This is a genomic window from Leifsonia sp. 466MF, assembly GCF_900100265.1.
In the GTDB taxonomy this organism is placed as follows: Bacteria; Actinomycetota; Actinomycetes; order Actinomycetales; family Microbacteriaceae; genus Leifsonia.
Genome location: NZ_LT629696.1, coordinates 1525111 through 1981332, shown reverse-complemented (window position 1 = coordinate 1981332; position 456222 = coordinate 1525111). Strand labels below are relative to the sequence as shown.

The 456222-nt window shown below is 69.8% G+C and carries 425 protein-coding genes, 8 tRNA genes and 1 pseudogene (2 of these 434 cut by a window edge); 229 read left to right on the top strand and 205 right to left on the bottom strand.

Annotated elements, in window-relative coordinates; translation table 11 throughout:
* From BLR91_RS09430 to pepN, 5 genes are all read right to left on the bottom strand, one after another.
* Positions 1–382: the 5' portion of a response regulator gene (locus tag BLR91_RS09430; RefSeq protein ID WP_018190776.1), read on the bottom strand. It extends 293 nt beyond the left edge of the window; only the first 382 of its 675 coding nucleotides appear in the window; the start codon lies at positions 380–382; its stop codon lies off the left edge, out of view.
* Positions 379–1746: a sensor histidine kinase gene (locus tag BLR91_RS09425; RefSeq protein ID WP_089875528.1), complete on the bottom strand. Its 1368-nt coding sequence runs from the start codon at positions 1744–1746 to the stop codon at positions 379–381. Before BLR91_RS09425 ends, BLR91_RS09430 begins: the two co-directional genes overlap by 4 nt.
* Before the next feature lie 8 nt (positions 1747–1754).
* On the bottom strand, positions 1755–2621 hold the full coding sequence (locus BLR91_RS09420; protein WP_089875529.1) for an ABC transporter permease subunit: 867 nt from the start codon (positions 2619–2621) through the stop codon (positions 1755–1757).
* Entirely contained in the window at positions 2618–3529 is a 912-nt protein-coding gene (locus tag BLR91_RS09415; RefSeq protein ID WP_089875530.1) for an ATP-binding cassette domain-containing protein, read from the bottom strand. The genes BLR91_RS09420 and BLR91_RS09415 overlap by 4 nt, the downstream gene beginning before the upstream one ends.
* 146 nt (positions 3530–3675) lie before the next feature.
* Positions 3676–6219 carry an aminopeptidase N gene (pepN, locus tag BLR91_RS09410; protein WP_089875531.1) on the bottom strand — a complete coding sequence of 848 codons (2544 nt, stop codon included), beginning with the start codon at positions 6217–6219 and terminating at the stop codon, positions 3676–3678.
* A gap of 100 nt (positions 6220–6319) precedes the next feature.
* Between pepN and BLR91_RS09405 the strand changes: the two genes are divergently transcribed.
* From BLR91_RS09405 to BLR91_RS09390, 4 genes are read left to right on the top strand one after another with little or no spacing between them, the layout of a single operon-like run.
* A complete protein-coding gene (locus BLR91_RS09405) occupies positions 6320–6808 on the top strand; it encodes a ribose-5-phosphate isomerase (protein WP_018190781.1) in 489 nt (162 codons plus the stop codon).
* Positions 6808–7794, top strand: coding sequence for an Fpg/Nei family DNA glycosylase (locus BLR91_RS09400; RefSeq protein WP_089875532.1), 987 nt, complete (start codon positions 6808–6810; stop codon positions 7792–7794). The genes BLR91_RS09405 and BLR91_RS09400 overlap by 1 nt, the downstream gene beginning before the upstream one ends.
* A 9-nt stretch (positions 7795–7803) precedes the next feature.
* Complete coding sequence (locus BLR91_RS09395) at positions 7804–8442, top strand: FMN-binding negative transcriptional regulator (protein WP_089875533.1); 639 nt, start codon at positions 7804–7806, stop codon at positions 8440–8442.
* Positions 8439–9926, top strand: a complete 1488-nt coding sequence (locus tag BLR91_RS09390; protein ID WP_089875534.1) for an amidohydrolase — start codon at positions 8439–8441, stop codon at positions 9924–9926. The genes BLR91_RS09395 and BLR91_RS09390 overlap by 4 nt, the downstream gene beginning before the upstream one ends.
* Before the next feature lie 193 nt (positions 9927–10119).
* On the opposite strand, the gene BLR91_RS09385 is transcribed toward BLR91_RS09390, so the two are convergent.
* On the bottom strand, positions 10120–10602 hold the full coding sequence (locus BLR91_RS09385; RefSeq protein ID WP_020074922.1) for a Dps family protein: 483 nt from the start codon (positions 10600–10602) through the stop codon (positions 10120–10122).
* Between the two features lie 177 nt (positions 10603–10779).
* On the opposite strand from BLR91_RS09385, the gene BLR91_RS09380 reads away from it, so the two are divergent.
* The 4 genes from BLR91_RS09380 (at position 10780) to BLR91_RS09365 (ending at position 14739) form a co-directional block, all read left to right on the top strand.
* Positions 10780–12348: a multicopper oxidase family protein gene (locus BLR91_RS09380; RefSeq protein ID WP_089875535.1), complete on the top strand. Its 1569-nt coding sequence runs from the start codon at positions 10780–10782 to the stop codon at positions 12346–12348.
* Complete coding sequence (locus BLR91_RS09375; protein ID WP_231918870.1) at positions 12338–13738, top strand: sensor histidine kinase; 1401 nt, start codon at positions 12338–12340, stop codon at positions 13736–13738. The genes BLR91_RS09380 and BLR91_RS09375 overlap by 11 nt, the downstream gene beginning before the upstream one ends.
* Before the next feature lie 112 nt (positions 13739–13850).
* Positions 13851–14510 carry a response regulator transcription factor gene (locus tag BLR91_RS09370; RefSeq protein WP_018190788.1) on the top strand — a complete coding sequence of 220 codons (660 nt, stop codon included), beginning with the start codon at positions 13851–13853 and terminating at the stop codon, positions 14508–14510.
* 16 nt (positions 14511–14526) lie between these two features.
* Positions 14527–14739, top strand: coding sequence for an Rv0909 family putative TA system antitoxin (locus BLR91_RS09365; protein WP_089875537.1), 213 nt, complete (start codon positions 14527–14529; stop codon positions 14737–14739).
* A gap of 3 nt (positions 14740–14742) precedes the next feature.
* Here BLR91_RS09365 and BLR91_RS09360 read toward each other — a convergent pair whose 3' ends face one another.
* The 6 genes from BLR91_RS09360 to BLR91_RS09335 all read right to left on the bottom strand — a co-directional run bounded on the left by BLR91_RS09360 (position 14743) and on the right by BLR91_RS09335 (position 18311).
* Positions 14743–15414 carry a hypothetical protein gene (locus tag BLR91_RS09360; RefSeq protein WP_089875538.1) on the bottom strand — a complete coding sequence of 224 codons (672 nt, stop codon included), beginning with the start codon at positions 15412–15414 and terminating at the stop codon, positions 14743–14745.
* Positions 15415–15505: 91 nt separating this feature from the next.
* On the bottom strand, positions 15506–15778 hold the full coding sequence (locus BLR91_RS20470) for a DUF3892 domain-containing protein (RefSeq protein WP_157694644.1): 273 nt from the start codon (positions 15776–15778) through the stop codon (positions 15506–15508).
* 407 nt (positions 15779–16185) lie between these two features.
* Positions 16186–16788 carry a YebY family protein gene (locus BLR91_RS09350; protein WP_231918869.1) on the bottom strand — a complete coding sequence of 201 codons (603 nt, stop codon included), beginning with the start codon at positions 16786–16788 and terminating at the stop codon, positions 16186–16188.
* Between the two features lie 122 nt (positions 16789–16910).
* Positions 16911–17486, bottom strand: coding sequence for a Swt1 family HEPN domain-containing protein (locus BLR91_RS09345; RefSeq protein WP_089875540.1), 576 nt, complete (start codon positions 17484–17486; stop codon positions 16911–16913).
* 2 nt (positions 17487–17488) lie between these two features.
* Positions 17489–18124 (bottom strand): DUF5343 domain-containing protein, encoded by a 636-nt coding sequence (locus BLR91_RS09340; RefSeq protein WP_089875541.1) that lies wholly within the window; start codon positions 18122–18124, stop codon positions 17489–17491.
* Positions 18125–18237: 113 nt separating this feature from the next.
* Positions 18238–18311, bottom strand: a tRNA-Gly gene (locus tag BLR91_RS09335).
* Between the two features lie 122 nt (positions 18312–18433).
* Here BLR91_RS09335 and BLR91_RS09330 point away from each other — a divergent pair.
* The 6 genes from BLR91_RS09330 (at position 18434) to clpX (ending at position 23465) form a co-directional block, all read left to right on the top strand.
* Positions 18434–18508, top strand: a tRNA-Pro gene (locus BLR91_RS09330).
* Positions 18509–18568: 60 nt separating this feature from the next.
* Positions 18569–19981, top strand: a complete 1413-nt coding sequence (gene tig / locus BLR91_RS09325) for a trigger factor (protein WP_089875542.1) — start codon at positions 18569–18571, stop codon at positions 19979–19981.
* Between the two features lie 138 nt (positions 19982–20119).
* Complete coding sequence (locus BLR91_RS09320; protein ID WP_018190792.1) at positions 20120–20605, top strand: tetratricopeptide repeat protein; 486 nt, start codon at positions 20120–20122, stop codon at positions 20603–20605.
* A 113-nt stretch (positions 20606–20718) separates the two neighbouring features.
* Positions 20719–21312 carry an ATP-dependent Clp protease proteolytic subunit gene (locus BLR91_RS09315; protein WP_026307152.1) on the top strand — a complete coding sequence of 198 codons (594 nt, stop codon included), beginning with the start codon at positions 20719–20721 and terminating at the stop codon, positions 21310–21312.
* Positions 21313–21342: 30 nt separating this feature from the next.
* Positions 21343–22011, top strand: coding sequence for an ATP-dependent Clp protease proteolytic subunit (locus tag BLR91_RS09310; RefSeq protein WP_018190794.1), 669 nt, complete (start codon positions 21343–21345; stop codon positions 22009–22011).
* A 179-nt stretch (positions 22012–22190) separates the two neighbouring features.
* Positions 22191–23465 (top strand): ATP-dependent Clp protease ATP-binding subunit ClpX, encoded by a 1275-nt coding sequence (clpX, locus tag BLR91_RS09305; protein WP_018190795.1) that lies wholly within the window; start codon positions 22191–22193, stop codon positions 23463–23465.
* Here clpX and BLR91_RS09300 read toward each other — a convergent pair.
* Together BLR91_RS09300 and BLR91_RS09295 are read right to left on the bottom strand one after the other, a co-directional pair.
* Complete coding sequence (locus BLR91_RS09300; RefSeq protein WP_018190796.1) at positions 23422–24723, bottom strand: ion channel protein; 1302 nt, start codon at positions 24721–24723, stop codon at positions 23422–23424. The genes clpX and BLR91_RS09300 overlap by 44 nt on opposite strands.
* A gap of 142 nt (positions 24724–24865) precedes the next feature.
* Positions 24866–26905 carry a M3 family metallopeptidase gene (locus tag BLR91_RS09295; protein WP_089875543.1) on the bottom strand — a complete coding sequence of 680 codons (2040 nt, stop codon included), beginning with the start codon at positions 26903–26905 and terminating at the stop codon, positions 24866–24868.
* A 105-nt stretch (positions 26906–27010) separates the two neighbouring features.
* Between BLR91_RS09295 and BLR91_RS09290 the strand changes: the two genes are divergently transcribed.
* Genes BLR91_RS09290 through BLR91_RS09280 form a run of 3 tightly spaced genes read left to right on the top strand, consistent with a single transcriptional unit; the run spans position 27011 to position 29129 of the window.
* Positions 27011–27676, top strand: a complete 666-nt coding sequence (locus BLR91_RS09290; RefSeq protein ID WP_089875544.1) for a helix-turn-helix domain-containing protein — start codon at positions 27011–27013, stop codon at positions 27674–27676.
* A complete protein-coding gene (locus BLR91_RS09285; protein ID WP_089875545.1) occupies positions 27676–28947 on the top strand; it encodes an MFS transporter in 1272 nt (423 codons plus the stop codon). The genes BLR91_RS09290 and BLR91_RS09285 overlap by 1 nt, the downstream gene beginning before the upstream one ends.
* On the top strand, positions 28944–29129 hold the full coding sequence (locus BLR91_RS09280) for a hypothetical protein (RefSeq protein WP_089875546.1): 186 nt from the start codon (positions 28944–28946) through the stop codon (positions 29127–29129). The genes BLR91_RS09285 and BLR91_RS09280 overlap by 4 nt, the downstream gene beginning before the upstream one ends.
* Before the next feature lie 21 nt (positions 29130–29150).
* On the opposite strand, the gene BLR91_RS09275 is transcribed toward BLR91_RS09280, so the two are convergent.
* The 5 genes from BLR91_RS09275 to BLR91_RS09255 all read right to left on the bottom strand — a co-directional run bounded on the left by BLR91_RS09275 (position 29151) and on the right by BLR91_RS09255 (position 34498).
* Complete coding sequence (locus BLR91_RS09275; protein WP_018190801.1) at positions 29151–29417, bottom strand: hypothetical protein; 267 nt, start codon at positions 29415–29417, stop codon at positions 29151–29153.
* Positions 29417–29947 carry a GNAT family N-acetyltransferase gene (locus BLR91_RS09270; RefSeq protein WP_018190802.1) on the bottom strand — a complete coding sequence of 177 codons (531 nt, stop codon included), beginning with the start codon at positions 29945–29947 and terminating at the stop codon, positions 29417–29419. Before BLR91_RS09270 ends, BLR91_RS09275 begins: the two co-directional genes overlap by 1 nt.
* Before the next feature lie 13 nt (positions 29948–29960).
* Positions 29961–30407 carry a GNAT family N-acetyltransferase gene (locus BLR91_RS09265; protein WP_089875547.1) on the bottom strand — a complete coding sequence of 149 codons (447 nt, stop codon included), beginning with the start codon at positions 30405–30407 and terminating at the stop codon, positions 29961–29963.
* Positions 30404–33022, bottom strand: a complete 2619-nt coding sequence (gene valS / locus BLR91_RS09260) for a valine--tRNA ligase (protein WP_089875548.1) — start codon at positions 33020–33022, stop codon at positions 30404–30406. Before valS ends, BLR91_RS09265 begins: the two co-directional genes overlap by 4 nt.
* A 153-nt stretch (positions 33023–33175) precedes the next feature.
* Entirely contained in the window at positions 33176–34498 is a 1323-nt protein-coding gene (locus tag BLR91_RS09255; protein WP_018190805.1) for an MFS transporter, read from the bottom strand.
* Between the two features lie 65 nt (positions 34499–34563).
* Between BLR91_RS09255 and BLR91_RS09250 the strand changes: the two genes are divergently transcribed.
* From BLR91_RS09250 to ndk, 5 genes are all read left to right on the top strand, one after another.
* The gene (locus BLR91_RS09250; protein ID WP_089875549.1) at positions 34564–35181 is read left to right on the top strand and encodes a TetR/AcrR family transcriptional regulator; all 618 of its coding nucleotides are present in this window, start codon (positions 34564–34566) and stop codon (positions 35179–35181) included.
* A gap of 350 nt (positions 35182–35531) precedes the next feature.
* Complete coding sequence (gene ileS / locus BLR91_RS09245) at positions 35532–38879, top strand: isoleucine--tRNA ligase (RefSeq protein WP_089875550.1); 3348 nt, start codon at positions 35532–35534, stop codon at positions 38877–38879.
* On the top strand, positions 38876–40243 hold the full coding sequence (locus BLR91_RS09240) for a bifunctional folylpolyglutamate synthase/dihydrofolate synthase (RefSeq protein WP_089875551.1): 1368 nt from the start codon (positions 38876–38878) through the stop codon (positions 40241–40243). Before ileS ends, BLR91_RS09240 begins: the two co-directional genes overlap by 4 nt.
* Complete coding sequence (locus tag BLR91_RS09235; RefSeq protein WP_089881465.1) at positions 40240–40680, top strand: DUF4233 domain-containing protein; 441 nt, start codon at positions 40240–40242, stop codon at positions 40678–40680. Before BLR91_RS09240 ends, BLR91_RS09235 begins: the two co-directional genes overlap by 4 nt.
* On the top strand, positions 40677–41099 hold the full coding sequence (gene ndk / locus BLR91_RS09230; protein ID WP_018190810.1) for a nucleoside-diphosphate kinase: 423 nt from the start codon (positions 40677–40679) through the stop codon (positions 41097–41099). The genes BLR91_RS09235 and ndk overlap by 4 nt, the downstream gene beginning before the upstream one ends.
* Before the next feature lie 111 nt (positions 41100–41210).
* Here ndk and BLR91_RS09225 read toward each other — a convergent pair whose 3' ends face one another.
* Positions 41211–41828 carry a vitamin K epoxide reductase family protein gene (locus BLR91_RS09225; RefSeq protein WP_089875552.1) on the bottom strand — a complete coding sequence of 206 codons (618 nt, stop codon included), beginning with the start codon at positions 41826–41828 and terminating at the stop codon, positions 41211–41213.
* Positions 41829–42137: 309 nt separating this feature from the next.
* Here BLR91_RS09225 and BLR91_RS09220 point away from each other — a divergent pair, with 309 nt between their 5' ends.
* A complete protein-coding gene (locus tag BLR91_RS09220) occupies positions 42138–44726 on the top strand; it encodes an Rne/Rng family ribonuclease (protein ID WP_089875553.1) in 2589 nt (862 codons plus the stop codon).
* Positions 44727–44760: 34 nt separating this feature from the next.
* Here the strand turns inward: BLR91_RS09220 and BLR91_RS09215 are convergent, their stop codons facing one another.
* A complete protein-coding gene (locus BLR91_RS09215) occupies positions 44761–45039 on the bottom strand; it encodes a DUF4031 domain-containing protein (RefSeq protein ID WP_089875554.1) in 279 nt (92 codons plus the stop codon).
* A 287-nt stretch (positions 45040–45326) separates the two neighbouring features.
* Here BLR91_RS09215 and rplU point away from each other — a divergent pair, with 287 nt between their 5' ends.
* The 11 genes from rplU (at position 45327) to BLR91_RS09160 (ending at position 53099) form a co-directional block, all read left to right on the top strand.
* Positions 45327–45635 (top strand): 50S ribosomal protein L21, encoded by a 309-nt coding sequence (gene rplU / locus BLR91_RS09210; RefSeq protein WP_029042780.1) that lies wholly within the window; start codon positions 45327–45329, stop codon positions 45633–45635.
* A gap of 26 nt (positions 45636–45661) precedes the next feature.
* A complete protein-coding gene (gene rpmA / locus BLR91_RS09205; protein WP_018190815.1) occupies positions 45662–45919 on the top strand; it encodes a 50S ribosomal protein L27 in 258 nt (85 codons plus the stop codon).
* A gap of 88 nt (positions 45920–46007) precedes the next feature.
* Positions 46008–47579, top strand: coding sequence for a GTPase ObgE (gene obgE / locus BLR91_RS09200; RefSeq protein WP_018190816.1), 1572 nt, complete (start codon positions 46008–46010; stop codon positions 47577–47579).
* Positions 47576–48445: a glutamate 5-kinase gene (proB, locus tag BLR91_RS09195; RefSeq protein WP_089875555.1), complete on the top strand. Its 870-nt coding sequence runs from the start codon at positions 47576–47578 to the stop codon at positions 48443–48445. The genes obgE and proB overlap by 4 nt, the downstream gene beginning before the upstream one ends.
* A gap of 9 nt (positions 48446–48454) precedes the next feature.
* Complete coding sequence (locus BLR91_RS09190) at positions 48455–49735, top strand: glutamate-5-semialdehyde dehydrogenase (protein WP_089875556.1); 1281 nt, start codon at positions 48455–48457, stop codon at positions 49733–49735.
* A 53-nt stretch (positions 49736–49788) separates the two neighbouring features.
* Positions 49789–50025: a hypothetical protein gene (locus tag BLR91_RS09185; protein WP_018190819.1), complete on the top strand. Its 237-nt coding sequence runs from the start codon at positions 49789–49791 to the stop codon at positions 50023–50025.
* A 12-nt stretch (positions 50026–50037) separates the two neighbouring features.
* Positions 50038–50640 carry a nicotinate-nucleotide adenylyltransferase gene (gene nadD / locus BLR91_RS09180; protein ID WP_020074894.1) on the top strand — a complete coding sequence of 201 codons (603 nt, stop codon included), beginning with the start codon at positions 50038–50040 and terminating at the stop codon, positions 50638–50640.
* Positions 50637–52079, top strand: a complete 1443-nt coding sequence (locus BLR91_RS09175; RefSeq protein WP_231918868.1) for a hypothetical protein — start codon at positions 50637–50639, stop codon at positions 52077–52079. The genes nadD and BLR91_RS09175 overlap by 4 nt, the downstream gene beginning before the upstream one ends.
* Before the next feature lie 61 nt (positions 52080–52140).
* The gene (gene rsfS / locus BLR91_RS09170; protein ID WP_018190821.1) at positions 52141–52518 is read left to right on the top strand and encodes a ribosome silencing factor; all 378 of its coding nucleotides are present in this window, start codon (positions 52141–52143) and stop codon (positions 52516–52518) included.
* A gap of 78 nt (positions 52519–52596) precedes the next feature.
* Entirely contained in the window at positions 52597–52932 is a 336-nt protein-coding gene (locus BLR91_RS09165; protein WP_089875560.1) for a TFIIB-type zinc ribbon-containing protein, read from the top strand.
* Positions 52933–53026: 94 nt separating this feature from the next.
* A tRNA-Ala gene (locus BLR91_RS09160) sits at positions 53027–53099 on the top strand.
* Between the two features lie 74 nt (positions 53100–53173).
* On the opposite strand, the gene BLR91_RS09155 is transcribed toward BLR91_RS09160, so the two are convergent.
* Both BLR91_RS09155 and BLR91_RS20160 read right to left on the bottom strand, forming a co-directional pair.
* Positions 53174–54349: an RtcB family protein gene (locus BLR91_RS09155; RefSeq protein WP_089875562.1), complete on the bottom strand. Its 1176-nt coding sequence runs from the start codon at positions 54347–54349 to the stop codon at positions 53174–53176.
* A gap of 118 nt (positions 54350–54467) precedes the next feature.
* Entirely contained in the window at positions 54468–54614 is a 147-nt protein-coding gene (locus tag BLR91_RS20160) for a hypothetical protein (RefSeq protein WP_172823201.1), read from the bottom strand.
* 34 nt (positions 54615–54648) lie between these two features.
* On the opposite strand from BLR91_RS20160, the gene BLR91_RS09150 reads away from it, so the two are divergent.
* The 3 genes from BLR91_RS09150 (at position 54649) to BLR91_RS09140 (ending at position 57111) form a co-directional block, all read left to right on the top strand.
* Positions 54649–55272 carry a GNAT family N-acetyltransferase gene (locus tag BLR91_RS09150; RefSeq protein WP_089875564.1) on the top strand — a complete coding sequence of 208 codons (624 nt, stop codon included), beginning with the start codon at positions 54649–54651 and terminating at the stop codon, positions 55270–55272.
* A 209-nt stretch (positions 55273–55481) separates the two neighbouring features.
* On the top strand, positions 55482–56108 hold the full coding sequence (locus BLR91_RS09145) for an MEDS domain-containing protein (protein WP_089875566.1): 627 nt from the start codon (positions 55482–55484) through the stop codon (positions 56106–56108).
* Positions 56101–57111, top strand: a complete 1011-nt coding sequence (locus BLR91_RS09140) for a helix-turn-helix transcriptional regulator (RefSeq protein WP_089875569.1) — start codon at positions 56101–56103, stop codon at positions 57109–57111. The genes BLR91_RS09145 and BLR91_RS09140 overlap by 8 nt, the downstream gene beginning before the upstream one ends.
* Before the next feature lie 37 nt (positions 57112–57148).
* On the opposite strand, the gene BLR91_RS09135 is transcribed toward BLR91_RS09140, so the two are convergent.
* From BLR91_RS09135 to BLR91_RS09125, 3 genes are read right to left on the bottom strand one after another with little or no spacing between them, the layout of a single operon-like run.
* A complete protein-coding gene (locus BLR91_RS09135; RefSeq protein ID WP_089875572.1) occupies positions 57149–58192 on the bottom strand; it encodes a redoxin domain-containing protein in 1044 nt (347 codons plus the stop codon).
* Positions 58182–59153 (bottom strand): alpha/beta fold hydrolase, encoded by a 972-nt coding sequence (locus tag BLR91_RS09130; RefSeq protein ID WP_089875574.1) that lies wholly within the window; start codon positions 59151–59153, stop codon positions 58182–58184. The genes BLR91_RS09135 and BLR91_RS09130 overlap by 11 nt, the downstream gene beginning before the upstream one ends.
* Before the next feature lie 44 nt (positions 59154–59197).
* Positions 59198–60415, bottom strand: coding sequence for an epoxide hydrolase family protein (locus tag BLR91_RS09125; protein ID WP_089875575.1), 1218 nt, complete (start codon positions 60413–60415; stop codon positions 59198–59200).
* A gap of 260 nt (positions 60416–60675) precedes the next feature.
* On the opposite strand from BLR91_RS09125, the gene BLR91_RS09120 reads away from it, so the two are divergent.
* Entirely contained in the window at positions 60676–61992 is a 1317-nt protein-coding gene (locus tag BLR91_RS09120; protein ID WP_231918867.1) for an LCP family protein, read from the top strand.
* A gap of 273 nt (positions 61993–62265) precedes the next feature.
* A complete protein-coding gene (locus BLR91_RS09115; protein WP_089875580.1) occupies positions 62266–63663 on the top strand; it encodes an MFS transporter in 1398 nt (465 codons plus the stop codon).
* Here the strand turns inward: BLR91_RS09115 and BLR91_RS09110 are convergent.
* Positions 63645–64478 carry a UbiA family prenyltransferase gene (locus BLR91_RS09110; protein WP_018190834.1) on the bottom strand — a complete coding sequence of 278 codons (834 nt, stop codon included), beginning with the start codon at positions 64476–64478 and terminating at the stop codon, positions 63645–63647. The genes BLR91_RS09115 and BLR91_RS09110 overlap by 19 nt on opposite strands.
* A 73-nt stretch (positions 64479–64551) precedes the next feature.
* On the opposite strand from BLR91_RS09110, the gene BLR91_RS09105 reads away from it, so the two are divergent.
* From BLR91_RS09105 to BLR91_RS09075, 7 genes are all read left to right on the top strand, one after another.
* Positions 64552–65565, top strand: a complete 1014-nt coding sequence (locus BLR91_RS09105) for a LacI family DNA-binding transcriptional regulator (protein WP_089875582.1) — start codon at positions 64552–64554, stop codon at positions 65563–65565.
* A 122-nt stretch (positions 65566–65687) separates the two neighbouring features.
* Positions 65688–67457 (top strand): glycoside hydrolase family 13 protein, encoded by a 1770-nt coding sequence (locus BLR91_RS09100; protein WP_089875584.1) that lies wholly within the window; start codon positions 65688–65690, stop codon positions 67455–67457.
* Between the two features lie 61 nt (positions 67458–67518).
* Positions 67519–68895, top strand: a complete 1377-nt coding sequence (locus BLR91_RS09095) for an ABC transporter substrate-binding protein (RefSeq protein WP_089875585.1) — start codon at positions 67519–67521, stop codon at positions 68893–68895.
* Positions 68896–68925: 30 nt separating this feature from the next.
* Positions 68926–69855: a carbohydrate ABC transporter permease gene (locus BLR91_RS09090; protein WP_231918866.1), complete on the top strand. Its 930-nt coding sequence runs from the start codon at positions 68926–68928 to the stop codon at positions 69853–69855.
* On the top strand, positions 69852–70847 hold the full coding sequence (locus BLR91_RS09085; RefSeq protein WP_020074880.1) for a carbohydrate ABC transporter permease: 996 nt from the start codon (positions 69852–69854) through the stop codon (positions 70845–70847). Before BLR91_RS09090 ends, BLR91_RS09085 begins: the two co-directional genes overlap by 4 nt.
* 23 nt (positions 70848–70870) lie before the next feature.
* Positions 70871–72058, top strand: coding sequence for a glycoside hydrolase family 3 N-terminal domain-containing protein (locus BLR91_RS09080; protein ID WP_089875589.1), 1188 nt, complete (start codon positions 70871–70873; stop codon positions 72056–72058).
* Between the two features lie 108 nt (positions 72059–72166).
* Positions 72167–72715, top strand: coding sequence for a YceI family protein (locus BLR91_RS09075; protein WP_018190841.1), 549 nt, complete (start codon positions 72167–72169; stop codon positions 72713–72715).
* A 143-nt stretch (positions 72716–72858) separates the two neighbouring features.
* On the opposite strand, the gene BLR91_RS09070 is transcribed toward BLR91_RS09075, so the two are convergent.
* The 3 genes from BLR91_RS09070 to BLR91_RS09060 all read right to left on the bottom strand — a co-directional run bounded on the left by BLR91_RS09070 (position 72859) and on the right by BLR91_RS09060 (position 76217).
* Complete coding sequence (locus BLR91_RS09070; protein WP_089875591.1) at positions 72859–74247, bottom strand: NAD(P)/FAD-dependent oxidoreductase; 1389 nt, start codon at positions 74245–74247, stop codon at positions 72859–72861.
* 69 nt (positions 74248–74316) lie between these two features.
* Positions 74317–75732: an aspartate aminotransferase family protein gene (locus BLR91_RS09065; RefSeq protein ID WP_018190843.1), complete on the bottom strand. Its 1416-nt coding sequence runs from the start codon at positions 75730–75732 to the stop codon at positions 74317–74319.
* A 2-nt stretch (positions 75733–75734) separates the two neighbouring features.
* Complete coding sequence (locus BLR91_RS09060; RefSeq protein ID WP_018190844.1) at positions 75735–76217, bottom strand: Lrp/AsnC family transcriptional regulator; 483 nt, start codon at positions 76215–76217, stop codon at positions 75735–75737.
* Between the two features lie 89 nt (positions 76218–76306).
* Here BLR91_RS09060 and BLR91_RS09055 point away from each other — a divergent pair, with 89 nt between their 5' ends.
* A complete protein-coding gene (locus BLR91_RS09055) occupies positions 76307–77773 on the top strand; it encodes a gamma-aminobutyraldehyde dehydrogenase (RefSeq protein ID WP_089875593.1) in 1467 nt (488 codons plus the stop codon).
* Positions 77774–77920: 147 nt separating this feature from the next.
* Positions 77921–78577: a S1 family peptidase gene (locus BLR91_RS09050; RefSeq protein ID WP_231918865.1), complete on the top strand. Its 657-nt coding sequence runs from the start codon at positions 77921–77923 to the stop codon at positions 78575–78577.
* A gap of 85 nt (positions 78578–78662) precedes the next feature.
* Here BLR91_RS09050 and BLR91_RS09045 read toward each other — a convergent pair whose 3' ends face one another.
* The 3 genes from BLR91_RS09045 to BLR91_RS09035 all read right to left on the bottom strand — a co-directional run bounded on the left by BLR91_RS09045 (position 78663) and on the right by BLR91_RS09035 (position 82573).
* Positions 78663–80075 (bottom strand): aldehyde dehydrogenase (NADP(+)), encoded by a 1413-nt coding sequence (locus BLR91_RS09045; protein WP_089875596.1) that lies wholly within the window; start codon positions 80073–80075, stop codon positions 78663–78665.
* Between the two features lie 112 nt (positions 80076–80187).
* Complete coding sequence (locus BLR91_RS09040) at positions 80188–81351, bottom strand: acyl-CoA dehydrogenase family protein (protein ID WP_089875598.1); 1164 nt, start codon at positions 81349–81351, stop codon at positions 80188–80190.
* Positions 81352–81397: 46 nt separating this feature from the next.
* The gene (locus BLR91_RS09035) at positions 81398–82573 is read right to left on the bottom strand and encodes a CaiB/BaiF CoA transferase family protein (RefSeq protein ID WP_089875600.1); all 1176 of its coding nucleotides are present in this window, start codon (positions 82571–82573) and stop codon (positions 81398–81400) included.
* A gap of 66 nt (positions 82574–82639) precedes the next feature.
* On the opposite strand from BLR91_RS09035, the gene BLR91_RS09030 reads away from it, so the two are divergent.
* Positions 82640–83422, top strand: coding sequence for a FadR/GntR family transcriptional regulator (locus BLR91_RS09030; RefSeq protein ID WP_089875602.1), 783 nt, complete (start codon positions 82640–82642; stop codon positions 83420–83422).
* Positions 83415–84131 (top strand): cache domain-containing protein, encoded by a 717-nt coding sequence (locus BLR91_RS09025; RefSeq protein WP_089875604.1) that lies wholly within the window; start codon positions 83415–83417, stop codon positions 84129–84131. The genes BLR91_RS09030 and BLR91_RS09025 overlap by 8 nt, the downstream gene beginning before the upstream one ends.
* A gap of 217 nt (positions 84132–84348) precedes the next feature.
* On the opposite strand, the gene BLR91_RS20000 is transcribed toward BLR91_RS09025, so the two are convergent.
* The 4 genes from BLR91_RS20000 to BLR91_RS09015 all read right to left on the bottom strand — a co-directional run bounded on the left by BLR91_RS20000 (position 84349) and on the right by BLR91_RS09015 (position 87875).
* The gene (locus BLR91_RS20000) at positions 84349–84570 is read right to left on the bottom strand and encodes a hypothetical protein (protein ID WP_157694645.1); all 222 of its coding nucleotides are present in this window, start codon (positions 84568–84570) and stop codon (positions 84349–84351) included.
* A gap of 822 nt (positions 84571–85392) precedes the next feature.
* Complete coding sequence (locus tag BLR91_RS09020; RefSeq protein WP_089875606.1) at positions 85393–85752, bottom strand: hypothetical protein; 360 nt, start codon at positions 85750–85752, stop codon at positions 85393–85395.
* A gap of 39 nt (positions 85753–85791) precedes the next feature.
* Entirely contained in the window at positions 85792–86151 is a 360-nt protein-coding gene (locus tag BLR91_RS19995) for a hypothetical protein (RefSeq protein WP_157694646.1), read from the bottom strand.
* Positions 86148–87875, bottom strand: a complete 1728-nt coding sequence (locus tag BLR91_RS09015; RefSeq protein ID WP_157694647.1) for a T7SS effector LXG polymorphic toxin — start codon at positions 87873–87875, stop codon at positions 86148–86150. Before BLR91_RS09015 ends, BLR91_RS19995 begins: the two co-directional genes overlap by 4 nt.
* Before the next feature lie 265 nt (positions 87876–88140).
* Here BLR91_RS09015 and BLR91_RS09010 point away from each other — a divergent pair, with 265 nt between their 5' ends.
* The 8 genes from BLR91_RS09010 to BLR91_RS08975 all read left to right on the top strand — a co-directional run bounded on the left by BLR91_RS09010 (position 88141) and on the right by BLR91_RS08975 (position 102976).
* Positions 88141–89349, top strand: coding sequence for an FHA domain-containing protein (locus BLR91_RS09010; RefSeq protein ID WP_089875610.1), 1209 nt, complete (start codon positions 88141–88143; stop codon positions 89347–89349).
* A complete protein-coding gene (locus tag BLR91_RS09005; RefSeq protein WP_018190853.1) occupies positions 89346–90182 on the top strand; it encodes a PP2C family protein-serine/threonine phosphatase in 837 nt (278 codons plus the stop codon). The genes BLR91_RS09010 and BLR91_RS09005 overlap by 4 nt, the downstream gene beginning before the upstream one ends.
* 110 nt (positions 90183–90292) lie before the next feature.
* The gene (locus BLR91_RS09000) at positions 90293–91744 is read left to right on the top strand and encodes a serine/threonine-protein kinase (RefSeq protein WP_089875612.1); all 1452 of its coding nucleotides are present in this window, start codon (positions 90293–90295) and stop codon (positions 91742–91744) included.
* Complete coding sequence (locus BLR91_RS08995) at positions 91741–97653, top strand: Ig-like domain-containing protein (protein WP_089875614.1); 5913 nt, start codon at positions 91741–91743, stop codon at positions 97651–97653. The genes BLR91_RS09000 and BLR91_RS08995 overlap by 4 nt, the downstream gene beginning before the upstream one ends.
* A gap of 100 nt (positions 97654–97753) precedes the next feature.
* Positions 97754–98725: an AAA family ATPase gene (locus BLR91_RS08990; protein WP_018190856.1), complete on the top strand. Its 972-nt coding sequence runs from the start codon at positions 97754–97756 to the stop codon at positions 98723–98725.
* On the top strand, positions 98722–100062 hold the full coding sequence (locus tag BLR91_RS08985; protein ID WP_089875616.1) for a DUF58 domain-containing protein: 1341 nt from the start codon (positions 98722–98724) through the stop codon (positions 100060–100062). The genes BLR91_RS08990 and BLR91_RS08985 overlap by 4 nt, the downstream gene beginning before the upstream one ends.
* A complete protein-coding gene (locus BLR91_RS08980) occupies positions 100062–102371 on the top strand; it encodes a transglutaminase-like domain-containing protein (protein WP_089875618.1) in 2310 nt (769 codons plus the stop codon). The genes BLR91_RS08985 and BLR91_RS08980 overlap by 1 nt, the downstream gene beginning before the upstream one ends.
* Positions 102368–102976 carry a zinc-ribbon domain-containing protein gene (locus BLR91_RS08975; protein ID WP_172823200.1) on the top strand — a complete coding sequence of 203 codons (609 nt, stop codon included), beginning with the start codon at positions 102368–102370 and terminating at the stop codon, positions 102974–102976. The genes BLR91_RS08980 and BLR91_RS08975 overlap by 4 nt, the downstream gene beginning before the upstream one ends.
* A 122-nt stretch (positions 102977–103098) precedes the next feature.
* On the opposite strand, the gene ald is transcribed toward BLR91_RS08975, so the two are convergent.
* Entirely contained in the window at positions 103099–104214 is a 1116-nt protein-coding gene (gene ald / locus BLR91_RS08970) for an alanine dehydrogenase (RefSeq protein ID WP_089875622.1), read from the bottom strand.
* 398 nt (positions 104215–104612) lie between these two features.
* Between ald and BLR91_RS08965 the strand changes: the two genes are divergently transcribed.
* The 4 genes from BLR91_RS08965 to BLR91_RS08950 are packed head-to-tail and all read left to right on the top strand — an operon-like array spanning position 104613 to position 108795.
* Positions 104613–105827, top strand: a complete 1215-nt coding sequence (locus BLR91_RS08965; RefSeq protein ID WP_089875624.1) for an ABC transporter substrate-binding protein — start codon at positions 104613–104615, stop codon at positions 105825–105827.
* A complete protein-coding gene (locus tag BLR91_RS08960; protein WP_089875627.1) occupies positions 105827–107026 on the top strand; it encodes an ABC transporter ATP-binding protein in 1200 nt (399 codons plus the stop codon). The genes BLR91_RS08965 and BLR91_RS08960 overlap by 1 nt, the downstream gene beginning before the upstream one ends.
* A complete protein-coding gene (locus BLR91_RS08955) occupies positions 107027–107947 on the top strand; it encodes an ABC transporter permease (protein WP_018190862.1) in 921 nt (306 codons plus the stop codon). It begins immediately after the preceding gene.
* A complete protein-coding gene (locus tag BLR91_RS08950) occupies positions 107944–108795 on the top strand; it encodes an ABC transporter permease (RefSeq protein ID WP_018190863.1) in 852 nt (283 codons plus the stop codon). The genes BLR91_RS08955 and BLR91_RS08950 overlap by 4 nt, the downstream gene beginning before the upstream one ends.
* A gap of 86 nt (positions 108796–108881) precedes the next feature.
* Here BLR91_RS08950 and BLR91_RS08945 read toward each other — a convergent pair whose 3' ends face one another.
* Together BLR91_RS08945 and gabT are read right to left on the bottom strand one after the other, a co-directional pair.
* Positions 108882–109901: an asparaginase gene (locus BLR91_RS08945; RefSeq protein WP_089875630.1), complete on the bottom strand. Its 1020-nt coding sequence runs from the start codon at positions 109899–109901 to the stop codon at positions 108882–108884.
* Positions 109898–111259, bottom strand: coding sequence for a 4-aminobutyrate--2-oxoglutarate transaminase (gene gabT, locus BLR91_RS08940; protein WP_089881468.1), 1362 nt, complete (start codon positions 111257–111259; stop codon positions 109898–109900). Before gabT ends, BLR91_RS08945 begins: the two co-directional genes overlap by 4 nt.
* 37 nt (positions 111260–111296) lie before the next feature.
* Between gabT and BLR91_RS08935 the strand changes: the two genes are divergently transcribed.
* A complete protein-coding gene (locus tag BLR91_RS08935; RefSeq protein ID WP_018190866.1) occupies positions 111297–111770 on the top strand; it encodes an OsmC family protein in 474 nt (157 codons plus the stop codon).
* A gap of 128 nt (positions 111771–111898) precedes the next feature.
* Here the strand turns inward: BLR91_RS08935 and BLR91_RS08930 are convergent, their stop codons facing one another.
* Positions 111899–112135, bottom strand: coding sequence for a hypothetical protein (locus BLR91_RS08930; RefSeq protein WP_089875632.1), 237 nt, complete (start codon positions 112133–112135; stop codon positions 111899–111901).
* A 67-nt stretch (positions 112136–112202) separates the two neighbouring features.
* Between BLR91_RS08930 and BLR91_RS08925 the strand changes: the two genes are divergently transcribed.
* The gene (locus BLR91_RS08925; RefSeq protein WP_020074861.1) at positions 112203–112682 is read left to right on the top strand and encodes a CGNR zinc finger domain-containing protein; all 480 of its coding nucleotides are present in this window, start codon (positions 112203–112205) and stop codon (positions 112680–112682) included.
* A 6-nt stretch (positions 112683–112688) separates the two neighbouring features.
* Here BLR91_RS08925 and BLR91_RS08920 read toward each other — a convergent pair whose 3' ends face one another.
* The 3 genes from BLR91_RS08920 to BLR91_RS08910 all read right to left on the bottom strand — a co-directional run bounded on the left by BLR91_RS08920 (position 112689) and on the right by BLR91_RS08910 (position 115363).
* Positions 112689–113447: a lysophospholipid acyltransferase family protein gene (locus BLR91_RS08920; RefSeq protein ID WP_018190869.1), complete on the bottom strand. Its 759-nt coding sequence runs from the start codon at positions 113445–113447 to the stop codon at positions 112689–112691.
* Positions 113448–113517: 70 nt separating this feature from the next.
* Positions 113518–114375 (bottom strand): hypothetical protein, encoded by an 858-nt coding sequence (locus tag BLR91_RS08915; RefSeq protein WP_089875634.1) that lies wholly within the window; start codon positions 114373–114375, stop codon positions 113518–113520.
* A 7-nt stretch (positions 114376–114382) separates the two neighbouring features.
* Positions 114383–115363 (bottom strand): FKBP-type peptidyl-prolyl cis-trans isomerase, encoded by a 981-nt coding sequence (locus tag BLR91_RS08910; protein WP_089875636.1) that lies wholly within the window; start codon positions 115361–115363, stop codon positions 114383–114385.
* Positions 115364–115438: 75 nt separating this feature from the next.
* On the opposite strand from BLR91_RS08910, the gene BLR91_RS08905 reads away from it, so the two are divergent.
* From BLR91_RS08905 to ispG, 5 genes are all read left to right on the top strand, one after another.
* Entirely contained in the window at positions 115439–116785 is a 1347-nt protein-coding gene (locus BLR91_RS08905; protein ID WP_089875638.1) for an aminotransferase class III-fold pyridoxal phosphate-dependent enzyme, read from the top strand.
* Positions 116786–117143: 358 nt separating this feature from the next.
* Complete coding sequence (locus tag BLR91_RS08900; RefSeq protein WP_089875639.1) at positions 117144–118235, top strand: 1-deoxy-D-xylulose-5-phosphate reductoisomerase; 1092 nt, start codon at positions 117144–117146, stop codon at positions 118233–118235.
* Between the two features lie 43 nt (positions 118236–118278).
* Complete coding sequence (locus BLR91_RS08895; protein ID WP_089875641.1) at positions 118279–118965, top strand: hypothetical protein; 687 nt, start codon at positions 118279–118281, stop codon at positions 118963–118965.
* A gap of 75 nt (positions 118966–119040) precedes the next feature.
* The gene (locus BLR91_RS08890; RefSeq protein ID WP_089881471.1) at positions 119041–120363 is read left to right on the top strand and encodes a M50 family metallopeptidase; all 1323 of its coding nucleotides are present in this window, start codon (positions 119041–119043) and stop codon (positions 120361–120363) included.
* Positions 120364–120424: 61 nt separating this feature from the next.
* Complete coding sequence (gene ispG, locus BLR91_RS08885) at positions 120425–121558, top strand: flavodoxin-dependent (E)-4-hydroxy-3-methylbut-2-enyl-diphosphate synthase (protein WP_018190875.1); 1134 nt, start codon at positions 120425–120427, stop codon at positions 121556–121558.
* A 48-nt stretch (positions 121559–121606) separates the two neighbouring features.
* Here the strand turns inward: ispG and BLR91_RS08880 are convergent, their stop codons facing one another.
* Positions 121607–123055, bottom strand: a complete 1449-nt coding sequence (locus BLR91_RS08880; protein ID WP_089875643.1) for an RNB domain-containing ribonuclease — start codon at positions 123053–123055, stop codon at positions 121607–121609.
* A gap of 58 nt (positions 123056–123113) precedes the next feature.
* On the opposite strand from BLR91_RS08880, the gene BLR91_RS08875 reads away from it, so the two are divergent.
* Positions 123114–124880, top strand: a complete 1767-nt coding sequence (locus tag BLR91_RS08875; RefSeq protein ID WP_172823199.1) for a proline--tRNA ligase — start codon at positions 123114–123116, stop codon at positions 124878–124880.
* Between the two features lie 21 nt (positions 124881–124901).
* Here BLR91_RS08875 and BLR91_RS08870 read toward each other — a convergent pair whose 3' ends face one another.
* From BLR91_RS08870 to BLR91_RS08860, 3 genes are all read right to left on the bottom strand, one after another.
* Positions 124902–125987 (bottom strand): FUSC family protein, encoded by a 1086-nt coding sequence (locus BLR91_RS08870; RefSeq protein WP_089875647.1) that lies wholly within the window; start codon positions 125985–125987, stop codon positions 124902–124904.
* 9 nt (positions 125988–125996) lie between these two features.
* On the bottom strand, positions 125997–127088 hold the full coding sequence (locus BLR91_RS08865) for a winged helix DNA-binding domain-containing protein (protein ID WP_231918864.1): 1092 nt from the start codon (positions 127086–127088) through the stop codon (positions 125997–125999).
* Positions 127089–127161: 73 nt separating this feature from the next.
* Positions 127162–128262: an App1 family protein gene (locus BLR91_RS08860; protein ID WP_018190880.1), complete on the bottom strand. Its 1101-nt coding sequence runs from the start codon at positions 128260–128262 to the stop codon at positions 127162–127164.
* Between the two features lie 201 nt (positions 128263–128463).
* Here BLR91_RS08860 and BLR91_RS08855 point away from each other — a divergent pair, with 201 nt between their 5' ends.
* From BLR91_RS08855 to BLR91_RS08835, 5 genes are all read left to right on the top strand, one after another.
* Positions 128464–129120, top strand: a complete 657-nt coding sequence (locus BLR91_RS08855; RefSeq protein ID WP_089875651.1) for a TetR/AcrR family transcriptional regulator — start codon at positions 128464–128466, stop codon at positions 129118–129120.
* Positions 129121–129402: 282 nt separating this feature from the next.
* Positions 129403–130302 carry an ABC transporter ATP-binding protein gene (locus tag BLR91_RS08850; protein ID WP_018190882.1) on the top strand — a complete coding sequence of 300 codons (900 nt, stop codon included), beginning with the start codon at positions 129403–129405 and terminating at the stop codon, positions 130300–130302.
* Positions 130299–130988, top strand: a complete 690-nt coding sequence (locus tag BLR91_RS08845; protein ID WP_018190883.1) for an ABC transporter permease — start codon at positions 130299–130301, stop codon at positions 130986–130988. The genes BLR91_RS08850 and BLR91_RS08845 overlap by 4 nt, the downstream gene beginning before the upstream one ends.
* Complete coding sequence (locus BLR91_RS08840) at positions 130985–131722, top strand: ABC transporter permease (RefSeq protein ID WP_089875654.1); 738 nt, start codon at positions 130985–130987, stop codon at positions 131720–131722. The genes BLR91_RS08845 and BLR91_RS08840 overlap by 4 nt, the downstream gene beginning before the upstream one ends.
* Before the next feature lie 63 nt (positions 131723–131785).
* Positions 131786–132712, top strand: coding sequence for an ABC transporter substrate-binding protein (locus BLR91_RS08835; protein ID WP_018190885.1), 927 nt, complete (start codon positions 131786–131788; stop codon positions 132710–132712).
* Here BLR91_RS08835 and BLR91_RS08830 read toward each other — a convergent pair.
* From BLR91_RS08830 to BLR91_RS08820, 3 genes are all read right to left on the bottom strand, one after another.
* On the bottom strand, positions 132705–133394 hold the full coding sequence (locus BLR91_RS08830; protein ID WP_089875656.1) for a DedA family protein: 690 nt from the start codon (positions 133392–133394) through the stop codon (positions 132705–132707). The genes BLR91_RS08835 and BLR91_RS08830 overlap by 8 nt on opposite strands.
* A gap of 86 nt (positions 133395–133480) precedes the next feature.
* On the bottom strand, positions 133481–134437 hold the full coding sequence (locus tag BLR91_RS08825) for a M56 family metallopeptidase (protein WP_089875658.1): 957 nt from the start codon (positions 134435–134437) through the stop codon (positions 133481–133483).
* On the bottom strand, positions 134434–134802 hold the full coding sequence (locus BLR91_RS08820; RefSeq protein ID WP_018190888.1) for a BlaI/MecI/CopY family transcriptional regulator: 369 nt from the start codon (positions 134800–134802) through the stop codon (positions 134434–134436). The genes BLR91_RS08825 and BLR91_RS08820 overlap by 4 nt, the downstream gene beginning before the upstream one ends.
* A 90-nt stretch (positions 134803–134892) precedes the next feature.
* Here BLR91_RS08820 and BLR91_RS08815 point away from each other — a divergent pair, with 90 nt between their 5' ends.
* Genes BLR91_RS08815 through cydC form a run of 4 tightly spaced genes read left to right on the top strand, consistent with a single transcriptional unit; the run spans position 134893 to position 140775 of the window.
* The gene (locus BLR91_RS08815) at positions 134893–136305 is read left to right on the top strand and encodes a cytochrome ubiquinol oxidase subunit I (RefSeq protein WP_089875660.1); all 1413 of its coding nucleotides are present in this window, start codon (positions 134893–134895) and stop codon (positions 136303–136305) included.
* A 13-nt stretch (positions 136306–136318) separates the two neighbouring features.
* On the top strand, positions 136319–137365 hold the full coding sequence (gene cydB, locus BLR91_RS08810; RefSeq protein WP_089875663.1) for a cytochrome d ubiquinol oxidase subunit II: 1047 nt from the start codon (positions 136319–136321) through the stop codon (positions 137363–137365).
* Between the two features lies 1 nt (position 137366).
* Positions 137367–139055 carry a thiol reductant ABC exporter subunit CydD gene (cydD, locus tag BLR91_RS08805; protein ID WP_089875665.1) on the top strand — a complete coding sequence of 563 codons (1689 nt, stop codon included), beginning with the start codon at positions 137367–137369 and terminating at the stop codon, positions 139053–139055.
* Entirely contained in the window at positions 139045–140775 is a 1731-nt protein-coding gene (gene cydC, locus BLR91_RS08800; RefSeq protein WP_089875667.1) for a thiol reductant ABC exporter subunit CydC, read from the top strand. The genes cydD and cydC overlap by 11 nt, the downstream gene beginning before the upstream one ends.
* Positions 140776–140800: 25 nt before the next feature.
* Here the strand turns inward: cydC and BLR91_RS08795 are convergent, their stop codons facing one another.
* Positions 140801–141601, bottom strand: a complete 801-nt coding sequence (locus BLR91_RS08795; RefSeq protein ID WP_089875669.1) for an aminotransferase class IV — start codon at positions 141599–141601, stop codon at positions 140801–140803.
* 17 nt (positions 141602–141618) lie between these two features.
* Between BLR91_RS08795 and pabB the strand changes: the two genes are divergently transcribed.
* The 3 genes from pabB to BLR91_RS08780 all read left to right on the top strand — a co-directional run bounded on the left by pabB (position 141619) and on the right by BLR91_RS08780 (position 146671).
* A complete protein-coding gene (gene pabB / locus BLR91_RS08790; protein WP_089875670.1) occupies positions 141619–143019 on the top strand; it encodes an aminodeoxychorismate synthase component I in 1401 nt (466 codons plus the stop codon).
* A 129-nt stretch (positions 143020–143148) separates the two neighbouring features.
* A complete protein-coding gene (gene leuS, locus BLR91_RS08785; RefSeq protein WP_089875672.1) occupies positions 143149–145773 on the top strand; it encodes a leucine--tRNA ligase in 2625 nt (874 codons plus the stop codon).
* 235 nt (positions 145774–146008) lie between these two features.
* Positions 146009–146671, top strand: a complete 663-nt coding sequence (locus tag BLR91_RS08780) for a ComEA family DNA-binding protein (protein WP_089875674.1) — start codon at positions 146009–146011, stop codon at positions 146669–146671.
* Between the two features lie 9 nt (positions 146672–146680).
* Here the strand turns inward: BLR91_RS08780 and BLR91_RS08775 are convergent, their stop codons facing one another.
* Positions 146681–147721: a hypothetical protein gene (locus tag BLR91_RS08775; protein WP_231918863.1), complete on the bottom strand. Its 1041-nt coding sequence runs from the start codon at positions 147719–147721 to the stop codon at positions 146681–146683.
* Between the two features lie 207 nt (positions 147722–147928).
* Here BLR91_RS08775 and BLR91_RS20415 point away from each other — a divergent pair.
* Together BLR91_RS20415 and holA are read left to right on the top strand one after the other, a co-directional pair.
* Positions 147929–149713 (top strand): annotated as a pseudogene (locus BLR91_RS20415) (ComEC/Rec2 family competence protein); the annotation flags it as partial.
* A 611-nt stretch (positions 149714–150324) separates the two neighbouring features.
* Complete coding sequence (gene holA / locus BLR91_RS08765; RefSeq protein ID WP_231918862.1) at positions 150325–151365, top strand: DNA polymerase III subunit delta; 1041 nt, start codon at positions 150325–150327, stop codon at positions 151363–151365.
* Positions 151366–151504: 139 nt separating this feature from the next.
* Here the strand turns inward: holA and rpsT are convergent, their stop codons facing one another.
* Both rpsT and BLR91_RS08755 read right to left on the bottom strand, forming a co-directional pair.
* The gene (rpsT, locus tag BLR91_RS08760; RefSeq protein ID WP_018190901.1) at positions 151505–151765 is read right to left on the bottom strand and encodes a 30S ribosomal protein S20; all 261 of its coding nucleotides are present in this window, start codon (positions 151763–151765) and stop codon (positions 151505–151507) included.
* A gap of 150 nt (positions 151766–151915) precedes the next feature.
* Complete coding sequence (locus BLR91_RS08755; protein WP_089875680.1) at positions 151916–152797, bottom strand: NAD-dependent epimerase/dehydratase family protein; 882 nt, start codon at positions 152795–152797, stop codon at positions 151916–151918.
* Between the two features lie 87 nt (positions 152798–152884).
* Between BLR91_RS08755 and BLR91_RS08750 the strand changes: the two genes are divergently transcribed.
* The 4 genes from BLR91_RS08750 (at position 152885) to hemW (ending at position 157979) form a co-directional block, all read left to right on the top strand.
* Positions 152885–154105, top strand: a complete 1221-nt coding sequence (locus BLR91_RS08750) for an amidohydrolase (RefSeq protein ID WP_089875682.1) — start codon at positions 152885–152887, stop codon at positions 154103–154105.
* A gap of 72 nt (positions 154106–154177) precedes the next feature.
* Positions 154178–156028, top strand: a complete 1851-nt coding sequence (lepA, locus tag BLR91_RS08745) for a translation elongation factor 4 (protein ID WP_089875684.1) — start codon at positions 154178–154180, stop codon at positions 156026–156028.
* Positions 156029–156078: 50 nt separating this feature from the next.
* Positions 156079–156744 carry a DUF1990 family protein gene (locus BLR91_RS08740; protein WP_231918861.1) on the top strand — a complete coding sequence of 222 codons (666 nt, stop codon included), beginning with the start codon at positions 156079–156081 and terminating at the stop codon, positions 156742–156744.
* Entirely contained in the window at positions 156744–157979 is a 1236-nt protein-coding gene (hemW, locus tag BLR91_RS08735) for a radical SAM family heme chaperone HemW (protein ID WP_089875689.1), read from the top strand. The genes BLR91_RS08740 and hemW overlap by 1 nt, the downstream gene beginning before the upstream one ends.
* Before the next feature lie 14 nt (positions 157980–157993).
* Here the strand turns inward: hemW and BLR91_RS08730 are convergent, their stop codons facing one another.
* Positions 157994–158377, bottom strand: coding sequence for a DUF4870 domain-containing protein (locus BLR91_RS08730; protein ID WP_018190907.1), 384 nt, complete (start codon positions 158375–158377; stop codon positions 157994–157996).
* Between the two features lie 127 nt (positions 158378–158504).
* Complete coding sequence (locus BLR91_RS08725) at positions 158505–159017, bottom strand: DUF4870 domain-containing protein (protein WP_018190908.1); 513 nt, start codon at positions 159015–159017, stop codon at positions 158505–158507.
* Positions 159018–159177: 160 nt separating this feature from the next.
* Between BLR91_RS08725 and hrcA the strand changes: the two genes are divergently transcribed.
* The 15 genes from hrcA (at position 159178) to leuA (ending at position 177275) form a co-directional block, all read left to right on the top strand.
* Positions 159178–160200 carry a heat-inducible transcriptional repressor HrcA gene (gene hrcA, locus BLR91_RS08720; RefSeq protein WP_089875691.1) on the top strand — a complete coding sequence of 341 codons (1023 nt, stop codon included), beginning with the start codon at positions 159178–159180 and terminating at the stop codon, positions 160198–160200.
* Positions 160201–160257: 57 nt separating this feature from the next.
* Positions 160258–161373: a molecular chaperone DnaJ gene (gene dnaJ / locus BLR91_RS08715; protein WP_089875693.1), complete on the top strand. Its 1116-nt coding sequence runs from the start codon at positions 160258–160260 to the stop codon at positions 161371–161373.
* A 6-nt stretch (positions 161374–161379) separates the two neighbouring features.
* Positions 161380–162108 (top strand): 16S rRNA (uracil(1498)-N(3))-methyltransferase, encoded by a 729-nt coding sequence (locus tag BLR91_RS08710; protein ID WP_089875694.1) that lies wholly within the window; start codon positions 161380–161382, stop codon positions 162106–162108.
* 152 nt (positions 162109–162260) lie between these two features.
* Positions 162261–162629, top strand: coding sequence for a histidine triad nucleotide-binding protein (locus tag BLR91_RS08705; protein ID WP_018190912.1), 369 nt, complete (start codon positions 162261–162263; stop codon positions 162627–162629).
* A complete protein-coding gene (locus BLR91_RS08700; RefSeq protein ID WP_020074831.1) occupies positions 162619–163710 on the top strand; it encodes a PhoH family protein in 1092 nt (363 codons plus the stop codon). Before BLR91_RS08705 ends, BLR91_RS08700 begins: the two co-directional genes overlap by 11 nt.
* Positions 163711–163717: 7 nt before the next feature.
* Positions 163718–164179, top strand: a complete 462-nt coding sequence (ybeY, locus tag BLR91_RS08695) for an rRNA maturation RNase YbeY (protein ID WP_018190914.1) — start codon at positions 163718–163720, stop codon at positions 164177–164179.
* Between the two features lie 8 nt (positions 164180–164187).
* Positions 164188–165615 carry a hemolysin family protein gene (locus BLR91_RS08690; protein ID WP_089875696.1) on the top strand — a complete coding sequence of 476 codons (1428 nt, stop codon included), beginning with the start codon at positions 164188–164190 and terminating at the stop codon, positions 165613–165615.
* Positions 165612–166505, top strand: a complete 894-nt coding sequence (gene era, locus BLR91_RS08685; RefSeq protein WP_089875697.1) for a GTPase Era — start codon at positions 165612–165614, stop codon at positions 166503–166505. The genes BLR91_RS08690 and era overlap by 4 nt, the downstream gene beginning before the upstream one ends.
* 80 nt (positions 166506–166585) lie before the next feature.
* The gene (locus tag BLR91_RS08680) at positions 166586–168454 is read left to right on the top strand and encodes a sensor histidine kinase (protein ID WP_089875698.1); all 1869 of its coding nucleotides are present in this window, start codon (positions 166586–166588) and stop codon (positions 168452–168454) included.
* Entirely contained in the window at positions 168451–169143 is a 693-nt protein-coding gene (locus BLR91_RS08675) for a response regulator (RefSeq protein ID WP_018190918.1), read from the top strand. Before BLR91_RS08680 ends, BLR91_RS08675 begins: the two co-directional genes overlap by 4 nt.
* Before the next feature lie 121 nt (positions 169144–169264).
* Positions 169265–170020 carry an ABC transporter ATP-binding protein gene (locus BLR91_RS08670; protein WP_018190919.1) on the top strand — a complete coding sequence of 252 codons (756 nt, stop codon included), beginning with the start codon at positions 169265–169267 and terminating at the stop codon, positions 170018–170020.
* Positions 170017–171462: an ABC transporter permease gene (locus tag BLR91_RS08665; RefSeq protein WP_089875700.1), complete on the top strand. Its 1446-nt coding sequence runs from the start codon at positions 170017–170019 to the stop codon at positions 171460–171462. Before BLR91_RS08670 ends, BLR91_RS08665 begins: the two co-directional genes overlap by 4 nt.
* A 177-nt stretch (positions 171463–171639) precedes the next feature.
* Positions 171640–172881 carry an alpha/beta hydrolase gene (locus BLR91_RS08660; RefSeq protein WP_089875702.1) on the top strand — a complete coding sequence of 414 codons (1242 nt, stop codon included), beginning with the start codon at positions 171640–171642 and terminating at the stop codon, positions 172879–172881.
* Positions 172878–175364 (top strand): bifunctional lysylphosphatidylglycerol flippase/synthetase MprF, encoded by a 2487-nt coding sequence (locus BLR91_RS08655; protein WP_089875704.1) that lies wholly within the window; start codon positions 172878–172880, stop codon positions 175362–175364. The genes BLR91_RS08660 and BLR91_RS08655 overlap by 4 nt, the downstream gene beginning before the upstream one ends.
* A gap of 138 nt (positions 175365–175502) precedes the next feature.
* Entirely contained in the window at positions 175503–177275 is a 1773-nt protein-coding gene (gene leuA / locus BLR91_RS08650) for a 2-isopropylmalate synthase (protein ID WP_020074825.1), read from the top strand.
* A gap of 215 nt (positions 177276–177490) precedes the next feature.
* On the opposite strand, the gene BLR91_RS08645 is transcribed toward leuA, so the two are convergent.
* A complete protein-coding gene (locus BLR91_RS08645) occupies positions 177491–178252 on the bottom strand; it encodes a trimeric intracellular cation channel family protein (protein WP_018190924.1) in 762 nt (253 codons plus the stop codon).
* Between the two features lie 268 nt (positions 178253–178520).
* Between BLR91_RS08645 and recO the strand changes: the two genes are divergently transcribed.
* Genes recO through BLR91_RS08630 form a run of 3 tightly spaced genes read left to right on the top strand, consistent with a single transcriptional unit; the run spans position 178521 to position 180783 of the window.
* Entirely contained in the window at positions 178521–179261 is a 741-nt protein-coding gene (gene recO, locus BLR91_RS08640; protein ID WP_089875707.1) for a DNA repair protein RecO, read from the top strand.
* Complete coding sequence (locus tag BLR91_RS08635) at positions 179258–180082, top strand: isoprenyl transferase (RefSeq protein WP_020074823.1); 825 nt, start codon at positions 179258–179260, stop codon at positions 180080–180082. Before recO ends, BLR91_RS08635 begins: the two co-directional genes overlap by 4 nt.
* Before the next feature lie 29 nt (positions 180083–180111).
* Positions 180112–180783, top strand: coding sequence for a DsbA family oxidoreductase (locus tag BLR91_RS08630; RefSeq protein WP_018190927.1), 672 nt, complete (start codon positions 180112–180114; stop codon positions 180781–180783).
* A gap of 164 nt (positions 180784–180947) precedes the next feature.
* Here BLR91_RS08630 and BLR91_RS08625 read toward each other — a convergent pair whose 3' ends face one another.
* Both BLR91_RS08625 and BLR91_RS08620 read right to left on the bottom strand, forming a co-directional pair.
* Complete coding sequence (locus BLR91_RS08625; RefSeq protein ID WP_089875709.1) at positions 180948–181463, bottom strand: DUF559 domain-containing protein; 516 nt, start codon at positions 181461–181463, stop codon at positions 180948–180950.
* 503 nt (positions 181464–181966) lie between these two features.
* Positions 181967–182485: an aminoacyl-tRNA deacylase gene (locus BLR91_RS08620; RefSeq protein ID WP_172823198.1), complete on the bottom strand. Its 519-nt coding sequence runs from the start codon at positions 182483–182485 to the stop codon at positions 181967–181969.
* A gap of 33 nt (positions 182486–182518) precedes the next feature.
* Here BLR91_RS08620 and dusB point away from each other — a divergent pair, with 33 nt between their 5' ends.
* The 11 genes from dusB (at position 182519) to BLR91_RS08560 (ending at position 196368) form a co-directional block, all read left to right on the top strand.
* Positions 182519–183709, top strand: coding sequence for a tRNA dihydrouridine synthase DusB (gene dusB, locus BLR91_RS08615; protein ID WP_089875713.1), 1191 nt, complete (start codon positions 182519–182521; stop codon positions 183707–183709).
* A complete protein-coding gene (locus BLR91_RS08610) occupies positions 183699–185009 on the top strand; it encodes a deoxyguanosinetriphosphate triphosphohydrolase (protein WP_089875715.1) in 1311 nt (436 codons plus the stop codon). The genes dusB and BLR91_RS08610 overlap by 11 nt, the downstream gene beginning before the upstream one ends.
* A 121-nt stretch (positions 185010–185130) precedes the next feature.
* Complete coding sequence (locus BLR91_RS19990) at positions 185131–186510, top strand: DUF4282 domain-containing protein (RefSeq protein WP_157694648.1); 1380 nt, start codon at positions 185131–185133, stop codon at positions 186508–186510.
* Between the two features lie 72 nt (positions 186511–186582).
* Positions 186583–188466 carry a DNA primase gene (gene dnaG, locus BLR91_RS08595; protein ID WP_089875719.1) on the top strand — a complete coding sequence of 628 codons (1884 nt, stop codon included), beginning with the start codon at positions 186583–186585 and terminating at the stop codon, positions 188464–188466.
* A gap of 209 nt (positions 188467–188675) precedes the next feature.
* Positions 188676–190307, top strand: a complete 1632-nt coding sequence (locus BLR91_RS08590) for an ABC transporter substrate-binding protein (protein ID WP_018190935.1) — start codon at positions 188676–188678, stop codon at positions 190305–190307.
* Between the two features lie 95 nt (positions 190308–190402).
* Positions 190403–191500 (top strand): ABC transporter permease, encoded by a 1098-nt coding sequence (locus BLR91_RS08585; RefSeq protein WP_018190936.1) that lies wholly within the window; start codon positions 190403–190405, stop codon positions 191498–191500.
* 1 nt (position 191501) lies between these two features.
* On the top strand, positions 191502–192572 hold the full coding sequence (locus BLR91_RS08580) for an ABC transporter permease (RefSeq protein WP_089875721.1): 1071 nt from the start codon (positions 191502–191504) through the stop codon (positions 192570–192572).
* On the top strand, positions 192569–194257 hold the full coding sequence (locus tag BLR91_RS08575; protein WP_018190938.1) for an ABC transporter ATP-binding protein: 1689 nt from the start codon (positions 192569–192571) through the stop codon (positions 194255–194257). The genes BLR91_RS08580 and BLR91_RS08575 overlap by 4 nt, the downstream gene beginning before the upstream one ends.
* A 10-nt stretch (positions 194258–194267) precedes the next feature.
* Positions 194268–195188, top strand: coding sequence for an ATP-binding cassette domain-containing protein (locus BLR91_RS08570; RefSeq protein WP_089875723.1), 921 nt, complete (start codon positions 194268–194270; stop codon positions 195186–195188).
* Between the two features lie 11 nt (positions 195189–195199).
* On the top strand, positions 195200–196216 hold the full coding sequence (locus tag BLR91_RS08565; RefSeq protein ID WP_020074813.1) for an NAD(P)-dependent oxidoreductase: 1017 nt from the start codon (positions 195200–195202) through the stop codon (positions 196214–196216).
* 79 nt (positions 196217–196295) lie between these two features.
* Positions 196296–196368 (top strand) — tRNA-Asn (locus tag BLR91_RS08560).
* 133 nt (positions 196369–196501) lie between these two features.
* On the opposite strand, the gene BLR91_RS08555 is transcribed toward BLR91_RS08560, so the two are convergent.
* The 3 genes from BLR91_RS08555 to BLR91_RS08545 form a co-directional block, all read right to left on the bottom strand.
* Positions 196502–197164 (bottom strand): response regulator transcription factor, encoded by a 663-nt coding sequence (locus tag BLR91_RS08555; protein WP_018190941.1) that lies wholly within the window; start codon positions 197162–197164, stop codon positions 196502–196504.
* Positions 197161–198444 (bottom strand): histidine kinase, encoded by a 1284-nt coding sequence (locus BLR91_RS08550; RefSeq protein ID WP_089875725.1) that lies wholly within the window; start codon positions 198442–198444, stop codon positions 197161–197163. The genes BLR91_RS08555 and BLR91_RS08550 overlap by 4 nt, the downstream gene beginning before the upstream one ends.
* 94 nt (positions 198445–198538) lie before the next feature.
* Complete coding sequence (locus tag BLR91_RS08545; RefSeq protein ID WP_018190943.1) at positions 198539–198739, bottom strand: hypothetical protein; 201 nt, start codon at positions 198737–198739, stop codon at positions 198539–198541.
* 238 nt (positions 198740–198977) lie between these two features.
* On the opposite strand from BLR91_RS08545, the gene BLR91_RS08540 reads away from it, so the two are divergent.
* Entirely contained in the window at positions 198978–199289 is a 312-nt protein-coding gene (locus BLR91_RS08540; protein ID WP_018190944.1) for an SHOCT domain-containing protein, read from the top strand.
* Positions 199290–199414: 125 nt separating this feature from the next.
* Positions 199415–200290, top strand: a complete 876-nt coding sequence (locus tag BLR91_RS08535) for a sensor histidine kinase (RefSeq protein ID WP_089875730.1) — start codon at positions 199415–199417, stop codon at positions 200288–200290.
* A gap of 51 nt (positions 200291–200341) precedes the next feature.
* Here BLR91_RS08535 and def read toward each other — a convergent pair whose 3' ends face one another.
* On the bottom strand, positions 200342–200908 hold the full coding sequence (gene def, locus BLR91_RS08530; RefSeq protein ID WP_089875732.1) for a peptide deformylase: 567 nt from the start codon (positions 200906–200908) through the stop codon (positions 200342–200344).
* Positions 200909–200948: 40 nt separating this feature from the next.
* Between def and BLR91_RS08525 the strand changes: the two genes are divergently transcribed.
* From BLR91_RS08525 to BLR91_RS08495, 7 genes are all read left to right on the top strand, one after another.
* On the top strand, positions 200949–201914 hold the full coding sequence (locus tag BLR91_RS08525; protein ID WP_018190947.1) for an exporter DMT family membrane protein: 966 nt from the start codon (positions 200949–200951) through the stop codon (positions 201912–201914).
* 93 nt (positions 201915–202007) lie between these two features.
* Positions 202008–203261, top strand: a complete 1254-nt coding sequence (locus BLR91_RS08520) for a glycosyltransferase (protein ID WP_172823197.1) — start codon at positions 202008–202010, stop codon at positions 203259–203261.
* 19 nt (positions 203262–203280) lie between these two features.
* Positions 203281–203354: transfer RNA gene (locus tag BLR91_RS08515), tRNA-Ile, on the top strand.
* Between the two features lie 87 nt (positions 203355–203441).
* Positions 203442–204683 carry a hypothetical protein gene (locus tag BLR91_RS08510; RefSeq protein ID WP_089875735.1) on the top strand — a complete coding sequence of 414 codons (1242 nt, stop codon included), beginning with the start codon at positions 203442–203444 and terminating at the stop codon, positions 204681–204683.
* 105 nt (positions 204684–204788) lie between these two features.
* On the top strand, positions 204789–207014 hold the full coding sequence (locus BLR91_RS08505; protein WP_089875736.1) for a glycosyltransferase: 2226 nt from the start codon (positions 204789–204791) through the stop codon (positions 207012–207014).
* Positions 207015–207047: 33 nt separating this feature from the next.
* The gene (locus BLR91_RS08500; RefSeq protein WP_089875738.1) at positions 207048–207641 is read left to right on the top strand and encodes a hypothetical protein; all 594 of its coding nucleotides are present in this window, start codon (positions 207048–207050) and stop codon (positions 207639–207641) included.
* Positions 207642–207754: 113 nt separating this feature from the next.
* Positions 207755–208348, top strand: coding sequence for a 4'-phosphopantetheinyl transferase family protein (locus BLR91_RS08495; RefSeq protein ID WP_089875741.1), 594 nt, complete (start codon positions 207755–207757; stop codon positions 208346–208348).
* A gap of 13 nt (positions 208349–208361) precedes the next feature.
* Here the strand turns inward: BLR91_RS08495 and BLR91_RS08490 are convergent, their stop codons facing one another.
* The 5 genes from BLR91_RS08490 to BLR91_RS08470 form a co-directional block, all read right to left on the bottom strand.
* Complete coding sequence (locus tag BLR91_RS08490; protein WP_089875743.1) at positions 208362–209666, bottom strand: M1 family metallopeptidase; 1305 nt, start codon at positions 209664–209666, stop codon at positions 208362–208364.
* Positions 209663–213643: a Pls/PosA family non-ribosomal peptide synthetase gene (locus tag BLR91_RS08485; RefSeq protein WP_089875744.1), complete on the bottom strand. Its 3981-nt coding sequence runs from the start codon at positions 213641–213643 to the stop codon at positions 209663–209665. Before BLR91_RS08485 ends, BLR91_RS08490 begins: the two co-directional genes overlap by 4 nt.
* A gap of 50 nt (positions 213644–213693) precedes the next feature.
* Entirely contained in the window at positions 213694–214056 is a 363-nt protein-coding gene (locus BLR91_RS08480) for a hypothetical protein (RefSeq protein WP_018190954.1), read from the bottom strand.
* Between the two features lie 62 nt (positions 214057–214118).
* Complete coding sequence (locus BLR91_RS08475) at positions 214119–214598, bottom strand: NUDIX domain-containing protein (RefSeq protein WP_089875746.1); 480 nt, start codon at positions 214596–214598, stop codon at positions 214119–214121.
* Positions 214598–215308: a potassium channel family protein gene (locus BLR91_RS08470; RefSeq protein ID WP_089875748.1), complete on the bottom strand. Its 711-nt coding sequence runs from the start codon at positions 215306–215308 to the stop codon at positions 214598–214600. Before BLR91_RS08470 ends, BLR91_RS08475 begins: the two co-directional genes overlap by 1 nt.
* Positions 215309–215384: 76 nt before the next feature.
* Between BLR91_RS08470 and BLR91_RS08465 the strand changes: the two genes are divergently transcribed.
* Positions 215385–215843 carry an NUDIX domain-containing protein gene (locus BLR91_RS08465; RefSeq protein WP_020074800.1) on the top strand — a complete coding sequence of 153 codons (459 nt, stop codon included), beginning with the start codon at positions 215385–215387 and terminating at the stop codon, positions 215841–215843.
* 121 nt (positions 215844–215964) lie between these two features.
* Here BLR91_RS08465 and BLR91_RS08460 read toward each other — a convergent pair whose 3' ends face one another.
* On the bottom strand, positions 215965–216300 hold the full coding sequence (locus BLR91_RS08460; protein ID WP_089875750.1) for a hypothetical protein: 336 nt from the start codon (positions 216298–216300) through the stop codon (positions 215965–215967).
* Between the two features lie 116 nt (positions 216301–216416).
* Here BLR91_RS08460 and BLR91_RS08455 point away from each other — a divergent pair, with 116 nt between their 5' ends.
* Both BLR91_RS08455 and BLR91_RS08450 read left to right on the top strand, forming a co-directional pair.
* On the top strand, positions 216417–218144 hold the full coding sequence (locus tag BLR91_RS08455) for a bifunctional 3'-5' exonuclease/DNA polymerase (RefSeq protein ID WP_089875752.1): 1728 nt from the start codon (positions 216417–216419) through the stop codon (positions 218142–218144).
* 67 nt (positions 218145–218211) lie between these two features.
* On the top strand, positions 218212–219060 hold the full coding sequence (locus tag BLR91_RS08450; RefSeq protein ID WP_020074797.1) for a DUF1684 domain-containing protein: 849 nt from the start codon (positions 218212–218214) through the stop codon (positions 219058–219060).
* On the opposite strand, the gene BLR91_RS08445 is transcribed toward BLR91_RS08450, so the two are convergent.
* Positions 219057–219668, bottom strand: coding sequence for a PadR family transcriptional regulator (locus BLR91_RS08445; RefSeq protein ID WP_089875754.1), 612 nt, complete (start codon positions 219666–219668; stop codon positions 219057–219059). The genes BLR91_RS08450 and BLR91_RS08445 overlap by 4 nt on opposite strands.
* A 187-nt stretch (positions 219669–219855) precedes the next feature.
* Here BLR91_RS08445 and BLR91_RS08440 point away from each other — a divergent pair, with 187 nt between their 5' ends.
* Positions 219856–220359 carry a DUF3145 domain-containing protein gene (locus BLR91_RS08440; protein ID WP_026307170.1) on the top strand — a complete coding sequence of 168 codons (504 nt, stop codon included), beginning with the start codon at positions 219856–219858 and terminating at the stop codon, positions 220357–220359.
* Positions 220360–220466: 107 nt separating this feature from the next.
* Here BLR91_RS08440 and BLR91_RS08435 read toward each other — a convergent pair whose 3' ends face one another.
* The 6 genes from BLR91_RS08435 to aceE all read right to left on the bottom strand — a co-directional run bounded on the left by BLR91_RS08435 (position 220467) and on the right by aceE (position 228090).
* Positions 220467–221702: a beta-ketoacyl-[acyl-carrier-protein] synthase family protein gene (locus BLR91_RS08435; protein WP_020074795.1), complete on the bottom strand. Its 1236-nt coding sequence runs from the start codon at positions 221700–221702 to the stop codon at positions 220467–220469.
* A gap of 110 nt (positions 221703–221812) precedes the next feature.
* The gene (locus tag BLR91_RS08430) at positions 221813–222064 is read right to left on the bottom strand and encodes an acyl carrier protein (RefSeq protein ID WP_018190963.1); all 252 of its coding nucleotides are present in this window, start codon (positions 222062–222064) and stop codon (positions 221813–221815) included.
* A 46-nt stretch (positions 222065–222110) separates the two neighbouring features.
* Entirely contained in the window at positions 222111–223115 is a 1005-nt protein-coding gene (locus BLR91_RS08425) for a beta-ketoacyl-ACP synthase III (protein WP_089875756.1), read from the bottom strand.
* A gap of 20 nt (positions 223116–223135) precedes the next feature.
* On the bottom strand, positions 223136–224056 hold the full coding sequence (locus BLR91_RS08420; RefSeq protein ID WP_089875758.1) for an ACP S-malonyltransferase: 921 nt from the start codon (positions 224054–224056) through the stop codon (positions 223136–223138).
* Between the two features lie 84 nt (positions 224057–224140).
* Complete coding sequence (locus BLR91_RS08415) at positions 224141–225340, bottom strand: PucR family transcriptional regulator (RefSeq protein WP_018190966.1); 1200 nt, start codon at positions 225338–225340, stop codon at positions 224141–224143.
* Positions 225341–225363: 23 nt separating this feature from the next.
* Complete coding sequence (gene aceE, locus BLR91_RS08410; RefSeq protein ID WP_089875760.1) at positions 225364–228090, bottom strand: pyruvate dehydrogenase (acetyl-transferring), homodimeric type; 2727 nt, start codon at positions 228088–228090, stop codon at positions 225364–225366.
* Positions 228091–228246: 156 nt separating this feature from the next.
* Between aceE and BLR91_RS08405 the strand changes: the two genes are divergently transcribed.
* Together BLR91_RS08405 and BLR91_RS08400 are read left to right on the top strand one after the other, a co-directional pair.
* A complete protein-coding gene (locus BLR91_RS08405) occupies positions 228247–228717 on the top strand; it encodes a peroxiredoxin (RefSeq protein ID WP_089875762.1) in 471 nt (156 codons plus the stop codon).
* A 123-nt stretch (positions 228718–228840) separates the two neighbouring features.
* Positions 228841–228913 (top strand) — tRNA-Val (locus BLR91_RS08400).
* Here BLR91_RS08400 and BLR91_RS08395 read toward each other — a convergent pair.
* A complete protein-coding gene (locus BLR91_RS08395) occupies positions 228873–229511 on the bottom strand; it encodes a TetR/AcrR family transcriptional regulator (protein ID WP_172823257.1) in 639 nt (212 codons plus the stop codon). The genes BLR91_RS08400 and BLR91_RS08395 overlap by 41 nt on opposite strands.
* 98 nt (positions 229512–229609) lie before the next feature.
* Between BLR91_RS08395 and BLR91_RS08390 the strand changes: the two genes are divergently transcribed.
* From BLR91_RS08390 to BLR91_RS08360, 7 genes are all read left to right on the top strand, one after another.
* Positions 229610–230926, top strand: a complete 1317-nt coding sequence (locus BLR91_RS08390; protein ID WP_089875764.1) for an MFS transporter — start codon at positions 229610–229612, stop codon at positions 230924–230926.
* 61 nt (positions 230927–230987) lie between these two features.
* Positions 230988–233276 carry a glycoside hydrolase family 3 C-terminal domain-containing protein gene (locus BLR91_RS08385; RefSeq protein WP_089875766.1) on the top strand — a complete coding sequence of 763 codons (2289 nt, stop codon included), beginning with the start codon at positions 230988–230990 and terminating at the stop codon, positions 233274–233276.
* An 80-nt stretch (positions 233277–233356) separates the two neighbouring features.
* Entirely contained in the window at positions 233357–234109 is a 753-nt protein-coding gene (locus BLR91_RS08380) for a methyltransferase (RefSeq protein WP_089875768.1), read from the top strand.
* A gap of 118 nt (positions 234110–234227) precedes the next feature.
* A complete protein-coding gene (locus BLR91_RS08375) occupies positions 234228–235295 on the top strand; it encodes a zinc-ribbon domain-containing protein (protein ID WP_089875770.1) in 1068 nt (355 codons plus the stop codon).
* A 116-nt stretch (positions 235296–235411) separates the two neighbouring features.
* Entirely contained in the window at positions 235412–235840 is a 429-nt protein-coding gene (locus BLR91_RS08370; RefSeq protein WP_018190973.1) for a VOC family protein, read from the top strand.
* A 27-nt stretch (positions 235841–235867) separates the two neighbouring features.
* Positions 235868–236452 (top strand): universal stress protein, encoded by a 585-nt coding sequence (locus tag BLR91_RS08365; RefSeq protein WP_231918860.1) that lies wholly within the window; start codon positions 235868–235870, stop codon positions 236450–236452.
* A gap of 50 nt (positions 236453–236502) precedes the next feature.
* On the top strand, positions 236503–237189 hold the full coding sequence (locus BLR91_RS08360; protein WP_089875774.1) for a YrhK family protein: 687 nt from the start codon (positions 236503–236505) through the stop codon (positions 237187–237189).
* Here the strand turns inward: BLR91_RS08360 and BLR91_RS08355 are convergent.
* A complete protein-coding gene (locus tag BLR91_RS08355; RefSeq protein ID WP_231918859.1) occupies positions 237154–237378 on the bottom strand; it encodes a hypothetical protein in 225 nt (74 codons plus the stop codon). The two genes, BLR91_RS08360 and BLR91_RS08355, sit on opposite strands and share 36 nt — an antisense overlap.
* 119 nt (positions 237379–237497) lie before the next feature.
* Here BLR91_RS08355 and BLR91_RS08350 point away from each other — a divergent pair, with 119 nt between their 5' ends.
* Positions 237498–238385 (top strand): class II glutamine amidotransferase, encoded by an 888-nt coding sequence (locus tag BLR91_RS08350; protein ID WP_089875778.1) that lies wholly within the window; start codon positions 237498–237500, stop codon positions 238383–238385.
* Positions 238386–238434: 49 nt separating this feature from the next.
* Here BLR91_RS08350 and BLR91_RS08345 read toward each other — a convergent pair whose 3' ends face one another.
* Both BLR91_RS08345 and BLR91_RS08340 read right to left on the bottom strand, forming a co-directional pair.
* Positions 238435–238920: an FBP domain-containing protein gene (locus BLR91_RS08345; RefSeq protein ID WP_089875780.1), complete on the bottom strand. Its 486-nt coding sequence runs from the start codon at positions 238918–238920 to the stop codon at positions 238435–238437.
* Positions 238921–239190: 270 nt separating this feature from the next.
* Entirely contained in the window at positions 239191–239589 is a 399-nt protein-coding gene (locus BLR91_RS08340) for a hypothetical protein (protein ID WP_089875782.1), read from the bottom strand.
* 194 nt (positions 239590–239783) lie between these two features.
* On the opposite strand from BLR91_RS08340, the gene BLR91_RS08335 reads away from it, so the two are divergent.
* The gene (locus BLR91_RS08335; RefSeq protein ID WP_020074777.1) at positions 239784–240173 is read left to right on the top strand and encodes a RidA family protein; all 390 of its coding nucleotides are present in this window, start codon (positions 239784–239786) and stop codon (positions 240171–240173) included.
* A gap of 18 nt (positions 240174–240191) precedes the next feature.
* Here BLR91_RS08335 and BLR91_RS08330 read toward each other — a convergent pair whose 3' ends face one another.
* Positions 240192–240407 (bottom strand): hypothetical protein, encoded by a 216-nt coding sequence (locus BLR91_RS08330; protein ID WP_018190982.1) that lies wholly within the window; start codon positions 240405–240407, stop codon positions 240192–240194.
* Between the two features lie 321 nt (positions 240408–240728).
* Here BLR91_RS08330 and BLR91_RS08325 point away from each other — a divergent pair, with 321 nt between their 5' ends.
* From BLR91_RS08325 to BLR91_RS08315, 3 genes are all read left to right on the top strand, one after another.
* The gene (locus BLR91_RS08325) at positions 240729–242594 is read left to right on the top strand and encodes a sensor domain-containing diguanylate cyclase (RefSeq protein WP_089875784.1); all 1866 of its coding nucleotides are present in this window, start codon (positions 240729–240731) and stop codon (positions 242592–242594) included.
* A gap of 194 nt (positions 242595–242788) precedes the next feature.
* Positions 242789–243532 carry a class I SAM-dependent methyltransferase gene (locus BLR91_RS08320; protein WP_089875786.1) on the top strand — a complete coding sequence of 248 codons (744 nt, stop codon included), beginning with the start codon at positions 242789–242791 and terminating at the stop codon, positions 243530–243532.
* Positions 243533–243623: 91 nt separating this feature from the next.
* Entirely contained in the window at positions 243624–243986 is a 363-nt protein-coding gene (locus BLR91_RS08315) for a YciI family protein (protein ID WP_018190985.1), read from the top strand.
* Between the two features lie 210 nt (positions 243987–244196).
* Here the strand turns inward: BLR91_RS08315 and BLR91_RS08310 are convergent, their stop codons facing one another.
* The 3 genes from BLR91_RS08310 to BLR91_RS08300 form a co-directional block, all read right to left on the bottom strand.
* Positions 244197–244907 (bottom strand): hypothetical protein, encoded by a 711-nt coding sequence (locus BLR91_RS08310; protein ID WP_231918858.1) that lies wholly within the window; start codon positions 244905–244907, stop codon positions 244197–244199.
* A gap of 146 nt (positions 244908–245053) precedes the next feature.
* The gene (locus BLR91_RS08305; RefSeq protein ID WP_231918857.1) at positions 245054–245758 is read right to left on the bottom strand and encodes a hypothetical protein; all 705 of its coding nucleotides are present in this window, start codon (positions 245756–245758) and stop codon (positions 245054–245056) included.
* Positions 245755–247668 carry an alpha/beta hydrolase gene (locus BLR91_RS08300; protein WP_231918856.1) on the bottom strand — a complete coding sequence of 638 codons (1914 nt, stop codon included), beginning with the start codon at positions 247666–247668 and terminating at the stop codon, positions 245755–245757. The genes BLR91_RS08305 and BLR91_RS08300 overlap by 4 nt, the downstream gene beginning before the upstream one ends.
* A 523-nt stretch (positions 247669–248191) precedes the next feature.
* Here BLR91_RS08300 and BLR91_RS08290 point away from each other — a divergent pair.
* The 3 genes from BLR91_RS08290 to BLR91_RS08280 all read left to right on the top strand — a co-directional run bounded on the left by BLR91_RS08290 (position 248192) and on the right by BLR91_RS08280 (position 250205).
* Positions 248192–249139 carry an RNA polymerase subunit sigma-70 gene (locus BLR91_RS08290; protein WP_089875794.1) on the top strand — a complete coding sequence of 316 codons (948 nt, stop codon included), beginning with the start codon at positions 248192–248194 and terminating at the stop codon, positions 249137–249139.
* Positions 249140–249301: 162 nt separating this feature from the next.
* On the top strand, positions 249302–249865 hold the full coding sequence (locus BLR91_RS08285) for a dihydrofolate reductase family protein (protein WP_089875796.1): 564 nt from the start codon (positions 249302–249304) through the stop codon (positions 249863–249865).
* Positions 249866–249932: 67 nt separating this feature from the next.
* Entirely contained in the window at positions 249933–250205 is a 273-nt protein-coding gene (locus tag BLR91_RS08280) for a VOC family protein (protein WP_231918855.1), read from the top strand.
* 121 nt (positions 250206–250326) lie between these two features.
* Here the strand turns inward: BLR91_RS08280 and BLR91_RS08275 are convergent, their stop codons facing one another.
* The 3 genes from BLR91_RS08275 to BLR91_RS08265 are packed head-to-tail and all read right to left on the bottom strand — an operon-like array spanning position 250327 to position 254190.
* Positions 250327–251553 (bottom strand): acyl-CoA dehydrogenase family protein, encoded by a 1227-nt coding sequence (locus tag BLR91_RS08275; protein WP_089875798.1) that lies wholly within the window; start codon positions 251551–251553, stop codon positions 250327–250329.
* 10 nt (positions 251554–251563) lie between these two features.
* A complete protein-coding gene (locus BLR91_RS08270; RefSeq protein ID WP_089875800.1) occupies positions 251564–252772 on the bottom strand; it encodes an acyl-CoA dehydrogenase family protein in 1209 nt (402 codons plus the stop codon).
* Positions 252769–254190, bottom strand: coding sequence for an LLM class flavin-dependent oxidoreductase (locus BLR91_RS08265; protein WP_089875803.1), 1422 nt, complete (start codon positions 254188–254190; stop codon positions 252769–252771). The genes BLR91_RS08270 and BLR91_RS08265 overlap by 4 nt, the downstream gene beginning before the upstream one ends.
* A 198-nt stretch (positions 254191–254388) precedes the next feature.
* Here BLR91_RS08265 and BLR91_RS08260 point away from each other — a divergent pair, with 198 nt between their 5' ends.
* The 3 genes from BLR91_RS08260 to BLR91_RS08250 are packed head-to-tail and all read left to right on the top strand — an operon-like array spanning position 254389 to position 257487.
* Positions 254389–255723 carry an ABC transporter substrate-binding protein gene (locus BLR91_RS08260; protein ID WP_089875805.1) on the top strand — a complete coding sequence of 445 codons (1335 nt, stop codon included), beginning with the start codon at positions 254389–254391 and terminating at the stop codon, positions 255721–255723.
* Positions 255720–256661, top strand: a complete 942-nt coding sequence (locus BLR91_RS08255) for a carbohydrate ABC transporter permease (protein WP_089875807.1) — start codon at positions 255720–255722, stop codon at positions 256659–256661. Before BLR91_RS08260 ends, BLR91_RS08255 begins: the two co-directional genes overlap by 4 nt.
* The gene (locus BLR91_RS08250) at positions 256654–257487 is read left to right on the top strand and encodes a carbohydrate ABC transporter permease (RefSeq protein WP_089875809.1); all 834 of its coding nucleotides are present in this window, start codon (positions 256654–256656) and stop codon (positions 257485–257487) included. The genes BLR91_RS08255 and BLR91_RS08250 overlap by 8 nt, the downstream gene beginning before the upstream one ends.
* Position 257488: 1 nt before the next feature.
* Here BLR91_RS08250 and BLR91_RS08245 read toward each other — a convergent pair whose 3' ends face one another.
* Entirely contained in the window at positions 257489–258295 is an 807-nt protein-coding gene (locus tag BLR91_RS08245) for an SRPBCC domain-containing protein (RefSeq protein WP_089875811.1), read from the bottom strand.
* A gap of 76 nt (positions 258296–258371) precedes the next feature.
* Between BLR91_RS08245 and BLR91_RS08240 the strand changes: the two genes are divergently transcribed.
* Positions 258372–258839, top strand: a complete 468-nt coding sequence (locus tag BLR91_RS08240; protein ID WP_089875814.1) for an SRPBCC family protein — start codon at positions 258372–258374, stop codon at positions 258837–258839.
* 27 nt (positions 258840–258866) lie between these two features.
* Here BLR91_RS08240 and BLR91_RS08235 read toward each other — a convergent pair whose 3' ends face one another.
* On the bottom strand, positions 258867–259310 hold the full coding sequence (locus tag BLR91_RS08235; protein WP_089875816.1) for an ester cyclase: 444 nt from the start codon (positions 259308–259310) through the stop codon (positions 258867–258869).
* A 78-nt stretch (positions 259311–259388) separates the two neighbouring features.
* Here BLR91_RS08235 and BLR91_RS08230 point away from each other — a divergent pair, with 78 nt between their 5' ends.
* Positions 259389–260000, top strand: a complete 612-nt coding sequence (locus tag BLR91_RS08230; RefSeq protein WP_089875818.1) for a TetR/AcrR family transcriptional regulator — start codon at positions 259389–259391, stop codon at positions 259998–260000.
* Between the two features lie 24 nt (positions 260001–260024).
* On the opposite strand, the gene BLR91_RS08225 is transcribed toward BLR91_RS08230, so the two are convergent.
* The 10 genes from BLR91_RS08225 to BLR91_RS08180 all read right to left on the bottom strand — a co-directional run bounded on the left by BLR91_RS08225 (position 260025) and on the right by BLR91_RS08180 (position 268433).
* A complete protein-coding gene (locus BLR91_RS08225) occupies positions 260025–260267 on the bottom strand; it encodes a hypothetical protein (protein ID WP_018191003.1) in 243 nt (80 codons plus the stop codon).
* Positions 260268–260565: 298 nt separating this feature from the next.
* A complete protein-coding gene (locus BLR91_RS08220) occupies positions 260566–260973 on the bottom strand; it encodes an arsenate reductase ArsC (RefSeq protein ID WP_089875820.1) in 408 nt (135 codons plus the stop codon).
* A 29-nt stretch (positions 260974–261002) separates the two neighbouring features.
* Positions 261003–261812: an NmrA family NAD(P)-binding protein gene (locus BLR91_RS08215; RefSeq protein WP_089875822.1), complete on the bottom strand. Its 810-nt coding sequence runs from the start codon at positions 261810–261812 to the stop codon at positions 261003–261005.
* A 161-nt stretch (positions 261813–261973) separates the two neighbouring features.
* Positions 261974–263572 carry an MFS transporter gene (locus tag BLR91_RS08210; protein ID WP_089875824.1) on the bottom strand — a complete coding sequence of 533 codons (1599 nt, stop codon included), beginning with the start codon at positions 263570–263572 and terminating at the stop codon, positions 261974–261976.
* Positions 263569–264540, bottom strand: coding sequence for a DUF5996 family protein (locus BLR91_RS08205; protein WP_231918854.1), 972 nt, complete (start codon positions 264538–264540; stop codon positions 263569–263571). The genes BLR91_RS08210 and BLR91_RS08205 overlap by 4 nt, the downstream gene beginning before the upstream one ends.
* Positions 264537–265031 (bottom strand): MaoC family dehydratase, encoded by a 495-nt coding sequence (locus BLR91_RS08200; protein ID WP_018191008.1) that lies wholly within the window; start codon positions 265029–265031, stop codon positions 264537–264539. The genes BLR91_RS08205 and BLR91_RS08200 overlap by 4 nt, the downstream gene beginning before the upstream one ends.
* The gene (locus BLR91_RS08195) at positions 265028–265993 is read right to left on the bottom strand and encodes an alpha/beta hydrolase (RefSeq protein ID WP_089875828.1); all 966 of its coding nucleotides are present in this window, start codon (positions 265991–265993) and stop codon (positions 265028–265030) included. The genes BLR91_RS08200 and BLR91_RS08195 overlap by 4 nt, the downstream gene beginning before the upstream one ends.
* 18 nt (positions 265994–266011) lie before the next feature.
* Positions 266012–266725 carry an alpha/beta hydrolase gene (locus BLR91_RS08190; protein ID WP_018191010.1) on the bottom strand — a complete coding sequence of 238 codons (714 nt, stop codon included), beginning with the start codon at positions 266723–266725 and terminating at the stop codon, positions 266012–266014.
* Positions 266726–266800: 75 nt separating this feature from the next.
* Positions 266801–267724: a helix-turn-helix domain-containing protein gene (locus BLR91_RS08185; protein WP_089875830.1), complete on the bottom strand. Its 924-nt coding sequence runs from the start codon at positions 267722–267724 to the stop codon at positions 266801–266803.
* A gap of 124 nt (positions 267725–267848) precedes the next feature.
* Positions 267849–268433, bottom strand: a complete 585-nt coding sequence (locus BLR91_RS08180; RefSeq protein WP_172823196.1) for a TetR/AcrR family transcriptional regulator — start codon at positions 268431–268433, stop codon at positions 267849–267851.
* A gap of 79 nt (positions 268434–268512) precedes the next feature.
* On the opposite strand from BLR91_RS08180, the gene BLR91_RS08175 reads away from it, so the two are divergent.
* Entirely contained in the window at positions 268513–269430 is a 918-nt protein-coding gene (locus tag BLR91_RS08175; RefSeq protein WP_089875834.1) for an AraC family transcriptional regulator, read from the top strand.
* Positions 269431–269442: 12 nt separating this feature from the next.
* Here BLR91_RS08175 and BLR91_RS08170 read toward each other — a convergent pair whose 3' ends face one another.
* The 3 genes from BLR91_RS08170 to BLR91_RS08160 are packed head-to-tail and all read right to left on the bottom strand — an operon-like array spanning position 269443 to position 271088.
* The gene (locus tag BLR91_RS08170; protein WP_089875836.1) at positions 269443–270438 is read right to left on the bottom strand and encodes an NAD(P)-dependent alcohol dehydrogenase; all 996 of its coding nucleotides are present in this window, start codon (positions 270436–270438) and stop codon (positions 269443–269445) included.
* Between the two features lie 27 nt (positions 270439–270465).
* Positions 270466–270684 (bottom strand): helix-turn-helix transcriptional regulator, encoded by a 219-nt coding sequence (locus tag BLR91_RS08165; RefSeq protein WP_089875838.1) that lies wholly within the window; start codon positions 270682–270684, stop codon positions 270466–270468.
* Positions 270678–271088 (bottom strand): hypothetical protein, encoded by a 411-nt coding sequence (locus BLR91_RS08160; protein WP_020074745.1) that lies wholly within the window; start codon positions 271086–271088, stop codon positions 270678–270680. The genes BLR91_RS08165 and BLR91_RS08160 overlap by 7 nt, the downstream gene beginning before the upstream one ends.
* A gap of 129 nt (positions 271089–271217) precedes the next feature.
* Between BLR91_RS08160 and panD the strand changes: the two genes are divergently transcribed.
* Entirely contained in the window at positions 271218–271628 is a 411-nt protein-coding gene (gene panD / locus BLR91_RS08155) for an aspartate 1-decarboxylase (RefSeq protein ID WP_089875841.1), read from the top strand.
* Between the two features lie 6 nt (positions 271629–271634).
* Here panD and BLR91_RS08150 read toward each other — a convergent pair whose 3' ends face one another.
* Positions 271635–272480 (bottom strand): MBL fold metallo-hydrolase, encoded by an 846-nt coding sequence (locus tag BLR91_RS08150; RefSeq protein WP_089875844.1) that lies wholly within the window; start codon positions 272478–272480, stop codon positions 271635–271637.
* Between the two features lie 44 nt (positions 272481–272524).
* On the bottom strand, positions 272525–273694 hold the full coding sequence (locus BLR91_RS08145; protein ID WP_197674314.1) for an aldo/keto reductase: 1170 nt from the start codon (positions 273692–273694) through the stop codon (positions 272525–272527).
* Between BLR91_RS08145 and BLR91_RS08140 the strand changes: the two genes are divergently transcribed.
* A complete protein-coding gene (locus BLR91_RS08140) occupies positions 273693–274619 on the top strand; it encodes an AraC family transcriptional regulator (RefSeq protein ID WP_089875845.1) in 927 nt (308 codons plus the stop codon). The two genes, BLR91_RS08145 and BLR91_RS08140, sit on opposite strands and share 2 nt — an antisense overlap.
* Here the strand turns inward: BLR91_RS08140 and BLR91_RS08135 are convergent.
* The 4 genes from BLR91_RS08135 to BLR91_RS08120 are packed head-to-tail and all read right to left on the bottom strand — an operon-like array spanning position 274535 to position 277833.
* Complete coding sequence (locus tag BLR91_RS08135) at positions 274535–275044, bottom strand: ASCH domain-containing protein (RefSeq protein ID WP_231918853.1); 510 nt, start codon at positions 275042–275044, stop codon at positions 274535–274537. The genes BLR91_RS08140 and BLR91_RS08135 overlap by 85 nt on opposite strands.
* Positions 275041–275283, bottom strand: coding sequence for a hypothetical protein (locus BLR91_RS08130; protein ID WP_039731156.1), 243 nt, complete (start codon positions 275281–275283; stop codon positions 275041–275043). The genes BLR91_RS08135 and BLR91_RS08130 overlap by 4 nt, the downstream gene beginning before the upstream one ends.
* Positions 275284–275327: 44 nt before the next feature.
* Positions 275328–276917, bottom strand: a complete 1590-nt coding sequence (locus tag BLR91_RS08125; protein ID WP_231918852.1) for an alpha/beta hydrolase — start codon at positions 276915–276917, stop codon at positions 275328–275330.
* Between the two features lie 16 nt (positions 276918–276933).
* On the bottom strand, positions 276934–277833 hold the full coding sequence (locus BLR91_RS08120) for a LysR family transcriptional regulator (protein WP_089875851.1): 900 nt from the start codon (positions 277831–277833) through the stop codon (positions 276934–276936).
* Positions 277834–277944: 111 nt separating this feature from the next.
* Between BLR91_RS08120 and BLR91_RS08115 the strand changes: the two genes are divergently transcribed.
* Positions 277945–278661 carry an SDR family oxidoreductase gene (locus tag BLR91_RS08115; protein WP_089875853.1) on the top strand — a complete coding sequence of 239 codons (717 nt, stop codon included), beginning with the start codon at positions 277945–277947 and terminating at the stop codon, positions 278659–278661.
* 19 nt (positions 278662–278680) lie between these two features.
* Here the strand turns inward: BLR91_RS08115 and BLR91_RS08110 are convergent, their stop codons facing one another.
* Positions 278681–279940: a hypothetical protein gene (locus tag BLR91_RS08110; protein WP_089875855.1), complete on the bottom strand. Its 1260-nt coding sequence runs from the start codon at positions 279938–279940 to the stop codon at positions 278681–278683.
* A 221-nt stretch (positions 279941–280161) separates the two neighbouring features.
* On the opposite strand from BLR91_RS08110, the gene BLR91_RS08105 reads away from it, so the two are divergent.
* Entirely contained in the window at positions 280162–281460 is a 1299-nt protein-coding gene (locus BLR91_RS08105) for an alpha/beta hydrolase (protein ID WP_089875857.1), read from the top strand.
* Positions 281461–281487: 27 nt separating this feature from the next.
* Here BLR91_RS08105 and BLR91_RS08100 read toward each other — a convergent pair whose 3' ends face one another.
* Positions 281488–282156 (bottom strand): GAP family protein, encoded by a 669-nt coding sequence (locus BLR91_RS08100; protein ID WP_089875860.1) that lies wholly within the window; start codon positions 282154–282156, stop codon positions 281488–281490.
* Positions 282157–282298: 142 nt separating this feature from the next.
* Between BLR91_RS08100 and BLR91_RS08095 the strand changes: the two genes are divergently transcribed.
* From BLR91_RS08095 to BLR91_RS08085, 3 genes are read left to right on the top strand one after another with little or no spacing between them, the layout of a single operon-like run.
* Complete coding sequence (locus BLR91_RS08095) at positions 282299–282625, top strand: hypothetical protein (protein WP_089875862.1); 327 nt, start codon at positions 282299–282301, stop codon at positions 282623–282625.
* Between the two features lie 31 nt (positions 282626–282656).
* Complete coding sequence (locus tag BLR91_RS08090) at positions 282657–282992, top strand: DUF7882 family protein (RefSeq protein ID WP_089875864.1); 336 nt, start codon at positions 282657–282659, stop codon at positions 282990–282992.
* A 34-nt stretch (positions 282993–283026) separates the two neighbouring features.
* Positions 283027–283659 (top strand): MBL fold metallo-hydrolase, encoded by a 633-nt coding sequence (locus BLR91_RS08085; protein ID WP_089875867.1) that lies wholly within the window; start codon positions 283027–283029, stop codon positions 283657–283659.
* A gap of 115 nt (positions 283660–283774) precedes the next feature.
* Here the strand turns inward: BLR91_RS08085 and BLR91_RS08080 are convergent, their stop codons facing one another.
* Positions 283775–285439 (bottom strand): SulP family inorganic anion transporter, encoded by a 1665-nt coding sequence (locus BLR91_RS08080; RefSeq protein WP_089875869.1) that lies wholly within the window; start codon positions 285437–285439, stop codon positions 283775–283777.
* Positions 285440–285508: 69 nt separating this feature from the next.
* Here BLR91_RS08080 and BLR91_RS08075 point away from each other — a divergent pair, with 69 nt between their 5' ends.
* From BLR91_RS08075 to BLR91_RS08065, 3 genes are read left to right on the top strand one after another with little or no spacing between them, the layout of a single operon-like run.
* Positions 285509–286084, top strand: a complete 576-nt coding sequence (locus BLR91_RS08075) for an ATPase (RefSeq protein ID WP_089875871.1) — start codon at positions 285509–285511, stop codon at positions 286082–286084.
* Positions 286081–286941: an alpha/beta hydrolase gene (locus BLR91_RS08070; RefSeq protein WP_089875873.1), complete on the top strand. Its 861-nt coding sequence runs from the start codon at positions 286081–286083 to the stop codon at positions 286939–286941. Before BLR91_RS08075 ends, BLR91_RS08070 begins: the two co-directional genes overlap by 4 nt.
* Positions 286938–287480, top strand: a complete 543-nt coding sequence (locus tag BLR91_RS08065; RefSeq protein ID WP_089875875.1) for an AAA family ATPase — start codon at positions 286938–286940, stop codon at positions 287478–287480. Before BLR91_RS08070 ends, BLR91_RS08065 begins: the two co-directional genes overlap by 4 nt.
* Before the next feature lie 58 nt (positions 287481–287538).
* Here BLR91_RS08065 and BLR91_RS08060 read toward each other — a convergent pair whose 3' ends face one another.
* Both BLR91_RS08060 and BLR91_RS08055 read right to left on the bottom strand, forming a co-directional pair.
* The gene (locus BLR91_RS08060; RefSeq protein ID WP_089875877.1) at positions 287539–288210 is read right to left on the bottom strand and encodes a GAP family protein; all 672 of its coding nucleotides are present in this window, start codon (positions 288208–288210) and stop codon (positions 287539–287541) included.
* A gap of 24 nt (positions 288211–288234) precedes the next feature.
* Complete coding sequence (locus tag BLR91_RS08055) at positions 288235–289881, bottom strand: SulP family inorganic anion transporter (protein ID WP_089875879.1); 1647 nt, start codon at positions 289879–289881, stop codon at positions 288235–288237.
* Between the two features lie 171 nt (positions 289882–290052).
* Between BLR91_RS08055 and BLR91_RS08050 the strand changes: the two genes are divergently transcribed.
* From BLR91_RS08050 to BLR91_RS07995, 12 genes are all read left to right on the top strand, one after another.
* Complete coding sequence (locus tag BLR91_RS08050; protein ID WP_089875881.1) at positions 290053–291444, top strand: DUF1254 domain-containing protein; 1392 nt, start codon at positions 290053–290055, stop codon at positions 291442–291444.
* Positions 291445–291540: 96 nt separating this feature from the next.
* Positions 291541–291870 (top strand): YciI family protein, encoded by a 330-nt coding sequence (locus tag BLR91_RS08045; protein ID WP_089875883.1) that lies wholly within the window; start codon positions 291541–291543, stop codon positions 291868–291870.
* The gene (locus BLR91_RS08040) at positions 291867–293105 is read left to right on the top strand and encodes an RNA polymerase sigma factor (RefSeq protein ID WP_089875885.1); all 1239 of its coding nucleotides are present in this window, start codon (positions 291867–291869) and stop codon (positions 293103–293105) included. Before BLR91_RS08045 ends, BLR91_RS08040 begins: the two co-directional genes overlap by 4 nt.
* 52 nt (positions 293106–293157) lie before the next feature.
* Entirely contained in the window at positions 293158–293601 is a 444-nt protein-coding gene (locus BLR91_RS08035; protein WP_089875887.1) for a VOC family protein, read from the top strand.
* Positions 293602–293740: 139 nt separating this feature from the next.
* Positions 293741–294382, top strand: coding sequence for a hypothetical protein (locus BLR91_RS08030; RefSeq protein ID WP_089875889.1), 642 nt, complete (start codon positions 293741–293743; stop codon positions 294380–294382).
* A 30-nt stretch (positions 294383–294412) separates the two neighbouring features.
* Entirely contained in the window at positions 294413–294601 is a 189-nt protein-coding gene (locus tag BLR91_RS08025; protein ID WP_089875891.1) for a hypothetical protein, read from the top strand.
* Positions 294602–294737: 136 nt separating this feature from the next.
* The gene (xrtR, locus tag BLR91_RS08020) at positions 294738–295334 is read left to right on the top strand and encodes an exosortase R (protein ID WP_089875893.1); all 597 of its coding nucleotides are present in this window, start codon (positions 294738–294740) and stop codon (positions 295332–295334) included.
* On the top strand, positions 295334–296704 hold the full coding sequence (locus tag BLR91_RS08015) for a glycosyltransferase (RefSeq protein ID WP_089875895.1): 1371 nt from the start codon (positions 295334–295336) through the stop codon (positions 296702–296704). Before xrtR ends, BLR91_RS08015 begins: the two co-directional genes overlap by 1 nt.
* 14 nt (positions 296705–296718) lie before the next feature.
* The gene (locus tag BLR91_RS08010) at positions 296719–297303 is read left to right on the top strand and encodes a hypothetical protein (RefSeq protein WP_089875897.1); all 585 of its coding nucleotides are present in this window, start codon (positions 296719–296721) and stop codon (positions 297301–297303) included.
* Entirely contained in the window at positions 297300–299201 is a 1902-nt protein-coding gene (locus BLR91_RS08005) for an acyltransferase family protein (protein ID WP_089875900.1), read from the top strand. Before BLR91_RS08010 ends, BLR91_RS08005 begins: the two co-directional genes overlap by 4 nt.
* Before the next feature lie 215 nt (positions 299202–299416).
* Positions 299417–300544, top strand: a complete 1128-nt coding sequence (gene wecB / locus BLR91_RS08000) for a non-hydrolyzing UDP-N-acetylglucosamine 2-epimerase (protein WP_089875903.1) — start codon at positions 299417–299419, stop codon at positions 300542–300544.
* Between the two features lie 90 nt (positions 300545–300634).
* Positions 300635–303310, top strand: a complete 2676-nt coding sequence (locus BLR91_RS07995) for a LuxR C-terminal-related transcriptional regulator (protein WP_089875905.1) — start codon at positions 300635–300637, stop codon at positions 303308–303310.
* 34 nt (positions 303311–303344) lie between these two features.
* On the opposite strand, the gene BLR91_RS07990 is transcribed toward BLR91_RS07995, so the two are convergent.
* Positions 303345–303986 carry a GNAT family N-acetyltransferase gene (locus BLR91_RS07990; RefSeq protein ID WP_089875907.1) on the bottom strand — a complete coding sequence of 214 codons (642 nt, stop codon included), beginning with the start codon at positions 303984–303986 and terminating at the stop codon, positions 303345–303347.
* A 133-nt stretch (positions 303987–304119) separates the two neighbouring features.
* Here BLR91_RS07990 and BLR91_RS07985 point away from each other — a divergent pair, with 133 nt between their 5' ends.
* Entirely contained in the window at positions 304120–304539 is a 420-nt protein-coding gene (locus tag BLR91_RS07985) for a hypothetical protein (RefSeq protein ID WP_089875909.1), read from the top strand.
* A 58-nt stretch (positions 304540–304597) separates the two neighbouring features.
* Here BLR91_RS07985 and cls read toward each other — a convergent pair whose 3' ends face one another.
* From cls to BLR91_RS07965, 4 genes are all read right to left on the bottom strand, one after another.
* The gene (gene cls / locus BLR91_RS07980) at positions 304598–306070 is read right to left on the bottom strand and encodes a cardiolipin synthase (protein ID WP_089875911.1); all 1473 of its coding nucleotides are present in this window, start codon (positions 306068–306070) and stop codon (positions 304598–304600) included.
* An 84-nt stretch (positions 306071–306154) separates the two neighbouring features.
* Entirely contained in the window at positions 306155–308497 is a 2343-nt protein-coding gene (locus tag BLR91_RS07975) for a HelD family protein (protein WP_089875913.1), read from the bottom strand.
* A gap of 45 nt (positions 308498–308542) precedes the next feature.
* Positions 308543–309115 carry a dihydrofolate reductase family protein gene (locus tag BLR91_RS07970; RefSeq protein ID WP_197674313.1) on the bottom strand — a complete coding sequence of 191 codons (573 nt, stop codon included), beginning with the start codon at positions 309113–309115 and terminating at the stop codon, positions 308543–308545.
* Entirely contained in the window at positions 309115–309744 is a 630-nt protein-coding gene (locus BLR91_RS07965; protein WP_089875917.1) for a dihydrofolate reductase family protein, read from the bottom strand. Before BLR91_RS07965 ends, BLR91_RS07970 begins: the two co-directional genes overlap by 1 nt.
* A gap of 148 nt (positions 309745–309892) precedes the next feature.
* Between BLR91_RS07965 and BLR91_RS07960 the strand changes: the two genes are divergently transcribed.
* Positions 309893–310507: an N-acyl homoserine lactonase family protein gene (locus BLR91_RS07960; RefSeq protein ID WP_089875920.1), complete on the top strand. Its 615-nt coding sequence runs from the start codon at positions 309893–309895 to the stop codon at positions 310505–310507.
* A gap of 57 nt (positions 310508–310564) precedes the next feature.
* Positions 310565–311218: a hypothetical protein gene (locus tag BLR91_RS19985; protein ID WP_157694650.1), complete on the top strand. Its 654-nt coding sequence runs from the start codon at positions 310565–310567 to the stop codon at positions 311216–311218.
* A gap of 23 nt (positions 311219–311241) precedes the next feature.
* On the opposite strand, the gene BLR91_RS07950 is transcribed toward BLR91_RS19985, so the two are convergent.
* From BLR91_RS07950 to BLR91_RS07930, 5 genes are read right to left on the bottom strand one after another with little or no spacing between them, the layout of a single operon-like run.
* A complete protein-coding gene (locus BLR91_RS07950; protein WP_089875925.1) occupies positions 311242–311580 on the bottom strand; it encodes a hypothetical protein in 339 nt (112 codons plus the stop codon).
* Between the two features lie 21 nt (positions 311581–311601).
* Positions 311602–312537 carry a S1C family serine protease gene (locus BLR91_RS07945; protein ID WP_089875927.1) on the bottom strand — a complete coding sequence of 312 codons (936 nt, stop codon included), beginning with the start codon at positions 312535–312537 and terminating at the stop codon, positions 311602–311604.
* A gap of 52 nt (positions 312538–312589) precedes the next feature.
* Complete coding sequence (locus BLR91_RS07940) at positions 312590–313510, bottom strand: arginase family protein (RefSeq protein ID WP_089881490.1); 921 nt, start codon at positions 313508–313510, stop codon at positions 312590–312592.
* A 35-nt stretch (positions 313511–313545) separates the two neighbouring features.
* Positions 313546–314133 carry a TetR/AcrR family transcriptional regulator gene (locus BLR91_RS07935; RefSeq protein ID WP_089875929.1) on the bottom strand — a complete coding sequence of 196 codons (588 nt, stop codon included), beginning with the start codon at positions 314131–314133 and terminating at the stop codon, positions 313546–313548.
* Positions 314134–314150: 17 nt separating this feature from the next.
* Positions 314151–314561, bottom strand: coding sequence for a VOC family protein (locus BLR91_RS07930; protein ID WP_089875931.1), 411 nt, complete (start codon positions 314559–314561; stop codon positions 314151–314153).
* Between the two features lie 209 nt (positions 314562–314770).
* Between BLR91_RS07930 and BLR91_RS07925 the strand changes: the two genes are divergently transcribed.
* Positions 314771–315112 carry an EthD family reductase gene (locus BLR91_RS07925; RefSeq protein ID WP_018191058.1) on the top strand — a complete coding sequence of 114 codons (342 nt, stop codon included), beginning with the start codon at positions 314771–314773 and terminating at the stop codon, positions 315110–315112.
* 62 nt (positions 315113–315174) lie between these two features.
* Here the strand turns inward: BLR91_RS07925 and BLR91_RS07920 are convergent, their stop codons facing one another.
* Positions 315175–315951 (bottom strand): SDR family NAD(P)-dependent oxidoreductase, encoded by a 777-nt coding sequence (locus BLR91_RS07920; RefSeq protein WP_089875933.1) that lies wholly within the window; start codon positions 315949–315951, stop codon positions 315175–315177.
* Positions 315952–316027: 76 nt separating this feature from the next.
* Here BLR91_RS07920 and BLR91_RS07915 point away from each other — a divergent pair, with 76 nt between their 5' ends.
* Positions 316028–316606, top strand: coding sequence for a TetR/AcrR family transcriptional regulator (locus BLR91_RS07915; RefSeq protein WP_089875935.1), 579 nt, complete (start codon positions 316028–316030; stop codon positions 316604–316606).
* Between the two features lie 29 nt (positions 316607–316635).
* Here BLR91_RS07915 and BLR91_RS07910 read toward each other — a convergent pair whose 3' ends face one another.
* Together BLR91_RS07910 and BLR91_RS07905 are read right to left on the bottom strand one after the other, a co-directional pair.
* Positions 316636–317124 (bottom strand): nuclear transport factor 2 family protein, encoded by a 489-nt coding sequence (locus tag BLR91_RS07910; protein WP_089875937.1) that lies wholly within the window; start codon positions 317122–317124, stop codon positions 316636–316638.
* Positions 317125–317137: 13 nt separating this feature from the next.
* The gene (locus BLR91_RS07905; protein WP_089875939.1) at positions 317138–318346 is read right to left on the bottom strand and encodes an MFS transporter; all 1209 of its coding nucleotides are present in this window, start codon (positions 318344–318346) and stop codon (positions 317138–317140) included.
* A gap of 102 nt (positions 318347–318448) precedes the next feature.
* Here BLR91_RS07905 and BLR91_RS07900 point away from each other — a divergent pair, with 102 nt between their 5' ends.
* Complete coding sequence (locus tag BLR91_RS07900) at positions 318449–319294, top strand: helix-turn-helix transcriptional regulator (RefSeq protein ID WP_231918851.1); 846 nt, start codon at positions 318449–318451, stop codon at positions 319292–319294.
* Positions 319295–319322: 28 nt separating this feature from the next.
* Here the strand turns inward: BLR91_RS07900 and BLR91_RS07895 are convergent, their stop codons facing one another.
* A complete protein-coding gene (locus tag BLR91_RS07895; RefSeq protein WP_089875941.1) occupies positions 319323–319679 on the bottom strand; it encodes a VOC family protein in 357 nt (118 codons plus the stop codon).
* Between the two features lie 210 nt (positions 319680–319889).
* Here BLR91_RS07895 and BLR91_RS07890 point away from each other — a divergent pair, with 210 nt between their 5' ends.
* The 4 genes from BLR91_RS07890 (at position 319890) to BLR91_RS07875 (ending at position 322580) form a co-directional block, all read left to right on the top strand.
* On the top strand, positions 319890–320201 hold the full coding sequence (locus BLR91_RS07890; protein ID WP_089875943.1) for a putative quinol monooxygenase: 312 nt from the start codon (positions 319890–319892) through the stop codon (positions 320199–320201).
* Between the two features lie 259 nt (positions 320202–320460).
* Positions 320461–320901 carry a hypothetical protein gene (locus BLR91_RS07885; RefSeq protein WP_157694651.1) on the top strand — a complete coding sequence of 147 codons (441 nt, stop codon included), beginning with the start codon at positions 320461–320463 and terminating at the stop codon, positions 320899–320901.
* Positions 320902–321049: 148 nt separating this feature from the next.
* Positions 321050–321775, top strand: a complete 726-nt coding sequence (locus BLR91_RS07880; RefSeq protein ID WP_089875946.1) for an alpha/beta fold hydrolase — start codon at positions 321050–321052, stop codon at positions 321773–321775.
* Positions 321776–321938: 163 nt separating this feature from the next.
* Entirely contained in the window at positions 321939–322580 is a 642-nt protein-coding gene (locus tag BLR91_RS07875; RefSeq protein WP_089875948.1) for an HdeD family acid-resistance protein, read from the top strand.
* 88 nt (positions 322581–322668) lie between these two features.
* Here BLR91_RS07875 and BLR91_RS07870 read toward each other — a convergent pair whose 3' ends face one another.
* Both BLR91_RS07870 and BLR91_RS07865 read right to left on the bottom strand, forming a co-directional pair.
* Positions 322669–324663, bottom strand: coding sequence for a S9 family peptidase (locus BLR91_RS07870; RefSeq protein WP_089875950.1), 1995 nt, complete (start codon positions 324661–324663; stop codon positions 322669–322671).
* Complete coding sequence (locus tag BLR91_RS07865; protein WP_089875951.1) at positions 324660–325430, bottom strand: SDR family oxidoreductase; 771 nt, start codon at positions 325428–325430, stop codon at positions 324660–324662. The genes BLR91_RS07870 and BLR91_RS07865 overlap by 4 nt, the downstream gene beginning before the upstream one ends.
* A 106-nt stretch (positions 325431–325536) precedes the next feature.
* Here BLR91_RS07865 and BLR91_RS07860 point away from each other — a divergent pair, with 106 nt between their 5' ends.
* The 4 genes from BLR91_RS07860 (at position 325537) to BLR91_RS07845 (ending at position 328280) form a co-directional block, all read left to right on the top strand.
* On the top strand, positions 325537–326046 hold the full coding sequence (locus BLR91_RS07860) for an NfeD family protein (protein ID WP_089875953.1): 510 nt from the start codon (positions 325537–325539) through the stop codon (positions 326044–326046).
* On the top strand, positions 326043–327038 hold the full coding sequence (locus BLR91_RS07855; protein ID WP_089875955.1) for an SPFH domain-containing protein: 996 nt from the start codon (positions 326043–326045) through the stop codon (positions 327036–327038). The genes BLR91_RS07860 and BLR91_RS07855 overlap by 4 nt, the downstream gene beginning before the upstream one ends.
* The gene (locus BLR91_RS07850) at positions 327035–327784 is read left to right on the top strand and encodes a glycerophosphodiester phosphodiesterase family protein (protein WP_089875957.1); all 750 of its coding nucleotides are present in this window, start codon (positions 327035–327037) and stop codon (positions 327782–327784) included. Before BLR91_RS07855 ends, BLR91_RS07850 begins: the two co-directional genes overlap by 4 nt.
* Before the next feature lie 124 nt (positions 327785–327908).
* Positions 327909–328280, top strand: a complete 372-nt coding sequence (locus BLR91_RS07845) for an RNA polymerase-binding protein RbpA (RefSeq protein ID WP_026307176.1) — start codon at positions 327909–327911, stop codon at positions 328278–328280.
* Between the two features lie 24 nt (positions 328281–328304).
* Here BLR91_RS07845 and lnt read toward each other — a convergent pair whose 3' ends face one another.
* From lnt to BLR91_RS07795, 10 genes are all read right to left on the bottom strand, one after another.
* Complete coding sequence (lnt, locus tag BLR91_RS07840) at positions 328305–329873, bottom strand: apolipoprotein N-acyltransferase (protein ID WP_089875959.1); 1569 nt, start codon at positions 329871–329873, stop codon at positions 328305–328307.
* Positions 329874–329953: 80 nt separating this feature from the next.
* Positions 329954–332386 carry a DEAD/DEAH box helicase gene (locus tag BLR91_RS07835; RefSeq protein WP_089875961.1) on the bottom strand — a complete coding sequence of 811 codons (2433 nt, stop codon included), beginning with the start codon at positions 332384–332386 and terminating at the stop codon, positions 329954–329956.
* A gap of 23 nt (positions 332387–332409) precedes the next feature.
* Positions 332410–333162: a twin-arginine translocase subunit TatC gene (gene tatC, locus BLR91_RS07830; protein ID WP_018191077.1), complete on the bottom strand. Its 753-nt coding sequence runs from the start codon at positions 333160–333162 to the stop codon at positions 332410–332412.
* Positions 333163–333205: 43 nt separating this feature from the next.
* Entirely contained in the window at positions 333206–333490 is a 285-nt protein-coding gene (gene tatA / locus BLR91_RS07825; RefSeq protein ID WP_089875963.1) for a Sec-independent protein translocase subunit TatA, read from the bottom strand.
* Between the two features lie 4 nt (positions 333491–333494).
* Positions 333495–333854 (bottom strand): hypothetical protein, encoded by a 360-nt coding sequence (locus BLR91_RS07820; RefSeq protein ID WP_018191079.1) that lies wholly within the window; start codon positions 333852–333854, stop codon positions 333495–333497.
* Between the two features lie 29 nt (positions 333855–333883).
* Complete coding sequence (locus BLR91_RS07815; protein WP_089875965.1) at positions 333884–334858, bottom strand: helix-turn-helix transcriptional regulator; 975 nt, start codon at positions 334856–334858, stop codon at positions 333884–333886.
* The gene (locus BLR91_RS07810) at positions 334851–335927 is read right to left on the bottom strand and encodes a helix-turn-helix transcriptional regulator (protein ID WP_089875967.1); all 1077 of its coding nucleotides are present in this window, start codon (positions 335925–335927) and stop codon (positions 334851–334853) included. Before BLR91_RS07810 ends, BLR91_RS07815 begins: the two co-directional genes overlap by 8 nt.
* A gap of 21 nt (positions 335928–335948) precedes the next feature.
* Positions 335949–336896 carry a peptidylprolyl isomerase gene (locus tag BLR91_RS07805; protein ID WP_089875969.1) on the bottom strand — a complete coding sequence of 316 codons (948 nt, stop codon included), beginning with the start codon at positions 336894–336896 and terminating at the stop codon, positions 335949–335951.
* Between the two features lie 70 nt (positions 336897–336966).
* The gene (locus BLR91_RS07800) at positions 336967–337977 is read right to left on the bottom strand and encodes a tRNA (adenine-N1)-methyltransferase (protein WP_018191083.1); all 1011 of its coding nucleotides are present in this window, start codon (positions 337975–337977) and stop codon (positions 336967–336969) included.
* On the bottom strand, positions 337974–338699 hold the full coding sequence (locus tag BLR91_RS07795) for an HAD family hydrolase (protein ID WP_089875971.1): 726 nt from the start codon (positions 338697–338699) through the stop codon (positions 337974–337976). Before BLR91_RS07795 ends, BLR91_RS07800 begins: the two co-directional genes overlap by 4 nt.
* Positions 338700–338787: 88 nt before the next feature.
* On the opposite strand from BLR91_RS07795, the gene BLR91_RS07790 reads away from it, so the two are divergent.
* The gene (locus BLR91_RS07790; RefSeq protein WP_018191085.1) at positions 338788–339723 is read left to right on the top strand and encodes a proteasome assembly chaperone family protein; all 936 of its coding nucleotides are present in this window, start codon (positions 338788–338790) and stop codon (positions 339721–339723) included.
* Between the two features lie 7 nt (positions 339724–339730).
* On the opposite strand, the gene mshC is transcribed toward BLR91_RS07790, so the two are convergent.
* The 3 genes from mshC to BLR91_RS07775 are packed head-to-tail and all read right to left on the bottom strand — an operon-like array spanning position 339731 to position 343235.
* Entirely contained in the window at positions 339731–340999 is a 1269-nt protein-coding gene (gene mshC / locus BLR91_RS07785) for a cysteine--1-D-myo-inosityl 2-amino-2-deoxy-alpha-D-glucopyranoside ligase (protein ID WP_089875973.1), read from the bottom strand.
* A 31-nt stretch (positions 341000–341030) separates the two neighbouring features.
* Positions 341031–341894 (bottom strand): undecaprenyl-diphosphate phosphatase, encoded by an 864-nt coding sequence (locus tag BLR91_RS07780; protein WP_089875975.1) that lies wholly within the window; start codon positions 341892–341894, stop codon positions 341031–341033.
* Between the two features lie 21 nt (positions 341895–341915).
* A complete protein-coding gene (locus BLR91_RS07775) occupies positions 341916–343235 on the bottom strand; it encodes a M20/M25/M40 family metallo-hydrolase (protein WP_089875977.1) in 1320 nt (439 codons plus the stop codon).
* Positions 343236–343368: 133 nt separating this feature from the next.
* Here BLR91_RS07775 and BLR91_RS07770 point away from each other — a divergent pair.
* The 4 genes from BLR91_RS07770 (at position 343369) to BLR91_RS07755 (ending at position 346658) form a co-directional block, all read left to right on the top strand.
* Positions 343369–343453 (top strand) — tRNA-Leu (locus BLR91_RS07770).
* An 87-nt stretch (positions 343454–343540) separates the two neighbouring features.
* Complete coding sequence (locus BLR91_RS07765) at positions 343541–344518, top strand: cation diffusion facilitator family transporter (RefSeq protein WP_089875979.1); 978 nt, start codon at positions 343541–343543, stop codon at positions 344516–344518.
* Between the two features lie 39 nt (positions 344519–344557).
* A complete protein-coding gene (locus BLR91_RS07760) occupies positions 344558–345559 on the top strand; it encodes a helix-turn-helix transcriptional regulator (protein ID WP_089875981.1) in 1002 nt (333 codons plus the stop codon).
* Between the two features lie 10 nt (positions 345560–345569).
* The gene (locus BLR91_RS07755) at positions 345570–346658 is read left to right on the top strand and encodes a VIT1/CCC1 transporter family protein (RefSeq protein WP_172823195.1); all 1089 of its coding nucleotides are present in this window, start codon (positions 345570–345572) and stop codon (positions 346656–346658) included.
* A gap of 23 nt (positions 346659–346681) precedes the next feature.
* Here BLR91_RS07755 and BLR91_RS07750 read toward each other — a convergent pair whose 3' ends face one another.
* Positions 346682–347119, bottom strand: coding sequence for a DUF1707 SHOCT-like domain-containing protein (locus BLR91_RS07750; RefSeq protein ID WP_089875983.1), 438 nt, complete (start codon positions 347117–347119; stop codon positions 346682–346684).
* Positions 347120–347406: 287 nt separating this feature from the next.
* On the opposite strand from BLR91_RS07750, the gene BLR91_RS07745 reads away from it, so the two are divergent.
* The 3 genes from BLR91_RS07745 (at position 347407) to BLR91_RS07735 (ending at position 355386) form a co-directional block, all read left to right on the top strand.
* Positions 347407–354099, top strand: coding sequence for a DUF11 domain-containing protein (locus tag BLR91_RS07745; RefSeq protein WP_231918850.1), 6693 nt, complete (start codon positions 347407–347409; stop codon positions 354097–354099).
* 99 nt (positions 354100–354198) lie between these two features.
* Positions 354199–354489, top strand: a complete 291-nt coding sequence (locus BLR91_RS07740) for a DUF6504 family protein (RefSeq protein WP_089875985.1) — start codon at positions 354199–354201, stop codon at positions 354487–354489.
* A gap of 54 nt (positions 354490–354543) precedes the next feature.
* Positions 354544–355386 carry a DUF3097 domain-containing protein gene (locus BLR91_RS07735; RefSeq protein WP_089875987.1) on the top strand — a complete coding sequence of 281 codons (843 nt, stop codon included), beginning with the start codon at positions 354544–354546 and terminating at the stop codon, positions 355384–355386.
* Positions 355387–355466: 80 nt separating this feature from the next.
* On the opposite strand, the gene BLR91_RS07730 is transcribed toward BLR91_RS07735, so the two are convergent.
* Positions 355467–355838, bottom strand: a complete 372-nt coding sequence (locus tag BLR91_RS07730; RefSeq protein ID WP_231918849.1) for an NUDIX domain-containing protein — start codon at positions 355836–355838, stop codon at positions 355467–355469.
* 122 nt (positions 355839–355960) lie between these two features.
* Between BLR91_RS07730 and BLR91_RS07725 the strand changes: the two genes are divergently transcribed.
* The 3 genes from BLR91_RS07725 to BLR91_RS07715 are packed head-to-tail and all read left to right on the top strand — an operon-like array spanning position 355961 to position 361747.
* The gene (locus BLR91_RS07725; RefSeq protein WP_020077558.1) at positions 355961–356653 is read left to right on the top strand and encodes a hypothetical protein; all 693 of its coding nucleotides are present in this window, start codon (positions 355961–355963) and stop codon (positions 356651–356653) included.
* The gene (locus BLR91_RS07720; RefSeq protein ID WP_089875989.1) at positions 356654–358339 is read left to right on the top strand and encodes a DNA polymerase Y family protein; all 1686 of its coding nucleotides are present in this window, start codon (positions 356654–356656) and stop codon (positions 358337–358339) included.
* Between the two features lie 15 nt (positions 358340–358354).
* Positions 358355–361747 (top strand): error-prone DNA polymerase, encoded by a 3393-nt coding sequence (locus BLR91_RS07715; protein WP_089875991.1) that lies wholly within the window; start codon positions 358355–358357, stop codon positions 361745–361747.
* A 26-nt stretch (positions 361748–361773) separates the two neighbouring features.
* On the opposite strand, the gene BLR91_RS07710 is transcribed toward BLR91_RS07715, so the two are convergent.
* Genes BLR91_RS07710 through BLR91_RS07700 form a run of 3 tightly spaced genes read right to left on the bottom strand, consistent with a single transcriptional unit; the run spans position 361774 to position 365274 of the window.
* Positions 361774–362607, bottom strand: a complete 834-nt coding sequence (locus BLR91_RS07710; protein ID WP_089875994.1) for an AMP nucleosidase — start codon at positions 362605–362607, stop codon at positions 361774–361776.
* A 30-nt stretch (positions 362608–362637) separates the two neighbouring features.
* A complete protein-coding gene (locus tag BLR91_RS07705) occupies positions 362638–363450 on the bottom strand; it encodes a VIT1/CCC1 transporter family protein (protein WP_231918848.1) in 813 nt (270 codons plus the stop codon).
* Positions 363451–363501: 51 nt separating this feature from the next.
* Positions 363502–365274: a DEAD/DEAH box helicase gene (locus tag BLR91_RS07700; protein WP_089875997.1), complete on the bottom strand. Its 1773-nt coding sequence runs from the start codon at positions 365272–365274 to the stop codon at positions 363502–363504.
* A 130-nt stretch (positions 365275–365404) separates the two neighbouring features.
* Here BLR91_RS07700 and BLR91_RS07695 point away from each other — a divergent pair, with 130 nt between their 5' ends.
* The gene (locus tag BLR91_RS07695) at positions 365405–366193 is read left to right on the top strand and encodes an SGNH/GDSL hydrolase family protein (protein WP_089875999.1); all 789 of its coding nucleotides are present in this window, start codon (positions 365405–365407) and stop codon (positions 366191–366193) included.
* A gap of 97 nt (positions 366194–366290) precedes the next feature.
* Here the strand turns inward: BLR91_RS07695 and BLR91_RS07690 are convergent, their stop codons facing one another.
* Both BLR91_RS07690 and BLR91_RS07685 read right to left on the bottom strand, forming a co-directional pair.
* Entirely contained in the window at positions 366291–367547 is a 1257-nt protein-coding gene (locus BLR91_RS07690) for a D-alanyl-D-alanine carboxypeptidase family protein (RefSeq protein WP_231371292.1), read from the bottom strand.
* 19 nt (positions 367548–367566) lie between these two features.
* Positions 367567–368391 carry a TrmH family RNA methyltransferase gene (locus BLR91_RS07685; RefSeq protein ID WP_089876001.1) on the bottom strand — a complete coding sequence of 275 codons (825 nt, stop codon included), beginning with the start codon at positions 368389–368391 and terminating at the stop codon, positions 367567–367569.
* A 77-nt stretch (positions 368392–368468) separates the two neighbouring features.
* On the opposite strand from BLR91_RS07685, the gene BLR91_RS07680 reads away from it, so the two are divergent.
* Both BLR91_RS07680 and BLR91_RS07675 read left to right on the top strand, forming a co-directional pair.
* On the top strand, positions 368469–369314 hold the full coding sequence (locus BLR91_RS07680) for a Sir2 family NAD-dependent protein deacetylase (RefSeq protein WP_018191106.1): 846 nt from the start codon (positions 368469–368471) through the stop codon (positions 369312–369314).
* Positions 369315–369352: 38 nt separating this feature from the next.
* Positions 369353–369952 (top strand): histidine phosphatase family protein, encoded by a 600-nt coding sequence (locus BLR91_RS07675; protein WP_018191107.1) that lies wholly within the window; start codon positions 369353–369355, stop codon positions 369950–369952.
* A gap of 10 nt (positions 369953–369962) precedes the next feature.
* Here BLR91_RS07675 and BLR91_RS07670 read toward each other — a convergent pair whose 3' ends face one another.
* Both BLR91_RS07670 and BLR91_RS07665 read right to left on the bottom strand, forming a co-directional pair.
* Positions 369963–371036, bottom strand: coding sequence for a glycosyltransferase family 4 protein (locus BLR91_RS07670; protein ID WP_089876003.1), 1074 nt, complete (start codon positions 371034–371036; stop codon positions 369963–369965).
* The gene (locus BLR91_RS07665; RefSeq protein ID WP_089876005.1) at positions 371033–371968 is read right to left on the bottom strand and encodes an alpha/beta fold hydrolase; all 936 of its coding nucleotides are present in this window, start codon (positions 371966–371968) and stop codon (positions 371033–371035) included. The genes BLR91_RS07670 and BLR91_RS07665 overlap by 4 nt, the downstream gene beginning before the upstream one ends.
* A gap of 166 nt (positions 371969–372134) precedes the next feature.
* Here BLR91_RS07665 and treS point away from each other — a divergent pair, with 166 nt between their 5' ends.
* The 3 genes from treS (at position 372135) to BLR91_RS07650 (ending at position 375047) form a co-directional block, all read left to right on the top strand.
* A complete protein-coding gene (gene treS / locus BLR91_RS07660; protein ID WP_089876007.1) occupies positions 372135–373844 on the top strand; it encodes a maltose alpha-D-glucosyltransferase in 1710 nt (569 codons plus the stop codon).
* Between the two features lie 125 nt (positions 373845–373969).
* A complete protein-coding gene (locus BLR91_RS07655) occupies positions 373970–374656 on the top strand; it encodes an exonuclease domain-containing protein (protein WP_018191111.1) in 687 nt (228 codons plus the stop codon).
* A 70-nt stretch (positions 374657–374726) separates the two neighbouring features.
* The gene (locus tag BLR91_RS07650) at positions 374727–375047 is read left to right on the top strand and encodes a DUF4190 domain-containing protein (RefSeq protein ID WP_018191112.1); all 321 of its coding nucleotides are present in this window, start codon (positions 374727–374729) and stop codon (positions 375045–375047) included.
* Positions 375048–375155: 108 nt separating this feature from the next.
* Here BLR91_RS07650 and BLR91_RS07645 read toward each other — a convergent pair whose 3' ends face one another.
* The 3 genes from BLR91_RS07645 to glgA all read right to left on the bottom strand — a co-directional run bounded on the left by BLR91_RS07645 (position 375156) and on the right by glgA (position 377584).
* On the bottom strand, positions 375156–375407 hold the full coding sequence (locus tag BLR91_RS07645; RefSeq protein WP_018191113.1) for a type B 50S ribosomal protein L31: 252 nt from the start codon (positions 375405–375407) through the stop codon (positions 375156–375158).
* Between the two features lie 155 nt (positions 375408–375562).
* A complete protein-coding gene (locus BLR91_RS07640) occupies positions 375563–376363 on the bottom strand; it encodes an ABC transporter ATP-binding protein (protein ID WP_089876009.1) in 801 nt (266 codons plus the stop codon).
* Between the two features lie 30 nt (positions 376364–376393).
* On the bottom strand, positions 376394–377584 hold the full coding sequence (gene glgA, locus BLR91_RS07635; RefSeq protein ID WP_020077550.1) for a glycogen synthase: 1191 nt from the start codon (positions 377582–377584) through the stop codon (positions 376394–376396).
* 47 nt (positions 377585–377631) lie between these two features.
* On the opposite strand from glgA, the gene BLR91_RS07630 reads away from it, so the two are divergent.
* The gene (locus BLR91_RS07630) at positions 377632–378876 is read left to right on the top strand and encodes a glucose-1-phosphate adenylyltransferase (protein ID WP_026307182.1); all 1245 of its coding nucleotides are present in this window, start codon (positions 377632–377634) and stop codon (positions 378874–378876) included.
* On the top strand, positions 378873–379538 hold the full coding sequence (serB, locus tag BLR91_RS07625) for a phosphoserine phosphatase SerB (protein ID WP_089876011.1): 666 nt from the start codon (positions 378873–378875) through the stop codon (positions 379536–379538). The genes BLR91_RS07630 and serB overlap by 4 nt, the downstream gene beginning before the upstream one ends.
* Positions 379539–379619: 81 nt before the next feature.
* Here the strand turns inward: serB and fabG are convergent, their stop codons facing one another.
* Entirely contained in the window at positions 379620–380330 is a 711-nt protein-coding gene (fabG, locus tag BLR91_RS07620) for a 3-oxoacyl-ACP reductase FabG (protein ID WP_089876013.1), read from the bottom strand.
* A gap of 89 nt (positions 380331–380419) precedes the next feature.
* Here fabG and BLR91_RS07615 point away from each other — a divergent pair, with 89 nt between their 5' ends.
* Genes BLR91_RS07615 through BLR91_RS07605 form a run of 3 tightly spaced genes read left to right on the top strand, consistent with a single transcriptional unit; the run spans position 380420 to position 381818 of the window.
* Positions 380420–380728 (top strand): DUF3099 domain-containing protein, encoded by a 309-nt coding sequence (locus tag BLR91_RS07615; protein ID WP_029043034.1) that lies wholly within the window; start codon positions 380420–380422, stop codon positions 380726–380728.
* 5 nt (positions 380729–380733) lie between these two features.
* On the top strand, positions 380734–380958 hold the full coding sequence (locus BLR91_RS07610; protein WP_172823194.1) for a hypothetical protein: 225 nt from the start codon (positions 380734–380736) through the stop codon (positions 380956–380958).
* Complete coding sequence (locus BLR91_RS07605) at positions 380955–381818, top strand: SURF1 family cytochrome oxidase biogenesis protein (RefSeq protein WP_089876015.1); 864 nt, start codon at positions 380955–380957, stop codon at positions 381816–381818. The genes BLR91_RS07610 and BLR91_RS07605 overlap by 4 nt, the downstream gene beginning before the upstream one ends.
* Positions 381819–381920: 102 nt before the next feature.
* On the opposite strand, the gene BLR91_RS07600 is transcribed toward BLR91_RS07605, so the two are convergent.
* The 6 genes from BLR91_RS07600 to sufB all read right to left on the bottom strand — a co-directional run bounded on the left by BLR91_RS07600 (position 381921) and on the right by sufB (position 387733).
* Entirely contained in the window at positions 381921–383519 is a 1599-nt protein-coding gene (locus BLR91_RS07600) for an ABC-F family ATP-binding cassette domain-containing protein (protein WP_029043033.1), read from the bottom strand.
* 104 nt (positions 383520–383623) lie between these two features.
* Complete coding sequence (locus BLR91_RS07595) at positions 383624–383953, bottom strand: metal-sulfur cluster assembly factor (protein WP_018191123.1); 330 nt, start codon at positions 383951–383953, stop codon at positions 383624–383626.
* An 18-nt stretch (positions 383954–383971) separates the two neighbouring features.
* Positions 383972–384766 carry a Fe-S cluster assembly ATPase SufC gene (sufC, locus tag BLR91_RS07590; protein ID WP_089876017.1) on the bottom strand — a complete coding sequence of 265 codons (795 nt, stop codon included), beginning with the start codon at positions 384764–384766 and terminating at the stop codon, positions 383972–383974.
* A 2-nt stretch (positions 384767–384768) separates the two neighbouring features.
* Positions 384769–385098, bottom strand: coding sequence for a non-heme iron oxygenase ferredoxin subunit (locus BLR91_RS07585; protein WP_089876019.1), 330 nt, complete (start codon positions 385096–385098; stop codon positions 384769–384771).
* Positions 385098–386318: a Fe-S cluster assembly protein SufD gene (sufD, locus tag BLR91_RS07580; protein WP_089876021.1), complete on the bottom strand. Its 1221-nt coding sequence runs from the start codon at positions 386316–386318 to the stop codon at positions 385098–385100. Before sufD ends, BLR91_RS07585 begins: the two co-directional genes overlap by 1 nt.
* On the bottom strand, positions 386315–387733 hold the full coding sequence (sufB, locus tag BLR91_RS07575; protein WP_018191127.1) for a Fe-S cluster assembly protein SufB: 1419 nt from the start codon (positions 387731–387733) through the stop codon (positions 386315–386317). The genes sufD and sufB overlap by 4 nt, the downstream gene beginning before the upstream one ends.
* A 330-nt stretch (positions 387734–388063) precedes the next feature.
* Here sufB and BLR91_RS07570 point away from each other — a divergent pair, with 330 nt between their 5' ends.
* Genes BLR91_RS07570 through BLR91_RS07560 form a run of 3 tightly spaced genes read left to right on the top strand, consistent with a single transcriptional unit; the run spans position 388064 to position 391376 of the window.
* A complete protein-coding gene (locus tag BLR91_RS07570) occupies positions 388064–389005 on the top strand; it encodes a COX15/CtaA family protein (protein ID WP_018191128.1) in 942 nt (313 codons plus the stop codon).
* A 50-nt stretch (positions 389006–389055) separates the two neighbouring features.
* A complete protein-coding gene (locus tag BLR91_RS07565) occupies positions 389056–390267 on the top strand; it encodes an ATP-binding protein (protein ID WP_089876023.1) in 1212 nt (403 codons plus the stop codon).
* A complete protein-coding gene (locus tag BLR91_RS07560; protein ID WP_089876026.1) occupies positions 390264–391376 on the top strand; it encodes a tetratricopeptide repeat protein in 1113 nt (370 codons plus the stop codon). The genes BLR91_RS07565 and BLR91_RS07560 overlap by 4 nt, the downstream gene beginning before the upstream one ends.
* Here BLR91_RS07560 and BLR91_RS07555 read toward each other — a convergent pair.
* Positions 391373–391942: a GNAT family N-acetyltransferase gene (locus tag BLR91_RS07555; RefSeq protein ID WP_089876029.1), complete on the bottom strand. Its 570-nt coding sequence runs from the start codon at positions 391940–391942 to the stop codon at positions 391373–391375. The two genes, BLR91_RS07560 and BLR91_RS07555, sit on opposite strands and share 4 nt — an antisense overlap.
* 70 nt (positions 391943–392012) lie before the next feature.
* Complete coding sequence (locus BLR91_RS07550) at positions 392013–392933, bottom strand: heme o synthase (protein WP_020077541.1); 921 nt, start codon at positions 392931–392933, stop codon at positions 392013–392015.
* Between the two features lie 304 nt (positions 392934–393237).
* Between BLR91_RS07550 and tkt the strand changes: the two genes are divergently transcribed.
* The 6 genes from tkt to pgl are packed head-to-tail and all read left to right on the top strand — an operon-like array spanning position 393238 to position 401390.
* Positions 393238–395331 carry a transketolase gene (tkt, locus tag BLR91_RS07545; protein WP_089876031.1) on the top strand — a complete coding sequence of 698 codons (2094 nt, stop codon included), beginning with the start codon at positions 393238–393240 and terminating at the stop codon, positions 395329–395331.
* 28 nt (positions 395332–395359) lie between these two features.
* Positions 395360–396490, top strand: a complete 1131-nt coding sequence (gene tal, locus BLR91_RS07540; protein WP_089876034.1) for a transaldolase — start codon at positions 395360–395362, stop codon at positions 396488–396490.
* The gene (locus tag BLR91_RS07535) at positions 396487–398097 is read left to right on the top strand and encodes a glucose-6-phosphate isomerase (RefSeq protein WP_089876036.1); all 1611 of its coding nucleotides are present in this window, start codon (positions 396487–396489) and stop codon (positions 398095–398097) included. Before tal ends, BLR91_RS07535 begins: the two co-directional genes overlap by 4 nt.
* A gap of 25 nt (positions 398098–398122) precedes the next feature.
* Entirely contained in the window at positions 398123–399664 is a 1542-nt protein-coding gene (gene zwf, locus BLR91_RS07530) for a glucose-6-phosphate dehydrogenase (RefSeq protein ID WP_089876038.1), read from the top strand.
* A complete protein-coding gene (locus BLR91_RS07525) occupies positions 399661–400623 on the top strand; it encodes a glucose-6-phosphate dehydrogenase assembly protein OpcA (protein ID WP_020077538.1) in 963 nt (320 codons plus the stop codon). Before zwf ends, BLR91_RS07525 begins: the two co-directional genes overlap by 4 nt.
* Positions 400620–401390, top strand: a complete 771-nt coding sequence (gene pgl, locus BLR91_RS07520; RefSeq protein ID WP_018191136.1) for a 6-phosphogluconolactonase — start codon at positions 400620–400622, stop codon at positions 401388–401390. The genes BLR91_RS07525 and pgl overlap by 4 nt, the downstream gene beginning before the upstream one ends.
* Here pgl and BLR91_RS07515 read toward each other — a convergent pair.
* The 24 genes from BLR91_RS07515 to polA all read right to left on the bottom strand — a co-directional run bounded on the left by BLR91_RS07515 (position 401371) and on the right by polA (position 429020).
* Entirely contained in the window at positions 401371–401805 is a 435-nt protein-coding gene (locus BLR91_RS07515) for a hypothetical protein (RefSeq protein WP_089876040.1), read from the bottom strand. The genes pgl and BLR91_RS07515 overlap by 20 nt on opposite strands.
* 196 nt (positions 401806–402001) lie before the next feature.
* Positions 402002–402367, bottom strand: a complete 366-nt coding sequence (locus BLR91_RS07510) for an RNA polymerase-binding protein RbpA (protein ID WP_018191138.1) — start codon at positions 402365–402367, stop codon at positions 402002–402004.
* Positions 402368–402393: 26 nt separating this feature from the next.
* On the bottom strand, positions 402394–402639 hold the full coding sequence (gene secG / locus BLR91_RS07505) for a preprotein translocase subunit SecG (RefSeq protein WP_018191139.1): 246 nt from the start codon (positions 402637–402639) through the stop codon (positions 402394–402396).
* Positions 402640–402709: 70 nt separating this feature from the next.
* Entirely contained in the window at positions 402710–403513 is an 804-nt protein-coding gene (gene tpiA, locus BLR91_RS07500) for a triose-phosphate isomerase (RefSeq protein ID WP_039731453.1), read from the bottom strand.
* Positions 403501–404718 carry a phosphoglycerate kinase gene (locus BLR91_RS07495; RefSeq protein WP_089876042.1) on the bottom strand — a complete coding sequence of 406 codons (1218 nt, stop codon included), beginning with the start codon at positions 404716–404718 and terminating at the stop codon, positions 403501–403503. The genes tpiA and BLR91_RS07495 overlap by 13 nt, the downstream gene beginning before the upstream one ends.
* A 15-nt stretch (positions 404719–404733) precedes the next feature.
* Positions 404734–405738 (bottom strand): type I glyceraldehyde-3-phosphate dehydrogenase, encoded by a 1005-nt coding sequence (gene gap, locus BLR91_RS07490; protein WP_018191142.1) that lies wholly within the window; start codon positions 405736–405738, stop codon positions 404734–404736.
* Positions 405739–405841: 103 nt separating this feature from the next.
* Positions 405842–406468 (bottom strand): superoxide dismutase, encoded by a 627-nt coding sequence (locus BLR91_RS07485; RefSeq protein ID WP_020077536.1) that lies wholly within the window; start codon positions 406466–406468, stop codon positions 405842–405844.
* A gap of 107 nt (positions 406469–406575) precedes the next feature.
* Positions 406576–407556, bottom strand: coding sequence for a DNA-binding protein WhiA (whiA, locus tag BLR91_RS07480; protein WP_018191144.1), 981 nt, complete (start codon positions 407554–407556; stop codon positions 406576–406578).
* Between the two features lie 55 nt (positions 407557–407611).
* Positions 407612–408508 (bottom strand): RNase adapter RapZ, encoded by an 897-nt coding sequence (gene rapZ, locus BLR91_RS07475; RefSeq protein WP_089876044.1) that lies wholly within the window; start codon positions 408506–408508, stop codon positions 407612–407614.
* Positions 408509–408542: 34 nt separating this feature from the next.
* On the bottom strand, positions 408543–410525 hold the full coding sequence (uvrC, locus tag BLR91_RS07470; RefSeq protein WP_089876046.1) for an excinuclease ABC subunit UvrC: 1983 nt from the start codon (positions 410523–410525) through the stop codon (positions 408543–408545).
* 8 nt (positions 410526–410533) lie between these two features.
* Positions 410534–413443 carry an excinuclease ABC subunit UvrA gene (gene uvrA / locus BLR91_RS07465; RefSeq protein WP_018191147.1) on the bottom strand — a complete coding sequence of 970 codons (2910 nt, stop codon included), beginning with the start codon at positions 413441–413443 and terminating at the stop codon, positions 410534–410536.
* Between the two features lie 220 nt (positions 413444–413663).
* Positions 413664–414263 carry a hypothetical protein gene (locus BLR91_RS07460; protein ID WP_089876048.1) on the bottom strand — a complete coding sequence of 200 codons (600 nt, stop codon included), beginning with the start codon at positions 414261–414263 and terminating at the stop codon, positions 413664–413666.
* Positions 414260–415591: a DUF58 domain-containing protein gene (locus tag BLR91_RS07455; RefSeq protein WP_089876051.1), complete on the bottom strand. Its 1332-nt coding sequence runs from the start codon at positions 415589–415591 to the stop codon at positions 414260–414262. Before BLR91_RS07455 ends, BLR91_RS07460 begins: the two co-directional genes overlap by 4 nt.
* A 28-nt stretch (positions 415592–415619) precedes the next feature.
* The gene (locus BLR91_RS07450) at positions 415620–416666 is read right to left on the bottom strand and encodes an AAA family ATPase (protein WP_089876053.1); all 1047 of its coding nucleotides are present in this window, start codon (positions 416664–416666) and stop codon (positions 415620–415622) included.
* On the bottom strand, positions 416656–417285 hold the full coding sequence (locus BLR91_RS07445) for a hypothetical protein (RefSeq protein WP_089876056.1): 630 nt from the start codon (positions 417283–417285) through the stop codon (positions 416656–416658). Before BLR91_RS07445 ends, BLR91_RS07450 begins: the two co-directional genes overlap by 11 nt.
* The gene (locus tag BLR91_RS07440; protein WP_231918847.1) at positions 417282–418025 is read right to left on the bottom strand and encodes a DUF4129 domain-containing protein; all 744 of its coding nucleotides are present in this window, start codon (positions 418023–418025) and stop codon (positions 417282–417284) included. The genes BLR91_RS07445 and BLR91_RS07440 overlap by 4 nt, the downstream gene beginning before the upstream one ends.
* A 43-nt stretch (positions 418026–418068) precedes the next feature.
* Entirely contained in the window at positions 418069–420135 is a 2067-nt protein-coding gene (gene uvrB / locus BLR91_RS07435) for an excinuclease ABC subunit UvrB (protein ID WP_018191153.1), read from the bottom strand.
* 65 nt (positions 420136–420200) lie between these two features.
* Positions 420201–420803, bottom strand: a complete 603-nt coding sequence (gene coaE / locus BLR91_RS07430) for a dephospho-CoA kinase (RefSeq protein ID WP_089876058.1) — start codon at positions 420801–420803, stop codon at positions 420201–420203.
* A 101-nt stretch (positions 420804–420904) separates the two neighbouring features.
* A complete protein-coding gene (gene rpsA / locus BLR91_RS07425) occupies positions 420905–422347 on the bottom strand; it encodes a 30S ribosomal protein S1 (RefSeq protein ID WP_018191155.1) in 1443 nt (480 codons plus the stop codon).
* A gap of 108 nt (positions 422348–422455) precedes the next feature.
* Positions 422456–423439: an epimerase gene (locus BLR91_RS07420; RefSeq protein WP_089876060.1), complete on the bottom strand. Its 984-nt coding sequence runs from the start codon at positions 423437–423439 to the stop codon at positions 422456–422458.
* Positions 423436–424125: a DUF4166 domain-containing protein gene (locus BLR91_RS07415; protein ID WP_089876062.1), complete on the bottom strand. Its 690-nt coding sequence runs from the start codon at positions 424123–424125 to the stop codon at positions 423436–423438. Before BLR91_RS07415 ends, BLR91_RS07420 begins: the two co-directional genes overlap by 4 nt.
* Before the next feature lie 19 nt (positions 424126–424144).
* Entirely contained in the window at positions 424145–425818 is a 1674-nt protein-coding gene (locus BLR91_RS07410; protein ID WP_089876064.1) for a DUF885 domain-containing protein, read from the bottom strand.
* A gap of 101 nt (positions 425819–425919) precedes the next feature.
* On the bottom strand, positions 425920–426306 hold the full coding sequence (locus tag BLR91_RS07405) for a hypothetical protein (RefSeq protein WP_089876065.1): 387 nt from the start codon (positions 426304–426306) through the stop codon (positions 425920–425922).
* 41 nt (positions 426307–426347) lie between these two features.
* Positions 426348–429020, bottom strand: coding sequence for a DNA polymerase I (gene polA, locus BLR91_RS07400; RefSeq protein WP_089876067.1), 2673 nt, complete (start codon positions 429018–429020; stop codon positions 426348–426350).
* A gap of 58 nt (positions 429021–429078) precedes the next feature.
* Between polA and BLR91_RS07395 the strand changes: the two genes are divergently transcribed.
* Entirely contained in the window at positions 429079–429483 is a 405-nt protein-coding gene (locus BLR91_RS07395; protein WP_089876069.1) for a hotdog fold thioesterase, read from the top strand.
* Positions 429484–429560: 77 nt separating this feature from the next.
* Here the strand turns inward: BLR91_RS07395 and BLR91_RS07390 are convergent, their stop codons facing one another.
* Positions 429561–430166: an ANTAR domain-containing response regulator gene (locus BLR91_RS07390; RefSeq protein WP_020077523.1), complete on the bottom strand. Its 606-nt coding sequence runs from the start codon at positions 430164–430166 to the stop codon at positions 429561–429563.
* A gap of 38 nt (positions 430167–430204) precedes the next feature.
* Between BLR91_RS07390 and BLR91_RS07385 the strand changes: the two genes are divergently transcribed.
* Positions 430205–430287, top strand: a tRNA-Leu gene (locus BLR91_RS07385).
* Positions 430288–430292: 5 nt separating this feature from the next.
* Here the strand turns inward: BLR91_RS07385 and BLR91_RS07380 are convergent.
* Positions 430293–430793 carry an FBP domain-containing protein gene (locus tag BLR91_RS07380; protein ID WP_018191163.1) on the bottom strand — a complete coding sequence of 167 codons (501 nt, stop codon included), beginning with the start codon at positions 430791–430793 and terminating at the stop codon, positions 430293–430295.
* Between the two features lie 84 nt (positions 430794–430877).
* Between BLR91_RS07380 and BLR91_RS07375 the strand changes: the two genes are divergently transcribed.
* Positions 430878–431201 (top strand): thioredoxin family protein, encoded by a 324-nt coding sequence (locus tag BLR91_RS07375; protein ID WP_020077522.1) that lies wholly within the window; start codon positions 430878–430880, stop codon positions 431199–431201.
* Positions 431202–431231: 30 nt separating this feature from the next.
* Here the strand turns inward: BLR91_RS07375 and BLR91_RS07370 are convergent, their stop codons facing one another.
* Positions 431232–432008 carry a hydrolase gene (locus BLR91_RS07370; protein WP_089876071.1) on the bottom strand — a complete coding sequence of 259 codons (777 nt, stop codon included), beginning with the start codon at positions 432006–432008 and terminating at the stop codon, positions 431232–431234.
* A 97-nt stretch (positions 432009–432105) separates the two neighbouring features.
* On the opposite strand from BLR91_RS07370, the gene BLR91_RS07365 reads away from it, so the two are divergent.
* Positions 432106–433137, top strand: coding sequence for an LLM class flavin-dependent oxidoreductase (locus tag BLR91_RS07365; protein WP_089876073.1), 1032 nt, complete (start codon positions 432106–432108; stop codon positions 433135–433137).
* A gap of 132 nt (positions 433138–433269) precedes the next feature.
* Positions 433270–434205, top strand: coding sequence for a hypothetical protein (locus tag BLR91_RS07360; protein WP_089876075.1), 936 nt, complete (start codon positions 433270–433272; stop codon positions 434203–434205).
* Between the two features lie 99 nt (positions 434206–434304).
* On the opposite strand, the gene BLR91_RS07355 is transcribed toward BLR91_RS07360, so the two are convergent.
* Positions 434305–434772, bottom strand: coding sequence for a VOC family protein (locus tag BLR91_RS07355; protein WP_089876077.1), 468 nt, complete (start codon positions 434770–434772; stop codon positions 434305–434307).
* A 67-nt stretch (positions 434773–434839) separates the two neighbouring features.
* Between BLR91_RS07355 and BLR91_RS07350 the strand changes: the two genes are divergently transcribed.
* Positions 434840–435628: an SGNH/GDSL hydrolase family protein gene (locus tag BLR91_RS07350; protein WP_089876079.1), complete on the top strand. Its 789-nt coding sequence runs from the start codon at positions 434840–434842 to the stop codon at positions 435626–435628.
* 104 nt (positions 435629–435732) lie between these two features.
* On the opposite strand, the gene BLR91_RS07345 is transcribed toward BLR91_RS07350, so the two are convergent.
* Complete coding sequence (locus BLR91_RS07345; RefSeq protein ID WP_089876081.1) at positions 435733–438195, bottom strand: phosphoketolase family protein; 2463 nt, start codon at positions 438193–438195, stop codon at positions 435733–435735.
* A 100-nt stretch (positions 438196–438295) separates the two neighbouring features.
* Here BLR91_RS07345 and BLR91_RS07340 point away from each other — a divergent pair, with 100 nt between their 5' ends.
* Genes BLR91_RS07340 through BLR91_RS07330 form a run of 3 tightly spaced genes read left to right on the top strand, consistent with a single transcriptional unit; the run spans position 438296 to position 440695 of the window.
* The gene (locus BLR91_RS07340; protein ID WP_231918846.1) at positions 438296–439201 is read left to right on the top strand and encodes an alpha/beta fold hydrolase; all 906 of its coding nucleotides are present in this window, start codon (positions 438296–438298) and stop codon (positions 439199–439201) included.
* 9 nt (positions 439202–439210) lie between these two features.
* Positions 439211–439780 carry a GNAT family N-acetyltransferase gene (locus BLR91_RS07335; RefSeq protein WP_089876085.1) on the top strand — a complete coding sequence of 190 codons (570 nt, stop codon included), beginning with the start codon at positions 439211–439213 and terminating at the stop codon, positions 439778–439780.
* Between the two features lie 27 nt (positions 439781–439807).
* The gene (locus tag BLR91_RS07330; RefSeq protein ID WP_089876087.1) at positions 439808–440695 is read left to right on the top strand and encodes an EamA family transporter; all 888 of its coding nucleotides are present in this window, start codon (positions 439808–439810) and stop codon (positions 440693–440695) included.
* A gap of 65 nt (positions 440696–440760) precedes the next feature.
* Here the strand turns inward: BLR91_RS07330 and BLR91_RS07325 are convergent, their stop codons facing one another.
* The 12 genes from BLR91_RS07325 to BLR91_RS07270 form a co-directional block, all read right to left on the bottom strand.
* A complete protein-coding gene (locus tag BLR91_RS07325) occupies positions 440761–441720 on the bottom strand; it encodes an ABC transporter permease (RefSeq protein WP_089876089.1) in 960 nt (319 codons plus the stop codon).
* On the bottom strand, positions 441707–442642 hold the full coding sequence (locus BLR91_RS07320; protein ID WP_020077511.1) for an ABC transporter ATP-binding protein: 936 nt from the start codon (positions 442640–442642) through the stop codon (positions 441707–441709). Before BLR91_RS07320 ends, BLR91_RS07325 begins: the two co-directional genes overlap by 14 nt.
* A complete protein-coding gene (locus BLR91_RS07315; RefSeq protein WP_089876091.1) occupies positions 442639–443691 on the bottom strand; it encodes a LolA family protein in 1053 nt (350 codons plus the stop codon). The genes BLR91_RS07320 and BLR91_RS07315 overlap by 4 nt, the downstream gene beginning before the upstream one ends.
* A gap of 476 nt (positions 443692–444167) precedes the next feature.
* Positions 444168–445583, bottom strand: coding sequence for a pyruvate kinase (pyk, locus tag BLR91_RS07310; protein ID WP_018191177.1), 1416 nt, complete (start codon positions 445581–445583; stop codon positions 444168–444170).
* 80 nt (positions 445584–445663) lie between these two features.
* On the bottom strand, positions 445664–447121 hold the full coding sequence (locus tag BLR91_RS07305) for a glutamate synthase subunit beta (protein WP_020077509.1): 1458 nt from the start codon (positions 447119–447121) through the stop codon (positions 445664–445666).
* A gap of 42 nt (positions 447122–447163) precedes the next feature.
* The gene (gltB, locus tag BLR91_RS07300; RefSeq protein ID WP_089876093.1) at positions 447164–451741 is read right to left on the bottom strand and encodes a glutamate synthase large subunit; all 4578 of its coding nucleotides are present in this window, start codon (positions 451739–451741) and stop codon (positions 447164–447166) included.
* A 171-nt stretch (positions 451742–451912) separates the two neighbouring features.
* Positions 451913–452914: a prolipoprotein diacylglyceryl transferase gene (lgt, locus tag BLR91_RS07295; protein ID WP_089876095.1), complete on the bottom strand. Its 1002-nt coding sequence runs from the start codon at positions 452912–452914 to the stop codon at positions 451913–451915.
* An 87-nt stretch (positions 452915–453001) separates the two neighbouring features.
* Positions 453002–453799, bottom strand: coding sequence for a tryptophan synthase subunit alpha (gene trpA, locus BLR91_RS07290; protein WP_089876097.1), 798 nt, complete (start codon positions 453797–453799; stop codon positions 453002–453004).
* Positions 453796–455007: a tryptophan synthase subunit beta gene (trpB, locus tag BLR91_RS07285; RefSeq protein WP_018191182.1), complete on the bottom strand. Its 1212-nt coding sequence runs from the start codon at positions 455005–455007 to the stop codon at positions 453796–453798. Before trpB ends, trpA begins: the two co-directional genes overlap by 4 nt.
* On the bottom strand, positions 455007–455777 hold the full coding sequence (trpC, locus tag BLR91_RS07280; RefSeq protein WP_089876099.1) for an indole-3-glycerol phosphate synthase TrpC: 771 nt from the start codon (positions 455775–455777) through the stop codon (positions 455007–455009). Before trpC ends, trpB begins: the two co-directional genes overlap by 1 nt.
* A 3-nt stretch (positions 455778–455780) precedes the next feature.
* Positions 455781–456011 carry a DUF6704 family protein gene (locus BLR91_RS07275; RefSeq protein ID WP_018191184.1) on the bottom strand — a complete coding sequence of 77 codons (231 nt, stop codon included), beginning with the start codon at positions 456009–456011 and terminating at the stop codon, positions 455781–455783.
* Positions 456012–456220: 209 nt separating this feature from the next.
* Positions 456221–456222 carry a 2-nt sliver of a Trp biosynthesis-associated membrane protein gene (locus tag BLR91_RS07270; protein ID WP_231918845.1) on the bottom strand. 730 nt of this gene lie beyond the right edge of the window, so just 2 of its 732 coding nucleotides fall inside the window; its start codon lies beyond the right edge, outside the window; the stop codon is cut by the window's right edge — 2 of its three bases fall inside, at positions 456221–456222.

Genomic DNA, 456222 nt, shown 5'->3' with positions numbered 1-456222 from the left:
CCGCATCGCCCGCGGCCACCGCGCGAACGGCGCCGATCAGCTCGTCGGGACGTGCGTCCTTGAGGAGGAACCCGCTCGCGCCCGCGCGGAGCCCGCCGAACGCGTACTCGTCGAGGTCGAAGGTGGTGAGGATGATGATCCGCGCGCCCGGGTCGGTCTCGACGATGCGCCGGGTCGCCTCGATGCCGTCGAGAACCGGCATCCGCACATCCATCAGCACCACATCCGGACGCACCTGCGCGGTGAGCCGGACGGCCTCGGCACCGTCGGCCGCCTCGCCGACCACGGCGAGGTCCGGTTCGGCCTCCAGCACCATCCGGAAGCCCATGCGGACCAGCTGCTGGTCGTCGACGAGCAGGATGCGGATGGGGGCGTCGGTCACGGGTTCTCCTTCGGGGTCGTCGCGGGGGCGGGCGTCGTCGTCATGTCTGGAGGCGGAGGCGGAGGTGGCGCCGCCGAGGTGGGCCCAGCCGCACGAACGGCGTCGAACACCGCCCGCACCCGCCAGCCTCCACCGGGCCGTGGCCCCGCCTCCAGCGTCCCGCCGTACAGTCCGACGCGTTCGCGCAGACCGATCAGCCCGCGTCCGGAGCCCTGCCCGGCTGAGGGATGCAGTGCAGCGTTGTCATCGATGGTCACGATGACGGTCCCCGGCTGGAAGACGATGACGACGCGCACGGCCGTCGCAGTCGGGGCGTAACGGAGGGCGTTGGTGAGGCCCTCCTGCACCACGCGGAAGATGGTGAGCTGCTGCCCGATGTCCTCCGGGGGCAGACCGGTGACGGTGATCCGCACCGGCAGACCCGCGGCGCGGAACGTCTCGACCAGTTCCGCCAACTCGCCGACGCCCGGTTGCGGTTCCCGTGCCGCAGCGCCGTTCTCGCCGTCGCGCAGCACGCCGAGCAGGCGGCGCATGTCGGCCAGAGCGCCGCGTCCCGTCTCGGCGACGAGACGCATGGCCTGCGCCGACCGCTCGGCCTGTTCCGTCCGCTCGGATTCCGGACGATCGGAGGCCGTATCTGCCATCCGCGCGGAGCCGTCCGCCAGCGTGATCATCACCGTGAGGCTGTGCGAGACGATGTCGTGCATTTCGCGTGCGATCCGGCTCCGCTCCGCCGCGGCGGCGATCTCCGCCTGCTGGTCCCGCTCGCGAGCGAGCTGACGGGCGCGGTCGATGAGGGCGTTGAGGTAGCGCCGGCGGTTTCCGACGTTGCTGCCGATCAGGACGGAGACGACGCTGAACGACAGCACCAGGATGCCCGACGGGATCGCCGCCGTCTCGAGCGGCGTGAACACCTTCGCCTGCGTGAGCAGCACCTGAACGATGAGCGTAGAGACGGTGACGGCGGAGGTCACGGCGAAGGCCACCCACGCCGAGCGGATCGAGCGGTAAACCGCGAGCGCGTACAGCGCGAACAGGGTGGGCACCACATCCATGTCGCGGCCGAGGAAGACGCTGGTGCCGAGCAGCACGGTCGCGATCGCGAAGACGACCGCGGGCTGTTGCCGCCGCGCCAGCAGGGCAGCGCCGGCCACGGCCGACAGGACGAGGTGGATGAGCTCCTGCGGCGTCGGGTGGACGGCCGAGACGACGAGCGCCCCGACGACCGAGGGGATGAGGTAGAACGCCGCGACGAAGATGTCGACAGCGAGGGGATGCGCCCCGAAGAAACGACGCACGACCCCGGGCGGTCTCGGCAGTTCGAGTCCGTCCGGGGTCTGCGTGGTGGTCGCCTCCGAGGTCACGACGAGGGTCAGGCGTCCCTGCGCTGCAGCAGCACCGATCCGGCGATGAAGGCGACGGCCGCCCAGACGAGCACGGTCACCACGTTCGCCCAGGGCTCGAGGTCGCCGTTGCCGACTCCGGCGAGGCCCTGTCCGGCGTTGCTGATGAGGTAATGCCCCGCGTCGGCCACCCACTGGGTGCGGGTGAGGCCGCTGACGAGGTTCGCGATGATCGGCAGCACGAGCAGCACGCCGAGAGCACCGGCGATGCCGCCGGCGGTCGACTTGAGGATGGCGCCGACTCCCAGCGCGAAGACGGCGACGAGACCGAGGTACGCACCGGCGCCGAGGATCGCCCACAGCGTGTCGGAGGACAGCAGGTCGCCCTCGTATCCCTTTCCGTTGAGGATCGGGACGGCGACCGCCCACGATGCGGCGGACGACACGAGGCCGACGAGGAACGCCACGACGAACAGCACGAGCGTCTTCCCCGCGAACACCGGGAAGCGGCGCGGGACGGCGGTGAACGACGAGCGGATCTGGCCCGTCGAGAACTCGCCGCTGATCACCAGCACACCCAGTACCGCGATCACGAGGGACGCGAAGGTCAGCCCGGCGGTAGCGGCGGTCGTTGCGAACGCCGCGCTCTGCGCCTCGATGGCGGCGCGCTGACCCTCAGGCACCCGGTCGACGAGCAACGATTTCTCGGGGATGGCCACCGCGACGAGGGCGGCGATTCCGACCACGAGCACGACGGCGCTGATCAGCGTCCAGAAGGTCGACCGGAGGGTGCGGAGCTTGATCCACTCCGACCGGATCACCCGCGGGAAGCTGAGCCGGCCGAGCGAGGTGTGCGGGTGCCCGACCGGGGTGGCGGGGGATGTGGCGGTGCTCATCGGCTGACCTCCGTGCGGTACTCGACGTCGTCCTGGGTGAGCTCGAGGTAGGCCTCCTCGAGCGATGCGCTGATCGGGGTGAGCTCGTGGAGCACGATCCCGTCGCGCGCCGCGGTCTCGCCGATCTGGGCGGCCGTGAGGCCGGTGATCTCGAGCAGCTGCGCCTCGACACCGGTGACGGCGACGTCCGCGCCGGCGACGGCCCGTGCGAGCTGCTCCGGCTGCGGTGTCCGTACGCGGACCGCGTGGCGGGTGGCAGCGGCGAGGATGCTGTCCACCGGGGCGTCCGCGAGCACGCGTCCGCGGCCCAGCACCACGATGTGGTCGGCGGTCTGCGCCATCTCGCTCATCAGGTGCGACGAGAGGAAGATCGTCCGGCCCTGCGATGCGAGATGCCGGGCGAACTGACGCACCCAGAGCACACCTTCGGGGTCGAGTCCGTTCACGGGCTCGTCGAGGATGAGCGTCGCCGGGTCGCCGAGCATGGCCGCGGCGATACCGAGCCGCTGTCCCATCCCGAGCGAGAAGCCGCCGACGCGCTTGCTGGCGACCGACTCGAGACCGGTCATGCCGATCACCTCGTGGACGCGGGACTTCGGGATGCCGTGAGTCGCCGCCAGCGACAGCAGGTGCGCGTAGGCGGTGCGGCCGGTGTGGATGGCCTTGGCGTCGAGCAGGGCGCCCACTTCGGTGAGCGGCGAGCGGAACTCGGCGAACCGCTTGCCGTTGATGAGCGCCTGGCCCCGGGTCGGGCGGTCGAGCCCCATGATCATGCGCATGGTGGTCGACTTGCCGGCGCCGTTCGGGCCGAGGAAGCCCGTCACTTTGCCGGGCTGGATGGTCACGGTGATGTCGTCGACGGCGGTCTTCGCGCCGAAGCGTTTGGTGAGGTGATCGAGCTGGATCATGACTCCGAGACTAGGGGTGACGGGTCGGCTCGTCATCGTCCCGCGGTACGACGGCGGGTCGGCCCCGGGCACGGCACGAGGGGCCCCACCGCGGTGAGGCCCCTCGTTCCGTCGTTCGGTGCGGCGGGATGGTCAGTGCGCGCCCGTTACTGCGCGTCCCGCTTCTGAGCGGCGAGCGCCCGCTCGACGCCCGCGAGGTTCTCCACGACCATGCGACGCAGTGCCGCCGGCTCGGGGTTGGCGTCGAGCCAGGCGCGGGTGGCGTCGCGCAGGGCCTCGTTCGCCAGCGGTGCCGGGTACATGCCCTCGACCAGGTACTCCGCGATCTTGTACGTGCGCGAGGTCCAGATCTGCTGCAGCGCGGCGAAGTACGGCTCGACGAACTGGGCGAGCACGCTCTTGTCCTTCGCGCGCTGGAAGCCGATGCCGGTGTACCGGACGATCGTGTTGGGCAGGCCGTCCGAGCCGAACACCGAGTCCCACGCCGCCTGCTTGCCCTCCAGCGTCGGGATGCTGGCCCGGGCCTGCGCCGCGAACTGGCCGCCGTTCGCGGTGTTGTCGGCGGCGAGGGCCGCGTCGATCTCGGCGTTGCCGGCCGCGCCGCCCGCCACGAGGGCGATGAGCAGCTCCCACGACAGGTCGGTGTCGATCGTCAGGCCCTCGAGCGTCACGGAGCCGTCGCGCAGCGCCGCGATCGTCTCCAGCTGCTCGTCGGTCGAGGCGAGCGCCGCGAAGAACTTCACGAACTGGAACTGCGCGTCACTGCCGGCCTCTGCGCCCTTCGCCAGCTCCCACAGCGCGGACGCCGCATCCTGAGCCGTCTGCTCCTGGCGCTCGGGCGCGACGTACGCGGACGCCGCGAGCACCAGTTGGTTGAGCGTGGTGCGGATGGTCGTCGACTCGGTCTCGGACGCGATATTGCCGAGCACCAGGCGCACGTAGTCGCTCGCGCTCGTCTCGGCGTCGCGGGTCGCATCCCACACCGCACCCCAGACGAGCGAGCGGGCGAGCGGGCTCTCGATGTCGGAGAGGTGCTCGATGGCGACCTTGAGCGACTCCTCGTCGAGGCGGATCTTCGCGTAGGCGAGGTCGTCGTCGTTGATGAGCACGAGGTCGGGGCGGCGGGTGCCGACGAGGTCGGCGACCTCGGTGCGCTCTCCGTCGACGTCCAGCTCGAAGCGCTCGTCGCGGATCAACTTGCCGTCGCGGAGGTTGTACAGGCCGATCGCCAGGCGATGCGGACGGATCGTCGGGTAGTCGTCGGCCGCCGACTGCAGAACGGCGAAGGAGGTGATGGTGCCGTCCGCATCCACCGTCAGCTCAGGGCGGAGGGTGTTGACGCCGGCGGTCTCGAGCCACTTCTTGGACCAGTCGGTGAGGTCGCGGCCGCTCGTGGCCTCCAGCTCGACCAGGAGGTCCTTGAGCTCCGTGTTGCCGTGCGCGTGCTTCTTGAAGTACTGCGCGACACCGGCGAGGAAGTCGTCCTGGCCGACCCACGCCACCAGCTGCTTCAGGACGGAGGCGCCCTTCGCGTAGGTGATGCCGTCGAAGTTGACCTGCACGTCCTCCAGGTCGTTGATCGTCGCGACGATCGGGTGCGTCGAGGGCAGCTGGTCCTGGCGGTACGCCCAGCTCTTCTCCATGGCGGCGAAGGTCGTCCACGCCTCGGTCCACTCGGTGGCCTCGGCGGTCGCGAGGGTGGAGGCGTACTCGGCGAACGACTCGTTCAGCCAGAGGTCGTTCCACCACTTCATGGTCACCAGGTCGCCGAACCACATGTGCGCCAGCTCGTGGAGGATGGTGACGACCCGGCGCTCCTTGATGGCGTCGGTGACCTTCGAGCGGAAGACGTACGTCTCGGTGAAGGTGACGGCTCCGGCGTTCTCCATCGCGCCCGCGTTGAACTCGGGGACGAAGAGCTGGTCGTACTTCTCGAAGGGGTACGCGTAGTCGAAGCGCTCCTCGTAGAAGGCGAAGCCCTCGCGGGTCTTGTCGAAGATGTAGTCGGCGTCGAGGTACTCGGCGAGGCTCTTGCGCGTGTACACGCCGAGAGGGATGGCGCGGCCGTCGCGGCTGGTCAGCTCGCTGTGCACCGACTCGTACGGGCCGGCGATCAGCGCGGTGATGTAGGAGGAGATGACCGGGGTGGGAGCGAACGACCAGACCTTCTTGCCGTCGCCCGCATCCTGCGGCTCGGGGGTGGGGGAGTTGCTCACGACGGCCCAATGCGCCGGGGCGGTGACCGTGAACGTGAACTGCGCCTTCAGATCCGGCTGCTCGAACACCGCGAACATGCGCCGCGAGTCCGGGACCTCGAGCTGACTGTAGAGGTAGACCTCGCCGTCGACCGGGTCGACGAAGCGGTGCAGGCCCTCACCGGTGTTGGTGTAGATCGCGTCGGCGACCACGGTCAGCTCGTTCTCCTCCTGGAGGCCGTCGAGCTGGATGCGCACCCCGTCGCTCACGGTCGCCGGGTCGAGCTCCGCACCGTTCAGCGTCACGCTGTGGACCGTCCGCGTGATCGCGTCGATGAAGGTCGACGCACCCGCGGTGGCCGAGAACCGCACCGTGGTGGTGCTGAGGAACGTCTCCGGACCCGTCGTCAAGTCGAGGCTGACGTCGTAGCTGTGGGTGCGGACGAGCGACGCGCGCTCCTGTGCTTCGATGCGGGTGAGGTTTTCTCCGGGCAACGCTGACTCCTTCGAGGGGATCGGACGGGTGGATCGTGTCCACCCGTCCACCTTAGCCACCGGTTCCGACGCCGTCGGTGGCCGTCCCTAGACTGTGGATATGCGCATCCACATCGCCACCGATCACGCCGGACTCGACTTCAGCAGGCACCTGCAGGAGCATCTGACCGCTGCCGGTCACGAGGTGATCGACCACGGACCGGTCGAGTACGACCCCATCGACGACTACCCGGCGTTCTGCATCAATGCCGCCGCCGCCGTGGTGCGCGACCAGCAGGCCGGTGTCGAGGCGCTCGGCGTCGTCTTCGGCGGCTCCGGCAACGGAGAGCAGATCGCCGCCAACAAGGTCCGCGGCGCCCGGGCCGCCCTGGTCTGGAGCGAGTCCACCGCGCTGCTCGCCCGCCAGCACAACGACGCCAATGTCATCGCGATCGGCGCCCGCCAGCACACCGTCGAAGAGGCCACCGGCTTCATCGACGCCTTCATCGCCGAGCCCTTCTCGTTCGAGGAGCGCCACGTCCGCCGCATCGCCCAGCTGGCGGAGTACGAGGCCACCGGCGACATCGCGGGCAAGCACGTGGACCGCTGATGCCCGAGGGTCACTCCGTCCATCGCATCGCCCGGCAGTTCGCGGTCAACTTCGTCGGCCACCGGGTCTCCGTCTCGTCGCCGCAGGGGCGGTTCGCCGCGGATGCGACACGCATCGACGGCCACGTGATGACCGACGCCAAGGCGGTCGGCAAGCAGATGTTCCTCGAGTTCGACAACGGCCTCTGGCTGCGCGTACACCTCGGCCTGTACGGCGCGTGGGACTTCGCGGGCGACATCAGCATCGACCCGACGATCGCGAGCGCGAACGGCCGGATGGGCCAGACGAACCAGCGCGGCACCGACCTCGATCCCGTGCTCGACAGCGCAGGCGAGAACTCCCTCCACTCCATCGGCGCGCCCCGGCGCACGCGGCTGCGCATGGCCGAGTCCGAGAAGGTGGAGGCCGAGATCACGTCCTTCCCGCCCGAGCCGATCGGCCAGGTGCGCGTGCGGCTGCTGACCGACACCGCGGTCGCCGACCTGCGCGGGCCGACGGCCTGCGAGGTGCTCGACCCGGCGCAGGTGGATGCGGTGATCGCGAAGCTGGGGCCTGATCCCCAGGTCGACGACAGCCAGGAGGCGGAGGACCGCTTCGTCTCGATCGTGCGCCGCAAGCCGACCGCCATCGCGCTGTTGCTGATGGACCAGAGCGTCGTCAGCGGCATCGGCAACGTCTACCGCGCCGAGCTGCTGTTCCGCGCCAGGCAGAACCCGCACACGCCGGGCAAGCAGGTGCCGGAGGAGACGGTGCGGGCGCTGTGGCGCGACTGGGTGCATCTGCTGCGGATCGGCGTCGAGACCGGCCAGATGATGACGATGGACGACCTCGACGAGCAGTCCTACCGCAAGGCGATGGCGAACCGCGACGACCGCCACTGGGTCTACAAGCGCGAGGGACTGCCCTGCCGGGTCTGCGGCACGAACATCGTCATGGAGGAGCTGGGCGGCCGCAAGCTGTACTGGTGCCCGGTAGACCAGGCGTAGGAGGACCCTGTGCGACAGAATCCGAGCTTCACCCTGACCGACCCGGCCGAGCTGAAACGGCTCGTGCGCGAGAACCCGTGGGCCACATTCGTGAGCAACACGTCCGCCGGGCTGGTCGCCTCCCACTATCCGGTGATCCTCGACGAGTCGCGGGAAGAGCTGACGCTGCTCAGCCATGTCGGCCGTCCGGACGAGCAGCTGCACGAACTGGGAGAGCATGAGCTGCTCGTGATCGTGCAGGGTCGGCACGGTTACATCTCGTCCGGCTGGTACGACGAGAAACCCGCGGTGCCGACCTGGAACTTCATCGCCGCTCACTTCTCGGGCGTTCCCGAGCTTCTGGGCGACGAGGAGAACCTCGACGTGCTGGCCCGGCTGGTGGATCACTTCGAGGACGAGCTGCCCGAGCCGCGCCGCATGCGCGGCACGCTGGAGGATGCGGCCTACGCCGAGCGCATCGTCTCGGGCACGGTCGGCCTGCGGCTGACGCCCACGCGCGTTGTCGCAAAGCAGAAGATGAGCCAGAACCGCCCGGACCACATCGTCGACGCGATCATGGACGAGCTCGGCGGCGACGGCCCGTACGCCAGCGCCGGCCTGCTGCGCGAGATGCGTCTCGCGCACGACCGGCGCCGCGCCGCACGATGACGCTGCTGCTCGCCGGCGCACGGCTTCCCGGGCGCGACGGACTGGTGGATGTGGTGCTCGATGGCGATCGGATCGCCTCGGTCGAGCCGACCGGGTCGGCGGGCGGCCGTGCGGCGGGGGAGCGCATCCCCCTCGACGGTCGCTGGCTCGTGCCGGGGCTGTGGGATCAGCACGTGCACTTCACGCAGTGGGCGCAGACCGCCCGCCGCTTGGATGTGTCCCGGGCGGGGTCGGCCGCCGAGGCCGCCGCGCTGGTCCGGGAGCGCGCGTCGGGGGCGGGAGCGGGGGCAGCGTCGGCGGCGGATGCGGCGGACGAAGTGCTCGTCGGCTTTGGCTTCCACGACGCGCTCTGGCCGGACGTGCCGACGCGCGAGCTGCTCGATGCCGCCGCGGGCGACCGTCCGGTCGTGCTGATCGCCGGCGACCTGCACTGCTCCTGGCTGAACTCGGCCGCGGCCGCGCGCTTCGCGCCCGGCACCTCGGACGCTGTGCTCCGGGAAGACGCGAGTTTCGCCGTGACCAGCCTCCTCACCGCCGCCGATGACGCGACGCTTGACCGCTGGGCGGCCGACGCGGCACGGGTCGCCGCGGCCCGGGGCGTGGTCGGCATCGTCGACCTGGAGTACGGCTGGAACCTCGACGTCTGGCGGCGGCGCATCGCGGGCGGCGCATCCGGCTCCGCCGATCTTCGTGTCGAGTTCGGTGTCTATGGGGAGCACCTGGAGCGCGCCGCCGAGCTGGGCCTGCGCACCGACGACGTCGTGGATGACACGGCCGGCCTGCTCACGGTCGGCCCGTTCAAGGTGATCTCCGACGGCTCGCTGAACACTCGCACGGCGCTGTACTCGCACGCCTATCCCGACGGCTGCCACGGCGTGGCGAACCTGACTCCGGACGAACTGGTCGAGCGGATGCGGTTCGCCGTCGAACACGGCCTGGTGCCTGCCGTCCACGCCATCGGCGACGAGGCGAACCGTCGCGCGCTGGACGCCTTCGAGGCCATCGGCTCGGGTGGCCGGATCGAGCACGCCCAGCTGATCGACGCCGCCGACATCCCGCGCTTCGCGCGCCTCGGCGTGACCGCGAGTGTCCAGCCCGAGCACGCCATGGACGACCGGGACGTCGCCGACCGCCTCTGGCCCGACCGCACCGACCGGGCGTTCCCCCTCGCCGACCTGCACGCCGCCGGCGCCCGCCTCGCCTTCGGCTCCGACGCGCCGGTCGCGCCCCTCGACCCCTGGGCGGCGATCGCGTCGGCCGTCGGCCGCTCCCGCGACGGCCGCGACCCGTGGCATCCCGAGCAGTCGATCCCGGCGGAGGTCGCGCTGCGCGCATCCACTCGTTCGACGCTTGCGCCGGGTCAGCCGGCCGACCTCGCGGTGCTCGATCGCGACCCGCTCACGGCGACGCCCGACGACCTCCGCACCATGCCGGTCGCCGCCACGTTCGTCGCCGGCCGCACCACCCACGACACCCTCCGCTGACCCGCCGCCCTCGCGTCTCTCGCAGCTCGGCAGGGGCACGATTTGCGCCAAATCCCGGTTTTGGCGCCGCCATAACGACGATTTGGCGCAAATCTCGCGCCGCGCGAGCCGACGCAGACCGCCAGCCACGCGCTGAACGACGAAGGGGCCGCCCGCATCCGCGGGCGGCCCCTCGCACCGGAATCGGCAGTCGTTACTCGCTGATGTGCGCGAACAGGAACCAGCGGTCCTTGTCGAGCCCGCGGGCGATCTCGATCGCGACGTCCTGGCTGGTCTGGTCGAGCTCCGCGAGCTCGCGCACCGCCGTGTTCACCCCGGCGAGGGCCGCGTCGAGTTGCGCGATGACCTCGGCGATGGTCTCGTTGGAGGGGCGGAAGCCGGCGGTGAGCTCGCCGGTGGTGGTCTTGGCGGCGACGGTGCCGAGGCGCGCGTCGACCGGGAGGCCGAGGGCGACGATGCGCTCCGCGGCGAGGTCGGCCCACTCCTGGGCGTGGTCGACGATCGTGTCGAGCAGCTCGTGCACGCCGATGAAGTTGGCCCCGCGCACGTGCCAGTGCGCCTGCTTGCCGTTGACCACGATGGCGGTCAGGTCGATGACGACGGGGGTGAGGAACTGGGCGACCCCGGCGGCGACGTCCGGGTTCGAGACACTCTGGGTTGCGGCGATGTCCGTCATGATTGGCGTCCTTTCTTCTGCCTGCGATAACGCTACTCAGGCCCGCGAATTCCGCAACGAAGCGAAGGCTGCGCTTAGTTAGCCTGCCCTCTCATCCACGCGTCTCGGGTTAACCCCCGTACGGGTTCGGCGGCGCCCGGGATGGGGCGCTGAGCCGCGTGCGACGAGGCTCGAACCATGACATCCACACCGCCGCCGAGGCTCCGCCGCCCACGCGCATCCCTCATCGCCCTCGGCCTGACGGTCGCCCTGGCGGTGACCTCGGCCGCGACGCTTGTCGCCTGCAGCGGGCTCGGCGCGGGAACCATCGACACCGCCGGAAAGGTCGACTTCGACACCCGACTGCCCGTCCCGGCCCTCGCCGTCCCGACCGTCGAGGTTGACAGCACCAAGACCTTCGAGCTCGACGCCCGCGCCGGTACGACCGAGTTCCTTCCCGGAAAGAAGACGACCACGTGGGGCTTCGACGGCTCCTACCTCGGCCCCACTCTGGTCGCCGACCGCGGCGACGAGGTGCGTGTGCGCGTCACGAACCACCTCACGGAGGAGACCAGCGTCCACTGGCACGGGATGCACCTCCCGGCCCGGATGGACGGCGGCCCGCACCAGATGGTGTCACCGGGCGAAGTGTGGGAGCCGCACTGGCGTATCGACCAGCCCGCCGCGACTCTCTGGTACCACCCGCACCTGCACGGGCGGACCGAACAGCACGTCCAGCTCGGGATGGCGGGGATGTTCCTCGTCCGCGACCCGCAGGAGGCGGCGCTCGCCCTCCCGCGGACGTACGGGGTCGACGACCTGCCGGTGATCGTGCAGGACAAGCGTTTCGGCCCCGACGGACAGTTCACCGACTCCAGCTCGGGGTTCATCGGCCCGATCGGTGACACCCTGGTCGTGAACGGGGCCGTCGGGCCGTACGCCGAGGTCACCACCGACCGCGTCCGCCTGCGTCTGCTCAACGCCTCCGCCGCGCGCACCTACGACTTCGGCTTCTCCGACCGGCGGACCGTGCAGCTCATCGCGACCGACGGCGGACTCCTCCCGGCCCCGGCGGCTCTCGACCACATCCGGCTCTCTCCGGGCGAACGGGCCGAGATCGTCGTCGCCGTGCAGCCGGGGGAGCGCGCCGTACTGCGGTCGTTCCCACCAGACCTGGGGCTCGACGGTCCGCTGCCGGGCATGAATGCGGGCACCGACACCCTCGACGTGCTGCAGCTCCGCGCCGCCGCGTCCCTCGAGCACCGCCCCGACGTGCCGGCCGTCCTGGCGCCAGCCGAGCCGCTACCGATACCGCAGGTCACACGCACCTTCCGTCTCGACGGCCACGAGATCAACGGCCGGAAGATGGAGTCCGGCCGCATCGACGAGACCGTCACCGTCGACACGGCGGAGGAGTGGGTCGTCACCAACACCATGGATCTGCCGCACAGCTTCCACGTCCACGACGTGCAGTTCCGCATCGCGTCGATCGGCGGCGCACCGCCGCCGCCCGAGCTCGCCGGCTGGAAGGACACCGTCTACCTGCCGCCGCAGACCGAGTTCCGGTTGCTGCTGCAGTTCGCCGACTACACCGACCCCGACGCGCCGTACATGTACCACTGCCACCTCCTCGCCCACGAGGACGCCGGGATGATGGGCCAGTTCGTCGTGGTCCGCCCCGGCGAGCACGCGGGCGTCGTTCCGGAAGACACCACCGCTCCGCACGGCGGAAGCGGCCCACGAAAGGACACCAGTCATGACCACTGAAACGGACACCGGGCAGCCCGGCGCCGCCCGACCTTCTGCCACGCTGGATGCTGTGACGCCATCCCAGCCCCATCCCGCCCGCGCGAACTACGGCTCGCTGTGGCGCGGTGTGCCGCGCGAGCTCGGCTTCCTGCTCCTGACGATGCCGATCGCGATCGTCGGCCTGTCGGTGCTGATGTCGCTGTTCTGGACCGGCGTCGGCACGATCGTGATCTACGTCGGCTTCTTCGTCATCGTCGCCGCCTTCTACACCGCTCGCGGGTTCGGCCTGGTCGAACTGACGCGACTGGATTGGGCGGGCCGGCCGTCCATCCCGCGCCCGGTCTGGGAGAAGCCGGGCACCCCGCGCACCTTCCTCCGCTCCGTGTTCGGGCCGTTCGCGAACGGCCACTACTGGCTGTACCTGCTGCACGGGATGCTCATCAACCCGATCGTCAGCATCGTCTCGTGGACGCTGACCATCGTGTGGGCGTCGGTCGCGCTGGGCGGGCTGACCGGGTGGATCTGGGAGCCGTTCATCCCGCAGGGCGACCGCGACTTCTTCCTCTCCCAGACGGTGGTGGATGCGGTGTTCCGCACCACGTCGACGTTCGACCCGACCGTGGGCGACCGCATCCTGTACCTGATCGCGGGCGTGCTGTTCGCCGCGACCCTGCCGTTCGTGACGCGCGGTCTGACGCTGCTGCACGAGGCGGTGGCGCGCGGCCTGCTCGGCCGGTGGCCGTCGGAGGAGTTGCAGCAGGAGGTGGCCGACCTGTCCGCCTCGCGCGGTGCGGCCGTCGCTGCGGAGGATCAGGCGCTGCGCCGGTTGGAGCGCGACCTGCACGACGGTCCGCAGCAGCGTCTCATCCGGCTGCAGATGGACATCGCCGCCGCCGAGCGCAAACTCGCCGACGACCCGGAGGCCGCCGCGACGCTGCTCGCCGAGGCGCGGCAGCAGGCGGGCGACACCCTGGAGGAGCTGCGGGCCCTGTCGCGCGGTTTCGCCCCGCCGATCCTGCAGGACCGCGGCCTGGTCGCCGCCGCCGAGTCTCTCGCCGCGCGCAGCCCCATCCCGGTCACCGTGGAGTCGTCGCTGCAGCCGGGGGAGCGCTTCAGCCCCGAGATCGAGCGGAACGCCTACTACGTGCTCGCGGAGCTCGCCGCGAACCTGGCCAAGCACTCCGGCGCGCAGGCCGGTCGCCTCTTCCTGGAGCGGTCGGTGGATGCGTCGGGCGCCGCCTGGCTGAGCGTCTGGCTGACCGACAACGGCCGCGGGGGAGCCTCCCTCGTCGAGGGTCACGGCCTGCGCGGACTGGAGGAGCGCGTGCGCGGCCTGCGCGGCGAGCTCGTGGTGGACAGCCCCGTGGGCGGCCCCACCCGCATCGGTGCGCGCATCCCGCTCGCTTGAGCCGCGGGCCGTGCCTAGCCCATCCAGTTGACGCAACACGCCGTCCGCCAGCCTGGCGCGACGGCGTGTCGCGTCAACCCGGTGGGTCGGGCCCGCGCTCTAGGCTGGGTGGGTGCCGAGCGAATCCGTCCCCCTGCGTGTCGTCGTCGCGGACGACTCCGTCCTGCTGCGCGAGGGCCTCATCCGGCTGTTCGACGAGGCCGGCTTCGACACCGTGGGCGCGTTCGGCGACGCGGACACGCTGCTGGAGGCGGTGCCCGACCTGATGCCGGATGTCGCGGTGCTCGACGTGCGCATGCCACCGACCTTCCGCGACGAGGGCGTGCGGGCTGCGCTGCGCATCCGCCGCGAGCATCCGTCGATCGCCGTCCTCCTGCTGTCGCAGTACGTCGAGGGCACCTACGCGCAGGAGCTGCTCGCCGGCGGCGAAGGCGGCACCGGCTACCTCCTGAAGGACCGCATCGCCTCCCTCGACGAGTTGCGGGATGCGGTCACCCGGGTCGCTGCGGGTGGCACGGTGCTCGACCCGCAGGTGGTCCGCGAGCTGCTGACCCGGCGGACCGACCCGCTGGAGCGCCTCACCCCGCGCGAGCGGGAGGTGCTGGAGCTGATGGCCGAGGGACGCACGAACGCGGCGATCGCCGCGCGCATGGTCGTCGGCGTCGGCGCAGTGGAGAAGAACGTCACCTCCATCTTCCAGAAGCTGGGCCTGGAGGACTCCGGCGACGACCACCGCCGGGTGCTGGCGGTACTGGCCTTCCTGCAGCGCTGAGGTGTTGGATGGCCGCATGGCTGGATTCGACGACATCACCAAGAAGGCGCAGGAGTTCCTGAACGACCCGAAGGTCAAGGACGCGCTCAACTCCGAGCAGGCGGAAGGCGTCAGCGACAAGCTCCTCGACGGCGTCGCGGGCGCCGCGAAAAAGGTCACGGGCGGCAAGTTCGACGACAAGATCGAGGGCGCGCGCGACGAGGCCGACAAGCACGTCGGCAACGAATAGCGGTCACGCGGTCGGCCGGATGGGCTGAAGCGACCTGATCGCGCGCCGATAGATCGAGTAGCCCCACCGCATCGCCAGCGCCACCGCGGCGAGTGCGACGCCGACGCCCACGACGATGGCGGCTACCGGCGGCCCACCGAACGCCGCCGTCGCCCCGCCTGCCAGCAGGCCGAGCACGATCGACTCCACGACCGCGATGAGCATCATGGAGCTGCCGAATACCGAGCTCCCGCCGCGCTCGTAGAAGAAGTGGTAAGTCGTCCGGATGCCGGCCTCGTCGTCGTTCGCGGACGCGTACAGGTACCGGTCGAGTCCCGGGTCGAGTTCCAGGTACGCCGCCCGCAGCCGGTTCATCGCGACCACGTACATCATGTCCTCGTCGGACGTGTTGAAGACGCGGACCATCGTGATCAGCCCCAACAGCGCGAGCACGAGCAGCACCCCGAGCGCCGCCAGCCCGAACCACCCCCGGAACGCACTTGCCTGCCCGATGAACCCGAGCGTCACCAGTCCCGCCGACACGAGCGTCAAGAAGATCGCGATCCGCGTCAGCACCTCGCTCTGCGTCGTGCTCCGCGACGCCAGCAGGCTCCAGTGCTCTGTCGCGAGCAACTGCGCGCGCAGGCTGCGCTGCGCGTCCGTGAGCCCGTCAGGAGGCGGGGGAGTCGGCGTCATGACGGAATTGTGCCGCGGCACGCCACGATGTGCACTAGACGAATCGAATCAGCACCGGCGCATGGCTCGGGTGCTACTACGCACTATGCCGTCAGTAGATCGGCAGAGAGAGGAGGTTATCGCTCAGAGTTCCGTCGCCATGGGTCCGAAGGTAATCCGGTGAGCCAGACACCACCTCGACGTAAGCAGTCGTCCCTCCTCCAGCCACATAAACCGTGGAAGGGTGGCGATTTACGTAATCGACCGCGCTCGACTTCGTGAACCATTTGTTCATCTCCCCATTTCGTCCTTCAAAGAAATAGTCAGTGATGGTTCCCAGCTGGGGCGGGCGACTTGAAACCTTAATGGCGGTAATTTGGTACACGCGATCCTCCTTTAGCTTGCCCGAGTCTCGCAGCGGCACCGATGATCGGGTATTGCCCGAAAGGTGTACATAGTGAAGGCGTTTCAATCTGAACGGCGTAGGCACCCGGACACCGCGGCCCGCGCCATGCTCCACGGCCTAGACGGCCCTGCGCACGTCACCCGCATGGTCACTGAACTAGCGGCAGCGTGTTGTCGTCGTGGCACTGGACGAGCGCGCGGGTGACCGGGTTCGACGCATCATTACAAGCCCCAGAGATCCGCCGAGTTTGCTGGTGCCACACGTGCTCAATCCCGGGGGCTAGACGCCGCCGTCCGCGAGTTCGCCTACGAGCAGATCGTCGCCTCGTGCGCGGAAGTCCTCGAAGAGCTGCGGCGCTCGCACGGTCACGAACTCAGACAGAAGCGCTAGTCACAGAGTTCTAGACCTGCGTCCACGACAGGAGTGTTGTCGACCTTGAGCCCGCCAACGTCCGGATCTGGCGCCCAGATGGGATCAATCGCCGGCAGATCGGTGTGGTCTTTGGCTGAACCGTTTCCGGCGTACGTTTTCCCGTCCGGATCTGTAACGGAAACGACATGTAGGCGTTGCCCACCGGCCGTGATGCTCTTGCAGCCAACGATCACGTAGGGCACCGTCAACGGCCATGCGCGACCAAAGTCGGTGCTCACCAGCAGCCCCGGATCGTCTCGAAGTTTGCTCGGAACGTTGACCACAGGGGGAGTCGTTACCACCGCTGAAGGCATGTCAGAACAAAGCCCATCCTGAGGCTCACCCATCTTCTTGCTTGGCAACGTAACGACTACATATCCAGCGTTGCCGCCGTCGTCGTTCGGGCCGCCCCCTGGTGCCCAGGTCCGATCTACGCAGACCTGCGACTCGCTAATCATGACGCCTTTAAACGTCATTCCCTTCCAGATCGGCGCGTCCGGGAGTGCGTCTTTCGCAGCTTGCTCTGCGATCGCGATGCTTTCAGCCGCGCTCATGGCGGGTGCAGCAGGGGCTGACATTGGTGGGGGAGCCTTTGGGTGGTCTGACCGGGGAGTCGTTGCCGAGCAACCGACTAGCGCGAGCGCCAGACAGGCGAGCGTCGACGCGATGTAACTGTGCCTGCGTGTCTTACCCGGGACTTTCACAGTCCCACCTGCTTATTCCAGTCCCGCATGAGGATTCCGATGCGCTCGACATCGGGCATTTCTAGCGTCCCGCTATGCATGATGACGTTCCGGGACCTCTCGATGGTGCCGAAGATTGAGGTGGCCCAATCGAGCCGACGAACGTAAGGCTCAAAGAGGTCCCAGTTCTGCTGCATGATGTTCGGCAGATGTCCCAGTTCCGTGAAGCTGAGGAGATCCTCTCCCCTCACGCCATGCCACTTGGTCTTCTCTTCGTCCGACTTGCGGCTTTCGGCAAAGTCGCGAATCTTCTTCGAGACGCCGTTGTCCCACCAGTCCTCCCCGAACTCGTCGATCAGGACTCGTGAGACGAACTTGCGTACCGAATGCTCGAAGGCGGCGATTGCGGCATACACGACCGACATCAATCGCGCTTCGTCAAGCATGTCGGGGTCGAACAATTCCAGGCTCAATGCAGCCTCGATGTCGGCCTCGGTGGCCGAGAACGCAGGCCGCCCAGGACGCCCGGCGGAATCAAGTGCTTCCTCGGTCAACATTCCGCGGTAGACGAAATTGTAGATTCTGTCGTCCACGGCTACCCCAGGTGCTCCTTCAACGATTTGAAGAGCGCGTTGTAGACGGCCGGATCGCGCGACTCCGGCAGATGAATGTTGATGTTGTAGACGAGGTCACCGATCTTGCCCGACTTCTGACCGCCGCGAGGGTCGCCGAGTCGATCATCTTCAGGAGTGCCGGCTGCCTCATCTTCCTGTTCGTCCTCGTCAGGGTCCGGTGCCTGCTGCGCCTTTGAGAAGTCTGCCGACTTGACGAGAGCTGCAAACGTCGCCGCCATGGCCGTCAAGACTCGATCTGTATACGACCCCTCGGACAATGTCTTCATTTTGTTTCGAACGTCGCTCTGAGACATCGTGTTGGCGTTCTTGTTAACGCGGAACAGGTCGCTGTACGCCTCCCGGATAGCCTCGGCCAGAACCAGCTCGGAGCGCGTCTGGTCCAGGTACTCGTGGTAACGCCGAGTCGGAACGCCTGACTCATTGAGCATGCCGAGCGCTTTCAGCACGTTGACCATTGCCCGGTCATTGCTGCCCGCGAAACCAAGCCCCTCCAAGAACTTGATGGTGAAGCGGTCCGGTGCCTGGGCCGCCTGCATCGCTCGGAGGATGTCAGACGTGTTCTTGGTACTCGTCAAGTACGCGGAAGGCAGACTCATGGCCAGATCATAGACGCTGGCCCGCGACCGCTCTCACCCCAGTGCACGGGGTTCTGCCGGGGATCGTGTTCCGGAGCGTCTCACTCAACGGGCCGCTCGCCCAGCGCATCCAATGGAGGGGATGACGGGAATCGAACCCGCGTAATCAGTTTGGAAGACTGAGGCTCTACCATTGAGCTACATCCCCGGCGCCGCAGATGCGGCACGGTGGCCGCCCGATCTGTGCGGCGGCCGACGACCATCGTAGTACACGCGCGGGGGAGCACGCGTGCAGTAGACTTGCCCACGGTCTTTCGCACCGCTTCAAGCCGGGGCGTAGCTCAGCTTGGCTAGAGCGCCCGCTTTGGGAGCGGGAGGTCGCAGGTTCGAATCCTGTCGCCCCGACGAGGACCTCGTTCCTTGCGAGAAGACCATCGTTCGATCATTCAGGAGAACCCAGACATCGTGAAGACCACGGTCGAGAAGCTCAGCCCCACCCGGACCAAGCTCACCATCTCGGTGACGCCGGAGGAGCTGCAGCCTTCCATCAAGCACGCGTACGAGCACATCGCCGAGCAGGTGACCATCCCCGGTTTCCGCAAGGGCAAGGTGCCGCCGCCCATCATCGACCAGCGGGTCGGCAAGGCCGCCGTCCTGGAGCACGCGGTCAACGAGGGTCTCGACGGGTTCTACCGTCAGGCGATCGAGGAGAACGACGTTCGTCCCCTCGGCCGCCCCGAGGCCGACATCACCGAGTGGCCGAACGAGTCCGACTTCTCGGGCGACCTGCTCCTCACCATCGAGGTGGATGTGCGCCCCGAGGTGAAGCTGCCCGACTTCGACGACATCACCATCACGGTCGACGCGGCCGAGGTGGGCGTGGATGACGTGGAGGAGGAGCTGGACCGGCTCCGCAGCCGCTTCGGCACCCTCGTCACGGTCGACCGTCCCGCCAAGACCGGTGACTTCGCCCAGATCGACCTGGTCGCCGTGATCGGCGGCGAGGAGGTCGACACCGCGGCGAACATCTCGTACGAGATCGGCTCCGGCGAGCTCATCGACGGCATCGACGAGGCCCTCGACACGCTCACCGCCGGCGAGACCACCACGTTCGAGGCGCCGCTCATGGGCGGCGACCACGAGGGTGAGAACGCCCAGATCACCGTGACGCTGAACGCCGTCAAGGAGCGCGAGCTCCCCGAGGCCGACGACGACTTCGCCCAGATCGCCTCCGAGTTCGACACCATCGGCGAGCTGCGCCAGAGCCTGCGCACGCAGGTCGAGCGCGCCAAGGTGTTCGGCCAGGGCACGGCCGCCCGCGACCAGCTGGTCGACAAGCTCCTCGAGCTGGTCGAGATCCCGGTCCCGGAGCAGCTGGTCGAGGACGAGGTCCACCGCCACCTGGAGCAGGAGAACCGCCTCGAGGACGACGTGCACCGCGCCGAGGTGAAGGAGTCCAGCGAGAAGACCTTCAAGACGCAGATCCTCCTCGACGAGGTCGCGCAGGAGAACGACGTCAAGGTCAGCCAGGACGAGCTCACCCAGTACCTCGTGCAGGGTGCCGCCCAGTACGGCATGGACCCGAACGAGTTCGTGAAGATCCTCAGCGAGAACGGCCAGATCCCGTCGATGGTCGGCGAGGTCGCCCGCAACAAGGCGCTCGCGATCGTCCTCGGCAAGGTGAAGGTCGTCGACACCGACGGCAAGCCGGTCGACCTGGCCGAGTTCACCGCCATCGCGGACGGCGACGACACCGACGCTGCGGACGAGGCTCCCACCGCCGAGTCCGCCACGGAGGAGGCCCCCGCTGAGGAGGCCCCCGCCGCCGAGGAGAAGCCGAAGAAGCGCTCCACCAAGAAGAAGGCCGACGACAAGTAACGTCGCGCCGTCACGAAGCCGGGCCGCGCCATCCGCGCGGCCCGGCTTTCGTGCATCTGGGGACGCGACGCGCCGTTCTGGCACCATGAGAACGGCGTGTTGCGCCCCACAGACCGAACGGGACGAAGGAGAGCGGGAATGGACGACTGGCGACAGCGAGTGGACGCGGTCTGGGCCGACGCGGACGACACGCGCGAGCAGGCCACCCTCGACGCGATCGACGCACTCGTCGCCGAACGCCCCGCGAACGACCCGGAGGCGCTGTTCGAAGCGGCCAGCGGCCGTGACTTCGCCGGCCGCGAAGCCGACGCCGAGCCCTTCTATCGCGCGGCGCTCGCGCACGGTCTGGCCGAGCCGTACCGCGGGCAGGCGATCGTGCAGCTGGCGAGCACCCTCCGCAACCTCGACCGCCCGGCCGAAGCACTCAGCCTGCTGCGCGACTTCCTCGGCGCAGAGCCCGAGCATCCCCTCGCCGACGCGGCCCGCGCGTTCGCCGCGCTGTGCCTCTTCGACGACGGGATGCGCGCCGACGCGCTCCGCGAGGCGCTCGGCGCACTCGCCCCGCACCTGCCGCGGTACGGCCGCGCAGTGACCGCCTATGCGGCCGCCCTCGACGACGACTGACCCCCGCATCCACTCCGCGGCGCGCTGCTCTCTCTGCCGAGGGCGAACAGCGCCGAAATGCGCTCGGCGCTCCGATAGATTCGACACCAAGCGACAAAGGAAACGGAGCGAACATGGCCGATATGGGTATCCAGCCCAGTGTTTTCGACAGACTTCTCAAGGACCGGATCATCTGGCTCGGTTCGGAGGTCCGGGACGAGAACGCGAACGAGATCGCCGCGAAGCTGCTGCTCCTGGCCGCGGAGGACCCCAAGCGGGACATCTACCTCTACATCAACTCCCCGGGTGGCTCGATCACCGCGGGCATGGCCATCTACGACACGATGCAGTTCGTCCCGAACGACATCGTCACCGTCGGAATCGGAATGGCCGCGTCGATGGGGCAGCTGCTCCTCACCGCAGGCACCAAGGGCAAGCGCTACATCACCCCGAACGCCCGCGTTCTGCTGCACCAGCCGCACGGCGGCTTCGGCGGAACGGCGAGCGACATCCAGACCCAGGCTCAGCTCATCATCGACATGAAGAACCGCCTCGCGCAGATCACCGCGGAGGCCACGGGCAAGTCGGTCGAGCAGATCAACGCCGACGGCGACCGCGACCGCTGGTTCACCGCCCAGGAGGCGTTGGAGTACGGCTTCGTCGACCACATCCGGGAGTCGGCCCTCGACGTCTCGGGCGGCGGCGGGACCGAGCCGGAGTCCAAGTAGCAGGCCGCCGAAAAGGATAAGGACAACAGAATGAACACCCCCATGCTCGGCGGTCAGGCCTTCAGCGGCGTTCAGGCGCCCGGCGCCCGCTACATCCTCCCCAGCTTCGAGGAGCGAACGGCTTACGGCTACAAGCGTCAGGACCCGTACGCGAAGCTCTTCGAGGACCGCATCATCTTCCTCGGTGTGCAGGTGGACGACGCGTCCGCCGACGACATCATGGCCCAGCTCCTCGTGCTCGAGAGCCAGGACCCGGACCGTGACATCGTCATGTACATCAACTCGCCCGGTGGCTCGTTCACCGCGATGACGGCGATCTACGACACGATGCAGTACATCCGCCCGCAGATCCAGACCGTCGTGCTCGGCCAGGCCGCCTCGGCCGCCGCCGTGCTGACGGCCGCCGGCACCCCCGGCAAGCGTCTGGCGCTGCCGAACGCCCGCATCCTCATCCACCAGCCCGCCGTCGGCGAGGCCGGTCAGGGGCAGGCGTCCGACATCGAGATCCAGGCCAACGAGATCATGCGCATGCGCACCTGGCTGGAGGAGACGCTCTCGAAGCACTCCAACCGCTCGGTGGAGCAGGTCAACAAGGACATCGACCGCGACAAGATCCTGTCGGCGGCCGAGGCCCTCGAGTACGGCCTGATCGACCAGGTGCTCACCAGCCGCAAGTCGCTTCCGGCGCTGGTCAAGTAACCAGCCGCACCCGCAACGGGGTGGTCGTCCGCACGGACGGCCACCCCGTTCGTGTGTCCGGGGGAGGCCATCTGCTGTGAGCAGAACCGCCGCGTGAACGAAAACGGCCGGGCTGCGCACCATTGTCGTCCGCACGGGTTAGGCTCGTCAGAACAGACCCGAAGAAGGAGGGGAGAGGGATGGCACGCATCGGGGAAAGCGCCGATCTGCTCAAGTGTTCCTTCTGTGGCAAGAGCCAGAAGCAGGTTCAGCAGCTCATCGCCGGTCCTGGCGTGTACATCTGCGACGAGTGCGTCGAGCTCTGCAACGAGATCATCGAGGAGCGGCTCGCCGAGGCGGGTGAGGAGGCGTCGAGCGAGTTCGACCTTCCGAAGCCCAAGGAGATCTTCGGGTTCCTGGAGGAGTACGTCATCGGCCAGGAGCAGGCCAAGCGCGCTCTGGCCGTCGCGGTGTACAACCACTACAAGCGCGTCCGCGCCCGGCAGAGCCTCACGGCCGCCGACACGATGGACGACGTCGAGATCGCGAAGTCGAACATCCTGCTGATCGGCCCCACCGGCTGCGGCAAGACGTACCTCGCCCAGACGCTGGCCCGGCGCCTCAACGTGCCGTTCGCCGTCGCCGACGCGACCGCTCTCACCGAGGCCGGCTACGTCGGAGAAGACGTCGAGAACATCCTCCTCAAGCTCATCCAGGCCGCCGACTACGACGTCAAGCGGGCCGAGACGGGCATCATCTACATCGACGAGGTCGACAAGATCGCCCGCAAGGCCGAGAACCCGTCGATCACGCGCGACGTCTCGGGCGAGGGCGTGCAGCAGGCGCTGCTGAAGATCCTCGAGGGCACGGTCGCCTCGGTCCCGCCGCAGGGCGGCCGCAAGCACCCCCACCAGGAGTTCATCCAGATCGACACGACGAACGTGCTGTTCATCGTGGCCGGCGCCTTCGCCGGGCTGGAGGAGATCATCTCCTCGCGTGCAGGCAAGAAGGGCATCGGCTTCGGCGCCCCGCTGCACTCCAAGGGCGACGACATCAACCTCTTCAGCGAGGTGCTGCCGGAAGACCTGCACAAGTTCGGGCTCATCCCCGAGTTCATCGGCCGTCTCCCGGTCGTGACGACGGTGACGCAGCTCGACCAGGAAGCGCTCATGCAGATCCTGACCGAGCCGAAGAACGCCCTGGTCCGCCAGTACCAGCGCATGTTCGAGCTCGACGGCGTTCAGCTGGAGTTCGACCACGCGGCGCTCGAGTCGATCGCCGATCTCGCGGTGCTCCGCAAGACGGGCGCCCGCGGCCTCCGCGCCATCATGGAGGAGGTGCTCGGCCCGATCATGTTCGAGGTGCCGTCCAGCTCCGAAGTGGCTCGTGTGGTCGTGACGAAGGAGGCGGTGCTCGAGAACGCGGCGCCGACTATCGTCCCGCACCGCCCGCGGCGCGAGGAGAAGTCGGCGTAAGCACCGGCTGCTTGATCAGCATCTCCGGCGCCTTTGTCACCAGCAGCCACGCGGGCAGCACGGCGAGGCACAGGATCGGCAGGATGAGCAGGTTCTGCGTGACCGCGACGCCGATGAAGATGGCGATCCATCCATCGCGCGCAATGGCCAGGGTCAGCCCGAGCACGCCGGCAGCGACGGCGATCTGAACCGGCACGGCCGGCACGAGCGCATTCGCGAGCGTCCCGACAGCCGCGCCGATGAACACGGCAGGGAAGATGCGACCGCCGCGGAACCCGGCTCCCGCGGCCACCAGCAGTGCAGCCAGCTTGACCACGAGGATGAGCGCCAACTGACCCGCGGTGTAGTCGCCCCGCGAGGTGACCAGCTGATTCATCTGCGTCAGCCCCTTGAACAGCGTGATGGGGCCGCCGAGTGCCCCCAGGCCTCCCAGCACCGCGCCGCCGATCAGCGTCATCAGCAGGGGGTGGCGGAGGGCGTGGAACCCGCGGTGGACCAGCGGAAACAGGTACACCCCGACGAGCCCCACCGCGGTCGCGAGCACCGCGATGATCAGAGCCGCCAGCACATCCCACCCGGTGATCGTCGTATACGCGGGCATCGGGATGGCGAAATGCGGATGCGCCAGGAACGTCATCGTCAGCGAGCCGGCCGCCGCCGAGACCAGCGGCAGGAACAGCTTGTCCCAGAGCGCACCACCGCCCTTCACTGCTGCGACCATCCCGGTGAACACCAGGGCCGCGGCGACGGGCGTCCCGAACAGGGCGCCGATGGTGCCGGATGCAGCCATCGTCAGCACCAGCTGCACCGGCACGGCCTTCCACAGGCGACCGACCAGCGCGACCATCAAGCTGATGTTGATGGCGATGATCGGGTTCTCCGGCCCCAGACTGACACCGCCGGCGAGGCCCAGGACCGCGGCCAGCGCCAGCGACGGCACCACCGCGGGGCGCAGGGGCGGGGCGACGAGTTCCGTCGTCGCGGAGTCGGGGCCCGCGTGGCCCGGTACCAGCCACACCGTCAGCCCGACCGCGGCACCGGTCACGGTGAGGACGGCGAAGATCCACCACCCCGACGACGGGTCGATGCCGAGGGCTTTCGGGAGGTTCGTCCACACGCCGTCCTCGATCAAGCCTGCCAGCGACTCGATCGCCCAGAGGGCGAGGGCACTGACCACGCCGACGACGACGGCGGGGATGCTGAGGAGGACGAGTTGGCGAACGGACGGCGCTGCGAGTTCCGGCTGCGTGGCGGTCATGGCCACCCCCTCTCGGCAATGCTCAGCGCTCGACTGGGCTCAGCGCTCGACTGGGCTCAGCGCTCGACTGGGCTCAGCACTCGACTGGGCTCAGCGCTCGAATGGGCTCAGCGTAGAGGGTGGCCGGTGAGGCGGGCTAGGCTCAGTTGTCCAGCCCGCGACGCTTCAGGAGCGGCTCGATCTCGGCGTCGCGGCCCCGGAAGTCGCGGTACGCCTCCAGGGGGTCCTTCGACCCGCCGACGCCAAGCAGCCGTGCCCGGAACCGGTCGCCGTTCTCACGCGTGAGGCCGCCGTTCTCGCGGAACCACTCCACCGTGTCGGCGTCGAGCACCTCGCTCCAGATGTAGGAGTAGTACCCGGCGTCGTAGCCGCCCGAGAATGTGTGGGCGAAGTAGGTGCTCGCGTAGCGCGGCGGGACGGCCGGGTTGTCGAGCCCCACATCCGCGAGCGCGCGCGCCTCGAAGGCCGCGACGTCGTCGACCGTGTCGTCGGCGGTGATTCGGTGCCAGGCCTGGTCGAGCAGCGCGGCCCCCAGGTACTCGCTGGTCGCGAAGCCCTCGTTGAAGCCCTCGGCGGCGTGCAGCTTGTCCACGAGCTCCTGCGGCATCCGCTCGCCCGTCTGGAAGTGAACGGCGTAGTTCTCGAGCACCTCCGGCCACAGCATCCACATCTCGTTGACCTGGCTCGGGAACTCGACGAAGTCGCGGAACACGTTCGTGCCGGCGAAGCGCGGATAGGTCACCCGCGCGAAGAGGCCGTGCAGCGCGTGCCCGAACTCGTGGAAGAGGGTGTTCGTCTCGTCGTAGGTCAGCAGCGTCGGCTCCCCGGCGGCCGGTTTCGGCACGTTGAGGTTGTTCACGACGACCGTGGGGGTGTCCAGCAGGGCGGACTGCGAGATGAGGGGATTCATCCACGCGCCGCCGCGCTTCGAGTCACGCGTGTAGAGGTCGAGGATGTACAGGCCGAGCTCGGAGCCGTCCTCGTTGCGGGCCTCGAACACGCGGGCGTCGGGGTGGTAGGCGACGAGGTCGGGACGCTCGGTGAAGCTGATGCCGTAGAGCCGGTTCGCCGCGTAGAAGACGCCATCGCGCAGCACGCGCTCCGCCTCGAAGTACGGGCGCATCGCGGCGAAGTCGACGTCGAACTTCTCGGCGCGCACCTTTCCGGTGAGGTAGGCCCAGTCCCAGGCCTCCACGGTCTCGTCGTCGCCGAGCTGGCGCTGCAGGTCCGCCTGCTCGGTGCGGGCGTTGCGCGCCGCCGGCGGTGCCAGGCGGCCGAGCATGTCGGCGACGGCCTCGGGCGTGCGGGCGGTCTGGTCGGCGGTGACGTAGGCGGCGTGCGTGTCGAAGCCGAGCAGGCGTGCGCGCTCGGCACGCAGTCGGGTGATCTCCAGCACCAGATCGCGGTTGTCGTTGTCGCCGCCGCGGATGCCGCGGGCGCGGGATGCGGCCATGATCCGCTCCCGGCTCTCGCGCCGGGTGAGGTCGGCCAGCCACGGGTGGCCGGTGGGCAGGACGAGGCTGACCACGAACTTGCCGTCCAGCCCGCGTTCGGCGGCGGCCTGGGCTGCGGCGGACAGCTCGCCTTCGCCGAGGCCGTCGAGCTCCTCGGCGCTGTCGAAGACGACCGCGAGGTCGTTGGTGTCGGCGAGGAGGTTCTTCTCGAAGCGCGTGGTCAAGGTCGAGAGCCGCTGGTTGTACTCGCGCAGACGCTCCTTGTCGGCGTCGTCGAGGCCGGCGCCCGCGAGGGTGAACTCGGTGTAGTAGCGCTCGACGAGGTACTGCGACTCCGGGTCGAGGCCGAGCTCGTCGAGCTGCGCGTGCAGGGAGGCGATGCGCGCGTAGAGGGCGGGGTTCAGCCGGATGGCGTCCTGGTGGGCGGCCAGGCGCGGTGCCATCTCCTCCTCGAGGGCGTTCGTGAAGTCGGTGCTGTCGCTGGAGCTCTTGTTGAAGAAGACCTCGGCGACGCGCAGGAGCGTCTGACCGGAGCGCTCCAGCGGAAGCATCGTGTTCTCGAAGGTCGCGGCTTCGTCGCTGGCGACGATCGCGTCGATCTCAGCCAGTTGCTCCTCGAAACCGTGCTCGAACGCGGGCCGGTAGTGCTCATCCCGGATCTCGGCGAACGGAGGCAGTTGGTAGGGGAGGGTGCTTGCGGTGAAGAAGGGATTCGCGGTCTCGGCCATTGCTCCAGCCTAGACAACCCGTGGCGCTGAGCAAAGGAACGATTGCAAAGACAGTATTGCAAAGAAGCAGTTGCAAAGAAGTCTTTGCAGTCGTACTCTGGTCACATGACGAACGAGGGACAGCCCGAGCAGACCGCACCCGCCGCCGGCGTCGCGGGCGGCAGCTCCCGCTACGAAGACGCTCTGGGGATGGCGGCGCTGCGCGCGCTCGCCCATCCACTCCGCGTCGAGCTCATGAACGAGCTGTCCGACTTCGGCCCGGCCACCGCGAGCATGCTCGCCGAGCGCCTGGGGGAGTCGAGCGGTGCGACCAGCTACCACCTCCGTCAGCTCGCCAAGCACGACATCATCGTCGAGGACACCGAGCGCGGTTCCGGCCGCGAGCGCTGGTGGCGCATGGCTCCCGGCGGCGTGACCATCGGCTCCGCAGAGACACTGTCGACGCCGGCCGGCCGGGAGGCCAGCGAGCTGATCTCGCTCGGCTGGCAGCAGAACAACGAGCGCCGCCTCGCTGCGTTCCTGCGTCGCGGTCTCGACACGTTCGGGTTCGACTGGATGCAGTCGAGCACCCTGTCGACGTCGCACCAGGAGCTCACGCGCGAGCAGCTGGCCGAGTTCGGCCGCGAGTACTACGTGCTGCAGGAGCGCCTTCGCGAGAAGTGGAAGGCCGAGAACGCCGAGGTCGAGAAGGCCGGAGGCGAGGTCGCTGACCGCAAGCGGGTGCAGATCCAGTTCAACGCGTTCCCGCTGGTGGAGCAGGAGGACCGCTGATGTCCGCATCCGCATCCGCCGTTGCCGCGGCGCGCACGCCGCTCGGCGCCGGCTTCGGTCGCCTGTGGACCGCCGCGATCGCCAGCAACCTGGCCGACGGTCTCGGTCGCACGGCGGTCCCGCTGATCGCCACGACCCTGACCCGCGACCCGGCGCTGATCGCGGGCGTCAGCGCCGTGACCTTCCTGCCGTGGCTGCTGTTCGGCATCCCGGCGGGCATGCTCCTCGACCGCGTCGACCGGCGCGTCGCTATGGCCGTGGCCAACTCGCTGCGGTTCGCGGTCGCCGCCGTGCTCGCCATCCTCATCACCACCGACGCGCTGACGATCTGGCTGCTGTACGCCTGCGTACTGGCGTTCGGGCTGGGGGAGACCGTCTTCGACAACGCGACCTCGACCGTCGTCCCCGCCCTCGTATCGCGCGATCAGCTGGATCGGGCGAACGGGCGGATGCAGTCGGCCGAGATCACCATCCAGAACTTCATCGCCACCCCGGTCGCGGGCTTCCTGTTCGCCGTGGCCATCGTGCTGCCGGTCTGGCTGACGGGCGCGGGCTTCCTCGTCGCGGGGATGCTGGCGCTGACCATCCCGGCCGCCGCGGCCCATGCGGCTCATCACGGGGAGGCGGGAGCGGCCGAGCCGCGGCCGACGCTCTCCGCGGTCGTCGGCTTCCTCTGGCAGCAGCGGTTCCTGCGGTGGATGATCCTGCTCACGTCGACCACGGCGTCCGCTCTGGCCTTCGCGCAGGGGAGCGTCGTGCTCCTGCTGCTGCAGACGTTCTCGGTGCCGGCCGCCCTGGTCGGCGTTGTGACTGCCGCCGTCGGGGTGGGTGCGCTCGTCGGCGCTCTCGTCTCGAGCCGCTTCGTCGAGCGCTTCGGCCGCGGCCGCGTGATGTTCTGGGCGATCCTGATCAGCGGCGTCGGCATCCTCGGTGTCGGCGTCACCGCCAACGTCGTCATCGCGATCGCCGCCTACGCCATCGGCGCGTTCGGCGTCGCCGTCTGGAACGTGCCGTGGGGCGCGCTCCGCCAGGCGATCATCCCGAACGCCATGCTCGGCCGCGCACTCGGCATCGTCCGCACGCTCGGCTGGGGGCTGACGCCCATCGCCACCGTCCTGGGCGGCTTCGTCGCCCGCATCGACCTCCGGCTGCCGTTCGTCATCGGCGGCGGGCTGGTGGTCGTCCTGACGCTCGTCGCGTCGCGCCTGATCCTGTCGGCGTCCGTGCAGACGCCGGCCCACGAACCCGTTCCGGAAGGACAACCCTCATGACCGCCGTCCTGGTCACGCCGTACCGCCCGCTCACCCACCGCGTCGCCCTGCGGGTCGGCACCGCCCTCACCGCGTGGGGCGCCCGTCCACTGCCGCGCGGCGTCCGGCACGCCGACCGCGTGGAGCTCATCGAGCGCACGCGCGACGCGGCCGCACACACCCTGCCGCAGCTGCCGCGCTGAGCGGCACCTGCTGACGGCGGGTCAGGCCTCGTCGTAGTCGGACGCGTCGGCCTCGATCGTCTGCGTGATCGTGGCCGAGTCCTCCTGGGCGTTGTAACGGATCTCGGTGCCGTCGTCGAGCGTGACGACCGGCTTGCCCTCCAGCCAGGTGAGCGTCCAGCTCCAGCCGGTCGTCTCCACATCGGTGGCGACGAGCTCCTCCTCGACGGTCTGCACGGCGTACGCCACGACCTCCGGCAGGGAGGCGGGAGGCTGCTCGCCGACCGCCCAGCGCGTCCCGAGCTGCATCAGGCGCGTCCCGCCTCGACGCGGGCGGACGCCAGGTCGATCTCGTACGTCACCCAGGACGTCCGGCTCGCGACCTGGTCGTAGAGCTTCTGTGCGGTCGAGTTGTCCTGCGCGGTGATCCACTGCACGACACCGAGCCCGCGCTCCTCGGCGAGGGAACGGGCCTTCTGGATGAGTGCGCCGCCGACCCCCTTGCCGCGCTCCTCTTCGACGACGAACAGGTCGTCCAGGAACAGGCCGCGGTCTCCTTCGAGCGGGCGGGCGAACTCGCGCATGTGGGCGAGCCCGACGATGCGGTCGCCGTCGACGGCGACGTAGCCGTCCTCCTCGTGGTCGTCGGCGGTGAGCCACGACCACAGGACCAGGGCCTTCTGGTCCGTCAGCTGGGTGTCGTAGAACTCGGCGTACTTGGCGTACACATCGAGCCAGGCGAAGAAATCGCCGTCCTTGACCGGTCGAACCTCGATCGACATGGATTCCTCCGTTCGCGTTTCGCGCCCGGTCGCGAGACCGGTGCGTCCTCCGACCATATAACGGTCACGTTCAGGGGACGAGATCGTAGGTGACCCACTTGGTCTTCTCAGCGAACCTGTCGTAGAGGCGCCGAGCGGTCTCGTTGTCCTTCGCCGTGATCCAGCGGACGACCGACAGACCGCGCTCCTTGGCGCTCTCGCGCAGGGCCTCCAGCAGGGCGGAGCCGGCTCCGGCACCGCGCGCGTCGGGGCTCACGAACAGGTCGTCGAGGTACAGGCCCTTGCTGCCGTCGAGGGGGCGGACGAACTCGCGCACGTGCGCCAGGCCGATCGGCGTGTCCTCCTCGTCGACGGCGAAGTACGCCTCCAGCTCGTTGTCCGGGTCCGAGATCCAGCTCCACACGAGCAGAGCCTTCTCGTCGGTGACCGGTCGCTCGTAGAAGTCGCCGTAGCCTGCGTACAGGTCGAGCCAGGTGAAGAACTCGTTGTCTCGTACGCGCCGGACCGTCGCCGTCATCGTTCCTCCTCGCTCGGGGCTGCGGCGAGCAGGATATCGGTCACCTGCAGCTCGTCGGCGGAGGCGAACCGCAGGTCGGCGATTCTGCCCACAGAGCGGAGGTCGCCCGCGGCGGACTCGACGGCCGCGATCTCGTCGGCCGGGCCGGCGATGACGGCCGAGTCGACCGGCGTGCGCTGAGACGCCTTGGCGGCCGTCTTGGCGCCGCGGATGCCCGTCAGGGCGCGTCCGACGATGGCGAGGACCTCGCGGTCCGCGCTCCAGTCGAGCGCCACCTCCCGGGCCTCGGGCCACGGCGCCACGTGCACCGAGCCCTCCTCGGACCAGCTCCATGCCTCCTCGGCCGCGAACGGCAGCACGGGGGCGAACAGCCGGAGGAACGTGGAGAGCGCGACCCGGAGGGCGACGACGGCGGAGGCCTGCTCTGCGCCGGCCTCGCCGTACGCGCGCTCCTTCACGAGCTCCAGGTAGTCGTCGCAGAATGTCCAGAAGAACGGCTCGACGATCTCCAGCGCCCGCGAGTGCTCGTAGTTGTCGAGCGCGGCCGTCGCGTCCGCCACGACCCCGGCGAGGTTCTGCAGCATGCTGCGGTCGAGCGGGCTGGTCACCCGGTCGAGGTCGAGCGACTCGGGCGCGTCGAAGCCGAGGATGAACTTCGCCGCGTTGAGCAGCTTGATCGCCAGGCGACGGCCGATCTTGATCTGCGTCGGGTTCTGCGGATCGAACGCCGCGTCGGTGCCGAGCTTGCTGGAGGCCGCCCAGTACCGCACCGCGTCGGAGCCGTGCCGCTCGAGGATGTCGGCGGGCGTCACCACGTTGCCCTTCGATTTCGACATCTTCTTGCGGTCGGGGTCGACGATGAAGCCGGAGAGGGCGGCGTTGCGCCACGGAGCCACGTCCGCCTCCAGCTTCGCCCGCAGCAGGGTCGAGAACAGCCAGGTGCGGATGATGTCCTGCCCCTGGGGCCGCAGGTCATACGGGAAGACGGCGTCGAACAGCTCCGGGTCGCGCATCCAGCCGCCCGCCAGCTGCGGGGTGAGGGAGGACGTCATCCACGTGTCCATCACGTCGTGCTCGCCGACGAAGCCGCCGGCCTGGCCGCGCTGCGCCTCGTCGAAGCCGGGCGCGGTGTCGGACGACGGGTCGACCGGCAGCATCTCCTCCGTCGGGAGGATCGGCTCGTCGAACAGCGGGTTGCCGACCGCGTCGAGCGGGTACCAGACCGGGATCGGCACGCCGAAGAAGCGCTGGCGCGAGATCAGCCAGTCGCCGGTGAGGCCGTTGACCCAGTTCTCGTAGCGGATGCGCATGAAGTCGGGGTGCCAGTCGATCTCGCGACCCAGCTCGATGAGCCGGGCGCGCAGTTCCTCGTCGCGGGCGCCGTTCTTCACGTACCACTGGCGGGTGGAGACGATCTCGAGCGGCTTGTCGCCCTTCTCGAAGAACTTCACCGGGTGCTGGATGGGCTTGGGCTCGCCCTCGAGGTCGCCGGAGGCGCGCAGCAGCTCCACGACCGCCTGCTTCGCCGAGAACACGGTCTTGCCGGCCAGCTGGGCGTAGGCCTCCTTGCCGGCCTCCGACGTGATCGCCGCGGGCGGCTCGGGGAGGATGCGGCCGTCGAAGCCGATGATCGCCCGGTTCGGGAGGTCAAGCTCGCGCCACCAGGTGACGTCGGTGACATCGCCGAAGGTGCAGATCATGGCGATGCCCGATCCCTTGTCCGGCTGGGCCAGGTGGTGGGCGACGACCGGCACCTCGACGTCGAACAGCGGGGTGCGGACGGTCGTGCCGAACAGCGGCTTGTATCGCTCGTCGTCGGGATGCGCCACCAGCGCCACACAGGCGGGCAGGAGTTCCGGGCGAGTGGTCTCGATGTGGACAGGGCCGTCGGCACCGTGGAACGCGACGCGGTGGTAGGCGCTCGGCTGCTCGCGGTCCTCCAGCTCGGCCTGGGCGACGGCGGTGCGGAAGGTGATGTCCCACAGGGTCGGCGCCTGCGCCTGGTACGCCTCACCGCGCGCGATGTTGCGGAGGAAGGCCAGCTGGGAGGTGCGGATCGAGTCGCGCCCGATGGTGCGGTAGGTCTGCGACCAGTCGACGGAGAGGCCGAGGGTGCGCCAGAGCGCCTCGAACTGCTTCTCGTCCTCCTCGGTCAGGCGCTCGCACAGCTCGATGAAGTTGCGGCGCGAGATCGGCTTCTGGTCGGCGGCCTTCGTGCTCTTGTTGTCGCCGCCCTCGAACGGCGGCTGGAAGTCCGGCTCGTAGGGGAGCGACGGGTCGCAGCGCACGCCGTAGTAGTTCTGCACGCGGCGCTCGGTGGGCAGGCCGTTGTCGTCCCATCCGATCGGGTAGAACACCTTCTTGCCGCGCATGCGGTGGAAGCGTGCGATCACGTCGGTGTGGGTGTAGCTGAAGACGTGGCCGATGTGCAGCGACCCGGAGGCCGTCGGCGGCGGGGTGTCGATCGAGTACACGCTGTCGCGGCCGGCGGCGAGGGCAGCGTCACGGTCGAACAGGAAGGTGCCGTCCTGCTGCCAGCGGTCACCCCACTTCGACTCGAGACCCTCCAGTGCGGGCTTGTCCGGTACGCGAGCGGCGGGCGTGTTCTCGCTCATAGGGGTCCTCCGAGTCGATATGTGCGGCACCGTGTCCACGGGGTGCCTGAGTGTGGGATCCCCTCCAGAGTACCGAACCTCGGGTACGAACGCGTCAGCACGGCACCCGGCCGGGTGTCCGGCCGGGTGCTAGACCTCGCGTCAGACCGCGCGTCAGACCTCGTCGATGATCGGCTTCCGGCGCGCGGCGAGCAGGGCCGCGACCAGGGTGATCGCCGACATCACCGCGAGCACGATGCCCGGGTGCCACCAGGCGTTGCCGGTGGCCTTGCCGAAGATCAGGGTGAGCGCCGGGACGAACGACGTGAGCAGCGCCGCGAGGCTGTAGGCGACCGAGAGTCCGCTGTAGCGCACCTCGCTCGGGAAGAGGTCCGACATCAGCCCGCCGAGCCCCGCCCACGACAGGGTGGGCAGAATGCCGCCGATGATCATGCTGCCCACGAGGATCGCGAACGACGCGGACTGCAGCAGGAAATACATCGGGAAGGCGACGATCAGGGTTCCGACCGCACCGATGGCGACGACCTTCGCCGAACCGATCCGCGTCGCCCAGAGGCCGAAGAGCGGGATGGTGACCAGCTGCAGCAGACCGCCGATGGTCGTGGCGACCAGCAGATCCTGGTACTTGAAGCCCAGCACCGACGTGCCGTAGTCGACCATGTAGGTGTTCATCAGCGAGTAGGAGCCGATGCCGAGCACGGCGGCGCCGATCCCGATGAAGAAGCCCGAAGGCGCCTTGCGGAACACGTCGATCACCGGGAAGCGGTCGCGCGTTCCCGTCTCGAGCAGCTTGCGGAACACGGGCGTCTCGTCGATCGACCACCGCAGGTAGAGCGAGACGAGCAGCAGCGGGAACGCCGTCAGGAAGGGGATGCGCCATCCCCAGGCCGCGATGTCCGCGGTTGACATGGTGAGGGTGAGGACGATGAACACCACCGCGCTCAGGATGGAGCCGACCGGCGAGCCCAGCTGGGGGAGAGCCGCGTAGAAGCCGCGCCGCTTCGGGTTGGCGTACTCGGTGGCCAGCAGGATGGAGCCGCCCCACTCGCCGCCGACCGAGAAGCCCTGCAGCAGACGCAGCAGCACGATCGCGATCGCTCCGAACCATCCGGCCGCCGCGTAGGTCGGGAGCAGTCCGACGAGGCCGGTGCTCAATCCCATGATGAGGATGGTGATGAGCAGGGTCGGGCGGCGTCCGATCCGGTCGCCCAGGTTGCCGAACACGACAGCGCCGATCGGGCGGATGACGAAGCCGGCGGCGATGGCGAGGAACCCGGCCAGCGCTCCGCCGAAGGCACCGAGGGGCGCGAAGAACAGAGGGCCGACGAAGAAGGCCGCGAAGTACGCGTAGAGGTAGAAGTCGTACGACTCGAGCGCCGTGCCGACGAACGAGGCGATGGTGACGCGGCGTGCGGTGCCGGGGGTGATGCCCGGGCGGTCGGTCTCGCTGCGGACGGGGCTGGTGGTGGTTGTCACGGGTGTCCTTCAGAACGGATTAATATGTGGACCGGGTCCAATAATGGCACGAGAGGGAACGCACGATGGCGCTGCCGCATTCCCCGCGCTCGTCCGGCTCCGGTCGGCCGCGCTCCTCGTCCCGCGAAATGCTGGCCGAGGCGGCCGCCGAGCTCTTCCTCGAGCAGACGTACACCGGCACCACGGTCGACGACATCGCGCGACGCGCGGGCGTCAGCCGGGCCACCTTCTTCAACTACTTCGGCTCCAAGAGCGACCTGCTGTGGCTGGAGGTGGATGAGGCGCTCGCCGCATTCGACACGACGCTCGCGTCCGTCTCGTCCGAGCTGGCGCCGATGGATGCGGTGCTGGACGCGGTCACGCGCCTCGCCGACGGTTTCGGCCCCGGGCGGCTGCCGCTCGCGGTGACCCAGGTGGAGCTGATGGGAACGGACGCGGAACTGCAGGCCTCCGCGCTCCCGCGGTTCCTCGCGCTCGTCCGCAGCCTCCAGGCGTTCATCGCTTCCCGCGCGGCGCTCGGCGCCGACGCGCTCCTCCCGCGTGCCGCCGCCACCGCGGTCGTCGGAGCCGCCGTCTCGGCGGCAACCGCGTGGGCGCGTGCCGGCGTCCGCCGCGGCGCCCTCACCCCGCTCGTCCGGACGGCCGTCGCACCGGTCTGCCGCGGCTACGCCTCCGCCCTCTGAGGTTGCTTGGCCCCTCGCGACGCCCTTCGTCGCGAAGTGCACGTAGTTGCGGTCTCGGACGGCGTGTCGACCGCAACAAGGTGCACTTCACGGAAAGCCGGACGCGGAGGTGCGTGGAGCGGATAAGATGGAGGGCACAGGCATGGATCCGGGTATCGCCGGGGAGTCTTCGGAAGAACGGCGGACGCGCGAGCGGCGCTCAGTAGAACCGAACGGGGCCGGCCCGTCACAGCCGAAGAATGAGAGGCCCTTTCCGCCACCGGCGGTGGGTGGGGCAAGCGGGGTGGTACCGCGACGGGCGTGCGAGCGTCCGGCGTCCTCGTCCAGCACGAGAACCTGCCAGGAGTGAGATGCCGTACCCCAAGTCCGCGCCGGACTCGCCGCACGACGGCGAGCAGCGCCCCGACGTCACGCCGAGTCCCGTCTTCCCGGAGATCGAGACCGACGTCCTGAAGTTCTGGGACAAGGACGGGACCTTCCGCGCCTCCATCGACAACCGCGCCGACGCCGAGGAGTGGGTCTTCTACGACGGCCCGCCGTTCGCCAACGGCCTCCCGCACTACGGCCACCTGCTCACCGGGTACGCGAAGGACGTCTTCCCGCGCTTCCAGACGATGCGCGGCAAGAAGGTGGAGCGCCGCTTCGGCTGGGACACCCACGGTCTGCCCGCGGAGCTGGAGGCGGAGCGGCAGCTGGGCATCACCGACAAGAGCCAGATCGAGGAGATGGGTCTCGCCGCGTTCAACCAGGCGGCGAAGGACTCGGTGCTGCGGTACACCCGCGAATGGCGCGAGTACGTTACCCGCCAGGCACGCTGGGTCGACTTCGACAACGACTACAAGACACTCGACACCACGTACATGGAGTCGGTGATCTGGGCGTTCAAGCAGCTCCACGAGAAGGGCCTCGCCTACGAGGGCTACCGTGTGCTGCCGTACTGCTGGCGCGACCAGACCCCGCTGTCGAACCATGAGCTGCGGATGGACGACGACGTCTACAAGATGCGTCAGGACCAGACCGTGACGGTCACGTTCCCGCTGGTCGGCGAGAAGGCCGAAGTGCTCGGGCTCACCGGCGTGCGCGCTCTCGCGTGGACGACGACCCCGTGGACACTGCCCACCAACTTCGCGCTCGCGGTCGGCCCCGACATCGAGTACGCCGTGCTGCCGTCCGGCCCCCATGGCGCCGCCGACTCGAATGGCGGTCCGGACCAGGAAGTCCTGAGCGGCCGTTACATGCTGGCGAAGGACCTCGTCGGCAACTACGCCAAGGACCTCGGCTACGAGTCGCCTGCCGACGCGGTGGCGGCGATCACCGGGATGCTGCGCGGTTCCGAGCTCGCCGACGTCGAGTACGACCGGCTCTGGGACTACTACGCCGACACCGAGAAGTGGGGCACGCAGAACGCGTGGCGCATCCTCGTCGACGACTACGTCACGGTCGAGGACGGCACCGGCATCGTGCACCAGGCGCCCGCCTACGGCGAGGACGACCAGCGTGTGACCGAGAAGGCCGGCATCCCGGTCATCATCTCGGTGGACGACGGTGGACGCTTCCTCCCGGACGTGTCCGACGTCGTCGGTCTGCAGGTGTTCGACGCGAACAAGCCGCTGACCCGCCTGCTCAAGGAGCGGGGCCGGCTGCTGCGCCAGGCGAGCTACGAGCACTCGTACCCGCACTGCTGGCGCTGCCGTAACCCGCTCATCTACAAGGCGGTGTCGAGCTGGTTCGTCCGCGTCACCGACTTCCGCGACCGGATGGGCGAGCTCAACCAGCAGATCACCTGGGTGCCCGAGAACGTCAAGGACGGCCAGTTCGGCAAGTGGCTCGCCGGCGCCCGCGACTGGTCGGTGTCGCGCAACCGCTACTTCGGATCGCCCATCCCGGTCTGGAAGAGCGACGACCCGGCCTACCCGCGGGTCGACGTCTACGGGTCGCTCGAGGAGCTGGAACGTGACTTCGGCCGCCTTCCCCTGAATGCTGCGGGCGAGCCGGATCTGCACCGCCCGTTCATCGACGAGCTCACGCGCCCGAACCCGGACGACCCGACCGGCCGATCCACGATGCGCCGCATCCCGGACGTGCTGGACGTGTGGTTCGACTCCGGGTCGATGCCGTTCGCGCAGGTGCACTACCCGTTCGAGAACCGCGACTGGTTCGACAGCCACAACCCGGCCGACTTCATCGTCGAGTACATCGGGCAGACGCGCGGCTGGTTCTACCTGCTGCACACGCTCGCGACGGCCCTGTTCGACCGCCCGGCCTTCAAGAACGTCATCAGCCACGGCATCGTGCTCGGGAGCGACGGACAGAAGATGTCGAAGTCGCTCCGCAACTATCCGGACGTCAACGAGGTCTTCGACCGCGACGGCTCCGACGCGATGCGCTGGTTCCTGATGTCGAGCCCCGTGCTGCGCGGGGGCAACCTGCTGGTCACCGAGGAGGGCATCCGCGAGGGCGTCCGCCAGGTGCTGCTGCCGCTGTGGAACACCTGGTACTTCTTCTCGCTGTACGCCAACGCGTCCGGATACGAGGCGAAGCGCTCCACCGCGTCCACCGACGTGCTCGACCGCTACCTGCTCGCCAAGACGCGCGACCTGGTGGAGGCCGTGACCGCCGACCTGGAGGCCCTGGACTCGACCCTCGCCGCCGCCAAGCTGCGCGACTTCGCCGACGTGCTCACCAACTGGTACGTGCGCCGCTCACGCGACCGGTTCTGGGAGGGCGTCAGCGAGGACGGCAGCGGTACCGAGGCCTTCGACACGCTTTACACCGTGCTCGAGACCGTGACCCGCGTCGCCGCGCCCCTCCTGCCGCTCGTCAGCGAGCGCATCTGGAAGGACCTCACCGGCGGCCGCAGCGTCCACCTCGCCGACTGGCCGGAGGCCGCCGAGTTCCCGGCGGACGACGCCCTGGTGGATGCGATGGACCGCATCCGTGCCATCAGCTCCACCGCGCTGTCGCTGCGAAAGCAGGCCGGCAAGCGCGTCCGGCTGCCGCTCGCCTCGCTCACCGTCGTGGCGCATGACGCCGCCGCGCTGGCCCGGTTCGAGGGCATCCTGCGCGACGAGCTCAACGTGAAAGCGGTCGAGCTGGTCGAGCTGCAGGACGACAGCGCTGCGCACTACGGCATCACGAGCAAGCTGACCGTGAACGCCCGCGCGGCAGGTCCACGACTCGGCAAGCAGGTGCAGCAGGTCATCCAGGCCGCCCGGGCCGGCGACTGGTCGGAGACCGACGGTGTCGTCACCGTCGGCGGGGTCGAACTAGTCGAGGGGGAGTACGACCTGGTGCTCGAGACCGCGTCGGACGGCGACGGGACCTCGGCCCTGGCGCTGCTCGCCGGCGGCGGCTTCGTCCTGCTCGACACCGAGACCACCCCGGAGCTCGAGGCGGAGGGACTCGCGCGCGACATCATCCGCGCCGTGCAGGACACCCGCAAGGCGGCCGGACTCGACGTCAGCGACCGCATCCGGCTCGCGCTGGCGTTCGAGCACGAGGACGACGCGCGCGCGCTCGACCTCGCGGGAGACGTCGACATCGCGACCGAGACGCTGGCTCTGGCGGTGCAGGTGTCGGCCGCGGGAGCATCGACACCGGAGCAGCCCGCGTACGAGCAGCAGTTCGGCGCCGGGCAGTTCGCCAACGCCGGGGCGTTCACCGTCGGCGTCACCAAGCTGAACGAGGAGGAGTCGTGACCGACGAGGACGACTACCGCGACCGCGCAGAGGCCGTCTACCAGGCGCTGCTCGCCCGGGTCGGCGAGGGAGCGCCAGAACGGAGGCTCGACGCCACCCGCCGTGCGGTTGAGCTGCTGGGCGACCCGCAGCGCGCGTACCCGATCATCCACGTCACCGGCACCAACGGGAAGACGTCCACCAGCCGCATCGCCGAGAGCCTGCTGCGCGCTTACGGCCTCCGCACCGGACTGCTCACGAGCCCCCACCTGGTGCGCTTCAACGAGCGCATCGTGATCGACGGCGAGCCGATCGAGGACGAGGCGCTCGTGCGCAACTGGGAGGACATCAGCCCGTACCTGGAGATCGTGGATGCGGAGCTGAGGGAGGCGGGCAAGGCACCGCTCACGTTCTTCGAGGCGTTGACGGCCCTGGCCTTCGCCGCGTTCGCGGATGCGCCGGTCGATGTCGCGGTGATCGAGGTCGGCATGGGCGGCGAGTGGGACTCCACCAACGTCGGGGACGGCCAGGTGGCCGTATTCACCCCGATCGCCCTCGACCACACCAAGGCGCTCGGCGACACCGTCGAGGAGATCGCGCGCACCAAGTCCGGCATCGTGAAGCCGTCGGCCGACGTCGTGTCGTCGGCGCAGACTCCCGAGGCCGACCGGGTGCTGCGGGATGCCGCGCTGCTCACCGAGTCGACCTTCGCCGAGCAGCCGGGCGACTTCGATGTCGCATCGACCCGCGTCGCCGTCGGCGGACAGCTGGTGACGGTGCGTGGACGCGCGGCGACCTACGAGGACGTCTTCCTCCCGCTGTACGGCGACCACCAGGCGCAGAACGCAGCCGTCGCCGTTGCAGCGGTGGAGACGTTCCTCGGGCGCGGGACCCAGCCGCTCAATCCCGCCCTCGTCGAAGAGGGGTTTGCCACGGCCACATCGCCCGGCCGCCTGCAGCTGATCGGCATCGAGCCGAGCATCCTCGTCGACGCCGCGCACAATCCCGCCGGCGCCGCGGTGCTGGCCGAGGCGCTTCGCAGCTACTTCGACTTCGACGAGATCACCTTCGTCGTCGGAATCCTGGGCGACAAGGATGCGCGCGGCGTCATCCGAGCGCTCGCGCCGGTCGCCACGCAGTTCTTCGTCACGCGTCCCGACTCGGACCGGGCGCGGGAGGCGGAGGACCTCGGCGAGCTGGTGCGCGAGGAGGTGGGCGACGAGGCGACCATCGTCTACTCGGACCCCATCGACGCGCTCGAGTCCGCCCGCGACTGGGCGGGCGAGGAGGGCCGCCGCGCGGTCGTCGTGGCCGGCAGCATCGTGCTGGTCGGCCAGGCCATGGCGTACGCCGAGGAGCAGGAGTGGAAGAAGGCGGCGACGTGACCGACGCCGGATCCGCGGGCGACGCGCCCGAGCAGTCTGCGGGGGACCAGCGCGCCGGCCGCCCGCGCCGTCAGCGATCGCTCCGCGAGCTCCTCGGCTCGATCGTCCTCGGCTTCGAGCTGCTCGTCGTCTTCCTCGGCGCGCTCGTGCTGTTCGGCCTGGGCTCGCTGCCCGCCGGCGTCGCACTGGGCGGGGGAGCGGCGCTCATCGTGCTGATGATCGTCGCGATCGGGCTGCTGCGGAACACCGTCGGCGTCGTCCTCGGCTGGATCGTCCAGGTCGTCATCGTGGCGGCCGGCCTCCTCGTCCCCGCCTTCTTCATCGTCGGCGCGATCTTCACCGCCATGTGGGCGTACTGCATGATCGCCGCCGCACGCATCGACCGAAACAACCGGGCCGCGGCTGCCGCGGCCGACAATGGAACGGAGAACCCATGACCAGTGCCGTCGAAGAGACCCTCGTCCTCATCAAGCCGGATGGAGTGGCCCGCGGGCTGACCGGCGAGATCCTGCGCCGGATCGAGGCGAAGGGCTACTCGCTCGTCGACCTGCGGATGCTGCAGGCCGACCGCGACCTGCTCGCGCAGCACTACGCCGAGCACGAGGGCAAGCCGTTCTACGAGCCGCTGGTGGAGTTCATGGAGTCGGGCCCGATCGTGGCCATCCGCCTGGCGGGCAACCGCGTGATCGAGGGCTTCCGCTCCCTCGCCGGCGCCACCGACCCGACGACCGCGCTCCCGGGCACCATCCGCGGCGACCTCGCCCGCGACTGGGGCCTCAAGGTGCAGCAGAACCTCGTGCACGGCTCCGACTCGCCCGAGTCGGCACAGCGCGAGCTCGGTCTCTGGTTCGGCTGAGCCGACAGCTACACGAAAGGGAGGCGCCCCCGGCCGCTACGGCCCCGGGCGCCTCCCTTTCGCACATCCAGCGGTGTGTCGGGTCGGATGCTCCTCCGTTTCAGGCGCCGATCAGACGAAGGCGCGGTGGATCCAGTCGAGCTGGATCTGGGCAAGGATCGCGACGATCGCGTAGCAGACGATGGTGATCAGCGGCACCCAGCCGTACAGGGTGCGGAATACGCGACGGGCGCGCTCCGGCACCGGGATGTTGCCCTCCTTGAGGTTGTAGAGGGTCACCGCCCAGAAGGTGGGGATGGTCACGAGCCAGGTCACCATGCACCACGGGCACAGCACGTTGAGCACGGTGATGGACTGGGTGATCAGGAAGATCACGAGCACCAGCGCGAGCAGCACGCCCACGTTGAACGCGATCCAGTACCAGCGGGCGAAGCGCGCACGATTCGCCAACAGGCCCGCGCCGACGGCGATCGTGGCCGTCCAGCCGCCGAGACCGAGGATCGGGTTCGGGAAGCCGAGCAGCGATCCCTGCCAGGAGTTGAGGTTCTTGGCGCACCCGACGAGAACGGAGAAGTTGCAGGAGAGCTGCGCGTTCGGATCTTCCAGGAGGTGGAACTTGTCCACGGTGAGCATGAACGCCGCCCAGACTCCGATGAGTCCGGCGATGATCAGGAAGACGGCGAGAGCGGTCGGGCGGCGGTAGGAAACCTCGGCGGGGCTGTCTGGCACCCTCGGATTATGGCATGACGTCTGCGTGTCGTCCTGGGAGGAGACTCGGGTGGGCCCGCGCCCGTGCGATAATCGTTGCAGCAGTCGTCCCGGCCGAGGCCGGGAGCACCGACAGAAGGCTTGAGGGCGCCCAGAGCGTCCGTGAAAAATGCCGGCCGTGATGGCCGGTGGAGAACATGAGCCGGATGCAGGCCGCGCCACGAGCCCGGCGGTATCCGAACAGGATTGAGGGAGGCGCCGCTCGCGCCGCCTCCCGACGGAGAGACCCGGTGAGCGGGCAACCGCCACCGGTCGAGGAGTGCACCAGCGATGGTGGATAACGAAAATATCGACAACACGGACAACAACGAGACGGAGACGGGAGGACGGAAGCGCAAAGGGCTCTTCGGCGCACGACGCGTCGTGAAGAAGCCCTTCCAGGCCGTACAGGCCGACGCGTTCCCGCCTTCCTCCGGACAGAGTGCGGCCGAGCAGGCCGCCGAGCCGACGGCCGCCGAGCCCGAAGCGGCACAGGCTGCCACCGTCGAGGAGACGGCGCCCGCCGCCGGTGAGGCCGCGGCACAGCGCGCCCTCGCCGCCGACGGCGTGCAGCCCGCTGCCGGCCTCGAGCCCCCGGCGCTCCCGGACAAGCACGGCGAGGTGGAGGCGCCGGTCGTCGGCGCCGCCGCGCCCGGCCTGCCCCCGACGACCCTGCTCTTCCAGGCGCCGGACGTCCTGCCGCTCCCGCCGCTCCCCGAGGGCGACGAGGAGCCCGCCGGCGGTGTCCGCCGTCGGTCCCGCCGCCGCGCGGGCGAGTCGCGCGACAACGCCAACGACCCGGCCAACACCGTCGTCAAGGTGCGCACGCCGCGCGAGCCCGAGCTCATCACCGAGCCGCAGAAGGTCAAGGGGTCCACGCGTCTCGAGGCGAAGAAGCAGCGCCGCCGCGACGGTCGCGACGCCGGCCGTCGCCGCCCGGTCATCACCGAGGCCGAGTTCCTGGCCCGGCGCGAGTCCGTCGACCGGCAGATGGTCGTCCGCTCGAAGGGTGGCCGCATCCAGATCGGCGTGCTCGAGGACAAGGTGCTCGTCGAGCACTACGTCGCCCGCTCGCAGGAGGCGTCGCTCATCGGCAACGTCTACCTCGGCCGCGTGCAGAACGTGCTCCCCAGCATGGAGGCCGCGTTCGTCGACATCGGCCGTGGCCGCAACGCCGTCCTGTACTCGGGCGAGGTGGACTGGGATGCGGTCGAGACCGGCAACCAGCCGCGCCGCATCGAACTGGCCCTGAAGCCGGGCGACCGCGTGCTCGTCCAGGTCACGAAGGACCCGGTCGGCCACAAGGGCGCCCGCCTCACCAGCCAGATCTCGCTCCCGGGCCGCTACCTCGTGTACGTGCCGGGCGGATCCATGAACGGCATCAGCCGCAAGCTCCCGGACACCGAGCGCTCGCGCCTCAAGAAGATCCTCAAGGAGGTGCTGCCCGAGAACGCGGGCGTCATCGTGCGCACCGCCGCCGAGGGTGCGACCGAGGAGCAGCTGACGCTCGACGTCACCCGCCTGACCTCGCAGTGGGCTGACATCAGCACGCGTGTCGAGACCCAGCAGGCTCCTGCTCTGCTGCACAGCGAGCCGGACCTCCTGATCAAGATCATCCGCGACGTCTTCAACGAGGACTTCCAGAAGCTCGTCATCGCCGGCGACGACGCGCGCCAGACGATCGAGAACTACCTCCGCCAGGTCGCCCCCGACCTGCTCGACCGTGTCGAGCCGTACACGGGGGAGCGCGACGCGTTCGACGAGTTCCGCATCACGGAGCAGATCGAGAAGGCGCTGGAGCGCAAGGTGTGGCTGCCGTCGGGCGGTTCGCTCGTCATCGACCGCACCGAGGCCATGACGGTGGTCGACGTGAACACCGGCAAGTTCGTCGGCTCGGGCGGCAACCTCGAGGAGACCGTCACCAAGAACAACCTGGAGGCGGCCGAGGAGATCGTCCGTCAGCTCCGGCTGCGCGACATCGGCGGCATCATCGTCGTCGACTTCATCGACATGGTGCTGGAGTCGAACCGCGACCTGGTCCTCCGCCGTCTGGTGGAGTGCCTGAGCCGCGACCGGACGAAGCACCAGGTCGCCGAGGTCACCTCGCTCGGTCTCGTGCAGATGACCCGCAAGAAGCTCGGCCTCGGCCTGCTGGAGACCTTCAGCGAGGCGTGCGAGGTCTGCGCCGGCCGCGGTGTCATCGTCCACCACGACCCGGTCGTCAAGCACCGCCAGCCGCAGCAGCCGCAGAACGAGCGTCGCCGCGGCCGCGGTGGAAGCGCCGGCGGCAGCAGCAACGGCGGCTCGAACGGGAGCGGCAACGGAAACGGCGGAAACGGCGCTGGCGGCCACAACGGCACACACGCCATCACCGACGACGCCAAGAACGCGCTGGCCAAGATCGCCGCGTCGACCATCCACCACGACGAGGAGGCGAAGGCGCAGGAGAACGCCGCGTCGGCCGACGTCGAGCAGATCAGCGTGACCGAGGTGACGCTGACCGAGGTCACCGCCACGAAGAAGCGCCGCCGCAAGGGCAAGGGCGGTGCCGACCGGCAGCAGGCCGAGACCACGCCGTCCGAGGACGCGGTCAGCGAGCCCGCGTCGGAGCAGCCGGCCGAGGGCTCGGCGGAGGCTGCGCCCGAGGCTGGGGCTTCGGAGCCGTCGGCCGAGCCGATCCTCCCGCTCCTCGACCTCCCGGAGCCGGCGGAGGTGCGCCCGACCGCGGCGCGTCCGTCGCCGGAGGAGGCCGAGCTCCTGCTCGACTCCGTCCTCGAGGCGCTGCCCGCGCCGAAGGAGCCGGGTCAGGGCCGCAACCGGAGCCGACGCGCGAGCACGGCGGTCATCGCCGGCGGTGAGCTGGCGCCGAAGGGCGAGTAGCCTCCACCACCGGGCCGGAGCGACCGGGACGCCGTCAGTGCCGGCGGCGGACCCGGTCGCGCGCCCGCACCCGTAACCCGCTGGCGATGAGCCGCGACACGAGCTCCTTGCCGGAGACGGGATGCGCTCCGGCCGCCACGAGCTCGTCGTAGCGCCGGTCGGGCACGTCGTAATGGTCGATGTCGAAGGCGCGGCGGTGGATGTCGTTCGCCTCGGCGAAGGCGTGCAGCTCGTCGAGAGACGCGTCGCTGACCAGATGCGACCACAACATGCCGTGAGCCGGCCATGCCGGGGGATCGATCAGGACCGTCATAGAATGATTCTAGGAACCGGTTCCGCAGTCGGAGCCGGACGGTCCCGAAGCCGGAACGGTGTCGCCACCGTGACGACGGCGCTGAATTGACGGCCTGTCGGGCGTCGGGTAAAGTTGACCGTTGGTGTGTGCCGGGTGTGACCCGCGCAGCCATCATGGTTTTCTGAGAGCAGCCGGGAGCATGTCGCTACCGGCGGGACTCGCCAGTGACTTCCAAACAGTTGAAGAAGCAGGACCAGGTCCGCGGCAGCGCCGGGAACTGTTCCCCGACGAAAAGGTACGTGAAAGTGGTTTACGCAGTTGTGCGCGCCGGTGGCCGGCAGGAGAAGGTCGAGGTCGGCACCATCGTGACGATGGACCGCGTCAAGGCCGACAAGGACGGCAAGATCGAGCTCGCGCCGGTGCTGCTGGTCGACGGTGACAAGATCACCTCCGACGCCAAGTCCCTCGCGAAGGTCACCGTGACCGCCGAGGTCCTCGGCGACCTCCGCGGCCCGAAGATCGTCATCCAGAAGTTCAAGAACAAGACCGGCTACAAGAAGCGCCAGGGCCACCGTCAGGAGCTCACGCGCGTCAAGATCACCGGCATCAAGTAGCCGACGGCTCTCGAGGAGAAGACACCATGGCACACAAAAAGGGAGCGAGCTCCACTCGCAACGGCCGCGACTCCAACGCGCAGCGCCTCGGCGTGAAGCGCTTCGGCGGCCAGACCGTCAACGCGGGCGAGATCCTGGTCCGCCAGCGCGGCACCCACTTCCACCCCGGCGTGAACGTCGGTCGTGGCGGTGACGACACGCTGTTCGCCCTCGCCGCCGGCGCGGTCGAGTTCGGCACCAAGGGCGGCCGCAAGGTCGTCAACATCGTGGCGGCCGAGGCCTGAGCCTCGACCACGAGCACCACTCTTCCGGATGGGCGGGCTTCGGCCCGCCCATCCGCCGTTTCAGCACCACAAGCAGTAGGAGAGCACCATGGCGACGTTCGTTGATCGCGTGACGTTGCACTTGCGCGCCGGCAACGGCGGCAACGGGTGCGTCTCGGTCCGGCGCGAGAAGTTCAAGCCGCTGGCCGGTCCCGACGGCGGGAACGGCGGCAACGGCGGCGACATCGTCCTCGTCGCCGACCCGCAGGTCACCACGCTGCTCGGCTATCACCGCCACCCGCACCGTTCGAGTGACAACGGCGGCTTCGGCATGGGCGACCACCGCAGCGGCCACACCGGCGAGACCCTCGAACTGCCCGTCCCGGTCGGCACGGTCGTCAAGAGCGCCGACGGCGACGAGCTCGTCGATCTGTCGGAGCCCGGCATGCGCTACGTCGTCGCTCCCGGCGGCGTCGGCGGCCTCGGCAATGCCGCGCTGGCGAACCCGAAGCGCAAGGCGCCGGGCTTCGCGCTGCTGGGCACCCCCGGGTGGGAGGGCGACGTCCAGCTCGAGCTGAAGACGGTCGCCGACATCGCCCTGGTGGGATACCCCTCGGCGGGCAAGTCGAGCCTCATCGCTGCCATGTCGGCCGCGAAGCCGAAGATCGCCGACTACCCCTTCACCACGCTCCACCCGAACCTCGGCGTCGTGCAGGCGGGCGACGTCCGCTACACCGTCGCCGACGTCCCCGGTCTCATCGAGGGCGCGAGCGAAGGACGCGGGCTGGGCCTGGAGTTCCTCCGTCACGTCGAACGCTGCTCGGCCCTCCTGCACGTGCTCGACTGCGCGACCCTGGAGCCCGGTCGCGACCCGCTGAGCGACCTGGACGTCATCCTCGGCGAGCTGGCCGCCTACCCGGTCCCCGAGGGGCAGACGCCGCTCCTGGAGCGTCCGCAGCTGATCGCTCTGAACAAGATCGACGTCCCGGACGCCCGCGAACTGGCCGACTTCGTCCGCCCGGAGCTCGAGCAGCGCGGCTACCGCGTCTTCGAGATCTCGACGGTCAGCCATGAAGGCCTCCGCCCACTGTCGTTCGCCCTGGCCGAGATCGTGGAGCAGGCGCGCGCCGAGCAGGCCGCGCTGGAGCAGGCACGACCCCGCATCGTCATCCGCCCGAAGGCCGTCGACGACTCCGGATTCGTCGTCAAGGTCGAGGGCGGCACGGACGGCCCGGTGTACCGCATCCTGGGCGCGAAGCCGGAGCGCTGGGTCGCCCAGACCGACTTCGCCAACGACGAGGCCGTCGGCTTCCTGGCGGACCGCCTCGCGAAGCTCGGCGTCGAGGACCAGCTGGTCCGCGCGGGCGCCGTCGCCGGCTCCACCGTCGTCATCGGCCGTGACAACGGTGTGGTGTTCGACTGGGAGCCCACGCTCACCTCCACCGCGGAGCTCATCACCTCGCCACGCGGAAGCGATGTGCGTCTGGACACCAACGCGCGTCCGACCCGCGCTCAGCGCCGCGACGACTACTTCGAGCGGATGGATGCGAAGGCCGAGGCCCGCGAAGAGCTCCTGCGCGAGCGCGAGGCCGGGCTGTGGCAGGACGACAGCTACGACGACAACGTGGTGCGCAGCGCGGCCGACGGCAGCCGTGGAGACGAGGAGACCGCAGAGGAATGACCATCGACGACCGCAGCCAGATCCCCTCCGCCCGACGCATCGTCGTCAAGGTGGGCTCGTCGTCCATCAGCGGCGAGAACGCGGGGCAGATCGTGCCGCTGGTCGACGCCCTCGCCGAGGCCCACGGCCGCGGTACGCAGGTCATCCTCGTCTCGTCCGGCGCCATCGCGACCGGCACGCCTTTCCTGTCGCTTTCGGAGCGCCCCACCGACCTCGCGACGCAGCAGGCGGCGGCCGCGGTCGGTCAGACGGTGCTCATCTACCGCTACCAGGACAGCTTCGATCGCTACGACATCGTCGCGGGGCAGGTGCTCCTGACCGCGGGCGATATGGAGAACCCGACCCACCGCAGCAACGCCAAGCGTGCGATGGAGCGGCTGCTCGACCTCCGCATCCTGCCCATCGTGAACGAGAACGACACGGTCGCGACGCACGAGATCCGGTTCGGCGACAACGACCGCCTGGCTGCGCTGGTCGCACTGCTCGTCGACGCCGACCTCCTGGTGCTGCTGTCCGACGTGGATGCGCTCTACACGCGTCCGCCGCACGAGCCCGGCGCCGAGCGCATCGAGGTCGTCGGCTGGGACGACGAGCTGGAGGGGGTCGAGATCGGGTCGACCGGTCTCTCCGGCGTCGGCAGCGGGGGAGCGGTCACGAAGGTCTCGGCCGCCCGCCAGGCCGCCGAGCGCGGCACCGCCGTGGTGCTCACCGCCACGTCGCTGGTATCGCAGGCGTTGCGCGGCGAGCAGGTCGGGACCTGGTTCGCCCCGGCGCCCGACACGCACGGATCCGACGGGTCCGTCCCCAGGTCCGGGCTCTCCACCGGTTCGACCGCAGCCGTCACCTCCGACGCCGCGGCGTCCTAGAATCGACGCATGTCCTCGTTGACCGGTGCGCTGCCCACGGCCGCGCTCTCCCTGCACGAACGGCTCGCCGCCGCCAAGACCGCGTCGCGCGACCTCGCGATCGCCGACACGGATCGTAAGAACCGCGCGCTGCGCGCCATCGCCGACGGTGTGCTCGCCGCGTCGGCCGACATCCTCTCCGCCAACGAGCTCGACCTGGCCAACGGCCGTGAGAACGGCCTCTCCACCGGCCTGCTCGACCGCCTGACGCTGAGCCCGGCGCGCCTGCAGGGTCTCGCCGACGCCGTCCTCGAGATCGTCGGCCTGACCGACCCGGTCGGGCAGGCCGTGCGCGGCAGCTCGCTGCCGAACGGTGTGAAGATCACGCAGGTGCGCGTCCCCTTCGGCGTCGTCGGCGCGATCTACGAGGCCCGCCCCAACGTCACGATCGACATCGCCGCGCTCGCGATCAAGAGCGGCAACGCCGCGGTGCTGCGCGGCGGCAGCGCGGCCATCGAGACCAACCGCGTGCTCGTGCACGTCATCCAGCAGGCGCTGGCGAGCGCCGGCCTTCCGTCGGATGCCGTGCAGACGATCGACGACTTCGGCCGCGAAGGCGCCGCCGAGCTGATGACGGCGCGCGGCTTCGTCGACGTGCTTATCCCTCGGGGGAGCGCCGACCTGATCCAGGCCGTGGTGACGCAGTCGACGGTGCCGGTGATCGAGACCGGCGCGGGTGTCGTTCACGTGGTGCTCGACGAGTCGGCCCGTGAGGACTGGGCCGTCGACATCGTGCGGAACGCCAAGGTGCAGCGGCCGAGCGTGTGCAATGCCGTCGAGACGCTGCTCGTGCACCGCGCCGCGGCCGAGCGGCTGCTGCCTCCCGTGCTCTCCGCGCTGCGCGCCGAGGGCGTCACCATCCACGCCGACGACCGCGCCCTGCCCTTCGCTCCGGATGCGGTGCCGGTGACGGACGAGGACTACGCCACCGAGCACATGAGCCTCGACATCTCCGTGAAGGTGGTCGACGACCTCGACGAGGCGATCGAGCACATCCGCCGGTACTCCACCCAGCACACGGAGTCGATCATCACGAACGACCTCCAGAACGCCGAGCGCTTCCTGGCCGAGGTCGACTCCGCGGTCGTGATGGTGAACGCCTCGACGCGCTTCACCGACGGCGGCGAGTTCGGGTTCGGCGCCGAGGTCGGCATCTCGACGCAGAAGCTGCACGCACGCGGGCCGATGGGACTCCCTGAGCTCACCAGCACCAAGTGGATCGTCCGCGGGTCCGGCCAGGTCCGGGCGTGACCGACCGCTAGACTTGACGGTGGGCCGAAGGCCCCGAGAAAGGATCACGCACGATGTCATTCCTGACGACCGTCCTCGCCGAGGCGGAGACCCACGTCGAACTGCCGATGCCCACCTGGGCGTTCGGCGCTATCGCCATCGTCCTCTTCATCGCCCTCGCCTTCGTCGCCTGGAGCTTCAAGGATGTCGCCAACCGGCACAGCCACCGCTCCGCCCCCGACGCCGCCGCCCACGCGGGCGCTCCGGGCGCCACGCACCACGGCACCGGCCACCCGACCCAGGGGCACTGAGCCGATCCGGGCATGGAGCTGAAGGAGACGGGCCGGCCGCGGATCGGTGTGATGGGCGGCACTTTCGACCCCATCCACCACGGCCACCTGGTGGCCGCCAGCGAAGTGGCCCAGTCGTTCGACCTCGACGAGGTCATCTTCGTCCCGACCGGTCAGCCCTGGCAGAAGGGCGCCGTCACCCCGCCGGAGCACCGTTACCTGATGACGGTCATCGCGACCGCATCCAATCCGCGGTTCACGGTTAGCCGGGTCGACATCGACCGGGTCGGTCCCACCTACACCATCGACACCCTGCGCGACCTGCACCGCGAGCGTCCGGACGCCGAGCTGTTCTTCATCACCGGCGCGGACGCCATCGCCCAGATCCTCAGCTGGCGCGACGTCGCGGAGCTCTGGGAGCTCGCCCACTTCGTGGCTGTGAGTCGCCCGGGACATGACTTGAGTATTTCTGGATTGCCGGAGCAAGACGTAAGCTTGTTGGAAGTTCCGGCCCTGGCGATCTCGTCGACCGATTGCCGGAGCCGGGTGAGCAGGGGATTCCCGGTGTGGTACCTGGTACCGGACGGGGTTGTTCAATACATCTCCAAACACCATCTGTATCGGAGCGTGGCATGACATCGTGGCCTGAACAGCCGCCGACGGGCCAGCCGCAGACGCGGCGACAGGCGAGGGAGTTCGAGCGCTCCGCCTCCCGACGTGCCGGAACCGCTGAGCCGACCCCCGGCGGGCAGATCCCCGAGATGACCACCACCGTGCCCCCGCGCGCGTCCGACGAGGGTGCTGCCGCGGCCGGCACGGCGCAGCAGAGCGAGAAGCCGCAGGCTGAGGCGCAGGGCGCCGAGAAGCCGCAGTCCGAGTCGAAGCAGGCCGAGCCCGCCGCCCCGAAGGCCGAGCAGGCGCCGGCCCAGCCGGAGCGTCCGGCCATTCCGGCCAGCGCTTTCGCTGAACCCGGCGTCTCGTCGCCGTCGCGTGACGCCTTCGACCTGTTCCGTCAGGGTCCGGACACCACGCAGCCCGAGCCCGTCACGCAGCCGATGGCCATCCTCCAGCCGACCACGCCGCCCGCGGCACCCGCGTCCACCCCGCCGGCTTCAGCGAACGCCGGGTCGGAGCGCACTCTGACGCGCCGCGAGCTCCGCGCGATGCTGCAGGCTCAGGAGGCCAACGCCCAGGCCAATCACGCGCCGGCCGCCGGGGAGCAGGTCTTCCCCGTGTCCTTCACGTCCGGTCCCGAAGAGTCCGGCGCCAAGGAAGGTGCAGCGGAGTCCGGCTCGTCGGCTCCGCAGGCCGCTGCTGCTGCTCCCGCCGCCGATCCGCTCGCAGCCGATCCCGCGACGCCCGCCCCGACCAGCGAGAAGTCGGCCTGGCCGTTCGCCCCGCTGACTCCGTCGTCAGCGCCGACCGCATCCCGTTCCGGCCAGTCCGAGACCACGGTCACCCAGAGCTCCACCTCTCCCTTCGCCGCCTTCGGCACTGCGGAGCCGAAGGCCGACGCCCCCGCTGTCGAGGCCCCGTCCGCGCCCGCCCCGGCGAAGAACGAGGAGCCGAGCGAGACCGCCGCACAGGAGCGCCGGCCGTTCACCCCGCCGACCGGGCACTGGTCGACGGCCGCCGAACTGGACGATCAGAACCAGCCGATCATCTCGCGCAACGTCGCCCAGTCGACCGCCGCGACGACGACCAACGCACTCATCCTGCCCGTCATCCCGCAGCCGGATACCCGCGCGCCGCTGACGAGCACGGGGGAGATCCTGGTCACCGGCTCGATCGACCTGCCGCGCGGGATGGGAGCCACCGGCGCCCACCCCGACCGCATCGACTCCTCGGACCTCGACCGTCTGCTCGACGGCGAGGAGAACGAGTTCAACACCTCGGAGGTTCAGCCGGTCCGCGCGTCGCGCGCCATCAGCACCCACACCTCCACCCGGGGCGTCATCGCCCCGCCGAAGAAGCGCGGCAACACGCTGCCGGTGATCCTCATGGTCACGGCCGGCGTCTTGGCGGTGAGCGTCACCGCGCTGCTCGTGGCCGCCTACGTGCTGAAGGTGTTCTGATCATCCGCACCTGCGCCACTCTTCTCGCACCGACCGCGACCCCACGACCGGAGGACCTTCCGTGACCGCATCCCAGCACGCCCGGGAGATTCTGCAGGTGGCTGCCGCCGCCGCCGACTCGAAGGGCGGACAGGACCTCGTGGCCCTCGACGTGTCGGGCCCGCTGCCGCTGACGGATGCGTTCCTGCTGGTCAGCGGGCGCGTCGAGCGCAACGTCGTCGCCATCGCCTCCGAGGTGGAGGACCGCCTCAATGAGGCCGGAGTGAAGACGCTGCGCCGTGAAGGCAAGGGGGAGGGCCGCTGGGTGCTCCTCGACTTCGGCGACCTCGTCGTGCACGTCTTCCACGAAGAGGACCGCATGTACTACGCGCTCGAGCGCCTCTGGAAGGACTGCCCGACGATCCCGATCGAGCTGCCCGTCCACGAGAACGCCGAGTAAGGCGCCGCGCACCCGGCTCCCAGCGTTCTGTCGGGTTCACCTGAGAGGCCTCTCATGAAGGGCCGATTGGATGGGCACATGAAGTGTCCCAACGACAACGCGACCCTGGTCATGAGCGAACGCCACGGCATCGAGATCGACTACTGCCCGGAGTGCCGGGGAGTCTGGCTCGATCGTGGAGAGCTCGACAAGATCATCGACCGCGCCGGGACCTCGGTTCCGGCCGCGCCCGGCCCCCAGGCCGCCCCGCAGCCGGTGCCGCCGCAGTACGCCGCGCCGCAGCCGTACGCGGAGCCGCAGTATCGTGAGCCTCGGTACGGCGACCAGCGCTACAGCGACCCTCGCTACGACCAGCAGAGCCAACGCCCCTACAAGAAGAAGAAGGAGAACTGGCTCAGCGAGCTGTTCGACTGACACGAGCGGCGCTCAGTTTTTTCTGGCGGGCGCGATGTAGTAGTCTGAATGAGTTGTTCCGGGAGGTCCGAAAGGCCCGAACGGCGCACACTCTGGGTCTGTGGCGCAGCTGGTAGCGCACCTGCATGGCATGCAGGGGGTCAGGGGTTCGAGTCCCCTCAGATCCACCGAAGATGACAGAAGGCCGGCCCGAAAGGGCCGGCCTTCTGTGCTGTTACGGTCGGTGTCTGGCCGCTGGCGGTCAGTCGCCCTTCACGTTGACCAGCTGGTGAAGCGTGTGGCGGATCTCGACGAGGTCGGCCGCGTCGGCCATCACCTGGCCGATCGGCTTGTACGCCTGCGGGATCTCGTCCAGGAACGCCTCCGTGTCACGGAACTCGATTCCGGTCATCGCCTCACGCAGCTCCTCGATGGTGAACCGCTTGCGCGCGGCCGTCCGCGAGAACTGGCGTCCTGCGCCGTGCGGCGAGGAGTGCAGCGCGAGCGGGTTGCCGAGCCCGGAGACCACGTACGACGCCGTCCCCATCGAACCGGGGATCAGGCCCGCCTGGCCGACGCGCGCCGAGATGGCGCCCTTCCGCGACACCCAGACGTCCTTGCCGAAGTGGTTCTCCTTCTGCGTGAAGTTGTGGTGGCAGTTGATGCGCTCCGACTCGATCACGTCCACGCCGAACCACTCCGACGTCTGACGCACCACACGGTCCATCATCTCCTCACGGTTCAGCAGCGCGAAGTGCTGAGCCCACCGCAGCTGCGCGATGTACTCGTCGAACTCCGGCGTGCCCTCGACCAGGTAGGCGAGGTCCTTGTCGGGGAGTTCGATCCACCACTTCTCCATCAGCGCCTGCGCGACCTTGATGTGGTGACCGGCGATCCGGTTGCCGACGCCACGGGAGCCGGAGTGCAGGAACAGCCACACCACGTCCTCTTCGTCGAGGCTGACCTCGATGAAGTGGTTGCCGGAGCCGAGCGACCCCAGCTGGCGCTCCCAGTCGCGCAGGTGCGTCGACGGGTCGAAGCCGGCCTGCTCGGCCAGCTCTGTCAGCTCCTGGATGCGCGGCTCCGCGGTCGCGACGATCTTCCGGTTGCGGGCGCCGGCGGACAGTGGGATGGCGCGCTCGATCTGGGTGCGCAGCTCCGAGAGCGGAGCGGAGGAGGCCGCCACGTCGTCGCGCGTGAACTGCGTCCGCACGGCGATCATCCCGCATCCGATGTCCACGCCGACGGCCGCGGGCATGACGGCGCCGAGGGTCGGGATGACCGACCCGACCGTGGCGCCGAGGCCCAGGTGGGCGTCCGGCATGAGGGCGAGGTGCGGGTGGATGAACGGCATCCGCGAGGTGGTGACCGCCTGCTCGCGCGTGGAGTCCTCCAGCAGGGAGGCCCAGCTCAGCAGGCGGTTCGAGATTCTTTCCATGATCCTTTCGTTTCTCATCGGGGTGCGGCCGGGACGGCCGTTCCCCGCGGAGATGCGAAGGAGGAGGTCAGCCCCGGACCTCGAACGGCGGGGCTGCGACACACCGGAAGGTGCGGTGCTACAGACCCCGCGGGCGCTCGAGCGCGCGGAAGGTGCGCTGTTCGCGCTTCGGGTACTGCATGCTGAGCATCCCGGTGTCCTTCCGTTCGGCGTTCTTCAGCGTGGGCTGCCTGCGCCGGTCGGCGCAGGATTCACGACTATACATGCCAGCAGTGATTCTGGGAAGTACAGTCGCATCCATGGACACTCGGATCGCCGGCCCGGCCGACGCGGACGCCATCACGACGACGATCGCCCTGGCTTTCCGCGACGACCCGGTGTGGGGGCCCGCTCTTGCGGCGCCGGACGGCGGAACCGCGCACCTGGAGCGGTTCTGGCGGTACTTCGTCGAGGGCGCGATCGGCCATCGAACGGTGTCCATGCAGCAGGGCCCCTCGGGCGAGGCAGCGACTGTCGCCGTCTGGCTGCCGCCGGGGGTCGACGAACTCACCGAGCAGCAGGAGGCGGAGGTGGACGCCCTGATGGCGCGCACGCTCACGCCCGAGCGCTTCGAGGCGTACCGGCGGCTGTGGCAGCGGTTCGACGAGACGCACCCGCACGGCGAACCGCACATGTACCTGAGCCTGCTGGCCACGCATCCCGCTCATCGCGGGCGGGGGATCGGTCAGCGGCTGCTCGCCGAGGATCTCGCCCGATTCGATGCGGACGGGCTCCCGGCGTACCTCGAATCGACGAATCCGGCCAACGACCACCGGTATGAGCGCGCGGGCTTCCGGGCGGTCGGCGGCTTCACCTCCGTCATCGACGGGGCTGCCGTCACCACGATGTGGCGGGATGCGCGCAACCCTGCAGAAGGAGGCTGAGCCTCAGCGCAGGCGGCGCTCCTCCTCCTGCTCCAGACGCTCCTTCTCGGCGTCCTTCGCCTCCTGCTCCTTCTGGATCTCTTCTTCGCGCGGGGTCTTGTTCGTCATGAGGCGAGCGTAGCCGCTAGCCGGGGTGCGCGGAACGGTCGGTGCCCGTTGTGCGTCGCGTCATCGCTGGGCTATCCTCCCGCACGGAACGGGAGTCGTGGATGGCAGCCGAGATCCCACGCGCAACAGACCCTGTCACCTTCGCCGGCGGGGTGCTCGACCGCTACCGCCATGTCTGCGCCTTCGTGAACGGGCAGGCGGAGGCCGACGCCGTGCTCGATCCGTTCCTCCGGGACGGCGTGGATGCGGGCGACCGCCTCCTGTACCTGGTGGACACCGCGACGCCCGGTGCTCCGCTCCGCCGTCTCCGTCGCCTGGGGTTCGACACGGGCGCGCTGCTCGAGGAGAGGCGTTGCGAGGTGCGGACCTGGGCCGAGACGTACCTGCGCAGCGGGGACTTCGACCAGGCAGACATGCTGGACCAGCTGGATGCGATGCTCGGCACGTCGGGCCGCCCGCGCATCCGGCTGCTTGCCGACATGGGGTGGGCGGTCGACCGGGACGGGGTCGCGGACGATCTGATCGAGTTCGAGGCGCGGGCGAACTTCCTGCACGCCCGCCACCAGCACGTGGTCATCTGCGCCTACGACACGTCCCGCTTCGACGGCGCCTTCATCATTGACATCCTGCGCACGCATCCGATGGTCCTCATCGGCGGGTTGCTGCAGGAGAACCCGTTCTTCGTACCGCCGGAGGAGTTCTTGCAGGAACGGAGCGCCCGTGGCTGACTATCCCGCCCCCGAGCCCGCCCTCGCACCCGACGATCGGGGGTGGATGCGCGACCTCGGGGCGATGCTCGCGCTGCCGTCGCTGTGGGTGGATCACAGTCCCGCCGAGATCGCGGACGGCCTGCTGAGCGTCCTGGTCGGCGTCCTGCGGCTGGAGGCGGGTTTCGCCCGGTTCGAGATCCCCGGCGGTCAGGAGCGGCTCGAGGCCTGGCGTCCGTCCGGGCCGCCTGCGCCGGACTCCCTGGTGGAGGCGCTGCGGTCCGGTCGTGCGTTCCCGGACTCCGGCGGCACGGAACCGGGTCCGACCGGTTTCGCGACAGCCGCCGTGCGGACGGCCGAGGTGGGCGGTGCGACGACCGGACGGATCACCCGGGTCGCCGGGCTCAGCCTGGCGCTGCCGTGGGAGTCGGCACGCGTGCTGGTGGCGGCATCCCGGGCCGACTTCCCGACCGAGCGGGAGACGCACCTGCTGCGGGTCGCGGTCGGGCAGGCGGCGATCGCCCTCCACACGGCACGGCGCCTGGCGGCCGAGCAGGATGCCCGTCGGGCGGCCGAGCGGGAGCGCGATCGTCAGACGCACGCCCTGCACGCCCTCCTCGACGACCTGGGCCCGGCACTGACGGAGGCGACGCGCCGGGTCCGTCAGGCGGCGAAGGAGGCGGACGACCCGAACGTGTCGCTCGGTGCCGCTGGCACGCATCCTCTCTCGGCACCGGATGCGGGGGAGCGGGCCGTCGTAGCGTTGCGCGGCTCACCTCTGGATCCGGCTCCTGTGCGCGGCTCGGCGGCAGACGACATGGCGCCGCTCGACGAGACGCTGACCCGCCGCGAACTCGAGGTGCTCGGCCTTCTCGCGCAGGGGTTGAGCAACAAGGAGATCGCCGGTGTGATGTGGCTTAGTGACCGGACGGTCGAGCGCCACATCACGAGTCTGTACCGCAAGATCGGGGTCGGTCGGCGCAGCGAGGCAACGGCGTTCGCGCTCCGGCACGGGGTCGTCTGACCGGGAGTCAGCCGAGCGCGGATCACCCGAGCGCGGATCACCCGAAGGTGAAGCAGTACGCTTCGAGCCCCGTGCGGTCGAACTCCAGCTGGAGCACCGCATCCTGTACGCGGCCCTGCTGCCGGATCAGCTGGAAGGTGTCCTGGCGGTCGACCACGCCGCCACCGTCGGCGTCGACATCCGTGCCGTGCGCGTCGCCGGGCGGCCGGCCGTCGAGAAGCACACGGAACGGGATGTGGGTGCCGGCCGGGGTCGGTCCCATCACGAGATTCGCGTCACGTGCGTGGAAGGCGAACGCGACGCTGCCGCCGGCCTCGTCGAGCACGGCCGCGTGCCGTGCATGCGTCCAGCGGCCCGTCAGGTCCCAGCCGTTGAGGGGCAGCGCGCCGGTGCCGTCGTAGGACTCGCTCCGGTCGTAGCGGTCGGCCGACTCGGAGACGAAGCCGCTGCTCTGGCCGTACCCGAGGTAGGTCTCGGGCGAACGGAGGTCACGCCAGTCCGCCGCCACCTCCAGTCCGTGCGGCTCGACCATCACGAGGTTCAGATCCAGATCGCGGGCGCCCGCCGCCGTCAGAAGCCGCTGGATCATCATCTCGGTGCGCTCGTACTCGCCCTCGCCGAAATGGTGGAACCGCAGCCGCCCGTCGGCGTCGGCCAGGTAGACGGCCGGCCAGTAGTGGTTGGCGAAGTCGTCCCAGACGCCGTAGTCGTCATCCACCGCGACCGGGTATTCGACGCCGAGCGCGCGGGTGCGTTCGATCACGTTGGCGCGGTCGTGTTCGAACCCGAACTCGGGCGTGTGGACGCCGATCACGGTGAGCCCGTCGGCGGCGTACTTCTCGTGCCAGGCGCGCAGGTACGGGAGCGTGCGGAGCCAGTTGACGCAGGTGTAGGTCCAGAAGCCGACGAGGACGACGCGGCCGCGCAGGCCTTCGGGCGTCAGCGGCTCGGAGTTGAGCCAGCCGGTGGCGCGGGCGAACGGTGGGAGCCGGCCCTCGTCGGGGAGCGGCTCCTCGTCGCCCGCGAGCCGGTGCGCGATGGTGCGGAACAGGCCGCGCTCGCGGTCGTCGTCAGCCGACACGGTCGTTCTCCGCTCGGGTGGCGGCCTCGTCGGCCATCCGCGCGACGTCGAGGACGGCGTCGGCGAACGCGCGCGGCGCCTCCTGCGCCAGGTTGTGCCCGACACCGCCGGTGATGAGTCGATGCTCGTACGGTCCGGTGAAGCGGTCGCGATAGGCGGCCGGATCGAGGTGGAAGGCGCCGTTCGCGTCGCCCTCCAGAGTGATCGCCGGGACCGGGATCGCCGGACGGGCCGCGATGCGGGCCTCCACCTCGTCGAGGCGGGGGTCGCCGTCGGCCAGCCCCAGCCTCCACCGGTAGTTGTGGATGACGATGTCGACGTGATCGGGATTGGCGAACGCCGGCCTGCTGCGCTCGAAGGTGGCGTCGTCGAAGTCCCAGCGCGGGGACGCCGTGCGCCAGATCAGGCGCGCGAACTCGTCGCGGTACCGGTCGTAGCCGGCCCGGCCGCGCTCGGTGGCGAAGTAGAACTGGTACCACCACGTCAGCTCGTCCACCGGGTGCAGCGGGTTCGCGTTGGCGGCCTGTCCGGCGACGAGGTACCCGCTCGCGGTCACCTGCCCGCGCACACGCTCCGGCCACAGGGCGGCGAGGATGTTCGTCGTCCGGGCGCCCCAGTCGCAGCCGCCGACCAGCGCCTGTTCGATGCCCAGCGCATCCAGCAAGGCGATCGCGTCGGCGGCGAGCGCGGCCGGCTGACCGGTCCTCAGGGCGCCGGGGTGGCGGAACGTCGTCGTGCCGTAGCCGCGGAGGAACGGCACGACGACGCGGAAGCCGGCGCCCGCGAGTGCGGGCACGACCCCCTCGAAGCTGTGGATGTCGTACGGCCAGCCGTGAAGCAGCAGCACCGGTGGTCCGTCGGCCGGCCCGCTGTCGGTGTACCCGATGTTCAGCTCGCCGGCGTCCACCTGCCGCACCGCGCCCATCCCGTCGGTTTCGGATGTCCCGTCGATTCCCGCCATCGTCGCGCTCCCGTCGTCTGATCCGATCCTGCCCCCGACGGTGCTCAGCGCAGAGACCGGAATGTGGCGCGCAGCTCCTGCGAGAACAGCTCCGGCTGCTCCCATGCGGCGAAGTGCCCGCCGCGGTCGAGGCGGTTCAAGTGGATGAGGTTCGGGTAGGCGGCGGTCGCCCAGCTCCGTGGTGCGGCGTAGATCTCATCCGGGAACACGCTCACGCCGACCGGGAGGGTGACCCCCTTCGGCGCGAAGAACGCGAGCTTGCTCTCCCAGTAGAGCCGGGCTGAGGACACCGCGGTGTTCGTCAGCCAGTACAGCGTGACGTTGTCGAGGATGTCGTCGCGGGTCAGTCCCTCCGAGGCGCCGGCGAAGACCCGGGCGATGAGGTCGTAGCTGCGGGCGTCGTGGTCGAGCATCCACGCGGCCAGCCCGACGGGGGAGTCAGCGATCCCGTAGAGGGTCTGCGGCCGGTTGCCCATCTCCTGCGCGTAGGCGAGACCGTGCGCGTAGAAGAAGGCGAGCTGGTCCCACGCCCCGCGCTCCTCGGAGTCGAGGTCGGCCGGCGGCTGCTCGTGAGCATCCAACGCCTCCTGGATGGCGGGCGGGATGGTCGCGGCCATGTTGGTGTGGATGCCGATGAGCCCGGGAGGGGCGAGCAGAGCCAGCTGCTCGGTGACGGCGTTGCCCCAGTCGCCGCCCTGGGCGACGTAGCGGTCGTAGCCGAGCCGCCGCATCAGCTCTGCCCACGCCCGGGCGATGCGGATCGGGTCCCAGCCGGTCGCATCCGGCTTGCCCGAGAAGCCGTGGCCGGGAAGCGACGGGATGACGAGATCGAAGGCGTCGGAGGCTTCGGCCCCGTGGGCGCTCGGGTCGGTGAGCGGGCCGATGATCTTCAGCTGCTCGATGACGGAGCCCGGCCAGCCGTGCGTGACGATCATCGGGAGGGCGTCCGGGTGCGGCGAGCGGATGTGCAGGAAGTGGATGTCGAGGCCGTCGATCTCCGTCATGAACTGCGGGATCTCGGCCAGCCGTGCCTCGACCGTGCGCCAGTCGTGCTGGTCGGCCCAGTACTCGGCGAGGGCGCGCATGACGTCGAGCTGAACGCCCTGCGAGCTGTCGTCGACGGTCTCGCGCTCCGGCCAGCGGGTCGCGCGGATCCGCCGTCGGAGGTCGTCGAGCTCCTCGTCGGTGGCGGTGTAGGTGAACGGGCGGATGTCCTCGGCACGGGTGCTGTCGGCGTCGTGGCGGTGTTCGGCGATGGTCATGGGTGCTCCTGGGGTGGTCTCCGTGGTTCCGGGCGGTACTCGGCGGTCGAGCGGCCGTCGCGAGTCGATGGTGACGCCGGCCGGTCGCCCCTGGCATCGGGGAGAACACTCAACGGAACGCCTGCGCCGCCGCGGGGTGGCGGGAACCCCTCACCGCCTGCGGCCATGTGAACGTCCTCATCCCGTATGCGCGCCTCGCAGCACGCGGAAAGGGAGGGTCGCTAGGATTTCAGCAACGTCCGCCGAACCGAGGGATGCCGATGACCGATCTGCCGCGACGGCATCAGCGCGCCCGGGGGCCGGAGGGTGTCCGTCACGGTCGGCTGCCGCGACGGCGTGCGGCGATCGCAGCGCTCAAGCTCCTCGCGGGTGCGCTCGTCGTCGCGTTCGTCAGCATCGGCTCCGTCGCCGCGTACGCGGTGTGGGATGTGGCCCACTCCATCAAGACCGGCGTCCACCTGCAGGCGCTGCCCGGGCAGACTCCCATCCCGCAGGACATCCCGAACGTCGGCGCGCTCCCCGGCGGAGTCAACCTGCTCCTCGCCGGCACGGACAGCCGCAGCGATCTGGGCGGCATCTACAACAGCGAGGACGAGCAGGACGCCAGCAGCGGCGCGGGCAACAACGACGTCACGATGCTGCTGCACATCGCGCAGGACCACAAGAGCATGATGGTCGTCAGCTTCCCGCGCGACCTGATGGTGCCCATCCCGGACTGCCCGGACCCGAAGGGCGGGACGATCGACGGCAGCTCGTACGCGCAGTTCAACACGGCGCTGTCCCGCGGCGGTCTCAACTGCGTGGTGGCGACGGTGTCGAAGATGACCGGGTTGAGCATCCCCTTCGCGGCGGTGATCAACTTCAACGGCGTCAGCGCCATGTCGGACGCGGTCGGCGGCGTCACCGTCTGCCTCGCCTCGCCCGTCACCGACGACTACACGAACCCGCCGCTCGACCTCCCCGCCGGCGAGAACACGATCGTCGGGGATGTGGCGCTCTCGTTCCTGCGCAGCCGCCACGGGGTCGGCGACGGCAGCGACCTCGGCCGCATCTCCAACCAGCAGGTGTTCCTGTCGGCCCTCGCCCGCAAGGTCGTCGACGGCGGGGTGCTCTCGAACCCGGTGCAGCTGTACGCGCTGGCGAAGGCGGCCGTGAACAACATCACCCCGTCGGACACCCTGACGAACCCGACGACGCTGGTGCAGATCGCGCTGGCGCTTAAGGACACGGGACTCCAGAACATGGTGTTCGTGCAGTACCCGGCGGTGACCGACCCGGACAACCCCAACCGCGTGGTTCCGCAGGAGTCGGCGGCGGACGCGCTCAACGAGGCCCTCGTGAACGACCAGCCGGTGAAGCTGACCGGCTCGACCGGCCGAGCAGCCGAGGACCCGACGGCGACCGCGTCGCCCGCGCCGGAACCGGGTGGCGAACCGTCGCCAGCGACGCCCACCGCTCCTGCGGCGCCGGGCACGCCCGCGACGACGGACCCGTCCGCCGGCGGAGCGGTCGAGCTGCCGTCGACGATCACCGGCCAGACGGCGGCGCAGCAGACCTGCACGAAGGGCAACAACTAGCCGCGTCTCGGTGCGCGGAACGGAGGAGCTGCGCGCTCCGCGGGCGCGCATCCGCCTCCGTTCGTGGCGAAACGCCGGGGTGCAGGTCGGTATCTCCTCCGTTCGTCGCGCGCGTCGCTGCGTGACGAATAGGGAGGAATTCGGCGGGCTGCGACGGCGTGTCGACGGGAAACGGAGGGGATGGGGCGCCGAGCAGCCGCATCCACCTCCGGTTCCGACACGGGGCGATCGGGGGATGTTGCCTCGATCCCCGCGACCACGTTGAATGAGTCCATGACCAACGTGCGGATCGAGCGGATGTCGTCGCTCCAGCTGAGAGTGCTCGTCATCGCGATCCTCGCGAGCTTCGTCGCCTTCCTCGACGGCGCCGTCATCAACGTCGCCCTCCCGGCGATCTCGCGGGAGCTCGGCGGAGGGCTCCCGCTGCAGCAGTGGGTGGTCGACGGCTACCTGGTCACGCTCGGCTCGCTCATCCTCATCGCCGGGTCGCTGTCCGACGTGTTCGGCCGCAAGCGCGTGCTCTACGCGGGACTGATCGGCTTCGGCATCACGTCGCTGATGTGTGCGTTCGCGCCGACCGGGGTGTTCCTTGTGATCGCCCGCGCGCTGCAGGGCGTCGCCGGGGCGCTGCTGGTGCCCAGCTCACTCGCGATCATCATCTCCCGCTTCGACGGCCCGGCCCAGGCCAAGGCGATCGGTCGCTGGACCGCGTGGACCGGTGTGGCCATGATCGCCGGCCCGGTGGTCGGGGGCATCTTCGTCGACACGCTGTCGTGGCGGTGGGTGTTCGTCATCAACGTGATCCCGATCGCGATCACGCTGATCCTCATGATGACCCTGAAGGGCGAGGACAAGGGGATGGGCGGCCGCGTCGACTACGCCGGTGCGATCCTCGGATCGGTCGGTCTCGCCGGGACCGTGTTCGCCCTGATCGAGCAGGGGACGTACGGATGGGGGAATCCGCGCGTCTGGATCCCGCTCGTGGTCGGCATCCTCAGCCTGGTGGCGTTCTTCATCGTGGAGACGCGCGTGAAGCAGCCGATGCTGCCGCTCGGGCTGTTCAGCGTCCATAACTTCTGGGTCGGCAACGTCTCCACGTTCTTCGTCTACGGCGCGCTGTCGTTCGGCCCGCTCATTGTCACGCTGTACCTGCAGCAGGTGGCCGGGTTCTCGGCGATCGCGGCCGGGTTCGTGTTCATCCCGTCCACGCTGTGCATGCTGCTGCTCTCCGGCCTGTTCGGCGGGCTCGCCGGACGCTACGGGCCCCGGCTGTTCATGGCGGTCGGGCCGATGATCGCCTCCGCGGGCTTCCTCTGGCTGCTGATGATGGGCACGGACGTCGACTACTGGACGACCCTGCTGCCCGCGGTGCTGCTGTTCGGCGTCGGCCTGTCGATCACCGTCGCGCCGCTGACGAGCGCAATCCTGGGCGCCATCCACCCGGAGCAGGCGGGAATCGCGTCTGCCGTGAACAACGCCGTGTCGCGCATCGCCGGACTGCTTGCGGTCGCCGCCGCCGGGATGATCATCGGCGGCACGCTCGACACGCAAGGACTCCACCGAGCGATGATCGCCGCGGCCGCGCTGCTGCTCGTCGGCGGCGTGGTGTCGGCGATCGGCATCCGCAACAAGGCGCCGGTCGCCGACAAGATTCAGACCGTGACCGACTGACCCGTCAGGGCGAGCATGGCGACGTCCACGATGGCGCAGGTCATGATCAGCTGCATGAGGAGGCGCGTCGGACTCCGGCGGAACAGCAGGACCACACCGGTCACTGTCGCCGCGAGGCCGATCACCAGGCCGACGATGAGGAGCGGGCGGACCGGGAGGCCGGGGCCGAACGTGATGAGCAGGGTCGCGATCGCGAGCGCCGCGAAGGCGAGCAGTCCGCTGAGCCGCGCGCCCAGCCGGTGCGGGAGCCCGCTGATGCCGGTGCGCGCGTCATCCTCCAGATCCGGGAGCACATTGGTGACGTGCGCGGCGACGCCGAGCAGAGCGCCGGCGGCGAACACCCACCACTGCGGCAGTGCGGGCTGCTCCTGACCCAGGGTGGCGATGGCGGGCAGCACACCGAACGACACCGCGAACGGGACGAACGAGAAGACGGTCGCCTTCAGCCCCAGGTTGTACGCCCAGCCGCCGGCGATGGCGACCACGTGGGCGATCAGCGCCCCCGGCCCGAGCGGGATCGTCAGCAGGATCGCCGCCGCCAGCGCCACGAAGGCGGCGACGCGGACGGTCGGGACCGAAACGTCTCCGCGCGCCGCCGGCTTGTCGCTGCGCTCCACCGCGCGGTCGCGGGCCGCATCCAACCAGTCGTTGCACCAGCCGATGGACAGCTGGCCGAAGAGCACGGCCAGAGCGAGGATCACGAGCCGGCCGGGTGGATAGCCGAGGCCGACGCCGAGCAGCGTCGCGATCACCGTGACCACGACGGTGGGCCCTGGGTGACTGGCGAGCAGGAGGGAGAGCACCTTCTTCGCCATGCCGTCATCGTATCCCGGGGCCGGACTGCAAACTACTTGCGTTGATCTGCAAGGATTTGCGTACACTGTGGTCATGTCGAAACGACTCGCCGAAGTGGCGCGCAAGGTCGGTGTCAGCGAGGCCACCGTCAGCCGCGTCCTCAACGACAAGCCGGGAGTGTCGGACGCCACCCGTCAGGCGGTGCTGACCGCCCTGGATGTGCTGGGCTACGAGCGGCCGACCAAGCTGCGCGGAGAGCGCGCTCGGCTCGTCGGGCTCGTGCTCCCCGAACTGCAGAACCCGATCTTCCCCGCCTTCGCCGAGATCATCGGGGGAGCACTCGCGCAGAACGGCTACACCCCGGTGCTCTGCACGCAGACCGCCGGCGGCATCTCGGAGGCCGACTATGTCGAGCTCCTGCTGCAGCAGCAGGTCTCCGGTGTTGTCTTCGTCGGCGGCGCCTATGCCCAGCAGGATGCGGACCACAGCCACTACGGCCGGCTGACCGACCTGCACCTCCCGACCGTCCTCGTGAACGCCCCCGTCGACTCTCTGGGATTCGCCACGGTCTCCTGCGACGACACGGTGGCCACGACCCAGGCGCTGACGCACCTTCGGTCGCTCGGCCACGAGCGGATCGGGCTGCTGCTGGGGCCGCGCGACCACATCCCGTCGCAGCGTAAGCTCGCGGCAGCCCGCCGGATCACGGCGGAGTGGGGCGACGAGCTGGATGAGTCCCTCGTCGTGCACTCGCTGTACTCCCTCGAGGCAGGCCAGGCGGCGGCGACCCGGCTTCTCGCCGCCGGCGTTACGGCGATCGTGTGCGCGAGCGACCCGATGGCGCTCGGGGCGATCCGGGCCGTCCGGCGGGCCGGGCTCTCGGTGCCGCGCGACGTCTCCGTCGTCGGCTACGACGACTCCGCGCTGATGAACTGCACCGAGCCTCCGCTGACCACGATCCGGCAGCCCATCGAGCCGATGGGACGCACGATCATCGAGCTCCTGCTCCGTCAGATCTCCAGCGATTCGGCCATCCGGGACGAGCTGTTCTTCGAGCCGGAACTGGTGGTGCGTGGTTCCACCGGGCCCGCTCCGCACGCGAGCTGAGCCGCAAGCGCACGCAAAAGTGCGCAAATGAATTACGCATTGTTGAGTTCTTGCGTCATTCTGTCGAACTAGCTACATTTCGGTGAACGACGACGGCGCCGCGGTGTCCGTCGCGACGACAGATGACCGAAGGGCTCAGCGTGGATCTCACCGTGATGGACGGCGGCACCGCCGCACCCGTCGCCGCTCCGCAGCCGGCGAGCGCCGGTGCGACGGCGCGTGCCGCATCCGCACCGCCGTCCGACGACCCGCAGTGGTGGCGCAGCGCGGTGATCTACCAGATCTACCCGCGCAGCTTCGCGGACGGGAACGGCGACGGCGTCGGCGACCTCGCCGGCGTGCGGCAGCACCTGCCGTACCTCGCCGACCTCGGCGTCGACGCGCTCTGGTTCACGCCCTGGTACGACTCGCCGCTCGCCGACGGCGGTTACGACGTCGCCGACTACCGCCGCATCCACCCGGCATTCGGTGACCTGGCGGAGGCGGAGGCGCTGATCGGCGAGGCGCTCGCCCTCGGCATCCGCACCATCATCGACGTCGTCCCGAACCACGTCTCCGACCGGCACCGCTGGTTCCAGGAAGCCCTCGCCGCCGGCCCGGGATCGCCCGAGCGCGAACGCTTCTGGTTCCGGCCCGGCCGCGGCGACGACGGCTCGCAGATGCCGACATCGTGGCCGTCGAACTTCTCCGGAGACACCTGGACGCGCACGACGAACCCCGACGGGACGCCCGGCGAGTGGTACCTGCACCTGTTCAGCCCGCAGCAGCCGGACCTCAACTGGGACCACCCGGATGTGCGGCGCGAGCACGAGGACATCCTGCGGTTCTGGTTCGACCGCGGCGTCGCCGGAGTGCGGATCGACTCGGCCGCGCTGCTCGTGAAGGATCCGGCGCTGCCCGAGGTGCCCGAGCATCCCGGGGCGGGGGAGCATCCCAACCAGGACCGCGACGAGCTCCACGACATCTATCGCGGCTGGCGCGCCCTCGCCGACGGGTATCCGGGAACCCGGGTGCTGGTGGGCGAGATCTGGCTGCCCGACATCGAGCGGTTCGCGCTGTACCTGCGACCGGACGAGCTGCACACCGCGTTCAACTTCGACTTCCTGGCCCGGCCCTGGGATGCGGTGGAGCTGCGCGCATCCATCGACGAGACGCTCGCGGCGCATGCGCCGGTCGGCGCTCCGAGCACGTGGGTCCTCTCGAACCACGACGTCACCCGAGCGGTGACCCGGTACGGTCGCGAGGACACCTCGTTCGCCTTCGCCACCAAGCGCAAAGGCACCCCGACCGACCTCGCCCTCGGGACGCGCCGGGCACGCGCCGCGGCGCTCCTCACGGCCGCCCTGCCCGGTTCGCTGTACATCTACCAGGGCGACGAACTGGGGCTGCCGGAGGTCGAAGACCTTCCCGACGAGCTCCGCGAGGACCCGATGCACGAGCGCTCCGGCGGCGTCGACCCCGGCCGCGACGGCTGCCGGGTCCCACTCCCGTGGCGGGGGACGCAGCCGCCGTTCGGCTTCAGCCCCGAGGGCGCCGACGCCGATCCGTGGCTGCCTCAGCCGGCCGGCTGGGCCGCGCTGACCGTGCAGGCGCAGCAGAGCGACCCCGCCTCGATGCTGTGGCTCTACCGGCAGGCGCTCCGCATCCGCCGCGCAGAGCCCGGCCTCGGCGACGGACCGCTGACCTGGCTGGATGCGCCGGACGGTGTGCTGGCCTTCGCCCGCGGCGCCGCCTTCGCGAACGTCACCAACCTCTCCGCCGCTCCGGTCGACCTCCCGGAGCACCAGGCGATCCTCCTCAGCAGCCGCCCGCTCGTCGACGGGAAGCTGCCACCCGACTCGACGGTCTGGCTGCGGACGCAGCACCGGCCGACGGGACACCTCACCACCTGAACGCACTATCCACGCACTGCACCATCCACGCACTGCACCATCACTCGAAAGGGTCCAGACAATGAAGTCATCACTCAGGATCACGGCGGTCGCCGCGGTCACCCTCGCCGGAGCGGGGCTCCTGGCCGGATGCTCGTCATCCGGCGGCGACTCCGGCGACGGGAAGGTCCACATCACCGTCGCCAGCCTCATCCCGGGCAGCGACAAGGCCGCGTTCACGGCCTTCGACGACCGGGTCAAGGAGTTCGAGAAGGCCAACCCGAACATCGACATCAAGTCCGAGGAGTACCAGTGGACGGGGCCGACGTTCGCGACGCAGCTCGCCGGCGGAACTCTCCCGGATGTCTTCAACGTTCCGTTCACCGACTCCCAGTCGCTGCTCCAGGCGGGTCAGCTCGCCGACATCACCGCAGAGGTGAAGAAGCTGCCGTACGCGGACAAGTTCAACGAGAAGGTGCTCGCAGTGGCGAAGTCCGGCGACAAGATCTACGGCATCCCGTACGGCCCGTACGCCATGGGACTGTCGTACAACCGCGAGATCTTCCAGAAGGCCGGGCTCGACCCGGACAAGCCGCCGACGACCTGGGACGAGGTCCGTTCGGCCGCCAAGACCATCTCCGAGAAGGTTCCGGGTGTCGCCGGCTACATGCAGATGACGCAGGGCAACACCGGCGGCTGGCAGCTGATCACGACCGTGTACGCCCGCGGCGGCCGGATGGAGACCACCGACGGCGGCAAGACGAAGGTCACCACCGACAACCCGGTCACCAAGGAGGCGCTGCAGTGGCTGCACGACCTCCGCTGGGAGGACAACTCGGTCGGCAGCAACTTCCTGCTCGACTGGAGCGGCATCAATCAGGCGTTCGGCGCCGGGCAGATCGCCATGTACCCGTCGGGATCCGATGTGCTCACCTCGCTGGTGCAGCAGAACAACGTCGACCCGGCCAACTACGGACTGACGATGCTGCCGATCGACTCGTCGAACAGTGATGCCGGCGTCCTCGGCGGCGGCAACGTCGCGGCCGTCAGCCCGAAGTCATCGCAGGCGCAGAAGGAAGCTGCGGTCAAGTGGATCGACTTCTACTACATGCAGAAGCTGCTCGACAAGGATCAGGCGATCGCCGACGCGAAGGTGCTCGTCAAGTCCAACCAGCCGGTCGGCGTTCCCACCCTGCCGCTCTTCGACAAGGCCACGTACGACCAGAACATGGAGTGGATCGCGGGCGAGATCAATGTGCCGCAGGAGAACGTGGCGCCGTTCACCGACAAGATCTTCGACGCCAACCTGGTCCCCGAGCCGAACAAGCACACGCAGGAGCTGTACGGCGCGCTCGACTCCGTCGTCCAGGCCGTGCTGACGGACAAGAACGCGAACATCGACCAGCTGCTGAAGAAGGTCGACAGCGACATCCAGAAGCTCGTCGACGCAGACAAGTGACGAACACGAACAAGTGACGAACGCAGACAAGTGACAACACACGATCGACAGCTGAGCCGTCCCCGCCGCACACCCCTGACCTGGGTGCGCGGCGGGGGCCTCAGCTCCCTGCTGTTCCTGCTGCCGATGCTCGTGATCTTCGGCATCTTCTCCTGGTGGCCCATCGTGCGGAGCGTCGTCATGAGCTTCCAGCACACCAATCTGGTGAGCGCGCCCACCTGGGTCGGCTGGGACAACTTCGTGCAGGTGGTGAACGATCCGCTGTTCTGGACGGCGGTCGGCAACACCGCCTGGTTCGCCTTCCTCGCGCTGCTGCTCGGGTACCCCATCCCGCTCATCGCGGCGGTGCTGATGAGCGAGGTGAAGCGCGCGAAGGGCCTGTACAGCGCGCTCGCGTACCTGCCCGTGGTCGTACCGCCGGTGGTGGCGGTGCTGCTGTGGAAGTTCTTCTACGACGCCCGCCCGGACGGCGTGTTCAACACGATCCTCGGATGGATCGGGATCCCGCCGCAGCCGTGGATCCAGTCGGCGACGCAGGCGATGCCGTCTCTCGTCGTCGAGGCGACCTGGGCCGCGGCGGGCGGAACGATCATCATCTACCTGGCCGCGATCACCGGAGTGGCGCCGGAGCTGTATGACGCGGCCGAGGTCGACGGTGCGGGCATCTGGCGCAAGATCTGGCACGTCACGCTGCCGCAGCTGCGCAGCGTCCTGCTGATCACGCTCATCCTGCAGATCATCGGCACGGCGCAGGTGTTCCTCGAACCGTTCCTCTTCACCGGCGGCGGCCCGGTCGACTCGACCGTCACCATCCTGCTGCTCATCTACCGGTACGCGTTCCAGAACTCGCTCGGCGGCGACTACGGCGCCGCCACCGCGCTCAGTCTGATGCTGGCGGCGTTCCTCGCCGTGCTGTCCCTCGTGTACTTCCGCCTCACCAAGTCCTGGAGCCAGAATTGACGACCTCGACCGAGCTGCCGCGCGAGGCGGCGGCCAACGCGCAGGAGCTCCTCGCGCCGGCTCCTCACGAGCCGGAGAGAAGGCAGCGGACCCGACGACGTGAGCGGGAGGACGCGGGCGACCGCGGCATCCTCTCGATCTCCGACCGCCGGAAACGCGGTGTGCGGTGGAGCGCGCGCGTCATCCACGGGGCTCTGCTCGTCGTCCTCGTGATCGTCGGCCTCGGTCCGCTGCTGTGGCTCGCGAAGTCGGCGATCACGCCGACGGAGGACACCCTCCGCACGCCGATGGCGCTGTTCCCGAACGGGGTCGACTGGGCGAATCTGTCGACCGCGTGGTCGACGGTCCACATCGACGTGCAGTTCATGAACACGATCTGGGTCGCGGCCGGCTCATGGGCGGCGCAGATCCTGGTGGCGACGACGGCCGGGTATGCGCTGAGCGTGCTCCGGCCCACGTACGGGAAGGTGCTGTACGGCCTCATCCTGACGACGCTGTTCGTGCCGTCGGTTGTGCTGCTCGTGCCGTTGTACCTGACCATCCTGAACCCGCCGCTGCTCGGCCAGTCGCTGATCAACACGTTCTGGGCGGTGTGGCTGCCGGCCGGCGCCAGCGCCTTCAACGTCGTGCTGGTGAAGCGGTTCTTCGACAACCTGCCGCGGGAGATCTTCGAGGCGGCGCGGACGGACGGGGCCGGGCCTTTCCGGCTGTTCTGGTCGATCGTGCTGCCGATGTCGAAGCCGATCCTCGGTGTCGTGTCCGTGTTCGCGATCATTGCGGCGTGGAAGGACTACCTCTGGCCGCTGCTCGTGCTGCGCGACCCGGCCATCCAACCGCTGTCGGTGCGGCTCCCCACGCTGCAGGCGGCGATCCAGCTTGACGTGTACCTGGCCGCCCTGGCCATCTCGACGCTCATCCCGATCGTGCTGTTCCTGGTGTTCCAGGGCCTGTTCCTGCGGAGCGCGGGGCTCGGCGGCGCCGTGAAGGGATGAGACGGCTGGGTTAGCATCGAGGGATGCGCGCAGCCCGACGCCGGACGGCCGCGGTGGTCGCCGTGGCGCTCTCGGCGACCCTGCTGATGGCGGGGCTGAGCGGATGCGTGGGTGCCGCTCCTGCCCACACGATAGGCGCCACCCACACCGCGGGCGCGGCTCCGACCCCGTCGCCGACGCCGACCGTCGACCCGGTCGAAGCGTACGCCCGGCAGCGCCTCGCCAACCTGACCCTGCGGCAGAAGGTGGCGAGCCTGTTCATGCTGCACACACCCGGTACCGACCCCCCGGCGCTGCGCGGATACGTCGACCGGTACGGCGTCGGCGGCATGATCCTGATGGGCGACAACATCCCGTCGACCCCCGCCGAGCTCGCCGCGCAGACGGCGGCCATGACGGCCTCCGACCCGGGCCTCCCTCCGCTGATCGGTGTGGACGAGGAGGGTGGCGACGTCACGCGCCTCGGCTGGGATGATCAGCCCGGCGCCGACACCCTGCGGGACCAGGACCCGGCAGCGACGCGCGACGCCTTCGCCCGGCGCGCGACGCTCCTGAAGCAGGCCGGGATCTCCGTGAACTTCGGGACTGTCGCCGACGTCACCGCGGACCCGGCCTCGTTCATCGCCGACCGCGTGCTCGGGACGGACCCTGGCGCGGCGGCCGCCCGTGTCGCCGCCTCGGTGACGGGGGAGCGCGGGACGGTGCTGAGCACGCTCAAGCACTTCCCCGGCCACGGCGAGAGCGAGGCCGACTCGCACAATGCCGTGCCGTCGACCGCCGTCAGCAAGCAGGACTGGTCGACGCGTGACGCCCCGCCGTTCCAGGCGGGCATCTCCGCCGGTGCCGAGCTGGTGATGTTCGGGCACCTCGCCTATACCCAGGTGGATGCGGCGCCCGCGTCGCTCTCGGCGGCCTGGCACCGCATCCTGACCGACGAGCTCGGGTTCCGCGGCGCGAGCATCACCGACGATCTGCGGATGCTGCAGGACACGGGGCTGCCGCAGTACCAGGACCCGGGGGAGAACGCGGTGCAGGCGATCGCGGCGGGGAACACCATGGTGCTCGACGTGCTGCCGGCCGGAGGCGATCCGGATGCTCTCATCGATGCCGTCGTCACGGCTGTGCAGCAGGGACGCATCCCGGTCGCGCAGATCGACACGGACGCGCTCAAGCTGCTGGAGCTGCGTCGATCGCTCTCCGCGGAAGAGTGACGCGTCAACTTTTTTCGTGAATCGCGGAATAGTCCGGGAGTCCATACGCTTGCATGTATTCGACGCGGGGCGGATGGGCCGCCCGGCGCGCGACTTCTAGGAGACACCGTGACTATCGAGATCCCCGGCTACAAGGCTGGCACCTGGACCATCGACCCCGCCCACAGCGAGGTCGGCTTCAGCATCCGTCACCTGATGATCAGCAAGGTGAAGGGCGTCTTCGAGAACTTCGACGCCACCTTCGTGACCGCCGAGAACCCGCTCGAGTCGAAGGTCACCGCGAAGGCCGACGTCGCCTCCATCAACACCAAGGACAAGAACCGCGACGCGCACCTCCGCACCGGCGACTTCTTCCTCGCCGAGGAGCACCCGACGATCGACTTCGTCTCGACCGGCGTGCGCCACGAGAACGGCGAGTTCCTCGTCGACGGCGACCTCACCATCAAGGGCATCACCAAGCCCGTCACCTTCGAGTTCGACTTCGGCGGCTTCGGCCAGGACCCGTACGGCAACTACAAGGCCGGCGCGACCGCGAAGACCAAGATCAACCGTGAGGACTTCGGCCTGACCTACAACGCCGCGCTCGAGACCGGCGGCATGCTGCTCGGCGACGAGGTCACCATCACCCTCGAGCTCCAGGCCGTCCTCGCCTCCTGACCCCTGCGCCTCGCGCCCCTGCGCCCCGCCCCCAGCGCCCCTCCGCCCACCGTCGAGTACGCACTCTTTGCACACGACACGCCACGCGTGCGTGCAAAGTTTGCGGACTCGACGGTGGGCGGAGGCGTTTGAGAGGGGGCGGGTCAGTGGCCGATGAGGGGGGAGAGGGTGCGCGCGATGACGGAGGCGCGACGGGTGACGGACTCCTCCAGGTCGGCGGACTCCATCGCGACGAGGCCCGCGTTGGCCCCGGCGAACCGGAGCGGCTCCGGCTCCCATCGCGGTGAGCGGTGCCCCACCCACGGCAGCATGGTCAGGTCGGTGCGGGATCCGGTGAGCAGGTCCGCGAGCGTACGCCCGGCCAGGTTCGTGGTGCTCAGCCCGTCGCCGACGTAACCGCCGGCCCAGGCCTCGCGTGCGTCGCGGTCGTAGCCGACGCTCGCGTGCCAGTCGCGCGGAACGCCGAGTGGTCCGCCCCAGTGGTGCGTGATCCTGGCGCCCGCGGCGTCCGGGAAGAGGTCGTGGAGCGTGTGGATGAGGTGGTCGCGCACGCGCGGCGACCGGTCGTATCCCGGCCGGATGGCGCTCCCCAGGTGGTACCGCGCGCCGCGGCCCCCGAACGCGAACCGGTTGTCAGCGGTCCGCTGCCCGTAGACGATGAGGTTCCGGAAGTCGGTGAACGTCTGCCCGTGCTCGATGCCGATGCGCTCCCACGTGGCGTCGGGCAGCGGCTCGGTGGCGATCATCAGCGAGTAGAGCGGGAGGATGCGGCGGCCCACCTGCGGAAGCTGCGAGCCGTATCCCTCGGTCGCGTTCACCACGGTGCCCGCTCGGACCGTGCGCGCGCAACCGCCGGAGCGCACCTGCACCGTCCCGGCGTCCCACGACAGCACCTCCGTGCCCTCCGCGATGGTCGCTCCGCGGCGTTCGACGACCCGGGCGAGACCGCGCACCAGCTTGGCCGGGTGGATGCGCGCGCACGCCGGCGTGTACGTCGCGGCCAGCGCATCCCGCACGCCGAACCGCGAGCGGACCGTCTCGGTGCCCCACAGCGCCACGCGGTCGACGCCGTAGCGCTCCGACTCCTCGAACTCGGCGCGCGCGGCCGCGACCTGCGGCGTCGACCGGGCGAACGTCACCGTGCCGCCGCGAGCGAAGTCGATGTCGATGCCTTCGGTCTCGGCGACCCGCCCGACCTCGTCGACGGTGTCGACCATCGCCTGGCGCATGCCCACGGCCGCATCCCGGCCGTACCGCGCGTCGAGCTTCGAGGCGGACCACGGGAAGAGCGACGAGCACCAGCCGCCGTTGCGGCCGGACGCACCGAAACCGGCGACCTCCTTCTCCAGCAGCAGGATGCGCAGAGACGGGTCGCGCTCCTGCAGGTAGTAGGCGGTCCAGAGGCCGGTGAGACCGGCGCCGACAACGGCGACATCCACATCGGCATCGGCGTCGAGGCCGGGCCGGGGGCGGAAGCCGTCCTCGTCGGCGGCGATGGAGTCGAACCAGAAGCCGACCGTGCGGTAGTCCATTGCGCTCCTTCTCGTTAAGGCGCGAATCCGGGACCGCGTGAGCAGTCCCGGATTCGTCCTTTGGGGGTCTTACAGGTGGTTCGAGGCCTCCGTCAGCACCGACTCCAGGATCTGGCGGATCTCGACGAACTCGCTCGGGCCGATGGTGAGCGGCGGGGCGAGCTGCACCACGGGGTCTCCACGGTCGTCGGCGCGGCAGTACAGGCCGGCGTCGAACAGGGCCTTCGACAGGAACCCGCGGAGCAGACGCTCCGACTCGTCGTCGTTGAAGGTCTCCTTGGTGTTCTTGTCCTTCACCAGCTCGATGCCGAAGAAGTAGCCGGCGCCGCGGACGTCGCCGACGATCGGCAGGTCGAGGAGCTTCTCGAGCTCGGCGCGGAACAGCGGGGAGTTCTCACGGACGCGCTCGTTGAGCTGCTCCTCCTCGAAGATGTCGAGGTTCTCCAGCGCCACCGCGGCCGAGACCGGGTGGCCGCCGAACGTGTAGCCGTGGTAGAACGACGTGTTTCCGTGCTTGAAGGGCTCGTAGATGCGGTCGCTGATGATCGTCGCGCCGATGGGGGAGTACCCGCTGGTCATGCCCTTCGCGCAGGTGATCATGTCCGGGACGTAGCCGTACTCGTCGCACGCGAACATGTGGCCGATGCGGCCGAATGCGCAGATGACCTCGTCGCTGACCATGAGGACGTCGTACTTGTCGCAGATCTCACGGACGCGCTGGAAGTACCCGGGAGGCGGCGGGAAGCATCCACCCGAGTTCTGGACCGGCTCGAGGAAGATGGCCGCGACCGTGTCGGGACCCTCGAACTGGATCATCTCCTCGATGCGGTTCGCCGCCCAGACGCCGAAGGCCTCGATGTCGTCGGTCGGTGCGCCCATCTCGCCCGCACGGTAGAAGTTGGTGTTCGGGACGCGGAACCCGCCGGGGGTGAGCGGCTCGAACATCTCCTTCATGGCCGGGATGCCGGTGATCGCCAGGGCGCCCTGCGGGGTGCCGTGGTAGGCGACGGCGCGCGACAGCACCTTGTGCTTGGTCGGCTTGCCCTGCAGCTTCCAGTAGTACTTGGCCAGCTTGAAGGCGGTCTCGACCGCCTCACCGCCGCCGGTGGAGAAGAAGACGCGGTTGAGGTCGCCGGGCGCGTAGGAGGCCAGCCGGTCGGCCAGCTCGATCGCGTTCGGGTGGGCGTACGACCAGATCGGGAAGAACGCCAGCTGCTCGGCCTGCTTCGCCGCCGTCTCGGCGAGACGCTTGCGGCCGTGGCCCGCGTTCACCACGAACAGTCCGGAGAGCCCGTCGATGTACTGCTTGCCGTGCGAGTCCCAGATGTGGTGGCCCTCGCCGCGCGTGATGATGGGGACGCCGTGGCCCTCTTCCATCACCGACTGGCGGGCGAAGTGCATCCAGAGGTGGTCGCGCGCCTTCGCCTGCAGCGCCGCCTCCTCGGCCGCGATCGGCTCGCCGAACGTTTCTACGGTTGTCGTCATGGTTATCGCGTTCCCCAGTTGTAGAACTGTTTGTGGAGTTTCAGATACACGAACGTCTCAGTGGAGAGCACGCCCTCCAGCGTCCGGATCTCGGAGTTGAGCATCGTGATGAGGTCGAGGTCGTTCTCGCACACCACTTCGGCGAGGATGTCGAAGGTGCCGGCAGTCAGCACCACGTAATCCACCGCCGGCATGGCCGCCAGCTTGTCGGCCACCGCACGCGTGTCGCCCGTGCAGCGCACGCCGATCATCGCCTGACGGTAGAAGCCGAGCTGCATGGGGTCGGTCACGGCCACAATCTGCATCACGCCCGACTCGGTCAGCTTCTGCACGCGCTGGCGCACCGCCGCCTCGCTGAGACCGACGGCCTTGCCGATCTCCGCGTACGACTTGCGGCCGTCCGCCTGCAGTTGCTCGATGATCGCCTTGGAGACGTCGTCGATGACCGCAGCCTTCTGGCCGTTCGCTGCCCGAGGGGTACTCATGGAGCGATTCTGTCAGTGGATTGGATGTCTGGCAAGCGATTCCGCACGAATTTGACCGTTTCGCTGACGAAATCAGTAGGCTAACCGCCATGACTGCTCGTGACGGCTCTGCTCCCGGCTCCTCAGCACGCGAACTCCGGAACTTCGTCGACGGCCGCTCCGTTGAAGCCCGCGGCACGGACAGTATCCCGCTGATCGACCCGGCGACGGAGGAGGTCTACGCCACCGCGCCCGTCTCCACCGAGGCGGATGTCGCCGACGCGTACACCGCCGCCGAGCGCGCCTTCCAGACGTGGGGGCAGACCACGCCGGCCGAACGCCAGCTCGCGCTGTTCCGGATCGCCGACGCGATGGAGGCGCGGGCCGAGGAGTTCGCGGACGCCGAGTCGCTGGACACCGGCAAGCCGCGCGCCACGCTGGTGGAGGACGAGATCCTGCTGTCGGTGGACCAGATCCGCTTCTTCGCCGGGGCCGCCCGCAATCTCGAGGGGCGGTCGGCGGGGGAGTACATGCCCGAGCACACCTCGTTCATCCGGCGCGAGCCGATCGGCGTCGTCGGTCAGGTGACGCCCTGGAACTACCCGCTGAACATGGCGGTGTGGAAGTTCGCCCCGGCTCTGGCCGCGGGCAACACGACCGTGCTGAAGCCGTCCGACACGACCCCGCTGTCGACGCTGCTGCTCGCGGAGGTCGCCGCCGAGTTCCTGCCGGCGGGCGTGCTCAACGTCGTGCTCGGCGATCGGACGACAGGCGCGGCGATGACCGCGCACCCCATCCCGCAGCTGATCTCGATCACCGGATCGGTGCGGGCCGGCATGGAGGTGGCGCGTGCGGCCTCCTTCGACCTCAAGCGGGTGCACCTCGAGCTCGGCGGCAAGGCGCCCGTGATCGTGTTCGACGACGCCGACATCGAGAAGGCGGTCGCCGGAATCGTCGCGGCCGGATACTTCAACGCCGGCCAGGACTGCACGGCGGCGACCCGCCTGCTCGTGCAGGACGGCATCCACGACGACTTCGTCGCCGCCCTCGCGCAGTACGCTCGCGAGAACGCGCGCACCGGCGCTCCGCGGGAGGACGGCATCCTCTACGGTCCGCTGAACAACGCCAACCAGCTGGCACAGGTTGCGGGATTCGTCGACCGGCTGCCCGACCACGCCCGCGTCGAGCTGGGCGGCAACCGCCAGGGCGACCGCGGCTACTTCTGGGAGGCGACGATCGTGTCCGGGCTCCGGCAGGACGACGAGGCCGTCCAGAACGAGATCTTCGGGCCGGTGCAGACGGTGCAGCGGTTCACCGACGAGGCGGAGGCGCTGGCGAACGCGAACGGCGTGAAGTACGGGCTGGCGTCGTCGGTCTGGACGAAGGACCACGGCCGGGCGATGCGGTTCGCCAAGGGGCTCGACTTCGGCTGCGTGTGGATCAACACGCACATCCCGATCGTCGCCGAGATGCCGCACGGCGGGTTCAAGCACTCCGGCTACGGGAAGGACCTGTCGGCGTACGGCTTCGAGGACTACACGCGCATCAAGCACGTCATGTCGTACATCGGAATTTAGGTCAGAGCGCGTTATCACAACGCGCGTGCTCTCTAGACTCCCCGGGTGATTCTCTGTCGTAACTCCAGCACCCCGTCCTGTCCCTCCCGTGTGCGCCGGTGCGTACGTGCGGCTGCCGTTGCGGCGGCTGTCGCCGGCGCCCTCGTCGTGGCTCTCGCGCCGTCCGTGCCCGCGGGCGCCCTGATCGGCGGGACGCCGGTCGCGGTCGGCGAACGTCCCTACTTCGCGACCGTGTCCGGGCCTGCCGGCGTGTGCGGCGGCGCGATGATCGGCACGGAATGGGCGATCACGGCCGGCCACTGCGTCGCACAGGGGGACGCTCGCGACGTCGTCGTGACGGCGGGATGGACCAGGGCCGGCGAGGGTCGTCCGGTCACCCTCCACGGTATCCAGGCGTACTGGCATCCGACCGTCGACATGGCGCTGATCCGCGTGCCGGCGACGCCGGGCATCGCGACCGTTCCGCTGGCCGACGCACCGCTCGTGGCGGGTGACACCTATATCAGCGTCGGCGCAGGTGAGGGGAGCGGCGAGCGCCTCACGGAGGGCCGCTTCAGAATCGACTGGGCGAGCCCGTACTGGGAGTTCACGGCGAAGGGAGCCACCGGCACCGAAGGGAACTGCTACGGGGACTCCGGGAGCCCCGACATCGTCGAGACGTCGGCCGGAGACCGCCTGGTCGGCGTCGCCTGGGCGATCACCCCGCAGACCTGCGGACCCACCACACGATCGCGCAGCTACAACGTCTGGTACCCCGCGACCCGCCAGTGGATCGCGTCGGTCACCGGAGGCGCCACCTCCTGACCCCTGCCAACAGCTCCGGAGTTTTTCGCCCCCGCCGCAGCGTGTCGGGCGGAAAAAGTCCGGAGCTGTTGGCGTAGGCGGCGGGTCAGGAGTCGCGGCGCGGGATGCGGAGGGGGTTGCCGTCGCGCAGTTCGGGCGGGAGGACGGCCTGCGGGGCGTCCTGGTAGGCGAGGGGCGTCAGCCAGCGGCGGAGAGAGGTCGCTCCGACCGAGGTGTGGATGCTCGCGGTCGTCGATGGCCAGCCACCGCCGTGGTGCTGCGCCCAGCCGATGGCGACACCGGTCGGCCAGCCGTCGAACAGGAGGCGTCCGGCGACGGCGGAGAGAGCGGCGGCCAGTGCGGTGACGTCCTCCTCCGTTCCGCGGTGGATGGTCGCCGTGAGGGACGGCTCCAGCGCTGCGACCAGCGCCGGCAGCTGGGGGTCGTCGTAGCGGACCAGCACGGTGACCGGTCCGAAGCACTCCGCGAGGAATGGTGCGGGGTCGGCCAGGAAGGTGTCGGCGTCCACGAGCACGACGGTCGGTGCGGACGCGCCGTCGGCAGCATTCCCGCGCAGCACCTCGACCGACGGACGCGCCGAGAATGCGGCGACGCCGTCGGCGAAGGCAGCCGACATCCCGTCGGTCAGCTGACGGCTCGACGGCGCGTCGCCGAGCGCGTTCCGCACGGCCTCCTCCACGCCGCCGCCGGACGGCACGAAGACGAGTCCCGGCTTGGTGCAGTACTGACCCGCGTCGCGGGTGAAGGAGGCGACCAGGCCCGTCCCGATCGCGTCTGCGCGCTCCGCTGACGCGGCCCGCGTCACGACGACCGGGTTGATGCTGCCGAGCTCCCCGTAAAAGGGGATGGGGTCGGGGCGCGAGACGGCCAGGTCGTACAGGGCCCGACCGCCGCGGGTCGAGCCGGTGAACCCGGCCGCGCGCACGAGCGGGTGGCGGACCAGTTCGGTGCCCGCGTCCATCCCCTCGACGAGCGCGAACCAGCCGGGCGGGAGGATGCGCGTGGCGAGAGCGGCCGTCCGGCGGGAGAGCAGGGGGTGGCCGGGGTGCGCCTTGACGATCACCGGGCAGCCGGCCGCCAGCGCTGACGCGGTGTCGTTGCCCAGCACCGAGAACGCGAACGGGAAGTTCGACGCCGCGTACACCGCGACCGGGCCCAGCGGGCGCAGCATGCGGCGGAGGTCCGGCCGCGGCGGGATGAGCGACGGGTCGGGCGATTCGACCACCGCCTCGAGGTACGCACCCTCACGGATCACCCCCGCGAAGAACCGCAGCTGCGCGGCGGTGCGCGTCACCTCTCCGTCGAGCCGGGCTGCGGAGAGGTGCGTCTCCTCGTGGGCGATGCGGACGAGTTCCGTCCGGTCGCCGTCGAGGGCGTCGGCCAGGGCCTCCAGCCAGCCGGCGCGCTCCTCCCGGGTCGTGGGGGTGGAGGCGGCACGGGCGGCCGCGATCGCCGCATCCGCCACGGCGGTCGCGGACACGCCCGCGATCCCGCTCATGCGAACGCCGCCAGCCCGGTCAGCGCCCGGCCGAGCACGAGCGTGTGGATCTCGTCCGTGTCCGCGATCGCCGCATCCGCCACGGCGGTCGCGGACACGCCCGCGATCCCGCTCATGCGAACGCCGCCAGCCCGGTCAGCGCCCGGCCGAGCACGAGCGTGTGGATCTCGTCCGTGCCCTCATAGGTGCGCACCGACTCCAGGTTGGCCATGTGACGCATGACCGGGAAGGCGTTCGTGATGCCATCGCCGCCCAGGATGGTGCGCGCCTCGCGGGCGATCGCCAGCGCCTCGCGCACGCTGTTCAGCTTGCCGACGCTGATCTGCGTCGGCGTGAGGCGACCCGACTCCTTCAGGCGGCCCAGATGGAGCGCCAGCAGCATCCCCTTCTCGTACTCGACCAGCATGTTCGCCAGCTTCTCCTGGATGAGCTGGGTCGCGCCGATCGGACGTCCGAACACCTCGCGTGTCGTCGCGCGCTCGATCGAGACCTCCAGGCAGTCCCGGGCGGCCCCCATCGCACCCCAGACGATGCCGTAGCGCGCCTCGTTGAGGCACGAGAAGGGACCCGAGAGACCGCGCGCGCCGGGGAGGAGCGCCGAAGCGGGGAGGCGGACCTCCTCCAGCACCACATCGCACTGCACCGAGGCGCGCATCGAGAGCTTTCCGTCGATCGCGGTCGCGGAGAACCCGGGCGTCGACGTCGGCACCAGGAAGCCGCGGACACCCTCGTCGGTGGCCGCCCAGACGACGGCGACATCGGCGAGGGCGGCCAGCCCGATCCAGCGCTTGACGCCGGTGAGCACCCAGTCATCGCCGTCGCGGCGGGCCGTCGTGCGCATGGCGGCCGGGTCGCTCCCGCCCTCCGGCTCGGTCAGCGCGAAGCAGCCGATGCGCTCGCCTCGGGCCATCGGCGGCAGCCATTCCGCCTTCTGCTCGTCGGAGCCGAATTTCGAGATCGCACTCATCGCCAGGGAGCCCTGCACGGAGACGAACGTGCGCCAGCCGCTGTCGGCGGCCTCCAGCTCATGGCAGACCAGACCGTAACTGACGGCGCCGGCGCCCGCGCATCCCTCGTCCTTCAGGTGCATGCCGAGCACGCCGAGTGCGCCGAGCTCCGCCACTAGCTCGCGACGGAAGTGCTTGTCCTCGAAGTCCTGCTCGATGACCGGGCGGATGCGTTCGGTCGCGAACGCGCGCGCACGGTCGCGCCAGCCGCGCTCCTCATCGGTGAGCAGCTGGTCGATGGTGAACGCCTCGTCGAGGGTCGTCGTCACGGTCGGTCCTTTCGGGGTGATACAGGTGGGGGTGGTCGTGCGAGCGCTAGCGCTCATCCGTCCAGCGCGCCTCATGCGCGCCGAGCAGCGGGGGCGGAGTGCGGTGGACGGCCGGGGCCGTGTCCAGCCGGATGGGCGTCGCCGGCTGGCGGGAGGTGCGCCCGGTCTCCGGGTCGACGCTCGTCACGACCGGTTCCAGCCCGAGCGACTCGGCGAAAGCGAACGCCTCGCCGATGTCGTTCACGAGCCCAGCCGGGACGCGGGCACGGGTGAGCGCATCCACCCAGTCGGCGGCGGTCCGGAAGGCCAGCAGCGGTTCGAGGATTCCGCGCAGCGCGCCGCGGTCGCGCACGCGCGCCTCGTTGGTGGCGAAGCGCTCGTCGTCGGCGAGCCCGGGACGGCCGAGGACGCCGGCGAACGCGGCGAACTGGCGGTCGTTGCCCACGGCCACGACGAGCTCGCGGTCCGCCGCCCGGAACAGCTCGTACGGCGCGATGCTCGGGTGCGCGTTGCCGAGACGGGCGGGGGAGCGTCCGGTCGCGAGCGTGCCGGACGCCTGGTTGGTGAGGGCGGCCAGAAGCGACCCGAGCAGGTCCACATCCACCCGGGAGCCGCGTCCGGTCGCGTCGCGCTGGCGGAGGGCGAGCAGGATGCCGGAGAACGCGTTGAGCCCGGTCAGCACATCCACCAGGGCGACGCCGACCTTGCTCGGTTCGCCGTCGGGCGCGCCGGTGATGCTCATCAGGCCGCCGACCGCCTGCACGAGCAGGTCGTAGCCGGGGAGCGCCGCTCCCGCATCGCGGCCGAAGCCGGTGATCGAGCAGAACACCAGCCGCGGGTTCGTCTCTCGAAGGGTCTGCTCGTCGAGGCCGAAGCGCTCCATGACGCCCGGCCGGAAGTTCTCGATCACGACGTCGGCCGTGCTCGCCAGGCGACGGGCCGTCGCGAGCCCGTCGGGGGTGGAGAGGTCGCAGACGACCGAGCGCTTGTTTCGGTTGACCGAACCGAAGTAGGTGGACTCGCCCGCGTCGTCCACCGGAGGACGCCACGCACGGGTGTCGTCGCCGGTGGGGCTCTCGATCTTGATCACGTCGGCGCCGAAGTCGGCCAGCATCATGGTGGCGTACGGCCCGGCGAGCACGCGCGAGAAGTCGGCCACGCGGACCCCGCTCAGCACACCCGCCTCCGGCTTCTCGGGGGTGGGGCCGCGGTCGTCGGCCATGCTCGCTCCTTCGCTCGACACGAATTCATCCTATAGCGAATGATTCGATCGCGTTATCGTGGACGGGTGACCACCTCCACGCGCGAAGCACGGACCGGCCGCGCGGCGCCGGGCGCGCGCGACGCCGTGTTCGCGCAGCTCGACGACGCGGGACGGGCGGAGCAGGTAGCCCGGCGGCTGACGGATGCGATCGTGCTCGGGGTGCTGGGGGCCGGCGAGCGCCTCCCCAGCGAGGCCGAGCTCGCCCGCCGCTTCGGTGTCGCGCTGGTGACGGCGCGGGAGGGGCTCGGGATGCTCCGGCAAGCCGGGCTCGTCGAGACGCGGCGCGGGCGCGACGGCGGCAGCTTCATCGTGCATCCCGGTGAAGCCGATGACACCTTTCTGTCCGCGCGGCTGCGCGGGCTCTCGCAGGTCGAGCTCAGCGACCTCGCGGTCTACGTGACGACGATCGCCGCTGGGTGCGCCGACCGCGCCGCCGAGCGTTCGACACCCGCCGACGACGACCGGCTGCGCTCCTGGGTCGCGGCCGCGGACTTCTCCGCGCCCGCCGAGGCGCGGCGCAATGCCGGCGGGTTCCTGCTGGAGCTCGCCGTGCTCAGCCAGTCCGCCCGACTGGTGCGGGAGCAGCTGCGGCTGCAGGCGGAGTTCGGTCCGCTGCTGTGGCTCGGGATGCGCGACCCGGCGCTGCGTGCGGCGACCGTTTCCGCCGCTCGGGAGGTCACCGAGGCGATCGCGGCGCGCGACGCCGCGACCGCTCGTGCCCGGGTGAGCGGGCTGCTGGATGAGGTGGCCCGGTGGCTGCTCTCGGCGAAGGCGCGGATCGAGCGCGGAGGGACGATCGATGGCTGAGACGACGACGGCGGCCGTGTCGACGGCCCCGACCGCGGCAGTCCGGGTCTCGGAGCTCTTCTCACGCATCCACGACACCCTTGGCGGATGGCGCGAGGCGATCCTCGCCGACGAGCCGGCCGGGGCGACCTCGCTCGACGACCGGGTCGCCGCGCTGGTGCTCCCGGCCCTCGCGGCCGACGACCCGCTGCTCATCGGCGCGGGCTTCGTCGCCGCGCCCGAACTGACCGGCGGCACCGACGTCCGGTTCTGCTGGTGGCTCGGTCCGCTCGACGACAACCCGGTGTTCGGCGCGACGCAGGCGCCCTCGAAGCTCGACCTCGCCGCGCGCTCGTACTCCGAGTACCTGCGCGACTTCCGGTCGCTGGAGTGGTACAGCGTCCCCCAGTCGACCCACCGAACGCACATCACCGGCCCGTACGTCGACCACCTGTGCGCGTGCGACTACATCGTCACGGTGACGTCGCCGGTCGAGTACGACGGGCGGATGCTCGGCGTCGTGGGTGTGGATGTGTACGTCAAGCGCCTCGAACGGGAGCTGCTCCCGGCCATGCTCGCGAGCGACCGGCCGCTGGCGCTCGTCAATGAGCACGGCCGCGTGACGGTGTCCACGGATCCGGCTGTGCCGGCCGGGACGGTCATCCCCGTCGGCCCCGATGCGGAAGAGTGCGCGGGGACGACGTTCCGGCTGGTGGCGACCGGAGTCTGAGCGGCGGTGGGGGCTTCCGGCAGCCAGCAGTTTGTGTCCGCCATCAGCGGGCTTTCCGAATGCGTGCACTCCGAGCCGCGATCGGTTGGGCGGGGGAAGCACGATGTCGGTTCGGGAGACCTGGTCGAAGGCTGTGACGATCCACTCCGCAGGGTGCTCCGCTCGCACCCGCATAGCCAACTCGAGACTGCCTTCGGATGTCGTGCCCCGTCCGATTTCACTCCTCGCCGCGCCGGAGCGTGGGATGGGTGTCGGCAATACCGAACTCATATTCAAGCCACGCCTTCAGCGTCCCATCAACATGCGGGACCAAGTCAGTCCCTACCGACATGCCCTCCATAAAGCCTGCTAGCACAAGGTTTGGGACATCGCCCGGTCCATTTTCGAGAGCATCATTGAGCACTTCTACAAGACGCTTGATGGACGTTGCTTCGGTCATGGCGTTGTCCTCTGCCCAGGCAGCAACGTCGTTGAGGAAAACGTACGGCAACGCCTCCCCAGATTCGTTTTCAAGGTGCTGCTCCCACAGTCCAGATAAGGGCCGGAATCTGTGCGACGACCTCCTCGCAGAAAGCAATGTCCTCAAAAGGACTACCGGTGTTAGTTGCCATTGATTGCATCCTCGATTTCCTGAAGGCGCTGCGCCGTTTCTCTATCACTCTGCGACGCGTCGGGATTTCCTCGTAGCCAATTCCTCAACGAATTCATGATCTTTAGTGGCTTTCGCCATGTGGTCCCTGCCGCCGACCAGTTCACCCGTCCGCAGTTCATGTCGAATCGCTGCGACCAATGAACCGTTTCCACCAATCCTCGAGTCAAGGCCGCCACGCAAATAGCTTGGTTAAGTCGATTCCGTAAGCCTGGATCAGTGACTCGTGGTGGTTTCGCAATGGTTTCCGTCGGCGATCTTGCGGACGGTGGTGGTGACCTGTTCCCAGATGCCCGCGAACGAGGCGTTCCCGCACCAGCCGGAAGTTCCCCCGGGAATCCGCCTGCGCATACCCGGACCAATACACACGACCGCGGTAACGGCGGCGACGACCGTGTCACGTCGGATCTGATCCCGACCCGGATTGGCTCGTTCAGCGGTGCTTGCTGTGCGCCAGGAGGCCAGTCTCTGCTGAGAGCTGAACTGCGTTGTCCGGAAGGCTTCGGGCTCGGGTGATTCTCCTGGCGCCCATGCGGAGTGCTGTCGCCCAGGCACTCGGGTCAGCGATCACGGAGTTCGGACCGTCGCTGCTCTGACCTCCACGAATTTGAATCAATCGCCTACTGGAACCACGACCCTGGTGAGGGACACGGGGTGGTACGTCGTGACGATCCACTCCGCAGGGAGCTCAGCCCGAACGCGCTTTGCCAGCTCGTAACCGTCCACATCGAAGTTTGGAGGCAGGGGACTGTTGGCCGGATCATCCTCATTGAAGAGAGCATCCGCGGCGTCTGTCCACGCCAGAAGATCGCGAACCAACTGCGGGCTGAGACCAATCTCATGTCCATCCACGTTGTCGAGGCCGTACTTTCCATCCAACCAGAGCGCATATTGGGTCCACTCGTAGTGGACGTCGACGCACGGGGGCTCGTCAGGTTCCAGGACGGGCAGAGAAATTCGGATGTCATTCATTTTGTGAGATGCGCTTGCGCCCTCAGTTCCCAGTTGCGCTCAGCGGGGCAGCGGGAGCACCACCCTCTTTCGGGAATCCGGATCGAACGTCGTGACGATCCACTCCGAAGGAAGCTCCGCCCGGACTCGCTTCGCCAGTTCGAAACCATTCGCCCGAAAGTTCGGAGAAGAAGGACTGTTGGCCGGATCATCCTCGTTGAAGAGAGCATCCTCAGTGTCTGTCCAAAGCAGAAGATCACGGACGAGCGCAGGGCTGAGTCCGATCTCGTGTCCATCCACGTTGTCGAGGCCGTATCTGCCCGATAACCACAGAGCGTACTGCCGCCATTCATAGTGAACATCAACACGCGGAGGCTCGTCAGGTTCGAGAATGGGAAGGGTGATTTGAAACTCACTCATTTTGAAAAGTTTGCTCCTACGATGTAGCCGTTGTCGCTGATTGTGATCGCGAGCTTGAGGGTTCTTCCCTCGTACTCAAACTCATGAATCGGCCGATCGGACCCTTTGCCTTGGTAGCGGACGATCCTGCCGTCCTGGATGGCCCGCGTCAGCACCTGAGGAATCTCGGTTTCGCCGATTCCTTTCTGCGCGAACTCGCCGCCGTGATCCTCGACAATGTGAGCGAGACCGGACGGCCGGTCCGTCAGTTCGCTGCTTTTCCCTTCTTCAAGCCATACAGTTCTCCCTTCCGGCGTCTTCATGACAGTGACGACCTTCTCAGGGCTGACCTTGATCCCGCTCTGGAGCAGTTCGTCGAGGAGCGTCTGCTGGGCTCCTGTGAGTCGGGCTGTTGCACCGAGGTCGCCTGCTTTGTTGAGGAGGCTGCCGGCGCGGGCGATCTTCGCTGCGGCTAGGCCGGGGATGAGAACGGCGGCGGCTTCTCCGGCCAGTTGTCCGTTCGCGTAGGCGTTTCCCTCGCCTATTTTGCGGACGGTGGCGGTGACCTGTTCCCAGATTCCTGCGAACGAGGCGCCTGGATCGGCGATGATCGCGGCTACACCGGTACCGATCTCTTTCACGTTCAGCTGTGCCGCCCCGGTGAGGGCGCTTCCGACGCCGGAGAGGGCGCCGCCGACGAACTCCCAACCTCCGCCCCAGGAGGCGACGGGTTGGGCCACGTTGGCGTCCCACCATTGCCCGGCCATGCCGGCGAGGTTGAGTTCGTTTCCGGTGGTGGCGATGGAGGCGTGGTTGATGGCGTTGTTGATGCCGCCGATCAGGAGGGACCCGCCCAACACGGTCAGGCCGAGGGAGACTCCTCCGGTGAACGGGGTCAACCCGAGCCCGATGACGGTGATCACGGCGCCGGCGACGATCTGCAACCCGTCCCAGATCAGGTCCCAGCCGGCCTGCTCCCGCCTAGCTGCTTCCGCGGCTTCGATGTCCTTGGCGTAGCCGGAGAACATGCTCTCCCACCCGGCCGTCGCGGCTTTCTGGTTCTGCGTGCAGTAATCCAACATCCCGGAGGTCAGCGGCCCCAACTGCTGCAGGGTCAGGGTGAAGCTGCCTGCAGTGTAGGAGCGGCCCTGACCGGCCGTGAGCGCGCCGACGTTGTTCACGATGCCGGCCAGTTGCGCGATCAGGTCCTTCACCGGCCCGAACCCGGGATCGGAGGCCTCATACGCCTCCCACCCCTCTTTCTGCCCCTTCACGATCGCATGCATGCCCTGCAGATCGTTCACCGTCTGCTCCACCGCGCCCGCGCCCGCCCCGCCGAGCGAGACCAGGTGGGATGCCGCCGCGGCGATGCCGCGCAGCTGGGTCGCGAACCCGCGCAGCTGCTCCATCCCGCCCTCCAGCTGGGCCAGATGCGCCTGGAACTCATCCCGCACCAGCCGGAAGTTCCCGCCGGAATCCACCTGCCCGTACCCGGACCAATACACCCCGATCGCCGTGTGGAACGTTGACAAACCCAGCTGCAGCAACTGCACGATCGGCACGTGCACCTCGCCGATATAGGCCCGCATCGCATCAGCACCCTGCCCGCTGACCTTCTCCGACGCCGCCAACGCTTCCAGCCCCTGCTGCAGCTGACCCACCGCCTCCATGCGACGAGCGATCCCCGTCTGCAACCGCGGCGACGACGCCTGCCACGCATCAGCAGAAAACTCCACAACACTCACTGCTTCGCGTCCTCACGATCCTGAACCTCAATACGCACAGCGGCCCTGTTAGCCGTATCGCGGCCGTCAGATACTGAAATGTGATGCTGCAACATGGAATTCATCAGGGGGAGCGTAGCAGAGTGAACACAGCGATCTGTCGCACGTATGGGCGGAGCCGTCTCCATCACGCCGCGAGCAACTAAACTCGCATCGACCAGCGCAATGCGCGACCGGCCGGCCGACAGCCGCCGGGGACCACACGGACGACCAGGAGGAGCCGACGATGACTGGCGGCTTCATCCGGTATGCGCCGACGGCCGGCCCGTCCCGGTGGCTGCTCATCGCGGGTCGCCGGTTCGTTGCCGCGGTCGAGAGCACGGCCTCCGACGAGATCGTGGATGCGGTGTACTGGCTGGCGGACTCCGAGCTCGCGACCATCGAATCCGTCGTCGGGGCCTTCCCGCTCGCCGGGCCGGACAGCGTCCGCTCCTTCGCCGTCGCTGAGATCGCCGAGCCCAACGCCGCGGGCGAAGTCACCGTGACGGCGGTGGTGCGCGGCTCGGCCGCCGTCGACGTGTTCTCGGTCGGCGGTGCACGCCGGTTCTCGGCGGGAGGCGTCCAGCCGTGGGTGCTGGCCGAGTTCCGCACCGTGACGGGCCTGGTGCTGCAGGGCGACGACGCGCCGACGGGCCCGGTCGCCCGGCTCTCCATCGGGTCGCTGCCGCTGCGGGTCGGGGTGACCGACGGCGAGCTCCTGACCTGGACGCTGCAGCCGATCGAGCGCGCCGAGCGCAGCCGGGAGGCTCCGGTCGCGGCTGCGGCGGTGACCGGACCGGCCGCGGAAGAGACGATCATCCGTGACCGCAATCAGAGCTCCAGCCTGTTCGGGGGAGCCGGAGGCGCGGGCGATGCCGGCGACGCGGGCACCGGGGATGCCGGAGCTGACTCGGAGATCGTGCCGCCCGCCGCGCATCCCGCCCCGCACGAGCTCCCCGGCGCTGTCGACATCGACGAACCCGCGATTCCGGCCATCATCGCCCCGGCTCGCGACACGCCGGTCGCGCCCGCTGGGCCGCTGACGATCCGCACGGATGAGGTCTTTCCGCCGACGGAACCGGTGGTGCTGCCGCCGCCCCGCGCGACGTTCGCTGCCCGCCTGCCGTCGGGGGACACGATCGCGCTCGACGTGCCCGTCCTGATCGGTCGACGGCCGGCCCCGCAGCGTGTCGACTCCGGCGTGGAGCCGCGCCTCGTCGCCGTCGTGTCGCCCAGCCAGGAGGTGTCGTCGACCCACGTCCGCATCGAGCAGTCGGGGGACGCGGTCGTCGTCACCGACCTCCGCTCGACGAACGGGACGGTGGTGACCGGTCCCACCGGCGCGCGGCGGCTGCGGCCGGGGGAGTCGTCCGTCGTGCTCGCCGGAGCGAGAGTGGAGATCGGCGACGGTAATATCATCGAGATCACCGCCCGCAGAGACGAAGGACGCGAGTGACCCAGATCGGTCGCAGCAGCAGACGCCACACCGTGGCTGTCCCCGGCGATCCCGACGCCCGCATCAGCCTCTCCTGGGCCGCCCTCAGCGACACCGGATATCGCCGGAGCGTGAACGAGGACAGCCTCCTCGCGCGGTCCCCGATCTTCGCCGTCGCCGACGGGATGGGGGGCCACACCGCGGGGGACTTCGCGAGCACAGCGGTGGTCACGCGTCTCGCCGAGAAGGTGAAGGCCGACTTCGTCGGAGAACTCGCCCTCACCGAGGCGCTCCGCTCGGCGGTCGACGACATGACCCGCGGCGTAGGCCAGACCGACCTCGGAACGGGCACGACCGTCACCGGCATCGCCCTCACCCTGGTCGACGGCAACCCGTACTGGCTGGTGTTCAACATCGGCGACTCCCGCGTGTACAGCTACCGCGACGGGACGCTGGAGCAGCTCACCGTCGACCACTCGATCGTCCAGGAGCTGCTGGATGCCGGTGCCATCACCCCGGCGGAGGCCGAGGTGCACCCGCACAGCAACGTCATCACGCGCGCGGTCGGATTCAACGAGGACCCGGTCCCCGACTACTTCCTGCTGCCGATCGTCGCCGGCTCCCGGCTGCTGGTGTGCTCGGACGGCCTGACGAAGGAGCTCACCGAGCACGGCATCCGCTACTTCCTCGGCGAAGGCTCCTCTCCGCTCGACGCGGCGCAGCAGCTGATGGATGCGGCACTCGGCAACGGCGGGCGCGACAACGTGACCGTCGTGGTCGTCGACGTGCTGGCGACCCCGGAGTCCGGAGCGCACCGCGAAGGCGTCTCCCGCAGGGCCGCTCGCCGCCACTGATTCTGCCCCCCGACTTGGGGGTAATCGAGTTGTCCCCAGTGCGGGTCCGGGCCGGTCGGCGGCGGTATCCGGCTGCCTACAATTGTCAGACGCCTCGCAGCGGCGAAGGCGTGATCGACGAACGGGAGGAGCCGATGGCCCGGCGTTTGCCGTCCCAGCCGCCGAACCTCCCCGGTTTCTCCTACGTCCGGGTGCTGGGTTCCGGCGGCTTCGCCGACGTCTTCCTGTACGAGCAGAACATGCCGCGACGTCAGGTGGCGGTCAAAGTGATGCTCGCCGAGGTGGTCACGAGCCAGGTCAAGCAGATGTTCCAGGCCGAGGCCAACCTGATGGCGCAGCTGAGCACGCATCCCTCGATCCTCACCGTCTACCAGGCCAGCGTCTCCTCCGACGGGAGGCCGTACCTGGTCATGGAGCTCTGCTCCGCGGCGATCGGCCAGCGGTACCGCACCGAGCCGCTGTCGGTGCCGGAGGCGCTCAGCACCGGCGTGCGCATCGCCAGCGCGGTCGAGACCGCCCACCGCGCCGGGGTGCTGCACCGCGACATCAAGCCGTCCAACATCCTGAGCACGGCGTACGGGCACCCGGTGCTGAGCGACTTCGGCATCGCGGCCACCCTGAGCGAGGCCGACGTCACCGAGGCGATCGGCCTCTCCATCCCGTGGTCGGCTCCCGAGGTGCTGCTCGACGAGACGAGCGGGACGATCGCGAGCGAGGTCTGGTCGCTCGGCGCCACCCTGTACTCGCTGCTCGCCGGGCGTTCGCCGTTCGAGGTGCCCGGCAAGGAGAACACCTCCGCCGAGCTCATCCAGCGCATCACCAAGAGCCGGCCGCTCCCGATCGGGCGGGCCGACGTCCCGCCGCGGCTGGAGCAGGTGCTGATGCGCGCGATGTCTCGCCGCCCCTCCCAACGACAGAGGAGCGCGCTGGAGTTCATCCGCGAGCTGCAGGCGGTGGAAAGCGAGCTCGGACTGCCGCAGACGCCCATCGAGGTCGCCATGGACGACTGGGCCCTGGCGACGGCCGGCGACCCGGAGGACCGCACCCGCGTGAAGGGCGTGGTGGCCGTCGACCCCGGAGCACGTCGTCGTCGCCGCCGAGCGGCCCCTGCCTCGGCGACGGTCACCCGGGCACCGACCCGGACCGTCGTCCGCGAGAGCGGGAGCGCGCAGACGCCGCAGCAGGCCGCCCCGTCGAAGACCTCCCGCGCTCTCGTGCTCTCGCTCGTCGCGTGCGTCGTGCTCGTCGTCGTGCTCGCCGTGACGGCTTCCATCGTGCTCGTGCGAGCCGGGGCCAGCGACGACATCCCGACCGTCCGCGACCTCAGCGGCCGCGTGACCGGCAGCACCATCGTGTTCACCTGGACCGATCCAGGGCTGCAGGAGGGCGACACGTACCAGGTCACGGTCGATGACCAGCCGCCCAGCAGCCAGCACGCGACCGAGTTCCGCGTGGATGCGAAGTCGGGTCAGACCGTCTGCGTCACCGTCACGGTGAACCGCGACGGCAAGACCGGTACGCCGAGCGGGCAGAAATGCGTCGAAGGGACGGGCGGGACGTGACCCGCCTCGGCGCCATCGGCTCCTGGCTCGCCGCGCACAAGTCCATCGCGGCGACAGCCGTGAGCGGGACGGCGGTGGCCGCTCTGGTGACGACGCTCGCCGTCGTCTCGGGCGGCTACAGCGCGCAGCACCTGCGGCTCGATGACGCCTCGGTCTGGGTCGCGAGCGACGCCAAGAAGTCGCTCGGGCGGGCGAACACCGAGATCGACAAGCTGAACTCGGTGGTGGCCGGCACCGGCGAGGCGCTGGACGTCGTCCAGGACGGCACCGACGTGCTCCTGCTCGACCGGGAGGCGAACACGGTCGCGGTGGTGGACCCGGCCACGGCGGAGGCCGGCAAGTCGGTCGCGCTCCCGCCGCGTGCACCGCAGGTGTCGCTGGCCGACGGCCACGTCGCGCTGCTGTCCCAGACGACGGGCCAGCTGTGGCTGACCGGCGTCGACCAGCTGGAGGACTTCAACTCCGGCTCGGCGGCCACGATCGACCTCGGCGGCCGTGCGGTGTCGGCGATGGACCCGTCCGGCGTGCTGTTCGCGTACCAGCCGTCGACTCGTGCGCTGGTGCGTGTCGCCCTCGACGGCGCCGAGCCGTCCACGACGACCGAGACTCTGCGCACGCGGGGCGATGGAGCGGATGTCTCGCTCACCTCGGTGGGCGGCCACTGGGCCCTGCTTGACCCGTCGGCGCGCACGCTGTCGATGGAGGGCCGGACGGTCAGCCTCGCAGCCCTGCTGCCCGAGGGCGACGATCCGGTGCTGCAGCAGCCGTCGGCGGATGGGGACGCCGTGTTCATCGCCTCCACCGCCGGGCTGATCCGGGTGCCGCTCGACGGCGGCTCGGCGACGCGTGCGTTCGCCCGGCAGTCCGGGGCGCCGGCTGCGCCGGTGACGGTCGACGGCTGCACGTACGCCGCCTGGAACGACGGGACGGCCTGGCGGTCGTGCTCGGCGTCGGGATCGGGCGAGAGGTCGACCCTGAAGGACGTGCCGTCCGGCGCCGTGCTCGGCTTCCGCGTGAACGGCGACCGCGTCGTGCTGAACGACGCGCGCTCCGGCGTCTCCTGGGCGGTGCAGAGCGGAAACGCCCGCATCGACAACTGGGACGAGCTGGTGTCGAAGAAGACCACGCAGGAGCTCGTCAACCAGACCAAGCAGGATGACGCTCCGCAGTATGAGAAGCAGGAGCAGCCTCCCGTCGCCGTCGCCGACTCCTTCGGTGCCCGGCCCGGACGCGTGACGCCGTTGCCGGTGCTCCTGAACGACTACGACCCCAACGGCGACGTGCTGACGATCGACTCGTTCACCGCAGTGCCGTCGAACCAGGGCACGATCGAGCTCACCAACGCCGACCAGCAGCTCCAGCTCTCCCTCCCCGACACGGCCACCGGGACGATCGCCTTCGACTACACGATCTCGGACGGCCGCGGCGGGACGGCGACCGCTCATGTGACCGTCGCGGTGCGGACCTCGGCCGAGAACAGCCCGCCGGTGTGCGTGCGCAACGCGAAGGCCGTCGTGCAGTCCGGAGGCCGCGTGTCGGCTCCGGTGCTGGGCGACTGCTACGACCCCGACGGCGACTCCTTCTATCTCGCCGGCGCATCCGTCCCCGCTCCGGACACCGTGACGTTCACCCCGCAGGGCCAGGTCGCCTACTCCGACCATGGTGACGGCGAGGGGGTGAAGGATGTCGCTCTCACGCTCTCGGACGGGCGCGCAGAGGCCGCCGGCCTGCTCGCCGTCACGGTGCGCGCCCCCGGCCAGGTGCCGATCATCGCCGATCCCTTCGCCGTGGTGGCCTATCAGGGGCAGGAGGTGACGGTCGCGCCGCTCGACCACGTGCGCGGCGGCAACGGCACCGTTCGCCTAAGCACCGTCCCGACCAAGGCGGACGCGACGATCACGCCGGACTATCAGGGCGGAACCTTCCGCTTCGAGTCCGACCAGGCCGGGACGCACAACATCGAGTACTCGGTCACCGACGGCATCGTGACGGCGACGGGCGTCGTCCGGGTCGAGGTGAAGGCGCCGCCCGGAGCCAAGACGGCACCGATCGCGGTGCCGCACACCGCGTTCATCCGCGAGCAGTCGACGCAGGACGTCGACGTCCTGGCGACCGACATCGACCCGTCCGGCGGCGTGCTGCTCGTCACCGGGGTGACGGAGCCGGACGCCGCGACCGGCGTCCGCGTCCAGGTGCTGCAGCAGCGCACCCTCCGCGTCACGCTGAGCCGACCGCTCGAAGGTCCCGTCGACTTCCACTACCGGCTCAGCAACGGCCTGGCCGACACGATCGGCACGGTCACCGTCGTCCAGCTCCCGCCGCTGACGGTGCACCAACCGCCGATCGCCGCTCCCGACAACGTCTCGGTCCGGGTGAACGACGTTGTCGACATCCCGGTGCTCGCCAACGACGTGCAGCCGGACGGCGACAAGCTCACCCTCGACCCGACGCTGGCCACTCCGCTGCCGAGCGGCGCCGGCCTGCTGTTCGCCAGCGGCGACCACCTCCGATACCTCGCGCCCGGGAAGCCCGGCAACTACACCGCCGCGTACAAGGTCTACGGCGCCGACGGCCAGTGGGCGACGGCCGAGGTGACCATCGCGGTGCGCGAGCGCGACGCCGCCACCAACAACCCGCCCGTGCCCAAGACCGTCACTGCCCGCGTACTCGCCGGCGACACGGTCCGCATCACCGTCCCGCTGTCCGGGATCGACCCCGACGGCGACTCCGTCCAGTTCATCGGCCAGGAGACGAACCCGCAGAAGGGCGCCGTGATCGCGTCGGGGCCCGATTGGATGGACTTCCAGGCCGGTGACTACGCGGCGGGCACCGACACCTTCACCTACGCCGTGGTCGACGCGCTCGGAGCCCGTGCCACCGGGACGGTCCGCGTGGGTATCGCCGCCCGGGTGGAAGGCGCGCGCAACCCCATCGCGGTCGAGGACGACGTGACCGCCCGGCCGGGCCGGACCCTGTCGGTGCAGGTGCTCGCCAACGACAGCGACCCCGACGGCAGCCCGCTGAGCGTGACGGCGGTGACATCGCTCGACGGCAAGGCGAAGGCGAAGATCAGCGGCGAGGTCGTCACCGTCACCGCGCCGCAGGCCGAGGGCGCCTATGGCTTCCTCTACACGATCCAGAACGAACGCGGCGGCACGAGCCAGGCCTTCCTGCGGCTCACGGTCGACAAGAACGCGCCGCCCGCTCGTCCGGTCGTCTCCGACACGACTCTCGGCCTCTCCGACATCCTCGGCAAGGACAGGGTCGACGTGAACGTGCTGGCCAACGTGTTCTTCGCCGACGGACCGGTCTCCAGCCTGAAGCTGTCGCTGGTGCCCGGATACACCAGCGATGCGCAGGTCACCTCGTCGAAGCGGATCCGGATCGCCATCGGCGCGAAGAGCCAGATCGTGCCGTTCCGGGTCGCCAACCCGGAGGACGAGACCGTCGTCGCCTACGGGTTCGTGCGAGTGCCCGGCTACAACGACGCCCTGCCCCAGCTGAAGCGGGGTGCGCCCAAGCTGACGGTGGTCAGCGAGAAGACCCTGACCATCCACCTGAACGACTACATCGTGGCCGTCGGCGACCGGAAGGTACGCCTCACCGACGCTGCGACCGTGCGCGCCACCCACGCGAACGGGGACGACCTGGTCGCCGGGAGCGACACCCTCCAGTTCACGTCGTCGCCACGGTACTTCGGGCCGGCCTCCATCTCGTTCCAGGTGACGGACGGCACCAGCGCGACCGACCCGGACGGCAACGTCGCGACGATCGTGCTCCCGATCGAGGTGACGCCGCGCGAGAACCAGCCGCCGGTGTTCACCGGGGCGCTCATCGACTTCGAGCCGGGCCAGACGAAGACGATCGACCTGACCAAGGTGACCAAGTACCCGTACGCAAAGGACCTCGGCGAGCTGGTGTACTCCATCCAGGATCCGCGACCCGCCGGAGTCTCCGCGTCGTTGAACGGGCAGAAGCTGACCGTGACCGTGGCCGCCGACGCCGAGAAGGGCACGCGGCCGTCGCTCTCCATCGGCGTGAAGGATGCCGTGAACGCCGGGCAGGCCGGGCGCATCGACATCTCGGTCGTGCCTTCGACGCGCCCGCTCGCGAGTCCGCAGCCCGACCGGGTGATCGCGCCGCGCGGGCAGACGTCGACGGTGGATGTGCTGGCCAACGACGGCGCGACCAACCCGTTCCCGGGAAAGCCGCTGCGCGTCGTCGCTGTGCGCGGCCTCGGCGCCGGGCTGCCGGACGGCGTCAGCATCACGCCGAGCGCCGACAACTCGGAGCTCCAGATCACCGTCTCGCAGACCGCGGCCGCCGCCGACACCACGCTGCAGTACGAAGTCGCCGACGCGACCGGCGACCCGGACCGGTACGTCTGGGGAACGGTGACGGTCTCGGTTCAGGACCGCCCCGCTCCGGTGTCGAACGTGCAGATCAGCGCGATCGCCGACCGCAGCCTGACGCTCACCTGGATCCCCGGTGCCTTCAACAACTCGCCGATCACCGGCTTCGAGGTGACTATGGCGTCGGCGTCGACCGGTGCGGTGCTGTCCACCACGCCGTGCGCGACGACGACCTGCGCGATCACCACACCGGGCAACGGGCCGTCCAATTCCGTCACCTTCAGCGTGCGCGCGAAGAACGCACTCGGACTCTCGGACCCGACGACGTATGCCGAACCGGTGTGGTCGGATGTGGTGCCGAACGCTCCTGCCGCCCTCTCGTCGACGCCGCTCGACCAGGGCCTCCGGGTCACCTGGGCGAAGCCGGCCGACGCCGCGGGGGCCAGCCCGATCACCTCGTACGTTGTGTCGGTGGGCGGCGTGACGAAGGCCATCCAGGTGGCGGGCACCGATCCGGTCGGCACCCGGTACGCGCTCAACGTGACCGACCCGGGGATCGCGAACGGCGCGGCGATCGGCTTCACGGTCGCCTCGCGCAACGACTTCTACCAGGGCAGGACCACCTGGAACCAGAGCCAGGGGAGCGGTGTGCCTGCGGGGGCGCCGACCACGACGGGCATCGCACCCGTCGCCACCCCGAGCACGACAGACGGCACCAGCGCCACGCTCAGCTGGTCGAACGTCTTCGGCGACAACGGCACGGCGATCACGGCGTACTACGTCGCCGTGTTCCAGGGCGGCAATCCCACCTTCTGCCGGGTGGACGGCGTCGAGGACGGCCAGCCCACGCTCAGCACCGGCGGCCTCACCCGCGTGCAGGGCGGCAGCACGACCTTCGACGGCCTCAACCCGAACCGCACCTACAACTTCATCGTCTACGCCTACAACGGTCAGGGCTGCACACCGGCCGCCGTCGTGAGTGCGACTCCGCGCCAGGCGCCGGGCGACGTGAACCAGATCGCGGTCACCGGGCGCACGCAGAACGGCGACACCGTCGACTTCGGCGTCTCCATCTCCTACCGTGCGGGCGGAGGGTCCAACCCGGTCTTCGACTATCAGCTGCTCAGCGGGAACACCGTCGTGGACTCGGGCCAGCTCGCGGGCACGTCCGGCGTCCTCACAGGCTCCGGCGGCAACCACTACGGGATGCCGCTCACCGTCAGGATCACCCGGGTCTGCGAGAGCTACACGGACAGCGCGCCGCTCTGCTCCGACCAATCGGCGACGCAGGATCTCGGGGTCGCTGTGAGCCTCGCCATCGGCGGTGGCCGCTACGACCCCGCCAGCCACGTGTTCACCTGGACCAGCTGGCCGACCGGACAGTACGACGCCGTCACCTACAGCTGCGACGGGACGACCCAGCTGCCCATGCCGCCGGTCGGGCAGACCGCGTCCTGCACGGCGCCGGCGAACGACCCGTCTCCGACGCTGGTCGTGCGCGTTGTCAGCGGGTCCGACACGTACAGCCAGCCGTACCCGGGATCGAGTCTGCAATGAGCGCAGGACGCCATACTGATGAGATGTGCCGCTCCGTGCGGCCCGCATCCCCTTCCCAGCGGCCCGACCGGCCGCGCCCCGAACCGAAAGAGGCCGGAGCATGACGATGACCCCCGAGCAGGCGACGTGGTTCTCCGGAGTCTTCGATCGGCTCGTCGCCAACATCGACCGGGTGCTCCTGGGCAAGACCCACGTGATCCGGCTGGCCCTGACCGCGCTGTTCAGCGAGGGGCACCTGCTGCTCGAGGACTTCCCGGGCACCGGCAAGACCTCGCTCGCCCGCGCCATCGCCGAGAGCGTGCGCGGGACGACCAACCGCGTCCAGTTCACCCCTGACCTCCTTCCGGGCGACATCACCGGCGTCAACATCTACGACCAGCGGAGCGGCGCCTTCGAGTTCCACCGCGGTCCGGTCTTCGCGAACATCGTGCTCGCCGACGAGATCAACCGGGCGAGCCCGAAGACGCAGTCCGCCCTCCTCGAGGTGATGGAGGAGCAGCAGGTCACGGTCGACGGCGTCCGGCACTCCGTCGGCGCTCCGTTCATGGTGATCGCCACCCAGAACCCGATCGAGCAGGCGGGCACCTACCGGCTGCCGGAGGCCCAGCTCGACCGCTTCCTGATGAAGGCGTCCATCGGCTATCCCGACCACGAGGCGACCCTGCGCATCCTCGAGGGATCCGAGCGCCGAGCGCACGAGGTCGTCGTGCCGGAGGTCATCTCCGCCTCCACGGTCGTCGAGATGGCCACCATGGCCCGCGGTGTCCATGTCGACGCGACGATCAACGACTACGTCTCGCGGCTCGTGGAGGCCAGCCGGACCGCCGACGAGATCCGGCTCGGCGTCAGCGTGCGCGGAGCCCTCGCCCTCCTGCGCGCGGCCAAGACCATGGCCGCGGCATCCGGACGGTACTACGTCACGCCGGACGACGTGAAGGCCCTCGCAGAGCCCGTGCTCGCCCACCGCCTCGTGCTCGACCCGGAGGCCGAGTTCGAGGGCGTCAGCTCGTCCAGCCTCATCGGCCAGCTTCTGATCGAGACCCCGCCGCCGAGCGATCGGGCCGCCGTGTGACCACCGTCACCCGTTCGCAGACCGAGCTCACCAACGCGCGCGCCCGCATCGTCGGGGAGCGCGATGGCTTCCTGGCCGACGCGATCGTGTGGGTCGTCCGCACGTCGGCGACGGCCGGGCGCGCGGTCGCGACACTCGCCCGGCGGATCAGCGCCGTGGTCACCGCGCTCGGCTGGTCGATGCTGCTGCTCGCGCTCGTCGCGCTGACCGCGGGCTACGTCTTCGGCTGGGTGGAGGCGGTGGTGGCGGGATGGACGGCGCTGGTGCTGCTCGTCGTCGCCTCGGGCTACCTCATCGGCCGCACCGCGTACGACGTCGGGCTCTCGCTTCCGGCGAACCGCGTCGTGGTGGGGGATCGGGCGCCCGGCGAGGTGGCCGTGCGCAACACCCTGCGCCGCGGCCTCCCCGGCCTCCGAGTCGAGGTGCCCGTCGGGCAGGGACTCGCCGAGTTCGCCGCCCCTCCGCTCGCGGCGGGCGAGGAGCACTCCGACGTCTTCGTGGTGCCGACCACCCGGCGCGGGATCGTGCCGATCGGCCCGGTGCGGACGGTCCGCGCCGACCCGATCGGGCTGCTCCGCCGCGAGGTGGTCTGGGCCGACTCGCTCGACCTGTTCGTGCATCCCCGCACCATCGCCATCCCGAGCATGAGCACCGGCTTCGTGCGCGACCTCGAGGGGTCGCCGACCCGCGACCTCACGGCCAGCGACATCGCGTTCCACGCGCTCCGCGAGTACGTCCCCGGCGACGAGCGCCGCTACATCCACTGGAAGTCGACCGCGAAGACCGGCAGCTACATGGTGCGCCAGTTCGAGGAGACCCGGCGCAGCCATCTCCTCGTCGCGCTCAGCCTGTCGGCGGCCGACTACGCCACCGAGGACGAGTTCGAGCTGGCCGTGAGCGTCACCGGCTCGCTCGGGGTGCGCGCGATGCAGGACTCGCGGACCGTCTCGGTCGTCGCCAGTGCGGAGACCCCGGACTTCGCCAAACGGATGGTGTTCAGCGCCCGGCGGCTCAGCACGGTCAACCGCGGGCGGCTGCTCGACGATCTGTCCGGAGTGGAGACCGCCGAATCCGCCCTCCGGCTCCCCGAGCTGGCGCAGGTCGCCTCCGACGGCTCGGCAGGCATTTCGATCGCCTTCCTGATCTGCGGTTCCACGCCGTCGGCCGCGCAGTTGCGCGCCGCCGCCGGGCACTTCCCGCTCGGCGTGGACGTCGTCGCGATCGTGTGCGACGAGGGCGCGGTGCCGTCGATGCGACGGGTCGCCGACCTCAGCGTCCTCACCATCGGCTACCTGGAGGACCTCCAGCGCAGCCTCGCGAAAAGGCTGGCGCTCTGATGCCCGCCCGCCGCTCCGCCGCCGTCCTGATCGACGTCCTCTTCGCCCTCGTCGCCGTCACGCTCGGCGCGTGGTCGTTCTGGCCGGTCTACCAGTCGCCCGAGTTCGTCCTCATGCTGGCCGTGACGCTGCTGGCGGGGGCCGCCGTGGCAGCGGTGGGATGGGCGTTCCGCCTCCCGAGCATCGCGGTCACCGGGCTGATCGCGGTCGTCTACCTGGGGCTCGGGGTCCAGCTCGCCGTGCCGTCCGAGGCGACCGCCGGCGGTCTGCTGCCGACCGGAGCGGGGTTCGTCGACCTGGTGCAGAGCACCTGGCTCAGCTGGAAGCAGCTGGTGACCATCAGCATCCCGGTCGGGTCGTATCAGGCGCTGCTCGTCCCGGCGTTCCTGCTGACGTTGGTGGCCACGGTCCTGACCGTCACTATCGCCCTCCGGTCGTCGCGGCCGGAGCTCGCGACGCTCCCACCGGCGCTGCTCTTCGTCGCCGGGATCGTGCTCGGATCGTCGGTCTCGTCGCTGCCCCTTCCGCTGCTGTTCGCACTGTTCGTCGTGCTGCTGTCGTGGCTGATCCGGTTCCGGCTGCAGCGGCGTGCCGCATCCATCCGGTCGCTGCGGGAGCAGAGCGGGCTGCTGGTGGAGTCGCGGCGGGAGCGGCGCTCGACGGCCCTGCTGACCACGGCGGGCGCCACGGTGATGCTCATCACCGCGGCCGCTGCCGGGATCGCGGCGGCGGCGTTCATCCCGCCGGCCGGCGCGCGGCAGGTCGCGCGGACCGCGGTGGAGCAGCCCTTCGACCCGCGCGAGTACCCGAGCCCGTTGAGCGGTTTCCGCTCCTACTTCGAGCCGGAGCACGCCGACCAGGCGATGCTGACCGTCACCGGTCTCCCTGCCGACCGGCGGCTGCGGATCGCGACCCTCGACACGTACGACGGCGTCACCTACGCGGTCGGGAGCGGCGACGAGACCAGCGCATCCGGCTCGTTCACCCGTGTCCCGTACCGCATCGACCAGGGCGCGACGAAGGGCAAGCGCACGACGACGAGCGTCGTCGTGCGGGACTACCGCGGCCCGTGGCTTCCCGGAAGCGGCCAGCTGGAGCAGGTGCGGTTCAGCGGCGAGGACGCCCAGCGCCTCGCGGGAGCGTTCTTCTACAACGACGTGACCGGGACCGGCGCGGTGACCACGGCGCTCCGCAGCGGCGACACCTACACCGAGGAGACGGTCGTCAAGCCGCAGCTGAAGGCCGATCAGCTCGAGAAGGTCGAGCCGGGGACGGACTCCGTGCCGCGCCCGCGCGTCATCCCCGACGAGCTCGCGTCCGTCCTGCAGAAGTACACCGCGGGAGTCGACGGCGCCGGAGCGAAGCTCGCGGCGGCCCTCCGCGGGCTCGCGCAGGACGGCTACATCAGCCACGGCGTCGGCCCGAAGGAGCCCGCCAGCCGGTCGGGGCACGGTGCCGACCGGATCACCGAGCTCCTGACCGACGTCCCCATGCTCGGCGACCAGGAGCAGTACGCGGTCACCGCCGCGCTCATGGCCCGGCAGCTCGGGTTCCCGGCTCGGGTCGTCGTCGGCTTCGTGGCGCCGAAGGACGCGACCGGCTCCAACCTGACGTTCGTCGGATCGGACATCTCCGCCTGGATCGAAGTGCAGACGACCTCCGGCTGGGTGACCGTCGACCCGACCCCGCCGCTGCGCCCGGTTCCGCCGAAGCAGCCCGACCAGCCCACGCAGATCTCCCGGCCGCAGACCAACGTGCAGCCGCCGATCGACGAGAATCCGCAGCGCAACGACGAACCGCCGCAGGCCCAGGTCGACCCGTCCAACCAGCCGCAGCCGAACCCGGTGCTGGAGACGCTCCTGGCCGTGCTGATGATCGTCGGGTGGACGCTGCTCATCCTGGCGCTCGTCGCGTCGCCGTTCCTCGCCGTGCTCGCCGCCAAGTGGCGGAGGCGCGCGATCCGCCGATCGGCACCGACGGCGCGCGAACGCATCGTCGGCGGGTGGCGCGAGTTCGCCGACGCGGCCGTCGACCACGGCTACGATCCGCCGCCGGCCGCCACGCGCGTGGAGTTCGCCGACACCATCGGTGGATCGCGCGCGAACGCGCTCGCCAAGGTCGCCGACCGGGCGACTTTCAGCGGCATCGCTCCGACGCCCGCGGAGGCCGAGACGGTCTGGAAGGCGGTCGACGAGCTCCGCTCGCAGCTCGCGAAGCGCGACACGCGCTGGAAGCGGCTGCTCGCGGCCGTCTCGCTGCGATCGCTCGGCTACCGTGGAAGACGGAACGGGAAGGGACGGGAACGATGAACTGTCGGGTGTGCGGAGCGGAGCTGGCCGAGGGCACGCTGTTCTGCCCGCTGTGCGGCAGCTCGGTCACGTCCTCTCGCGTGCGCGCTCCCGAGATCGCCGACCCGCGTCCATCCGACACGTCGATCATCTCCGACCGCCTCGCCGAGTCGCGACCCGCCCCTGCGGTCGCCGGACGCTTTCCGGAGGATGTCCTCCTGGATGAGGACGGCCTCCCGCCGACGCAGGCGATGACGATCGTGCCCGCGGAGGAGGCCCCGCCGGCGCACAAGCCGGCACAGCGGGCGTACACGCTGAGCTTCTCGACCGGCGATGTCGTGGAGGTGTCGGGTTCCGGGCTCATCGGCCGCCGCCCGATCACGCAGCCGGGGGAGCACATCGACCAGCTCGTGGTGGTCTCGGACCCCGGGCGCAGCGTCTCAAAGACCCACCTCGAGTTCGGCCTCGAGGGCGACGAACTGTGGATCTGCGACCGCTACTCCGGCAACGGCACGATCGCGCATCCCCTCGGCGGCGTGGCCCGCCAGTGCGAGGCCGGCCGCCGCTACCGCGTCACCCGCGGCACCCGCGTAGAAATCGGCGACCACTGGTTCGACGTCTCCTGACCCGTTCCGTCCGCGCTCTCCGTCCCCGCCCTCTCTGTCCCCCCGTCGAGTACGCAAAAACTGCACGGTCCCGAGCGGGATTCCGTGCAGTCTTTGCGTACTCGACGGCGGGCTAGCCGGGCTCAGGCGAGGGCGTCGGCGACGGGGAGCGAGTCGAGGCCGTGCGCCGAGGCGACGCCCTCGTTCGTGACGTGACCGTCGTGGACGTTGAGGCCGAGCGCGAGGGATGCGTCCGCCCGCAGCGCCTCCTGCCAGCCGCGGTTCGCGATCGCCCGGGCGTAGGGGAGCGTCGCGTTGGTCAGCGCGTACGTGGAGGTGTGGGGGACCGCACCCGGCATGTTCGCGACGCAGTAGAACAGCGACTGGTGCACCGTGAACGTCGGGTCGGCGTGCGTGGTCGGGTGCGAGTCCTCGAAGCAGCCGCCCTGGTCCACGGCGATGTCCACGAGGACGCTGCCCGCCTTCATCCGCGAGACCATCTCGTTGGTGACGAGTTTCGGCGCCTTCGCACCGGGCACGAGCACCGAGCCGATGACGAGGTCGGAGGCGACGACCGCCTTGTCGATCTCGAAGCTGTTCGACGCGATCGTCTTGATCCGGCCCGCGTAGAGGGCGTCGAGCTCGCGGAGGCGCTGGATGTTGGTGTCGAGCACCGTGACCTCAGCACCCAGGCCGACGGCGACCGAGATGGCGTTCGTGCCCGCGACGCCGCCGCCGAGCACGGTCACGACCGCCGGGTGCGTGCCCGGGACGCCGGGGACGAGCAGGCCGGGGCCGCCGTTCGGCTTCAGCATGGTGTTGGCGCCGACGATGGGCGCGAGTCGTCCGGCGACCTCGCTCATCGGGGCGAGCAGGGGGAGGGCACGGGTCGGCAGCTGCACCGTCTCGTAGGCGATGGCGGTCACGCCGCCGTCGATCAGCGCACGGGTGAGGGCTTCGTCGGCCGCGAGGTGCAGGTAGGTGAAGAGCACGAGCCCCGGCCGGAAGTAGCCGTACTCGCTCTCGATCGGCTCCTTGACCTTGAGGATCAGGTCGCCGGCGGCCCAGGTGGCGGCGGCGTCCGGCAGGATGGTCGCGCCGGCTCCGACGTACAGCTCGTCCGGGATCGACGACCCGACGCCCGCGCCGGACTCGACGAAGACCTCGTGACCGGCGCCGACCAGGTCGTGCACACCGGCCGGCGTGATCGCCACCCGGAACTCGTTGTTCTTGATCTCGCGGGGGATCGCGACCTTCATGGGGCTCCTTCGACACTTCGACGTGGTGGTTCGCTCTCACCATAGCGGGGTTCACGGAGGATTTCGACTGAATTCTGGATGAAGCGGTGCTGATTTCGCGGACGGACGGCCATCTCGCAGACGGTTTCCGCAGCGCCGGCATCGCGCGGCCGCTCGGCAGCATCCCCTCGTCATCCACTCGTCGCGGCAGAACACCCGGTCTGCGGTTTCCCGGGCGATTCGACCGATCCGGCACGGATTTCGTAAAGATTGTGTTTCCGAATGGACGATCCGGCCACTTTCTGATGCGGATCGCGACGGTTGTGTGTCAGGATCGGGTCCACCGCGACGGCACATCGGTGTGCCGCCCAAAGCGCCGTCGCCCGTGGTCCGAGTTCGATCCCCCAAGGAGCACTCCAGTGAAACCGAGCAACCTTCCGCAAGACCCGATGATCCGTCAGCTCGTGCAGTCGGCGCGTGCGTCGCAGCTCACGCGGCGCGGCCTCCTCGCTGGTGCGGGAGCCGGTGCTGCGGCCCTCGCCCTCGCCGCCTGCTCCACGGGCGGAGCGAGCGGCAAGCCCACTCCGGCCAAGGACGAGTCGGCCACCGACAAGTCCCTCACCTGGGCGAACTGGCAGGCGTACCTCGACCAGGACGACGCGGGCAAGTATCCGACGCTCGAGGCGTTCGAGAAGCAGAGCGGCCTCAAGGTCAAGTACGACGTCGCCGTCGACGACAACAACACCTACTACGCCAAGGTGAAGGACCAGCTCGCCCTCGGCAAGGACATCGGCGCCGACACCGTCTGTCTGACGGACTGGATGATCGCCCGGTGGATCCGCCTCGGCTACGTGCAGGCGTTCGACGAGTCCGCCATCCCGAACAAGAAGAACCTGGTGGCGAACCTCCAGGACGTCGACTTCGACCCCGGACGCAAGAAGTCCCTCCCGTGGCAGAGCGGATTCGCCGGCATCTGCTGGAACAAGGAGAAGCTCCCGGGCGGCCTCAAGTCGGTCGACGACCTCTGGAAGTCCGAGCTCAAGGGCAAGGTCGGTGTGCTCAGCGAGATGCGCGACACGATGGGCCTCATCCTGATGCAGCAGGGCGTCGACATCTCGAAGGACTTCAGCGACGCGGAGTTCGAGAAGGGGATCGACACCATCACCAAGCAGGTGAGCAACGGGCAGATCCGCAACATCAAGGGCAACTCGTACCTCAACGACCTCAAGTCGGGCGACACCCTCGCCGCGATCTGCTGGTCGGGCGACATCACCCAGCTCAACGCCGAGGCCGGCGACAACTGGCAGTTCGCCATCCCGGAGGCGGGCGGCACCCTGTGGAGCGACAACTTCGTCATCCCGATCGGCTCGTCGCAGAAGGCGAACGCCGAGAAGCTGATCGACTACTACTACCAGCCGGAGGTGGCGGCCGAGGTCGCCGCCTGGGTGAACTACATCACCCCGGTCGAGGGCGCCAAGGAGGCGGCCACGAAGATCGACCCGGAGCTCGCGGACAACCAGCTGATCTTCCCCGACGAGGAGACCCTGTCGAAGGTGAAGATCTTCCGGTCGCTCACCCCGGCCGAGGAGCAGAAGTACCAGGCGGCGTTCCAGAAAGTGATCCTGGGGGCCTGATGGCCAAGGGAGTTTTCGCCGAGTCCGGCGCCGACCTGCGCCTGGAAGGCATCAAGAAGAGGTTCCCCGGCTTCACCGCCATCGAGGAGCTCGACCTCACCATCCCGGCCGGCTCGTTCTTCGCGCTGCTCGGGCCGAGTGGATGCGGCAAGACGACGACCCTGCGCCTGGTCGCCGGGCTGGAGGAACCGACGGAGGGGCGCATCCTCATCGGCGGTCAGGATGTGACACGCACCAAGCCGTTCCAGCGGCCCGTGAACACGGTGTTCCAGAGCTACGCGCTGTTCCCGCACATGACGATCCTCGAGAACGTCGCATTCGGCCTCCGCCGCCGCCGCATCGGCGACCCGGTCGCGAAGGCGCATGAAGCGCTGCGTCTGGTCGAGCTCGACCACCTCGCGGCCCGACGGTCGGCGCAGCTCTCCGGCGGTCAGCAGCAGCGCGTCGCCCTGGCCCGCGCGGTCGTGAACCGGCCGGCGCTGCTCCTGCTCGACGAGCCCCTCGGCGCGCTCGACCTGAAGCTCCGCCGGCAGATGCAGCTGGAGCTCAAGTCGATCCAGACCGAGGTCGGCCTGACCTTCGTGCACGTCACGCACGACCAGGAGGAGGCCATGACCATGGCCGACACGGTCGCCGTGATGAACAAGGGACGGATCGAGCAGATGGGCTCGCCCGAGATCCTGTACGAGCTCCCGGCGACCGTGTTCGTCGCGAACTTCCTCGGCCAGTCGAACCTGTTCGCGGGTCCTGTGCAGGAGTCCGGCGGCGAGACGATCGGCGTCGACGTCGGCGGGGAGCGCATCCAGGTTCCCCGGTCGCGTGCGCAGCGCACCAGCGGCTACGTCACGGTCGGCGTCCGCCCGGAGAAGCTGACGCTGCACGAGACGCCGGAGACCATCCCGTCCGGCGCCAACCGCCTCGGCCCCGGCCGCGTCACCGACGTGTCGTTCAGCGGGGTGAGTACGCAGTACCTCGTCGACGTGCCCGGCCTCGGGACGATCGTGGTCTTCGCGCAGAACACCACCAGCGGACCCGTCGCCGCCCTCGGCGCCGAGGTCTGGGTCGCCTGGGACCCCGGTCACACGTTCGTGCTCGCGGACGAGCCGCCGGCCGACGGCCGGTTCTCCGACGACGCCGACACGCAGGCGATCGCCGCGCAGGCGCGCGAGCGGATGCTGACGGAGCTGGAGGAGGCGTAGATGGCCCTCGCCGCATTCACGGGGGCGCCGCCGACACAGGACCAGGAGCCCGCGGTCCGCCGCAAGAGCGGCATCGCGCTCGTCCTGCTCCTCCCCGGCGTCCTCTACCTCGTCCTGTTCTTCCTGACCCCGCTGATCTCGCTGATCATCACGTCGTTCCAGGCGCCGGTGGTCGACGGCGACATCGGGCAGTACCAGACGGCGTTCCAGTGGAGCAATTACACCGACTCGCTCGCCGAGTACTGGCCGCAGGTACTGCGCTCGTTCGTCTACGCGCTGATCGCGACCGCGGCCGCACTGCTCATCAGCTACCCGCTGGCGTACTTCATCGGGGTGAAGATGCGCGGACGTCCCGTGCTGCAGAACCTGCTGATGACCCTCGTCATCGCGCCGTTCTTCATCAGCTTCCTGCTGCGGACGCTCGCCTGGAAGGCCATCCTCAGCGATGACGGCTGGATCGCCAGCTCGCTCAAAGCGGTGTCGATCCTGCCCCCGGACGCGCACATCACCGGCACACCGTTCTCGGTGATCTTCGGTCTGACGTACAACTTCATCCCGTTCATGTGCCTCCCGCTCTACTCCACGCTCGAGCGGCTGGACATCCGGCTGCTCGAGGCCGGACAGGACCTGTACGCGAGCCCGTGGACGACCTTCCGCAAGGTCACCGTGCCGCTGTCGATGCCGGGCATCGTCTCCGGGACGCTGCTCACGTTCATCCCGGCGGCCGGCGACTACATCAACGCATCGCAGGACTTCCTCGGCGCCGCCGACACCTCGATGATCGGAAACGTCATCGAGAGCAACTTCCTCGTGCTGCAGAACTATCCGACGGCGGCGGCGATGTCGGTCGTGCTGATGGCCGTCATCCTCGTGATCGTCGGCGTGTACGTGCGACGGAGTGGGACGGAGGAGCTGCTGTGACCACGATGGCGACACCCACCGACACGAGCACCCCGCCCAGTGCCACCAAGGGCCGGCGGCGGTACAAGGGGATCGGGCTCGGCGTCTACGCGTTCCTCGCGCTCGCCTTCCTGCTCATCCCGATCATCTACACGTTCGTGTTCTCGTTCAACGACGCGATCAAGAACAACATCGCGTGGCGCGGATTCACCCTGCGCAACTGGACGAACGTGTGCGACGCGGCCGGGATCTGCGACGCGTTCATGGCGAGCATCATCATCGGCATCATCTCGACCGTGGTCGCGACGGTGCTCGGCACGATGATCGCGATCGCCCTGATGCGCTACCGGTTCCGTTTCCGGTCGCAGACCAGCCTCCTGCTGTTCCTCCCGATGGCGAGCCCGGAGGTCGTGCTCGGTGCCGGACTCGCGGCGCAGTTCCTCAGCCTCGGGGTCAACAAGGGCTTCATGACGATCATCATCGCGCACGTGATGTTCTGCATCAGCTTCGTCGTGGTGACGGTGAAGGCGCGCGTCGCGTCGCTCGATCCGGCCCTGGAGGAGGCGGGGCGCGACCTGTACGGGTCGCCGAACGCCGTGTTCTGGCGGATCACGTTCCCGCTGCTTCTCCCGGGCATCGCGTCGGCGGCGCTGCTGTCGTTCTCGCTCAGCTTCGACGACTTCATCATCACGAACTTCAACGCCGGTGCGGTGACCACGTTCCCGATGTACATCTACATCGCGGCTTCTCGTGGCATCCCGGCCCAGGCGAACGTGATCGCGAGCGCCGTCTTCATCCTGACGATCCTCGTGGTGCTGATCTCGCAGCTGACCGCCGCCGCCCGAGCCAAGCGCCTGGCCCGCCAATAATCTGTCCCAAGCCAACAGCTCCTGAGTTTTTCGCCTCCGCACTGGCGTGTCGGGCGGAAAAACTCAGGAGCTGTTGGCGCGGGGCGTCAGGCGTAGGAGGGGCGGATGGCGCCGACGGGCTCGCCGCGGCCGAGGACGGCGAGGTCGAGCTTCGGTGCGACGCGGTCGACGTCGTCGTGCGAGAGCGCGCCGGCGTCGGCGAGCAGACGCAGGGCGACGATGGATGCGGCCCGCAGGCTGCCGTCGAGCACCTTCAGCGTCACGGTCGTGCCGTCGGGCGCGGCCATGACCATCACGCCCTCCGCCCCGCCCTTCGCGAAGACGCCGAGCTCGTCGATGACGACGGTGTTCGCCCGCCCCGGTCCGTCGATCGCCCAGCCGTCGGCGAGCACCGCGTTCTTCAGCAGCGCCGCGTTCCGGAACAGGGCGAACGGGGAGCCCTCCGACGCGGTCGCAATGCGCTGGATGCCGCGAGCGAGCGACAGCAGCGACATGGCGTGCACGGGCGCGCCGCATCCATCGATCCCGGTCGCGACGACCTTCTCGCCGGTGAACCGCTCGACCGTGTCGCGGATGTGCTGCTGCATGGGATGCTGCGGATCGAGGTAGCTCTCGGTCGGCCAGCCGTTCACCCGGCAGGCGAGCAGCATCGCGGCATGCTTGCCGGAGCAGTTCATGTACAGCGGATGCTTGTGCTCCCCGGCGCGGACCAGCTCATCGCGGGCGGCCGTGTCGAGCGGCCAGTCGGCGGGGCAGCGGAGCGCGTCCTCGGTGAGCTGCGCCTGCGCGAGCAGCTTGCGCACCACGGACAGGTGCGCCGGGGTGCCCGCGTGGCTGGCGGTGGCGAGCACGGCGCTCGCACCCTCCAGCGGAACACCCGCGCCCATGACGGCGACCGCCTGGAACGGCTTCATGCTCGAGCGCGGGAAGACCGGCTTGTCGGGAGCGCCGAGGGTGCGGACGATGTCACCGTCAGGCCCGAGCACGACCGCCGAACCGGCGTGCCGCGACTCGACGAACCTGCTGCGCTCGACGATGGCGAGCTCGACGGACTCAGCGGTGCTGAAGACCGCGGGTGACGCTCCTGCGTGCGGCTCGGCGCTCACAGTGCGGCGATGGCGTCGTCGATCACCGACACGGCGTCGGCGATGAGCTCGTCGGAGACGGCCAGGCTGGGCAGGAAGCGGAGGACGTTGCCCCAGGTCCCGGCGTTGAGGAACAAGATGCCCTGCTGCGCCGCCGCCTGGATGATCGCGTTGACGGCCTCGGGGTTGGGCTCCTTGGTCGTCTGCGCGGTGCCGGGCTTGACGAGCTCCACGGCGATCATCGCGCCGATGCCGCGGACGTCGCCGATGATGTCGTACTTCTGCTGCAGCTTCTCGAGCGCCGGCTTGAGCGCGCTCTCGATGCGGCGGGCCTCGGCGAGGAGGTCGTTGCGCTCGATCGTCTCGAAGACGGCGACGGCGGCGGCCGCGGCGACGGGGTTGCCGCCGAACGTTCCGCCGAGTCCGCCCGGCTGGGCGGAGTCCATGATCTCGGCGCGGCCGGTGACGGCGGCGAGCGGCAGACCGCCGGCGATGCCCTTCGCGCTGAGGACCAGGTCAGGGACGACGCCGAAGTGCTCGCTGGCGTAGAAGGCTCCGGTGCGCGCCATCCCGCTCTGAATCTCATCGGCGATGAAGACGACGCCGTTGGCCGTGCACCAGTCCTGCAGGGCCGAGAGGTAGCCCTCGGCCGGGACGATGAAGCCGCCCTCGCCCTGGATCGGCTCGGCGACGAGGCAGGCCAGGTCGGAGGCGCCGACGACCTTCTCGAGGTACGCGATCGTCCGCGCGGCCGCCTCGGCGCCGCTGAGACCGTCGCGGTACGGGTACGAGTTCGGCGCGTGATAGACGTCGCCGGCGAACGGGCCGAAGCCGGTCGCGTACGGCATGGCCTTGTAGTTCATGGCCATCGTGAGGTTGGTGCGGCCGTGGTAGGCGTGGTCCAGCACAGCGACGGCCCGGCGGCCGGTGAACTTGCGCGCGATCTTCACGCCGTTCTCGACAGCCTCGGCGCCCGAGTTGACCAGCACGGTCTTCTTCGCGTGGTCGCCGGGGGTGTGCTCGGCGAGGAGTTCGGCGACGCGCACGTACTCCTCGTACGGCGTGATGGTGAAGAGCGTGTGGATGACGTCCTGCAGCTGGCCCGCCGCGGCCTCCACGACCGCGGTCTCGGTGTGGCCCACGGTGGTGACCCCGATGCCGGCGCCGAAGTCGACGAACTGGTTGCCGTCCACGTCGACCAGGATGGCGCCGTTGGCGCGCGCGATGTACACGGGCAGCGCCGAGGAGACGCCGGTCGGTACGACGGCCAGGCGTCGCTGGTGCAGCTCCTGCGATTTGGGGCCGGGTACGGCCGTGACGATGCGACGTTCTTGTGGAACGGAGAAGACGGGCGCGGGGGTGCTCACGGTGTCAGTCATGGTCATCTGAGTCTAGCGGCGGTGCGAGAATCGGAGCATGAAGCTCGAGCACGCGTACGCGATCGACCTGCAGTGGACCGGCAACCGCGGGACGGGCACCAGCGGCTACAAAGACTACGGGCGCGACCATGTCGTGAGCGCCGAGGGCAAGCTCCCCATCGAGGGGTCGGCGGATCGCGTGTTCTTCGGCGACCGCGACCGCTGGAACCCGGAGGAGCTGCTGCTCTCCGCCCTCGCGCAGTGCCACATGCTGAGCTACCTCGCCGAAGCGGCGGGCGCCGGTGTCGTCGTCGTGGGCTACACCGACGCCGCGACCGGGACCATGGAGCAGACGGGCAACGGCGGCGGCCACTTCACCGAGGTGACGCTGCACCCGCGCGTGACGATCGCCGATCCCGCTCAGGCGGACCTCGCGGCGTCTCTGCACCGTCCTGCCTCCGAGAAGTGCTTCATCGCCGCGAGCGTGAACTTCCCCGTTCACCACGTCCCCGAAACCCTCACCCTCGCCTAGCCCCTCTCCTGCTCGCTACCCCCACCGTCGAGTCCGCGAACTTTGCACACGGCACGCCGACCGAGCGTGCAAAGTTCGCGGACTCGACGGTGGGGGATGAGCGGAGCGACGGAAGGGACGGGGAGGGGTCAGGCGCAGCCGAGGCGCGGAGCGGCGGTCGGCGCCGGGGCCGACGGCGCCGGGGTGGCGGACTGCTGCGGCTCGGCGGCCGCCCAGCGCTGGATCGCGGCGCGCCAGCGCTCGTCGCGCGTCAGCGGCGGCGGCTGCACGACGCCCGAGTCGCGCTGCGCCTGCAGCAGTGCCTCCTCGCGCTGGCGCTCGGCGAGGTCGGCGACGGAGATGGACCAGAAGAACAGCGGATGCATGATAACCACCTATCTGCGTTGACAGGTTACAGACTACCGTAACCCGCTATTGAGTTACAATGGTTACATGCGTACGAATGCTCCCGAGCTCGGAGCCGACCTGCTGGTCGACTTCCTCAACACGCTCGACGTGGAGGACGACGTCGACCAGCTGGCCGACGACGAGGGCCACCGCCGCTGGGCGTCCGAGCACGGCCTCGAGCCGGGGGACCGCGCGACCACCCAGCAGGCTCGGGATGCGCTCCGCGCGATCGTCGACGGCGACGCGTCCCCGGCGGGACTTCCGGCTCTCACGCTCCCCGTCGACGCCGCACCGGGTGCGGTCGGACTGAGCCCCCGCACCGCGGCGGACGCGGCCGTCGCCAGCGCGCTGGTCCTCAGCATCCAGGGCAAGCTCGGCCGTGTGAGGCTCTGCGGGGGAGAGGACTGCCGCTGGGCGTTCTACGACGCGTCCAGGAACGGCTCCCGGCAGTGGTGCAGCATGGAGGTGTGCGGCAACCGCCAGAAGGCGCGCACGTATCGCTCGAAGGAACGCGACGGCGCCTGACCGTCGCTACAGCCGCTCGGGCCGCAGCGCCCGCTTGACCCGCTCGACCGTGTTCGCGGGCGGCGCCTCGTTGTAGGCGTTGGCGAGCTCCTGCCCGGTCAGCTCGTGGATGGCCGCCATGATCGCATCCGTCGCCTGACGTCGTGCCCGCCCGGACTCCGCCGGACCGAAGTGCGACACATCGATGGGCGTGCCGAAGGTGACCGTGATGCGGTGCGGCTTCGGGAAGCGCGCTCCCACCGGCTGCATCTGGTCGGTGCCGATCAGCCCGACCGGGACGACGACGGCGCCCGTGGTCAAGGCCAGCCAGCCGATCCCGGTGCGGCCGCGGTACAGCCGGCCGTCGAGCGACCGGGTGCCTTCGGGGTAGAGCGCGAACGCCGCACCCGTGTCGATGATCTTGCGGGACTGGTCGAGCGCCTCCTGAGCGGCCGCACCGGCGCCGCGCTTCACGCCGACGGCGCCGATCGCGGTGAAGAAGGCGCGGGAGACCCGTCCCTTCAACCCGGTGCCCTCGAAGTAGCTGGACTTCGCCAAGAACTGCACGCGACGCGGAGCCGTCATCGGGATGACGACCGAGTCGATGAACGAGAGGTGGTTGCTGGCGAGGATCACCGGTCCCTGCTTGGGGACGTTGCGCTTGCCGATCACGCGCGGCCGGTAGACCAGCTTCAGCAGCGGCGCCATCAGGACGCGGCCGAGGAAGTACAGTGCGCCGGGCCTCTTCACCTCGGCGGCACCATCGTCGGGCTCGTCGATGCTCACCTATCGAGGTTAAGCGCGCTCGTATGCCGATGACGGCATGCTGCTCTGCGAGCGTGTCGAGCTCTCACGGTCACGGCTCGAGGGGGTTCTTCTGGGGGCAGCCGAAGCCGGCGGTGTACACCAGGCAGGGCTCGACGATGCCGGTGTAGCGCACGGCCAGCGGGCTGCCGAACCACGCCGTGTAGATCCGCGAGAAGTTGAGGTTTCCGTACGCCGCGCACGCCCCGCCATCGCCGCCGAACGACGTCTTCAGCGTCTGCGCGTTCGGCTGGTACGGCGTGTAGTTGTACAGGTTCGCGGTGGCCTGGTTGAGGATGTTGACGCTACCGGCGCCGCACGTCGCATCCGGGTGGTACTGGATGCGGTTGCCGCCGACTTTGTACCGCCAGTCGCCGGGGTGCACCGTGTACTCCCGGAACTGCCACGCCGCCCGGTAGACCTGGTTGAAGAATCCGAAGTAGCGGGCGTCGCACTCGGCGGTGTCAGGGCAGGCGTACCCGGTCGCCTTCTGGTAACCGGATGCGCTCGGCGCGGTGAGCAGCGACTGCTCCTTCTGCAGAAGCACGAGGAGCACGCGGGGGCTGATCGTGCAGGCCTTCGCGACCCGGGCGATGATGCTGCTGGCCCGCTCGTTCGAGCGTGCGGGCATCGCGGTGCACCGGTCCTTCGAGGCCTTCTGCGCGGGCGCATCCATCCGGAAGTCCGCGAGGCACGGCGAGTCGTCCTTCGGGCGGCAGGTGCGGTCGTCGAGGAACGACTGGATCTGCCCGGCCGTCATGGCGTCCGGGTTGTAGAAGCTGTCGTCGCTGATGATGTAGCCCGGGTAGAACGGCGTCGGCGGCTCGGCCACCGCGGCGGCCGGCACGAGCGCGAGCGTCGCCGCGGCGGCGGACGCCGCGGCGATCACGCGCAGGCGGGGGAGCCGCATGACGGGCCTAGCGGGAGGTCTGCAGGATGTCGATGACGAACACCATGGTGTCCGTCGCCGTGATCTCGCCCGATCCCTTAGCGCCGTAGCCGTCGGCCGGCGGGACGATCGCGATGACCTGCGAGCCGACCTTCTGGCCTTCGAGCGCCTTCTGGAAGCCCGCGACGACGCCGGTCGTCGGGAAGGAGGCGGGGGTGCCGCGGCTCCAGCTGGAGTCGAACATCTTGCCGTTCTTCCAGAGGACGCCCTTGTACTGCAGGGTGACGGTGTCGCCCGGCTGCACCGTCTCGCCGTCGCCCTGCTTGAGCACGGCGATCTTCGTCTCGGTGGGCGGGTCGGCCTTCGGGATGGTGATGTTCGGCTCGCCCGTCTTGGCGTTGAGCTTCACCGTCGGGAAACCGGCCGTCGGGGCGACGGGCTTGCCGTCGGCGCGCGTCGGCGGGATGTCGACGACGTCGGCGACAAACACCACGCTGTCCTTGTCGGTGAGGCTGAGCTTGGAGAGGTCCGTGTTGCCGAAGGCCGCCTTCGCGGGCGAGGTCAGCACGACGCGCGATCCGACGTGCAGGCACTCGACAGCGCGGACGAGGCCGGGGACGTACGCCGTGTCGTTGACCTGGATGGTCGCCGGCGCCGTGCCGTCGAAGCCCTGCGCGGCCGTGAGCTCCTTGCCGGTGGTGCCGTTGTAGGCGGCCAGCGCGATGTCCACGCTCGACCCGCCCTTCGCCTCGGCTCCCTTGCCGGTGATCACGACGGTGCGCTCCATGTCGGTCGCCTTGAGCGGCGACGGGATGCTGACCTTCGGCGTCGCACGGTAGTCACCGGTCACCTTCACCGACTTCGACGTGTCGCCGGACTTCAGGTTCTGGCAGGCGTTCGCCGCGGGGGTCGACGACGGCGCCGGCGAGCCGGAGCTGCAGGCGGCGAGCCCGGAGACGAGCAGAGCGGCCGTGGCGGTGGCGGTCAGGGCCTTGAGAGAGGTACGCACGGTCGTCCATCCTGCCCTATCCGCCTCCGCCGTACCTGACAGCAGGTCATGGGTCCGCTGGATGCGCCACCTACGATGGAGGACATGACCCGCGAATTCTCCGTGCCCCAGTCCCGCCATCTCGTCACCGAGCTGCCCGGCCCCCGCTCGGTCGAACTGCAGCAGCGCCGGGTCGCCGCGGTGAGCCGCGGCGCGGGCACCCTCGCCAACATCTACATGGAGTCCGGGTCCGGTGCGATCCTCGTGGACGTCGACGGCAACCGGCTCATCGACCTCGGTTGCGGTATCGGTGTGACCACGATCGGCCACGCGCATCCCGCTGTCGCCGCTGCCGCCGCGGAGCAGGCCGCGAAGCTGACTCACACGCTGTTCACCGTGACGCCGTACGAGAACTATGTCGCCGTCGCCGAGAAGCTGGCCGAGAACACTCCCGGAGACTTCGAGAAGCACAGCATCCTCGTCAACTCGGGCGCGGAGGCGGTCGAGAACGCCGTGAAGATCGCCCGCAAGTACACCGGCCGTCGCGCCATCGCGACCCTCGACCACGCCTTCCACGGCCGCACCAACCTCACCATGGCGATGACGTATCGCCCCTGGCCGGAGCGTGCGGGAATGGGGCCGTTCCCCGGCGAGATCTACAGCCTCCCGATCAGCTACCCGTTCCGCGACCCCGAGGGGATGACGGGCGAGGAGGCTGCGGAGCGCACGATCGACTACATCCGCACCCACATCGGTGCGACTGAGCTGGCCGCCCTGTTCGTGGAGCCCATCCAGGGCGACGGCGGCATCATCATCCCGGCGCCGGGTTACTTCGCGCGCCTGGCCGAGTTCTGCGCCGAGAACGGCATCGTCTTCGTCGCGGACGAGATCCAGGCCGGCATCGGCCGCACCGGAACGTGGTACTCGATCGAGCACCACGGCGTCGTGCCCGACCTGGTCACCAGCGCCAAGGGCATCGCGGGCGGCTTCCCGCTGGCAGCCGTCACCGGCCGCGCCGAGATCATGGATGCGGTCCAGCCCGGCGGCATCGGCGGCACCTTCGGCGGCAACCCGGTGTCGACCGCCGCGGCCCTCGCTGTCTTCCAGGCGTTCGAGGACGAGGACCTCCTCGGCGAGGCGCGCCGCGTCGAGAAGGCGCTGTGGGCGCGGATCGGCGACTGGGCCGAGCGCTTCCCCGTCGTCGGCGAGGTGCGCGGCAAGGGTGCGATGTTCGGCATCGAGCTCGTCGTGCCCGGAACGAAGAAGCCCAACCCGGAGGCCCTCACCTCGGTGCTCGGCCACGCGACCCGCAACGGCGTGATCCCGCTCGACGCCGGCAGTTGGGACAGCGTGCTCCGTCTGCTTCCGTCGGTCGTCATCAGCGAGGAGCTCATCGACGACGCCGCGACCGTGCTCGAGGAGGCGCTCGGCCGCCTCGGCTGAGTCCGCGTCCCGGCCGGACGTGCCGCGAGACGGGGCGGCCGGCGAGGGTCGCTGAGGGAGGTGTTCCTCGGGCAATCCGGTCGCCGCTCCTCCGTTTCTCGCGTTCTCTCGGCGTGTTGCGCGTGCCTTCCTCCCTTTCGCACGCCTTCGCACGCCTCCGCCCGTCTCCGCGCGCGGCACGATCCGGGAGCGCCGCTCTCGGGCGGCGGGCGGAAAGGGAGGCGGATCCGGTCGACACGCCGGTCTCGGGCGGCGAACGGAGGAGGCCGGGGCGCGACCTGTCCACGTATCCTCCGTTTGTCACGGCACAGGCCGACGGCGGAATGCCCACACGCCGCCGCCGCACCGCGTGCGTACCATGTCCCTCGTGCGCAGAGTCATCATCCTCGGGTCCACCGGTTCGATCGGAACGCAGGCGCTCGACGTCGTCGCGGCCAATCCGGACCGGTTCCGTGTCGTCGGTCTGAGCGCCGGGCGCAACGCCGACGAGTTGGCGGCGCAGGCGGAGCGGTTCGGCGTCGTGGACACCGCTCTGGGCGCCGACGACTCCGAGCTGCTGGTGCGCTCGGTGGAGGCGGATGTGGTGCTCAACGGCATCACCGGTTCCGTCGGGCTCGGGCCGACCCTCGCGGCGCTGGAGGTCGGCGCGATGCTGGCGCTCGCCAACAAGGAGTCGTTGATCGTCGGCGGGGGACTGGTCAAGCGCGCGGCCGCGCCCGGCCAGATCGTGCCGGTCGACTCCGAGCACTCCGCCATCGCGCAGGCGCTACGGTCCGGCACACGCGAGGAGGTACGGCGGCTCGTGCTCACGGCGTCCGGCGGCCCGTTCCGGGGTCGGTCGCGGGACTCGCTGAGGGATGTCACTCCGCAGCAGGCGCTCGCGCATCCCACGTGGGACATGGGGCTCGTCGTCACGACGAACTCGTCGACCCTGGTCAACAAAGGCCTCGAAGTGATCGAGGCGCATCTGCTCTTCGACGTGCCGTACGACCGCATCGACGTGACGGTGCACCCGCAGTCCGTCATCCACTCGATGGTGGAGTTCGTCGACGGGTCGACGATCGCGCAGGCGTCGCCGCCCGACATGCGCCTCCCGATCTCTCTCGGCCTCGGCTGGCCCGACCGGGTGGCCGACGTCGGAGTGCCCCTCGACTGGACCACGTCGCACACCTGGACGTTCGAGCCGCTCGACGACGACGCCTTCCCGGCCGTGTCGCTGGCGAAGCGCGTCGGCCTGCAGGGCGGGACGTATCCCGCCGTGTTCAACGCCGCGAACGAGCAGGCGGTCGCCGCGTTCCACGCCGGCGCGATCGGCTACCTCGACATCCTCGACACGGTGGAGCGGGTCGTGGATGCGCACGTGCCGGCGGGCGAGCTGACGCGCGAGTCACTCGTCGAGGCGGAACGGTGGGCGCGCCGCAAGGCCGACCAGCTCATCGACCGGAGATAATCGTTCGACCGCACGTCGTCTCCGGGGGGAATCCATGCGCAGGGTGGCCACGCTCATCGTCAGTATCGGCGTCCTGCTGAGCACGGCGGCGTGCGCCGGAGCGCCGGGTTCCGGCTCGACCGCGACGGGCAGCCCCACCGCCTCCACCGCAGGTTCGACGGCGCCGACGGTGGAGCCGATCTCCGCCATCGTGATCCTGGCGGACGGTGTGCGGTTCCAGGCGGGAGCGACAGCGCGCGAGACGATCGCCTTCGACGCCCCCGCCGACGTGGCCCTTGCCGCATTCGCTGACGCGCTGGGACCGCAGAGCGGCTTGAAGGAACACGCGGCGACCAACCACACCCCTCCCACGACGGAGCACCAGTTCGGCGAGGGTGTGGCCGTCCTGGAACCGCACTATGAGGCGGGCGTGGAGAACGACCCGATGATCCGGCCTGTGTGGTCTGTCCGCGCCGGTACCGCGGCAATCGGCGAGGTGCGCATCGGCACGGAAGGCGGGATCGCCGTCGGCTCCCCGGTCGAGGACATCCCGGGCTGGAACGACCCCGATCGGATGGGGACGCTGACGACGAGCACGGGCACCCTGGCCGAGCTGCTGGTCGTCGCGGCGCCCGGGTCGCAGCTCGTCCCTTCCGCATCGTCGGGGGCGTACGGTGTGCTCGCCGTCGCAGACCCCTATCCCGGTCCGATCACGACCCTGATCGCGCCCTCGCAGCACGGCGGCGCCTGAACCGTCATAGCGGTCACCGAGGCGGCTCGCGGCCACTTCCAAGGCGCACGCCGCTAGCCTGAACCCGTGGATTCCGTGCTCCTGTTCGTGCTGGGCGTCGTCATCATCCTGATCGGCGTCGCTCTGTCGATCGCTCTGCACGAGATCGGCCACCTGGTTCCTGCCAAGCTGTTCGGCGTCAAGGTGACGCAGTACATGATCGGCTTCGGCAAGACACTGTTCTCGTTCCGCCGCGGCGAGACGGAGTACGGCGTGAAGGCCATCCCGCTCGGCGGCTACATCTCGATGATCGGGATGTTCCCTCCGGGCAAGGAGGGCGGCCGTGGCCGCAATGCGACCACCGGGTTCATGCAGCAGATGGTGCAGGATGCGCGCGTCGCGAGCTCGGAGACCGTCGCCGTCGGCGAGGAGGAGCGCACCTTCTACCGCCTGCCGGTCTGGAAGCGCATCGTCATCATGTTCGGCGGTCCGTTCATGAATCTCGTGATCGGCGTCGTGCTGTTCGGTGTGCTGCTGATGGGGTTCGGCGCGCCGCAGAGCTCGACGACGCTCGCGACCGTGAGCCAGTGCGTGCTGCCTGCCGGGAGCACCGCCAAGACGTGCCCGGATGACGCACCGCAGGGTCCGGCGGCCGCGGCCGGACTCAAGCCCGGCGACACGATCGTCAGCATCGACGGTCAGAAGATCACCAGCTGGGACCAGTCCACCGCGATCATCCGCGAGTCGGCGGGACGCACCCTCACCGTCGTGCTCAGCCGCGACGGGGAGGAGCGCACCGTCCAGCTGACGCCGGTCGTCAACAAGGTGGCAAAGACGGATGCGAACGGCGCCGTCGTGAAGGACGCCGCGGGCGGCATCGAGACGCTGACCGTGGGGTTCGTCGGCATCGGGCCGGTGGCGAAGCTCGTGCCGCAGCCGATCACGGCCGTGCTCCCGGCGGTCGGAGCGCAGACCGGCGCCGTCTTCAACGTCTTCCTCCACCTCCCGCAGCGCATGGTCGACGTCTGGAACGCCGCCTTCGGCTCCGCCGAGCGCGACCCGAACGGCCCCATCAGCGTGGTGGGCATCGGCCGGGCGGCGGGCGAGCTGACGGCCCTGGACGGAGTCCCCGTCGTCGACAAGGTCTACACGATGATCGGGATGCTGGCATCGCTGAACATCGCGCTGTTCGTCTTCAACCTGGTTCCGCTTCTTCCGCTCGACGGCGGCCACATCGCCGGGGCGCTCTGGGAGGGTCTGCGGCGCACGTTTGCGAAGATCTTCGGCCGCCGCGATCCGGGACCGGTGGACATGGCGAAGCTCATGCCGCTCACCTTCGCAGTCGTCATCGTGCTGGGCGGGATGAGCGTCCTGCTGATGTACGCGGACATCGTGAAGCCGGTCAACCTCTTCGGCTGACATCCAGCCGCCTCCCACCGTGCCGCGTAGGATTGAGCCCGTGGCAGCAATCAATCTGGGGATGCCCAAGGTCCCCGAAACCCTCGCACCCCGTCGCAAGTCCCGTCAGATCCGCGTCGGCAAAGTCCTGGTCGGCGGTGACGCCCCGATCAGCGTCCAGTCGATGACCACGACGCCGACGACGAACATCAACGCCACGCTGCAGCAGATCGCCGAGCTGACGGCATCCGGCTGCGACATCGTCCGCGTCGCGGTGCCCAGCCGCGACGACGCCGAGGCGCTGCCGATCATCGCCAAGAAGAGCCAGATCCCGGTCATCGCCGACATCCACTTCCAGCCGAACTACGTCTACGCGGCCATCGATGCCGGGTGTGCGGCCGTCCGCGTCAACCCGGGCAACATCCGCAAGTTCGACGACCAGGTGGGCGAGATCGCCCGCCGCGCGAAGGCCGCGGACGTGTCGCTCCGTATCGGCGTGAACGCCGGATCCCTCGACCGCCGTCTGCTCGAGAAGTACGGCAAGGCGACCCCCGAGGCGCTCGTCGAGTCGGCCGTCTGGGAGGCGAGCCTGTTCGAGGAGCACGACTTCCACGACTTCAAGATCTCGGTCAAGCACAACGACCCCATCGTCATGGTGAAGGCGTACCGGATGCTCGCCGAGCGGGGCGACTGGCCCCTCCACCTCGGCGTGACCGAGGCCGGCCCGGCGTTCCAGGGCACGATCAAGTCGGCGACCGCGTTCGGCATCCTGCTCGGCGAGGGCATCGGCGACACGATCCGCGTCTCGCTGTCCGCGCCTCCCGCCGAAGAGGTCAAGGTGGGCCTGCAGATCCTGCAGTCGCTCAACCTCCGTGAGCGGAAGCTCGAGATCGTGTCGTGCCCCAGCTGCGGTCGCGCCCAGGTCGACGTCTACTCGCTCGCCGACAGCGTCACCGAGGGTCTGCAGGGCATGAGCGTTCCGCTCCGCGTCGCCGTCATGGGCTGCGTCGTGAACGGTCCGGGCGAGGCCCGCGAGGCCGACCTCGGCGTCGCCAGCGGCAACGGCAAGGGCCAGATCTTCGTCAAGGGCGAGGTCATCAAGACCGTCCCCGAGTCGGAGATCGTTGCGACGCTCATCGCCGAGGCCAACCGTCTCGCCGACGAGATGGAGGACCGCCCGTCGGGCGAGCCCACCGTCAGCGTCGGCGCGCACTGATCTCGGCCGGCCGGCTACCCGTCACCCGGCGGCCGTCGCGTCCGGCTGCTAAGCACCCGGCTGCGCAGCACCCACCGGCTCGAAGTGGATGCGGCCACTCGGGATGTCGGCGGCCGTCACCCGCAGACGCACGCGGTCGCCGGGCTGGACGCCGTCCCAGCGCGGGACGGACGCCGTGACGGCCGGATCGTCGAGCTGCACCAGCACGGTGCCGTTGCGAACGGCGAGCACCGTGGTCTCCAGCACCGCTCCGATGCGCGAGCTGAGGAGCGCAGCCTCCACCCGGTCCACGGCACCGGCGTCCAGCTGCGCGGCCAGCCGGTTCGATGCACCCATGATCGACGGCAGCTCACCGAGCGACGCCCGCGCCCAGTCGGGCACCGGTCGCCCGGCGCAGAGCGCCTCGCAGACGACGAGGCCCCAGCGGTCGACGAGCCGGCGGAGCGGCGCCGTGATGTGGGCATACGGGGCAGCGATGGCCGACTGCTGCGGGTCGGCGGGCGGCTCGCCGTCGAGGACGACGTAGCCCGCCCCGCGGAACAGGGCCGTCGCAGCCTGGAGCACGGCGGCCGCGTGCGGCTGCGCGCGGTCGAGCGAGCGCAGGTACTCGCCGTACGGAATGCCCTCCGCCCACGGCAGCCCGAGGGCGATCGTCTGGGCACGGAACGCCGCGAACGCCTCGGGTGACGGCGCGGGCATCGTGCGCAGGATGCCGATCCGGCCCTCCAGCATCAGTGCAGCGGCCGCCATCCCGGTCAGCAGGGAGAGCTGGGCGTTCCACTCCTCGACCGGGAGCGTGGCGCGCCGCTGGAGGGTGTAGGCGCCGTCGCGGAAGACGATCTCCTCGTCCGGCGTGTTCAGGCTCGCGCCGCCGCGCTCACGCTCGCAGGCGATCCGGAGCGGCCCCACCACGCTCAGCAGTGCCAGCTCCTCCGGTGCCGAGCCGTCGTCGATCGCGGCCTGCGCCTCTTCATAGCTCCACTGGCGACGGGATCGGATGCGGGCGCGCGACACGTGCGCCGAGGTCTGATGACCGGTCGCGTCGAGCGCGATGTCCCAGACGTACGCGCCGCGGACCACATCGGGCAGTAGCGAGCCGGCATCCTCGCCGATCGCCGCCGGGTGCAGCGGGACCCGGCCGTCGGGCGCGTACAGGGTCTGCCCGCGGCGGCGGGCCTCCGCATCCACGGCGCCTTCCGGACGCACGAGGGCCGGCACGTCCGCGATCGCATAGAGCACGCGGAAGCCGTCGGCGGTGCGGGCGAGGTGGAGCGCCTGATCGAGGTCGGTGGATCCGGCGGGGTCGATGGTGAGGAACGGCACGTCGGTGAGATCCGCCTCAGGGAGGGGATGCGCGGCGGCGACCGAGCGCGCCTCCGCCTCGACCGGCTCGAGGAAGCCGTCCGGGAGCCCGAGCTCGTGGCGGAAAGCCGCGAGCGAGGCGGCGAGGGGAGCGGCGGAGGCGGAATCGACGACGCGGGTCCGGCGGTCGGGCATGCCCCCACCGTAGTCTCCACGCGCGTGCGGGCTGTCGCGTGCCCTCTAACATGGAACGGTGCCTACACGCTTGAGCAACTACTTCCTCCGCACCCTCCGTGAAGACCCCTCCGACGCCGAGGTCACCAGCCACCGCCTGCTGGTCCGCGCCGGGTACATCCGCCGCCAGGCGCCGGGGATCTTCGCGTGGCTGCCGCTGGGGTTGCGCGTGAAGGAGAAGATCGAGCGGATCATCCGCGAGGAGATGGCGGCCGCCGGGGCGCACGAGGTGCACTTCCCCGCGCTGCTGCCTCGCGAGCCATACGAGGCCACCGGTCGCTGGGAGGAGTACGGCGACGGCATCTTCCGCCTCAAAGACCGCAAGGGTGCCGACTACCTGCTGGCTCCGACCCACGAGGAGGTCTTCACCCTGCTGGTGAAGGACCTCTACTCGTCGTATAAGGACCTCCCGCTCACGATCTTCCAGATCCAGGACAAGTACCGCGACGAGGCACGTCCGCGGGCCGGACTCCTGCGCGGGCGCGAGTTCACGATGAAGGACGCCTACTCTTTCGACTACACCGACGCCGGCCTCGACACGAGCTACATGGCGCAGCGCGACGCCTACGAGCGCATCTTCACGCGTCTCGGCCTCTCGTACGTGATCGTCCAGGCGGATGCCGGAGCGATGGGAGGCTCGCGGTCGGAGGAGTTCCTCCACCCGACCGTCGTCGGAGAAGACACGTTCGTTCGGTCGCCCGGGGGCTATGCGGCGAACGTCGAGGCGTTCACGACGCTCGCGCCGCCCACGCGCTCCTACGAGAAGCTGACGCCCCAGGAGGTGCTGGACACCCCCGGAACGCCGACCATCCAGTCGCTTGTCGAGCTCGCCAACGAGAAGCACCCGCGGCCCGACGGCCGCTCGTGGACGGCTGCAGACACGCTGAAGAACGTCGTGCTCGCGCTGACGCACCTCGACGGCACGCGCGACCTGGTGATCGTCGGGCTTCCCGGCGACCGCGAGGTCGACATGAAGCGCGCGGAGGTGGCCTTCGCGCCCGCCGAGGTCGAGGCCGCGACGGACGAGGACTTCGCCAAGCATCCCGGCCTCGTGAAGGGGTACATCGGACCCTGGTCTGCCGAGGGCCCCGTCCTGGGCGAGGAGTCCGCGACCGGCATCCGCTATGTCGTCGACCCGCGCGTGGTCGACGGCTCCGGCTGGATCACGGGCGCGAACATCGAGGGCAAGCACGTCTTCGGACTCGTCGCCGGCCGCGACTTCGGCTGGGACGGCGTGGTCGAGGCCGCCGAGGTCAAGGCGGGCGATCCGGCGCCCGACGGCTCCGGACCCGTCGAGCTGGCCCGCGGCATGGAGATCGGCCACGTCTTCCAGCTCGGCCGCAAGTACGCGGAAGCCCTCGGGCTGAAGGTGCTCGACGAGAACGGCAAGCTGGTCACCGTGACCATGGGGTCCTACGGCATCGGCGTGACGCGCATCCTCGCGATCATCGCGGAGGAGAACAACGACGACCGCGGCCTGGTGTGGCCCGAGTCGGTCTCGCCGTTCGACGTACATGTCGTGGCGGCCGGACGTGAGCAGGTCGCCTACGACGTGGCGGAGGAGGTCGTCGCCCAGCTGGAGGACGCCCGCCTCGACGTGCTCTACGACGACCGGCCGAAGGTCTCGCCCGGTGTGAAGTTCGGCGACGCCGAGCTGATCGGCATCCCGCGCGTTCTCGTCGTCGGCCGCGGCGCCGCCGAGGGCCAGGTCGAGTTGTGGGACCGCCGCTCGGGCGACCGCCGGACGCTGTCCATCGCGGAAGCCGTGGCGGAGCTCACGGCGTAGCGGACGAGGGAGCTCAGCCGGTCACGCATCGTCGCCGGCGATCTCCACGTGGATGCGGCGGAGATCCTCCACCAGGGAGCCGATCAGCACCCAGTGGCGCGGGTCGGGCGTCGCGACCGTGAGCGGCGCGGTGAGCACCGGGATACCGGCCGTCTCGGTCCCAGGCTCGACGATCGGTTCGTCAGGGTCGCGCGCCAGCAGCCGGAGGTCGTGGGCCGCGCGATCGAGCTCGTCGGCGATCGCGTGGATGGTCGGTTCGCCCGCGAGGCTGTCGTCGTAGTGGTCGTGGTAGGCCCGCGTCATCCCGAGCGTGCGGTTGATCAACGGCCGTAACCGGTCGAAGAGCTCCTGGTCGTGCTGCAGGAAGACCCGGTGCTTGCGTTGGCGCGGATTCAGCGACAGGCTCTCGTCTGCTGCGGTCAACGCCGCCTGCGCCTTGGTCTCCATCGGGCGGAGCAGCCGCGCCTCGATGAGGAGCGCATCCAGCTCGCCACGGGTGTGCGTCGTGGTCAGGGCGTCCGCCAGGCGCTCGAGAGTCGAGGCGGTCTCGCGCCCGAGCGCGATCACGGCCTGACGTGCAGGCGCCGTCAGCACCGGCGGCACGATGGCCACGTTGACGACGACGCCGATGACCGCGCCGATCACCGTCTCCACGATCCGGGCGAGCGCGTACTCCGGATCGGATGCGCCGATCGCCAGCACCAGCATCGCCGTGATCGGCACCTGGTTCGCGGTTCCGGGCGTCAGCCGTAGCGCCCAGGCGAGGAGGACCGACACGACGACCGCGAGCAGCACGATCCAGCTGTTCGTCCCGAAGGCGAGACCGATCAGGTAGGCGATCACGACGCCGACGATCACGCCGATCGAGCGCTCGATCGCGCGCCCGACGGACTGGTTGACGCTCGGCTGCACGACCAGCAGCGCCGCGATCGTCGCGAAGATCGGCAGTTCGCCGTGCACGAAGATGCTCGCCACCGCCCAGGCGAGGATCATGGCGACGGCGGTCTTCACCACCTGCAGGAACGGCGCGCGGGTGGAGGTGCGGATGGTGGCGGGGAGGGCGATCCCCGCCGGGAGCCGGCTTCCGGACGATCTGGTGCGTGCCACCCCTCAACGCTACCCGGCGGCGTACGCCGTGTAGGCGCGCACCGACCGCTGCAGCTGCGCCTCCCGAGCGGTGCTCAACGGAGCGAACGGCAGAGGCGTGACGCGCCCGCCGTCGCGGCGCCAGGTTCCGACGACCCGGCCGTCGGCCACGATGATCGGCTGGAAGATGCCGTTGTTGCCCGGGACGATCAGCTCCCAGTGCCCTTCGTCGAGGATCGGAGAGCGATCCTGGTATCCGAGCAGGTACTCGTCGAACCCGGGTAGCAGGTGCACCGCGTCCTTCTCGCCGCGGGTCGGGGGAGTGGATGCGGCACGGTCGGCCAGCTCGGCGGTCAGCAGGTACTCCACACCGTCGACCTCGAGGGTCGTCAGCGCATCCCCGAGCACCGCACGCGCCGTCTTCGCGCCCGCGACCGTGCCCTTCGTCCACCACACGAAGTCCTTCACCGTCGCCGGACCGTGCCCCTGCAGGTAGCGGAGGAGGAACTGCGCGACCGCCTCGTCCGGTTCGAGGGCCGGTGGTGCGGGCGCCCACTCGTCGAGGAGCACCAGCGCCTGCGTCGGGTTGCCGTTGCCCGCGCGGACCACGGGACCCCAGCACAGCAGCCCGGTCTGGGCGAGGTAGTAGATCAGGTGGTAGCCGCGCTGGCCCGTGGTGGCTATGCCTGCGTCCTCCCACAGCTGCATCACCTCGGCGCGGCCGATGCTCCCGCCGCCGGTGAGCGCCGCCGTGACGATGTCGGCGGCGCGCGTGAAGTCGGCTGCGGTCAGTTCGAGCTGCTGCTGACGCCGCGCAAGACCGGCCACGATGCGGTCGGTGGTGACCGACAGTATCCAGCGCAGGTCCTCCGGCGGGACGAAGTGCAGTGTTCCGCGCATGGGCCACGATCGGATGATGCGGCCGGCATCGAGCGCGGCCAGCACGTCGCTCTGGGCCGCGCCTGTGGTGCGCAGTGCGAGCGCCCAGCAGCCCGCGGCGAAGTCCTGACCCTGGAGGGCCAGCATGCGCCGCGCGACCGAGGTCACGTCCGACTCGCGCGGTCCGTCGATCGCCTGGGCGAGCCGGCGGAGGCGGAGCAGGTCGGAGCGGCGGGCGGGCATGGGAGTCAGCTTGCCAGGGACCGCCGACACGCGCATCCCGCGCGAGGCGAGGCGCGGTGGGCGCTCCGGGCGGCTAGCGGAGCAGGCCGAGCTCGGTCAGCTGTTCGCTGAGACCGGCGCCGTCCGGCGAGTACACCCACGGCGTCCCGGACAGCTCCGCGTGCTTGTCGGCCTTCGACCGGCCACCCGCGAGCACCGCCTCGCCGCTGGACAGCTGGCGGATGGCCACGGCGGCGACGTTCTCCGGATGCTCCGTGGTGAATTCGCCGTAGAGGTCCTCGTCGTGCTGGCCGTCGTCACCGATGAGCAGCCATTTGAGCCCGGGGAACTCCTCGGCCAGGCGGGCGAGGCTCGTGCGCTTGTGCTCGCGCCCGCTGCGGAACCAGCGGTCGTGCGTCGGGCCCCAATCCGTCAGCAGCAGCGGACCGGCGGGGAAGAGGTTGCGGTTCAGGAACCGGGTGAGCGTTGGCGCGACGTTCCAGGCCCCCGTCGAGAGGTAGATCACGGGTGCGCCCGGATGGGATGCGGCCAGCCGCTCGAGGAGGACCGCCATGCCCGGCGTGGGCACGCGGGCGTGCTCATCCAGCACGAAGGTGTTCCAGGCCGCGAGCAGCGGGCGGGGGAGCGCGGTGACCATCACCGTGTCGTCGACGTCGGAGATGATGCCGAAGGTCGCCTTCGGGTCGACGATGAACACCGGGGCCTCGAACACCCGCGCCGACTCGGAGGTCGAGAGCTTGATCGTGTGCCAGCCGGGCGCGAGCTGAACCGGGACGACCGTGTCGATGACGCCGCCACGGTCGGTGACGACCTCGTGCCGGTCGCCCTCGATCTCGACCGTCACCGTCGTCTCCGCCAGCGGGACGCTGATGAACGAGCGCCAGCCGCGCACCGACTCCTCGCGCTTGCGGTGCAGACGCTCGGCGCGACTGCCCGGCCGCGGGTCCTTCGCGAGCACGACGCGGCCCAGGATGCGCACCCAGCTCGGCGAGCCGTACCCGGTGTACGGGACGATCGTCGCGAGGAATCCGCGCTTGCGAGCGCGGCGCGCGCGGAACTCGTGGAACGCGTCCTCGATGCGCGCGGCGCGGTGCATGATGGGCTCGACCGCTGCGCTACGACGGACGACGGAGTCGCCGGAGACGTGCTCGGGGCGCGATTCGGGGGAGGGCATCTGAGTCATTTTCTCATGGAGTGAACGTGCACACGAATGCATCCCCCAGATCTGGGGGACATTTCTGCGGCGCGTCGAAGGGTATTCCCCAGCGGAAGTGAGGTTTCCCCGAATATGATCCCGTTAGTGCGACGGTGATCCCGTCGCCGGGCTGGGGACCCGCACCACCACCTTGTTCGAGAGAAAGAAGGAGCCGCCCTCGTGCCCATCAACGATCTGGTCGCCGGTCAGAACACCGTCGGAGCGCCGCTCGTGCGCACGGAACCGATCCAGGAGCGCAGCGCAGCGCGCATCGACGCCCTCCTGGACGCCGCCGCCGAAGTGGTCGACGAGATCGGCTTCGATCGGCTCACCACCGCGATGGTGGCCGAACGAGCCGGTGCCTCCATCGGGACCGTGTACCGGTATTTCCCGGACCGCATCGTGCTGTTGCAGGCGCTGCGCGACCGCGCGCTGCTGCGGTACCGCCGCTCGGTCGTCGAGGCGATCGACGCCCAGTCGCCCGAGCACTGGTGGAACGCCGTGGAGTGCGCGATCGACGCGTTCGTCGACATGTTCCGCACCGAGAGCGGCTTCCGCATCATCCGCTTCTCGGGCGCCGAGCGCGCGGGTGCCGGCGAGGAGGACCTCGCCCAGGACACCGGCTTCGCGAATCAGTTCGCGCAGATCCTCGCGGACGAGTACGGGCTCCCGGCCGGAGAGGATCTGGCCTTCCGCCTCCAGGTCGTCGTCGAGATCATGGACTCCCTGATCACGCGCGCTTTCGTGGAGGACCCGAACGGCGACGAGCGCTACATCGCCGAGGCGAGGACGGTCGCCCGCGAGTACCTGGAGCGCCGGTTCGGCCCCGAGTCCTGACTCGGTGACCCGTTCGCCGGATTCTCTTCCGGCGGGAATGTCGGTGGTCGGTGGCAAGTTGCCATCCACACGGGCGCGCGTTCCGAACAAGGAGCGCACGTGCCGAACGGCCGTGACACCGACAGAAGGGGGGCCGGCAGTGCGACCGACCCTGAATGCCACAATTCGACGCATTCCATTGCGCAAACGGCCGGACGCTGTTTGGCTGGGTGAGATGGCCGCATCAGCTTCCGCATCCCGCGACACCGATATCGCAGCGACCCCGGCGACGGGAGCGCGCTCGTGATCGAGTTCCGCGATGTCACGAAGCGCTTCCCGGACGGGACGCTGGCCGTCGATGACTTCTCCCTGGTGATCCCATCGCGCAAGATCACCGTCCTCGTCGGTTCGTCCGGCAGCGGCAAGACGACGATCCTCCGCATGATCAACCGGATGGTCGATCCGACCTCCGGGCAGATCGAGATCGACGGCGAGGATGTGCTGTCCCTGAAGCCCGTCGCCCTGCGCCGCTCGATCGGCTATGTGATGCAGAACTCGGGGCTGCTGCCGCACCGCAAGGTCGTCGACAACATCGCCACCGTCCCGCTGCTCAAGGGCGTGAAGAAGAAGGATGCGCGGGAGCGTGCACTCGAACTGATGGACACCGTGGGGCTCGAGCGCTCGCTCGCCGATCGGTACCCGAGCCAGTTGTCGGGCGGCCAGCAGCAGCGTGTGGGCGTCGCCCGCGGGCTCGCGGTCGACCCGAACATCCTGCTGATGGACGAGCCGTTCGGCGCCGTCGACCCGATCGTCCGCGACGATCTGCAGAACGAGCTGCTCCGCTTGCAGCGCGATCTCGACAAGACGGTCGTGTTCGTCACGCATGACATCGACGAGGCCTTCAAGCTCGGCGACCAGGTCGTCATCTTCCGGAAGGGCGGCATCGTCGCGCAGAAGGGCACGCCCGCCGAGATCCTGGCCGACCCGGCCGACGAGTTCGTCGCGTCCTTCGTCGGCGCCGATCGCGGACGACGGGCACTCCACGTCGAGGAGACGCCGACCGGTTCGGTGCTCGTCGACAGCGACGGCCGCGCCGCGGGCGTCCTCTCCGGCTCGCCGCGTGGCGCCGCCGCTCCCTCCGAGGCAAAGGCCGCGACCGTCTCGGTCGCGGGTGCTCCGGCGCAGGGTGAGGACGCGTCGTGAGTTTCTTGTGGTCGAATCTCGGCCAGGTCTGGAATCTCACGGTCACCCACGTGTGGCTCGCCGCTCTCCCGATCATCATCGGGTTCGTGGTGTCGCTACCCATCGGGTGGGTCGCGAACCGCTATCGCTGGAGCCGCGGTGTGCTGCTGACGATCGGCGGCATCCTCTACACGATCCCGTCGCTGCCCCTGTTCTTCGCGATGCCCGCCCTGATCGGCACGCAGATCCTGTCGCCGCTCAACGTCGTGGTGGCGCTGAGCATCTACGCGCTCGCGCTGATGGTCCGCACGACAGCGGACGCACTGGGCTCCGTTCCCGGTGACGTGCTGCAGTCGGCGACCGCCGTCGGGTTCTCGGCCTGGCGCCGCTTCTGGTCCGTCGAGCTCCCGCTGGCCGGACCGGTTCTTCTCGCGGGCCTCCGGGTGGTGTCGGTCAGCACGGTCAGCCTCGTGAGCGTCGGAGCGCTTCTGGGCGTCCCGAACCTCGGCTACCTGTTCACGGACGGCCTCAACCGGTCGTACACCGAGGAGGTCCTGGTCGGCATCATCCTCATCATGGTGGTGGCGCTCGTCTTCGACCTGATCCTCGTGGGTCTCGGGCGCGTGCTGCTGCCCTGGACGCGATCCAACCGGCGAGCCGGCCGCCTCAGCAGGCGCGCGGCGATGAGGGCGGTGACCGGCGCATGACCGACATCCTGGCCGCCTTCGGGTGGATCGGCGACCCGACCAACTGGTCCGGGCCGAGCGGCATCCCCGCGCGTCTGGGCGAGCACATCGCCTACTCGCTGCTGACGCTGCTGCTCGCTGCGATCATCGCCCTGCCGATCGGTTTCGCGATCGGTCACTCCGGCCGCTTCCGCGGGCTCGCGGTCGGCGTGTCCGGGGCGCTGCGTGCGCTGCCGACACTGGGCCTCGTCATCTACCTGGCGCTGCTCACGACCAACCTGACCATCGTCCCGCCGCTGATCGCGCTCACCATCCTCGCGATCCCGCCGATCCTGGCCGGCGCTTACTCCGGCCTCGAGTCGGTGGACCGCGCTCCGATCGACGCCGCCCGCGCGATCGGGATGACGGGCTGGCAGGTGTTCACGAAGGTCGAGCTGCCGCTGTCGCTGCCGCTCGTGATCGGCGGCATCCGTTCGGGTGGCCTGCAGGTGATCGCCACCTGGACCGTCGCGGCCATCCTGCCGGTCGGCGGCCTCGGCCGATTCCTGTTCGACGGCATCGCCGTCCAGAACTACCCGGAGATCCTGGGCGGCTCCATCATCGTGGTCGCCCTCGCCCTCGTCGCGGACGGGCTGTTCGCCATCGTCCAGCGCCTCGTCGTGCCCCGCGGTGTCACCGCCGGGCGCGTCCGCGACAGCGCCGAAGGAGGCCGCTCCACCGCCCGCCCGGTGCCGGAAGGCGCCCCAACGACCTGACCCGTCCTGTCCAACCCAGCACACCAGCCTCCCGACCGGGAGCACCCAAGAGAAGAGAAGATCATGTTCGCATCGAAGAAGAGCCGCCTCGCGGCCGGCGTGCTCGCCGCCGGGGCGCTGCTCGCCCTCAGCGCCTGCTCGTCCGGTGGCGGCGCGTTCAGCAGCGACTCCGCCTCGTCCTCCAGCGACACCGTCACGGTCGGTTCGGCCGCGTTCGGCGAGTCCGAGATCCTCATGCAGATCTACGGCCAGGCGCTCGAGGCCAACGGCGTCAAGGTCGCGTACAAGCCGAGCATCGGCCAGCGCGACGTCTACCTGAAGGCGCTGCAGGACGGCTCCATCGACCTCATCCCCGAGTACAGCGGCAACCTGCTCCAGTTCTACGACAAGAACAGCACCGCCACCTCCAGCGACGACGTCTACGCCGGACTCAACGACGCCCTGCCGAAGGGCTTCGAGGTGCTCGACCAGTCGGAGGCGCAGGACGCCGACTCGTACAACGTCACCAAGGAGTTCTCGGAGAAGTGGGACGTGAAGAGCCTCGATGACCTCAAGAAGGTCACCGACCCGCTGACCGTCGGCGCCAACCCGGAGTTCCAGACCCGCCCGTACGGCATCCCCGGGCTGAAGTCGGCGTACGGCGTCACCGCGACGCTCAAGCCGATCAGCGACTCCGGCGGACCGCTGACCGTCGCCGCCCTCAAGAACGGCGACGTCCAGCTGGCCGACATCTACACGACGACCCCGGCCATCAAGGACAACGGGTTCGTGACCCTGAAGGACCCGAAGAACCTGATCGCCGCGCAGAACATCGTGCCGCTGATCAACAGCAAGAAGGCGTCCGACAAGGTCAAGGACGTGCTGAACAAGGTGTCGAAGGAACTCACCACCGAGGACCTCATCGACATGAACGGCGAGAACCAGGGGTCGAGCAAGACCCAGCCGGACGCCGTCGCCAAGAAGTGGCTCCAGGACCACCCGATCAAGTAACGGTTCGGTCGGCTCCATCAAGCGGCGGCTCGGGTTCCCGGGCCGCCGCTTCCATGTGCCGGCTCTCGCGCTTGCCGAGCACCTTCTTGACCACGAACACCGCGATGATGAACAGCGCGATGACGGCGACGAAGGCGTATCCCGCCCAGTGCAGCTCACGCGACAGCTCGCGATAGCCGCCGGCCGCGGCCGAGCCGACGCTCACGTAGGCGAACGCCCAGAGCACGCAGGCGGGGGCCGTCCAGGCCATGAAGGTGCGGTACCGCATCGGGCTCATGCCCACGGTGAGCGGGATGAGCGAGTGCAGGACCGGGAGGAACCGCGACAGGAACACGGCGATCCCGCCGCGGCGCGCCAGGTACGCTTCGGCGCGGTCGAAGTTGCGGGTGCCGACGCGGTTGCCGAGCCGGCTGGTGCGGATGCGCGGGCCGAACCAGCGACCGAGCGCGAATCCGAGCGACTCGCCGCAGAGTGCTCCGACGATGACGACGGCGACCAGTGCGACGTACTCGACCGGGTTGGCCACGCCGGTGCTCGCGACCAGCACGATCGTGTCGCCCGGGACGATGAGCCCGATCAGGATGGACGTCTCGAGCAGGATGCCGAGCCCGGCCAGCAGCGTCCGGAGGACCGGGTCCACACTCTGCACGAGGTCGAGCACCCAGGTCAGTGCGTCGTTCATGTCGTCCCTCCGGGCTGCGGCATAGCGGAAGCGTAGCGGCGCGGGCTGGCTCGTTGCTGCGAAGCCGGATGCGACCAGCGGCCGGATCAGCTGACGAGCACGACCACCGGCGGCACGACGACGAGCAGCACCGTCGTCACCACCACGGTCGCGCGCAGCACGGGCCCGACCGTCCGGCGGCCGTCTGTCAGGCGCTCCTCCCGGGCGACGAGGGCGGCGCGCCGCTGCTCCGGCGTCCGGCGGTCCTTCGGTGCGCCGAGAACGGCACCCGCCTGGCCCGTCTCGTCGACGAGCCGGATCGCCCCCGCGAGCACGCGGTCTCCCGCCTCGTGGCGCGCGGTGTCGTCGGCGAGCATCTCCAGGAGCAGCGCGACGGCGTCCTGCGCCCGGGTGGCGATGGGGAACCAGGGGAGGGCGCGCTTCCAGGAGCGGAACGCATCCAGCAGCAGGTGGTGCTTCTGCCGCAGGTGGGCGCGCTCGTGGGCGACCACCGCATCCAGCTGGTCGGGGGAGAGCAACGCGATCATGCCCTCGGAGAGCACCGTGACGCTGCGCGCGCCCGGCAGGCAGTACGCGGCAGGGGCGGGATGGTCGATCACCCGGGTGGTCGGAGCGTCCGGCAGGGGAGAGGACAGCAGCCGCAGCAGCTCCATGTGCCGGTGGCGCTGGTTGCGGCTGCGGACGGAGGTGAGCGCGAGGTTCAGGAGGAGGTGAGCCGTCAGCAGCACGGCCGCGCTCAATAGGAAGGCGTTGAGGAGGCTGGCATCCGGCGGCAGGGGCCCGTGGAACAGCGAGGCAGCCGCTCCGCCGATGCGCGACCACAGGTCGTCGCCGAACGGCTGCAGTCCCGCCAGCAGCAGCGAGCCGATCATCGAGATGCCTCCCGCGAGGGCGATCGACTGCCAGAGGGCGACGGCCAGCACGGGGGCGGCGGAGGGCCACTTGGCGCGCGCGAGCAGCAGCGGCACAGGCCAGGCGAGCGCGATGGCGAGCGCGCCCAGGAAGATCGCGCCGGCGAGCCCGGCGGCGGGGTCGCTGCTCACACGCTGCGGGCGTCGAGCAGGCGGCGCAGCACCTCGGCTTCGGACTCGTCGACCGATCCGACGAAGTAGGCGAGCGCCTCGGTGCGGTCGGAGGAGGACTCCAGCACTTCGCGCATCAGATCGGCGACGTGACCGGCGCGGGTCAGGGCGGCGTAGTACAGGTGCGGCCGGGCGTCGCGGTCGCGGGCGACGAACCCCTTGGCCTCGAGTCGGGAGAGGACGGTGAGGATCGTCGTGAGCGCCGGTGCCTTGCCGGTCTCGCGGGCCGCCGCTAGCTTGTCGCGTAGCTCACCCGCGGTGATGGGGGCGTCGCCGTCCCACAGGGCGTCCATGACGGCCCGTTCGAGTTCTCCGAGATTGGCCACGAATCCAGAGTAGCGCGAACAGGCTGAGAATGTTCTACACTTCGTAGAAGTTCAGTTCTACAATGTGTAGAAGAGGCGAAGGGAACTCACGTGAACGAACTGCTGGACCCGCTCCTACTCTCGCGTTGGCAGTTCGGGCTCACCACGATCTACCACTTCCTGTTCGTGCCGCTGACGATCGGCCTGGTCACCTGCACAGCGATCTTCCAGACGGCCTGGTACCGCACGGGGAAGGCGCACTACCTGCAGCTGACCCACTTCTTCGGCAAGATCTTCCTGATCAACTTCGCGATGGGCGTGGTGACCGGCATCGTGCAGGAGTTCCAGTTCGGCATGAACTGGTCCGACTACTCGCGCTTCGTCGGCGACATCTTCGGCGCTCCGCTCGCCCTGGAGGGGCTGCTCGCGTTCTTCCTGGAGGCGACGTTCATCGGGTTGTGGATCTTCGGGTGGGACCGCCTCCCGAAGGGGCTGCACCTGGCGACCATCTGGATCGTGTCGGTGGGCAGCATCCTCTCGGCCTACTTCATCCTCGCGGCGAACGCCTTCATGCAGAACCCGGTCGGCTATCACATCAACGCCGCGAAGGGCCGGGCGGAGCTCACGGATCTCTGGGCCGTGCTCACGAACAAGGTCGCCCTCGCCGCCTTCCCGCACACGATCTTCGGCTGCTTCATGGTCTCGGCCGGCCTCATCATCGCCGTCGCCGCCTGGCACCTCTCGCGCAACAACCACCTCGAGACGATGCGGCCAGCACTCAAGTTCGGCCTCTGGTTGATGGTCGGCGCCGGGATCGGCACGGTCCTGAGCGGCGACCAGCTCGGTCTCGCCATGGTCGAGACGCAGCCGATGAAGATGGCGGCCGCCGAAGCGCTCTACAAGACCTCGACCGGAGCCGACGCCTCCTTCTCGATCTTCACCCTCGGCACCCCGGACGGCGTCCACGAACTGTTCTCGATCCGCGTGCCGTACCTGCTGTCGTTCCTGTCGACGCACAGTCTGAACGGCACCGTCGAGGGCATCAACGACCTGCAGGCGCAGTACACGCAGCTCTACGGCCCCGGCGATTACACGCCGACCATCTGGATCACCTACTGGGCGTTCCGCTGGATGATCGGGCTCGGGATGCTCCACGTCGCCATCGCCGTCGTCGGCCTCTGGCTGACCCGCAAGGGCCGCACTCCGACCCGCGCCTGGCAGTGGAAGATCGCGATCTGGGCCATGCCGCTCTCGCTGCTGGCGATGATCGTCGGCTGGATCTTCACCGAGATGGGGCGGCAGCCGTGGATCGTGTTCAGCCTCATGAAGACGGCCGACGGCGTCTCGCCCGGCACGACCGGAATCGAGGTGCTGATCTCGCTCGTCGCCTTCACCGCCATCTACGGCACCCTCGCGGTCGTCGAGTTCAAGCTCATCAAGCGCGCCGCCCAGAAGGGCCCCGAGCCGATCGAGAAGCACCTCGACGACGCCGGCGAGCCCATCCCCGTCGCCACGGTCTACTAGGAGGAGCACGACAATGGATCTCGCAGTTCTCTGGTTCGGCATCGTCGCCTTCTTCTTCGTTGGCTACTTCGTGCTCGACGGCTTCGACTTCGGGGTGGGGATGGCGCTGCCGTTCCTCGGCCGCGACGACGTCGACCGCCGCGTGATGATCAACACGATCGGCCCGGTCTGGGACCTCAACGAGACGTGGGTCATCGTCGGAGGCGCTGCGTTGTTCGCCGCCTTCCCCGAGTGGTACGCCACGCTGTTCAGCGGCTTCTACCTGGCGCTGCTGCTCATCCTGCTCGCCCTGATCGTGCGCGGCGTGTCGTTCGAGTACCGGCACCAGCGCGCCGGCGCCCGGTGGAAGAAGTGGTTCGACGGGATGATCATCGTCGGCTCCGCGGTTCCCGCGTTCCTCTGGGGCGTCGCGTTCGCGAACATCGTGCAGGGCGTCGCGCTCGACGCCAACCACGACTACACGGGGACGCTGTTCGACCTCCTGAACGGCTACGCGATCGTCGGCGGCCTGACGACCCTCCTGCTGTTCTTCACCCACGGCGTCGTCTTCATCTCGCTGAAGACGGATGGCGATCTCCGCGTCCGGGCACGGCGGCTCGCCGCGCGCTCGGGAGCTGTCGCCATCGTGGTCGCTGCGGTGTTCCTCGGCTGGACGGCCATCTCGCACTTCTCGCCGGTGTTCCTCGCGCTCGCGATCTTCGCCGCGGTGGCGCTTGTCGCGTCCTGGATCGCCAACCTGCGCGGGGCCGAGGGATGGTCGTTCGGGTTCATGGCGGCGACCATCGCCCTCGCCGTCGTGTCGCTGTTCGCCGCCCTGTTCCCCGACGTGATGCCCTCCTCGCCGAACCCGGAGAACAGCCTCACCATCGCGAACGCGTCCAGCTCGCAGACCACGCTGACGATCATGACGTGGGTCGCGGCGATCTTCCTTCCGCTGATCCTCGTCTACCAGGGCTTCACCTACTGGATCTTCCGCAAGCGGGTGACGCGCGACCACATCCCGCAGGAGGCGCCGGACGCCGGTGGCACCGACGACACGCAGCAACCCGTGACGGCCTGACGTGCGCCCGCTCGACCCCCGACTCCTGCGGTACGCCTCGGCGACCCGCGGCACCCTCGCCGCGGGCGCCGGGCTCGCGATGCTGCAGACCGCATCCATCATCTCCTTCGCCTGGCTATTGACGGATGTCGTGGTGCGCGCGATCGCCGGGGAGCCGCTCGCGAGCCTCAGCCCGACCATCGGCCTGCTGGGTCTCGTCGTGGTCGTGCGCGCGGGGCTGCTGTGGGCGGTCGAGTCGGTGTCGTCCCGCGGCGGAGCGCGCGTCGTCGGGCAGCTGCGGGAGGGCCTGGTCGCGGCGGTCGGACGGCTCGGCCCGGGGTGGGTCGCCCGCAGGAGCACCGCCGACGTCACGCTCGTCGCCGGCCACGGCATGGATGCGCTCGACGGCTATTTCGCGAAGTACCTGCCGCAGCTGATCGGCACCGCCATCGCGACGCCGCTCCTGGTGCTGACGATCGGCTGGCGCGACCTCACCAGCGGGATCATCCTCGTGATCACTCTCCCGCTCATCCCTGTGTTCATGGTGCTGGTCGGCTGGGCGACCCAGGCGGCGCAGAAGCGGCAGTGGCGGGCGCTCTCCACCCTCTCGAGCGGCTTCCTGGATGTGGTCGCCGGGCTCTCGACGCTGAAGCTGTTCGGGCGGCAGCACCGCCAGGAGGCGCGGATCCGCCAGGTGAGCGACCAGTATCGCGTTCACACCATGCGGGTGCTGCGCATGTCGTTCCTCTCCGGGTTCGTGCTGGAACTGGCCGCGAGCCTGTCCGTCGCGGTGATCGCTGTCACGATCGGTCTGCGACTGCTGGGCGGCTCGCTCGACCTCTCGGTCGGACTGTTCGTGCTGCTGCTCGCGCCCGAGGCGTTCCTGCCGCTGCGCAACGTGGGCGCGAGCTACCACGCGGCCGCGGAGGGCATCGAGGCCGCGTCGAACGCGTTCGAGGTGATCGAGGCGGCGGAAGCCATGGACGCTGTGACGCCGGATGCGGATGTCGCCGCAGGGACCGGACTGGTGCTCGAGGACGTGCGGATCGCGTACGACGGACGGACCGTCGTCGACGGCTTCAGTGCCGCTGTGCCGCCAGGGACGCTCGCCGTGCTCCGGGCGCCGAGCGGGGCCGGCAAGTCGAGCCTGGTGAGCGCGGTGCTGGGCTTCACCGCGTTCGAGGGCCGCATCCACGCGGGCGGCCGGACCGACGCGGTGGGGCGACGCGAGGCGATCGCGTGGGCCGGGCAGCGGCCCGGGCTGCTCGCCGGGAGCATCGCGTCGAACGTCGCGCTGGGCGATGCGTCGGACGCTTCCGGCACGGATGCGCGTGTCGAAGATGCGCTGCGAGATGCCGCCGCCACCGAACTCGACCCGACTCTGGAGCTCGGCCCCGGCGGGTCGGGGCTGTCCGGCGGCCAGGCCCAGCGGGTCGCGGTCGCCCGGGCGCTGTACCGCCTGCGGTCGCGTCGGTGCCCTGTGCTGATCCTGGACGAGCCGACCTCGGCGCTCGACGCGGAGACGGAGGCCCGCCTGCTGCGTGCGGTGCGGCGTGCGGCGGACGACGGCGCGGCGGTGCTGGTCGTGAGTCACCGGCCGGCGGTGGCGGAGGCGGCGGACGTCGTGCTGACGCTGCCCGCCCGCGATGCGTCGGACGGGGTCGCAGCGAGCACGCAGTCCGAGGAGAGCGAGGTGTCCGGTGTCCGCTGAATCGAGGCTCCGAGAGACGCAGGCGCGGGGTGCTGCGGACCCCGCGGAGGTGCGCCGCATCCTCCGGTTGGCCATCCCTTCCCCGGGCCGGCTGTGGGCCGCCATCGGGTTCGGGTTCCTGAGCGGCGGAAGCGCGGTCGCGTTGCTGGGCGTCTCGGCGTGGTTGATCACGCGGGCCTCGGAGCAGCCGGCGCTGATGTACCTGTCGGCCGCTGTCGTCGGCGTCCGGGCGTTCGCCCTCGGGCGCGCGTTCTTCCGCTATCTCGAGCGGCTGGCCGGACACGACGCGGCCTTCCGGCAGCTGGGGACGGTGCGATCGCGCCTCTACGCACGACTGGAGCCGCTTGCGCCGGACGGACTGCGCGGTGTGCGCTCTGGCGACCTGCTGGCGCGGCTGGCGGACGACGTGGACGAGCTCCAGAACCTGGCGCTGCGCGTCATCCAGCCGCTGGTGAGCGCGGGTCTGGTCGCCGTCGGCAGCATCGTCGCCGCGTTCCTGATCCTCCCGACGGCGGGCGTCGCTCTGCTGGTCACGCTGGCGGTGGCCCTGGTCGCGGGGATGCTGGTGAACCGGTGGGTCGCGGGGGCCGCCGAGCGTCGCATCGCGCCGCTCCGGGCCGAGCTGAACGACGCCCTGCACGACCTGGTCGCGAACCTCGATGTCCTGACCGCCTACGGGGCGCTTCCCGCGGCGCAGGAGCGCGTGCGCGCGGCCGGTGAGCGGCTGACGGCGGCGTCGCGCGCGCGGGCGGTGGGTCTCGGCCTGACCGCGGGCGTGGTCTCGCTTCTTGCGGGCGCGGCGACCGTCCTCGGGCTCTCGGGAGGCATCCCCGCGGTGATCGGCGGCTCGCTCGACGCGCCGGGACTCGCCGTCGTGGCCCTGCTCCCGCTCGCGGTCTTCGAGGTCTTCGGCACCGTACCGCTGGCGTTCGGCGCCTGGCGACGGGTGCGCGCGAGCGCGGAGCGGATCGCGTCGGCGGCGCCGATCGAGGTGCCGGACGGCGTCCCGGTGGATGCGCTGGACGCCCGGGCGCTGGTCGTGAGCGGTGCTGCCGGCGGCGTCCCGGAGGTGGTGCTCGACGGTGTGTCGGCGCACTGGCCGGACGACGATCACGACGTGCTGCGCGAGCTCGACCTGCGGCTGCGACCGGGGGAGCGCGTGCTGCTCACCGGCCCGACCGGTGCAGGCAAGACAGCACTCGCCCACGTCCTCACGCGCCTGATCGATCACACCGGCGACTACTCGATCGACGGTGTTCCGGCCCGCGACCTGCGCCAGGACGACGTGCGACGCGTGATCGGGCTGGTCGAGCAGCGGCCCTACCTGTTCGACTCCGATCTGCGCCAGAACCTGCTGTTCGCACGCGACACGGCAACAGATGACGAACTGCTGGATGCGCTCGACCGGGTGGGACTGCGCGACTGGGCTCTCGCCCGCGGCGGACTGTCTGAGCCGGTCGGCGAGCGTGGCGCCCTGGTGTCGGGCGGTCAGGCCCAGCGGATCGCGCTCGCCCGCGCGCTCCTCGCCGACTTCCCGGTGCTCGTCGTCGACGAGCCCACCGCGAACGTCGACAGCGCGGTCGCGGATGCGATCGTGGGGGATGTGCTGCGGACCGCGGCTGAGGACGGCCGGACGGTGCTCCTGATCTCGCACACGGACGTTCCGACCGAGCTGGTGGATCGGGTGGTGCGGCTGGAGGACGGCGCGCTGGTCGGGTAGCGGGGTCGTTGCCGGGCCGAGCGGATCAGGGCAGCGGTCGCGCCAGCGCGGCGAACCGCGCGCGCCAGGCGTCGGTCCGCGCGGGATCCTGCGCGAGAGCCGGCCCGCCCACCCACGCGGTGACGGCGCGGATGCCGTGCAGCGCGTTCACGGCCCACAGCACCGCGCCCTCCAACTCCGACGGCCGGACGGCCACATCCTCGACCGGGACGCCGAGCGCAGCGGCCACACCCCGTACCGTGCGCGCGGCGACGCTGTCGACCCGCGGGAGCGAGAAGGGCGGCGCGAACAGTGCATCACCGCGCCACCAGAGCAGTGCGGTCGTCGTGCCGTCCGACACGCGGCCGTGGTCGAGGATGATCGCCTCCTGCGCCCCTCGGCGCTGCACCCGCTGACGGAGCGCGCTGAGTCGATCGAGGTCCGGCCCCTTCAGGTGCGGGACGACGCGGGGGTCGGCGTCGGCGGTCGCGACCACCAGCTCGGAGGTGAGTTCCGGTGCCGTCCGCAACCGGAAGCGCAGGCGCAGGGCGTCCCGCGCACGCACGAGCTCCAACCGCGGAAACCAGTCGCCCTCGCGCGGCGGCGAGCCGATCGCGGCATCCCAGAACGCCTCGACCTCGGCGCGGTCGGCGAAGCCCTGCTCGCGTACGGTCTCGGCGAACCGGCTGCGGTGCAGCCCGAGCGCCAGCACTCGGCCGTCGCGGACCAGGAACGAGTCGGCGCCGAGCAGCTCGGTCTCCGTCACCTCGCAGTCGTCGCGCACGCGGAGCTCACCGCCCGCCCAGTCGGCGAGGGAGCTGACCGGTCCGGTGCTGTGCGTGTCCACTCGCCTAGGCTAGTCCGGTGCTCACCCCGCTCCGCGTGCAGCCGCTCGACACCTGGGTCGACCCGGCCGACGCGTTCGCGACGCTGTTCGGCGGCGCGGACGGTGTCGATGCGGTCTGGCTCGACAGCGGGCCCGAGGCCCTCAGCGGGCGGTCATACATCGGGACGGGCCGTGTGCGGATGACCGCGTCCGTCGCCGACGGCACGGTCACCGTCGACGGCGTGACGCGGCCCGGAGGGGTGCTGGATGCGCTGCGCTCCGACCTAGGGCTGTGGCACGGCGAGCAGGCCGAGCGCCTCGCCGCCCCGATCGGCTGGTGGGGGCGTCTCGGCTACGAGGCCGGTGCGTCGGCAGCCGGTGCGCCGGTCGCGGTGCCGGAGCACGGCCGCACGACCGACGCATCCCTTCTGTTCGTCGACCGTGTTGTCGTCTTCGACCACGCCGACCGGACGATCGAGATCATCGCCCCTGACGACGCCGACGGAACGGCCTGGATCGACGCGACCGTGCGCGCGCTGGCGACCGCCGCCGGTGCCACTGACGCCTACCTGGCCGCGCATCCCATCCCGCCGGCCGTCGCTCACTGGCGCCACGACGACGACGCCTATCTCGCCGCGATCGAGGCGTGTCAGGAGGCGATCCGCGCCGGCGACGCCTACCAGCTCTGCCTCACCAACCGCGTCACCGCGCGCAGCGCCGCCGACCCGCTCGCCGTGCACCTGCGGCTGCGGCGGGCGAGCCCGGCACCGTTCGCCGGCTTCGTGCGGATCGCCGGGGAGACGCTCGTGAGCTCGTCGCCGGAGGAGTTCCTGCGCGTCGACGGAGGTCGTGTCCGCACCCGCCCGATCAAGGGCACGCGCCCGCGGGGAGCGACCGTCGCCGCCGATGTCGAACTGCGTGCGGAACTCGAGGCGAGCGAGAAGGAGCGCGCCGAGAACGTGATGATCGTCGACCTGATGCGCAACGACCTCGGGCGGGTGTGCGAGGTCGGCTCCGTCGAGGTCACCCACCTGCTCGCGGTGGAGAGCTACGCGCAGGTCCACCAGTTGGTCTCGACGGTCGAGGGCCGGCTCCGCCCCGGGCTCGGCGCGGTGGATGCGGTGGCCGCGTGCTTCCCGGCCGGCTCGATGACCGGGGCGCCCAAGCTGAGTGCCATGCGCATCCTGAACCGGCTGGAGGGTGGCCCGCGCGGGGCGTTCGCCGGGTGCTTCGGCTACCTGGGAGTAGACGGCACCGCACATCTCGCGATGGTGATCCGCAGCATCCACTTCAGCGGCGAGGGCGTCGTGATCGGCGCGGGAGGCGGCATCACCGCGCTGTCCGTCCCCGCGGAGGAGCTGGCGGAGGTGCGCGTGAAGGCGGCGGCGTTGCTGGCGGCGGCCGGACTCAGCGGCGGGAGCACGCCCACGGCGAACTGAGGGCGCGCTGGGAACGGACTGGACGTCGCCGACGTTTAGTAGTCTGGAGTACCGGGCGCGCGCCGCCCGTCCTCTTCCGTGCCGCCAGAAATCCCGACGCGGCACGACGGAACCGAGATTGAGAGTCACGTGGCACACGAGCACGACGCAGCCGGCACCACGGCAGCGAGCACCCCCCAGCAGACCGGTCGCGCCCACGACGAGCGCGCCGCCTACGATTTCGCCGCCATCCAGGACAAGTGGCTCCCGGTCTGGGAAGAGCTGCGGCCGTTCGCGACCGACGACCCCGCCGACAGCCGCCCGCGCAAGTACATCCTCGACATGTTCCCGTACCCGTCCGGCGACCTGCACATGGGTCACGCCGAGGCGTACGCCCTGGGCGACGTGATCGCGCGCTACTGGCGCCAGCAGGGCTTCAACGTGCTGCATCCCATCGGCTGGGACTCGTTCGGCCTGCCCGCCGAGAACGCCGCCATCAAGCGCGGCCTCGACCCGGCCGGCTGGACCAACGACAACATCGCCCAGCAGAAGGCGAGCATGCGCCGCTACGCGCCCAGCTTCGACTGGGACCGCGTGCTGCAGACCTCCGACCCGGCGTACTACCGCTGGAACCAGTGGCTGTTCCTGAAGCTGTACGAGAAGGGCCTGGCGTACCGCAAGGCGAGCCAGGTGAACTGGTGCCCGTTCGACCAGACGGTTCTGGCGAACGAGCAGGTCGTCGGCGGACGCTGTGAGCGATGCGACAACCTGGTCACCAAGAAGAAGCTGACCCAGTGGTACTTCCGGATCACGGACTACGCCGACCGCCTGCTGGACGACCTGAACCAGCTGGAGGGCGCCTGGCCGTCCAAGGTGATCTCGATGCAGCGCAACTGGATCGGGCGCTCCACGGGTGCGGACGTCACGTTCCGCATCGAGGGCCGCGACGAGCCGGTGACCGTCTACACGACGCGTCCGGACACGCTGTACGGCGTGACGTTCATGGTGGTCGCGCCCGACTCCGACCTGGCCGCCGAGCTGGTCGAGGGCGCGCGCCCAGAGGTGCGCAAGCGCTTCGACGACTACCTGGATGTGGTGCGCGGCACCACCGAGATGGACCGCCTGAGCACGGAGCGCGAGAAGACCGGTGTGTTCCTGGAGCGTCACGCGATCAACCCGCTGACCGGGGAGCGCATCCCGATCTGGGCCGCCGACTACGTGCTGAGCGACTACGGTCACGGTGCGATCATGGCCGTGCCCGCGCACGACCAGCGCGACCTCGACTTCGCGCGCGCCTTCGACCTGCCCGTGCGGGTCGTCGTCGACACCACGCAGCCCGTCACGGGTGCCATCCCGGTCATCCACACGGATCCGGAGACCGGCGAGCCGATCCTGCCGGAGGAGGCAGCGCTCGAGAACCCGTCCGAGACGGGCGTCGCGCTGACCGGAGAGGGACGCCTGATCAACTCGGGGCCGTTCGACGGCCTGAGCAAGTCCAACGCGATCCGTCGCGTGACGGAAGCGCTGCAGGCGTCGAACCTGGGCGCACCGGCGAAGAACTTCCGCCTGCGCGACTGGCTGATCTCGCGGCAGCGCTACTGGGGCACGCCCATCCCGATCATCCACTGCGAGCAGTGCGGCGAGGTGCCCGTGCCCGAGTCGGAGCTGCCCGTGCTGCTGCCGCCGGCAGACGGCCTCGACCTGCAGCCGAAGGGCACGAGCCCGCTGGGCGGAGCGACCGACTGGGTCAACGTCTCCTGCCCGAACTGCGGCGGACCGGCCAAGCGCGACACGGACACGATGGACACGTTCGTGGACAGCTCCTGGTACTTCCTGCGGTTCCTGTCGGCGAACGACGACACCCAGGCGTTCGACCCGCGCGAGGCGGAGAAGTGGGCGCCGGTCGACCAGTACGTCGGAGGCGTGACCCACGCCATCCTGCACCTGCTGTACGCGCGCTTCATCACGAAGGTGCTGTTCGACCTGGGCTACATCAGCTTCACGGAGCCGTTCACGGCGCTGCTGAACCAGGGCCTGGTGCTGATGGACGGCTCGGCGATGTCGAAGTCGCGCGGCAACCTGGTGAAGCTGTCCGAGCAGCTGGACGAGCACGGTGTGGATGCGGTGCGCCTGACCATGGCGTTCGCCGGCCCGCCGGAGGACGACATCGACTGGGCGGACGTCTCGCCGTCGGGAAGCGCGAAGTTCCTGGCGCGCGCCTGGCGGATCGCGGACGACGTGACCAGCGCGCCCGACGTCGTCTGGAAGACGGGCGACCCGGCCCTGCGCCGCGTCACCCACCGCTTCCTGGCCGACGCGCCCGGACTGGTCGAGTCGTTCAAGTTCAACGTGGTCGTCGCCCGGCTGATGGAGCTGGTCAACGCCACGCGTAAGACGATCGACTCCGGGCCGGGTGCGGGCGACGCCGCCGTCCGCGAGGCCGCCGAGGTCATCGCGATGGCGCTGAACCTGTTCTCCCCGTACACCGCGGAAGACATGTGGGCGAAGCTCGGCTACGAGCCCTCGGTGGCGCTGGCGCAGTGGCGCAAGCCCGACCCGACCCTGCTCATCGAGGAGTCGGTGACCGCGGTGGTGCAGGTGGACGGCAAGGTGCGCGACCGCCTGGAGGTCTCGCCGAAGATCGCGTCGGACGAGCTCGAGGCCCTGGCGCGCGGTTCCGAGGCCGTTGTGCGCTCGGTCGGTGACCGCGAGATCGTCAACGTGATCGTGCGCGCACCGCGACTGGTCAACATCGCGACGAAGCCGCGCGGCTGAGCGCGGCGCCCGCCTGAGCGGGCCCAACGTCGGAAGCGCCGGGTTGTTCACAGCCCGGCGCTTCTGTCGTCTCTCCACGGATGCGGTGGTGGTGAGGCTCTGTGGCGGCGGTGCTTCGTAGCGTGAGGGGATGCGACACCGTGCCGAGCCCTCAGCCGCCGGTTCCGGCGTGCCCGAGCGGTCCGGTTCGGAGCCGAGGCCGGGGCGGGACGTCGGTGTCGAGAGTCTCGAGCCGATGGAGGCGGCCGACGGCCGGGGTTCGCGGCGGGTTCGTATCGGTGTTGGCGCGGCGATCGTGCTGGCGATCGTCGCAGCGGTGGTCGCCGTGCTGGTTTCGGCGACCGCGCAGCAAGGGGCGTCGATCGACCTCGGAGCGACGCTGCCGCCGTCCGCCGGCGCGAGCGGCATGCCGACGTCGGGGCCGTCCGCGGCTGGCGGGCGGCTGCTCCTGCACGTCACGGGCGCGGTGCGGGAGCCCGGGCTCGTCGACCTCCCGGCGGGGTCCCGGGTGGTGGATGCGGTAGCTGCCGCCGGGGGAGCAGCCGACGGCGCCGACATCGCCGCGGTGAACCTCGCCCGGCCCGTCGCCGACGGAGAGCAGCTGGTGGTGCCGCGGATCGGCGACCCGCCCCCGGTGGGCGGAGCTGCATCCGGTGGGCCGGCCGCAGGGGCGAGCGGTGCGGGCGGTGCGACGGGTGCGCCTGGCGTGCCGGTGAATCTCAACACGGCGACGCCGGCGGAGTTGGAGACGCTGCCGCGGATCGGCCCGACGCTCGCTCAGCGGATCGTCGACTGGCGGGCCGCGAACGGCCGGTTCGGCGCCGTCACGGACCTTCTGAAGGTCTCCGGGATCGGTCAGAAGCTCTTCGACGGCCTCAAGGATCGGGTGGTCGTCTGATGCCCGCGGTCAGCCGAGGGCTTCCTCCAGTGCTTCCTGAAGGCGGTCGTCGACCATGATCGACACTTTGCCGTTCTCGTCCATCGATGAGACTCGGGTGACCTGCTGGTTGCGTGAGAACAGCACGTCGGCGGATATGACGCCGCCAGGGGGGAGGCCACCGCTGAGGACATGCTGGGTGAGACTCACCAGGTGCTCGACGGCGGCCATCGTCTCCGGCCCGGTGATGGGGACAGCGATGATCATGTGACGGTGTGGCAGGGTGAAAAGCGTCCCCAGGGGAGCGGCGCCGAGCACGGCGGGCAGGTTCGCGGCCTTCGACGCTGTGAACAGCGAGTCCCCGGCGATGACGTGGATCCCCTCGACAGGCTCGATGCGCTCGTCGACGGGTTCCCGGTCGGTGTTGAGCTGCCCGTACGCGTACAGCTCGTCCACGCTCAGAGCGAGGTCGTCGATGTCAGAGTCGTCGATGAACTTCACCGTGGTTGGAAAATCGACGCAGAGGGCGAGAATCAGATCATCGGTGAACGGTCGCGCATAGTGGAACGTCGGTTCGTTCGGGCCGCCCACGCCGCCGGGGAGGATCCGCGTTCGCACCTGCCGTCGCAACTGGTCGGCGGACAGCTGCGTGGCGGCCGGGGTGTTTCGTGCGTCGAGCAGATTGTCGATGTGCTGGGTGACCACCGTCACAGCCTGATCTGCGGTCGCACCGTGGGTCTTGGCGAAGGCGTTGAAGAGCGGATACAGCTGGCCGTCGGCGGCGATCAGCCTGACGTCCTCCGGTTCGGCACCGTATTCGATAGTCGTCTCGACGCCTCGCTCAGCGAGAATCCGTCTGGCTGTTGAAGTCACCCATTCGATGCGATCCGCAGGCTGCGGCTCGTCCTTGCGGCGTCGAAACAATCCCAATGGTCCTCCCTGTGTCGTCGTCAGCGTAGCAAGCGCGTGTGGCGGGAGCGTCGCATCGACGACCCGAATATGCTCACTCCCGAGCACAGCGTCCGAGGTGTGGGGCCGATCGATGACGGTGTGATGTTCTCGTTCACGCACACTTAGCGGCTGTATCGTCCACACTCCGATGGCTCTGGCAGTTATCCACTGATCAGTGGTCGTCGGGCTGGAGCACCTCAGTCGGTTCCTAGCGTGAAGGGATGCGACACCCATCTGACTCCCTTTCCCGGCCCCGCGGCGCTTCCGCACCAGACGTCGCCGCAACCGGGTTGGTTCGGTTGATCGTGGGCGGCGAGAAGTCGTCCGATGCCTGATCTGCGGCTCGCCCTGCCCGCGTGTGCGCTCTGGATCGCGGTAGCGGTGCTCATCGGCGTACCGGAGCTCGCCCTGGTCGTCGCTCTCGCGTCCAGCGCGATCGCCATCGGTGTTCTCGCATGGCGTGTCCGGTTGGCGGTCGGTCCTCCACGTCGGTCGTCGGCGCGCTCCTCGCGTGGTGGACTTCCTCTCGTCGCGTTGGCGCTCGTCGGGGTGGCCGTCGGTGCCGTCGCGGTTACCGCGCAGACGCCGTCACGGCAGTCCCCGGGACTCGAATCCGCGGTGTCGGAGTCGGAGGTGGTCTCGATCCTGGTGCGGGTCGAGCGGACCCCGCAGCGGGTCGCCGCAGGATTCGACGGGGGCGCACGCTGGAGTCTGCGCGGCCGGACGGAGGGCGGAGGGGCGTCTATCCCGGTGTCGGTGTTGTTCGGCGCGAGCGAGCACGACGCCCGTGCTTGCGCGTTCGGAGCTGTCGTCCGCGTCCACGGCACCGTCCGGCGTGAGGAGCCGGGAGAGCCGACGACATACACGGTCAGCGTGCGCGACGACGTGGCCGTGGCCGCTGCTCCGCCGCCGTGGCTCGGCTGGGCGGCGTCCGCGCGCGAGACCTTCGCGCGAGCCGCGGCGTCGACACCGGGTGACGGCGGCGCGCTGCTCCCCGGACTCGCGATCGGTGACGAGACCGCTGTGTCGGTCGACCTCGACGAGGCGATGAAGGCGGCATCGCTCAGCCACCTCACGGCCGTCTCGGGTGCCAACTGCGCTCTCGTCATCGCCCTGGTCTTCGGCCTCGCACGTCTGGCGGGGTTCGGACGCCGCTCGCGCATCCTGGCAGCCGCCGCAGCCTTGGCGGCCTTCGTTGCGCTGGTCGGACCGGGAGCGAGCGTCATCCGGGCGGCTGTCATGGCGGCGGTGCTGCTGATCGGATTGGCGCGCGGCCGGCCCGCGGACGGCATTCCTTCCCTCGCTCTCGCGATGGTCGTTCTGTTGGTCCACGATCCCTGGCTGGCGCGCGACCACGGCTTCGTGCTGTCGGTCCTCGCCACGGCTGGGCTGCTGGTCCTCGCGGGACCGTTGAGCCGACTCTTCACCCGCTGGATGCCGCAGTCGCTGGCCATCGCCGTGGCGGTCCCCACGGCCGCCCAGCTCGCCTGCCAGCCGGTGCTGCTCCTGCTCGCGCCGACGCTGCCGCTGTACGGGGTGCCGGCGAACCTGCTCGCCGAGCCGGCGGCACCGGTGGCCACGATGCTCGGCTGCATCGCGTGCGCGTTGCTTCCGCTGACGCCAGGACTCGGTCAGGCGGTGATCTGGATAGCGTGGCTGCCTTCTGCCTGGATCGCCCAGGTCGCGGTGTTCACGAGCCGGCTTCCTGGTGTCGCGGCGCCGTGGGCGCCGGGTCTGATCGGAGTGCTGTTGAGTGCGGCGGTCCTCGTCGCGGTCGCCGTGATCGTCCTCGGGCGGAACTCCTCCCGGGTCGTCTCGATCGTCGCCATCGTCGCCCTGTGCGGGGGAGCGGTGGTCTACCTCGCGACGCTAGGCGGGGGGCTCGTCGGGCGCGCGCTCGCACTTCCGCCCGATTGGCAGCTCGCCGCCTGCGACGTCGGCCAAGGGGACGCCCTACTGATCCGCGACGGCGACGCCGTCGCCATGATCGATGTCGGGCGGGAGCCGGAGCCCGCGGCGGCATGTCTCGACCGCCTGGGCATCTCCCGCATCGACCTCCTCGTGCTGAGCCACTTCGATGCCGACCACGTCGGCGGGCTGTCCGCTGTGGCCGGTCGCGTCGAGCACGCGATCGTTCAGCGCCCGGTGCGCGATGCCGACGAGCGCACGCTCACGATCCTCCGGGCGGCGGGAGTGCCGACCGAGCACGGCTACGCAGGACTGTCGGGACGGCTAGGAGGCGTGAGCTGGCGCGTGCTCTGGCCGCCGGCGCAGCCCACAGGCGGCCAGGAGGACACAGGCAATGCGGGAAGCATCACGCTGGAGACCGACGGCCGCGGCCTCCGTACGGTCTTCCTGGGCGACCTCGGCGAGGAAGCGCAGGATGCGCTCATCGCGGCCGGCGCGGTGCACCCGGTGGATGTCGTGAAGGTCGCGCACCACGGATCCGCGGACCAGAGTCCGGACCTCTACCGTCGGCTTCACGCCAGGCTGGGGCTGGTGTCGGTCGGCGTCCGCAACGGCTACGGGCATCCGACGGCGTCCGCGCTCCGGATACTGGCAGACAGCGGAACGGCCGTCGCTCGCACCGACGAGCAGGGGATGCTCCTGGTGTCGGCGACGTCCCCGGCCCGCACGGGTCCGGCGGTGCGGCTCTGGAGTGAACGCACGCCGGACAGCACTGACAGTGGCCGCCCGTATCCTGGATACGGACGAGGAGGAATGTGGCCACCCGAAGCAGCAGCAGAACCGGTGCGGGCAAGACGCGTGCCGCCACGAGCGCGATCCCGCAGCTTCCCTGGAACCAGGTGCGTGCCGCGCCGATCGTCCTCGTCACCGGAGCGGAGGCCTTCCTCGCCGACCGGGCCGTCCGCACGCTCCGTGACGCACTCAAGGCCGAAGATCCCAGCCTCGAGATCAGCGACCTCCACGCGGGCGACTACGCCCCCGGCGAGTTGCTCACACTCGCGAGCCCCTCCCTGTTCGGCGAGCCGCGCCTGATCCGTGTGGAGGCCGTCGAGAAGCTCAACGACGCGTTCCTCTCGGACATGCTCGCCTACCTCGAATCTCCGGCCGACGGCACCGTCGTCACCCTCCGCCACGGGGGAGGCGTCAGGGGCAAGAAGCTGCTCGACGCGATCCGCTCCGGTACCGGCGGCGGAATCGAGATCGTCTGCGCCGAGCTCAAGAAGGACGCCGAAAAGTACGACTTCGCTCAAGCCGAGTTCGCAGCGGCCGGTCGCAAGGTGACCCCGGGCGCATTGCGGGCGATCACATCGGCCTTCTCCGACGACCTCGCCGAGCTGGCTGCCGCCTGCCAGCAGCTGCTGTCCGACTCGTCAGAGCAGATCACCGAGGCCACCGTCGACAAGTACTACGGAGGTCGCGTCGAGACGAACGCCTTCCAGGTCGCCGACGCCGCGATCGCCGGCCGGCACGGCGAGGCTCTCGTCACCATGCGGCACGCGCTTGCGTCGGGTGCCGACCCCGTCCCGATGGTGGCCGCTTTCGCCAGCAAGATCCGCACCATGGCCAAGATCTCCGGCGCACGCGGCGGCTCCGGTCAACTGGCGCAGCAGTTCGGCCTGGCGCCGTGGCAGGTCGACCGCGCCCGCCGCGACCTGGCGGGCTGGACGGAGGACGGGCTCGGTCGCTGCATCGAACTGCTCGCCGAGACCGATGCCAACGTCAAGGGCGGCGGCCGCGATCCGGTGTTCGCGCTCGAGCGCATGATCCGCATCATCAGCGCGCGCGGCCGCGGCTGACGCTGACCACGCGCCCCCGTCGGACTCCAGTACGCCAGTTTGTTGCGCATGCCCGCACATGCAGAGAGCCCCCGCCCGGACCGAAGTCCAGGAGGGGGCTCTCTCGCGGCGCGGGACAGGTCCCGCTGGCGGTCGTCGCTTAGAGCGCGGCGACCTGCTTGGCGATGGCCGACTTGCGGTTCGCCGCCTGGTTCTTGTGGATGACGCCCTTGCTGGCCGCCTTGTCGATCTTCTTGGCGGCGACGCGCAGCGCCGCGGTCGCCTTGTCCTTGTCGCCCGACGTGACGGCCTCACGGGTGGCGCGGATGGCGGTCTTGAGCTCGCTCTTGACGGCCTTGTTGCGCTCCTGGGCCTTCTTGTTGGTGCGGTTGCGCTTGATCTGCGACTTGATGTTTGCCACGAATGGTCACTTTCGTTCTGGATGAGTTAGGGATGTGCCGCTCAGCGGAGAGGGCGCCTTGCGGCGTTTCGTGCGGACGCATCCACGCGCAAGCCAACAAACAACATTACCAGCGCAGACCGCCCAGCGGCAAAACGGTGCGGATCGCGGTCAGACGCGAGCCGGCGCGTAGGACCCGACGAGCAGCTCCTCGAGCAGGCTCGGGCCGTTCGGCTCCCAGCCCAGGTCGATGCGCGGGCGGGTTCCGCGCGCCTGCTGGTCGAGCAGCAGCGCGTCCGTGAGCGCCTCGCCCAGGCGGCCGCGCGACTCGTCGACCGACTCGGCGGCGACCCCTCCGGCGATCCCGGCCGCCTGTGCGGCGGCCTCCCCGAGCTCCCGAACGGTCGGGTTCTGCCCGCCCGCCGCGATGTACGTCGCGCCGGCCGCGCCCTGTTCCAGTGCGAGCACGTATAGGGCGGCGAGGTCGTCCACATGCACCGTCGCCCAGTGCTGCGATCCGTCGCCGATCAGGCGGAGGGCGGGTACCGTGCCGGAGCCGCGGGGCGCATCCACGATCACGTTGGCGAGGCCCTTGCCGTGTCCGTAGACGATCGACGGGACGACCACGGTGCCCCGCACACCCTCCGCGTCACGGACGAGCTGCTCGGCCGTTGCGCGCCATGCCGTGAGCGCCGGCGGCTGCGCGGGCGACTCCTCGGTGATGTCGTCGTTGTCGCCGTACGTCCAGATTCCTCCGGTGTGCACGAACGGCTTGCCGGTCCCGGCGAGTCCGGCGAGGACCGCCGGCACGAGCACCGCATCGACATCCTTCGACGACGCCAGGTGGATCACGCCGTCGCTCTCGCGTGCCGCGCGCTCCACCAGGGCGGCGTCGGCCGCGTCACCCACGAGTGCTGTCGCGCCGGCAGCCCGCACGACGTCCGCCTTCTGGTCGTCGCGCACGAGCGCTGTGACGCTGTGGCCCTCGTCGAGGAGCCGGGGGAGGACAGAGGATCCGATGAAGCCGGTCGCGCCGGTGAGCAGGATGTTCATATCGTCCACAACACGACCGTCCTTCGAACATTCCCCAGGTCCGCTGTTCGGCGCGGCCCGGCGGAAGGGCGCGCGTAGGCTCGTTCCATGACCACCTCCAGCATCGCCATCGTCAACGGTTACGTCGTCCCCGTCTCCCAGGAGCCGATCGAGAACGGCGTCGTCCTCGTCACGGACGGGGTCATCGAAGCGGTCGGAACCGCGTCAGATGTCACCGTGCCGGACGGCGCGACGGTGGTGGATGCGGCAGGCAAGTGGGTTCTGCCCGGGTTCATCGAGTCACACGGGCACGTGGGCATCCATGAGGAGGCGAACGGTCCCGCGGGCGACGACACCAACGAGATGACAACGCCGAACACGGCCGCGGTGCGCGCCATCGACGCCATCAACATCGATGACGAGGGCTTCCGCGACGCCCTGTCCGGCGGAGTGACCTCGGTGGTCGTGAAGCCCGGGTCGGGCAACCCCATCGGCGGTCAGACCGTCGCGATCAAGACCTGGGGCGGCCGGATCATCGACGAGCAGGTGATCCACGAGGCGGTGAGCGTCAAGTCCGCTCTGGGAGAGAACCCGAAACGGGTCTACGGGGCGAAGAACGCCACGCCGAGCACGCGGCTCGGGGTCGCGATGATCATCCGCGAGGCGTTCGTCGCCGCCCAGAACTACCGGGTGCAGCGCGAGAACGCCGAGCTCGAGGGCAAGCCGTTCGAGCGCGACCTGGCGAAGGAGACCCTGGCGCGCGTGCTCGACGGCGAGCTCGCCTGGGACCAGCACACCCACCGCCACGACGACATCGCCACGGCGCTGCGCCTCGCCGACGAGTTCGGCTACCGACTGGTGGTCAACCACGGCACGGAGGCGCACAAGATCGCCGACGTGCTGGCCGAGCGCGACATCCCGGTCATCTTCGGCCCGATGTTCACCTCGCGGTCCAAGGTCGAGCTGCGCGACCGGGCGATCGCCAATCTGGCGACCCTGGCCAAGGCGGGAGTCCGTGTCGCTATCACCACGGACCACCCGGTCGTCCCGATCAACTTCCTCGTGTACCAGGCGGCCCTCGCGGTGAAGGACGGCCTGCCGCGCCAGACCGCGCTCGAGGCGCTCACGGTCAACCCGGCCGCCTTCCTCCGCCTCGACGACCGCGTCGGCTCGCTCACGCCGGGCCTCGACGGCGACGTCGTCGTCTGGTCGGGCGATCCGCTGGACGTGAACTCGCGCGCCGAGCGCGTCTACATCAACGGCACGGAGGTCTACCGGTTCGAGGACGGCCGCGGGCAGGTGGTGGAGCGCTCCGAGCGCTTCGCCTGAGCACGCGGCCCGCCGGGCGTCCGGTCACCGGTGCGTCCGGTGGCCGGACGTTCATGGGAGAATGGCCGGACGATGTCACCACGAGCTCTTCAGGCCCTCGAGCCCGCCGCGACCGACCCGGCCTCCATCCGCAATTTCTGCATCATCGCGCACATCGACCACGGCAAGTCGACCCTGGCCGACCGGATGCTGCAGATCACCGGCGTGGTGTCCGACCGGGACATGCGCGCCCAGTACCTCGACCGCATGGACATCGAGCGTGAGCGCGGCATCACGATCAAGAGCCAGGCCGTCCGCATGCCGTGGCAGGTCGACGGCGACACCTTCGCGCTGAACATGATCGACACCCCGGGACACGTCGACTTCACCTACGAGGTCTCCCGGTCCCTCGCCGCGTGCGAGGGTGCCATCCTGCTCGTCGACGCCGCCCAGGGCATCGAGGCGCAGACGCTCGCGAACCTGTACCTGGCGCTGGAGAACGATCTCACGATCGTGCCCGTGCTCAACAAGATCGACCTGCCCGCGGCCGACCCGGACAAGTACGCGCAAGAGCTGGCGAGCCTCATCGGCGGGAAGCCCGAGGACGTTCTCCGCGTCTCCGGCAAGACAGGGATGGGCGTCGAGGCCCTCCTCGACCGCGTCGTCGCCGAGGTCCCGGCCCCGGTGGGCAACGCAGACGCCCCGGCCCGAGCGATGATCTTCGACTCCGTCTACGACAGCTACCGCGGCGTCGTGACCTACGTCCGCATGGTGGACGGCAAGCTCCAGCCGCGCGAGCGCATCCAGATGATGTCGACCCGCGCCACCCACGAGATCCTCGAGATCGGCGTGTCCGCTCCAGAACCCACCCCGTCGAAGGGTCTCGGCGTCGGCGAGGTCGGCTACCTGATCACCGGCGTGAAGGACGTCCGCCAGTCCAAGGTCGGCGACACGATCACGACCGCCGCGAAGCCCGCCACCGATGCGCTCCCCGGCTATACCGAGCCGAAGCCCATGGTGTTCTCGGGCCTCTACCCGATCGACGGCAGCGACTATCCGGAGCTGCGCGAGGCCCTCGACAAGCTGAAGCTGTCGGACGCCGCGCTCGTCTACGAGCCGGAGACCTCGGTCGCTCTCGGTTTCGGCTTCCGCTGCGGCTTCCTCGGCCTCCTGCATCTCGAGATCATCACCGAGCGGCTGTCCCGCGAGTTCGGCCTCGACCTCATCACCACCGCCCCGAGCGTGATCTACGAGGTCACGACCGAGGACAAGAAGACCGTCACCGTGACCAACCCGAGCGAGTTCCCTGGCGGCAAGATCGAGAAGGTGGAGGAGCCGGTCGTCAAGGCCGCCATCCTCGCGCCGAAGGACTACGTCGGCGTCATCATGGAGCTCTGCCAGAGCCGCCGCGGCTCGCTGCTCGGCATGGAGTACCTCGGTGAGGACCGCGTCGAGATCCGCTACACGATGCCGCTCGGCGAGATCGTCTTCGACTTCTTCGATCAGCTGAAGTCGAAGACGGCCGGCTACGCCTCCCTCGACTACGAGCCGTTCGGCGAGCAGGAGTCCGACCTCGTCAAGGTCGACATCCTGCTGCAGGGAGAGACGGTGGATGCGTTCAGCGCCATCGTCCACCGCGACAAGGCCTACGCCTACGGCACGATGATGGCGTCCCGCCTGCGCGAGCTGATCCCGCGCCAGCAGTTCGAGGTCCCCATCCAGGCCGCCATCGGCGCCCGCATCATCGCGCGCGAGAACATCCGCGCGATGCGCAAGGACGTCCTGGCCAAGTGCTACGGCGGTGACATCACCCGCAAGCGCAAGCTCCTCGAGAAGCAGAAGGAGGGCAAGAAGCGCATGAAGATGGTGGGCCGCGTCGAGGTCCCCCAGGAGGCCTTCATCGCGGCACTCTCCGGCGACACGGAGAAGAAGGACAAGAAGTAGTCGCCTGCACCTTCCGGCCTGCGAACCCCCGTTTCGCGAACCCGCTCGACATGGCGGATGATGAATATATGCGCCGCTCGACGTTCACCGACCAACCCGTCACGTACGGGGCGGTCGGCGGCACCCAGGCGGCCGATCTGCTGTACTACCCGCCGAAGGGCTACAAGCCGCTGGAGCGCAGCGTCCGGCTGGGCAGCGGGGACGAGCGGTTCGAGACCGCGGCGACTGCGCTCATGGCGTGGGGCGTGCAGAAGGGCAGCGGGATCCAGGTGACGGATGTGCGCGAGGGAACCGGCGTCCAGTACGAGGGCGTCGAGTTCGGTCCGGACGGCACGCCCGTCCGCATGCGCGAGAACCGTCCGGAGGAGGACGTGTTCGCCGACGACGGCACTCCGTTCGTCCGCAACGGCATGACCGCTGTGCTCAAGATCCCGTTCGGCCCGTTCCGGGTGTCCGCACCCATCCGCGTCGTCTACGTCGTTGACGAGCCGCACCGGCGCGGGTTCGCCTACGGGACGCTGCACGGGCATCCCGAGAGCGGCGAGGAGCTGTTCCTGGTCGAGCAGCGCGACGACGGCACGGTCTGGTTCGTGCTCCGCGCGCTGTCGCGGCCCTCCAACGCGTTCTACCGCCTTGTCGCGCCGGTACTGGCGATGGTCCAGCGCCGCTACACGGCGAAGTACCTGCGCGCGCTCCACCCCGTCCGGTCCGCCTGATGCCGAGCGTCCTCCCGATCGGCGACCCCGCGCCGGCCGACGGCCTGCTGCCCGCGACCGCCGCCGACGGCGCGCACGAACGCGACTTCGGCGTCTACCTGCACGTCCCGTTCTGCCGGGTGCGCTGCGGCTACTGCGATTTCAACACGTACACGGCTACCGAGCTCCGCGGAGTGTCGCAGTCGGACTACGCGGGTCATGCAGTGCGCGAGGTGGCGTTCGCCGCCGATGCCCTGCGCGCGAGCGGCGTGCCCGACCGCACGGTGTCGACGGTGTTCTTCGGCGGCGGGACGCCGACGTTGCTTCCGCCCGGCGACCTCGCCGCGATGCTCGGCGCCGTGCGCGACGCGTGGGGTCTCGCCGACGGCGCCGAGGTCACCACCGAGGCCAATCCGGACTCCGTGGATGCGGACGACCTGCAGCGACTCGCCGACGCCGGGTTCACCCGGGTGTCGTTCGGGATGCAGTCCGCCGTCCCGCACGTGCTGGAGACGCTGGAGCGCACGCACGACCCTGCTCGCATCCCGCTGGTGGTCGGCTGGGCGCGTGAAGCCGGCCTGCAGGTCAGTCTCGACCTGATCTATGGGACGCCGGGGGAGTCGCTCGACGACTGGTCGCGCAGCCTGGACACCGCCCTCGCTTGCGAGCCGGACCACCTGTCCGCCTACGCGCTGATCGTCGAGCAGGGCACCAAGCTGGCGCGACAGATCCGCTCCGGGCAGGTGCCGGAGCCCGACGACGACCTCGAAGCCGACATGTACGAGCTGGCGGACACGCGCCTCTCCGACGCCGGCTACGAGTGGTACGAGGTCAGCAACTGGGCGACCGACGCATCCCACCGGTCCCGCCACAATCTCGCCTACTGGCTCGGCCACGACTGGTGGGGCATCGGACCCGGGGCGCACAGCCACGTCGGCGGCGTCCGCTGGTGGAACGTGAAGCACCCCGCGGCCTACGCACAGCGCGTGCTGGCGGGGGAGTCGCCCGCAGCGGGCCGGGAGACACTCGACGCCGAGACTCGGCGGGTGGAGCGGGTGCTGCTGCTCTCGCGCATCCGCGACGGGCTTCGCACGGCCGAACTGGGAGAGGCGGGCCGGCACGAGGTGCCCGGTCTGATCGCCGACGGTCTGGTGGACGGAAGGGCCGCCCTCCGCGGATCGATCGTTCTGACCCTGCGGGGGCGGCTCCTGGCCGACGCGGTGGTGCGGCGGCTGCTGGCGGACGAGGCCGCCTGAGAGGTGCGTCGCGTCTAGCTGACGAACCGGATGGCGATCGGGTACGTGTAGTACTCGCCCTGGTTGGCCTTCACGGCCGCGATGATGCTGAACACGATGTTGAGCACCCACGCGGCGAGGATGACGAAGATCCCGATGAAGACGATCGAGAGCAGGCCGCCGACGACGTACGCGATGAAGATGGTGATCTGGAAGTTCAGCGCGGTGGCGGTGTGGGCGCGGACGAACGGCCCGCGGTCCTTCAGCACCAGGTAGCCGATGAGCGCCGGGATCCAGTTGAACAGGATACCGCCGATCTGGACGAGCGTCGCCCAGAGCTTCTCGTCGGCGGGGCTGAGCTGCTGCGCGCCGCCTCCGTAAGGCTGCTGGGGTGGCGGCGGCGGGGGTGTCGCGGACATGGCGCGGTTCTCCTCAAGAGCTGGGGATGGACGTGTTCGGCCCCCAGCCTAGGGCGCGGGGGCGCAGGCTGAAAAGAGCCTGAACGCGCCGACGCCCGGCTGGGGGCCGAATGCCGCCTGGCGGGACTTACTTGATGAAGCGGAAGTTCACCGGGTAGCGGTACGTGCCTCCGCTGTTCACGCGGACGAAGCCGAGGATCGAGAACACGAGGTTGATGATGTACAGCGCCCACGGGATGAGCAGGCCGAACAGCAGGTAGCCGATCCCGTAGGTGAAGCTGCCGATGATCACGCCGATGATCTGCGAGGCCACCCAGGCGATGATCCACGTGATCTGCCAGTTGAGGGCCTCCTTGGCCTCCTGGTTGGTGAGGCGGCCGCGGTCCTTGAACACGAGCCAGATGATCAGCGACGGGAGGATCCAGAGGATGCCGCCGAGGTGAGCGAAGGCGGCCCACTGCTTGTCCTGCGCGGCGTCGAGCGGGGCGGCGGGTGCGGCGGCGTACGGCTGCTGCCCGGCGGGCTGGCCGTACGGCTGCTGGGGAGGGACGTTGGAGTAGGGCTGCTGGGGCGGAACTCCGCCGGGCTGCTGCGGGGGAACCCCACCCGCAGGGTCGGTCGGCTGGTTCGGGTCGGTCATTCGGCGGAACCCTTTCGTGATCGGCTGCGACGGTGCGTCGAACCGGTGAGCATACGGTACTGCGGCCGTGTCACAGGCAGCAATCATCCGCGCCGCGTTTCGACGCGGTAGGATTGGCACTCAGGAAGAGCGAGTGCTAAACGGTCGACGGGAGGCGGAGATGGTCTCGGAACGCAGCCTCGAAGTGTTGCGCGTCATCGTCCAGGACTACGTGGCGTCGCGCGAGCCGGTCGGTTCGAAGAGCATCGTCGAGCGCCATTCCTTCGGAGTGTCCGCCGCGACGATCCGCAACGACATGGCGCTGCTGGAGGAAGAGGAGCTGATCGCGGCTCCGCACACGTCCTCCGGGCGCGTCCCCACCGACAAGGGCTACCGCCTCTTCGTCGACCACCTGGCGGAGATGCGGCCGCTCACCTCGGCCCAGCGCACCGCGATCGAGACGTTCCTTGGCCAGTCGGTCGACCTCGACGATGTGCTCTCGCGCACCGTCCGGCTGCTCTCCCAGCTGACCAACCAGGTCGCGCTGGTGCAGTATCCGTCGGTCGCGCGCTCGCGCATCCGCCACATCGAGCTGGTCGCTCTCGCCTCGCACCGCCTGCTCAGCGTGCTCATCACCGATTCCGGCGCCGTCGAGCAGCGCGTGATCGAGCTCCCGACCGACCTGAGCGATGAGGATGTGGCCGAGATCCGCGGCGCGATCAACGGCGCTGCGGCGGGCCTGACCCTGGCGGAGGCCGCCACCCGGCTGCGCGAACTGCCCGATGCCCTCACGGAGCGCACGCGCGCCCTGGTGGAGCCCGTGGCGAGTGCGCTCCTCGACCAGATCGCGGCCAACCGGCAGGAGAAGCTGGTCATGGCAGGCGCGGCGAACCTGGTGCGCACCGAGCTCGACTTCCCCGGAACCATCACCCCGGTCCTCGAGGCGATCGAGGAGCAGGTCGTCCTGCTCCGGCTGTTCGACGAGATGGCCACCGACCAGCACGGCGTCGCCGTCAGCATCGGCCGCGAGAACGCCGGTTTCGGGCTGACGGAAGCATCCGTGCTCTCCAGCGGTTACAGTGCGGCGGGATCGGATGTGGCCCGCGTCGGGCTCCTCGGACCGCTCCGCATGGACTACTCGGGCAACATGGCCGCCGTCCGCGCGGTCGCCCGCTACCTCTCCCGGCTGCTCGGCGACCAGTAGGCCGCACCAGCATCCGACGATCACCACTCGCGACGAAAGAAGAAGGAACAGCCCCACGTGGCCGACCACTACGAAGTCCTCGGCGTCGAGCGCGACGCCAGCCCCGATGAGATCAAGAAGGCCTACCGCCGGCTGGCGCGCGAGCTCCACCCGGACGTGAATCCCAGCGCCGAGGCGCAGGAGCGCTTCAAGCTCGTCACGCACGCGTACGACGTGCTCAGCGACCCGCAGCAGCGGCAGCAGTACGACCTGGGCGGCTCCGGCGGCTTCGGTGGAGGCGCTGGCGGAGCCGACTTCGCCGGCTTCAGCGACATCTTCGAGACGTTCTTCGGCGGAGGCGGCGGTGCGAGCCGGGGTCCCCGGTCCCGCCGGGAGCGCGGACAGGACGCCCTGCTGCGCGTCGAGGTCGACCTCGACGAGGTCATCTTCGGCACCCACCGCGACCTCGAGGTCGACACGGCCGTCGTCTGCGAGACCTGCAACGGCTCGTGCTGCCAGCCGGGCACGCAGCCGGTGACCTGCGACATCTGTCACGGCACGGGCAGCATCCAGCGCTCCGTCCGGTCGCTGCTCGGCAACGTGATGACGTCGAGTCCCTGCGGCACCTGCCGCGGCTACGGCACCGTCATCGCCACGCCGTGCGTCACCTGCCAGGGGCAGGGTCGCGTGCGCGCCCGTCGGACCGTCCCGGTCGACATCCCCGCGGGCGTCGACACCGGCCTGCGGCTGCAGATGCCGGGCAGCGGCGAGGCCGGCCCGGCCGGCGGCCCCAACGGCGACCTCTACCTCGAGATCAAGGTCAAGCACCACGACGTCTTCAGCCGCGACGGCGACGACCTGCTCTGCACGCTGGAGCTGTCGATGACGGATGCGATCCTCGGAACGACCGCGACAGTGAAGGCACTCGACGGCGAGATCCGACTCGAGCTCAAGCCCGGCACGCAGTCCGCCGACATCATCACGGTGAAGGACCGCGGGATCACGCACCTCCGCGGCACCGGCCGCGGCGACCTCCGGGTCGGCATCCAGGTGGTCACTCCGACGAAGCTCGACCACAAGGAGAAGGACCTGATCAAGAAGTTCGCCGCAGCCCATAAGGGTCCGGAGCCGTCGCTGGCCCGGTTCCAGCAGGGGCTGTTCGCGAAGCTGCGCGACCGTTTCCTGAACCTCTAGCGGGTCATGGCGTCCCTCTACCTGCGTGAGGACCTCGACGACGTCGAGGTCGGCTCCCGGCTGTCGCTGACCGGCGCCGAAGCGAAGCACGCCGCGACCGTGAACCGCACGCGACCGGGGGAGTCGGTGCTCATCGGCAACGGCCGCGGGCTCGTCGCGTCGGGCGAGGTGCTCGTCTCGACGAACACCGAGCTGACGATCGACGTCGAGTCGGTGTCGCGCGTCGAGCGTGAGACCCCGACGATCACGCTGGTGCAGGCGCTCGCCAAGGGCGACCGGGATGAGCTCGCGATCCAGGCCGCGACGGAGCTCGGTGTGGATGCGGTGGTGCCGTGGGCCGCATCCCGATCCGTGTCGCGCTGGGAGGGCGCCAAAGTCGCGAAGGGCCGGGAGCGCTGGGCGACGATCGTGCGGGAAGCTGCCAAGCAGTCGATCCGCGCCTGGACGCCCGAGGTCGGCGAGCTGGCGACGACGAAGCAGGTCGCTGCGCTGGCGGCGTCGGCGCGAGTGCTTGTCCTCGAGCCGGATGCGACCGAGCCGCTGACCGCGGTCGCGCCGGACGGCCGCGACCTGGTGCTCGTTGTCGGTCCGGAGGGCGGGATCGCGCCGCAGGAGCTGGCCGCTTTCCGCGACGCGGGCGCCGAACTCGTGCGCCTGGGCTCCACGGTGCTCCGCACCTCGACCGCCGGCCCCGCCGCCCTCGCCGTCCTCAACGCATCCCTCCACCGCTGGTGACCCCACCCCGCGCACTCACCCCCACCGTCGAGTCCGCAAACTTTGCACGCTCTGAGGGGGTTTCGTGTGCAAAGTTCGCGGACTCGACGGTGGGCGGACGGCCAAGGGGACGGACTCGGCCGAGCGTCGGAGGGGGCGAATAGGATAGGGGTATGGCAGAGACGGAGCGTTCGATCTTCTCCCGCATCATCGCGGGCGAGATCCCGGCCGACGTGGTGTACGACTCGGAACGCCTGATCGCGTTCCGCGACATCGCGCCGAAGGCCCCCGTGCACCTCCTCGTCGTGCCCAAGACGGAGCAGTACCGAGACGTCGCCGAGCTGGCGGCCGGCGACCCCGAGCTGCTGGCCGAACTGGTCGCGACGTCGAAGCGGCTCGCCGACGAGTTCGGCGACGGCGACTTCCGTCTTGTCTTCAACACGGGCGAGCGCGCGGGTCAGACCGTGTTCCACGTCCACGCACACGTACTGAGCGCGCCGGGCGACGGCCCGGGCCTCGAGGAAGGAAGCCTTGCCCTCTAGCGAATCCACCGCCTCCGGAGCGACTCCGGGCGACGGCGCCGAGGTGCGCCTGAGCGTCGACGGCGTGCAGATGGTCCGTCTTCTCGGACCCCAGGATCGCCTGCTCACCACGCTGGAACGGCAGTATCCGCTCGTCAGCGTCCACGTGCGCGGCAACGAGATCGCCCTGAGCGGCGACGCCGGCCAGGTGGCCGAGGCGCAACGGCTCGTGGAGGAGCTGCTCCAGATGGTGCGCAACGGGCAAGACCTGTCGCCCGCCGAGGTGACGAGTTCCGCCCGGATGCTCGGCACCGACCTCAACCTGAGCCCGTCCGACGTGCTCGGCCAGGCCATCCTGACGGCGCGCGGCAAGAGCATCCGCCCGAAGACGCTCGGTCAGAGCCAGTACGTCGACGCGATCGACCACAACACGATCGTCTTCGGGATCGGCCCTGCCGGAACCGGCAAGACGTACCTCGCGATGGCGAAGGCCGTCCAGGCGCTGCAGCGCAAGGAGGTCAACCGGATCATCCTGACGCGTCCGGCCGTCGAGGCGGGCGAGCGGCTCGGCTACCTGCCCGGCACGCTGACCGACAAGATCGATCCGTACCTGCGCCCGCTGTACGACGCGCTCAACGAGATGATGGATCCGGAGCTCGTCCCGAAGCTGCTGGCGGCAGGCACCATCGAGGTCGCCCCGCTCGCCTACATGCGCGGCCGCACCCTCAACGACTCCTTCATCGTGCTCGACGAGGCGCAGAACACCACGCCCGAGCAGATGAAGATGTTCCTGACCCGTCTCGGCTTCAACTCCAAGATGGTCGTCACCGGCGACATCACGCAGATCGACCTGCCGAACTCGGCCAGCGGGCTGCGGCTCGTGACACGGGTGCTCAACGACATCGACGACATCCACTTCGCGCGGCTGACGAGCGAAGACGTGGTGCGCCACAGCCTGGTCGGGCGCATCGTCGACGCGTACACCGAATACGACGCGCGTCAGCAGGCGCGGCACTACGAGCGCGAGCAGGCGGCCGAGTTCGCCAACCGCGCCGAGCGCCGCTCCGGCGGGCCCCGCGACCACCTCCCGAAGCGACGATAGGGCCGCAGTGAGCATCGAGATCAACAACGAGTCGACCATCGAGGTCGATGAGGCCGCCCTGCAGCGCCTCGCCGGCTACGCCTTCGACATCCTCCACGTCCACCCCGACGCGGAGCTCGCGATCGTGCTGGTCGACGAAGCCGCCATGGAGCAGCTGCACGTGCAGTGGATGGACGAGCCCGGCCCGACGGACGTCCTCAGCTTCCCGATGGACGAGCTGCGCCCGGGAACCGAGGAGGAGCCGTCGCCCGCGGGTCTGCTCGGTGACGTCGTGCTGTGCCCGCAGGTCGCCCAGGTGCAGGCCGAGACGGCCGGCCACTCGCTGATGGACGAGCTGCTGCTGCTCACCACGCACGGCATCCTCCACCTGCTCGGCTTCGATCACGCGGAGCCGGCCGAGGAGCGCGAGATGTTCGCCATCCAGCGCGACATCCTCGTCGGCTTCTCGCGCTACGACCGACAGCGGTAGGGGGCGGGATGCTGCAGGCGCTGTTCTTCATCGTCGCGTTCCTGCTGGTGGCTTTCGGCGGGTTGATGGCTGCCGTCGACTCGGCTCTCGCGGTGCAGTCGCGCGCCGACATCGCCGACCTCGCCGAGACCTCCCGGGCGAAGAAGTCGCTGCGTGCGATCGCGGAGGACCCGGGCGCCTACTTCAACGCCATCAGCTTCACCCGCATCATCGCGGAGACGACGGCGGCGGTCCTGGTCACCCTCGCCTTCGAGCAGATCTTCGAGCAGTGGTGGATCTCGCTCATCCTGGCTGCGCTCATCATGACGGCGGTGTCGTTCGTGCTCGTCGGCGTCAGCCCGCGCAGTGTCGGCCGGGCCAACTCCACGCTGCTGCTCCGCCTCACGGCGCCGATCGTGCGCTTCGTCCGGGTGGTGCTCGGCCCCATCCCGGGCGGACTGGTCGCCCTCGGCAACCGCGTCACGCCGTCACGCGCCCGTTCGGCGCCGGTGACGAGCGAGGAGCAGCTGCTGTCGATCGTCGACGAGGCGACCGAGTTCGACGTGCTCGAGGAGGACGACCGCGAGCTCATCCACTCGATCTTCGAGTTCAACGCGACCGTGGTGCGCGAGGTGATGATCCCGCGCACGGACATGATCACCGTCGACTCCACCGCCGGTCTCGGCACGGCGATGGGGCTGTTCTTCAGCACCGGCGTCTCGCGCATGCCCGTCATCGACGGCGGCGACCCGGACGAAGTCGTGGGCATCCTCTACCTGAGGGATGCGGCGAAGCTGAGCTTCGAGCGTCCCCTCGGCGCGGACGAGCTCACCGTGCGCGACCTGGCCCGCCCCGCCCTGTTCGTGCCGGAGTCGCAGAAGGCCGACGCCCTGCTCGCCCAGATGCAGCGCGAGTCGAACCACCTCGCGATGGTCGTGGACGAGTACGGCGGCATCGCCGGGCTGGTCACCCTCGAAGACCTCATCGAGGAGCTGGTCGGCGACATCTCGGACGAGTACGACCACGAGGTCGCGCTGATCCAGGCGATCGGGGAGGGCCGCTACCGCATAGCGACCCGGCTCCCGATCGACGACCTGGCCGAGCTGTTCGACACCGAGATCGAGGAGGAGGACGTCGACAGCGTCGGCGGTCTCGTCACCAAGGCGCTCGGGCGCCTGCCCGAGGTCGGCTCGGCGGTCACCGTGCACGGCCTGCGCTTCACGGTCGACCGCATCGAGGGCCGGCACAAGCACGTCGCGACCGTCATCGTCGAGCGGGATGCCGCCCTGCTCCCCGCGGCGGACGCCGAGACCGCCGGCTCGCGCGACTCCCGCGACGACGACCGCCGCGCTGCGCGGCACGACCGCCACGGCGACACGCGGCATGGCGACAACCGCCACGGTGATGTCGGCGATTCCCGCCGCGACACCCGACACACCCAGGAGAGCAGATCGTGACCGAGTACCACGCCGGATTCGTCTCGTTCGTCGGCCGCCCCAACGTGGGCAAGTCGACGCTGACCAACGCCCTCGTCGGCGAGAAGGTCGCCATCACGAGTTCGAAGCCGCAGACCACCCGGCGCGCGATCCGCGGGATCGTCCATCAGAAGGACGGCCAGCTCATCCTGGTCGACACCCCGGGCATCCACCGGCCGCGAACGCTGCTCGGAGAGCGCCTCAACACGCTCGTCCAGTCCACCCTGGGCGATGTCGACGTGATCGGCTTCTGCGTCCCCGCCGACGAGAAGATCGGCCCGGGCGACCGGTTCATCAACGAACAGCTGGACGAGTACCCGCGCGCCAAGAAGGTCGCGATCGTGACCAAGGTGGATGCGGCAGGCAAGACGCAGGTGGCCGAGCAGCTGCTCGCGGTGTCCGCGCTGCGCGAGTGGGAGGCGATCATCCCGGTGTCGGCGGTGAGCCACATCCAGCTGGAGACCCTGACCTCGGAGCTCATGAAGCTGCTGCCGGAGTCGTCGGCGCCGCTCTACCCAGATGAGGCCATCACCGACGAGGGACTCGAGGACCGCATCTCCGAGTACATCCGCGAGGCCGTCCTGGAGGGTGTCGAGGACGAGCTGCCGCACTCGATGGCGGTGACGATCGACGACATCATCGAGCGCGACGACAAGGACCTCGTCGAGGTCTACGCCAACCTCTTCGTCGAGCGCGACAGCCAGAAGGCGATCGTGATCGGAAAGGGTGGCAGCCGCATCCGCGACGTTGGGGCCGCGGCGCGGGTGCCGATCGAGAAGCTGCTCGGCCGCCAGGTGTTCCTGTCGATCCGGGTGAAGGTGGCGAAGGACTGGCAGCGTGACCCGAAGCAGCTGGGGCGGCTCGGGTTCTAGGCGGAGGAGGCCGTACATCCCGAGGATGATTCCGGCCGCTGGATGCCCGGCCGCGCACACCCGGACCGTACGGTAGAAGCATGCCCGACCGCCGCAGACTGCTGAGCGCGCTCGCTCCGCACCGCTGGGTGCTGGAGCCTGCGCTGGCCGTCGTGCTGTTCGCGGCGTGGCTGGTGACCGGCCTGCCGTACGACCTGGCGGCGGGGCTCGCGCTGGTGTTCTACTGCGCCGCCGTCGCGCTGTCGCGCATCCTCCCCGGTGTCGCGCTGGGGCTCGTCTGGGTCGCCGTACTGCTCGAATTGACCGAGCAGGAGTCGCTGGATGGCGCCTTCCGGGTGATCTCGGCGGTCGCCGTCGTCGCCTCGCTGGTCGGCGTCGCCGCGCACGGCGGCCGGGTGCTCCGCTGGCTGGACTTCTCGTCGGCGATCCTGCTCGCCCCGGCCGTCGCCTACCTGTTCACGGTGCGCGGTGACCTGAAGTTCCCGCAGTTCGGCCCGGTCATCGGCGGGTACTACACCAGCCAGGGCATCGGGTTCCTGCTGATGAGCCTGCTGCTCGCCGTCATCTTCGTCGCCGCCTGGCTCCTCGGGTTCCTGGTCGCGAGGCAGCGCGCGGCGAACGTGACCGTCTCGGGTTCCCGTGGGCCGTCCGTCCTGGTCTGGCTGGCGTCCAACGGCGGGATCGAGTCCGGCGAGGACGACCCTTCGCGCCCGGAGCTCGTCAGACGGCTGACCCGGACGCAGCTGACGACCGACGTCGCCGGCGCCATCGCCCTGGCCGTGTTCTCTCTGCTCATCGCCGGCGCCGACCGCTCGGCGTTCCTGGTGACGATCGCGTTCGCGGTGGCCGTGGCGCTGCGCCGGATGTCGCCGGCGGTCGCGCTCTCGGTCGCCTGGCTCGCTGCCGTGCTGCAGATGACCACCGGGCACAGCATCCTGGTCAGCAATCTCGCCGTGCTCATCGTGCTGTACGCGACCGCGGCCTACGGCGACCGGATCGTCCGTGCCGCCGGCCTCATCTCGGCCGGGATCGGCGCGCTGGTCGCCGCCCTGTACCTGACGGTGACGGCCGCCGTCGCGCAGGGCTACTACGACCTCCTGTCGAGCGCGATCGCGAGCGTCGCGCTGCAGTTCGCGTTCCTGTTCGTCGTGAGCGTCACGGTGCTCGGCCTCTCGTGGGTGCTCGGTCTGCTCATGCGCACCTGGCGCAACGCCCGCGTCGCCCGCCGCGCCCGGGCGGAGGCCGAACTCGACCGCAACCGGGCGGTCGAGGACGTCGTGGTCGAGCAGGAGCGCACCCGCATCGCGCGCGACATGCACGACGTGGTCGCCCACTCGCTCGCGGTCGTCATCGCCCAGGCGGACGGAGCGCGATACGCCCGGCGCACCGACCCGGACGCGGTGGATGAGGCGCTCGCGACCATCGCATCCACCGCCCGGTCCGCGCTCGGCGACGTGCGTGTGCTGCTCGCCGAGCTGCGCCAGTCGCATCCCGCCGACGCCGCCCGCGAACCGGGTGCCCACGACGGACCGCAGCCGTCGCTGGCCGACCTCGATCAGACGGTCGAGCACATCCGCTCGGCCGGTCTCCCCGTCGACCTGGAGCGGCAGGGGGATGTCACCGCCTTGGGCTCTGCGCAGCAGCTCGCCGCCTTCCGCATCGTGCAGGAGGCTCTGACCAACGCCCTGCGCCACGGCGACACCAGCCGCCCGGCGAGCGTCGTGCTCGCGGAGGCGCCGACCCACCGCGGACCAGGAATCGTCATCACCGTGAGGAACACCATGAGAGACACCACCCTCGAACCCACCATGACCGGCTCGCTGCCCCGGATCGGCCACGGGCTGCCCGGGATGCGCGAGCGCGCCTCCCTCGCCGGGGGATCGCTCACGGCCGGGCCGCAGAACGGGGAGTTCGTGGTCACGGCCTTCCTCCCGGGGGCGGTCGCGTGAGCGGCGCGACGGTCGAGGCGGCGCCGATCCGGGTGCTGCTCGTCGACGACCAGCCGCTGTTCCGCGCGGGCGTGCGGATGCTGCTCAGCTCGCAGGACGACCTCGAGTTCGCGGGGGAGGCCGGCAACGGGCAGGAGGGTGTGCGCCTGGCGGCGGAGACGCGTCCGGACGTCGTGCTGATGGACATCCGGATGCCCGTGATGGACGGCATCGCCGCCACCAGTGCGATCATCGCCGACGCCGAGCGCGCGGGACGCACGGCACCCCGGATCGTGGTGCTGACGACGTTCGACCTGGACGAGGCGGCCGCCCGCGCGATCCGCGGCGGCGCGAGCGGGTTCGTGCTGAAGGATGCGGAGCCCGAGTTCCTGCTCGCCGCCATCCGGACGGTGCACGCGGGCAGTGCGGTCATCGCGGCAGGAGCCACGCGCGAGCTGTTCGAGTACTTCTCGTCCGCACAGCCGGTGCGGCCGGAGCCGCCGGAGTTCGCCTCCCTCACCTCCCGCGAGCGCGAGATCTTCGTTCTCGCCGCGCGCGGGCTGAGCAACGCGGAGATCGCGGGCTCCGAGTTCCTCAGCGAGGCGACCGTGAAGACGCACATCTCGCGCATCCTCGCGAAGCTGGGGCTGCGCGACCGCGTGCAGATGGTGGTCTACGCCTTCGAGCACGGCCTGACCGCCGCCGAGTAGCGGGCCGACGGTCCAGACGGCGCCGACCGGTCGGTGCTATCCCGCGTCATCCTCAGGGAGGACACAGGATAGCCCCACCGCCCGATTCGGCCGCGGGGGCCGCCTCCCTAGCGTTGAGGGTATGGAGCTGACTCTCACAGAAACGGTGGCGCGCGTCGAAGCGGCCACGAAGACCTACGGCACCGGCGCGGGCCGGGTGAACGCGCTCGACGGCGTCACCCTGGGCATCCCGGCGGGCCGGTTCACGGCCGTGATGGGCCCGAGCGGATCGGGCAAGTCGACACTCATGCACGTCATGGCCGGGCTCGACTCGGTGACCGGCGGCCGCGTGTTCCTCGGCGACACCGAGATCACCAGCATGGGGGATGCGGAGCTCACGCTGCTGCGCCGCCGTCGCATCGGCTTCGTGTTCCAGTCGTTCAACCTGGTGCCGACGCTCGATGTGCGCGGCAACATACTGCTGCCGTTCGAGCTGGACGGCCGTCGGCCGACCCGCGAGCAGAACGAGTGGATCGACCACCTCGTCGACACACTCGGCCTCGGCGGCCGCCTGACCCACCGCCCGCACGAGCTCTCCGGCGGACAGCAGCAGCGCGCCGCGATCGTGCGTGCGCTCGCCACCCGGCCCGACCTCGTCTTCGCGGACGAGCCGACCGGCAACCTGGACTCCCGCACCGGCCGCGAGGTGCTCGGTGTGCTGCAGGAGGCGGCGCGCACGTTCGGCCAGAGCATCGCCATGGTCACCCACGATCCCGTGGCGGCGAGCTACGCCGACCACATCGTGTTCCTCGCCGACGGGCGGGTCGCCGCCGAGCGGCCGCAGTCGTCGGCGGAGGAGATCTCGTCCTTCATGCTCGGGATGGAGGCGCGCGCGTGAGCCGCCCCTTCTCGGCCTTCCGAGCGAACGCGCGCGACCACCGCGCTGGGATCCTCGTGGCGGCACTGAGCTCGGCCTTCGGCGTCGCCCTGGTCGGAGGGGTGGATGTGATGGCCGCCTTCATCGGCGGATCGTCGATGGGGGAGCGCGCCAGCGTCCAGCTCGCGCTGGGGATCGTCGCCGGCATCTTCTTCGTCGTCGCGGTCTACGTCGGCGCGATCGTCACGACGAACACCTTCGCCACCGTCATCTCGGGGCGCACCCGCACGATCGCCCTGCTGCGGCTGATCGGATCCAGCGCGCGGACACAGCGCCGATCGGTCGCCGGCGAAGGCCTTGCGGTCGGTCTGATCGGGGCCGCGGTCGGGGGAGCCGCTGCCGCCGCGCTCTCGCTCCTCGCGGTGCGGCTCCTGATGATGACGGGCGTCCTCCCGGAGGCGCAGTATCCCGTCCTCAGCCTGCTCATGGTGCCGCCGGCGATCATCGTCGTCCTCACTACCTGGCTCGCCTCGTGGGTGGGCAGCCGACGCGTGCTCACAGTGACGCCGGTGCAGGCGCTCGGTGCTGCGCAGGAGCGCCCCGCCGCCGCGGTGCGGAGCCGCGGCAGGCTGGCGGTCTCGCTCGCTCTCATCCTGTCGGGCGCCGCGCTGCTGGTCCTCGGACTCCTCCTCGGCACGGGCGCGTTCGTGCGGGTCAGCGCGACTCTCGCCCAGTTGTCGTCCTATGGGGTGCTCATCGCACTGCCGGGCGGCATCCTCTCCTTCACGGGGATCGTTCTGGCCGCGCCGTTCTTCCTCCCCGCCGTGCTGCGAGCGGTCGGCCTGCTGTTCGGCCGGGGCGCCGCGGGCCGGCTGGCCGCTGCCAACGCCGTACGCAATCCGGAGCGCAGCTCCCGCACCGCGATCGGCCTGGTGATCGGGGTCACGCTGATCACGATGTTCGTAGTGGCCGCATCCACCTGGCAGGCGCTGATCCGGGATGCCGAGGCGCGGGAGCCCGGGATGTACGAGGGTGCCGACGGCATCATCGGCGGCACGATGGCGGTGTTCACGGTGCTCGTCGGATTCTCGGCGGTGATCGCGGCGTGCGGCGTCGTCAACACGCTCTCGCTCAGCGTGCTGCAGCGCGGCCGCGAGCTCGGACTCCTGCGCGCACTGGGCTTCACGGCCAGTCAGGTGCGGAGGATGGTGCTCGCCGAGAGCGCGCAGCTGACCGTCGCCTCTGTGCTGACTGGGCTCGTGCTGGGAACGCTCTACGGCTGGATCGGCGCGCAGTCACTGCTCGGGATGATCCCCGGCGGAGGCGTCCTCGCCCCGATCCTTCCCTGGCCGTTCCTGGCCGCGATCATCCTGGGCGCCGCCCTTCTCGCCGTCGTCGCCGCACTCGCGCCGACCCGCCGGGCCACGCGCGTCTCGCCTGTCGCCGCCCTCGCCGTGGAGTGACGGACTCTGGATGTTGGCTGAACTCTCACGGAGCTTCAGCTATCGATGAACTGAGCCCGGAATAATGAGGCGTCCGTCGCGTCCCGTCCACCGGGCCGCCCCCGAGAGGATCCATCCCTGAACTGGCTGAACACGCTGAGGATCGACAAGCCGCCGTTCCTCATCACGCTGGATGTCGTGGCCGCGATCCTCGCGCTCTACCTGCTCGTGCGTCCCACCTGGCGCCGGACGCTCGCCGGGCTGATCGCTGCGCTTGTCGGCGGTCTGGTCGGCTGGTTCCTGGTGTGGCTGGTCACCGACGTCTTCGACGTGTTCGGCGTCGCCCTGACACCGGTGACCACCCTCTGGACCGCTCTCGGGTTCGGCGGGATCAGCCTCGCGGTGGCGAACCTGTTCCGTTCCCGCTGGTGGCGGAAGGTCGTGGCGATCGTGAGCATCCCGGTGTTCCTCGCGGCGGCGTTCTGCGGCATCAACGCCGACTTCGGCGCCTACCGCAACCTGAACGATGTGCTCGGCGTCGTGCCATACGGGGCACTCCAGCCGCACTCGGAGCGCGGCGAGGTCGTGGCCGGCACCGACTGGAAGGCGACGACGACGCCGGTGGTCGCGGGGGAGCTCCCGGCGAAGGGCGAGGTCGGCACCGTCCGCATCCCGGCCACCGAGTCCCGGTTCCCGGCGCGCGAGGCTGTCGTCTACCTCCCGCCGGTCGCGCTGACGGCGAATCCTCCCGCGCTTCCGGTGATGTACGCGCTCTCGGGTCAGCCGGGGGCGCCGGCCGACATGTTCACCGCCGGGGGAGTCGCCACGGCGATGGATGCGTTCGCTGCTCAGCACGACGGCTACGCTCCCATCGTGGTCGCCGCCGACCAGCTGGGCGGCCCCGGGCGCAACCCGATGTGCGTCGATTCCCGCGATTACGGCGACTCGGCGACGTATCTCCTGACGGATGTGCGGAATTGGGTGCGTTCTCACCTGCGAGTGAGCAGCGACCCGGCAGGATGGAGCGTGTTCGGCTACTCGCAGGGGGCGACCTGCGCTGTGCAGTTCGCGAGCGGGCGGCCGGACCTGTTCGGCTCCGCGCTCGCGTCGTCGAGCGAACTCGGGCCGACGTTGGGGGATGAGGAGCTGACCATCAGCACGGGATTCGGCGGGTCCAAGCAGGCGTACGAGAAGGCGCAGCCGGCCGCGATGATGAAGGCGAACGCGCCGTACCGCGATTCGGTGATGGTCCTCGGGGCGGGCGCCGACGACGCGAGGTACTCCGGTTTCGCCCGCACCCTGTACGCCGACGCCGAGCGCGCCGGGATCCACGCCGAGCTGCTCAGCTCGCCCGGCACCGCGCACGACTGGAAGACCGTGCGCTACGTGCTCGCGCATGGCTTCCCGACGATCGCGCGGCAGCTGGGGCTCGGGTCGTGAAGCCGGCCGCTCTCGCGCAGCGGACCGCGCGGCTCATCGCGAGCCACCCGTTCACGACCGGGGTGACGCTGCTCATCCTGGTGCTCGCGCTCATCACCGGGCCGATCCGCGGGCCGCACCGGCCGCTCCGCGGATGGCTGGGTGCGGGCGCCGTCCAGCTGCTGGACGGGCACTGGTGGTCGCCGTTCACGGCCGTGCTCTTCACCGACGATCTGCTCGAACTGATCGTCGTCCTGGTCCTCACCGTCGTGCTGGTGGGCGCCTCCGAGCGCCTGATGGGCACCTGGCGCACGGCCCTGGCGTTCTTCGGCACGGCCGTCGTCGGCATCGTCGTGGGCGCTGTCATCCAGGTGGCGGCGAACGACATCGGCGAGCTGTGGGCGCGCAACGTCCATGGGCTGCTCGTACTCGACGCGTTCACGGCGATCGGCGGCACGATCATGACGGCGAGTGCCTTCGCCGGAACGCTCTGGCGGCGCCGCATCCGCGTGATAACGCTGCTCGTCGCGATCATGTATCTGCTGTACTCGGGCTTGCCGTCCGACTTCTACCGGCTGCTCGCCGTGCTGACCGGGCTGGCGCTCGGCCCGCTGCTGCGGCAGGCGAAGGTGTCGGGCGGATGGCTGCGCAGCTCGCATCACGAGGTCCGGGTGCTGCTCGCCTCGGCGCTGACCATCACCGCCGTCGGGCCGGTGATCGGGCTCCTCGGGTCGACGCGGTACGGCCTGCTCTCTCCGGTCGGCCTGCTGTTCAGCAACGAGGCGCCCAGCGCGACCTCGGTCATCCAGCGCTGCCAGGCGTTCGCCGTGACGCGCAACTGTTTCCGCGAGCTGACACTGGAACGCATCAACGGGCTCGGACCGGTGCTGCTGTCGGTCCTCCCGCTGCTCCTCCTGCTGGTCGCGGCGTATGGCCTCCTGCGCGGGCGGCGGTTCGCGGTGTGGCTGGCGGTGGCCGTGAACGGACTGCTTGCGCTGCTGTCGGCGCTGTACTACGGCATCCTGCCGATCGCATCCGCCCGTCCGTCGGTCTCTCCGCGGTACTGGGAGGTGACGTTCATCCTCGCGCTGTCGACGCTCGTGCCGCTCGCGATGGCGATACTGCTCGTCGTGTTCCGGCGCCATTTCACCGTGATGCCGTCCGCCAAGGCGGTGCGGACGTACGTCTTGTTGGTGCTCGGGACCGGGGTCGGGCTCGTCGCGGTGTACGTGCTCGTCGGATGGCTGCAGCGCGACACGGGCTTCACGCGCCCGATCGACATCGGCGACCTGTTCGCGGATGTGCTCGAGCGGTTCGTGCCGGTCAGCTTCCTGCGGCGCGAGCCCCTGCAGTACCTCCCGACGACGCCGCTGGCGACGATCGTCTACCACAACATCGGAACGGTGTTCTGGCTCGTCGCGATCATCGGGGCCATCCCGCCGATGCTCGGTCGCGGACTCCGGCGGCGCGGTACCACGGAGGATGCACACGTGCGCGAGCTGCTGCACCGCGGCGGCGGCGACGCGATCTCCTTCATGGCGACCTGGCCCGGCAACTCGTACTGGTTCGACCCGATCGGCGGCGGTGCGATCGCGTATCGCGTGGAGGGGCGGGTCGCGCTGACCACCGGCGGTCCGTTCGGTGCGCTCGGTCCGCACGACGGCGCCATCCAGGGATTCGCCCGGTTCTGCGACGACAACGGCTGGATCCCGGTGTTCTACAGCGTGGAGGCTCGCTACACGTCGCTGTTCGAGCGTCTCGGCTGGTCGACCATGACCGTCGCGGAGGAGACCGTCATCCGTCCGCAGCTGTGGGCGACGACGGGCAAGAAGTGGCAGGACGTCCGCTCATCCATCAACCGTGCGCAGCGCGCCGGCATCCGCTCGGAGTGGACGACGTACGCTGCGCTCCCGCTCACCTCGGCCGTGCAGTTGTCCGACATCTCCGAGCAGTGGGTCGCCGAGAAGGACCTGCCCGAGATGGGGTTCACGCTCGGCGGGCTCGACGAGCTCCGCGACCCGGAGGTGCGCCTGATGCTGGCCGTAGACGAGGACGGCCGGATCGAGGCCGTCACGAGCTGGCTGCCCACCTACCGCGCCGGGATCGTCGTCGGCTGGACGCTCGACTTCATGCGGCGGCGGCCTGACAGCATCAACGGTGTGATGGAGTTCCTCATCGCCGAGGCCGCCACGCGGATGAAGGACGACGGCATCGAGTTCATGTCGCTCTCCGCCGCGCCTCTCGCCCACACGGCGGCGGCGCAGGAGGGCGGCAAGGACACTATGGACCGGCTGCTCGGCTACCTCAGTTCCTCGCTCGAGCCCGTGTACGGCTTCCGCTCGCTGCTCAAGTTCAAGCAGAAGTTCCAGCCGGAGCTGCACCCGCTGATCATGGCCTACCCGGACCCCGTCGCCCTGCCCGCGATCGGCATCGCGCTGGTGCGCGCGTACCTGCCGGGGCTGTCGATGCGGCAGGCGGCGACGTTCGTGCGGGGGCGCGGCTGACGCCGAGGTGGTACTCTCGGTGCTGTGTACGGTCTGCTCCTCCTTAGCTGCCGCGACGAGTCCTAGTTCTGGGCCTCACTCGTCGCGGAGTTCGTCGTCGGCTCTCCACACCACACGAGCAGAGGATTCCTGAAGACCATGAAGAACACACAGGCGCCGAGCGCCATGCCGATCCACCGCTACCGGCCGTTCCACGAGCAGATCCGCGTCGACCTGCCGGACCGCACCTGGCCGTCGAAGCACATCACGCAGGCGCCCCGCTGGTGCGCCGTCGACCTGCGTGACGGCAACCAGGCGCTCATCGACCCGATGAGCCCCGAGCGCAAGCGCATAATGTTCGACCTGCTGGTGCGCCTGGGCTACAAGGAGATCGAGGTCGGCTTCCCGTCCGCGAGCCAGACCGACTTCGACTTCGTGCGCAGCCTGATCGAAGAGGGCGCCATCCCGGACGACGTCACCATCCAGGTGCTGACGCAGTCGCGCGAGCACCTGATCAAGCGCACGTACGAGTCGCTGGTCGGCGCCAAGCAGGCGATCGTGCACCTCTACAACTCGACCAGCATCCTGCAGCGGGACGTCGTGTTCCGCACCGACCAGCAGGGCATCGTCGACATCGCGCTGAACGGCGCGCGGCTGTGCCGGAAGTTCGAAGAGCTCGTGCCCGGCACCACGATCTACTACGAGTACTCGCCCGAGAGCTACACCGGCACCGAGCTGGAGTTCGCCGCCGACATCTGCAACCAGGTGCTCGAGGTGTTCGAGCCGACGCCGGAGCGGAAGGTCATCATCAACCTGCCCGCGACCGTCGAGATGGCCACGCCCAACGTCTACGCCGACTCCATCGAGTGGATGTCGCGGCACCTGAACCACCGCGAGAACGTCATCCTGTCGCTGCACCCGCACAACGACCGCGGGACCGCGGTCGCCGCCGCCGAGCTCGGCTACATGGCCGGAGCGGACCGCATCGAGGGCTGCCTGTTCGGCAACGGCGAGCGCACCGGCAACGTCGACCTGGTCACGCTGGGCGTCAACCTGTTCACGCAGGGCATCGACCCCCAGATCGACTTCAGCGACATCGACCAGATCAAGCGCACCGTCGAGCACTGCAACCAGCTGCCCGTCGGCGAGCGCAGCCCGTGGGGCGGCGACCTGGTGTTCACGGCCTTCAGCGGCTCCCACCAGGACGCCATCAAGAAGGGCTTCGAGGCCATGGAGGCCGAGGCCGAGCGCACCGGCGTCCCGGTCGACGACCTGGTCTGGGCGGTCCCGTACCTGCCCGTCGACCCGAAGGACCTGGGCCGCAGCTACGAGGCGGTCATCCGCGTCAACTCGCAGTCGGGCAAGGGCGGCGTCGCGTACCTGCTGAAGACGGACCACTCGCTCGACCTGCCGCGCAAGCTGCAGATCGAGTTCTCCGGGGTCGTTCAGGCCAAGACGGATGCCGAGGGCGGCGAGGTCACCAGCGACCAGATCTGGGCCGTCTTCCAGGACGAGTACCTGCCGGCTCCCGCCTCCGACCCGGACGCCAAGTGGGGCCGCTTCGAGCTGGGGAGCACCACCACCTCCAACGAGACGGGCGAGCACGTCGTGCTCACGGTGACGCTGCGCGACGGGGACACCGTCTCGAAGGCCACCGGTGAGGGCAACGGTCCGATCGCCGCGTTCTTCGACATCCTGCACCAGCACGGGGTGGACGCCCACCTCTACGACTACTCGCAGCACACGCTGTCGGCGAGCGAGTCTGCTCTCGCCGCGGCGTACGTCGAGGTGGATGTGGACGGCCAGCGCCGCTGGGGCGTCGGCATCGACGCGGACACCACCACGGCGTCGTTCAAGGCGGTCGTGTCGGCGGTGAACCGGGCCGTGCGGTCGGCTGCCGGCCAGTCGGCGCAGGAGCTCGTCTCGGCCTGACGTAGCGCGCTTGCGGAGCCCGACATTCGTGCCGAATGTCGGGCTCCGCTGCGTGTGGGGGCGCGAGATTTGCGCCAAATCTCGCGAAAGCGGCCGCCATTCCCGAGATTTGCGCCAAATGTGCGGCTCCGCTGCGTCTCGGGGGCGGCGTGATTCGTGCCGAATGTGCGGTATCGCCGCGGCTTTCCGCACATTCGGCACGAATGTGCGCGGGGTTACTCGGGCTTGTCGATGCGGTAGCGCGGGATCGCGCCGGTGTCGGTGCGCTCGGCCGTGCGGGCGGCGCTGGGCGCGCGCGTGAAGCGGGGCCAGCGCGGACGGGGGATGCGGCCCAGCTCCCGCTGCTCCGGCAGGCTCCACCCGAAGCGCACGGCGAGGAGCCGGATGACGAGGGTCACCACGACACAGACGACCGCCGCGACCGTCAACGGCACGCCGAAGTCGAGCATGACGACGAGGACGATCGTGCCCGCGCCGGCCGCGACCGCGTAGAGCGAGCCGACGTGCATGAGCGCGATGGGCAGGTTCAGCAGCACGTCCCGCAGGATCGACCCGCCGACTGCGGCCACCACGCCGACGAACACCGCGGGAACCTCCGGCAGCCCGAGCGCGAGCGCCTTGCTCGCTCCGATCGCGCCGAACAGCCCGATCGTCAGCGCGTCGAGGAAGGTGATGACGGGGTCGAGACGGCGGAACAGCCGGATCAGCAGCATCCCGAGCAGTGCGGCGACGACGGTGATCGGCAGGTACCAGTTCGACTGCAGGGCGACCGGCGTGACGTTGAGCAGCAGATCGCGGAGGAGTCCGCCGCCGACGCCCGTTGCGACGCCGATGATCGCGACGCCGAGCAGGTCGAGCCGCCGGTCGCGGAATCCGGACGCGAACATGGCGCCCTGGAGGCTGCCGACGCCGACAGCGATGAGGTCGCCCCACAGCGGGATCGACAGGGCGCCGATGTCGACGGGGGTCGTGCTCACCCCCCATGTGTATCATGCGCGCGCGGTGGAGCTAGGAAGCAGCGCGAAGCGATGCCGCGACCCCAGCGCCGCGCGGTGGAGCTGAGGGCAGCGCGGAGCGATGCCGCGACCCCAGCGCCGCGCGGTGGAGCTGAGGGCAGCGCGGAGCGATGCCGCGACCCCAGCGCCGAGGGAGCCTGCGACCGAGGTCACAGCCTGCGACCGAGGTAACAGTAAGTGTCGCACCCCGCATCCGCCGCACTGTCAGCCGGGCGCGCGATACTGGAGTGTGCCTGTCTACCGTGATGAAGCCGTCGTGCTCCGAACCCACAAGCTGGGCGAGGCCGACCGCATCGTCACCATGCTGAGCAGGCAGCACGGCAAGATCCGTGCGGTGGCGAAGGGTGTGCGGCGGACGGCCTCCCGGTTCGGGTCGCGGCTCGAGCCGTTCATGGTGGCCGACGTCCAGCTGTACGAGGGGCGCAGCCTCGACGTGATCACGCAGGCCGAGACGCTCGGCGCGTACGGCGCCCTCATCGCCGACGACTACGCCAGCTACACCGCCGCCAACGCGATGGTCGAGACGGCCGACCGTCTGACGGATGCCGAGCCGTCCATCCAGCAGTACCTCCTGCTGGTCGGCGCGCTGCGCTCCCTGTCCCGGAGGGAGCACGGTGCCGGCCTGACCCTCGACTCGTACCTGCTGCGCGCGCTGTCGCTCGCGGGATGGGCGCCGAGCTTCCAGGACTGCTCCCGCTGCGGCGCACCTGGCCCGCACACCTCCGTGGTCGTCCAGCTCGGCGGCGTCGTCTGCGCCGACTGCGCTCCGCAGGGCGCCCCCAAGGTCGACGCCGACACGATCGCCCTGCTCGGCGCCCTGCTGTCGGGAGACTGGGAGGCGGCGGAGGCGGCCCCGGACATCACGCGGAATCGCGCGAACGGCGTCGTCGCCGCGTACACCCAGTGGCATCTCGAGCGCGGGCTGCGCTCGCTCCAGCACGTTCAGCACGACCAGAAGGCGAGTGGATGAGTCCGAAGCCCTACACGCACAAGGATGCGGTCGAGTACCGCCCGCTCGACTGGACCGGCGTGTATCCGCCCGCGTTCCCGGCGGGGAGCGTTCCGTCGCACGTGGCGATCGTCATGGACGGCAACGGCCGGTGGGCGAACCGCCGGGGCCTGACCCGTATCGAGGGGCACCGGGCGGGGGAGGCCGCGCTTCTCGACGTGGTGGCGGGCGCCATCCAAGCCGGGGTCAAGCACCTCAGCGTGTACGCGTTCTCGACCGAGAACTGGAAGCGGTCGCCCGACGAGGTGCGGTTTCTGATGGGATTCAACCGAGACGTCCTGCACCGGCGCCGCGACCAGCTCAACGAGTGGGGCGTGCGGGTGCGCTGGGCGGGCCGGAAGCCGCGCCTGTGGTCGTCGGTCATCAAGGAGCTGCAGTACGCCGAGCAGCTCACGGCCGGGAACGACGTGCTGACGCTGACGATGTGCGTCAACTACGGCGGACGGACGGAGATCGCCGACGCCGTGCGGTCGATCGCCGACGACGTCGCTGCGGGCCGGCTGCGGCCGTCCGCAGTGAGCGAGAAGACCATCCAGCGCCACCTCTATCTGCCGGACATGCCGGACGTCGACCTGTTCGTGCGCAGCTCGGGGGAGCAGCGCACCAGCAACTTCCTGCTGTGGCAGAGCGCGTACGCCGAGATGGTGTTCCTCGATACGCTGTGGCCGGACTTCAGCCGCACCGACCTGTGGGATGCGGTGGAGCTGTATCTGCGCCGCAACCGCCGGTTCGGCGGTGCGGTGGACGCGCCGACGGCCGAGACGGCATCCACCTCGGAATAGACCGCGGCGTGCCGCGCGTTGCCTCTGAGGTGAGCGAACCCATCAAGATCGACATCTGGTCCGACATCGCGTGCCCGTGGTGCTACATCGGGAAGAGGAAGTTCGAGGCCGGCAGCGGGCTGTTCGCTGGCGCGGGCGACGGACGCGGGGTCGAGGTCGAGTACCACTCCTTCGAACTGTCCCCGGACACCCCCGTCGACTTCGACGGCAGCGAGATCGACTTCCTGGCCGGCCACAAGGGCCTTCCGGCCGAGCAGGTGCAGCAGATGCTGGAGCGCGTGACCGGGATCGCCTCGTCCGTCGGCCTCGACTACGACTTCGACAACCTCAAGCACACCAACACCGTCAAGGCGCACGAGCTCCTGCACTTCGCGAAGGCGAACGGCAAGCAGCTGGAACTGGCCGAGCGCCTGTTCCGCGCCTACTTCATCGAGGGCCGTCACGTCGGCCGGGTCGAGGACCTCGCCGACCTGGCGGCCGAGGTGGGGCTCGACCGGGATGCGGCGCTCCAGGCGCTCGAATCGGAGCAGTACCTCCAGGATGTGCGCGCCGACCAGGCGACGGCTGGAGAGTACGGCATCAACGGCGTCCCGTTCTTCGTCATCGACGGCAAGTACGGCGTGTCCGGGGCGCAGGACGCGCAGACGTTCGCCCAGGTGCTTGAGCAGGTCTGGTCGGAGCGCGCGGCGGTGACCGCATGACCGGCGCGGAGCCTGCCGTCGCGGCCGACGCGTCGCCCGCACCCGTCGTGCCGCTCGTCCAACTCGGCGCCGCCGGCGCCGTCTGCGACGGCGACACCTGCACCTTCTAGCGAGCGAGTTGACGCAACACGCCGTCGCGCTCCGTTGCATGGCGGCGTGTTGCGTCAACTCAACGCGAGCGCAAGACGGACACGGCGGACGGCCTCGCGGGCGTCGTTGGCCATGTGGGTGCGATTGACTCGCACGACCTCCCAGCCCATGGTCCGGATGAGCCACAAGCGATCGACGTCGATGTAGTACTGGTGAGTGTCCGTTCTGTGTTGATCGCCGTCGTACTCGACCACGACGTGCGCCGCGGGATAGGCCAGGTCGCCATGCGCGACCAGATCGCCATCGGGACCGACGATCCGATAGTTCACCGCCGGTTCCGGGAGTCCGGCGCGTACAAGGGCTAGGCGAAGCACAGTCTCCATCGGGGAGTCGGTCCGGGCCCGGACGCGCGCGAGCGCGCACCGTAGGGGACGCACACCGGGCCGTCGCGGGCTGGACGCGACGGCGGCAGCCAGTTGCTCCATTGTCGCGATTGGCTCCTTGCGACGGACGAGGGCGTCCCCGCAGACGACCAGGTCATCTTCGGCAAGCATGCTGGCGAGCTGGCACCAGGTCTCGACCGCGGACACGACCGGTAGTCCATGGAGTGTTGTGGTCGCGTCGTCGGCGATCCTCGTCTGATGGCCGTGGATTCCACGGTGCCGCGGTGCCCGTCCCGGCGCCCGTGTAGAGACGTGGAGCGGCTCGTCGGGATCCGCCTCCCGGCCTAAGGGAAGCCCATGGAGACGTGCGGCGGTGATGTGACTGAACAGCATCCCCTCAGTCATCGCCGGTTGGAATGCCCGGCAACGCTCGACGAGATCCTGCGCGGGACCGATGGCACGGACGCCGTGGTGGGGGCGCGTCAAGTCTCCTCGTCGCAGCCGAGAGCGCGAGACACCGTGCAGCAGGGCCTCGCGCGTCGTGAAGTGGGGTCCAATCCTGAGCGGTTCCATCGCCACAGGTTGCCAGTCGTGACTATTGCCTGCCGCCGTTATCCACAGCTCGCACACGAGTTGACGCAACACGCCGTCGCTCGACCGGGTGCGACGGCGTGTTGCGTCAAGTCGATGGCGGGCCGGGGAGCGGCGCGCTACTCGGGGTCGGTGATGTCGGCGACTGTCGCGCCGAAGGCGGTGATGAGGGCGTCCGCGTCGACGAAGAGGGAGTAGCCGTGCTCGCCGGCGCCCATCGACACGCGACGGCCGGGGATGGTGGCGTCGGCGACGACCGGCCACGCGGTGGTGCTGCCGAACGGCGTGATCGTGCCGCGCTCGTAGCCGGTGGCGGCGAACGCGACCGACGCATCCGGGAGCTGCAGCTTGTTGACCTGCAGCACCGAGCGCAGTTTCGGCCAGGCGATCTTGCGGCCGCCGGGCACGAGGGCGAAGACGAACGTGTCATCGCTGCGCTTCACCACGAGCGTCTTGACGATGTCGCCGGGCTGGATGCCGAGCAGCTGGGCGGCCTCCTCAAGGCTGCGTGCGGCGGGACGCTCCACGATGTCGACCTCGATGCCGCGGGCCTGCGCGTCGGCGGCGACGCGCTCCCGACCGGTGCTCACAGGTGCGCCAACAGGGGAGTTGTCCACGGATTCCGGGCTCTCGGCCATAGCTCAGCACGCTTTCTGGGAGAATCGAGTGAGATGTCTACCACTGCCACCCTAAGCCACGCGCCTCAGCTGACCATCGGTCCGCTGAGGCTCGACGTGCCAGTCGTCCTCGCACCGATGGCCGGGATCACCAACACGGCGTTCCGGCGGCTCTGCCGTGAGTTCGGAGCCGGTCTCTACGTCAGCGAGATGATCACGTCCCGCGCCCTCGTCGAACGCACTCCGGAGTCGCTGCGCCTCATCACGCACCACGAGTCGGAGACGCCGCGGTCCATCCAGCTCTACGGTGTCGACCCCGTCACCGTGCGCGAAGCCGTGACGATGCTCGTCGCCGAAGACCGCGCCGACCACATCGACCTCAACTTCGGATGCCCGGTGCCGAAGGTCACCCGCAAGGGCGGGGGAGCGGCGCTTCCCTGGAAGCTCGGGCTGTTCCGCGAGATCGTCGAAGGCGCCGTGCAGGCGGCCGGCGACATCCCGCTCACGATCAAGATGCGCAAGGGCATCGACGGCGACCACCTGACCTACCTCGAGGCCGGGCGCATCGCCGAGGGCGCCGGTGTCGCCTCGATGGCCCTGCACGCGCGCACGGCTGCGGAGTTCTACTCGGGTCACGCCGACTGGTCCGCCATCGCCAAGCTGAAGGAGACGGTGACCTCGACGCCCGTGCTCGGCAACGGCGACATCTGGTCGGCCGCCGACGCGATCCGGATGGTGGAGGAGACCGGCTGCGACGGCGTCGTGGTCGGCCGCGGCTGCCTCGGGCGTCCCTGGCTGTTCGGCGACCTGGCCGCCGCCTTCCGCGCGCGGGCGGGCGAGATCTCGGCAGCAGAGGCGGAGGCCGCCCAGGCGCATCCGACGCTCGGGCAGGTGGCGCAGACGTTCCGCCGCCACGCGGAGCTGCTGGTCGAGTTCTTCGACAGCGAGGAGCGTGGCTGCCGCGACATCCGGAAGCACGTCGCCTGGTACTTCAAGGGCTACCCGGTCGGCGGCGACCTGCGGGCGAGCCTCGCGACCGTCGACACGCTCGAGCACCTCGACGAGCTGCTCGCCACGCTCGACCCCGCCCAGGAGTACCCGGGCGAGGCGGCAGAGGGTCAGCGCGGTCGTGCCGGCTCCCCGAAGCGGCCGGCGCTGCCGGACGGCTGGCTCGAGAGCCGGGACCTCGACGGCGTGCAGCGCGCCGAGGTCGCCGATGCGGAGGTGCACAACAGTGGTGGATGACGTCGCGGCGACCACGAGCACGGGTGCCGGCGCGGTGCAGACGGCCGAGGCGTCCGCCGATCGCGGGTACTCCGAGCACGACCGGGAGCGCTGGCTCCCCGAGCAGCACTCGAACCGGCGCAGCGACTTCGCCCGCGACCGGGCGCGGCTGCTGCACTCCAGTGCGCTCCGCCGTCTCGCGGCGAAGACGCAGGTGCTCAGCCCCACTGCGGGGCTCGACTTCGCACGCAACCGGCTGACGCACTCCCTGGAGGTCGCCCAGGTCGGCCGCGAGCTGGCCAACAGCCTCGGACTCGACCCGGACATCGTCGACACCGCCTGCCTCGCACACGACATCGGGCATCCACCGTTCGGCCACAACGGCGAGCGGGCCCTCAACACCTGGGCCGACGACATCGGCGGCTTCGAGGGCAACGCGCAGACACTGCGGTTGCTGAGCCGGCTCGAACCGAAGGTGTTCGGCCGCGACGGCCGGCCGTACGGGCTCAACCTCACCCGCGCGAGCCTCGACGCGAGCTGCAAGTACCCGTGGCCTGCGGCCTCGTCGGTGGCAGACCCGAGCGGGCGGGCGAAGTTCGGCTTCTACGCCGACGACCGCGCCGTGTTCGAGTGGATGCGCCAGGGCGCCCCCGAGCGCCAGCGCTGCATCGAGGCGCAGGTCATGGACCTCTCCGACGACATCGCCTACTCCGTCCACGACTTCGAGGACGCCGTGGTGAACGGCTACATCGACGTCGCGGCCCTCGGAAGCCGGGTCGACCACGAAGACCTCGTCGAGTCCATGCACGAGTGGATCGGCGGCGAAGTCAGCCACCAAGAGCTCATCGAGGCGTTCGACCGGCTCGACAGCATGGACATCTGGCTCGACGGGTGGGACGGTTCGCGCCGGTCCCAGGCGCGCCTGAAGAACCTCACGAGCCAGCTGATCGGGCGCTTCGCACACGCGGCTGTCCACGCCACGAAGGAGGCCGCGGGACGGGTGGACCTCATCCGCATCGGCGCCGACGTGGTCGTGCCGGCCGGGATCCAGGCCGAGATCGCTGTGCTGAAGGGCATCGTCGCCACGTTCGTCATGTCACGGAACACACGGCAGCCGATCTACGCCCAGCAGCGGCAGATCCTGACGACGCTGGCCGACCTGCTCTACCAGCGCGGTCCGGCCGAGCTCGACCCGGGATTCGCGGAAGACTGGCGCGCGGCCGCGACAGACGATGCGCGGAGACGCGTCGTCGTCGACCAGGTCGCCAGCCTGACCGATCAGTCCGCGCTCAGCTGGTACGAGCGTCTCGTGCAGCACTGAGCACGGAAAGGTCGTGGGCTTCGGCGCAGAACCGCTGTGAAGCACCGCATGCTCCGCGCGCCGGGGTTGTATACCGCGGCGCAGTGCAGAATGCTGGGAGTCAGGCTTCGGGAGGAGACGAATGAGCACCGCACTACCACCGTCCGACGGCGACCGCCCCGCAGAGGGGGAGTCGACGGAGACGGCCGGCGCCCCACCGGAGGGGACCGGAGCCGCCACGCCGGCGGCGGGCGGCGGTGCGACCGCGGGCTCAGGCACGACCCGGACTCCGCGAACGACCGGCTCCTCGACGAGCCGAACGGCCAAGACGACTGCGGCCAAGACGACAGGCGCCTCGACGACAGGGGCCAAGACGGCCTCGTCCACCGCGGGCGCGCCCTCAGCGCGGTCGACGAAGCCGCGGGCGACGAAGAGCACCACCGCGCAGACCCCTGAGACGGATCAGGCGACCGAAGCCGCCGCCCCGACCGGCGAGACGTCTACGTCTGCGTCTGCGTCTGCGTCTGGGGCTGCGCGAAAGCCCGCCGCCAAGAAGACCACGACGCCTCGGACTCGCCGGACGACCGCGAAGACCACCCCGATCGCACCGGAGGGGGAAGCGCCCGACATCATGGATGCGACCCTCGGCGCCCGCGAACCGCTCGCGCCCAGCGGCGGATCGAGCCGGAGCCGCAGTGCGTCGGCCCGTGACACGTCCACCTCGCCCGCCGAGCCCCTGATCGCCGAGCCCCCGATCGAGGAAAGCACGGGAACCGCCGAGACATCCGACGACACCGGCGCCGCAGCGACCAAGCGTCTCCCGACGGCCGAGGAGCTCTACGCCGCACCCGCATCGACCGACGCCGGTGCGGCCGCCGTAGCGGCTGCCGTCGCATCCACGGGCACGCCACCTCCTGTCGGCGCAGCTGCCGCCGCGCCCGCAGACACTCCGACCGAGCGGCTCGCTGCCGACACGACCGACACCGACCAGGAGGCCGCTGTGGACTCGACGACGGCGCGCGAGACGGGCGACCAGCCCACCGACGCCACCGAACCGCCCGCCACCGCTGCGCCCGAGGCAACCGCTCCGGATGCGACCCGGGGCGCACCCGCCGCCACCGGCGCGACACCCGCCGCAGGCGCTGCCACCGGCCCCGGCGCACAGTCCGCTCACGGCCGCACGGTCGGCGATCTCGCCGACCGCCTGGACGACTCGCGGTTCTTCTCCTCCCTGTTCGACTTCACGTTCACGAACTACGTCACGCGCAAGCTCGCCGGTCCCGTGTACGTCGTCGGGCTTGTCCTGATCGCGCTCGGCATCATCGTCGGCTTCGCGAACTCGCTCACCTCGGCGATCGCGACGCACGCGCCGATCGGTGCGTTCGTGTTCCTGTTCGGCGTCCTCATCACCCTCGTCGGGGCGATGCTGAGCGTGCTTCTGCTGCGCGTCGGCATCGAGGTGTTCTGCGCCATCATCGAGATCGCCCAGAACACGCGCCGCCGCCGTCCGCCGAGGGAGTGACCGCGACCGGCGGGCCGTCCGGGTTTCCCCGATCGGGCCGGAGCGTCGGTCCGGCTCACTAGAATCGAGAGCATGGCAGGCCGGATTCGACAGAGCGACATCGAAGAGGTCAAAGCCCGCACCAACATCGGCGACATCGTCGGCGACTACGTCAGCCTCAAGACCGGCGGCGTCGGCGCGCTCAAGGGCCTCTGCCCCTTCCACGACGAGAAGAGCCCCAGCTTCTACGTGCGCCCGGGCGTCGGCCGCTACCACTGCTTCGGCTGCGGCGAGGGGGGCGACGTCTACGAGTTCCTGCTCAAGATGGACCACGTCTCCTTCACCGACGCGGTCGAGCGGCTCGCCGCGCGCATCGGCTACCAGCTCCACTATGAGGAGGGCGGTGGCGGACCCTCCGAGAGCTCCGGCAACCGCGCCCGCCTGCTCGCGGCGAACGCCGCGGCGGAGGAGTTCTTCCGCGACCGCCTGTCCGCTCCCGATGCCGACCCCGGGCGCCGGTTCCTGGGCGAACGCGGCTTCGACGCCGCGGCCGCAGCGCACTTCGGCGTCGGGTTCGCCCCGAAGAGCTGGGACGAACTGACCAAGCACCTGCGCGGCAAGGGCTTCAGTCAGGAGGAGCTACTCACGGCCGGACTCGTCTCCCAGGGTGACCGCGGCGTCTACGACCGGTTCCGAGGCCGCCTGATCTGGCCCATCCGCGACGTCACCGGCCAGACCATCGGCTTCGGCGCGCGCCGCCTGCTCGACGACGACAAGGGCCCGAAGTACCTCAACACCCCCGAGACGCCCGTCTACAAGAAGGCGCAGGTGCTCTACGGGCTGGATCTGGCCAAGCGCGACATCTCGCGGCAGGACCAGGTCGTCGTGGTCGAGGGCTACACGGACGTCATGGCGTGCCACCTCGCCGGGATCACGACCGCCGTCGCCACCTGCGGCACGTCGTTCGGCGTCGACCACATCAAGGTGATCCGCCGGGTGATGGGCGACGACAACAGCCAGGGTTCGGTGATCTTCACATTCGACCCGGATGCCGCCGGCCAGAAGGCGGCATCCCGCGCGTTCGGCGAGGAGCAGCGGTTCTCCGCGCAGACCTACGTCGCGGTCGGACCGGACGGCCTCGACCCGTGCGATCTGCGGCTGGCCCAGGGGGATGTGGCGGTGCGCCGCATGATCGACGCACGCAAGCCGATGTTCGAGTTCATGATCCGCCGGACCGTCGAACGGTTCGACCTCGACTCGGTCGAGGGGCGGGCGGCGGCCCTGCGTGCGGGAGCACCGATCGTCGCCACGATCCGCGACCCGGCGTCGCAGAACGGCTACACCCGTGAGCTCGCGCGGCTCTCCGGCGCCGACCTGCAGGATGCGATCCGCGCCGTCCGCGCCGCCCAGCGGGGTTCCGGCTCACGGGAGGGCTCGCGCGACGGATCCCGCGACGACGGCCGCACCCGCTCGTACCCGGGCGGCGACGGCCAATCCGGCTCCGCCGAGCAGCCGCGTCCCCTCGCGCAGGCCGACCTCGCCGACCCGACGCAGCGGACCGAGCGCGAGAGCCTCATGGTGCTGCTGCAGCTCCCCGGCGAGGTGGGTCAGGAGCGGGCGGCGCGCGCCGTGCAGGTCCCGTTCGTCAACCCGACCCACGCCGTGGTCCGCGACGCGATCGCCAGTCAATTGGCGACGCTGCAACAGCCCGGATGGGTGGATCGCGTGCTCGCCGAGGTCCCGCAGGCATACGCGCCGACGGTCAACGCTCTGGCGGTGGCGGAACTCCCGCAGGGCGGCGATCCCGGGCGGTACGCGCGGTCGATCGTCGACGGCCTGATCGACCGCGACCTGCTCCGCGAGAAGGCGGAACTCACCTCACGCCTCGGCCGCACGGAGGACCCGGAGCTGCGTCGCCAGATCTCGCTCGCCATGGTCGCGATCGAGAGCGAACGGCGCCGCCTGCGCGGCGAATAGCACGCCGGAAGCGCCGCCTGCGGAATCCGCAGACGAATGCCTGCAGATGCGCTCTTTTGTTGCGTCCGTGTAAAGATCGCGCCCGGATCCGCATCCGAATGCAGGAAGAACGAGCATTCCGTGCTAGGAAAGTTCTCACGCGAACGGCGATCCCGCACGCCCGTGACGACGCCGCTTGCGCATCCCACACCAGGAAGAGGTAATCGGATATGACATCCGCACACAACGGCGGACGGCGCCTGCTCGCCGTATCCGCCGCGTTCGCGGCCGCGGCACTGGTGCTCGCCGGCTGCTCCGGGAACAACAACGGCTCGGGCGGCGGCGGCGGTGGCGCCATCACCGTCGGCACCACCGACAAGATCACGTCGATCGACCCCGCCGGCTCGTACGACAACGGCTCGTTCGCCGTCATGAACCAGGTCTACCCGTTCCTTCTGAACACCCCGTACGGCAGCCCGGACGTCAAGCCGGACATCGCCGAGAGCGCCGACTTCACCTCGCCGACCGAGTACACGGTCAAGCTCAAGCCGGGACTGAAGTTCGCCAACGGACACGACCTCACCTCGTCGGACGTCAAGTTCACCTTCGACCGCCAGATCAAGATCAACGACCCCAACGGCCCGGCATCGCTGCTGGCCAACCTGGACAGCGTCTCCGCGCCGGACAAGACCACGGTCGTCTTCAAGCTCAAGGTGCCGAACGACCAGACCTTCCCCCAGGTGCTCTCCAGCCCCGCCGGTCCGATCGTGGATGAGCAGGTCTTCTCGGCCGACAAGGTCACGCCCGACAACACCATCGTCAAGGGCCACCCGTTCGCCGGTCAGTACGACATCACGAGCTACGACTTCAACAACCTGATCGCCTACAAGGCGTACCCGGGATACAAGGGTCTGCTCGGAAAGCCCGCGACCGACAAGGTCAACGTCAAGTACTACGCCGAGTCGTCGAACCTGAAGCTCGACATCCAGAAGGCAGCGATCGACGTCGCCTTCCGCAGCCTCTCGGCCACGGACGTCGCCAGCCTCGAGAACAACGACAAGGTCAAGGTCGTCAAGGGCCCGGGTGGCGAGACCCGCTACATCGTGTTCAACTTCAACACCCAGCCGTACGGCGCGACCACGCCGGAGGCCGACGCGAAGAAGGCCCTCGCCGTGCGTCAGGCGGCGGCCGACCTCGTCGACCGCTCGGCGATCGCCGACCAGGTCTACAAGGGCACCTACACCCCGCTGTACTCGTTCGTCCCGGACGGCCTGACCGGCGCCACCACGGTGCTGAAGGAGCTGTACGGCGACGGCAACGGCGGCCCCAGCCTCGACAAGGCCAAGCAGGCCCTCCAGGCGGCCGGCGTCTCCACCCCGGTCTCGCTGAACCTCCAGTACAACCCGGACCACTACGGCCCGTCCTCCGGTGACGAGTACGCGCTCGTCAAGGAGCAGCTGGAGAACGGCGGCCTGTTCAAGGTCAACCTGCAGTCCACCGAGTGGGTGCAGTACTCGAAGGACCGCACGAAGGACGTCTACCCGGCGTACCAGCTCGGCTGGTTCCCGGACTACTCGGACGCCGACAACTACCTGTCGCCGTTCTTCATCAAGGACAACTTCCTCGCGAACCACTACGACAACCCGGAGGTCCAGGACCTCATCGCGAAGCAGGCGGGCACGACCGACAAGGCCGAGCGCACCAAGCTGATCGAGGAGATCCAGGCCAAGGTCGGGGCGGACCTCAGCACGCTTCCGCTGCTGCAGGGCTCGCAGATCGCGGTCGTCGCGAAGGGTGTCTCGGGCGCCGACAAGACGCTCGACCCGTCCTTCAAGTTCCGCTACGCGGCACTCTCGAAGTAATCCGGCCCTGAGCCACCAGCTCTGAGCCGAACCGGGGGGTGGCTCGCTCACGCAGCGAGCCGCCCCCTTTCCACGAACCACCACGATTGGCTTCCATGACAGCGACTGTCAGCGCCCCGGCGGCCGGGACCGCCCCCGGGCCGGACCGAACGAAGGCGAAGCGACGATCCGGCGGCGGCCTCGGCCGCTACATCCTCGTCCGCGCGCTTCTCATCATCCCGACCATCTTCATCCTGGTCACCGTCGTCTTCTTCCTGATGCGGTCGACCGGAGACCCGATCACCGCGGCCCTCGGCGGGAAGCTGCCTCCGGCGCAGCTCGCCCAGCGCGTGCACGAGGCCGGATACGACCGGCCGATCATCGTCCAGTACCTCGAGTACCTGGGCCAGCTGCTGCGCGGCGACTTCGGGACGACGTTCACCGACAACCAGCCGGTCACGCAGGTGCTGCTGACGTACGGCGCAGCGACGCTGGAGCTGGCGTTCTACGCGCTCATCGTCGCGTTCATCGTCGGCATCCCGCTCGGCCTGATCGCCGCCTACTTCCGTGACAAGGCCCCGGATGCGGGCCTCCGAATCATGGCGATCCTGTTCTACGCCACCCCGGTCTTCTTCGTCGGCCTCGTTCTGAAGCTCATCTTCTCCATCTGGCTGGGCTGGCTCCCGGTCGCCGGACGCGCGTCGACGAGCTCCGAACTGGAGATGCAGACGCTCGACAACAAGACCGGCATCTACCTGATCGACGCGTTCCAGACCGGCGACCCGGCCGTGGTCGGCGACGTGCTCATGCACGCCATCCTGCCGGGGCTCGCCCTCGGTCTGCTGACCGCCGGCATCTTCCTCCGGCTGGTCCGCACCAACGTGATCGGGACGCTGTCCACCGACTACGTCGACGCGGCACGATCGCGTGGCGTCGGCGAATCGCGGCTGCTGCGCAAGCACGCCTACCGTCCGGCGCTCATCCCGATCATCACGGTCATCGGCCTGCAGATCGCCCTGCTCCTCGGCGGTGCCGTGCTGACGGAGTCGACGTTCGAGTGGAAGGGCCTCGGCTTCCAGCTCGTCCACTACCTGCAGGCGCGCGACTTCGTGGCCGTGCAGGGCATGGTCGTCCTGCTCGCCGTCATCGTGACCCTCACCAACTTCGTGGTCGACGTCATCGCGGCCCTCATCGACCCGAGAGTGAGGTACTGAGATGTCGACCGCATCGCTGACCTCCCGCAAGCGCTCCCTCTGGGACCGCCTGCCCGTCGTCCACCAGCTCCGCCAGAGCGTCGGCCTGCAGCGCGGGATGCTCGTGGTGGGCCTCGTGCTCACCGCCCTGTTCATCCTGACCGCGATCTTCGCGGCGGTCATCGCGCCGTACGGCTTCGCGCAGTCGAAGGCCGACGGGAAGTCGTTCGGCGCGCAGCAGCCGCCGAGCGCCGCGCACATCTGGGGCACCACGTCCGGTGGATACGACGTGTTCTCGCGGGTGATCTGGGGAGCGCAGACCGCGATCCTCGTCATCATCATCGCCGTCCTCCTGTCGATCTTCCTCGGCGTGCTGCTCGGACTCGTCTCCGGCTACTTCGGCGGCTGGCTCGACCGCGTGCTCGTCGTCATCTGCGACGCGATCTACGCCTTCCCCTCCCTGCTGCTCGCCATCGTCATGGCCATCGCGATCAGCGGCGGCCAGTCGAGCCTGTGGGGCGGCATCCTGGCGGCGGCGATCTCGATCACCGTCGTCTACATCCCGCAGTACTTCCGCGTGATCCGTTCGGAGGTCGTCCGGATCAAGGCGGAGGCGTATGTCGAGTCGGCGCGCGTCGTCGGCGCGAGCAACAGCCGGATCATGTTCCGGCACGTGCTGCGCAACTCGACCAGGACGCTCCCGCTGATCTTCACCCTGAACTCGTCGGAGGCCATCCTCACGCTCGCCGGCCTCGGCTTCCTCGGCTTCGGCATCGAGCCGACCGCCGCCGCTGAGTGGGGCTACGACCTGAACAAGGCCGTGGATGACGTGACCAGCGGGATCTGGTGGACCTCCATCTACCCGGGTCTCGCCATCGTGCTGGTCGTGCTGGGCATCACCCTGGTAGGCGAGAGCCTCAACGACCTGGCCGACCCGCGTCTGCGCGGCCGCCGCCGTGCGGCTGCGGCGTCCGGAGAGGTCGCCGAGACCTCGGTGGTCCCCGGCGGCACCCTCACCGCCGGCCCCGGCGGGGTCGACGGCCTCGAGGGCGGCGAATCGTTCGACGAGCACGGAATCGAGGTGCGTCCATGAGCGACGTCGTACAGATCAAGGACCTCTCGGTCTCCTTCTCCACCGACGCCGGCGCCGTGAAGGCGGTCGACGGGGTGAGCCTCAGCGTCGCCCCCGGCGAGGTGCTCGCCATCGTCGGAGAGTCCGGGTCGGGCAAGACGGTCACCGCCAAGACGATCCTCGGGCTGCTGCCCGAGACGGCGACCGCTTCCGGTGCCGTCATCCTGCGCAGCCGCGACGGCAAGACGGAGGCGGACATCGTCTCGATCGGCAAGAGCAAGCTGCGCGAGGTGCGCGGCACCGACGTCGCCATGGTGTTCCAGGAGCCGTCGACGGCGCTGAACCCGGTCTACCCCGTCGGCTGGCAGATCGCGGAAGGTCTGCGGGCGCACGCGAAGCTGTCGAAGAAGGAGGCGCGCGAGCGCGCCATCGAGATCCTCGGCCGGGTCGGCATCCCGGAGCCCGAGAAGCGGGTCAAGTACTACCCGCACCAGTTCTCCGGCGGCCAGAAGCAGCGCATCGTCATCGCGATGGCGCTCGTGCTGAACCCCGGGCTGATCGTGGCGGACGAACCGACGACCGCTCTGGATGTGACGGTCCAGGCCGAGATCCTGGACCTGCTGCGGCGCTGCCGCGACGAGTTCGGGGCCGCCATCGTGCTCATCACGCACAACATGGGCGTCGTCGCCGACCTGGCGGACCGCGTCGCGGTCATGTACCAGGGCAAGCTGGTCGAGCAGGCGGATGTGCGGACGCTGTTCTCCTCCCCGCAGGCCGACTACACGCGCAAGCTGCTCGCTGCCGTGCCGAAGATCGGCCAGGGCCTGATCGCCACGCAGGATCGTGCCATCGCCCGGGCCGAGCGCCCGATCGAGGCGCCGGTGGTCCAGGCGCGCGACCTGCGCATCCAGTACCCGGGCCGGCTCGGTCGGCCCGGGTTCGTGGCCGTCGACGGGGTCTCCTTCGAGATCCGTCCGGGCGAGGTGCTCGGCCTCGTCGGTGAGTCCGGCTCGGGCAAGACGACCATCGGGCGGGCCATCGCGGGCCTCAACAAGGTCACCGGCGGGTCGCTCGAAGTGCTCGGGATCGAGATGAACGGCGTCCGCGAGCGGCGATTCCGCAAGGTGCGGAGCGATATCGGGTTCGTGTTCCAGGATCCGGCGTCGAGCTTCAATCCGCTGCTCACCATCGCCGAGTGCGTTGCCGAGCCTCTCGTGGTGCACGGGCGCGCGAGCTCGGCCGCCGAGGCCCGTCGCCGCGTCGACGAGCTGCTCGAGGCGGTTCAGCTGCCGCGCGCCTACGGAGATCGGTACCCGCACGAGCTGTCCGGCGGTCAGCGGCAGCGCGCCAGTCTGGCGCGTGCGCTCGCGCTGGAGCCGAGCCTCCTGATCGCCGACGAGCCGACCTCGGCACTCGACGTGTCGGTGCAGGCGCGCGTGCTGGAGCTGTTCGCCGACCTGCAGAGGGAGTTCGGCTTCGCGTCGCTGTTCATCAGCCACGATCTCGCCGTGGTCGACCTGCTCGCCGACCGGATCGCGGTGCTCCACCGCGGAAAGCTCGTCGAGGAGGGGACAGGCGCCGAGGTGCTCGGCAACCCGCGGGAGGCGTACACCCAGCGGCTGCTCGCCTCCCTGCCCGTCCCGGACCCGGTCGAACAGGCCGACCGGCGCGAGGCGCTGCGGGAGTTGCAGGCGGAGAGCGCCTAGGGTCGAAGATGTGAGTTCCGTCCCCGCCATCGTCGTCAGCGACCTGTCCGTCGAATACCCTGCGCGGGGCCCGAGCGCGTCATGCGTGGCCCTGCGCGGGGTGAGTTTCCGCCTCGAGCAGGGCCAGGTGCTCGGCGTGCTGGGCGAGACCGGCTCGGGCAAGAGCACGCTCGCGCAGGTGCTCTCCGGACGGGTGCTCCCTCCGCGTGCGTCCGATCCGGGCCCGCGGATCAGTGGGGGAGAGGCGTCCGTCCTCGGCCACCCGCTGCGGAAGGCGCGCAAGCGCGACCTGGCCGAGGTGACCTTCCACGTCGGCTACCTGCCGCAGGAGGCCGCCGCGACACTGGAGCCGTCGCTGAGCGTGCAGGACAACGTCACGCTGCCGATCTTCGAGCGCGACGAGCACTACCCGCGGCGGACGGCGGGAGCCCGGGCCGCGACCATGCTCGACACCGTGCACCTGCCGCTGAGCGTGCTCAACAAGTACCCGTACGAGCTGAGCTCGGGACAGCGCCAGCGTGTCGCACTGGCACGGGCGCTCGTGCTCGGCCCCACCATCCTCGTCGCCGACGAGCCGACCGCCGGGATCGACGCGACCGTGCGCGACGCGGTGATCGACCTGCTCGGGCAGCTGCGCGGGCATCCCGACTTCTCGGCGGTCGTCGTGAGCCACGACCTGGCCGTGCTGCGCCGGGCGACGGATGTGTCGCTCGTGCTGCAGGGCGGCCGACCGGTGGGCTACGGGCCGATCGAGGAGGTGCTCGCCGACCCGACGCATCCCTTCGTCGCGGGCCTCGCGCGAGCGCTGAAGCCCCCGGCGCAGCGCACGGAGCGGCGACCACAGCGCGGGGCGACCCGGCGCGCGGCGGCGGAGAGCGCGGCGGCGGAGAGCACGGGAACGGTGGACCAGCACGGAGTGGAGACGCGATGAGCGCAGAGGGAATGGACGAGACCGAGCAGACCGGGGCGCCGTCGCATCACCGGGCCGTGCTGGCCGTCGAGGTGACCGCGCTTCCCGAGGACCAGCGGCCGGAGCCCGGACCGATCGCCGTGCTGCCTCAGCCGTCGCAGCGTTTCGTGGATGCCGTCGAGTCGGCCGGCGGGACGGTCGAGCCGCTCTCCGAGCGCACCCGCGGTGTCGTCTGGCTGTCGAACACGCAGGCGGCGGACTTCCCGGCGGTGCTGCACGCGCATCCCGGAATCGGCTGGGTGCAGCTTCCGTGGGCCGGAGTGGATGCGTTCGCCGACGTCCTCGCGACCGAGGACCGCCCGGGGCTGATCTGGACCAGCGCGAAAGGTGCCTACGCGCAGCCGGTGGCCGAGCACGCCCTGGTACTGAGCCTCGCGCTGCTGCGGGTGATCCCGAAGCGCGTTCGTGCCCGGTCGTGGGCGACGGAGCAGGAGGGACGGTCGCTGTACGGCCTCGACGTCGTCATCGTCGGCGCCGGCGGCATCGCCCTGGAGCTGATGCGGCTGCTGGAGCCGTTCGGTGTGCGCGTCACCATCGTCCGGCGCACCGCATCACCGGTGGAGGGTGCCGTCCGCACCGTGACCGCCGACCGGCTCAGCGAGGTGCTGCCCTCGGCCGACCTCGTGGTCGTCGCCGCCGCGCTCACCGGTGGAACGCGGCACCTGTTCGGCGCGGACGAGTTCGCGGCGATGAAGGACACCGCGTACCTGGTGAACATCGCGCGCGGCGGACTCGTCGACACGGATGCCCTGCTGGAGGCGCTGCGCTCCGGCACGATCGCGGGCGCGGGCATCGATGTGACGGACCCGGAACCGCTGCCGGACGGCCATCCCCTCTGGGACGAGCCGAACGTGATCATCACGCCGCACCAGGCGGACACCCCCGAGATGACGGCCCCGCTGCTCGCCGAGCGCATCCGTCTGAACGTCCACGCCTTCCTCGACGACGGCCGGTTCGTGGGGGTGGTCGACCCGTCGGCAGGGTACTGAGGCTGGACGCGCGCGGGATGCACGCCCGATTTCTCCCGTGGCCGCGAACCTTGCTAGAGTAGCTTCGCTGATCAAGCATTCCTCGATAGCTCAATTGGCAGAGCAGCCGGCTGTTAACCGGCAGGTTCTTGGTTCGAGTCCAAGTCGGGGAGCGTTGTGAAACCCCCGGTCTTCTTCGGAAGGCCGGGGGTTTTCGTTGTGCGCCCCTTCGAGCCCGCGATTTGCGCCAAATCTCTGTTATGGCGCGCGCAGAACGACGATTTGGCGCAAATCTGCGGCCCGCAGCTACTGCCAGCCGGGCTGAACGAGGCCGGTCTCGTAAGCCAGGACGACGAGGTGGACGCGGTCGCGCGCATCCAGCTTCGTCATGATCCGCGACACGTGCGTCTTCGCGGTGAGCGGGCTGAGAAAGAGGCGTTCGCCGATCTCGGTGTTCGTCAGGCCGTGTGCGACCAGGGTCAGCACCTCGCGTTCGCGGTCGGTGAGATGTTGCAGCGCTGCCGCATCCGGAGCCGGTCGGAGGCCGCCCGACACGCGCTCGATGAGCCGCCGCGTCACGCCGGGGGAGAGCAGCGCGTCGCCGTCCGCCACGACGTGGACAGCGCGGATGAGCTCCACCGGTTCGGTGTCCTTCACCAGGAAGCCGCTGGCGCCGGCGATGATCGCCTGGGCGACGTACTCGTCCAGCTCGAACGTCGTCACGATGACGATGCGGGTGCCCGCGAGGGCCGGGTCTCCGACGATCTCGCCGGTCGCCCACAACCCGTCGCCGTCGGGCATCCGGATGTCCATCAGCACGACGTCGGGGTGCGTCTCGCGCACGAGGTCGACCGCCGCGCGGCCGGTCCCGGCCTCGCCGACGATCTCGACGTCGTCCTCCGCCTCCAGGAGAGCACGGAAGCCGGCGCGGACCAGGAGCTGGTCGTCCGCGAGAAGGACGCGGATCACGATGCGGCCCTGCTCGGCGCCGTCCGCGGTGCCGAGGACGGGATGCGGGCCTCGACGAGGAGCCCTCCGCCATCGGCCGGGCGGACGTCGAAGCGGCCACCGAGCAGCTCGGCGCGCTCGCGCATCCCGACCATGCCCCGGCCGCCCCGCCCGATGCCCGCGGCGGCGGATTGGGCCGAGGTGCGGCCGTCTCCGCTCGCGGTGGTGGGCAGACCGCGGCCGTCGTCGCGCACGGTCAGCACGTACCAGCCGTCGATCTCGGTGAGGCGGATCGCAACGCTCGACGCCTGTGCGTGCCGGCCGACGTTGGTCAGGGACTCCTGGACGATCCGGTACAGCGCCAGCTGCGCCGCGGCCGACGGGGTCGAGGTCAGGTCGGTGTCGTAGCTGACGCGCAGGCCGGCCTTCTGGTAGGTCTCCACGAGGACCGGGATGCGCGTGAGATCGGGCTCGGGGGAGCGGGCAGCCTGTTCCTCGGTGCCGCGGAGGAAGCCGAGCACGCCGCGCACCTCTTCCAGTGCCTGGCTGCTGGTGGTCTTGATCGCCTCCAGACTCTCGCGGGCCTTCTCCGGACGGGAGTCGAACAGGTGGAGGCCGACCCCGGCCTGGACGCTGATCTGCGAGAGCGAGTGCGCGAGCACGTCGTGGAGTTCGCGGGCGATGCGGAGGCGCTCGGCCTCCGCCGCCGCCTCCCGCCGTGCCGCGACCTGCCGGGCGACCTCCCGGAACCGCTCCCGGCGGTTGCGCAGGGCCTCGCCGACGCCCAGCAGGAGGCAGAGGATGAGCGCGACGATCAGGGGCCGCAGCATGGCGGCCGGCTGCCCGCGCAGCAGGTAGGCGGCGACCGGCGCGGCGATGGCGAAGCCCGCGAGCGTCCACCACGCCCACACGCGCGCGCCTCGGACCACCGCGGTGACGACGGCGAAGGCCAGCGGGACGGCGGAGAACGGCGGTCCGCTGGTCACCGCGATGGCCGGGGCGCAGAGCACGGCGACGGCGACGACCGTGGGGCCGGGATGCCGGGGAGATGCGAGAAGGACGAACGAGGAGGCGAAGGCGAGCAGCGAGAAGGCGAGGGTCAGCGGGTCGTGCGACGCATCCCGAGCCGCAATGACGATGAAGGGCAGCTGGATGAGAGCGGCGACGATGACGGCGAACCAGCGGGCGCCGCGCGGGCGTCCGCGTTCGGTCCAGGGCGTTCGCTCCCAGCCGGGCGGCTCGGTGGGGGTGTCTCCGAAGCGCGCGTTCGCTCCCTGATCGAGGGGCGCGTTCCAGGGCATCTCCTCATGCTAGCCAGGGCACCTGGGCGTCACGTCCCCCGGCGGGTGTCTCGGGGCTACTCCCGAGGAAGTATGAGGGCGGCGTGCGGCGAGCTCACGGGTTGTGCTCGGCGTCGAACCCGCCGTCGTCGGGCTGCTGGTCGAACAGGTGGCCGAAGGTCGGGCCGCCGAACGCCGTCAGTCCGGCCTCCCGCTCCAAGGACTCCCGGTTCTCCGCCTGGTCGTTCTCGTACTCGGTGACCGCGTCATCCGGCTGTTCGTCGTCGGCCTCGTGGCGGCCGTCCTCGTGCTCCATGCGGGCATCGTACGGCCGCATGCCGCCCATGCGACAGTGCACGCTTCTCGTGCTGGGGTCGCGAGATTCGTGCCGAATGTGCGCTTTGAGCTCCGCTAAGCGCACATTCGGCACGAATGTGCTCCCGGGGGAGTAGGGCGGAACGCACCCGGGGGCGGATTCGGTGGAGGGGAGGGGCCACGAGGCTGGGGGTGTCGGTCCGCGATAGGCGCGGACCACTCACGATTGGACACGCATCATGCTCAGCTCACTGGCCACCGTCGTCGCCGCCGCGCCCTGCGCCGTCGCGTACGGCCCGCCGTTCGTCGGCTGGTGGTGGATCTTCATCCCGATCTTCTGGATCCTCGTCTTCGTCGCCATCTTCGGATTCGCCGGTCGACGTTGGCGCCGCGCTGCCGCAGCACGCGGTGGATACGACGGCTGGGGCCCGAACGGCGGCGTCCGCTCCGCCGAGAAGACGCTCGCGCAGCGGTACGCCAACGGAGACATCGACGAGCAGGAGTACCGGGCGCGCCTGGAGGTGCTGCGCGCGAACCGCGACAGCGCCTGATCGGTTTCTCCACAGGGCGGCCGGACGCGGAGTCATCCACAGCCGCGTCCGGTCCCGTCCGCCCTGCTGTGCGGGCCGGTAGTGTTGACCGGGCCGCACAGCCGTGCGGCGGAAGGAGACGGAAGATGGACGTCATGGTGATCGCGGCCGCCGCGCTCGGCATCGTCGCGCTCGTCTTCCTGGGCCTCTGGCTGTGGGAGCGCAGCCGCCGCATCCGCCTCCGCGACACTCGTCAGGAATCGGAGTGGGATCGCATCGACCGCGAGCTCGATCTCGCCGAGCAGGCCGGACGGTTCCGCATCATCGGCGACCTGGGCGATGTGGCCATCCAGTCGGTCTCGCGGCTCGTCACGCAGGCCGAGGGCGTGCGGTACTCCGCTGCCGCCGACCCCGCAGCGGCCGCGCGATCGGCCGGCGTGCTCGAAACCTCCGCCCGCGATGCTCTGGCCGACCTCCGCCGGCTGCAGGCCGTCGCCCGAGAGGCCCAGGACGCCTCGTCACCGCAGCCCAGTCTCCACTCGGCACGCGACCTGTTCCGCGTCATGCGCGACGCCGGGCTCGCGGTCACGTTCACCGAGAGCGGGGAGCGCTTCGAACTCCGGCCCGGTGCCGAGCTCGCCGTCTTCCGCATCCTGCAGACGAGCCTGGAGAACGCGCTGAAGCACGGGGGTCCCGGCACGAACGCGGCGGTCGCCTTCGCCTGGACGCCCGAGGGCCTGGCCGTGAGCGTCGAGGACGACGGCATCCGCGCAGCCGCGCGTCGGCTGGGTCTCGACCGCGAGGGCGTCGACCAGGCCACCGCGTACTCGATCGCCGACGACGTCCGGGCGCTCACCGAGCACTACGAGGGCGCAGGCATCATCGAGATGCGCGATCGTGCCGCCCTATTCGGCGGCACCCTGAATGCGCAGACCATCGCCGGGGTCGGCTTCACCCTGTCTGCGGTGTTCCCCGCCCTGCGCCATCACAACGGCATCCACGGGGTCGACCTGCGGCGTTGACCGCAATCCGCCGAAGCAGCGTCGGTCCCAGGGCCGTCGATCGCGGCCGGGTCAGTCCTCGAGGTGGTCGCGTCCCGGCAGCCAGCTCAGCCCGGGCACGCCCCAGATGTTCTTCTTCTGCGTCTTGAGGGCCGCCTTCCCGAAGGGATGCGTCAGCCGGTCCACGTAGAGCACCCCGTCGAGGTGGTCGTACTCGTGCTGGAAGATCCGTGCGAGCCAGCCTGTGGCCTGCACCTCGTACTCGGCGCCGTCGAGGTCGGTTGCCTGCAGGATGGCGCGCTCGGCGCGTCGCAGAGGGAAGCGCTCGCCCGGGAACGACAGGCATCCCTCCGACTCGGTGTCCTCGTCCAGCTCGCCGACGCGCAGCGGGCTCAGCCACAGCGTCGGGTTGATCGCGACACCGCGGTGCGAGACGCCGTCGTCGTCGGTCCAGCCGTAGACGAACAGGCGGAGCGGCACACCCACCTGAGGTGCGGCGAGCCCGACGCCCGGGGCCTCATCCATCGTCTCGAACATGTCGGCGACCAGGGTGCGCACGTCGTCGTCGATCTCGGTGACGGGGAGAGCGGGGGAGTGGAGAACGGGGTCACCGGTGATTCGGATGGGGATGACGGCCATTCAGCAAGACTATCCGGATCATTCCCGGTAGGGTCGTGGGGTGGGCACGGAACTGATGGACGCGTTCGACCTGTCGTATCAGCCCAGCCAGCTCCTGGGCATCCCGGTCGCGCTCGTCGGTGCCTGCTTCTTGTCCGTCGGCGCTCAGCTGCAGCACCACGGCGTGGCCAAGGTCGAGGCGACAGCGGGCCACGCGGACGGCGGACTCAGCGGCCGCCAGATGGGTCGTCTGCTCGCCCGCCCGTCCTGGGTGATCGGGACGCTGCTGCTCGGCCTCGCCATCGTCTTCCAGCTGGTCAGCCTGAAGCTGTCGCCGATCATCCTGGTGCAGCCGCTCGGCGTGGTCGGTCTCGTGATCACGAGCATCCTCAACGCGCGGGTCAGCGGGGTGAAGCTCAACCATCAATCCGTGATCGCGGTCACCCTGTGCGTCAGCGGCGTCGGCGCGTTCGTGCTGCTTGCTGCCGTGTTCGCGCGGGATCTGCCGGTCACCAGTCGCGCGCTGATCGTCATCCTGATCATCCTCGCCGTCGTGCTGATCGCGTTCGGCACCCTGTTCTGGTTCCTGCGCCACAAGTTCAAGGCGATCATCTACATCGTCGGCGCCGGCGTGCTCTACGGCTTCGTCGCAACGCTCGCCAAGGTCGCCATCGACCGCATCTCGAATCAGGAGTGGGACTGGCTGCTGGTCGCCTGCATCGTCGCGCTGCTGCTCGCCGCGGTGCTCGGCGCCTACTTCGTGCAGAACGCCTACTCGTCCGGCCCGCCGGACCTGGTCATCGCCGGCCTCACGGTCATCGACCCGCTGGTCGCCGTCACGATCGGCATCCTGGTGCTCAATGAGGCGGCCGGGGCGCCCTGGTGGGCCATGGTCGGGTTCGCGCTGACGGGCGCGGTCGCCATCCTCGGCGTGTTCCAACTGGCGAAGTACCATCCGCAGAGCGCGTCGGACGCGCCGGTAGCCGACCGCATTGCCGACGCCGCGGAGCAAACCCGCTTAGACTAGGCCGTTGAACGACCGGGCGCGACCATCCGCCCGGGCCGCGAACGCCGTCGCCGGATTCGCCATCCGAAGCCCACGACCGAGGGAACGAACCACGTGCCTGACTCGAGCGGACCGCATCCCACCCCTGCCGCCCCGGCTGAGAAGAAGCCGCTGACCATCGTGATGGGGTGCGACACCTTCGCCCCCGACGTCAACGGCGCTGCACGTTTCGCCGAGCGCCTCGCCGCCGGCCTGGTCGAGCACGGCCACGACGTGCACATCGTCGCGCCGGCCGCGAGCCGCAAGCACGGCACGTGGATCGAGGAGCACGAAGGCCAGAAGATGACGGCGCACCGGCTCCGCAGCTGGCGCTGGTACCCGCACGACTGGCTGCGGTTCGCCCTTCCGTGGATGAGCAAGGCGAACGCGCGCCGGGTGCTCGACGAGGTGAAGCCGGATGTCGTGCACTTCCAGTCGCACATCGTCGTCGGTCGTGGTCTCGCGGCCGAGGCCGAGAAGCGCGGCATCCGCATCGTCGCGACGAACCACGTCATGGCGGACAACATCGTCGAGTTCACGCTGCTGCCGAAGTTCCTGCGCAAGACGTTCGTCAGGCTGGCCTGGGCGGACGCCCGCAAGAGCTTCGACCGCGCAGAGTCGGTCACGACGCCCACCCGCAAGGCGGCCGAGTTCCTCGAGGCGTCCACCGGCCTCCGTGGCGTCCACGCGGTGTCGTGCGGCATCGACGCCCACAACTACACCCCCGACTTCACCCCGCGCACCGGCAACCGCATCCTGTTCGTCGGCCGTGTCACCGGCGAGAAGCACATCGACGTGCTGCTCAACGCGGTCAAGCTGCTGCCCGAGGACCTCGACGCGCGCCTGCAGATCGTCGGCGGCGGCGACCAGCTCAAGAACCTGCAGTCGATGGCCGAGACGCTCGGTATCGCCGACCGCGTCGAGTTCCTCGGCTACGTGAGCGACGAGGAGCTGCGCCAGGCGTACACGCGCGCAACGGTCTTCGCGATGCCGTCGATCGCCGAACTCCAGTCGATCGCGACGATGGAGGCCATGGCCTCCGCCCTCCCGGTGGTCGCCGCCGACGCCATGGCGCTGCCGCACCTGGTCCACGAGGGCGAGAACGGGCACCTGTTCCGCCCGGGCGACGCGCAGGACCTCGCGGACAAGCTGGAGAGCGTGCTGCGGCTGCCCCAGGAGGAGCTGGATGTGCTCAAGCGCGCGTCCCTCCGCATCGTCGCCGCGCACGACATCCAGACCACGATCAGCACCTTCGAAAGCCTGTATCGTGGGGAGCCGGTGGCCGAGCCGGTGACGGACGCGGCCCCCAGCGTGCCCGCTCCCGAGTGACCGGAGCCGGCGCACGATCGGGGCGGTAGCTCAGCTGGTCAGAGCAGGGAACTCATAATTCCTCGGTCACGGGTTCAAGTCCCGTCCGCCCTACTTCTCGCCTGACAAGAGCGGGCACTCGGCACGACGGTCGGGCGCAGTGAGCGGAGGGGACGACGGGCGGGCTGGTAGAGTCCTCGGGTGAGTCAGACCCGTCGTGCCATCGCCGGCGGAATCCTCCTCGTCGGTGTCGCCACCATGCTCGCGAACGCGGCGTCGTACCTGCTGTCGATGTTCGCTGCACGGCTCATGAGTGTGCCCGAGTACGGGGCGCTCGGGGCGATGCTCAGCGTGTCGATCATCGGGGGGACCGCAGCACTCGGCATTCAGGCGGTCGCGGCACGCCGCATCGCGAGCTCGGGGCCGGGAGAAGACCAGGAGCGGGCGGCCGTCGTATCCCTCGGCCTACGCCTCACCGCTCTGATCGCTGTCGTGGGGCTCGCCCTCAGCTGGCCGCTGGCCGTGCTCTTCGACGTCCCGTTCGCCGCCGTCGCCCTCACTGTGCTTTCGGTGGCTGCGTCGGTGATGGGGTTCGGAGCGCTCGGTCTGGTGCAGGGGAACGAGCGCCACGGCCACTACGGGTACGCGTACGCCGCGATCGGCTGCCTCCGTGCCGCCGGAGGAATCGTCGCCCTCTTCATCCACCCGGATGTGACCTCGGCCTGCGCGGGGATCCTGGTCGGGAGCATCGCGGGCACCGTCGCCGCCGTCATCATCGCGGGGCCATCGCGGCCCCGGCTGCGACTGACGCCGCGGCTCGCCCGGGAGTTCGCCGCGACGACGGGTTCGCTCGTCGCGCTGTACGCCCTCTCCAACGTCGACCTCCTGCTCGCTCGCATCTTCCTCGACGGGACGGGGTCGGGGGAGTACGCGCTGGGCTCCCTTGTGGCGAAGATCGCCTTCTTCCTCCCCTATGCCGTGATCACGGTGTTCTTCCCGAAGATGTCGGCGGGGACGATGCGCCACGCGTTCGCCCTTGCGACCGGTCTGTCGGCCGCGATCGGGGCGGTGGCGACCGTCGGAGCCGCCGTCCTCGCCGGTCCGCTCGTGTGGCTGATCGGAGGCGACAAGTACGCGGAGTTCGCGTCGCTCGCGTGGCTGTTCGCGCTCGAAGGCAGCCTGTTCGCCGTCGTCCAGGTGATCCTCTATGCAGGTTTTTCGTCGGAGGCGCGCGCTCTGGGCATCCTCACCGGCTGCGCGCTGATCTGCCAGGTGGTGGTCGTCTCCCTGTGGGCGCATCAATCGGTCTCCGCGATCGTCATCTGCACATCGGTGATCGCTGCCGTCCTCGTCGTCGTCGGGATCGTCGTGGAGTTGCGGAGGACAAAGGGCCGCGCGTCCGGCGCGGAGACGCAGGGGCTCGTGGAGACGCCGCGCGGATGACCAGGGCGCGTGCGGCCCGCTGTTAGACTCCGCGGGGGTGTTCGGACAGGCCGGCACCCGAGGCGCCCCATCGGGCACGACCACCGCGAGGATTTCCGCTCCAGCATGTCTCTCCAGATCAGAGCCGATTCGGCGAACCGTCTGTGGCCACGATCCACCAGCATCTTCCTCATCCTCGTCGGGGTGGTGCTGAGCGTCCTCTCGTTCATCGTCGTCATCAACATGCCGGCGCTGCCGTGGCACCCGGCGCGCTCGGACGAGCTGCAGGCGACCTACGACGCGTTCCGCGAAACCGGGACGCTGCTCATCAAGGCCGTGCACTCCGGCTCCTACTACACGCAGGTCCCGGCGCCCGGCCCGTGGGTCTCCGCCGCCTGGGATGACGACCCCGGCGCGTATATCGTCGCCAGCCTGATGAGCCTCGTCACGCACTCCGCCTCGGCCTACCCGGGGCTGGGCATCGCGGAGGCGCTCCTCGTCGCCCTGCCGCTGCTCTGGCTTCCGACCGCCGTCGCTCGTATCTTCAAGCGAGCCAGGGCCGGGTACGCCGTCGTGCTGCTGCCTCCGCTGATGTGGCTGCTGAACAACGGCACCATCCTCGCGGGCACGGAGTACGGCCTGTCCGACTCGGTGAGCACCACGCGGGTCTACGCCTTGTACGGCATCGCCGCGTCCATCGCCTTCCTGTCGCTCTCTCTGCTGGTGCTTTTCTGCACCTTCCGGCTCCGAACCAGCCTCCTCATCGCGGTGAGCTGCGGATTCGTCGTGCTTGCGGCGATCGGCGACCTCTCCCGCTCGCTGTCCGGGATGGGCATCGCGGCCGGTGTGGGCGTGCTGTGGTGGCTGCACGTGCGGAAGAAGTGGCGCTGGCTGGCCGGGCTCGGAGCCGCCGTGGTCGCGGTCGTCCTCACCTTCGGGCTGCAGACGGCGACGATGACGGGCCTGAACGCCGCACGCAGCGCGACGACGGGCCAGAGCATGGCGGATCTCCCGAACGCGCACGGCACGTGGCATCCGCTGTACCTCGGCCTCGCCTACCCGCAGCCGATCACCGGCCAGCCGTCGCCGCTCGGCATCGTGTGGTCGGACAAGTTCGGCTGGGACAAGGCGCGCGCCGTCGACCCGGACGTCGTGATCGCGAGCGACAAGTACGACCTGATCATCAAGGACCTCTACCTCGACCAGGTCAAGGAGCACCCGCTCACGGTCGCGAAGCTCTACCTGCAGAAGTTCCTCTACGTGGTCAAGCACTTCGGGGCGATGCTCGCCTTCATCCTCGTCGGACTCGTGCTGGCACTGATGAGACGGGCGCCGCAACGCCGGCCGCTGGGGGCGGCGATCGCCGTGACGATCCCCACGATCTTGCTCGGTCTCATCCCACCGGTGCTCGTGATGCCGCTGCTGTACTACTACTCCGAGCTCACCGCGGCCCTGAGCATCCTCGTCGCGATCAGCCTCGGCGGTCTCGTCTGGTCGCTCACGTCGATGCCGGCACACGTGCGGGCTTCGGAGCGCAACCGCCTGAGCACGCGCGCGCTGCCCGGCGAGCCTCGGTCGGAGTCGCCCGTCCGCCTCAGCGTGATCGTCCCCACCCGCAACGGCTCGGCCGTGCTCGGCGGGACACTGGCCACCCTCGGCGCCGCCCTGACCTCCCGCGACGAGATCATCGTCGTCGAGAACGGCTCCACCGACGACACCTGGGAGATGTTGCAGCGTGAGCAGGCGTCGTGGTCCGGCATCCCCCAGCTCGTCTTGCGGCAGTCCCAGCCGGGCCTGGGCGAGGCCCTGCGCACCGGAGTCATGAACAGCCGTGGGAACCGCGTCCTGCTGACGGCCGACGACCTCCCGTTCGGGATGTCCGATTACGAGCAGTTCGAGCAGCTGCCGGACGACGTCGTGGTCGCCATCGGATCGAAGGCGCACCCCGACTCGCGCGTGCGCCGCTCCTGGCGGCGTTCGGTGCAGTCGCGCATCTTCCGGTTCCTCCGTGAGGCGCTGCTGCAGTCGAAGGTCGGCGACAGCCAGGGCACCATCTGGGCCGACGGCGACTGGTGCCGCTCGCTCGCGGTGGTGTCGCGGGAGTCCGGCCTGATGTGGACGACGGAGCTCGTGCTCGCGGCCGAGCAGCAGGGGCTCCGGGTCGTCGAGGTGCCCGTCGTGCTCAGTGAGTCGCACGAGACCGGTTCGAGCCGGTTCCGCTTCGGAGACGCCTGGCGGTCGGTCGTCGGGTTCACCCGACTGGCCGTGTACAAGGACGACTACAGCGACGAGAACTGGGTCGTGCCACTCCATCCGCCGGTATCCGTCCGGTCGGATGGTTCAATCCCCTAGCTATTCCGGGAGCCGGGGGTACCGTGACACGGCATGAACACAACCGGATGGATCGTCCTCATCGTCGTCGTGGTGGTCGTCATCATCGTGATCGCCATCATCGCCGCCACGGTGGGCCGCAACCGCAAGCGCGAGGCGGATCGTCGTAAGGCGGAGGAGATGCGGCAGTCTGCCGCGCAGACCGAACTCGAGGCGCGCGAGCGCGAGGCGAAGGCCGCCCGGGCCGCCGCCGATGCGAAGCAGGCCGAGGTCGACGCCGAACGTCTGCGTCGGGAGGCGGAGGAGCGTCAGAGCGCTGCCGCCGACGCCCGTACCGAGTCGGAGGAGGCCCTGCGCCGCGCCGACCATGTGGACCCCGACGTGCGCACCGACCGTCACGGCAACCGCGTCGACGACGGCGCGCGTGCCGACACCGCTGCACCGGCGGCCGCACCCGGCACGACGGCGGCTCCGGCCGCCGCACCCGGGACGACCGCGGCACCGGCCGCTCCCGCTCCCGATCCCGATGCGGCACCTGTCGCCGACCGGCCGCAGGACCCGAACGCGGCGGTGGACGACTCGCCGCGCCGTGCTGCACGTCACGAGGCGCCCCGTTTCGACGACGGCACCGGCGGTACCGCCCGCTGAGTCCCGCCCCCCAGCTGCGGGCCGTCGGAAGCGAGACCGGCGGCCCGCACTTCTCTGCCGTCGACGCGCAGCGCGCTAGCATCGTCACGACCGGCACACGGGACGGAGGTGCGATGCCCGCCCTCGTCATCGTCCCGCATCGCTCAGTGGATGCCGCCCTCGTCGCGCGCGTCGCATCCCGTCTCTCGGAGGGCGATCTCGCGCGGCTGTCGTCGCTGCACCACGACCTCGACGGTCTCGCGGCCTTCGTCGCGGGGCGGGCAGCCCTCCAGCGCGCGCTGAGCGATGCGGGAGCCCCGGATGCGCGCATCGACGCGACCTGCCCGGACTGCGGACTGTCGCACGGCCGGCCGGTGGTCGTGGACGGGTCCGGGCGCCTCTCCGTCTCGGTCTCGCACGCGGACGGACAGGCGTTCGCGGTCGCTGCCCGGTATCCCGTCGGCATCGACGCGGAGACAATGGGCGCTCTGCGCGGGCGCGCACAGGCGATCGACGAGCTCGCTCCCGGCCACGGCGACCCCGGACGTCGGTGGACGGCCGTCGAGGCCGTGCTCAAAGCCGACGGGAGGGGGCTGCGACGGGATCCCGGTGCCGTGCGTGTCGGGCGGCTCTCCGCGCGCCTCGACGGCCGCCTCTACACGCTGCGCACCACGCGCGCGGGCGACTGCCTGATCACCGTGGCGACGGGCTTACGTCGCACGGTGTGACCGCGCCGCGAGTTCAGCGCCCGAGCGACGGCAGCCGCGTCTCCCGCAGCCAGGCATCGAAGAAACCGCCGAGCGGCTCCTCCGAGAACCGCTCCGCGAGTGCCTCGAAATCGGCGCTCGTGACCGTCCCGAACCGGTTCTCCCGCGTCCAGGTCCGCAACAGCTCGAAGAACACGTCGTCGCCCAGCCGCAGCCTGAGTGCGTGCAGCAGGCACGCGCCCCGCTTGTACACGCGGTCGTCGAACATCGAGTCCGGCCCCGGGTCGCCGAGCAGCAGGTCGCCGGGCGTGACGCGCAGAGCGGCGTGGTGGATGCGCGCGTGCGCCGCCGCGGACATCCCGCCGGAGACCTCCGACCACAGCCACTCGGCGTAACAGGCGAACCCCTCGTTCAGCCAGATGTCGTGCCAGGAGGCGAGCCCGACGCTGTTGCCGAACCACTGGTGCGCCAGCTCATGGGCGACCAGGCGTTCCGAGCCGCTCCGGCCGTCGGCGTGCGACGACCCGAAGGTCGCCATCGCCTGGGATTCGAGCGGGATCTCCAGCGCATCCTCCGTGACGACGACCGTGTACGACGGGAACGGGTACGGCCCGAACAGCGTCTGGAAGCGCTCCAGCATCCGCCCGACGGGTTCGAAGTCGTGCAGCACGCGGCGTGCGAGAGCGGGCGGATAGGCGACCACCCACTCCACACCGGCCGTCCGCCGCGGTTCGAGCGTGTAGCGGCCGATCTGCACCGACGCGAGGTAGGTCGCCGTCGGCTCCTCGCGCTCGAACGTCCACGTCCCGCGCCCTCCGCTGACGCCGTGCCCGGTTGGCTCGCCGGTCGCGAGCACCGTGTACGCCTGTTCGGTCGTCACGCGGATGCCGTAGGCGGCGCGGTCGGAGGGCCGGTCGTTGCACGGGAACCAGGTGGGCGCTCCGGAGGGCTGCGAGGCCACGATGACCCCGTCGGTCAGCTCCTCCCAGCCGAGCGTGCCCCAGCGGGTCCTGCGCGGCACGGGCGAGCCGTCGTAAGCGATCTCGACGATGAACTCCTCGCCGGCCGGGATGGGCGACGCCGGAAGGATGCGGAGGTGCGTCGCGCTCTGGCTGAACCGGGCGCGCTTCTGCCCGTCCACCCGCACCTTCTTGGCCTTGAGATGGACGAGGTCCAGCACGATCGCCGTCAGCGGGACGTCGGCCCGCGCGCGGATCAGCGCCGTCGCATCCAACCGGTTCGTCGTCACCCGGTAGTCGAGGTCGAGGTCGTACCGGAGGACCGAGAAGTCGTGGGTGCCGGAGCGCGGCAGGTAGGTGTGCGGTGCTCCGTCGCTCATCCGCCGGCCCGCGCCCGGTACTCGCGCACGACGACTTCGCGCCACGGACCGATCGGGTTGCCGCTCCAGCGGCTGCCCGCGGGGACGGTCTCGCCGCGCATCACGAGGGAGGCGGGCCCGACGGTCGCGTCGGCGCCGATATCGGCTGCGGGCAGGATGACGCTGTGCGGCCCGAGCGTTCCGCCGCGTTCGATGGTGACCTGGTCCATGCTCATGATTCGATCATGGAACAGGTGCGTCTGCACGACGCAGCCCCGATTGACGGTGGATGCGTCGCCCAGCGTGACCAGATCGGCCTCCGGGAGCCAGTAGCTGTCGATCCAGACGCCGGAGCCGATCCGTGCGCCGAGGCTGCGCAGCCACCACACCAGCGCGGGGGTCCCGGAGGCCGCCCAGGCGAACCAGGGCGCCGCGACCATCTCTGTGAACGTGTCGGACACCTCGCTGCGCCACACGAACGACGACCAGAGGGGATGCTCGCCCGGCTTCAGCCTCCCGATCAGCGCCCACTTGGCGGCGGTGCTGAGCGCTGCGGCGACGGCGCCCGCGAGCAGGAGGACGGGCCCGCTCAGGATGATCGCCCAGATCGGACCCCAGGCCACGTCCACGGCGCCCAGCGCGATGACGACGGCCAGGCCGATGGCGCAGGTGACGATCACGGGCACGATCCGCAGCAGCTCCCACGCGGTGCGGGCGACCCGCAGGCGCGTCGGCGGCTCGAAGGTGCGCGAGAGGTCGGCGTCCTGCGTCTGGCGGCGGAGCTTCACGGGCGGAGAACCCAGCCACGACGTGCCGGCCTTCGCCTTGCGCGGCGCGAACGACAGCACGGCGACCAGGCCGTCACGAGGGACCCGGTTGCCCGCTCCGGCCATTCCCGAGTTTCCGAGGAAGGCGCGCGCCCCGATGTCGACCGCGGCGATGCGGACGTATCCGCCGCCGAGCTCGTACGACGCCACGAGCGTGTCGTCGGCGAGGAACGCGCCGTCGCGGATGCGGGTCATGCGGGGGAGGAGCAGCACGGTCGATGCCTCGACATCGGAGCCCACTCGGGCACCGAGCATCCGCAGCCAGACCGGAGTGAACAGGCTCGAGTACAGCGGGAAGAGCATCGTGCGGGCCTGGTCGAGCAGACGCTCCGTCGACCACGCCTGCCACCCCGTCCTGCTGCGGACCGGGTAGATGCCCTCGCGCATCCCGATGCCGAGCAGCCTGACCAGCACGACGACCAGCGCGGCGAGCACGACGCCGGCGACGAGCGTGCCGGGAACCAGGCCGGCCGCAGCGCGGGCGATCACGTCGCCCCAGCCGGCCGCACCACGGAGGAAGGCGGCGACCACCGCGGCACCCGCCGCGAGGGCGACAACCGGGACGAGCGAGACGACGATCGACGACAGCGCGTACGCGGCGAGCCAGCGGGTCCGGCGTTGCGGCCGCTCCTGCGGCCACCAGTCGTGCGCCCGGCCGACGCGGACGGCGGGCGAGCCCGACCAGTTCTGGCCCGCGGGCACCCGGCCGAACACGGCCGACCCCGGGGCCACGGTCGCGTTGCGGCCGATCTTGGTGCCGGGCATGAGCGAGCTGCGTGCGCCGACCGAGCTGCCGGCGCCGATGCGGATCTCGCCGATCCGCACGACGTCGCCGTCGATCCAGTAGCCGGCCAGGTCGACCTCCGGCTCGATGGAGGCGCCGGCGCCGATCCGCAGCATCCCGGTCACCGGCGGCAGGGTGTGGAGGTCGACGCCGCGGTCGATCGTCGCACCGAGCGCGCGGGCGTAGTACAGGATCCACGGGGCTCCCGCGAGGCTGGCGGCGCCGATCTGGTGGGCGACCTGCTCGGCCAGCCACAGCCGGAGGTGCACGCCGCCGCCACGGGGATGGTCGCCCGCCCGCACCCCGAGCAGGAGCAGCCGGGCGGCGACCACCGCGATCGCCATACGCCCCCAGGGCGTGACGAACACGACGAGCCCGAGGATGAGCCAGACCGGGTCGGCCGCGGGCAGCACGTCGAACCCGCCAAAAGGCCGCAGCAGCGCGGACGCGGCCAGCAGATACAGCAGCCAGCGGATGCCGCCGAGGATGAACAGCGGGATGCCGAGGACGGTCTGCAGTGCACGCATTCGCAGCGGGGTCGGCGGGACCACGTGCGTGGACGCGGCCGACGACGACGGCGAGCTCTCCGCCAGCGCCTGCGCCATCGCCCCGAAACGCGGCGTCGCGTACACGTCGGCGACGGTGATGTCGGGATGCCGCCGGCGGATCAACGACACCAGCTGCGCCGCCGCCAACGAACCTCCGCCCAGGTCGAAGAAGTTGTCGTCAGGGCCGGTGACCGGCAGCCCGAGGACGCTGCGCCAGTCGTCCGCCAGCGCGGCTGCCACCGGGTCGTCCGTGGTCGCGCCGTCGGACGCGGTGTCCTCCAGCGGCCACGGCAGCGCGGCCTTGTCCACCTTGCCGGAGGTGCGCACCGGAAGCTCGTCGATCACGGCGAGCAGCGGAACGAGCGCGGCGGGAAGCGTCTCGCGCAGCTGGGCGAGCGAGGCCGCGCGGTCGAAGGATGCGGCATCCGGCACGGCCAGGTAGCCGACCAGGATGTCGTTGCCCGCGGCGGAACGGCGAACCGCGGCCGCGGCACCGGAGACGCCGGGAAGCTGCTGCAGCGCCGACTCCACCTCGCCCAGCTCGATCCTCCTGCCGCCGACCTTCACCTGGTCGTCGGCGCGGCCCTGGTAGAACAGCCCGGCCGGGTCGAACCGCACCAGGTCGCCGCTCCGGTACGCGCGCTCCCAGCCGAGCGTGGGCATCGGCGCGTACTTCTCCGCGTCCTTCGCCGGATCGAGGTAGCGGGCGAGGCCGACGCCGCCGATGACGAGCTCGCCGCTCTCGCCGTCCGCGACCGGGCGGCCCTCCGAATCCACCACCGCCAGATCCCAGCCGTCGAGCGGCAACCCGATGCGCACGGGCTCGCCCGCGACCAGCGGTGCCGCGCATGCGACGACGGTCGCCTCCGTCGGCCCGTACGTGTTCCACACCTCGCGCCCCGGTACGGCGAGCCGGCTCACCAGCTCCGGCGGGCACGCCTCCCCGCCGAAGATGAGCAGCCGGACGTTGTCCAGCGCATCCACCGGCCACAGCGCCGCGAGGGTCGGGACGGTGGAGACCACGGTGATGCGGCGGGCGGAGAGCCAGGGGCCGAGGTCCATCCCGGTACGGACGAGCGCGCGCGGTGCGGGCACGAGGCAGGCGCCGTGCGCCCAGGCCAGCCACATCTCCTCACAGGATGCGTCGAACGCGACCGAGAGCCCGGCGAGCACGCGATCCTGCGGGCCCATCGGCTCCTCCTGCAGGAACAGCCGGGATTCGGCGTCCACGAACGCGGCCGCGGACCGGTGGCGCACGGCGACGCCCTTCGGCGTTCCCGTGGAGCCGGACGTGAAGATGATCCACGCGTCGTCCTGCGGCTCCGGAGGGGCGACGACGGGGAGCGCAGCCGTCGAGGGATGCGGCGCGTCGCGGAGCACCTGCTGCGGCGCGTCCTCGCCCGCCAGGACCAGTCCGGCATCGGTCAGGACCGCCCGGACGGCGGCCTCACCGAAGACGAGGTCGGCGCGCTCCTGCGGGTCGTCGGCGTCCACCGGCACGTACGCCGCGCCGGCCGCGAGCACGCTGAGGATCGCCAGGTACAGCTCCCGGCTGCCCGAGCTCATCCGCACGCCGACCCGGTCGCCCCGGCTCACGCCGTGCTCGCGCAGACGGCCTGCGCCGGCCGCGACCCGCGCCAGGAGTTCGCGATAGCTCAGCGCTCCCGCGGCGTCCTCCAGCGCGGAGGCATCGGGGAAACGGCGCGCCGTCTCCGTCAGGATGTCGATCAGCGTTCGCGCGGGAGGCGCATCCTCCGACCGCAGCAGCAGACCGGCGCGCGGGCTGCCGGCTGTCGGCACGTCGCCGTCGGACACATCGGTCAGGGGAGCATCGGCCACGGCCGCACGCTACGGGTGCCCGGTAAAGCGCCGGTGAACGGACGCCCCGATCACCCCTCGCCCAGCGCGTGCAGCAGCTGGGCCTTGTTCATGCGCGAGTACCCCTGGATGCCGCGCGCCTTCGCCCGGTCGCGCAGCTCGCGGAACGTCGGGATGCCGGTGCTCGACGCGGGCGCCGCCACGTGCTCGACGATCTGCTTCGCCGAGGTCCGTGCGTCGTCCGCGGTCTTCTTGGCCCGGCGGACCGCCTTCTTCGCATCCTTCGCGGCCTGCTGGAGGCGGTCGGCAAGATCCTCCGCCTCGCGCCGTGTCTTCTTGTCGAGCTTCTTGACCGCCTGCTCCGCTTCGCCGACGGCGACCCGCGCCGCGTCGAGTGCCTTCTCGGCGGCCTTCTCGGCCTTGCTCTTCGCCACAGCCCCTCCTTCGGGTTCCGCCCTGCTGAGGCTTACCCTACGGCGCGGGGAAGCTGTGGGGACTAGTGGATTTCCGCGTCCTCCTCCAGGCGGGCGAGCAGCGTGTCCAGAATGGGCCGCTGGGCTTTCGTCAGCTTCAGGCGCGCGTCGTCCACCGAGAACCACCGGGCGTCGTCGATCTCCGGGAACTCCTGCATCCGACCCGATCGCGGAGGCCACTCCAGCTCGAACGTGTTGCTGTCGATCGCGTCCGGCTCGAACTCCGACTCGGCGGCGAACACGACGATCGTCTTGCCCGAACCACGGAACTCGCCGAGCGGAACGTAGTCGGCATCCGGCGCGGGGGAGCCCATCTCCTCGGCGAACTCGCGGCGCGCGGCGGCCAGCTCGTCGCCCAGGTCGTCGGACTCCACGATGCCCTTCGGCAGCGACCATGCCCCCTCGTCCTTGCGCGCCCAGAACGGGCCGCCCATGTGGGCGATCCACACCTCGACGGCGGCGCGACGGCGGTAGAGCAGGAGGGCGGCGCTGCGGGCGGGCATCAGGCTGCCTTCTCCTCGAGAAGCTCTCTCAGTTCCGCGATCTGCGCCGACAGGGCGACGATCTCACCGTGCGTCGCAGCGCGCTCATCCGCCTCCGTCTCCGCCACACGTTCGACGATCCACGAGGCAAGGGTCGCCGTGACGATCCCCAAGGTGGCGACGCCGCCGACCATGAGTCCGACCGCGACCAGCCGCCCCGTCTCGGTGATCGGGGTGAAGTCGCCGTATCCGACGGTCGAGATCGTCTCGAACGCCCACCAGACGGCCTGAGGAAACGTATGGATCGGTGAAGCCGGCGCGGACCGCTCGGCGTCCAGCACCGCGAGCGCTGCGGTGAACACAAGCAGAGCGACGGCCCCGGCGACGTACATGATCACCCGCCCGCGGAACGCGCGCCCGGCCGTGCGTTGGAGCACGGCGAGGACGGTGACCAGGCGGAGGAGGCGCAGAGGCCGGAGTGCCGGCAGGACGACGATCGCCAGGTCGAGAAGGTGAGTGTAGAACCAGCGCCACCTGCGCGGGGCCAACACGAGGCAGACGACATAGTCGATGACGAAGGCCGTCCAGGTAACGGCGATCACAGCTTCCGCGACGGCGGAAGCCGACCCCGCGAGGTCTCCGATGACTTCCCAGGCGTATGCGATCAGGAAGAGGAATGCGGCCGCCGTGAGCGGCCAGTCAGCGATTGTGCGCCAGCGCTCCAAAGTCATGGCAACACATTAGGACCGCGCGTCGTCGTGTGACACCTCGTGCGTGCACCCGCTCAGGCGCGACTAACGTGGAGCTGTGGACTCGGGAGACGCGTGGGTGGAAGGGCCGGACGGCCAGCGGTTCTGGGGTCGGTTCGGCGCCGCCGGGCTGCTCGTGCACGACCTGCGGCGCGGCATCCTGCTGCAGCACCGGGCCGACTGGAGTCACTTCGGCGGCACCTGGGGGCTCCCGGGCGGAGCGCGCCACGCCGGTGAGAGCGCTGTCGACGGGGCGCTGCGGGAGGCAGCGGAGGAGGCCGCCGTACCGCCCGACGCGGTGCACGTGCTGTTCGAGAGTGTGCTCGACCTCGGCTTCTGGTCGTACACCACCGTCGTCGGTCAGGCCGTGCGCCCGTTCGAGCCGCACATGGCGGACGTGGAGAGCATCGAACTGCGCTGGGTGCCGGTCGACGAGGTGAACGCGCTCCCGCTGCATCCGGGCTTCGCGGCGTCGTGGCCCCAGCTCCGCGCGCGCCTCACCGCCCTCTCGGACTGACCGCCCAGCCCACCCGACACCCCAGCCAACCTGACGCCCCAGCCAACAGCTCCTGAGTTTTTCGGGTCGACACGCGGGTCCGGGCCGGAAAAACTCAGGAGCTGTTCGCTGGGGGCGTGGGTCAGGAGGCTACGCGCGGCCAGAGCAGGGCGCCGGGGACGTCCTCGCAGCCGTCGGGCAGACCCGTGTACGACGCGGCACCGGGATACGGCACCGTGCCCGGGTACGCCGGTGCCCCGGGATAGCCGGGCCGGCCGCGGTACGGGGCGTCGGCGCGGGCGAACAGCCGGTCGCCGCGGACGGTTCCCAGATAGTCACCATCGGGCGTGACGGCGTCGTCGTCGCCCCAGGGGAACCATCCGATCCAGTCGCCATCGGGGTTGAAGAGGTCGCGGGAGGTCAGGTCGCTTCGGAACGCGATCCAGACCCCCTGGCTGTCGTGCAGGTAGACGGTCATCGTCGATCATGCCTTTCGGGTCGGCATCGTCGTTCCGTGAATTATCCTCAGCTGCGGGCCCGCAAGCAAGCATTCGGGCGTCGGTCCGTGTCGGCGGTCGCGGCGAGAATGGGAGGGTGCACATCCTCCTCGAGCGCGTCGGGCGCGGCGACGTCCGCGCGACGCGGCTCGATCCGTCGCACGGCGGCGGGGCCGAGCGGAGCGCGACCCTTGCGCTCGACGCCCTGCCGGAGCTCGTGCGTACGGAGGAGACGGGCGCGGCAGGCGGCGGCGATCGGCCGCGCTGGGTGTGGGATGACACGCGGGCCTGGTATCCCACGCTCCTCTCCGCCGGGGTGCGGGTGGAGCGCTGCGTCGACCTGCGGCTCTGCCACGTGATCCTCCGCAACTCCACGCTGACCGCATCCACACCTCTGGCGCGTGCCGAGCCGGGTGCCTGGGATGTGGCGGTCGAGCCCGAGACCGAGTCGCCGGCCTCGCACACGGCTCTCTTCGACTTCGACGAGGCCCTCTTCGATTCTGTGGAGCCGGCCGAGACGGCGAACGCGACCACGCCATCCGTTCGCGATGAGTTCGCAGCGCAGGAGGAGGCCGTCGCCGCGAGCGCCGACCCGCGCCGCCTGCGGCTCCTGCTCGCGGCCGAGTCCGCAGGCGCGCTCATCGGAGTGGAGCTGCAGCACGCAGGCCTGCCCTACAGCGCCGAGCGGCACGACGAATTGCTGACCGACCTGCTCGGCCCCCGTCCCGCGTACGGTCGTCCCGCCGTACTGGAGACCCTCGCGCGGGAACTCCGCGACCAGTTGGATGCGCCCGATCTGAACCCCGACAGCCCGCCGGACCTGCTCAAGGCCCTGCAGCGCGCCGGCATCATGGCGACATCGACGCGGTCATGGGAGCTCCGGCGCATCGAACACCCCGTCATCGACCCGCTGCTGCGCTACAAGAAGCTGTCGCGGCTGCTGACCGCGAACGGCTGGACGTGGCTGGACGCCTGGGTGCACGACGGCCGCTTCCGGCCTGACTACGTTCCCGGCGGCGTCGTCACCGGCCGCTGGGCGACCCGCGGCGGCGGCGCCTTGCAGCTGCCGCGGCAGGTCCGCGGGGCCGTCGTGGCCGATCCGGGCTGGAAGCTGGTCGTGGCGGACGCCGCCCAGCTCGAGCCGCGCGTCCTCACCGGACTCTCCGGCGACCAGGCGATGGCCGCCGCCGGCCGGGGCAAAGACCTCTACGAGGGCATCGTCGCGTCCGGCGCCGTCGAAGCCCGCGCGCAGGCGAAGGTCGCCATGCTCGGCGCGATGTACGGGGCGACGACGGGGGAGAGCGGCCGACTGATGCCGCGACTCACGCGCGCCTTCCCGCGGGCCGTCCGGCTCGTGGAGGAGGCGGCGCGGGCGGGGGAGCGCGGCGAAAAGGTCACATCCCGGCTCGGCCGCAGTTCGCCGGTTCCGGGCGGCCGATGGGCGGCGGCTCAATCGGCGGCGTCGGCGTCCGATGCGACCGAGGCCGACGAACGGCGTGCCCGCGGCCTGTCCCGTGACTGGGGCCGGTTCACCCGCAACTTCGTCGTGCAGGCCAGCGCCGCCGAGTGGGCGCTGTGCTGGATGGCCGAGCTCCGCAACCGCCTGACCGCCCTCGCCCCGGATGCACCGCTCACGGCATCCCCGCATCTCGTCTACTTCCTGCACGACGAGGTCATCGTCCACACCCCGGAGGCGCTGGCGGACGAGGTCGCTGCCGCCGTGCACGCCGCGGCGGAGCAGGCGGGCAGGCTGCTGTTCGGCGCATTCCCGGTGGAGTTCCCTGTGACGGCCGCGATCGTCGACAGCTACGCTGAGGCGAAATGACGTCGCCCGCGGAATGCCCGAGTGTCGGAGTTGGTTGTCACCTCCGACCTGACCGAGGATGGAGACCATGACCGACACCGCCGCTGCTGCTCCCACCGACCCGAACGCCGTCCTGGCCCGCTACCGCGCCCGCCGCGAACAGGCCGTGACCGCGCCGCAGGGCAACCTGGCGCTGGTGAACACCCAGTGGATCACGGGAGAGCCGGACTCGGAGCAGCCGATCTGGGGCGTCCCCGGTCTCTGGTCTCCGCTGCCGAAGGGCCAGTCGGGCCTCAAGGTCACCGCCGCGGCGACCGACAACATCTTCGTCGACGACGTGCTGGTCGACGGCTCGGCGATCGTGCGCGGCAAGGATGACCCCAACCCCGGCACGATCCGTTTCAGCGACACGGTCAGCGGATTCGTCATCGCCAGCGAGGACGGCGACTACGCGCTCCGCGTGTGGGATGCGAACTCCGAGGCGATCCAGGAGTTCGGCTCGATCGACGCCTTCCCGTTCAACCCGGAGTGGATCATCCAGGCCGCGTTCACCCCGATCGAGGGCGGCAAGACCGTCGGCTTCGAGCACCTCAAGGACGACGGCGCAACGCGCGACATGGTCATCCCGGGCGAGATCACCTTCACCAAGGACGGCGTCGACTACAACCTCGCCGCGTTCAAGGCCGGACGCGCCCTCCAGCTCGTCTTCGCGGACACCACGAACGGCGACAGCACCTACTCGGTCGGCCGGTTCCTCTTCGTGGTGCCGAACGAGGACGGCACGGTCACGCTCGACTTCAACCTCGCGGTCCTGCCGCCGTGCGCGTTCAGCTACAACTTCAACTGCCCGCTGCCGCCGGCGCAGAACCGCTTCGCCGTGCCGATCGAGGCCGGCGAGAAGAACGTCCTCAACACGCAGGGCGAGCTGCTGCACTAGGTCGCGCTGCGGCTCTCCGCCCGCGCTGCGGCTGCCTGCGGGGCAGCCGCCTCGGAGGCCGGTCGGCGGCCGCGCCGCGGGCGCTCGGGGGAGCGCGGTTGCACCAGCGCGCCGGGATGTGACCGCAGGGTGGCCGCGACCTCGTCCAGCCACTCGATGGCTGCTTTGGCGCCCAGTTCGGCCGCGCGGTTCGCCGCGAGCAGGGCGCGCGAGTCCGCTTCGTGGGTGAGGTAGCGGATCTTCTCGGCGTAGGCGGCGCGGTAGCCGTCGACGACGACCAGCGCATCCACCCCCTCCAGGGAGGCGGCGATCAGCACCTGGTCCTGCATCTCGTCCCAGTCCGGGCGGCCGTCGGCGGGCGCATCGCCGAGCCAGGCTGCTGCCGCCTCCCGTCCCGCCGCGGTCAGCTCGTAGAGCGGAAGGCCGTCGTCGGTGGCGCCTGCGGAAGCGACGAGACCTTGATCCGTCATCCGGTCGAGCGTCGAATACACCTGGCCGGGATTGAGTTGCCGTCGGTGTGCGGCACGGCAGAGGAACTCGCTCTGGAGCTGCGAGCCGTAGGCAGCGCCCTGGGTGAGGAGCGCGAGGAAACCGTTCTGGACCGACATACTCGGTATGCTATTCCGTCCGGTGTTCGCCCGGCGAGCGAATCGCCGAATCACAATCTTGTAACTCCCCGCGGTTCTCGGGCATAATCGTGGCAACGCGCGCGAGCGCTACCGCAACTTCACACGCCGAAGATTTCCATCCGTTCCTGGTCGTAGGGGAAGACGCACCAACGAACGGAGGAGAACTATGTCGGCACACGTCGCTCGAGGGGTGCTCTACGTGCACTCCTCTCCCAGCGCGCTCTGCCCCCACATCGAGTGGGCGGCGGGTCGCGCCCTCGGGCGTGCAGTGAACTTCACCTGGGAGTCGCAGCCCGTGCTGAAGGGCTCCCAGCGCACGGAGTTCTTCTGGGACGGCCCTCCCGGCACCGGCGCGCGCCTCGCGTCCGCCCTGCGCGGTTGGGAGCACCTGCGCTACGAGGTGACGGAGGACGCCGGTCACGGCACCGACGGCGGCCGGTGGATGCACACGCCCGATCTGGGCATCTTCTTCGCCCAGGTCGACACGGCCGGCAACATGGTCGTGCCGGAGGATCGCATCCGTTACGCCATGGAGATCGCCGGAGCGAACGCGCTCGAGCTGCACCGCGAGCTCCGGCTGGCCCTCGGTCAGGCGTGGGACGACGAGCTGGAGCCGTTCCGGCACGCCCACGACGACACGTCGGTCATCTGGCTGCACAACGTCGGCTGAACGACGCACCGACTCCCGCGGCGGGCCTGGCACGGCCGCCCGCCTGCGGTGAAACAGAGAAGGCCCCGCTCGTGATGAGCGGGGCCTTCCTGTGTCCGTGCGTCGGCTCAGTAGCTGCGGAACGCGGCGACGGCGTTGTGGCCGCCGAAGCCGAAGGAGTTGCTGATGACGAGCTGGGGTTCGTCGCCGAGCGGCTGCGGCTCGCTCTTCACCTGCAGCGGGATCGCCGGGTCCATCTCCGTGATGTTGATCGTCGGCGGTGCCTGACGGTCGCGGATCGCGAGGATGCTGAACACGGCCTCCAGCGCACCGGTGCCGCCGAGCAGGTGTCCGGTGGACGCCTTGGTGGCGGAAACGGGGATGCCGTGGACGCGTTCACCGAATACCTCGCGCAGCGCCACGTACTCGGACGGGTCGCCCACCGGGGTGCTGGTCGCGTGCGCGTTGATGTGGGTGACGTCGTCCGGCACCGCACCTGCGCGGTCGAGGGCGATGCGCAGAGCACGGCTGGCGCCGCGGCCCTCCGGGTCGTTCGCGGTGATGTGATACGAGTCGGCGGTCACTCCACCGCCGGCGAGCTCGGCGTAGATCCGGGCGCCGCGAGCGAGGGCGTGCTCCTCGGTCTCGAGCACCAGGCTGGCCGCGCCCTCACCCATCACGAAGCCGTCACGGTCGACGCTGTACGGGCGGGAGGCGTGCGCCGGGTCGTCGTTGCGGCGCGAGAGCGCCTGCATCGACGAGAACGACGCGACGGTGATCGGGTGGATGGCGGACTCCGTGCCACCGGCGATGACCACGTCCGCCAGACCCAGCTGCAGGTGCTCGTAGGCGTTGACGATCGACTCGGTGCTGGAGGCGCAGGCGGAGGCGACCGTGCGGGCGTAGGCACGCGCCTCGAAGTGCATGGAGACCGCAGCCGATGCCGCGTTCGGCATGAGCATCGGGACGGTCATCGGGAGGACCCGGCGCGGTCCGCGCTCGCGCAGCGTGTCCCAGGCGTCCAGCAGCGTCCACACGCCGCCGATGCCGGTGGCGTAGTCGACACCGAGACGCTCGGGTGCGACATCCGGACGGCCGGCGTCCTCCCACGCCTCCATGGCGGAGATGAGGGCGAACTGGCTGGACGGGTCGAGACGCTTGGCGACGGGACGCTCCAGCACCTCCTCCGGGCGCACCTTGGCCTCGGCGGCGAAGGTGACCGGCAGCTCGTACTGGGCGACCCAGTCGTGCTCGAGGGTGCGGGCGCCGGAGACGCCGGCGAGCAGAGCGCTCCAGCTCTCGGGGGCGGTGCCACCGAGGGGCGAGGACGCGCCCATACCGGTGACGACGATCTTCTTGGTCATAACGGCAACTCTCCTGAATGAGGATGGCGGCGCTCGGTCAGAGCGCTGCCGCACGCGCGGGCGGCGACACGGTCGCGCGCCGCCCGCGCGGAAGAATCCTGGCTCTGCGCCTAGGCGTTCTGCGCCTTGACGATGAACTCGACCGCGTCTCCGACGGTCTTGAGGTTCTTGACCTCCTCGTCGGGGATCTTCACGTCGAACTTGTCCTCGGCGTTGACCACGATGGTCATCATCGAGATCGAGTCGATGTCGAGGTCGTCGGTGAACGACTTGTCCAGCTCAACCGTGTCGGTCGCGATGCCGGTCTCGTCGTTGATGAGCTCGGCCAGGCCGGCAAGAACTTCTTCGGTGGACAATGCCATGGTTTTTCTCTCCTTGAGGGGGGTGTCGTTGTGACCGGGAAACAGTCTAGGGCAGCACGACGACCTGCGCGCCGAACACCAGACCGGCCCCGAAGCCGATCTGGAGGGCCAGGCCGCCGCTCAACTCCGGGTGTTCCTGGAGCAGTCGGTGGGTCGCGAGGGGGATGGATGCGGCGGACGTGTTGCCCGTCGTCTCGATGTCACGGGCGATGGCGACGGTATCCGGAAGCTTCAGTTGCTTGGCGAATTCGTCGACGATGCGCATGTTGGCCTGGTGCGGGATGAACGCGGCCAGCTGGTCGGGGGAGACCCCGGCCTCGTCGAGCGCCTGCTTGGCGACCTTGGCCATCTCCCAGACCGCCCAGCGGAAGACCGTCTGGCCCTCCTGGCGGAGGGTCGGCCACGGCTTCTCGCCGTCGCGGAACTCGAGGAGCGTGTTGCCCATCCCGACCGCGTCGGCCTTGGAGCCGTCGGAGCCCCACACCGTCTTGGCGATGCCGGGGTAGTCGCTCGGGCCGATGACCACGGCGCCTGCGCCGTCGCCGAGCAGGAACGAGATGGTGCGGTCGGTCGGGTCGACGACGTCGGAGAGCTTCTCGGCGCCGACGACGAGCGCGTAGTGCGCCGCGCCGGTGCGGATGAGCGCATCCGCCTGGGCCACCGCGTAGGCGTACCCGGCGCAGGCGGCGTTCATGTCGTACGCGGCTGCCGGGTTGGCGCCGACGCGGTCGGCGAGCACGGCGGCGATGGATGGCGTCTGCTGCACGTTCGAGACGGTCGCGACGATGACGGCGTCGATCAGCTTCGGGTCGACGCCCGACTTCGCGATGGCCTCCTTCGACGCCTCGGTGGCGAGGTCGACGGCGAGCACGTCGCGGCCGGCGCGCGTCCGGGTGATGATGCCGGTGCGCTGCCGGATCCACTCGTCGGAGGAGTTGATCGGCCCGACCAGGTCGTCGTTCGGCACGACGTTCTCGCCGCGGGCGGCGCCGATCGAGAGGATGCGGGTGTACTGCGGGCCGTGCGACTGCTGCAGGGTGGGGTGGGACATCGGGGGAGCTCCTTGCGGCCTTACGCGGCCTGGTCGATGAGGTCGAAGGCGGCCGGCAGGTCGTCGGGGGTCTTGATGGCGACGGTCGGCACGCCCTTCAGGCCGCGCTTGGCGAGGCCGACGAGCGCGCCGGCGGGGGCGACCTCGATCAGGCCGGTGACGCCGGCCTCCTCGAAGGCCTTCATGTCGAGGTCCCAGCGCACCGGCGACGAGACCTGGCCGACGAGGAGTCGCAGGAACTCGGCGCCGTCGGTCACCTCGGAGCCGTCCTTGTTGGTCCAGAGGCGCAGCGTCGGGTCGTTCGTCGTCAGGGTGGAGGCGAACTGCTCGAGCGCCGGGACGGCGGACGCCATGTACCGGGTGTGGAACGCACCGGCGACCTGCAGCGGGATGACGCGCGCGCGGACCGGCGGGTTCTCGGCCAGCTGGGCGAGCGCATCCAGGGCGCCGGCGACGACGATCTGGCCGCCGCCGTTGTAATTGGCGGGGGAGAGGCCCAGCTCGTCGAGTCGGGCGAGGAGCTCGGTCTCGTCGGCGCCGATCACGGCGCTCATGCCGGTCTGCGCCTCGGCGGCCGCGCGGGCCATGGCGGCACCGCGCTCGCGCACGAAGGCGACGGCGTCGGTCTCGCTGAGGACACCGGCTCCGGCAGCCGCGGTGAGCTCGCCGACCGAGTGACCGGCGATGCCGCCGACCCGATCGCGGCGCTCGTCGGCGAAGAGTGCGGACAGTGTCAGCAGTCCGGCCGAGACGATGAGCGGTTGAGCGATCGCGGTGTCACGGATGGTGTCGGCGTCACTCACGGTGCCGTGCGCCACCAGGTCGATGCCGACCGCGTCGGAGATGCCGGTGAGCTGGTCGCGGAACGAGGACTCGCTGAGCCAGGGGTCCAGGAAGCCGGGGGTCTGGGATCCCTGACCCGGGCACACGATGACGATCACGGTTTCCAGTCTGCCAATCTTCCGCCAGGCGGATGTGTCGGATGGATACGAACTATTCGAGAATGCTTTGTGGTTGTCTACAACTCAGCCGCCGCGGCGGGGCGAGTCGGGCTCGTTGATCGAGCCGACGATCAGCGCCGCCTGCAGGATGAGGGCCTCGCGCGCGCCGGTCGCATCCCAGCCGATGACCTCGGAGACGCGCTTCAGGCGGTAGCGGACGGTGTTCGGGTGCACGAACAGCTCGCGCGCCGTCGCCTCCAGCGACCGGCCGTTGTCGAGGTAGCACCACAGCGTGGTGAGCAGCTCGGTGGAGTAGCCCTGCAGCGGGCGGTAGATGCGGCTGATCAGCGTCGCGCGGGCGAGGCCGTCGCCGGCGAGGGCGCGTTCCGGGAGCAGGTCGTCCGCGTGCACCGGGCGAGGGCAGTTGCGCCAGGCCCGGGCGACCGCGAAACCGGCGAGGGCCGCCTTCGCGCTCTTGGACGCATCCACCAGGCTCGGGACCTCGTGGCCGAGTACCAGATGGCCGGGGCCGAAGCCGGGCTCCAGCTGCTGTGCGATCTCCATGAACGAGACCACGGGAGCGGCGCCGATCGCCTCCTCCGGCGTGCTGTTGCTCGGCCAGGCGCGGCCGATCACCAGCACCAGCCGGCTGCCCTGCACGCCGATCAGCACGTCCGCCGACATGTGGCGTGCGGTGCGGCGCAGCTGGTCGACGTCGAGCATCTTCGGCGCGGTACCGACGAGGACGCTGACCTCGCCGTGCCCGTGCCAGCCGAGCGCGGCGATGCGGCTGGGGAGCTCGTCGTCGTACTCGCCGGTCAGGATGCTGTCGACGACCAGGGCCTCGAGGCGTGCGTCCCACAGGCCGCGAGCCTCGGCGGCACGCGCGTAGACGTCGGCCGCCGCGAACGCGATCTCGCGGGAGTACAGCAGGATGGCCTCCCGCAGATCCTCGCTTCCCGCCGTCTTCACGCGCTCCTCGACCACCTCGACGGTGATCTTGATGAGCTGCAGCGTCTGCTGCAGGCTCACGCTGCGGAGCAGCTCGCGGGGGGCCGCGCCGAACACGTCGGCGGCGATCCACGGCGTCGAGCGCGGGTCGTCGTACCAAGAGATGAACGACGAGATGCCCGCCTGGGCCACCAGGCCGACGGCGCTGCGCCGGCCCGGTGGCATGTCGCGGTACCAGGGGAGGGTGTCCTCGAGCCGCTTGAGCGTGGTCGTCGCCAGCTCACCCGAGATCTTGCGCAGCCACGCGAGGGTCTCGGGCTTCGTCCTCTCCACCTGGCCGCCAGCCACGGGAGCCGTTACGCCTCGCCGCCCGCGCTGCCCGTGGTGCCGGCGTTGACGTCGTGCAGAAGGTACTTCTCGATCGCCCAGGCGGGGGCGTTCGGGTCGACCTTGCCCTGCGCGGCGAGAAGCTCCAGCGTCCGCACCACCATCGACGGTCCGTCGATCTTGAAGAACCGTCGAGCCGCGGGGCGGGTGTCCGAGAAGCCGAAGCTGTCGGCGCCGAGGGTCGCGTACTCGCCCGGGACGAACTGACGGATCATGTCCGGCACGGCGTGCGAGTAGTCGGTGACGGCTACGAACGGGCCCTCTGCCTCCTGCAGCTTGCGGGTGACGTAGGGCACCTGCTTCTCCTGCTGCGGGTAGAGGAAGTTGTGCTCCTCGGCGGCAAGACCGTCGCGGCGCAGCTCGCCCCACGAGGTGACGCTCCACACATCGGCCGAGACGCCCCAGTCCTGCGCGAGCAGGTGCTGAGCCTCCACGGCCCACGGCACCGAGACGCCCGAAGCGAGCAGCTGGGCCTTCGGCCCATCGCCCTCGCCGGCGCGCAGCTTGTAGACGCCGCGGACGATGCCGTCCACATCCACGCCCTCCGGCTCGGCCGGCTGGACGATCGGCTCGTTGTACACCGTGAGGTAGTACATGACGTTCGGGTCCGGGTGGTTGCCGCCGTACATCCGCTCGAGGCCGGCGCGCACGATGTGGCCGATCTCGTAGCCGTACGCCGGGTCGTACTGGACGACGGCCGGGTTGGTGGATGCGAGCAGCGGCGAGTGGCCGTCCGCGTGCTGCAGACCCTCACCGGTCAGCGTGGTGCGACCGGCGGTGGCGCCGACGAGGAAGCCGCGCGCCATCTGGTCGCCCGCCGCCCACAGGGCGTCGCCGGTGCGCTGGAAGCCGAACATCGAGTAGAAGACGTAGACCGGGATGAGCGGCTCGCCCTGCGTCGAGTACGACGTGCCGACGTTGGTGAACGCGGCCAGCGCACCGGCCTCGTTGATGCCGACGTGGATGATCTGGCCCTGCGGGCTCTCCTTGTAGGCGAGGAGCAGCTCGCGGTCGACCGACGTGTAGTGCTGGCCGTTCGGGTTGTAGATCTTCGCGTTCGGGAAGAAGGCGTCCATACCGAAGGTGCGCGCCTCGTCCGGGATGATCGGGACGATGCGGTGGCCGAAGTCCTTCGAGCGGAGCAGGTCCTTCAGGAGGCGGACGAACGCCATGGTCGTGGCGACCTCTTGCGTTCCGGAGCCCTTCTTCGAGATCGCGTACGCGGAGTCGTCCGGCAGGTTGAGCTGCGTGTACTTCGCGCGGCGCTCCGGCACGTAGCCGCCGAGTGCGCGGCGGCGGTCGTGCAGGTACTGGATCGCCTCGTCGTCCGCGCCGGGGTTGTAGTACGGCGGGAGGTACGGGTTCTCCTCGAGCTGGGCGTCCGTGATCGGGATGCGCATGGCATCCCGGAACGTCTTCAGGTTGTCCAGCGTCATCTTCTTCATCTGGTGGGTCGCGTTGCGGCCCTCGAACGACGGGCCGAGCCCGTAGCCCTTGATGGTCTTGGCGATGATGACGGTCGGCTGGCCCTTGTGCTCCGCGGCCGCCTTGAAGGCCGCGTACACCTTGCGGTAGTCGTGGCCGCCGCGCTTGAGGTTCCAGATCTGGTCGTCGCTGTAGTCCTTGACGAGCTCCAGCGTCCGCGGGTCGCGGCCGAAGAAGTTCTCGCGGACGTAGGCGCCGCTCTCGGTCTTGTATGTCTGGTAGTCGCCGTCGGGCGTCTCGTTCATGAGGTTGACGAGCGCGCCGTCGGCGTCGCGGGCGAGCAGGTCGTCCCACTCGCGGCCCCAGATGACCTTGATGACGTTCCAGCCGGCGCCGCGGAAGAAGCTCTCGAGCTCCTGGATGATCTTGCCGTTGCCGCGGACCGGGCCGTCGAGGCGCTGCAGGTTCGCGTTGATGACGAACGTGAGGTTGTCGAGCTTCTCGTTCGCCGCGACCTGGAGCTGACCGCGCGACTCGACCTCATCCATCTCGCCGTCGCCGAGGAACGCCCAGACGTGCTGGTCGGAGGCGTCCTTGATGCCGCGGTTGGTGAGGTACTTGTTGAGCTGCGCCTGGTAGATGGCGTTGATCGGCCCGAGGCCCATCGACACGGTCGGGAACTGCCAGAACTCGGGCATGAGGCGCGGGTGCGGGTAGCTGGAGAGGCCGCCGCCGGCGTGCGACTTCTCCTGTCGGAAGCCGTCGAGCTGGTCGGCGCTCAGGCGCCCCTCGAGGAACGCACGGGCGTAGGTGCCGGGGGAGGCGTGGCCCTGGACGAAGATCTGGTCGCCGCCGCCCGGGTGGTCCTGGCCGCGGAAGAAGTGGTTGAAGCCGACCTCGTAGAGGGCGGCGCTCGACGCGTAGGTCGAGATGTGGCCGCCGACGGCGATGCCGGGGCGCTGCGCACGGTGGACGAGCACGGCGGCGTTCCAGCGGATCCACGCGCGGTAGCGGCGCTCGATCTCCTCGTCGCCGGGGAACTCGGGCTCGTTCTCCGGGGAGATCGTGTTGATGTAGTCCGTCGTCGGAACCATCGGCACGCCGACGTGCAGTTCCTTCGAGCGCTTGAGCAGGCTGAGCATGATCTCGCGAGCACGCTCATGGCCATGGGCCGCAACCAGTTGGTCGAGGGATTCGCGCCACTCGGCGGTCTCCTCCGGGTCCGAATCGATGTTATTCATCGAGTACGGGTCCTGGTCGTTTACAGTCACCCTCGACCTCTTTCTTGTGTCGGATGGATCGTGGACAAGCCGGAGCGCTGTCGGGTTTCGACAAGCGCGGGCACCATCGTCCAGCCTAGCCTCACTCCGACGCCGTCGTTGACCGTCGCTTGGTACTGCGAGAACCGAGGTCTAGGCTGTGTCATCGTGGCTCTAGAGAACGACACGCTCGCACCCGATTTCGAACTGCTCAACCAGTACGGGGAGACGGTTCGACTGAGCGACTTCCGTGGCCGGAAGGCCGTCGCGATCGTCTTCTTCCCGCTCGCCTTCTCGGGCACCTGCACCGGCGAGCTGTGCGCTCTTCGCGACAACATCTCCCTGTTCGAGGACCACCGGGTCGAATTGCTGGGCGTCTCGGTCGACTCCAAGTTCACGCTGCGGGCGTGGGCGGAGCAGGAGGGCTACGGCTTCTCGCTGCTCGCGGACTTCTGGCCGCACGGCGACATCGCCAAGGAGTACGGCGTCTTCCTGGCCGAGAAGGGCTTCGCGAACCGAGCGACCTTCCTGGTGGACGAGCGCGGCATCATCCGCGCGTCCTTCATCACGGCGCCGGGCGAGGCCCGCTCGATCGAGTCGTACCGCGCCGCGCTCGACCGCCTCCCCGCCCACGTCTGACCCGCCTTACGCCCTCCGCGTGGCGAAGATTTGGCGCAAATCTCGGTTATGAGACACGCATAACAGAGATTTGGCGCAAATCTCTCGCGAGGTGAGGGGTTCGGTAGGGTAGAGGGGCGTCACGGGCCTTTAGCTCAGCTGGTAGAGCGCCACGTTTACACCGTGGATGTCGTCGGTTCGATCCCGGCAGGGCCCACTCCTTTTCCGCCGGGCGCGAGCAGCTCGAAGAGCGCGTCGACCGTGGCGGCCATGTCGACCGATGGGTCCTGCAACCACTGCAGCTGCATGCCGTCGGAGACCGCCTGCAGGATGCGCGCGAGCGTGTCCGGGTCCACCTTGCTGCTGACGGCGTCGTCACCCCGCCGTTGCGCCAGCGCCGCGGCGAAGGTCTGCCGGAGGGCCGCACTGCGCTCGACGAAGTAGTCGTGGGCGGGATGCTGCGGGTCGCCGGCGTCGACCGCCAGGCGTGAGAACAGCTGGACCAGACCCGGAACCTCGGCGTTGTGCCGCACGATTCCGACGTAGCCGTCGCGGATGCGGTCGAGCGAGGGCTCCTCGTCCACGTCGCCGAAGCGGCGGCTGTCGACCTCGTCGCGCTTGCGGAGGATCGCCGTGAACAGCTCCTCTTTGCTGTCGAAGTAGTGGAGGAGGCCGGCCTGGCTGAGGCCCACCGCATCCGCCAGCTCCTTCACCGACGCTCCGCGGATGCCCTCGCGGGCGATCACCTCAAGCGCGCGCTCCAGGATCTCGTCCCTCTTGGCCACGCCTTTCGCGTAGGAACCTCGTCGTGCCATGCCTCCACCATAAACCGAACAGCGCTTGCTTTCTGAAAACCGAGTGACGTATGGTTTTCCCACCGTCCACGATGGATGGTGAGAGGACCCCTTCGACAATGACGTCAGACACCTCCGTCCCGCTCGGCGAACCCGCCGCCGAGCCGACACCGATCACGACCAACACCTTCGTCGGCACCGCCTCCGGCAACGACGACCCGCCCGCGCCCATCAGGGGCCTCCGCCGGCTGATGGTGTGGATCATCCCCGCCAACCTCGGCATCTACCTGATCTGGGGCGCCCTGCCCGGCATCCTCCTCCCGCAGCAAATCACCCTGCTGTTCGGCGAACAGGACAAGGTCGCCAACCTCACGATCGTGGCGAGCATCGGCGCGTTCGCCGCCATGGTGGCTCAGCCGATCGCCGGACAGATCTCCGACCGCACCCGATCCCGTTTCGGGCGCCGGGCGCCCTGGATCGTCATCGGCTCCCTCGCCGGCGGTCTCTCGCTGATCGGACTCGCTTTCGCGAACTCGCTCATCGGCGTGATCATCGCCTGGACGCTCGTGCAGATCTGCTACAACTTCGCGCAGGGCCCGCTCACCGCGATCATGCCCGACCGCGTGCCGCTGAAGCGCCGCGGCACGTTCGCCGCCCTCTCCGGGATCGGCCTCATGGTGGGCGCGCTCGGCGGCCAGATCGTCGGCGCGCTGTTCTTCAACAGCCTCACAGTCGGTTACATCTTCTTCGCGGCGTTCTCGCTCGTCGTCCTGAGCCTGTTCGTCCTGTTCAACCCGGATTACTCAAGCGCTCGGCTGGACCGCGAGCCCTTCACGCTCGTCGACTTCCTCAAGACCTTCTGGGTGAACCCGGTCGCGCACCCCGACTTCTTCTGGGCGTTCACCGGCCGTCTGCTCCTGTACACCGGCTACTTCGCGGTGACCGGGTTCCAGCTCTACCTGCTCACCGACTACTTCCACGTCGACCACCCCGAGCAGATCATCCCGCTCCTCGGGCTTCTCAGCCTCGTCGGCATCATCGTGTCCACCGTCGTCTCCGGCCCCCTGTCGGACCGGTTCGGGCGCCGCAAGCCGTTCGTCTTCGCCTCCGCCGCCGTCGTCAGCCTGGGATTCCTGCTGCCGTGGCTGTGGCCGGACGTGACCGCGTGGATCATCATGACGATCATCGCCGGCTTCGGGTTCGGGATGTTCCAGGCCGTGGACACGGCCCTCATGAGCGAGGTCCTCCCGTCCGCGAAGTCGTTCGCGAAGGACCTCGGCGTCGTGAACATCGCCGCCACCCTCCCGCAGACCCTCGCCCCCGGCGTCGCCGGCGCCATCGTCCTCGCCTTCGGCTACAGCGCGCTCTTCCCGATCGCGATCGTCCTCGGCATCCTGGGGGCATTGGCCGTCTGGCCCATCAAGGCGACCCGCTGACCCCGACCGACCTCACCGCTTCTCTGCCTCACTGCTCCACGCACCATACGGAAGGAAACACATGACAGACACGACCACGGCGGCCACCGCCGCCGACATCTCCGGGCTCAGCGTCGAGGAGAAGGCCTCGCTCACCAGCGGGGAGAGCTTCTGGCGCACGAAGGCGGTCGGCGACATCCCGTCCGTCATGCTCACCGACGGCCCGCACGGCCTCCGCAAGCAGCGGGAGGGCGGCGATCACCTGGGGATCGGCGACAGCGTTCCGGCGACCTGCTTCCCGCCCGCGGTGGCCCTCGGTTCCTCGTGGGATGTGGAGCTGGTCGAGCGCGTCGGCACCGCGCTGGGCGTCGAGTCGTCCATCGAGGATGTCGCCGTCCTCCTGGGGCCGGGCATCAACATCAAGCGGTCGCCGTTGTGCGGCCGCAACTTCGAGTACCTGAGCGAGGATCCCATCGTCTCCGGCGTTCTCGGCGCTGCGCTCGTGCGCGGCATCCAGTCGCAGGGGGTCGGTGCGTCGCTGAAGCACTTCGCCGCGAACAACCAGGAGGACGACCGGATGCGTTCCTCCTCCGACGTCGACCCCCGCCCGCTGCGCGAGATCTACCTGCGCGGCTTCCAGCGCGTCGTCGAGGACGCTCAGCCGCACACCGTGATGTGCTCGTACAACCGCATCAACGGCGTGTTCGCGTCCGAGAACCGGTGGCTGCTCACGGACGTGCTGCGCGACGAGTGGGGCTTCCAGGGCCTCGTCGTCTCCGACTGGGGAGCGGTCAGCGACCGGGTCGCCGCCCTGCGCGCCGGGCTCGACCTAGAGATGCCGGGCAACGCCGGGCTGAGCGATGCCGCGGTCGTCGCGGCGGTGGGCGACGGCTCGCTCGACGAGTCCGTGCTGGATGCGTCGGCGGCCCGGGTGGCCGAGCTCGCGACCCGGTGGGCCGACACGGAGCGCGTGGAGGGTCCGCTCGACGTGGACGCCCACCACGCGCTGGCCCGGGAGGCGGCCGGCCGATCCATCGTGCTGCTGAAGAACGACGTCCCGGCGTCCGATGACCGCCCGCTCCTCCCGCTCGCCGCCGACCGGTCGATCGCGGTCATCGGCGCGTTCGCCGAGAAGCCGCGGTACCAGGGCGCCGGCTCGTCGATGATCCGCCCCACCCGGCTCGACGACGCCCTCACGGGCATCCGCGCGGTCGCCGGGGATGTCGCCTACGCTCCCGGGTTCTCGCTCGCGGCCGAGGTGGATGCGGACGAGTCGTCGCGACTGCGCGACGAAGCGGTCGCGGCCGCATCCACCGCCGACGTCGCCGTGGTCTTCGCCGGGCTGCCCGCACGGCTGGAGTCCGAGGGCTACGATCGCGACGACATCGACCTGCCGGCGGACCAGCTGGCCGTCATCGATGCTGTGGTCGCGGCCAACCCGCGCACGGTCGTCGTGTTGTCCAACGGCGGCGTGGTGACGCTCCCGTTCTCGCGGACCGTCCCGGCGCTCGTGGAGGGCTGGCTGCTCGGTCAGGCGGGCGGCTCCGCGACCGCGGACGTGCTGTTCGGCGCGGTCAACCCGTCGGGCAAGCTCACCGAGACGGTGCCGCTGCGGCTGGAGGACACCCCGGCGTTCCTCAACTTCCCGGGCGAGGAGGGACACGTCCGGTACGGCGAGGGCCTGTTCGTCGGCTACCGCTGGTACGACGCGCGCCGGATGGAGGTCGAGTACCCGTTCGGACACGGCCTCTCGTACACGACCTTCTCGTACGGCGACGTCAGCGCATCCGTGACCGCATCCGGTGACATCGAGGTCCGCCTCACCGTGACGAACACGGGGGAGCGCTCCGGTCGCGAGGTCGTGCAGGTGTACACGTCGCTGGCCGGGTCGCACGTGCAGCGTCCGCCGCGGGAGATCAAGGGCTTCAAGGTGATCGAGCTCGAGCCGGGCGCCTCCGGTGAGGTCGCGGTGACGGTCCGGCGAGAGGACCTGGCGTACTGGGATGTTCGCGCCGACCGCTGGGTGGTCGAGGGCGGCGAGTACACGATCGAGGTGGGCGCCTCAAGCCGCGATCTTCGGGCCAGGGTCCTGGCCGCGGTCGACGGAGACGAGGTGCGGCTGCCGCTCACGCGCGAGTCGTCGCTCGGCGAGGTGCTCGCGCATCCCGTCGCCGGCCCGATGGTGCAGGGAGCGCTGGCGGGGATGTCGGAACTGCTCGACGGCGCGTCGTCGATCATGCCGGAAGGCGTGTCGATGGAGCGGATGATGGCGTCGTTCCCGATCGGACGCGTCGGCATGATGTCCGGCGGCCAGGTGACGCCCGACATGATCGACGGGCTGCTCGCCGCCGCGAACGCGCAGCAGCAGTGACGCCGGCCCCGGTCCGTCGAGTCCAGCTCGGCGGGCCGGGGCATCGTCCTGCCGAGCTGCCGCGTAGATAGGCTGGCGGCATGCCCGAGGGACCCTACCGCTGGTTCGTCTACGCCGAGATCGCGCTGGCCGTCGTGACGTTCGTCGCGCTGCTGTTCATCGTCGCGCCGTACGGCGGGCGGCACGGGCGCGGTGGATGGGGCCCCACGGTGCCCGCGCGGGTCGGCTGGGTCGTCATGGAGGCGCCCGCGTCCATCCTCTTCGTGGTGTTCTACCTGCTCGGATCGCACCGCTTCGAGCCGGTGCCGCTGCTGTTCCTGGCGCTCTGGCTCGTGCACTACGTCTACCGGGCGTTCGTCTACCCGTTCCTGATGCGCTCCGGGTCGCGCATGCCCGTGCTCGTGATGCTGCTCGCGATCGGCTTCAACCTGCTGAACGCGTGGGTCAACGCGCGATGGATCTCGGAGTACGGGAGCTATCCCGTGTCGTGGCTGGCGGACTGGCGGTTCTGGGCCGGCGTCGTCCTGTTCGCGGGCGGGCTGACCCTGAATGCGCGCTCCGACCGCACGCTGCGGCTGTTGCGACGGTCGGGGGGCGGATACCGCATCCCTCAGGGCGGCGGCTTCCGGTACGTCTCCAGCCCCAACTACCTCGGCGAGATGATCGAGTGGACGGGATGGGCGATCGCCACCTGGTCTCTCGCGGGCACCGCATTCGCGCTGTACACGTTCGCGAACCTGGCGCCCCGGGCGTTCGCGAACCACCGCTGGTACCGGGAGACGTTCCCGGATTACCCCTCCGAGCGGCGCGCTCTCCTCCCGTTCGTGCTCTGAGCCGCGCGCAGATTCGTGCCGAATGTGCGCTCTGGCGCCGCGAAAGCGCACATCCGGCACGAATCGCGGGGCTGCAGTGACGGTGGTGCGTTCTAGCCTCGGGATGAGGAGGGATGCCGTGCCGGAGAGCGTCGAGCAGTGGTGGGCGCGCCGCCAGTGGTCGAAGGGCGTCGCCGTGCCCTACGAGGTCGGGCGGTACCGCACCGACTGGGAGCGGTATCCCGTGCTCGTCCGCCAGTACCACCCCGACCTCAACCATGGGATCACGCTGACGCAGGTGCCGCCCGCGGCCGACGTCTACCTGGTGTGGGAGTGCGACTCCGGTCACCGGTTCGTCGCGACCCCGGAGGAGCAGCGGGCTCGGCCCGGTGGAACGCGGCGTCGCTCGGCGTGGTGCCCGCAGTGCGCCGAGGCTGCGGCGCCGAAACCGGTGCGGGCAGTGGAGCCGGACGCCGGACTGCACGTGTGCGGCCACGCCCGCGACCTTCGGGGGATCGAGAAGGACCCAAGCGACGACCGCTGCTATCTCTGCCGCCGGCTCGATCGCGAAGCGCTGACGCGCGAGCAGCTGGTGAGCATGGCCGCCCCCGGATCGCGCGTCGCCGTGTCGAACGCGAACAGCACGGCGGGGACGTTCTCCTGGCAGTGCGAGAAAGGGCATCCGTCGTACCAGACGAGCATCGAGCGCATCCTCGGCGGCAGGAGGTGCCCGATCTGCCGGCATGCTCGTGCCGGGGCGGACGCGGTGCCGGTCGGCGAGGCGTTCGTCAGCCGCTGGGCGCCGACGCCCGCCTCCGCGGCCGAACCGGAACTGAAGCGGCGTCTCGCCGAGCGGTTGGACATCGACTTGTCGAAGAACGCCGTCCGTGTCGCGAAACCGTTCCACTCCCATCTGGAGGTGTGGCCCGACATCCTGCTGCCCGAATTCCGCGTGGCGATCGAGTACGACACCACCGGGAGGCACGGTCTGGAGCACGTCGGTCCGCGCGAGACCTCGGACCGTCGCAAGGACCGTCTGCTGCGCGCATCGGGATGGGAGGTGGTGCGCGTCCGCTGCGGCAAGCTGCAGCCGATCGGCCCCTACGACGTGCACGCCGGCGGAATCACCGACGCGTTGGTGGACCGGATCGTCGCGCGGCTGGGGGAGATCCGCGGCGACCTGTTCGTCGCGGCGTACCTGCGCTGACCGCATCGCATGCCTTCCCGCGCGTGAAGGCTCTGGTCCCGGGCGGCGGGTGCTCGCTACGCTGGGCGGCGAACCGGCACCTACCGGCTCTCCGGAGCTCTCACGAGGAGGACACCATGCCGTCGACACTCAACCCGTACCTGAACTTCCGCTCGTCCGCGCGCGAAGCAATGGACTTCTACCAGTCGGTCTTCGGCGGAGAGGTGCAGCGCAGCACCTTCGCCGAGTTCCAGATGGCTCAAGACCCGGCCGACAACGACCTGATCATGCACTCGCAGCTGACGACACCGGGCGGCTTCACGCTCATGGCTGCGGACGTCCCGGCGCACATGGACTTCACCGAAGGCAGCGCGATCAGCATTTCGCTGAGCGGCGACGACGAGGCCGAGCTGACCGGCTACTGGGAGAAGCTCATCGACGGCGGCACCGTGGTCGAGCCGCTCAACAAGGCGCCCTGGGGCGACAGCTTCGGCATGGCGGTCGACCGCTTCGGCGTGCAGTGGCTGGTGAACATCGCCGGGACGCCGCAGGCGGCGGAGGCCTAGGCCGGCGCCGGATCGGCGGTGGTCGAGATGGACGAGCCTCCCGCGGATGCTGACCCGGACCGGAGCGACCCGGACCCGAGCGACCCGGACCCGAGCGACCCGGACCCGAGCGGCCCGGACCTCAGTGGCGCGATCATCGTCGGGGTGCACCGCGGCCAGGCCCGGGCGGTGCTCGACGAAGCGGCGCGCCTGGCGGTCGAGTTCGAGCGTCCGCTGCTGTGCGCGTACGTCTCGGAGGACAGCTACCTGACCGAATGGGATCCATCCGACGTCGCGGGGGAGTCACTGCACCCCACGGAGGTCGGATCCGGCGAGGGCGAAGCGGTCCTCGCACTGTCGGCCGCCATCGGATCAGCGCTCGACGAAAGGCCGGACAAGCCCTCGAACTGGGCGCTCCGCCTGCTCGCCGGCGATCCGGCCAAGGCGCTCGCACGGCTGGCCGTCGAGGTCGACGCGCGGATCATCGTGGTCGGCACGCACCGCCGCGGGTTCTCGCACACCCTGGAGAACTGGCTGGCCGGATCGGTCGGAGCGCACCTGACGCACGACCAGACCGTCCCGGTCGTGGTCGTGCCGGTGACGAGAGACCGGAACGGTCCGACGCTCGCGTGAGCCGAACGACCCACTGCCGCCGAACGCATCCCCCGCTCTAGTCTTCGACCATGCCGGCAGAACGCGCCATCCGACTCAGGCGGGAGGCCTGGGGATTCGCGATCGGGTCGCTGTTCTTCCTGATCGGCGCAGTGCCGTACTACCAGGAGGCGGTCGGCCCGGTCATCGCCGCCGTCACGTTCTTCGTCGGCGCGTTGTTCTTCACGGCCGCCGCCTTCGTCCAGCTGGCGCTGAGCGGCCGAAAGCCGCCACGACGCGGAGGCGAGCGCCCCGACCTGTTCGACTGGTGGGCGGCCGCCATACAGTTCGCGGGCACCCTGTTCTTCAACGTCAGCACCACAGAGGCGCTCCTCACCGCCGCCAACGATGCGGCCCGGGTGGGTACTGGCTGGCGGCCGGACGCTTTCGGCTCGATCTGCTTCCTGGTCGCCAGCGCCCTCGCCGTCGTCGCGACCGTCGACCGGGACCGCCTGTGGGATCCCCGCGCACGCACCTGGCACGGCACCTGGCTGAACATGCTCGGCTCCGTGCTGTTCGCGTTCTCCGCCGTCGGCGCCTACGTCATCCCGTCGACGGGGTCGCTGGTGAGCCTGTTCTGGGCGAACGTCGGCACGTTCCTCGGCGCGGCGTGCTTCCTCGTGGCCGCTGTGCTCAGCCGTCGCTCGATCCCCGTGCGGGCACGCCGCCGGGACCGGAGGCGATCAGGACCGCAGAGCGTCCAGAGCGGCGTCGAATGAACGGAAATAGGTGCGCTGGCCGGGCCGGCCGATCTGCGTCACCTCGAACATCCCCTCCAGCTGAAGGATGAAGCCGACCACGTCCGGAGCACCGAGCTCGGCGAACCGGGTGTCAGTCACCCGCCATTCGCGGTTCGAGATCTCCGTCACCTCCAGCCCCTGACGGAGGAACCGTGCGTGCGTCTTCATGTGTCCAGCCAAGTAGACCGAGCGTTCCGCGGCCATCCCTTGACAGCTCCAGGACGGCGTGGTCGGCTGCCGCGCCGTCGGCGGAAGTGGTGTATTCCCGCGGCTGCCGGACCGGGGCTATGGTCAAGCCGTCCGCAGGGCCCACCACGTTCGAGGAGGTCGTCATGTGCCGCTGGCTTGCATACTCGGGGGAGCCCCTGAAACCCGCCGTCCTCATCCTGGACGCGCAGCACTCCCTGGTCGCCCAGTCGCTCAACTCGCCGCTCGGCGCGGAGACCGTGAACGGCGACGGCTTCGGTTTCGGCTGGTACCCGGAGGATACGAGCGAGGGCAATATCCCCGCGCTGTTCCACAGCATCGAGCCGGCGTGGCACGACGAGAACCTGCACGAGCTCACCAACGCCATCGCCAGCCCGCTGTTCTTCGGGCACGTGCGGGCCGCGGCGCATCCGCCCATCCAGCAGTCGAACTGCCATCCGTTCCGCTACGAGAACTGGCTGTTCATGCACAACGGATTCCTCGACGGCTTCACGAAGATGAAGCGCGACCTGGCATTCTCGGTCGACTCGGAGCTGTTCCCGCTCATCCAGGGGACGACCGACACGGAGACCCTGTTCTACGTGGCCCTCACGATGGGCCTGATGGACGACCCGGTCGCCGGCCTCGGGCGGGCGCTGCGATTCGTCGAGGAGACCGGGCATAAGCACGGCATCCAGTTCCCGGTGCAAGGGACGTTCGCGGTGTCCGACGGGACCAGGATGTGGGCGTTCCGCTACTCGTCCGCCCAGCGCAGCCGCTCGCTCTTCCACTCGGTGGCCGTGCCGGAGCTGCGGGAGATGTTCCCGGATGCCGCCCGGCTGGACGTGTTCGGCGACCACGCCAAGGTCGTCGTCTCCGAGCCGCTCAACGACATGCCCGGCGCCTTCGTGGAGGTGCCGGAGAACACGGTCGCCGTGCTGGACGACGATGGATACCGGCACGAGCCGTTCCTGAGTGAGGCGGCCTGACGGGGCCGCCTCACCCAGGTCCTACTCGCCGGCTCTCACCGGACGGCTCTCACTCGGCCATCACCCTGCGGACGAACGCGTCGACGTGCTCCCGCAGAGCCTCGATGCGCGCGTGCCGGGCCGCCTCGACGTCGAAGCCGACGTAAGCGGTCGGCGGTCGCTTCCGGACGTTGGCCGAGCACTGGAACTCGGCGCACACCAGCGTGCCCAGGGTGTTGCCGTTGCGGCCCGCCTTCCCGGCGCGCTTCGCGATGAAGAAGAGCACCTCGTTGGGCAGTTGCACGTCTTCGCACCAGGAGCACTGCGGACGCGATCGGACGCGGCCCTCCGCCTGGCGCAGGAGGACGCCGACGGGCTCGCCGTCGATCTTGGCCACGACGTACCCGAGGGCGGGCAGCTTGCGGTCGCGCCAGCCGAGGTAGTCGATGTCGTCCCAGCGCACCTGCGCCAGGTCGGGGATGGTGAGCTCCTTGCGCTCGCGCTGGGACGCGTTGACGAAGGAGGAACGGAGCTGCTTCTCGGTCAATGGATGCATGAATGAACGCCTGACATGTCTGAAACCGTCATCGGTCGAGCCGATGGGGGAAATGGTCCGCGCGCGGGCATGCCGCGGCAGCGGATCGCGCGCCGTGCGCGCGAGAGATCACCGAAACGGGGTCAGAACGCTCTGACGCCGGCGCTGAGTGCGCCGACGACCTCCAGACGCCCGGCGGCCGCGAGGGCGGCGTCAGGCTGCGAGATGAGCGGGTTCACACATCCACTCTACCGGGGGCTGTCAACAGCGAGGCGCGACAGCCGCCCGGGATCAGGCCCGGCGGAAGTGCGGGCGCGCCGCGGGCAGCCACATGAGCACGGCGGCGACGACGACGATGAGAACGACGAGCAGCCCGAGCAGGTCGCCGGTCAGGAGCGACGGGATGCCGGTGAGCAGAACCACCACGCCGATGACGGTGAGCACGATGCGCGCCCAGTTCGCTCCGCGCAACAGGTAGATCGCGAGGAACACGCGGAGCGCGGAGCCGATGATCGCTCCGGCGACGGAGCCGGCGGCGATCCCGCCCGCGTCCGGCGCGCCGCCGAACAGGCCGGGGAGAAGGAGGGCGAACGCGATCAGGCTCACCACCGTGCTGGCGATCCACAGCCAGAAGGAGGCGGTGATGACGGTCGGTGCGGTGCGGGCGGCGGTGGAGAGCGGCTGAGACACGGGATTCCTCGGGGTCGGGGACGGGGACGGTACGGCGGAGCGAGGCGTCCGCCCTTCCTCAGTCATAGTCGGCAGGCGCGCCGGATCCGTCAGTCGCGGGGGAGGAACCGTACCCGACTGCTATTCGGCAGCCGCGGTGTCAGGGGTCGGCGGGACACTGGAGACTCACCAGACGTCACCAGGGAGGACGCGCCATGTCCGAGACACCGACCCCCGTCGACCCGCCCCAGCTGTACCGCAGCCCGGCGTTCGCGCAGGGGATGATCGTCCCCCCAGGTCCGCTGCTCTTCGTCGGCGGCCAGAACGGGGTGGATGCGGAGGGCGCCCTGCTGGACGGCCTCGCCGCTCAGACGGAGCAGGCGCTCCGCAACCTCCTCGCCGTGCTCGAAGAGGCAGGCAGCGGGCCCGAGCAGGTCGCCAAGCTCACCATCCACCTGGCGCCCGGGATCGACCCGACCGACGCGTACGGGGCGACGCGGGCGGTGTGGGGCGACCAGCGGACCGCGGTGACGGTGCTCACCGTCGCGCCGGCGCGGCCCGGTGCGCTGGTGGAGATCGACGCGGTGGCGGCGGTTCCGCGCTAGGCGGCCACTGGTCGCTCGCTACTCGTCCCGCTCATCCGGCCCGTCGAACTCGGACAGCTCCTCGACGACCTCCTCGCCCTCGAGTCCCGTGTCGTCACGGCCGCCGTCGTCGGCCGCTTCGTCGCCGGTCGGGCCGCGGAAGGCGCCGGTCCCTTCGTCGAGGGTGCCCTGGCCGTCGGGGTAACCGGCGTCGTCGGGGTATTCGGAGCGGTCGGTGTTCGCTGTCTCGTCCATGTGCGTCCTTCCGTGTCTGTAGGCATCATCCACCGCCCGGCACCCGCAGCACACCCCCGGCTCGTCCGCTGCTCCGCTCCGCGGCGGAAACGGAGGTGCTGATCGGCGGGGCGGGTCGCGTCCCCTCCCTTTCTCGCGACACACCGGGAAGCCGACCAGTATCTCCTCCCTTTCGCGCGGCGGCGGAAAGGGAGGAGACATCAGGCGGCGCGACGGATGTCCGCCCCGGTCACGCGGCGCGTGGGTCTGGGCTAGGGTCGAGAGGTGGTGGATGGTGGTGCGGTTCCCGACGCGTCGGAGCTTCGGAGACTCACGGAGTGCGTGAAGGAGCCGATCCGCACCCCGGGCCGGATCCAGTCGTTCGGGATGCTGCTGGTCGTCAGCGCGGCGACCTACGAGATCGTGACCGCGAGCGAGAACGCGGCGCAGTGGCTCGGCCGTTCCGTGTCCGAACTCGGCAGTCCCACCCTGGAGTGGAGCATCGCGGCCGAGACGCACGGCGACCCGGTCCGCGTCGACCTGCAGGGCGAGCCGTACGACGCCATCACGCACCGCCTGGGCGAGCAGGTCGTCATCGAGCTGGAGCCGGCCCCGACCACCCGGGATCTGCCGACCGCGTCCGTGGTCGGCGCGATCCGGTCGCTGGGGCTCGTCTCGAGTGCGGCGGAGCTTCGCCAGGCGGCGGCCGAGGAGGTCAAGCGGATCAGCGGGTTCGACCGCGTCATGGTCTACCGCTTCTTCGAGGACGGCCATGGCGAGGTCGCTGGCGAGGCGTCCGAGCCCGACATGGAGTCGTACCGCGGCCTCCACTTTCCCGCATCCGACATCCCGCAGCAGGCGCGTTCGCTGTACCTGACGAAGCTGTCTCGCCAGATCGTGAGCACCGAGGACCCCGGCACCCCGCTCGTGTCCGTCGACGAGAACGTTCCGCCGCTCGACCTCAGCAGCGGCGAGCTCCGGGCGGTCTCGCCCCACCACCTGCAGTTCATGCGCAACATGGGCCAGGCGTCCACGGTGTCGTTCTCGCTGATCGAGGACGACCGGCTGACCGGCATGATCACCTGCGCGCACAGGACCGAGCGGCGCATGCCCATCCTGCTCCGCCGCGCGCTGGAGGTGCTCGCCACCCAGCTGACCCTGCAGCTCACCGCCCTCGAGTCGATCGCGCGGCTGCGCCGTGACCTCACCATCCGCGAGCAGCGCGCGGCGGTGCTCGCGGGCATCCCGTCGTCCGCTGAACCCCTGCTGACGCTGGTCGACGGCGGCGATGAGCTGTGCCGGCTGGTCGGCGCCGATGGAGCGGTGCTGGCTCTGGATGGGGTGAGCCGCAGCGTGGGCGACGTCCCGACGGTCGACCGCAGTCTGCTGCTCTCCGCCGTCGGGATCGAACCGTTCCACACGAGCGAGCTGCAGCGCACCCATCCCGCACTGGCAGCGCTGATGCCCGGTTTCGCGGGACTGCTCGTTGTCCCGGTCGGCGCTCACGGCGTCCTGCTGTTCTTCCGGCATGAGGTCACCCAGGTGATCCGCTGGCTCGGCGACCAGAGCCCGGAGAACCGCGACACCCCGCTGTCGCCGCGCCGGTCGTTCTCGGAGTGGCGGCAGAGCGTGGAGGGCACGGCGCTGGTGTGGGGAACCATCCCCGAGGAGGCGCGTGAACTGGGACGCGACCTCGCGCGTGCACTCGATCGCCGGCAGGAGGCGCGACTCGCCCAGCTCGCGCTGATCGACCATCTGACGGGCCTGCACAACCGGCGTTCCCTGGAGCGCCGCCTCGAGTCCGCGGTCGTGCAGGGCGACGGCGGCGTGCTGCTGTTCCTCGACCTGGACGGTTTCAAGGCCATCAACGACCGGCACGGGCACGAGACCGGGGACGCCGTACTGCGGACGGTCGCCGAGCGCCTCACCGGGGGCAGCCGCGCCACCGACGTGATCTCCCGGCTGGCGGGCGACGAGTTCGTGGTGCTCAGCGTCGGTGTGACGCCGGAGGACGGCGAGCGGTTCGCCGCGCGGCTGGTGCACGAGATCGCACTGCCGATCGACACCGCGCGCGGCCCGATGACCGTGACGGCGTCGTGCGGCGTGCTGCCCATCGAGGCGGGGCTCACGGCGAAGCAGCTGCTCGACGAGGCGGATGCCGCCATGTATCGGGCGAAGAAGCAGGGCCGCAACCGCGTGTCGCTCTGACCCGCGGTCAACGCGCCCCGGGTCGCCGGCGGACCACCGCATCCACCGTCTTTCGCGGTCGTGCGCGAGTCCGCCACGATGGCGATTGCGCATGGTGGGGGATACGGGATCCGTGCGCAGAGGTGCCCGATGCTTCCGTCGCAACGGGCACCTCGCCACGTCCGCCCGGCGGCGGTCCGCGGTATCGTCGGCGCATGCCCGACCCGATGCATTTCGATCGGCACGCCGACCTGTACGACCGCGCTCGGCCGCCGTATCCGGCTGCGCTGTGGGAGCGGCTCGCTGAGCTCGGGCTGCTGGTAGCCGGCGCGCGGGCACTCGATCTGGGCGCCGGGAGCGGGCAGGCGACCCGAGGGTTGGTGGAGGCGGGGATGGAGGTGACCGCCGTCGAGCCGGGCGCGGCGCTGGCGGCACGGCTCGCCGAACGGTTTCCGGATGTGCGGGTGATCGCGGCGACGGCGGAGGAGGCGGACCTGCCCACCGCATCCTTCACCCTCGCGACGATCGCGACCGCGGTGCACTGGTTCGACCTCGGCGTGGTGCTGCCGAAGCTGCACTCCGCACTGGTGCCGGGAGCACACCTGACGGTCTGGCGGAACGCCTACGGGGACGCTGCCGTGGCGCCGACGCCGTTCCGTGAGCGGGTGCAGGCGATCGTCGACCGGCGGGATGCGCCGCCCCGGCCCGGACCGGACGAGTCGCAGACGGCGAAGTGGGCCCGGCTGCTGGAGTCCGGCGGGTACTTCCGTGCGTCGCATGTGGCCGAGATCGCCTGGGCCATCGACCTCGACGAGGACGGGGTGCGCGGGCTGTTCACGACGTTCAGCGATTGGTCTGAGGCGGAGGCCGAGGAGGCCGCTCGCGCGGTCCGCAACCTCGGCGGGACGGTCACCGAGCACTACCGGACACCCCTCATCCTCCTCGACCGCGTCGGGTGAGGCCGCTCGCATCCCTGCGCCCGTGTCGATTTCCGGCGTGTTCGTTCGACGCCTGGTCAGAAGATGTTCCGACAACAGGAAGGCATGACCGATGAGCCAGTTCATCATTCTCATCCAGGGCGACGCGGACCGATGGAAGGCGATGTCCGCCGACGAGCGCGCGGAGATCGACTCCGCCCACCGCGAGTTCTGGCAGAAGGCAGGGGATGCCGTGGTCGCGTCCGGCGAGCTGCAGGGGCCGGAGACCGCGGTGACCGTCCGGCGCGGTGACGACGGGGAGCCGATCGCGGTCGACGGCCCGTTCACCGAGGCGAAGGAGGTCGTCGGCGGCTTCTACGTCATCGACGTGCCCGACCGGGACGCGGCGGTCGCTCTGGCGTCGGGTCTCGCCGAGGCCCGGCACGACCACAGCGGGGTGCAGGTGCAGCCGCTGGTCGACCACAGCGCGGGCTGAACGCCGCGCGCGCTGCGCAACACAGGGGAGAGGGTTTCCCGGGATGCCGTTCCGTTTCGCGTCGGGTTGAGACGTTTTCGCTGAGAATTCGTATCCGCGTCGGTCCGGCATCCCCGGGCCTCGACAACGCTAACCCGCGGGCCGCCGGGTCCTCAATTCGGAGGACAGAAACCGTCAAGAGTTGACGGGGGGCGTGTCCGCCGTCACGCGTTAGAAGCCCCAGAACCGGTCGTCGGTATCCGCTGCGGTGTCCGTTACGCCGGTTTCTGCTGCCGACGACGGGGTTGGGGTCCAGTAGAGAGAATCGAGCCTCCGTTGCACCCGTTCCTCCGCCCACTCATCGATCGATGGGTCCGCTGAGCATTCCGTGTACACGTCGATGGCCACAAGCTCGGTTGTCGCGGTGAGACCGTAAAAGACCCCGTCGGAGCGCTCCGCGCGGAGCTCAACGCTTGTCTTGCCCGAGGGGGAGGTCCAGTCGACGGTTCTGGTAACGGTGAAGCCTTGGCTCTCCCAGTACGCGGTGAGCGTGTCCGCGATCGGATGCGGATCGTCCTCGAACGCCCCGTGGAAGATGATGGAGGCGACTTGACTCGCATCCTTCGACCCAACACTCCCGCAGGGAGCCAGGCTCACGTTCTCCGAGGCGGGGTCCCACTGCTTGCTCGTCGCTAAGGGCGTGTCCTCCTTCCATCCTTCGGTATCTCCCGTCGCCTCGATTGCAGCATTGGTGAGGTCTACCCACTGCGCCAGCAACTCGGTCATGGTCTTCTCCGGACCTTCGGGGGTACGCGGGACAGGATCACGCAGAGCAGGAACAGACATACATCCTCCTAACAACGACACCGCCACGATCATCACGACCGCGACACAGGACTTCTTCACGTCCCGACCTACGATCGCACCCGCGAGCTGGTTCATCAGGAGTGCCTCATTTCGCCTTCGACTGTCCCGGGCTGGCCGCTCCCGATGAAGGCGACGTGGTCGGTATCCGTAGACACCCGGGTCTCGATTCGGTGGACGGAAACCGTCAAGAGTTGGCGGGGACCCGTTTGCGCTGTCACGCGTCAGAATCCCCAGAACCGGTCGTCGATATCCGCTGCGATGTCCGCGATGCCGGTTTCCGCAGCCGACGACGGTGTCGGGGTCGAGTAGAGAGAATCGAGTCTCCGTTGCACCCGTTCCTCCGCCCACTCATGGATTGAGGGGTCCGCGGAACACTCCGTCAGTACGTCGATTCCTACCTGTTCCGTGGTGGCGGTGAGACCGTAAAAGACCCCGTCAGACCGCTCCGCGCGGACCTCAACAGCCATCCATTCAGTACCGATGGTCGAGTCGACGGTACGTGTCACAGTGAAGCCTTGGCTCTCCCAGTAGGCGGTGAGCGTGTCCGCGATCGGATGAGGATCGTGCTCAAATGCGACGTGGGTAACGATCGCTGAGACCTGAGAAGCGTCGTCCGATGTTGTTGTGGCGCACGGTGCCAGGCCCACCTCTTCGGCGGCCGGGTCCCACGGCTTCTTGTCTTGGATGGGTCCGCGGAACCAGCCCTCGGTGTGCCCGGTGGCCGCGATGGCGGCGTTGGTGAGGTCCTCCCACTGGGTCAACAATTGCGTGATGGTCTTCTCCGGACCATCCGGGGTGTGAGGGACAGGGTCACGCAGAGCGGGAACAGACATACATCCTCCTAACAACGACACGGCTGCTGCCGCGATGACGACCAGGCCCGACAGTCTCGCGACACAGCCCGCAATCCCCGAGATGCCGCTCATCCGGTGGGCCTTACTCCGCCTTCGACCTTCCCGGGTTGGCCGATCGTGATGAAGGCGGCGTTATACAGCGACTCTGTCTTCAGATCGAGGTATCCGTGGCCGACGGGTGCTGTCCCGTTCATCGGGTTCGGGTCGTTCTCGCGTGGGGTCCCGCCAAGCGCACTATGACCTTTGGTCGGTTTCAACACGTCACCGCCGGGAAGGACGGCTCCTTCGGAGGAGAACGATTGCGCGCCGCCCATGACCTTGGGCGGCATCACCAAAACCGCAGTTGCAGCGGCGGCTGCCGGAGAGAAAGCCGCTTCCGGGTTCGGTTCGGCGCGACCTCCGACCGTCGACCCGAAGGGGGCGAGATAGTCCAACGCGGCCGCCGTCGTGTAGATGGCAGCAGAACCACCGGCTTGTTTCACGTGCAGGTCCGACAGCGACGTCACCACCTGCGTGTCGATTCCGGCGGAGCCGAGCATGGTGAACGAGTCGACCGGATGCTTGGTGCGGGTCAACGCATCCGCCGCCATCGTCGTGCCATACGAATGTGCGAGAACTGAGACGTACGCGGGCTTGGCGGCGCGGGCGGCGTAGGTGCCATCCAGTTCCGCTGCGAACCGCCATGACCCGTTCTGCGCTGCCGCCGGATTGTTCACTGTTACCAGGTCCGGGGTGTCATACCCCAACCAGGCCACCACCCCATGCGAACGACCGTCGACAAGGTTCTGCTGGGTGTAGAGGTTCTTCGCGGACCGCGACCACCCCTTGGTCGCGTCGGCGGCGTCGGAGAGCATCCCCGGCGCCGCCCAGGTCACCGTGTCGGACGTGTCCAGATCGCCGTACCCGACCGCGACCATCGGCACCGACGCATCCAGGTTGAAGCAGATCAGCGACGCTGACGGATCGGCAAGGACGTCTCCTAGAGCGGTCAAGACCTTTCGCTGCTGAGGCGTGAGAGCGCCGGGATGCGACCGCGCCTGCTCGTAGACCGTCAGGTTGCAGCGACCGCGTACCGCGTACGGCAGTCCCGCCAGGTTGCCCAGCACCCCGGGCACGGCCGCCTCGAACGCCCGCTGCGCCTCGGGCCCGAGGCCCGTCCACCACTTGGCGACCTGATCCGGGGACGGTGGGTGCTGCCAGAACTGCTGCAGGATCTCCGGGTCATCGGCGACCAGGGTGGCCAGTTCCTGGGGTGTCAGGCTCTTCAGCGTGTCCAGCAGGGTGGCGTTCACGCTCGCCGTCGGTGAGATCTTCGACAGCTTTCCGACCATCGACGCGAACGCCTGCAGTTCCGGCTTCGCGACGGTGGTCAGTGCACCGTGCAACGCCGCATCCAGCGCGTCCGCGAACACCTTCTCGGCCGCGTCGTACTCCCATTTGGCGTCGCGTGCTCGACGCTTCGCATCCTCCAGGCGTTCCTGCGCGTCCTCGACCGCGAACCGCGCCGTCGTCAGGTCTGCGCTGGCCTCCTGCTCCCGCCGGCGGGCGGCCGAGACGTCCCCGGCCGATGGTGTGCTCTTGCCTGGTGGCGGCTTCTCGGTGGAGGCGTACGCCTTCTGCACGGCGACCAGCGCCGACAGAAGGGCGGCATGCTCGGCCCCCAATGCGGCGACGGACTCCTGCGCCAGCTCCAGGTCCGCCAGTGCGTCCTCTGCGTCCCGCAAGGCCCGATCGGCATCGCTCTGTGCGAGCCCCATCGACCCCGACCAGCGGGTCGCCGCCTCAACCCCCTCGGCGTGGCGAGCAGCGACATCCGAGGCCGACGACGTCAACGAACGCAACCTGTCCGAGAACACATCCGCAGCCAAACCCGACCACGACGCCGCACCCAGACGGGTGTCCAGAACGTTCCGCGACACCTCCGCCTGACGATCCAACCGCTCCGACCACGTCCGAAGATGGGTGCCCAGCGCCTCCACCATCTCCCGATCACCCGGCGTCGGATCCGTCCCGAACCCGACCGGCGACCAATCCTCCGCCCTAGAACCCAACGAACTGACCCCCGCCACTCGTCAGGCTCTGGGCGTCTTCGGTATCGCGCCGCTCATACGACGCGGCCGCCTGCTCCAGAGCTCCGGCCAACATCCCGATCAGGTCATCGACGGCCGTCTGACCCGGAACCCAATACGCCTCGAACCGTCCAACGGCTCCCTCCGACACCGCCGATCCGAAACCGTGACCCTCCGTCGCCGAGGGGCGACGGCCCATCACGGCCACCTTCAGCGACGACGCACCCGCCCTCAACTCAGTTGTATCGACCCCGACAGCCCTGACCATCTGCGCTCCAACATTTCAATCGGTATTTCTTGCAGACCGTATCATTCCTCCGCAACACGGCGCGGCGGCATGACCGCAATTGCGGCCGCGTCCGGAGGCCTCGCCGAGCTGTGGGTCCCCGATCAGCGGGCCGCGGCGTGGGCGGCCTGCCGTCACTAGGATCGGCCCATGGCGGCGTTCTCGGAGGCGGACCTGGCGGGCGTCCGCCGGGGTCTGCTCGCGTTCTCGTACCAGCTGCTCGGGTCGCCCTTCGAGGCCGAGGACGCGGTACAGGATGCGCTGGAGCGGATGTGGCGCGCCCGCGACAGCTTCGACCCGGCCCGCGCATCCTTCGTCACCTGGGCCTACCGCGTCGCCCGCAACGTCTGCGTCGACCGGCTGCGGCAGACCCCTCGGCGGCCGCTTCCCCGTGACCTGACGGATCCGGGCATCGAAGTGGGCGCGCCGCTCGTGCCGGCCTTCGACGTTCCCTGGCTTCTGCCCGCGCCGACGGGCTGGGTCGGCCGTGCGGCATCCGACTCGGAGCCTGCCGCGGCGGCGGAGAAGGCGGAGGACGTGCGGTTCGCCGTGACGGCCATGCTGCAGACGCTGTCGCCGCTCCAGCGCGGTGCGTTCGTGCTGCGGGACGTGATCGGGCTCACCGCGGGGGAGACCGCGGCCGTGCTCGAGGTCTCCGTTGCGTCGGCGAACTCGGCGCTGCAGCGGGCTCGCGCGGCGATCCGCGAAGGGACGCGGCGCACACAGCCACTCCGCCCTGGCGTCGTCGAACATTACGCGGCCGCGATCCGGGCCGCCGATGTGAGGGCGTTGGCATCCCTGGTCGCCGACGATGTCGTGTTCGAGATGCCGCCGGTGCCGCAGTGGTCGGTCGGACGCACACCGTTCGCCGCCTTCATGGAGCACCTGTTCGCCTGGCGCGGGACCGCGTGGGCGACCGAGCCGATCGCCGCGAACGGCCAGCACGGCTTCCTGCTGTACCGGGTCACCGAGCAGGGTCGCGAGCCGCATACGGTGCAGCTCTTCGACGGCTCAGAGACCTCCCGCCGCGACGCCATCGCCAGCGTGCTCGTCTACCAGGACCCGCGCCTCTTCGCCCTCTTCGCCCCCACGCGCTGACCACCACCGTCGAGTACGCACAAACTGCACGCTCCGGGGCCCGCAAGCGTGCAGTTTGTGCGGACTCGACGGTGGGGCGGAGAGGGCGGAGATGAGTTCGGGAGCGCTCGTTCGTACGCACGTGTGAACGCAACGAGAACGCGAACAGAAGGAGACGAGCGAATGGGACGAGTGATCGTGGTGCAGTTCATCACGCTGGACGGCGTGGTGGAGGATCCGGACGGCAGCGACGGCACGCCGTTCGGCGGCTGGGCGATGCGGTTCGGGCCACAGGGGGTCGCGGGGGACAAGTTCCGGCTGGACAGCATCCTCGAGACCGGGACGCTGCTGTTCGGCCGCCGCACCTGGCAGCACTTCAGCACCCTCTGGCCGAACCGCGACGACCCGTTCTCGCGGGCGATGAACCGGGCGAGCAAAGCCGTGCTGGCGGGCACGCCGGTGGCGCTGGACGCGTGGTCCGGTTCGGCCGCGGTGGACGGCGGACTGGAGAGCTGGCTCGCACGAACGCTAGAGCAGCGGGATGTGGTCGTCATCGGCAGCGGATCGGTCGTCGCGGAACTGGCCGGGAGGGACGCTATCGACGAGTACCGGTTGCTGACGTTCCCGACCGCGGTCGGGGCGGGCAGACGGCTGTTCGACGCCGCCAGCAGCCCGACTGAACTGCGGCTCGTGTCGGCCGAGCAGGTCGGCCCGGCCGTGCTGTCCGTGCTCGATCCGCGGGGGTGATCACCCGGAACGATCGCCCGAGACGACCCCCGGTTGCTAGCCTGAGCGCCGAAGCGAGGAGGTCCCAGTGGGCGTTCAGGGCATCGGCGGGCTGTTCATCCGGAGCCGTGATCCGGAGGCGCGCGCGGCCTGGTACCGCGAGCATCTCGGGATCGCGGCGGGCTCGGACAGCGTGTGGGAGCAGCAGGGCGGCATGACCGTGTTCGCGCCGTTCCCGGCCGACTCCGACTACTTCGCGGCCGACCAGCCGTTCATGCTGAACCTGCGGGTCAGTGGGCTGGATGAGCTGGTCGCCTCGCTGGAGTCGGCCGGGATCGCGGTCGAGCGGAGGGCCGAGTAGGATGGCGACTACGGCCGGTTCGCCCGGCTACGCGATCCGGAGGGGCTGCCCATCGAGCTGTGGGAAGCGCCGGCCGAAGAAGAAATGGATGGAGCCGGCGCCTGAACGAGCCCGTCGCGAGTCAGCTCGCGGTTCCGATCTGCCAGATGTACGGCGGAACCGTGCCGTTGACGCTCCAGTCGCCGACGATGCGCGCCTTGTAGACCCAGGGGTTGTGGGAGGCGACCGTGCGCGCGTTCCGCCAGTGCCGGTCGAGGCCGGCAGCGCGGCTCACCGCGGAGGCGCCCAGCGTGTCGAACAGCCGGGTCGCGGCGAGCGGAACCGACTGGCTGAGCACGATCTGCGCCTGCGCCGAGGCGATCTCCGCCCGGACGTTGGCCTCGTCGTCCTCCGCGCTGCCGCGACGCGTTGCGGTGACGGCGGCCGCATCGAGGGCTTCGCCCACCGAGCGGACCAGTGCTCGCGCGGTGAACGCGACCGCCGAGATCTCGCCGATCACGGCCTGCAGCTGCCCGTCGTCCTTTGCCAGCGGAGCGAGGCCGTGGCTGTACACCCGCGTGCGTGCGCGCAGCGCCTCACCCGCCTCCCGTTCGGTCGCCTGTGCGATGCCCGCCAGCACGCTGACGAGCACCCACTGGTAGAGGGCGGTCTGGTACCGGAAGCGATCGGAGAACCGGAAGACGTCGGCCGGCGAGGCCGCTGCGTCGTCGAAGACCGCGGTGCCGGTGCCGGTCAGCTGCTGGCCGAAACCGTCCCAGTCGTCGCGCACCGACACTCCCGGCTGGTCGACGCGCAGGAGAACGGTCGCGTCGGTGCCGTCCGCGTCCTTCGCGGTCGCGTCGATCCAGTCGGCGTAGAGGCTGCCGGTCGTGTAGAACTTGCGGCCGTCGACGCGCGGGCCGTCCGGCGTGCGACGGATGTGCGTCCCGGAGTCCCCGAGACCCACCGACCCGGTCTCGCTCCAGGCGTTGCCGACGATCTCGCCCGCCGCGAAGCGCTCCAGCCAGGCGTCGCGTTCGGCGGAGGCGGGAGCGGTGAGCCGGTCCTCCACGAAGGCGAAGTGACCGCGGAAGATCTGCGGGAGGTTGGAGTCGGCAGCCGCCAGCTCCACCAGCACCTCGCCCAGCTCGACGAAGCTCAGCCCGGCGCCGCCGTTCTCACGCGGGACGCGCAGAGCACCGAGCCCCGCATCGGCGAGTTCGCGCACCACGCCGGTCGGCAGCTCGTGCTCGCGCTCCCGGCGCGTCGCCGAGCTCCGCAGACGCTCCAGGATCGGCTCCAGCCGTTCGAGCGCTTCGGCGGCGCTCGCGGGCGCGGAGGGACGGGCGGCGGTCGTCGTGTCGGTCATGTCGCTCCGATCAGGTGTACAGGGAGATGGGCTGCAGGTCGCCGTTGACGTAGTACGCGCCGACCTCGAGCTTCTTGTAGTCGACCGGGTCGTGCAGGGTGTGCGTGCGCACGTTGCGCCACCACAGGTCGAGCCCGACGGAGGCGCGAGCCGAGCTGGATCCGGTGACTTCGAACACGCGCGTGGTCACTTCGATCGACACCTCGGTGGAGACGACCTTCAGTCGGGCGATCCGCTGGGCGAGCCGGCCGCGGTCCTCCGCGGTGACGTCCTCGCCCTTGTCCACGACGGCGTCGAACTCGCGGCCGACCGCGTCGGCGAGGGCCTCGACGGCCTCGACCCGCGACAGCAGCTCGCCGAAGACGCGCAGCACGAAGGGGTCCTCGGCGTACCGGTCGACGCCGGAGAGGAACCACGAGTTCGTGCGGGCGAGGGTGAGCTCGCGCGCCTTGGCGAGCGCGCCCTCGGCGATGCCGAGGTACAGGTTGCCGAACGCGAGCTGGATGCCCGGGGTGATCAGGGTAGAGAACGGCTCGTCGCTCAGTTCGCCCAGGATGTCGGACTCGTCCACGGCGACACCGTCGAAGGTGACGGAACCGCTCGCCGACAGCCGCTGGCCGAGCGCATCCCAGTCGCCGTGATAGCGGATGCCCGCCCGGTCGTGGTCGAGGAGCACGAACACCGGGGTCGCGGCCCGCGCGCCGCCCGCGACGGTCGCGGCCGCCAGCACGATGTCGCCGGCGGAGGCGCCGGTCGAGAAGCGCTTGGTGCCGTCGAGGCGGTACCGTCCGTCGCCCAGGTCGGTGAGCGTGAGGTCCGGATCGACCGGGTTGACCGAGTCGCCCCAGACCCAGCGGCCGTCGATCGTTCGGCGGTAGAGGTCCGGCTGGCGCTCCGGGGCGACGGCGAAGCCGATGTTGCCGGAGTTGATGTAGTGATAGGCGAGCACCTGCGCGACCGAGGCGTCGGCACGCGACAGGATGCGGATCACCCGGAAGGCCGTCTCCCAGTGCGCACCGCCTCCGCCGAACTCCGCCGGGTCGAGCAGGTTGACGAGGCCGGCGTCGCGCAGCAGCTCCAGCTCGGCGGTCGGATCCTGGTTCGCCCGGTCACGTTCCAGGGCGTCGACGGCCAGCCGGTCGGCGGCCTCGGTGGCGACGGCCTCCCAGTGCGCGAGCTCGGCGGCGTCGGCCTGTCCGGTCCAATAGCTGCGGGTCATGCTGCTCCTTCGGTCACGGGCTCGCGGCGGTCCGCGGCGCTCGGGCGTCCGCGGTACGCACCGCGGTAGGCGTGCGCGGGGTGCCAGGCGGGCACGACGGCGTCGCCTGTGCCGTTCAGACGTCCCCGCAGGGTCGTCCCGGGCTGCTGGTCGAGGCGGCCGCGGGCGCGCAATTCGGGCACCACCAGCTCGACGAACTCCTCGAAGCTCCCCGGGGTGACCACGTACGCGAGGTTGAATCCGTCGATGCCGCCCACCTCGATCCAGCGCTCCAGCTCGTCGGCGACGGTGGTCGGACTTCCGACGATCACCGGGCCGATCCCGCCGATGCCGACGTACTCGGCGATGTCCCGGGCCGTCCACTGGCGGTTCGGGTCGGCTGTGGTGAAGATCGACAGGGCCGACCGTGCGGCGTCGGTGTCGATGTACTGCAGCGGCTCGTCGAGCGGCAGCTGCGACAGGTCGAGCCCGGACCAGCCGCCGTAGAGCGCGAACGCCCCCTCGGTCGAGACGTAGGTGCGGTACTCGTCGAGCTTGGCCTGCGCCTCCTCGTCGGTCGGCGCGACGATCACCGTTGCGAGGGTCAGGATCTTGACCGTCTCTGCCGGTCGGCCGATCGCGGCGGCACGGGCACGGATGTCGTCCGTCGCCTTGCGCGTGAGCTCGGGCGTGAGGCCGTTGATGAAGATGGCCTCGCCGTGCTTCGCCGCGAACTCCCGGCCCTTCGGCGACGCGCCGGCCTGGAAGACGGCGGGCGTACGCTGCGGGCTCGGCTCGCTCAGGTGGATGCCGGGCACCCGGTAGTGCTCGCCGTCATGCTCGATCGGGTGCACCAGTGCCGGGTCGGTGAAGACGCCGGCCTCGCGGTCGCGCAGGACCGCGCCGTCCTCCCACGACCCCTCCCACAGCTTGTACGTGACGTCGAGGAACTCTTCGGCGATCCCGTACCGGTCGTCGTGGGCGATCTGCTTGCGCAGCCCCAGGTTGCGGGCGGCGGAGTCGAGGTACGAGGTGACGACGTTCCAGCCGATCCGGCCCTTGGTCAGGTGGTCGAGCGTCGAGAACCGGCGCGCGAGCAGGTAGGGCTGCTCGTACGTGGTTGCGACGGTCACGCCGAAGCCGAGACGCTCGGTCACCGCCGCCATCGCGCTGATCTGCACGACCGGGTCGCCGAGCGGGACCTGCGCAGCATCGAGCAGCGCCGGGGCGGCGGAGTCGCGGTAGACGTCGTACACCCCGAGCACGTCGGCGAGGAAGAGGGCGTCGAACCCGCCGCGCTCGAGCGTCCGGGCCAGAGAGGTCCAGTAGTCGAGGTCGGTGTAGCGGTGTGCCTGGTTGTCGGGATGACGCCAGAGTCCGGGTGCCTGGTGGGTGACGCAGCTCATATCGAACGCGTTGAGGATGATTCGGTCGGCCATAGGTGCGGAACGCTAGCGGCTCCCGCGCCCGCGGGCCAGCGCATGTGACGCCAGATTGCGTCGGCGTAGCACAGCGTCACACTCGGTTGCGGCAGAGCCGGGGAAGTCCCTACCGTGACGGCACTCACCATCCGGCTTTCCGTGCGTCCGGCCTTCCGCGCCCGGCACCCACCTCCGATCCCTTCCCGAGGAGCACCCATGACATCCCGACGACGTTCCGCCGCTGCGGTCGCCGCCCTCGCCGCCACCGCACTCGTGCTCGCGGGCTGCGCCGGCGCCTCGAACGGCTCCAGCGCATCCACCGCCTCCGACGGCAAGAAGTTCGCCGGTCAGACCTTGACCGTGGAGATGATCTCGTCGCACGAAGGCGCCGCCAAGTGGCTCGCCGCCGAGTTCAAGAAGGAGACCGGCGCCACCGTCAAGACCGTCATCGTTCCCTATGACGAGATCGGCTCCAAGATCGCGCTCGACCAGCAGTCCGGTGCGAACACGATCGATGCGGCGGCGCCCTGGTACGTCTCGCTCGGCGATCTCGCCGCCGACGGCGCCATCCAGGACCTGTCCTCCTGGATCAAGGACGACAAAGCGCTCGACACGTCCGACTTCATCCCGTCGATCTACGACGCGTACAGCAAGGTCGGCGACAAACGCTACGGCCTGCCGTTCGACGGCGACACGCACGTGCTGTTCTACAACAAGGAGATCCTTGCGAGGAACGACATCCAGGCGCCGCCGAAGACCTGGGACGAGTATCTGCAGGACGTGAAGACCATCACCGCGAACGAGTCGGCGCAGGGCGTGTACGGCGCCGCGGTCTTCGGGCAGAAGTCGCCGCTCATCCTCGGCGCCAGCTACGCCAACCGCCTCGCCGGCTTCGGCGGCGAGTTCCTCGACGAGAAGGGCAAGCCCGCGCTCGACTCCGAGGCGGCCGTTCAGGCGGCGCAGGCGCTGGTGGATGTGAACAAGTACGCGCTGCCCACGCCGGCCGAGACGGACTTCGGCGCGGGGAACAGCGCCTGGTTCGCCGGCAAGGTCGGGTTCATCGAGAACTGGACCGACCTCGGCGTCCGCTCGGAGGACGCATCCAGCGACTCGAAGGTCGCCGGCAAGTGGGGCGTCGTGACGCTGCCGACCGGTGGATCCAACACGACCTCCCGCGCATCGCTGGTCGCCGGCTTCACCTGGGTGATCACCGCCAACACCAAGAAGACCGACCTGGCCAAGGCGTTCATCCAGTTCGCGACCTCGTCGAAGGTCAACGCCCAGCTGCTCGTCGCGTCGCCGCCCACCGGGATCGACCCGAACCGGGAGAGCTCGCTGAACGACGCGACCTACGGCAAGGACTTCCCGACGATTCAGAACGTCAACAAGGCCACCCTGACCGGATCGCTCGCCTGGCCCACCGGGAAGCACGCGACGGAGCTCGCCCAGGTGCTGACGGACGGCCTCGCCAAGCTGCTCGCCGGCCAGGGCGGGAGCGCCAAGCAGACGATGGACGACATCCAGAAGAAGTGGGAGAGCATCCTCAAGTGACGGAGGCCACCCTCGTCACCGACGCCGCCCCCCGGGCCGCCGCGCGCACACCCGCGCGGCGCGACCGGGCGGGCGGCGCCGGCGTGCGCCGTGCCATGGTCGCGCCGACCGTGCTCGCGACGCTCGTGCTCGGCGCGTACCCGCTCGTCTTCATCGTGCTGACCGCGCTGTCGGAGTCGTCGCTCGGCCGGCCGCTGCAGAGCTGGGTCGGCACAGCCAACCTCACCGACGCCCTCACCGACGGGGATGTGACCGCCTCGCTCGCGCGCAACGTGGTCTACGCCCTGGTGGTGTCGGCGGCGAGCACCGTGCTCGGCGTCGTCACCGCGCTGGCGCTGCGCAGCGCGACCTCTCGCGGCTCGCTCAGCCGCACCCTCCTGCTGCTGCCCCTGATCACTCCGCCGGTGATCGTCGGCGTGCTCTGGAAGCTGATCTTCAACCCGTCGGGCGGCCTGCTCAACACGCTGCTGAGCCTGGTCGGGTACCACGGCGCGCCCGTCGCCGTACTGTCGTCGCCGGGCTGGGCGCTCGTCGGGATCGGCGTCGCCGACGTGTGGGAGTGGACCCCGCTGATCGCGCTCCTCGTCTTCGCAGCACTCCTCGGACAGGACCGTGAAGTCGCCGAGGCCGCGGCGCTCGACGGTGCGCACGGCTTCCGCTTCTTCCGCAGCATCACGCTACCCGCCATCGCCGGCACCATCGCCGCGGCCTTCCTCATCCGGCTGGTGCTCGCCTTCAAGGTGTTCGACCTCGTCTTCGTGCTGACCTCGGGAGGGCCCGGCACATCCACGAGCATGCCCGCGTACCTGATCTACCAGGCAGCACTGCAGCAGTTCGACCTCGGCCGGTCGTCGGCCATCACACTGCTGCTCGCCGTCGTGGTGACCGTCGTGACACTGCCCGTCATCCTCATCGCCAGGAGGCTCCACCGTGACTGACCGCCTGCTCGCCGGATCCCGCGACCGTCGGCCCATCGCCGCGGTCGTCGTGCTCGCGCTGGTGCTCGCCGGCACGCTGATCCCGATCGCGTACCTCGTGTCGGTGTCGCTGATGTCGCGCGCTGACGTCGGCGCCGGCCTCCTCGTTCCCGCACACCCGCAGCCGCAGAACTGGGTGAACGCCCTCTCCGGCGGCCTGCTGCAAGGCGTGTTCAACTCCCTCGTCGCCGCCCTGGCCGGTGCTGCGCTGACGCTCGTCATCGCCGTGCCTGCGGCCTGGGCGATCACCCGGTACCGTGCGGGAGGGCGCACGCTGGCGGCGACCGTGCTGAGCCCGTGGCTGCTGCCGCCGATCGTCGCGGTCATCCCGCTGTTCACGCTGCTCCGGTCGCTGTCGCTCAACAACACGCTCCCCGGACTGACCCTGGTCTACGCCCTCTCGAACGTCGCGGTCGCCGTCTGGCTGCTCGAAGGCTTCACCCGCCGCATCCCCGCCGAGCTGGACGAGGCCGCCCAGCTGGACGGCGCGGGAGGCTTCCGCGTGCTGGTCAGCATCGTCACCCCGCTGCTCGCCCCGGCGCTCGTCGCGGTCGGCATCATCGTCGCGGTGCTCAACTACAACGAGTTCCTTCTCGCCGCCTTCCTCACCCAGTCGCCGGATGCGCAGACCCTCCCGGTCGTGCTGACGCTGATGCTGGGGGAGCGGATCACCGACTACGGCAAGCTCGCGGCGGCATCGGTGATCGGGCTCATCCCGGTGTTCGCCGCGGCCGCGTTCTTCCAGCGCCGGCTGGTGTCGGGGCTGACGGCGGGGTCGACGCGCTGAGTCACGCCGGGCGTGCCGCGACCTCCGCCAGGGCGTCCAGCAGCTGCGTCCACCCCGGTTCGAGGCCGGCGATCATGGGTGCGGTTGCAGCATCCGCGTCTGCCACCCGGATCGTGAGCTCCATGCGGCAACGCGTCCTGCCCGACAGGGTCAACTCGTGCACGGCGTCGAACAGCGGCTTCCCGTCAGGCCCGAGGGGTGCGAGCGTGAACTCCAGGCGGCGTCCCGGCTCCGCGGCACTGACCGTACCGGCCGAGGCGTAACGCGCGCCGTCGGCCTCACGCAGGCGGAGCTCGACGCGACCGCCGGGAGTCGCATCCAACTGGCTGCGCTCGACTTCGAAATGCCGGGGAGCCCACCACTGCGCGAGGAGGCGGGGATCGGTCCAGGCCTCCCACACCTGTGCCGGAGGAGCGGGGATGGTGCGACGGAAGCGCAGGACGGTCGCGTGACCGCCCGGCTCGTCGGAGATCCGCGCCTCGGTTGCCGCTACCGCGTCTGCGTATCGCGCGAGGGCGACGTCGTCCGGAGTCGCCGTCGACAGACCGCCGAGCCAGTCGGCGACCTCGTCGAGGACCGCTCGGTTCAGGGAGGCGAGTTTGCGCCGGCCCAGCCGGTGGATACGCACCACGCCGGCAGCCTCGAGTGCCTGGAGGTGCTTGGTCGTCTGAGGCTGCAAGGCCCCGAGGACGGCGGCGACCTCGCCGACCGTGTGCGGGCGGATGGCCAGCGTCTCGATGATCCGGAACCGCGTCGGTTCTGCGAGTACCGCGAGGATCGCGTGCACCCGGTCGCTCTCGACCGCCATTCGATCCTCCGATCGATCGATGCTTGACACATTCGTCGCAACGAATATATCGTGCGATCAAACGAAGGAGCAAATCATGGAAACGATCGAACGTACCATCGCAGCCCCGGCCGAGACGGTCTGGGAATTGTGGACCACCCCGCAGGGCATCGGGCGCTGGTGGGCGCCGGACGGGTTCCGCACCGACGTGTCCGCACTCGACCTGCGGCCCGGAGGTGAGCTCGTCTACACGATGACGGCGACGGCGCCCGAGCAGGTGGCGTTCATGGAGCAGAACGGGATGCCGCTGAGTACGGAATCTCGCAAGACCTTTACGACGGTCGAGCGGCCGACACGGCTCGGGTACCGCTCCCTGATCGACTTCGTGCCCGGCCACGAGCCCTACGAGCAGCTGACCGAGATCGAGCTCGGGCCGGTCGACGGTGGGACGCGTGTGATCATGAGGGTCGAGCCGCTGCACGACGAGGTGTGGACCGAGCGGCTCCTGGCCGGCCGGGCGAACGAGCTGGACAACCTTGCACGCCTGGTTGACACAGGGGAGTAGCTCGCCAGGCGAAGGCCGTGGCGCCGTTCACTGCGGCTGAGGGACCTCGATACGACCGAGCTGGAGCAGGATCGCGAAGCGGTCGGGCACGCCCCAGTGCTCGACGATCCGCCCCTCGGCGACCCGCGCGACGTCGATCACGGTGAAGTGCACCGGCCGCCCGGTCGGCGCTCCGAGGAAGGGCCCCGTGTTGGTTCCCGCACCTTCGGCGCGGACCCAGACGATGTCGTCACGTTGAGCCCAGTCCCCGATGGTGAATCGGAGGTCCGGGAAGGCGGTGTGCACGTCGGCCATGCCCTTCTTGACCTTGGCGATGGCGTCGGCGCCCGTCCCGGCGAGCCCGAGCTGGTGTTCGACGAGGTCGGGGGAGCAGAGCTCGTCGACGATGTCGGTGCGGCCGCCGGCGAATCCCTCGTGGAGCATCCGCTCCAGGAGGACGACCGCGGCCGGTTCTGTGTCTGTGGTGATCATGGGAGGACTCCTTCGTCTGCACCTTGACTGCGGTCAGTGCAGTGACACTGCATTGACTGCACCATTAGTATCGATCTCGTGAACGCCGACGTCAAGACCGCATCCTCCTACCGGCAGGAGCAGGCGCTGCAGACGCGCCTCCGCATCGCGACCGCCGCTCAGGCACTGTTCGCACGCGACGGGTATGCGGTGACCAGCATCGAGGCGATCGCCCGGGAGGCCGGCGTCGGCACCCGGACCGTCTACGCCGCCTACGGGGCCAAGCGCGAGATCCTCAACGTGATCTGCGAGCGCTGGCTGGAGCGGGCGCGCGCCCGCGAGCTCGCCCGCGAGATCCTCGAACTGCCGGAGCCGGGGGAGCGGATGGCGGGAGCGGCCCGCTGGCTGACGGTGCTGTACTCGACCGATTTCGACGTCGCGCGCATCCTCGACTCCGCTCTGGACGAGGATGCGGAGACTCAGGCCCTGCTGCGCTCGAAGCTCCGCGCGCGCAACCGCGTGATGGACAGCCTGATCGCCTCCGTGGGGGACGCGCTGGTCGTTCCCCTGGCCGAGGCCCAGGCGGTGTACCGGGCGTTCGCCGCGAGCGGCGTCTACCTCGAGCTGGTCGTCAATGCCGGATGGACGCCGGAGCACTTCGAGCAGTGGCTGGCGGCCACGCTGGAGGGCCAGCTGCTCGGGATGCGGTAGCCGGGCTGCGGGTCGCCCGCGCGGTCAGTGGTTGCGCGGGTCGCTCGGACCGCCTCGCGTGCCCTTGTGAGCCTCCTCGATGATCCGGACGTCGTGCACGGTGACGCTCTCGGTCATCAGAAGGTCGAGCGACGTGACGAACAACCGCCCGATCTCCTCGGGCGTCACCTCGGGTCCGGGAACGTCGACGCGGAACCCCTGCGCCTGCAATCCGCCCTCGTTCGAGAACGTCACCTCGGCGTCGAACACCGCGCGATACTGCGTCATCGTCCCCTCACCCCTCTCGTCCCTTATCGGCACGCAGAGCCTAGCCTCCGCCCATGCGCGGGAAACGGAGGACATCCCGCGGCCCGGACGCTCGGACATCCTCCGTTCTGGCGCGGCGGCGGGGTGTCGCCGCAGCATCCCCTCCCTTTCCGACCGCGCCGCGAGCGAAGGTTCGAGTGCGGGAACGGAGGCGATTCGGCAGCCTGACCCCGTGAAACGCCGGAAACGGAGGGGATGTGGGCGAGCGTGTCCGAAATCCCCTCCGTTTCCGACCGCGCCGCGAGCGGCACGGCCAGGTTCAGCCGGCGGGCAGCAACTCCGCGATGAGGGTCTCGACGCGCCGCTTGATATCGTCGCGCACCGGGCGCACCTGCTCCACCGGGAGACCGGCGGGGTCGGTGAGGTCCCAGTCCTCATAGCGTTTGCCCGGGAAGATCGGGCAGGTGTCACCGCATCCCATCGTGATCACCACGTCGGACTCGCGCACGGCGTCCGTCGTCAGGATCTGCGGGGTGTTCCCGGCGATGTCGATGCCCTCCTCGGCCATCACGGAGACGGCCGCGGGATTGAGCCGGTCCGCGGGCTCGGAGCCGGCGGACAGCACCTCGACGCGACCCCCGGACAGTTCGCGGAGGTATCCGGCGGCCATCTGGGAGCGTCCCGCATTGTGCACGCAGACGAACAGGACGGTGGGGCGGTCGGACACGGCGGCCTCGCATTCTCTCGGTACCCGAATCATAGATGACCGTCGATGTCTTCGACCACGCTCGCGGCGACCGCCTCGACCCTGCGCGGCTCGCGTCCGAGCAGCCGACGGAGATCGTCCGTCTCGTGCGCGAGCACCCCCGCGGCTGCCGCGGCATGCAACGGCCCGAACGGACCCGCATCGGCCGCGGACACATCCCGGTGTGCGACGGGACGGCCAAGCAGACCGCTCAGGATGCGGGCGAGCTCTTCGTAGGTCCACGCCGGCCCGCGCAGCTCCCACAGCTCCTCGCCGGGCGGATCGACGACCACCCGGGCGGCGGCTTCTGCGAGGTCGGCGATGGATGCGGTGGCCAGCGGACGGGATGCGGTGGCCGACCCTATCCATCCGCTCGCCGCCTGTTCGACCGCGGCCGTCACGAACGGCTCCGTGTAGAACCCGTTGCGCAGGACGGTCGCCGCGCCGCGTTCGCGCAGGGCCGCCTCCGTCGCCGCATGCGCAGGGTCATGGTCGCCGCCGTGGACGCTGGTGTAGACGACGTGTTCGAGCGAGGCCGCAGCGGCGAGCACCGCGCGGTGCTGCCGGAGTCGCTCGTCCGGATCGAGCACGGGACTCGAGACGAACAGCAGGCGGTCGATCCCGCGGAAGGCCGTGGCGAGGCCCGCGGGATCGGCGTAGTCGGCGTGTCGCGCATCCACTCCGATCCGCCGCAGCCGGCCGGCCGCCTCGTCGGACCGGACGAGCGCATGCACCTCCTCGGCGGGGTGGAGGGTGAGCAGGGATCGGACGGCCGCGCCGCCGAGACGACCGGACGCGCCGGTGATGAGGATGTGGGTCATTGCGTGCTCCTGAAGAGTCGACGATAAAGGGTTCCGGGGCGGGGGAGTCGAGGACTCCCGGCCGTCACGAGACCGTCGTCGCGCGCACGCGAGGGAAGGCTGCCGTCAGGCGCCTGTGGGGATCACGGTGTGAGAAATCATCCGCCGCCGAGGCTACCGCATCACGGAGCGTGGAAGTAGTGCCGTTCCACCGGCTCGGTGCTGCTCAACGCGCGCGCCGCCTCCCAGAGCTCCCGGTCGCGTCCGGTGAAGCGCTGCGTCCGTTGCCGGGTGAACTCGCCCCAGGAGGGGACGAGGAACGTCTCCAGCATCGTGTCCGGGTGGTCGCCACTGCGGTACAGCCGCCAGCGGTAGCCGCCGGTGCGTCTGCGGGAGTCGGCCACCTGCCGGATGGCCCGCTCGAACGCGGCGCGGTCGGCGTCGCTCACGCGGTACGACATCTCGATCAGCACCGGCCCGTCGGTCGGGTCTGGTTCGAAGACGAGCATCGGCTCGGGCCACGAGTTCGCGATGGTCCGGTCGATGGTCGCCGTGCCGGGGAGCAGGGGGAGCGGACGCACGCTGACCGCCACGACGACCAGCAGGACGGCCGAGATCACGAGCGCCGTGGTGGTACCGGCCGCCTGCGCCAGCACGCCGAACAGGAACGACCCGATGGCCATCGCGCCCATGAAGAACAGGATGTAGACGGCGACCGCCCGCGACCGCACCCACTGCGGGAGCGTCAGCTGCAGGGCGGCGTTGAGGACGGTGAGGGTGCCGATCCAGGCGAGCCCGGCTACGACGAGCACGACGAGCGCGACGACGAACGGCGCGAACGCGGCGGCGACCGTGCCCAACGCGAAGAGGAAGGCGCTCGCGGAGATCACGACGTTGTCGCTGAACCGCTTCCGGGCGACGGGCAGCAGGAACACGCCCGCGACGGCACCGACGCCCAGCGCGCCGAGCAGCAGGCCGTATCCACTCGAGTCGAGCCCCAGGCGGGTCGCCGTGAGCGGCAGCAGGGCCCAGAGCGCGCTGGCCGGGAAGGCGAACAGCACCGAGCGGAGAAGGATGCGCCGCACGAGGTGCGCCGACAGTGTGTACCGGACGCCCGCGCGCAGAGCCGGGCCGAACCGCTCGCGGTCGTCGAGGCCGGGCTGCGGCGGGCGACGCCACCACATCAGCGCGGCGACGGCTCCGAGGAAGCTGACGGCGTTGATCCCGAAGACCACGGGCGTCCCGAAGAGCGACAGCACGACGCCCGCGAGAGCCGGACCGATCGCCCGGGCGCCGTTGACGGTCACACCACCGAGCGCGGCGGCCGCGACCACCTGCTCGCGCGGGACGAGCTCCGGCTGGATCGCCTGCCAGGCCGGCGACGTCAGCGTGGATGCGACGCCGAGCAGCAGCGTGAACCCGAGCAGTGTCGGAGCGGTGAGGGCACCGGACGCGGCGACCACGGTCAACCCCACAGCGAGGACAGCACTGGCCGCCGACCCCCAGATCAGCAGTTTGCGGCGGTCGAACGAGTCGGCGAGCACGCCCGCCGGGAGCGAGAACACCACCGCCGGGAGCAGGCTCGCCGTCTGCACCAGCGCGATCACCACGCTGTCCGCGTGCGATTCGACCAGGAACCACTGGGCGCCGACGGTCTGCATCCACGTCCCGATGTTGCTGCCGAGCTGCGCGAACCACAGCACGCGGAACACCGAGATCGCCAGGGGCGCCCAGGGGGAGAGGGATGCGGCTGCCGCCGTCTTGCTCGCGGGCGCGGTCATCGCGCGGTCACGGGATGCGCCGCGTCGGCATCGGCCGCCTCGCCATGCGTTACCTCGCCATGCACTCCCTGGCCACCGGGCACCGGCCACCGCCCAAGCTCGGCGGCGGCCCGATACGTCGCCTCGAGGAAGTCGCGGACCAGCCCCTCCGGGTCCTCCGCATGCCGGACGTTCTCGTACGGCAGCAGGAACTCGCCGAGCTCATCGCTGTAGAACGCCCCCGCGGGCATCGGCGTCCGCTCGAACCCGTCCGGCGCGGGGTACGCGTACGAGTAGAAGGCGCCCTCGGCTCCTCCGCCCGGCCAGAAGCCGGCGCTGCTCAGCTCGCGGGAGTAGCCCTCCAGCATGACGCTGTCCGGGCAGTTCGGCGCGCCCCCGGGATGCGGCGGTGCGGTCCGACCCGAGAACCGGGTGACCGCCAGATCCATCGCACCCCAGAAGTAGTGCACGGGGCTCACCTTGCCGGTGAAGCCCGAGCGGAATTCGAGCAGCATCCGCTGGGCGTCGATCAGCTGCCGCCAGAACGCCCGCGCCTGCTCGGGCTCGTACGTGCAGTGCTCAGTGTCCTCGGCGAACGGGATGGCCACCGCCACCTCGTTGGGGACCGCGTGGATGTCGACGGTCACGCCGAGGTCGGCGAGCGCCTCCAGCGTCGCGGCGTAGAACGTGGCGACCGAGTGCCCGGCCAGCGGGAAGCGGCGCAGGCCGCCGTCGCTGGTGCGCACTACGAGCTCGTGGTCGACGAAGTCGAACTCGATGTCGAGGATCCGCGACGGGAGGGGGATGGGGCCGGTGCCGAGCCCGCGGGCGCTCGGATACAGCGTGACGTGCCACCAGTGGTTGATGGGCGGCGTCAGCGCCATCCGGATCTTCCCGACGACCTGCGTCCACATGTGGAGCGTGTCGCGCGTCGCGACCCACCTGTCGACGGGGAGCTGCACCCGTGGCTCGGCGACCGGCGCCATCATCCCTCCGCCGGCTGCGGAGTCCGCCGCAACAGGTAGGTGTGCTCGCCGGAGAGGACGACCTCCGACCGCTGATTGTGCACGGTCACCGCTGCGGTGACGATTCCGTTGGGGCCGTCCGGTGTCAAGGCGGTGATCTCCAGTTGCGAGTAGAGGGTGTCGCCGGCGTGGACCTCCTGGAGGAAGCGCGCCGAGAGCCCGGTGAACGCGATGAATACCTCTCCGATGATATGCGGGAACAGGGTCGCCCCCGGAGCGGTGAAGGCGAGCACCTGGAGGCCGTGCACGACGGGAGCGCTGTGGCCGTGCGCCTTCGCCCACACCTCGTCGTAGTGCACGGGGTGGTTGTCGGCCGACACGGCCTGGAACGCCGATGCGTGCGCGTCGGTGACCGTGCGGCTCGGCGCCCGGAAGACCTCGCCCACGGTCAGCTGTTCGAAGGTGCGCGGCTCGACGATGGCGAAGTCGAGCGGATCGAACGTCGCGCCGCTCATGACGCCAGCCAGTCGCTCAGGAAGGCGACCGCCTGCGCGACGGCCGCACGCGCCTGCGGGGTGTCGTGCATGCTGTTGACCATCACGAAGTCGTGGATGATGCCCTCGTACCGCACACCCGTGACCGCCACACCGGCCCGGCGGAGCTTGGCCGCGTACGCCTCGCCCTCGTCGCGGAGCACGTCGCACTCCGCGTTGATGACGAGTGCGGGCGGAAGCCCGGCGAGCTGTTCCTCGGTCGCCCGCAGCGGTGAGACGGTGATGCTCGCGCGCTCGTCGGCGCTCGTCGTGTACTGGTCCCAGTACCAGAGCATCGCGTCCCGGGTGAGCCAGTAGCCGTCCGCGAACTCCTGGTACGAGCCGTCGTCGAACGCCGCATCCGTCACCGGATAGAACAGCACCTGGCCGCGGAACGCGAGGTCGCCGCGCTCCTTCGCCATCAGCGTGAGGGCGATGGCCATGTTGCCGCCGACGGAGTCGCCGGCGATCGCCATGCGGGTTCCGTCGAGCTCTTCGTCGGCACCGTGCTCGACGACCCACTTCGCCACGGTGTACGACTGCTCGTTCGCGACCGGGTAGCGGACGTCGGGGGAGCGCGTGTACTCCGGGAACACGACCGCGGCCCCCGTGCCGACCGCGAGGTCGCGGACCAGGCGGTCGTGGGTGTGGGCGTCGCCGAACACCCAGCCGGCGCCGTGCGTGTACAGCACGACCGGAAGGGGACCGGATGCGCCCTGCGGCCGGACGATCCGGACAGGAACGGAGCCGGTCGGACCGCCGTCGACGGTGATCCACTTCTCATCGACGGCGGGCTTCGCGATCTCGGAGTCCTGGACCTGGTCGACCGCCTTCCTGCCCTCCTCCGGCGGGAGCTGGTAGAGGAAGGGTGGGTTCGCGGTTGCCTCGCAGAACGCCTGCGCGGCGGCCTCGAGTGCGTAGCCGTGCGGGTTGGCTGTCGCCATGCTGGTCGCTCCCGTCGCTCAGGCCAGCTCGGCGGCGGCGTCGGCGATGACCTTCGCCACCTCGGCGGGGTGGGAGCGCATCACCAGGTGCGGCGCGTCGATCTCGATCACTGAGCGCAGCCCGGCCCGCTTGTAGCCGAAGCGCTCGACATCCGGGTTGATGGTGTGGTCGGCCGACGAGACGATGCCCCATCCCGGCTTCGTCTTCCACGCCGCGACCGGAGCGGTCTCGCTGAACGCCAGCGCGGCGAGCGGACGCTGCGACGCGGCGAGCACCTCGCTGACCTCGCGGTCGATGCCGGCGGCGAACACGTCCGGGAACGCATCCACCTTCACCGACACGTCGGTCCCGGGCTCGGAGCCCTCGATGGGGAACGGCGTGTAGACCAGGTTGGCGGCGAGGTCGGAGTCGGGGAAGCCGCCCTGCAGCTGCCCGAGGCTCTCGCCCTCGTCGAGTGCGTAACCCGAGATGTAGACGAGCCCGACGACGTTGTCCGCCGCACCGGCGACGGTGATCACCGCGCCGCCGTAGGAGTGGCCCGCCAGGAGCACGGGGCCGTCGATCTGCTCGACGACCGAGCGGATGTACGCCGAGTCGCCGAGGAGGCTGCGGTTCGGGACCGCGGGAACGCGCACCGTGTGGCCCTGGTCGAGCAGGATGCGGGTGACAGGAGCGAAGCTCGCCGCGTCGGCGAAGGCTCCGTGGATGAGGACGATGGTGGGTGTGGCCATGACGCCGATCCTTTCGTTGGGGTTCGATCGCCACGCTAAGAGGGGCACGGAAGCCGTGTCGTGGCCCTCTCGGGGTCACCGTCCGACGCCCGGCTCGTCTTCGATCAGCTCGTCCGGAGACGGAACGGCGACGTCGGCGGAGTCGAGGGCGCGATCGACCCGCAGCCTCGCCTGGAGGTACTCGATCGCCGCGGCCGCCGGGGAGCCGGGGTCGCCGAAGAACGTCGTCAGGTGCTGGCCGCCTCCCGGAACCTCGAATGTCTGCCAGCGGAAGGGGATGTAGTCGAACGGCTCGATGTGCACGAGCGCGACGCCGCGCCGCTGCGGGCGCGCTTCGTGGCTCGCCCAGACGTCGCGGAAGTCCTTGGAGCGCGAGGACAGTGCTGCGACGAGCAGCTGCAGCCGCGGGTCGTCGGGCTCGGCGTGGTAGCGGAGGCTGGCGACGGCCCCGCGCACCGCCCGCTGCCAGTAGGGCCGTCGGTCGTCGCCCGCCGCGAGGGCTGCGTCGACGATCGCCTCGACCATGTTCGCGCCGGGAGGCAGGGACAGCGGGATGAACGCGCGGCCCAGGTGGTTCACGGCCAGCACGTCCTGGTTGCGGTCGACCACGTACGCGGGCGCCATCGTCCACTGGTCGAGGAGGACGTTCACGTTGTCCAGCACGTCTGCCGGAGTCCCGCTGAGGGCCGGCGGGCAGTCCGCGGTGTGCCGGGCGGGGACCGTCTGCCCGGCGAGCCGGAACAGGTACACCGTCGCGTCGGCGTCGAGCTGCAGCGCACGGCCGAGCGCCAGCAGGACCTGCGGTGACGGCTGGTGGTCGCGTCCCTGCTCCAGCCGCAGGTAGTACTCGGGGCTGATGCCGGCCATCCCGGCCACCTCCTGGCGGCGGAGGCCACGCACGCGACGGCGCGGTTCGGAGCGGAGTCCGACGTCCTCCGGAAGCAGGGCGTCGCGGCGGGCGCGGAGGTAGGCGCCGAGGGCGGCGTTGGAGTCGCTCATGTGCGGAGGGTCCTGTCGTGGAGGCGCCGTACTGGATTCACCACTCCAGATTGTCTCAGATGCGCGCGAAGCTTCGCCAGGTCTGCACGATGAGCCGATTTACGCCCGCTATAGCGGCGACGGCTCAGGCAGCCTGCAGAGCCGGCGCCAGATGGGCGAGCGACGAATCCGCGATGCTCGCCAGCCGTTCCGGGTCGTCCTCGACGCGGCTGAACTGAATGAGTCCCTGCGAGACGAGCACGATCTCGGCCGCGAGTGTCGCACGGCCGTCCTCCGGGATGCCGTCGCGAGCGAGTCGCGCGTCGACGAGCTGCTCCATGGCGGCGATGGCGCGAGCGCAGACCGCCGCCACCTCGGGCCAGTCGCGGCCGAGTTCGGCGAGGCTGTTCAGCATCAGGCACCCCCAGCTGGGCTGATGCGCGGCGCAATCCGCGACCACAGCGCGGAAGAAGAGCCGTACGGCCTCGTCCGCGGTGGCGCCGTCGGCCATCGCATGCCGCACGATGTCCACCCGGCTCTCGCAGTAGCGCTCGAACAGCAGAAGGAACAGCTCGGGCTTCGAGCCGTACGCGGCGTAGATGCTGCCGTTGCCGACACCGGCCGCCTCGGCCAGGTCGGACATCGCGGTCGCGGTGTACCCCTTCTGCCAGAACACGGCAGTGCTGCGCGCGAGAAACGCATCCTCGTCAAACTCTCGACGGCGAGCCATTGGTCGAGCCTAGCAATCGGGGTCGTGGAGGCGTAAGCGCGGCCGGCGTGCGATCCTGGCTACGACGACCCCCGGAGGGATGATGCGACTGCCGACCGACCCGACGTGCGTCCTCGTGCAGATGCGCGCGACGACGCACGCGGAGAGCGCGGTCTATCGACGCATGCACCGGCACTCGTTCGGTCACGTCGGGTTGTCGCAGATCGCGTCCGTCGCGCAGAGCGTCGAGGCGCGCCTGGACGAAGTGCCCGCTCGGGCGATGGAGAGCACCCAGCTGCAGTTGGTGCACAGCGGCAGCCTCATCCTCGAACAGGACGGAACGCAGAGGCGTTTCGGCGCGGGGGAGCTGGCGATGTACGACGCGAGCCGGCACTTCTCCTTCGTCTATCCGGACGAGTTCCGGACGACGATCGTGCAGGTCCCGACCGTCCTGCTCTCCGCACGCGGGGTGCTCCCGGCCTCGCTCGGTGCGCGATCGGTGGACGTCGCGTCCACCGGTCGCCAGGAGCTCGAGGGGCTGCTGCGCGGTTCCGTCGGCCGCGGTGTCCGGCCGGGCGACGATCCGGTGTCGCTGTCCTCGCGGATCGTCCGGGCGGCGCGGCTGATGGTCGACGAGGAGCTGGGCGCCCCACGCGAGAGGAACGCTCCGGCAGCCCGCCTGGTGCGGGAGGCGACGGACCTGCTCCACCGCGAGTACGCCGGCCCCGGACTGACCACTGCGGCCGTCGCTGCGCGTCTTCACGTATCGCTCCGGACGCTCTTCGCCGCGTTCGAGGACGCCGACGACTCTCTGGCATCAACCCTGCGCCGGGTACGGCTCGGGGCCGCCGAACGCCTTCTGCTCACGACCCGGCTGCCGATCTCCGAGGTCGCGTACGCCGTCGGCTACGCGGACGTCACCGCGTTCATCCGCGCCTGGAAGACCGCGACAGGATGGACGCCCGCCCGGTGGCGACGGCTCAGGGCCGGCTGGTCCGCCGCGGACGAGCGCGGCTGACCGCACCGCCGGTCACGGCACGACGACGACCTTGCCCCGCGCGCGTCCCTCGCCGATGTGCGCCACCGCGGCGGCCGTCTCCTCGATCGGATACACCGTGTCGATGACGGGCCGGAAGGATCCGTCGGAGAGCAGCCGGGCCAGCTCGCGCAGGTCCTCCGGTTGCTCTCGCGCGACGAGGCCGACCAGCCGCTGCCGGCTGAAGCGGTCGAGCATCCCGGCCGCCGCCGTCCGCTGGATGCCGCCGAGCAGCGGGCCACCGGATTCGCCGCCGACGAGCACGACCGAGCCGGTGGGGCTCAGGATGCTGCGCAGCGCGGTGAGCGGGCGGTTGCCGGCGGTGTCGATGATGGCGTCGTAGACCCGACCGAGCGTCACGATGTCGGTCGTCGTGTAGTCGATGACCTCCTGCGCGCCGAGCGAGCGGACGAGCTCCGCCTTCGGTCCGCTGCAGACCCCGGTCACCTGGGCTCCGCGGGCCGCTGCGAGCTGGACCGCGATGTGGCCGACGCCGCCGGCCGCGCCGATGACGAGCACGCGGTCGCCTGCGCCTGCGCCGCTCGCGGTGACCGCCTGGAGGGCCGTCACCGCCGAGATCGGCACGGCCGCGGCCTCCTCGAAACCGACGCCGGGCGGCACGGCCACGAGGTCGTCCGCTGGCGCGACGACGAACTCCGCCAGGGCGCCGTCCGCCGACCCGAACACGGCGTCCCCGACCCGCCGGCCGGTCTGCGAGCCGGCGCCGATCTCCTCGACCACTCCGGCGAACCCGAGACCGCGCACGCGTGCCTTCGGGCCGCGCCAGCCGAATCCGATCGCGCGCATCAGGTACGGCCGGCCGGTCGTGAGATGCCAGGTGCCCGCATCCACCCCGGCCGCCCGCACCCGCACCAGCACCTGGTTCTCGCCGGGCACCGGCACCGGGATGCGCTCGACGCGCAGCGCGCTCGGCGGTCCGTAGGCGTCCTGGGTGACGGCCCGCATCGTGCGGCCCTCGTTCGTGTCCATCGGGGTCTCCTGTCTCAGTACTGTTTCTCAGTTCTCCGGGTACTGGAAGACGTCGTCGAGGGGGACCCCGAACACCCGCGCCAGCTGGAAGGCCATCTCGAGGGAGGGGGAGTAGCGTCCCTGCTCGATGGCGATGATCGTCTGCCGCGTGACCCCGACCCGCTCGGCGAGCTCGGCCTGCGTCATCTCGCCGGCCGCGAAGCGCAGCGCGCGAAGCGAGTTGGTCACGCGCGTGGGCTTCACCATTCCGGCATCCCCCGGCGGTAGGCGGTCAGCCGGGCGGCGGCGCCGACGATGGCCGAGAGCACGAACGCCAGGTAGACGGCGTTGGCGATCCAGAACCACGGCGCCTCGACGAGCGAGAGGATCAGCGCCGCGACGGCGCCGATGACGACGAACGCGCCCCCCACGCGCTCTCCGAACGCGAACACCTCGCGATCGCGCTGGTCGCGCTTTCCCGCATCCCGGCGGTTGCCGACCGCCAGCACGATCCGCGCCAGGATGTTGGCCACGATCGCCCCGCCGACCGTCCACAGCAGGAGCGCGGCGTACACGTCGGTGCCCAGGGCGGCCAGCAGGATCAGATAGGTCGCATACCCGGCGACCGCGGTCACCAGGTAGACCCACGAGTTCTTCTCGTCGAACGACATCCGCCGCCTCCACCCCACTCGGTCATGTCAAAGTTTCTGTACATGGCGAGTGTAAGCGTGAGCAGACATGATGTCAAAGCTCCTTTACATGGGGGAATGGCGGCGACGACAACCTGGTTGGATGGAAGCGTGCTCCGAACGATGTTCAAGTCGAAGATCCACCGCGCGACGGTGACGCACGCCGACCTCCACTACGTCGGCTCGCTGACCGTCGACAGCGAGCTGATGGCGGCGGCCGACCTGCTGCCGGGGGAGCAGGTCGCCGTGGTGGATGTGACCAACGGCGCGCGCTTCGAGACCTACCTGATCGCCGGGGAGCCGGGCAGCGGCGTCATCGGCGTGAACGGTGCGGCCGCCCACCTTGCGGAAATCGGCGACACGGTCATCGTCATCTCCTACGCGCAGCTGGACGACGCAGAGGCCCGCACGTTCGTTCCGACCGTTGTGCACGTCGACGCGGCCAACCGCATCCTCGCGATCGGCGGCGACCCCGCGGACGCCGTGACGCCGGGCGTCGAACGGCCGCCGCTCGCGCTCTGAGCAGTATCAGCCGCGCTCGGCGGTGATCGCCTTCGCCGCACCCCACAGCGAGCCGACGTTCGCGCGCCCGGGCTGCTTCAGCAGCATCCTCTCGTAGAAGCCCAGCGGGTCGCCCGGCGTCGTCTCGGTCTCCTCGATGTCGCGGAAGTACTGGATGGTCGCCTCGATGTCCGCGGGCGAGTCCGGGCGGTCCGGTTGCTTGTGCCCGCTGACCACCCACCGCGGCTCCAGGGCACGGAGACGCTCCAGGGCGGCCACCCAGGTGCGCCGCGTCTCCGCCGTCGTCTCGGCGAGGTACGGGTACGTCGCGTTGTAGACCACGTCGCCGGCGACGACGAGTCCGGCGTCGGGCGCCCACAGGGAGGTCGTCCCCTCCGTGTCCGTGTGGCCGCCCTCCACGACGATCAGGTCGTGTCCTTCCAGGCTGAAGCCACCCTCCACGACCTCGGGGAACTCCACCTCGGGGATCTGGCCCGGGAAGAGCCGGCCCCAGAAGTCGTCCCGCCATTCGGGCCGCGCCTGCACCTCCAGTTCGGCGACGGTGCCCGCGGTGGCCAGCGCCCGCACGCCGGGGAACGCGGCACGCAGCTGTCCCACCCCGTACGCGTGGTCGCCGTGACCGTGGGTCAGATAGACGGCGGCGAGCGGGATGTCGTGCGACCGGACCCACTCGATCAGCCGCTCGTTCTGCGCGATGGTCGCGAACGTGTCCACCAGCACGGCCTCATGTTCGCCGACGATGAGGGTCGCCGTGTTGGCGACCCATCGCCATTCCTCGTTGCCCGGCGGGAGGTCGCGGGTGAGTCCTTCGCGTCGCTCCGTGTAGACCTCGAACGTCAGCGGGGTGGTCATGGTGCGTCCTCTCGTGGCCTCGTCGTCTCGTCGTCGCCGATCCGTCACCGCCGGCGCAGTGCGCGCTCGGCGAGGGCCGGGGGCGTGGCGTTGTAGCTATCGTCGTTGACCTCGGCGCCTGGCGCGACGACAGCATCGATGCGGTCGAGCACGTCATCGCCCAGCACGATGTCGGCAGCCGTGAGCAGGCCGTCGAGCTGCTCCTGCGTCCGCGGCCCGATGAGGGCGGCGGTGACAGCGGGATGCGAGGTCACGAACGCGATCGCCAGCTGCGGCATCGTGAGGCCGGCGTCGGCCGCGATCGTCTGCAGCTCGTCGACCGCCCGCACGCGCCGGCGGCCGGCTTCCGTCTCCGGGTCGTACAGTGCGGCCCGGCTCCTGGCGTGATGCGCGGTCTCGGTCCGCGGGCGGCCGGACAGCCACCCGCCGTGCAGCGGGCTGTAGGTCATCACGCCCATCCCGAACTGCTGTGCGACGGGGAAGACCGAGCGCTCCGGCGTCCGCCCGAGGATGGAGTACATCGGCTGCTCGCTCACGAAACGATGGGTGCCTGTCCGTTCGGCGACCCACTGTGCCTCGACGATCTTCTCGGCCGCGAAGGTCGACGCGCCGACGGCGAGCACCTTCCCGGCACGGATGAGGTCGTCGAGCGCCGACAGGGTCTCGCTCAGATCGGTACTCCAGTCGAACCGATGGAGCTGGTAGAGGTCGATGCGATCAGTCTTCAGCCGGCGGAGGCTTCCCTCCACCGCCTGCACGATCCAGCGGCGTGACGCGCCGGACTGGTTGGCGTCCTCGCCCATCGGCAGTCCGAACTTCGTCGCGAGCACCACCTCGTCGCGTCGCGAGGAGATAGCCGCGCCGACGATCTCCTCCGACTCGCCCTGCGAATACACGTCTGCGGTATCCACCAGGTTGATGCCCGCATCGAGTGCCCGGTTGATGATTCTGGCGCTGTCGTCGTGGTCGGTGTTCCCCATCGCGCCGAACATCATCGTGCCCAGCGCCAGCTCGCTCACCGACCATCCGGTCGCTCCGAACGTCCGTCGTCTCATCGTGTCCTCCTCCAGAAGCGGATGTCTCCATGCCACCAGCCGGACGACGTGCGCGACGACCACGATCCTGCCGAAGGGCTGCCCGATCCTGCCGACTTCGACCGGATCGGGCACCCTCGCGTTGCCGCGACGGAGCCGCTGTGCTTCGCTACGAGCCATGGAACGACTGGAGGAGCTGCGCGCACTCATCCTGCGGAGCGCCGCCGGAGCGGTCCGCCGCGACGTGGTCGATGGCGTGAGCATCGGCGTCGTGGAGTACGGAACGCGCCCGCGGGCGACGATGACGCATCCCTCCGTGACCGTGCTCGCGGGCGGCCGGAAGCGCACGAGCGTCGGCGACGTCGACTTCGTCTACGGGCCCGGGCAGTTCCTTGTCGCATCCCTCGACCTCCCGGTCACGGGTCACGTCGCCGAGGCGAGCCCCGACGACCCGTTCGTGGTCTTCAGCATGGCGTTGCGTCCGGCGGTCATCGCCGGTCTGCTCCTCGACACGGTGGACGTGGCCGACCCTCCGCGCTTCACCGGGATGGCGGTCGGAGAGGCCTCGGACGACCTCGTCGACGCGGTGATCCGGATGATGCGGCTGCTCGACTCCCCGGCGGATGCCGCAGCGCTGCGCGGGCCGACCGAACGGGAGATCGTGTGGCGCCTCCTCACCGGGCCGCAGGGCGGTCTGGTGCGGCAGATCGGCTCGGCGGACAGCGGCATCGCCCACATCTCGCGCGCGACGACGTGGCTGCGTGAGAATCTCGCCGAGCCGGTGTCCGTCGCGGCGCTGGCGCGGCTCAGCGGCATGAGTGCGTCCACCTTCCATCGGCACTTCCGCGCGGCGACCTCGCTGACGCCGATCCAGTGGCAGAAGGCGTTGCGGTTGCGGCGGGCGCGCATCCTGTTCGCCGAGGGCGACACGACCGTCGCGGAGGTCGCCTCCGCGGTCGGCTACGGCAGCGTCTCGCAGTTCAGCCGCGAGTACCGCCGCACGTTCGGGCTGTCGCCGGGTCAGGATGCGGCACGGCTGCGTGCGGGCGTCTCGGAGGCCGACGACATCGCCGGTGACGTTGCGGCCGGTGAACCGGCCCGGTGACGGCTGGGCAGCTCGACGACCTCGAACTCCGCCACCACGATCTCCGTGTCACCGTCGATGCCGGGCCAGGCCGCACGGTGGGCGGCCTGCCACCGGGCGGCCGCATCGTCGGTCCCGCCCGCGACGGCGGGGCGCGCGGGCGCCAGGTCGACGTCGTCGACGCGGCAGGTGGTCACGGCCGCCAGCTCGACGATCGCGACCGGCTCGTCGGCCGAGTCGACCAGTTGGTAGCGGGTGCCGGGCACAGGAGGCGGCTCCGCGTCGCGGAGGTAGTCGGCGAGGGGAGTGATGGTCGCCATCCGCGCTCCATCCAGGATGTGACGCGTGACGTCCTCGCGCTCCGGCCCCGGCCGGCCGAAGGCGACCACCGGGAGCTGCCCCGCGCGAGCCCGGAAGCGCGAGATGCGCTCGGCCGTCCGCATCATGCCTCCTCCGGGAGCGGGTCGCCGTCGTCGTCCATCCTGTCCACCAGCCGGTACACCGCGCGGCGGGGCCAGTCTGTGCTGTCGTCGAGGACGAACACCTCCCACACCTCGTCGTCCCGGTACCGCGCCCGGCCCCGCAGAGCGGCGGGCGGCTCTCCGGGGCCTGCGGTCAGCCGGATCACCGCATCGACCAGACCCGGTCGCTGCATCACCGCTTCGAACGTGACATCGCCATCCATGTCTGCACCCTAGGGATGCGGACGGGCGCCGGAAAGCCAGCAGCTCAGCAGGTGGGCTGCGACCCGGGCACCTTCCCTCGGACGAAGTAGTCGTCGACGATGCCGTCGATGCAGCCGACCCCGCGTCCGTAGGCGCCGTGGCCCTCGCCCTTGTGCGTCACCAGGACCCCGCTCGACAGCAGCTTCGACAACGCGACGGCCTGTGAGTACGGCGTCGCCGGGTCGCCGGTGGTGCCGAGGACGAGGATGGGAGGGGCACCCAGCGCCGTGAAGTCCAGGGTCTCCGTCGGCTTCGGGTAGGGCCAGTGCGCGCACGCCTTCTCGCTCGCCGCGAAGTTGTCGTACACGCCGATGGAGCCGAGCACCGGCGCGGCCTTGCTGATCCGGTCGATGCCCTCCTGGAAGCCCGGGCTGTCGTCACGGGTGGGTTCCGCGCACCCCACGGCGACGAGCACATCCATCAGGCGTCCGAAGTACTCGCCGTCCGGCAGACGTTCGTTGGAGCTGTCGGCCTGCTCGAAGACCGGTCCCGCGTCGCCCTTCTTCACTGCGCGCAGCACCTCGGTGACGGTGTCCCAGGAGAACTCTGCGTAGAGGTTGTACGCGATCGCGTCTACGACCGTGGACGAGTCGAGGAGCCGACCGTCGGACGCCTTCAGCTTCGTGCGGTCGACGGTCAGGATGAGGTCGTGCGCCTGCTTCTTGGCCTTCGCCAGAGGGCCTTGCACGGGACAGTCGGCCGATTTCAGACATTTCGTGAGGTACGCGGCGAACGCGCGGTCGAAGCCGGCGGCCTGCCGGACACTGCTCTCGAACGAGCCGTACGGCGGCTCCACGGCGCCGTCGAGCACCATCCGTCCGACCTTGGCGGGGAAGAGCGCCGCATAGACGCTGCCGATGTACGTTCCGAACGAGATCCCCAGATAGTTCAGCTTGTCGTCGCCGAGCACTGCTCGCATCATGTCGAGGTCACGGCTCACACTGGCGGTGTCGATGTGCGCCAGCAGTGGGCCGGTGTTCTTCACGCACGCGTCGACCCACGCCTTCTGGCGCGTGTCGAGCTCCTTCTCCCAGCCGGCCGAGCCGTACGGGTCGCGGAAGGTTCCGGACAGCATCCGGTCGCGGTCTCGATCGTCCGTGAAGCAGACGATCGGGGTCGACTCACCGACCCCTCGCGGGTCGAACCCGACCACGTCGTAGTCGGACATCACGCCCTTCGAGCCCTGGAAACCGCGCAGGAACTCGATGCCGGAGCCGCCCGGACCGCCCGGGTTGATCAGCATCGAACCGCGCGCCTTTCCGCTCTCCGCCGGCCGCTTCGCGATCGCCAGTGTGATGCGCTCTCCGCCCGGCTTCGCCCAGTCGACGGGCGCGATGAGGTCGGCGCACTGCATCCCCGGGTCGAGGCAGGGGGCCCACGACACATCCTGCTTGTAGTACGGCTCGAGTTCGGGGGCGACCTGCTCGTCCGTGTGCGAGCTGAGGGTGGTCGGGGGGACGATCTTCGGCTTCGCCGCCGACACGCACCCCGTCAGCAGCAGCGCTCCGACGACGGCCCCGGCGAGGAGGCGGAGGGCGCCGAGGCGATGGACGGATGTTCGGCGCGGGGGAGTCACTGACCTGCGGATGCTCATGCATCCACTATTTCAATCAGACGTGCGAGCGCGCATCCTCCGATCGGATGACGTCGGCGGTGGACGCGACCGCCACGAAGTCCTCCACGAGCGTCGAGCGCCGAGAGGCCTCCCAGCCCAGGTGGACCGCGGTCTCCGCCAGGTCGGCGACCGGTACGGCGCGCACGTCCGGGCGGATGTAGAACGTGGCGGTCGAGAGGGGGAGGACGGCGATTCCCGCTCCCATCGCGACCAGCTCGAGCTTCTCCTCGACCGTCCGGCTGGGCCTGCGCCCCGGCGCCCGCCCGCGGCGCGAGCCCCCTACGGTCGCCGTCCATTCGGGCACCGCGGCGGGGTCCTGCAGGAGCTGCTCGTTGCTGAGGTCGGCGAGTCGCACCTCGGCGGATGCTGCGAGCGGATGCGACGACGGGAGCATCGCGACCCGTGGTTCGGTGAACAGACGGACCGAGGCGATGCCGCCGGCGTCGAAGGGTTCGCGCAGGTAGCTGACGTCGGCGCGGCCGTCCAGGAGGACACGCGACTGCTCTTCCCACGTCGTCCGCATGACCTCCACCGTCACGTCAAGATGTGTCTCACGGAACGCGCGCACGGCACCGGTGACCGTGAGTCCCGGCATGAATCCGACGGTGAACACCGTCTCGCCGCGAGCCGCGACGGCGACACGGCGACGGACGGCGGCCGCAGTGGCGAGCAGGGTCTCGGCCTCGTCGCGCAGCATCCGCCCGTGCTCCGTCAGCTCCGTGCCCCGGGTGTCGCGCACGAACAGCTGAACGCCCAGCTCCGCCTCGAGCACTCGGATCTGCCGCGAGAGCACCGGCTGCGCGATCATCAGCGCCTCCGCCGCACGGCCGAAGTTGAGCGTGTCGGCGACCGCGACGAAATAGCGCAGTCGCCGCAGATCGAGGTCAGTGTTCATCTGTCGATGATGCCACTGATACCCATCGGGTGTCACCGAAGGCGGAAGAGGTCTTGGACGCCCGCGTCGGCTCGGCGGAACACTGGATCCGTCCCACCGAAAGGAACCCCCATGTCTCTGAAGAACTCGCACGTCGTCGTCATCGGCGGAAGCTCCGGCATCGGCCTGGCGACGGCCCGCGCGGCGCTCGACGCCGGCGGACGGGTGACCATCGCATCCAGCCGCATATCGAGTGTGGATGCGGCGCTCGCCCAGCTGCCCACGGCATCCGGTCGAGCGGTGAACGTCCTCGACCCCGCCGACCTGAGGGCGTTCTTCGCCGATACCGGGGAGGTCGACCACCTGGCCTACACGGCCGGCGAGCCCTTGAGCCTGATGCCGATGGACGCACTGGATCTCGACCGGGCACGTGGCTTCTTCGAGGTGCGCTACTTCGGTGCGCTCAACGCGGTCGGCGCGGCGATCGGCCACCTGGCGCCCGGCGCATCCATCACCCTCACGTCCGGCTCCGCCCGCACGCGGCCCGGAGGAGGATGGGCGGTCGCGTCCAGCCTGTGCGGCGCGATGACGAGCCTGGCCGGCGCACTCGCGGTCGAGCTCGCGCCTGTGCGGGTGAACGTTGTCGAGCCGGGCATCGTGCGCAGCCCGCTGTGGTCCGGCATGAGTGCGGACGACCAGCAGGCGATGTACGACCAGCAGGCTGCCGTCCTGCCCGTCGGTCGCGTCGGCGAGGTCGACGACGTCGCCCGGGCGTTCGTCTACGCCATGACCCAGGAGTTCATGACGGGGACCTCCATCCCCGTCGACGGCGGCGCGCTGCTCGTCTAGCGCGCCTGCGTCCGGCCGCTCAGCGGCACTGCCCGGCGACCGCGATCTGCTGATCGCTCGGGCGGCCGTAGGCCTCGATGCCGGAGCCCGGCACGTCGAAGCCCATCGCGATCGCCCACGCCGTCGCCCACATCTCGTCGTCGCCCTGGAAGGTCGGACCGTCGAACAGCGGCTTGCACTCCGGACGGACGACCTGCGCGTGGCCGACCTCGTGGGTGATCAGGGCCTTCGCGTTTATGTCCCCGTAGGTCCAGCCCTCCTGCAGGCTGAAGTTGAGGTCGATCGTCGCCCAGCCGCCGTCGCCCTCGTGGTACATCGTCGTCCCCGAGTACCAGCCCTCGCCCAGGCCGCTGACCTTCTCGTGCCACTGGAAGTCGAGGGTGACGCCGTGGGCGATGGAGCGGGCGTAGGCCTCCATCTGCGCGCGTACCGGATACGCCGGGTCCTGCTTGGCCGCCTCGCCGGCGGCCTGCGCCGTGTTGACGCCGTCGATCGCCGAGATCACGGCGAGCAGGCGCGAACCGTCGATGGTCGAGGCCGCCGCGACGTCCGCCTTCGCGTCGTCGATGGCGTGCCGCAGAGTGACCTTGCTCTCGTAGGTCGCGGAGGTGTCGGCCGTGAGCACCTGCTCGCCGTGCGCGGTGAGCTCGGCGGAGACCGCGGCCGCGCTGGTGGACACGGACTTCTGCGCGGCGGTCAGGGCCTTCAGCTCCGCCGCCCGCGTGCGGCGGGTGGTCTCCTCCTGCTTCGCGAGCTCGAGAGTGCCCTGCACGTCGGCGGAGACGCTCCACGGCATCAGGTCGGGGCTGCCGGCGGCCACCCGCGGCGGGTCGAACGGAGTGAACTTCAGACCCTTCGACGCCTTCGTCAGCGACGCCTGAGCATCGGACAGCGCCTTCGCCGTCGACTCCTGCAGGTAGTCCGGACGCTGTTTCACGCCCCATGCGGACAGCGACAGCAGCGCCGCTCGTGCCTTGTCGATCGCCGTTCCGCGGCGGTCGGTGACGTCGTCCAGGGCGGTGGAGGCGGCCACCAGTTCACGGTGCGCCTGCGACTCGGCCTCCGCGGCGAGAGCGCGCCAACCCCATCCCGCAGCCAGCGTCCCACCGGTGATCAGCAGGAGGGCTGCGGTCGCGACGACCCAGAATCGGCCGCGGCGCCGCGGAGCCGAGGGAGTTTCAGGCGTCGAGGAGTCCGGGGGCGTCGACGTGTCGATCGGCGGAACGGCCTGCGGGGCCGCCTCCTCGGGCTCGGGGCGGCTCTGTCGTTCGTCGCTCACGGGTTCCTCTCGCCGCCGATCTGCATGCATGCAAAAATCCGTCCCGGTCACTCTACGGTAATATTTCTCTCTCGCAAGACCCGTGCTCGGGGGCCGTGCGCTGTCGATCTGCGAGCCTCCACAGACTCTCCCGATGACCCGGGCTGTTCGTTCGGCGAACACTTGTATAGTCGAGCTGCTTGAGGGGCCCGTCCTGCGGTCCGGGGGAACGAGGGGGCCGCGTGTTCGACGGACTGCTGGCGCTGGACGTCGTCGATGGACCGGTGCCCGTGGTGGTGTTCGCGCTGGCGGCCGCGCTGCTGGTCGGGCTGCTGCTCCGCCGCCCGTCGCTGCGCTGGCTGCTGCGGATCGCGCTCGCGGCCGTCGTCGGGATCCTGGCCGCCGTCGCGACCTGGCTGATCTGCATCCGCTGGCTGAACCTGTTCGGCGAGTCGCTGGGCTTCGGCAATTACGCCTGGTTGGCGGTCGCCTTCGTCGGCGTGGCCATCGCCGTGGCCAGCATCGGGAGGCGTCCCGCCTGGCGCACGGCCGTCGCGATCGCCGCCGTCCCGGTGTTCCTCCTGGCGGCCGGCGTCGGCATCAACTCCAACTACGGGCTCAACCGCACCCTCGGCAGCGTTCTCGCCATCGCCGTCCAGAAGCCGCTGAAACTCGCCCCGCCCGCGCTCGCCTCCACGGGGTACGACTCGTCGCTCTGGAAGCACTGGACGCCGCCGGCGGACATGCCCGCGCACGGGCTGATCGGCACGGCGAAGATCCCGGCGACCGCGAGCGGATTCCACGCGCGGGATGCCGGCCTGTACCTGCCGCCGGCCGCGCGCGTCGCGCATCCACCCGCCCTTCCGCTGATCGTCATGATGATGGGCCAGCCCGGCAATCCGGACCCGGAACCCATCGCCGAGGTGCTGGACCAGTACGCCGCCACCCACCACGGCCTCGCGCCGGTCGTCGTCGTCGCCGACCAGCTGGGCAGCCCGTACGACGACACGCTGTGCCTCGACACCGCGCGGTTCGGGAAGGCCGAGACCTACGTGACGACGGATGTGACGGCGTGGGCCGAGGGCCACCTCCCGGTCACGCGCGACCACCGGTTCTGGACGGCGGCCGGGTACTCCAACGGCGGGCTGTGCGCGCTGTCGTTCGCGATCGACCATCCGGAGCTGTACGGCGGCATCCTCGATATCTCGGGGGAGGAGTTCCCCGGTGCCGAGCATCCCGACGCGACCCTCCGCGACCAGTTCGGCGGCGATACCCAGGCGTACGAGGCGGCGAAACCGTTCGTCAAGCTGCGGCAGTTCCGGCATCCGGGCATGACGGCGATCTTCACCGCCTGCCGCGACGACCCTGCGTACCACCACGTCGCGCTCCGGGCGGCTGCCGCAGCCCGAGCGGCCGGGATCGACTCCGCGTTCGCCGATCTGCCGACCGGCGGCCACGGACGGGGCGCGCTGATGGGCGGGCTGACCGAGGGCGTGCGGCTGCTGTATCCGCTGCTCGGTCTGGAGAAGCCGCCGGCCTGATCTGCGCGGCCCGATATGCGGCCGCCCTCAGAAGCGCGAGAGCCCGTTGCCGATGATGACCGTCCCGATCACGGTCGCGACGATGATCGCCACCGTCGTGTCGTTGCGCAGGAGCCAGCGCTCGGTCGCGGCGAGCGCCGGCCGCGCCTTGTCGGGACGGATCAGGGCGAACAGTGCCGGGCCGCCGACCGAGCTGCCCCCGATGAGCACGTAGATCGCGATGACGATGACATCCTCGGACACCGGGAGCTTCGCCGGCCCGATCACCAGACCGGCGGCGATGGCGAGCAGGATGGACTTCGGCCGGATGTTCAGCGCGAATCCCAGCCCGAGGGCGGGGAGGGAGCGCATCCTGCCGAGGGCCACCATCCACCGGGGGAGCGTCTCACGTTCCGCCGCCTGCGGGTGCCGTCGCAGCTCGATGACCGCGTAGACGAGCAGGGCGACGCCGACGAGGATCTCCAGGGCGCCGACGAAGGGCTCCGGCCCGACCGAGGTGTTCGCCGGGATGGCGTGCAGGAAGATCGCGAAGAGCGACGTGATCGTGATGAGGCCCGCGACGTATCCGACGACGAACAGGGTCGGCACGCGCGGCCGGGCGGCGCCGAGCAGGAGGACGAGCACCGCGAGGATCGGGACGGAGCTGAGCGCGACCGCGACGGCCAGCGGCAGGAGCTGCCCGATGACGCTCAGCATGCGACTCCTTTCGCCGGAGAGCCCGCGGCGAGCCGGCCGCCCGTGCGCCGTCCGCTCAGCCGAGGGTACGACAGCGGGCACCCGCGCGGACAGGCACGGTCCCCCCTGGAAAACGGCGGCGATCCGTGCGATTGATGGAAGCATGCAGAAGCTCTACTACGCGGGAGGGCACATCTTCCTCGACGACGATGTCTGCGACGCACTGGTGCGCTACGCGCAGGCCCTCGCGGATGTCGGCAAGTCGGATCTGGTCGTCGTGCCGGCGCTCTCCGACGAAGGCCTGCGCGGGGAGACCCGCCTGCTCATCGGGCCGGCGAGCCAGCTGTTCACCGCACCGGCGCTCGACCGCGGCGCCGACCTGCAGGATGCGGAGTCGACCCGGTCGATGCGCGACAAGACGGCACGCCTCCAGCCGTCGTCGCCGGTCATCGGCCGGAACTCGGACCTCCCGGAGGGGGACTTCGGATGAGCAGCACCATCCACACGAGGTGAGAGCACACATGGGAACCCTCTTCTACGGCGCCGCGCGCCTGGCCATCAGCTTCGACGACCGCGTTCTCGCCCACCTCCAGATCGCGATCTCCACGAAACTCCGGCGCCATGAGACCTTCATGCTGAATTGGCGCGACAACGAGTCGGTCGGCGACGGCCGGAGCGGCGTGTGGATCGGCCCGCAGACCGACCTGCACTTCAAGTACTCCGGCGGCCGCTTCCCCGAGATCAACCGCGACTGGGTGAACGCGCTGGTCGTGTCCGCGTCGACGCCGCTCGGCCTCCAGCTGCTCGACGAAGGCAGCCTCGAGGGGCCGCCGTCAGGTACCTCCCTGGATCGCTAGGGAGAACGCGGCCGCACCGTGCGAAGCTGAGCACATGCAGCTTCTCACCGACGGCGTGTACCGCCTGCGGAAGGCGACCGGCGCCAACGCGTATCTCGTCGACACGGGCGACTCCTCCGTCGTCATCGACACTGGGACGCCCGGCGGCGCATCCGCCCTGATCGCCGAGCTGCGGGACGAGCACGGTCTGGGCCCGGTGACCGACATCGTGCTCACCCACTACGACCCCGATCACGCGGGGTCGGCCGCGGCGCTGCAGCGGGAGACCGGAGCCCGGGTGTGGATCGGCGCTCGGGATGCCGACATCCTCCGCAGCCAGACGCCGCCGCCGACGCGGTTCCGCCGCTTCCTGGCGCGGGTCTGGCGTGCCAGCGAGGTTCCGGCGAGCCTGCACGAGCTGCCGGACGCGGGGGAGACGGAGATCGTTCCCGGCGTGCGTGCGATCGCCGCGCCGGGCCATACGCCGGGTCACGTCATCGTCGAGTACCGCGGCGTCGTCTTCGCGGGCGATGCGGTGATGGTCTCGAAGGGCCGCCTCCGCCAGATGCCCGCCGTCCTCACGAGCGACAAGCGCCAGGCGCTCGAAACCGAGCACCTCATCGCGTCCCTCCGCCCGCGCCTCGTGTGCCCCGGCCACGGGGCACCCGGCCGTCTCACCGCCCCCTGACCCCCTCCGCACCTCACCCCTCCGCCCACCGTCGAGTCCGCAAACTTTGCACGCTCCGGTGGCTCACAGCGTGCAGTTTGTGCGGACTCGACGGTGGGCGGATGCGAGAGACGGGTCACTCGCGGGCGACGGAGCGCTGGGCGTCGGCCCAGGCGAGCTGCACCGCTTTGCCGATCCACTCGGTGCCCTGGTACACGTTCTCCTCGCCGAGCTCCGCGAGGAGCCCGCTCGCGGCGAGCTGCTGGCGCACCGCCGCCTCGCTGATGACCAGCTTCAACCGGGATGAGGCGGCGGCCAGACTGCGGGCGTAACGGCGGAGGGAGTCGATGAGCGCCAGATCCAGTTCGTCGGTCCCGCGCAGCCGGATGATCACCACGGAGCCCTCCGTCTCCTCGTCGACGCTCGGCAGCTGCCGCTCGAACGAGGGCGCGCTCGCGAAGAACAGGCTCCCGTACGGCTGCAGCACGATCACCTCGCGCGTGCCGACGGTGGCCGGCGGGTCCGATTCGCGCATCCCGCCGCTCGCGTCGAGGTGCACCTGCCGCACCCGCAGCCGGTTCGACTGCCGCGCGACGAAGAGGATGATGCCGAGCCCGACTCCGGCGAGCACGGCGAACTGCAACGGGATGACGAGGGTGAGCACGAAAGTGACCGTCATGACCGCTGTGGGCAGGATCCCGCTCTTCACGACCGAGTACACGCGGCTCGGCTTGATGGCTGCGTAGCCGATCGTCATGAGCAGCCCGGCGAGCGCCGGCATCGCCGTGAGCGCCACGATGCCCGACGCGAACACGATGACCAGCGCCATCGTCACGCCGGCGACGAACAGCGCCAGCTTCGACCGCGCTCCCGCAGTGACCAGCAGGGAGGACCCCGACATCGACCCGCCGACGGGCATTCCGCGGAACAGCCCCGAGACGATGTTGCCGACCCCCTGCCCGATGAAGTCGCGGGATGCGTTCGCCGGCCGCCCAGTCGCCGTCGGGATGCCCGCGGACACCCCGGCGCCCTGGATCAGTCCGACGAGCGCCAGGGACACCGCGGGGATCAGCAGGTACGGGACGTCGCCGATCGACGGCAGCGTTGGCAGCGGCAGTCCGGCCGGAACCACCACGATGTCGCCGAGCAGGGGCACCCGCGCATCCACCCACAGATTCAGAGCGGCGGCGGTCAGCGACCCGACGACGACCGCGATGACGAGCCCGAACCCGCCCACAGGTGTGCGCTGGAGCACGACGATGGTGAGGATCGTGACGGCACCGACGATCACGGTCGGGATGCTCCATTGCGGGATGTGCCGGAGCAGGTCGATCGACCGCGTCACCCGGTTGCTGCCTTCCCCCGAGTAGCCGGTGAACGCCGATAGCTGGCCGAGGATGATGTTGACGCCCACCGCGGTGATGAACCCGGTCATGACGTCGGCGGGGACGAAGCGGATCAGCCGTCCGCCCTTCAGCAACCCGGCGATGCACATGACCAGCCCGGTCATGAGGGCGAGCGTGAAGAGCGCACGGTCCGGGTCGGGACGCGTCTCCAGGTTCGCGTCCTGGATGACGAGGGCCATCGCCCCGGTCGCCTGCACCGCCATGAACGTGCTGCTCGTGAGCACGGCCGCGCCGACCATCCCGTACAGGTACGCATAGAGCCCGGCGAGCGGGTTGACGCCGGCGAGCAGCCCGGACGCCAGGCCGTCCGGCACGCTCTCGATGCCGAGGACGATCCCGGCGATGGCGTCCTTGACGATGTCACGGCGACGCAGCCGTCGCTTCTTGGCGCGCACAGGCCACAGGGTAGCGACGGCCGCCGCTCCCGGCTGGACAGCAGTTGAGCCCTCGGATAGATTCCCACCGTGCCGACCACCACTGCGACGAAGGCGCTGCTGATCGGCGGCCGCTCGGGAGTCGGCAAGTCGACGGTCGCGCTGGCGATCCACGACATCCTCTCGGCCGGCGACGTCGCGCACGCCATCATCGAGGGCGACAACCTCGACCTGGCGCACCCAGCCCCGTGGGGCGCGTATCCGGAAGCGCTGCTCGCGGAGCGAAACCTCGCCGCGATGTGGACCAACTACCGCGACCTGGGATACGGCCGCCTCGTCTACACGAACACGGCGGCCGTGGTCACGATCCCGCAGCTGCGGCAGGCACTCGGCGAGGATGCGGAGATCGCGGCCGTCCTCCTGCAGGGCAGCGACGAAGCGGTCCGGGGACGGCTGGCCCAGCGCGAGCGCGGCGCATCCTTCGACGCCCACCTGGCGCGCAGTGCGGCAGCTGCGGTACGGCTGGAAGCCCACGCCCCCGAGTCCGTGATGCGCATCGACACGACGGGCAGGACGCCGGAGGAGGTCGCGGTCGACATCCTCCGTACGGTCAGCTGGCTTCCACACACCCTGTCCGGCTCGCCGGTCGAAGATGGTTCGGCATGACCACGGACGTTCCCTTCCATCCTCTCCCGATCGACCAGGCCGACGTTCACTACGTGCCCGGGCCGGATTCGGCGCCACAGGAGGGCGTGCCTGCCGGCGTCACCACGCGGTTCGAGTTGGAGAGCTCAATCCGGTTCCCCGGTACGAGCCGCACCGTGTGGGTCCACGTGCCGCCCGGCGTGGATGCCGGTTCTCCCGCCCGCGTGATGGTGTTCAACGACGGCTGGTGGTACCTCGACCCCGACGGCGACGTGCGCGGCGGAGTCGTGCTGGACAACCTCATCCATCAGGGTGCGATCCCTCCGATGATCGGCGTCTTCGTCGACCCGGGCGTGCTGGCCGACGGCCAGAAGAACCGCAACCGGGAGTACGACGCCTTCGACGCCCGCTATGCCGACTTCCTCGTGGATGATGTGCTCGCCGCGGTGGGGGAGCGTCACGTCCTCTCTCAGAGGGCGGCCGACCGCGGCATCTGCGGCGGCAGCTCGGGTGGCAACGCTGCCTTCACGGCCGCGTGGATGCGACCGGATCAGTTCGGCCGCGTGATCGCGTTCAATGCCAGCTTCGCCCAGATGCCCGGCGGGAACCCATATCCCGCACTGCTCGGAACCGAGCCGACGCGGGCGACGCGCATCCTCCTGCATGCCGCCCACCGCGACCTCGGCTGGAATCAGCGGACCGGCAATTGGTTCGCGGAAAACCTCCGCACGGCGGCTGCGCTCGCGGAAGCCGGATACGACATGCGACTCGTTCTCGGCGACGGCGGCCACAGTGCGAATCACGGCGGCGTGCTGCTGCCCGATGCGCTCCGGTGGCTGTGGAGGGCGGTAGACCGGCCAGCCGAGGCGACTCGGTGACCACCCGCAACGCACCTCTGCTGGTTGTCATGTGCGGGCGCTCGTTCTCCGGAAAGTCGACGCTCGCGCTCGCGCTGGCAGACCGGCTCGGGGCGCAACGGGTGAGCCTCGACGCCATCAACGAAGAGCGCGGACTGCGCGGCGGCGACGGCATCGCCGTGTCCGAGTGGATGCGCACCAACGACGAAGCGTCGGCTCGTGTCGAAGAAGCGCTCAGCGCGGGACGCGCCGTCGTCGTCGACGATACGAGTTCGCCGCGCTTCCTCCGCGACCGCTGGCGTGAACTCGCCGCCCGCGCTCACGCCGAGACGGCCCTCGTCTTCGTCGACGCCCCGGAGGAGCTGATCCGCGCGCGTCTCGCGGCGAACCGCAGCGACCTCGCCCGCCACGACGTCACCGACGACGTGATGGATGCGCACCTGGGCGCCTTCGAGGCTCCGGAGACGGACGAGCACGCGATACCAGTGGATGCGCGCACACCCATCGACGCCTCCGTCGCCCAGGTGCTCGCCGCCTTGGCAGAGCGCCACCCGTCCTGAGAGGGGCGCGGAGCAGCAGCCGTGGCCTTCTCCACCACGCCGAGACTCTCGAGGGCCGTCAGAACTCCCCGAGCCCCTTGCCGATCAGCACGACGCCGATCACCAGGAGCAGCACGGCCATGATGGTGGCGTTGTTGTAGACCAGCCAGGTGCGCAGGGATTCGAGGGGGCGGGCCATCCGGGCGGAGGCGGCCAGGTAGGCGATGACGGGGATGGCGACGGTGGATGCGGCGATCACCGTGTAGACGATCACCGCGACGACCGTCTCCGCCGTCGTCTGCGCGTCGGAGCCGATCGCGACGCCGGCGGCGACACCCATGAGCAGGTTCTTCGGGTTGAGGGCGGAGAGGAGGAAGCCGAGCACGAGCGCTCGGGCGCCCGTCATCGTGTCGATCGCCGACATCCACTTCGGCAGCGCCGGTTCGGTACCGACCTTCGGGCGCCCGCGCCACTGCTGCACCGCGAGCACGAGCAGCAGCAGGCCCAGCACGATCTCGACGGTGCCCAGGATCGGCTTGGACTCGTCCGGGTCGCCCTGCGGCAGGACCGACGAGAGGAGGGTGAACACCACGACGGCGACGACGATGCCGAGCAGCCAGCCGAGGAGGAAGCCCAGGCTGGTCCCGCGCGCTTTCGGCGACAGCAGCATGAGGATCGCCGCGATGATCGGGATGGGGCTGATCGCCACGCCGAGCGCGAGCGGGATGACGTCTCCGATGACCGGTCCCATGGGTGTCCTGCTTTCTCGTGGCCGTCAGCCGACGGAGGGGGCGCCGAGGTCCGCGAGCGCGGCCCGGTTGGTCGGGTAGAGGCGCTCGTCGTCGAGCACGCCGAGGTCGCGCATCCGGTCGACGAGTTCGGTGCGCGGGCGGCTGAACGACAGGCCGACGCCGTTGTCGTGCAGCCAGGCCTTCAGGCCGGCGAAGGCCTCGGCGCCGGTCACGTCGATGTCGGTCACCGCCTCGAGGTCGAGGACGACGTTCCGGACGCCGCTCGCCGAGGTGACCGCGCGCTTGACGGCGTCGGCGAAGACCGACCCGTTCGCGAAGAACAGGGGAGCCGCGAGGCGGATGATCACGATGCCCGGGGCCGTCGTCGCTCCGCGCGGCGCCGGGTCGAGCAGCGACGAGTGCGGGTCGCCGTCCGCCTCGAGGACGTCGATGGCGGGGGAGGAGGCCCGCTGGGCGAGGTTGATCAGCGCGAGGACGAAGGCAACGAAGATGCCCGGGATCGCGCCGATCAGCACGGTCACGACGAAGCAGACGGCGCCGATCGCGAACTCGAACCGGTCCTGCCGCCACAGCTCCCCGAATTCGCGGATGCCGAGCAGCGGGATGATCGCGACGCCCACGATCGCGCCGATGGCAGGCGAGGGGATGTGCTCCAGCAGTCCCGTGCCGAACACGAGCAGCAGCAGGGTGCCGACGGCCGCGACCAGCGACGGCAGCTGGGTGCGAGATCCCGCCTGGTCCATCGCCGCGGTGCGCGAGGTCGACGACCCGACCGCGAAGCCGCCCGTCGCGCCGGCGGCGACGTTCGCCGCCCCGAACGCGAGCAGGTCGCGGTTGGGGCTCGTGCCGTAGCGGTGCTTCTCGCCGTAACTGCGCGCGACGAGCAGCCCTTCGGCCATGGTCACCAGCGTCAGCGCGATGGCCGAGGGGATGAGGGCGAGCCAGCGACCCCAGTCGAGCACCGGCCAGGTGAGGGTCGGCGGACCCGCATCCACCGGGCCGAGCACGGAGACGCCCTGCGCCTCCAGCCCGCTGGCGACGACGGCCACGGTCGCGACCACGAGCACGATCAGCGCCCACGGGACCGCCCGGGCGACGCGCTTGCCGACCACGAGCACGACCACAGAGAGGGCGGCGATCAGCACCGACCAGCCGTTCAGGGTGGGTAGCCCGGTGACGAGCGCGCCGACTTTGTCGGTGAACTCGGCGCCGGAGTCGATCTTGACCCCGAGCATCTTGGCGATCTGGCTGACCAGGATGTCGAGCGCCAGCCCGCCGACGAACCCGACCAGGATGGGCTTGGAGAGGAAGTTCGCCAGGAACCCGAGCTTGAGCACCGCCGCGAACGCGAACAGCACTCCGCAGATGATCGCCTGCGCGAACGCCAGGGTGAGGTAGTCGGCGGACCCCGCGACGGCCAGTCCGCCGATGGAGGAGGCGACGAGCGCGGCCGCCGCCGCATCCGGCGACGCCACCAGCTGCCGGGACGACACGATCAGGGCGTACACGATCGCGGGGAGCACAAGCGCGTACAGCCCGGCCGTGGGCGGCAGCCCGGCGATCTGCGCGTAGCCGATGTTGAGCGGCACGGCGATGGCCAGCAGCGTGACGCCCGCGACCGCCTCGCCGCCGGCATTGCGCCAGGTGAGACCCGTGAGCGGTCGCTGCATGCGCTCAGTCTGGGGGGAGACGGATGGGCCGCGCTAGAGCCGGATTCTCGCCGGACACCGCCCCTAGACGCCGGCCCGCTCGGTCAATATCCTGGCGCCACGTGCCGCGACGACGCGAGCGCATCGTACGGTCGGGGGACGTCGACTCGACCTCGTCGGAGGGACGAAACCATGACCGTCGAGTTGCCCGGACGACTGGCCGACCTCCCCAGCGACGGCGACCTGCCGTCGAGCGAGGCGATCCCGACGATCTTCGACGAACTGGACTACCAGCTCGCCTGCCAGGCGTACCTCTGGGCCCTGCCGCTCGTCTCCTACGCGCAATGGAAGACGCAGCACTACGACGTGTTCGGCGCCACCGGAAGCGACCTGGTGCGGTACCTCAGCTACCGGGATCGGCTGGGACTGATCACGGCGAACGCGACGACCCCGTACATCCTGAACTTCTTCGACCTGTCCGCCAGCGGGCCTCTCGTGATCGAACTGCCCGCCGGACCGACGGCGGGAGGGGTCTCCGACTTCTGGCAGCGCGAGGTGGGTGCGATGGGCGAGATGGGCCCGGACCGCGGTCAAGGCGGCAAGTACGTCATCCTCGGACCCGGCATGGACGAGCCGGATGGTCTCGGCGACGACTATCGCACCCTGCGGTCCTCCGGCGTCAACATCATGTTCGGGTTCCGCACGCTCGACCCCGACCCGGAGCGCGCCGACGCCCTGGTGCGTGCCGTGCGGATCTATCCGTACGCCGATCGCGAGAACCCGGCCCCGACGCGCATCGTGTCGCCCGACGGCCGGCCCTGGACCGGCGATCAGCCGCGCGGGCTCGACTATTGGAGGCGGCTGCACGACATTTACCAGAGCGAGGTGGTCGACGAGCGCGACCGCTTCTACCTCGCCATGCTCAAGCAGCTCGGCATCGAGAAGGGAAAGCCGTTCGAGCCGTCCGAGCGCCTGGTCCGCATCCTGGAGCAGGGAGCGGCGGCGGGGGAGCTGATGGCGCAGGCGAACACGTTCGCCAAGCGGTTCGCGCAGGGCGCCTACTGGCCGGACCGGCGCTGGGAGCAGGCGATCGTCCTCGACGACTCCGCACAGCGCGGCGATGGATATGACGAGCTGCTCGAACGCGCCTCCTGGTTCTACGAGGCGGTCAGCTACTCGGAGGCGATGAAGAGCCAGACGCCCGGCGTCGGCCAGGCGTATCTCGGCGCGTACACCGACGGCGACGGCGCGTGGCTCGACGGCGGCCGCAGCTACACCCTTCACGTGCCCGCGGAGGTCCCGGCGAAGCTGTTCTGGTCGGCCACCGTCTACGACGTGGCCACACGCTGCCTGATCGACACCGAGCAGCAGCGCGGCGACCGCGGCTCGCGCGACCCCGAGCTGGTCACCAACGCCGACGGCTCCGTCGACCTGTTCTTCGGCCCGACACCGCCCGCGACGGGCGACACGAACTGGGTGCAGACCATCCCTGGCAAGCACTGGTTCTCGTACTTCCGCCTCTACGGCCCGCTCGAGCCGTACTTCGACCGCAGCTGGAAGCTGGGGGACATCGTCCCGGTCTGAGGTGGTTTCCCCTGAACTGTCGAAACGCGACGCCCGCGTTCGTAGCAGGGGTGGAGGCTGCCGCGAGGAGGCGGCCCGGAGGGAGAGGATGAGCGCATGCAGTATCTCGTGAACGTCATCGACAGTCGCAGCAACTCGGGCACCGAGGAGGAGGCCGTCGCCATCGACGCCTTCAATGACAAGCTGCGGGCCGGCGGCCACTGGGTGTTCGCCGGCGGACTGGCCGACCCGTCCGTGTCCACCGTCATCGACGGGCGCGGCGACGAGCCTGACTTCACCGACGGCCCGTTCGTCGAGGCGAAGGAGTGGGCGGCCGGGTTCTGGCTGATCGAAGCACCCGACCTCGACGTCGCCCTGGCGCTGATGGCCGAGGGCTCAAAGGCCTGCAACCGCCGGCTCGAGGTGCGACCCCTCCTCGTCGTGTGACCACTCCTCGACGGGTCACCGCCGCGCACGACGCCCTCACCCGGGCCCACCGCGAGGAGTGGGCGCGGGTCGTCGCCACGCTCGCCAAGCGGTTCGGCAGCCTCGACCTGGCGGAGGAGTCCGCCGCCGAGGCCTTCGCGACCGCCGCCGAGCGCTGGCCCGTCGACGGCATCCCGCCGAATCCCGGCGCGTGGCTCACCACCACCGCCACCCGCAAGGCGATCGACCGCATCCGCCGCGAGAGCACCCGCGACGCCCGGCACAGGGAGGCGCACCTCGTGTACGACACGCAGCCCGAGCCGGTCGGCGCGGTCGACGACGACCGGCTGCGGCTCATCTTCACGTGCTGTCATCCCGCTCTGGCGATGGAGGCGCGGATCGCGCTGACCCTGCGGATGGTGGGCGGCCTCAGCGTGCCCGAGATCGCCCGCGCGTTCCTCGTCCAGGACACCACGATGGGCGCACGCATCACCCGGGCGAAGGCGAAGATCGCTGCGGCGAACATCCCGTACCGGCTGCCGACCGCTGACGACCTGCCGCAGCGGGTCTCCGGTGTTCTGACCGTCCTGTTCCTGATCTTCAACGAGGGATACCTCGCCTCCGGCCCCGACACTGCGCCGGTGCGGCGAGATCTCACCCGGGAGGCGATCCGTCTCACGCGGCTCCTCCACGAACTCCTGCCGGGCGATGGCGAGATCACCGGGCTGCTCGCGCTCATGCTGCTCAGCGAAGCGCGGAGCGACGCCCGCGTCTCATCCACCGGCGAGCTGGTGCCGCTGGGGGAGCAGGACCGCGGGATGTGGGATGCGTCCCTCATCGCCGAGGGCCACGCTCTGGTACGCGAACGGCTGGCGTCGGGTCAGCCGCCCGGCCGGTACCAGCTGCTGGCGGCGATCAACGCCGTGCACACGGACGGAGACGCGCCGGACTGGGCGCAGATCGTCGCACTGTACGACCAGCTCGCGGTGCTCGATCCGTCGCCCATCGTCCGGCTGAATCGGGCGGTCGCGGTGGGGGAGCGGGATGGCCCGGAGGCCGGCCTCGCGCTGCTGGACGCGCTCGCCCCGCAGCTGTCCGGCTACCACCCCTTCCACGCGGCGCGCGCGCTGCTGCTGGTGCGGCTGGGACGGGAGGTGGATGCGCGCGCCGCCTACGAGTCCGCGCTCGCGCTGACGGACAATGCGGCCGAGATCGCCTACCTGACCCGGCGGCTGGCGCGCCTCGCCGCGCGCTGAGGGGCCCGATAGCATGGCGCCACCGCCGTCCGACCTCTCAAGGAGACGTCCCATGCCCATCGCCCTGGACAATGTCGGCATCGCCGTCGACGACATCGAAGCCGCGATCGCGTTCTTCACCGACCTGGGCCTCACCGTGCTCGGGCGCGACACGGTCAGCGGAGAGTGGGCGGACACCGCGGTCGGGCTGGACGGCAACCACGCGAAGATCGCGGTGCTGCAGACGCCGGACGGCCACGGCCGCCTGGAGTTCTTCGAGTACCTGCACCCGGACGCGATCCCGACGCAGCCGACGCTGCCGAACGAGATCGGCATGCACCGCGTCGCGTTCTCCGTCGATGACATCGATGCGTCGCTGGCGATCGCGGCCCGGCACGGTTACCACCCGCTGCGGGGCGTCGCGACCTACGAGGACATCTACAAGCTGACCTACCTGCGCGGGCCGAGCGGGATCCTGCTGATGCTGGCGCAGAAGCTGACGCCCGCAAGCGACTGAGCGGAGCGCGAACTACTCATTGAGCCTCGCTTCTCTACGCAACGGCCTACTCTGCCGCCCGAATCCGGCTGAGTAGTAGTAAGGAGCCGGTGATCCTGGGTGAGCTTCCCTGTGGAGCAAGACACCCGAAAGGAACACAATGAGCAGAATTCGCAACGCCGTCCTAGCCGGCGTGCTCGTCGCGGGGCTCGGAGGTGGCGGCGTCCTCGCCGCTACACCCGCGTACGCGACACCGGTGGTAACGCTCGCCGGGGGTACCCTCACCAGTGCGACTGGAACCGCGGGTGAGACCCTGGACATGGCTATGACCGGGCCGGTTTGGAACTTCAGCGAGCCCGTTTCCACCATCTTCGTCAACATCACCGTCCCGGCGGGGACGACCATGACCCCGGGAACAACGTACGTTGATGACGTCCGTTACGACCTGAGTCCGCTGTCTGGAAGTCCGGCGACTACCTGGCGCTTGTCCATGCGTGCGGCGAATCCCGCGCTCACCTTGAACGCATCCAGCATCAGCATCCTGACAATCCCCATTTCGCAGACCACGCCGGCCGCCTTACAAGGCGCCGTGACGTACGAGATCGTGAGGCTTACCCCGGAGGCGACTCGAGTGGCCGAAACCATCACGGGTGCTCCCACGGTATCGGCGACATTCACATGGACCGACACCCAGGTCGACACCCCTGTGCTCTCCACCGCGATCGGAGGCGCCGCGACCGTCGCGGCCCTCGGCGCCTCCGGCATCGTGCTCCTCCGCCGCCGCAACGCCGAGCAGGCATGACCCCTCCGACCAGATTGGACAGGTGACGTCATGTACGGAACCGCAACCCCGATCGTCGGCGGGATCGCCGGCGCCACAGCCCTCGCCACGACCGGATTCGACGCCTTCGCCTACACGTTCATAGCGGCCGCGTTCGTCCTGGTCGGGCTGGCGCTCGTGCGCGCCAACTACATCCGTCGGCGTCGCGCCACCCGCGCGGCGACGGCCGCCTCGGCCTGACCGGCCGAGCAGCAGAACCTCCGGGGTCGCGTCCCTAGCGTGACCCCGGGGCTCCGCCAGCCTCTCCGCGCCCTGCACCCGTTCACCCGCCCACCGCCGTGGGCTGCTTTTCCCGAGCCCACGAAGGAACCCGACGATGTCCACCATCGCTCCCGCTACCCCCGCGCCCTCCCGGCGCGCCGCCCGACGGCTGCTGACCGCGGCCCGCATCCTCCTCGGCCTCGCCGTCGTCGCGCTCGGCATCCTCTTCCTGGTCGTGGAGTACTCCGCGCGCCTCCTCGAGGCGCAGGTCGGCGCCTGGCTGGTCGACACGCTCTTCGCGACCAACGCCCTCCCGTCGCTCAGCGCCGGAACCCCGGCCGTCGTCTTCGGCGTCCACGACACGTTCCTCGCGCTGCGCATCACCATCGAGTGCTCGATCGCCCTCTACGCCGGCAGCATCGTCATCTTCGGCGGACTGCTCATGATGCTCCCGCGCCTGCGGACCGTCCGTGTCGTCGTCGCCACCGCCCTCGGTGCGGGTCTGATGATCCTGCTCAACCAGGTGCGGATCGTCGGCCTCGCGTGGGTGCTCTCCGAGTACGGACGTGACGGCTTCGAGTGGGCGCACAGCCTCGGCGGCAGCTTCCTGATGACCGCCGGGCTCGTCGTCAGCCTGGGCGTCTTCCTCGGAATCGTCCCGCGACGTCGCCCGCGCCGCCGCCTCCGCGCGACCAGAAAGACGGTGCGCTGATGGACCTGCTCTTCCCCATCCTGAACACCATCGCCGGCGTGGTCATCTCGCTCTCGCTGGTGTACTTCCTCGCCGCGATGGGCGCCGGGATGCACGAGCTCCGCAAGAACAAGACCAAGCTCGGCGTGCAGGGCGACGCCCGTTACGAGCAGCCGTTCCTCGACGAGCCGGAGACGTTCGACGTCTACTTCCTGGTGCCGTGCCTGAACGAGGAGGCCGTCATCGGCGCAACCGTCGCGGCCCTTGCGCCGGGCCGTCGCAGCACGACCATCGTCATCGACGACGCCTCCGACGACCGCACGGCCGAGGTCACCCGCGAGCAGGGCGGACCGAACACGATCGTGCTCAGCCGGCAGCTCCCGAACGCACGCACCGGCAAGGGGGAGGCGCTCAACGACGCCTACCTGCTCGTCCGTCGGCTCGTCGAAGAGCGGGGCCAGGATCCGGCCCGCGTGCTCATCTGCGTCATGGATGCCGACGGCCGCCTCTCCGACGGCGCACTGTCGCACGTCCTCCCGATCTTCGAGGATCCGAAGGTCGGCGGCCTGCAGCTCGCCGTGCGCATCCGCAACCGCAACACGAACTTCCTCACCCGCTTCCAGGACTTCCAGTTCTGGTCGATGTCGGCCATCACGCAGTTCGGCCGCCGGAAGACCGGCACGGTCAGCCTCGGCGGCAACGGCCAGTTCACACGGATGTCGGCGCTGGAAGGACTTGACGGGATGCCGTGGTCGGCCTCCCTCACCGAAGACCTCGACCTGGCCATCTCGCTGCTCATCAACGGGTGGACGCTGGAGACGACCCCTGCGGCCTCCGTCGACCAGCAGGGGGTCGAATCCCTCCGCCGGCTCATCGTCCAGCGCCGCCGCTGGTACCAGGGCCACATGACGGCGGGCGAGCGCATCGTCGACATCTGGAAGAACCCCGACCTCTCGAACGCGCGCATGTTCGAGATGTCCGCCTACCTCTCCGTGCCGTGGCTGTTCGACCTGCCCTGGTCGATCCTATGGCACTGGCTGCTGTTCACGTTCATCGTCCGTGCCGACTCCGTGTTCTCGTACGTCGACGGCCCGCTGTCGCTCGTCGTCGGCCTGGTCGCCTGGTACGTGCTCACGTTCGCGCCGTCGATCCTCACCACCGTCGTGTACCTGCGACGAGACCGGCGGGTCGGACTCGGCTGGGCGATCCTCATGGGTCACGCCTTCCTCGTCATGAACTACCTCTCGTTCGCCTGCGCCTGGGGAGCGCTGCTGCGGATGATCCAAGGCCGCACCGGGTGGGACAAGACCGCCCGGTCGGCCGAACCCGGGGGAGCGACCGCATCCCCGTCCACCACCTCCGCGGCCGCCTCCGCGCCCGCGTCACACTAAGGAATCAACGAACAATGAAGAGCATCCGCATCGGACTCGCCGCCGCCGGGATCGGGGTCGTCCTCGCAACCTCCGGCGCCGGCCTCGCCTCCGCCGAGGAAGCCGCCCCGAAGAGCGAGCACGCGGTCGTCGCGATCACCGCCCCCGTCGACTTCACCCGCGCAGACTCGAAGAATCCCGAGTTCCGCGGAACGGGCGCGCCGGGCGCATCCGTCGTCGTGGGAGACCCGCAGGGGACCGTACTGTGCGCGGCCAAGGTCACCGCCTCCGGCTGGTCGTGCACCTCGGTCGTCGACATGGGCGACGGCTCCACCTCCGTCACCGCGACCCAGAACGCGTGGGGCGAGATCACCAGGGACGTCGCCACGTTCGAGGTCGCCCACCAGGAGAAGCCGCTGTTCGAGAACTGGATGATCCTCGGGGCCGCCAGCGTGCTCCTCGTCATCGTCAGCGGCATCAGCCTGACCGTCGCGCGAGCGCGCAAGCGTCGTCGCGAAGCCGCGGAGAAGGCAGAAGGGAAGACCGCGGCCGGCACCGCCGCGCCGACCCGCGACCCGAAGGGCGCCGAGGCCTCCGCCGACCGCGTCCTGAGCCGGTGAGGGGCCGCAGCACCCTCGCGTCCGCCCTCCTCGCTCCCCGAGGGGGCGACGCGGGGCGATCCGGATTCCGCCACTACGCGGCGATCGACGGGCTGCGCGCGGTCGCTGTCCTGTCGATCGTCGTCTACCACACCGGCTTCTACACGAACGGGCTGTTCGGCGTCGACGTGTTCTTCGTCCTCTCGGGCGTCTTCGTCACCCTGATGCTGACGCGGGAGTACTTCCGCGGCGAGGTGCGCGTCGGCCGCTTCTACGCCCGGCGGGTGAAGCGGCTGCTGCCGGGGCTCGTCGTCACGCTCGCCATCACGGCCGTCCTGGTGTGGATGCTCGGCTCACCCGCCGAGCGTGCCGACTTCCTCCCGCACGCGCTCGCGTCCCTGGCGAACATCGCCAACTGGGAGCAGATCCTCAACGGCGACGCCTACTGGGAAGCGGTCGAGGCCGGGCCGCTCAGCCACATGTGGTCGCTCTCGGTCACAGAGCAGTTCTACCTGATCTGGCCGCCGATCCTGCTGCTCATCCTGTTCGTCCACCGGCGCGGCCGTCCGCTGACGGTCGCCACCCGGCCCACGCGGGTCGCCATCGCGGCCTGGGTGAGCACGGGGCTGTTCCTGCAGCTGTCGATCTGGACCGCGTACGTCTTCTCCACCTCCGGTGCGGATCGCGCGTACCTCGGCACGGACACGCACGCCCTCAGCCTGGCCGCCGGGGTGACCACTGGCCTGATCATCGCGGTCCGCGAGCGGCGGCCGTTCGCCCGGACCGAGCGCGGGCGCCGCGTCCTGGTGCGCTCGATCGTCGGTGTCGTCGCGGCCTTCCTTATCGTCCAGCTGAGCATCGCGGCCGAGACCTACCACGCGTCGTGGCTGTACTACGGCGGCCTCGCGGCCGTCGCGGTGCTCGCCGGGGTGCTGGTGTGGAGCCTGACCGGCCCGAGCGTCCTTACCGCGTTCCTCAGCTGGACCGTCCTCGTCACGCTCGGGCGTGCGTCCTACTCGATCTTCCTCGTCCACCTGCCGCTGATCTGGCTGGTCAGCACGCTGAGCCCGGGCACCCCGCCGCTCGGGCTGCTCACCAGCGTGCTGCCGCTCAGCGTGCTGTGCGGACTGGCGCTCCACTTCGCGGTCGCCGAGCCGCTGCGCCGCTCTCGGTGGCGCAAGCCCGGCAGCCTGCTCGCCGCGACGGCGGTGACGCTGTGCGCCACCCTGATCGCGGTCGCGGGGACGCCGCCCGCACAGACGACAGCGGGCGGGGGAGTGCGCGTGCTCACCCTCGGCGACTCGCTCGGCGCCGACTTCGCCTCCGCGCTCGCGCTGGAGGAGGCGGGCGTCCGCACCTCGATCGTCGACCGGAGTGTCGGCGGATGCGGGATCTTCTCGCCCGAGCAGACCCGCACCCCGGAGGAGCCGGAGCTCGCGGTTCCGCGCGACTGCCTGCCCTGGGAGCAGCGCTACCGCGACGCGCTCGCGGAGGCCCATCCTGATGTCGTGCTGATCACCCTCGGCTGGGATGCGGTCGGCCAGAAGCTCGACGGAAAGTGGACCGACCTGGCCCACCCGGCGGCGCGCTCCCACTACCGCGACCAGCTCGAGACCCTGCGCACGATCATCGCCGCAGCGGGCGTTCCCGTGCTGCTCACCAACTCCCGGCCCGACTCGCCCGTCACCGAGCCGGACGCGGCTGCCGCACACGACGCCCTGATCGCCGAGTTCGTCGCCGCCACCCCCGAGGTCACCCTGCTCGACCTCAAGGGCAAGGTCTGCCCGAACGGACGCTGCACCACCTCCACGTCCGACGGCGACCCGCTGTATGTGGACGGCGTCCACTTCAGCGAGGCGGGCCTGCGGGACATCGCGCCGTGGCTCGGCTCGGCGGTGGCGTACGCCGACCGCCGCTGACCGGCATCAACCGGCGGCCACCACCACTCACGACCGCTCACCGCATCCACCACTCGCCGCCGCCCCACTCACCCATCGCCCCACTCACCACCCCGGCCGACTACTCAGCCGCGCCGCCTGGGCCGCGCATCCACTACCCAATGCCCGCCGATCCCGCGCTCAGCGCCCGGAGCGCAGACAACGCTGAACTCGCCCCTGTTGAAAGGAACCCTCCCATGAGAACACCCGCCCGGACCGGAATCGCGGTCGTGCTCGGCACGCGACCGGAGATGGTGAAGCTGGCCGGCATCATCGCCGAGCTGGGGGAGCAGGCCCGCGTCTTCCACACCGGACAGCACTACGACCCGGCGCTCTCCGGCGACGTCTGGACCTCGCTCGGCCTGCCCGAGCCCGAGGCCGTGTTGGATGTCGGGGGCGCCACCCGTGCCGTCCAGGTCGCGTCGGCCCTCCACCAGCTGGATGTGCACTTCGCCGAGCGGCCGCCGCGCGCGGTCGTCGTCCAGGGCGACACCAATGCGACCCTCGCCGGTGCCCTCGCGGCGAACGCGCACGACATCCCGCTCATCCACGTGGAGGCCGGCCTCCGCAGCTTCGACCGCGCCATGCCCGAGGAGCACAACCGCGTGATGGTCGACCACCTCTCCGACCTGCTCTGCGCTCCCACCTCCACCAACGTGGCCAACCTCCGCGCCGAGAACGTCGCGGCCGGCCGCGTGCTCCTCACCGGCAACACCGTGGTCGAGGCGGTGGACGCGCAGCGCCTCGATGACCGCGCCGCCGCCGCTGTGCTCGACGCCCACGGGCTGACGCCGAACCGCTATGTGCTCGCCACCTTCCACCGGCCCGAGAACACCGACCCGCTGGACGTGCTCACCACAGTCCTGGAGGAACTCGCGAAGATCGACGCCGAGGTCGTCGCGCCGCTGCATCCCCGAACCCGCTCCCGGATCGAGAAGGCGGGGCTGTCGCACCTGCTCGCACCGCTGACGGTGATCGACCCGGTTCCGCCCGCGGAGTTCCTGGCGCTCGCGGGCAACGCGGCGGTGCTGGTGTCCGACTCCGGCGGTGTCCAGGAGGAGTGCAGTGTACTGAAGCGGCCGCTCCTCGTCGTGCGGGCCTCCACCGAGCGCCCCGAGGTCATCGGCACGTTCGCCGAGCGGACCAACCCCGGACCGGAGATCTCCCTTATCGTCAACGAATGGCTGGACGGCCTGGCCGCGAAGCACGCCGAACTGGCCCGCACGCCGAGCCCGTACGGCGACGGATCAGCATCGGAACGGATCGCCACGGCCATCCACTCGCTGCTCGCCCGTCAGGCTGAACAAACTCTGAGCGTTCGCTGAGTCGCCGTAATGCCAGCATTTTGACCTCGTCCTCCTGAGTAGGCGGACTGATCCCAGCTCCGCCGTCCGGGGAGATCAGGGGAGCGACAGATGCGGGTGGCGACGCAGCAGGAACGTGAGTGGGCCGACGTGGTGGGCGCGGGGCAGAGCGCCTCGAGCAACCCCGCGATCATCGCGACGCGGGATTGGGTCTCGCACGGTCAGGACGTGCTCATCCTCGGCGACGACGGAGCGGGCAAGACGCACCTCGCGCAGCAGCTGCGCGAGCTCTTCCTCGACCGTGGGACCAACGTCCTCATGCTGTCGGGTTCGCGTTCGAGCCGCGACACCGCTCTCGCGCCGTTCCTGTTCCACGACCTCGTCGCGCTCGACCAGCCGAAGCATCGCTGGGTGCCCGCGGAAATCGTGCGCATCCTGACGCCCGAACTGCGGGGCCGCAGCAACGTCATCCTCATCGACGGCGTCGACCTCCTCGACCAGGAGTCGGTGCTCGTCGTCGAGCGCCTGCTGGAGACCACGAGCAGCCGCCTGGTCGGCACCGCCGGGCTCGACCTGCCGCTCGACCGGGGCGGTCGAGGGAGCGCAGACGACGACGCCACTCGACCCGTGCGCCACCTGATCGGCCAGCGGTCTCCCGCGCAGGTCCGCATCGCCCCGCTCGGATACTGGGGGATCTCGTCGCTGCTCACCTGGCGCCTGTCCGGCACGCCGGACTCTGCGCTGATCACCGCGATCACGACCCACTCGGGAGGCAACCCGCGCGTCGCGACCGCGCTCGTCGACGGTGGGCGCTGGGCGGGCGCGATCGACCTGGTCGACGGCGTATGGACCCAGACCGGTCCGCTGGACGGCATCCCGCTCGACGCGGTCGCCAACGCGTTGACCTCCCGGCTCGGATCCGACGAGGTGGATGCGCTCGAAGCGCTCGCCTGGGCCGGATCGATCGCGTCGGACGACGCCGAGCGAATGGTCGGCACCGCGCCGCTCCACCGTCTCGCCGAACGCGGACGGATCGCCCTCCACCGCGGAACGGACGGACAGCTGGTGAGCGTTTCGCCCCCAGCCCTCGGCCGCGCGCTCCGGGCACGGACATCCGACTTCCGCCGCGCCGAGCTCACCGACCGGCTGCGTTCGGTGCTGGGCGCCGCATCCACACCGCCGTTGCCGGCTCCCGACAGCGCGACCGACCGCCTGTACGTGAACGACCGGGCACAGGTCGACGACTACTGGCGCTGGGCGACCGACCTCGCCTCGCACGTCGAGCAGCGGGTCGCAGGCGAGCAGGCGGAGGCACGGACGCGGTGGATGGCCGACCCCGGCATCGGGAACGCGATCGTCTACCTGCACACCCTGCTCAGCCGGCCGGACACGGACGCCTTCGCGGAGGTGTTCGCGGACACGGTGCTGCGCGACGACGACGCGGAGGCGGCACGCGCCGAGTTCTGCCTGCTCCAGCTCCAGTGGCTGATCTGGTCGGGTGCGACGGACCGCGATATCGCCGTTTTCCTCGCGCGGTGCGAGGCGCTGGTGGGCGCACACCACATCCTGCTGTGCACGTATTGGTCGGTCGTGCGCGCGCCGGCGGAGGGCGCGACGCTCTCCGCCGACCTGCTCGACGCCTGCCTGGCCGACCAGCCGAGTGGATTCGCCAGGGCTTGGGCGGCGAACCTGCACTGCTGGCTGCTTCTCGAGCTCGGGCGCCCCGCCCGCGTGCTCGAACTCCTCGACGGCCTGCCCGATTCGCGCCACCTCCGGCACGCGAACCGCTACCTCGACGCCCAGCGGGCGGACGCGCTGCTCATGCTGAACCGCGTCGACGAGGCCGAGCAGCTGTCGCGGCAGCGGCTGGAGCAGGCGTACGCCGAATTGGATGCGGTGGGCATCCGCATCCACTCGGTCGGCCTCGCCGAAGCGCTGTACCTGAAAGGCGACCTCGCGGCCACGTGGCGGACCATCTCTTTGGTGCTCCGCCAGGGGACGCCGGGGCCGGACAACCGGACGTACCCGCGGCTGGTCGCGCTGGGCGCGGTCGTGCAGGCGCAGAGCGGCAACACCGAGTTGGCGGAGGTGCTCCAGCGGGAGCTGGATGCGCTCGACGACGGCCACCGCCCGCTGTTCGGCGCCCAGGCCGAGTGGGGCCGGGCGCACCTCGCGTCGGCGGAGGGCGACCCCGACGAGGCGGATGAACTGCTGTGGCGGGCGGGGGAGGCCGACCTCGAGAAGGGCTACGTGGCCGCCGCACTCCGCCGGTTCAACGCGATCAGTGCGCCGCTCAGCGACCAGCGCGCACAGCGGTTCGCCCACGTCGCGAGCTCCAGCGAGGCCGCGCTCTTCGACAGCAGGGCGCGCCTCCACACCGCCCTCGCCGCGGGCGACCCGGACGCGGTCGCCGCCGCGCTGCGGACCGCGCAGCCTGGGAACGACCTCCGGCTGACCGCCACCGCGCTGCACCTCATCGACCGGCGGCGGGATGCGGTCGGCAAGGCGCCGCTGAGCCCCTCGGACCGGAGCATGCTGGTGGGGGAACGGGTCGCCGCGTCGCTGTCCGCCAACCCGAGTGGACGCCGCGACGGCGAGGGCGGGCTGAGCGACCGGGAGCGCGAAGTCGCCCTGCTCGCGCGATCGGGACTGACGAACCGGGAGATCTCCACGCGCCTCTACCTGAGCGTGCGGACGGTCGAGAACCACGTGTACCGGGCACTGCGAAAGCTGGGCCTCGGCAGCCGGAGCGACCTGCGCGACCAGTGGAACCCGGAGGCGGTCTGAGCTCCCGGGAGGGGTACTGAGCGCCTGATCCGCCCTACCGTTCTTCGCAGCGCTGAGCGTTCTGCACCAGGGTCAACCCGGCGCTGACCGCCGTGAGCACGAACGTCCTCCGCCGCCCGGTGTCCTGCGCGGCGAGGAACCCGAGTCGCGTGGCGAGCGCTGCGGACGTCGCATTCGCGCTGTCGATCACGGCCGTCACGATCGCCGCCTCCAGGTCGCGGAAGGCGAACTCCAGCATCGCCCTCGCCGCCTCCGTCGCATACCCGTGCCCGCAGGCGCTGGTCAGCTGCAGCCAGCCGATCTCTGCCGTCCGGGTCTCCGCCGCGGTCGTGCGCAGGTGCAGGGAGACGTCGCCGATCACGTGGCCGTCCCGTTCGACGGCGAGCACGAGGAGGTCGCCGGGAACGGAGTGCACCCTGTGGCGCGTGCGATCCCGGAGGTGCCGGAGCGCCTCCCTCTCGGTGCGGATCGGCCAGCCGAGCCCGCACCGGATCCTCTCGTCCCCTTCGATGCGCATCCAGTCGGCCTCGTCCGTCAGCCGATACGGGCGGAGCAGGAGGCGCGGGGTGCGCAGCTCGCGCGCGACGACCGGCGTGCGGAGGGCGGGAGGCTCGCGCAGTGCGCGGAGTGACGCCAGCAGTCGTCCACCGGACGGATCGTGCGACAGGGCGATCATCGGCCGCCTCCTCTCGGATGCGACGCTACGGCGCGAGTCGATGACGCGGCTGCAAGACCCCGGCCGCAGTCTGAGAGCGCCGCAAGCGGCTCATAGCGGGAACGCAGGCGGGCGCATCCTCTATGATCCGAGGGTGTCCGATCCGATGGCGTCCGATCCGCTGGCCCGCCGCCCGGCCGGCTCGGCGGTGCGCGCTGTGCGATTCCCCACCACCACGCGGGCGATCAGGTCACTGGGCGGGGTTCGCCTGCCCCGCGAATACGCCGTGGTGGTGGATGCGGAACACGTCGGTTTCGTCGGGCGCGGGGGAGAGGTGCTCTGGGACTTGCCTGCGTCGGCCGTCAACGCCGTGTCCGTCGGCGAGACCCGTTCGTCGCCGCCGTTCCCGCAGGTGGCCCTGGCCATCGTGCTGCGGGTGCACACCGGCGCCGGCACCACGGACCTCCCGATCGTGCCGGTCTCGGACGACGGCACGCGCTCGCTGACGTGGCACGACGACGAGGTGCGGGCACTGGCACAGCGGCTGGCCCAGGCACTGGGGAGGGACATCTGATGTGGAGCCCGCCCGTGCGTGCGCTGAGGGGAGTCGGCTGGACTAGCAGCTAGTGCGCCTACTGCAGCGCGGAGGTGAGCCGGGCGACCCCGTCGAGGAAGGTGGCCGACTTCGGCTCCCGCTTCCACTCCTCGAGCGTCAGCTGCCTGCCCGCGTCGCGATAGCCCTGCTCGACCGCGCGCATCTGCTCGACGAACGAGCGGCCGTGCACGAGCAGCGTCACCTCGGAGTTCAGCGCGAACGAACGGATGTCCATGTTGCTCGACCCGATCACGGCGACGTCGTCGTCGATCGAGAGGTGTTTCGAGTGCAGGATGTAGGGCGCCGGGTACAGCCAGATCTGCACGCCCGCGCGCAGCAGCGGGTCGTAGTACGACCGCTGTGCATGCCAGACAGCGCCCTGGTCGCCGACCTCGGAGACGAAGAGCTGCACCTCCAGACCCCGCTGACAGGCCGTTGTGATGGCGTACATCATCGCCTCGTCCGGCACGAAGTACGGGCTCGTGATGATGACCTTCCGCTGCGCCGACGTGACCAGCGTCAGGAATTGGCGGAGGTTGTTCTCCTCGCCGTATCCGGGGCCGCTCGGGACCACCTGGCAGACGAGGGCGTCAGGGGAAGGGTCGGCGGGCACATCCACGGCCCTCACCTGTGCGTCGGCGCCCAGCAGTTCGCCGGTCTCGAGGTACCAGTCGGAGAGGAAGACGGCGTTCGTCTCGGCGACGACCGGGCCGGTGATCCGTGTCATCAGCTCCTGCCATTGCAGGCCGCGCTTCAGGTTCTTTGGCGTGTTGTAGCTGCGGTCGATGAGGTTCTGCGACCCCATGTGGGCGACGAGGCCGTCGACGACGACGAGCTTGCGATGGTTGCGCAGATCCGGCCGCTGGTACTCGCCGGAGAACGGGCGGACCGGGAGCATCCAGCTCCACTTCACGCCGATCCGGTCGAGTTCCGCGAACGTCTTGTCGCTGTCGACCGCCCGACGGGAGGCGACGTAGTCGGCGAGGAGACGCACGGTCACTCCGCGCTGCACCGCGCGCTCCATCGCCGCGAAGAACGGCTTCGTGGTCGCATCCCACGACACGATGAAGAACTCGACGTGGACGAAACGGGTTGCGGTCTCGATGTCCGCTGTCATCGCGTCGATCGACGCGCGGTAGTCCCCGATCAGCGTGGCCGCGTTGCCGCCCACCGCGGGGAGGGCGCCGAGCTCGTGGTTCTGCCGCACGAGCGAGGCGAACCAGTCCGGCCAGGACCCGCGCCCGTCGACGAGTTCGATGCCCTGGGCTCGGTCCGTGATGATGCGGTTCAGCTCATCCTGCTTCTCCCGTCGCTTCTTCGGCAGACGCGGATTGCCGATGAGCAGGAACAGCAGGATGCCGATGAACGGGATGAGGAAGATCGCCAGAAGCCACGCCATGGCAGCGGTCGGCTTGCGGTCGCGCGGCACGATGATGAGGGCCGCGATACGGATGGCGAGGTCGGCGAGGATCAGGATGCCGCCGAGCAACGAGAGCTGATCACCGTTCATGCGGCCGCCTTCCTGATCCGTGCCGGCGCAGCGGCCGGGCGGATGGTCGTCCGAAGTATCGCAGCGGGGGAGCGGGGCGGGAAGTCAGTAGTCCGACTCATCGAGGATGACGAGTTCGCCGGTCGTCCGGGTCATGGCCACGTAGCGATCGACCGCCGACTCGATGTCGCACGCGCGATCGAGCGCGGCACCGTCCTGACGTGTGCCGGGCGCCGCGAGGAGCACGAGGTCGAACTCGAGTCCCTTGGCCTCGACGGCGCTGAGCGAGCGGACGCGCGGCATCCCCGCGAAGGCGTCGTCGCCGATGACGCAGGCGGTGCCCTCGGCATGGGCGTCGAGCCAGTCGCGGAGGATGCGGTCGCGGTCGGACGCCTGCGCATGCCGCACCGGGATGCCGTTGTCCCGGATCGACGTCGGCACGTTGGCGTCGGGCAGGACGGCGCGGATCACGGGCGCGGCCTGCTCCATGACGGCTACCGGCGTCCGGTAGTTGACGGACAGTGTCGCCACCGTCGCGCCCGGCAGCCCGACGTCGGCGAGCCGCTCGATCCAACTCTCCGGGAAACCGTGCCGGGCCTGCGCGCGATCGCCGACGACCGTCAGGCTGTGCGACGGAACGCGGCGGGTGACCATCGTCCACTCGGCCGGCGTCAGCTCCTGCGCCTCGTCCACGATGATGTGGGCGAACGGCCCGGCGAGCAGCTCGGTGGAGGAGGCGGGCTGGCCGGTGTACGTGTCAAGCGCAGCACGGAGGTCTTGGCCTCGCAGCATCGACATCGTCTTGAGGTCGGAGTCGTCGGTCGCGATGAGGTCGTGGATGACGTCATCCATCACGGCCCGGTCCGCGGCGGCACGCGCTGCTTCCGCGCGGCGGCGGCGATCCCGCTCGGGGTCTCCCGCGCGCTGCAGGGCCGCATCGAGCAACGGGAGGTCGCCCACCGTCCACGGGTCGGACGGCGATCTCTGGAGCATCGCGGCCTGATCGGTGGTCAGCCACGGCGCGCAGCGAAGCAGCAAAGCGGGGGAGCTCCACAGCCTGCGGACGATCGCGGCCGGGTCGAGGAGCGGCCACACCGTGTCGAACACCGCAAGCAGGTCGGTGTCGTCGGTCAGCGTGCGCCGGATCGCGTCGGCGTCCGTCCTTCCGCCGGCCAGCCCATAGGCGTCGAACTCCTCCTCGTCATCGAACCCCCAGCGCGGGGCGTCGTCGTCACGAGAGGACGCTGCGTCATCCCAGTCCCCGTCGTCCCATCCCGCGTCGCCCCACCCTTCGCCGCTCCACCGGCCGTGACCCACTGCGTCGCTCTCGCCGTTCCGGGTGGAGACGATATCGACCAGGATGTCGAGCAGCGCCTCCCGGATCTCCGCCCGAGCGTCGTTGTGCGGTGTGGCCGGGTCTGCCGCGGCGAGCGCCTCGGCCCACTCCCTCTGGCCGATGCGGAGCTCGCCCCAGGGGGTGTCGAGCACGGTCGGACGCGACGGCGGGCGCTCAGAGAGCCGGATCGCGGCTTCGACGACCCCGGGCATCCGGCCGTCGCCCTTGAGCAGCGCGACACGGCGGTCCGGCTCGGGCACGGCTTCTCCACCCTGCGGCACGAGGTCGGTGAGGGTGCAGGTGCGCACGCCCTCCTCGCCGAGGCCCGGCAGGATGTCGGCGACGTAGTCGGTGTAGGCGTGGGACGGTCCGACGAACAGTACGCCGCCATGCCCGCTCTGCAGCCGCGGGTCGGAGTACAGGAGGTAGGCGGCGCGGTGCAGCGCGACCACCGTCTTCCCCGTGCCCGGTCCGCCGTCGACCACCAGGGTGCCCTGGCCGTCGGCGCGGATGATCGCATCCTGGTCCGCTTGGATGGTGCCCAGCACATCCCGCATCCGCGGAGTCCGGCTCGCACCGAGGCTGGCGATGAACGCAGACTGGTCGTCGAGCGCGGCGGGGGAGGAGGCGGCCGCCTCGGTGAAGGCCTCGTCCCAGTAGTCCGTCACGCGGCGGTCGGTCCATCGATAGCGGCGCCGGGATGTCAGTCCCATCGGGTGCGCGAGCGTGGCACCGAAGAACGGCTCGGCCGCGGGGGTGCGCCAGTCGACCAGCAGCCGGTCGCCGTGGGCGTCCGCCAAGCCGGCGCGACCGATGTAAATCGTTCCCGCGTCGGCCACCACCCGCCCGATGCAGAGGTCGGCCCCGAACCGGCGCAGCAACCGCGCGCGCCGGTTCAGCCGGACGATCTCCACCTCCCGCTCGTACGCCTCCTGCCCGTTCCCGCCGGGTGTCGCCAGCAGCACCGCGAGGCGACTATCGACCTCCGTGCGCTCGGCTGCCAGGCGCGCCTCGATCCGGGCGAAGTGGCGAACGTCGTCGTCGATCAGCTCGGGTGCGGCCTTGGCGGGATGTGCGTCGAGAGCGAACGGGGTCAGGAGGGCAAGGGTCATCGCGGTCCAATCAGTGGAGAAACGGGGAAGGGAAGCGTCAGGGGATCAGCGCAGCACCCGGTAGCGGATGTGGGTGGCGTGCGGCGTGTCGATGACCTTCACGATCTCGAGCTCGATCTCGGCGGGGAGCACGTCGAACAGGCGATGCCCGCCGCCCAGCAGCACCGGGATCAGATGGATCTGGATCTCATCCAGCACCCCTTCTTCGAGCGCCTTCTGCGCGGTGTAGCCGCCCTGGACGTAGACGTTGCGTTCACCGGCCGCGGCGACCGCCTGTTTCATCGCGCTCGCGATGCCGTCGAGCACGTACGTGACGTTCGGGTAGCCCCAGCGGGCTGCCGGCCCGGGCGGCCGGTGGCTCGGGACGAAGATGGGAACGCCGTTGTGCACGTCCCCGCCCCAGTGGTCCATCAGCTCGGCGGTGCGCCGGCCGGTGACCACGGCGCCGATCTGGTCGAGCTCTCCCGCGAGGTTTTTCGCCTCCCCGGTCAGCGCGTCCGGGTCTCCACCGGGTTCGTACCAGTCGTGCAGGCGGTTGCCGTCGGTGCCGCCGAGGAAGTCGTCGGGCGTCGACACGTATCCGTCGAGCGAAACCGACATGTAGAGGACTGTCGCCATCACTTGCTCCTTCTCGTTGCATCCCGCAGTACCCGGTAGGTGACGTGGACGACCGTGCTCGCCGCTCGGGCGGAGACCTGTTCCAGGTTCAGCGGAGGCACCCCGTCGAACAGGCGGGCGCCGGCACCGAGAGTGAACGGGACGATGTGCAGCCGCAGCTCGTCGACCAGCCCAGCCGCGAGGTACTGGTTGATCGTGTCCGCGCCGCCCTGGATGGAGATCTCGCCGTCACCCGCGGCCTCCCGCGCCTGCGCCAATGCCGACTCGATGCCGTCGGTGACGAAGTGATAAGTGGTGCCACCCTCCATCCGCTGCGGCTCGCGCGCGTGGTGGGTGAGCACGAAGACGGGACCGTGGAAGGGCGGATCGTCGCCCCACCACCCGTTCCAGTCGCGATCCCACTCGCCGCGAACCGGCCCGAACATGTTCCGGCCCATGATGTGCGCGCGGGCGCCGGCCATCTGCTCGACCTCCGCCCGGTTCTCGTCGCCCTGGTCGAACATCCACGCGTGGAGCCGGTCACCCCATCCGTCTCCGCCGTCCTCGCCGAAGGGGCGCTCCTCGGTCTGGTTGATGCCGGCGGCGTACCCGTCGGCGGTGATGGTCTGACTGGCGACGACGATGCTCACGGTGCTGTGCCCTCCTGCTGGAATCGGCCGAGAGTGCAGTCTGCCGGGGGAGGGGACTCTTGTGGCAAGCCCCCTGGCCTGATATATTCTGGAAATGCGAGGTGATATTCCTCGCATTTTTTGTGCCCATTGCCGGTACTGTGACCGCATGACAACGTCCGTCACCGTCACTCCTGTCCGCGTCGCGAGCCTTCTCGTGGGGGAGGACCGGCGGCTTCCGGTGTTCGTCCACCTCATCGATCACCCCGACGGTCGCATCCTGGTCGACACCGGGCTCACCGCGCTGCATCCTGCTGTCGCCGACATGGACCCGCAGCTGGAGCCTCTGAGCGAGCACGCGGACGTCGACCTCGACAGCATCACCGCGGTCGTCAACACGCACCTGCACTTCGACCACTGCGGCGGAAACCATCTCTTCGCCGGACGCCCGATCTATGTGCAGAGGGCGGAACTCGAGGATGCGCGCACCCGGGACGACTACACGATCCGGGAGTGGGTGGATGCGCCCGGCGTCGAGTACACGCCGGTCGACGGAGAACTCGAGCTGCTGCCCGGCATCCGGTTGGTCCCGGCGCCCGGGCACACCCGCGGCTCGCAGATCGTCGTGGTGGAGACGGGGGAGCGGCCCATCGTCATCGCCGGCGACACCGCCGTGTGGTTCGGAGAACTCGACGCGCCGGAGACCGAGGGCCAGCGCCTCATCCGCTCCCTCGACCCGCAGCAGGTGTGGCTCGCGCACGCTGCGGAGCCGTGGTCCGCCTAACGGGGTGGCCAGGGCAGGCACGGCGGAAGGTATCGCGTCGACTGTTAGTTTCAGATCATGCGTGAGTTGCGTCGTGGGCAAGCGCGCCGCGAGCTGAAGTGGTTTGCTGCTCTGCCGAAATGGCAGGTCACCACAGGTTTCGATCAGGTCGGCTGGCCGGCGTCTCGCTGGGTACTGCACAGGATGTATCGGACAGCAGGGCTCGGCTCCCTCACGGCGCCTGACGACGCGGATCGCCTGCGATGGGTCCCGCTCCTGGCCGACCTCGGGGTGAATCCGAGCGCACAGGACCTACCGCCGAGCCTGGCGTGGTTTCCCTGGCAACCGTGGCCCACGAATATCTTGCCGCCCGAAGAAGGATCTCTCGAAGCCGAAGACCTCGACGCACTGCTGGATGTGCTCGCCACCCACTCGGCGGACGGCCCCGAGCAGGAGTGCATCGCTTATTTCGGCGGGTTGTCCACGATGGATTTCGACACTGTGAACATGTACCAGCTCCCGCTGCGCCGGGTCCCGGAGCTGTTGTCCGACAACGGCGGGAAGTTCCGGGCGACACCCAGCAACCTCTGGCCGACGGATCACAGCTGGTTCGTCTGGACGGATTGGGATCTGCTGGGCACGAAGGTGAGCGGATCAGAAGGGTTGATGCTCAGTCTGGAGGCTCAGCCCGACCTGGAGGTCATCGAGTGGCGGAAGCCTGACGGGCTCTGACCACGACGCGTCGGCGCCTGCGATCAGCTGAGCATGGAGAGGACGAGGTCGTGATCCCACTCGTCCGTGAGGACTGAGCGCATCCGGCCGTCGACGCTGTCGACACAGTACGGCGTGTGGTCCGGATCGATCACCCTCAGTTTCACCGGCGCGCCCAGAAGCCCCCACGGCTCGATGGTGTTGGCCAGGAGACCATCGACGACGAGGTCCGGGTATTCCGCCGACCACCACGTATCGAACACTCGCCCGAGGTCGTCGGGGTTGATGGCGACCCAGACGCCGTAGGTGATCGTGTGGCCGGCGGTCAGGTGGATGGGCAGCAGGGCGCGCACGAACGCCCCGATGGTGTTCACCTGCATCATGACGGAGGCGTTGGCGTCCGATCACGCGTCGGCGAGCTCAGTGGGCTCGACGACCGCGTCGACGAGGGCGCCGTTGCGCCAGACGGTCAGCTCGAGGCGGCGGCCGATGGTGCTCGCGATCATCAGGCGCTGCAGGTCTGCCACGGAGTGGATCGGCGTCCGGTCGAGGGAGATCAGAACGTCGCCGGGTCGGATACCCGCGAGGTCCGCCGGGCTGCTCGGCACGACGGTCATGACCTGGATGCCGGTCCGCGCGCCGGCCTTCCGCGCGATCGCATCCTGGAGCGCGATCTCCGCACCGGCGATGCCCAGCCAGCCGCGGCGCACGCGCCCCTCGCGCATGAGGGTCTCCATGATCCGCCTGCTCGTGGCATTCACGGGCACGGCGAGCCCCAGGCCTGTGCCCGCGACGGCGGTGTTCACACCGATCATGCGGGCCGAACTGTCGGCGAGCGCTCCGCCGCTGTTCCCGGGGTTGAGGGCTGCATCGGTCTGAATGACCTCGTCGACCACCCGACCCGCCCGGGTCGGCAGTGAACGGCCGAGCGCCGATACGATCCCGGCTGTCACGCTTCCCGCCAGACCGAACGGATTGCCGACAGCGACGACGAGCTGGCCCACCTGAAGCGCGGCGGCGTCGCCCAACGCCACCGGTGGCGGCGTGGGTTCGTCGGCTTTCAGAATGGCGAGGTCGGACAGCGGGTCCCTGCCGACGACCCGCGCGTGCACGCGGGTTCCATCTCCGAACGCCAGATCGACGCTCGTCGCGCTCTCCACGACGTGCGCGCTGGTCAGGAGGTGCCCATCGGCAGAGACGACCGTGGCACTGCCGAGACCCACCCCTCGAGCGGTGCGCGCGGTCACGGCGGCGACCGCCGGGCTCACGGCGGCGGCGACGCGCACGACCACAGTGGAGTACGCGTCCAGCGCATCGGCATCGGCATCGGCATTCGACATGCAACGAGTGTGCGCGCCAGAAACCGACGCCGGGGGAGCGTTCGCCAGCGGCTTACCGATCCCCGTTCCCGGGGCGCCTGCTGCGAGCACCGAGCGATGAGAGGCCGGACACCAGGACATCGACGAGGAGGCGGGCATAGTCTCCGTGCGGGTCGAGATCCGGGTCGAACACGGTCACAGAGGCGCCGACGGCATCCGGCGCCAGAGCTCGGAGAAGCTCGGTGAGCTGGGATGCGGTGATCCCGCCGTCGTCCGGGCTGTCCACCGCCGGCATGATCGACGGATCGAGCACATCCACGTCGACCTGCAACCAATAGGCCGGGCCCGCCGCGCGCCGCAACCGCTCGCTCACCGCCTCGACCCCTGAATCGGTGAGTGCTGCCGCTGGCACGACCTCGCCCAGCCGCTCGCGCGCCTCCGCAGCGTGCTCATCGTTCGCACGGTGACCGAAGTGAGCGGCGCGGCGGGGTTCGACGTAGGGGGAGAGGCCCCCGAGGTCGGCGAGCTCGCTGTAGTGCAGGCCGACGACGGCTGCGAGGTCTTCTCCCGCCAAGCTGGCGCACGCGTCGCTGTTGCCCGGGTGGCGGAAGTCAGTGTGACCATCGATGTGGATCAGTCCCGCGCGTCCGCGCCGAGCGGTCGCCACCCCGCCAGCCAGGAGCACACTGCAGTCGCCGCCGAGCACGAGGGGAGTGCGCCCGGCATCCCAGACGTCCTCGATCCGCTCCGCCAGACGCCCGGTGTGATCGACGAGCTGATCGTGATTCCGGATGCGGCCCGGTGCGCGCGTCGCGTCGTCGTCCACGTAACGGCCGGGCAGCACCACACCGCCGTCCCGCGCACCCGTCGAGGAGAGCCGGTCGTACATCCCGGCCTCGCGCAAGGCTTCCGAGGCCTTCGCCGCTCCGGGGACGCTTCCGGGCTGTGGCGGTCGGAGTCCCAGGTTGGTGGGAGCAGAGACGATCGTGATCACCGCCACCACTTTACGAGTGCCCGACGACAGCGGCGTCAGGACACGTCGCCGGCTAAATGCCGAGCAGCGACCTCCGCCACATCGAGGGCGGAGGAAAGGTCCGGGATCACGCCCTCGAGGTGGAACACGGCGAACCCGTGGGAGCTGGCCGCGACGTTACGGACGAGGTCCAGTGAGCGTTCGTCTTCAAGGCCGAGCGCCCGGGGCTTTTCCGTGAGTGTGTGGAGCAGTCTGTCGCCTGCCTCTTGGACGTCCGGGTGGTCGTGTTTTCGGATCGATCCGCCGAAGGTGAGCTGAAACAGTGCGCTCTCGTCCGCAGCGAATTGGACGTACGCCCTGGCGAAGGCTGCGAGGGCGTCTGCGGGATCGGAGGCGGACTCCATCGCGGCGCCGAACCGTTGTTCCTGCATTCGATAGCAGCGCAGAACGAGCGATGCCAGCAGATCCTCTCGATCGGCGTAATGACGGTAGGGCGCGGCCTTCGTGACACCGGCGCGACGACTGGCCTCGCTGAGGCTGAAACCGTTCGCTCCGCGCTCGGCAACCAGTTCGAGGGCGGCTTCCTCAAGCGCATTGCGGAGGTCTCCGTGGTGGTGCCCGACGGGGCGAGGCGTGGCGGTCATGTGAGTGACCGTATCGCTTACGGCCGAGCGGGTTGAATGAGTTCGAGCAGGTTGCCCTCGGGGTCGCGCACGTATGCGAAGCGCTGGCCCGGTCGGACAGCGTCGGCCGGAGGGCTGACGATGCCAGCGCCGGCAGAGAGCATCGCGTCGAATGTGGTCTGGAGATCGTCCACAGCGATGGCCCAGTGGAAGTATCCCTGAGTTCCGGCTCCGTCGTACGGGTCGGCGAATCGCTGGGGGATTGAGCCGACTCGCTCGATGAGCTCGAGCTTGAGCCCTTGCGGGGAGCGGATGATCGTCGACCGTACTCCGGCCTCGGGCATGGAGAATTCTTCCTCGACCTCGCTGAGGCCGAGGGCCGCCGCGTAGAAGGCTCTCTGCGCATCGAGGTCCGCTACGGAAAGACCGACGTGGTCGTGGTGGGTCATGAGACTCCTTGGTAAACGCAGTTGATCAGGTAAACGTCGTTAACCTAACTCGTGGACCCGACCCGGTCAACGTGCGATACGCCGTCAGCGTGGTGCAACCGGCACCAGGATGACGTGTCGGAACGCTGCGAACATCAGTCAGGTGACCACAGCACCCCATGACAACTCATCCATCGCCGACGACCTCACCTCCCGGAAGGCGGACGCTCATGTCTGAGCCGCTGCGCTTGATCACCCTGATCCGAAAGCTGCCTACTGTCAGCACCGGGGAGTTCCGTCACTTCATGGAGCTCGAGTACGGACCCACGTACACGCGGATGCCGCAGGTGCAGTCGTATCGCCAGCATTACGTCGTCGATCAGTTCAACGACGGATCCGAGGACCCGATCGATGCGGTCGTCGAGATCACCTTCGATTCCGCCGAGGCGATGGCACAGGCCCTCGACACCGAGGCGTATCGACGCGCGCATCGGGCGCGGGAGAACTTCATGCGCCCGACCACGGTAGGGATCCACTCGGTCCGGGTGGAACGCACCGTGACGCCGTCATGACACCGACCCATCGGTGACAGGGCGGCCTGCCGGCAACGCTGCCGGGCAGGCCGCCCAACCCGTCACGCCGCGGGGGCGGCTCCGCGGACGGCGACGCCGGTCCGTCCACCGTCGATGTCCAGGACCGAGCCGTGGACGAAATCCGACTCGTCGCTTGCCAGGTACACGGCAGCAGCCGCGATCACGTCCGGACGGCCGCTCGCACCGACAGGCGTGCCCCACATGAGCGTCTCACCGCGCTCTCCCGGCCCGGGTTCCGTCTCGCGGATCACCCCGGGGGAGATGGCGTTCACGTTGACACCCGCCGGCCCGAACTCCGCGGCCCACGCGCGGGTCAGCGACTCGATCGCCCCCTTCGAGGAGGTGTAGAGCGCCGAGCCGGCGATACCCAGCCGCGCGCCCCAGGAACCCATGTTGATGATCTTCCCCGTTCCGCGTTCGACCATCGCCGGGGCCAAGGCGGCAACGAGGAAGAACGGTGCTTTGACGTTGACGGCGTAGACCAGGTCGGCCATCTCTTCGGTGATGGCGGGAGTCGGGCCGCCGGGGAAGACGCCCGCGTTGTTCACGAGGATGTCGACGCGGCCGCCGAGCGCTTCCCGCGCCTGGTCGGCGAGGAGCTCCGATGCATGCTTGGTCCCGTCGAGGTCGGCGGCGACGAAGCTGCCGCGCCCGCCCGCTGCGATGATGCGGTCGACCACCGCTTGGCCACGCTCGGCGGAACGCCCCGAAACGACGACCGTGGCTCCCTCCGCGGCGAATCGTTCGGCGATCGCGGCGCCGATGTTGCTCGTCGCACCCGTGACGAGGGCGGTCTTTCCCGTGAGGCGGTCTGCCATGTTCTCTCCTATGCGTAAAATGGACGCTACGTCCGATTAACGATATGGACGGCGCGTCCGTTTTGCAAGGAGGGTCATGACGACGACGGAGAGACCGCGACGAGCCGACGCCGAACGGAACGTCAAACGCCTTCTGGAGGCTGGTGCGCAGGTGTTCGCGTCGACCGGCACGGCGCTGCCTCTCGAAGAGGTGGCCCGCGTCGCCGGAGTCGGGAAGGGCACGTTGTACCGGCACTTTCCCACGCGGGAGCATCTGCTCGCTGCGCTGCTCGCCTCGACATTCGCAGACCTGGCCGACCGAGCTGCGCAGCTCCGTGCCGAGCTGGAACCGATGCAGGCCTACGAAGCATGGTTGGCCGAGTTCGATCGCATGCCCGCGGGCTACCGCGGCCTGAGGAGCGTGCTCGTCGAGGCCCTCGGCGACGACGCGTCGGTGATCGCCACCGCATGCGGCCCCATGAAGGAAGAGACGGCCAGGATCCTCGAGGATGCCCAAGTGGCCGGCATGGTTCGCGAGGACATCACGGCGAACGATCTCCTGGCCGTCGTCGCCGGCCTTCCCGAAGGGCTGCGCCGCGGGGCGGACGCGCATCCGTGGCTGGGTGTGCTGATCGACGGGACCCGCACGCCCGCCTCGGCGCGATCAACGCGCTGAGGACGGGCGTGCGAGCCGGCGTCGGTCGGCTAGAGAGCGGGAAAGGTCTGCATCCACAGGATCTCGAGGGTCCGGTGGACGATGCGCCATCCTTCAGGGCGGCGCTCGAGGCGGTCGACGAAGAATCCCGTCTGCATGAGGTTCCATCCCGCGCCGTCCGTCATTCCGGAGTGGGTGTGCAGGTGCTGCGTGCGAGCCGTGGCGGTGTCGCCGTCGATGTCGACGGCGGCGAAGCCCTGGAAGTGCTGCCAGTTCTCGAGCCCCGACATCGTGCCTCCCGGCCCGCGCATCGTGGCGATCAGTGTGCGGTAGTCGATGTCTGCGGCTGCGCCGCCCGCGCGGTAGTCGAGGACAGCGTCGGGGGAGAAGACGACATCCCACTGCTGCTGGACCTCGTTATCCCCGTTTTCGTGAAGGTCCTGGCCGAAGGCGTATTGGACGATCAGATCCTGAATCGCGAGACGGTCGAGGACGTATTGAAGGGCGGCGGGGTCTGCCGCGTCCGTGATGCGTGCCATATCGTCCACCCCCTCAGCCGCGTACCCGGGTAGCGCGCCACGCTGCAAGCGCGAGGATGGCGGCGACGACCAGTCCGGCGACCGCGATGAGCACGGTGGGCGTGGCGCCGAGGCCGCTCACGAGCAGAACGCCGCCCACCGCAGCACCAGCAGCTTGACCGACGTACGTGCCCGTCGAGTTGAAGGAGATCACGACGCTCGCCATGGTCGGGTGGAGGCCGGTGAGCATGTGGTTGTTCGGGGCCACGAACGCCCAGCTGCCCACTCCACCGAAGAACATCGCGATCAGCACTACGACAGGTGAGCCGGCGAACGCGATGACGGCCAGCGCCGCCGCGAGCACGGCGATGCCGAGCGCGGAGGTCGGCCCCGCGCCGATCCGGTCGGTGAACCATCCGCATCCGAAGGCGCCGACGGCGCCTCCGACGCCCCAGATCAGCAAGGCGATCGCGAGTGTTCCACCGGAGATCCCGGCGATGGTGTGCACGATCGGAGCGATGTAGGTGTACACGAGGATGCCGGATCCGGTGGCGACCGCCGTCACCAGGACGACCAGGATGACCCGCGGGTCTCCCATCACGCCGAAACGCCGGCGGAGGGGAACGACCGCCTCGCCGGCGAGGTGGGGGAGGACGACGGACAGGGCGATGAGCGCTACCAGGCCGACTGCGGCGACGAACAGCAGGCTGGCCTGCCAGCCGAAGTGCTGCCCGATGGCTGTTCCGACAGGCACACCGAACACCGTGCCCAGGGCGATGCCGCCGAGAGTGATCGAGAGGGCGCGACCGCGGGCCGCCGGTCCGGCGAAAACCGTCGAGACCGCGTTCGCAGTGGGCGTGAAGCTGGCAGCCCCCAGTGCGCACAGAACGCGCGTGACGAGAAGAACCGCGAAGGTGGGGGCGAACGCGCCGGCGGCGTTCATCACGACGAACACGGCGAGGCCGATCGCTATCAAGGCTTTCCGTGGCACCCGGTGAGTGAGCACCGAAAGGAACGGCGCGGCGATGGCGTAGGTGATCGCGAAAGCGGTGACGACCTGGCCGGCCGCGCCTTCGGAGATGTGAAGCCCGCTGGCCAGCTGGGGCAGGATCCCGGCCAAGACGAAGGAGTCGGTTCCGATAGCGAAGGTGCCGACGGCCAACAGGACGACGGGAAAGACCCAGTGATCCGGCCGCAGGCTCTGCTCGGGGGAGCGGATCTGAGAGGTGGTGTGAATGGTCATGCCATCATGGTGCTGCGGCTATTTATCCTGGTACAGATGGTGATTATGCTGGTATGAATGCCACCAGGCTTCCCGCCGTCAGGAGTGATGACATTGTCCGATGTGATCCAACGCCATGAACTCGCATCCTTTCTCCGCGCCCGCAGGGAAGCCACCGACCCCGTCTCGGTGGGCCTTCCTCGAGGCCCTCGACGGCGGACGCCCGGATTGCGGCGGGAGGAGCTCGCGCAGCTCTCCGGCGTGAGCGTGACCTGGTACACCTGGTTGGAGCAGGCGCGGGAGATCGGGGTGAGCCGGCAGGTCATCGAAGCGCTCGCCCGCGCGCTCCGCCTCGGCCGAGACGACCGGGACATGCTGTTCACTCTCGCCGGCCTGGCATTGCCGACGGCGGCGCCGGAGCCTCCCCAGGTGAATGACGCACTGCGACGGCTTGTGCAGACCATGCAACCGAATCCGGCCTACGTCACGAACGTGTGGTGGGACGTCCTGGCCTGCAACGACATGTACGCGGAGCTCCTCGGCGGGTACGACGAACGTCCCGTCGCTGAGCGCAACATCCTCTGGCTCACCTTCACCCAGAAGCGGTCGTGGAACTTGTTCGTGGACTGGGAGGCCGAGGCGCGCCAACTGGTGGGTCAGTTCCGGATCAACCTCGCCCAGCACCCCCAGGACCCACGCGGGGGAGAACTGCGTGATGTCCTGATCGGGGCGAGCCCCCGGTTCGCAGAACTCTGGCGCGAACAGCAGGCGCGGCGGTTCGAGCCCGCCCGCAAACAGCTGCGCCACGATCGCCTCGGAGTCCTGCACCTCGACTACGTCAAGCTCGACGTCGCCGAGCAGAACGATCTCGCCATGCTGGTGTTCCTCCCGGCCGACGAGGAGACGGCGGAGAAGCTCGGGAGCCGCTTCGTTCCGTATGGTGGCGTCCACGAGCTCGACGCCGGCTGAACCTGATGCCGTTGCTACTGGCGCGTGCTCAGGACGACGCGGGCGTGAACACCTCGAACGGGTTCCCATCCCGGTCTGCAACGATGGTGCGCGTTCCGCCGGCAGACGGCGTCGGACCATCCAGAACGCGACCGCCTGCGCCCGTGAATGCGGCGACGGCCGCCTCGTGGTCGGCGGCCATGATCGTCGCAGCTCGGCGGTAGGGAGCGAGTTGCTCCGGCGTCCCCTCGATGAGCATGAAGGGGCCGACGATCGCCATGCGGAACTGAGGAAACTCCAGTCGGCGAACGTCACCGGGGCCGGCGAGCGTCTCGTAGGCGGGCAGCGCCGCATCGAGGTCGGTGACCTCGATGCGGGACATCACGGTGTCGATGATTGCGGTCATGGCAACGAGGCTAAGAGGGGCCCCACCCGCAGGGAAGATCAGAGTCCAGTGCCGCTGATACCAGTGTGAGCAGCACCACCACCAGGAATAGCGGGCGAGTGGTGCGTCGCGACGAGTGGGCAATGGCCGCCGCACCCGCCGAGGGGTACCGTCCGGCGTGACGCCTCCGATGTCGGATGTCGGGACGTCCCGACCCGATAGGAGAATCTCATGGAACTCAGGCTCGGTGTACTGGCGCTGCTCGAAGCGAAGCCCGACAAGGCGGCAGAGGTGAAGGAATTCCTGATCGGGGGCAAAGCCGTGGTGGACCAGGAGCCGGGAACCCGCACCTGGTACGCCTTCCAGATCGACGACACCCATTTCGGCATCTTCGACACCTTCGGCGATGAGGATGCGCGGCAAGCGCACCTGAACGGCGCGATCCCACAGGCACTCGGCGAGGTGGGTCCGAATCTGCTCGCGAAGGACCCTGAGCTGAACACCGTCGACCTGCTCGCCGTCAAGCACGAGAGAGGCGACTGAGCCGGATCGAGCCGTGAGCGTGCGTCATGCCGAGCGGCGCATTCCGCCCTGTTCGACGTGAGCGAGGATCGCCAGGGGAGTTTATGGAGGGTGATAGCTTCTGAGCGGACGGATGCGGCACATCCCTCCGCGGAGAACGTGCCCGGTCGACCCGGGCTCTCAGTGCACGCAGCAAGAGGGGGAGATGTCTGCCATGGCGACATTCGGTGACGAGCTTCAGGTCAGGTCCAGAAGCGAGCTCCCGGTTCCGTCTGTAGACATGGCTGACGCATCGAGCCTCGAGGAGTTCCTTCTGTTCGATGTTCGCCTCGTCGTGCACCGCGGTCGACTAGGCGTCATTCTGGGCCAGGGGAGCATTCCTTCGTACGATGCTGCACTCATTGTGGCGTCGGACGTATCGAGTGTTGATCTGGGCGCGACCACTCCGAAGGGGGCTTGGTACAACTGGACGCTCGGGGGAGCCACGGCGTCCACCTTCGGTGACAAGACCACCGTCACGCTTCATCCGCTGTTCAGGCAGCAGGGTGAGCTTCGCTTCACGGCGTCCGACGTGGAGGTCCGGCTTGGTACGAGCCCCGCCACACGGGGAACTCCGGCCGATTACATCGCGGACACGGAGGAGACCATCTGGTCACAGAACCCCGGCTGGGGCTCGGAGTTCGTCGCGCTTGCGGCCACGCGGATTCACACCATCAACTGAGGAGTTGCTCTCCGAGGTCCACGACACGACTGTCCTCAACGCCGTGGTTCAGCAGGAATTCGCTTGCCGCCCAGGATTGGCCGAGGCTACCCTGCCGACCAATCGCAGGCCAACCTGCTGACCAATTACAGAGCGATAGGAGAATGTCATGCCGTCACCAACGATCGTCCTCGTCCACGGAGCGTTCGCCGACGCCGCCAGCTGGGCGCCCGTCACCCGCCTCCTGCTCGATCGAGGCCACACCGTGATCGCGCCACCTTTGTACATGCGGAGCCTCGCTGCCGACGCCGCATCCCTGCGGGCTCTCGTCGAGCACATCGACGGACCCGTCCTGCTCGCGGGGCATTCGTACGGGGGAGCGGTCATCACGATCGCGGGTGAGGCGGCCAACGTCGTCGGGCTCGTCTACGTCTCCGGCTACGCCCTCGATACCGGAGAGACGATCTCGAAGCTGCAGGGAGGATTCCCCGATTCAGAGCTCATCGCAAACCTCGTCTTCACGCCGTTCCCCATTCCGGGCCAAGAGGACGGCTCCGACGTCTCCGTGAAGATCGACGCTTTCCCGCACATCTTCGCCGCGGGCCTCGACCCGCGGGTCAGCGAGGTCCTCGCTGTCTCCCAGCGACCGCTGGCTGCATCCGTGTTCGCCGAAGAGGCGTCCGCGGCAGCATGGAAGACCAAGCCGGCGTGGGGGATCGTCTCGGCTGATGACCACACCATCAACCCCGACGTCGAACGGTTCGGCTACACCCGGGCCGGCATCGCCGACGTCACCGAGCTGAAGGCGCCGCACCTGGTGATGCAGACCAACCCGCAGGACGTCGTGGACGTCATCGAACGCGCCGTGGCCGGCAGTGGCGGCGCGCAGGGCTGACCAGGCGCCGCGCGGTTCTCTATCTGACATAATGTGCATTATCAGCGTAACGATATCCCGCGACGACACGGCACATCCCGACTCCTGACAGCACGCATGCGGCGCGCTAGTGTCAGCAACGAACCGCCTGTGAAGCGGCCGCCGCTCTCGAAGGGATGACGTCATGAGCGCTACAGATCCGACCGACCCGATGCTGCACGAGTTCTCGCTGGATGCCCGGAACATGACCCGTGGGGCCATCAACGCCATCCGCACGGCGCTGGGCGTCAGCGGCGCCGTCGCACTGATCCTCGGCATCGTCCTGCTGTTCTGGCCCGAGAAGACGCTGTCGGTGCTGGCGATCTTCTTGGGGATCTACTTCCTGGTCGCCGGGATCATGCGCCTCGGGATCGGCATCTTCAGCCGCGGTATGCGCGGCGGCTCCCGAGCGCTCAACATCGTTCTCGGAGTCCTGCTCATTTTCGCCGGCATCGTCGCACTGAAGAACGTTTCGGCCGCAGCGGTCACGCTGGTGATCTTCGCCATCGCCTTCATCGGCGTCGGCTGGATCATCGACGGCGTCATGGCGCTGGCCGAAGCCGGACGCGCCGCATCGTCCGGCTGGGCCATCGCGTTCGGCATCCTGAGCATCATCGCCGGCATCGTCGTGCTGGTGCTGCCGGCGTCGTCCGCGGTGTTCCTGCTGTTCTTCGCGGCGTTCTCGCTGATCGTCCTGGGCGTGATCGGGATCGTGCGGGCATTCACCTTCGGACGCGAGGTGCTGAAGGCGACCGACTCCCCTGCCGCTACGCCGCGCGTCGCCTGATCGTATACGATCTAGCGCGGTAGATTCGTGCCGAATGTGCGGAAAGGCAGGCCCAAAACGCACATTCGGCACGAATCGCGCCCCGGGCTCAGCGGTGGTTGCTGCGGCTCGGGAGGTGCTGCGCCCACCAGTCGAGGATGATGTCGAAGCGTTCCTGGCGGTGGCGCGGACGCCCGCTCCGGCTCAGCTCATGGTCTTCGCCCGGGAAGATGACGAGTTCCGTCTCCACTCCCCTGCGCTTGAGCGCCGCGTAGTAGCGCTCGGCCTGCCCGAGCGGGCAGCGCAGGTCGTGGGATGAGTGCAGCACGAGCGTCGGCGTGCGCACCTGGTCGACCACGGCCTGCGGGCTCTGCGACCGCATCAGCTCCGGGTCCGTGCCGGTGTACTCGTCGCCGAAGAAGCTGCCGATGTCGCTGGTCCCGACGAACGCGTCCGGGTCGAGGAATCCGCGCTCCACGATCGACGCAGCGAAACGGTGATCGTGCGCGATCGTCCAGGCCGTGAGGTAGCCGCCGTACGAGCCGCCCATGATCCCGACGCGCTCGGCGTCGAGGCCCGGGACCTCGGCGATCGCGCCGTCGAGGAAGTCGAGCACGTCCGTGAGGTCTACCGTGCCCATCCGCTGACGGATGACCCGGCCGTGCTCCTGGCCGTACCCCGCCGAACCGCGCGGGTTCGACATGACGACCGCGTAGCCCGCGGCGGCATACACCTGAGCCTCGTCGAAGAGCGCGTGCGTGTACGAGGCGAACGGCCCGCCGTGGATGTTGAGCAGCACGGGATGCGGCCCTTCGCCCTCGGGGACCAGCACCCAGCCGTGCACGGGATAGCCGTCGCGGCCGGTGAGAGTGAGCTCGCGCGGCTCGATGATGCCTGTCGAGCGCAGCGGAGCCGAGAAGTCGGTCAGGCGGCGCAGACCGGCACCCTCGACGACGGCAGCGTCTCCGGTCGTCCGCGCGTCGGCGAAGGAGACGACGATCGTCTCGCCCGCCGCATCCGCACCGCCCACGACCGTGTGGTCGTCGGTGAGGCGCCGGCTCCCCCCGCCCGCGTTCACCTCGGTCAGGACGAGCGCTCCGCGGCTGCGGTCGACGAGGAGCACCGAGTCGTCGGCTCGCGGCGCGATGTCGGACTCGGTGAAGTCGACCGACTCCGGGTCGGTCAGCCGGCGCGGCGCGGAGCCCGCGGCGTCGATCACGTAGAGCGCGGCGTTCTTGGCGACGAAGTCGCGCCCGGTCTGGCCGACGTCCTGTGCGGTGAAGAACAGGGCGCCACCGCCGGCGTAGTGCGCGGCGATCACGCTGTACGACCCGTGCGAGCCGGTCAGATCGCGCGCCTCTCCCCCGTCGACCGGGACGACAAAAACGTTCGACCGGAGGTCGAGGTCGCGGCTGGCATGCCGTTCGGAGATGAAGGCGATGCTCCGGCCGTCCGGCGAGAACGAGATCGCGCCGTCGTCCCACGGCCCGTCGGTCAGCTGACGCGGTTCGGTGACTGACGGCGCCAGGTCGGTCGACCCGTCCGGTTTCGGCGCGGGGTCCGGGATGGGCGCAGCCCACACGTCCGGCACCGGCACGGTGAAGACGTGGGCACGCCGATCGGTGACGTAGCCGAGGCCGTTCGCCTGATATTTCAGGGTGTCGATCCGACGGGCGGGCTCCCCGTTCGGGTCGATGCCCTCGACCGTGCCGTAGCGGCCCTGTTCGGGCACACGGCTGACGAAGGCGAGCGTCCGCGCGTCGGGCGACCAGGCGAACTCGGACACGCCGAGGGTGCGGTCGGTGACGGCGACCGGCTCGCCGCCGGCGGCGTCGACGACGAACAGCTGCGGCGCCTTCTTCGGCTCGGCGCGGAGGAAGGCGAGCAGGCGTCCGTCGGGCGAGAATCGCGGCGCCGTGTCGCGGAACCCGCGGGTCAGCAGGCGCGGAGCGGCGTGACCGGTGAGTGGGATGCTCCACAGTTGCCCGACCGTGGCGTCCGCCTCCAGGGATGGGCGGGTCACCGACACGACGGCCTTCGCGCCGCCGGGGTGGACGGTGGGCGTCGAGACGCCGGTCAGCAGACCGAGGTCGGCGGGCTTCACTCGACGACCGGCGTGAAGCTGGACACGTCGCCGACGAGGCGCGTGTGGTCGGCGGGGATGGGGTCGACGACGGCCGCGGCGACCTCGGCCGCGAACTCGCTGACGTTGTAGAGGCGGCCGGCCGCCTCCTTGCGCGCGTCGATGGCGCCCGGGTTGAGACGGTTGAGCAGGGTCGCCGTGATGGTGCCCTCGATCATGTCGCCGGAGACGACGACGAACTCGACGCCCTTCTCGGTGAGCGACGGGAGCAGCGCGCGCAGCGCATCCTCCCCCGCCCGCTTGCTCAGTGCCACGGCCTCGTACTCCGGCATGGTCGGCGTCGTCCGGATGAAGTGCGCCTGGTGGCTGGTGACGAAGACGACGCGCGCACTCTCGCCGAGCAGCGGGAGGGCCGCGGTGAGCGTGTTCACCTGCGCGTCGCGGTTGAGCTGCATGGCGTAATCCACGGCCATGCCGGACTCCATGCCGCCGGAGGCGTTGAGCACCAGGATGTCGAGGCCGCCCCACGCGTCGGCGACTGTCCGGAACATGGCCTCGACGGAGTCCGGGTCGGTCAGGTCGGCACCGACCGCGATGGCCGTCCCGCCCTGCTCGACGATGGAGTCGACGAGCTTCTGGGCCCGCGCCTCCTTATTGCGGTAGTTGATGACGACACTCGCGCCCGCCTCGGCGAGGTACTGCGCGGTGTCGGCGCCGATCCCGCGCGACGAGCCGGTGACGAGGGCACGCTTGCCCGTCAGCGAACCAGGTGAAAGGGGGTTTGCCACGAAAACTCCTCGGCGTCGATGTCTGCATCCTGAGACTACCAAGAGGGGTGGAATCGGCGTGGGCCGCACCTGATACGGTCGGAGAAAGCAGTGAAAGGGGGACGTCATGGACATCACGTCCTTCGCCTGGATCGTCTGGCTCGTCCTCATCCTGATCTTCGTGATCATCGAGATGCTGACGCTCGACTTCGTCTTCCTGATGATCGCCATCGGCAGCCTCGGCGGCCTCGTCTCCGGCCTGTTCGGAGCGCCCTGGTGGCTCCAGCTGATCATCGCGGCGATCCTCTCCGTCGTCCTCATCTTCTTCATCCGGCCGCCGCTCCTCCGCGCACTGAAGCGCGGCGGAGACCCCGCGAAGAGCAACATCGACCGCCTGATCGGGATGGGCGGCGTCGTCGTCTCGACCGTCACGCCCACGACGGGCCTGGTGAAGCTGCAGGTCGGCGAGACTTGGACCTCGCGCCTCGCCGACAGCGGTTTCACCGGCGGCGGTCGCGGGGAGCTCGTGCCCGGGGAGCACGTGATCGTGGTCTCGATCGAGGGTGCGACCGCCGTCGTCGCGCCCGCACCGGTCTCCGCAGGCAGCGACGGCCTCACCGAGAGGATCACTCCGTGAACGATCCGAGCCAGCTGGTCCTGACCATCGTGGTCAGCGTCATCGTCCTGATCATCGCGATCTTCGTGCTGGTCACGCTGTTCCGCGCGATCCGCATCATCCCGCAGGCGCGGGCGGGCGTCGTCGAGAGGCTCGGCCGGTACCACAAGACACTGATGCCGGGGCTCAACGTCGTCGTCCCGTTCATCGACAAGGTGCGACCGCTGATCGACATGCGCGAGCAGGTGGTCTCCTTCCCGCCGCAGCCGGTCATCACCGAAGACAACCTGGTCGTGTCGATCGACACGGTCGTCTACTTCCAGGTGAACGATGCGCGCGCCGCGACCTACGAGATCGCCAACTACCTGGGCGCGGTGGAGCAGCTCACCACCACGACGCTGCGTAACGTCGTCGGCGGCCTCAACCTCGAAGAGGCGCTGACCAGCCGCGACAACATCAACGGACAGTTGCGCGTCGTGCTCGACGAGGCCACCGGGAAGTGGGGCATCCGTGTGGCGCGCGTGGAGCTCAAGGCGATCGAGCCGCCCCTCTCCATTCAGGACTCGATGGAGAAGCAGATGCGCGCGGAACGTGACCGGCGCGCTGTCATCCTGACGGCCGAGGGCACCAAGCAGTCCGAGATCCTCAACGCCGAGGGATTGCGACAGGCCGCGATCCTCAAGGCGGAGGGCGACGCGAAGGCGGCGGTCCTCCGCGCCGAGGGCGAGGCGCAGGCGATCACGACGGTCTTCGGTGCGATCCACCAGGGCAACCCGGACAACCTCCTGCTCGCCTACCAGTACCTCCAGACGCTGCCGAAGCTCGCCGAGGGTCCCGCGAACAAGCTGTGGATCATCCCGAGCGAGCTGACCGAGGCGCTGAAGGGCATCGGTCAGGCCTTCGGCCCGACCACCGGCGCGCCACGGCCACCGGCGACGGGAGCCGCGGCCGGGTCGGTGCCGCCGGTCGCTCCGGCAGCCGAGACCGGGCCGGCGGCGCCGACCGCGCCGTGACGTTCCTCGACGGAGCCGCGACGCGCGTCATCGCGCATCGCGGCCTCGCCCTCGACGCGCCGGAGAACACGCTCCTCGCGTTCCTCCGCGCCCTCTCAGCGGGTGCGACGCACCTCGAGACCGACATCCACGCCTCGGCGGACGGCGTCGCCGTCATCGCCCACGACCCGGACCTCGCCCGGGTCGCCGGGCGCAACGTGAAGGTCGGCCAGCTGACGATGACCGAGCTGCGCCGCATCGAACTGGGTCACGGGCAGGGCTTCTGCTCTCTCGCGGAGGCCCTTGATGCGTCCCCGCAGGCGCGCTTCAACATCGACGTGAAGGATGCGCGCGCAGCTGCACCGGCGGTGGCGGCCATCCGCGATGCCCGGGCGACCGGGCGGGTGCTCATCACCAGCTTCTCGAGCGAGCGGAGACGCGCCGTCGCCGACGCGCTCCCCGGTGTCGCCTCCTCCCCCGCCGTGTCTGAGTTCTTCCCCGCCCTGATCGGCGCCCGGTTCGGGATCGTGCCTCTGGTCCGACGGGCTCTGCGCGGTTTCGTCGCCGTCCAGGTCCCCGAGCGACGTGGTCCGCTGCGGATCGTCACACGGCGGGCCGTCGAGCGCATCCACGCGGCCGGGGCCGAAGTGCACGTGTGGACGGTCAATGATCCCGCCGACATGGTCCGGCTGCTCGACCTCGGGGTCGACGGCATCGTCACGGACCGCTGCGACATCCTGAAGTCCGTGGTGGCGTCAAGAACCTGACGACCGGCGACCTCGCGCTGCCGACTCTGAGAGGGCACTGGGAGAAACGCTCTCCTGGAAAGAGAATCCCCAGCTTGACCGTTTATAACTGTGAGGATTCGCGCGCACTAGAGGAGACCACACAATGGCAGATCGAAGCTTGCGCGGCATGAGAATCGGCGCCCAAAGCCTACAGAGTGAAGAAGGCGTCGTCTACTCTCCGCGTTCCCGTTACAACTATCTTTGCCTCACCTGCGGCAAGGAGACCGACGTCGTGTTCTCGGCCGAGGCCGAGGCCCCCGAGACCTGGGAGTGCAAGCACTGCGGCCAGGAGGCGCGCCTGCTGATCGGCGACACCCCCGTCGAGGTCGACCACTCCGACGTCAAGACCCCCCGCAGCCACTGGGACATGCTGCTGGAGCGCCGCACCCGCGCCGAGCTCGAGGAACTCCTCGAGGAGCGCCTGCAGTACCTGCGGTCGCGTCGCGGAACCAGCGAGCACAAGCACACCGCCTGACCACGTCAGGCCACCGGGCCGTTCTCACCCTTGCGGTGGGAGCGGCCTTTTCGTCGTCGGCAGGGGCCCGCGCCGGGCGGTGAACGCGACGATCAAGCCGAACAGCCCGAGGCCGGCGACCAGGAATTCGATCCCGCGGCTGAGCAGCGTCGCAGGCGTCGTCGTGGTCCCGAGCGGGACGTCCGCGACCATGTGCCCTGGCTTGAACGGCGGGATGGAGCTGATCGTGCGACCGTCGGGCCCGATGATCTGGCTGCTTCCCACCGTCGAGATGTTCACCAGCGACCGACCCGCCTCGATCGCGCGCAGTCGGGCGATCGCGAGCTGCTGCTGGTTCTCGTCCGTTTCGCCGAAGTCCGCGTTGTTGGTCTGAGCGAGGATCACCTGCGCTCCCCCGCGCATCATGTCCGTCAGCAGCTGGTCGTCGACGATGTCGAAGCAGATGGAGATGCCGGCGCGGACGCCGCCGACGTCGAAGACGTTGTCCCGCGTCCCCGGCGTGTAGTCGCGACCGATTAGGTCGATGAGCTGCGGAGCGAAGGGACGCCAGAACGCGCGGTCGGGAACGTATTCCCCGAACGGCACGGGGTGCTTCTTGTCGTAGTAATCGACGGCGCCTTTCCCGGCCTCCCACTGGAGCGAGGTGTTGTAGAGACGGTCGTCACGCGAGGTGATCGTTCCGACGACGAACGGGGCTCCGAACTTGCGGCTCAGCGCATCCAGGATCGCCGCATTGTCGGGGTCCCGCGTCGGGTCCGGCAGGGCGGACCCCTCCGGCCAGACCACCATGTCGACCTTCTTCGCGCCGGACACCTGCGACGACGGGATGCGCAGTGTCTCCGCGACCTGCGAGTTGAACACCGCGCCGACGGGCGCGTTGTCGAAGTACCCGGCCGGTCCGTTGCCCTGCACGGCGGCGATCCGCGTCGATCCGCTGGTCGTCGCGGGCCAGGCGGGAATCGCGAACACGAGGGCGACTGCCGCTCCCGCCAGGAGCCAGCGCTGCACCGTTCGCACATCCAGCGCGCCGGGAAGCTCAAGCAGGAACGCCACCAGCCACACCATCACGAAGCTCACACCCGAGATACCGATCCACGCGACCATCGGGGCGAGCGGGCTGAGGGACTGCGACTCGGCGACGCGCCCCCAGGAGAAGCCGCCGTACGGCCAGGTGCCGGTCACGAACTCCCGCAGCACCCAGAGGCCGCTCACGATCACCGGCAGCAGTCCGAGCCGCCCGAGCAGGGTCGGGAAAGCCCGCGGCACCCACCGGTACGCAAGCGTGATCAGGATGCCGCCGACACCCCAGAACAGGGCCTCCAGTGTCGAGAGGGCCACCCAGGGCACCGGGCCCAAGTACAACGCCGTCCACGACACGTGGACGAGGTAGAACGCCTCCCCCGCGACCCACCCGACCAGGAATGCCGAGCCTGCGCGGCGGCCGCGCTGCGCGAGCAGCACCATCGCGATGCCGACGAACGTCAGCGGCCACCAGTCCTTGTCCGGGAACCCCGCATCGAGCACCGGGCCGGCGGCCGCAGCGACCAGCACCGCGAGCCAGAGCGGAAGGGGGGCTCGCGGGACGGTCTGCACGAAGGGAGAGCCTAAAGCATCCGCGTGTGGGGGCCGTTCAGGATGCGCGACACGGTCGCGCGGGCCGCTCTCGAGCCGCGTCAAGCGACCGAGGAGTAGGCGACGATCCCGCGCCGGATGGACTCCAGCGCCTGCCGGGCGACCCGGCCGACGTTGCCCTGGGCGACGAGCGACAGCTGATCGAGGAGGTCGATCGTCTGCTTGGCCCAGCGGACGAAGTCGCCCGCCGCCATGTCGGCCTCCCTCAGCACCGCATCGAGCCCGGAGCCGCGTGACCACATCCACATCGCGAGGGACAACGCCGTGGACGGCGGCTCGCTACCCGGGAGCCGATTGTCCTGCTCGAGGTCGTCGAGGGTGCTCCACAACGTCGTCGTCTTCTCGAGCGCCGGGCGGAACGCACCGCGCGGTAATGTGCGGTCGTTGGCCAGGCCGTCGTCGCGTCGCGGCTCGAAGACGAGGGCGCACGCCATGGCGGCGAGGCCCGGCGCATCCAGATCCTTCCAGGCGTTGCGACGCAGGCACTCGGCGACCAGGAGGTCCCGCTCGCCGTAGATGCGCTTGAGGGTGCGGCCGTGGACGGTCAGCACGGTGTCGCCCTCCTCCTTCGCCAGGTAGCCGAGCTCCAGGAGCACGTCGGACACGCGGTCGAAGACCTTCGCGACCGCGCCCGTCCGCGACTGGATCTGCGACCGCAGCCGGTCGGTGTCGCGCTTCAGCTTCCACCAGCGCTCCGCCCACCGGGCGTGCTGCTCACGCTCGGGGCAGCGGTGGCAGGGGTGGTCCTTCATCCGCTTGCGCAGCGCGGCCAGCTGGCGCTGCCGCTTCTCACGGTCGCTGTTGGATGCCGACTCGATGCGGGAACCGGACCGCTCCAGGTCCGTCAGCTCTCGGCGAATGGCGAAGTACTCCCGGAAGTCGCCGAGGTGGCACGTCATCGCCTCCTCGTAGCCGGCGAGCGACTGCTCCTGCTGCATGGCCTTGCGGGCGAGGTCGACCACGGCCCGGTCGGCCTGGAACTGGGCGAACGACGACTCGAGGATCTCGCGCGTGCGCGGTCGGCCGAACTGGTCGATCAGGTTCACCGCCATGTTGTACGTCGGCCGGAAGCTGGAGTTCAGCGGGTAGCTGCGGCGGGAGGCGAGAGAGGCGACCGACTGCGGGTCCAGCCCGTCCTCCCATTGGATGACGGAGTGGCCCTCCACATCGATGCCGCGGCGACCGGCTCGACCGGTCAGCTGGGTGTACTCCCCCGGTGTGATCGGGACGCGGGCCTCGCCGTTGAACTTCTCCAGCTTCTCCAGCACCACCGTCCGGGCGGGCATGTTGATCCCGAGCGCCAGCGTCTCTGTCGCGAAGACGACCTTGACGAGCTTCCGGCGGAACAGCTCCTCGACGACCTCCTTGAAGGCCGGCAGCAGGCCGGCGTGGTGGGCGGCGACACCGCGCTCCAACCCCTCCAGCCACTCCCAGTAGCCGAGCACCGCCAGATCCTCGTCGAGCAGCGTGCGGCACCGCTCCTCCACGATCGCGCGGATCTCGTCCCGCTCGTGCTTCTCGGTCAGGCGCACGCCGGCCCGGAGCACCTGCCGCACCGCCTGGTCGCAGCCATTGCGGCTGAAGATGAAGAAGATCGCAGGCAGCAGGTTGCGGTCGTCGAGCAGCGCGACAAGATCCGACCGGCTCATCCGGAACGTGTCCGGACGACCGCCCTTGGAGTGGTAGCGGCCCACATCCCGCATCTGCCGGCTGCTCAGCACCCGGCCGCCGTAGCGTGCCATCTGCACGAGCTCCGGGTTGACCCGGTTGGTGGCGGCGAGCCCCGACGAGTCGAACAGGTCGATGAGCTTGGAGCGCATCAGGATGTGCTGCTCCAGCGGCACCGGGCGCTCCTCCGACACAACGACATCGGTGTCGCCGCGGACGGCCTGCAGCCAGTCGCCGAACTCCTCGGCGTTCGACACGGTGGCGCTCAGCGACACCATCCGCACTTCCGACGGCAGGTGGATGATGACCTCCTCCCACACGGCGCCCCGGAACCGGTCGGCCAGGTAGTGCACCTCGTCCATGACCACGTAGGCGAGGTCGGTGAGCAGGTCGGAGTCCGCGTAGAGCATGTTGCGGAGCACCTCGGTCGTCATGACGACGATGCGGGCGTGCGAGTTGATGTTCGTGTCGCCGGTGAGGAGCCCGACGGATTCGGGGCCGTACGCCTCGACGAACTCCTGGAACTTCTGGTTACTGAGCGCCTTCATCGGCGTCGTGTAGAAGACCTTCGCGTTGGCCTCGCGCATCGCGAGGAAGACGGCGAACTCGGCCACGATCGTCTTGCCGGCGCCGGTGGGGGCGGCGACGAGGACGCTGCGCCCGCGCTCCAAAGCCCCGCATGCCTCCCGCTGGAACGGGTCGAGGTCGAACCGGAGACTCGCGCGGAAGGTCTCGAGCAGCGGCTGGCGGGCCCGGTCGCGCGAGGCGGCGAACCGCTCCGCCGGTGAGAGCGTCTGGTCGGTCACCCCACCAGCCTATGCCCGCGCGGTCAGGCGGCGAGCTCGGCCTCGAGTCGCAGCTCGCGCTTGGCAGCCCGGCGGTCGTGCAGCCAGGCGACGCCGTACGCGGCGAAGTACAGGGCGACCATCGGAATGGCCAGGAGGAACATCGAGAGCACGTCGGCGGCCGGCGTGGCGATGGCGGTGAACAGGGCGATCAGGATGAGCGCCCAGCGCCACGACGCGATGATCGACTTCGCGCTCAGCACGCCGACGAAGTTCAGCAGCACCAGGAAGACCGGGAGGACGAACGCGATGCCGACGGCGATGACCAGTTTGAGGATGAAATCGAAGTAGGTCTTCGCCTGGATGATCGCCGAGTCCGGCTCCGGCGCGAAGCTCGTCAGCAGGCTCACGATGTGCGGGACGAGCAGCCACCCGGTCACACCGCCCGCGATGAACAACGGGACGGCGGTGAAGAAGAAGCCGAAGCCGTAGCGGAGCTCCTTGCGCGTCATCGCCGGGACGAAGAACGCCCAGATCTGGTAGAGCCAGACCGGGCTGGAGATGATCGCGCCGATGGTGATCGCGACCTGCATCTTCAGGTCGAACGCGCCCGTGATGCTGTCGTAGTTGAGCATCGCCTCGCGGCCCTGCTGCTTCGCGATGTCGGTGATCGGACCGCGCAGCGCATCCATCACATAGCCGCTGAGAAACCAGCCGATGACCGCGCCACCCACCAGAGCGAGGGCGGAACGGAAGAGGCGTTTGCGAAGCTCGATGAAGTGCTCGGCGAGCGTCATCCGTCCTTCGCGGCTCTTGCCTCGCTTCGTGGAGGCCACCGGACTACGGCTTCGGGTTCGACTCGGTCGAGGGGTCGACGGGAGCCGGGGCGGGCGTCACCGTCGGCGCTGCGGTGCTCTGCGCGGCGGGGGTGGTGGCGGTGCCGTCGGAAGCCTGGTCGGACTTGCCGTCCTTGCCGTCCTTCTTCAGCTCGTCGACCTCACCCTTGAAGATCCGCATCGACTGGCCGATGCTCTTGGCGAGCGCCGGGAGCTTGGGCGCACCGAAGAGCAGCAGGATCACGGCGAGGATGATGAGCAGATGCCATCCGGTCAGTCCTGCGAACATGAGATCAGGTCCTTCTCAAAAGGTGGGCGAAGCGAGCGGGCACCGTTGCGGGGTCCACATCGACCAGTAGTCTACCGCGCCGGACGCGGGCGTCCCTGCGAGCTTGCCGGGCGAACGCCCGCTCGGTGAGGTGATCCTGCCGCTGCGCACGGAGCTCGTCGGCATCCGCCAGCACGGCCGGCTCGAAGGTGTCGTGGAGCTCCTCGGCTCGGCGCGACAGCACCTCGGCCTTCTCCATCAGCGCCGCGGCCTCGCGACCGGCGGCGACCACCTTGCGGAACAGCCACCAGGCGAAGAACGCGAGCATGCCGAGGAGACCGAGCACGAGCACGATCCAGATCACCAGCCACGACCACCAGGGCATGGGCTCAGCCTACCCGGCCCGCCGCCGGGTCAGAGGTAGCGTTCGACGCCCGCGCGGGCCCAGCCGGCGACCACCTGGCGCGCCTCGGGCGGGTCGAGCACCGTGAGCACGCCCGACAGCCCGGCGACCAGGCGCTTGAGACCGTGGAAGTGCGCGACGCGGACGCTCGTGCGGATGACGCCGTCCCGCTCCTCGCGCTCTGCCCCCTCAGGGATGTAGTCCTCGATCAGCGTGATCGCCGACGCCGACACCTCCACCGTCACCAGCTGGTCCTCCGGCGTGCCGGTGAACAGCGTCTCCGGCAGCTTCACGTCGCCCGGCCGGTAGGTGATCGCCTCCTGCGTTGCGACCAGGTCGTCGATCCGGTCGAGACGGAAGGTGCGGATGGCCGTGCGGAGGTGATCCCAGCCGCGCAGATACCAGTCCTGGTCGACGGATTCGATGCGCAGCGGGTCGACGCGGCGCCGTTCGCGCTCCCCACGTGAGCTGAGGTAGTCGAACTCGACCTGCACTCCCGCGATGACCGCATCCCGGATCGTCGCCAGGGCCTCGTCGGTCTCGGACCGCGCGACCGCGAGCTGGCTCGGCGCCGCCGATGCGCCGCGGGCGAGCTTGGCCATGAGCGAGCCGATCGCATCCCGGTCGGCGTTCTCCGGCAGAGCGGTGAGGTACTGCAGCCCGGCGATGAGGGCTGCCGCCTCGCGTGCCGAGAACCTCGGCGAGTCGTCGATGGCGACCTGGTGGGTGAGGACGATCTGGTCGTTCTCCTCGAAGTCGTCCCAGGCGATGTCGAACAGGTCGCCCGGCTGGTACGCGTTGGTCTCGCCGGGGATGCCGGAGACGGCGATCAGCCGCACGGCGTCACGCAACTGGTCCTGGTCGACGCCGAAATGCTCGGCGGCTTCCGCGACGCTCACGCGGTCGCGATCCATGAGGTAGGGCACGAGGGCGAGCAGGAAGGCGAGCTTGTCCTGCGCCTGCATCGGCTTGCGGCGCTCAGCCATCGCTGGCCTCCCCCGTCTCCGCGCCTGCCGAGCCGCCGGGCGCGGTGTGCGCGGCGACCGTCGCCTGGAGTCGCTGGAGCACCTGGTCGCGCAGTTCCGGCGGCGCGAGGACCAGGACCTCGGGCCCGAAGGAGGCCAGCTGGTCGGCGAGGATGTTGATGTCCGAGAAGTTGACGGTGAGCCGGACGGGCTCGCCCTCGGCGCCGACCGGCACAGCATCGCCGTACCGCTTGCCCAGGCGCGTCGCCGCATCCGTGCCGGCGGTCACCTCGATCTCGGCGACGTTCGACTCCCAGATGTGCTCGAGTTCGAGCAGTGCCCTTTCGGCGAAGGCCTCGCCGTCGACGCGGTACTGCTCCGGGTCGAAGACGCGGGACGTCAGCTTGACGGGCCCGACGATGCGGGAGAGAAGGAAGGTCCGCGAGCCGCGGGCGTCCTGGTCGATCCCCTGCAGGTGCCACCGACCCTGGTGCTGCACGAGCGAGAGGGGTGCGACGGTGCGCTGACGCGACGCGCTCTCGCCGGGCTTGAGGTACGGGAACTGCACCATGACGTGACGCTCCAGCGCCTGACTGAGCGGCTCGAAGGCGCTCTCGCGGACGCGGAGCCGCGGTGCATAGCCGACGACCGGATCATCCGCCTCGACGCCGAGCGATCGCAGCTTCATCAGCGCACGCCGCGACTCCCCCGACAGCGACCCCTCGCGCCAGACGGCGGCCGCGAGCCCGAGCAGGGTCAGCTCCTCGGGCGAGAAGCTGACATCGGCCGGAAGGTCGTATGCCCCTTTGGGAATGCGGTAGCGCAGCAGCTGATTGTTGCCGGACGCCTCGGGCGCCTCCACCGTCTCCAGCGGGACGCCGAGCTCGCGGATGTCGTCCTTGTCGCGCTCGAACTGCCGCTCCAGGCTGCTGTTGTCGCCGTGCGGCTCATACCGCTGGCGGTACCCCTGGACGGTCGAGAGGATCTCGCTCTTGGTCAGGCCGTTCTCGGTCGCGAGCAGTGCCAGCACGAGGCTGAACAGGCGCTCCTCGACCGGGACGCGCGCGGGCGAAGAGGGGGAACGGGACACCCGTCCATCCTAGTCCGCGCGCTAGTGGATGCCGAGGATGTCAACCACCCAGGCGGAGGCCGGGAACTGCCCCTGGGACGGCGTCTCGATCACCAGCTGCGAGCCGATCTTCTGCCCCACGAGCTCCTTGAGCATCGCCTGCGGAAGGACGGAGCCGTTCTGATTCTGGATCTGGCTCTGGCCGCTGGCCATGTCGACCCGATCGGGCCCTCCGCTGGTCCAGCTGCTGGTCACGACCTGCTTGCTGTCCCATCCGACCGCGGTGTACTGCAGAACCGCGGTGCTGTCCTTCTTCACGACCGGGCCGTCACCCTGCTTGAGGACCTCGCTGCGGACCTTCGTCGGTGCCGAGCCCGACGACGGGATGGTGATGCCCGGCTGGCCCGTGGGCGCGAGCACGACAGTCGGGAACCCCGCGGCCGCAGGACGGACCGCACCGTTGGCGGCGTTCAAGGAGGTCTTGAGCACGTCGAGGACATAGATCTGCGTGCCGGGGGCGGAATCCGCCTGCTGGGGCGCATCCTTGGGCGCCACCACGATCGCGACCCGCGACCCGACGGGTGCGCAGATCAATCCGCGGCTGATCACATCCGATCCGACCGGGACGACCGCACCCTGATCGCCGTAACCGCTGCCGAGGACGCTTCCGGTCGCCGCGTCGATGACCGTGAAACCGACCTCGACCTGTTGCCCCTTGTGCACGACAGTGCTGTCACTACCCTCGCTGAGCACAGAACGCTGCGACTTCGTCGCATCGACGGGCGTCGGCACCGTCACCTTCGGTCGAGACCCGATCTTCCCCGTCGCCTCGACCAGCTGCGACGCCTTGCCCGAAGACAATGCCGAGCTGCAGTCGTTGTTCGGGTTCGTCGAGCATGCCGACAGAGCCACTGCCACGAGGCCGGCGGCTCCGATGACGGCGGCGGTTCGTCCGAGTGCAGACACGCGGCGAGCAGTTGCGTTGGGCACGGGTCCTCTTTCGATCCGATCAGTGGGGTTCGGGACAGCAGCGGGCGAGCCCGGCGTTCCCGCATTCATGCTAGCCGACGCCCGGAGCGTCCTCGTCCGCCTCACGGCCCTTCGCGAGCTCTGCGCTGGCGGCCGCCTCGCGCATCCGCTTGCGGAGGCTCTTCGGGCTGGACTGCCGCTCGCCGAGAGCGCCGGGCGTCCAGGCCTCGACATCCTCGTCGGAGTAGTCGGACTTCGACGGACGGCGCTTCAGCTCGGGCAGGACGGTCCCCGGGGCGAGCCGGCGGGCGGTGATCAGGAAGCCGGTGTGGGCGATCATCCGGTGGTCGGGACGGACGGCCAGCCCCTCCACGTGCCAGCCGCGGACCATCGTCTCGTTCGACTGCGGGTGCGTGTAGTCGCCGGAGGCGCGGATGGCCTCGGCGACGCGGGACAGCTGGGTCACGGTGGCGACGTAGCAGATCACGACGCCGCCGGGCTTGAGCGCGCTGGTGACCGCATCGAGCGTCTCCCACGGCGCCAGCATGTCCAGCACCACGCGGTCGACGGTTCCCGGTTCGACAGCGGCGGGCAGCGCATCCTGCAGATCGCCGACGGTCAGCGTCCAGTTGGCGGGCTCGCTGCCGAGGAACGTCGCAGCGTTGTCGCGCGCGACGTCGGCGAACTCCTCGCGGCGCTCGAACGACAGCAGCCGGCCCTCCGGACCGATCGCACGCAGCAGCCAGAGCGAGAGCGCACCGGAGCCGACACCCGCCTCGACGACGGTCGCGCCGGGGAAGATGTCCGCGAGCGCGAGGATCTGCGCAGCGTCCTTCGGGTAGACGATGGCCGCGCCTCGCGGCATCGACATGACGAAGTCGGTGAGCAGCGGACGCAGCGCGAGGTGCTCGACGCCCGCGTTGTTGGTGACGACCGAACCATCCGGCAGGCCGATGATGGCGTCGTGCTGCAGGACACCGCGGTGGCTGTGGAACTCTTTTCCCGGCTGCAGCGTGATGGTGTTCATCCGGCCCTTCGGACCGGTGAGCTGCACGCGGTCGCCCGCGCGGAACGGGCCGGAGCTGCGCGGAGTCTCGTTCACCGGTTCGCCGCCTCACGGTGTGCGCGGGCGACGGCGAAGACGTCCTCCGCGGTGCGGCCGTCCAGCGACGACCACAGCGTGTGCTCCTCCGACTCCGGCAGCGGCACGATGTGCGGCACTCCGATCGTCGTCGCGCCGGACGCCACGGCGGACGCGAGGCCCACCAGGGAGTCCTCCAGGGCGACGGTGTCGCGGATCTCCACGCCGAGCAGCTCGGCGGCGCGCAGGTACGGCTCCGGCGCGGGCTTCGGCTCGTCGACCTCGTCACCGCTCACGATCACATCGAACGCGTCGAACGGGATGTGTGCGACGATCTGCTCCGCCATCCTCCGCACCGACATGGTCACCAGTGCCGTCGGGATGCCGCGCTCGCGCAGCGACTCGAGCAGCTCGCGGGCGCCCGGGCGCCACGGCACGCCGTCCGCATCCAGCTTCTGCTGCACCCGGTCGGTCAGCCAGTGCACGATCTCGTCCGGCTCCATCGCCACACCGCGCGAGCGGAGGATCTCCGCCGAGTTCCAGAGGCCGAGGCCGACGAGCAGAAGACCGTCGTCGTGCGTCCAGGTACCGCCGAACGAGTGGACGAGCTCCACCTCCGACGCCATCCAGTACGGCTCGGTATCGACGAGGGTGCCGTCCATGTCCCACAGCACGGCGGCGGGCAGGTCGGCAGAGCCGGTGTCGCTACGGGTATGTTCGCTGCGGGGGGAAGACGCGGTCACAACGGGCAAGTCTATCGGGAGAGCCGCGGGCCTATCCTGGATGGATGGCGTCCCGACCGGACGCCAGGAAGGGACGAGGGACAGCTTCGTGACAGACGGACAGAACATCCTCGGCGGGCGCATCCTCGTGGTGGCCTTCGAGGGATGGAACGACGCGGGCGAGGCGGCCAGCGGCGCGGTCAAGACGCTCAAGGAGCAGCTCGACGTGGTTCCCATCGCCGAGGTCGACCCCGAGCTCTATTTCGATTTCCAGTTCAACCGGCCGGTGGTGACGGACGACGACGGCCGCAGACGGCTGATCTGGCCCTCCGCCGTCATGTACGGACCGTCGCTTCCCGGGCGCGTCGGGGAGGACCTGGCCGGCGACGCCGAGCTCACGGTCACCGGCGACAACGCCGGCAACATCTTCCTGCTGCTCGGCACCGAGCCGTCGCGCAGCTGGCGCAGCTTCACCGCCGAGATCATGGATGTGGCGCTCGCCGCCGACATCGGAGCCGTCGTCTTCCTCGGCGCGATGCTCGCGGACGTTCCGCACACGCGGCCGATCTCGGTGTTCGCCTCCAGTGACAACGCGGCCGTCCGGGCCGAGCTCGGCCTCGAGCGCTCCACGTACGAGGGGCCGGTCGGCATCCTCAGCGCGCTCGCCGAAGGCGCAGAGGACGTCGGCATCCCGACCCTGATGATCTGGGCGTCGGTACCGCACTACGTGCACAACGCGCCCAGCCCGAAGGCCGTTCTCGCACTCATCGACAAGCTCGAAGAGCTCGTCGACGTGACGATCCCCCGCGGCACCCTCGTCGACGAGGCGGCCGCCTGGGAGTCCGGGATCGACGCTCTCGCGGCCGACGACGAGGAGATGGCCTCCTACATCCAGCAGCTCGAGCAGGCGCGCGACACGGTCGACTCGCCCGAGGCGAGCGGCGAGGCGATCGCGCAGGAGTTCGAGCGCTACCTGCGCCGCCGCGGTGACGGCCGCGACGGCGGAACCGCCGGGCGCGCGCCGGACGACCCGCGCCGCGGCTGACCGCGGCTCACTCCGGGGCGGTCGCGAGCGGGATGCCGAGCAGCGCGTCGATCGCGCGCGGCACCAGGTCGGTGGTCTCGGCGGGGCGGGTGGCCGCCCACTGGTCGACGGCTCGCAGGGCAGACGGCGTGTCGAGGTCGCTCCGCAATGCCGCCCGGATGCGGGCGACGAGGGCCGCCTCCTCGAGCGTTGCCTCGGCATCCACCTCGTCTGCGCGCCGGCTGATCGCCGACTGCCAGGCCGTCAGCCGGAGTCGGGCTTCGTCGAGCGCGGAGTCGAACCACTCCCAGTCGCTGCGGTAATGGTGCGCAAGGAGCGCCAAGCGGATCGTGCGCGGGTCCGCGCCCTGCTCCCGGAGGCCGGATACGAGCACCAGGTTGCCCAGGGACTTGCTCATCTTCTCGCCGTCGTAGGCCACCATCCCAGCGTGACTGTAGACCCGGGCCAGCGGATGGCCGCTCAGCGCGGCGGCGTGGCCCGCGCTCAGCTCGTGGTGCGGGAAGACGAGATCGGAGCCGCCGCCCTGCACGGTGAAGTCGCGGCCGAGGTGCATGAGCGCGATGACCGAGCACTCGATGTGCCAGCCGGGTCGGCCCTCCCCCGCTTCCGACGGCCAGCTCGGCTCCCCCGGTCGCGGACCGCGCCAGAGCAGCGGGTCGAGCGGGTCGCGTTTCCCGGCGCGGTCGGGGTCACCGCCGCGCTCGGCGGAGAGGGCGAGCATGGTGGCGCGGTCGAGCCCGCTCTCCTCGCCGAGCACCCACGGCGCCGCGTCCTGGGCGGCCTGGATGTCGAAGTAGACGTCATCGTCGAGCCGGTACGCCATCCTGCGATCGAGCAGGATGCTCGTTGCTCGTCCGATCTGCTCGATCACCTCGGTGACAGCGACGTAGTCGTCCGGCGGAAGGATGCGGAGAGCCTCCATGTCGCGGCGGAACAGGTCGATCTGCTCGTCCGCCAGCGCGCGCCAGCCGACGCCGGTCTGGGCGGCACGCTCCAGCAACGGATCGTCGACGTCGGTGATGTTCTGGGCGTAGTGCACGCGATAACCGGCGTCGCGCCACACCCGCTGGAGCGTGTCGAACGCCAGGTAGGTGGCTGCGTGGCCGAGGTGGGTGGCGTCGTAGGGCGTGATGCCGCAGACGTACAGGCGGGCGACGTCGTCGGGACGGGCCTCCACGAGCTGACCGGAGGCGGTGTCGTACAGCAACGGGACGTCGACTGCCGTGCCATCCGGTCGCGGCACCGCCGGGACCTCCGGGGCGTTCCAGGCGCGCACGGTCAGCGGTTCGTCGTCGCGGGCATGCGGGTCACGCCTGGAGGACGCCGGCGGCGAGCAGGATCATCAGCAGCACGCCGAGCGCGATCCGGTAGATCACGAACGGCAGGAAGCTGCGGCGCGAGATGTAGCCCATGAAGAACGCGATCACCAGCAGGCCCACCACGAACGCGACGACGGTCGCAGCCGCTGTCTCCACCGGTCCGAACACCTCGGGCGTGCACGTTCCTGCCTTCGCGAGCGCCTCGGTGCACGGCTCCTTGACCGCTTTGTACAGCTGGTAGAAACCGCTGCCGAAGACAGCGGGCAGCGCGAGCAGGAACGAGTAGCGGGCGGCCGCGCGGCGCTGGTAGCCCATGAACAGCCCGGCGGTGATCGTGCCGCCGGAGCGGGAGACGCCGGGGATGAGCGCGAGCGCCTGCGCGAGCCCGAAGATGATGCCGTCGCCCCAGGTCAGCTCGCGCAGCCGCTTGCGCTTCGACCCCACCCAGTCGGCGATCCCCAGCAGGATGCCGAACACGATGAGCGTCGTCGCGACGATCCACAGCGAGCGGAACGTCGTCTCGATCTGGTCCTGGAAGAACAGCCCGAGGACCACGATCGGGATGCTGCCCAGGATGACGAGCCACCCCATCCGTGCGTCGGGGTCGTTGCGCGGGATACGCCCGAACAGCGCGCGGAACCACTGCGCGATGATCCGTGTGATGTCGCGCCAGAAGTAGAGCAGCACCGCTGCTTCGGTGCCCAGCTGGATGATCGCGGTGAAGCGCGCCCCCGGGTCGGCACCGGTGCCCAGCAGTTCGCCGACGATGCGGATGTGCGCAGACGACGAGATGGGGAGGAACTCGGTGAGCCCCTGAACGAGGCCGAGGATCAGGGCGTTGATGAAGTCCATACGAAGCGTCGAATCCCGGGGTCAGTAGGCGCGGAGGAGGTCGCGGAGCACGGTCCTACCGAACACTAGCGCGTCGAGCGGGACCCGCTCGTCCACCCCGTGGAACATGCCGGGGAAGTCGAGATCGGCGGGCAGCCGGAGCGGCGCGAAGCCGTATCCCGTGATGCCGAGCTTGCTGAGCGCCTTGTTGTCGGTGCCACCCGAGAGGAGGTACGGCAGGACGGGCGCGCCCGGGTCGTGCTGCTGCAGCGTGTCGGTGATCGCCTCCACCAGGCCGCCGCCGAACTCGGCCTCGAGGCCGATGTCGCGGTGCATGACCTCGATCTCGACGTCGTCGCCGATCAGCTCGCGGACGCGTGCGAGCACGGCGTCCTCCTCGCCCGGCAGCGTGCGGATGTCGATCAGAGCCTCCGCGGTGTCCGGGATGACGTTGTGCTTGTAGCCGGCCTCGAGCAGCGTCGGGTTCGTCGTCGTCCGCAGGGTCGCCAGGATGAAGCCGGCGGCCGTGCCGGTGCGGATCACCACCTCGTCCGGCCCGATCCGCTGCGGGTCGACGTCGAGCAGCCTGCCGAGCTCGCCGATCAGCCGGGTCGTCGTGGCGGTCAGCTGGATCGGCCAGTCCTCGCGACCCAGGGCGACGACGGCCTCCGCCAGCCGCGTGATCGCGTTCTCGCGGATGAGCCGCGAACCGTGCGCGGCCCGGCCGCGTGCGATGAGCTTGATCCAGACAAGAGACTTCTCCCCCGTCTGCAGAAGGTACGCACGGCGGCCCGCGAGGTCGATCGAGTAGCCGCCGACCTCGCTGATCGCCTCCGTCGCGCCCGCGAACAGCTCCGGATGCGTGTCGACCAGGTGGTGGGATCCGCGACGGCCGCCGTCCTCCTCGTCGGCGAAGAACGCCACGACGAGGTCACGTGCCGGACGCTGCCCCGCGCGCAGGATGTCGCCGACCGCGGTCAGGATCATCGCATCCATGTTCTTCATGTCGACGGCGCCGCGGCCCCAGAGCAGGCCGTCTTTGATCTCGCCGCCGAACGGGTCGACGGACCAGTTGCGCGGGTCGGCCGGAACGACATCGAGGTGACCGTGGACGACGAGGGCCGGCTTGCCCGGGTCGGCGCCCTCGACACGGGCCACCACGCTCGCGCGGCCCGGATCGGACTCGAACACCTGCGGCCGGAGGCCCAGCTCGGACAGCTTCGCCTCGACATAGGCGGCGGCCTCCGCCTCGCCGTTCGAGCGGCCCTCGCCGTAGTTCGTCGTGTCGAACCGGATGAGGTCCCGGGCGATGATCGCGGTCTCGTCGAGGTCGGGCTCGGTCGCGCGGAGTTCGTCGGTCATCCCTCCACGCTACCTGCCGCATACGACGACCGCCCCGCCACGCCCGAGGTGTGTGGACGAGTGATCCTCTGTGGAGAATCCGTGCTATCGTCTTTCTTCGGCAGCCGGAGCAGTTCGGCGGTCATCTCACCTCGTCCGGGTGGCGGAAATGGCAGACGCGCTAGCTTGAGGTGCTAGTGCCCGTATAGGGCGTGGGGGTTCAAGTCCCCCCTCGGACACAGAACCGCGAAAGCGGACGGAAGGCCCCGGTCACAACGACCGGGGCCTTCTGCATTCCCGCTCTGCCGCAGGACTATGGTGTCGCCATGCCCCGCAGCAAACGATCCTCGAGTCTGTTCACCGTGCTGCTCGCCTTCGCAGCGAACATCCTCGTGGCGATCGCCAAGACCTTCGCCGCCATCCTCACCGGATCCGCCTCCCTGGTCGCCGAGGCCGCGCACTCGTGGGCGGACGCCGGCAACGAGATCTTCCTCATCCAGGCCGAGCGTTCCGCCGTGCGGCCGCGCGACGCGTCGCATCCCGGCGGGTACGGCCGCGACGCCTACGTCTGGAGTCTCTTCGCGGCCGTCGGGCTCTTCACCGCTGGGGCGGTGGTGTCGATCATGCACGGCGTCCAGGCGCTCGGCTCGGAAGAGGCGGACTCGGACTACCTCGTCGGCTACCTCGTCCTGGCGGCGGCCTTCGTCTTCGAGGGCATCTCGTTCATCCAGTCGTACCGGCAGGCGCACGCGAAGGCCGAGTCCTCGGGCACCGGCACGTTCGAGCACGTGTTCAGCACCTCGAATCCGACGCTGCGGGCCGTGTTCGCCGAGGACTCCGCGGCCCTCGTCGGCCTGGTGATCGCCTTCCTCGGCCTGCTGCTGCACGAACTCACCGGCAACCCGTTCTGGGATGCGCTCGGCTCCATCCTGGTCGGGGTGCTCCTGGCGATCGTCGCGGTCGTGCTCATCGAGCGCAACCGGCGGTTCCTGGTCGGACAGCCCGGCTCGGACCGCGCCTCGGAGGCCGCCCTCGGCGCACTGCTCGCACATCCCGAGGTCGAGACGGTCACCTATCTGCACCTCGAGTACGTCGGCCCCGAGCGGTTCTACCTCGTGGCGGCGGTCGACCTCGTCGGCAACGACCGGGAGTCGGACGTCGCCGCCGACCTGCAGGCGGTCGAGGCCTCGCTCGAGGAGTCGGAGTGGATCACGGAGGCCGTGATCACGCTCTCGCGGCCCGGCGCCGCGCCCCTGCCTCCCGCCGCGAGCGGCTCGGGTCCGGAGGCTGCCGTACGCAGCTAGCGGTCAGTTTCCGACCGCAAGGATGTGCACAATGGATGCATGGCAAGTACCGGCTCCCGCTCGCTCCAGCTCCTCTCCCTCCTCCAGACGCACCGCTACTGGCCAGGACAGGAACTCGCCGACCGCCTCGGAGTCTCGCCGCGCACCCTCCGCCGTGACGTCGAACGACTGCGCGACCTCGGGTACCCGGTCGACGCCACCCGCGGGGTCTCGGGCGGCTACCAGCTCGCTGCCGGCGCCTCCCTCCCTCCCCTGGTCGTCGACGACGACGAGGCCGTCGCGCTCGCCGTCGGCCTCCGGACCGCGGCGCAGAGCGGCATTGCGGGCGTCGACGAGGCGTCCGTCCGGGCGCTCGCCAAGGTCGTCCAGGTGATGCCGCCCCGGCTCCGGCGCCGGGTCGACGCACTGCGGATGACGACGCTGTCCACCACGCTCGGGCCGACCCCGATGACCGATCCCGGCATCCTCACCGCCTTCGCCCAGGCGTGCCGCGACGAGGAGCGGATCGAGTTCGCCTACGTGGCCCGCGACGGCCAGGCTTCCAACCGGACGGTCGAGCCGCACCGGCTGGTCTCCATCGAACGCCGCTGGTACCTCGTCGCCTACGACCTCACCCGGTTCGACTGGCGCAGCTTCCGCCTCGACCGCATCGCCGAGCCGCACCCCACCGGCGTGCGGTTCCGGCCGCGAGCGCTGCCCGCGGAGGACGCGGCGGAGTACGTGCGCGCGTCGCTGCACAGCGCGGTCGAGCCGATGGTCGTCGAGGCCGTCATCGAGGCGCCCAACGACCGCGTCGTCGAGGTGCTCGGACGCTGGGCGACGGTCGACGACCGCGGCGACGGCACGTGCGCGGTCCGGATCACCGCCGACAGCGCCGAGTGGGCGCTCTTCGGGCTCGCCGCTGTCGACGCGCCCTTCCGCATCCTCGGTCCGGACGAGGCCATCGTCGCCGCCACCGAGTGGGGCGAGCGGTTCACCCGGTCGACGCTGGCGCTCAGCCTTGAGGCCACCGCCCCGAGAGAGCCGGCGGCGACCTCGTAGACTTGAGGGGATGACGACAACAGCCCGAACCCCGAGCCCCGCCGACATCAGGCGGTGGCGTCGCTACCTCGCCGACGAGCGCGCGGAAGCCTCCGTGTACCGCGACCTCGCCGGCCGGCGTGAGGGCGAGGAACGCGAGATCCTGCTCGCACTGGCCGAAGCAGAACGACGCCACGAACAGCACTGGGTCGACCTGCTCGGCGACCAGGCGGGCCGCCCGCTGAAGGGCGACGTCCGTACGCGCTTGCTCGGCTGGCTCGCACGGCGGTTCGGCTCGGTGTTCGTGCTCGCTCTCGCACAGCGGGCCGAGGCCCGGTCCCCTTACGCGTCCGACTCCGACGCGACGCCGCAGATGGCGGCGGACGAACAGGTGCACGAAGAGGTCGTCCGGGCCCTCGCCGCACGCGGCAGACAGCGGCTCTCCGGCACGTTCCGTGCCGCGGTCTTCGGGGCGAACGACGGCCTCGTCAGCAACCTGGCGCTCGTCCTCGGCGTCAGCGCCAGCGGCGTCCCGACCCACGTGGTGCTGCTCACCGGCATCTCCGGACTCCTCGCCGGAGCGCTGAGCATGGGCGCGGGAGAGTACGTGTCGGTGCGGTCACAGCGCGAACTGCTGGAGGCATCCACCCCCAACCCCGCCACCGGATCGGCGCTGCCGCATCTCGACGTCGACGCGAACGAGCTCACCCTGGTCTACCGCGCACGCGGAATGACGGCGGAGGAGGCGGCCGAGCACGCACGCGAGGTGCTCTCCGGCCTGCAGGCGGTGACTTCGCCCATCCCGATCACTCCCGCGGTCGCGGAGGACGAGCACGAGGCGATCGGGACCGGATGGAACGCCGCGATCTCCAGCTTCTGCTTCTTCGCCTCCGGTGCGCTCATCCCGATCCTGCCCTTCCTCTTCGGGCTGACCGGGACGGCCGCGATCATCGTCTCCGCCCTGCTGGTCGGGATCGTCCTGCTCGGCACGGGAGCCATCGTCGGGCTGCTCTCCGGTGCGTCACCGCTGAAGCGCGCCATCCGTCAGCTGCTCATCGGATACGGAGCGGCGGCCGCCACGTACCTCCTCGGTCTGCTGTTCGGCGCCACCGTCGGCTGAGGCTCGGTTCCGCGGCTCCGCGGCTAGCGCCGGCGGCCGCCCTCGGTGCCGTATGCGATCGCGCCGACCAGCGGGATCAGCAGGAACCACAGCCACGAATACTGGTATCCCCACGCCATCCCGGTCAGGAAGAACAGGATGACCGAGACGAACGGGATGATCGAGACCGCCAGGAGGCCCCAACGGGACGACGGCTCGCGACCTGTCGCGCCCGCGCCGGCGGGAACGGAGGGCGCCGCCTGGGGATGACCCGCGAGCTGCAGTCCGCCGGGGAGGTCCGTGAAGAGCGGTGCGAGATCTCCGCGTGTCACGGCGGATCGGGCCGCAGCCGACCGCGTCTGCAGCTCGACGTCGGTGAGCCGCCCCTGTGCGGCGTGCGACTGCAGAGCCGCGACCGCGCGTTCGCGCTCGTCGTTGCTGAGGCGCAGGGAGGCGCCGGAAGGGTCTGTGATGTCCGACATAGACGCCAGTATGGCAGCGGCCCGCGCGTGATCGCACTGGTTCGGATGCGCCTGGAGCGCACGCCTCGCATGGAAAGACCACCTTGCTTGCATTGGATCGCGCATCCCGTAACGAACGTCACCTCACCGTGTCCTCATAAATGAGGGCAACCGTGCTCTCGACCACGTGACCGGGGCTGACTCCTCCCGGCATGTCCTGAGAGGAAGTGCTGCACATGGCGCGTCGTTCCGGATCCGCTGCTCGCCGAGCCCGCCGCTGGCGAGTCGCGCTGTCATTCGGGGCGTGCGTGACCGTCGGCGCGCTCGTCGGCGTGCTCCTGCTGCCGCAGCACTACTCGGACGCCGCGACGACCGCCGTGTCGACGGTGTTCACCACCGGGAAGAACGCGGCCAACGGGTCCACTGCGGCCTCGGACGATGCTCCGGGCGGCCCCTCCACCGGCACTGCCCGACCGGGCGACGTGATCGACTGGGTCGTCGAGTCGCAGAACAACACCAGCGCCAACGCGGTCGTGGATCTCAAAGACGACATCAGCACGGCGGGCACGTACGTCCCCGGCTCGCTCCGGTTGCCCCCGAACCAGAACCCGGCCGGCTCGGTGACTCCCCAGTACCGCGCGGGCGGACCGGGCTGGGTCACCGGCACGCCCCCCGCCGACGCCACGGGAATCGGGTTCGTGGCGACACCCGTCCCGCAGGGCACACAGCAGCTCTCGCCGCCGTTCGTCGTGCCCCCGTCGAAGGTCATCGCCATGGGAGGCGGAGACGCGTACAACGTGGTCGCGCGGAAAGACCTCCTCTACGCGATCTACCACCACGCCAAGGGGGCGGTCGTCTTCTGCGCACAGCACGACGGGACGACCTGCCCGGGCTGGCCGACCGGCAGCAACGTCCAGACGTGGTCGTCGGTACCGGGCACACCGATCGGAACGGGCACGTCCTTCGCGGGGATCACCCCGCAGCAGGGCGGCACGTGGCTCGCGGGCGACAGGCTGTACTGGTACGCCGGACTCACCGACGGCAGCAGCAACGGCATCGCGTGCCTCGACCTGTCGACCAAGACGCCGAGCAGCTGCGGCTACACCGCCCGATCGGGAGCGGCCGTCAGCAACACCGCGTTCGCCGCCCAGATGAACGGGACCGGGCTTCCTTCCGATGACGGCAACACCTATAGCGTCGTCGTCAGCCGCAATCAGGCCGCCCTCGTCTGCACGACGCCCGACATGGGCTCGTGCCCGGGCGTCACCCTGATCGCGAGCGGCGTCACGACCACGTCGATCTACACCTCGTCGAGTTACGGCCCCTACGTCTTCGCGAGCATCCAGCAGACGTCGACCAGCGCATGGAAGAACTACTGCTACAACACCAACACCAAGGCGCTCTGCACCGGCAGCTGGCCTGTGAACGGATCGGCGGCGAACACCAAGGCCGGATCGCCGATGGCGCCCATCCTGTCCCGCACGGGCGCGGTCTCCGGTGTCTGCACCATCACGAACGGCCCCGGAACGGCCTCCAACTGCGTCACCGTCGCGGGCGCCGCTGCCGCCAACCCCTACGCAGGAACTGGCGCGAACTACGCCGCCGGCGGCAACGGCGCCGGCGAGGCCTACGTCATCGGCACCCGCGTGTACCTGTCGAACGGCAACCAGGTGATGTGTCGCGACTTCGGACAGTGGTCCGGAACCGGCACGGTCCCGCCGTGCGCCGGATTCAGCAACGTCAACAACGGCCTCAACTACACCATCCGGCCCGCGACGGATGTCGCGACGAACTGCCTGGTGGCCACGGGAGACGCCGCCCAGTTCGTGCTCTTCGACGCGACGACGGGCAAGGAATGCGCCGGACCGACGGAGCCGCGAGAGGTCACCGTCACGCCGAGCGGGTACTACTGCGGCACGGGAGCGACGTCCTTCCGCGGCTGGCGTGCGCTGACGCTTCCGGGGCTCACGGACGGCTCGTATGCGAACGCCACGGTGTCGCTGCGCGACCAGAACGACGCGGTCATCTCCGGGTTCGAAGCGGTCACGGTCAATCCCGGGGCGTCCGTCGACCTGTCGGGGATCCCGACGACGGTGACCTCCATCACCGCGACCGTCACGGTCAACGCCGTCACCGACCCCGCCGGTGTCGAAAGCGCGCAGGTGGGCATCACCTGGTCCGGCGACGCCCCCCAACTCTGCTTCCAGACCACGGCTCCCCCGGTGTCCTGCGACGCTCCGACGCCCCTGATCCTGACCAATACGGCGAACGCCGTCACGACCTCCCCCGCCGGGACCGACGCACCGAACGGCAACACGTCCGGCGGCGCGCGCTTCACCGTGGAGGCTAATCCCGCATCCTGTTCCCTCGCGATCACCAAGGACTCGTCGGTGCAATCGGCCCGACCAGGAGACACGGTGACCTACACGGTCACCGTCAAGAACACGGGCACGCAGGCGTACGACACCGCCTCGCTCACGGATGACCTGACCGATGTCCTGAAGGACGCCAGCTACACGGGCGAGGCGAGGGCATCGCAGGGTGCCGTGGCGTACACCGCCCCCACCCTGGCGTGGTCGGGCCCTCTCGCGCCTGGTGACACCGCGACGATCACCTACTCGGTGACGGTGAAGAATCCGACTCCCGGGGACCACTCCCTCCGCAACACCGTCGTGTCTCCCACCGTCGGGAGCAACTGTGCAGCCGGTTCGGCCGACGCGAAGTGCACGTCGACGGTGCCGGTATCCGATCTGACGGTCACCAAGGTGGCGGACGACTCAGCCGTGACGAAGCCGGCGAAGGTCGGCGACACGATCACGTACCGCTTCTCGGCGAAGAACACCGGCCAGACCACGTTGACGGGCGTCACCATCAGCGACCCCCATGTCGGACTGTCCCCGTTGACATACAGCTGGCCAGGTACCGCTGGAGCTCTGCAGGTGGATGAGACGGTCACCGCGACGGCCACGTACCAGCTGACGCAGGCCGACATCGACAACGGACTCGTGCCGAACACCGCGACCGCATCCGGCAACCCGCCCACAGGCCCGTCGGTGAGTACTCCTCCGGCCGCTGCCGATGTCCCATTGACGCAGGGTCCGGATCTGACGTTCACGAAGGATGCGGTGAGTTCGGGGGTGTCCTCGCCGGCGAAGGTGGGTGATGTGATCACCTACGTGCTGAAGGCGAAGAACACCGGGAACACGACGTTGACCGGGGTGACGATCACGGATCCGAAGCCGGGTCTGTCGAACCTGGTGTACACCTGGCCAGGGGTGGCGGGGGTGTTGCAGCCGTCGCAGGAGGTCGTCGCGCAGGCGCAGTATGTGCTGACGCAGGCGGACCTGAATGTGGGCATAGTGTCCAACACGGCCACCAGTTCCGGGAACCCGCCCACCGGTCCTCCGGTGACGCCGCCGCCGTCGACCACGGACACCCCGCTGACCCAGGGTCCGGGCCTGTCGCTGACCAAGGGCGTCAACAACTCCCAGGTGAAGATCCCGGCCGCGGTCGGGGATGTGATCACCTACACGTTCGTCACCGAGAACACCGGCAACGTCACCCTCACCGGGGTCAGCATCACCGACCAGCTCCCGGGCCTGTCCGCGATCAGGTACACCTGGCCCGGCACCCCCGGCACCCTCACCCCCGGCCAGACCGTCACCGCGACCGCGACCTACCAGCTCACCCAGGCCGACATCAACACCGGCCAGGTCATCAACCAGGCCACCGCCACCGGCACACCACCCACCGGCCAGAACGTCACCACACCCCCCGCCACCGTGCCCGTCCCGCTGACCGCCGGCCCGAAACTCACCTCTACGAAGACGGCCGATCCCCTGCCGGTCGGCACCGCCTCCACCGTGGGAGACACCGTCACCTACCGGTTCACGGCGAAGAACGAGGGCAACGTCACTCTCACCGGTGTGACGATCACCGACACCCTCCCGGGACTGTCCGCGCTGACGTACACCTGGCCGGGAACTCCGGGCACGCTGCTGCCCGGAGAGACGGTCACGGCGATGGCGACCTACACGCTGACGCAAGCTGACATCGATACCGGCCACGTCGTCAATACGGCCACCACGCGCGGCACTCCCCCGGCCGGGCCCGATGTGACGCCGCCTCCCTCCGTGACCGACACACCACTCGTCGCCAACCCCGACATGACCCTGGTCAAGACGGCCGATCGTGATCGGCTCAACAGCCCTTCCCGTGTCGGCGACCAGATCACGTACCGCTTCACGGCGCACAACTCCGGCAACGTGACGCTCACGAACGTCGACATCGTCGACCCGCTGCCCGGGCTTTCGCCACTGACCTATTCCTGGCCCGGAACTCCCGGCACGCTCCTTCCGGACCAGAAGGTCACGGCCACCGCCGTCTACACGCTCACCCAGGCAGACCTCAACACCGGTCACGTCGCCAATGCTGCGACAACCGCCGGAACGCCGCCCACGGGTCCAGCGGTGGTTCCGCCACCTGCGCTCAACGACGTCCCGCTCACAACCGGCCCGGGACTCGACCTCACGAAGGTCACTCTCACCGACGGCCTGTCCCGTCCCGCCAAGGTCGGCGACCTCGTCACCTTCCACTTCGCTGCGCAGAACATCGGCAACGTCACGCTGACAGATGTCACCATCGACGACCCCCTCCCCGGTCTGTCGGCACTGACCTACTCCTGGCCGGGCAGCCCGGGCACGCTGACCCCGGGCCAGAAGGTCACCGCGACAGCGACATACCAGCTCACCCAGGCCGACATCGACGCCGGGACGGTCGTCAACACGGCCACCACGATCGGGAGGCCGCCCGTGGGCACCCCGGTGACCGATGAGGGAACAGCCACAGTGGACCTTCCGCCGGCGCCGAGCATCGATCTCACGAAGCTGGCCGATCCGTCAACGGTGCAGACCCCGCCGCAGGCGGGCGACACCGTCACGTACGCCTTCGTGGCGGAGAACACCGGCAACGTGACGCTGACCGGCGTCAGCATCACCGACCCGTTGCCGGGCCTGTCCGCTCTGACCTACACCTGGCCGGGTACCCCGGGCACGCTGGCCCCGAAGGAGAAGGTCACCGCGACGGCCACGTACCAGCTGACGCAGGCGGACATCGACGCCGGGCATGTGGCCAACACCGCCGGCACCGAGGGCACCCCGCCCACCGGCACGAAGGTCACCGACGGGGCATCGGCGGACCTGCCGCTGGTGACGGTCCCGAGCATCGACCTGGTCAAGGCGGCCGACCTCGCCGCCGTCCAATCGCCGCCCCGGGCGGGCGACACCGTCACGTACACCTTCGAGGCGGAGAACACCGGCAACGTCACCCTCACCGGTGTCACGATCAGCGACCCGAAGCCGGGCCTGTCCGCCCTGACCTACACCTGGCCGGGCACCCCGGGCACACTGGCACCGAAACAGAAGGTCACCGCCACCGCGACATACCAGCTGACCCAGGCGGACATCGACTCCGGACACCTGGCCAACACCGCAGGCACCGAGGGCACCCCACCCACCGGAACCAAGGTCACCGACCAAGCCTCCGTCGACATCCCGCTCACCACGAAGCCCGGCATCCGGCTCGTGAAGAAGGCGGATACCGCACTCGTCCAATCACCGGCCGAGAGCGGCGACACGGTCACCTTCACGTTCGCGTCTCAGAACATCGGAAACGTCACCCTGACGAACGTGGTCATCCAGGACCCCCTGCCGGGCTTGTCGTCACTCACGTACACGTGGCCGGGTTCACCGGGAGTGCTCGCGCCGGGTGAGACCGTCACGGCCACGGCGACCTATCGTCTGACGCAGGCGGACCTCGACGCCGAAGAGCTGGTCAACACCGCGACCACGACCGGGACCCCGCCGTCCGGAGACGACGTGACAGACGTAGCCACCGTCACGATCCCTCTCCCCGCCGATCCCGCCCTGACCGTGGCGAAGTCCGCGGGCACCATTGGGATACAGACTCCGGCCGGCGCCGGCACCACGATCACGTACACGTTCACGGTGACCAACACGGGGAACGTGACGATGACCCGAGTGAGCGTCGCCGACCCGATGGTCGGCCTCTCACCGCTCACCTATGCCTGGCCCGGCGCGCCGGGAACGCTGGCGCCACGGGAGACCGTGATCGCCACGGCCACCTACGTGCTGACCCAGGCCGACATCGACGCGGGGCACGTGGCGAACACGGCACGGGCAACCGGAACGCCGCCGTCCGGAGTCGTCGTCACGCCGCCCCCCGCGAGCACCGACACGCCTCTGGCTCCGTCCCCCTCGATCGAGCTGGTCAAGACCGCCGACACGGTGGCCGTGCACTCGCCTGCTCGCCCCGGTGATGTGATCACCTACACATTCCGATCGAAGAACGACGGGAACGTCACCCTGACCGGAGTGACCATCACGGATCCGCTCGCCGGGCTGTCCGAGCTCGCGTACTCATGGCCAGGAGCGCCGGGAGTCCTCGCCCCCGACGAGAGCGTCACCGCGACCGCGACCTACCTGCTCACCCAGGCGGACATCGATTCCGGCCACATCGCGAACACGGCGTCGACCGCGGGAACGCCGCCTTCGGGCGTCGCCGTCACGGACGAAGCGTCGGCAGAAGTGCCGCTGGCGGCCGATCCTCGGCTCACGCTGATCAAGACGGCCGATGCCGGCCGGGTGCAGTCCCCCGCGATGGTCGGCGACACCGTCACGTATCGCTTCGTCGTGAGCAATACGGGGAACGTGACGATCGACGGAGTGTCGGTCGCAGATCCTCTCGCCGGGCTGTCGTCGCTGACATACGCGTGGCCCGGCGTTGCCGGGCGGCTGGAACCGGGGCAATCGGTGACGGCGACGGCCGACTATCGACTCACGAACGCCGACCTCGCTGCGGGCCATGTCCAGAACACCGCCGTCGCGGTGGGTACTCCTCCGTCCGGTGAGAGGACCACCACTCCGCCCGCTTCGGTCGACACTCCACTCTCGCGACAGTCACTCCCCGCGGTGTCCGGATGAGCATGCGGAGTCGACGACGAACGATGACAGGAGGTGCGATGTCGCGAGGTAGAGGTACACTCTCGTTCGAACATATGTTCGACAGACGAGGTGAGCAGCATGACCGAGATCGACGAGACCGTCACCGTCTGGACGACCGACGAGGGCGTCCCCATCCGGCTCGTGTGGAGATCCACTCGATACCGGGTGTCCGACACCCCGACCGTCTGGGCGGAGGCCTGTGCCTGGTGGCGCCCCTTCGGCGAGCATCGCTACCCCATCGGCAGCGTCCCCCGGTCGATCGGCGGTTGGCGATTCCAGGGGACCAGCGAAGACGGCGAGGCCCACGTCTTCGACGTCCGGCACGACGCGAGCGCCCGATCGTGGCGGCTGGTCCGCGTTTTCGACTGACCGCAGCGTGGCTCACCCGCGCCGCGCATCCCGTCGCATAGCCTCCATCGGGTGATGGACGACCGCTACGGAACCGATGTGCTCGCCGGCGACTGGAGAAGCGCCGGCAAGAAGCCCGTCCCCACCGTCGAAGCCGTACGAGACCTCGTCCTCGAGGACGCAGCATCCGGCTTCTGCGGCGCGATCACGCGACTCGAGGCGCAGACGGTCGAACTCGAGGACTACTTCGGCAAGAAGCGCGTCTTCCCACTGACAGGCTCGTTCCTCATCGACGGAGAGCCGGTACGCCTGGTCGTCCCATCCCGCACCCCGGCCGGCCCCACGCGGACCGCATCCGGATCGTTCGCCGTCGGCGACCAGAAGGCACGCGTCGCCCGCGCCAGCCGCATCTTCGTGGAGGGTCGCCACGACGCCGAACTGGTCGAGCGAGTCTGGGGCGACGACCTGCGCGTCGAAGGCGTCGTCGTCGAATACCTCGAAGGCGTCGACGACCTCGACGCGATCGTCCGCGAGTTCCAGCCGGACCGCGGACGGCGCATCGGCGTCCTCGTCGACCACCTCGTCCCCGGGTCCAAAGAGAGCCGGATCGCCGAGCAGGTGGCACGCGGGCCGTACGGCGCGCACGTCCTCGTCGTCGGCCACCCCTACATCGATATCTGGCAGGCGGTGAAGCCGCAGCGGGTCGGCCTCGACGCCTGGCCGAGCATCCCCCGCTCGATCTCCTGGAAGCACGGCATCTGCGCCGCCCTCGGCCTCCCCCACGAGACGCAGGCCGACATCGCACGCGCCTGGAAGCGCATCCTCGGCCAGGTCCGCTCCTACACCGATCTCGAGCCCGAGCTGCTCGGCCGGGTCGAGCAGCTGATCGACTTCGTCACCGAACCCCAAGCGCGGTAGACGCGGCCTGGCTGGCGACGCTCACCAGCCGTATTCGGTGTACGACTCGCCCCGTTCGAGCGCCTCGATGCCATGCCGGATCACCGGGATGACATCGCCCGGGAGCACGCGCAGCGGCGCCCAGACCAGCTCGGAAGCCTTCTCCGGCTCCCGATCACGGGAACCGCACCCGCGGGGAGTGCGGCAGCGAAGAAGAAGTCGATGTAGGCGTCACCGTCCGCGCGACCATGCTGGACCAGGGCGAGCCGCACCTGATCGGGACCGAGCGCGAGGCCGATCTCCTCCCGCGCCTCACGGAGCAGCGCGGCCGTGGCCGACTCCCCCGGCTCGATGTGTCCGGCGGGGAGCGACAGCTCGCCGTCCCGATACCCCGTCCCCGCGCGGCGTTGCAGCAGGATGCGGTCGCCGTCGAACAGGCACAGGTACACGGCGGCGGGATAGGTCGGGCGCACGCGTCCATTGTGCGCCGACGACTGTCGGTCGGGTGGCGTACTGTTCTTCTCCACACGGGGCGGTTGTCCACAGCGTCGAAATTCCATTTGCGTTGTTCGAACATACGTTCGAAAATGGACTCATGTCCCTCGCAGCTCCGCACCTCGATGAACCGGTCGCCGACCGGGCGCAGGTGCACGAGCTGCAGACCCGCATCCGGCAGATGCAGGCAACCAAGCTCGAGAGCCGGACCCTGCAGACGCATCCAGCGCTCTCGCCCCTCCTGCCAGGAGGTTCGCTCAAGGCAGGGGCGGCGTACTCGGTCCGCGGTTCCACGACACTGCTGATGGCCATGCTGGCCGGTCCGAGCGCGGCCGGGGCATGGTGCGGTGTGATCGGGATGCCCGACTTCGGGGCAGAGGCCGCCGGGCGGTTCGGCATCGACCTCGAACGGCTCGTGCTGGTGCCCCACCCCGGCGACCATTGGCTCACCGTGACCGCGGCGGTCGTCGATGTGCTCAGCGTGGTGGTCGTCGCGCCGCCCGCCCGTGCGAAAGACGGCGACGTCGCCCGGCTCACCGCCCGGCTGCGGCAGCGCGAAGCGACTCTCATCGTCGCCGGCGACTGGCCACAGGTGGAAGCGACGCTCACCGTCGCGCGCAGCGGGTGGGACGGCCTCGGCACCGGGAACGGCTACCTGTCGTCCCGGCGCGTCACCGTGGAGTCGGCGCCACGCGGCGGGACGGGGCCACGCCGCACCGCCGAGCTGTGGCTGCCGGCCGTCGACGAGAGCTTCCGCGCTTCCGGGCCCACGCGGCTCGAGGCGGTGAGCTAGATGACGAACGGAACACGCGAAGCCGTCGTCACCCGGGCGATCGTGCTCTGGTGCCCCGACTGGCCGGTCATCGCTGCGCAGCAGGCGCTCGACCTGCCACCCGACGAGCCACTCGCCCTGGTCGAGAAGGGCGTCGTGTTCGCCTGCTCCCCGGCCGCTCGAGCCGACGGGGTGAAGCGCGGGCTGCGGATGCGCGAGGCGCAGGCGCGCTGCCCCCAGCTGAACGTGCTGCCGTACGATCCGGTGCTCGATGCCCGGGCGTTCGAGCCGGTGCTCGCCGCGATCGAGGAGATCACCCCCGGCGTACAGCCGGTCCGCCCCGGCACCTGCGTGCTCCGGGCGCGCGGACCGGCGCGCTACTACGGCGGCGAGGAGCAGGCGACCGCCGAGCTGCTGCGCTGCCTGGAAGGGCTGGGCCTGCCGGATGCCCGGGTCGGGATCGCCGACGGTCCCTTCGCCGCCGAGCAGGCCGCGCGCTCGACGGGAGCCGCCCGGCCGCTCGTCAGCGCCACCTCCACCGGGACGACGTCGACCGATGCCGCCGCGTCGACCGATGCCACCACCGGTCGCGCCGCTGATCCCCCCGCCCCGCACTTCTGGGCCCGCAGTCGTGTGCGCATCATCCCGTCCGGCGGCTCCCCACGGTTCCTGGCACCGCTCCCGGTCGCCCACCTGGGCTTCGCCGAGCTCACGCCGCTGCTGCGCCGGTTGGGGCTGCATACCCTCGGCGACATCGCCGCGCTCTCGCGCGTGGACATGCGGGAGCGGTTCGGCGAGCGGGGCGAGCTCGCGCACACCCTCGCCAGCGGACTCGACGGCACGGCGGTGGTGCCGCGGACTCCGCCGAAGCAGCTCGACCGCTCCATCGAGTTCGAACCTCCCCTCGACCGTGTCGACCAGGTGACCTTCGCCGTGCGCGGCACGGCCGAGCAGTTCATCGGCGGGCTCACCAAGGCCGGGCTCGTGTGCACGTCACTGCGGGTGGAGGTCACCGACGAGTCCGGGCGGGTCAGCGAGCGCACCTGGCTCCACCCCCGGTTGTTCTCTCCGCCCGACGTGGTCGACCGCGTCCGCTGGCAGCTGCAGGGCTCCGGCGCGATCGACTCCGGGCTGGCGTCCCCGATCTCCCGGGTGGTGCTGGAGCCGGAGGCGGTCGACGACATCGGCCATCACGAAGACGGACTGTGGGGCGGCGGCGCCGACGAGCGCATCCACCACGGCCTCACCCGGGTGCAGAGCATGCTCGGGCACGAAGCGGTGGTCACGGCCACGATCGGCGGTGGCCGCGCGCCCGGTGAACGGCAGGTGCTGGTGCCGTGGGGCGACCGGCCTGTGGGGGTGGCCCGCGCCGACCAGCCGTGGCCCGGATCGCTGCCGGCACCTGCGCCGTCGACCGTGTTCGAGGTCCCGCGTCCCGTCGCGGTGCTCACCGAAGAGGGCGCGCCGGTCGAGGTGACCGATCGCGGAGACGTGACCGCGCCGATCGCCCGCTTCTCCGCCACCGGCCAGGCACGGGACGCCCGGCCGGTCGACTCCTGGGCCGGGCCCTGGCCCGTGCGGGAGCGGTGGTGGGACGCCACCCTCTCCCGGGCGATGCACCGCTTCCAGCTGGTCGACGCCGACGGCACCGCCTGGCTGCTCGCACTGGCGGGCTCCGGCTGGTTCGCGGAGGCGCGCTATGACTGAGCGAGGTGATGCCTGATGGGGTGGAACAATCCGCCGATCCCGTGGGCCGAGTTCGAGCGGCGGCTCTCCGGACGACGCACCGGACAGCAGGCAGACGAACGCCCGTCGTCGCGCAAGCGGCAGAAATACGTGCCGCAGGCGATCCCGGAGACGCCCGAGGACGCGGTCCCGTACGCCGAGCTCCACGCGCACAGCAACTTCAGCTTCCTCGACGGCGCGTCCTCCCCGGAGGAACTGCTCGAAGAGGCCACCCGGCTGAACCTGCACGCGCTCGCCCTCACCGACCATGACGGCATGTACGGGGTCGTGCACCTGGCCGAAGCGGCAGAGGCGTACGACCGGGTGAAGACCGTCTTCGGCGCCGAGCTGTCGCTGTCGCTCACCAAGCCGCAGAACGGCGAGCCCGATCCAGAGGGCAGCCACCTGGTCGTGCTCGGCCGCCGGCAGGGCGGCTACCATCGGCTCGCCGCCGCGATCACCGCGGGGCAACTCGCCGGCGAGGAGAAGGGGCGGCCGGTGTACCGGCTCGACGAGCTCGCCGAGCAGTCGGGCGGCGAATGGATGGTGCTGACCGGATGCCGGAAGGGCGACGTCCGGCTGGCCCTCGCCGAGCACGGCGAACGTGCAGCGGAGCGGGAGGTCGCGCGGCTCGCCGACCTGTTCGGGCACGACAACGTGCTCGTCGAGCTGATCGATCAGGGCGCCCCGCGCGACTCGACCGACAACGACATCCTCACCCGTATCGCCGGCCGGCTCGGGCTGCCGACCGTTGCGACCAACAACGTCCACTATGCGAGCCCGGCGCAATACCCCCTGGCGACCGCCGTCGCCGCCGTGCGCGCCCGCCGCAGCCTCGACGAACTCGACGGCTGGCTGCCCGCCGCCGGAGCGGCCCACCTGCGCAGCGGTGCCGAGATGGCCCGCCGGTTCGCGCGCTACCCCGGCGCCGTCGAACGGACCGTCGAGATCGCCGACGACCTCTCCTTCCGTCTCCGCAGCGCACGCCCCCGGCTGCCGAAACAGGACGTCCCTGAGGGCCACACGCCGATGAGCTGGCTGCGCGAGCTCACCTGGCAGGGCGCCGCCGAACGGTATCCCGACCTCGACAGCAACCCGGCGAAACGCGAGCGCATCGAACGCGAGCTGGATGTGATCGAGGCGAAGGACTTCCCCGGCTACTTCCTCATCGTCCACGACATCGTCCGGTTCGCCCGCAGCCGCGGCATCCTCTGCCAGGGTCGCGGATCCGCGGCGAACTCGGCGGTCGTCTACCTGCTCGGGATCACCGCCGTCGACTCGATCAAGTACGACCTGCCGTTCGAGCGGTTCCTCTCCAGCATGCGCGAGGAGGAGCCCGACATCGACGTCGACTTCGACTCCGATCGCCGGGAGGAGGTCATCCAGTACGTCTACGCCAAGTACGGCAGGCACAACGCGGCGCAGGTCGCCAACGTGATCACCTACCGCCCCAAGAACGCCGTGCGCGACATGGCGAAGGCACTCGGCTACTCCACCGGCCAGCAGGACGCCTGGAGCAAGCAGATCGACTCGTGGGGCACCGTCCAGACCAGCGACGACCACGACATCCCGGACGACGTGGTGGGTCTCGCGCAACAGGTGCTCAAGTTCCCACGGCACCTCGGCATCCACTCGGGCGGGATGGTCCTCACCGACCGGCCCGTCGGCGAGGTGTGCCCGATCGAGCACGCCCGCATGGAGGGCCGCACCGTGCTGCAGTGGGACAAAGACGACTGCGCGTGGATGGGGCTGGTCAAGTTCGACCTCCTCGGCCTCGGGATGCTGTCGGCGCTCGACTACTCGATGCGCACCATCGAGGCGTCGCTCGGCGAGAAGTGGACGCTCGACAGCATCCCGAAGGAGGAGCAGGGCGTCTACGACATGCTCTGCCGAGCCGACTCGATCGGCGTCTTCCAGGTGGAGAGCCGCGCCCAGATCGGCACCCTGCCGCGACTTCAGCCCCGCAGCTTCTACGACCTCGTGATCGAGATCGCGCTCATCCGCCCCGGTCCCATCCAAGGTGGGGCGGTGCATCCGTACATCCGCCGGAAGCTCGGCAAGGAACCGGTCACCTACCTGCACCCCTCACTCGTGCCGGTGCTGGAGCGCACGATGGGCGTCCCTCTGTTCCAGGAGCAGCTGATGCAGATGGCGGTCGCGGTCGGCGACTGCACGGCGGAAGACGCCGACCTGCTGCGCCGCGCAATGGGGTCCAAACGCGGGGTGGAGAAGATCGAAGCGCTCAAAGCGAAGCTGTACGACGGGATGGCGAACAACGGCATCACCGGAGCCGACGCCGACGCCATCTACGAGAAGATCGAGGCGTTCGCCAACTTCGGCTTCGCGGAGAGCCACGCGATCAGCTTCGCGCTACTCGTCTACGTCAGTTCGTGGATGAAGCTGCACTACCCGGGCGCGTTCCTCGCCGGGCTGCTGCGCGCCCAGCCCATGGGTTTCTACTCACCGCGCACCCTCACCGCCGACGCACGCCGGCACGGCGTGACCGTGCACCGCCCCGACATCCAGCGCTCCGGCGTCTTCCCGCTCCTCGAGCCGCTCGACGATCCGGACGCCCAGCGCGGGCCGACCGGATCCGATCCGTGCCTGCAGACCGATCAGCCGCCGATCGACCCCTTCGATCCCGCGGTCCCGCTCGACTTCGCCGCGCACCGTCGCGACGCCGGTCACGCGGTACGCCTCGGCCTCGCGGCGGTCACCTCGATCGGCGAGAAGGTCGCGGAGCGCATCGTCGCCGAGCGCGAAGCGTACGGCCCCTACCGCGACCTCGGCGACCTCGCCCGGCGCACCGGACTCAACACCGGTCAGCTGGAGGCGCTCGCCGCCGCCGGCGCGTTCGACGGCTTCGACCTGAGCAGGCGGCAGGCGATCTGGGAGGCCGGCAACGCCGCCCAGGAGCGACCGGAGTACCTCGCCGGCACGGCGATCACCGTGCAGCCGCCCCTGCTGCCGATGCTCTCCCCCGCCGAACAGCTCGCCAGCGACCTGTGGGCGACCGGTATCTCGACCGACGACCATCCCATCCGCTTCCTGCGCCCGGCGCTCGCCGCCCGCGGCGTCCGCCCGGCCGACACGCTCGCCGCGGGCGAATCCGGCCGGCGCATCGAGGTGGGCGGCGTGGTGACGCATCGACAGCGTCCGGCGACGGCGGCAGGAGTCACGTTCCTCAACATCGAGGACGAGACCGGGATGGTGAACGTCATCTGCCCGGTCGGGGTCTGGAATCGCTATCGCCGGGTCGCCCGCCAGGCACCGGCGATGATCGTCCGCGGCATTCTGGAGCGCAGCGAGGAAGGCGTCGTCAATGTGCTCGCCGACCGGCTCGAAGCACTCGACACCGGCATCCGAACCGTCTCGAGGGACTTCCGATGAGCCGCCTCAGGCCGCAGCGCGTACCGTCACTCCTCGAACCGCAGGTGCCGCACACTGCGACCGTTGCGGCGGACCAGACGGAGCGCCTCCACGCCGATCCGGATGTGACGCTCGACGAAATCGCGCGTCACCCCGAGATCGCTCTCCGCCGTCTTCACGCCCTCCGGCGTCATCGGCTGATCCGAGATGAGCAGCAGCGCCCCGCTCGGGATGCGGTTGGCGAAACCCGCTGCGAACACCGTCGCCGTCTCCATGTCGACGGCCATGCACCGCGTCCGCTTCAGGTACTCCTTGAAGGTTTCGTCGTGCTCCCAGACTCGGCGGTTCGTCGTGAAGACGGTGCCCGTCCAGTAGTCCTGCTGGAAGTCGCGGATGGTGGACGACACGGCGCGCTGCAACTGGAACGCCGGGAGCGCTGGCACCTCGGGAGGCAGGTAGTCGTTCGACGTGCCCTCGCCGCGGATCGCCGCGATCGGCAGCACGAGGTCGCCGAGCTTGTTCTTACGCTTCACCCCGCCGCACTTGCCCAGAAACAGGGCGGCTTTCGGACACACAGCGGTCAGCAGGTCCATGATCGTCGCCGCATTCGGGCTGCCCATCCCGAAGTCGACCATCGTGATCCCGTCCGCCGTCGCATTCGGCATCGAGCGATCCAGCCCGCGCACCTCGGCGCCGTACCAGTCGGCGAAGCGCTGCACGTAGTCGCCGAAGTTGGTCAGCAGAATGTACTCGCCGAACTCCTCCAACGGAGTGCCGGTGTAGCGCGGGAGCCAGTCGCGGACGATGGCCTCCTTGTCCTTCATGCCGCCCTCGCTGGGCATCACATTCACCGCGGCCTCGCGGTCCTGCGCATCCACCATCCTGCGTCTCCCTTTCTCGTCCGCCGCCGGTCAGCCGGCGACGGTGGTGCCGAGCAGAGACCCGACGATGAACGTCGCAGCCAGCGCCAACGCGCCTCCCACCACCACTCGTACCATGGCACGACCGCGGGAACTGCCCCCGATCCACGCCGCGACATAGCCGGTGACGGCCAGGGCGACGAGCACCGCGACGAACGTGACCGGGATGCGGAACGCAGCGGGAAGCAGGATGGTCAGCATCGGGAGCACGGCGCCGCACGTGAACGCGACGGCCGATGCGAGCGCGGCATGCCACGGGCTGACGACGTCGTCCTGGTCGATTCCGAGCTCCGCCGACAGGTGCGCGGCGAGGGCGTCATGCGCGGTGAGCTCCACGGCGACCTGTCGCGCCGTGGCCGGCGTCAGCCCCCGCTGCTCGTACAGACCCGTCAGCTCGTCCAGTTCCTCCTCCGGCATCTCCGCAAGTTCGCGGCGCTCCTTCGCGATCAGCGATCGTTCGCTGTCACGCTGGCTGCTCACCGAGACGTACTCGCCCAGAGCCATCGAGATCGCCCCACCCACGAGTGCCGCCAGCCCTGCCGTCACGATCGCCGCAACAGAGGCCGTCGCCCCCGCCACGCCGACCACGACGGCGGCGACCGAGACGATGCCGTCGTTCGCCCCGAGGACGCCGGCGCGCAGCCAGTTCAGGCGCTGCGCCAAGCCACCGCGGTGCGGTTCGTCCGGGTGCGGCCCGCTCGCCGCCTCGTCGGCCGCCGCGCGGTCCGGTGCCGCACGATCCGCCGCCGCGCGATCCGCCGCCGCCCCGCTCGCCGTCAGGTCATCCGATCCAGTGTCGCCCATGCGCCCAGCCTAAGAACCACGCCGATCGCCCGCCAGCAAGGTTCGGCGACCCTAATGACTGCCGAGCCGCTTGCGCAGGAAGTCGATGCGCGCCTGCAGCTGCGTCACGCTGGCCTGCGCCACCGCCGGGCCCCCGCACACCCGGCGAAGCTCGGCGTGGATGAGGCCGTGCGGCTCCCCCGAGTTCTTCGAATACAACCCCACCAGGCTGTTCAGCAACTGGCGCTGCTCCTTCAGCGTGCGGTGCAGCGGAGCAGGGGGATGCCCCTCCGCCGTCGTCGGCCGCGAGGAGTGCCGGCGCGCCTGCCGCTGCTGCCGCTGCAGCAACAGCTCGTGCACCTGCTCCGGCTCCAAGATCCCCGGCAGGCCGATGAAGTCCAGCTCCTCGTCCGTTCCGGGCACCGCGAAGCTGCCGAACTCCTTCCCGTCGTACAGCACACGGTCGAAGTTGGCCTCCGACCCCAGCGCCTCGAACGCGAACTCCTCCGTCAGCGCCTCGGACGCGCGCTCCTCGCGGTTCGCCTCGGCCATCATCGCGTCCTCGGGGTTCCACAGGTCGCCCTCGACGTTCTCCTCGACGCGGTCGAGCGCGTGATCGCGCTCCAGCTCCATCGCGTTCGCCAGCGCCATCAGCGTCGGCACGTTCGGCAGGAAAACCGACGCCGTTTCGCCGCGGCGACGCGCACGGACGAAACGGCCGATCGCCTGGGCAAAGAACAGCGGTGTGGATGCGCTGGTCGCGTACACGCCGACGGACAGCCGCGGCACGTCCACGCCCTCCGACACCATCCGCACCGCGACCATCCACCGCGAGTCGCCTTGCGAGAACTCCGCGATCCGGTCGCTCGCCTCCTTCTCGTCCGACAGCACGACCGTGGCCGGCTCCCCACTGATCTGGTGCAGCAGGTCCGCGTAGGCGCGGGCGGCGTAGTGGTCCGTCGCGATCACCAGGCCGCCGGCGTCGGGGATCGAGTTGCGCACCTCGGTGAGGCGGCGGTCGGCGGCGGCCAGCACAGCGGGAATCCACTCGCCGCGAGGATCGAGGGCCGTCCGCCACGCCTGCGACGTGATGTCCTTCGTGTTGCCCTCGCCGAGACGTGCCTCCATCTCGTCGCCGGTCTTGGTCCGCCACCGCATGTGGCCTGCGTAGACCATGAAGATCACGGGACGGACGACGCCGTCCTCGAGCGCCCGGCCGTAGCCGTAGTTGTAGTCCGTGACCGAGGTGCGGATGCCCTGCCTGTCCGGCAGGTAGGTCACGAACGGGATCGGCGCCGTGTCGGAGCGGAACGGCGTACCCGTCAACGACAGCCGTCGGGTCGCGCGCTCGAACGCGTCCCGGATGCCGTCACCCCAACTGAGCGCGTCGCCGCCGTGATGCACCTCGTCCAGGATCACCAGCGTCTTGTATGCCTCCGTGATGTCCTTGTGCAGGCTCGGGCGCATGGCCACCTGTGCGTAGGTGACCGCCGCACCGCGATAGTGCCGCGCGTAGCGCCCGTCGGAGTTCTTGAAGTCCGGATCGAGGTGCAGACCGACCCGAGCGGCGGCCTCCGCCCACTGGCGCTTGAGGTGCTCGGTCGGCGCAACGACGGTCACGCGTTCGACGACGCGCCGAGACAGCAGCTCGGTCGCGAGCCTCAGCGCGAACGTCGTCTTACCGGCGCCCGGCGTCGCCGCCGCGAGGAAGTCGCGGGGTTCGTGGACGAAGTACGCGTCGAGCGCCTCCGCCTGCCAGGCACGCAGTTTGCCCGCGGTCCCCCAGGCCGCGCGCTCCGGGAAGGACGGCGAGAGATGCTCGGCCGCGAAGCTTCCCGCGTGCACGCCGGGACGCTCGAGACCACTGAGTTCGGGGTCACCGGGGGCCTCTTCCGGCTCGGGTGTTGCTGACGTCTCCACTTGGATCAAATCTACCGGAGCCCGCCGACAGCGGAGTCCGATGCAGAATGGAGCAATGGCAGAAGCACGGCATCCCTGGTCCCGCTACGTCGCCCTCGGAGACTCGTTCACCGAAGGCATCGGCGATCCGGAGCCCGGCAGCCCCGGAGGCCACCGCGGCTGGGCCGACCGTGTCGCCGAAGTCCTCAGCCAGCAGACCGACGACTTCGCGTACGCGAACCTCGCTGTGCGCGGCAAGCTGATCCGCCAGATCCTGGACGAGCAGGTGGATGCGGCGGTCGCCCTCCGCCCCGACCTCATCACCATCTCGGCGGGCGGCAACGACGTGATCCGCCCCGGCACCGATCCCGATCAGATCGCGCTGCTGTTCGACGAGGCCGTCTCGCGACTCAGCGTCGACGGCGCGACGATCGTCGTGTTCACCGGCGTCGACGTCGGCTTCTCGCCGGTCTTCCGCGGTATCCGCGGCAAGGTCGCGATCTACAACGAGAACGTGCGCGCGATCGCCGCGCGCCACGACTGCATCGTCGCCGACCAGTGGTCGCTGGCCGAGATCCAGGACCAGCGGATGTGGGCTCCCGACCGGCTGCACCTCGCGCCCCTCGGCCACCACACCGTCGCGCGGATGGTCCTCGCCGCGCTCAACGTCGAGAACGACCTGCAGCCGCTCCAGCCCGAGCCGCTCCCTCCGCGCACCTGGCGTCGCGCCCGCGCCGAGGACCTCTCCTGGGCTCGCGAGTACCTCGTGCCCTGGGTGATCCGCCGCATCCGCCACCAGTCCTCCGGAGACCACGTCACCCCGAAGCGACCGCAGGCCGGCCCGTTCCTCCTCAGCCGCGACTAACGCGCCCGCACCAGCACCCGCCGCGCCACCTCCGTGGGTCGCAACACGCCGTTACGGCCACCCCATAACGGCGAGTGCGTCCCACAGACGCGCGACGCTACGTCCCGAGCCCGCCCGGATGCGCCAGCCGCCACCCGAACCCAGGGTCGGGCACGTCCCGCGCGAGTGCCAACGGCACCGTCGCGGTCGTCCCGTTGAGCGTGAACGTCCCCTGACCGAGGATGTCGCCCTTGAACCCGGACGACAGCGGTCGCGTCTGCAGATCCACGGTGATCGGCGTATCCGACCACACCAGGAACGACTTCGTCTCGGTCGCGATCAGCTTCGACGACGCTCCCCACGCGGTCGTGTAGGTGCCGAACACCTGGCCCTTCTCGACCGGCGTCACCTGGTGGAACCCGCTCTTCATGCTGGTCATCAGCGCTTGAACCCCCGCCCACAGATCGTCGTGGGTCGGCGCACCCAGCACCACGCCGAGCACCCGCACCTTCGTCGACCCGACCGGCAGCTCCGCCGAGAACAGCAGGCAGTTGCCGGCCTCGTCGGTGTTCCCGGTCTTGATCCCGTCCATGCCCTCGAACCCGAGGAGCGTGTTGGTGTTGTCCTGCGACCCGGCGCCGGGGAGGGTGGCGTTCTTCTGCGACACGATCGACGACAGCGCGGGCGACGCGAGCACCAGCTTTCCGATGCCAATCAGGTCCTTCGTCGTGCTCACGTTCCCCGGGTCGAGGCCGTCGGGCGTTGTGACCTTCGTGCCGGTGAAGCCGTTCTTCGCCAGCCAGTCGTTGGCGGCCGACACGTAGGCGCTCGTCGACCCGTACGCCCAGTTCGCCAGCGAGATCGCGTAGTTGTTCGCCGACGGCAGCAGCATCGCCTCCAGCGCCTGCTTCTCGGTCATGGACGTGCCCGCGACCACCGGCGCCCACGATCCGCCCGCCGCGACGACGTCGTTCCAGATGTCCACATCCCGCTGCGTGAACGAGATGTCCGGCCCCTGATCGTTGCCGTTCAGCGGCTTCTTCTCCAGCACGACGAGCGCTGTGATCGTCTTCGTGATGCTCGCGATCGGCACACTGGCGTCGCTCCCGTGCGACGCCGATGCTCCCGGATAGTCGGGCGCGACGATCGCGGCTGAGCCGTATCCGGGCCAGGCCAGCTGCACGGCGGGCTGCACGAGCTGCTTGCCGTGCGCCGTGACCGCCGCGGTCGCCGGGACCGGCGCGACGAGCGACCCCACCACATAGACGAAAGCGACGAGGATGGCGATCAGCGTCCCGAAGACCACGATGCGGCGCCGGCGGTACACCTTCCGGGAGACACGGCGCGGCGGATCGACGAGAACTTGCTGGGGCACCCTCGGATTTTAGCGACGGCTATCCCTGCGACGGCTGAGAACGCGCGCGGAGCGCCCACAACGCGACAGCGGACGCGGAGGCCACGTTGAGCGAGTCGACGCCGTGCAGCATCGGGATGGTGACCACCGTGTCCGCCGCAGTCAGCGCGCGCCTGCTGAGCCCGTCTCCCTCCGCTCCGAACACCATGGCCACGCGCTCCGGCGGGTCGGCTGCGTACGCGTCGAGCGTCACGGCCTCGTCGGAGAGCGCGAGCGCGGCGATGTCGAACCCGGCGCCGTGGAGCAACGGCACGGCCTCATCCCACTCCGGCAGTCGTGTCCACGGCACCTGGAGCACCGTGCCCATGGAGACGCGGACGCTGCGCCGGTAGAGCGGGTCGGCGCACCGCGGCGTGACGAGCACGGCGTCCGCGCCGAGGCCCGCGACCGCGCGGAAGATCGCCCCGACGTTGGTGTGGTCGACGATGTCCTCCAGCACGACCACGCGCCGCGCATCCCGCAGCAGCTCGGCCGGATCGGGCAGCTCGGGGCGGTGCATCGCCGCCAGCGCGCCCCGGTGCAGGTGGTACCCGGTGAGCCGCTCGAGCACTGCCGCGTCGCCGACGAAGACGGGGACGTCGGGATACGGCTCCAGCAGCGGCTCGATATCCGGGAGCCACTGCTCCTGCAGCAGCACGGAGCGCGGCCGGTGACCGGCGGCCAGGGCGCGCGTGATCACCTTCGTCGACTCGGCGATGTACAGCCCGCCCGCCGGTTCGGTCACCCGCCGCAGCGCCACGTCGGTCAGGCGCGAGTAGTCGGCGAGGCCTTCGGCCTCCAGGTCGTCGATGCGGTACAGGAGCATGACGTCAACACTGCCAGCCGCACGAAACAAATCGGAAAACTGGGGTGTTTAGACTCAGAGAGGATCTGGAGGTGCCTGTGACCACGCTGACGACCGAGCTCCCGCCGGAACTCGCCCGCGGGATCGACCAGACCGTCGAGCTGCTCTCCGGCCGCCGCTTCGCCGTTCTGACCGGCGCTGGCGTGTCCACCGACTCCGGCATCCCGGACTACCGCGGCGAGGGCGCTCCGAAGCGCACCCCGATGACGTTCCAGCAGTTCCTCTCCGACGACCGCTTCCGCAAGCGCTACTGGGCCGGCAGCCACCTGGGCTACCGCCGGTTCGCGGCAGCGCATCCCAACGACGGCCACCGTGCTCTGGCGGCGCTGGAGGCCGCGGGCGCCGCCAACGGCGTCATCACCCAGAACGTGGACGGGCTGCACAAGCAGGCCGGGTCGCGCAAGGTCGTCGACCTCCACGGCGCCATGGACCGCGTCCTCTGCCTCGTCTGCGGCCAGATCTTCGCCCGCGAGGCGATCACCGCGCGGATCGACGCCGCGAACCCGTGGCTCGACACCGAGGGCGCCGTCGAGATCGCACCGGACGGCGACGCCATCGTCACCGACATCGACGCCTTCGTCGTCCCGGACTGCACCGTCTGCGGCGGCCATCTGAAGCCGGATGTGGTCTTCTTCGGCGAGTTCGTGCCCGCCGAGAAGTACCGCGAGGCCAGCGCGCTGGTCCGTTCGGCCGACGCCCTCGTGATCGCCGGTTCGTCGCTGGTGGTCAACTCCGGCATCCGGCTCCTCGAGGAGGCCCGGCGCCGCCGGCTCCCCATCGTCATCGTCAACCGGGGCGCGACCAAGGGCGACGGTCGCGCGACCATTAAGCTGGACGGTGGGACGACGGAAACACTGGTCGAGTTGGCCGAACGGTTGGCCTGACCCGACCGCCCACGCGTCCCGGTGACGAAAGGACGCGTGTGACCTTCATCTCGCTGGTGCGGCACGGCCAGACCGACTGGAACCTCGCGAAACGCATCCAGGGCTCCAGCGACATCCCGCTCAATGCGACCGGCCGCGACCAGGCGGAGGCGACGGGACGTGCGCTCGCGGGCGGACGGTTCGACGCGATCTACGCCAGCCCGCTGTCACGCGCTCTCGACACCGCGCGGATCATCGCCGGTCATGTCGGGCTGGGCGAGCCGGAGCGCCTTCCGGCGGTCGCCGAGCGGCAGTACGGCGAGGCCGAGGGGCTGACCGGCGAGCAGATCCTGGCCCGCTGGCCCGACGGGATGCCCGTGCCCGGTCGCGAGACCCGCGACGAGGTCGTCGCGCGCGCCCTTCCCGCGCTCCGTGACCTCGGCGAGCGGCATCCCGGTGAGAACGTCATCGTCGTCAGCCACGGCGGCGTCATCTCGTCGCTGGTGCGCCACGTCACCGATCACGCGCTGCCGGGGCCGGGCGAGCTGATCCCGAACGGGTCCGTCCATCGCTTCCGCTACGACGACGGCGACCTGACGCTCGACCGCTTCAACCTCGGCCCGGAGGACCGCGACCTGTTCACCGCCTCCGTGATGTGAGCTGGCGTCGTCAGCGCGACGCGACGCCCTCGAGCACCGTGAGCAGCCGCTCCGCCGAGCCGTCCCAGGTGTACCGCGCCGCCTGAGCGCGCGCGGCTGCCGACCGGGCAGCCCAGACGCCGTCCTCCTCCAGGTGCCGGACCCGCGCCGCCACCTGCTCCGGCGCATCCGCGTCGAAGTACAGTGCGGCCTCCCCGCCGATCTCCCGGAAGATCGGGATGTCGCTGACGACCACCGGCGTGCCGAGCGTCATCGACTCCACCAGCGGGATGCCGAACCCTTCGTCGTGCGACGCCGTCACCAGGGCGGTCGCCGCGGCAAGCGTCTCCGCGTACTCCTCGTCGCTGGCGCCGTCGTGGAAGACGATGCGCGCACCCGGCGCGAGTTCCGTCAGGCGCTGCCGCTCCGCATCCGATACCCGGCTCATCAGGTGGAGCGTGTACTCCGGCAGCAGCGCGGCTGCACGCACCAGCGTGTCCACGTTCTTGTACGGCATGAATGAGCCCATGTAGACGAGGCTCTTGCTCTCCGCCGCGGTGCGCTCAGCCCGGCCGGGTGCGAGCTCGGGCATGTCGGCCGCATTGGGCACGACGTGCACCGGCCGCTTGGTCAGGCGGTGCTCGGCGATGAGCCCCTTCGTCGTCTCCGAGACGGTCACGACCGCGTCGGAGCGGTTGAGCAGCAGGCGCTGCGGCCACCACGCCAGGTGGTACAGCCGCCACAGCCCCCGCACGAACGCCGGCAGGTCGCGCGGCGGAGTCGGGTGGCGGTAGTAGATGAGGTCGTGGACCGTCAGCACGAGCCGGTACTTCCGCCCGAAGCCGCCCATCGTCTGCATGGGGGTGAACACGACGTCCGGCTTGAGGCGGTTGACCGTCCGCGCCACCCACGGCTCTCCCATCGACGTGGGCGACGGAATGAGCTCCCACGGCAGGTCGGGCAGCAGTTCGAGCTGGCGGTGGTCGCTGATCAGCATCGTCACCGGGTGCCGCTTCGCGAGGGCGGTGACGAGGCCGGCTGTGTAGCGGCTGATGCCGTCGTGCCGGCCGATCCGTGTGTAGCGGCAGTCGAACAGGATCCTCACGCGCGCTCCCCCGGCAGCTCCGCGACGAAGCGCTGGATGGCACGGGCCGCCGCCGCCGGCGTCTCGTAGTGGATGAGGTGGCCGACATCCGGGATGACGACGAGCTCCGCATCCGGGAACAGCGTCTGCAGGCGGTACTCGGCCGCGATGGGCGTGATGTCGTCCTTCTCGGCGGCGACGAGCAGCGTGCGCTCCGGGATGCGTCCCGCGTACTCGCTGACGTCGTGCGACACCGAGGCGCGGAACGCCTCCAGCACCACCTGCCGGTCGCTGAACGCCGAGAAGTAGCGGTCGTGCTGGTCGTGGATCCAGCGGCGCAGCGCCGGCTCCTTCGTCTTCGCCATGGCCATGCTCATCACGCGCACGATCACCCGATTGCGGAGCAGCGCGAAGCCGAGCCGCTCCGGGAGCACCGCTGCGAGCCAATAGTAGAAGATCGCGAGCCGGGTGAACAGGCCGCGCGGACCCTCCAGCGCGGGTTGGCCGATCGGGTTGACGAGAACGACGCCGGCCGGCCGCTCGGCCGCGCTGTCGGCGCCGCCCCCGCCGTCCGCACCCGCCAGCGCACCGGACACCACGATCGACCCGAACGAGTGACCGAGCAGCACCACCCGGCCGGTCAGCCCGAGCCCGTCGACGAACGCGCGCAGCCAGCGGCCGTACCCGGCGATGTCGTGCGCCGCTTCGGTCATCGGCGTCGATGCGCCGAAGCCCGGGAGGTCAGGCGAGATCATGCGGATGCCGTCCAGCTGGGCGACCACCGGCTCCAGGCCGTGGTGATCGCCGCGGAAGCCGTGCACGAGCACCAGGGTGGTCGTCGCATCCCGCTCGCCGTAGTCCCAATACCGGGTGGTCGAGCCGAGGACAGCGACCGCCTCTTCGCGCACGGGCACCCGCCCCAGGGCGGCGGCGTAGGGTGAGGAGACAGTCATCGCTCCCCAGTCTAGGCAGGACTGGACAGGGCACCGCCCGCACACCCTAGACTTCTCTGGATGTAATCGCTTGCACCGGATGCCGCTCCCCCGGCGGCCGCCGCGCACCACCCCGCTTCATCCCGCTCCCGGCACCACCCCCGATCCACCCCGCTGAAGGAGAACCGTGAGTTTCACCGCGCCCATCACGCTGCCCGGGCTCGCCCTCGATCCCCAGTGGTACCGCCGGTCGGTCTTCTACGAGGTCATGGTCCGCTCGTTCGTCGACAGTAACGGCGACGGTTCCGGCGACATCGCCGGCCTCACCTCCAAGCTCGACTATCTGCAGTGGCTCGGCATCGACGCGCTCTGGCTCCCGCCGTTCTTCCGGTCGCCCCTGCGCGACGGCGGCTACGACGTCTCCGACTTCACGTCGATCCTCCCGGAGTTCGGGACGATCGACGAGTTCCGCGAGCTCGTCACGAAGGCGCACGAGCGCAACATGCGCATCATCATCGACCTGCCGATCAACCACACCTCCGATCAGCACGAATGGTTCCAGCAGTCGCGTTCCGAGCCGGAGGGGCCGTACGGCGACTTCTACGTCTGGAACGACACGGACGACAAGTGGCCGGACATCCGCATCATCTTCGTCGACACCGAGGACTCCAATTGGGCCTTCGACGAGGCACGGCGCCAGTTCTACTTCCACCGCTTCTTCTCGCACCAGCCGGACCTCAACTTCGAGAACCCGGCCGTGCATGAGGCCATGTACGACGTCGTCCGGTTCTGGCTCGACCTGGGCGTCGACGGCTTCCGGCTCGACGCCATCCCGTACCTGTACGAGTCCGACGAGGGCAACGGCGAAGGCGAGCCGAAGACCCACGAGTTCATCATCAAGCTGCGCGAGTGGGTGGACCGCGAGTACCCCGGCCGCATCATGATCGCCGAGGCCAACCAGTGGCCGCGCGAGGTTGCGGCGTTCTTCGGCAGCGAGGAGGAGCCGGAGTGCCACATGGCCTTCGACTTCCCGGTGATGCCGCGCATCTTCTACGCGCTCCGGTCGCAGCAGGCGAGCGAGCTCGTGCGGGTGCTCTCCGAGACCACGGACGTGCCGGACGGCGCCGCCTGGGGCGTGTTCCTCCGCAACCACGACGAGCTGACGCTCGAGATGGTGAGCGAGGAGTACCGGCAGGCGATGTACGGCTGGTACGCCTACGACCCGCGGATGCGCGCCAACATCGGTATCCGGCGCCGCCTCGCCCCGCTGCTCGACAACTCCCGTGCCGAGCTGGAGCTCGCCCACGCCCTGCTCTTCTCGCTTCCCGGCAGCCCGTTCCTGTACTACGGCGACGAGATCGGGATGGGCGACAACATCTGGCTGCCCGACCGCGACAGCTCCCGCACCCCGATGCAGTGGACGCCGGACCGCAACGCCGGCTTCTCCAGCGCCGACCCCGGCAAGCTCTACCTGCCCGTCGTGCAGTCGCTGGTGTTCCACTACAACCAGGTGAACGTGGAGGCGCAGCTCGCGCAGTCGCGGTCGCTGCTGCACTGGATCCGCAACGTCATCCACGTGCGGAAGGCGCATCCCGTGTTCGGGCTGGGCGACATCCGCGTGCTGCCCACCGACCACGAGTCCGTTCTGGCTTTCGTGCGCTCGTATGCGGGCAGCGGCACGCATTTCGGCGACCAGCCCGAGGACGTGCTGTGCGTGTTCTCGTTCGCACACAATCCCGTGTCGGTCACGCTGGAGGCGCCGGAGTTCGCCGGACGCACCCTGTACGACCTGTTCGGCGGCGCGGAGTTCCCGACCGTCGCCGACGACGGCCGCTTCACGCTCACCCTCGGCACGCAGAACTTCTACTGGCTGCACATGGAGCCGCGCCGCGACTGATCCGCGGTTCCCCGGTTCGCCGAGGTGCACCTTGTTGTGCCCTCCCCCGGCGTGTCGAACGCAACTAAGTGCACCTCGGCGTGCCGTTCCCGGGGGATGACGGTGGGTCGGCTTAGCGTGAGGACATGAGCACGTGGCACCAGCGACTCGGGGTGTTCGACCTCGAGACCACCGGAATCGACGTCGAATCGGCCCGGATCGTCACCGCCCACGTCGGCCTCCTCGACGAGACCGGTGAGGTGCTGCACCGCCGCGACTGGCTGATCGACCCGCAGGTCGAGATCCCCTCCGAGGCGACCGCGGTGCACGGCATCACCACCGAGCGCGCCCGCGAGCACGGGATGGATGCGGCCAGAGCGGTCGCCGCGATCGTCGCCCAGCTGCGCAGCCTGTTCGATCGCGGCATCCCCGTCGTGGCCTACAACGCGCCGTACGACTTCACGCTCCTCGACCGCGAGGCCCGCCGCCACGGCGTCGCGCCGCTCGTCTCCCCCGGCCCGATCATCGACCCGCTCGTGATCGACAAGGCGGTGGACAAGTACCGCCGTGGCAAGCGCACGCTCACGGTCACCGCGACCCACTACGGCGTCGACCTCCTCGCCGCACATGACGCGGGAGCCGACGCCATCGCCGCCGGTCGCGTCGCGCAGGCGCTCGCGCGCATCCACGCCGAGGCCCTGGCGTTGGAGGCCGCCGAACTGCACCGCCGCCAGGTCGACTGGTGCCGCGAGCAGGCCGCCGACTTCCAGGAGTACATGCGGCGCGAGCGCGACCCGGAGTTCACGACGTCGGGCGCCTGGCCCATCCGCTGACCGGGTCTCGCACCCCGCCCCCGCATGCGGGGGCTACTGCTCCGGGCGCTGGCCCGCTAGATTGTGGCGCATGAGCGACTCCAACCTGAACCCGCAGCCCCTCCCGCCGCAGCAGCAGCCCGCCGGCTACCAGCAGCAGTACCAGGGCGCGCAGCCCGGCTGGAACACCATGTCGATCGTGGCCTTCATCCTGTCCTTCATCGTCAACATCGTGGGCATCATCCTCGGCTTCATCGCCCTCAACCAGATCAAGCGCACCGGTGAGCAGGGCCGCGGACTCGCGATCGCAGCCATCATCATCGGCTTCGTGTCTGTCGCCTTCAGCATCATCTTCAGCATCATCTTCTTCGCGTCGCTCGGCGCCGCGATGAGCAACTACAACTACAACTGAGTCCGCCCACGAACGCCGAAGGCCCCCGTCCACCGGACGGGGGCCTTCGTGTTTCGGCCGGCATGACGAAGGCCCCCGTCGAATCGACGGGGGCCTTCGCGGAGCGGCTTACTTGCCGAAGCTCTTGTAGCGCGAGTTGAACTTCTCGACGCGGCCGGCCGAGTCCATGATGCGCTGCTTGCCGGTGTAGAACGGGTGCGACTCGGACGAGATCTCGACGTCGATCACCGGGTAGGTGTTGCCGTCCTCCCACTCGATGGTCTTGTCGCTCGAGACGGTGGAGCGGGTGAGGAACGTCGCACCCGAGGCCAGGTCGCGGAAAACCACCGGGGCGTAGTCGGGGTGGATGCCAGTCTTCATCAGGACTTCCTTGTTGCAGCTAGTAGTCGGTTCGGTCGTGTCCGCGCAGACCGCGTGGACGGGAAGCTTCAGACCCGAGAGCCGTGGATCGTAGCCGGAAAGGCAGGATCGGTTCGGGGGCCAGCTATCGAGTCTAGCAGATCGACAGCGGCCGATCAGCCCTCGACGCCCTGGCGCGCCCGGGCGGTGTACCGGCCGTCGGACTCGGTGATCTCGACGTCGATGTCGAAGGTGGCACTGAGGTTCTCGCTCGTCAGGACCTCTTCGATGGCGCCCTGGGCGGTGATCTCGCCGTCCTTCAGCAGCAGCGCACGGTTGAACGCCTGCGGGATCTCCTCGACGTGGTGGGTGACCATGACGATCGCGGGCGACTTCGGGTCGCTGGCGTACCCGCCGAGCAGCTGCAGCAGCTCCTCGCGGCCGCCGAGGTCGAGGCTGGCCGCCGGCTCGTCGAGCAGCAGGATCTCGGGATCGGTCATCACCGAGCGGGCGATCTGAACGCGCTTCTGCTCGCCGTCGGACAGGCTCCCGAACGTGCGGTCGGCGAGGTGGTCGAGGTGCCACTCGGAGAGCACGCGGTGCGCGCGACGCTCGTCGATGTCCTCGTAGAGCTCGTTCCAGCGACCCGTCACGGCGTAGGCGGCCGTCATCACCACATCCAGCACGCGCTCATTGCGCGGGATGCGGCGGGCGAGCGCGCTCGACGCGAAGCCGAGCAGCGGACGCAGCTCGGCGAGATCGGTGTGGCCGACCGACTCGCCCAGCACGACGGCCTCGCCCGAACTCGGGTGCAGGGCCGCAGCGGCGATCTGCAGCAGGGTCGTCTTCCCGGCGCCGTTCCGGCCCAGGATGACCCACCGCTCGTCCGGTTCGACCGCCCAGTCGATACCCTTCAGGACGGGGTTGCCGTCCCGCACAACGGACACGTCGGAAAGTCGGAGAACGCTGTCGGCCATGCGTTCCAGCCTACCGTCGCCGGACACAGGTCAGTGACGACCGGCGAGCGAGCGGTACACGTCCCGCGTCTGCTCCGCGATGGCCGTCCAGCTGAACGAGGTCTCCGCACGCTCACGCCCGGCGCGGCCCATCTCGGCCGCCCGCTCGGGGTCGCCGGCCACCTCGGTGAGGGCCGCGGCGAGGTCTGCGACGAACTTCTCCGGGTCGATCGGGGTGCCCGTGCCGTCCTGCAGCTGCTGGATCGGGACGAGCCGTCCGGTGACCCCGTCCACGATCACCTCGGGGATGCCGCCGGTCGCCGTCCCGACCACGGGAAGCCCGCACGCCATCGCCTCGAGGTTGACGATCCCGAGCGGCTCGTAGATCGAGGGGCAGACGAAGACGGTGGATGCGGTCAGCGCGATGCGCAGCTCGTCGTTCGGGAGCAGGCGGTCGATCCAGACCACGCCGTCCCGCTCCGCCTGCAGCTCCTCGACGAGTCCGCTCACCTCGGCCAGGATCTCCGGCGTGTCCGGTGCCCCGGCACAGAGGATGACCTGCACCTCGGGCGGCAGCATCCTGGCCGCGCGCAGCAGGTACGGCAGCCCCTTCTGGCGAGTGATGCGGCCGACGAAGATGACCGCCGGACGCCCGGGGTCGATCCCCAGGGCGCGGGCGCGATCGTCGTCGCGCAGCGGCTGCCAGCGCTCCAAGTCGATGCCGTTGTATATCGTGACGACCTTCGTCGGGTCGAGCTCCGGATACGACGCGAGGATGTCGCGACGCATCCCGTCGCTCACCGCGATCACGGTGTCGGCGGCCTCGAACGCGGTCTTCTCGATCCAGCTGGACACGCGATAGCCGCCGCCCAGCTGCTCGGCCTTCCAGGGGCGGAGAGGCTCCAGGCTGTGCGCCGTGACGACGTGCGGAACGCCGTGCAGCAGCTTGGCCAGGTGGCCGGCGCCGTTCGCATACCAGGTGTGCGAGTGGACGACATCCGCTCCCCCGCAGTCCTGCGCCATCTGCAGGTCGACGCCCAGCGTGGCGATCGCCCCGTTGGCGTCCGCGAGCTCCGCGGGAACGCGGTACGACGCGGTATCCGGCTCGTCCCGGGGCTCGCCGAAGGCCCGGACGATCACCTCGGTGTCGGTCCGCAGAGCCTTCACGAGCTCGGTCACATGGACCCCGGCCCCGCCGTAGATGTCCGGCGGATACTCCCGGGTGAGCAGATCGACGCGCATGACCGAAACGCTAGTACAGCGATCAGTTCGCCTCTACTGTTGTGGTCATGGCATCAGGCAAGAAGATCTTCGGCATCGTCCTCGCGGGCGGAGAGGGAAAGCGGCTGATGCCGTTGACGGCGGACCGGGCGAAGCCCGCCGTCCCGTTCGGCGGTCAGTACCGTCTCATCGACTTCGCCCTGTCGAACCTGATCAACTCGCAACTGCGCCAGATCGTCGTCCTCACCCAGTACAAGTCGCACAGCCTCGACCGTCACGTGTCCCAGACCTGGCGGTTGGACGGCATCACGAGCTCCTACGTCGCCTCCGTCCCCGCCCAGCAGCGCCTCGGCAAGCGCTGGTTCTCCGGGTCGGCGGACGCCATCCTGCAGAGCCTCAACCTGCTCCGGGATGAGAAGCCGGACATCGTCGTCGTCGTGGGCGCCGACCACGTGTACCGGATGGACTTCGGCCAGATGATCGAGGCGCATATCGCCTCGGGGGCTCCCGCCACGGTGGCCGCAATCCGCCAGCCCATCGGGCTCGCGGACCAGTTCGGCGTCATCGAAGTCGAGCCCGAGCGCCCGGACCGCATCGGCGCGTTCCGCGAGAAGCCGCGCGACCCCATCGGTCTGCCCGACTCCCCGAACGAGGTCCTCGCCTCTATGGGCAACTACGTCTTCGACGCCGACGCGCTCATCGACGCCGTGGTGCGGGACGGCGACCGTCCCGACTCCAACCACGACATGGGCGGCGACATCATCCCGGACTTCGTGGCCCGCGGCGAGGCGGCCGTGTACGACTTCAACAACAACGACGTCCCCGGCTCGACCGACCGCGACCGCTACTACTGGCGCGACGTCGGAACGATCGACTCGTTCTTCGAGGCGCACCAGGACCTCATCTCCACCCTGCCGGTTTTCAACCTCTACAACCGCTCGTGGCCGATTTTCAGCCAGGTGCTCAACTCGCCGCCCGCGAAGATCGTGCGCGACGGCCGCGGCGCGCTCGGCACGACCATCGACTCCATCGTCTCCCTCGGCTCGGTGATCTCGGGCGCCCACCTCGAGCGCAGCGTCCTCGGGCCGTGGGCCAAGGTCGACTCCGGTGCGAAGGTCGTCGACTCCGTCGTCTTCGAGCGCGCGATCATCGAGCCGAACGCGTTCGTCGGCCGCGCCATCCTGGACAAGGATGTCGTTGTCGCCGAGGGTGCCCAGATCGGCGTCGACCCGGACCGGGACCGTGCACGGGGCTTCACCGTGACCGACTCGGGCATCACCGTGGTCGGCAAGGGTGTGCACGTCGTTCCATGACGACCACCGCACAGCACACCGGGTCCGCCTCTGTCCTCGTCGTCCTCGACGCCGACTCCACGCTGCTCCAGGACGAGGTCATCGAACTGCTCGCCGACGAGGCGGGGTCGCGTCCGGAAGTCGCCGAGATCACCGAGCGCGCCATGCGCGGCGAGCTCGACTTCGAGGAGAGCCTCCGCGAACGCGTCCGAACCCTCGCCGGGCTCCCCGCATCGGTGTTCCAGCACGTGGGCGAGCGCATCCGGGTGACCGAAGGCGTCCCCGAGCTCATCGCCGGAGTCCAGGCGGCCGGTGGGGTCGTCGGTGTGGTCTCCGGCGGCTTCCACGAGCTGCTCGACCCGATCGGCGAACGCCTCGGCCTCGATCACTGGCGCGCCAACCGGCTGGTCGTTGACGGCGGCCGGCTGACCGGCGAGGTCGACGGACCGGTCGTGGATGCGGCCGCCAAGGCTCAGGCGCTGCTGTTCTGGGCCGCCGACGCCGGAGTCCACCTGCGCCAGACGGTGGCCATCGGCGACGGAGCGAACGACCTGCGGATGATGGCGGAGGCCGGACTGTCCGTCGCCTTCAACGCGAAGCCGCGCGTGCGCGCCGAGGCCGATCTGGTCATCGACCGGCCGGACCTCTCGCAGGTGCTCCCGCTCCTCGGCCTCCGCGGCTGAGCCCCTCAGCCGACAGCTCCTGAGTTTTTCGGCCGGACACGCCGGTGTGGGGCCGAAAAACTCAGGAGCTGTGTGCGTGGGTCAGTGCCCCATCCCGAGGCCGCCGTCGACCGGGATGACCGCACCGGAGATGTAGCCGGCGTCGTCCCCGGCGATCCAGGTCACGACCTTCGCGACCTCGGACGCCGACGCGAACCGCCCGGCCGGGATGCTCTTCTTGTACTCGGCCTGCTGCGCCTCCGGCAGCGCCGCCGTCATATCGGTCTCGATGAAGCCGGGAGCGACGACGTTCGCCGTGATGCCGCGCGCGCCCAGCTCGCGGGTGATGGACCGCGCCATGCCGACGAGTCCGGCCTTCGACGACGCGTAGTTGACCTGTCCGGCGCCGCCGAACAGGCCGACCACGCTCGAGATCAGGACGATACGGCCGAACCGCGCCTTGAGCATCCCCTTGTTCGCGCGCTTCACGACGCGGAAGGCGCCGCCCAGGTTCGTCTCGATGACCGAGTCGAACTCCTCGTCGGTCATGCGCATCAGGAGGGTGTCCTTGGTGATGCCCGCATTGGCGACGACGACCTCCATCGGCCCGAGCTTCTCCTCGACCTCGGTGAACGCGGCGTCGACCGAGGCGGCGTCCGTGACATCCGCCCGCACCGTCAGCGCACCCTCCGGGCCCTCGCCCGACCGCGCGGTGACCGCGACGCGGTGCCCCTGGGCGACGAACTCCTCGGCGATGGCGAAGCCGATCCCCCGGTTGCCTCCGGTGACGAGGACGGTGCGTGGCGTGGTCATGCGATTCCCTTCAGGAAGACGGCTTTCTGCAGATTCGACCCCAGCAGGGCCGAACCCAAGTTTATGGACGTACGCTGGACTCAACGCATATGAAGAAGCCCTCAGCACCGTCGATCACGAGTCTCCCCCTCTCCCCCGATGAGGAGCGACGGCACCGGATGATCAAGTATTCGGTCGCCATGGGCGTACGTGTGCTCTGCCTCATCGCCGCGGTGATCGTCCCCGGCTGGTGGGCCGCCATCCCGCTCGTCGGAGCGATCTTCCTCCCCTACTTCGCGGTGGTCATCGCCAACGTCTCGGTGGAGCAGGGTCGAGTGGATGTTCAGCGTCCAGGCAGTATCGTTCCAGTTGCGCCGCCTCCGCAGGCGCCGAAGGACGAGCCTCGGGAGGGCCAGTGATCGGGATGGGCGAGCCGGAGCCGCTGACGTGTTCGCGCGCCGGCTGCCGGGACACCGCATCCTGGCGCATCGAGTGGCGCAACCCACGCATCCACTCGGCCGACCGGGTGAAGGTCTGGCTGGCGTGCGACGAGCACGTCGACTTCCTGCGCGAGTTCCTGGCCGCCCGCGACTTCCCGCTGCGCGTCGTGCCGGCGGCCGAGGTCGCCGCCGGGGGGCCGATCGCGTGACCGGATCGACGACCGACGGGTGGCGTTTCGCGTTCTCCCGCCGCTGGCTGGGGTACCTCGCCTTCGCGATCGTGTTCGCGATCGCGTGCGGCTTCCTCTCCAACTGGCAGCTCGCCCGCAGCAAGGAGGCCGCGGCGGCGAACGCCCTGGTGACGGCGAACTTCGACCAGTCCCCCGTCCCGCTCGCCGCTGAGCTGCCGACGCTCGGCGCGTACTCGCCGAAGCAGGAGTGGAAGCGCGTCACCGTGACCGGGACGTACGAGCGCGACAAGCAGCTGCTCGTCCGCAACCGCCCGTTCAACGGCAGCCCCGGGTTCGAGGTGCTCACCCCGCTGCGGACGGCCGACGGCTCGCTGTTCATCGTGGATCGCGGCTGGGTCCCGACCGGCAACACCACCGACTCCCCCGACCACGTGCCGGCCGCGCCCGCCGGAACAGTGACGGTCGTCGCGCGGCTGAAGGCGAGTGAGCCGGCCATCGCCGGACGCACGGCGACGGGTGATCAGGTGGGCACCATCCAGCTTTCGGTGGTGAAGGAGAAGCTCGGCGGCGCCGACGTCTACACGGGCGCGTACGGGCTGCTCGCCAGCGAGGACCCGGCGCCAGCGAGCGCGCCGACGCCGACCGTGACCAGCCCGCCGACGCAGGATGAGGGGCTGCACTGGTCGTACATGATCCAGTGGATCATCTTCGCCCTGATCGGCTTCTTCGGCCTCGGCTACGCGCTCGTGACGGAATACCGCAAGCGCAACTCGGACGACCCCGCGGAGCGTGAGCGCGCCGCCGCGCGCGAGCGTCGCCGCCGCGCCAAGCGCACAGACGCCGACGTCGAGGACGAACTCCTCGACGCCGCCCACTGACCCTCCTCGCCGCACCCCAGTCCGTGGCGAGATTTGCGCCAAATCGCGGTTTTGAGCGCCCCATAACCGAGATTTGGCGCAAATCGTGCCCGGGGCGGAGGGCTAGGCGAGGGAGATGAGGTCGAGGTAGTCGCGCGACCAGTGGTCCTCGACGCCGTCGGGGAGGATGAGGACGCGCTCCGGGTTCAGCGCCTCGACCGCGCCCTCGTCGTGACTCACCAGTACGACCGCGCCCTCGTAGTGCGCCAGCGCATCCAGGATCTCCTCGCGGCTGGCCGGGTCGAGGTTGTTGGTGGGCTCGTCGAGCAGCAGGACGTTCGCCCCCGACACGACGATCATCGCCAGCGCGAGCCGGGTCTTCTCGCCGCCGGAGAGCACGCCGGCCGGCTTGTGCGCGTCGTCGCCCGTGAACAGGAACGAACCGAGCACCCTGCGGGCCTCGGTCTCGGTCAGCGAGGGCGACGACGACACCATGTTCTGGAGCACGCTGCGCTCGACGTCGATCGTCTCGTGCTCCTGCGCGTAGTACCCGATCCGCAGGCCGTGGCCGGGCTCGACCTGGCCGGTGTCCGGCTTGTCGACGCCCGCGAGCATCCGCAGCAGCGTGGTCTTGCCCGCACCGTTCAGCCCGAGCACGACGACCTTCGAGCCGCGGTCGATCGCGAGGTCGACGGCGGTGAAGATCTCGAGCGAGCCGTAGCTCTTGGAGAGGTCGCTCGCCTGCAGCGGCGTGCGTCCGCACGGCGCCGGTGTCGGGAACCGCAGCTTCGCGACCCGGTCGACCTGGCGCACCTCCTCGAGCCCGGCGAGAAGCTTCTCGGCGCGCGCGACCATCTGGTGCGCCGCGGCCGCCTTGGTCGCCTTCGCGCCGAACTTCGCGGCCTGCAGCTGCAGGGCGCCCGCCTTCTTCTCGGCGTTGGCGCGCTCCTTCTTGCGGCGCTCCTCGTCGGCGGCGCGCTGGCGCTGGTAGTTCTTCCAGCCCATGTTGTAGATGTCGATGACCTGGCGGTTCGCGTCCAGGTAGAAGACGCGGTTGACCGTCTCGCCGACCAGTTCCACGTCGTGCGAGATGACGATGAAGCCGCCGGTGTAGTTCTTCAGGAACTCGCGCAGCCAGATGACCGAGTCCGCATCCAGGTGGTTCGTCGGCTCGTCGAGGATCATCGTGCGGGCGTCGGAGAAGAGGATGCGCGCCAGCTCGATCCGGCGGCGCTGACCGCCCGAGAGGGTCTTCAGCGGCTGGTCGAGGATGCGATCCGGCAGGTTCAGGTTGGACGCGATGGATGCAGCCTCGGCCTCGGCCGCGTACCCGCCGAGCAGGTGGAAGCGCTCCTCCAGCCGGCCGTACTTCTTCATCGCGGCCTCGGACACGGCCGAGTCGGTGCTCGCCATGTCGACGGTGGCCTGCTGCATCCCGAGGACGATCGAGCCGAGGCCCCGGGCGTCGAGGATGCGCGTGCGCGCCAGGTCGTCCAGGTTGCCGGAGCGCGGGTCCTGCGGAAGGTACCCGAGGTCGCCGGAGCGGTCGACCTTGCCGGCCGTCGGGAGCAGGTCGCCGGCGAGGACCTTGGTGAGTGTCGTCTTGCCGGCGCCGTTGCGGCCGACGAGTCCGATCTTGTCCCCGTCGGCGACGCGGAAGCTCACGTCCTCCATCAGAAGGCGTGCGCCAACGCGCAGCTCCAGCCCCTGCACGGCAAGCACGTCGATCTCTTCTCTACTCGGTTCTCAGCAAACAGTTCCGGACTTTTTCGGCCCGGCACGCCACGGCGCGGTCGAAAAAGTCCGGAACTGTTGGAGGGGATGTCTTAGATTGCGAAGCCGAGGGCGCGCATCATGTCGCGGCCGTCGTCGGTGATCCGCTCGGGACCCCACGGCGGCATCCACACCCAGTTGATGCGGAATGCCTCGACGATGCCGTCGAGCGCCTCGGCGGTCTGCTCTTCGAGCACGTCGGTCAGCGGGCAGCCGGCACTGGTGAGCGTCATCGAGATGATGAGCGCGTTGTTCTCGTCATCCCAGGCCAGGTCGTAGATGAGGCCCAGGTCGACGACGTTGATCCCGAGTTCGGGATCCATGACGTCCTTCAGCGCCTCCTCGACCTGGTCGAAGAGCGCTGGGCTCAAAGTGGCGGGCATGTGAGGATTCTACCTCTCTCAGGATCCGGCGACTTCGGCCGCCGAGGCGGCTGCGGGCTCGGGGGCGTCGACGTAGCGGTCGTAGCCCTCCTCCTCCAGGCGGTCGGCGAGCTCCGGTCCGCCCTGCTCGGCCACGCGGCCGGCGACGAACACGTGCACGAAATCCGGCTTGATGTAGCGGAGGATGCGCGTGTAGTGCGTGATCAGCAGGATGCCGAGGCCGGTGTTGGCCTTCGCCCGGTTGACGCCCTCGGAGACGATCTTGAGCGCATCCACGTCGAGGCCGGAGTCGGTCTCGTCGAGCACGGCGAACTTCGGCTTCAGCAGCTCCAGCTGGAGGATCTCGTTGCGCTTCTTCTCGCCGCCCGAGAAGCCCTCGTTGACGTTGCGCTCGGCGAACGACGAGTCCATGCGCAGGGCGCCCATCGACTCGCGGACGTCTTTCACCCAGGTGCGGATGGACGGCGCCTGGCCGTCGATCGCGGTCTTGGCGGTGCGGAGGAAGTTGGTGTTGGTGACACCGGGGATCTCGACCGGGTACTGCATCGCGAGGAAGATGCCGGCGCGCGCACGCTCGTCGACGGTCATCGCGAGGACGTCCTCGCCGTCGAGCGTGATCGAGCCCTGGGTCACGGTGTATTTGGGGTGTCCGGCGATCGTGTAGGCGAGGGTGGACTTGCCGGAGCCGTTCGGGCCCATGATCGCGTGGATCTCACCCTCGTTGATGGTGAGGTCGACGCCGTTCAGGATGGGCTTGGTGCCCTGGTCCGTCTCGACGGTGACGTGGAGGTCGCGGATCTCGAGGACTGACATGGTTAGTTGTTCACTTTCGGGGCGCTGGGGTCGATGAAGACGTCTCCGTCGATGATCTCGACGGGAAACACGGGGACCGGCTCGTAAGCCGGGAGGTTGAGGGGCTTGCCGGTCACGAGGGAGAACTGGGAGCCGTGCGCCCAGCACTCCAGGGTCTCGTCCTCGACGAAACCCTCGGACAGCGAGATCTCGCCGTGGGTGCAGGTGTCGCCGATGGCGTGCACCGCACCGGACGAGTCCTTGACGACGGCGATGGGGACGCCGTCGAGCACGACGCGGGTGGCCTGGTTCTCGACCAGCTCCGCGACGGCTGCGACGCGCTGGCCCACCATCAGTTCTCGGCCCCGGCGGCCGGCGCGGAGGGCGCCGACGCTGTGACCGACGCCGATTCCAGCTCGTCCTCGATCTTGGCCTGCAGGCGCTCCTGGAGCGCCGGCGAGCCGATCTGCTGGACGATCTCGGCGAGGAAGCCGCGCACGACCAGGCGGCGCGCCTCCTCCTCCGGGATCCCGCGGGACTGGAGGTAGAAGAGCTGCTCGTCGTCGAAACGGCCGGTGGCGCTCGCGTGACCGGCGCCGACGATGTCGCCGGTCTCGATCTCGAGGTTCGGCACGGAGTCGGCGCGGGCGCCGTCGGTGAGGACGAGGTTGCGGTTCTGCTCGTAGGTGTCGGTGCCGACGGCCTTCGGGCCGATGAGCACGTCGCCGATCCACACCGTGCGCGCGCCCTGGCCCTGCAGGGCGCCCTTGTAGGTCACGCGGCTGCGGGTCTCGGGGCCGTCGTGGTGGACGTACACCTGCTGCTCGAGGTGCTGGCTGGCGTCGGCGAAGTAGGCGCCGAGCAGCTCGGCGTCCGCTCGCGCGCCGGCCAGGTGGGCCGACGGGTTGAGCCGGACGACTCCGCCGCCGAGCGTGACGGCGACGTGCTTGATGCGCGCGCCCTCGCCGAGCTCGGCGAAGTGGGCGGCGACGTGGAGCGCCTCGTCGTCCCACTCCTGGAGCGACACGACCGTGAGGTCGGCGTCCTTACCCAGGAGGAACTCGATGTTCTCGGTCAGGTGCGCCGATCCGGTGTTCTGCAGGATGAGGGTCGCCACGGCTCCCGGGGCGACCTCGACGACCGTGTGCGCGGCGCGCGCCGGTCCGCCGAGGGCGGAGCGGGTCAGCGTGACCTCGCGACGGTCTCCGCTGAGGTCGGCGCCGATGGTCACGAGCAGCGCCTGCTCGAAGGCCGTCCAGGCATTGGCGGAGGCGCGGTCCTCGGGCTTCCCTGCAGCACCGATGCGGGCGTCGTCACGGCCGATCCACGCGGTGGTCACACCGGGGGCGGTCGTGGCGTCGTACACGTAGGGCGAGCCGTCCAGGTCGCCCGTGATGAGCTCCTGGATGCGCGCCACCGGCGTGTACTTCCACATCGCCTCACGGCCGGTGACCGCAGGGAAGTCCGACACCTCGGTCGAGGTGAACCGCTCGGCGCGGCTCTGCACCGGGACAGGTGCTCGCATGTGGGTCGGGGCGGGCGCGGTGGTCTGCGTCGTCTCGATCTGCGTCATCCGACAGAGCCTTCCATGCCCATCTCGATGAGCTTGTTGAGTTCCAGTGCGTACTCCATGGGGAGCTCGCGGGCGATCGGCTCGATGAAGCCGCGGACGATCATCGCCATGGCCTCGTCCTCCGGGAGCCCGCGCGACATGAGGTAGAACAGCTGCTCCTCGCTCACGCGCGACACGGTCGCCTCGTGGCCGAGCTGCACGTCGTCGACACGGATGTCGATCGCCGGATACGTGTCGGACCGAGAGATCGTGTCGACGAGCAGCGCGTCGCAGCGGACGGTGTTGGCGGAGTGGTGCGCGTTCGCATCCATCCGCACCTCGCCGCGGTAGCCGGCACGGCCGCCGCCGCGCGCGATCGACTTGGAGACGATCGACGACTGCGTGTACGGCGCCATGTGGATCATCTTGGCGCCGGCGTCCTGGTGCTGGCCGGGGCCGGCGAAGGCGACGGACAGGGTCTCGCCCTTGGCGTGCTCCCCCATCAGGTAGATCGACGGGTACTTCATCGTGACCTTGGAGCCGATGTTGCCGTCGATCCACTCCATCGTCGCGCCCTCGGCCGCGGTGGCCCGCTTGGTGACGAGGTTGTAGACGTTGTTGGACCAGTTCTGGATGGTCGTGTAGCGCACGCGGGCGTTCTTCTTGACGATGATCTCGACGACCGCGGAGTGCAGCGAGTCCGACTTGTAGATCGGAGCGGTGCAGCCCTCGATGTAGTGGACGTAGCTGCCCTCGTCGGCGATGATCAGCGTCCGCTCGAACTGACCCATGTTCTCGGTGTTGATGCGGAAGTAGGCCTGCAGCGGGATCTCGACGTGGACGCCCTTGGGGACGTAGACGAACGATCCGCCCGACCACACGGCGGTGTTCAGCGCGGCGAACTTGTTGTCGCCGGCCGGGATCACCGTTCCGAAGTACTCCTCGAAGATCTCCGGGTGCTCGCGGAGCGCGGTGTCGGTGTCGAGGAAGATGACGCCCTGCTGCTCCAGGTCTTCACGGATCTGGTGGTAGACGACCTCGGACTCGTACTGCGCGGCGACGCCGGCGACGAGACGCTGACGCTCCGCCTCCGGGATGCCGAGCTTCTCGTACGTGTTCCGGATGTCCTCCGGCAGGTCTTCCCAACTCTGCGCCTGCTTCTCGGTGGAGCGGACGAAGTACTTGATGTTGTCGAAGTCGATCTCCGACAGGTCGGCGCCCCAGGTCGGCATGGGCTTGCGCTCGAAGAGCTGAAGGGCCTTGAGGCGGCGCTGCAGCATCCACTCGGGCTCCTTCTTCAGGGCCGAGATGTCTTTCACCACCTCGGGTGAGAGACCGCGACGGGCGATGGAACCCGCGGCGTCGGAATCCGCCCAGCCGAACTCGTACTGCCCCAAAGAGGCGAGCTCAGGCCGATCGATCAGGATGTCTGACATATCTACCTCGTTTCCTTCCACTCGTAACCGGATATCAGTCCGGCTCATTCCCCTCGGCAAGCACGGCTTTCGCCGGTCGCTGCTGAGCGTCCTGATTGTGCGGGTGGCGGTGACTGCGTACCAACACGTGCGTACCTAGACTGTTCGTGGAGACGGGCCACGATGCCCCGGCCACGGACGGAGAAACCGGCCGCGCGCACGCGCTGGATTGCGCGTTCCTCGAACCCATCAATTCTACAGGTGCGGCGCGGTATTAGTAGAGGCGCGCCTGCGCATTGCCCGAGTATCCGCATCCGGCCCCGCCGATCCGACCGAGAAAGCCCCCGAACCATGAAGCGCATCATCGCCTGGCTGCCGGACCGCGTGGACACTCGGCTGAAGGTGATCGCGTGGGTCTACCTGGTGGGGCAGGTCGTCCTGGTCGGGACGGGTGGCCTGGTGCGGCTCACCGCCAGCGGCCTCGGCTGCCCGACCTGGCCGAAGTGCACGGCCGACTCACTGGTCAACACGCCCGAGATGGGCGTCCACGGCTTCATCGAGTTCGGCAACCGCGTGCTCAGCGCCCTTCTCGCGGTCGTGGCCATCGTGGCGTTCCTCGCCATCCTCCGGATGCGCAAGCAGCGCCCGGATCTGTTCTGGCTGACCCTGATCGCCGGCCTCGCCATCCCGGCGCAGGCCGTGATCGGCGGCCTCAGCGTCCTGAGCGGGCTGAACCCGTACGTGGTCGGTCTGCACTTCGTCGTATCGATCGCCCTCGTCGCCACCTGCACGGCGTTCGTCTTCCGCGTCTACGCCGTCCCTGGCCCGCGCGTCCGCGCCGTCCCCGGCTGGTTCGCGGGTGTCGCCCACGTCACCAGCGCCGTCGTCGCCATCACGATCCTGGTCGGCATCCTCACCACGGGCAGCGGACCGCACGCGGGTGACGCGAACGCGCCGCGCAACGGCCTGAATCCCGAGATCCTGCAGCACGTCCACGCGATCCCCGCGTACGTCACGTTCGCGCTGACCCTCGTCCTCGTCGTCGGATCCCTGCGCTACCGCACGACGGCGGTGCGCCGTTTCACGCAGTACCTGCTGGCGGTCGAGCTGCTGCAGATCGTCGTCGGTCTGATCCAGGCGAACACCGGCCTCCCGGGCATCCTCGTGGGCATTCACATGACCCTCGCGGCGCTCCTGGCCTCCGCGATGACCGCGGTCATCCTCTCGCTCAAGGCCCCTGCGGCTGCGCTGGACGCGCGAGAGGATTCAGCCGCGGACGTCGTCGCGGCCTAGCCGGCCGACGCGCGCCCCCGGGACATTCGCGCACTCAGTATCCTGCAGAGGTGGATCAGGATTCTGTCATCGCCGCCGTTCGCCGGGCGCTCGATGCGACACCCGACGACATCACGCTCCGGCTGCACCTGGCCGCGCTGCTGCTCGATTTCGGCGAGACGGCGGAGGCTATCGCGCAGGCGGGGGAAGCACTCCGCCGTGATCCCGGTAACCCCGATGCCCGGCGGATGATGAGTACCGCGCTCTCCGCAGCCGATCCGGCGGCGGAGCGGCCGATGCATCCTGCTCCCGCCCACTCGCCCGAGCAGTTCGACTGGTCGGAAGCGGAGCGTCAACTCGGTGAGGTCGTGAACACGACCGTCACCCGACCCCGCGATCCCGATCCGACCGGCGTCGAACGACCTGTGGTCACACTCGCGGATGTCGGCGGGATGCCGAGCGTCAAGGCGCGACTGGATGCCGCCTTCCTCGCCCCGCTTCGGAACCCCGAGCTCCGCGAGCTCTACGGTATGACGCTGGGCGGCGGGCTCCTGCTGCACGGGCCGCCAGGATGCGGTAAGACGTTCATCGCCCGTGCCCTGGCGGGCGAGCTCGGCGCCGCCTTCCTTTCCGCGTCGGTCTCGGACATCCTCTCGCCCTTCGTCGGCGAATCCGAGGCGAACATCCACCAGCTCTTCCAACAGGCGCGGCGGGAGGCGCCATGCGTCCTCTTCTTCGACGAGTTCGACGCCCTCGGACAACGGCGCAGTCAGACACGCCAGGCAGCGCTTCGTGGGGTGAGCAACCAGTTGCTGACCGAACTGGACGGCGTGGATGCGAACAACGACGGTGTGTACGTGCTCGCCGCGACGAATCAGTTGTGGGACGTAGATCCTGCGCTGCGGCGACCCGGACGGCTTGATCGCACTGTCCTCGTCCTGCCACCGGACGAGGAAGCCCGCGCAGCCATCTTCACGACGCACCTCAAGAATCGGCCGGCCGACGGAATCGATATCGCGGCGCTCGCCCGCGCCACGGCCGGCTACTCGGGGGCGGATATCGCCCACGTGTGTGCGTCCGCCGCGGAATTCGCCCTCCTGGAGAGCGCCAGGGCCGGTGTGGCCCGTCGTATCACCATGGCGGACCTCCAGCGCGCACGCGCGGATATCCGCCCCTCGACGGGCTCGTGGCTCAACAGCGCGAGGAACATGGTCGAGTTCGGAGAGGACGACGGTACCTTCGCAGAGCTTCGGGCCTTCCTCAAGACGTCAAAGCGCCTGTGATCGCGGCGAACCGCGCAGACGACGACGGCCGCGCGCGTCTGCTCTTCCTCGCCGATCGCTACCTCGCGGTCGACAACCTCCCCTCGGCGCGAATGTCCCTTGCGCGCTTGCTGGCGCGCGATCCGGACGATGTCGACGCTCTCTGCACACAGGCACGGATCACGATCGCGGAGAGCGACTGGACGGGCGCCGTCGACGCCAGCGCGCGCGCCTGCGCCCTCGCGCCCGGGAACCCCTGGCCGTACCGGTTGCTGGCGATCGCCCGATCCGGTCAGGGTCGGCACTCGGCAGCCCGCTCGGCGGCGGCCGCTGCCCGCGAGACCGCTCCCGGGGACTGGCAATCGCATTTCGTGGTCGCAACCGTGCACCTCCGCTCCGGGCGGGTGAGCGCAGAGGCCAAGGACAGCGCTCGCGAAGCGCTCCGCCTCGCTCCTGACGAAGCGGCCGTCCACGATCTCCAGGGAGATCTCGCGCTGGCGCAGGGTTTCGTAGAGGATGCGGAGCGCGCGTACCGCCGAGCGTTGGCTCTCGATCCGGAGAACCCGGAATACCGGACCGATCTGGCGGCCACGAAACTGCGCAACGGGCGCGCGGCTGCTGCGGCCGTCGCCTGCATGGATGTCCTCGCCGCCGATCCGGGCAGTCCTCAAGCGCTCCGCACACTCGGCCTTGTCGGCCGCTACTGGACCAACCGCCTTCTCGTCGGCTCCGGCGCCATCCTTCTCGTCATCATGGTGATCATCACGAAGACGATTCCGCCGGAGTTCGACACCACCTGGATCGAGACGCCTTCCTTTGTCATGAACCCGTCCTTCGTGGTCTTGCCGATTGCGCTCGCGGCGCTTGCGACAGGGTTCTGGTGGCATGTGGCGAGACAGCTCAGAGGACGCGCTGCGCCCTTCATTCGCGCCCTGAGAAGATCGGATAGAGCGTGGACGGCGACGCTCGTCGCCCTCGGAGTCGTCATCCTCGGCACGACCGCGACGGCGATCCTTCCGTACTGGATGGGTCCGGCGAACCTGTTCTTCGCCCTGATCATCGTGACGGTCGCGTGGCTGGCGCGACCGCTGGCCAGTGGCGCGCGGTTGTTCTGGGCTCTCCTGCGCTAGGGGTGCGAACGGCGGACGTCGTCGCGGCCTAGCCGGCCGACGCGCGCCTCGCGCGTCTCTCCGTGCAGGCTGACGACCGTGCGCATCCCGTCGCCGAAGCCGAAGCCCGCAGCCTCCGCCAGACGCCTGCTGGACTCGTTGCCGGGCACGTATTCCCAGTTCAGCCGGTCGAATCCCAGCCCATCGGGGTCGAGCGCGTAGCGGGCGACGGCTCCGAGCGCCTCCCGCATGTAGCCCTGCCCGCGCGCCCAGGGGCCGGACCAGCAGCCGAGGGAGGCCGACCCGGCGCGCTCGTCCTTGCGGACCTCCAGCGCTCCGAGGAGGCGGCCGCCGCCGCGCGCGTGCAGCGCCCAGACCGTGTACCGGCGGCTCGCCAGGCCGTGCGGGCAGTAGCTGCGCACGAAGAACTCCGCGCTCTCACGCGTGTACGGCGACGGGAGGGGCACCCACCGCTGCGTCTCGACGTCCTGGCAGGCTTCCAGCACGTCCGGGATGTCGTCGTCCGTCGGCACGTCCAGCACGAGGCGGGGCGTCGTCAGACGCAGGGTCAGCACCGGTGCCGTCATGCGCACATGGTAGAGCCGGAGAGGGCCTCATGGCACGACTTTTCGGGCCGAACGCGTGTCCGGCCGACGATCAGAACGGCAGCAGCGGGTCGATCGCGACGGCGAGGAAGATCAGCGTCAGGTACGCGATCGAACCGTGGAACACGCGCATCGGCGACACCGTCTCGTGACGGATCGCCAGGTTGTACAGGCGGTGCGACTCGTAGATGAACCAGCCGCCGGCCACCAGGGAGACGGCCGTGTACAGGAGCCCCATGTGCGCGACCGGGATCAGCAGCAGCGAGCACGCGACCATCGCCCAGGCGTACAGGATGACCTGCAGGCCGACGACGGCACGACCGCGGACGACCGCGAGCATCGGGACACCGGCCTCCTGGTAGTCCGAGCGGTACTTCATCGACAGCGGCCAGTAGTGCGGCGGCGTCCACAGGAAGATGATGCCGAACAGGATGAACGGCGCCCAGTCGAGGGAGCCGGTCACGGCCGCCCAGCCGATCAGCACGGGCATGCAGCCGGCGACGCCGCCCCAGACGATGTTCTGCGGGGTCCGGCGCTTCAGGATCAGCGTGTAGAAGACGACGTAGAGCAGGATGGCCGCGACGGACAGCCCGGCGGCGAGCCAGTTGGTGAAGAAGCCCAGCACCACCACGGAGGCGATGCCCAGAGCCCAGGCGAAGACCAGCGCCTCGCGGTCGGACAGCTCGCCGGTGACGAGCGGGCGGTTCTTCGTCCGGCGCATCACGCGGTCGATGTCGCGGTCGATGTAGCAGTTGAACGCGCCGGCGGAGCCAGCGCTCATGTAGCCGCCGACGACCGTGGCGAGCACCAGCCACAGGTTCGGGATGCCGTTCGCCGCGAGGATCATCGTCGGGACCGTGGTGACCAGCAGGAGCTCGACCACCCGCGGTTTGGTGAGGGCGACGTACGCCTTCACCTTGCGAGCGACGCCGATGCGGCCCGGTTCGACACGGCTCTCTACAGCGACGTCCATTGCTCCTCGTGATGTGTCGGCGATGTACTCAGACGGTATCCGATTCTACGTCACGTCGAGGACCGGGCCACCCGACTACCCCGTGTCCGCCTGTGACACAACCGTCTGAGGGAACACCCCATGTTTCTTGCGCGTTACCTATACTTGGAGATGCTCGCCAGCCGAAGCCCTGTTCCGGCCGCACTCTTTGTAGGACGGTGACGGAGGAATGGCTCGGCGCCGATGACGTCCACGGCGCGCACTACCTCAACCGGTGCGGGTTCCACGACGACCCTCACCACATCTACGAAGGGTCAGTTTTCACGTGGCAGCACTGCAGTGGGATCCCATTGACAACAAGGCAGTAGACACGGCTCGCGTTCTCGCGGCCGACGCGGTGGAGAAGGTGGGCAACGGGCATCCCGGCACCGCCATGAGCCTCGCCCCCGCGGCCTACCTGCTGTTCCAGAAGGTGATGCGCCGCGACCCGCGCGACCAGCACTGGCTCGGTCGCGACCGCTTCATCCTCTCGGCGGGCCACTCGTCCCTGACCCAGTACGTCCAGCTCTATCTGGGCGGCTACGGTCTCGAGCTCGACGACCTCAAGAAGCTGCGCACGTGGGGCTCCCTCACCCCCGGCCACCCCGAGTACGGACACACCGACGGCGTGGAGATCACCACCGGCCCCCTGGGCCAGGGCATCTCCTCCGCCGTCGGTTTCGCTTATGCGCAGCGTTTCGAACGCGGCCTGTTCGATCCGGACGCGGCCCCCGGCACCAGCCCGTTCGACCACCACATCTACGTGATCGCCTCCGACGGCGACCTCGAGGAGGGCGTCAGCTCCGAGGCCTCGTCGCTCGCCGGCCACCAGGAGCTCGGCAACCTGATCGCGATCTACGACAGCAACCAGATCTCGATCGAGGACGACACCGACATCGCCTTCACCGAGGACGTGAAGGCGCGCTACGAGGCGTACCACTGGGACGTGCAGGTCGTCGACTGGAAGAAGACCGGCGTCTACCAGGAGGACGTCGAGGAGCTCTACCAGGCGATCGAGAACGCGAAGGCCGTCACGGACAAGCCGTCGCTGATCATCCTCAAGACCATCATCGGCTGGCCGGCCCCGAAGAAGCAGAACACCGGCAAGATCCACGGCTCCGCCCTGGGCGCCGACGAGCTCCGCGCCGTCAAGGGGGTGCTCGGTTTCGACCCCGAGCAGACCTTCGAGGTCGCCGACGAGGTCATCGAGCACACGCGCAAGGCCATCCAGCGCGGTGCCGAGGAGCGCGCCGAGTGGCAGAAGGGCTTCGACGCCTGGGCCGAGGCGAACCCCGAGCGCAAACAGCTGCTCGACCGCCTGCTGAGCGGCGCCGCGCCGGAGGAGCTGGAGAGCGCGCTTCCCGTGTTCGAGCCGGGCAAGGACGTCTCCACCCGCGCCGCGAGCGGCAAGGTGCTCAACGCCATCGCGCCGGTCATGCCGGAGCTGTGGGGCGGCTCGGCCGACCTGGCGGAGTCGAACAACACGACCATCGAGAGCGCAGCATCGTTCGTGCCCACCGAGCGCTCGACGCACGAGTGGACCGGCAACCCGTACGGACGCGTGCTGCACTTCGGCATCCGCGAGCACGCCATGGCGGCCATCCTGAACGGCATCGTCCTGCACGGACCGACCCGTCCGTTCGGCGGCACGTTCCTAATCTTCAGCGACTACCAGCGCCCGTCGCTCCGACTGTCCGCCCTCATGAACATCCCGTCGATCTTCGTCTGGACGCACGACTCCGTCGCGCTGGGCGAGGACGGCCCCACCCACCAGCCGATCGAGCAGCTCTCGACGCTGCGCGCCATCCCCAACTTCACGGTCGTCCGCCCCGGCGACGCCAACGAGGTCGCCTGGGCCTGGAAGACCATGCTGGAGCGCCGCAACGGCCCGGCCGGCATCGCGCTGACCCGCCAGAACATCCCGGTGTTCGAGCGCGGAGACGGCGACGCCGAGGGCGACACCCTCGCGTCGGCCAAGAACGTCGCGAAGGGCGCGTACATCCTGGCCGAGGCGCCGGGCGGCACGCCGGACGTGATCTTCATCGCGACCGGCTCCGAGGTGCAGATCGCGCTGGAGGCCCGCGAGGAGCTGCGCGGCGAGGGCATCAACGCCCGCGTCGTCTCCGCCCCGAGCCTCGAGTGGTTCGCCGAGCAGCCCGCCGAGTACCGCGAGAAGGTGCTCCCCGCGGCCGTCAAGGCCCGCGTCTCGATCGAGGCCGGCGCGGCGCTCGCCTGGGACAAGATCGTCGGCGACCACGGCCGGAGCGTCTCGATCGAGCACTTCGGTGCCTCGGCCGACTACAAGACGCTGTTCCGCGAGTTCGGTATGACCACCGAGCACGCCGTGTCCGCAGCGAAGGAATCGCTCGCGTCGCTCTGAGCGCGGGCACAAGAGGAGATAAGAGAAAATGACCGACACAACCGCCACCGCCGCGACCCCCACGGCCGCACTGTCCGCAGCGGGCGTCAGCATCTGGCTGGACGACCTGTCGCGTGAGCGCATCAACACGGGCAACCTCGAGAAGCTGATCGCCGAGAAGAACGTGGTCGGCGTGACCACGAACCCGACGATCTTCGCCGCCGCCCTCGCCAAGGGCGAGGCCTACGACGAGCAGGTCCGCCAGCTCGCCGCCGCCGGTGTGGACGTCGACGACGCGATCTTCGAGATCACCACCGACGACGTCGCCAAGGCGAGCGACATCTTCCACAGCGTCTACGAGCGCTCGAACGGCGTCGGCGGCCGCGTGTCCATCGAGGTCGCCCCGGGGCTCGCCCGCGACACGAAGGCCACCATCGAGGCCGCGAAGAAGCTCGCGGACAAGATCCAGAAGCCGAACGTCATGATCAAGATCCCGGCGACGGTCGAGGGCCTCGAGGCCATCACGGAGACCATCGCGGCCGGCATCAGCGTCAACGTGACGCTGATCTTCAGCCTCGAGCGCTACCGCGAGGTCATCAACGCCTACCTCACCGGCCTCGAGAAGGCCAAGGCGGCGGGCATCGACCTCTCCGGCATCCACTCGGTCGCCTCGTTCTTCGTCTCGCGCGTCGACACCGAGGTGGACAAGCGCCTCAGCGCGATCGGCACGGACGAGGCCGAGGGCCTCAAGAGCAAGGCCGGCATCGCCAACGCACGCCTCGCCTACGAGGTGTACGAGCAGCAGTTCGCCACCGAGCGCGCGAAGCTCCTCGTCGAGGCCGGCGCCAACGAGCAGCGCCCGCTGTGGGCCTCCACCGGTGTGAAGGACCCGAGCCTGCCCGACACGCTGTACGTCGAGGCGCTCGTCGCCCCGAACGTCGTCAACACGATGCCCGAGAAGACGCTGGACGCGACCTTCGACCACGGCCACATCACCGGCGACACCGTCACCGGCACCTACGCCGAGTCGAACGACGTGCTCAACAAGCTGGCCGACCTCGGCATCAGCTACGACGACGTGACCGAGACCCTCGAGCGCGAAGGCGTCGAGAAGTTCAACGTCTCGTGGGGCGAGCTCGTCGAGACCGTGAAGAACGCCCTCGAGGGAGCCGCCAAGTGACGTTCCGCATCCACGTCACCGGTGCGGCGGCCGACGCCGTCCGCACCGTGGTGCCGCAGCTCGTCGCCGACAAGGTGGCATCCGGCATCACCGCCCAAGACCCGGCCCTCTGGGGCCCGGCCGCCGAGGCCGAGGCGAGCAAGCGCCTCGGCTGGACCGAAGCGGTCGCCATCTCGCGCCCGCTCGTGCCCGAGATCGTCGCGCTGCGCGACGAGCTGCACGCCAAGGGCGTGAACCACATCGTCCTCGGCGGCATGGGCGGCTCGTCCCTCGCGCCGGAGGTCATCGCCCGGACGGCGGAGGCCGAGCTCACCGTGCTCGACTCCACCGACCCGGGTCAGGTGCTCTCGGCTCTCCGCGACCGGCTGGAAGCCACGGCGGTGGTCATCTCGTCCAAGTCGGGCTCGACGCTCGAGACGGACAGCCAGAAGCGCGTCTACGAGAAGTGGTTCCAGGACGCCGGCATCGACCCGCGCGAGCGGATCGTCGTCGTCACCGACCCGGGCTCGCCGCTCGACCAGTCCGCCCGTGAGGCCGGCTACCGCGTGTTCAACGCCGACCCGAACGTCGGCGGCCGCTACTCGGCCCTCACCGCGTTCGGGCTCGTCCCCTCCGGCCTCGCCGGCGTCGACATCTCCGAGCTCCTCGACGAGGCGGATGCCACATCCATCGAGCTCGCGGTCGACAACGAGCAGAACCCGGGCCTCGTGCTCGGCGCCGCGATCGCCGGAACCAGCCCGCTGAAGGACAAGCTGGGCATCGTCTCCGACGGGACCCACATCGTGGGCTTCGCCGACTGGGCCGAGCAGCTGATCGCCGAGTCCACCGGCAAGGAGGGCACCGGCCTGCTGCCGGTCGTGCTCGACAAGCTCGCCCCCGAGCTCGAGTCGAAGCCGGCCGACCTCCAGGTCGTCCGCCTCGTCGCGAACGCCGAGGCGCACCACCTGTTCCCGGCCGACCGTCACGAGGGCGAGATCCTCGTCTCCGGCAGCCTCGGCGCCCAGCTCATCGTCTGGGAGTACGCGGTCGCGGTCGCCGGACGCCTGCTCGGGATCAACCCGTTCGACCAGCCGGATGTGGAGGCCGCCAAGGTCGCCGCCCGCTCGCTGCTCGACAACCGGCCGGAGCCCGTCACCCCCGCGTTCACCGCGGGCGGCATCGAGGTGCGCACCACCGGGTCCTTCCTCGGCGACGCGAGCACCCTCGACGCCGCCGTGGACGCCCTGCTCGCCCAGCTCGGACCCGACGGCTACGTCGCGGTCCAGGCCTACGTGGACCGCCTCGCGCTCCCCCAGCTCGCGGGCATCCGCGACCTGCTGGCGGCGAAGGCGAACCGCCCGGTCACCTTCGGCTGGGGACCGCGCTTCCTGCACTCGACGGGTCAGTTCCACAAGGGCGGTCCGGCGGTCGGCGTGTTCCTGCAGATCACGGCGACGCCCTCCGAGGATCTCGAGATCCCCGGCCGTCCCTTCACCTTCGGGCAGCTCATCCAGGCCCAGGCCGCCGGCGACGCCAGCGTCCTCGGCGAGCACGGCCGCCCGGTGCTGACGTTGACCCTCACGAACCCCGAGGCGGATGTCGTCTCGCTGTTCGAGGCCGTCAACTGAGCCGTCGATAAAGGAGATCACCCACGTGTCACCGGTGGAAATCACCCCGGAGTTCAACCCGCTGCGGTTGCCCTCCGACCGCCGTCTGAATCGCATCGCGGGGCCCAGCAGCCTCATCATCTTCGGTGTGACAGGCGACCTGTCGCGCAAGAAGCTGATGCCCGCGGTGTACGACCTCGCGAACCGCGGCCTCCTGCCGCCCGGGTTCTCTCTCGTCGGCTTCGCCCGGCGTGACTGGGAGGACCAGGACTTCGAGAAGGTCGTGTACGACGCGGTCAAGCAGTACGCCCGCACGCCGTTCGACGACGACGTGTGGCAGCAGCTCGCACAGGGCATCCGCTTCGTCCCGGGAGAGTTCGACGATGACGAGGCGTTCCAGCGCCTCAAGCAGACCGTCGAAGACCTGGACAAGGAGCGCGGGACCATGGGCAACCATGCGTTCTACCTGTCCATCCCGCCGAAGGCGTTCCCGATCGTCACCGAGCAGCTGAAGCGGTCCGGTCTCGCCGACCAGTCCGGCGACGGCTGGCGGCGCGTCGTCATCGAGAAGCCGTTCGGCCACGACCTGCAGTCGGCTCGCGAGCTGAACGCGGTCGTGGAGACGGTGTTCCCGCCGGACTCGGTGTTCCGCATCGACCACTACCTCGGCAAGGAGACGGTCCAGAACATCCTGGCGCTGCGCTTCGCCAACGAGCTGTACGAGCCGATCTGGAACGCCAACTACGTCGACCACGTGCAGATCACCATGGCCGAGGACATCGGCGTAGGCGGCCGGGCCGGCTACTACGACGGCATCGGCGCTGCGCGCGACGTCATCCAGAACCACCTGCTGCAGCTCCTCGCCCTCACGGCGATGGAGGAGCCCATCTCGTTCAACGCCGCAGACCTGCGCGCCGAGAAGGAGAAGGTGCTCGCCGCCGTCCGGCTGCCCAAGGACCTCGCGAAGTCGACGGCCCGCGGACAGTACGGCCCCGGCTGGCAGGGCGGCGAGAAGGTCCCGGGCTTCCTGGAGGAGGACGGGATGAACCCGCACTCCACCACGGAGACCTACGCGGCCATCAAGCTGGAGATCGGCACCCGCCGGTGGGCGGGCGTCCCGTTCTACCTGCGCGCCGGCAAGCGCCTCGGCCGCCGCGTCACCGAGATCGCGGTCGTCTTCAAGCGCGCTCCGCAGCAGCTCTTCGCGGAGTCGCAGACCAGCGCGCTCGGCCAGAACGCGCTCGTCATCCGCGTCCAGCCCGACGAGGGTGTGACCATCCGCTTCGGCTCGAAGGTCCCGGGCGCCGGCATGCAGGTGCGCGACGTCAGCATGGACTTCGGCTACGGCCACGCCTTCACGGAGGCCAGCCCCGAGGCGTACGAGCGGCTCATCCTGGATGTGCTGCTCGGCGACCCGCCGCTGTTCCCCCGCCACGAGGAGGTCGAGCTCTCCTGGAAGATCCTCGACCCGATCGAGGACTTCTGGGCCACGCAGGGCCAGCCCGAGCAGTACCGCCCCGGAACCTGGGGCCCGAAGTCGGCCGACGAGCTCCTCGCCCGTGACGGCCGCGTTTGGAGGCGTCCATGATCGTCGACCTTCCCGCGACGACCGTCAGCAACATCTCGAAGGCGCTCGTCAAGATCCGCGAGGAGGGCGGCGCCGTCGCCCTCGGCCGCGTCCTGACGCTCATCATCGCGACGCACCTGGGTCAGGAGGAGGAGGCCATCGAGGCCGCCAACGACGCCTCCCGCGAGCACCCGATGCGCGTGATCGTGGTGTCGACCGAGGAGGAGCGGACCCACAACGGCGACGGCCGACTCGACGCGCAGATCCGCGTCGGCGGCGACGCCGGGGCCAGCGAGGTCATCGTGCTCCGCGCTTACGGCGACACGGCGAGCGACGAGGAGGGACTGGTCACCGGCCTGCTCCTCCCCGACGCCCCCGTGGTGGTCTGGTGGCCGGGCATCGCGCCCGAGAAGGCGTCCACCTCTCCCCTGGGCCGCATCGCGACCCGGCGGATCACCGACGCCTCCGCGCAGCCGAACCCGCAGGAGTTCCTGTTCCACCTGGGCAAGACCTACGCCCCCGGTGACACGGACTTCGCGTGGACGCGCCTGACACTGTGGCGCGCGCAGCTCGCCGCGGTGCTGGACCAACCGCCGTACGAGCCGATCACGGCCGTCGACGTGGCCGGTGCGGCCGACTCGCCGTCCACGCTGCTCCTCGCCGCCTGGCTGCGGCTCCAGCTGCAGGTGCCCGTGCAGTACGACCTCGCCTCGCGCGCGATCGGCTCGGGCGGCATCCACGGCGTGAAGATGGAGCGCGCGTCCGGCGTGATCGAGCTGCGGCGCGAGGTCCCGAACGTCGCTCGCCTGTCGCAGCCCGGCCAGCCCACACACGACCTCTCCCTGCCACGCCGCAGCCTGCGGGACTGCCTGGCGGAAGAACTGCGTAGGCTGGACCCGGACGACCTCTACGGCGAGGTCATCACCAAGGGTCTCGCACTGCTGGAGACCTCCGACGAAGGAGCAGGCGCCAGGGTATGACGAACGAACGGCGGGTGCTCGTTCACCCCGACAAGGAGGCTCTGACCGCGTCTGTGGCCGCGCGCTTCCTCACCAAGACGATCGACATCCTCGACGATCTGGGGGTGGCGAACATCGCGCTCACCGGCGGCACGATGGGCATCGCGGTGCTGGAGGCGGTCAACGCCTCCCCCGCCCGCGACACCATCGACTGGTCGAAGGTGCACTTCTGGTGGGGAGACGAGCGGTTCGTGCCGCGTGACAGCCCCGACCGCAACGAGCGCCAGGCCCGCGAGGCCCTGCTCGACCACATCGCGGTCCCGCCGGAGAACGTGCACCCCTTCCCGTCGTCGGACGAGGTCCCGGACATCGACGAGGCGGCCCGCCTCTACGCGGCCGAGCTCGAGGCGTTCGCCCACGAGGGCTGGCCGGTGCCGAAGTTCGACATCACCTTCCTCGGCGTCGGGCCGGACGGCCACATCGCGTCGCTGTTCCCGGACCGTCCGGGGATCCGCGAGGAGAAGGCGTCGGTGATCGCCGAGCGCGACTCGCCGAAGCCGCCGCCGCAGCGGCTGAGCCTCACCCGCCCGGTGATCAACTCCTCCGACCGCATCTGGCTCGTGCTGTCCGGCACCGACAAGGCCAGTGCCCTCGGTCTCGCCCTCGCCGGCGCCAGCTACACCGAGGTCCCCGTCGCGGGTGCCAAGGGCCGCAAGCGGACCGTGTTCTTCGTGGACAAGGATGCCGCCGTCGACGTGCCCGAGAACCTCATCGCACCCAGCTACTGACCCGCTCCCGCAGCGTCGTCAACCGCGCGCAGGGCGCACCGGTCAACGGTCCGCGTTGTCGGATCGCACGCCGGTCGTGCCCTGCGGCGGCGATGCGGCGGTCGAACGCGTGCGTCAGCAGGTGCAGGTAGAACGCGAGCAGGCGAGCCGTCTCGTCGCGCACCTCCGCCTCCCGGCCGTCGAGGTCGAGTTCGTCCACCCAGCGGTGCAGCTCGGCGAAGGTGACCCGTAGCCGGAGCGCCTGTCGCGCATCCGCCGCTGTCGTCACGTCGATGTCGTCGCAGCGCGCGAGCAGGATGTCGGCCTTCTCGGCCGCGTCGACCGCCTCCTCCAGCAGGGCGAGCAGACTGAGCCGGCTGACCTCGTCGCCGAGCGCACGCGGAGTGTCCGCCCGATCGTCCCGTGCTCCCCGCATGCCCGCAGTGTAGCCCCGAGACTTGCGCCACATCGTCGCTATAGAGCCGCGATGACCGAGATTTGCGCCAAATCGTGGTTATGGGAGAGCGATAACCGAGATTTGGCGCAAATCGTGGGGATGGGATGGGATAGGGCGGGCACAAACGCACGAAGGCCGCCCACCGAGAGGGGGGCGGCCTTCGTGACGTGAACGCTCAGTTGGTGGTCGGACGACCCCGACGGGCGCGCAGCTGGTTGAGGGCGTCCTCGAGCAGCTGCTCCGCCTCCTCTTCGCTGCGGCGCTCCTTCACATACGCGAGGTGCGTCTTGTAGGGCTCCGTCTTCGCGACCGACGGCGGGTTCTCCTTGTCGCGGCCGGCCGGAAGACCGGTCGACGGCGAGTCGATGATGTCGGGAATCTCCTCCTCGGGGAGGTTCGCCGCGAAGTAGCGGACCGTCTCGTTGCCGAGAGCGTCCCAGTACGAGATCGCGACGCGGTCCGCGTGGAAACCACGGTCCTGCTCGCCCATCGGGCCCGCGCCGACGCGCGAGCCGCGGATTGCACTGCCTCCGGATGCCATGCAGTCTCTCCTTCTTCAGTGTGCGCTTACGCGCTGAACTTCGTGATCAGACCGAGCACGACGATGCAGGTGATCCAGATCAGGCCCAGGATCACGGTGATGCGGTTCAGGTTGCGCTCGGCGACACCCGACGCACCCAGGTTAGACGTGACGCCGCCTCCGAACATGTCGGACAGACCGCCGCCGCGACCCTTGTGCAGCAGGATGAGCAGCGTCAGCAGGAGGCTGGTGATGCCGAGCAGCACCTGCAGGACGACCTGGAGAATCAGCACGTGGAACCTTTCGGGAAGCGTCCGGGCCGTGCCCGGGAAGACCAACGACCAGTATAACCGGCGGGAGCCGTCAGAGACCGACGTGCTTCTGATACCGGACGATCGCGGCGAACTCGTTCACGTCGAGGCTCGCACCGCCGACCAGCGCGCCGTCCACATTGGGCTCGCGCATGAAGCCGGCGATGTTGCCCGACTTCACCGAACCGCCGTAAAGGATGCGCGTCTTGGCCGCGACGTCGTCGCCCAGCACCTCGGCGATGACCGCACGCAGTGCCGCCGCCACCTGCTCCGCCTGCTCGGGCGTCGCCGCCTGGCCGGAGCCGATGGCCCAGACGGGCTCGTACGCCACGACGAAGTCGGCGGCCGAGTCGACGCGGGACAGCGCGGCACGGAGCTGCGCAACCGGCACAGCGCTCGCGCCGTGGGTCTCGAGGTCCTCCGCCGTCTCGCCGACGCAGATGATCGGGGCGATGTTGTGCTTCAGCGCGGCGGCCACCTTTCCGGCGACCTGCTCGTCGGTCTCGGCGTGCAGCGTGCGCCGCTCCGAGTGACCGATGATGACGTACCGCGACTCCAGGGCCGCGAGGAACGCGGCCGAGATCTCGCCCGTGTACGCACCCGACTCGTGCTCCGAGACGTCCTGTCCGCCGAAGGCGAGCGGCAGCTTGTCGGCCGCCACCAGCGTCTGCACGCTCCGCAGGTCGGTGAAGGGCGGGAAGACCGCCACCTCCACCGCCGAGAAGTCGTGGTTGGCGTCCTTCAGCGTCCACGCGAGCTTCTGCACGAACGCGATCGCCTGGAGGTGGTCCAGGTTCATCTTCCAGTTGCCGGCGATGAGCGGGACACGCCGCACCGTGGGGCTCACTGCTGCCATCCGAGGACCTCCAGTCCGGGGAGTCGCTTGCCTTCGAGGAACTCGAGGCTCGCGCCTCCGCCCGTCGAGATGTGACCGAACTGGTCGTCACGGAACCCGAGCGCACGGACGGCCGCGGCGGAGTCGCCACCTCCGACGACGCTGAGGCCGTCGACCTCGGTGAGCGCCTGCGCGACCGCCTTCGTGCCCGCCGCGAACGGCGCCAGCTCGAACACGCCCATCGGGCCGTTCCAGAACACCGTGCGCGCTCCGCGGACGTACTCCGAGAACAGCTCGGCGGTCTCCGGGCCGATGTCGAGCCCCAGGCCCTTGTCACCCCAGTCGGTGTCCTCGATCGCGTCGACCGGGCGCACCACGTGCTCCGCGTCGGCGCCGAACTTCGAGGCCACCACGACGTCGCGCGGGAGCACCAGCTCGACGCCGAGCTCCTCGGCCTTCGCCAGGTAGCCCTTGACGGTGTCGATCTGGTCGGCTTCGAGCAGGCTCGACCCGACCTTCATGCCCTTGGCCGCGAGGAAGGTGAACAGCATCCCGCCGCCGATCAGCAGCGAGTTGACCTTCGGCAGCAGGTGACCGATGACACCGAGCTTGTCCGAGACCTTCGAGCCGCCGAGGACGACCGCGTACGGCCGCTCCGGGTTCTCGGTCAGACGGTCGAGCACGTCGAGCTCGGCCTGGATCAGCGTGCCGGCCGCGCTCGGCAGCAGTTGGGCGAGCTCGTAGACGCTCGCCTGCTTCCGATGCACGACGCCGAAGCCGTCCGAGACGAAGGCGTCGCCGAAGGCGGCCAGCTTCTCGGCGAAGGCACGACGCTCGCTCTCGTCCTTCGAGGTCTCCCCCGGGTTGAACCGGAGGTTCTCCAGCAGGGCGACGTCGCCGTCGTTGAGGCCGTTGACGGCCTCCTCGGCGCCGCCGCCGACGGTGTCCTTGGCGAAGGTCACCGGCGCGCCCAGCAGCTCGGAGAGCCGCTGGGCGACCGGCGCCAGGCTGTACTTCGCATCCGGGGCGCCCTCGGGGCGTCCCAGGTGCGAGATCACGACCACCTTCGCGCCCTGGTTGATCAGGGCGTTCAGCGTGGGAATAGACGCTCGCACGCGACCGTCGTCCGTGATCTTTGCGCCGTCCAGGGGCACGTTGAGATCACAGCGGACGACGACCCGCTTGCCGGCGAGCGAACCGAGTGAGTCGAGAGTGCGGAGCGTCACGTCGGTTCCCTGCGCTTAGAGGCGCTCGGCGACGTACTCGGTCAGGTCGACGAGACGGTTGGAGTAGCCCCACTCGTTGTCGTACCAGCTCGAGAGCTTCACCTGGTCGCCGAGGACACGCAGCAGACCCGAGTCGAAGATCGAGGAGTGCGGGTCGGAGACGATGTCGGAGGAGACGATCTCGTCCTCCGTGTACTTGAGGATGCCCTTCAGCGGGCCCTCCGCCGCCTTCTTGTAGGCCGCCTTGACCTCGTCGACCGTGACCGGGCGCGAGGCGGTGACCGTGAGGTCGGTGATGGAGCCGGTGGGGACCGGGACGCGCAGCGCGAAGCCGTCGAGCTTGCCCTTGAGCTCCGGGAGGACGAGGCCGATGGCCTTCGCCGCACCGGTGGAGGTCGGGACGATGTTGATCGCGGCGGCGCGGGCGCGACGCAGGTCGGAGTGCGGGCCGTCCTGGAGGTTCTGGTCAGCGGTGTAGGCGTGGACCGTGGTCATCAGACCGCGCTCGATGCCGAACTCGTCGTTGAACACCTTGGCGAGCGGCGCGAGGCAGTTCGTGGTGCAGGACGCGTTGGAGATGATGTTGTGCGACGCCGGGTCGTAGAGGTGCTCGTTCACGCCCATGACGAACGTGGCGTCCTCGCCGGTCGCCGGAGCCGAGATGATGACCTTCTTGGCGCCCGCCTCGATGTGCTTGCGCGCGTCGTCGGCCTTGGTGAAGCGGCCGGTCGACTCGATGACGATGTCGACGCCCAGGTCGCCCCAGCCGAGGTTGGCGGGGTCGCGCTCCGCGAGGACCTTGATCGGGTTGCCGTTGACGACGATGTTGTCGCCGTCGAGCTCCACCGTCGCGTCGAGACGGCCCGTGATGGAGTCGTACTTGAGCAGGTGTGCGAGCGTCTTGTTGTCGGTGAGGTCGTTCACCGCGACGACCTCGAGGTCGCTGCCCTTCGCCAGGGCGGCGCGCAGGTAGTTACGACCAATGCGACCGAACCCGTTGATTCCGATCTTTACGGACACAGATGTCTCCAGTTACTCGATGGGCGCCGGACGGCGCGCTTTGTCAGGTGTTGATTGCGGACGGCGGCGTCCCGGGAGGGTCCCTCCCGGGACGCCCACCCGCCTACGACAGTAGCAGCAGACCCGCGGTCTTCTCGCGCGCACGGACGAAGCGGTCATTGACATCGCCCCAGTTGGTGATGTTCCAGAACGCCTTCACGTAGTCGGCCTTCACGTTGACGTAGTCGAGGTAGAAGGCGTGCTCCCACATGTCGAGCATGAGGAGCGGGACGGTCGCCGCGGCGAGGTTGCCCTGGTGGTCGTACAGCTGCTCGATGATGAGCTTCTGCCCGAGCGAGTCCCAGGCCAGGATCGACCAGCCGGAGCCCTGGATGCCGAGCGCCGACGCCGTGAAGTGGGCGCGGAACTTGTCGAACGACCCGAAGAACTCGTCGATCGCGGCGGCCAGCTCGCCGACCGGCTTGTCGCCGCCGTCCGGAGAGAGGTTGTTCCAGAACACGGTGTGGTTGACGTGGCCGGCGAGGTTGAACGCGAGGTCCTTCTCGAGCTTGTTGACGTAGGTCAGGTCGTCGGCGTCGCGCGCCTCGGCCAGCTTGGCGATGGCGGTGTTCGCGCCGTCGACGTACGTCTTGTGGTGCTTGTCGTGGTGCAGCTCCATGATCCGGCCGCTGATGTTCGGCTCAAGAGCCGAGTAGTCGTACGGAAGGTCCGGCAGCGTGTAGTCAGCCATTACTCATCTCCACTGTTGTTGTGATTCGAGCGACTCGTCGAGTCTAGTAAGGGCAACCCGGGCGGCCGTCGGATGCTTCCTTCCGGCCGCACGTTCCCCGTCGAAACTTACACCTCGTCCAGATCGGCGGGGAGGCTCGCCTCCGTGCCGGGGATGCCGAGGTCGCTCGCGCGCTTGTCCGCCATCGCGAGCAGGCGGCGGATGCGGCCCGCGACCGCGTCCTTCGTCATGGGCGGGTCGGCGTGGTGACCCAGCTCGTCCAGGCTGGAGTCGCGGTGCGCGAGACGCAGCTCACCCGCGTAGCGCAGGTGCTGCGGGACGTCGGGGCCGAGGATCTCGAGCGCGCGCTCCACGCGCGCGCACGCGGCGACGGCGGCCTGGGCCGAGCGTCGCAGGTTGGCGTCGTCGAAGTTGACCAGGCGGTTGGCGTTGGCGCGCACCTCGCGGCGCTGCCGAAGCTCCTCCCAGTTGGTGACGGTCTGGAGGGCACCCATCGCGACGAGCATGGCGCTGATCGCCTCGCCGTCGCGGATGACGACGCGATGCACGCCGCGCACCTCACGGGCCTTGGCCGCGATGCCGAGACGGCCTGCCGCGCCGACGAGCGCCATGGCGGCCTCGTTACCGGGGCAGGTCACCTCGAGGGCGGCGGAGCGGCCCGGGTCGGTGAGCGAGCCGTGGGCGAGGAAGGCTCCGCGCCAGACGGCGGCGAGCTCGTCGCGGGATCCGGTGGTCAGGCGGTTCGGGAGGCCGCGGATCGGCCGGCGACGCGCATCCAGGAGTCCGGTCTGCCGGGCGAGCGTCTCGCCGCCCTCGAGCACGCGGACGAGGTACTGGCTGCTGCGACGCAGTCCGGACGCCGAGATGACAGACACCTCGCTGCGGACGCCGTACAGCTCCGCGAGATCCTTCCGCACCCGCCGGGCGAGTTCCGGGGTGTCGAGTTCGCTCTCGACCGCGATCCGGCCGCCGATGAGGTGCAGACCGCCCGAGAACCGGAGGATGGTGGCCAGTTCTGCTGCTCGGACCGTGGTCTTGCTGACCTCGACCTTCGTGAGCTCGTCCTTGACGTCGGCGGTGAGAGCCAATCGGATTCCTTACTGTCTCAAGGCGGGGGTGGTGCCGTGGAGGGAAAAGCCGTGATCATTCACGGCCGAGGTCGCGGTGCTTGGTGTTGACCGACAGACCGGGGAAACTCCGCAACCGCGCCGCGAGCTCTTCCGCAATCGCGACGGACCGGTGCTTTCCGCCAGTGCAGCCTATCGCGATCAGAGCGTGCCGTTTGTTCTCACGCTGGTAGCCGGACATGATCGGCCGGAGCGCCGAGACGTATCCCTGGATGAACTCGTCGGCGCCGTCCTGCGCCAGGACGTAGTCGCTGACGATCTCCTCCAGACCCGTGTGCGGTCGCAGCTCGGGGTTCCAGAACGGGTTGGGCAGGAAGCGCGCGTCGGCGACCATGTCGGCGTCGGCGGGCAGCCCGTACTTGAAGCCGAAGCTCATCACCGTCACCTGCACGTCGGCGGCATCCTCCGCCGCGAAGGTGTCGGTGATGTTGGTCGCCAGCTGGTGGATGTTGAGGTCGGTGGTGTCGACGATGATGTCGCTCGCTTCGCGGATCTCGCGCAACCGCGTCCGTTCCGCCGAGATGCCGTCGAGGATGGTGCCGTCGCCCTGCAGCGGGTGCGGCCTGCGCACCTGCTCGAACCGGCGGACGAGCACCGCGTCGGACGCCTCCAGGAACAGCACGCGCACCTTGGTGCCCTCGCGGAGGCTCTGGATCATGTCGCGCAGATCGACGAAGAAGTTGCGCCCGCGCACGTCGACGACCGCGGCGATGCGGGGCAGACCCGACTCGGCGCGGTTGGCGAGCTCGATCAGCGGGCGCAGCATCTGCGGCGGGAGGTTGTCCACGACGTACCAGTCGAGGTCCTCCAGCGCATTGGCGACCGTCGAGCGGCCGGCGCCCGACATCCCGGTGACGATGAGGACTTCCTGCTGCTCGGCGTTCGTCGCGACTGTGTCGCCGTCGGTGGCCATCGTCCGGTCTCCTCCGTTGTGGTGTTCCCCCAGCCTAGCGACTGCCGCCCTCTGCGAGCCGCTCGAAGATCGCGGTCGCGAGGGTCGGACCGACCCCGCGCACCTCGGCGATCTGCTCAGGCGTCGCCTTGCGCAGCTGGGCCACCGAGCCGAAGTGCTTCAGTAGCTCCTTCACACGCGACGGACCGAGGCCCGGGATCTCGCCCAGCACCGTCCCGATGTCGCGCTTGCGGCGTGCCCGCTGGTAGGTGATCGCGAAGCGGTGGGCCTCATCGCGGAGGCGCTGGATGAGGAACAGGGCGTCGCTGTTCCGCGGCAGGATCACCGGGAAGCCGGAGTCCGGCAGCCAGATCTCCTCCAGGCGCTTGGCGATTCCCGCGAGCTGGATGCCGGTGACCCCGGACTCGTCGAGCGCGCGCTTCGCGGCGGCGACCTGAGGCTGGCCTCCGTCGACGATCAGCAGGTTAGGCGGGTAGGAGAACTTGCGGCGACGGCCCTCGGCGGCATCCACGATCTCGTCGGCACCGGCCGCGCCCTCGGCGTCGAGCGCCGTCTCCTCATCAACGGTGGGGGCGGTGTCGGCTGCCGCTGCAGGCGCGTCCTTCAGGTACGCCAGGCGGCGGGAGATGACCTGGTAGATCGACTCCGTGTCGTCGGTCGACTCGGGGATGCTGAACCGGCGGTACTGGTCCTTGCGCGGCAGACCGTCCTCGAAGACCACCATCGACGCCACGATGTTCGTGCCGCTGAGGTGCGAGACGTCGTAGCACTCCATCCGGAGCGGCGCCTCGTCCATGCCGAGGGCGTCCTGGATGTCGTTCAGCGCCTTCGACCGCGCCACGAAGTCCGAGCTCCGCCGGGTCTTGTACAGGACGAGCGCGTTCTTCGCGTTCATCTCGACGGTCTGCGCGATCGCGGCCTTGTCGCCGCGCTGCGCTGTGCGCAGCTCGACGCGGCCGGTGAGACGGCCGCGGGCGGCGGACGGGTCCGGCGTCTCACGGCGGCGCTGGGTCAGCCACTGCTCGAGCTCCGCGGTGTCTTCCGGCAGCTCGGGCACGATGATCTCGCGCGGCGGGGCGTCCGGTCCGTCGTAGGCGTTCTGCACGACGGTCTCGACGAGTTCCGCGAGCTCCATGTCGAGCTCCTTGTCGACCACCCAGCTGCGCACACCGCGGACGCGGCCGCCGCGCACGATGAACTGCTGCACGGCCGCGGCCAGCTCGTCGTGGGCGATGCCGAAGACGTCGGCGTCGATGTTCTCCGGAAGCACGACCGCGCTCTTGCCGAGCACTCCCTCGAGCGCCTGGATGGCGTCGCGGTGGCGCGCGGCGGACTCGTAGTCCATCGTGCTGGCCGCCTGCTTCATCTTCTCGTTCAGGTCGCGCAGATAGCCGCTGTCGTTGCCCGCCATGAAGGAGGCGAAATCGATGGCGAGGGACTTGTGGTCGCCGGGCGAGATGCGCCCGACGCAGGGCGCCGCGCACTTGCCGATGTCGCCCAGGAGGCAGGGCCGCCCGGTGAGCTCGGCGCGGCGGTACACGCCGTCGGAGCAGCTCCGCATCGGGAAGGCCTTCAACATCAGGTCGACCGTCTCGCGGATCGCCCAGACCTTCGTGTACGGGCCGAAGTAGCGCGCGTCCTTGATGTTGCGGTTGCGCGTGATCATGACGCGCGGGATGCGGTCGCCGAGCGTCACCGCCAGGTACGGGTACGTCTTGTCGTCGCGGAACTTGACGTTGAAAGGCGGGTTGAACTCCTTGATCCAGGTGTACTCCAGCTGGAGCGCCTCGTACTCCGTGCCGACGACCGTCCACTCGACGCTCGCCGCGGTGGTGACCATGCGGCGGGTGCGCTCGTGGAGGCTGCGCAGCGGCTGGAAGTAGTTGCTCAGCCGCGCGCGCAGGTTCTTCGCCTTGCCGACATAGAGCACGCGCCGGTTCTTGTCACGGAACCGGTACACCCCGGGTTGCGTCGGGATCTCGCCGGCCTTCGGCCGGTAGCTGACAGTGTCTGCCATGGCGCCTCTTACGCGGCGCCCCGGGCGGACTCGCCCTGCAGGATCTCCTTGAGGAAGAAGCCGGTGTGGCTGCCCGGGGTCTCCGCGACCTTCTCGGGTGTGCCCGTCGCGATGACCTCTCCGCCGCCGGCGCCGCCCTCCGGACCCATGTCGATGATCCAGTCGGCCGACTTGATGACGTCGAGGTTGTGCTCGATGACGATCACCGTGTTGCCCTTGTCGAGCAGACCGTTCAGCACCAGCAACAGCTTGCGGACATCCTCGAAGTGCAGACCCGTGGTCGGCTCGTCGAGAACGTACACGCTGCGGCCGTTGGACCGGCGCTGCAGCTCGGTCGCGAGCTTCACGCGCTGCGCCTCGCCGCCGGAGAGGGTCGTCGCGCTCTGCCCGAGCCGGACGTAGCCGAGGCCGACGTCGACGAGTGTCTGCAGGTAGCGGTGGATGGCCGAGATCGGCCGGAAGAACTCCGCCGCCTCGCTGATCGGCATGTCGAGCACCTCGGCGATGTTCTTGCCCTTGTAGTGCACGGACAGGGTGTCGCGGTTGTACCGCGCTCCCCCGCACACCTCGCACGCCACGTAGACGTCGGGCAGGAAGTTCATCTCGATCTTGATCGTGCCGTCACCCGAGCACGCCTCGCAGCGTCCTCCCTTGACGTTGAAGCTGAACCGGCCGGGCAGATAGCCGCGGGTCTTCGCCTCCGGCGTCTCGGCGAACAGGTTGCGGATGCGATCGAAGACGCCGGTGTAGGTCGCCGGGTTCGACCGCGGGGTGCGGCCGATGGGCGCCTGGTCGACGTGGACGACCTTGTCGAGGTTCTCGAGACCGGTGACGGTCCGGTGCTTTCCCGGCACCTTGCGGGCGCCGTTGAGCTTGTTGGCCATCACCCGGTACAGGATGTCGTTGACCAGCGACGACTTGCCCGAACCGGAGACACCGGTCACCGCCACGAACGTGCCGAGCGGGAAGTCGACTGTGACCTTCTTGAGGTTGTTGGCCTCCGCATCCACGACGCGGATCATCCGCTTCTTGTCGACCTTGCGGCGCTTGGACGGGATGGCGATCTCACGACGGCCCGCCAGGTAGTCGCCGGTCAGCGACTCTGTGTTGGCGAGCAAGTCGTCGTACGAACCGGAGTGGACGACGTGACCGCCGTTGACGCCCGCGCCGGGGCCGATGTCGACGATCCAGTCGGCGGTGCGGATGGTGTCCTCGTCGTGCTCGACCACGATCAGCGTGTTGCCGAGGTCGCGCAGGGCGACGAGCGTGTCGATGAGCCGGCGGTTGTCGCGCTGGTGCAGGCCGATGCTCGGCTCGTCGAGCACGTAGAGCACGCCGGTCAGGCCGGAGCCGATCTGGGTCGCCAGGCGGATGCGCTGCGCCTCGCCGCCGGACAGCGTGCCGGCCGCGCGGGCCAGGTCGAGGTAGCTGAGGCCGACCTGGATGAGGAAGTCGAGCCGGACCTTGATCTCGCGCAGCACCTGCGCACCGATCTTCTGCTCGCGCTCCGTCAGGTGCAGCTTCTCCATGAAGTTGCGGGCGTCGCTCAGGCTGAGCAGCGACGCGTCGGCGATGCTCTTGCCGTGCACGAGCACCGCGAGCACCTCGGGCTTCAGCCGCTTGCCGCCGCAGACCGGGCACGGGACCTCGCGCAGGTACTCGGCCCAGCGGGCGCGCTGCGTGTCGGTCTCGGCCTGCAGATACTGCCGCTCGATGTAGGGCACCACGCCCTCGAAGCCGGAGGTGTACGACATCTCGCGGCCGTAGCGGTTCTTCCACCGCACCTTGACCTCGAAGTTGTCGCCGTGCAGCACCGCGTCGCGCACGTTCTCCGGCAACTTCTTCCACGGCGTCTTGAGCGAGAACTTGAGGTCGCGGGCGAGGCCGTCGAGCAGCTTCTCGTAGTAGTTGAAGAGTCCCTTGCCCTGAGTGGTCCACGGCACGATGACGCCTTCGGCGATGCTGAGCTCGTCGTCGCCGAGCAGGAGCTCGTCATCCACCGACATGCGCGTGCCGAGGCCGGAGCACTCGGGGCAGGCGCCGAACGGGGCGTTGAACGAGAAGGTGCGCGGCTCGATCTCGGTCAGCTGGATCGGGTGGCCGTTGGGGCACGACAGCTTCTCGCTGAAGTTCTGCCAGGCGGCGGGCCCTTCGCGGTCGACGTAGTTGACCTGGACGAGACCGTCGGTGAGGCGCAGCGCCGTCTCCAGGGAGTCGGTCAGCCGGCCGAGGATGTCCGGGCCGGCGACAAGGCGGTCGACGACGACCGAGATGTCGTGCTTGTACTGCTTCTTCAGCGTCGGCGGCTCGGAGAGCTGGATCTGCTCGCCGTCGACGAGCGCGCGCGAGTAACCGCTCGCCGCGAGCTCCTTGAAGAGGTCGACGAACTCGCCCTTCTTCTGCGAGACCACCGGGCTGACGACCATGTAGCGGGTGCCGGGCTCGAGCTCCATGAGCTGGTCGGCGATCTGCTGGACGGTCTGACGCTGGATGCGCTCACCGCAGATCGGACAGTGCGGAACGCCGATACGCGCCCACAGCAGACGCATGTAGTCGTAGATCTCGGTGATGGTGCCCACCGTGGACCGCGGGTTGCGGTTGGTCGACTTCTGGTCGATCGACACCGCGGGGCTGAGGCCCTCGATGAAGTCGACGTCCGGCCGGTCCACCTGGCCCAGGAACTGCCGCGCGTACGCGGACAGCGACTCGACGTAGCGGCGCTGCCCCTCCGCGAAGATCGTGTCGAACGCGAGCGACGACTTGCCGGATCCGGACAGGCCCGTGAAGACCACCATCGAGTCGCGTGGGATCTCGAGGTCGACGTTGTGCAGGTTGTGAACGCGTGCGCCGCGCACACTGAGGTGCGACCCCGTCACCCTGCTGATGTTGCCGGATTCCCCGACCCGATCGCTGTTCACTCGCCCGCTGCTCACTCGCTCTATTCTCCGCCATCCGTACTGGGAAATCGGGGCTGTTCGCCCACCGCGCACCCGTTCGCCAGGTCGAACGTGTGTTCGATTCTACCCTGGACGGCACGGTGATCCCGTGCAGCCGCGAGTCTAGGCGCGACCACCGACATTCCAACCCTCGGCGACTGGATGCGGAGGCTGGAGTGGATGCGGAGGCCGAGCCGAGCGCTCAGCGCGGCGCGCGGCGGAGCAGGGCGGGAAGCAGCAGGCCGACCAGCGCGGCGAGGGCGAGTCCGGAGACGGCGGCGAGCACGGGGACGCTCGGCCCGATGCCCCCGCCGCCCCGGAGCAGCAGCAGGGCGACGGCGGCGAGCTGCACCGGCACCTGGATGATCGCGAACCGACGAAGAGAAGGGAGCAGCACCGCGGGCTGCAGGCGTGCGGCGGCGGGTAGAGCCAGCATCCATCCGGCCAGCAGGTGGAGGGCGTGCGCACCGGCGATCAGGCCGAGCAGGCGCGGAGTGAGCGTGCCGGGCTCGACCAGGGAGGACAGCAGCAGCACCCCGATGAGCACCCACGCGGTCAGCCAGCGCGGCCGCCACACCGAGACGCCGATCAGGAGGGCTGCGATGCCCGTCCACGGACCCTCGGGCACGCCGACCAGCACGAGCAGCAGCGCGATCGCGGCGAAGAGCACGCGGACAGACCAGGCAGGAACGGTCCGTACGCCGAGCACCGGTGCCGGCGTCGCCGACCCGGATGGTGTCCCGACCGGCGTCGCGGCACCGGGTGCGGGCCCGTTCGCCGGCCGCGCGTCGTCGCGGCTCACCGTCGGGCCCGTCCGGACGCCAGCACACGCAGCGCCGCCTCGCGCTGGGCAGCATCCTGCCAGACGAGCAGCTCGACACCGCCCGACTGCAGCTGCTCGAGGCGGAGGGAGCGCTCGAGCTCGATGGTGCGCAGGGCCAGGCGATCACGGGCGGGCAGCTCCCGCGCATCCCGAGCAGGCAGCACGTCGACGGCGACCACCCTGTGGCCGGCGGCGCGCCAGGTGAGAGCGAGCGTGACGGGCTGATCGTCGAGGAAGGTCGACATGACGAAGACGATCGACCCCGGAGCGAGCCGCGGAGAACGGACCCGCGTGAACGGCGCCCCGTTCGCGGCGGTCGCCTCGATCGCCCGCAGCACCCGCTCCCGGTGCCGCGCGCCCGCCCGCGGAGGAAGCACGCGGCGCGACTCCCCCAGGTCGTCGAACCCGACCCGGTCGGCCGCCCCGGCGTAGGCGGCCGCGAGCGAGGAGGCGGCCTCCCGCGCGAGGTCGAGGGACGACACTGCGGGACGCGGGTAGGCGCGCGGCCAGTCGGCGACGACCGCGCTGACGTCGTCTCGCGCGTCGAGCACGAGGTGCACGGCCGCGTCGGAGGTCGCCGTGGTGCGCCGGACGTACAGGTCGACTCCGCGACCGGCGCGCGCCGTGGCCTTCCAGTCGATGCGGCGCAGCCGGTCGCCGGGATGGAACAGGTCGATGTCGCGGAACTCGCCGCCGTCTCCCGGGCGCGTGGAGATGTGCTGCCCGGTCAGCCCGAGCAGCCGCGCGGGCAGCGGAAGACTGCGGAGGGGCGCGCGCCGCGGCCGGACGACCCGCTCGACAGCGGCCTCGTCCGTGGGCGTGCTCGCCCAGGCCGCGTCCGCGCCCAGAGCACGAGCCTCGACCGCGGCGACGCGCTGCGGACCGGAGTGCACGATGGGCACCTCGCTGCGGAGGTCCGCGGCCGTTCGCGGGGTGACGACGGCCTCGACGGGCGCGGCGGCGCCCAAGCCCAGGCGGAGGTGCAGGGCGTCGGGGCGCTGGGTTCCGCGCCCTTGGGTGGCAGACGCCGCGACGTGGATGCCGAGGGTCGCGTCGCCGTCGCCGTTGTGGGCGGCCTCCTCAACAGTCACAGCCGTGCTGATCTCGACCGGGTCGACGGACGCGGCCGGCCTGCGGTCCCAGCCCAACGCGGCGGAGAGCAGCAGCGGGATGCCGATCAGCGCCGGTTCGAGCCGGGACATGACGAAGGCGGCGACCACGCCGATCACTCCGACCACGATCGCGCCCGCCAGCGCCGGGCTGGGCATCCACCCGGTCCGTGTGACGGTGACGGCTCGCTCGGTCATCGGAAACTCGCGCTCCGGGTGCGGCCCGTCACGCGGAGGCCTCCGCCCCCGCGCGCTGGGCCGTCCCGACGGCCGGCGGTCCGGGCACGGTGTTGACCACCTCCAGGACGACCTGCTCCGCACGAACGCCGCCCGTCCACGCCTGCACCGTGAGCGTAAGCCTGTGGGCGAGCACCGGGACGGCCACGGCCTTCACATCGTCGGGGATGACGAAGTCGCGCCCGTCGAGCACGGCGAGGGCTCGCGCGACGAGCAGGAGGCCCTGCGACCCGCGTGGGGACGCCCCGACCTCGACGGAGCGGTGCCGGCGGGTGGCCGCGGCGAGGCGGACGCAGTACGCGGCGATGTCCGCATCCACATCCACCGCCTCGACCCCCGCCTGCATGGCCGCGAGCGTCGCCGCGTCGATGACCGCCTCGACCGTGGCGACCTCATGCCGTCGTGCCACACGGGAGAGCAGGACGCGCGACTCCCCCGCCTCGTCCGGGTAGCCGACGCCGAGCCGCACCATGAACCGGTCGAGCTGCGCCTCGGGAAGCGCGTACGTGCCCTCCGACTCGATCGGGTTGGCCGTCGCGACGACGTGGAAGGGTGACGGGAGCGGGAAGCTGCGGCCCTCGACCGACACCTGCCCCTCCGCCATGGCCTCCAGCAGCGCGGACTGCGTCTTGGGCGACGTGCGGTTGATCTCGTCGGCGAGGAACAGCCCGGTGAACACCGGACCGGGACGGAACTCGAAGTCGCCGCTGCTCGGCACATACACGAACGACCCGGTGATGTCGGACGGCAGCAGGTCGGGCGTGCACTGGAGGCGACGGAAGTCCAGCCCGACGGCGGCCGCGATGCTCCGGGCGGCGAGGGTCTTGCCGAGGCCGGGGACGTCTTCGAACAGCACGTGGCCGCCCGCCAGGATCGTGGCGAAGGCGATCCGCAGCGGTTCGCGCATCCCGACCACGACGCTCCCGACCCGGTCGAGCACGGCCGCGCCGAGACGGGCGACCTCGTCGACCGGCATTGACTGGGATGCGGCTGACGTGGATGCGGTGGTGGATGCGGTGCGGTGGTCAGCGGGCACGGGTCGGCTCCTCGGGCGAGTGGGTGGTGGGCATGCGAGTGACGGACAGAGTGTGTTGAGGCACGAGCTGTTCGAGGCGGTCGAGCACGGCGCCGATCTGCGAGGTCCGCGGCGACGTGACGACGGACCCGCGACGGAGGAGCGCGAGGATGTCGGGGCCGAGGAGTTCCTCCAGCTGCGCATCCGCCGCGCGGTCCTCCAGGTCGAGTCCGCGCAGGCGGAGCGCGCGCTCCGCGACCGAACGGAGGGCGCGCAGCCCCTCCGGCGACGCGCGTCCGCCGCGCGAGCTGAGCGACCAGCCGAGGGCGACGACATCCCGTCGCGACCCGGGGCGGAGTGGCGGCGCGGCCGGCGGCCAGGTCAGATCGGCCGCTTCGCCGAGGGCCGAGAGACAGGCCGTGAACGCCAGGGCCGCAGCACCGAGGCCGGTTGCGTGGGCTTCGTCCATCCCGAGCCACCAGGCCGCCAGACCGACCGCGACCCCCAGCAAGGCGCTCAGGATGAGACGGCGCAGCAGGCGTGGCGGGAGACGCTTCGGGCGCGGCGCGACACGCTGCCGGTCGTCGCGCCGGGCTGGCCGCTCGGAGCGGGGCGTTCGGCGGGTGTCTCGTTCGCTCATCGGCGGCCGCCTTCCCGGGTGCTCGACCGGCCGCCGGACGCGACGCTCCAGGATGCGCGCAGCGCCTCGACCGCGTCCCGGGCGGCTGCGACGTCGGCTGCGGTCACGGGCGCGCTGCTGAATCGGGCGCGCAGGTAGAGGGCGAGGAGCCGGGCTGCGGCGTCGCGGTCGGCCGCCACGCGGGCGACAACGCGCGCTGCGAACTCGGCGGGCGTCTCGGCCGGGAGGCGACGGACGCCGGAATCGGCGGCGCCCTCCTCCAGGCCCACCCAGGCGGCCTCGATCGCGTCACGCGGCTCGCGCGGTTCGGCGAGAACCTCAGCGGCGCGGTCGAGGCCGCGGCGCACCTGCTCCGGCTCGGGCTCGGGCCCCTGGTCAGCGTGCACCTCGGAGGTCTCCGCCACACCGACCGTGTCGAGCGGAGGCAGTTCGAGCGGCCGCGACGGACGGCGACGAAGGCGCCAGAGCAGCGCCAACCCGATGATGACGGCGAGCACGACGAGGGCGACCAGCAGCCACGACATGTCGATGCGGACCTCGTGCGCCGTCCCGCGCGGCGCCGGGGTGCCCGACTCCTGCGGAGCCGGCGCCTGCGTCCGGACGGGGCCGGGCGGCAGGAACATCCGCGGCCCGCTGAACTGCGGCGCTCCCTGGAACGCCACGGCGACGAGGGCGACCGCCGCGAGCACGACGCACACGGCGAGGGTCCATCGCCGCCGTCCGCCCGCCTTCGTGGTCACCCTGCCACCGTAACCCGCGCGAGCGCCCAGCGGTGCCGACCGGTCAGCCCAGGTGCCCGGCCTTCTCCATCTGCCGCAGATCGCGCTTCAGGTCGGAGAGCTCGTCGCGCAGGCGGGCCGCCAGCTCGAACTTCAACTCCCCTGCTGCCGCCAGCATCTGCTGGTTGAGATCGGCGATGAGTCCTTCGAGTTCCGCCGCGCCCTGCGCCGCGATGCCGCCGTTGCGCAGGTTGGGCGTCGGGCTCTTGCGCTTCTGCTCGCGCCCGGCGAGCATCCGCGCGGTGTCCGCCTCCTCGCGCGCCAGCACGTCGGTGATGTCGGCGATGCGCTTGCGGAGCGGAGTCGGATCGATGCCGTTGACGCGGTTGTACTCGATCTGCTTCTCGCGCCGTCGGTCGGTCTCCTCGATCGCGCTCTTCATGGAGTCGGTGAGCACGTCCGCGTACATGTGGACCTGCCCGGACACGTTTCGAGCCGCTCGTCCGATCGTCTGCACCAGCGAGGTCGAGGAGCGCAGGAAGCCCTCCTTGTCGGCGTCGAGGATGGCGACCAGCGACACCTCCGGAAGGTCGAGTCCCTCACGCAGCAGGTTGATGCCGACCAGCACGTCGTAGACGCCCGCGCGGAGCTCGCTGAGCAGCTCCACCCGGCGCAGCGTGTCGACGTCCGAGTGGAGGTATCGCACCTTCACCCCCGCCTCCGCGAGGAAGTCGGTGAGCTCCTCCGCCATCTTCTTGGTGAGCGTGGTGACGAGCACGCGCTCGTCGCGCTCCACCCGCAGGCGGATCTCCTCCAGCAGGTCGTCGATCTGCCCCTTGGTGGGCTTGACCACGATCTCGGGGTCGATCAGGCCGGTCGGGCGGATGATCTGCTCGACCACGCCGTCCGCGATGCCCATCTCGTACTTGCCCGGGGTGGCGGAGAGGTACACGGTCTGGCCGACGCGGTCCTTGAACTCGTTCCACTTGAGCGGACGGTTGTCCAGCGCGCTCGGCAACCGGAACCCGTGCTCGACCAGCGTCCGCTTCCGCGACGCGTCGCCCTCGTACATGGCGCCGATCTGCGGCACGGTCACGTGCGACTCGTCGATCACCACCAGGAAGTCGTCGGGGAAGTAGTCGAGCAGGCAGTTCGGGGCCTCCCCCGGCGCGCGACCGTCGATGTGGCGGGAGTAGTTCTCGATGCCCGAGCAGAAACCGATCTGCTCCATCATCTCGAGGTCGAACTGGGTGCGCATCCGCAGCCGCTGGGCCTCGAGCAGCTTGCCCTCGCGCTCCAGCTCCTGCAGGCGCTCCTGCAGCTCCTCCTGGATGGTGCCGATCGCACGCTGCATCGTCGCGGGGCTCGCGGCATAGTGCGTCGCCGGGAACACGGACACCGCATCCATCTTCTTGATCACGTTGCCGGTCAACGGGTGCAGCGAGTACAACGCCTCGATCTCGTCGCCGAACAGCTCGATGCGGATCGCGTTCTCTTCGTAGACGGGGATGATCTCGATCGTGTCGCCGCGCACGCGGAACTTGCCGCGCGAGAAGTCGACGTCGTTGCGCTCGTACTGCATGTTGACGAAGCGGCGGATCAGCGCGTCGCGGCCGACGTTCTGGCCGACCTGGAGAGCGACCATGGCCTCCAGGTACTCCTCGGCGGCACCGAGGCCGTAGATGCACGAGACGGTCGAGACGACGACGACGTCGCGCCGGCTGAGCAGCGAGTTGGTGGTGGAGTGACGCAGCCGCTCGACCTCGGCGTTGATCGACGAGTCCTTCTCGATGAAGGTGTCCGTCTGCGGAACGTAGGCCTCCGGCTGGTAGTAGTCGTAGTACGACACGAAGTACTCGACCGCGTTGTTGGGCAGGAGTTCGCGGAACTCGTTCGCCAGCTGAGCGGCGAGCGTCTTGTTGTGCGCGAGCACCAGCGTCGGCCGCTGCACCTGCTCGATCAGCCACGCGGTCGTCGCCGACTTTCCCGTGCCGGTCGCACCCAGCAGCACCACGTCGGTCTCACCCGCGTTGATGCGGGCGGACAGTTCGGCGATCGCCTGCGGCTGGTCGCCGCTCGGACTGTATTCGCTGACGACCTCGAAGGGACGGACGGAGCGCGTGGGAAGCATGCCTCCAGTCTAGGAAGGACCACCGACAGTGCGATCGGCTCTCGCTCACAGCGGAACGGAGCGGGTCACGGCCGCGCGCGCAGCTCCTCCCAGAGGGCGTCGACCTGCTCGAGGGTGTGCTCCAGGGTGCCGCCGGTCTCGATCACGACGTCGGCGACGGCCAGCCGCTCGGCGTCGGACGCCTGGGAGCGGATGCGGCGCTCGGCCTCGGCCCGATCCATCCGGCGCAGCTCCACTAGCCGGGAGACGCGGGTCTGCTCGTCGGCGTGGGCGACGACCACGCGGTCGAACGGATACTCGTTGGCGGACTCGACCAGAAGCGGGACGTCGTAGACGACGATGGCGTCGGGGTCGCGCTCGGCGGCCGCCCGGAACCGTGCCGTCGACTCCCGGAGGACGGCCGGGTGGGTGATTCCGTTGAGAGCTTGCAGTGCCTCCGGGTCGCCGAAGACGATCGCACCGAGGGCTGGGCGGTCGAGGCTGCCGTCCGGCGCGATGACGCCGTTGCCGAAGCGGCGGGCGATCTCCGCCAGCGCCGGGGTTCCCGGCTCCACCACCTCGCGGGCGATGCGGTCGGCGTCCACCACGACGGCGCCGTGCGACGCGAGGCGGGAGGCGATGGTCGATTTTCCGGACGCGATCCCGCCCGTGAGTCCGATCAGCTGCACGTGCCCAGCCTAGCCAGGCCGGCGCGGAGCCGCGGCGCGGTCGGCCGCTGGGAACGACGAAGCGGCCGGCCCCGAAGGACCGGCCGCTCGTACTCAGATACTCAGGAGTTGGAGCTGAGCTTCTCGCGGAGTGCCGCGAGCGACTCGTCGTCGGCGAGCGTTCCGCCGGCGCCGGAGTCGGAGGAGTAGGTCGACGTACCGCTGTCGGCGGCAGCCTCCTCGAGGCCCTTCGCAACCTGGCGCTTGTGCGCCTCCCAACGAGCCTGGGCGGCAGCGTACTGCTGCTCCCACTCGTCGCGCTGCGACTCGAAGCCTTCCTTCCACTCGTTGGTCTCCGGGTCGAAGCCCTCCGGGTACTTGTAGTTGCCCTGGTCGTCGTACTCGGTGACCATGCCGTAGAGCGCCGGGTCGAACTCGGTGCCCTCGGGGTCGACGCCCTCGTTCGCCTGCTTGAGCGACAGCGAGATGCGGCGGCGCTCCAGGTCGATGTCGATGACCTTGACGAACACCTCGTCGCCCACCGAGACGACCTGCTCGGCCAGCTCGACGTGCTTGCCGGACAGCTCCGAGATGTGCACGAGGCCCTCGATGCCATCGGCGACGCGGACGAACGCACCGAACGGAACCAGCTTGGTGACCTTACCCGGTGCGACCTGACCGATCGCGTGGGTGCGGGCGAAGACCTGCCACGGGTCCTCCTGCGTCGCCTTGAGCGACAGCGAGACGCGCTCGCGGTCGAGGTCGACCTCGAGGATCTCGACGGTGACCTCCTGGCCAACCTCGACGACCTCGGAGGCGTGCTCGATGTGCTTCCAGGAGAGCTCCGACACGTGGACGAGACCGTCGACGCCGCCGAGGTCGACGAACGCACCGAAGTTGACGATCGACGAGACGACGCCCTTGCGGACCTGGCCCTTGTGCAGGTTGTTGAGGAACGTGGTGCGGGACTCCGACTGGGTCTGCTCCAGCAGCGCGCGGCGCGACAGCACCACGTTGTTGCGGTTCTTGTCGAGCTCGAGGATCTTGGCCTCGATCTCCTGACCCAGGTACGGGGTGAGGTCGCGGACGCGGCGCAGCTCGATGAGCGACGCGGGCAGGAAGCCACGCAGACCGATGTCGACGATCAGGCCGCCCTTGACGACCTCGATGACCGTACCGGTGACGACACCGTCGGCCTCCTTGATCTTCTCCACATCGCCCCAGGCGCGCTCGTACTGCGCACGCTTCTTGGACAGGATGAGGCGACCCTCCTTGTCCTCCTTCTGGAGAACGAGGGCCTCGACGGTGTCGCCGACCTCGACGACCTCGCTGGGGTCGACGTCGTGCTTGATGGAAAGCTCACGGGAGGGGATGACGCCCTCCGTCTTGTAACCGACGTCGAGGAGGACCTCGTCGCGGTCGATCTTGACGACGGTGCCTTCGATGAGGTCTCCGTCGTTGAAGAACTTCAGCGTCTTTTCGACCGCGGCAAGAAAGTCCTCAGCAGATCCGATGTCGTTGACGGCGACCTGCTTGGGTGCCTTGTCGGTCGTTGCGGTTGTCATGTAGTGGGTGCTCCGTAATGGACAGGAATCAGGCCGGTCGCGTTGTTCTTCTGATGTATTTCCGCGAACGGCAGGCGGATAGGGATGTCACACAAGTGACGTTCTAGTCTACCCGGCCGCGGAGGCGTGCAGCAAGCCGCGGTCGGAGAGGATGTCGCGCAGCGCCGGCCCGAGGTCGGGGTAGGCGAAGTCGTAGCCGGCGTCGAGCAGCCGTTCGGGCACGACCCAGCGGCTCTTCAGCACCAGTTCGGTCTCCGTGCGGATCGCGATCGAACCGAGCTCGAGCATCCACCGGTGGGCCGGGAGACCGATGGGACGGCCGAGCAGACGGCGCAGCTGCGCCATCAGCGTTCGGTTGTCGGTGGGGTGCGGCGCCGCGATGTTGACCGGTCCGTCCAGGTCGGGCCGGCCGCGCAGGAACTCGATCGCGCCGAGCACGTCGGCGATGTGCACCCAGCTGAAGCGCTGCCGTCCGCCGCGTGCCCGGAATTCATGGAACGTTCCGGCGTTCCGGCGCGCGGTCGTGGCGAACCAGCGGCCGTCCACCTGGGGGCCGCCCAGTCCGAAACGGGTGAGGTTGACGAGCGGTGTGAGCGCGCTGCCGTCGCCGAGGACGATGGCCATGCGCAGGGCGACGCGACGCGTGCCCGGGAGGTCGCCCTCGAACAGTTCGTGCTCCCATGCCTTCGCGACCTCGACCGAGAAGCCGGAGCCCAGCTCGCCGGTGGACTCGGTCATGGGGCGGTCCTCGGCATGGCGGTAGATGGTCGCCGTGGAGGCGTTGAACCAGACCGGCGGCGGCGCGTCGCTCGCGGCGATCGCCTCTCGAACCGCCCGCGTGGTGGCGAGCCGGGAGCGGAAGATCTCGGCCCGGTTGGCATCGCCGTAGCGGCAGTTCACGCTCTTGCCCGCGAGGTTGATCACCGCGTCGGCACCGGTGACCGCTCTGCGCAGGCCGTCGGCGTCGTCCCAGCGCACGTCGGGCCCGCTGCGGCCGACCAGGATGACCTCCGCACCCGCGGCGCGGTAGTGCTCCTCCAGGTACTGCCCGACGAATCCGGACGCCCCGGCGATGACGATGCGCTCGTTCACTCCGACCGCTCCCCCGTTTCTCTCTTCTCTGGTGCTTCTGTGTTCCGCGATGCCTGCGTCTGCGCCGCCGGACCGCCCGGCTCGATCGCATAGCGGAACCGGCCGCGGTACTGGTAGATCCGCCCGATCAGCGGCACATGCACGGTGATGGACACCCGCTGGTGCTCGTGCTGGTCGTCCCAGCGTTCGGTCAGGACGACGACCGGAGCGAGTGGACTCGGGACACGCACCCGCCGCCCTCCGACCACCAGCCAGACGGCGGTGGAGCGCAGCCGGAGGCCGCCATCCCGGACGGTTGCGGCGAACCGCGCCTCCGCCCGCACCGGATCGCCGAGACGATCGATGACCGCTCCCCGACGGACGCCGATCTCATCCACCATGGTCGCCGCACCGGACCGGAATGCGAACCATCGCGTGGCCGCGACGGCGGGCGAACCGTCGGGCGCGGTGACCCCGCGGTTCTCGACGGTGAACGGCACCTCGCGCTCCCACACGGGGAACATGACGTGCGACCGGGCGAACACCGCCAGTACCGGCCACAGCCACCGGCGTGGCGTGCCCACTGTCTCGAACACGCCGCTCCCCCGCCCGACCGCGCCGGCCGGGATGGCGTCGAAGTACGCCCGCAGTCGCGGATGCAGCTCATCGAACGCCGCGCCCAGCGCGGCACGGTACGGGGAGGTCACCGGTGGAAGGACGTGCCGCTCAGTCGAGCAGCGCGGCCTTCAGCGTGTCGAGGCCGACGCCGCCGATGTCGAGGGCCTTCTTGTGGAACGCCTTGATGTCGAACGAGGCGCCCTCGCGGCGGGCGTACTCGTCGCGCAGCTGCTCCCAGATGCGCTGACCGATCTTGTACGACGGAGCCTGCCCGGGCCAGCCCAGGTAGCGGTTGACCTCGAAGCGGACGAACCCGTCGTTCATGTTGACGTTCTCGCGGAGGAACGGGAAGGCGTCCTCTCCGGTCCACGGACGCGAGCCGTCCGGAAGCGGCTTCTCGAGGTGCACGCCGATGTCGAGCACGACGCGCGCCGCGCGCATGCGCTGCCCGTCGAGCATCCCGAGCCGGTCCGCCGGGTCGTCGAGGTAGCCCAGCTGCTCCATCAGCCGCTCGGCGTAGAGCGCCCAGCCCTCCGCGTGCCCCGAGGTGCCGGCGATGCGACGCCATGAGTTGAGCTGCGCCTTGTTGTAGGTCGCCTGCGCGATCTGCAGGTGGTGGCCGGGAACGCCCTCGTGATAGACGGTCGTCAGCTCGCGCCAGGTGTCGAACTCGGTCACGCCCTCGGGCACGCTCCACCACATCCGCCCCGCGCGCGAGAAGTCGTCGCTCGGACCGGTGTAGTAGATGCCGCCTTCCTGCGTCGGCGCGATCATGCACTCGAGACGGCGGATCTCGGCAGGGATGTCGAAGTGCGACTTGCCGAGCTCTTCGATGGCCCGGTCGCTCGTCTCCTGCATCCAGCGCTGCAGCGCATCGGTGCCGTGCAGCTTGCGGCTCGCGTCGCCGTCGAGGAACTCGATCGCCTCGAGGACGGTCGCTCCCGGCTTGATCTCGCGCGCGATCGACTCCTGCTCGGCGCGCATGCGCGCGAGCTCTTCGATGCCCCACTCGTACGTCTCGTCGAGGTCGACGGTGGCGCCGAGGAAGCTCCGCGAGGCGAGCGCGTAGAGCTCTCGGCCTACGGCGTCCTTCTCGGGGGCGTGCTGGGCCAGCTCGTTCTCGAAGAAGTCGGCCAGCGTGGCGTACGCCTGTGCGGCCTCCTTCGCGCCATCCGCCAGATCGCCCTTCAGCGACTCGGGAAGCACCCCGTTCAGCGGCTTCGCGTCGGCGGTGAACTCGTAGAAGAAGCCGGTGTCGGCCACCTGCTTCCGCGCCTGCGCGAGCACCTCGCGCACCTGGCGGATGGCCGGGACGTTGCCCGCTGCGATGCCGCTGCGCAGGGTCTCGATGTAGCCGTTCATCGCGGCGGGCAGATTGTGGAGGCGCTTGGCGACGTTGGCCCAGTCGTCCTCCGTGTCCGTCGGCACCAGGTCGAAGATGTCGCGCAGCTCCTGCGGCGGCGATGCGATGACGTTGAGGTCGCGCTGGGCGAAGCCCGCCTCGTGCTTCTCGACGGTGAGCTGCAGCTCACGCGTGAGATCCATCTTCGTGACCCGGTCGATGTCGTCGACCGGCTCGGCCGCTTCGATGCGGGCGAGGGTCTCTCTGACTTTGCCGATGGCGTGCTCGGCGCCGGCCGGCGAGTAATCGGCGTACTCGCCCTCGCGGCCGGGGCGGCCGAGCCAGACGTGGAACTCCGGGTACAACTCGAGCTGGGTGTCGACCCACTCCTCGGCGATCGTGTCGACCGGAGTGGGTTCGCGCTTCTGATCGTTGGTCATGATCCGACCCTATCGAGGAGACGGCAGCCGGGGCACGGCGTCGTCGGGAATGTGGACAACTCCCCATCGGCGGGAGCTGTGGGCACATCCCGCCGTCGCGCTCAGCGGCCTTCGTCGATGGCCCTGTCGCCGCCGTGCGGGCGACGATGACGCGCCCGACGGTCGAGCTCATCGTGCAGCGCGACGAAGAAGCGGTCGATCTCGCCCAGACGACGCGTGTACATCAGCACGTCGGCCCCGGGAAGCTGACCCACCGCGTCGAACTCGATCCGCGTGTGCGTCTCGCCCACCGGCACGAAGCGGACACGCTGCTCGAAGACGAGCTCGAGCGAGAGCAGCTGCGCGAACGGGTCCCGCAGACTCGTGCCCTTCAACGCGTCGCGCACGAAGTCCCGCGCCTCCTCCGGCGGCACCGGAACGACCTCGCTCGGGATACGTCGCGGAACGACCGCCTTCTTCCGCCGCTTCCGCGGCTCCAGCTCGCTCACATCGGGGAGACTACGCCTGCGGCGATCAGTGCGCCTGCGGATCAGTGCGCGGCGGCGTCCCAGTTGGAGCCGCGGCCCACCTGCACGTCGAGCGGCACGCGGAGGCCGGCCGCGCCGGCCATGCGGGCGCGCACGATCGCCTCCAGCGCATCCCATTCGCCGGGGGCCACCTCGAAGATGAGCTCGTCGTGCACCTGCAGCAGCATGCGCGACTCGAGGCTCTGGTCGATGATGTCGCCGGCGATCCCGAGCATCGCGACCTTCATGATGTCGGCCGCGGAGCCCTGGATGGGCGCGTTGAGCGCCTGCCTCTCCGCGTTCTCGCGAAGCACCCGGTTGGTCGAGGTCAGGTCGGCGAACGGCCGGCGGCGGCCGAAGATCGTCTCGGTGAAGCCGTCGACGCGCGCCTGCTCGACGACGTTGCGCAGGTAGTCGCGCACCGCGCCGAATCGCTCGAAGTAGTCGGTCATCAACTGGCGTGCTTCAGAGGTCTCGATGCGCAGCTGCTTGGAGAGGCCGAATGCGCTGAGGCCGTAGGCGAGGCCGTACGACATCGCCTTGACCTTCGTGCGCATCGCGGACGTCACCTCGGACGGGTCGACGCCGAAGACGCGCGCGCCGACGAAGCGGTGCAGGTCCTCCCCCGCGTTGAAGGCCTCGATGAGGCCCGGGTCCTCCGACAGGTGTGCCATGATCCGCATCTCGATCTGCGAGTAGTCGGCGGTGAGCAGCGTCTCGAAGCCCTCGCCATGGCGGAACGCCGAGCGGATCTCGCGCCCCTCCTCCGTGCGGATCGGGATGTTCTGCAGGTTGGGGTCGTTCGACGAGATGCGGCCGGTGCTCGTACCGGTCTGGTCGTAGGTGGTGTGGATGCGGCCGTCCACCTCGACCGAGCGCTCCAGCGTCTCCACGATCTGCTTGAGCTTCGTGGCGTCGCGGTGCTGCAGCAGGAGCCCGAGGAACGGATGCGGGTTCTTCTCCTGCAGGTCGGCGAGCGAGCCGGCGTCGGTCGAGTAGCCGGTCTTCGTTGCGCGCGTCTTCGGCATCCCGAGCTCCTCGAAGAGCACCTGCTGGAGCTGCTTCGGCGAGCCGAGGTTGATCTCGTGGCCGATCTGCGCGTACGCCTGCGCTGCGTAGTCGTTGGCCTTGTCGGTCAGCTGCCCGCGGAGGCGCGCGAGCACCTCGGAGTCCATGGAAACGCCGTTGAGCTCCATCTCGGCGAGCACGGCGACGAGCGGCAGCTCGATGTCGTCGAGAACTGCGCGGGTGCCCTCGTCGAGCGCGATCATCTGCCCCTCGGCGACCCGGCGGATGTACCACGCCTCGGTCGCGGGGCTCACGGCGTCGTTGATCGGGACGAGCTGGTTCGGGTCCGAGACCGGCAGCGTCTCGCCGAGCACCTCGTACACCTGCTCCGCCAGTGACTGCGGCGCGGCGCCCGGCTTCACGAGCCAGGACGCGATCCGCGTGTCGAACGCCAGACCGTCGACCACGAACCCGGCACGGCTGAGCGCCTTGAACTGCGGCTTCGCGTGAAAGAAGTACTTGGGCGCGCTGCTCGCCAGCCACTGCTCGAGGGCTTCGTAGTCCTTCCGGCCGGCCACCCAGGGCACGTACACGGTGTCGTCCGCTGCGGCGAGGCCGAAGCCCGTGATGCCGGCAGGGCCGACCTCGAGCTGGACGGCGACCGCGGTGTCGTCCGCCGAAGCCTTCGACAGCCAGTTCGCGAGCTCCTCGTCGACCAGGGTGCGCACGGCCGGGGCGCTGACCGCGCCGGCGTCGCCCACCTCGGCGACGGACATGGCGCCGTCGAGCATCCCGTCCTCCGCCGCGGTCTTCATGAGGCGGTCGAGGAGGGTCTTGAACTGGAGGCGCGCGAAGATGTCGCGCACGGCGTTCTCGTTGAGGGGCTTGCGCTCCAGGTCGTCGAGCGCGATCGGCAGTTCGACGTCGTCGAGCAGCTGGTTCAGCCTCCGGTTGCGGAGTGCGTTCTCCTTCTGGTCGCGCAGGTTCTGCCCCACGACGCCCTTGATCTCGTCGGCGTGCGCGACGATGTTCTCGACCGTGCCGTACTGCTGCACCCACTTGACGGCGGTCTTCTCGCCGACCTTGTCGATGCCGATCAGGTTGTCGCTCGTCTCACCGACCAGGGCGGCGATCTCCGGGTACTGGTGCGGCTCGATTCCGTACTTCTCGCGGACGGCCGCCGGGTCGTAGACCTTCAGCTCAGAGACTCCGCGCACGTTCGGGTACAGCAGGGTGACGTCGTCGTTGACCAGCTGGATGGTGTCGCGGTCACCGGAGACGAGAAGCACTTTGTAGCCCTCCTCCACACCGCGGCGGGCAAGGGTCGCGAGGATGTCGTCGGCCTCGTAGTCCTCCTTCGCGATGGTCGTGACATTCATCGCATGGAGCGCTTCTTCGAGCAGAGGGACCTGGCCGGCGAACTCCGACGGGGTCTCACCGCGGGTGCCCTTGTACTCCGGATATTCACGCGTGCGGAACGAGTAGCGGGAGATGTCGAACGCTACCGCGATGTGGGTCGGCTTCTGCTGCTGGAGCAGGTTGATGAACATCGCGATGAAGCCGTGGATCGCGTTCGTGTGCTGACCCTCACGGTTGACGAAGCTGTCCACCGGGAGTGCGTAGAAGGCCCGGAAAGCGAGCGAATGGCCGTCGACGACGAGGAGGGTAGGCTTTTCGGAGTCTGACACCAGGACAGCCTACAAGGGGCCGGTGACAGTCCAGACGACCCGTCGAGAGAGGCCGAGGATGACCGAAGACGCGCTCGCGTACGTGCAGCAGAGGGGTCTCGGCCGGCTGGCCGAGAAGATGGGGATCGAGATCATCGAGTTCAGCGTGGAGCGCTCCGTCGCGCGCATGCCGGTCGAGGGGAACACCCAGCCCGCGGACCTCCTGCACGGCGGCGCGTACGTCGTCCTCGGCGAGTCGCTCGGCTCGATGTCGGCCAACCTCTACGCCGGCGAGGGACGCCTGGCGGTCGGGATCGAGATCAACGCATCGCACACGCGCTCGGCGACGAGCGGCTACGTGACCGGCGTGTGCACGCCCATCCACCTGGGCCGGACGCTGACGACGCATGAGATCGCGGTCACCGACGATCAGGGCCGCCGCTGCTCGACGATCCGCATCACGAACCTGATCAAAGACCTCTAGCGGACCCCGCCGCTGAAGATTTGCGCCACATCGTCGTTATGGAGTGCGCATAACCGAGATTTGGCGCAAATCTCGATCTACTTCTTGGGGGCGAGCTGCTCGATGATCGCCTGCGCGACATCGTGCATGGTGAGGCGGCGGTCCATCGACGCCTTCTGGATCCAGCGGAACGCCTCCGGCTCGCTGAGGCCCATCTTCTCGTTGAGGAGGCCCTTCGCCCGGTCGACCAGCTTGCGGGTCTCGAAGCGCTGCACCATGTCCGAGACCTCGGCCTCCAGCGCGATGATCTGCTGGTAGCGCGCGAGCGCGATCTCGATGGCGGGCAGCAGGTCGTTCGGTGTGAACGGCTTCACCACATAGGCGAGCGCACCGGCCTCGGTCGCCCGCTCGACGAGCTCCTTCTGGCTGAACGCGGTCAGCAGCACGACGGGCGCGATGTGGTCCTTCGACAGGCGCTCGGCCGCGGAGATGCCGTCGAGCTGCGGCATCTTGACGTCCATGATGACCAGGTCGGGCCGCAGCTCGGTCGCGAGGGCGACCGCCGTCTCGCCGTCTCCGGCCTCTCCGACGACCTCGAAACCGTTGTCGCGCAGGATCTCGACGATGTCGAGGCGGATGAGCGATTCGTCCTCCGCCACGACGACGCGGCGGGGTGCGGTGGTGGTGGATTCCTGGTCAGTCACGTCCGAAAGCCTACGGTATTCTTCAGGGGTTGTTGTGCGCCGCTGTGGCGGAATGGCAGACGCGGAGCACTCAAAATGCTTTGTCCGAAAGGGCGTGTGGGTTCGAGTCCCACCAGCGGCACGACTTCAGATGCGGGCGCCGACCACGGTCGCGGCGAAGCGCCGGGCGCGCTCGGCGAGGCCGGCGATGCGGTCCTCGACCACCTGATCGGCGTCGAAGCCCACGTACGACGGCGGCGGAGTACGACGCACGTTGGCGCTGCACTCGAAGGCACCGCACACGTGCGTCCCGACGGTGTCGCCGTTGCGGCCCGGCTGACCGGCGCGGCGCGCCGACCAGAACCAGACGTCGTTGGTGAGGTGCACATCCTGGCACCAGCCGCACATCGACGGCACATGTGACCGCATGGAGGCCTCAGAAGCGCGGAGCACGATGCCCACCGGTCCGTCCGCCGTCGGGATGACGACGTAGCCGCGCTGCGGGAGCCTCGGGTCGCGCCAGCCGAGGTACTCGCGTCTGGCCCAATCCACCTCGTGCAACCCCGGGGGAAGCGGAAGCTCTTCTGCTTCGCTGCGGGAGCAGTTGACGAACGACTCGCGGATCTGCTGCGGGCTCAGGATCTCCATGCGCACCTCCTCCTCCCATGCTCGCACAGGATCGGAGCAGCACCGCTTGACCCTGCCCCCGTGGTCAGGGCTTAGCGTGCTCGCATGACCACGATCGAGAGCGTCACCGACGCCACTTTCCAGGAGGCCGTGCTCGCCGCCCCGGGCACCACCGTCGTCGAATTCTGGGCGGAATGGTGCGGTCCGTGCCGGGCGCTGAGCCCGATCCTGCAGCAGCTGCAGGAGGAGCACGCCGACCGCATCCGCATCGTCAAGATCAACGCGGACGAGAACATGGAGAGCACCGTCGCCTACAAGGCGCTCGCCCTGCCGGTGATGAAGGTGTTCCGCGACGGCGAGGTGGTGAAGACGATCATCGGGGCGAAGCCGAAGCCCGCGATGGAGATGGAGCTCGCCCCGTTCCTGTGACCCGCCGCCGACCCGCCACGCGAGGGACCGTCAGGTGAGGTGGTCGAACGTCCCGCTCACCCACCCGATGTAGCGGTCGGCCGATCGCAGCACCGCGTCTCGCGCATCCCGCGGGATGACGTTGGCGAGGTTGCCGTACATCCGCTCGAACGGCCGGTCGCAGACCGTGTCGGCGATCCGCCGCACGACGGCGGCCGACAGGGGGATGTCGTTGGGGAAGCTGCGCTGGAAGGTCACCCACCGCTGCGACGGCCCGGGGAACACCGTGTCGCCGCTGAGCACGACCCCTCGGTCCCAGTGCACGACCGCGCTCCCCGGGAAGTGGCCGCCGATCGTCCGCAACAGGACGCCGGGGAGCACCTCCTCCTCGCCGGTCCACGACTGGATGGCCGGGTCCTCCCGCTGCACCCAGTGGCGGTCGGCCGCGTTGACCAGCACCGGCGGGTCGCCGAGCATCCTCGACCAGGTCACCTGCGCGCCGAACATGTGTGGGTGACTGGTCGCGATGACGGCGACCCCGCCGAGGTCCTGCACGGCGGCCGCGGCCGCCTCGTCGACGTAGCCCGGCGGGTCCCAGAGCAGGTTGCCGTCGGGAGTGCGCAGCAGGATGCCCTGCTGGCCGATCCCCACCTTCGGCTCGCTGCGCAGCCCGTACAGGTCGGGCTCCAGTTCGACGACCACGACGCGCTCGCCCTCGCGCTGCAACCGCTGCAGCGTCGTCCACTCCTGCCCGGTCGGTGGCACGTACTGCCGCTCGTCCTCGCAGATCGGGCAGCGCTCCGGGGGCTCCTCCCCCGACGCCGTCATCACAGGCGCCGTCTCCACGGCACAGGTCGCACACAGCCACTCCGCCACATCCGGGACTCTAGCCCGACGGAATAGGCTGCGACCAGGACCGATTGGAGTGGATGTGAAACGCATCGGGTTCCTCAGCTTCGGGCACTACCAGCCCATCCCCGGCTCCGTGTCGCGCACCGCCGCGGACGCCCTCCACCAGGCGATCGACCTCGCCGTCGCCGCGGAGGAGCTGGGGGCCGACGGCGCCTTCTTCCGCGTGCACCACTTCGCTCCGCAGCTGGCGTCGCCGTTCCCGCTGCTCGCCGCCATCGGTGCGCGCACGTCGCGCATCGACATCGGCACCGCGGTGATCGACATGCGGTACGAGAACCCCCTCTACATGGCCGAGGATGCGGCGGCGGCCGACCTGATCTCCGGCGGCCGGCTGCAGCTCGGCGTCAGCCGCGGGTCACCCGAGACGGCGCTGCGCGGCTCCGAGTCGTTCGGGTATGTGCCCGCGGAGGGCGAGTCGGATGCGGACATGGCCCGGCGCCACACCGAGCTGTTCCGCGCGGCGATCGCCGGCGCGGGCGTCGCCGAGGCGAACCCGGCGATGACGGGCGGGCAGCGTGGCGCACTGGCGATCGAGCCGCAGTCGCCGGGACTTCCCGACCGGATCTGGTGGGGCGCCGGCACGCGCGCGACAGCCGTGTGGGCCGCCGAGCAGGGCATGAACCTGATGAGCTCGACACTGCTGACGGAGGACACCGGCGTGCCGTTCTCCGACCTCCAGGCGGAGCAGCTGCAGCAGTACCGCGACGCGTGGAAGGCCGCGGGCTGGGAGCGCGAGCCGCGCGTGTCGGTCAGCCGCAGCATCCTGCCGATCACGACCGACCTCGACCGGCGCTACTTCGGCGCCTCCGCCCTCGCCGACCGGCACGACCAGGTCGGCCACCTCGACGGCGGGCTGGCGCGCTTCGGCAAGAGCTACGTGGGCGAGCCGGAGCGGATCGTGGAGGAGCTGCGCGAGGACGCCGCGGTCGCCGACGCCGACACGCTGCTGGTGACCGTGCCGAATCAGCTGGGCGTCGAGTACAACGCCCACCTGCTGGAGACGATCGTCACCCAGATCGCGCCGGCGCTGGGCTGGCGCGACTGACGAAGCGAGGCGCACGGCGCGGACGATGTACCCCGAATGCGGCATAGACGTATTCCGGGATACTGCGATGATGGTCGTACCGCACACCCGAATCTGCGGTGACCGTACCGTTCCGCGATCAAAGGGTGTGCCATGCGAGCTCCGACTCTCCGCTCAGCGATCACGTCGGCCGCGCTCGCGCTCGTCATCGGCGGTTCCCTCGTCGCAGCGGCCCCGGCGACCGCGGTGACCCAGCGCGTGGACGCCACGACGCCGTCCTCGGCGATCACCAGCATGTGGGCGTGGGGCAACCCCATCGACCCGGCGACGGATGCGCGCGGCGAAGGGCTGCCGCAGTTCGAGCCGCAGGCGCTCGCCGACTTCGCGGCGGCCCACCACCTGCGCACCGTCTTCCTGTCCGTGCCGTGGGCAGCCGACGAGGGAGCGTTCGGCGTCTGGCTCACGGATGCGGTCAACGCTCTGCACGCTGCGGGCGTGACCAAGGTCGCGGCCCTCGGCGGCGATCCGGCGTGGGCGGACGACCCGTCGCTCGCGGCCACCTGGACGTCCGCCGCCCTGCGCGCCGCCCCGTTCGACGCGGTGCAGTTCGACGTCGAGCCGTGGGTGGTGTCCTCGGACGACCAGCTCCCCGCCGTCGTCGCGCAGCTCCAGGCGATGTACGACGCGGCCCGCGTGGCCGCCGGGACGGTGCCGATCGGCGCCGACCTGCCGTGGTGGCTCGCGGCCAAGCCGCAGCCGGGAGGCGGAACCGCGTTCGACGCGCTGCTCCCCCACCTGAAGTCGGTCGCGATCGTGGCGTTCAGCGACCACGCGGCGGGCACCGACGGGATCGTGGCGCTCGCGAAGCCCGCGGCGACGGCGGCCGCCAACAAGCGCATCCCGTTCACCATCGGCGTGGAGACGGACACGCCCGAGGTCGCCGGCGGCCCGGCTGCGACCTTCGGCGATGACAGCGCCGCCCTGCTCGAGTCGGAGACGGCGAAGGTCCGCACGGCCCTCGGCGGCCTGCGCGGCTACGGCGGCGTCACGGTCGAGCACCTCCTCGCCTGGCAGACCCTCATCGGCTGACCTCCGCCCCTCCGCGTCCTCGGCGAGGTGCACGTTCTTGCGGCCGACACGCCGTGCGCGGGCGCAACAACGTGCACCTCGCGGGATGCGGTCGGGTGATCAGCGGCCGTCGGCGGCGGCCTCCAGCGCGGCGATGTCGAGCTTGCGCATCCCGAGCATGGCCTGATTCACCCGGGCTGCACGCGCCCGATCCGGGTCGGACTGCAGCTCGATCAGGCGTCGCGGAACGATCTGCCAGCTGACGCCCCAGGGGTCCTTCAGCCAGCCGCACATGCTCTCCTCGCCGCCGTCCGCCGTCAGCGCTTCCCACAGCCGGTCGACCTCGGCCTGGTCGTCGCACAGCACCGACAGCGAGAACGCCTCGGTGAAGCCACCGGCGGGGCCGGTGTTCATCGCCTGGTACTCGACGCCGGCGAGCGTGAATCGCAGCACGACGAGGCCGTCCGGCATCCCCTCGCCGAAACGCTGGACCTCCACGATCTCCGAGTCGGGGATGAGGGACGTGTACAGCCGGGCCGCCTCCTCCACCCCGCTCTCGAACCACAGGAACGAACTGACCTTCTGCATGGGTGTCCCCCTCCGGGCGTCGCTGCCGATGCGGCCCATGGTAGCCGTGCGGAGTAGCGTTGCACCCGTGTCCAGCACTGCATTCGCCAGCTACATCGCCATCGGGGACAGCTTCACGGAGGGGGTCGGCGACGAACTCCCGGACGGCCGGGTGCGCGGTTGGGCCGACTTCGTCGCGCTCGGGATGGCCGCAGCGGCCGACGGTCCCTTCCGGTATGCGAACCTCGCGGTCCGCGGCCGCAAGCTGGGGCCGATCGTGGCCGAGCAGGTCGAGCCGGCGATCGCCCAGCATCCCGACCTCGTCAGCCTCAACGGCGGCGGGAACGACATCATGCGACCGCGCGTGTCCATCGACGGCGTCGCGCGGACGCTGATGGATGCGGCGGACCGGGTGGTCGCATCCGGCAGCCACATGCTCCTTCTGAGCGGCGCGAACCCCAGCGCGCACCTGCCCCTCGGCGGTCTCATCCGGCGCCGCGGCGAAGAGCTGGCCGCCGCCGTGCGGGCGATGCTGCCGCGCGAGGGGATCACGTTCGTCGACAACTGGGCGGACCAAGGGCTGGAGGACATCCGCTACTGGTCGGAGGACCGCCTGCACCTCGGTCCGCTCGGTCACGCGCGGGTCGCGAGCAACGTGCTCACCGCCCTCGGCATCCCGGTCCCGAGCGAATGGGGTGTGGAGGAGGTCGCCGCCGCGCCTGCCGGCGAGAGCACGCGCCGCACGGCGGAGTACTACCGCCGTTTCGTGCTGCCGTGGATCGGCCGCCGCCTCACCGGGCGGTCCTCCGGCGACGGCCGCGCCGCGAAAATGGCAACCCTCACCCCCGTCGACCCGGAGTCCGCCCACCCCCTCTGACCCGCCTCAACGCCGCCCCGCTGCCGTTGAGTTGACGTGACACGCCGTCCCGCGCTCGGCGCGGACGGCGTGTTGCGTCAACCAGAGTGCATGGGAGACAGGGGTCAGTCGTTGTCACCGCCGGTCGTGTCGAAACGGGTGGTGCGCTCGCCGCCGGCCCACGTCCACTCGGCGACCTCCGGGATGTCCTCCCCGTGCTCGCGCGTGTACTGCCGAGCGCGCAGGCGGGCGTCCTGCATCTCCTGCCGCAGCTCCGCCTCACGCGTCGCCAGACCGGGGACGCGGTCGATCACGTCGATCACCAGGTGGTAGCGGTCGAGGTCGTTGAGCATCACCATGTCGAACGGCGTCGTCGTGGTGCCCTCCTCCTTGTAGCCGCGCACGTGGAGGTTGTCGTGGCCGTTGCGACGGTAGGTGAGGCGGTGGATGAGCCACGGATAGCCGTGGTACGCGAAGATCACCGGCTTGTCGGCCGTGAACAGCGCGTCGTACTCGCGGTCGTTGAGGCCGTGCGGGTGCTCGCCCTCGCTCTGCAGCCGCATCAGGTCGACGACGTTGACCACGCGCACCTTGAGGTCCGGCAGGCGGCGGCGCAGGATGTCGGCTGCGGCGAGCGTCTCCAGCGTCGGGATGTCGCCCGCGCAGCCGAGCACCACATCAGGCTCCTCCCCCTCCACCTCGGTGCCGGCCCACGGGAAGATGCCGATGCCGCGCGTGCAGTGCGCGATGGCCTGCTCCATCGTCAGCCAGTTCGGCGCGGGCTGCTTGCCGGCGACCACGACGTTGACGTAGTCGACCGAGCGCAGGCAGTGGTCGTACGTCGACAGCAGCGTGTTCGCGTCGAACGGCAGGTACACGCGCACGACGTCGGCCTTCTTGTTGACGACGTGGTCGATGAATCCCGGATCCTGGTGGGAGGCGCCGTTGTGATCCTGCCGCCAGACGTGCGAGCTGAGCAGGTAGTTGAGGGAGGCGACCGGCCTCCGCCACGACACCTCGCCCGCCGACTTCAGCCACTTGGCGTGCTGGTTGAACATCGAGTCGACGATATGGATGAACGCCTCGTACGACGTGAAGACGCCATGGCGGCCGGTCAGGAGGTAGCCCTCCAGCCAGCCCTGGCACTGGTGCTCGCTCAGCACCTCCATCGCCCGGCCGGTCGGCGCGAGGTGGTTGTCGTCGTCGATCGGCAGGTACCCGGCGTTCCACTGCTTGCTGGTGGTGTCGAAGACCGCCTGGAGGCGATTGGAGGCGATCTCGTCCGGGCCGAACAGCCGGAAGTCGTGCGGGTTGGCGATCATCACGTCCCGCAGCCACTCGCCGAGCACGCGCGTCGCCTCGGCCACGGTCTCGCCGGGCTGCGGCACGTCGACGGCGTAGTCGCGGAAGTCGGGCAGCCGCAGGTCGCGGCGCAGCAGGCCGCCGTTCGCGACCGGGTTGGCACTCATCCGCCGCTCGCCCTCCGGCGCGAGGCCGGTGATCAGCTCGACCGGGCGTCCCTGCTCGTCGAACAGCTCCTGCGGACGGTAGGAGGCCATCCAGCTCTCCAGCAGGCGCGTGTGCGCCTCGGTGTCGCGTGCGTTGGCGAGCGGGACCTGATGCGAGCGCCAGTTGTTCTCGGCGGGGTGCCCGTCGATCTCGGCGGGGCACGTCCATCCCTTCGGGGTGCGCAGGATCAGCATCGGCCAGGCGGGGCGCCCGTCCAGCTCGTCGGCATCGGCGTCCGCCTTGATCTGCGCGATCCGGTCGAGGATCTCGTCCAGCGTCGCCGCCATCCGCTTGTGCACCTCGCGCGGGTCTTCGCCGTCGAATCCGCCCGAGACGATGTACGGCGTGTAGCCGTAGCCGCGCATGAGGTCGAGCAGCTCGGACTCGGGGATGCGCGCGAGCACCGTCGGGTTGGCGATCTTGTAGCCGTTGAGGTGCAGGATCGGCAGCACGACGCCGTCCTGCTTCGGGTTGAGGAACTTGTTCGAGTGCCACGCGGTGGCCAGCGGGCCGGTTTCGGCCTCGCCGTCGCCGACGACCGCCGCGACCAGCAGGTCGGGGTTGTCGAAGGCTGCGCCATACGCGTGCGACAGCGCGTAGCCGAGCTCGCCGCCCTCGTGGATGGAGCCGGGCGTCTGCGGCGCTGCATGGCTCGGGATGCCGCCCGGGAACGAGAACTGGCGGAACAGTCGCCGCAGGCCGTCCTCGCTCTGGTCGATGGCGCTGTACAGCTCGCTGTAGGTGCCGTCGAGGTAGGCGCCGGCGACGACGCCCGGACCGCCGTGGCCGGGGCCGGCGACGAAGAGGGTGTTCAGGTCGCGCTCCCGGATCACCCGGTTGAGGTGCGCGTAGATGAAGTTGAGACCGGGCGTCGTGCCCCAGTGACCGAGCAGCCGGGGCTTGATGTCGTCGCGCGAGAGCGGGCGCCGCAGCAGCGGGTTGTCGAGCAGGTAGATCTGCCCGACGGAGAGGTAGTTCGCCGCGCGCCACCAGGCGTCGATGCGGTCGAGCGTCTCCTCGCTGAGGTGGTGGACGCGCTGGTCGGTGGGCCGGTCGGACGCAGTGGTGGTCTCGGTCAACGGGTGCTCCCTGCTCGGTGACGTGTCCCGCGCGCGGAGGGGCCCGGCGCAGGGTGGGCTCCTCGCGCATCCTACGGCCGGTCCGCTCCGAAGAACAGGAGTGGAACAGACGATGGTGGAGACGGATGCCGGGCCGGTGACGGTGCACAGAACGGCGCGTGAATCCGCGGTGGCGACCATCCTGCTGCACGGAGCGGCGGGATCGTGGACGACGTGGGAGCCGATGATCGCCGCGGCCGCGGCTGCCCGCGGCTCGGCCGTCCCGGATCTGATCGTCCCCGATCTTCCGGGCTGGGGAGACTCCCCCGCCGAGGTGGCGTCGCTCGACGCCGGCGTGCTCGCGTCGAGCGTCGCGACCGTCGCCCGCGCGCTCGGGTTCCAGCGGTGGCGCGTGGTCGGGCACTCGCTCGGCGGGTTCGTCGCGCTCGAGCTCGCGGTGCGTGAGCCGATCGCCACGGAGTCGGTGGTCCTGGTGTCGGCCACGACGTTCGGCGGGCAGGCTGATCGGCGCGGCACCGCATCCCTGCTGTACCGCCACGCACCGCTCATGCTCCTGCTCGCCGGGATGCGCATGCTGGCCGCGCTCGGACCGGCCGGGCTCCGGCTGGTCCGGGCGCTGGAGCCGATGCGGTTGCTGCCGCTGCTCATCGCCCCGTTGTTCTCGGCGCCGGTCCCCGGCTCCGCCCGCGAGCTCGCGCGCGATCTGCGGCCCGCCGCGTTCGTGCGCGCGGTCGCGTGCGCGCGGCGGTACCCGGCGGCCGAGCGCTGGGCGCGCATCCGGTGCCCGGTGCTCTCCCTGCACGGCGACCAGGACGTCTTCGTCACGGCGGCGGACGACGCCGGGCTCGCGGCCATCGTCCCGGGGCTGCGCACGCGCATCCTCCCCGCCACCGGGCATTTCGCGCACGTCGAGCATCCCTCGCTCCTCGCGGCACTGTGCCTGGGCGCGGCCGGTGAGGCAGGCGGCGACAAACCACCCCTGGCCCGTGTCACCCGTGCGCGCTAGCGTCGAAGCATGAGCGACACCGTGGTCCGTCCCGTCGACGACGCCGTGTGGGGCGATCTGGAGACCGTGTTCAGCACACCGGGAGACCCATCGGGATGCTGGTGCCAGTGGTTCAAGGTGCCGCGGTCGCAGAACGACCGGCTCTCGGTCGACGAGCGGCGGGAGCTGCTGCACGACCAGGTGCGGGAGGGCTCCCCCGGGGTGATCGCCTGGGTCGACGGCGAGCCCGCCGGCTGGGCGGCCATTGAGCCGTATTCCGCGTATCCGACGCTCGCGCGCTCGCCCATCACCAAGCGGCGCGAGGGCGACCCCGATGACCCCTGGGCGGTCACCTGCTTCGTGGTCCGCTCGGAGTTCCGCCGTCAGGGCGTCGCCCGGATGCTGCTCGACGGCGCGGTGGAGCATGCCCGAGCCCAGGGCGCCGAGTCGGTCGAGGGGTACCCGGTCGACACGGAAGTGCGTCCGTCGCTGTCGGCGGCGGAGCGCTATCACGGCACCGTCTCGCTGTTCCTCGACGGCGGGTTCGAGGTGGTGCGCCGTCCGAGTGCGACGCGCGCCATCATGCGCCGGGCGGTCTGAGCCCCGCCGGCCGGTAAGCTCGACCGGGTGAGCTCCACCCGTCGCGACCGCCTCGTCGGCGCGGGTACCCAAGTGGCGACGGAAGTGAGCATCAACTACGGCTCGGCGCTGGCCGGCCTCCTCATCCCGATCGTCGGATCCGTCGTCGTCGTCGCCGCACGGCAGGTCGTGACGGCCGCGGCCGTGCTGCCGTTCTACCGGCCGCGCCGCGCGGAACTGACGTGGCGGCGGCTGTGGCCCGCCCTCGCGCTGGGCGTCGTGTTGGCCGCCATGAACCTCAGCTTCTACGAGGCCGTCGGGCGACTCGGGCTCGGCATCGCGGCCACCATCGAGTTCCTGGGCCCGTTCGCCCTCGCGCTGGCCGGATCCCGTCGCCTGCTGGATGCGGGATGCGCGGTGGCCGCCGCCGCGGGCGTCCTGCTCCTCACGGCGACCGAGGGGACGGTCGACCCTCTCGGGGTCGCGCTTGCGCTGACCGCCGCGGCCGCCTGGGCGGCCTACATCCTGCTCACCCGTCAGGTCGCGATGCGGCTGCCGGGCCTGGAAGGCCTCAGTGTGGCGAGCATCGTCTCCACAGTATTGACCGTGCCCATCGCGCTCGTCGTCATCGACTACAGCCGAGTGGATGCGCGGGTGCTGCTCCTCCTGCTGGCGCTCGGCGTGCTGTCGTCGGCCGTCCCGTACAGCCTGGATACCTTCATCCTGCGCCGGATCACTCCGCGGCTGTACGCCGTCATCACGAGTTTCGGGCCGGTGGTCGCCACCGTGTTCGGGGTCATCGTGCTGGGCGAGCACTTCACGCTCATCCAGCTGGTCGGCATCGTGGTGGTGTGCCTCGCGGCCGGGATCACCATCGCGACGCAGCGCGACCATCCCCGCTCCGAGCTGGAGCAGACCGCCGAGTCCGTGCCCTGACCCGCGCCTGTGGGACGCAACACGCCGTTATGCGCGCCGCATAACGGCGTGTCGCGCCCCACGGATCAGCTGAGGATGTCCTTCGTGGTGAACCGGCCGACCGCCAGCGCCCCGAAGACGACGATGTAGCCGAGCTGCAGCAGCGCGTTGTCGCCGAACGAATCCCACGAGATCGGATCGCGCAGGAAGTCGCCGAACCCCAGCCAGTAGTGGCTGAACAGCCAGGGGTGGAGCCCCTCCAGCTGCGGCAGCTGGTCGAGCACCTGCGAGACGACCGCCAGCACGGCGGTCGCGGCCATGGCGCCGACCGGGACGTCGGTGAGCGTCGACAGGAACAGCCCGATCGCGCACAGCCCGAGCAGCGACACCACGATGTAGAGGGCGATCAGCAGCAGGCGGAAGTACGCCTCCCCCATGCTCACCTGGATCCCGGACAGCAGGGTGACCGGGCCGATGGGGAACAGCAGCATGCCGATCAGTGCTCCGGCCAGCCCGACGACCAGCGCGGCCGCGATGCAGAAAACCGCGCTCCCGGCGTACTTGACGGCGAGCAGCCGGAGCCGCCCGGCCGGAGCGATGACGAGGTAGCGGAGGGTGCCGTGGCTCGCCTCGCCCGCGATCGTGTCACCGGCGACGACGCCGATCGTCAACGGAAGGAACAGGGGGACGCACACCACGAGGGCGGTGAACGCGACGAACAGCCCATTGGAGGTGATCTCGCTCAGGAAGGCCGGACCGCGCGAACTGCCGCCGGTGACCCGCACCGCGATGGCGATCAGCAGCGGGATGGCCGCGAGAGCACCCAGCATCGCCCAGGTGCGCCAGCGCCGGAACATGACCGAGATCTCCGATCCCAGCAGCGCCCATCCCCCGCTCGGACGCTCACGACGTTCCGCGACCCCGCCCGCCGGGCGCGTGACGGACGGCTGGATCGCCTGCTCGGTGCCCGTCGGCTCGGCGGCGGGCGCCGCTCCCGAGAGCTCACTGCTCGGCAGCTCACTGCTCGGCAGTTCATTGCTCGACATCGAAGCCCTCCCCCGTGAGCTCCACGAAACGCTCCTCCAGGCTGGAGGAGCGCACGGCGAACCCACGCAGCCGCACTCCGTCGCCGACCAGCGCCGCCGACAGCTCTTCGGCCGCCGGAGCAGCGTCGCCCAGGGACGCCTCGACTCCGTTGCCCGTCACGACGGGGTCCAGACCGAACCGGCTCAGCACACCGACTGCCTGTGCCGCATCCGGCGTCTCGACCGCCACTCGCGGACCGGACGCGCTCCGGAGCTCGTCGAGCGACCCCTGCGCGACCAGCCGGCCGGTGCGCATGATCGCCGCGTGCGTGCAGACCTGCTCGATCTCGGCCAGCAGGTGACTGGAGACGAACACCGTCGTCCCCTCGTCGGCGAGCGACCGCACCAGCGCGCGCACCTCGCGGGTGCCCTGCGGGTCCAGCCCGTTCGTCGGCTCGTCGAGCACCAGGAGGTCGCGGTCGGTCAGGAGTGCGCCCGCGATCCCGAGGCGCTGCTTCATCCCGAGCGAGTAGGCGCGGACATGCTTGCCGGCCGCGTGCGACAGGCCGACGCGTTCGAGCGCAGCCTCCACCCGCGCGCGGCGGGTGGCGCCCGGAGCGTAGCGGTCGGCGGTGTCGCGCCGCATGAGGTTCGCCGTGCCCGAGAGGTATGGCGCGAACGCCGGCCCCTCGACCAGCGCACCGACCCGCGGGAGCACGCGTGCGCCGCGGTCGGGCATCGCCTCCCCCAGCACTCGGATCGACCCGGCGGACGGGGAGACGAGGCCGAGCAGCATCCGGATGGTCGTGGTCTTGCCCGACCCGTTCGGGCCGAGGAAGCCGAACACGGAACCGCGCGGAACGTTCAGGTCGAGGCCGTCGACGACCGCCCGCGACCGGAAGCGCTTCGTGAGCCCGCTGGTCGCGATCGCCGCGTCGGTCACTGCGCGGTCGCCTGCGCCGCCGCGGTCTGCAGAGCCGAGACCGGGACGGATCCGGCCAGGACACGGCCGTCCGCGGTGATGAGCACCGACACCAGCGAGGAGCTCAGCGCCCGGCCTCCGTCGACCGGCTGGGTCAGCTGCTGGAACAGCGGGTCGTCGGCCACCCCGGCCGGAGCCGAGCCCGCGGGCAGGGAGACGACGGTCGCCCAACCCTCGCCCGAGACAGCGGGCTTCGGGTGCGAGCCCGCGGCATCCTTGAACTGGTCACCGGTCGGCAGCTTCTGCTCGGACACGCTCGCACCCTGAGGCGGCGTGAACGAGAAGACACCGGCATCCGGCTTCTGGTCGCTGAACGCGGTGAAGCCGGCCTCGAAGGCGGGCGCGCTCGCGCCACGGGCGGTGACGGCGACCTTCAACGGGATGCCGGTCTTACCGTCGACCGCGATGGAGACGGTGCCGATGAGGGTGGCGTCGGTGCGCGGGGTCAGCACGAGGTCGTATGCATCGCGTCCGGCCACCTTCGTCTCGTCGCCGAGGGTCACCTTCGTGGACGGGTCGACCGCCGCGAGGAAACGCTGCGCCAGCTGCGACGGCGTCAGGGCCGTGGCGTCCGGAGTAGGCGTTGACTTCGCGTCGGTGTCCGGGAGGGTCGCGTGGGCGACCTTCTTGCCGTTGGACTCGTACAGCCAGAGGTCGTCGCCGTTGCGGATCGCATCCCGCTCGGCCAGCTTGTCGAGCACCTGGACGCGTACGTGCGTCGGGCCGTCGACCCACACCTTCGCGGTGTGGTCGGCGAGAGCCAGTTCGAGCAGGCTCGCGGCATCGCCGTCGTCCATGCCCTTCGACGTGGTCGCGGGGAGCTCGGGAAGTCCGAGCTCGGAGCTCTGCTCGACCGTGCCGGAGAACGACCGCGTGTCGCTCGCGGCGACCAGCCGCAGCACGTCGGAGGGCGACTTCACGGGGAGGTCCGACGCTCCGGCGGCGAGGGGCGAGACGATGACGGCGGCGGCGATCGCCACGGGGGCGACGACGGCGGGCGCCCAGCGCATCCAACGGTGTTCCATAGCCCGAGGATACGCGCGCCGGAGCGCCCCCGACCCTCCGGATTGGCTGGCAAAGCCGGACTTCATCCCCCGGTCGTACCCCGCGTCATCCCTGAGGACGACGCCCCGGAAGCCCGACCCGGTCGCCGCGCTCAGAACCGCCAGTCGACGGAAACGGAGGACGCGGTCAGGGCCGGCCCTCCGATCCCCTCCGTTCCCGTTCTATCCTCGGCGTGTCGCGCCGGATCGCCTCCCTTTCCGGCCGCCTCCGGGACGCCGAATGGACGCGTCCCCTCGACTCGCACGGCGGTGGAAAGGGAGGAGAAGCCGACTCGACGCGCCGCAGAATGCGGGAAAGGGAGGTGGATGCGAGCGCAGGGGCTCGGAAGTCCTCCGGACCCGCGCCGCGACGAGGGCGGGCGCCCGGACGCAGCCCGGGAACGCAGAAGGGCCCCGCCGAAGCGGGGCCCTTCCGACCGGTGCTACAGGACGTCGCCGACCCGGTGCACGCGGATGTCGTTGGTGGTTCCGGGGATCCCGGGAGGGGAACCGGAGATGATGATCACCTTGTCGCCGTCGACGGCGCGGCCGGTCGACTTGAGGGCCTCATCCACCTGCGCGACCATCTGGTCGGTGTGGGTGACGCGGCCGACGACGAACGACTCGACTCCCCAGAACAGCGACATGCGGCGGCGAACCGACTCCTCCGGCGTGAACGCCAGGATCGGGATCTTGTTGCGCAGACGCGCCATGCGGCGGGCGGACTCGCCCGACTCGGTGAAGACGCAGAGGAACTTCGCCTCGACGAAGTCGGCGACCTCGACCGCGGCGAGCGTGATCGCGCCCGACTGGGTGCGGGGCCGGGTGCCGAGCGGCTGGATTCGGTCCAGACCGTGCTCCTCGGTCGAGGTGACGATGCGCGACATGGTCTGCACGGTGACCGTCGGGTACTCGCCGACGCTGGTCTCGCCCGAGAGCATGACCGCGTCCGCGCCGTCGAGGACGGCGTTCGCGACGTCCGAGGTCTCTGCGCGGGTCGGCACCGGGCTCGAGATCATCGACTCCAGCATCTGCGTCGCGACGATGACCGGCTTCGCCGCGCGGCGGGCCAGCTCGACGGCGCGCTTCTGCACGATCGGCACGGCCTCGAGCGGCAGCTCGACGCCCAGGTCGCCACGGGCGACCATGATGGCGTCGAACGCCTCGATGATCTCCTCGAGCGCATCCACGGCCTGCGGCTTCTCGATCTTCGCGACGACGGGGACCTTACGGCCCTCCTCCGCCATGATCTCGTGCACGCGCTCGATGTCCTTGGCGTTCCGGACGAACGAGAGGGCGATCAGGTCGGCGCCGAGCTTGAGGCCCCAGCGCAGGTCGGCCTCGTCCTTGTCGGACAGCGCCGGGACGTTCACGGCGACGCCCGGCAGGTTGATGCCCTTGTTATTCGAGACGGGACCGGCGACGATCACCTCGGTCGTGACGACCGGGCCGTCGACCGCGACGACGCGCACGCGCACCTTGCCGTCGTCGATGAGCAGGTAGTCACCCGGCTTGACGTCGTTGGGCAGGCCCTTGAACGTCGTCGAGGAGATCTCCTTCGTACCGATGATGTCCTCGGTGGTGATCTTGAAGATGTCGCCCTCGGCGAGCTCGTAGGGGCCCGCCTCGAACTTGCCGAGGCGGATCTTGGGGCCCTGGAGGTCGACGAGGACGGCGACCGGCTTCCCGGCGTCGTCGGCGGCCTTGCGCACGTTGGCGTAGACCCCCTCGTGCACCTCGTAGCTGCCGTGGCTCAGGTTCATGCGGGCCACGTCCACACCCGCGTCGATGATCGCGCGGATGTTGTCGTAGCTGGAGGTCGCCGGCCCGAGGGTCGCGACGATTTTGGCCCTTCTCATGCTTTTCTGTTCGCTCCGTGATTCTGCGCCGACGGCGCGTGATTTCTTGGTGGCGCCCGGTCGTGCGGGCATCGCCTCGCTCAGACGAGGATGCCGCGGTCGGTGGGACGGATCGGAGACGGCAACTGCGTCTCCCCTTCAAGATACCGGTCAACAGCGGCCGCCGCTGCCCGGCCCTCTGCGATAGCCCACACGATCAGGGACTGACCGCGGCCGGCGTCGCCGGCGACGAACACGCCCTCCTGCTCCGTCTGGTAATCGGAATCACGCGCGACGTTGCCGCGGCCGTCGAACGGCAGGCCCAGCTGCGAGGACAGGTCCTGCTGCTCCGGGCCGGTGAATCCGAGGGCCAGTAGCACCAGGTCGGCCGGGATCTCGCGCTCGGTTCCGGCCTTCGGCACCCGGCGTCCGTCGAGGAACTCGGTCTCGGCCACGCGCAGGGCGCGCACCTCGCCGAACTCGTTGGAGAGGAACTCGACGGTCGACGCGAGGTACTCGCGCTTCCCGCCCTCCTCGTGGGCGGACTGGACCTCGAACAGCGTCGGCGTGGTCGGCCACGGCTGGTGGTCCGGACGCTCCGACGGCGGCTGCTTGCCGATGGCGAGGTTGGTGACGCTCGCGGCGCCCTGACGGTGTGCGGTGCCGATGCAGTCCGCACCGGTGTCGCCGCCGCCGAGGACGATGACGTGCTTGCCGTCCGCCGTGATCTGGTCGGCGATCTGGTCGCCCGCACCCGCCTTGTTCTGCTGCACCAGGTACTCCATGGCGAAGTGAACGCCGGAGAGCTCACGGCCCGGGATGGGCAGGTCGCGCGGCACCATGGCGCCGGTCGCGACGACGACCGCGTCGTACCGGGCGCGCAGGTCGTCCCAGCTGATGTCCGTGCCGATGTCGACTCCGGCGCGGAAACGCGTGCCCTCGGCCATCATCTGGTTGAGACGCGCCTCGAGGTGCTTCTTCTCCATCTTGAAGTCCGGGATGCCGTAGCGCAGCAGGCCGCCGATGCGGTCGTCCCGCTCGTACACGGCGACCGTGTGGCCGGCACGCGTCAGCTGCTGGGCGGCGGCGAGGCCGGCAGGGCCGGAGCCGACGACCGCGACCGTCTTGCCGGTGAGGCGCTCCGGCGGCTGCGGCTGCACCCAGCCGTGCTGCCACGCCTGGTCGATGATCGAGACCTCGACCTGCTTGATCGTGACGGCCGGCTGGTTGATGCCGAGCACGCAGGACGACTCGCACGGCGCCGGGCACAGCCGCCCGGTGAACTCCGGGAAGTTGTTCGTCGCGTGGAGGCGCTCGATCGCCTGGCGGCCCTCACCGCGCCACATGAGGTCGTTCCACTCGGGGATGAGGTTGCCGAGCGGGCAGCCCGAGTGGCAGAACGGCACGCCGCAGTCCATGCAGCGGCCGGCCTGGCGGCGCAGCTGCGCCGGGTCCTGGGCCTCGTAGACCTCTTTCCAGTCCATGAGCCGGACCGAGACGGGGCGGCGCTTGGGCAGCTCCCGCTCCGTCACCTTCAAAAAGCCTTTGGGGTCAGCCACCGGTCACCTCCATTTCGACGGAGCCTTTAGGATCAGGCAGCATCATCCGCCGGTCACCTCCAGAATTCTGTTCCACACGATGTCGCCGTCGGGGTCGAGACCCTCGTCAACGGCCTCTTGGCGCATCTGCATCACCGCGGCGTAGTCCCGCGGCAGCACCTTGACGAACTTCGCGACGGTCTCGTCGAAGTCCTCCAGCATCCGGGCGGCGAGCTCGGAGCCCGTCTCGGCGGCGTGCTGTTCGAGCAGGTCGCGCACGATCTCGATGTCCGCGCTCCCGAGAGGCAGGAGCTCGAGCTCGCCGGTCGCGAGCGAGTCGCGGTTGACCCGCTCCGGCTTCAGGTCGTACACGTACGCGGTGCCACCGGACATGCCGGCGCCGAGGTTGCGCCCGGTGCCGCCGAGGATCACGGCGAGGCCACCGGTCATGTACTCGAGGGCGTGATCGCCCACGCCTTCGACGACCGCGGTCGCACCGGAGTTGCGCACCAGGAAGCGCTCGCCCACGATCCCGCGGATGAACATGCTCCCCTGCGTCGCGCCGTAGCCGATCACGTTGCCGGCGATCACGTTCCGCTCGGCGGCGAACACGCTGTCGCGCGGGGGCTTCACGACGATCTGGCCCCCGGAGAGCCCCTTGCCGACGTAGTCGTTGGAGTCGCCCTCCAGCCGCAGGGTGATGCCCGCGGGGAGGAACGCGCCGAGCGACTGGCCGGCCGAACCGGTGAGCGTGATGTCGATGGAGCCGGCGGGGAGGCCGTTCTCGCCGTGGCGGACGGTCACCTCGTGGCCGAGCATCGTGCCGACGGCCCGCTCCGTGTTGCGGATCGGAAGGCTCAGCTCGATGCGGCCCCCGTTCTCCAGCACGTCGCGCGCCGCGTCGATCAGCTGCACGTCGAAGTGGTGCTCCAGCTCGTGGTCCTGCGCCCGGCCGTTGCGCCGAGGAGCCTCCGGGCCGAAGGCCGGACCGTGCAGGATGGGCGCGAGGTCGAGACCGGACGCCTTCCAGTGGTCGATGGCGCGGTCGACGTCGAGCAGCTCGGCGTGACCGATCGCCTCCTCGAGGGTGCGGAAGCCGAGGGCCGCGAGGTACTCGCGCACCTCTTCCGCGATGAACTCGAAGAAGTTGACGACGAACTCGGGCTTGCCCGAGAACCGCGCGCGCAGCTCCGGGTTCTGCGTCGCGACGCCGACCGGGCAGGTGTCCAGGTGGCAGACGCGCATCATCACGCAGCCGGAGACCACCAGCGGCGCGGTCGCGAAGCCGAACTCCTCGGCCCCGAGCAGCGCGCCGACGATGACGTCGCGGCCGGTCTTCAGCTGGCCGTCGACCTGAACGACGACGCGCTCGCGCATCCCGTTCAGCATCAGGGTCTGCTGCGTCTCGGCGAGCCCCAGCTCCCACGGCGTCCCCGCGTGCTTCAGCGAGTTGACCGGGGATGCGCCGGTGCCGCCATCATGGCCCGAGACCAGGATGACGTCGGCCAGCGCCTTCGCGGTGCCGGCCGCGACCGCGCCGATGCCCGACTCCGAGACGAGCTTGACGTGAACGCGGGCGCCCGGGTTGGCGCGCTTCAGGTCGAAGATCAGCTGCTTGAGGTCTTCGATCGAGTAGATGTCGTGGTGCGGCGGCGGCGAGATGAGGCCGACACCGGCGGTCGCGTGGCGGGTGCGAGCCACCCACGGGTACACCTTGGTCGGCGGCAGCTGCCCGCCTTCGCCGGGCTTCGCGCCCTGCGCCAGTTTGATCTGGATGTCGTCGGCGTGGGTCAGGTACATCGACGTCACACCGAAGCGGCCGGAGGCGACCTGCTTGATGGCGCTGCGGCGCTCCGGGTCGAGCAGACGGTCGAGGTCTTCGCCGCCCTCACCGGTGTTCGACTTGGCGCCGAGCCGGTTCATCGCGATCGCGAGCGTCTCGTGCGCCTCCTTGGAGATGGAGCCGTAACTCATCGCACCCGTGGAGAAGCGCTTGACGATGGACGAGACGGGCTCGACCTCCTCCAGCGGCACCGGCGGACGCTCGCCCTCCTTGAGCGAGAACATCCCGCGCAGGGTCATCAGCGACTCGGACTGGTCGTCGACGAGCTTTGTGTACTCGCGGAACACGTCGTACCGCCGCGTGCGCGTGGAGTGCTGCAGGCGGAAGACCGTCTCCGGGTTGAAGAGGTGCGGAGATCCGTCGCGGCGCCACTGGTACTCGCCGCCGGTCGCGAGGCGCTCGTGCGCGAGCGCGGCGCCCTCGGCGGGGTACGCGCTCTCGTGACGGGCGAGGTTCTCGGCCGCGATGACGTCGATCCCGACGCCGCCCAGCTTGCTCGTCGTTCCGGTGAAGTACTGGTCGACGAACTCCTGGCTGAGCCCGACGGCCTCGAACGCCTGAGCGCCCGCGTAGGAGGACACCGTCGAGATGCCCATCTTCGACATGATCTTCAGCACGCCCTTGCCGAGCGCCTTGATGACGTTCTTGACCGCCTTCTCGGGGCTGACGCCGGTGATCATCCCGCTGCGGACGAGCTCCTCGCAGGTCTCCATCGCCAGGTACGGGTTGATCGCCGAGGCGCCGTACCCGATGAGCAGGGCGACGTGGTGCACCTCGCGCACATCCCCGGCCTCCACGATCAGGCCCACCTTCATGCGGGTCTCCGAGCGGATGAGGTGGTGGTGCACGGCGGCGAGCATCAGCAGCGACGGGATGGGCGCGAGGTCCTTCGTCGAGTCGCGGTCGCTGAGCACGATGAACTGCGCTCCGGCCGCGATGGCCTCGTCGACCTCGTCGCACATCTCGGCGAGACGGCGCTCCAGGGCGTCGGGGCCGGCGTCGGAGCGGTACAGGCCGCGCACGGTCGTGGTCAGCGTGCTGCCCGGCCGCGGGTCGATGTGCTGGATCTTCGCCAGCTCGTCGTTGTCGATCACCGGGAAGTCGAGCACGACCTGCTTGGCGTGCTCGGGGCCGGCCGACAGCAGGTTGCGCTCCGGGCCGAGACCGAGCTTCAGGGAGGTGACGACCTCCTCGCGGATCGAGTCGAGCGGCGGGTTGGTGACCTGCGCGAACTGCTGCGTGAAGTAGTCGAACAGCAGGCGCGGGCGCTCCGACAGCACGGCAACGGGCGTGTCCGATCCCATGGCGCCGAGCGGCTCCGCGCCGGTGGTCGCCATCGGGCGGAGGAGGATGCGGACCTCCTCCTCCGTGTAGCCGAACGTCCGCTGGCGGCGCGTGATCGACGCCGGGGTGTGGACGATGTGCTCGCGCTCCGGGAGGTCCTTCAGGTTGATCCGGCCCTCGTCCAGCCACTCCTCGTAGGGAGCGCCGGCGGCGAGCTCGGACTTGATCTCCTCATCCTCGATGAGGCGGCCGCTGACCGTGTCGACCAGGAACATCCGGCCGGGACGCAGACGCCCCTTGCGGACGACGCGGCTGGGCTCGAAGTCGAGCACGCCGATCTCGGAGGCGAGCACGACGAGGCCGTCGTTGGTGACGACGTACCGGCCGGGGCGCAGGCCGTTGCGGTCGAGCGTCGCGCCGACGACGGAGCCGTCGGTGAACACGATCGCGGCGGGGCCGTCCCACGGCTCCATGAGCATCGAGTGGTACTCGTAGAACGCGCGGCGGACCGGGTCGATCTCGGTCTGGTTCTCCCAGGCCTCCGGCACCATCATCATGACGGCGTGCGGGAGCGACCGGCCGCTCAGCGACAGCAGCTCCACGACCTCGTCGAAGGAGGCCGAGTCGGAGGCGCCGGGTGTGACGATCGGGAACACCGGCTTCAGGTCGCCGAGCAGCTCGTTCTCCAGCTGCGACTGGCGGGCGCGCATCCAGTTGCGGTTGCCCTGCACGGTGTTGATCTCGCCGTTGTGCGCGATCATCCGGAACGGCTGCGCGAGCGGCCACGACGGGAACGTGTTCGTCGAGTAGCGCGAGTGCACGAGGGCGAGCTTCGATGCGAAGCGCTCGTCGGAGAGGTCCGGGTAGAACGGCTCCAGCTGGAGCGTGGTGACCATGCCCTTGTAGACGAGCGTGCGGCTCGACAGCGACGAGAAGTACAGGTCGAGCTCGCGCTCGGCCCGCTTCCGCAGGAAGAAGGTCTGGCGGTCGAGCGCGATGCCGGAGACGGCCTCGCCGTTCTCATCGACGCGGGTGGACGCGACGTAGAGCTGCTCGATCACCGGCATGGCCTGGCGGGCCAGCGTGCCGAGCTCGTCCGGACGAACCGGGACGGACCGCCAGCCGAGGACGGTCAGCTCGTGCTCGGCCGCGATGGACTCGAGAGCCGCCTTGACCTCGGCACGCTCGTCCTCCGCGCTCGGCAGGAACGCGTTGCCCACCGCGTACCGGCCGGCGGCGGGCAGGTCGAAGCCCGCGACGGCGCGCAGGAAGGCGTCCGGCACCTGGGTGATGATGCCGGCGCCGTCACCGGTACCGGCGTCGGAGCCGACCGCGCCGCGGTGCTCGAGGTGACGCAGCGCCTCCAGCGCGGCGTCGATGATGTCGTGCCCGGCCGTGCCCCGGAGGGTCGCGACCATGGCGAGACCGCAGGCGTCCTTCTCGTGGGCAGGGTCGTACAGGCCCTGCGGGCCAGGCACGGTCCCGAAGCGGGAATGGGGAGGCGTGAGCGCCATCTGTCGACCGTCCTCACAGTGTCGTGGATGTGGGGATGTTGGGTGCAGGGACGCCATCGGCCCGGTGCTTATGAGTTCCGCCGCATCCTCCGGGCCGTGTGCGGCTCGGACTCGTGGAGCGGTCAGGTGCGTGGGATCGCCTCGACGGTTTCGTACTTCGAGCCGTCGGGTTTATCCGTTCGTGGGGCTTGTGGCCTTGGCCGAAGCGGACCCGGCAGGCACACCGTCTGCGTCGGCGGCGTCCTCGTCCTCCAGGTCCGTGTCCTCCGAGTCTACCTCAGCATCCGGGTTCACCCATTCACGACCCGGTCGGTACGGGCTGGGCTCGAGACCCGGGTGCCTGCTCGACTGGACGAAGAAGATGATGAGGCCGAGCACGACGGCGCCGAACGCGGCCCAGACGTTGCTCGGGATGCCGAGGAACGTGAACTCGCTCGGGTCGATGCGGATCGACTCCAGGTAGGAGCGGCCGGCGCCGTACCAGATCAGGTAGACGGCGAACACCTTGCCCCACTGGAGGCGGAAGCGGCGCTGCAGCCAGACGATGACGAAGACGCCGATGATGTTCCAGATCATCTCGTACAGGAAGAGGGGCTGGAACAGCGTGCCGTCCGGAAGGCCGACCGGGATCGCCTTATTGCCCGCGTCGATCTGCAGACCCCAGGGCAGGTCGGTCGGAAGACCGAAGAGCTCCTGGTTGAAGTAGTTGCCGAGGCGGCCGATGGCCTGCGCGAGCAGGAGCGCCGGTGCGAGGGCGTCCGCGAACGTCCAGAACCGCAGACCGGTCCAACGGCAGCCGATGAGCACACCGATGGCGCCACCGATCAGCGCGCCGAAGATGGCGCCGCCGCCCTCCCAGATCGCCCAGATGCTGCCGGGCTCGAACGGGTTGAAGAGGTTGGCGCCCGGGTAGAAGAAGTCCTTCGGGTGGGTCGCGACGTGGTAGAACCGGGCGCCGACGATCCCGAGGGGCACGGCGCACAGCAGGATGTCGAGAACGACACCCGGCTCGGCGCCCTGCTTGGTGAGGCGGCGCGAGGTCCACATGGCAGCGACGACGATGCCGACCAGGATGATCAGCGCGTACATCTGGATGCGGTACGGCCAGAAAGGCAGCGGGATCTGCGCCCACTCGGGCCCAGGACTCGGGATGCTGGCCATCCAGCCGCTCATCGTCGCAAACACCCGATGACTCACCTTTCGTGTCGATCATGCCGCGGCGCGGAGAGGCGCGCGGCCACCATAGTCTAGAACGCCCGGCTAGGCCGCTGTGCCGCGGGCGAGCTCGGCCGCGACGCGACCGGCCTCCGCCACGCCGCCGTCGCCCAGCGCCTTCACGAGCGCCGAGCCGACGATCGCGCCGTCCGCGTACTCGAGCACCTCGGCCACCTGCGCGGCCGATGAGATGCCGAGTCCGACGCACGTGCTCGTCGCTCCCGCCTCGCGGAGACGGCCGACGAGCGTGCGCGCCGCCGCATCCACATCGGTGCGCGCGCCCGTGATGCCCATGGTCGAGACGGCGTAGACGAACCCGCGGCTCGCCTCCACCGCCTGCTTCAGGCGGGCGTCGGTCGAGCTGGGCGCGGCGAGGAACACGCGGTCGAGACCGACGCGGTCGGATGCGGCGAGCCAGTCGGCGCCCTCGTCCGGGATGAGGTCGGGCGTGATGAGGCCTGCTCCCCCGGCGGCGGCGAGGTCGTCCGCGAAGCGGTCGACACCGTACTGCAGCACCGGGTTCCAGTAGGTCATGACGAGCACGGGGATGTCGACCTGCGCGGTGATCTCACGGACGGCGGTGAAGCCGTCGCGCAAGCGGAAGCCGGCTCTGAGCGCCTGCTGCGTCGCGGCCTGGATGACCGTGCCGTCCATCACGGGGTCGGAGTACGGCAGGCCGAGCTCGATGACGTCGACGCCGTTGTTCGCGAGCGCGACGGCCGCATCCACACTGGTCGCGAGGTCGGGGAAGCCGGCCGGGAGGTAGCCGATCAGCGCGCCCGATGCCTCGGTGTTGCGGCGGGCGATCGCGGCGGCGACCCGGCTCGTGACCACGCCGCTCACGACTGCACCGCGTCCGCGTCGATCAGGTCGAAGTACCGCCCGGCGGTCTCCATGTCCTTGTCGCCACGGCCGCTGAGGTTCACCAGGATGATGCCCTCCGGCCCCAGCTCGCGCCCGAGCGCGATGGCGCCTGCCAACGCGTGGGACGACTCGATGGCCGGGATGATGCCCTCGGTGCGGCTGAGCAGGCGCAGGGCCTCCATGGCGTCCGCGTCCGACACCGGCCGGTACTCGGCGCGGCCGATCTTCGCGAGCCAGGCGTGCTCCGGGCCGACGCCCGGGTAGTCGAGGCCGGCGGAGATCGAGTGGGATTCGATGGTCTGGCCGTCCTCGTCCTGCAGCAGCATGGAGCGCGCGCCGTGCAGCACGCCGGGGCGGCCCTTGGTGATCGTCGCGGCGTGGCGCGGGGTGTCCGCACCCTCGCCGCCCGCCTCGAAGCCGACCAGGCGCACATCCTCGTCGTCCAGGAAGGCATGGAAGATGCCCATCGCGTTCGAGCCTCCGCCGACGCACGCGACCACGGCGTTCGGCAGGCGGCCGGTGAGCTCCTGCACCTGCTCGCGCGCCTCCTCGCCGATGATCTTCTGGAGGTCGCGCACCATCGCCGGGAACGGGTGCGGGCCCGCGACCGTGCCGAAGATGTAGTTGGTGTGCTCGACGTTCGTCACCCAGTCGCGCATGGCGTCGTTGATGGCGTCCTTGAGCGTGCGCGACCCGGTCTTGACGGCGACGACCTCGGCGCCGAGCAGACGCATCCGGGCGACGTTCAGCGCCTGGCGCTCGGTGTCGACCTCGCCCATGTAGATCGTGCACTCGAGCCCGAACAGGGCGGCGGCCGTCGCGGTGGCGACGCCGTGCTGGCCCGCGCCGGTCTCGGCGATCACGCGGGTCTTGCCGATGCGCTTCGTCAGGATGGCCTGGCCCAGCACGTTGTTGATCTTGTGCGAGCCGGTGTGATTGAGGTCCTCGCGCTTCAGGATGATGCGGGCGCCGCCTGCGTGCTCGGCGAACCGGGGCACCTCGGTGATGATCGACGGGCGGCCGGTGTAGCTGCGGTGGAGCTCATCCAGCTCGGCATGGAACGCGGGGTCGGCCTTCGCCTCCTCCCACGCCGCCGACAGCTCGTCGAGCGCTGCGACCAGCGACTCGGGGACGAACCGCCCGCCGAAGTCGCCGAAATACGGACCCTGCTCAGTGCGGAGGGACATCAGACTCCCAAGAACTCTTCAAGCGTCGCGACGGGGTCGCTCGTGACGAGCGCCTCGCCGACGAGCACCACATCGGCGCCCGCCGCTCGGTAATGCGCGACATCGTCGGCCGTCTTCACGGCCGACTCCGCCACGCGGATGACGCCGGAGGGGATGCTGCCGGCCAGGCGGCCGAACAGGTCCCGATCCAGCTCGAACGTCGTCAGGTCGCGGGCGTTGACGCCCACGAGGCCCGCGCCGGTGTCGAGGGCGCGGCTCAGCTCGTCGGCCGAGTGCGCCTCCACCAGCGAGGTCATGCCCAGCTCGGTGATCAGCTCGTGCAGCTCGACGAGCCGCTTCTGGTCGAGCGCGGCGACGATCAGCAGTACCAGGTCGGCCCCCGCGGCGCGGGCCTCGAACACCTGGTACGGATCGGCGACGAACTCCTTGCGCAGCACCGGGATCGAGACGGCCTCGCGGACCGCCTCCAGGTCGGCGAGCGAGCCGTGGAAGCGGCGCTCCTCAGTGAGGACGCTGATCGCGCTGGCCCCGCCGGTCTCGTACGAGACCGCCAGGGCGGCGGGATCCGGGATGGCGGCGAGCGACCCGCGGGACGGGCTGGCGCGCTTCACCTCGGCGATGATCTTGACGCGCTCCGCCGGGGCGAGCGCGGTCAGCGCATCGAGTGCGGCGGGCCGGGCGAGGGCCGCGGCCTCCACCTCGGCGAGCGGACGCTCGTCGCGTCTCCGCTCAGCGTCCTCGAGCGCGCCGGCGACGAGGTCGGCGAGCACGGATCAGTGCCCCTTCGGGGTGTACTTGTCGCCGCCGACGCCGTACCCGGCGCGCTTCATGACCCAGCCGACGATGAGGCCGATCACCGCGAGACCCGCAGCCGCCCAGACGATGATGGGGGCGTCGAAGAAGAAGGCGATGGCGCCGATGGTGAACGCGACCAGCATGATGATCACGGCTGTCCACGCCGCCGGCGAGTGACCGTGGCCTGGCTCGACTGACTCGCTGCTCATGGGACTCCTGCACGTCGGGTGCGCGCCGCCCGGCGCGCACGGGAATTTGGAACGCACCCAGTCTAGTGGGCGCTCACTTCCCCGCCGCCCTCCACGCGCCAGCCCCACCGTCGAGTCCGCAAACTTTGCACGGTTTCGCGGGCGCGGGCGTGCAAAGTTTGCGGACTCGACGGGGGTGGGAGGGCGTGCGGGAGGGGACGGACGGGAGGTC

Coding starts and splice junctions, on each gene's coding strand:
- BLR91_RS08535 (WP_089875730.1), top strand. CDS start 199,415: ATGGACGTCATGGTGATCGCGGCCGCCGCGCTCGGCATCGTCGCGCTC.
- BLR91_RS08620 (WP_172823198.1), bottom strand. CDS start 182,485: ATGGCCGAGAGCCCGGAATCCGTGGACAACTCCCCTGTTGGCGCACCT.
- BLR91_RS08320 (WP_089875786.1), top strand. CDS start 242,789: ATGCCCGACCCGATGCATTTCGATCGGCACGCCGACCTGTACGACCGC.
- BLR91_RS09350 (WP_231918869.1), bottom strand. CDS start 16,788: ATGTCAGCCCCTGCTGCACCCGCCATGAGCGCGGCTGAAAGCATCGCG.
- BLR91_RS09055 (WP_089875593.1), top strand. CDS start 76,307: ATGACTGCTCGTGACGGCTCTGCTCCCGGCTCCTCAGCACGCGAACTC.
- BLR91_RS08120 (WP_089875851.1), bottom strand. CDS start 277,833: ATGAACACTGACCTCGATCTGCGGCGACTGCGCTATTTCGTCGCGGTC.
- ispG (WP_018190875.1), top strand. CDS start 120,425: ATGCCCAAGGTCCCCGAAACCCTCGCACCCCGTCGCAAGTCCCGTCAG.
- BLR91_RS08310 (WP_231918858.1), bottom strand. CDS start 244,907: ATGAACCAGCTCGCGGGTGCGATCGTAGGTCGGGACGTGAAGAAGTCC.
- BLR91_RS07820 (WP_018191079.1), bottom strand. CDS start 333,854: ATGCCCTGGTGGTCGTGGCTGGTGATCTGGATCGTGCTCGTGCTCGGT.
- BLR91_RS08740 (WP_231918861.1), top strand. CDS start 156,079: ATGGCGGATGATGAATATATGCGCCGCTCGACGTTCACCGACCAACCC.
- BLR91_RS08450 (WP_020074797.1), top strand. CDS start 218,212: ATGACCGACACCGCCGCTGCTGCTCCCACCGACCCGAACGCCGTCCTG.
- BLR91_RS07650 (WP_018191112.1), top strand. CDS start 374,727: ATGAGCGACTCCAACCTGAACCCGCAGCCCCTCCCGCCGCAGCAGCAG.
- BLR91_RS09390 (WP_089875534.1), top strand. CDS start 8,439: ATGACGCTGCTGCTCGCCGGCGCACGGCTTCCCGGGCGCGACGGACTG.
- BLR91_RS08880 (WP_089875643.1), bottom strand. CDS start 123,055: ATGCCCGACCGCCGGACCCGCGTCGTCGATTCCGCCTCCGCCGCTCCC.
- BLR91_RS08395 (WP_172823257.1), bottom strand. CDS start 229,511: ATGGCACGACGAGGTTCCTACGCGAAAGGCGTGGCCAAGAGGGACGAG.
- BLR91_RS09265 (WP_089875547.1), bottom strand. CDS start 30,407: ATGACGGCGACGGTCCGGCGCGTACGAGACAACGAGTTCTTCACCTGG.
- BLR91_RS07525 (WP_020077538.1), top strand. CDS start 399,661: ATGATCGTCGACCTTCCCGCGACGACCGTCAGCAACATCTCGAAGGCG.
- BLR91_RS09060 (WP_018190844.1), bottom strand. CDS start 76,217: ATGAGTACCCCTCGGGCAGCGAACGGCCAGAAGGCTGCGGTCATCGAC.
- BLR91_RS08955 (WP_018190862.1), top strand. CDS start 107,027: ATGGCCCTCGCCGCATTCACGGGGGCGCCGCCGACACAGGACCAGGAG.
- BLR91_RS09155 (WP_089875562.1), bottom strand. CDS start 54,349: ATGGAAAGAATCTCGAACCGCCTGCTGAGCTGGGCCTCCCTGCTGGAG.
- BLR91_RS09320 (WP_018190792.1), top strand. CDS start 20,120: ATGGACGACTGGCGACAGCGAGTGGACGCGGTCTGGGCCGACGCGGAC.
- BLR91_RS08545 (WP_018190943.1), bottom strand. CDS start 198,739: ATGGAGCACGAGGACGGCCGCCACGAGGCCGACGACGAACAGCCGGAT.
- BLR91_RS08205 (WP_231918854.1), bottom strand. CDS start 264,540: ATGATGGCGCCGGTCGCCGAGCCACGGGTGCAGCTCCCCGTCGACAGG.
- BLR91_RS07615 (WP_029043034.1), top strand. CDS start 380,420: ATGAAGAAGCCCTCAGCACCGTCGATCACGAGTCTCCCCCTCTCCCCC.
- BLR91_RS07710 (WP_089875994.1), bottom strand. CDS start 362,607: ATGGTGGATGCGCAGGACCGCGAGGCCGCGGTGAATGTGATGCCCAGC.
- lgt (WP_089876095.1), bottom strand. CDS start 452,914: ATGAGCGGCTGGATGGCCAGCATCCCGAGTCCTGGGCCCGAGTGGGCG.
- BLR91_RS09420 (WP_089875529.1), bottom strand. CDS start 2,621: ATGAGCACCGCCACATCCCCCGCCACCCCGGTCGGGCACCCGCACACC.
- ald (WP_089875622.1), bottom strand. CDS start 104,214: ATGAAGGTCGCGATCCCCCGCGAGATCAAGAACAACGAGTTCCGGGTG.
- BLR91_RS08025 (WP_089875891.1), top strand. CDS start 294,413: ATGTACGGAACCGCAACCCCGATCGTCGGCGGGATCGCCGGCGCCACA.
- BLR91_RS08975 (WP_172823200.1), top strand. CDS start 102,368: ATGAACTGTCGGGTGTGCGGAGCGGAGCTGGCCGAGGGCACGCTGTTC.
- BLR91_RS07275 (WP_018191184.1), bottom strand. CDS start 456,011: ATGAGCAGCGAGTCAGTCGAGCCAGGCCACGGTCACTCGCCGGCGGCG.
- BLR91_RS08305 (WP_231918857.1), bottom strand. CDS start 245,758: ATGAGCGGCATCTCGGGGATTGCGGGCTGTGTCGCGAGACTGTCGGGC.
- BLR91_RS07715 (WP_089875991.1), top strand. CDS start 358,355: ATGGGGTGGAACAATCCGCCGATCCCGTGGGCCGAGTTCGAGCGGCGG.
- gltB (WP_089876093.1), bottom strand. CDS start 451,741: ATGGCGCTCACGCCTCCCCATTCCCGCTTCGGGACCGTGCCTGGCCCG.
- BLR91_RS08130 (WP_039731156.1), bottom strand. CDS start 275,283: ATGGATGGCGATGTCACGTTCGAAGCGGTGATGCAGCGACCGGGTCTG.
- BLR91_RS09080 (WP_089875589.1), top strand. CDS start 70,871: ATGCGCGCAGCCCGACGCCGGACGGCCGCGGTGGTCGCCGTGGCGCTC.
- BLR91_RS07845 (WP_026307176.1), top strand. CDS start 327,909: ATGGCAGATCGAAGCTTGCGCGGCATGAGAATCGGCGCCCAAAGCCTA.
- BLR91_RS08840 (WP_089875654.1), top strand. CDS start 130,985: ATGACCGACATCCTGGCCGCCTTCGGGTGGATCGGCGACCCGACCAAC.
- BLR91_RS08360 (WP_089875774.1), top strand. CDS start 236,503: ATGCCGGCAGAACGCGCCATCCGACTCAGGCGGGAGGCCTGGGGATTC.
- BLR91_RS09375 (WP_231918870.1), top strand. CDS start 12,338: ATGACCACTGAAACGGACACCGGGCAGCCCGGCGCCGCCCGACCTTCT.
- BLR91_RS07705 (WP_231918848.1), bottom strand. CDS start 363,450: ATGGGCGACACTGGATCGGATGACCTGACGGCGAGCGGGGCGGCGGCG.
- BLR91_RS09310 (WP_018190794.1), top strand. CDS start 21,343: ATGAACACCCCCATGCTCGGCGGTCAGGCCTTCAGCGGCGTTCAGGCG.
- BLR91_RS08725 (WP_018190908.1), bottom strand. CDS start 159,017: ATGACCGACCCGAACCAGCCGACCGACCCTGCGGGTGGGGTTCCCCCG.
- BLR91_RS07725 (WP_020077558.1), top strand. CDS start 355,961: ATGTCCCTCGCAGCTCCGCACCTCGATGAACCGGTCGCCGACCGGGCG.
- BLR91_RS07355 (WP_089876077.1), bottom strand. CDS start 434,772: ATGCAGAAGGTCAGTTCGTTCCTGTGGTTCGAGAGCGGGGTGGAGGAG.
- BLR91_RS09385 (WP_020074922.1), bottom strand. CDS start 10,602: ATGACGGACATCGCCGCAACCCAGAGTGTCTCGAACCCGGACGTCGCC.
- BLR91_RS07995 (WP_089875905.1), top strand. CDS start 300,635: ATGCGGGTGGCGACGCAGCAGGAACGTGAGTGGGCCGACGTGGTGGGC.
- BLR91_RS08500 (WP_089875738.1), top strand. CDS start 207,048: ATGAACACAACCGGATGGATCGTCCTCATCGTCGTCGTGGTGGTCGTC.
- BLR91_RS09300 (WP_018190796.1), bottom strand. CDS start 24,723: ATGACCGCCACGCAGCCGGAACTCGCAGCGCCGTCCGTTCGCCAACTC.
- BLR91_RS07555 (WP_089876029.1), bottom strand. CDS start 391,942: ATGACGGCACCGGTGCTGACCCTGCGTCTGACGACGCCCCGCCTCGTG.
- BLR91_RS08580 (WP_089875721.1), top strand. CDS start 191,502: ATGTCGACCGCATCGCTGACCTCCCGCAAGCGCTCCCTCTGGGACCGC.
- BLR91_RS07610 (WP_172823194.1), top strand. CDS start 380,734: ATGGGCGAGCCGGAGCCGCTGACGTGTTCGCGCGCCGGCTGCCGGGAC.
- BLR91_RS08200 (WP_018191008.1), bottom strand. CDS start 265,031: ATGAGCGGCGCGACGTTCGATCCGCTCGACTTCGCCATCGTCGAGCCG.
- BLR91_RS09315 (WP_026307152.1), top strand. CDS start 20,719: ATGGCCGATATGGGTATCCAGCCCAGTGTTTTCGACAGACTTCTCAAG.
- BLR91_RS08930 (WP_089875632.1), bottom strand. CDS start 112,135: ATGCATCCGCTGTTCTTCTGGTCCATCTCCGTCGCCGACCTCGCCGAG.
- BLR91_RS09280 (WP_089875546.1), top strand. CDS start 28,944: ATGACCGCCGTCCTGGTCACGCCGTACCGCCCGCTCACCCACCGCGTC.
- BLR91_RS08150 (WP_089875844.1), bottom strand. CDS start 272,480: ATGACCACCCCGCTGACGTTCGAGGTCTACACGGAGCGACGCGAAGGA.
- xrtR (WP_089875893.1), top strand. CDS start 294,738: ATGTCCACCATCGCTCCCGCTACCCCCGCGCCCTCCCGGCGCGCCGCC.
- BLR91_RS08085 (WP_089875867.1), top strand. CDS start 283,027: ATGCAGCTTCTCACCGACGGCGTGTACCGCCTGCGGAAGGCGACCGGC.
- BLR91_RS07960 (WP_089875920.1), top strand. CDS start 309,893: ATGACAACGTCCGTCACCGTCACTCCTGTCCGCGTCGCGAGCCTTCTC.
- cydB (WP_089875663.1), top strand. CDS start 136,319: ATGGATCTCGCAGTTCTCTGGTTCGGCATCGTCGCCTTCTTCTTCGTT.
- BLR91_RS09250 (WP_089875549.1), top strand. CDS start 34,564: ATGGCGCTGCCGCATTCCCCGCGCTCGTCCGGCTCCGGTCGGCCGCGC.
- BLR91_RS08275 (WP_089875798.1), bottom strand. CDS start 251,553: ATGACCGACACGACGACCGCCGCCCGTCCCTCCGCGCCCGCGAGCGCC.
- BLR91_RS07760 (WP_089875981.1), top strand. CDS start 344,558: ATGGCAAGTACCGGCTCCCGCTCGCTCCAGCTCCTCTCCCTCCTCCAG.
- BLR91_RS07570 (WP_018191128.1), top strand. CDS start 388,064: ATGAAGCGCATCATCGCCTGGCTGCCGGACCGCGTGGACACTCGGCTG.
- BLR91_RS07890 (WP_089875943.1), top strand. CDS start 319,890: ATGGAACTCAGGCTCGGTGTACTGGCGCTGCTCGAAGCGAAGCCCGAC.
- BLR91_RS08590 (WP_018190935.1), top strand. CDS start 188,676: ATGACATCCGCACACAACGGCGGACGGCGCCTGCTCGCCGTATCCGCC.
- BLR91_RS08350 (WP_089875778.1), top strand. CDS start 237,498: ATGGTCAAGCCGTCCGCAGGGCCCACCACGTTCGAGGAGGTCGTCATG.
- obgE (WP_018190816.1), top strand. CDS start 46,008: ATGGCGACGTTCGTTGATCGCGTGACGTTGCACTTGCGCGCCGGCAAC.
- BLR91_RS08045 (WP_089875883.1), top strand. CDS start 291,541: ATGCAGTATCTCGTGAACGTCATCGACAGTCGCAGCAACTCGGGCACC.
- leuA (WP_020074825.1), top strand. CDS start 175,503: ATGAAGAACACACAGGCGCCGAGCGCCATGCCGATCCACCGCTACCGG.
- BLR91_RS08835 (WP_018190885.1), top strand. CDS start 131,786: ATGTTCGCATCGAAGAAGAGCCGCCTCGCGGCCGGCGTGCTCGCCGCC.
- BLR91_RS08330 (WP_018190982.1), bottom strand. CDS start 240,407: ATGGACGAGACAGCGAACACCGACCGCTCCGAATACCCCGACGACGCC.
- BLR91_RS08960 (WP_089875627.1), top strand. CDS start 105,827: ATGGCCAAGGGAGTTTTCGCCGAGTCCGGCGCCGACCTGCGCCTGGAA.
- BLR91_RS08585 (WP_018190936.1), top strand. CDS start 190,403: ATGACAGCGACTGTCAGCGCCCCGGCGGCCGGGACCGCCCCCGGGCCG.
- BLR91_RS09130 (WP_089875574.1), bottom strand. CDS start 59,153: ATGGCGGGAATCGACGGGACATCCGAAACCGACGGGATGGGCGCGGTG.
- BLR91_RS08730 (WP_018190907.1), bottom strand. CDS start 158,377: ATGTCCGCGACACCCCCGCCGCCGCCACCCCAGCAGCCTTACGGAGGC.
- BLR91_RS08260 (WP_089875805.1), top strand. CDS start 254,389: ATGACATCCCGACGACGTTCCGCCGCTGCGGTCGCCGCCCTCGCCGCC.
- rapZ (WP_089876044.1), bottom strand. CDS start 408,508: ATGGCCACCGACGGCGACACAGTCGCGACGAACGCCGAGCAGCAGGAA.
- BLR91_RS08865 (WP_231918864.1), bottom strand. CDS start 127,088: ATGCCCGCCCGCCGCTCCGACCTGCTCCGCCTCCGCCGGCTCGCCCAG.
- BLR91_RS07910 (WP_089875937.1), bottom strand. CDS start 317,124: ATGGCACGCATCACGGACGCGGCAGACCCCGCCGCCCTTCAATACGTC.
- uvrB (WP_018191153.1), bottom strand. CDS start 420,135: ATGCTTCCCACGCGCTCCGTCCGTCCCTTCGAGGTCGTCAGCGAATAC.
- BLR91_RS09145 (WP_089875566.1), top strand. CDS start 55,482: ATGGCAGCCGAGATCCCACGCGCAACAGACCCTGTCACCTTCGCCGGC.
- BLR91_RS08170 (WP_089875836.1), bottom strand. CDS start 270,438: ATGGACACGAACGAGGGCCGCACGATGCGGGCCGTCACCCAGGACGCC.
- BLR91_RS09360 (WP_089875538.1), bottom strand. CDS start 15,414: ATGACGCCGACTCCCCCGCCTCCTGACGGGCTCACGGACGCGCAGCGC.
- BLR91_RS08935 (WP_018190866.1), top strand. CDS start 111,297: ATGAAGCTCGAGCACGCGTACGCGATCGACCTGCAGTGGACCGGCAAC.
- BLR91_RS09405 (WP_018190781.1), top strand. CDS start 6,320: ATGCGCATCCACATCGCCACCGATCACGCCGGACTCGACTTCAGCAGG.
- BLR91_RS09285 (WP_089875545.1), top strand. CDS start 27,676: ATGTCCGCATCCGCATCCGCCGTTGCCGCGGCGCGCACGCCGCTCGGC.
- BLR91_RS08095 (WP_089875862.1), top strand. CDS start 282,299: ATGCAGAAGCTCTACTACGCGGGAGGGCACATCTTCCTCGACGACGAT.
- BLR91_RS09010 (WP_089875610.1), top strand. CDS start 88,141: ATGACTGGCGGCTTCATCCGGTATGCGCCGACGGCCGGCCCGTCCCGG.
- uvrC (WP_089876046.1), bottom strand. CDS start 410,525: ATGGCAGACACTGTCAGCTACCGGCCGAAGGCCGGCGAGATCCCGACG.
- BLR91_RS07325 (WP_089876089.1), bottom strand. CDS start 441,720: ATGTCGAGCAATGAACTGCCGAGCAGTGAGCTGCCGAGCAGTGAGCTC.
- BLR91_RS08990 (WP_018190856.1), top strand. CDS start 97,754: ATGACGATGACCCCCGAGCAGGCGACGTGGTTCTCCGGAGTCTTCGAT.
- BLR91_RS07510 (WP_018191138.1), bottom strand. CDS start 402,367: ATGGCATCCGGAGGCAGTGCAATCCGCGGCTCGCGCGTCGGCGCGGGC.
- BLR91_RS08240 (WP_089875814.1), top strand. CDS start 258,372: ATGGAAACGATCGAACGTACCATCGCAGCCCCGGCCGAGACGGTCTGG.
- BLR91_RS08425 (WP_089875756.1), bottom strand. CDS start 223,115: ATGTCCCACCCCACCCTGCAGCAGTCGCACGGCCCGCAGTACACCCGC.
- BLR91_RS08385 (WP_089875766.1), top strand. CDS start 230,988: ATGACAGACACGACCACGGCGGCCACCGCCGCCGACATCTCCGGGCTC.
- BLR91_RS07550 (WP_020077541.1), bottom strand. CDS start 392,933: ATGGACGTCGCTGTAGAGAGCCGTGTCGAACCGGGCCGCATCGGCGTC.
- BLR91_RS09120 (WP_231918867.1), top strand. CDS start 60,676: ATGACCGATCTGCCGCGACGGCATCAGCGCGCCCGGGGGCCGGAGGGT.
- BLR91_RS08215 (WP_089875822.1), bottom strand. CDS start 261,812: ATGACCCACATCCTCATCACCGGCGCGTCCGGTCGTCTCGGCGGCGCG.
- BLR91_RS08690 (WP_089875696.1), top strand. CDS start 164,188: ATGCTGCAGGCGCTGTTCTTCATCGTCGCGTTCCTGCTGGTGGCTTTC.
- hemW (WP_089875689.1), top strand. CDS start 156,744: ATGCCGAGCGTCCTCCCGATCGGCGACCCCGCGCCGGCCGACGGCCTG.
- BLR91_RS09025 (WP_089875604.1), top strand. CDS start 83,415: ATGGCTGAGACGACGACGGCGGCCGTGTCGACGGCCCCGACCGCGGCA.
- BLR91_RS08090 (WP_089875864.1), top strand. CDS start 282,657: ATGGGAACCCTCTTCTACGGCGCCGCGCGCCTGGCCATCAGCTTCGAC.
- BLR91_RS09045 (WP_089875596.1), bottom strand. CDS start 80,075: ATGAGCGGGATCGCGGGCGTGTCCGCGACCGCCGTGGCGGATGCGGCG.
- sufD (WP_089876021.1), bottom strand. CDS start 386,318: ATGACGCAGATCGAGACGACGCAGACCACCGCGCCCGCCCCGACCCAC.
- BLR91_RS09065 (WP_018190843.1), bottom strand. CDS start 75,732: ATGACGACAACCGTAGAAACGTTCGGCGAGCCGATCGCGGCCGAGGAG.
- def (WP_089875732.1), bottom strand. CDS start 200,908: ATGGCCGTCATCCCCATCCGAATCACCGGTGACCCCGTTCTCCACTCC.
- BLR91_RS09340 (WP_089875541.1), bottom strand. CDS start 18,124: ATGAGTCTGCCTTCCGCGTACTTGACGAGTACCAAGAACACGTCTGAC.
- BLR91_RS08270 (WP_089875800.1), bottom strand. CDS start 252,772: ATGACCCGCAGCTATTGGACCGGACAGGCCGACGCCGCCGAGCTCGCG.
- BLR91_RS07990 (WP_089875907.1), bottom strand. CDS start 303,986: ATGATCGCCCTGTCGCACGATCCGTCCGGTGGACGACTGCTGGCGTCA.
- BLR91_RS07970 (WP_197674313.1), bottom strand. CDS start 309,115: ATGGCGACAGTCCTCTACATGTCGGTTTCGCTCGACGGATACGTGTCG.
- BLR91_RS09125 (WP_089875575.1), bottom strand. CDS start 60,415: ATGACCATCGCCGAACACCGCCACGACGCCGACAGCACCCGTGCCGAG.
- BLR91_RS07815 (WP_089875965.1), bottom strand. CDS start 334,858: ATGGCTGAGCGCCGCAAGCCGATGCAGGCGCAGGACAAGCTCGCCTTC.
- tatA (WP_089875963.1), bottom strand. CDS start 333,490: ATGTTCGCAGGACTGACCGGATGGCATCTGCTCATCATCCTCGCCGTG.
- hrcA (WP_089875691.1), top strand. CDS start 159,178: ATGGTCTCGGAACGCAGCCTCGAAGTGTTGCGCGTCATCGTCCAGGAC.
- BLR91_RS07640 (WP_089876009.1), bottom strand. CDS start 376,363: ATGGCCGACAGCGTTCTCCGACTTTCCGACGTGTCCGTTGTGCGGGAC.
- BLR91_RS09095 (WP_089875585.1), top strand. CDS start 67,519: ATGAAGTCATCACTCAGGATCACGGCGGTCGCCGCGGTCACCCTCGCC.
- BLR91_RS09020 (WP_089875606.1), bottom strand. CDS start 85,752: ATGAATGACATCCGAATTTCTCTGCCCGTCCTGGAACCTGACGAGCCC.
- tatC (WP_018191077.1), bottom strand. CDS start 333,162: ATGACGCTCGCCGAGCACTTCATCGAGCTTCGCAAACGCCTCTTCCGT.
- pgl (WP_018191136.1), top strand. CDS start 400,620: ATGACGAACGAACGGCGGGTGCTCGTTCACCCCGACAAGGAGGCTCTG.
- BLR91_RS07780 (WP_089875975.1), bottom strand. CDS start 341,894: ATGGACTTCATCAACGCCCTGATCCTCGGCCTCGTTCAGGGGCTCACC.
- fabG (WP_089876013.1), bottom strand. CDS start 380,330: ATGACCACGCCACGCACCGTCCTCGTCACCGGAGGCAACCGGGGGATC.
- BLR91_RS08900 (WP_089875639.1), top strand. CDS start 117,144: ATGTCCCTCGTGCGCAGAGTCATCATCCTCGGGTCCACCGGTTCGATC.
- clpX (WP_018190795.1), top strand. CDS start 22,191: ATGGCACGCATCGGGGAAAGCGCCGATCTGCTCAAGTGTTCCTTCTGT.
- BLR91_RS09290 (WP_089875544.1), top strand. CDS start 27,011: ATGACGAACGAGGGACAGCCCGAGCAGACCGCACCCGCCGCCGGCGTC.
- rpsA (WP_018191155.1), bottom strand. CDS start 422,347: ATGACAACCGCAACGACCGACAAGGCACCCAAGCAGGTCGCCGTCAAC.
- BLR91_RS08925 (WP_020074861.1), top strand. CDS start 112,203: ATGCGTACGAATGCTCCCGAGCTCGGAGCCGACCTGCTGGTCGACTTC.
- BLR91_RS08235 (WP_089875816.1), bottom strand. CDS start 259,310: ATGATCACCACAGACACAGAACCGGCCGCGGTCGTCCTCCTGGAGCGG.
- BLR91_RS08030 (WP_089875889.1), top strand. CDS start 293,741: ATGAGCAGAATTCGCAACGCCGTCCTAGCCGGCGTGCTCGTCGCGGGG.
- BLR91_RS07410 (WP_089876064.1), bottom strand. CDS start 425,818: ATGACCAACGATCAGAAGCGCGAACCCACTCCGGTCGACACGATCGCC.
- BLR91_RS08565 (WP_020074813.1), top strand. CDS start 195,200: ATGGACGAGACCGAGCAGACCGGGGCGCCGTCGCATCACCGGGCCGTG.
- ileS (WP_089875550.1), top strand. CDS start 35,532: ATGCCGTACCCCAAGTCCGCGCCGGACTCGCCGCACGACGGCGAGCAG.
- BLR91_RS09400 (WP_089875532.1), top strand. CDS start 6,808: ATGCCCGAGGGTCACTCCGTCCATCGCATCGCCCGGCAGTTCGCGGTC.
- BLR91_RS07695 (WP_089875999.1), top strand. CDS start 365,405: ATGGCAGAAGCACGGCATCCCTGGTCCCGCTACGTCGCCCTCGGAGAC.
- cls (WP_089875911.1), bottom strand. CDS start 306,070: ATGAACGGTGATCAGCTCTCGTTGCTCGGCGGCATCCTGATCCTCGCC.
- BLR91_RS08125 (WP_231918852.1), bottom strand. CDS start 276,917: ATGAGCATCCGCAGGTCAGTGACTCCCCCGCGCCGAACATCCGTCCAT.
- BLR91_RS07885 (WP_157694651.1), top strand. CDS start 320,461: ATGGCTGACGCATCGAGCCTCGAGGAGTTCCTTCTGTTCGATGTTCGC.
- BLR91_RS07920 (WP_089875933.1), bottom strand. CDS start 315,951: ATGGCAGACCGCCTCACGGGAAAGACCGCCCTCGTCACGGGTGCGACG.
- BLR91_RS08980 (WP_089875618.1), top strand. CDS start 100,062: ATGCCCGCCCGCCGCTCCGCCGCCGTCCTGATCGACGTCCTCTTCGCC.
- BLR91_RS07685 (WP_089876001.1), bottom strand. CDS start 368,391: ATGCTCCTGTACCGCATCGACGACCTGGAGGCCGAAGGCCTCGCCGAC.
- BLR91_RS08755 (WP_089875680.1), bottom strand. CDS start 152,797: ATGAACATCCTGCTCACCGGCGCGACCGGCTTCATCGGATCCTCTGTC.
- BLR91_RS08115 (WP_089875853.1), top strand. CDS start 277,945: ATGTCTCTGAAGAACTCGCACGTCGTCGTCATCGGCGGAAGCTCCGGC.
- BLR91_RS20160 (WP_172823201.1), bottom strand. CDS start 54,614: ATGTATAGTCGTGAATCCTGCGCCGACCGGCGCAGGCAGCCCACGCTG.
- BLR91_RS08365 (WP_231918860.1), top strand. CDS start 235,868: ATGGACGAGCCTCCCGCGGATGCTGACCCGGACCGGAGCGACCCGGAC.
- BLR91_RS09165 (WP_089875560.1), top strand. CDS start 52,597: ATGAAGTGTCCCAACGACAACGCGACCCTGGTCATGAGCGAACGCCAC.
- BLR91_RS08180 (WP_172823196.1), bottom strand. CDS start 268,433: ATGGCTCGCCGTCGAGAGTTTGACGAGGATGCGTTTCTCGCGCGCAGC.
- BLR91_RS07945 (WP_089875927.1), bottom strand. CDS start 312,537: ATGTCGAATGCCGATGCCGATGCCGATGCGCTGGACGCGTACTCCACT.
- BLR91_RS09275 (WP_018190801.1), bottom strand. CDS start 29,417: ATGCAGCTCGGGACGCGCTGGGCGGTCGGCGAGCAGCCTCCCGCCTCC.
- BLR91_RS07740 (WP_089875985.1), top strand. CDS start 354,199: ATGACCGAGATCGACGAGACCGTCACCGTCTGGACGACCGACGAGGGC.
- BLR91_RS07765 (WP_089875979.1), top strand. CDS start 343,541: ATGCCCCGCAGCAAACGATCCTCGAGTCTGTTCACCGTGCTGCTCGCC.
- BLR91_RS08670 (WP_018190919.1), top strand. CDS start 169,265: ATGGAGCTGACTCTCACAGAAACGGTGGCGCGCGTCGAAGCGGCCACG.
- BLR91_RS07370 (WP_089876071.1), bottom strand. CDS start 432,008: ATGACGGCGTCGGGGGAGGAGCCCCCGGAGCGCTGCCCGATCTGCGAG.
- BLR91_RS09415 (WP_089875530.1), bottom strand. CDS start 3,529: ATGATCCAGCTCGATCACCTCACCAAACGCTTCGGCGCGAAGACCGCC.
- BLR91_RS08390 (WP_089875764.1), top strand. CDS start 229,610: ATGACGTCAGACACCTCCGTCCCGCTCGGCGAACCCGCCGCCGAGCCG.
- BLR91_RS07585 (WP_089876019.1), bottom strand. CDS start 385,098: ATGGTGGGCCAGCGCGTCGCAGCCGTCGCGGAGCTGGTCGAGAACCAG.
- BLR91_RS08915 (WP_089875634.1), bottom strand. CDS start 114,375: ATGCGGCTCCCCCGCCTGCGCGTGATCGCCGCGGCGTCCGCCGCCGCG.
- trpB (WP_018191182.1), bottom strand. CDS start 455,007: ATGTCCCTCCGCACTGAGCAGGGTCCGTATTTCGGCGACTTCGGCGGG.
- BLR91_RS08345 (WP_089875780.1), bottom strand. CDS start 238,920: ATGCATCCATTGACCGAGAAGCAGCTCCGTTCCTCCTTCGTCAACGCG.
- BLR91_RS08435 (WP_020074795.1), bottom strand. CDS start 221,702: ATGACCAAGAAGATCGTCGTCACCGGTATGGGCGCGTCCTCGCCCCTC.
- BLR91_RS07925 (WP_018191058.1), top strand. CDS start 314,771: ATGTCTGAGCCGCTGCGCTTGATCACCCTGATCCGAAAGCTGCCTACT.
- BLR91_RS07735 (WP_089875987.1), top strand. CDS start 354,544: ATGGACGACCGCTACGGAACCGATGTGCTCGCCGGCGACTGGAGAAGC.
- BLR91_RS07455 (WP_089876051.1), bottom strand. CDS start 415,591: ATGACCGAGCGAGCCGTCACCGTCACACGGACCGGGTGGATGCCCAGC.
- BLR91_RS20000 (WP_157694645.1), bottom strand. CDS start 84,570: ATGACCGAAGCAACGTCCATCAAGCGTCTTGTAGAAGTGCTCAATGAT.
- BLR91_RS08460 (WP_089875750.1), bottom strand. CDS start 216,300: ATGACCGTCTACCTGCACGACAGCCAGGGGGTCTGGATCGCGTTCCGA.
- tal (WP_089876034.1), top strand. CDS start 395,360: ATGACCGACACAACCGCCACCGCCGCGACCCCCACGGCCGCACTGTCC.
- BLR91_RS08210 (WP_089875824.1), bottom strand. CDS start 263,572: ATGACCGCGCCCGCGAGCAAGACGGCGGCAGCCGCATCCCTCTCCCCC.
- BLR91_RS08165 (WP_089875838.1), bottom strand. CDS start 270,684: ATGGTGAAGCCCACGCGCGTGACCAACTCGCTTCGCGCGCTGCGCTTC.
- BLR91_RS07445 (WP_089876056.1), bottom strand. CDS start 417,285: ATGAGCGAACGAGACACCCGCCGAACGCCCCGCTCCGAGCGGCCAGCC.
- BLR91_RS07720 (WP_089875989.1), top strand. CDS start 356,654: ATGACGAACGGAACACGCGAAGCCGTCGTCACCCGGGCGATCGTGCTC.
- BLR91_RS08575 (WP_018190938.1), top strand. CDS start 192,569: ATGAGCGACGTCGTACAGATCAAGGACCTCTCGGTCTCCTTCTCCACC.
- BLR91_RS07750 (WP_089875983.1), bottom strand. CDS start 347,119: ATGTCGGACATCACAGACCCTTCCGGCGCCTCCCTGCGCCTCAGCAAC.
- proB (WP_089875555.1), top strand. CDS start 47,576: ATGACCATCGACGACCGCAGCCAGATCCCCTCCGCCCGACGCATCGTC.
- BLR91_RS09215 (WP_089875554.1), bottom strand. CDS start 45,039: ATGACGGTCCTGATCGATCCCCCGGCATGGCCGGCTCACGGCATGTTG.
- BLR91_RS09105 (WP_089875582.1), top strand. CDS start 64,552: ATGTCGAAACGACTCGCCGAAGTGGCGCGCAAGGTCGGTGTCAGCGAG.
- BLR91_RS09185 (WP_018190819.1), top strand. CDS start 49,789: ATGTCATTCCTGACGACCGTCCTCGCCGAGGCGGAGACCCACGTCGAA.
- BLR91_RS09295 (WP_089875543.1), bottom strand. CDS start 26,905: ATGGCCGAGACCGCGAATCCCTTCTTCACCGCAAGCACCCTCCCCTAC.
- BLR91_RS09035 (WP_089875600.1), bottom strand. CDS start 82,573: ATGGCCGACGACCGCGGCCCCACCCCCGAGAAGCCGGAGGCGGGTGTG.
- sufB (WP_018191127.1), bottom strand. CDS start 387,733: ATGTCAGACATCCTGATCGATCGGCCTGAGCTCGCCTCTTTGGGGCAG.
- serB (WP_089876011.1), top strand. CDS start 378,873: ATGACGACCACCGCACAGCACACCGGGTCCGCCTCTGTCCTCGTCGTC.
- BLR91_RS07915 (WP_089875935.1), top strand. CDS start 316,028: ATGACGACGACGGAGAGACCGCGACGAGCCGACGCCGAACGGAACGTC.
- BLR91_RS08195 (WP_089875828.1), bottom strand. CDS start 265,993: ATGGCGACAGCCAACCCGCACGGCTACGCACTCGAGGCCGCCGCGCAG.
- BLR91_RS08190 (WP_018191010.1), bottom strand. CDS start 266,725: ATGGCCACACCCACCATCGTCCTCATCCACGGAGCCTTCGCCGACGCG.
- BLR91_RS07950 (WP_089875925.1), bottom strand. CDS start 311,580: ATGATGCAGGTGAACACCATCGGGGCGTTCGTGCGCGCCCTGCTGCCC.
- BLR91_RS19985 (WP_157694650.1), top strand. CDS start 310,565: ATGCGTGAGTTGCGTCGTGGGCAAGCGCGCCGCGAGCTGAAGTGGTTT.
- BLR91_RS08445 (WP_089875754.1), bottom strand. CDS start 219,668: ATGTCGGTCCAGAACGGTTTCCTCGCGCTCCTCACCCAGGGCGCTGCC.
- BLR91_RS07645 (WP_018191113.1), bottom strand. CDS start 375,407: ATGAAGACTGGCATCCACCCCGACTACGCCCCGGTGGTTTTCCGCGAC.
- BLR91_RS08355 (WP_231918859.1), bottom strand. CDS start 237,378: ATGAAGACGCACGCACGGTTCCTCCGTCAGGGGCTGGAGGTGACGGAG.
- BLR91_RS07905 (WP_089875939.1), bottom strand. CDS start 318,346: ATGACCATTCACACCACCTCTCAGATCCGCTCCCCCGAGCAGAGCCTG.
- nadD (WP_020074894.1), top strand. CDS start 50,038: ATGGAGCTGAAGGAGACGGGCCGGCCGCGGATCGGTGTGATGGGCGGC.
- BLR91_RS08140 (WP_089875845.1), top strand. CDS start 273,693: ATGGAACGACTGGAGGAGCTGCGCGCACTCATCCTGCGGAGCGCCGCC.
- BLR91_RS08475 (WP_089875746.1), bottom strand. CDS start 214,598: ATGCCCGCCCGCAGCGCCGCCCTCCTGCTCTACCGCCGTCGCGCCGCC.
- valS (WP_089875548.1), bottom strand. CDS start 33,022: ATGAGCGAGAACACGCCCGCCGCTCGCGTACCGGACAAGCCCGCACTG.
- BLR91_RS08750 (WP_089875682.1), top strand. CDS start 152,885: ATGACCACCTCCAGCATCGCCATCGTCAACGGTTACGTCGTCCCCGTC.
- BLR91_RS08370 (WP_018190973.1), top strand. CDS start 235,412: ATGCCGTCGACACTCAACCCGTACCTGAACTTCCGCTCGTCCGCGCGC.
- BLR91_RS08380 (WP_089875768.1), top strand. CDS start 233,357: ATGCCCGAGGGACCCTACCGCTGGTTCGTCTACGCCGAGATCGCGCTG.
- BLR91_RS07395 (WP_089876069.1), top strand. CDS start 429,079: ATGACCGAAGACGCGCTCGCGTACGTGCAGCAGAGGGGTCTCGGCCGG.
- BLR91_RS08290 (WP_089875794.1), top strand. CDS start 248,192: ATGGCGGCGTTCTCGGAGGCGGACCTGGCGGGCGTCCGCCGGGGTCTG.
- BLR91_RS08035 (WP_089875887.1), top strand. CDS start 293,158: ATGCCCATCGCCCTGGACAATGTCGGCATCGCCGTCGACGACATCGAA.
- lepA (WP_089875684.1), top strand. CDS start 154,178: ATGTCACCACGAGCTCTTCAGGCCCTCGAGCCCGCCGCGACCGACCCG.
- gabT (WP_089881468.1), bottom strand. CDS start 111,259: ATGACTGACACCGTGAGCACCCCCGCGCCCGTCTTCTCCGTTCCACAA.
- BLR91_RS09070 (WP_089875591.1), bottom strand. CDS start 74,247: ATGGACTACCGCACGGTCGGCTTCTGGTTCGACTCCATCGCCGCCGAC.
- BLR91_RS09100 (WP_089875584.1), top strand. CDS start 65,688: ATGACCGAAGGGCTCAGCGTGGATCTCACCGTGATGGACGGCGGCACC.
- BLR91_RS19990 (WP_157694648.1), top strand. CDS start 185,131: ATGAGCACCGCACTACCACCGTCCGACGGCGACCGCCCCGCAGAGGGG.
- BLR91_RS08470 (WP_089875748.1), bottom strand. CDS start 215,308: ATGACTTTGGAGCGCTGGCGCACAATCGCTGACTGGCCGCTCACGGCG.
- BLR91_RS08335 (WP_020074777.1), top strand. CDS start 239,784: ATGTCCGAGACACCGACCCCCGTCGACCCGCCCCAGCTGTACCGCAGC.
- BLR91_RS08505 (WP_089875736.1), top strand. CDS start 204,789: ATGTCTCTCCAGATCAGAGCCGATTCGGCGAACCGTCTGTGGCCACGA.
- BLR91_RS07515 (WP_089876040.1), bottom strand. CDS start 401,805: ATGCGGGGAGCACGGGACGATCGGGCGGACACTCCGCGTGCGCTCGGC.
- BLR91_RS08315 (WP_018190985.1), top strand. CDS start 243,624: ATGAGCCAGTTCATCATTCTCATCCAGGGCGACGCGGACCGATGGAAG.
- BLR91_RS07875 (WP_089875948.1), top strand. CDS start 321,939: ATGAGCGCTACAGATCCGACCGACCCGATGCTGCACGAGTTCTCGCTG.
- BLR91_RS08830 (WP_089875656.1), bottom strand. CDS start 133,394: ATGAACGACGCACTGACCTGGGTGCTCGACCTCGTGCAGAGTGTGGAC.
- BLR91_RS08060 (WP_089875877.1), bottom strand. CDS start 288,210: ATGGGACCGGTCATCGGAGACGTCATCCCGCTCGCGCTCGGCGTGGCG.
- BLR91_RS08495 (WP_089875741.1), top strand. CDS start 207,755: ATGCCCGCCCTCGTCATCGTCCCGCATCGCTCAGTGGATGCCGCCCTC.
- BLR91_RS08490 (WP_089875743.1), bottom strand. CDS start 209,666: ATGAGCGACGGAGCACCGCACACCTACCTGCCGCGCTCCGGCACCCAC.
- BLR91_RS08440 (WP_026307170.1), top strand. CDS start 219,856: ATGTCGGCACACGTCGCTCGAGGGGTGCTCTACGTGCACTCCTCTCCC.
- BLR91_RS08265 (WP_089875803.1), bottom strand. CDS start 254,190: ATGGCCGACCGAATCATCCTCAACGCGTTCGATATGAGCTGCGTCACC.
- BLR91_RS07880 (WP_089875946.1), top strand. CDS start 321,050: ATGCCGTCACCAACGATCGTCCTCGTCCACGGAGCGTTCGCCGACGCC.
- BLR91_RS08245 (WP_089875811.1), bottom strand. CDS start 258,295: ATGGCGGTCGAGAGCGACCGGGTGCACGCGATCCTCGCGGTACTCGCA.
- BLR91_RS08070 (WP_089875873.1), top strand. CDS start 286,081: ATGACCACGGACGTTCCCTTCCATCCTCTCCCGATCGACCAGGCCGAC.
- BLR91_RS08175 (WP_089875834.1), top strand. CDS start 268,513: ATGATGCGACTGCCGACCGACCCGACGTGCGTCCTCGTGCAGATGCGC.
- BLR91_RS07315 (WP_089876091.1), bottom strand. CDS start 443,691: ATGCGCTGGGCGCCCGCCGTCGTCGCCCCCGTGGCGATCGCCGCCGCC.
- BLR91_RS07975 (WP_089875913.1), bottom strand. CDS start 308,497: ATGACCCTTGCCCTCCTGACCCCGTTCGCTCTCGACGCACATCCCGCC.
- BLR91_RS07375 (WP_020077522.1), top strand. CDS start 430,878: ATGACCACGATCGAGAGCGTCACCGACGCCACTTTCCAGGAGGCCGTG.
- BLR91_RS08635 (WP_020074823.1), top strand. CDS start 179,258: ATGAGTCCGAAGCCCTACACGCACAAGGATGCGGTCGAGTACCGCCCG.
- BLR91_RS07895 (WP_089875941.1), bottom strand. CDS start 319,679: ATGACCGCAATCATCGACACCGTGATGTCCCGCATCGAGGTCACCGAC.
- BLR91_RS08010 (WP_089875897.1), top strand. CDS start 296,719: ATGAAGAGCATCCGCATCGGACTCGCCGCCGCCGGGATCGGGGTCGTC.
- BLR91_RS08550 (WP_089875725.1), bottom strand. CDS start 198,444: ATGCCCTGGAACGCGCCCCTCGATCAGGGAGCGAACGCGCGCTTCGGA.
- BLR91_RS08860 (WP_018190880.1), bottom strand. CDS start 128,262: ATGCCCTCCCCCGAATCGCGCCCCGAGCACGTCTCCGGCGACTCCGTC.
- BLR91_RS09115 (WP_089875580.1), top strand. CDS start 62,266: ATGACCAACGTGCGGATCGAGCGGATGTCGTCGCTCCAGCTGAGAGTG.
- BLR91_RS07930 (WP_089875931.1), bottom strand. CDS start 314,561: ATGACCCACCACGACCACGTCGGTCTTTCCGTAGCGGACCTCGATGCG.
- BLR91_RS08680 (WP_089875698.1), top strand. CDS start 166,586: ATGCCCGACCGCCGCAGACTGCTGAGCGCGCTCGCTCCGCACCGCTGG.
- BLR91_RS08050 (WP_089875881.1), top strand. CDS start 290,053: ATGACCGTCGAGTTGCCCGGACGACTGGCCGACCTCCCCAGCGACGGC.
- tpiA (WP_039731453.1), bottom strand. CDS start 403,513: ATGGCAGCAGTGAGCCCCACGGTGCGGCGTGTCCCGCTCATCGCCGGC.
- BLR91_RS09220 (WP_089875553.1), top strand. CDS start 42,138: ATGGTGGATAACGAAAATATCGACAACACGGACAACAACGAGACGGAG.
- BLR91_RS07655 (WP_018191111.1), top strand. CDS start 373,970: ATGAGCACGTGGCACCAGCGACTCGGGGTGTTCGACCTCGAGACCACC.
- ndk (WP_018190810.1), top strand. CDS start 40,677: ATGACCAGTGCCGTCGAAGAGACCCTCGTCCTCATCAAGCCGGATGGA.
- BLR91_RS09190 (WP_089875556.1), top strand. CDS start 48,455: ATGTCCTCGTTGACCGGTGCGCTGCCCACGGCCGCGCTCTCCCTGCAC.
- BLR91_RS08780 (WP_089875674.1), top strand. CDS start 146,009: ATGGAGGCGGCCGACGGCCGGGGTTCGCGGCGGGTTCGTATCGGTGTT.
- pyk (WP_018191177.1), bottom strand. CDS start 445,583: ATGAGAAGGGCCAAAATCGTCGCGACCCTCGGGCCGGCGACCTCCAGC.
- BLR91_RS08055 (WP_089875879.1), bottom strand. CDS start 289,881: ATGCAGCGACCGCTCACGGGTCTCACCTGGCGCAATGCCGGCGGCGAG.
- BLR91_RS08135 (WP_231918853.1), bottom strand. CDS start 275,044: ATGATGCGGACGGCCGAGCGCATCTCGCGCTTCCGGGCTCGCGCGGGG.
- BLR91_RS08185 (WP_089875830.1), bottom strand. CDS start 267,724: ATGAGCGACTCCAACGCCGCCCTCGGCGCCTACCTCCGCGCCCGCCGC.
- BLR91_RS07630 (WP_026307182.1), top strand. CDS start 377,632: ATGGCATCAGGCAAGAAGATCTTCGGCATCGTCCTCGCGGGCGGAGAG.
- BLR91_RS08705 (WP_018190912.1), top strand. CDS start 162,261: ATGGCAGAGACGGAGCGTTCGATCTTCTCCCGCATCATCGCGGGCGAG.
- BLR91_RS08160 (WP_020074745.1), bottom strand. CDS start 271,088: ATGTCGTTCGACGAGAAGAACTCGTGGGTCTACCTGGTGACCGCGGTC.
- BLR91_RS07485 (WP_020077536.1), bottom strand. CDS start 406,468: ATGGCTGACTACACGCTGCCGGACCTTCCGTACGACTACTCGGCTCTT.
- BLR91_RS07360 (WP_089876075.1), top strand. CDS start 433,270: ATGCGAGCTCCGACTCTCCGCTCAGCGATCACGTCGGCCGCGCTCGCG.
- BLR91_RS08225 (WP_018191003.1), bottom strand. CDS start 260,267: ATGACGCAGTATCGCGCGGTGTTCGACGCCGAGGTGACGTTCTCGAAC.
- BLR91_RS08710 (WP_089875694.1), top strand. CDS start 161,380: ATGGCGTCCCTCTACCTGCGTGAGGACCTCGACGACGTCGAGGTCGGC.
- BLR91_RS07380 (WP_018191163.1), bottom strand. CDS start 430,793: ATGGAGATCCTGAGCCCGCAGCAGATCCGCGAGTCGTTCGTCAACTGC.
- rpmA (WP_018190815.1), top strand. CDS start 45,662: ATGGCACACAAAAAGGGAGCGAGCTCCACTCGCAACGGCCGCGACTCC.
- BLR91_RS08430 (WP_018190963.1), bottom strand. CDS start 222,064: ATGGCATTGTCCACCGAAGAAGTTCTTGCCGGCCTGGCCGAGCTCATC.
- wecB (WP_089875903.1), top strand. CDS start 299,417: ATGAGAACACCCGCCCGGACCGGAATCGCGGTCGTGCTCGGCACGCGA.
- BLR91_RS09150 (WP_089875564.1), top strand. CDS start 54,649: ATGGACACTCGGATCGCCGGCCCGGCCGACGCGGACGCCATCACGACG.
- BLR91_RS08100 (WP_089875860.1), bottom strand. CDS start 282,156: ATGCTGAGCGTCATCGGGCAGCTCCTGCCGCTGGCCGTCGCGGTCGCG.
- dusB (WP_089875713.1), top strand. CDS start 182,519: ATGTCTACCACTGCCACCCTAAGCCACGCGCCTCAGCTGACCATCGGT.
- BLR91_RS07335 (WP_089876085.1), top strand. CDS start 439,211: ATGAGCGACACCGTGGTCCGTCCCGTCGACGACGCCGTGTGGGGCGAT.
- BLR91_RS09175 (WP_231918868.1), top strand. CDS start 50,637: ATGACATCGTGGCCTGAACAGCCGCCGACGGGCCAGCCGCAGACGCGG.
- BLR91_RS07595 (WP_018191123.1), bottom strand. CDS start 383,953: ATGCCCGCCACTTTGAGCCCAGCGCTCTTCGACCAGGTCGAGGAGGCG.
- BLR91_RS19995 (WP_157694646.1), bottom strand. CDS start 86,151: ATGAGTGAGTTTCAAATCACCCTTCCCATTCTCGAACCTGACGAGCCT.
- BLR91_RS09365 (WP_089875537.1), top strand. CDS start 14,527: ATGGCTGGATTCGACGACATCACCAAGAAGGCGCAGGAGTTCCTGAAC.
- BLR91_RS07935 (WP_089875929.1), bottom strand. CDS start 314,133: ATGACCGCCACGCCTCGCCCCGTCGGGCACCACCACGGAGACCTCCGC.
- BLR91_RS08300 (WP_231918856.1), bottom strand. CDS start 247,668: ATGGTGGAGGCGCTGGGCACCCATCTTCGGACGTGGTCGGAGCGGTTG.
- dnaG (WP_089875719.1), top strand. CDS start 186,583: ATGGCAGGCCGGATTCGACAGAGCGACATCGAAGAGGTCAAAGCCCGC.
- BLR91_RS09270 (WP_018190802.1), bottom strand. CDS start 29,947: ATGGTCGGAGGACGCACCGGTCTCGCGACCGGGCGCGAAACGCGAACG.
- sufC (WP_089876017.1), bottom strand. CDS start 384,766: ATGTCAGTCCTCGAGATCCGCGACCTCCACGTCACCGTCGAGACGGAC.
- BLR91_RS07860 (WP_089875953.1), top strand. CDS start 325,537: ATGGACATCACGTCCTTCGCCTGGATCGTCTGGCTCGTCCTCATCCTG.
- BLR91_RS09110 (WP_018190834.1), bottom strand. CDS start 64,478: ATGGCGAAGAAGGTGCTCTCCCTCCTGCTCGCCAGTCACCCAGGGCCC.
- BLR91_RS09380 (WP_089875535.1), top strand. CDS start 10,780: ATGACATCCACACCGCCGCCGAGGCTCCGCCGCCCACGCGCATCCCTC.
- BLR91_RS08285 (WP_089875796.1), top strand. CDS start 249,302: ATGGGACGAGTGATCGTGGTGCAGTTCATCACGCTGGACGGCGTGGTG.
- BLR91_RS08905 (WP_089875638.1), top strand. CDS start 115,439: ATGGAGGACATGACCCGCGAATTCTCCGTGCCCCAGTCCCGCCATCTC.
- glgA (WP_020077550.1), bottom strand. CDS start 377,584: ATGCGCGTCGATCTGCTCACCCGGGAGTATCCGCCGGACATCTACGGC.
- BLR91_RS08540 (WP_018190944.1), top strand. CDS start 198,978: ATGCTCAGCTCACTGGCCACCGTCGTCGCCGCCGCGCCCTGCGCCGTC.
- BLR91_RS07775 (WP_089875977.1), bottom strand. CDS start 343,235: ATGACCGACGAACTCCGCGCGACCGAGCCCGACCTCGACGAGACCGCG.
- BLR91_RS08145 (WP_197674314.1), bottom strand. CDS start 273,694: ATGGCTCGTAGCGAAGCACAGCGGCTCCGTCGCGGCAACGCGAGGGTG.
- BLR91_RS07755 (WP_172823195.1), top strand. CDS start 345,570: ATGACGACAACAGCCCGAACCCCGAGCCCCGCCGACATCAGGCGGTGG.
- BLR91_RS07665 (WP_089876005.1), bottom strand. CDS start 371,968: ATGACTGTCTCCTCACCCTACGCCGCCGCCCTGGGGCGGGTGCCCGTG.
- BLR91_RS08015 (WP_089875895.1), top strand. CDS start 295,334: ATGGACCTGCTCTTCCCCATCCTGAACACCATCGCCGGCGTGGTCATC.